The sequence below is a fragment of the Pseudomonas sp. PvP001 genome, from assembly GCF_040546375.1.
Classification (GTDB): Bacteria; Pseudomonadota; Gammaproteobacteria; order Pseudomonadales; family Pseudomonadaceae; genus Aquipseudomonas; species Aquipseudomonas coleopterorum.
Genome location: NZ_JBEPNQ010000001.1, coordinates 1,877,501 through 2,338,873 on the forward strand (window position 1 = coordinate 1,877,501; position 461,373 = coordinate 2,338,873).

The window sequence follows — 461,373 nt, forward strand, 5'->3', positions numbered from 1 at the left end:
GCCCGAAGATTTCCTCTTTATAGATGCGCATCTGCGGGGTGACGTGGTCGAACAGGCAGCCGCCAAGGAAGAAGCCTTCTTCGTTGCCTGCCACACTCAGACCGCGGCCATCCACGACGAGTTTGGCACCGGCCTGCTCGCCGTCGTCGACGTAGCCCGACACCTTGTCACGTGCCTGGGCAGTTACGAGTGGGCCCATGTCGAGGCCGCAGGAGGTACCGGCGCCGATTTTCAAAGCTTTGATCTGCGGGGTCAGCTTGGCCACGAGCGCGTCTGCGACCTGGTCACCGACACAGACGGCGACCGAGATGGCCATGCAGCGCTCACCGCAGGAACCGTAGGCCGCACCCATCAGGGCGCTGACCGCGTTGTCCAGATCGGCGTCGGGCATCAGTACCGCATGGTTCTTCGCGCCACCCAGGGCCTGGACGCGCTTGCCCCGGCGAGTGCCCTCGCTATAGATGTACTCGGCGATGGGTGTGGAGCCGACGAAGCTCAAAGCCTTGACCTCGGGTGCTTCGATCAGGGCATCCACCGCGACCTTGTCGCCGTGGACGACGTTGAGCACGCCGGCTGGCAGGCCTGCTTCCAGCAACAGTTGGGCTATATAGAGTGTGGAGCTGGGGTCGCGCTCGGACGGCTTGAGAATGAAGCAGTTGCCGCAGACGATGGCCAGCGGGTACATCCACAAGGGAACCATGGCCGGAAAGTTGAACGGCGTGATACCGGCGACGATACCCAAGGGCTGGAAGTCGGACCAGGCATCGATGTTCGGACCGACGTTGCGGCTGTACTCACCCTTGAGCACTTCGGGGGCTGCGCAGGCGAATTCGACGTTTTCGATGCCGCGCTTGAGCTCGCCTGCGGCGTCCTCCAGGGTCTTGCCATGCTCTTCACTGATCATCTGGGCAATCTTGGCTTCGTTCTGCTCGAGCAGTTGCTTGAAGCGGAACATCACCTGGGCGCGCTTGGCCGCCGGGGTCTTGCGCCAGGCCGGGAAGGCGGCCTTGGCGGAGTCGATGGCCTGTTGCACGGTTTCACGGCTGGCCAGTTGGAGAGTGCGGATAGGTTGGCCGGTCGATGGGTTGAAGACGTCGGCCGTGCGGTCGCCACTGGAAACCAGATCGCCATTGATCAAGTGTTGGATAGTGCTCATGCAAAGGGCTCCTGAAAAAAGGTCAGTCGATCTGGTTGAGGGCTTCGCCCACGGCATCGAACAGGCGATCGAGGTCTTGTGGCTGGGCGTTGAAGGTAGGGCCGAACTGCAGGGTGTCACCGCCGAAGCGGACGTAGAAGCCGGCTTTCCACAACTTCATGGACGCTTCGTAGGGGCGCACGATGGCGTCGCCATCCCGGGGCGCCAGCTGGATCGCACCGGCGAGGCCATAGTTGCGGATGTCGACGATGTTCTTCGCCCCCTTGACGCCGTGGAGCACGCTTTCGAAATGCGGTGCCAGTTCGGCGGCGCTCTGCACCAGGTTTTCGCGCTGCAGCAGGTCCAGTGCGGCAAGGCCGGCGGCGCAGGCTACAGGGTGGGCCGAGTAGGTATAACCGTGGGGGAATTCCACGGCGTACTCGGGCGTCGCCTGGTTCATGAAGGTCTGGTAGATCTCGGTGCTGGCGATGACGGCGCCCATCGGGATGGCGCCGTTGGTGATCTGCTTGGCGATGCACATCAGGTCCGGCGTCACGCCGAAGGTGTCGGCGCCGAACATGGTGCCGGTGCGACCGAAACCGGTGATGACTTCGTCGAAGATCAGCAGGATGTTGTGCTGGTCGCAGATCTCGCGCAGGCGCTTGAGGTAGCCCTTGGGCGGCGGCAGGACGCCTGCGGAACCGGCCATGGGCTCGACGATCAGGGCGGCGATGTTGGAGGCGTCGTGCAGCTCGATGACCTTGAGCATTTCGTCGGCCAGGGCGATGCCGCCCTCCTCCGGTGACCCTTTGGAGAAGGTATTGCCCGGCAGCAGGGTGTGGGGGATGTGGTCCACGTCCATCAATTGACCGAACATCTTGCGGTTGCCGTTGACCCCGCCCAGGCTGGTGCCGGCCACGTTGACGCCGTGGTAGCCACGGGCGCGGCCGATCATCTTGGTCTTGGTGGCCTGGCCTTTCAGGCGCCAGTAGGCACGGACCATTTTCACGGCTGTGTCGCAGCACTCGGAGCCGGAGTTGGTATAGAAGACGTGATTGAGGGTGCCGGGTGTCAGGTCGGTGATCTTTTCCGCCAGCTGGAACGACAACGGATGGCCGTACTGAAAGGCGGGCGAGTAGTCGAGCACACCAAGTTGGCGCGACACCGCTTCCTGGATTTCCTTGCGCGTGTGGCCTGCACCGCAGGTCCACAGACCGGAAAGGCTGTCGTAGATCTGGCGGCCCTTGTCATCGGTCAGCCAACTGCCCTGGGCCGCGACGATGATCCGAGGATCACGTTGGAAGCTGCGGTTGGCGGTGTACGGCATCCAGTGAGCGTCCAGCTTGAGCTGGCTGGTAACGCCGACGGGGGCGTTCTCGGGCATGTTCATGGGCATAAACCTCTTTGAGCGATTGGAGACGCGATGACAAGCGTGTTGCCCCTACGGTGTCACGGCGATAAAGTCTGGAAAATTCAACTTTTGCGATCTTCAGTCAGGCAATCACTAAACTATGAGCCGCCGTCCCGATCCCCTCGCGCAGGTCAGTGATTTCGATATTCGCCTGCTGCGCATCTTCCGCAGCGTAGTGGAGTGCGGCGGTTTCTCTGCGGCGGAGAACGTGCTCGGCATCGGTCGATCAGCGATCAGTCAGCAGATGAGCGATCTGGAGCAGCGGCTGGGTCTGCGCCTGTGCCAGCGGGGGCGGGCCGGTTTTTCGCTGACCGAGGAAGGTCGCGAGGTGTATCACTCGGCCCTGCAGATGCTGGGTGCGGTGGAGAGCTTTCGCACCGAGGTCAATGGCCTGCATCGTCATCTGCGTGGTGAACTCAACATTGGCCTGACCGACAACCTGGTGACGCTGCCGCACATGCGCATCACCCATGCGTTGGCGCAGTTGAAGGATCGAGGGCCGGACGTACGCATTCAGATCCGCATGATCGCTCCGAGCCAGGTTGAACAAGGGGTGCTCGACGGCAGCCTGCACGTGGGCGTGGTGCCGCAGGCCAGCCCGCTGTCCGGGCTTGAATACCAGCCGTTGTACAGCGAGCGCTCGCTGCTTTATTGCGCGGTGGGCCATCCGTTGTTCTACGCCGACGATGCGCAACTGGACGATGCACGGCTCGATGCTCAGGAGGCGATCGCGCCAACCTTCCGCCTGCCGGCCGAAATTCAGGCTCGTTACCAGGCACTGAACTGCACGGCCAGCGCGTCGGATCGCGAGGGCATGGCGTTCCTGATTCTGACCGGGCGCTACATCGGCTATCTGCCCGACCACTACGCGACGTTCTGGGTGCAGCAGGGACGACTGCGCGCACTCAAGGCGGCCGAGCGGTTCTATGACTTGAGCCTATCCTGGGTCACTCGCAAGGGGCGACGCCCGCATTTGGTGCTCGAAAGCTTTCTGGAAAGCTTGTACGAGACCCGATGACGTTCTTATCTCCTTGATCTGGTTGGGGTTGTGAACATGGCAAGTAAAAACCTGAGCGATTGGACAGCTTTTTGCACGACTGCTTCGCAAAGCGAGGACTGACTCCAGTCCATCGACCGTGCCGAGAGTCCGACGCCATGCCTACCGATACGTCCACGCCCAGCGAACTGATCTATGGTCTGCATGACCGTCCGCCACCCATGACCTCGATGCTGGCGGCGCTTCAGCACGTGCTCGCCGCGTTCGTCGGGATCATCACGCCGCCACTGATCATTGGCTCGGCGCTGGGCCTTGGCACTCATTTGCCGTACCTGATCAGCATGGCGCTGTTGGTGTCTGGCATCGGCACGTTCATCCAGGCACGCCGTCCGTTCGGCATCGGCGCAGGCATGATCTGTCTGCAAGGCACCAGTTTCGCCTTTCTCGGAGCGGTGCTGTCGGCCGGCTTCATCGTCAAGCAACGCGGGGGCAGCCCGGAAGACATTCTGGCGATGATATTCGGGGTGTGCTTTTTCGGCGCGTTGGTGCAGATCGTGCTGAGTCGCTTCATCGGTCAGCTACGGCGTGTCATTACCCCGCTGGTGACCGGCATCGTGATCACGCTGATTGGCGTGAGCCTGATCAAGGTGGGTATCACTGACCTGGGCGGAGGCTTCAACGCGCCGGACTTCGGTGCGCCAGGCAACCTTGCCCTGGGCGCGTTCGTGCTGGTGGTGATCATTCTGCTCAATCGCAGCGCCGCAACCTGGTTGCGGCTGTCGGCGATCATCATCGGGCTGGCGGTGGGCAGCCTGGCCGCCTGGTTCAGTGGCAAGCTGGTGATCCAGCCACTGCCGGACCTGCCGCTGATCAGTGTGCCGGTGCCTTTCAAGTTCGGTTTCGCTTTCGATTGGACGGCGTTTCTGCCGGTGGCGCTGATCTATCTGATCAGTACCCTGGAGACGGTGGGCGACCTGACGGCGAACTGCATGCTGTCGCGACAGCCCATCAGCGGACCGAGCTACATCGACCGGCTCAAGGGTGGTGTGCTGGGCGACGGCGTGAGTGGCCTGGTGGCCGCCACTTTCAGCGCCTTTCCCAACACCACGTTCGCGCAGAACAATGGGGTGATCCAACTGACGGGCGTGGCCAGCCGCTATGTGGGGCTGTATATCGGCGTCGTGCTGATGCTGCTCGGGTTGTTGCCGATGATCGGTGCCGTGCTGCAGCAGATTCCCAAGCCGGTGCTGGGGGGTGCCACCCTGGTGATGTTCGGCAGCGTGGCGGCCGCCGGGGTAAGGATTCTGGCGCAGTCGCCGCTGGATCGGCGCAACATGCTGATCATCGCCACCTCGTTCGGCGTGGGCCTGGGTGTGGCCGCGCAGCCCCAGCTGCTGCACCGCATGCCGCAACTGGTGCAGAACCTGTTCGACTCGGCGATCACCAGTGGCGGTGTCACTGCGCTGGTCATGTGCCTGTTGTTGCCGGAACCCAAGCACAGCGGTGAAGTATCGACGCAGCGACTGGAAAACGAGCCGGTTTGAGGCGACATTTTCGCAACGACGCTTGTCGGATCCGGGCAGGTGCGTTATCAACGCATCTGCCTTACCCACACGATTTGCTCGGAACCGCCCCATGATGCTTGAAGTCCCCGCGCACAGCGCCTCGGCCAGTGGCAAGCCTGCCAGCCGCATCCGCCAGAAAAATGAGGAAGCGATTCTCAAGGCGGCCGAAGACGAATTCGCCCGGCACGGTTTCAAGGGCACGAGCATGAACACCATCGCGCTCAACGTCGGACTGCCCAAGGCCAATCTGCATTATTACTTCACCAACAAACTGGGGCTGTACATCGCGGTGCTGAGCAACATCATCGAGCTGTGGGACAGCACCTTCAACACCTTGAGTGCCGAGGACGATCCAGCGCAGGCCTTGACCCGTTACATTCGCGCCAAGATGGAGTTTTCCCGGCGTCAGCCACTGGCGTCGCGGATCTTCGCCATGGAGATCATCAGCGGTGGCGAGTGCTTGACCGAATACTTCAACCAGGACTATCGCAGCTGGTTCACGGGGCGCGCCGCCGTGTTCCAAGCATGGATCGATGCCGGTAAAATGGACCCAGTCGACCCTGTGCACCTGATCTTCCTGCTGTGGGGCAGTACTCAGCATTACGCCGACTTTGCCACGCAGATCTGCCGGGTGACCGGACAGGCGCGGCTGACGCGAGAGGATTTCGAGCAAGCCGGTGACAACCTGATCCGCATCATCCTCAAGGGATGCGGACTGACCCCTGTAGTGTGATCACTGCAACAGCCAAGAGATAGCGATGCCTTCCACCCTGCTGGGCCCTTGCGAGTTCCGCGAGGAGATTCGCAAGAGTCGATTCATCACCCTCGCCGCGCCCATTGCCAGCGTGCAGGACGCCCAGGCGTTCATCGAACAGAACAGCGATCTGGCGGCGACCCACAACTGCTGGGCGTGGAAACTGGGCGACCAGTACCGCAGCAACGACGACGGCGAGCCGGGCGGTACGGCGGGCCGACCCATTCTGGCGGCCATCGAGGCGCAGGATTGCGACGAGGTGGTGGTGCTGGTGATTCGCTGGTACGGCGGTATTCAGCTGGGCACCGGAGGATTGGCCCGCGCCTATGGCGGGGGGGCGAACAAATGTCTGCAACAGGCCCCCAAGCGCCTGCTGATCGCGCGGGTGGCGGTGTCGTGTTCCTGCACGTTCAGCGAGCTGGCCCTGGTCAAGCTTCGCGTGGCCGAGGCTGAAGGGCTGGTGACTGCGGAAGATTTCACCAGCAATGGCGTCGATCTGCAGCTGGCAGTGGCCAGCGAAGTCATCCCGACCCTGGCGCAGCAGTTGGCCGACCTTTCGCGGGGGCGAATCGTGCTGCAAGACGCTGCTTCATGAACCTGCGGCTTGTTCACGGTGAGTGCTAGTCTGTTTCCTTTTCCAGGAGCGTCGCGATGACAACTGCAAAGAAAGCGCTGGTGATCGGTGCCTCCCGTGGCCTGGGCCTGGGGCTGGTGGAGCGATTGAGCGAGGATGGCTGGGAAGTGACGGCCACGGTTCGTGATCTGGGCAAGGTCCCGGCAGGGCTGACGGCCACCGGGGCCAAGGTGGAAGCACTGGAGATGACTCGGCTGGAATCGATGGATGCATTGGCCCAGCGTCTGCAGCAGCAGCGTTTCGATCTGCTGTTCATCAATGCCGGGGTGTCCGGGCCAACGGGCTACAACACCGATCAGGCCAGCGATGCGGAAATCGGCGAGCTGTTCGTCATCAATGCCGTGGCGCCGATCCGTTTGGCCCAGCGACTGGCGGGCAATGTCACCGACGGCGGTGCGATTGCGTTCATGAGCTCGGTGCTCGGTAGCGTGGCGATGCCCGAAGGGTCGCCCATGGCGTTGTACAAGGCGAGCAAGGCGGCCTTGAATTCGATGACCAATACGTTCGTGACCGAGCTGGCGCGGCCTGGGCTGACGGTACTGGCGATGCACCCGGGGTGGGTGAAGACCGACATGGGCGGTGAAGGGGCCAGTCTGGACGTTGCCACCAGTACCCGGGGATTGGTGGATGTGATCACCGGGCAGCTGGGCAAGGGTGGGTTGCAGTTTCTGGATTACAAGGGCGATAAGATCGACTGGTGAGGTCCGGGGGAAGCGGTGGTGTCAGCGGGGGCCGCTTCGCGGGCACTGCCCGCTCCTACAGAATGCGGGCGTTGCCAGGTAGACCGTGGTCTAGAGGCCCAGGATCGATAGCATGATGAAGGTGGCGAACAGTACGAAGTGAGTCATGCCTTCGATGGCGTTGGTTTCGCCATCGTTGAGGTTGATGGCGCAGATCAGCAGGGTGATGAAGATCATCACGGTCTGGACCGGGGTCATGGCCATCTGGAAGGGCTGGCCGCTGTACAGGGCCAGGCCTTCCATCACCGGTACGGTGAGGATCACCGTCGACAGCGAGGCGCCCAGTGCGATGTTGACCACCGACTGCATGCGGTTGGCCAAGGCTGCGCGCAAGGCAGTGAGAATTTCCGGTGCGGCGGAAATGGCGGCCACCAGAATGGCCGTCACCACGGGGGGTGCGCCGGTGCCTTCCAAACCCAGGTCGATGGTCTTGGACATGACTTCGGCCAGCGCACCGATGATGACGATACCGAACACCAGCGTCCCCACCGACCAGCCCAGGTGAACCGGCTTTTCCGGTTCCGTGGTCACGCCCTTGCGCTTCTTCTTTTCCGGGTAGTTGTAGCTGAAGAAGTAGCTGTGCGGGCCGACCTGCATGCGCAGGAACAACGCGTAGAGCACCAGCATGGCGCCGATGGTGAAGCCCGAATAGACCTTCCAGTTGCCCTCGGGGATGAACTCGGGGACCACCATGGACACGCCCATGGCAGTGAGAATCATGACGCTGTAGCTACGCGCCGAATCGTCGTTGTAGGACTGCTCGCCGTGCTTGAGGCCACCCATCAGTGCGGCGAGGCCGAGGATGCCGTTGATGTCGAGCATCACCGCCGAATAGATGGTGTCGCGCACCAAAGTCGGTGACGGCTCGTTGCTCATCATGATGCCCAGTACCACCACTTCGACCAGTACCGCCGAGAGGGTGAGGATCATGGTGCCGTAGGGGTCGCCGAATTTTTCGGCAAGCAATTCGGCATGTCCCGCCACGCGCACCGAGGCGAAGATGATCGCCACGACCAGGGCGATGCCTGCGCCCAGTGCCACGCCTTGGCCGTGGCTGAGCAGGTAGTGCTCGGCCGGAAAGGCGACGCATGCGGCGATCACCGCCAGAAGTAGAAATTTTTCCTGCTTGAGTAACGCGATCATGGCCTGCCTTCGCTGATTGCTGCGACCTGTGCCGCGGTAAGTAACTGGATGTAACAAGAATCAGCGGATCAGAGTGTGCGATCACGGCAAAGGTTCAGGGCCGGCCCTGTGCCTGGGCCACCAGCCAGTCATGGATGGCGCGTCGGGTGGGGGTATTGAGGGCGCCTTCGCGGTACGCCAGCACGTATTTCTTGCGCGCCTGGATGGGCCACCCGAACGGCACGATCAGCGAGCCTTGTTCCAGTTCGTCGGTGATCAGTGCCCGGCGCGCGATGGCCACGCCCATGCCCATGCGCGCGGCGTCGATGGTCAGGTGGTTGCGATTGAAGGTGTGCCCACGGCGCACGTCGATGCCTTCGGCGCCGATGGCCGAGAGGTAGAACTCCCACTCCGCGTATTCGTAGCTACCACGCCAGGCGGTGATGTCGTGCAGCAACGGGAAGTGAACCAGTTGGCCTGGGCTGTCCAAAGGTGGCCGGCCTTCGAGCAGCAGTGGCGAGCAGACCGGGAACAACTCTTCCTCCAGCAAGGGCGTGGTGACCAGGCCGGGGTAGCTGCCATCGTTGAGGTCGATGGCCAGGTCGAAGTCATCGTCACGCAGGGAGCCGCTGCTGTCTTCGGCGATCACGCGCAACTGCAGCTCGGGAAACGCCCGTTCCAGGCTGGGCAGCCGTGGCATCAGCCACTTGCTCAGAAAGGAGGGAATGCTGCGCAGCTTGAACACCCCGCCGATCGCTCCGGAATGCAACAGCCGCAATTCTTCGTCGATGCGGCTGTGCACTTCGTTGGCAACCACGGCAAGCCGCTGGCCCTGTGCAGTCAGTTGCAGACCGCGCCCCACGCGGTGAAACAGCGGAAAGCCGAGCCGATCTTCCAATTGCTTCATCTGCTGGCTGATGGCACCGGGGGTGACATGCAGTTCATCGGCGCAGCGGGTGAAAGACAAATGCCGCGCGGCGCAGGCGAACACCTGCAGCCAGGCGTGCATTTGGGCATTGAGGATTTTGCTCATCGGTGAGCCCCGCTAAACAATGACTTAGTAAGTATCGTTTGTCTGAAATGTCTGTCAGCTCAAAGATAGGGCACGAGTGTATAGAGAGAGAATGGGGCAGACATGGCTATCAGCGTATTCGACATGTTCAAGATCGGCATCGGACCCTCCAGTTCCCATACGGTGGGTCCGATGCGTGCCGCTGCCCTGTTTGCCAAACACCTGAACGAACACGGCATGGCGCCGCTGGTGGAGCGTATCGAAGTCCGCCTGTACGGCTCGCTGTCGGCGACCGGCGTGGGCCATGGCAGCGACCGCGCCACCCTGATGGGCTTGATGGGCGAATGGCCGGACCGCGTGGACCCGCAAACCGTAGGGCCACGGGTCGACGAGGTGATCCAGCGGCAATGCCTGCAGTTGGGCGAGCACGCGATCCATTTCGACTGGCAACGCGACATGCTGCTGCTCGATGAGAGCCTGCCCTACCACCCCAATGGCATGACCTTGCTGGCGCACCTGCAGAACGGCGAGGTGCACGAGCAGACTTACTACTCGGTCGGCGGCGGTTTCGTGATCGATGCCGAGCAGGCTGCCAGCGGTGTGCTGGACAACGACACCACGGCCCTGCCCTACGATTTCTCGTCGGCGGCGCAGTTGTTGAGTTTGTGCAAACGCACCGGCCTGAGCATCTCGGCGCTGATGATGGAGAACGAAAAGGCCTGGCGCTCCGAAGAGCAGATCCGCGAACAGCTGGCGGTGATCTGGCAGGCGATGCAGGCCTGCGTGGACAAGGGGCTGACCGGGCAAGGGATTCTGCCCGGTGGGCTGAATGTGCGGCGCCGCGCCTATCGGTTGCACCAGAACCTGCAGGAGATCGGCAAGCCCAACGTCATCGGTTCGACCTTGAGTGCCATGGAGTGGGTGAACGTCTTCGCCCTGGCGGTGAACGAGGAGAATGCTGCCGGCGGGCGCATGGTGACCGCTCCTACCAATGGCGCGGCCGGTATCATTCCGGCGGTGCTGCACTACTACATGAAGTTCTGCCCCGAAGCCTCGGCCGACGACGTGGTGCGTTTCTTCCTGGCTGCGGCTGCGGTGGGCATTCTATGCAAGAAGAACGCTTCGATTTCCGGTGCCGAGGTGGGCTGCCAGGGCGAGGTCGGTTCGGCCTGCGCGATGGCCGCCGCAGGCCTGGCCGAAGTGCTGGGAGCCACGCCCGAGCAGGTCGAGAACGCGGCGGAAATCGGCCTTGAGCACAACCTTGGGCTGACTTGCGATCCGGTCGGCGGCCTGGTTCAGGTGCCGTGCATCGAGCGCAATGCGATTGCTGCGGTCAAGGCGATCAACGCGGCGCAGATGGCGCTGCGCGGTGATGGCGAGCACTTCATCTCCCTGGATCACGCCATCCGCACAATGCGTGACACCGGCGCCGACATGCACGACAAGTACAAGGAAACCTCGCGCGGGGGTTTGGCGGTCAATCTGGTGGAATGTTGAGCTGCCTGTTTCGTAAAAGAGAATGTTTTTTGATCGTAACAGCTTGATATGGAATAGTACCCGCCGTTTTTGCGCGCCTGCCCAGCGCGCAGCTTTCACAGCGAAGGTATTTGTCCATGCGCAGTTCCCGCCTCATCTCCATGATCGCCGTCAGTGCGCTGGCCCTGTGCGCCAGGCTGGCCGTCGCCGCGCCCATCGATATCGATGACGGCCAGCACACCGTCCATCTGCCCCAGGCGCCACAACGTGTGGTGGTGCTGGAGTTTTCCTTTCTCGACAGCCTTGCGGCCGTGGGCGTCACGCCAGTGGGGGCCGCCGATGATGGCGATGCCAACCGCGTGTTGCCACGAGTACGCAAGGCCATCGGCCAATGGACGTCGGTGGGCTTGCGCGCGCAGCCCAGCATCGAGCAGATCGCACGGCTCAAGCCCGACCTGATCATCGCCGACCTCAACCGTCACCAGGCGCTGTACAACGACCTGGCGAGTCTGGCACCGACCCTGCTGCTGCCATCGCGTGGGGAAGACTACGAAGGCAGCCTGAAGTCTGCCGGACTGATCGGCCAGGCGCTGGGCAAGAGCGAGGCGATGCAGGCGCGGATCGCGCAGAACCGTCGCAGCCTCGCCGACATCGCCGGGCAGGTGCCGGCCGGCACCAAGGTGCTGTTCGGTGTGGCTCGGGAAGACAGCTTTTCCGTACACGGACCCCATTCCTATGCGGGCAGCGTGCTGGCGGCCATCGGCTTGCAGGTTCCGCCGGTGCGCAGCAATGCGGCACCGACCGAATTCGTCAGCCTGGAGCAATTGCTGGCGCTTGACCCTGCCTGGCTGCTGGTCGGCCACTACCGGCATCCGAGCCTGGTCGACACCTGGAGCCAGCAGCCACTGTGGCAAGTGCTGGGCGCAGTGCGCAATCACCAGGTCGCGGAAGTCGACGGTGACACCTGGGCACGCAACCGTGGGGTGATGGCGTCCGAGCAGATTGCCGAGGATGCATTGGCCATTCTCAAGGGCGGCAAAGCCGCCATGACGCCCTGAATGAGGCGTGGATGGGCGATGGCGCTGGGCGTGGTGACCGTCGCCGGGCTGTTCTGGATCTCTCTTTATGCCTGGTCGCCGTTCACGATCAGTCAGGCTGATGCGTTTCAACGGTTTGTTCAGTCAAGGCCGCGAGGGCGGCAACATGGCCTATATCGTTGCCCAACTGCGGGTGCCGCGAGCACTGTGTGCGGCCTTGGTCGGTGCCTGCCTGGGACTGGCGGGCGCATTGATGCAGGGCATTACCCGCAATCGCCTGGCGTCGCCGTCACTGTTCGGCGTCACGGCCGGTGCTGCACTTGGGCTGGCGTTGTTCTCCACGGGGCTGATGGCCCTGCCGTTTGCCGGTGGTGCGCTGCTGATGACGTGCCTGGGTGGCGCCTTGGCCTGGGTGATCGTCTTCAGCCTGGGCGGCGCCTGGTCGCCGACGGCCGCGCAAGGCCGACTGGTGCTGGCCGGCGTCACGGTGGCGGCACTGTGCGCGGCGCTGACGCGGTTGACCGTGATACTGGTCGAGACGCAGGCACAGAGCGTGCTCAACTGGCTGGCCGGGTCACTGGCCAACGTGGGTGCCGCGCAACTGCAGTTGCTATGGCCGTGCACCTTGGTGGGCGCCGTGTGGGCCATGTTCTGTGCGCCGCGTCTGAACCTGGTGAACCTGGGCGAGGATGCGGCGCGCTCGCTGGGGGTTGGCATCGCCAGCCTGCGCCTGCAGGTGTTCTTCGTCAGCCTGCTGCTGGTGGGTGCAAGCGTTTGTGCGGTAGGCCCGATCGGTTTCGTGGGGCTGATCGCGCCGAACATCGCTCGACAATACCTGGGCAACGACTATCGCTGGCTGATGCCGGCCAGCGCCCTGCTGGGAGCGGCGATCGTGCTGGCGGCCGACCTTGTCAGCCGCGCCGTGGCCTTTCCGGCGGAAACGCCGGCCGGGGTGGTGACCGCCCTGATCGGCGCACCGTTCTTCCTGTACCTTGCCAGGCGCACGCAATGACTCGGCCCTACCCTCGCCTGCTGATCCTGCTTGCGCTGGTGCTGGCGGCCCTGTGGCTGAGCCTGAGCGCCGGCACGTCCTGGCTGGCGCCGGGCACGGTATTCGATCGTCTGATGGGCCCACGATGCGCTGGACTTCGAGGTATGGAACCACCGCCTTCCACGCGCACTGATCGCCGTCCTCACCGGCAGCGCCCTGGGCCTGGCCGGTGCCCTGGTGCAGGGGGTGATCCGCAACCCGCTGGCCTCGCCGGAGATTCTGGGGGTGACCCAGGGCGCCGGGCTGGCCCTGACCATCGCCATCATCGCTTTTCCGCAGTTGCCCTTCACCTGGCTGCCTCTGGTTGCAGGGGTGGGCGGCGCTGGCGGCGCGCTGCTGCTGGCGCTGTACAACAGCGGCGTGAGTTTTTCCGGCGTGCGCTTTGCGTTGTCCGGGGTAGCGATCGCCGTTACTTTGTCCAGCGTCACCGAGTTTCTGATCCTGTCCCATCCCCTGGACATCAACACCGCCTTGCTCGCCCTGACCGGCAGCCTGTGGAGTCGCAATTGGCATCACGTCGAGCTGGCGCTGCCGTTTCTGCTGCTGATGCCGTTGGCACTGGGCCTGGCAAAACCGCTGAACCTGATCGGCCTGGGCGACGAGGCGGCGCACAGCCTGGGCACGGCGCTTGCGCGTACGCGCTGGCTGGCGATGGGCATGGCGGTGCTGTTGAGCAGCCTGGGCGTGGGAATCATCGGACCGGTGGGCTTTCTGGGGCTGGTGGCTCCGCACATGGCACGGCGACTGGTGGGTGGGCATCATCAGCACCTGCTGCCGGCCGCGATGCTGATCGGCGCACTGCTGCTGGTGCTGGCCGACACTCTGGGACGCACGCTGATAGCGCCCAGCGAGATCCCGGCGGGCATCTTGACCGCGGTGATCGGCGCTCCCTACTTTCTCTGGCTGCTGGCACGCTTCAAGGGCTGACATCATGAGCATCATCAAGGCCGAAGGCGTCGACATCGGCTACGGCGCCAAGCCTATCGTTCGCAACCTCTCGTTCACCCCGCCCGCCGGGCAGGTCACTGCGCTGATCGGCCCCAACGGCTGCGGCAAATCGACCTTGCTCAAGGCGCTGGCACGCATCATCACGCCGCAGTCGGGCACGGTGAGCCTGGACGGCCAGGCGTACGCGCAACTGTCGTCGCGGACGCTGGCGCGACAGGTCGCGTTTCTGCCGCAGGTGCTGCCCATCCCCGAAGGGGTCAGCGTGGCCCAATTGGTGGCTTATGGACGCAGCCCGCACAACAGCTTCTGGGGACGCCTGAGCGGCGCGGACCGTGGCGCCGTGGATCAGGCCCTGCAGCGCATGGGCCTGGCAGCGCTTGCCGATACTGCCCTGGCGGACCTCTCCGGTGGCCAGCGGCAACGGGCCTGGCTGGCCATGGTGCTGGCGCAGAATACCCCGGTGGTTCTGCTCGACGAGCCCACGACCTATCTGGACATCAGTCATCAAGTCGAGCTGCTCGATCTGATGCGCGAGCTGGCGGCCGAAGGCAAGACCGTGGTCACCGTGCTGCACGACATCAACCAGGCGTGCCGCTACGCCGATCATCTGGCGGTGATGCATCAAGGTCGCCTGGTGGCTGATGGCACGCCTGCGCAGGTCGTCGATGCCGAGTTGATGCAGCGGGTGTTCGAGGTGCAGGTGCAGGTCATCCGCGAACCGGTGGCAGGCACGCCGATGTGCGTGGTGGAAAAGAGCGCCCGCGCGCCGACCTGAACCGACCCGGCCTGGCCGAGCGTCGGCGGAAGGTGTCGTCCGGCCCTGCGCGGCTGCGGGTGAGTGGCAATACCTGTAGAATCGGCCAGGATTGCACCTGATGAGAGAATGAAGACACCATGTACGACTGGCTCAATGCCTTGCCCAAGGCCGAACTGCACATGCACCTGGAAGGCTCGCTGGAACCCGAGCTGCTGTTCGCCCTGGCCGAGCGCAACAAGATCGCATTGCCCTGGAATGATGTAGAGGCGCTGCGCGGAGCCTATGCGTTCAACAACCTGCAGGAGTTTCTCGACCTGTATTACCGCGGTGCCGATGTGCTGCGCACCGAGCAGGATTTCTACGACCTGACCTGGGCCTACCTGCTGCGTTGCCAGGCCCAGAACGTCGTGCACACCGAACCGTTCTTCGACCCGCAGACCCACACCGACCGTGGCATTGCCTTCGAGACCGTGCTGGGCGGCATCACCGCTGCACTCAATGATGGCCGTACCCGGCTGGGTGTCGACAGCGGTCTGATCCTGAGTTTCCTGCGCCACCTGAGCGAAGACGAGGCACAGAAGACTCTGGACCAGGCACTGCCCTTCCGCGATGCCTTCGTGGCCGTGGGTCTGGACAGCTCCGAGATGGGCCATCCGCCGAGCAAGTTCCAGCGTGTGTTCGACCGTGCCCGCGACGAGGGCTTCCTGACCGTGGCCCACGCGGGCGAGGAAGGTCCGCCCGAGTACATCTGGGAAGCACTGGACCTGCTCAAGATCCAGCGCATCGACCACGGTGTGCGGGCTATCGAGGATGAGCGGCTGATGCAGCGCATCATCGACGAGCAGATCCCGCTGACCGTGTGCCCGCTTTCCAACACCAAGCTGTGCGTGTTCGATCACATGGGCCAGCACAACATTCTCGACATGCTCGAGCGTGGCGTGAAGGTCACGGTGAATTCCGATGACCCGGCCTACTTCGGTGGCTACGTCACCGAGAACTACCATGCGTTGCACACCCATCTGGGCATGACCGAGGATCAGGCCCGGCGCCTGGCGCAGAACAGCCTGGATGCACGCCTGATCAAGCAGTGAGGCTGGCGGCGTCGAAACGCCGCCCGTTGTCATCGGTGAAATGCCCTTTCAGGTGCCCAGGCGGCCGATCTCGATCATGCCCAGCCGCGTCACCTGCAACGAGCGGCTGTCTTCATTGAGCTTGAGCCAACCCGATTGCAGAAACAGGGTCAGCAACCCCGCACCCAGCGCGCCACCGAGGTGCGGGCGCTGGGTGCTCCAGTCGCAGCAGCTGTTCAGCGGCTGGCGCTCGCGGTTGACCAGTGCCTGGGTGTAGATGCCTCGACTGGCCAGGCGGCTGCTGCCGAGCGCGGTGACTTCCAGACGTTGCTCATAGTGTTCGAGCCAGCCGTTCTGGACCATGCGCTGGAACAAATCGGCCGCCAGCACGCCTCCCAGGTGATCGCCGCACAAACGTACTTGATGCAGGGCCTTGGGCGTGCGCGTCCGAGGCACGCTGATCGGCGCGGCTACCCCTGTCTTGGCCTGCACCAGCGATACGCTGGCCAACGCTTCCACCGCCGCTCCCACCTCTGGCTTGGCCAGGCGGAAGAAGCGCTTGCGCCCACGGGCTTCGAACGTCAGCAGACCGCCGGCCGACAGCCGCGCCAGGTGGGCGCCTGCCGAAGAAGTCGAGACACCTGCCAGCGTTGCCAACTCGTCGGCGCCTCGCGTGGTGCCATCGATGAGGGCCCAGAGCATGGCGCTGCGCTTGGGGTCGGCCAGCAATGTGGCGATCCTGCTGATGCAAGGTGTTGTTTGCATGTATTCACTCCCTGTGGAAACGTTCGTCAATCTGGCAATGGTTGCCGGGGTGATTATATGCACCCTGCCGTTGTACGGAATTGGACGAAATCGCCGGGGCTGACCCTCGAATGCGAGGGATATGCAATACCCTGTACTTGTATTCACCGTGGTTACCGGCGGCATTTTCCAGGACATTTGCTCAAGTGCCCGCAACGTATCGCTCGCTTGCCGGAAAACCGATTGAAGACAGGGCCAAATGCAGGTTAGACCTCACAGCCAACAAGGACTTTTCCCGCAACATCCGTCCTTGCAGACCTACATGATTGGCTTGGGTGCAGTGCCGCACCGTCAGTCCGACGGGCAGCCGGCCCCCGCTCGCCCGCCCGAAATGAGGATTACACTGAGGCCTCATCTCGAGCCCGAGGACATCGCAATGAACGTTCTTCTTTCTGAGTTGAAACAGCCACGTGGCAGCCGCTGGCAGGTGCGTATGGACCAGCACGTGGTGTCTTTTCGCAGTGAAACCGAGGCGCGGGCGTTCATCGCCACGCTCGAAGCCCGCCTGCAGGCGCCCCACGGCCTGCCGCAGGTGCGGCAGGCCAGTACCGGCTAGGCGGCTGTCTGCAGATCGCGGCGCTGCTGGCAGCGGCGTGTGAGTACCGCCGCGCAGACGGCAAGCAGGCCGCAGCCGGCGATCACCCAGGCCATGGGCATGGCGGTGCCGTCGTGCAGTACGCCGACCAGAGAAGCAGTGGCGGCGGCAAGGCTGAACTGCAGACAGCCCAGCAGAGCCGAGGCGCTGCCAGCGCGTGAACCCTGGCCGCTCATGGCACACGCGGAGGCATTGGGGATGATCCCGCCCAGGCTCGCCAGACAGACGAACAGCGGAATCAACAGTGGCCATAGTGCCGTTGGCCTCAGCGCGCTGAGGGCGAGAAGCACGGCGCCCGCTGCCATGTAGATCCACACGGTGCGTGACAGCAGCCACGCCGGGCCGCGACGGGACAGCAGGCGGGCGTTGACCTGCGCCATCAGGATGAACCCTGCGGCGTTACTGCCAAACAGCCAGCCGTAGTGCTCGGCCGGCACGCCGTAGAGCTTGATAAACACGAAGGGCGAACCGGCGATGTAGGCGAACATGCCGGCCATGGCGATCCCGCCGGTCAGCGCATGGCCCATGAACACCGGATCCATGAGCAATCCACCGTACAGCTTCGGCGCGCCGCTGAGCGGGCGTCTCGGCCTGTCCGCCGGCATGCTTTCGGGCAGGCCGAGGGCGACGGCCAGGGTGCAGGCGGCGCTGAACAGGGTGAGCACGATGAAGATCCACTGCCAGCCCCAACCGTTCACCAGAACACCCCCGAGCAGAGGGGCCAGGATGGGCGCCAGACCCATGACCAGCATCAGTTGCGAGAAGACCTTGGCCGATCCGACCGCATCGCATTTGTCGCTGACGATGGCACGGGCCAGCACCATGCCAGCGCAACCGCCCAGGGCCTGGACGAATCGGGCGGCGATCAGCCACTCCAGAGTGGGTGCGAAAGCGCACGCCAACGAAGCCAGGGTGAACAGCGAGACGCCCACGAGCAATGGGACCCGGCGACCGAAGCGGTCGGCCACGGGGCCGTAGATCAACTGGCCGATCGAAAGGCCCAGGAAGTAGGCCGCCAGGGTGGTCTGGATGTGTTTTTCGTCGGTGGCGAAGGCCAGCGCCATGGCAGGGAAGCCAGGCAGGTAGAAATCGATCGCCAGAGGGCCGAACGCGCTGAGCGCCCCCAGGATCAGGATGGTTTTGAAGTTCATCGGGTATTCTATATGTCCAGGCAATACAGGCGACCTAGTCTAACCGGGTTGCGCGGGGATCGGGGTGAAGGTTCCGTCTGGGGGATTGCCCATGGGTGACAGCGATTGCGGTGGGTCAGGGGGGCCGCGGTGCGGGCGGACGCGGCTTGCACCGCTGCTACAGGGGACGGTTTCGCCCGTAGTAGCGGTGCGTGCGGAGGGTTACGCGGAGGTTGCGCTGTAGCCTTCTTCGGCGATCAGCTGGATGATTCGCTCGGGCGGCAGTTGGGTGTTGGTTTCGACCTTGCCCGCTGCCAAGTCTATCCGAACCTCGGCAGCCGGGTCTTGGGCGGTGATTGCCTGAGTTACGGCGCGTACGCAATGGCCGCAGGTCATGCCTTGCACGTTGAACTGTTGCATGGGTGGTACCTCGCTGAACGGGATTGCAGTCATTCTCAACCTTGCCATCAGGGCAAGGTCAAGTTTCGGCCGCTGCGGCCGGGCTGGAATTCCTCAGATCACTCGTCCAAGCTGGACGCTGACCCTACTGGCAGGAGAGATTCGATGCGCCCGATGATTCCATGGCTGTTCGGGATGTGCGCCCTGGCGGCACAAAGCTGTTGGGCCGGTGCGGGTACCGGGCAGCCGTACGGCATTCTGATCGTTTCCCGGGAGCGACTGGAAGTCGCCACGTCCTGCGAGATCGGGGTCTACCTGCAGGATCAACTGGTCGGCCGGCTGTTTCAGGAACAGGCCACCTCCTTCAACCTGCCGCCCGGCCCCGTGTCGGTGGGTCTGCGTCAGTTGCCTGGACAGACGCCCGGGTGCGCGCCGGGCATGACCGAATACAAACCGGTAATCGTGACCCTGCAGGCCGGACAGATCCAGAAATTCCGCATTGCAGCAGGAAATGCCGGCCTGTACCTCAAGCCCGAGCCGCTGGAATATTGACCTTGTCCAAGGGGTAGGGTTGATACTGGCGCAAACGCTACCAAGGACATTCCAACCATGAACATTGGCCAGGCCGCCCGTGAAAGCGGCCTCAGCGCAAAAATGATCCGCTATTACGAGTCTATCGGGCTGCTCGCGCCAGCCCTGCGCAGCGACAGCGGATACCGCCTGTATCAGGCCGCAGACCTGCACACGCTCGGCTTCATCAAGCGCTCGCGCGACCTTGGGTTTTCACTGGAAGAAGTGGCCAGGCTGTTGACGCTGTGGCAGGACCGCGAGCGCGCCAGCGCCGATGTGAAGCAATTGGCACGCAAGCACATCGACGAGCTGGACCGCCGCATCGGTGAGCTGAGCCAGCTGCGCGATACGCTTGTCCATCTGGTGGACCATTGCCACGGCGACGACCGCCCGGACTGCCCGATCCTTCAGGAGCTGGCATCCGGGGGCTGTTGCAACTGACACGGGAGAAGGCGCCCGCAGCCTATGGCTGTGTGCCTACTGCAACCAGGGCGGTGGCGGCTCTTCCGTGGTCTTGGCTGGCTGCTCGTCGGCTTCGCGTGCGGCACGTCGACGAATGTCGTCCAGGCGCGCGGCCTCGATTTCCCGCATGACGCCGCCGACATCGGCCTCCACTTCCTCTTCGACGAACTCGCCCGTCAGCACGCTGGCCGGGTGCAGTTTGCCTTCCTCGTACAACGCCCACATTTCCTTGGCGTAGCGGGTCTGGCGAAGCTCGGGAGCGAACCGGCCGAAATAGCTGGCCATGTTCCCGACATCACGTTCCAACATGCTGAAGGCGTGGTTGTTGCCTGCGGCGTCCACGGCCTGAGGCAGATCGATGATCACCGGGCCGTCGGGCGTAAGCAGCACGTTGAACTCGGAAAGGTCACCGTGCACCAGACCCGTGCAGAGCATCAGCACGATCTGGTGGATGAGGAACGCGTGGTATTCGCGCGCCTGATCGGGTTCCAGCTCGACGTCATTGAGACGCGGCGCCGCATCGCCGTACTCGTCGCAGATCATCTCCATGAGCAGCACGCCCTCGAGAAAATCGTACGGCTTGGGCACACGTACACCGGCGCTGGCCAACTTGAACAGCGCCGCGACCTCGGCGTTCTGCCAGGCGTCTTCGGTTTCCTTGCGGCCGAACTTGGAGCCCTTGGCCATTGCCCGCGCCTGTCGGCTGTTGCGCACCTTGCGGCCTTCCTGGTATTCGGCCGCCTGGCGGAAGCTTCGTTTGTTCGCCTCCTTGTAGACCTTGGCGCAGCGCAATTCCTTGCCGCAGCGCACCACATAGACAGCTGCTTCTTTACCGCTCATGAGCGGTCGCAGCACCTCGTCCACCAGACCGTCCTCGATCAGCGGTTCAATGCGTTTTGGAGTCTTCATCAGCTTTTATTCTGGGTCCTTCGTAGCCAAACACGCGAATTCTGACGGCATCCTCTCACAGCGAGCGCGGCTTGCCGACCCGAGCCTGTAAAAGGATGCAAACTACTCGCCAAGCGGTGGCCGATCATAGCGCTTTCCCGGCGCATCGACAGTAGCGCCTGGGCATCAAAGCTCGCCCGGGGTGAAACCGAACAACCCCTTGAAAGCGGCGATGAAGGCCGACGTGGATTCATAGCCGTGGTTCAACGCCGCCGTTGTGACGCTGTCACCCTGCTCCAAGGCCTGCAGCGACGACAGCAGCCGCATGCGCTGGCGCCAGGCGCGAAAGCTCAGGCCGGTTTCGCGCTGGAACAGGCGCATCAGGGTTTTTTCCGAAGTGCCCAGGCGGCTTGCCCACTGGCGCAGCGTGGTGGCCTGATCGGGCGCCGCGATCAGCTGATTGCACAAAGCCAACAACCGATGCTCCCTAGGCAGGGGCAAGGAGAACGCCACTTCAGGCAGCACTGCAAGCTGGTCCAGCAACACCTGCACCAGACGCGCCTGCGCGGTGTCCCCTGCCGGGTACTCATGGGGCAACTCGCAGAAGCCCTTGATCAGTTCACGTGCCAGCGGCGTGACTTCGAGCACCTTGCAGTGCTCGGTGAGCCAGGGCGACTCGTCGCGGCGCACGTACAGACTGCGCATCTCGGCGCGCATCGAGGTGACGACCTTGTGCTCGACACCGGCCGGAATCCAGATGCCCCACTGTGGCGGCGCGAAGAAATTGCCTTCGTCGGTATGGACGCCGAGCACGCCGCTGATGGCATAGGAAAACTGCGCCCAGTCGTGCCGATGGGCTGGAGTCCATGACCCTGCGCCCAGGCTTTCGGCACGGGCGTACAAAGGGCGTGGAAGGCTGACCAGGTCGGGAATGGAGCGGGGTGGCGGAGCGTGTCCGTTTATCGGCATTGGTTGGCTCTCTATCGCGAGACGGCAACAGAGTGCCTGAGTTAGCCTGTCGGTCTCAATGTTCATCGACGCACAGGCGATTCTTTCATGCACATTTTCAAACACCTCAAGCGCGTGGTAACCGACTGGTTCCTCTGCGGCATGGTGCTGGCCGTTCTGCTGGCTTGGCTGTTTCCCCGCTTCGGCGCCACCGGCGGCGCGATGCATGCCGGCCTGGTGACCAATATCGGCGTGTTCGTGGTGTTCTTTCTGCATGGCATGAACCTGTCCAGCGAGCAGATCTGCCACGGCTTGAAGAACTGGCGGCTGCACCTGATGGTGCAGGCCTTCACCTTCGTGGTGTTCCCACTGCTGTGGCTGGCCTGCGACAAGACCCTGGGTGCGTTCATTCCCGGCACCTTGATGGTGGGCTTCCTGTACCTGGCCGCTTTGCCGTCGACCATTTCCTCGTCGGTGGCCCTGACCGGCAGTGCGGGCGGCAACGTGCCGGCGGCGATTCTCAACGCCAGCCTGTCGAGCGTGCTGGGCATCTTCATCACGCCGTTCCTCTGCGCGTTGGTGGTCGGCGGTGGTTCGGGCGGCATCGACCTGGGGGAAACCCTGCTGGACCTGTGCGCCATGCTGCTGTTGCCGCTGGTGCTGGGCCAATTGTTGCGCCCCCTGTTCGGCAAGTTCTTCGGAAAGCACAAGCGCTACACCAACCTGATCGACAAGGCAGTGATCCTGCTACTGGTGTATGCCGCCTTCTGCAACTCGATGATGTCGGGGCTGTGGGAACAGCAAGGCGCGTCGGTCCTGGCCATCGCGGTGGGCGGCAGTGCGCTGCTACTGGCGCTGATCCTGCTGCTGACCACGCGTACGGCCAAATGGCTGGGCTTCAACCACGCCGACAAGGTCGCTGCGGTGTTCTGCGCCAGCAAGAAATCGCTGGCGGCCGGTGCGCCGATGGCTGCGTTGATCTTCGGCAGCAACCCGGGCCTGGGCCTGATCCTGCTGCCGATCATGATCTACCACCCGCTGCAGTTGATCGTCTGTTCGATCATGGCGGAAAACTATGCCAATCAGCTGCGCATGGAAGCGGCCGTCGCACCCGTGGGAGGCCCTGTCATCGCTCGATGATTGCGGTGACGCCCTGCCCGCCGGCGGCGCAGATGGAAATCAGCCCGCGGCCGCCACCGGCCCTGTCCAGCAGTTTGCTCAGGTTGCCGAGGATGCGGCCACCGGTGGCGGCGAACGGATGCCCTGCCGCCAGGGAGCTGCCCCTGACGTTGAGGCGAGTACGATCGATCGCTCCCAACGGCGCCTCCAGGCCCAGGCGTGTGCGGCAGTAGTCCGCGTCCTCCCAGGCCTTGAGCGTGCAGAGCACCTGCGCGGCAAAAGCTTCATGGATTTCGTAGTAGTCGAAATCCTGCAGGCTCAGGCCGTTGCGGGCGAGCAAGCGCGGCACGGCGTAGACCGGCGCCATCAACAGGCCTTCCTGGCCGCCGACGAAGTCGACCGCTGCGGCCTCGCCGTCGCGCCAATACGCCAGCACCGGCAGTCCGCGTTCCCGTGCCCAGGCTTCACTGGCCAGCAGCACCACCGAGGCGCCGTCCGTCAACGGCGTGGAGTTGCCTGCCGTCAGCGTGCCCTGAGGATTCTTCTCGAACACCGGCTTGAGCGCCGCCAGTTTCTCCAGGGTCAGGTCGGGACGCAGATTATGATCGCGAACCAGTCCACCAAATGGCGTGCTGAGATCGTCCTGCCATCCCTCGGCATAGGCCGCCGCCAGGTTGTGATGGCTGCGCAGGGCCAGTTCATCCTGCGCCTGGCGGGGAATGTTCCAGTGTTGCGCCATCAGCTCGCAGTGCTGCCCCATCGACAGCCCGGTTCTCGGCTCGCCGTTGCGCGGCAGTTCGGGTTTCAAATGCCGAGGTCGCAGTTGTAGCAACGCCTTGGCGCGCTCGCCGAAGGATTTGGCGCGGTGGGTCTGCAAGAGAACCTGACGCAGCCCTTCATCGACAGCGATCGGGGCGTCGGAAGCACTGTCGACGCCACCGGCGATGCCGCATTCGATCTGGCCCAGGGCGATCTTGTTGGCCACCAGCAGCGCAGCCTCGAGGCCTGTGCCACAGGCCTGCTGCACATCGTAGGCCGGAGTCTGCGCAGACAGCCGCGAGCCCAGCACGCATTCACGGGTCAGATTGAAGTCCCGGGAGTGCTTGAGCACGGCGCCTGCCGCCACTTCGCCCAGGCGCAGGCCATGCAGTGCATAGCGCTCGATCAGGCCTTCGAGCGCAGCCGTGAGCATCGCCTGATTGCCGATCCGCGCGTAGGGCCCGTTGGCTCGCGCGAAAGGAATGCGGTTGCTGCCGATGATGGCAACCCGGCGCACCGGATTCGTGTCAAGGTTCATGGCGGACATCCTGGGTTGAAGAAACGTGCTGCAAAGGGCCCAGGCGAACGACGCGGGCCTTGCCGTGGTCCACACTTTGAACTCTTTGACCCGGAGCCTGTTCCATGTCCGATCGATATATCGACTTCGTCAACTCTGACCTGGGCCGCCGCCTGGTGAGTGCCGTCGGCCTGCCGGCCCCGGCACGCCTGGAGCGCTGGCAAGGCGGACGGCTGCGACCGGTGGAAGGCGCCCTGCTGCTGGGCGGCGGGGCGCTGGCCGACAAGGTTGCCGACTTCGCCCGGCGCCTCACCGATACGGCCTTCGGTGCCGCCGGCCTGCCGGACTGGACTGCAGGGTTGGGTCCTCGCATCAAAGCGGTGGTGTTCGATGCCAGTGGAATCGTCGACAGCACTCAGCTGGCGCGCTTGCGCGAGTTCTTCCAGCCGCTGATCAAGAGCCTGGACCACAATGCGCATATCGTCATCCTGGGGCGCGAGCCTCGCGATCTGGATGACCCCGAAGCCCACATCGCCCAGCGCGCCGTGGAAGGTTTCAGCCGATCGTTGGCCAAGGAACTGCGCAACGGCGGCACCTTGCAGTTGCTCCACGTGGCTCCCGAAGCGGACGAACAACTGGAAGGCGCCCTGCGCTTCTTTCTCTCGCCAAAAAGCGCGTTCGTGTCGGGCCAGGTGCTGTCGTTACGGGCCAGCACGCGTCAGGTCAGCGACTGGACGCGGCCGCTGGCAGGCCGCAAGGCTTTGGTCACGGGCGCTGCGCGCGGCATCGGTGCTTCGATCGCCGAAACCCTGGCCCGCGACGGTGCCGACGTGATCCTGCTCGACGTACCCCAGGCGCGTGCCGATCTGGAAGCGCTGGCGGCGCGACTGGGAGGCCGTACGATCGATCTGGACATCTGCGCCAGCGACGCGGCCGAGCGGCTGATCGAGGCGCTGCCGGAAGGGATCGATATCGTCGTGCACAACGCGGGCATCACGCGCGACAAGACCTTGGTCAACATGACGCCCGAGTACTGGGACTCGGTGCTTGCCGTCAATCTGCTCGCGCCGCAACGCCTGACCCAGGCGCTGTTCGATCGCGGCACGTTGCGTGACGACGGTCGGGTGATACTGCTCTCTTCGACCTCGGGCATTGCCGGCAACCGCGGGCAAAGCAACTACGCGGCAAGCAAGGCCGGGCTGATCGGCCTGGCCGAGGCATTCGCGCCCAGGCTGGCCACCCGGGGTGCGACCATCAACGCCGTAGCGCCCGGCTTCATCGAAACCGGCATGACCGCACAGATGCCCTTCGCCCTGCGCGAGGCGGGTCGACGCATGAGCTCGCTGGGCCAGGGCGGACAGCCGCAGGACGTCGCCGAGGCCGTCGCCTGGCTGGCGCAGCCAGGCAGTGGCGCCGTGAATGGGCAAGTGCTGCGCGTGTGCGGCCAAAGCATCCTGGGGGCCTGACATGGCGATCCACTGGCAGACCTTGCCACGCAACCCCGACCTACCCCGCGCCTATCTGAAAGCTGCGCTCAATCGCAAGATCACCGGCGAGCACCTGCCCGATCTGGGCCTGCGCTGCAATCTGTCGGCCGACCCAAGGCACCTGGCGGCCTATCGCGAGCTGTGCGGGTTCGGCGAAGGCGGCATGCTCCCCGCCACTTACCCGCATGTCCTGGCGTTCGCCCTGCAGATGCGCCTGCTGACCGACAAGCGTTTTCCTTTTCCAGTGCTGGGGCTGGTGCATTTGCGCAATCGCATCCAGGTGTTGCGCCCACTGGGCGGCGTCGCCGGCGTGCGGGTCAGCGTACACGCGCAGAATCTGCAGGCCCACGAGAAAGGCGTGACGTTCGATCTGGTGACCCAGGTCGATGACCCCCTGGGCCCGCTCTGGCAGGAACACAGCACGATGCTGTGTCGCCAGGCAAAGATCGACGGTTTGCCAAACCCTGTGCAGACGGATGCTCAAGAGCCCCAATCCGCATTGGTCGCGGTGCATCGCTGGTACGCCGCCGCCGACACCGGGCGGCGCTATGCGCGGGTATCGGGGGATTACAACCCGATTCACCTCAGTGCGCTGAGCGCACGCCTGTTCGGCTTTCCCACCGCCATCGCCCACGGCATGTGGAGCCTGGCGCAGAGCGTGGCCGCCCTGCGCGAGCGCTTGCCGCAGAGCAACTACCAACTGGAGGTGGCGTTTCACAAGCCGGTGCGCCTGCCCAGCGAGTTGATTTTCAGCGCCAGCGCGGCGGGCCCGAGTGGACAGCTGGCGTTGCACGGTCGCGACGATCTGTTGCACATGAGCGGAACCTGGGGCCCGGCGACCCTGTAGCTATTGCGTTCGGCAAAGTTCGGCTTGAAGCTATGCGCCTTCAGGAGCTTTGCAATGAACCTAGACGCACTTACCCAACGCCTGCACCAGATTCGCGAAAACAACGATTGGCGGCGCTTTCACAGCCCGAAAAACCTGGCCATGGCGGCCAGCGTCGAGATGTCCGAACTGCTGGAGATCTTCCAGTGGCTGACCGAAGACCAGTCGCGACAACTTTCGGCCGAGCAACTCGAACACGCAGGCCAGGAGGTCGGCGATGTGGTGCTGTACCTGTTGCTGCTGTGCAGCGAACTGGGTCTGGACATGGATCAGGTGGTACGCGCCAAGCTGGCCGACAGCGAGCGGCGGTTCGCGCGATGAACGATCGCCATTTCGATCAACTGGCGACCCGTTTCGCCGAAAAGATCTATGGCGGCGCCAAGGGTGCGATTCGACTCGCCGTGCTTCAGGCCGACCTGCGCGAGGCCTTGCCGCAGCGTCCTCTGCGGGTGCTGGATGTCGGCGGCGGCCTGGGCCACATGGCCTTGTGGCTGGCCGAGCAAGGTCATCAGGTCACCCTGAGCGAACCGGCCGAACCGATGCTCGATGGCGCTCGCGAGCGCTTCGCCGCCGCAGGCCAGAGCGCCATCTTCATCCAGGCGTCCTGGCAGCAGTTGCCCGAACTGGAGCTGCCCGCCTTCGACCTGGTGATCTGCCATGCGGTGCTGGAGTGGCTGGCCGAGCCGCACGCCATTCTGCCGGTGCTGCATTCGCTGACCGCCGCCAATGGCTGGCTGTCGCTGGCGTTCTACAATCGCGATGCGCTGGTTTACCGCAACCTGCTCAAAGGGCACTTCCGCAAGCTGCACAGCAATGAGCTGGCCGGCGAGAAGCAGAGCCTGACGCCCCAGCAGCCGCTGGACCCGCGCGAGCTGGCCGCGCAACTTGAGGGCGCGTGGCGTGTCGAATCCATGAGCGGTGTGCGGGTGTTTCACGACTACATGCCCATCGACTTCCAGAAGCGGGCCGACCTGGAACAACTGGTGGAAATGGAGCTTGCCCATCGGCGGCATCCGGCATTCGCCGGTCTGGGCCGTTACCTGCACTGGATCTGCCGCCCCGCCTGATCGGTATTTCGGAGACTGCCATGCGTCGCCTGTCACTTTGCGCTGTTTGTCTGGCCCTGGCGGCCTGCCAGAGCCCCAATCCCTATGTGGCCAGTTCCAGACCGTTGCCGCCGGCACCGGCGCAGGCCGCGCAGACCTTCGACGCCAGTGCCTACCCCGCGCCTGCGCGTGACTATGCCCAGTACCGCAATTGGGCCTGGGTCAACGGACAGTTGCCGGCCGGGATAAGTTGGGCGGATTCTGCGCAGATCGCCGAGGCTGTGAGCAATGCCCTCGACCAGCGTGGCCTGCGTCCTCAGCGCGGAGGCGGCACTGCCGATCTGCGGGTCGGCACCAGCCTGCGCATGGAGACGCGCCTGCAACAGACTCGTGACGACGTCGGCTACGGTGCCGGCTATGGACGCGGTTACGGGCCGTACGATCGCTATGATCGCTTCGGCGGTTACGGCAGTTATCCGGTGGTGCGCACCTACCAGATTCAGGTCATGGTGGTGCGCATCGACCTGTTCGACGGCAAGAGCGGCCAGCCTGTCTGGAGCGCGAGTGCTGAAACCAGCAGCCAGGGCAGCCTGAGCGATCGTAACGAGGCGTTACGCAACGCGGTACAAAAGGCGCTCACGGCTTATCCTCCTTCCTGATCCACAGGAGATTTCATCATGTTGCGTCGTCTTGCCGTTCTACCCCTGGCGTTGTTGCTGGCCGCGTGCCAAACCCCTCGGGTCAATCACGATTTCGATGCCAGCCGCGACTTTGCGGCCTACCGCAGCTGGACCTGGAAAGAGCCGGCCGTGCAATACCGGCCGGACGATCCGCGGGTGCGCAGCGACCTGACCGAGCAGCGCATTCGCCAAGCCGTCAGCAGTCAGCTCGACCAGCGAGGTCTGCGGCCGGCCGCCGCCGGTGGCCGTGCCGACGTGACCGTGCAGGCGTACCTGATCGTCGATAACCGCCAGCAGCAGGTCACCACCAACTACGGGGGTGGCTGGGGCGGTGGCTACTGGGGGCCGTACTGGGCCACGCCAGCCATGAATGAAACCCGCAGCATCGATTACAAGGTCGCGACCTTGCAGTTGGACATGCTCGATGGACGCGATGGCAAGCTGGTGTGGCGCGGCAGCACCGAGCAACTGGTCAACGACAGTGCCGTGTCGCCGAGTGAACGCAACAGTGTCATCCAGAAAGCGGTGAGCGACATCCTCTCCACCTACCCGCCCCGCTGAGCGGCTCAGCCTGCCAGAGAAAAAAAGTCTGCAGTCACCCCTTCGTCGTGCGCGAGGCGTCTAATCTGAAAGCAGAAGGCCTGTTTCAGAAGTGATCCACTGTCGTACTCAAGCGGGTGCTGCCATGCCAAGTCTCGTTCTTCTCCTCTGGTTTACCCTGTGCGCCGAGCAGGATATTCGGCACAGGCGCATCGCCGATACCTTGACCGTCGGCGCGGGGGTGCTGGCGCTGGCGTGCCTGTTTTCCACCGGGCACACCTGGATCGGATCGAGCATGGTGGAAGCGGCAGCGGCGCTGGTGTTGAGCATGGCGTTGACGTTACCCGGCTACCTCAACGGCCGCCTGAGCTGTGGTGAGGTCAAGCTGCTCTGGGCCCTGGCTCTGGCTTCGGACAGCAGCCATCTGGTCGGAACCCTCATCGGTGGCATCGTGGCCCTGGTGCTGTGGGTGTTCGTCACGCCGCTGATCTGGCAGCGCCTGAGCATTCGCTACCGGCGCAAGGCGGTCTATCTGGACCCCAATGCAGCGACCGTGCTGCCCCTTACCCCCTTCTTGCTCGCCGGTTTCGTGATGACGCTGTTCTGGCTGAGCTGATTGCTTTTTCAAAAGCCCTGATCCGACACGGTCAGTTCGACTTTGGCCGTTTGCCCCGCTTCATCCAGCACACTGACCTGATACCGACCCGGCCGCTCGAACACGGCGTTCAGGCTGCCGTCTTCGGCGACATTCCCTGGAGGCTTGCCATTGATGAACCACCAATACGGCCCCTGCCCGCCGAGCGTGGAGAGCTGCAGCCGCAAGGGACCGCTGCTGGGCGATGGCTGGCGCAGGCGGTCGCCGTTGCGAGCACCGACGATGGACAGCGCTGCCATGGACGGCAAAGGAGGTGCCGGGCACTGCGGGTCTTCCTGGGGCAAACGCATTTGCCGGCGCTCGACTTTGGGTAACCAGGGTTCGAGAGCGGCAGGCCACAATGCGATGGATCGCGCCTGGGCATCCGGGCAGGAGGCGCTGGTTCGCAGTCCCTGCGGCGAAAGCCAGACCTGTTGCAGCAAACCGGTGCCAAGGGGCTGATCCAATGCCTGGAGGGTAGGCGGGACCGTGTTGTCCAGGGTCCAGGCAAAGCGTTGGCGGCGGCAGTTGGGGTCACCTCGATCCAGGGGTTGCCCCTGAGGCCAGCAGATCGCGGCGACGCCGACGCTGGCGGGCATGGGCTGGACCGGCGCGGCAATGGCCCGCTGTGCATCGCGATTGCTCAGCACATCGTGGACCTGCAACATCAATGGCGCGGCCGAGGCCAGACCGAATTGGCCGGGTACCGGGGTGCCATCGGGCCGACCGATCCACACACCGATCAGATAGCGCGGCCCGACACCTATCGACCAGGCATCGCGAAAGCCGTAGCTGGTGCCGGTCTTCCAGGCCAGCGCGGGACGCTGGACCAGGTCGGCGTGCCGGTCCTGATCCGGCCGGGCCTGACCGCTGAGGATACGCCGCACGATCCAGGCGGCACCTGCCGACATCATGGGTCGCTCGCGCAATGCATCCTGTGGCTGCCAGCGCAGGACGGCGCTGTTGCCGCTGCGCGCGAAGGCACTGTAGGCGGCGACCAGATCGTCGAGCCGACTGCCCACGCCGCCCAGGACCATGGCCAGATTGGGCTCGGCGGCCAGCGGCCAGCTCAGGTTCAGGCCACCGTTGCGCAACTGCGCGGCAAAGCGTTTGGGACCCAACGCTTCGAGCAATTGCACGGCGGGCAGGTTGAGCGAGAGGGACAACGCCGAGCTGGCCGCGACCGGACCGCTGAACCCCGCAGAGAAGTTGCCGGGCCGGTAGTCCCCGTACCGTCGCGGGACATCCTGCAACAGCGATTCGGAGTGAATCAATCCGGCATCCAAGGCCATGCCATAGAGAAACGGCTTGAGCGTGGAACCTGGCGAGCGGATGGCGCTGACCATGTCGACATGACCAAAGCGCCGTGCATCGGCAAGGTCCACCGAGCCCAGGTAGGCACGCACGGCCATGGTCTGGGCATCCACCACCAGAATCGCCGCCGACGTGCGCTCCGGCAGACGTGCACGCCAGCCCAGGAGCAGGTCTTCGAGACGCCGCTGCAGGCTGGCGTCGATCAGGGTGTGGATGAGCGGCGGGCTGTCGCTGCGGTTCAGGCGCCGAGCCAGCAACGGGGCCAATGCCGGTTCCTGCCGCGGGGCCAGCAACAAGGGCTCCTGTTGCGCTTCGCGTACTTGAGCGGCGGGCCACACACCTTGGTCGGCCATGCGTTGCAGCACTTTATCGCGAGCGGCCTGCGCCAGTTGCGGATGCCGGTCAGGACGCAGGCGGCTCGGCGCCTGGGGCAGCACCGCCAGCAAGGTGGCTTCGCTGCGGGTGAGCTGCGCGGGCGGCTTGCCCAGATACGCCCAACTGGCTGCCGCCACGCCTTGCAGGGTGCCACCGAACGGTGCGCGATCCAGGTACAGCGTCAGGATCTGCCTCTTGCTCAGGTGCCACTCCAATTGCGCGGTTCGCCATAACTGGTGCAGCTTGCCGGAGAGGGTCCGCGAATGCGGATCGAGCAGCCGTGCCACCTGCATCGATAACGTACTGCCGCCCGAAAGCACCCGCCCACCGCTGAGGTTGAGCCAGGCCGCGCGCACCAGCGCCAGCGGATTGATACCTGGATGCTCGTAGAACCAGCGGTCTTCGTAGGTCAGCAAGGCTTCCAGATAATAGGGCGACACCTGCTCCACGCTGGTCGGATAGCGCCACACGCCCTCGGCATCGGCGAAGCGCCACAGCGGTGTACCGTCCTCGGCCAGCACCACGCGCGCCAGGTCATCCTGTGGCAACGGCAGCGGCCAGAGCCGATCGGCCAGCCACAGGAGCACCATCGGTACACCAAGCGCCAACAGCGCGCGGCGAATGAATCTACGTCGAGGCGACTTCGGAAAAACGAGAATGCTGCGGATCAAGTGCGCCAACCTTGCTGGCGCTGTCGGGAACTTGGTTCGCTGGCGCATGGCCAAAGGGGGCACAATGGCGTGAATGCCACTAACCGAATCAGGACGCAGCTATGCATGTAGAAGGCTTTTTCGAGTGGTTGGGACAGGCCCTGGGCGCCATCATCCGCTGGGTGGTCGACAGCCTGAGCTGGCTGTTCAGCCTGCTCGGCAACGCAGGAGGCAACTTCGTCGACGGCCTGTCGCGGACCTTGGGCATGGACACCAACATCGTCACCATCGCGGCCCTGATCGTGGGCCTGCTGTTTCTGTATTCCGCTGTCCGAGCGTTCATGCGTGCGTCGATTATCATGGGTGTCATCTGGGCCGTGTTGGGCCTTTGGTTGCTGAGCTGGATCATTCAGTAAACCCTCTGGCGAATGGCAAAGGCAGCCAGCGGCTGCCCTTGCACACGGTCACCTGGGCCGAACCGTAAGATCCGCTGGCGTAGCGCCGACCGCATGCCAGCCTGGCCGGTACATCGATTCCACCTGCGGCGGCGGGACCTTGTAGGTACCGGGGGTCACTGCACGAGCCAGGTACAGCAGGTGCGTGCTGCCATAACCATCGAGTTTGAGCGCCGCCACGTAGCGGTCATCGCGAAACTCCTGATGCTGCAGGCTGGCGTTCTGCATCGATTCGCGCCACTGCCTGACGTTGCTGCTGGCGTCGTCCAGGCTGGCGGCACTTTGCGCCAGATTCTGATTCTCGATTTCCAGGCCGGCGGGCAGCAGATCCACCACCAATGCATCCGCTACACGCTGCTTGGCGCCCACGACCAGATGCACCAGCACCAGATCACCGCTCTTGAGGGCGTCGAGCTTGAGCGGCTCGCCGTCCAGGCTCAGGTATTGGCGACGGATCGACAGGTTGTCTGCAGAGGGCGCCGGTGGCTGTGCCGGATAGCCCGACAACGTCAACTGCTGGTACAGCGGCTTTTGCGTCTGGCTGGTGACGGTGAGCGGCTCGGACAGCGCGCCGTCGGCCAGCTTCAGCGCCGGCTGGGCGTCAGTCAGCGCGTGGCTGGTACCGGCACTTTGCAGCTGGGCGGACCAGGGTTGCTGGGGCGAAGCCAGTGCCGTGCGACCGGCCAGATACAGGGCATTGCGCTCCTGGGTGGAGAGCCAGCTGCTGCTGGCGAGCAGGTCAGAGAGAGTGAACAGACGCTCTTCGAGCGTCGCTTTGCTCAGGTCATTCTCCTGCAGCAAGGCGAGTACCAGGGCCTGGTCGCGCAGCGGGCTGCCGTAGTCGCCGAGCCAGTCAGCATCGCTGCGACTGGCCGCCAGACCGGCTTGCAGCGCCTGATCGGCGCGCGGCTGGTCACCCATCTTCTGCAGGGCGATCGCCAACTGCACCAGAGGCAAACCCGAGCGTGCATCGCTGCGCCTGTCGAACAGGCTGCGCAGCGCGCCCAACGGCGCCTGTTGGCTGCGCGCGAGCACCAGACCAGGCATACGCCTGAACCGCGAAGCGGGTGTGTTCCAGGTTGTCGCTGTAGTCGGCCTCGATCAGGTCGCGCTCCTGCAGGTAGCGCAGCAGCCGCTCATTGGCCTTCTTCAACGGCTCCGGGGGTACGGCGTAGCCTTGATCGCGGGCGCGCAGCAGGAAGTCGGTCACATAGGCCGTCAGCCAGTATTCCTCCTCGCCATCCGCGCCCCACAGCCCGAAGCTGCCGTTGTAGCGCTGCATGCCCAGCAGCCGTTCGATGCCGATGTCCATCTTGCGTTTGCGCTCGGCATCCGTATCGCTCTCCACACCCAGCTTCTTCAGGCTGGCGGCATCGGAGTACAGCGACGGGTACAGGCCACTGACGGTCTGCTCCAGGCAGCCATAGGGATACGCCCTGAGCGCCTTGATCTGCTCGCCGATGTTCAGCGGCGGCCGACTCGACAGAGTCAGCAGCGCCTCTCGTCCTGCGGATTCGAAGGGTGACAGGGCACCGGCCGGCAGCGTCCAGGGTTGATCCTTGAGCACGCTGCGCAGATGCCTGACCAGGGCGGGGTAGGCAGGACGCACGCCCAGGGTCCAGTCCCGAGTGATGGGTGGCAAGGTTTCACCAGGCAGGTCGAGGCCTTCGATCAGCACCTTGATGTGCCCCTGGCCCAACCCGCCCGAGGCTTGCACCGGCACGTGCAGCGTCCGACGCTCGCCCTTGGCCAATTGCAACTGCTTGCGGGGGGCGTCCAGCAGGGTCAACGGGCCTTCGGTGTTCAACTGCACGGTCAGGGTCTGTGATCGTTCGGTCAGGTTGGTGATGTCGAGTGCAACGCGCGCCTGGTCGCCGCCAGCAAGGAAGCGCGGCGCGGACAGCTCTGCGACCAGGGGCGCGGCGACAACGGTCTTGGCCTCGGCCATGCCGAAGCGATCTTCGGTCCAGGCTTGCGCCATCACCCGCAGCTCGCCGTTGAAGTCGGGGATATCGAGGGTCAGTTGCCCTTCGCCCTGCTCGTTCAGCGTCACGGGGGCACTTTGCAGGGCCACGATATTGACGCTGGTCTGTGGACGCTTGCCGCCCTTGGCCAGGTTGGCGGCATCGCCACCGAAGGCCAGACTGGCGAGCCGCCCCTGCCCCGCCTCGATCAGCTGGCCGTAGATGTCCAACTGGTCGGCACCGTAGCCCTTGCGACCGAACAAGGCGGCAAAAGGATCCGGCGTGGCGTACTGGGTGATATTGAGGATACCCACGTCCACCGCAGCCAGCAGCACGTGAGCCTGACGCGGGATACTGCCGTCGCTGTTGCGCGCCTGCACCTTGACCGTGAGCGGCTGCTGGGGACGCATGGTCGAGGGCGCGTCGAGGGTCAGCGCCAACTTGCGCGCAGCGCGATCGAGCGGCAGGTGCAGCAGGCCGACCGCACGCTTGGGGGTGACGTTGGCCTTGCGTTCGCCGGGGCGAATCACCAGCGCGCTGATGTAGAGATCATGCCGGGCCCATTTCGGATCGACCTTAGATGTCGAAGGTCCTGCCCTCGGCGGGCACGTCGATTTCCTGCCAGAACAAGGGGCCTTCGGCAGATTCCACCAACAGATAGCCATTGCCGGCAGCCGGTGGCGTCACCGTCACCCTGGCGGTGTCGCCATCACTGTAGTGGGGCTTGTCCAGTGCCAGCTTGACCTGGTCCGGGCGTACCGCGCCGCCTTCGGTGTTGTCCTGCCAGCTGTAGCCGGCCCAGAAACGCAGGCTGCTGACCAGACCGGTTTGTGGGTCTTCGACCTCGACGCGATAGGGCCCCCACTCCACGGGGAAACTGACCTTGGTCGTACCGCCTTCGGCGACCGAGACTGTTTCCTCGCTGAGGTTCAGGTATGTCTCGTTGTAGTTGTAGCTCCAGCCGTCGCTCTCTGAATAATTCCAGTAATAGTCGCGGCGCTCGCGCACCAGCCGTACCTTGAGCCCATCGGCCGCGAGCTTGTGGCCTTGAGCGTCGGCGACCAGCAACTCGAACTCGGCCGGCCCGTCACCGTCGACGTTCTCGCCGTCGAACATGCCGCGCACGCCGGGCAGCCGGTCAGCGGGCCAGACCGGCTGCACCAGCCGGCGCGTGATGGGACGACCACCGGATTCCTGCAGGCTGGCTTGCAGCACCAGTTGCAGGGGCGACTTGGCGTCACTCCAGCGGCTGTCGATGGCGAGGTTCGCCTTGCCCTGTGCATCGAGGGGGGTTTCATCAATCTCCAGATCCTGACTGAGTTCGCCTTCGGTCAAAGAGCCGAACTGGAAACCCGGCAGCGCAGGGACCGCTTCGCGCAGCGGACGCACGTACAACTGGCCGCTCAGCCGATTGCCCGAGGCCGGAGCGCCGTACAGATAGCGGCCGGTTACGTCGACATCCAGCGTATCGACAGGTGCGATAGGCGTGTCCTGGCCCTTGAGGTCCAGGGCCAGGCGCTCGGGGAGGAAGTCTTCCACCTGGAATTCATAGACCTGAGGCTTGCCGTCGCCCAGGTCGAACAGCAGTTGCCAGCGCCCGGTCGGGGCTTCGCCTGCCAGTGGCAGTTGATAGCGATAGAAGCCCGCATCGTCCGGTTGCCAGACGAATTTGCGGCTGAGCTGGTCGTCCGGCCGGCGGACCTCGACGCTCACCGGTTGCGGCTTGACCGGGTGGCCGTCGTTGTCGCGCAGCAAGGCGTTGAGCAGCACGGTTTCGCCAGGGCGGTAGAGGTCGCGCGGACCGAAGACGAAAAACTGCAACGGATGTGCCTTGGGCCCGGCGATGTCGAACTCGGCCAGATCCAGGGCAGCGGTGTTCAGCCGCAGCAGGCTGGTCTGCTCGCCCTGGTGTGCCAGCAGCACCTCGGCTTTCACCGGCAAGGGCAGTTCGGCATGTCCAGCGGCGTCGGTCTTGCCTTCGCCGATCGTGCGGCCCTTGCCGTCAAGCAACTGCAGACTGACGTCGCCCAGGGCCTTGCCGCCTTCCAGGGCTTGGGTGAATACGTCCATGCGGTCGGCGTAGCGATGCACGGACAGGCCGATGTCGCTCAGCGTGAACAGCGTCGCCGGCTGGGCATAGTCGTAGGTGCCCGAGGCACGCATCACCGCCAGGTAGACGCCTGGCTGCTGCAGTGGCTTGATACCGCCGATGGGCAGCAGCAGGGTCTCGCGGGTATTGGCCGCCGGGTCGAGATTGAAGCGACCGCCGAAGACCAGTTCGGCCATGGGCAACAGCTCGCGGGATTCATAGCTTTGCAGGCTGCTGTTGCGGCCCCAGCGACTGAGAAAGGCCGGCAGTTGCTCGGGCCGTATGCGGAAGAATTCGACATCGACCTTGTCGACGTTCAGCGCAATCACCGGCAAGCCTTCGGCCAGTCGGGTGGGCAACAGCGAGCCGCGGCTGGCGAAGCCCACCGTGGGTTGCAGGTCCCGGGTTTCCAGGCTACTGCTGTACGCACTGGCCAAGGTGCCCTGGTTCACCGAGAGCAGGCCGGCATCGACCGTCAGCACCAGTTTGCGCTTGGGCTCCAGATGGCGAAAGCGCAGCTCCATCAGGTTGTCGGACAGTTCCCATGCGCCGTCCAGTGTGCCTCGGGTGCTGTCGACCAGGTGAACCTTGTCGGCGAAGTTCTGCTTGGGATCCAGCGGTGCGGAGAAAGTCACCGAGAGGGTGCTGGCGCCGTCGAGCTGAATTTCCGAGGCATCGGCGACGGTCAGCTCACGGCCTTCGTAGCGCTTCGCCAGGGCAGGCAGATCGACGCTGGCCGCAGGCTTGGGCGCAGCCGTTGCAGCCACCGGCGGCGCGGGCTCGACGGGTTTTTCCGAGGTCGATGAATCGCACCCGCCGAGCAGGGCCAGTGCGCAGGCCAGAAACAGTCCTTTGTTCAATGTAAGGTACCTGGGGCAGTGAAAAGCAAGGCTGAGAATATATATCAATATTGACGTTTTCGTAGGCAGGGTTACCGGTTGAGACAACTGTGCCGTGGTGTTGCGAGTGTGGGCTACAATCCCCGCCCCGAATGCGGAGCTTGCATGTCTACCCTACTGACCGACTGGCGCCATCGCCTCACCCACAAGAACGTCTGGGCCCTGGCCGCGCCGATGATTCTGTCCAACCTGTCGGTCCCGCTGGTGACGCTGGTGGACAGCGCCGTGATCGGCCATCTGCCCCACGCTCACCAGTTGGGCGCAGTGGCCGTGGGCGGCAGCCTGTTTACGTTCATGGTGTCGCTGATGAGTTTCCTGCGCATGGGCACCACCGGTTTCGCCGCGCAGGCGGCCGGGCGCCGCGACGGTGACGCGCTGCGCCAGATCCTCGTGCAGGGCCTGAGCCTGGGGCTGCTGTTTTTCCTGCTGCTGTCGATGTTGGCCCTGCCCTTCAGCCACCTCGCCCTGAGCTTCATGTCGCCGTCCGCGGCACTGGAGCAAGCCACCCATGACTTTTTCCAGACGCGCCTGTTGGGGCTGCCTGCCGCGCTGGCCAGCTACGCCCTGATCGGCTGGTTCCTCGGCACCCAGAATGCCCGCGCGCCGTTGCAACTGCTGCTGACCACCAACGTGGTCAACATCGCCCTGAACCTGTGGTTCGTGCTCGGCCTGGACTGGGGCGTCCTGGGCTCGGCGCGTGCGTCAGTGATTGCCGAATGGGTTGGCGCCCTGCTCGGCCTGGCCCTCACCCGTCCGTCCCTGCGCGCCTATCCGGGGCATCTGGTGTGGACAGCATTGCAGTCGTGGCACAACTGGCAGCCGCTGTTGGGCGTCAACCGCGATATCTTTCTGCGCAGTCTGGCGCTGTCCGGGGTCTTCCTGCTGATCACCATCCAGGGCGCGCGCTTCGGCGACGCCACTGTGGCCGCCAATGCGCTGCTGCTCAACGGTCTGCTCATCACCGCCTATGCGCTGGACGGCCTGGCCCATGCGGTCGAAGCGTTGTGCGGGCACGCCATTGGTGCGCGCGATCGGCAAACGCTGCGCCGTTCGCTGGTGGTGTCCTTTGGCTGGTCGTTGATCGCCAGCAGCGGGTTTGCCGTGCTGTTTCTGCTCGGTGGGCATGTGTTCGTCAATCTGCAGACCGATATTCCCAGTGTCCGTGAGGCGGCCTATCCGTTCCTGCCCTACCTGGCCGTGCTGCCGCTGATTGCGGTGGGGAGCTATCTGCTGGACGGCCTGTTCATTGGTGCAACGCGGGCGCGGGAGATGCGCAATGCGATGCTGGTCAGTGTGGTGGTGATGTTGCCGATCGGCTGGTGGAGCACCGGGTTTGGGAATCATGGCCTGTGGATCAGTTTCCTGCTGTTCATGATGCTGCGGGCGGTGACGCTGGGGTGGATTGCGTGGCGGTTGCAGCGCAGGGATGAGTGGGTGTCTTAGTTATGGGTCGCTTGTCGGGGCCCTTTCGCGGGTAGAACCCGCTTCCACAGAGAACCCGCTCCCACAGAGAGCCTGCGCCCATAGAGAAGCGGCTCCCTCAAGGGTGGGTTGTGACGAAGCGGGCCACTTCGTCCACCACCGGTGCCAGCCAGCGCAGGGGCCAGACGAATGAGGCGACCAGGGTGCGATGGTCCGGTCGGCGATAATAGCGTTCCTGCACCGGGACGCCGGCCAGGCGCAGTCGGTGGGCAAGGTTTTCGCTGTTGCGTACCGGGTCCACGGTCGAGTCATGGGTCGCGGCGATGAGCAACGCCGGAGGCGAGCCGGCCAGAGGCTGGTTGATGGGTTGCGATTGGGGCGGTGAATCGGGGAAGAAGAATACCGGCTTGGCCTCGGGATTCTCGATCGGCAGGAAATCATAGGGGCCGGCCAGGCCGATCCAGCCGCGTAGCGCGCTGGCGGGCACGCGGGCCTTACGCAGCCACTGCGGATCGAGGGCAAGCATGGCCGCGTTGTAGCCGCCGGAGCTGTGGCCCATCACGAACAGACGGCGAACGTCGCCACCGTACCGAGCGATGTTTCGATAGGTCCAGGCAACGGCATCGGCGCCGTCTTCGATGAAGCTGGGATAGCGCACCTGCGGGTAAATGACGGTAGTCGGCGACCACCACCAGAATGCCGCGAACGGCCAGCGCCTGGGCGACGAAACGATAGTCGCCTCGCTCGCCGCTGTTCCAGGTGCCCCCATAGAAAAAAACCACCACCGGTGTGGCCGGCAGTGGTCGAGTGGGACGATAGACGTCCAGCTTCTGACGCGGATCGACGCCGTAGGCCACCCCCTCAGTGAGCTGGTAACCACTGGACGGCGTCACGACATCCAGGGTGCGCAACCCGGAGCAGCCGCCCAGCAGCCCCAGCAGGGCAGCGAGGGCGAGCAACCGGGCAGCCAGGCCCATGCGTTACGAGGACAGGTACGAAGAACGGGTCAGGCCCAGGCGCAGGGCGTCCAGGTACTGGGTGCGTTCGCGCGCAGTGATCTTGGCACTGGCGACCTTGTCGCGGTAATGGGTCATCAGCTCTTCGGGGGACAGGTGCACATAGCGCAGCATGTCTTCGATGGTGTCATGGGTTTCGATACCGGCGCTGTACACGCTGCCATCCTGACGCTGATAGATGTTCACCGAATCGGTGTCACCGAACAGGTTGTGCATGTCGCCGAGGATTTCCTGGTACGCGCCGACCAGGAAGATGCCCAGCAGGTAATCCTCACCCTGGTTGACGGCGTGTACCGGCAGGCTGGTCTCGATGCTTTGCTCATCCACGTACTGCTTGATCTTGCCGTCGGAGTCGCAGGTCAGGTCCTGCAGCACGGCGCGACGCAGCGGTTCTTCGTCGAGACGATGCAGCGGCAGGATCGGCAGCACCTGGCCGATGGCCCAGGTATCGGGCAGGCTCTGGAACACCGAGAAGTTGCAGATGTACTTGTCGGCGAGCTTGTCGTTGAGTTCGTCCAGTACCTGGCGATGGGAACGCTGGCGGGCCTTGAGCGAGTTGTGCAGGCGACGGCACACGGCGAAGTAGCACTGTTCGGCTAAAGCTTTCTGCGCCAAGGTCACCTTGCCATCGGCGTACTGCGCAGCGATGTCACTGATGTAGTGCGTGGCGCGCCAGTAGTTCTCGGTGACCATCTCGATGTCGGTCGGACCGAGCAGATCGACCAGCCACTGCAGGGTTTCGGGCAGGTTCTGCTTGTCGACGATCTCGGGGACTTCGTCGTTGTGACGTTCGACGTCGGTGACCTGCACCACCAGCATGGCGTGGTGCGCGGTCAGCGAGCGGCCGCTTTCCGAAAAGATGTGCGGATGCGGCATGCCCTGGGCATCGCAGAATTCCTTGAGCATGCCCACCACGACACCGGCGTAGTCGTCCATGTCGTAGTTGATCGAGCTGGCGTTGCGCGAATGGGTACCGTCGTAGTCGACCCCCAGACCGCCGCCCACGTCGATGTGATCGACCGGCAGGCCGAGCGCGCGCAGCTCGCCGTAGTAACGGATCGCTTCCTTGAAGCCGTGCTGGTAGTCCGCCAGGTTGGCGATCTGCGAACCCATGTGGAAATGCAGCAGGCGAATGCCTTGATCGACCCCGGCTTCGCGGAAGCGCTCGACCACCGACAGCAGCTGCGCGGCGGACAGGCCGAACTTGGATTTTTCACCGCCGGTATCGGCCCACTTGCTCGAAGCCAGGGACGACAGACGCACGCGCAGGCCGATCTGCGGCTTGACCTTGAGGTCGGCCGCTTCCTCGATGACCAGCGCCACTTCGGACTCTTTCTCGATGACGATGAAGACGTTGTGGCCCAACTTCTGGCCGATCAGGGCAAGACGAATGAACTCGCGGTCCTTGTAGCCGTTGCAGACGATGGTCCCGCCTTTCGGCGCCAGAGCCAGCACGGCCAGCAGCTCGGGCTTGGAACCGGCTTCCAGGCCGATCGAGACGTCCTGGGTGGCGATGATGTTTTCCACCACCGCTTCCTGCTGGTTGACCTTGATCGGGTACAGCGCGGTGTAGCGATTCTGGTATTCGAGGCGGGCGATGTTGGCATCGAAGGCCCCGGTCAGCTGGCGCACGCGGTCTTGCAGGATGTCGGGGAAACGAACCAGCAGCGGCAGCGACAGGCCGCTCTTGCGCAGGTGGTCGACCTGTTCGTAAAGATCGATCGGCGAGCTGTCCGGGCCGTTTGGACGAACCTCGACACGGCCGGCCTCGTTGATGGCGAAATAGCCCGCGCCCCAGTGGCGAATGCCATAAACGCTGCGGCTGTCGGCCACGGTCCATTGGCTGCCATCGTCTTTGCGTGTGCGTCGTACGGACATCGAGGTCCCCTATGAAAAAAGTCGGTTGTCACGGGCCGTCAGGCCCTGCGCAGTGTAGAGGGTAAAGATGACGGTTGCTGCGCCTGCAGAGGTAGACCCCGGCGAGTACCTCAAGTTTACAAGGCGTATGGCTCAGCCACCGGATTTGCGCGCCTTGAAGCCTTGCTTGACCAGCTCGGCAAGCAGCAGCTCGACATGGTCGCCCTGGATCTCGATGACGCCTTCTTTGAGCGCGCCACCCGTGCCGCAGCGGCGCTTGAGGGTGGTCGCCAATTCCTTGAGGGCATCGGCTGGCAGTGGTACGCCGGTGATGGTGGTCACGGTCTTGCCGCCACGCCCTTTGCTTTCTCGACGCACGCGAGCAATGCCGTCGCCTTCGGGCACGGCCGTTTGCTTGCAGGTACAGGCGTCGATGGGCTGACGGCAGTCGGGACAATGCCGACCGCTGTCGGTAGAGAACACCAGGCCGCCCAGGGCGGCGAAGGATGCGGCTTTCTTGGCCACCGGCATGCCTCATGTGAAGTGGATCAGGCCGCGCAGTTTAGCGGGAAACGGGGTGTGTGCTAAGGGCCTGAGGGAAGCAATTGCCGAGGTTGCGCGGATTTCATGGAAGAGTGCGGGGTGTCAGGGGTTGCGCAGTGCTTTTTCGCGGCCGATGACCGCTCCTACGTGAAACAGGCGCGCTCGGGGATCGGTGCGGTACGGCTGCTGTCAGGCGTTGTCGCGGCAAGCCAGAAAGCGCAACAGTGCTGCCACCGAGTCGGGGCAATACGGTTCCGTGGCGCTCTCGTCGAGGGCCTGTTGTACAGGCATGAAGCGCGCTTCGAGGACCTCCTCGGGTTGCAGCTCCAGTGGCCCATCCCAGACAGCCGAGAACACGGCGCACCAGACGCGGTTGCCCGGCTGATCGAAGAAAAACTGCTCGTGAGCGGTCAATTCGACACCACTCACGCCCAGTTCCTCTTCAAGCTCGCGTGCGGCCGACTCGGCATAGGTTTCGTCGCCCTGCACCATGCCACCGGCAGCCACGTCCCAGTAGCCTGGATAGATCGCCTTGCTCAGCGTGCGGCGATGAACGCACAGCTCGCCCTCGCTATTGAACAGAAGGATATAGGTCCCCCGGCCGATCAGCCCACGTTCACGCAGCTCGGCCCTGGGCAGGGTTCCCAGCAGGCGGTCGGACTCATCGACCCAGGCAATCGACTCGGCATCGGACGCTGCGCGATGTTCGACCTCCTGGGTCGAGATCGGCATGTCCTCAGCCCTGCGACAGCAGCTGGCGCAGGTCGATCACTGCGGCGTTGGCCCGCGAGATGTAGTTGGCCATGACCAGCGAGTGGTTGGCCCACATGCCGAAACCGCTGCCGTTGAGAATCATCGGGCTCCAGACCGGTGCCTGAGAGGCTTCCAGTTCGCGGATGATCTGGCGCACGCTCACCGTTGCGTTCTTCTTGGCCAGCACGTCGGCGAAATCGACTTCGATGGCGCGCAGCAGGTGCGACAGCGCCCAGGCCTGACCGCGAGCCTCGTAGAAGACGTTATCGATCTGCATCCACGGGGTTTCGACGATTTCTTCGTCCACCTGTGGTGCCTGGCCGGCAATCACGCTTTCAGTCTTGAGGGTGGTGTTGAGCTTGACGCGACCGACACTGGCCGACAGGCGTTGCGACAGCGAACCCAGGCGGGTACCGACGTCGCCCAGCCAGTTGTTCAGGTTATCGGCGCGGGTGTAGAACAGCGCGTTGGTCTGGCTCGGATCGGACAGGCGATTCTGGTAGCGCGTCAGCAGGTTGATGCCTTCCTGAAACTCCGATTCGCTGGAGGGCAGCACCCAGCTCTTGTTGTCGAAATTGAAACGCGGCTCTGCGCGAGCCAGATCGCCGTCTTCGGCCGACTGCGACTGCGAACGGGCGAAGTCCTTGCGCAACGCGCGGCTCAGGTCACGCACCTGCACCAGCACGCCGTATTCCCAGCTAGGCATGTTGTCCATCCACAGGCCGGGTGGAAAACGGTCGTTGGAAATGTAGCCACCGGGCTTGTTCAGCAGTGTGGAAGCCACGGTCTTGAGGGTTTCCACCGTGGTGTAGCCCACCACCATCTGGCGCCCGTCACGCTGAGCGGCCGCCTGGGCATTCTGCTGCACCGGGAACAGTTCGGGCTCTTCGCTCCAGTACCAACCCAGCAACAGGGTCACGACCAGATAGATGGCCAGTGCGCCCAGTACCGCCTTGCTCAGGAGCAGGCTTTTGAAGGGCCTGCGTGAGCCGCCACTGGTGTCGGCACGCTCGCGCGCATCGCCTGTGCCCGCACGATTCTTCCAGTCCAGCATGGCTTATGTCCTTTCTATCGCGGAATTCATGGGTTCTGACCTCGTCACTAGGCTAACGTGCCTCCTACGGGCAAAGTTTTCCAGGTGAGATAGCGCAACGGCACTATAAAGGATGCACAAGCAGGCTGCAGCCGCGGCAAAGGCATCCGGATGTGTCAGACCGGGGCCAAGTGCCGATCGACGATGAAAGCCATGTGCCATCTTTTTAACGCTCACGTCACGAGCCTGTAACAGATCGGCCATACCTTCACGCACTGACCATTTCGCTGTTGGTAGTGCCCCATGCGCCTGAAGCTGCTCACCAATCTGAACACGTTGTTGCTGGTTGCCGTGTGCATCGCACTGGCAGCGACCCTGTGGTGGTCGCAAAGGGCCCTGGAGCAGCCTTATCTGCTGATGGAGCGCTACCTGCAACTGTCACGTCAGTTCCAGGATGAAGTCGTGCGCAACGTCCAGGATTACCTGAACAGTGGTGACGCGCTGCGCCATGCCGAAGCCACCCAGGCCTTGACCCGGCTGCGTGAAGGCATCACCGGGCTGCCGGCAGAGCTCACCGGCCCCTTGCTGCAGGAAGTGGATGCGCTGGGGACGTTCACCGCCGAGCAACTGCTGGCCGCCGGCAAGCTGGCGGGGGACCCACAGGCGCTGCTGGTGCAGGCCGAACGCGAACTGGGCGGCACGCTGGAGCAGTTGGCCCGGTATTCACAGGGCAACGACGCTTATCAGGCAACGCTGCTGGGCGCCAGCCAGCAACTGGCCAAACTGACCCTGGCACGGGAGAAGATGATCAGCAGCGGGCGCAGCGAGCTGGCCGCCGACGTGGAGCGCGAACTGGCCGGCATCAGGACCCAGGCCACCACCCTGGAAGGCTTGCCGCTGCTGGGCGTTTCCAGCACCAGCGCGTCGAGTGCCGATGATTTCGCTTCATTGATGGGGTTGCAGAATGAAAGCACCACGGCCACTCAGGATGACGGCGTGGACCTCAAGCGCGAGCTGGCCGGTCTGCTGACGCGCTATCCGGCCGAACTGAGCCGTACCCGTGAACTGATCCTGCGTCGGACCGAGCTGGCCGAGGCCGCGCAGCAACGCATCGGCGCGGTCCAGCAGGGCCTGGGGGCGCTGGAACCCGGCGTGCGCAGCCAGCACGCTCGAATCCAGGGTGAAGTGCGACTGCTGCAAGGGGCCATGATCGGTCTTATTCTGCTGATCGCGCTGCTCATCGACCGCATGCAACGCCGTCTGGCGGGCGTGCTGACCCGTCTGGATCCAGCGCTGTCGACCTGGGCCGAGGGAGACTTCGCCCGGCCCATTGCCCTGGGCCGGACCAACCATGAATTGCAGGCCATCGAAGCCTCACTCAATCGCCTGCGTCTGTATCTGGTCGAGTTGGTCGGCACCATTCGCCAGAACGCCGAGCAGGTGGCCGGCAGCAGCCATCAGCTCGCCGAGCTCAGTGGCGGCTTGCACCAAGGGGCGCTGCGCCAGGCCGGGGACACGGCGCAGATCCGCGATGCACTGGGCGAGCTGGAAGCGACCATCGGCCAGGTGGCCGGTGACGCCAGTCAGGCTGCAGCGGCCAGCCGCCTGGCGGGTGATGCGGTGGAGCATGGTCAGCAGGTCATCGGGCAGAGCCTGAGGGGCCTGCATGCGCTGGTGGGTGAGGTGCAGGGCAACGCGCAGATGATCGAACAGCTCGCCGAGGAGTCGGCCACCATCGGCGAGGTGCTGACCGTGATTCGCTCGATCGCCGACCAGACCAACCTGCTCGCCCTCAATGCCGCGATCGAGGCGGCCCGTGCCGGCGAGATGGGTCGCGGTTTCGCGGTGGTGGCCGAAGAGGTGCGTTCGCTGGCGTCGCGCACGACCGGGGCGACCCATCAAATCCAGACCTTGATTGCCGGCCTGCAGACGGTTGCAAGGGACTCCGTGCAGGGTATCCGCGCGCAAGTGGTTCATGCCCAGGCCACGGCGAGTCAAGCCGAGGCGGCGGACGGTGCCCTGACGCAGATCGTCACGGCGATCCAGACCATCTCCGACACCGCCGTGCGCATCGCCGACTCGACTGCACAGCAAAGTGACGCGGTCGGCGAGATTCGCGAGCACGGCGAGCGCATTCATGGCTTGGGTGAAGACAACCTGCAACTCATTGGCCAGGGACGGGCTCAAGGCGAGCATCTGTTGCAACTGGGGGGCGAGTTGCGCACGGCGGTCCAGGCGTTCAGGGTCTAGTGCGGGCGACCCTGTCCGGGCGACCCTATCCAGACGACCCTATCCGGGCGACCCATCCTGTTACATGAAATTGGCCCGTGGCGATTCGGCAGTACCGCACCGCTCCAGTATGATGCGCGCTCAGTTGCTGTCCGAGAAACGTCATGCGCCGCCTGCTCTGCCTCCTGTTGTTGGTTTTCGCACTGCCCGTCGCGGCCTCCGGCCTGCTCGACACACGGCCCAGCGCCACCCTGGGAGGCGCATCGCTGAACAACAGCGCCGACTTCCTGCCGGTCGGCCAGGCGTTCCAGCTCGAACAGGTGCAGTCGTCGGCGCAAGACATCACCCTGCGCTTCGTCATCGCCGAAGGCTACTACCTCTATCGCCACCGCTTTGAATTCAAGGCCGAGCCTGCCGACATCGCGCTGGGAACGGCACAACTGCCGCCTGGCGAGGCGAAACATGACGAGTACTTCGGCGATGTCGAGGTGTACCACGGCATTCTCGACGTGCGCATTCCTCGCCCCAGCGGTGATCAGCGGGCCTTCACCCTGGCGGTGACCTTCCAGGGCTGTGCCGACAAGGGCTTGTGCTATCCGCCGGAGACCCAGCGCCTGTCCGTGGCGGGCATCGGGCAGGCCGCGCCGGTGGCCAGCCAGACGCCTGTCGACGGTGGCTGGCAATGGCATGAACTGGCGTTGTTCTTTCTCGCCGGCATCGGCCTGACCTTTACGCCCTGCGTGTTGCCGATGCTGCCGATCCTGTCCGGCGTGGTCCTGCGTGGGCAGGTCGGCGGGTGGCGCGGCTTTAGCCTGTCGCTGGCCTATGTGCTGCCCATGGCGGTGTGTTTCGCCTTGCTCGGCGCACTGATGGGCAAGTTCGGCGCCGAACTCAATCTGCAGGCACGCTTGCAGTCGATCTGGGTGCTGGTGCCGTTCGCCCTGTTCTTCGTGATCTTCGCCCTGGCCATGTTCGGTTTGTTCGAACTCAAGCTGCCAGCGGCGGTGAGCCAGCGCCTCGATCGCGTGGCCGGCAATGCCAAGGGCGGCTCGCTGTGGGGCGCCGCAGTGCTGGGCGTAGTGTCTAGCCTGCTGGTGTCGCCGTGCGTATCGGCGCCGCTGGCCGGAGCGCTGCTCTATATCAGCGCCAGCGGCGATGCCTTGGGAGGCGGGTTGAAACTCTTCGCCCTGGGCCTGGGCATGGGCGCGCCGCTGCTGTTGGTCGCCACCGGCGGCGCGGCCTGGCTGCCCAAGAGCGGCCCGTGGCTGGTGACCGTCAAGAATGCCATCGGCGTGTTGCTGCTGGGCCTGGCGATCGCCCTGCTCGCCCGGGTATTGCCAGGCAGTGTGACCCTGCTGTTGATCGGTCTGCTGGCCGCCGGTGTCGGTGTGTTCATGGGTGCGCTGGAGTGGGTGGTGAAACCGGCGCGGCAACGCTTGCAACAGGTGCTGGGGCTGGGCTTCGTGTTCTATGCCCTGGCTTGCTGGCACGGTGCCCTGAGCGGCCAATCCGATCCTTTCCAGCCGCTGGCACGTCCTACCGTCAGCGCTTCGAATCCTGCCCTGCCGAGTACAACAGCCGATGCGTGGCAGACGGTCACTACCGACGAAGGCTTCGCGCTGGCCCTGCAACAGGCCAAGGCCGCTGGTCAGCCTCTGGTACTGGACTGGTATGCCGACTGGTGCATCAGCTGCAAGGTCATCGAGCATGAAGTGCTGACCGATCCGCAGGTCATCGCTCAGCTGGCGGGGTATCGCAAGGTGCGCCTGGACATTACCCAAAGCAACGCTGAACAGCGCGCCCTGCTCGACCGTTTCAAGCTGTTCGGGCCACCGGCCCTGCTGTTCTTCGACGCCAACGGCATCGAACAGGTCGCCTCGCGAGTCGTGGGTGAAATCGATGCGGCAGGGTTCGTCGGCAAAATACCGCCATCAGGCGATCAATGATCGTCGGCAGTGACCGAAATCGACAAGCGAGTCACAAATTTTGCGCAAACATCGGGCAACGTGCGGGCTATTGCGCTTAACTGGACAGACGCCCGGGCTTTCCGGCATAGTTCGCCCGCTCCGCGTATTAACCCGACGGTGAGAGACCACTGAAAATGGACATGACCCGACGCCTTTCACCGGCCGATGTCACCACCGACGTGACGCGCCGCTGTCGATGAGCATCCCACTGTTCGACGTGCGTGTTTTTCACCGGCACGTTCAAGAATTTTCGCCGTCACTCGGCCCTTTTCAACGGCACATGAGTGTTCGCAGCCTTCTGTGAAAGGCGCTTGGCATAGAACACCTACTGAACGCCCCTGACCGACCCTTGGGAGTTGATGATTAATGGATATTCGTAAAGTCAAGAAACTGATCGAGCTGCTGGAAGAGTCCGGCATCGACGAGCTGGAAATCAAGGAAGGCGAAGAATCCGTACGGATCAGCCGTCACAGCAAGACCCCGGCCCAGCAGTACTACGCGCCCGCGCCAATGGCAGCCCCTGCCGCCGCGCCCGTGGCCGCCGCACCTGCTGCCGCAGCCGCCGAACCCGCTGCTGCCAAGTTGAACGGCACCGTGGCTCGCTCGCCGATGGTCGGCACCTTCTACCGCAAGGCGTCGCCAGCGTCGCCGGCATTCGTCGAAGTGGGCCAGACCGTGAAGAAGGGCGATACCCTGTGCATCGTCGAAGCAATGAAAATGATGAACCACATCGAAGCTGAAACCAGCGGTGTGATCGAATCGATCCTGGTAGAAGACGGTCAGCCGGTTGAGTACGACCAGCCGCTGTTCACCATCGTTTGACCAGCGGAGAGCCTGCGATGTTGGAAAAAGTTCTGATCGCCAACCGCGGCGAAATCGCCTTGCGGATCCTGCGTGCCTGCAAAGAGCTGGGCATCAAGACCGTTGCCGTCTACTCCAAGGCCGACAAGGAGCTGATGCACCTTGGCCTGGCTGACGAGTCGGTCTGCATCGGTCCGGCACCTGCCAACCTGTCCTATCTGCACATCCCGGCAATCATCGCCGCTGCCGAAGTGACCGGCGCTACCGCCATTCACCCAGGCTATGGCTTTCTCGCCGAGAACGCGGACTTTGCCGAGCAGGTCGAGAAATCCGGTTTTGCCTTCATCGGCCCGACCGCTGACACCATCCGCCTGATGGGCGACAAGGTTTCGGCCAAGCACGCGATGATCGCCGCTGGCGTACCGACGGTACCTGGCTCCGATGGCCCGCTGCCGGAAGACGAGGAAGAAGCCCTGCGCATTGGCCGTGAAGTCGGCTACCCGGTGATCATCAAGGCCGCTGGTGGCGGCGGTGGTCGCGGCATGCGCGTGGTGCACAAGGAAGAAGACCTGATCGCCTCGGCCAAGCTGACCCGCACCGAAGCCGGTGCCGCGTTCGGCAACCCGATGGTGTATCTGGAAAAATTCCTGACTAACCCACGTCACGTGGAAGTTCAGGTGCTGTCCGACGGTCAGGGCCAGGCGATTCACCTGGGCGACCGCGACTGCTCGCTACAGCGCCGTCACCAGAAGGTACTGGAAGAAGCACCGGCACCGGGCATCGACGAGGCCGCTCGCGAGGAAGTTCTGGCTCGCTGCGTCAAGGCGTGCATCGAGATCGGCTACCGCGGTGCTGGCACTTTCGAGTTCCTGTACGAGAACGGTCGTTTCTACTTCATCGAGATGAACACACGCGTTCAGGTGGAGCACCCGGTATCGGAGATGGTCACGGGTATCGACATCGTCAAGGAGATGCTCAGCATCGCCGCAGGCAACAAGTTGTCGTTCACCCAGGATGACGTGGTCATTCGCGGTCACTCGCTCGAGTGCCGGATCAACGCCGAAGACCCGAAGAACTTCATCCCCAGCCCCGGCACCGTCAAGCATTTCCACGCGCCGGGCGGCAACGGCGTACGCGTCGATTCGCACCTGTACAGTGGCTATGCGGTACCGCCGAACTACGACTCGCTGATCGGCAAGCTGATCACCTGGGGCAAGGACCGCGACGAGGCCATGGCCCGTATGCGCAATGCGCTGGACGAGATCATCGTGGACGGCATCAAGACCAACATCGCACTGCACCGCGACCTAGTGCGCGATGAAGGTTTCTGCAAAGGCGGCATCAACATCCACTACCTGGAACACAAGCTGGCCAGCCAGAAGTGATTCGGTAGTCGAAGTGAAGCTGTAGATGTGAAAAGAACCCGGCTTTCGAGCCGGGTTTTTTTTGGTCCTCGTGCGCCTCCTCGCGTAAACTGGCGCGCTTGTCGCAGCGACCCTGCTGCGCCCCCCGTTTAGATCGAAGGTGCCTGCCATGCCTTGGCTGCAAGTCCGTCTGGCCATCAGCCCAGAACAAGCCGAAACCTATGAAGATGCGCTGCTGGAAGTCGGTGCCGTGTCCGTCACGTTCATGGACGCCGAAGACCAGCCGATCTTCGAACCTGAACTCAATACCACGCCGCTGTGGTCGCACACCCACCTGCTGGCGCTGTTCGAAGCCGACACCGACGCCGACGCAGTGTTTGCCCACCTGCAGTTGCTGACCGGCACGACGCTGCCCGAGCATCACGCCGAGGTGATCGAGGACCAGGACTGGGAACGCAGCTGGATGGACAATTTCCAGCCCATGCGCTTCGGCCGTCGCTTGTGGATCGTGCCCAGCTGGCACGAAGCCCCGGAGCCTGGCGCCGTCAATCTGCTGCTGGACCCGGGCCTGGCGTTCGGCACCGGCACCCACCCCACCACGGCCCTGTGCCTGGAGTGGCTGGACGGTCAGCAGTTGCAGGACACCCAGGTGCTGGACTTCGGCTGCGGCTCGGGCATCCTGGCAATCGCCGCACTGCTGCTGGGTGCTCAGCAGGCGGTCGGCACCGACATCGACGTGCAGGCCCTGGAGGCTTCGCGCGACAATGCCCAGCGCAACGGTATTGCCGACGACCGCTTCCCGGTGTATCTGCCTGCCGATTTGCCTGCACAGCAGGCGGACGTGCTGGTGGCCAACATCCTTGCCGGGCCGCTGGTCAGCCTCGCACCCCAGCTCAGCGGGCTGGTCCGGCCTGGCGGCCTGCTGGCGTTGTCCGGCATCCTCGCCGAGCAGGGTGAGGAAGTCGCTGCCGCCTATGCCCAGGACTTCGAGCTGGACCCGATCGCCAACCGTGATGGCTGGGTACGCATCAGCGGCCGTCGCCGCTGAGCCCCGGTCAGAATGTTCCCCTGCCCTCCCAGGACCTGCGCATGAGCGAGAGTTTCGTCACCCAGTGCCCGCATTGCCAGAGCAGCTTCCGCGTCAACCACAATCAGTTGAGCGTGGCGCGGGGCGTGGTTCGTTGTGGCTCCTGCCTGCAGGTCTTCAACGCAGCCCGGCAGTTGCTCGAGCAGAGCGCGACCCTGACCCCTGCCAACCTGCCCAGACCGCCTGAGCTGGCGCCGCGGCCGTGGAGCAACGGCGACCTGGACCTGGACCAGCTCGAACTGGGCGACGCTCCCCGAGTGGACAGCCTGAGCGCGCGCCGGGACGATGCCGAGGGGGATTCGCCAGCCCTGCCGCCGATCATCGAGCGGCAACCTGCACTGGATGACGACGAAGCAGTAGCGCCTGCGAGCCGGACCGAACCGTCGCTTTCACGCCGCGCAGACCTGGACGACGACCCTCACGTCGATGATGAGCCTTCCCTGGACGGCCACGGTCGGCTGTCGGCGCTGGACGAACACGACCGGGAGGAGCCGCCCGTCACTGCCTTCAACTCGCCGCGCAAGGCGCAAGCCAACCGCAACGAGCCGGCCGTGCGCGATGAAGACGACCTGGCCGACCTGCTCGACGAGCCGATGCAACTGGCGTGGGAGAAGCCTCGCCCGCACTGGGGCAAGCGGTTGATGTGGCTGGGCCTGGCGATCGTGGCCGCTTTGGGCCTGGGCGTGCAATACGTGGTCTACCACTTCGGCGAGCTGGCTCGACAGGATCAGTATCGCCCCCTGTTCCAGGAACTGTGCCCCGTAATAGGCTGCAGCGTACCGGCCAAGGTCGATATTGCCCTGATAAAAAGCAGCAACCTGGTGGTGCGCAGCCACCCGGACTTCGCCGGAGCGCTGGTGGTGGATGCAATCATCTACAATCGCGCCGCGTTCTCGCAGCCCTTTCCCCTGCTTGAACTGCGCTTCGCCGACCTCAACGGCCAACTGATCGCCAGCCGTCGCTTCAAGCCCAGCGAATACCTCAACGGCGAGCTGGCCGGCAAGGCCGAGATGCCCCCGCAGACGCCCATCCACATTGCCCTGGACATCCTCGATCCAGGTCCTGCAGCGGTCAATTACAGCCTGAGCTTCCGCTCGCCCGAATAGCCGGATGCTTCGGTGGAGGGGCGCACTCCGCCCGTCCAAACCTGTCCGCGGGGGCAGATAACTGTTCAGATTTTATCCAAATCGATCTTTAACCCGTCATCGAGAGCGGGTATTATGCCAACCCTTTTTCGAACTCTCATGATCCGGCCCCACAACAGGGAAGTCCTATGTCGGCGGTACGCATCGGCCCGTATACCTTGAACAATTCGCTGGTCCTGGCCCCCATGGCCGGGGTTACCGATCAGCCCTTTCGTCAGTTGTGCAAGCGCCTGGGCGCAGGCCTGGTGGTGTCGGAGATGGTCACCAGCGACATGAGCCTGTGGAACAGCCGCAAGTCGCGGCTGCGCATGATCCACGAAGGTGATCCCGAGCCGCGCTCGGTGCAGATCGCCGGCGGAGATGCGCAGATGCTGGCCGAGGCGGCACGGGCCAACGTTGAGGCCGGGGCGCAGATCATCGACATCAACATGGGCTGTCCGGCGAAAAAGGTGTGCAACAAGGCAGCGGGGTCTGCCTTGCTCAAGGATGAAGCGCTGGTGGCGCAGATTCTGGAGGCGGTGGTGGGGGCCGTGGATGTGCCGGTCACCCTGAAGATTCGTACGGGTTGGGACCGTTCCAACCGTAATGGCATCAGCGTTGCAAAGATTGCCGAGCAGTCGGGCATCGCCGCGTTGGCGGTGCACGGTCGCACACGCGCCGACCTGTACACCGGCGAAGCCGAATACGACACCATCGCCGCGATCAAGCAGGCGGTGTCGATCCCGGTTTTTGCCAATGGCGACATCGATTCACCGCACAAAGCCCGGCAGGTATTGCAGGCGACCGGTGCCGACGGCCTGCTGATAGGGCGCGCGGCGCAGGGTCGGCCGTGGATCTTCCGGGAAATCGAGCATTACCTGCGCACCGGTGAACTGCTGCCGGCACCGCAGTTGAGTGAAGTGGAAAGCATTCTGCTGGAACATTTGCAGGCCCTGCACGCCTTCTATGGCGAGGTGATGGGCGTGCGCATTGCCCGCAAGCATGTTGGCTGGTACCTGTGTACGCAGCCGGGCGGGCGGGAATTTCGCAGCCATTTCAATGGGCTGCAAGAGACGCAAGAGCAATGCGCCAACGTTCGCGAGTTCTTCGGCGAACGCCATAGAAGCCTTGGTGAAAGGGACGCGAAAGAGGTGGCCGCATGACGATGATGAGCGAGACTTTAGTGAGTGGAACAACGCCTGTGAGCGACAACGTAAACCTGAAGCAGCATCTGAACACGCCGAGCGAAGAGGGTCAGACCCTGCGCGGCAGTGTCGAGAAGGCGTTGCACAACTACTTTGCGCACCTCGAAGGCGCCTCCGTCACGGACGTGTACAACCTGGTGCTGTCCGAAGTCGAAGCTCCCTTGCTCGAAAGCGTCATGAACCACGTCAAGGGCAACCAGACCAAGGCCAGTGAGATGCTGGGCCTGAATCGCGGCACCCTGCGCAAGAAACTCAAGCAATACGACCTGCTGTAACCGAAGCATTCAAACCAGAAAAGGCGACCCAGCGGTTCGCCTTTTTTGTTGACTTCTACGCTTTGAAGATGGAAATCGTGATGACCGACCAGACCACCCGCCTGCCGATCCGCCGCGCCTTGATCAGCGTTTCCGACAAGACCGGGATCGTTGAATTCGCCCGCGAACTGGAAGCCCTTGGCGTCGAGATCCTGTCCACCGGAGGTACCTTCAAGCTGCTGCGCGACAACGCCGTGGCCGCTGTGGAAGTGGCCGACTACACCGGTTTCGCCGAGATGATGGACGGCCGCGTGAAAACCCTGCATCCGAAGATCCATGGCGGCATTCTCGGCCGCCGCGGTACCGACGACGCCATCATGGCCGAACATGGCATCAAGCCGATCGATCTGGTCGCGGTCAACCTCTACCCCTTCCAGGCCACGATTTCCAAGCCCGGCTGTGACCTGCCCACCGCCATCGAGAACATCGACATCGGCGGACCGACCATGGTCCGTTCGGCCGCGAAGAACCACAAGGACGTGGCCATCGTGGTCAACGCCGGTGACTACGCACAGGTGCTGGAAAGCCTCAAGGCCGGCGGCCTGACCTACGCGCAGCGCTTCGACCTGATGCTCAAGGCCTTCGAGCATACCGCCGCGTACGATGGCATGATCGCCAACTACATGGGCACCATCGACCAGGCCAGCGAGACCCTGAGCACCGAAGGCCGCGGCGAATTCCCGCGCACCTTCAACAGCCAGTTCGTCAAGGCCCAGGAAATGCGCTATGGCGAGAACCCGCACCAGAAAGCGGCGTTCTACGTCGAGGCCCAGCCGGCCGAAGTGGGCATCGCCACCGCGACCCAACTGCAAGGCAAGGAACTGTCCTACAACAACGTGGCCGATACCGACGCCGCGCTGGAATGCGTGAAGAGCTTCGTCAAGCCGGCCTGCGTCATCGTCAAGCATGCCAACCCGTGCGGCGTGGCCGTGTGCCCGGAGGCCGAAGGTGGTATTCGCCAGGCCTATGAACTGGCCTACGCCACCGACACCGAATCGGCCTTCGGCGGCATCATCGCCTTCAACCGTGAACTGGATGCGGCCACGGCCAAGGCCATCGTCGAGCGTCAGTTCGTCGAAGTGATCATTGCCCCGAGCGTCAGCGAAGAAGCCCGCGCCATCGTCGCGGCCAAGGCCAACGTGCGCCTGCTGGCCTGTGGACAGTGGTCGGCCGAGCGTGCCGACGCCTGGGACTACAAGCGGGTGAACGGCGGCCTGCTGGTGCAAAGCCGCGACATCGGCATGATCGGCGCCGATGATCTGAAGGTGGTGACCCGCCGGGCGCCGAGCGAGCAGGAAATCCATGACCTGATCTTTGCCTGGAAAGTGGCCAAGTACGTCAAGTCCAATGCGATCGTGTACGCCAAGAATCGCCAGACCATCGGGGTCGGTGCCGGTCAGATGAGCCGGGTGAACTCGGCGCGCATCGCGGCGATCAAGGCTGAACACGCCGGGTTGCAGGTACAGGGTTCTGTGATGGCCTCGGACGCGTTCTTCCCGTTCCGCGATGGCCTGGACAACGCGGCCAAGGTAGGGATCACCGCGGTGATCCAGCCGGGCGGTTCGATGCGCGATGCCGAGGTGATTGCGGCGGCCGATGAAGCCGGGATCGCGATGGTTTTCACCGGCATGCGCCACTTCCGCCACTAACTTGGCGACGGCCGCAGCCCCTTGTGGGAGCGGGCTCTGCCCGCGAAGAAGTCCGTGGTGACCTTTTCGCGGGCAGAGCCCGCTCCCACAGGAGCTCGCACCTACGTTTCCGACAAGCATTTCGCTTTACCGAGGTTTTGAACCATGAACGTATTGATCATTGGCAGCGGCGGGCGTGAACATGCGCTGGCCTGGAAAGTCGCCCAGGACCCTCGGGTCGAGAAAGTTTTCGTAGCGCCTGGCAACGCCGGTACCGCTATCGAAGCCAAGTGCGAGAACGTCGCCATCGACGTGCTGGCACTGGAGCAACTGGCCGACTTCGCCGAACAGAACGTGTCCCTGACCATCGTCGGACCGGAAGTGCCGCTGGTGGCCGGCGTCGTCGATCTGTTCCGCTCGCGCAACCTGGATTGTTTCGGTCCGACCGCAGGTGCCGCCCAGCTCGAAGGCTCGAAGGCGTTCACCAAGGATTTCCTGGCGCGGCACAAGATTCCCACCGCCGATTACCAGAACTTCACCGAGATCGAGCCGGCCCTGGCCTATCTGCGCGAAAAAGGCGCGCCGATCGTGATCAAGGCCGATGGCCTGGCCGCTGGCAAGGGCGTGATCGTCGCCATGACGCTGCAGGAAGCCGAAGACGCCGTGCGCGACATGCTCGCCGGCAATGCCTTCGGTGATGCCGGCTCGCGCGTGGTCATCGAAGAGTTCCTCGATGGCGAGGAAGCCAGTTTCATCGTCATGGTCGACGGCAAGAACGTGCTGCCCATGGCCACCAGCCAGGACCACAAGCGCGTCGGCGACGGCGACAGCGGCCCGAACACCGGCGGCATGGGTGCCTACTCCCCTGCCCCGGTGGTGACTGCCGAGGTTCACCAGCGGGTCATGGATCAGGTCATCTGGCCCACCGTGCGCGGCATGGCCGAAGAAGGCAACGTCTACACCGGCTTCCTGTATGCCGGTCTGATGATCGACAAGGCCGGCAACCCCAAGGTCATCGAGTTCAACTGCCGCTTCGGCGACCCGGAAACCCAGCCGGTCATGCTGCGCCTGCAATCGAGCCTGATCCTGCTGATCGAAGCGGCCTTCGCCCAGGCGCTGGACAAGATCGAAGCGCAATGGGACCCACGCCCGAGCGTCGGCATCGTGCTGGCGGCCGGTGGCTACCCTGGCGATTACGCCAAGGGCGATGTGATCGGTGGCCTGGATGCTGCGGCGAACGAGCCGGGCAAGGTGTTCCATGCGGGCACCGCGCTCAAGGATGGCCAGGTAGTCACGGCAGGCGGCCGCGTACTGTGCGCCACGGCATTGGGTGACAGCGTTGGTGCCGCGCAACGCCAGGCTTATGCCTTGGCAGCCAAGATCGATTGGTCGGGCTGTTTCTATCGTCGTGACATCGGCTACCGGGCCATTGCTCGCGAAAACGGCGAGTAAACGGTGACCGTCGGGGGCGTGACGCCTCCGACACACGTTTTGCGGCGCACGCGGCTATAATCAGGCATTCATCTACGAAGGGATTTCGCCTTGCGCTGGCTCAGGACTGCCATAGGATTCACCGCGGGCCTGCTGGCCCTGCTCTGTATGCTCGGCGCCCACGCAGAGCAGGCCGGCGGCTGGTCGATGTTGATGGACGAAGATGGCCGGCTGCAGTTGGGCGACGTGCGCTCCGAACGCTTCCAGAACCAGTTCTCCCCCGTGCAACTGCGCCAGGTCAACGCCGCCGGGCCAAATCGGTGCGCTGTGGCTGCACTACCGCCTGCCGCCGAGCGACCAGGAATTGTTGCTGCGTATTTTCTGCCCCGATCTCAAGGCCCTGGATTTCTACGTACTCGATGCCGACGCGCTCATCAGACGCGCTTCTTCGGACACCGACGTCAACACCGAAGCTCCGCTGGCCAGCAGTGATCATCTGCTGACCCTGCCGGTGAGCCAGAAGCCTCTGGACGTCTACCTGCGTATCGCTTCGGAACATCAGATCCGCCCCAGCATCGTGCTGCAATCGTCTTCCGCGGCAGCCGCCGATCAACGTGAGCCGCTGCTGTTCGGCCTGCTGCTGGGCTGTGTCGCCATGCTCATCCTGCACAATCTGATGTGCTTCGCCCATCGACGCTCCAGCAGCAGCCTGTGGCTGGCCTGCTCTCAGGCGTGCCTGTTGGCGTCGGCGCTGATTCTGTTCAACTTCACCGGCCCGTGGGTTTCGCTCTGGCCGGCCGCGCGAACACCGGCCGCCTACAGCGCGCTGCTGCTGGCATCGATGACCGGACTGATGTTCTGCCTGCGATTCTTTTCAGGGCGCGGACATCAGCGCTCCAATACCATCCTCAAGGCCGAGGTCGCCCTGATCGCCCTGTGTGGGCTCCTGCTGCTGTTCGTCGACGGCCTGCCATTCAACTTCTTCGCCTATGGCCTGCTGGCCCTGACCAGCATGACCATGCTGATGATAGGCGCCTGGCATTGGCTGCAGGGCTATCGCCCGGCGCGCACCTTCTGCCTGGGTCTGCTGGTGTGCAACGTCGGCTGCCTGGTGGTCCTGCCGGCACTGCTGGGTCTGACCCGAACCCCCTCGCAGTGGTTGATCTTCACCCTGCTCGGTTTTGCCCTGGTCGGCGGAGTGGTCCTCAACATCGCCCTCACACAGCGCCTGCGCAGTATCAGTGAGGATCGCTACAGCGCCAGCCGGCAACTGGCGGCCAGCACCGCCGAAATCAACGCCAAGGCCGAATTTCTGGCCAAGCTCAGCCACGAGATCCGTACGCCCATGAACGGCGTACTGGGCATGACCGAGCTGTTGCTGGGCACGCCGCTGTCGGTCAAGCAGCGTGACTATGTCCAGACCATCCACAGTGCCGGCAACGAGCTGCTGGGGCTGATCAACGAGATCCTGGATATTTCCAAGATCGAGTCCGGGCAGATCGAGCTCGACGACGTGCAGTTCGACCTGCACGCGCTGATCGAAGACTGCCTGAACATCTTCCGGGCCAAGGCCGAGCAGCAGAACATCGAGCTGATCAGCTTCACCCAGCCGCAGGTGCCGCGGGTCATCAGCGGCGACCCGACGCGCCTGCGCCAGGCGCTGCTGAGTCTGCTGGACAATGCCTTGAAGAAGACCGACCAGGGCGAGATCCTGCTGGTGGTGGCGCTCGACCAGCGCAGTGCCTCACCGCGCCTGCGCATCGCCGTGCAGGACAGCGGCGAGCCGATGCCGAGCGCCGAACGCGAAGCGCTGCTGCACACCGAACTGCGCAGCACCAATCTGCTCGACGGCAACCGCCTGAGTGGGCATCTGGGGCTGGTGATCGCCCGTCAACTGGTGCTTTTGATGAAGGGCGATTTCGGCATCAAGAGCGGCAGCGAGCATGGCAGTACCCTGTGGCTGACCCTGCCCCTGGATCCGCTGCGCCTCGAGCAGCCCTGCTCGGACCTCGACCTGCCGCTCAAGAACGCGCGGGTGCTGGTGGTCGACGACAACGAAACCTGCCGCAAGGTGCTCGTGCAGCAGTGCAGCGCCTGGGGTCTGAACGTCAGCTCGGTGCCGTCGGGCAAGGAAGCCCTGGCCCTGCTGCGGACCAAGGCGCATCTACGTGACTATTTCGACGTGGTGCTGCTGGACCAGAACATGCCCGGCATGACCGGCATGCAGCTGGCTGCGAAGATCAAGGAAGATCCAAGCCTGAACCACGACATTCTGCTGATCATGCTCACCGGCATCAGCAACGCGCCGAGCAAGATCGTCGCGCGCAATGCCGGGATCAAGCGCATCCTGGCCAAGCCGGTGGCCGGCTACACCCTCAAGACCACCCTGGCCGACGAGCTCAGCCATCGCGGCGACATCGAGGCACCACCGCCGCCCGCCGCCCACCTGGCGCCGATCGATCTGCCCAGTGACTTCCGCATTCTGGTGGCCGAGGACAACAACATTTCCACCAAGGTGATCCGCGGCATGCTCGGCAAGCTCAACCTGCACCCCGATACCGCCAGCAATGGCGAGGAAGCCTTGCGGGCGATGAAGGCTCAGCGCTATGACCTGGTGCTGATGGACTGCGAGATGCCGATCCTCGATGGTTTTTCCGCGACTCGGCAGCTGCGTGCCTGGGAGATGGGCAACCAGCGCGTGCGTACGCCGGTGGTGGCGCTGACTGCGCACATCCTCAGTGAGCACAAGGAGCAGGCGCGCCAGGCAGGCATGGACGGGCATATGGCCAAGCCGATCGAAATGTCGCAGCTGCGCGAATTGGTCGAGCATTGGGCGGCCCAGCGCGAGGCCATCGTAGCCCCGTTGAAAACCCTCTGACCCTGCACCTGCCCCTGTAGCAGCGGCGCGAGCCGCGTCAGCTGTATACGCAGTGTGTCAGGCAGTGCGCGGTGTGGCCGGACGCGGCTTGCGCCGCTGCTACAGGGGGGGCGTTCGGCGGCAGTGTGCGCGGTGTGTCAGGGAATGCGCAGTGTGGCAGCGGCTTATGTTCGTTTGCAGATCAGGGTTTGCTGCCGTACCAGCGTGGGGTGTAGACCCAGGTGCCGCCTGCGGCCTTGGCGAAGGTGCAGGTGGTGGAGGAACCCACCAGGACCATGGTGCGCATGTCCACCAGCTCGGGGGTCAACTCGCCCAGGGTGATGACCCGCAGGGTCTGGCCGGGTCGGCCGATGTCTCGCCCCAGAACGATGGGCGTGTTCGGCGCGCGATGCTGGCGGACGATCTCCAGCGCCTTGCCCAACTGCCAGGGGCGCGAGCGTGAAATCGGGTTGTAGAACGCCAGGGCCAGGTCGGCCTGGCAGGCCAGGTCCAGGCGCTTCTCGATGATGGCCCATGGCTTGAGGTTGTCGGACAGCGACAGCACGCAGAAATCATGGCCCAGCGGCGCGCCGGCCTGAGCGGCGGTCGCCAGCGAGGCCGAAACACCCGGCAGCATCTCCAGCTCCACCGCGTGCCAGCGCGGATCGGTGGATTCATGCAGTGCCTCCAGCACGGCGGCCGCCATGGCGAACACGCCAGGGTCACCGGACGACACCACCACCACTGAACGACCCTGGGCCGCCAGCTCGAACGCGTGGCGGGCACGCTGCATCTCTTCGCGGTTGTCGGTGCAGTGCAGCACCTGATCGGCGCGGAACGGACCGGCCATGCGCACGTAGGTCTCGTAACCCAGCACATCGTTGGCACGCGCCAATTCCGCTTTGACCGCCGGGACCATGAGATCGGCAGCGCCGGGACCCAGGCCGATCACCGCCAGACGTCCGCGCGGCAGGCCGATGCTGGCAATGTCCAACGGCTGATCGGCCACGGCGATCGCCAGGTGCTCGCCGATCGCGATGGGTGACGACTTCGGCACTGTTTGAAGGGCCAGCTGTGCCAGCGAGCCTTGCGCCGGGGCAAAGCGCAGCGGCACGGCCAACGCTGCCGCGGCTTCATGCAGTACCGGATCGGCCATGTCGCGCTCGTCTGCCAGCAGGCCGGCCAGCGATGGCAAGGCAATACCGCTGCGCTGCAGCGCGTCACGTACGGCATCGGCCAGTTCGGGCTGTGCTGCATTCACTGCGACCAGCACGTTGCGTGGGTGGATGAGCAGCTCATTGGCCGAGGGCTGACGCGCATCGCTGCCGACATGGATGGTCAGCCGCGCCTGGGCATCCTCGGGCAGGCGCGCATCGGCCAGCCACGGCGCTGCGCCTTCGACACGTACCCGTTCACCGGCCAGCAGATCTGAAACGAAGCGCTTGCCCAGTTCCAGATCGGCCAGGGCGTAGCCACTGGGCGGATTGAGCAGGCAGGTGCCGAAGCGCAGTTCACCACTGGTGGTGATCGCGGCGGCGATGCCCAGCCCTGCAGCGATTTCACGAGCCAGCACGTTGACCCCGGCCAGCCCCCCCAACAGCGGCACCACGGCGCTGCCGTCCTCGGCCACGGCCAGCACTGGAGGCTCGGCGCCCTTCTCCAGCAGGACCGGCGCCAGGCTGCGGATGACGATACCTGCCGCGCACAGGGCGATGATCGGCGTGTCTTGTTGATACAGCTGACGCAAGGTGGCACCGAAGTCCTGGTAGCTGCGGTCGACATCGGTCACGCGCTCGGCCAGACCGTGGATCAGCGCCTGGGGATAGCATTGCTGCAGGCGCCGCGCGGTGGCCAGTGCGCCACTGCCGAGAATCACGATTGCTGGAGCGTTCATCAGCCTTGCCACCTTTCACCCGGAACGATGATCAAGGAAAAATACGGCGACGAGGTCGGATCGACTTCGGCCAGGGGGACGATCTTCTGATTGGCCATGGTCGCGCGCTCGACGTACAGGGCACGCTCGGCCAAGCCCAGTTCGGCCAACACCTGGCGAACCTTGGGAAAGTTGCGGCCCAGCTTCATGATGACCACAGCGTCGGCATCGGCCAGACGACGCTTGAGGTCATCCGCCGGCAGCACGCCCGACAGCACCGAAAGGCTCTGATTGCGGTACACCAGCGGCGCACCCAGCACCGAGGCGCCGCCGAGCATCGAGCAGACGCCGGGAATCACCTGGGCTTCATAGCGCTCGGCGAGCCGATCATGCAGGTACATGTAGGAGCCGTAGAAGAACGGATCGCCTTCGCAGATCACCGCCACGTCACGGCCGGCATCCAGGTGCGCGGCGACGTCCAGGCTGGCGGCGTCGTAGAAATCGCTGATCACCTGTTCATAGGACAGGGGCGCGGGCAGTGCCTCGGTGGTCACCGGGTAGATCAGCGGCAGCAAAGTCTGCTGCGCCTGCAGATGACCCTCGATGATGCCGAAGGCGTTGCCCTTCTTGCCCTTGGCGACGAAATAGGCCACCACGGGTGCCTCGCGCAGCAGACGCAGCGCTTTCACGGTGATCAGTTCGGGATCGCCCGGGCCCACGCCCAGTCCCAGCAGACGGCCACGCGGTTGCATCACTCGACCTCCGTGGCCAGCGCATTGACCGCTGCGGCCGCCATGGCGCTGCCGCCCTTGCGACCTTCGACGATGACGAACGGCACGCCACGGCTGTCGGCCGCCAGCATGGCCTTGGACTCGGCAGCGCCGACGAAGCCGACCGGAAAGCCCAGGATCAGGGCGGGCTTGGGCGCGCCGGCATCGATCATGTCGAGCAGGTGGAACAGTGCGGTCGGCGCGTTGCCGATGACCACCACCGAGCCAGCCAGATGGGGCCGCCACAGTTCCAGCGCTGCCGCCGAACGGGTATTGCCCAGGGCCTGGGCCAGGACGGGCACGCTGTCGTCCTTGAGCGTGCAGATCACTGGGTTGTTGGCGGGCAGGCGGGCGCGGGTAATGCCTTCGGCGACCATGCGCGCGTCGCACAGGATGAGGGCACCGGCGGCCAGGGCATCGCGTCCGGCCTTGCCGGCACCGGGGGAGAAACGCAGGTCCTGGACGACATCGACCATGCCGCAGGCGTGAATGACCCGCACGGCGAGTTTTTCCAGGTCGGCGGGGATCTGGTCCAGCTTCGCTTCGGCACGAATGATGGCGAAGGAGTTGCGATAGATCTCCTGACCATCGCGGATGTAGTCAATCATGGGTGTCGCTCCGTGAGCGGTCGCGCAGCAGGGCAGCGGCCGCATCCAGTGAAAGATGGCGCGCGAGCAGGGTCCCGAATCCGGGTACCCCGGCTGCGCGTAGATACAGGTCGTAGTGGCCGGCGGTACTGGCCAGCAGGGTCGCCGGAGCGACATGGGCGGCGGCGCATGAGCGAGAACAGCCACTCAGATGGACACTCAGCGGCGCTTGACCGGGCAACAGGGCGGCCAGGCGAACGGCGTCAGCCTTGGTATCGGCCAGGCCCTTGGCACAGCCGCTGGCGCCCGTGCAGGCGATCATGGCGGCGAGGGGCTGCTGCGCACCTGTGATGAAGCCCAACGCGGTCAGGGCTCGCAGCACCGGCTCGGGATCGGGTAGATCAGGCAGCAGCAGGCCTTGCCAGGGGGTCATGCGCAGGGTGCCGTTGCCGTGGTCGCGAGCGAGCTGGGCGGCGCCGCGCAGCATGGCTGGGGTCAACCGTCCCAGAGGGGCCAGGGTGCTGATGAAGCTCAGGCCCGGTTGGCGCTGTGGCTGGATGCCCAGTTTGAAGGTGGCTATGGGCTTGTCCAGTGATGCAGGGCAAACAGGCAGACCCAGGGTGCTGAGGAATGCTTGAGTGGTGTCAGTAGTGGCCTCTTCGCGGGCAGAGAGCTCAGCCGCCCGCCCCGCTCCCACAGGTTCCGCGTCGCTGCTGCCGCTGTGTTGGTGGCTGAGCCCTCTGCCTGCGAAAAGGGCGTCCGTGTCGGCGAGCAGATCACGCATGCGCGTGTGCTCTGGTCGCGCCCGTTCGAGGAACTGCTCCAGCACCGCCACCACCAGGGCATGGCCCTGGTCGAAGGGCACTGCGCCCACGGCAGCGTCGCTTCCGGGGCAGCCGGCCAGGCCGAACGCCCACATGCACTGACCGTCTCGCTCGAAGGCTGACAGCCAAAGGTCATGGTGGTGATCGAGCATCGCCAGGCGCTCGCCGCCCTGCAGTTGCACGGCGAACTTGGCCGACAACGCATGAAAGCGCGGCTCGGTTTCCAGGCTGTGGATAATCTTCGCGGCTAGAGGGCGTGTATCCGCCACCTGGTGAGGGTCGATGCCAGCCGTGGGGCTGAGCATGACATTGCGCACATCGTCGCCGGCTGCCTCTCGCGGGCCCAGACCGGCCTGCAGCAGATGCTCGATCAGGGCCTGCCGCTGCTCACCGATGCCACGGATCTGCAGGTTGGCGCGGTTGGTCGCCTCGATCGTGCCGTGAGCGTGGCGCTCGGCCGCTTCGGCGACGGCATCGGCCTGGTCGGCGCGCAACTCGCCACCGGCCAGCTTGATGCGGCAGATGCCCCCGTCCAACGCCTGAACGATACGCAGCAACCCCGGACACGCCGAGGGGCGGACAACGTTCGAGGTCTTGTTCAAAGGGGCACCGGGCACGCGCGAAAAACCACTGGAAAGGGTAAGGCGCGGTATTATGCCTGCTTTGGCCGAAGGCATGAAAAGTCTGCCCGTCGGAATAGTTTTGTATGAGGGATATTCATGTCGGCCTGGCTGACCCTGGTAGGTATCGGTGAAGACGGTTTTGCGGGCCTGGGCAAACAGGCACGGCGCGCGCTGCTGAGCGCCCGGCGCATCGTCGGCAGCCCGCGCCAGCTCGAATTGCTGCCGCGCTGCATCGTCGGCACCCGGGTTGCCTGGCCCAGCCCGTTCAGCCTCGACGCCGTGCTGGCCGAACCCGGCGAGGCGGTCTGCGTACTGGCCAGTGGTGACCCGATGCTCTACGGCGTGGGCGCCAGTCTGGCGCGACAGATTCCAGCCGCGCAGATGCACGTGCTGCCCTCGCCGTCTTCCTATTCGCTGGCCGCCGCGCGCCTGGGCTGGGCGCTGCAGGACGTGGTCACCCTCTCGGTGGTGGCGCGCCCGGTAGCGGCGGTGGCTGCGCACCTGTACAGCGGCCAGCGCCTGCTGGTGCTGAGCAACGATGGCACGAGCCCGCAAGCCGTGGCCCAGCTGCTGCGCGAACGCGGCTTCGGCCTCAGCCGCGTGACCGTGCTGGAACACCTGGGGGGGCCAAATGAACGGCGCATCGACGGTAGCGCCGCCGATGATTTTCCCGACATCGCCGCGCTGAACCTCATCGCCATCGACTGCCAGGCCAGCCCGGACGCCCCGCGTCTGTCCCCGCTGGCCGGCCTGCCCGACACTGCCTTTCGCCACGACGGCCAACCTGACCAAGCGCGACGTTCGCGCGGTGACCCTGGCGCGCCTGGCGCCCCGACCGGGAGAGCTGCTGTGGGACGTGGGCGCCGGCTGTGGCTCGATCGGCATCGAATGGATGCGCGCGCATCCCAGCTGCCGCGCCATCGCGGTCGAGTCCGACGAAGGTCGGCAGGCCTTTATCGAACACAACCGCGATGCCTTGGGTGTACCCGGCCTGCAATTGGTGCGCGGGCGGGCGCCGGGCGCGCTGGCCGGTTTGCCTGCACCCGACGCGATCTTCGTCGGCGGCGGCGTTACCCGCGAGAACGTGCTGGCCGATTGCTGGGCAGCGCTCAAACCCGGCGGTCGCTTGGTGGCCAACGCGGTCACCCTGCAGAGTGAGCTGGCCTTGGTGCAATGGCGCGAGCAGTACGGTGGCGAGCTGACCCGACTGCACATTGCCCAGGCGGCCCCGCTGGGCGAGTTCGACACCTGGCGCCAGGCGTTGCCGATTACTCTGCTCGACACGGTCAAGCCTCTCGATGCGTGAAGAAACGGCCGAGCAGCCGGCGCCGCTGCGCAGCGGCCTGACCACCGGCAGCTGCGCCACGGCGACCAGTCTGGCGGCGGCGCGGCTGTTGCTGGGCGGTAATGCCAGCGATGCGGTGCATATCGTGCTGCCCAAGGGCAAGCAGGTGTCGATGCGCCTGGAGTTCTGTCGGCTGAATGCCGACGGTGCCGAAGCCGGTACGCTCAAGGACGGCGGCGACGATCCGGATGTGACCCACGGCGCCCTGTTGTACACCCAGGTGCGTTTGCTCGATGCGCCCGGCATCCATTTCGTGGCGGGCGAGGGCGTGGGGACCGTCACCCGGCCAGGACTGGTGCTGGGCGTGGGTGAACCGGCGATCAATCCGGTTCCACGGCGGATGATCGGTGAACACCTGACCCGCCTGGCCGAAGAGCACGGCTACGGCGGTGGCTTCGAGGTCACCGTCAACGTCGAGAACGGCGCCAGCCTGGCTCTCAAGACCATGAACCCACGCCTGGGCATCCTCGGCGGGCTGTCGATCCTGGGCACCAGCGGTATCGTGAGGCCATTTTCGTGCGCGGCCTATATCGCCTCCATCCATCAGGGCATCGATGTGGCGACCACCAACGGCTACCGGCACATCGCCGCGTGCACCGGCAATGCCAGCGAGGACACCATGCGCCAGGTCTACGCGCTGCCCGAAATTGCCTTGATCGAGATGGGCGACTTCGTCGGTGCAGTGCTCAAACACGTACGCAAGGTACCCTTGGACAAACTCAGCCTGTGCGGCGGTTTCGGCAAGATCAGCAAGCTGGCGGCCGGACACATGGACCTGCACAGCCGTCATTCGAGCATCGATCTGGCGCAACTGGCGGGTTGGGCGAGCGACGTCGGCGCCGATGCGGATCTGCAGGCGCGTATCCGCGCGGCCAACACCAGCCAGCAAGCCTTGGCCCTGGCCCATGCCGAAGGTGTGAAGCTGGGCGATGAAGTCTGTCGTCACGCCTGGCGGTTCGCCCGCAGCGTGGTGCAGGATCGGGTGCAGGTGGAGGTGTTCGCCATCGACCGTCAGGGCGGGATCGTCGGGCAGGCGGGGGTCGCTCCATGAAGCGCATCCTGCTGCTGGGTGGCGTGACCGAAGCCTTGGCGATCGCTCGGACCTTGAGCCCGGAGCACGTCTACAGCCTGGCCGGCGTGGGTCGCGTGCCCACCGACCTGCGCTGCCAGGTGCGCGTCGGCGGGTATGGCGGGGCCGAAGGGCTGGCGACGTATATCCGCAGCGAAGGTATTACGCTGCTGGTTGACGCGACTCACCCCTATGCCGCCCAGATCAGCGCCAATGCAGCGAAGGCGGCCGGCCTGGCGGGCATCGAATGCTGGGCGTTGCGGCGTCCGGCCTGGCAGCCTCAGGCGGGTGACGATTGGAGGGATGTGGCCGACTGGGCTGAACTGGTGCAGGCACTGGCGCCGTTCCAGCGACCGCTGTTCACCCTGGGTCGCGAACCCCTGGAACACCTGCAGGAGATTCCACCCCATCAGCATTGGACCTTGCGAGCGCTGGACCCCTATCCCGGCACGGCGCGTTGCGAGGTGATCGGCGCCCGCGGCCCCTTTCGCCTGGAAGACGAACGCGCCTTGTTCGCCCAGCGCCGTATCGATGTGCTGATCAGCAAGAACAGCGGCAGCGGTGCGACCGAGCCCAAGCTGCAGGTGGCACGGGAGTTGGGGCTTCCGGTGCTGGTGCTCAAGCGCCCGCTCCTGCCGCAGGTGGATCGCACCTTCACGGATGCAGCAACGCTGCTGACGCACATGAATCAGATCGCGGTGTTTTTGTAGCAGCGGCGCAAGCCGCGTCCGGGTCGCGCGCAGTGGATCAGATTTATTGCATGTGCCGCCGACGCGGCTTGCACCGCTGCTACAATGGCGGCTTTCGTACCGGGGTGTCTGCGATGAAAAGGTTCTGGTCTGCCTGTGTGCTCATGCTGCTCGCTGCCGCCGCGCAGGGCGACGCCCGCCAATACAAGGCCGGTGACCTGCTGATCGTCGAACCCTGGGCGCAGGAACTGCCGCCCAATGCGCCCACCGTCGCGGTGTATTTCGAATTGCGCAACCGCGGGCTGGACGACGACACCCTGACCAGCGTCGACACGCCGATCGCCGGTGACGCGCAACTGCATCAGCACATCAACCAGGACGGCATGATGAAGATGCAGCAGGTTCAAGGCGTGACCATTCCGGCCAGCGGCCACGCGGTGTTCGCGCCCATGGCATTTCACGTGATGCTGCTGGACCTCAAGCTGAGCAGTCCCCTGCAGGCGGGCCAGCATTTCCCGCTGACCCTGCATTTCGCCAAGGCGGGGGATTTCGTGGTCGAGGTGCAGGTGCTCACCCAGGCGCCAGCGCAGGACGATGCCGACGAGCATGCGCATTGAGCCGATGAGCGACCTGAGCGCCAGGCGCTCTTCTTCCCGGCCTTCCGCCCAGGCCCGCGCCAGCTGGATCAGCCTCTTTGCAGTGCTGATGATGTTCATCGGGCCGTTGATTTCCCAGTCGATGCCGATGGACCACACGCGGTTCGCCATGCCCATGGACGGCGCCATGTCTGCCATGCAGCACGAGGCCCATGGCGAGCACCATGGCAGCGCCACGGCTGGCGGCGAGCTGCATGTGCTGATGGAGAAATGCGGTTATTGCAGCCTGTTCTTCCACTGTCCGGCGCTGCCACAGACGCTGGGTATCGCGGGTGCGAATTCGCAGCGCCCGCAGAGTGTCTTCGTTGCCCAACCTCGCCAGGGACATGCGACCCACGCGGTGTTCCCCGGCGCGCGTACGCGTGCGCCGCCCTCAATGGTGTGATCGTCGAATCCCAATGACTGTGAACTGATGCGGTGTCTGCGCAGGCCTTTTCGCGGGTAGACGACTCGTCGTCCGCCCCGCTTCCACAGGTCGGCATTGGCAGTGCATTGGTCAACGTTGAGCACAACGATACCGTTGGAACACCTTTCACCTATGAAAACCTCTTTCTACAACCTTGCCTGGCGCTGGCATTTCTACGCCGGACTGTTCGTCGCCCCGTTCATGATCCTGCTGGCGCTGACCGGGATCATCTACCTGTTCAAGCCGCAACTGGACCCGTGGATGTACCGCGATCTGCTGGTGGTGCCGGTGGCCGAACAGCGCCTGAGCGCCGACGAACTGCTGCTGCGCACGCACAATGCTTATCCGCGTGGCAACATCGGCCAGTACCTGCCGCCCAGCGCCGCCGAACGCAGTGCCCAGTTCGTGGTGCATGCCGATGGCCGCGAGCTGAATGTGTTCGTCAATCCCTACACCGGCGAGCTGCTGGGCGAGCAGGACGCCAAGTGGAACCTGCAGGCCGTGGCGAGGGCCCTGCATGGCGAGCTGATGATTGGCACCGTGGGTGACCGGCTGATCGAGCTGGCTGCCGGCTGGGGCATCGTGCTGGTGATCTCCGGCCTGTACCTGTGGTGGCCGCGCGGCAATGCCGCCAGCGGTGTGCTCTGGCCGCGCTGGCGCAGTCGAGGCCGGGCGCTGTGGCGCGACCTGCATGCGGCAGTCGGTTTCTGGGGCGCAGCGTTGTTGCTGATCATGCTGCTCAGCGGCATGACCTGGACCGGGTTCTGGGGCAAGCAGTATGCCCAGGTGTGGAACCGCTTCCCCGACGCCATGTGGAACGCCATGCCCAAGTCCGACGAGCAGGCCGGCCAGCTCAACCAGGCCCATCGCCAGACCGTGCCCTGGGCCATGGAAAACACGCCCATGCCGCAGTCCGCCGGGGCACATGCCGAGCACATGGGCCATGGCGGGCACATGCACGCCCCGGCAGCGCCGTTGGTCAGCCTGCAGAGCGTGGTCGACACTGCCACGCGGTTGCAGGTGGAACCCGGCTACAGCATCACCCTGCCGACCACGGCGAGCGGCGTGTTCACTGTGGCGGTTTTTGCCGACGATCCACGCAACGACGCGACCGTGCACATCGATCAGTACAGCGGTGAGGTGCTGGCCGACGTGCGCTGGGAGCATTACGGCCTGGTCGCGCGCGCCACTGAAACCGGGGTGATGCTGCACGAGGGCAAGATGTTCGGGCCGGTCAATCAGATCATCGTGCTGCTGGTTTGCCTGATGATATTGCTCAGTTCGGTCAGCGGTCTGGTGATCTGGTGGAAGCGCCGGCCCCAGGGCAAGCTCGGTGTACCGCCGCTGCGCCACGATCTGCCGCGATGGAAGGTGGCGGTCGGGGTGATGATTGCGATTGGCGTGGCGTTTCCGTTGGTGGGTGTGTCGCTGTTGTTGATCTGGGCGGTGGACCGGATGGTGGTCCGCCTGCGGCCGTCGATCGAAGCGATCTGAGTCATCCTGCTGTATCTGCGGTGCGACCGGACGCGGCTTGCACCGCTGCTACAGGGAATCGGAGTACACCTGCAACGCGAGCGCAAGCCGCATCAGCGGTGCACACGACCCCCGTAGCAGCGGCGCAAGCCGCGTCGGCGGTGCACACGGTCTCTGTAGCAGCGGCGCAAGCCGCGTCGGCGGTGCACACGGTCCCCGTAGCAGCGGCGCAAGCCGCGTCGGCGGTGCACACGGTCTCTGTAGCAGCGGCGCAAGCCGCGTCGGCGGGCGGCGCGGTGCGTCGTTGGGCTGGGGATGAAATCCGGCGCACCAATACCATCCACTGAAACGCACCACCCCTCGCATCGAGCACCAACGCGGTGCGACCGATACTCGTCCAGGCCCTCCCTCGCCCCCTATCCCGCACCTGCGCGCACTCCGGCACACCCCTTGCAAAGCTCCGCTGAGAAGTCCCCATCTGCCTCACTAAAAAAACATTCGTACATGGAGATTGCACAATGAAGCGTCGCAGCTTGATCAAGGCGTTCACCCTTTCCGCATCGATCGCTGCCATGGGCTTGTCCTGGACGATTCAGGCCGCCGAGACCATCAAGGTCGGCATCCTGCATTCGCTGTCCGGCACCATGGCGATCTCGGAGACTTCTCTGAAAGACATGGCCCTGATGACCATCGACCAGATCAACGCCAAGGGCGGCGTGAATGGCAAGATGCTCGAGGCTGTGGTGGTGGACCCGGCGTCCAACTGGCCGTTGTTCGCCGAGAAGGCACGGCAGTTGATCACCCAGGACAAGGTTGCGGTGGTGTTCGGCTGCTGGACGTCGGTGTCGCGCAAGTCGGTGCTGCCGGTCTTCGAAGAGCTCAACGGCCTGCTGTTCTACCCCGTGCAGTACGAAGGTGAAGAGATGTCGCCGAACGTCTTCTACACCGGCGCGGCGCCCAATCAGCAGGCGATCCCGGCGGTCGAGTACCTGATGAGTGAAGACGGCGGTGCAGCCAAGCGCTACTTCCTGCTGGGCACCGACTACGTCTACCCACGCACCACCAACAAGATTCTGCGCGCCTTCCTGCACTCCAAGGGCGTGGCCGACAAGGACATCGAAGAGGTCTACACCCCGTTCGGTCACTCGGACTACCAGACCATCGTTGCCAACATCAAGAAATTCTCGGCCGGCGGCAAGACTGCCGTCATCTCCACCGTCAACGGCGACTCCAACGTGCCGTTCTACAAGGAGCTGGCCAACCAGGGCCTGAAGGCCACCGACGTCCCGGTCGTGGCGTTCTCGGTCGGCGAAGAAGAACTGCGCGGCATCGACACCAAGCCGCTGGTGGGCAACCTGGCGGCGTGGAACTACTTCCAGTCGGTGGAGAACAAGGAAAACACCCAGTTCGTCGCCGACTGGAAAGCCTACGCCAAGGCCAAGAACCTGCCGAACGCCGCCACCGTGGTCACCAACGATCCGATGGAAGCGACCTACGTGGGCATCAACATGTGGGCCCAGGCCGCCAACCAGGCCAAATCGACCGACGTGGACAAGGTACGTGAAGCCATGGCCGGGCAGACCTTCGCCGCGCCGTCGGGCTACACCCTGACCATGGACAAGACCAACCACCACCTGCACAAGCCGGTGATGATCGGCGAGATCGAGGACAACGGTCAGTTCAACGTGGTGTGGCAGACCAAGGAGCCGATCCGTGCCCAGCCATGGAGCCCTTACATTCCGGGTAACGACAAGAAGCCGGATCACGCCGTGAAGAGCAACTGATCCAACCAGCCTCCCAGCGCCGTCGTGTAAGCGGGCTGCTGTAGGAGCGGTCATCGGCCGCGAAGGGGCACCGTGGTGTGCAGGACAGACCTTGGTGGCCCTTCGCGGCCGATGACCGCTCCTACAAAGGGCCGCAAGGTTTCTGTGGGGCGGTCTGCGGCCGCCATTGCCGTCTATTCAAAGGACTTGCCATGTCCCTCATCAAATTCCTCGTCACTGTCGTCCTGCTGCTGCCACTGATGGCCCGCGCCAACGACGCCAGTGATTTCACCGGCGCCTCGTCCGCCGAGCAGGTCCGCCTGCTGGAAGCCTGGGCCGCACAGCCCGATCCGGCACGGCTCGAACTGCTCGATGCCTTGCAGGAAGGCCGGGTTGCCGCCGATGCCGAGAAAAAACCGTTCATCGAAACCAATGGCCAGATGGCTCCCGCCGACGGCACCGCCGCGGCCGTGGAACCGGTGCGCAAGCTGCGCCTGAACAACCGCCTGCGCGGCCTGGTGGAAACCGCCCTGGCTAGCCACCAACTGCTGAGCGACGACGCTCAGGTTCGCCTCGCCGCTGCGCAGCAACTGCAACGCTCGGCGCAGCCCAACCAATTGGCCCTGCTCGATCGCCAAACCACCAGTGAGCAGGACGAAACGGTGAAGACCGCCCTGACCCTGGCCCTGGCCAACCTGCAATTGGTCGCTCCCGAGCCCGCCGTGCGACTGGCTGCGGTGCGTCTGCTGGGCGAAACCGGTGAGCCCCTGGCGCGCACCCGTCTGGAAAACCTGCTGGCGCCGGGCGTGGAAACCGACCCGGGCGTGCGCACGGCCGCCGAGACCAGCCTGGCTCAGGTCAAGCGCAAGCTGATGATCGGCGACATCCTCGGCCAGGCCTTCAGCGGCATGTCCCTGGGCTCGATCCTGCTGCTGGCCGCCCTGGGCCTGGCGATCACCTTCGGCCTGCTCGGCGTGATCAACATGGCCCACGGCGAAATGCTGATGCTCGGCGCCTACTCGACCTACGTCGTGCAGATGCTGATCCAGCGCATCGCTCCCGGCGCCATCGAGTACTACCCGCTGATCGCCCTGCCCGTGGCGTTCTTCGTCACCGCAGGCGTCGGCATGATTCTGGAACGCACGGTCATTCGCCATCTGTACGGTCGCCCGCTGGAAACCCTGCTGGCGACCTGGGGCATCAGCCTGATGCTGATCCAGGCCATTCGCCTGATCTTCGGCGCGCAGAACGTGGAAGTGGCCAACCCCGCCTGGCTCTCCGGCGGCTGGCAGGTACTGCCCAACCTGGTGCTGCCGTACAACCGCATCGTCATCATCGCCTTCGCGCTGTTCGTGGTGGTACTGACCTGGCTGCTGCTGAACAAGACCCGCCTGGGCCTGAACGTGCGTGCCGTCACTCAGAACCGCAACATGGCCGCCTGCTGCGGGGTGCCCACCGGGCGTGTCGACATGCTCGCCTTCGGTCTGGGCTCGGGCATCGCCGGCCTGGGTGGCGTGGCCCTGAGCCAGATCGGCAACGTCGGCCCGGACCTGGGCCAGAGCTACATCATCGACTCGTTTCTGGTGGTGGTGCTGGGCGGCGTCGGCCAACTGGCCGGTAGCGTGTCCGCCGCGTTCGGCCTGGGCATCGCCAACAAGATCCTGGAACCGCAGATCGGTGCGGTGCTGGGCAAGATCCTCATCCTCGCGCTGATCATTCTGTTCATCCAGAAACGTCCGCAAGGCCTCTTCGCACTCAAAGGACGGGTGATCGACTGATGAATCAGCCATTGATGCTCACTGCCGCGCAGAAAGCCGGCCCGAAAGTGACCCTCGCCATCGGCGTCGTGGTCCTGGCGATCCTCATCGCCCTGCCGCTGCTGTCGCTGCTGCCGGCCAGCAACGGCTTGCAGGTCTCGGCCTACACCCTGACCCTGGTCGGCAAGATTCTCTGCTACGCCATCGTCGCGCTGGCCCTGGACCTGGTCTGGGGCTACGCCGGTCTGTTGTCCCTGGGCCACGGCCTGTTCTTCGCCCTGGGCGGCTACGCCATGGGCATGTACCTGATGCGCGAGGCGGCCGGGGATGGCCTGCCGGCCTTCATGACGTTTCTGTCGTGGACCGAGCTGCCCTGGTTCTGGGTCGGTACCGAACATTTCCTCTGGGCCCTGTGCCTGGCGGTGCTGGCGCCGGGCGTGCTGGCCCTGGTGTTCGGTTTCTTCGCCTTCCGCTCGCGGATCAAGGGCGTCTATTTTTCGATCATGACCCAGGCCCTGACCTTCGCTGGCATGCTGCTGTTCTTTCGCAACGAAACCGGCTTCGGCGGCAACAACGGCTTCACCAACTTCCGCAGCATCCTGGGCTTCAGCATCACCTCGCAAGGCACTCGCGCCGTGCTGTTCCTGCTCACCGTGGCGTTGCTGGTGCTGAGCCTGTACCTGGGCTGGCGCCTGGCCCGCAGCAAGTTCGGCCGGGTGCTGACCGCGCTGCGCGACGCCGAAAACCGGCTGATGTTCTGCGGTTACGATCCACGCGGATTCAAGCTGTTCGTCTGGGTGCTCAGCGCCGTGCTCTGCGGTCTGGCCGGCGCGCTCTACGTGCCGCAGGTGGGGATCATCAACCCCAGCGAAATGTCACCGACCAACTCCATCGAAGCCGCTGTCTGGGTGGCCCTGGGCGGGCGTGGCACGCTGATCGGGCCGCTGCTGGGCGCCGGCATCGTCAATGGCATGAAGAGCTGGTTCACCGTGGCGTTTCCCGAATACTGGCTGTTCTTCCTCGGCGCACTGTTCATCATCGTCACCTTGTACCTGCCCAAGGGTGTGATCGGCTTGTTGAAGAAGAGAGGTGAACAATGAGAATCACCGCCACCGGCGAGTTCATGCTCGAACCGATCCTCGACCCCAACAGCGACGCCGGCACCAGCCGCGATGCGATCGGCCTGGGCCAGGCCAGCGGTCCGGGGTTGAACACCCGACACGGGACGATTCTGACCCTGGAAGACATCAGCGTCAGCTTCGACGGCTTCAAGGCGCTCAACGACCTCAATCTGTACATCGGCGTCGGGGAGCTGCGCTGCATCATCGGCCCCAACGGTGCCGGCAAGACCACGCTGATGGACGTGATTACCGGCAAGACCCGGCCCACCACGGGCAAGGCCTGGTTCGGCGAAACCCTGGACCTGACCCACATGAGCGAGGTGCAGATCGCTCAGGCCGGCATCGGCCGCAAGTTCCAGAAGCCGACCGTGTTCGAAGCCTTGAGCGTGTTCGAGAACCTGGAGCTGGCGCAGAAGACCGACAAGTCGGTCTGGGCCAGCCTGCGCGCACGGCTGACCGGCGAGCAGCGCGACCGCATCGCCGAGGTGCTGGAGACCATTCGCCTGAGCCCGTCGGTCGATCGCCCGGCCGGCTTGCTGTCCCACGGCCAGAAGCAGTTCCTGGAAATCGGCATGCTGCTGGTGCAGGACCCGCAATTGCTGCTGCTCGATGAACCGGTGGCAGGCATGACCGACGCCGAAACCGAGTTCACCGCCGAGCTGTTCAAGACCCTGGCCGGCAAGCATTCGCTGATGGTGGTGGAGCATGACATGGGCTTCGTCGGCTCGATTGCCGACCATGTCACCGTGCTGCATCAGGGCAGCGTGCTGGCTGAAGGTTCGCTCGAGGCGGTGCAGGCCGATGAGCGGGTGATCGAGGTTTATCTGGGGCGTTGATGCCACAGGCCTCTTCGCGGGCAGAGCCCGCTCCCACACAGGACCTGCGCCGCGCTGAAGATCCTTGTGGGAGCGGGCTCTGCCCGCGAAGAGGCCCACCCAGACACTGCAACAAAAAGGACAAGACCCCATGCTCCAAGTCGACCAGCTTCACCAATACTACGGCGGCAGCCATATCCTGCGCGGCCTGTCGTTCGATGTGAACATAGGCGAAGTGACCTGCCTGCTCGGGCGCAATGGCGTGGGCAAGACCACCCTGCTCAAGTGCCTGATGGGCCTGATCCCGGCCAAGCAAGGCAGCGTGGCCTGGGAAGGCAAGCCGATCACCGGGTTCAAGCCGCATCAACGGGTGCACGCAGGCATCGCCTACGTGCCCCAGGGCCGCGAAATCTTCGGCCGCCTGACGGTCGAGGAAAACCTGCTGATGGGGCTTTCGCGCTTTCCCGGCAGCGAAGCGCGCGAGGTCCCAGCGTTCATCTACGAACTGTTTCCGGTGCTGCTGCAGATGAAGCACCGCCGTGGCGGCGACCTGTCCGGCGGTCAACAGCAACAACTGGCGATTGGTCGTGCTCTGGCAAGCCGACCACGGTTGCTGATTCTCGACGAGCCCACCGAAGGCATCCAGCCCTCGGTGATCAAAGAGATCGGCGCCGTGATCAAGCAGCTCGCCGCGCGTGGCGACATGGCGATATTGCTGGTCGAGCAGTTCTACGACTTCGCCGCCGAGCTGGCCGATCAGTACCTGGTCATGTCGCGCGGCGAGATCGTCCAGCAGGGTCGTGGTGAAAACATGGAAACCGAGGGTGTGCGTGGCCTGGTAACCATTTAATCTTTGCCGCGACCCGAAAAAGAATGAAGGCCATGAATCTACCTGTCACTTCCCTGCCCTACACACCCAGCTGGCACGCCCGGCTGGAGCTGGGCTACGCACGGTTCGGCGACAGCACGCGGCCGACCCTGCGCCGCCACCTGGGCCCCTTGCGGGTGCAGAAGCATCTGTACGCCGAAGGGCCCGAGGTGTGCCAGCACATCATCGTGCATCCGCCGGGGGGTATCGCCGGCGGCGATCGGCTGGACATCAGCGCACAGGTTCACGCCAACGCCTGGGCGCAGTTGACCACGCCCGGCGCGGCAAAGTGGTACCGAGCACTCAGCCCGGCCTATCAAAGCACCGAGCTGCAGGTGGCCGCTGGCGCTACCCTCGAATGGCTGCCCCAGGAAACCATCGTCTACAGTGCCGCCCAGGCTGAACTGGATACCCGTATCCATCTGCAGGGCGATGCCCGGCTGTTCTATTGGGATATCGTCGCCGTGGGTCGTCCGGCGGCCGCCGAGCGCTTCGACCAGGGGCATTTCCAGTCACGCCTGGAGATCCGCCGCGACGGCGAGCTGCTCTGGCACGAGCGCCAGCGCATCGTCGGCGACGACGGCCTGCTCGAATCGGCCGTGGGCCTGGGCGGCAAGCCGGTGTTCGCCACCTTGCTGGTGACCGGCGAGATCGACCCGGCCCTGCTCGAACGCTGCCGGACGCTGACAACTCGCGTACGCGGCGACCTGAGCCAGTTGCCAGGACTGCTGGTGGCGCGCTGCCTGGCCGACGAGGCGCTGCATGCGCGCGACTGGCTGATCCAGCTGTGGACGCTGCTACGCCCGGCCCTGCTGGGCCGCGAAGCGCTGGCACCGCGGATCTGGAGCACCTGACTGAATCCTGCCTGCCTGGTTACCTACCAAAATTCTCAAGGAACCCCCATGGACCTGACACCCCGCGAAAAAGACAAGATGCTCATCTTCACCGCCGGCCTGGTCGCCGAACGCCGTCTGGCCCGCGGCCTGAAGCTGAACTACCCGGAAGCCATGGCGCTGATTTCCGCCGCCCTGCTCGAAGGCGCGCGTGACGGCCAGACCGTCGCCCAACTGATGCATTACGGCACCACCCTGCTCAGCCGCGAACAGGTCATGGAGGGCATCCCCGAAATGATCCCGGAGATCCAGGTGGAAGCCACGTTTCCCGACGGCACCAAGCTGGTCACCGTTCATCAACCCATTGCCTGAGGCACGGCCATGATTCGTGACGCCACCGAGCGCGACTTGCCAGGGATCTGCGCGATCTATAACGATGCGGTGCTCAACACCACCGCGATCTGGAACGAGCAGCCGGTCGACCTGGCCAACCGCCAGGCCTGGTTCGAAGCGCGCAAGGCACAGCAGTACCCGATCCTGGTCGCCGAGGAAAACGGCGAGGTCAGCGGCTACGCGTCGTTCGGCGACTGGCGCCCGTTCGAAGGCTTTCGCTACAGCGTCGAGCACTCGGTCTACGTGCGCAACGACCAGCGCGGCAAAGGCCTGGGCGCGCGCCTGATGCAGGTGCTCATCGAGCGTGCCCGCGAGCGCGGCAAATACGTCATGGTGGCCGCCATCGAAAGCGGCAACCAGGCATCGATTCATTTGCACGAACGCCTGGGCTTCGTCACCACCGGGCAAATGCCGCAGGTGGGCATCAAGTTCGGCCGCTGGCTGGACCTGACCTTCATGCAACTGGCCCTCAACCCCGGCGCCGAGCCGCCCCAGGAGTCGGCTTGAACCGCCGTCCTTCATCACTTCGAGGAGCTATCCCATGATTCCCGGCCAATACCAGATCCAGCCTGGCGACATCGAACTCAATGCCGGCCGGCGCACGCTGAGCCTGACCGTGGCCAACAGTGGCGATCGGCCGATTCAGGTGGGGTCGCACTATCACTTCTTCGAAACCAACGACGCGCTGCACTTCGACCGGGCCGCCAGCCGTGGTATGCGCCTGAACATTCCTGCCGGGACGGCGGTGCGCTTCGAGCCGGGCCAGAGCCGCGAGGTGGAGCTGGTGGACCTCGCCGGGTTGCGCCGCGTGTACGGCTTCGCCGGCCGCATCATGGGTGAGCTCTGAACACGTCCTCCTCTGTAGGAGCGGTCCGTGGCCGCGAAGGAGGCAACGCGCTCTACCCGATACACCGCAGCGGGCCATTCGCGGCCGATGACCGCTCCTACAGGGGCCACAAACACATGAATTGCAGGGCATAGCGATGAAGATTTCCAGAGAAGCCTACGCCGACATGTTCGGCCCCACCGTCGGTGACAAAGTCCGCTTGGCCGACACCGACCTGTGGATCGAAGTGGAAAAGGACTTCACCACCTACGGCGAAGAAGTCAAATTCGGCGGCGGCAAGGTCATCCGCGATGGCATGGGCCAAGGCCAGTTGCTGGCCGCCGAGGTGGTCGACACGCTGATCACCAATGCCCTGATCATCGATCACTGGGGCATCGTCAAGGCCGACGTCGGCCTCAAGGACGGGCGCATCGCGGCGATCGGCAAGGCCGGCAACCCCGACATCCAGCCCGATGTAACCATCGCCATCGGCGCCAGCACCGAAGTGATCGCCGGTGAAGGCATGATCCTGACCGCCGGTGGCATCGACACCCATATTCACTTCATCTGCCCGCAGCAGATCGAAGAAGCGCTGATGAGCGGCGTCACCACCATGATCGGTGGCGGCACCGGACCGGCCACCGGCACCAACGCGACCACTTGCACCTCTGGCCCCTGGCACATGGCGCGCATGCTCCAGGCCGCCGATGCCTTCGCCATGAACATCGGCTTCACCGGCAAGGGCAACGCCAGCCTGCCCGAGCCGCTGATCGAACAGGTCAAGGCCGGCGCCATCGGCCTGAAACTGCACGAAGACTGGGGCACCACGCCTGCGGCCATCGACAATTGCCTGAGCGTGGCCGACCAGTACGACGTGCAGGTCGCCATCCATACCGACACCCTCAACGAGTCGGGCTTCGTCGAGACCACCCTCGCCGCTTTCAAGGGCCGCACCATTCACACCTATCACACCGAGGGCGCCGGCGGCGGCCACGCCCCGGACATCATCAAGGCCTGCGGCTTCGCCAACGTGCTGCCCAGCTCGACCAACCCGACCCGCCCGTTCACCCGCAACACCATCGACGAGCACCTGGACATGCTCATGGTCTGCCATCACCTGGACCCCAGCATCGCCGAGGACGTGGCCTTCGCCGAAAGCCGCATCCGGCGCGAGACCATTGCTGCCGAAGACATCCTCCACGACCTCGGCGCGTTCTCCATGATCAGCTCCGACAGCCAGGCCATGGGCCGCGTCGGCGAAGTGATCACGCGCACCTGGCAGACCGCCGACAAGATGAAGAAGCAACGCGGCCCCCTGCCCGAAGACGCCGAGGGCAACGACAACTTCCGCGCCAAACGCTACATCGCCAAGTACACCATCAACCCGGCCATCACCCATGGCATCAGCCACGAAGTGGGCTCGGTGGAAATCGGCAAATGGGCGGATCTGGTGCTCTGGCGCCCGGCCTTCTTCGGCGTCAAGCCGACCTTGATCCTCAAGGGAGGCGCCATCGCCGCCAGCCTCATGGGCGACGCCAATGCCTCGATTCCCACGCCGCAGCCGGTACATTACCGCCCCATGTTCGCCAGCTTCGACGGCTCGCGCCATGCCACCAGCCTGACCTTCATCAGCCAGGCCGCGCTAGACGCCGGGGTGCCTGCACAGCTGGGCTTGAAGAAGCGGATCGCCGTGGTGAAAGGCTGCCGCTCGGTACAGAAGACCGACTTGATCCACAACGGCTACCTGCCTGACATCGACGTCGACCCGCAGACCTATCAGGTCAAGGCCGATGGCGTGCTGCTGTGGTGCGAACCGGCCGACGTGCTGCCCATGGCCCAGCGCTATTTTCTGTTCTGAGGCCGCCGTGGCTGGCTGTCCAGCTTCCGACTATCTATGTAGGTCTTGAGCACCTCGCGGTTTTCCTAAGGTGTCGCTCCACTCAACGAGGAGCGACACATGACCACGACCACGGCAACTCCAGCCCCCGTTCCAACCCCTCTTACCGTAGCGAACGTGACGGCCATCGCCGACCGCTACTACCAATATTTCCCGGACGTTCGCGAATCAGCGCGCGACTGGGGCATCAAGCTGCTCAAGTTCCATACCCACATGGACCTGGATCCGGACGAGGTCTATTGGCACGACTTCGACAACGCCCAGAACAGTGGGCGGGCCTACACCGGCCAACAGCACATCGGCAAGCCCAAGGAAACGCTCACCGTCACCGAGCTGGTACTGCGACGCTTCAACACCTTCTATCAGGTCAACTTCGACCTGCTCGACCAGATGTCGGGGTTCTACACCGCCAAGGACGCGGGCGTCTATAACGAGACCAATGAGGTGCCGCTGGCGCCGTCGGAAATCATGAAGGAATTCTGGGCGACCGACTTCTCCAGCCACTATCAGCGGCGTCTGGATGCCTTCCTGCGCGACTACGCCGATGACGGGCGGTTGCTGATCAAGATCCTGTTTTTCAGCTTCACCTGGAACGCCTACAACACCGGTGCATTGAGCGGCAAGCAGCTCAGACTGGTCTTCGATGCGTTCGCAGGGCCAGTCTCGGTGCCGCCCACGCTCGATGACCTGCAACGCCTGCATACCCAGCGCAGGCAGGCGGTGGTCAGGAGTTTCACCCTGGGTGACCTGACCTCGTTCGACATCCTGCGCATCACCACCGCCGAGGGGCCGGAAATTCTGTACATGCCGGCGGGCTGGTTCAGAACCTTTCACAACGAGCAGCAGCTGTACGAGTGGGTTGCCGAGATCGCCACCGAGGAACATGGCCGCGAACGTTTGATCGCTCACTTCAATACCGCGGGAGAATCCACGACCCCCCCGCGAAAACTGCTGCTCGCCACCCTCGAACGCATCCGCACGACGCCGTGGCAATCGGGTCAGCGCCTGCTCAACGGCGTCAGCAAGGTGATCGACAAGGACGTGTTCACGTTCCTGTTCGACACGGTACGCGAGCGCCTCAAGCTCGATGCCAAGGAGCTGCTGGCTTCCAACCACGAGTTGCGCAAGGAATTGTTCCTGATCGATCTGGAAGCCTTCATGCGCATCGTTACCCCCCTGGCGCTTGCCGATCCGGCCGTAGCGCTGGTGGCGGTGGCCGCCGGCTCGATTGCCTTCGGCACACACCTGGCCAAGGCCGTACACGGCCAGACCCGGGCGTCCCGTCAGGCTGCGTTCAGAGCGGCCATACTGGATGCGCTGAACATTCTTCTGGATATGCCGCTGTTACGCGGCGTCGGTGACGATGCCTTGGCCGAGCTGGGAGGCTTCGAGGAGCTGGGCGCCGCGCTTGAGCTGGATGAAACGGATCTGGCCCTGATCGACCACACCGCTACCGCCAACACGCAGCTCGATGCAGTCGCTACCGAGGAAGACCTCACCGGCCTGACCGAGGGCACGGGCCTCTATCAAGGGATCTACACGACGCCTGAAGGCAACCACTACCTGCGCATGGACGGCAAGATCTTCCAGGCTCATCACATCGAAGCCCTGGACCGCTGGGTGATCGTCGACCCCATTGCGCCACGGCAGATCACGGGCAGCTGGCCTGTGCAAAAGGACTGGATGGGGCGATGGGAGCTGTTCACCATGACCGTGCCACAAGACCAGACCGCCGCAGCGGATGCGCTCGCGGCACTGGATACCGACCCCGGCTACCGCGACATCATCGCCATGCTCGTCAGCCCCAACGCACATCAGTTGATGACCGGCCCCATCGACAGCGTTCTGCTCACCGCGCGCGCACAGCTGATCGAGCTTCGAAAGACCCTGGGCAGCCAGGCCGAGGCTTTCTTCCGGGGATCAGTGCCCCAGGTCAGCCCGAGGCTGCCAACGGTCACCGCCACCATGACCCCCAAGGAATTCCTGACTCAGGTGTTTGCCATCAACAACGGTCTGGTGATCAACGAAGGAAGCAATGCCGTCGGCAGCTGCCAGCTGTTGATCAAGTACATGTCCACCCTCAAGGCCCAGCAGGTCAAGACGCTGTATGTCCAGGGACTGCTCAGGGATCTGCATCAGGCGTCGCTGGACCAGTTCGAAAAGACCGGCATCTTTTCCCGCGAACTGGAAAAGCAGCTACGCACCCTGCACAACCGCGGCACCCGCCTGGATACGGGGCGGTACACCCTTCGTCAGGTGTTGGTGGAGGCCCGTCGCCAAGGCATCAGCGTCAAGGCGCTGGACTGCGCCGCGAGCCTGTCCACCGACGGGCTGGAGAATCCTTCCGTGCACCTGGGGCAACGCATGCGGGGTGTACTACGCGTACAAGCGTATCGAAGCGCTGCAGAGCTCGAAGCCGGGTGACAAGTGGCTGGCCTTGACCGATCAACTGCTGGCCAACCACCACAATCGCACCCCAGGCCTGGCCAACATCATGGGTACGCCCAGCCTGCGGGTTTCATGGGTGGACTTCGATCAACCGCTGCGTTTTGCCGCAGACACTGGCGAAGTACTCTCACCGGGACGGATCCCTATCCGCGGTGACATCACCCTCAAGGTGCCGTCACCGGGCAAACCTGCCAACAACAGCTAGCCCCGAACGGGCTGACCCACGCAGACGCGTGCCGTGCCCGAGCGAATGCCCGATCAGCGGCCCCAGTCCTGCCGTGGGTCGAAGTCGGCGTGCTGTGCCAGGGCCTGCCAGGCGGCCCTAGTGCTCTCGTCGGCCGCCGGCGGCATGATCACCTTGATCTGCGCGAACAGATCACCGCGCCCGCCCTGCTTGTTCTTCAGGCCCATGCCCTTGACTCGCAGGCGCTGGCCGTTCTGGCTATCCGGGCGAATCGTCAGGTTGATCCGGCCGGTCAAGGTCGGCACGGCGACCTTGGTGCCCAGCGCCACTTCCCAGGGGGCCAGTGGCACCTGGATGATCAGGTCGTGGCCATCCACCTCGAACAGCGGGTGCGCGGCCAGGCGCAAGGTCAGGAACAGATCGCCGCTGGCACCGCCCGCAACCCCGGGCGCGCCCTGGCCCTTGAGGCGAATGCGTTCGCCGTCGGCAACGCCTGCGGGAATCTTCACATTGAGGTTCTTGACCACATCGGTCAGGCGCTGACCGCCGGCGTTGTATTGCGGCACCTTGAAGCTGATCTTCTTCGACTCGTCGGCGAGGGTTTCCTCGAGCGAAATCGACAGCTCCATCTCCACGTCCTGGCCATTGCGCGCCGGGCTGCGCTGCTGCCCACCACGCCCGAACGGATTGCCACCGGCCGCACCGCGACCACCGCCGCTGTTGCCGAAGATGGTGCTGAAGAAATCCGAGAAATCGCCGGCGCTTTCCTCATGGAAACCACCGCCACCACGCCCCTGCCAGCCCGGCGGCCCCTGGAACGGGCGACCGTGCTGGCCGTATTTGCGCAGCTCGTCGTATTCGGCGCGCTTGTCGGCATTGCTCAGCGCTTCGTAGGCCTCGCTGGCTTCCTTGAACTTGTCCTCGGCGTCCTTTTCCTTGCTGACGTCGGGGTGATATTTACGCGCAAGCTTGCGGTAGGCGGTCTTGATCGCCTTCTCGTCCGCCGTCGGCTCGACGCCCAGAATCTTGTAGTAGTCTTTGAAATCCATCTAAGCATCACCATCAATGAGCGAATGCGCGCCGCCCGCGCCTATTGGTCGGACTCGGCAACGCATGGGAAGTTTATCGGCTGCAGGCCACTGGATGTGAACAGTAAGTTGTACAGCCCGGTCGATGGCTAGAAGGTTGGGTCCGCCGGCGCACTTTCAAGACAGCCGCGGCTCTTGATTCTGTACGCAACTGGCATACACTGCGCGGCCGTTTTTTGAACAGACCCGCCTTGCCATGAAAAACGCATCCCCGGCCCGCGCCTGCGGCATCGACTTCGGCACCTCCAACTCCACTGTCGGCTGGCATCGCCCGGGCAGCGAGACGCTGATCGCGCTGGAAGAGGGCAAGATCACCCTGCCTTCGGTGATCTTCTTCAACTTCGAAGAGCGGCGTCCGGTGTACGGCCGCTTGGCCCTGCATGAATACCTGGAAGGCTATGAAGGCCGTCTGATGCGTTCGCTCAAGAGCCTGCTGGGCTCCAAGCTGATCAAGCACGACACCAGCGTGCTGGGCACGGCGATGCCGTTCAAGGACTTGCTCGGGCTGTTCATCGGCGAGCTCAAGCAGCGTGCCGAGGCCAACGCCGGTCGTGCGTTCGACCAGGTCGTGCTGGGCCGCCCGGTGCATTTCGTCGACGACGACGCGGCCGCCGACCAGGAAGCCGAAGACACCCTGGCCGAGGTAGCGAAAAAGGTCGGTTTCAAGGACGTGTCGTTCCAGTTCGAGCCCATCGCGGCCGCCTTCGACTACGAGTCCACCATCGAGCGTGAAGAACTGGTGCTGATCGTCGACATCGGCGGTGGTACGTCCGACTTTTCCCTGGTGCGCCTGGCGCCCGAGCGCCGTGGGCTGGACGACCGTGCCGAGGACATCCTGGCCACCGGTGGCGTGCACATCGGCGGGACCGACTTCGACAAGCAGCTCAGCCTGCAAGGCGTCATGCCGCTGTTCGGCTATGGCAGCCGGATGAAGAGCGGCGCCTTCATGCCGACCAGCCACCACATGAACCTGGCCACCTGGCACACCATCAACTCGGTGTACCTGCAGAAGTCGCAACTGGCCCTTGGCAGCATGCGCTATGACATCCAGGACACCGACGGTATCGACCGCCTGTTCAAGCTGATCGAGCAGAAAGCCGGACACTGGCTGGCGATGGAAGTGGAAGAAACCAAGATCCAGCTGACCGAGGCGACCAGTCGCCATGTGCCGCTGGACCGGATCGAGTCGGGCTTGAGCGTGGAGCTGACCCGGGCGTTGTTCGAGGCGGCCATCGACAACCTGCTCGAACGCGTGCGCGGCAGTGTCGGCGAATTGCTGAACAAGGCGGGTGTGGGCGTGGAACAGGTCGACACGGTATTCTTCACCGGCGGTTCGAGCGGCATCCCGGCCCTGCGCAACAGCGTTGCGGCAATGCTGCCCAATGCGCGGCATGTGGAAGGCAACATCTTCGGCAGCATCGGCAGCGGCCTGGCCATCGAGGCTCGCAAGCGCTACGGCACGGAGTAAGGCAGGTCCGGCCTCTTCGCGGGCAGAGGGCTCGCCGCCCGCCCCGCTCCCACAATGCTCGCCCCCCACATGTATTGTGGGAGCGGGGCGGGCGGCGAGCCATCTGCCCGCGAAGAGGCCAAGAAGCCCTACACCAACTGAGCCTGCTTCAGCTCACTCTTCAGATACGCATAGTAGATCGGCCCCGCCACCACCCCGGGCAGCCCGAACGCTGCCTCGAAGATCAGCATCGCCAGCAGCAGCTCCCACGACTTGGCACTGATCTGTCCACCGACGATCCGCGCGTTGAGGAAGTACTCGACCTTGTGGATGAGTATCAGATAACCCAGCGCCGCCATGGCCACCCAGATCGACAGCGACAGCCCGACGATGGTGATCAAGGTGTTCGAGATCAGGTTGCCGATCACCGGCAACAGCCCGAGCAGGAAGGTCAGCACGATGAGGGTCTTGGTCAGCGGCAGCTTGATGCCGCACATCGGCAGGACCACGGCCAGGAAAATGGCCGTGAAGAAGGTGTTCAGCAGGGAAATCTTGATCTGCGCGAAGACGATGTTGCGAAACGCCCGCACCAGCAGCGCCAGACGGTCGAACAACGCCGCTGCCAGGGGCTTGCGCTGATCGGGATCGGGAATCGCCTGCAGCGCGATGATGGCGCCCAGCACCATGCCGATCAGCAAGGTCACGAACATGTGCGCGGCATCCTTGCCGACCAGTTGCAGATCGCTCAGGTGCTTGCTCAGCCAGCCGCTGATGGCCACGCGAAATTCGGCGGCGCTGGCCGGCAGGTAGGCGTCGATGAAGGGCGGCAACTGGCCGCGCGCACGATCGACCACGCCCATGAACTTGTTCAGCGAAGCACCCGGGTTTTCCGCTTCGTGCAGAACGAAGCTGATGACGCCGGCGAACAGCAGCGCCAGGCTGCTGACCACCAGGGTGCCCAGCAGCGCCACCGCCACCCACCGCGCGCGACGCCCGGCGATCAGTCGCTCCAGTTGCGGGGTCAGCATGTTGACCAGTTCGAACACCAGCAAGCCCGCCAACAGGCTGGGCAGCAGGCGCATCGGCAAGACCAGCAGAAGGCCGCCGAACACCAGAATCCAGCTGGCGATCAGCACTTGACGCGAAGAGAACATGGGCATAAAGCCTCAGAAGCGAGCGATTCGAAAGGACAGGCAGTCTGCCAGCGTTGTGAACGAAGGGCCAGTAGGCGAACGCATGCACGGCCCCGGCTAAATTGCGTCATTTGTTTTCCAGCACGGGCTGCCCGCGGACGGCCTGGCCAGCCAGTCGACGGGCGAAAAATTTCAGAACTATCGTCTCCTCATCACGCTCCAAACCAGCACAGGGCCACTCACGGCCCATCGAAGGAGCGACTCCCCATGTACAAGCAATCCTTGGCTGCACTGTGTGTCATCGCCTCGCTGGCCGGCTGTTCGTCGAACACCACCGTGCAGAACCCGGTGGACTTCGTGACCTATCGCGACGCCCCGCTGGTCAAGCAGGTCGAGAAAGGCATGACCATGCAGCAGGTCCTGGCCATCGGCGGCACACCGTCGACCGTCGTTGCAGGCACCGCCAACTCCGCCTACGGCACTTGCAACAACTACATCCTCAACCGTGAAGGCCATCAACAGCCTTACTACGTCAGCTTCGACAGCTCGGGCCGTGTCGCGACCAAGGGCTTCATGACCTGCGAGCAGCGCAAGCTGAACGAAACCGCGCCGTAATCCTGCTTCAGGCGGCTGACGAAAGGCCCTCCCCAGGCCATTTGTAATAAAACTTTTCGTCGCCGCCGCCACTCACATTCCTGTAGCGACATTCACGCAATGACGCATCTGCACCGATCCCGCCGGGTTCCGAATTCGGAACAACAGAGCGCGACGGCTCAAACCGTATAGCTGGAGACAAACATGCTGAACCTCGAAACTTCCCAACTGACATCCGTACAAGACCTGCGTGCCCGCGCACGTCAGAACGTCGATCAAGGCGCCGTCACCGAAGGCTACAACGCCGACCGCGAAGAGATCATCAAACTGCTCAATGGCTCGCTGGCCACAGAGCTGGTCTGCGTGTTGCGCTACAAGCGCCACTACTTCATGGCCAGTGGCCTGAAGGCAAGCATTGCCGCCGATGAATTCCTCGAGCACGCCGAGCAGGAAGCCGAACACGCCGACAAGCTGGCCGAGCGCATCGTGCAACTGGGCGGCGAGCCGGAATTCAACCCTGACCTGCTGAGCAAGAACTCCCACGCACAATACGTGGCAGGCAACACCCTCAAGGAAATGGTCTACGAAGACCTGGTGGCCGAGCGCATCGCTATCGACAGCTATCGCGAAATCATCCAGTACATCGGCGACAAGGACCCTACCACTCGCCGCATCTTCGAAGACATCCTGGCCCAGGAAGAAGAACACGCCGACGACATGGCCGACATTTACAACGCGCTGTAATCGTCAGTCGCAGGCCCCAAGCCAGAACTCAGGTTCTGGCTTTTTTGTGCCCGGTCATTTTGCCTGCAACCCGTAGGAGCGGCCCGTGGCCGCGAAACAGGCGACCCGATGCTCCTGACACACCGCAGCGCCTGGTTCGCGGCCAATGACCGCTCCTACAACGGTGGGCAAATCATCCCGTAGGAGCGGCCCGTGGCCGCGAAACCCGCGACCCGATGCACCTGACACACCGCAGCGCCTGGTTCGCGGCCACGGACCGCTCCTACAGAAACCGGCTCAGGAGCCAGGTACCGTCTTCGGTGCCTTGCCCGCCTTCATCTGCTGCAGCAGGGGCGTGCACTGGTTCGGCTCACCACCGCTGGGTGCTACCAGTGCCAGCAGGCCAGCCGCTGGCCCGATGGTCGCACCAAGGGCGACCATGCCAGCCCCGCGCAACAGCAACGGTACCGCCTGCACGCCAGCATTGGGCTTGGCGAAAGGACCGCGCACGTACAGCGGCGAGCGCAGCGACAGCAGGCGGAAGCCCTTGGACTCCGGCGAGATCTTCAGGTCCAGTTGTTCCTGCTTGAAATTCACCGTGCCATCGATGTAGATGATCGCGTTCTCGGTATCGAAGACGAACAGATCGGTGCTGGCCAGCCCGTTCTTGATGCCCAGTGACGCGGCCGCGCAGTTGATGTCCACCTCCTTGTCACCGAAGATCTTGCCCACCAGGTAGTTGCCGACGTTCAGCCCGGCAATCTCCATCAGGTCGCGGCTCACCGCGCCATCGTTGACGAGCATTTTCAGATTGCCATTGGCCGTGCCCAGCAGCGCCGCCACCGAATTGCCGGTGCCGGCAATGTCGGCATCGCCGTTGAGCTGACCGAAGCTGGTGCGCATGGGCTCGAACGAAGGGAACAGTTGCTTGAGCTGAAAGCCACGCGCGGTCAATTTGGCCCGACCCTGCAACGGTGTGGTGCGGCCGTTCAGCGAGATCTGTGCATCGAGCTTGCCCCCGGCCACCCCGAAACGCAGCGGCTCCAGGCGCAGGTTGCCGTCATCCAGTACCACATGGGTGTACAGGTCCGTGAACGGCAGATCCTCGCTGTGGACGATCTTGCGGCCGGTGAATTCGACGTCGGCGTCCATGGCGCGCCAGCGGTCGGTCTTGAACTCTTCCACGGGCAGGACCTTGCCGGCCGGTTGCTTGCTCGCCCCGCCGCGGGCCTTCTGCTCGGCATTGGAGTCGGCACCGATCAACGGCTTGAGGTCGGAGAACAGCAACTGGTTGGACACCAGCGCGCCGCTCAGCTTTGGCCGAGGCTGGCTGGCAACGAAGCCCAGGTTGCCATGAATGTCGCTGTTGCCGATCTTGCCGTTGAAATCTTCATAGCGAAACGACGCGCCGCCGGGCTCGTGCAGCTTGACCAACAGGTGCCCATCGGTTTCGTACGCGGGAGAATCCGGCAGGGTCACGCCGGTCAGTGGATAGAGATTGCCCAGGCTGCTGCCACTCAGGCGCAGGCGCAAGTCCAGCGCGCCCAGGTTGCGCGGATCGGTCAGAGTGCCAGCAACCGCGGCACGAGTGTCGGCGATACGCACGTCTACCTGCACGGGAAACGGCCGGGAAGCGTCCTGCAGCGCCAACAGCCCGCCGATCTTGCCCGAGCCCGAGAGCGGCAAGTCCTTGTAGCGACCATCGACCTTGAAGCCGAACGCATAGTCCTGCGCACTGGCACCCTGGTCGGCGACTTTCTTGGCCGCACCGCTGCCGACGATGTCGCTGAACGGAATCGGTTTACCCAATGGATCGATCAACACCTTGACCGAAGTCTTGAGCGTCTGGTCGTCGAACGCCACCACGCCCTTGTCGAAGCCGATGGAGCCGATGTCCATGACCCATTTGGACGGCTCGGCGTCGGGATCTTTTTCGTCGAACTGGAAGGTCCAGTTGGCGCGACCATCGGCCAGACGTTGCAGGGAGACATCGGGACCGGTCAGGTCGATACGCGGTATGACCACGCGCTGTGCCAGCAGCGGCAGCGGGGAAAGACGAAATTCGACCTTCTGCAGGCTGGCCATCTGGGGTTTCGATGACCAGTCAGGGTTACCCAGGGTGATGTCCTGAGCGACGAAACGCGGCCACGGCACCCAGGCACGCCAGCCACCTTCATCCTCTTCACGCTGCCAATGCACGGCGAGGTCACCATTGATGGCAAAAGGACGATGCAGGGCTTCGGAAACCTTTTCGTTGATTGTGGGTTTGATTCGATTCCAATCGAAGGTGGCGATCACCACTACCACTATCAGCAGCAGGACCAACAGGCTGCCCAGGGTCCAGGCGACGATTTTACGTGGGCGCGTCATTGCGGGCTCCTTGAGACTGCGTGCTCCCGCGAGCACAGGGGGTACTACCAACAAGGGTAGGACTGATAAACGCCTTGAGGGTTTAGTTTTTGGATTTTTCGAGCCCGGACGCGGCTTGCGCCGCTGCTACAGGGATCGTGGTATGCCCCTGTAGCAGCGGCGCAAGCCGCGTCGGCGGTGCATGGGATCCGCTCGATAAAACGCGTCCAATCCAGAATAGGCATGCGTCATTCACTATCAACGTTACCGATGGTGACGCCCGACAACGGTGCCCAAGCCCACGAAAATCCCCGCACTGGTGCACTGAAACCCTCAATCTAGAGCCCTCGCGGCAAAACATCATTTTCGTTGATTGTTACCATTGCCTTTATGAACTTTTCTATCGAATTTCAAAGAGTAGCATTGGCTCTGTACCCAATTTCTGCCCTCCCAAGGAGCGCCTACATCATGAAACGCCAATTGCTGCTTTCCCTGACCCTGTCCGTCCTGGCTGCCAACGCTTTCGCCATGCCAGCTGCGGATCAAAGTGTTTCCGCCGAGCTTCGCTCCAGCGCTGCCAGCTACAGCCAGCCTTACCTGGCCGAAGATGGCTCGGACCGTACCCCACAAGGCGCTGTCGCCGAGAACGGTTCGGACCGCACCCCTCAGGCCACTTTCGCTGAAGACGGTTCGGATCGCACTCCACAAGGCACCTTCGCCGAGAACGGTTCCGATCGCACTCCGCAGGCCACCTTCGCCGAAGACGGCTCGGATCGCACCCCACAAGGCACCTTCGCCGAGAACGGCTCCGATCGCACGCCTCAGGCCACCTTCGCTGAAGACGGTTCGGATCGCACTCCACAAGGCACCTTCGCCGAGAATGGCTCGCAGCGCCTGCTCGATCGTCAAGACCAAGCCAACGCATGAGCCTGCTGTTCGAGGTCTCCGACAAAGCCCGGTTTCTCCAGACCGGGCTTTCCGATCCAGCCTGACCCGTCGTTGATGCAACCCATCGCCCCGCCTTCCTGGTTCGACGCCCAGCCTGTCAATTTGCTAGAGTCCTTCGCTGCCCTTGCATAGAAGCACCGTCGATGTTGCCGCGCGCCGAACAGAAACAGCAGACCCGCCTTGCCCTCCTCGAAGCCACACGCCAATTGATGGCGGCCGGCCGAGGCTTCGGCAGTATCAGCCTGCGCGAAGTCGCCAAGGCTGCCGGCATCGTACCGACCGGCTTCTACCGCCATTTCGACGACATGGACCAGCTCGGTCTGGCCCTGGTCAACGAAGTCGACGCCACGTTTCGCGCCACCCTGCGTCTTGTGCGCCACCATGAAATCGTGGTCGGCGGGCTCACCGCAGCCTCGGTGCGCATCTTTCTCGATGGCGTAGCCGCCAACCGCCCGCAGTTCCTGTTCCTCGCCCGCGAGCAATACGGCGGTTCCCTGCCCGTGCGCCAAGCCATCGCCACCCTGCGCGCGGGCATCAGCGCGGACCTGGCGACAGACCTGGGCTCCATGCCCAAATGGCAGCACCTGGACAGTGCCTCGCTGCAGGTCATGGCCGACCTGGTGGTCAAGGCCGTGTTCGCCACATTGCCGGAACTGATCGACCCACCGGCACCCGACCTGCCGGCTCACCTGACGCCCGAAGCGAAGATCAGCCAGCAACTGCGCTTCATCTTCATCGGCGCCAAGTACTGGAAAGGGCTCAGCCAATAGCCCTCGCGCCTTGCACTGGTGCGCGCAGATATCATCTGCACTGAAGTGGTGCGCAAAACCGCCCTCTTTTCTGGCAACAGCCAAGCGCTGGTGGTGATCCAAAGGTTGGCAAGACACTTGCTCTGCATTGGCCACTGCCTTCAGAAGGACGCCACCAATGCTGGTTATTCACCGCCGAATCGCACCTGCGGACCAATGGGCTGCCGAGCTGCACCTGAACTTCGAGGCCCGCAGCAAAAGTCGCTTGCGCTGTTTCAGTGCCGAGGGTGAAGATGTCGGACTGTTTCTCGAACGCGGCCAGCCTCCCTTGCACGACGGCGAATGCCTGCAGGCCGAAGACGGTCGAGTGGTGCGCGTGTGCGCCCGTCCCGAGGAACTGCTGCACGTCACCTGCGCAAGCGCCTTCGAACTGACCCGCGCGGCCTATCACCTGGGCAATCGCCACGTCGCCCTGCAAGTCGGTGACGGCTGGCTGCGCCTGCTCGACGACTACGTGCTCAAGGCCATGCTCGAACAGCTCGGCGCACAGACCCAGACCCTGCTCGCCCCTTTTCAACCCGAGCACGGTGCCTACGGCGGTGGTCACCATCATTCGCGACACGGCGAAGAAGGCTTCAACTACGCGCCCAAACTGCATCAGTTCGGCGTGCGCACGTGAACAACGCCTGGGCCTTGCTGCGCCTGGCCAGCCCACAGTTGCCGATCGGTGGCTACAGCTATTCGCAGGGCCTGGAAATGGCCGTGGAAAACGGCACGGTCAACGATGCACAGAGCGCCCATCACTGGATCGCCGACCAACTGCTGCTCAACTTGGCGCGCTTCGAAGCGCCCCTGCTGCTCGCCCATTGCATGGCCGCAGCGCAGGACGACTGGGGGCAACTGCTGGAACTGAGCGCCGAACACCGCGCGAGCCGGGAGACCCGCGAGCTGCAGCTGGAAAGTCGGCAGATGGGCTATTCGCTCAAGCAACTCCTGCTCGGCCTTGCCGAACTGGATATCCCAGCCCGCCGCTACCTGGCTCAGATCGAAGAACCTCATCTGGCACTGGGCTGGGCGCTGGCTGCGCGCGCTTGGAACATCCCGGCGCAGGACGCGCTGGCCGCCTGGCTGTGGAGCTGGCTGGAGAACCAACTGGCGGTGCTCATGAAGACCCTGCCCCTGGGCCAGCAGGCCGCCCAGCGCCTCACCACCCAATTGCTACCGACTTTGCAGTTGGCCCAGCGCAATGCCACCGAATTGGATCCTCAACACTACGGCAGTGCCGCCTTCGGCCTGTCCCTGGCGAGCATGGCCCACGAACGCCAGTACAGCCGCCTGTTCCGTTCCTAGGAGAATCACCATGAATACCCAACCCCTGCGTGTCGGTATCGGAGGCCCGGTAGGCTCCGGCAAGACCGCGCTGACCCTGGCCCTGTGCCTGGCCCTGCGCGAGCGCTACAACCTGGCGGTAGTCACCAACGACATCTATACCCGTGAAGACGCCGATTTCCTGGTACGCAACCAGGCGCTCGCCCCCGAGCGCATCATCGGCGTGGAAACCGGTGGTTGCCCGCACACCGCCATCCGCGAAGACGCTTCCATCAATCTGGAAGCCGTGGACCAGCTCAATCGGCGTTTTCCGGGCCTGGACCTGATTCTCGTGGAATCGGGTGGCGACAACCTGTCCGCCACCTTCAGCCCGGAGCTTTCGGACCTGACCATCTACGTGATCGATGTGTCCGCCGGCGACAAGCTGCCGCGCAAGGGCGGCCCCGGTATCTGCAAGTCCGACCTGCTGGTGATCAACAAGATCGACCTGGCACCGCTGGTGGGTGCATCCCTGGAGATGATGGACGGCGACACCCGACGCATGCGCGGCGAAAAGCCGTTCGTCTTCAGCAATCAGAAGACCGGCCAGGGCCTGGAGCAGATCATTGCCTTCATCGAGCGCCAGGGCTTGCTCGACGCCGCCTGAGCCTTTGCCACCCTTGCTTTCATTGCAGTGAACACGACGATAAGGAAAACACTCACATGACCTTCAAGACGCTCTTCACCTGTGCAGCCCTGCTGCTGACTCCAGCTGTCGCCTTCGCCCATCCGGATCATGGCGACAACGGCCTGCTGGCCGGTATCGGCCACCCCCTGGGCGGCCTCGATCATTTGCTGGCCATGCTCGCCGTAGGCCTTTGGGCGGCGCAGCAACAGGGTGCAGCGCGCTGGGCGTTGCCGTGCACCTTCGTCGGCACCATGCTCATCGGTGGCCTGCTGGGCTTTGCCGGCCTGGAACTGCCCGCGCTGGAAAGCGGCATTGCCGCGTCGGTGCTGGCGCTGGGTCTGGCCGTAGCGCTGGCGGTGAGGCCACCGCTGATCCTGGCCGTGGTCGCCACCGCGCTGTTCGCCCTGTTTCACGGCGTGGCCCACGGCCTGGAGCTGCCGGACATGTCCAGCCCCGTCGCCTATGCGGCCGGCTTCGTCGCCGCCACCGCTGCACTGCACGCGGCCGGTTATGCCGTCGTGCGCTTCCTGCCCAAGGCCGCGGCGCCGCTGGTACGCGTGGCCGGTGCCCTCTCGGCATTGACCGGCGCATGGTTGCTGGCCGGCTGATTGCGGCACGCCCCCCCTGCCTGGGGGGGCCTTGCTTTAGGAGCCGTGACCGACACCTGCTACCATGTCGCGCAAAACGCCTCCGATGATCCCGCCAATGCCTGACCCATCGCTGCACGCCGCCCTGGCGGCCACTCAAGCGCACTTTCGTGACACCGTCCTGCCATTGTGGCAAGGCGCCGGCTTCAACACCGAACTGGGCCTGCCGTTCGAAGCGGTGAACGCCACTGGCCAGCCGTTGCCGGCGCAGCGCTATCGCGCCATGGCGTGCGCTCGTCAGCTGTATGTGTTTTCCAGTCTGATCGACCAGCCCGGTGCCCGCGAACATGCCGCCACCCTGTTCCGCTCCCTGCAACGGCATTTCCACGATGCCGAGCACGGCGGCTGGTTCTACAGCATCGACGCGCAAGGTGCACCGCTGGATCGGCGCAAGGATCTGTACACCCACGCCTTCATCGTCTTCGCCTGTGCCCACTACTGGGAAAAGGTGCGCGAGCCGCTGGTGGAGTCGGTGCTCAACGCCGCCCTGGAAGTGATCGCCACCCGGTTTTCCACAGGCGACGGCCTCTACGACGCCCTGCTCGGCGAAGACTGGAGCGATCAGGGCGCAGGCCCTTTGCAGAACCCCTTGATGCACCTGGCAGAAGCCTTCCTGGCAACCCTGGCCGTGCGTGACGATAAGCCTACCCAGGCGGCGCTGCTGGCCCTGTGCGAGGCCATGCAGGCGCGTTTCGTGGAACCCGAACACGGCATCATGCTGGAGAAGTCGCGCGGCGCTGTGGATAACTGGTTCGAACCGGGCCATCAGTTCGAGTGGCTGTTTCTTGTGCAGACCTCACCGCTGCTGCAGGGCAGCGCCCTGCACCGCTCCCTGCAGCGCGCCTTCGGTTATGCACAACGCACCGGCGTGCAGGATGGGGTCGTGATGGCGATGCTCAAGCTCGACGGCGAGGTCCTCGACGCCACTCAACGCATCTGGGCGCAGGCGGAGTACCTGCGGGCCCTGACGCTGCAGCCCGATGCCGATGTCGGCGCGCAGTTGCAGGTGTTGCGCGAGCGCTTCCTGCACGGCGCCGGCTGGCACGAGTGCCGCGATGGCGAGGGGATGGTCAGCCGTACCGACATGCCATCGACCACCCCCTACCACCTGCTGACCTGCTATCAGGGGCTGCAGGCGTTCGTCTGATCCCCGGCCGGTCAGGCCTTGCCAGGACGCTCGACTGCAAAGCCGGCCCACGATTGCGTGACCGGCATGACTTCCAGGCTGTTGATGTTGATGTGGGGCGGCTGGGTCAGAATCCAGTAGATGGTTTCGGCGATGTCCTGCGGCTGGATCGGGTTGGCGCCTGCATAGGTGGCATCGTAGCGCGCCTGGTCACCGCCGAAGCGCACCAGCGAGAATTCGCTTTCGCACATGCCCGGCTCAAGGTTGGTAACACGCACGCCGGTACCTTGCAGGTCACAGCGCAGGTTCAACGAGAACTGCCCGACAAAGGCTTTGGTGCCGCCGTACACGTGGCTGCCGGGATAGGGGTAATTGCCGGCCACAGAGCCCAGGTTGACGATCGTTGCACCCTTGCCGTGGGCAATCAGGCGCGGCAGCAGCAGCCGCGTGGCGTAGATCAGCCCTTTGATGTTGGTATCGACCATGGTGTCCCAATCGTCCAGGTCGCACTTGGGCGCAGGGTCTGCGCCCAATGCCAGACCTGCGTTGTTGACCAGCCCACTGATGCTGGCGAACTCCTCGGGCAACCCGGCAATCGCCGCCTCCATGGCCTTGCGGTCACGTACGTCGAGCACCAGCGGGAGCACGCGCGTCTTCGCCGACAGCTCTTCGCTCAACGCGGTCAGACGCTCTTCGCGGCGGCCGGTCAGAATCAACGACCAGCCGGCCTCGGCGAAACGCCGCGCGCAGGCTTCGCCGAATCCGGACGTGGCGCCAGTGATGAATACCGTGGAAGTCATGCGGTTCTCCTGAGGGTGTGGCTGCGGCGCATGGGCGCGTCAGGCTCAAGCCGTGGCCACCGAGAATGGGGGCTTTGCAGAATGCCCGGCCAATGGGCCGTATGCAACTGATCAATAATCGACCACCCGCGCCAAACCCGCAGGGTTAAAGGCTCGCGGACGGTTACCAGCATGTTATCCACAAGCGGTTCCACAGAGACTGGGGGCAATTGTCGTTGCCGGCACTGTCTCACTCCGGTGGCCGAACAGGCGCCGTTAGAACTTTTTGGCTTGACCGGCAAGGGCTATTGCGCATGCCTGCTTCGCCCATGGTTGGCAGGGGAAATACAACCAAAGGCGCAACGCCAGTGAATACGCCCCTTTTCGAGGTATTTCCAAGGCTTGTTCACAGAGTTATCCACAGGACGTTGGACTGCTGTCACTCTGGTTGGCACGGTGGATAAAACAGTTGACAAAGCCACCTGTCGACCCCCATGAAACCCCTGTGCGTTTTTTGATCAGAAGCCTGCAAGCCTCGATTCCCGTGGGCTGCAGCGTGATACCACCAAGTTGTCCACAACCGGTTCCACAGCAATTGGGGACAAGCGTGGATTGTGGCATTCCGATGACCAACAGTGGTTTTATGTCGCAGGCGCGCGCTGCGCCGGATTTGTTTTCCACAATTGCGCGAACCCACGAAAAACGCCCCGGACGGGGCGTTCTGCGGCGCTGTAGCTTGGTATCAGTGCCCGCCCAGGTAGGCGTTGCGCACCTCGTCGTTGCTGAGCAGCTCACGGCCCGTTCCGGTCAGACGGATCTCGCCGTTGACCATCACATAGGCACGGTCCGAAAGCCGGAGCGCGTGGTTGGCGTTCTGCTCGACAAGGAAGATGGTCATCCCGCTCTGCGCCAGCTCGCGCAGGGTCGAAAAGATCTGCTTGACCACGATCGGCGCCAATCCCAGCGACGGCTCGTCGAGCAACAGCAGCTTGGGCCGACTCATCAACGCACGTGCGATGGCAAGCATCTGCTGCTCACCACCGGACATGGTCATGGCGCGCTGGTTGCGCCGCTCCTTCAGCCGGGGAAACAGCTCGAACATGCGCTGCATGTCTTCGCTCGAGTGCTTGTCGCCGATGGGGATGGTACCCATCATCAGGTTCTCTTCCACCGACATGTCGGGAAAGACCCGGCGGCCTTCCGGCGACTGGGCGATGCCGTTGGAGGCGATGTAGTGGGACGACTTCTGGGTGATGTCGGTACCACGGTAGATGATCTGCCCCGCACTGGCGCGCGGCTGGCCGAAGATGGACATCAGCAGCGTCGACTTGCCCGCACCGTTGGAACCGATCAGGCTCACCGTCTCACCCTCATCGATGTGCAGCGAGACCTTCTTCAGCGCCTGGATCGGACCGTAGTGAACGTCGATCTCCTTCAATTCGAGGATGGGCGTACTCATACCAGCTCCTCCTCTTCGGCGCCCAGGTAGGCCGCGATGACCTTGGGGTCGCTGCGGATCTCTTCGGGTTTGCCCTTGGCGATCACGTTGCCGTGGTCCAGCACCACGATGTCGTCGGAAATGCTCATCACCATGCCCATGTCGTGCTCGATCAGCACCACTGTCATATCGTGTTCGTCACGCAGCAGGCGGATCATGCCGCTCAGCGCCTCGGTTTCCTGAGGGTTGAGGCCCGCCGCCGGTTCGTCCAGGCAGATCACCTGGGGCCGGGTGCACATGGCCCGGGCAATCTCCAGGCGTCGTTGCTGGCCGTAGGAAAGCTCGCCGGCCAGGCGGTTGGCGCAGTTCACCAGGTCCACCACTTCCAGCCAGTAGAACGCGGTCTTGATGGCGTCCTCTTCGGCCTTGCGGTAGCCCTTGGTATTCAGGATGCCCGCCAGCATGTTGCGGTTGACCCACATGTGCTGGGCTACCAGCAGGTTTTCCATCACCGACATTTCCTTGAACAGGCGAATGTTCTGGAAGGTACGGGCCAGGCCTGCGCGGTTCACCAGGTGGGTACCGCCGAACATCTTGTACCAGACGCGGCTGGCGAAGCTGCGCGGCGAGACGAAGTCCGCGGCCTGGAACGGCTCGCCCAGCAGCTTGATGACATTGGTCTTCTGGCCGCGGGCATTGAGTTCGATACGTCCGCCAGTGGCTTTGTAGAACCCGGTCAGGCAGTTGAACACCGTGGTCTTGCCGGCACCGTTGGGGCCGATCAGGGCGAAGATCGAATTGCGCCTGACCTGCAGGCTGACATCGCTCAAGGCCTTGATGCCACCGAAATGCATCATCAGCTTCTCGACCGACAGAATGACTTCGTTACTCATGGCGTAGTCCCCTTGGCATCGATCAATGCACCTTTCACCGGCTTGATGCCGGTACGGCTGATACGGATCAAACCCCGTGGCCGCCAGATCATCATCAGCACCATCAATACACCAAACAGCAATACCCGGTACTCGGAGAAACTGCGCAGCAGCTCCGGCGCCACGGTCAGCACGAAGGCGGCAATCACCACGCCAACGGTCGAGCCCATGCCACCGAGCACCACGATGGCCAGGATCAGCGCCGACTCGAAGAAGGTGAACGAGGTGGGGTTGACGAAGCCCTGATAACTGGCGAAGAACACCCCGGCCAGACCTGCGGTGGAGGCACCGATGGTGAACGCCGAGAGCTTGACCAGCACGTGGTTCAGGCCCATCGAGCGGCAGGCGATCTCGTCCTCGCGCAGCGCTTCCCAGGCACGCCCTACCGGCATGCGCGTGAGTCGATGCTTGATGTACAGAACGGCCAGTACCACCAGGAACAGCACCGCATAGATGAACACGAATTTCAGGTCGGGGTTGTATTCGAAACCGAAGTACTCATGGATCGGCACCCCGCCGTCACGGGCGCGACGGCCGAACTCCAGACCGAAGAAGGTGGGCGACGGCACGGGAACGCCGTTCGGCCCGCCGGTGAACGACAACCAGTTGTTGAGCACCAGGCGAATGATCTCGCCGAAGCCCAGGGTCACGATGGCCAGGTAGTCCCCGTGCATGCGCAACACCGGGAACCCCAGGATGCACCCCGCCAGCGCCGCGGCGATCGCGGCCAGCGGCAGCGCCGACCAGAAGCCCAGCCCCAGGTACTGGTAGCCCAGCGCCAGGCCGTAGGCGCCAATGGCGTAGAACGCCACGTAGCCCAGGTCGAGCAGACCGGCCAGACCGACCACGATGTTCAGGCCCAGGCCGAGCAGTACGTAGATCAGCCCGAGAATGACCACCGTGAGGATGTACTTGTTGGCGAAGATCGGGAACACGATGGCAATCACGATCAGCGCCGGAATGATGAAGCGCAGCCGCGACTTGTAGTCCGGCGGCAGCACGTGCACACCGGAGCCCGAACTCTCGAAGCTCTGGGAGATGGCCAGCCCCCGGGGTGTCTGCAGGAACAGGCTGAGCAGGAAGCGCCCGGCCATCACCGCCGCCACCAGCCACGCCACGCGGGCCGGTTGCAGGTTGAAGCTGTAGCCGTCGAGCACGATGCCGACGATGGGGCCGAACACGATCAGCGCCAGCAAGCCGGCAATGACCATGTCGACCAGGCTTTTCTTGATATCGACAGGTTTGGCAGTAGGTGCGGACATACTTATACCTTCGCCACGAGTGGGCGAACCCAGCAGGCCTTGGGGACGGAAGATCAGGATCAGCACCAGCAGGCCGAAACTGAACACATCCTTGTAGTCGGAGTTGATCAAACCGGAGAACTGCGATTCGGCAACCCCCAGGATCAGGCCACCGAGCATCGCACCGGGCAACGAGCCGATGCCGCCCAGTACCGCTGCAGTGAACGCCTTGATGCCGATGATGAAGCCGGCATAGAAGTCGAACGTGCCGTAGTTCATGGTGATCAACACCCCGGCCAGGGCCGCCATGGCGGCGCCGATGATGAACACGTAGGAGATCACCCGGTCGGTGTTGATGCCCAGGATGGAGGCCATCTTGCGGTCCTGCTGGGTCGCGCGGCACATGCGCCCCAGCTTGGTGAACTTGATGATGTAGGTCAGCACGCCCATGCCCACGAAGGCAGCGATGAGGATGAAGATCTTGGTGTAGGTGATCTGTACGAAACCGGTGCCCACTTCGAAGCGCCAGGCGCCTTCGAGCAGCGTCGGTACGCCTTGCTGACGAGCACCCTGGCTGATCTGCGCATAGTTCTGCAGGATCAGCGATATACCGATGGCACTGATCAGCGGCGCCAGCCGGGTCGAGTTGCGCAGCGGCTTGTAGGCCACGCGCTCGATCACGAAACCGTACACGCCGGTCACCACGATGGTGAACACCAGCGTACCGAGAATCAGGAACGGAAAGGATTCGAGGCCGAAGAACGACAGCACGGCCAGGCCGATGGCCGCCAGGTAGGCGCTGATCATGTACACGTCGCCGTGGGCGAAGTTGATCATGCCGATGATGCCGTAGACCATGGTGTAGCCAATGGCGATCAAGCCGTACACCGACCCGAGGGTCAGTCCGTTGATCATTTGTTGCAGGAAGATACCGTCCATCATGCACTCTCACGAACGTCTGGAACCGCGCACCGCGCAGGGTGCGGGCAGCCCTGAAGGCGCCCGCCACCCGTCAGGCGGTATGGAGGGAAACGGGGGCCACCGCAGGGGCGGCCCCGGCTGGCGTACGCCAGCGCAAACGTCCTACTTCTGCTGTTCCAGCTGCTTGTACTTGCCTTCGGCGTTCCACTGGTAGACCACGTAGTCGGACACTTTCAGGTCGCCCTTGGTGTCCCAGGCCTTTTCGCCCATGACGGTCTTGACCGGGTTGGCCTTGAGCCACTTGGCCGCGTCTTCACCCTTGTTCGATTTGGCGCCGTTGAAGCCTGCGGCCAGTGTCTGCAGCGAGGCGTAGGCGTACAGGGTGTAGCCTTCAGGCTCGTAGCCGGACTTGCGGAATTCGTCGACCACGGCCTTGCTGTCGGGCAACGCGCGCGGATCGGCGCCGAAGGTCATGTACACACCGTCGACGTATTGCGCGCCGCCGGCGGTGGTGACCAGTTCGTCGGTGACGATGCCGTCATCGGACATGAACTTAACGTCCTTGAGGCCTTGCTCGCGCATCTGCCGAACCAGAGGACCGGCTTCGGGATGCAGGCCGCCGAAATACACCACGTCGGCGCCGGTGGAGCGGATCTTGGTGACCAGGGCGCTGAAGTCCTTCTCGCCGCGGGTCAGGCCTTCTTCCAGCACCGGTTTGACACCCCGTGCGGTCAACTGCTTGGCCGTCGCATCGGCCAGGCCTTTACCGTAGGTGTCCTTGTCGTTGATGACCGCGACCTTCTTGCCCTTGAGTACGTCGACGATGTAGTTGCCGGCAACCACGCCCTGCTGGTCGTCGCGACCGCACATGCGCAGGATGGTGTCCAGGCCGCGCTCGGTTACCTGCGGGTTGGTCGAACCGGGGGTGATCATGACGATACCGCCATCGGCGTAGATTTCCGACGCTGGAATGGTGGAAGACGAGCAGAAGTGACCGACAACGCCGATCACACCATCCTGTTCCAGCTTGTTGGCCACCGCCACCGCCTGCTTGGGCTCGCAGGCATCATCGCCGGCCACCAGCACGATTTTCTCCCCGTTTACGCCACCGGCCTTGTTGATGGCGTCCGCTGCCGCTTGTGCACCCTTCATGTACTGCTCGCCGAACGATGCGTTGGCACCGGTCATTGGCCCTGCTACACCGATCTTGACGTCGGCTTGAACAATCGACGAAGCGCCCAGCGCAGTTGCCACTGCGAGAGCCAGAAAACCTTTCCTGTAGAACGTCTGCGACATGAGTGGTGCTCCTGAATTTTTTTGGTTGGCACTACAACTTCAGCGCCAAGCTCCGAGCAAGCGCCGTGCCAGCGCATTTACCCAAGTTGCACAGTTTTCATCTTCAGCGAGACACCTAGACGCCCGGACCATTTTCTACAGGTCGTGCAACCGTCTGGCACGGGGCTGGTGATACCGATAATCGAGAGCGGTACAACCCGAGTGAGCCATCATTGCAACCGTGTATTGCGCAAGTGGGCAACCATGCTGTAACAGCGGACGTAACCTAAGTGCACACTGTCGGTGCATAACCGCTACATCGCGCACCACTGGATACTCCCCGAGTGCGCTGTTCCCGCCGCCGCACCCATGTCATTGGCGAGCCCTTGGCAGGGGACCGCGCCGGGCGATGGTGCGGTCGCGTCCACCTGCGTTCGAAAAAGCTGGCAGAATGTGCCCTTACTGTGCGCCACCGCTGTTCCAAATGAGGCACGCGGTTCTGGAGACCCTGATGAGCGAGAGCGTATTCGCCGATCGCATCGTGCAAAACCTGCTCGACACCGATCTGTACAAGTTGAGCATGATGCAGGCTGTGCTCCACAACTATCCCAACGTCGATGTCGAGTGGGAGTTTCGTTGTCGCAACGGGGAAGACCTGCGGCCCTACCTGAATGACATTCGCGAACAGCTCGAACAGCTGTCCGAATTGAGCCTGGGCCCGGATCAGTTGAGCTTTCTGGAAGGCATCAATTTCATGAAGCCGGACTTTCTGCGCTTCCTGGGCCTGTTCCGCTTCAATCTGCGCTACCTGAACATCGGCATCGAGAACGATCAGCTGTTCATCCGCCTGCGCGGGCCGTGGCTGCATGTGATCCTGTTCGAAGTGCCGTTGCTGGCAACGGTCAGCGAGGTGCGCAACCGCATTCGCTATCCCGATGTGCTGCTCAGCCAGCCGCGGGAAAAGCTCTACCGCAAGTTCGAATGGCTGCAGGCCAATGCCAGCAGCGAAGAATTGGCGGAGTTGCAGGTGGCCGACTTCGGCACCCGTCGGCGTTTCTCCTACAAGGTGCAGGAGGAAGTGGTCACGGTGCTCAAGCACGAGTTTCCGGGGCGTTTCGTCGGCACCAGTAACATGCACCTGGCCCGCCAGCTGGACCTCAAGCCGCTGGGGACCATGGCCCATGAGTGGATCATGGCCCATCAGCAGCTGGGTCCGCGGCTGATCGACAGTCAGATCGCCGCACTCGATTGCTGGGTCCGTGAATACCGTGGCCTGTTGGGCATCGCCCTCACCGACTGCATCACCATGGACGCGTTTCTCGGGGATTTCGACCTGTACTTCGCCAAGCTCTTCGATGGCCTGCGTCACGATTCGGGCGACCCGGTGGTGTGGGCGGAAAAAGCCATTGCCCACTACCGCAAGCTGGGCATCGACCCGATGACCAAGACCCTGGTGTTTTCCGATGGGCTGAACCTGCCCAAGTCGCTGGAGATTTTCCGTGCCTTGCGCGGACGCATCAATGTGAGCTTCGGCATCGGCACCAACCTGACCTGCGACATACCGGGCGTGGAGCCGATGAACATCGTGCTGAAGATGACCGACTGCAACGGCCAGCCGGTGGCGAAGATTTCCGACGAAGCCGCCAAGACCCAATGCCGCGATCCCAATTTCGTCGCCTACCTGCGCCACGTGTTCAAGGTGCCTGACGCAACAGGAACCGCCCCCCTGTAGCAGCGGCGCGAGCCGCGTCAAGGACGACGCGGTAGATCACGCTGATTCAGATACCGTCGACGCGGCTCGCGCCGCTGCTACAGGGATTGCGCAGGCGTCAGGCCTGGCCTCAATCGACCAGGGTCACCGCCCCCTTCATCATGGCCAGATGACCTGGGAACGAGCAGAAGAACAGATACTTCTGCTCGGCCAACAGTTTCGACACGTCGAACGACACCGAATCCTTCTCTCCGGCACCGATGACCTTGGTGTACGCGATCACGCGATCGTCGCCTTTCTTCAGGTAGCTGTTGTCGATACCGGCACTCATGCCGTCCATGGCGATGCCGCGTGCATCCTCTTCCTTGCTCAACACCCAGTTATGCCCCATGACCTCCTTGGGCAAGCTGCCGGAGTGGGTCAGGTTGACGGTGAAGGTCTTGCAGCTCTTGCTGATCTCGATGGCCTTGGTGCCGAAGGTCATCTGGTCGGTCGAATCGACGGTGGTCGAACACTCGGCCGCCAGCAACTGACCGCTGGCCAACGCGAGCACCGATACCGCTACAGCTTTTGCGAACATGTGAGTCTCCAGGCAGGGGGAAAGGCTACGGCGGCCATCATTTCATGATTGACCGTACACTGCAGCTATCTGCCAGCACTCAGACATTCGCTGTAAAGATTCGGCTCACGCCATTGGCAGGACGGTCACACGGACCTCGGGATCGTGCCCGCCGCCGCCCAGAATCACCCCGCGCAGCGGCGACACATCGCTGAAATCACGGCCCCAGGCCAGGGTGATGTGTTCCAGGCCCGGCTGGACATTGTTGGTCGGGTCGAAGTCGACCCAACCCAGCACCGGACAGAACACCGACACCCAGGCGTGCGAGGCATCTGCACCGATCATCCGCGGCTGCCCTGGCGGCGGCTGGGTCAGCAGGTAACCGCTGACGTAGCGCGCCGCCAGGCCGCGTGAGCGCAGGCAAGCCAGCATCAGGTGTGCGAAGTCCTGACACACGCCACGGCGGTTTTCCAGGACCTCGACCAGCGGGGTTGCCACCTGGGTGGCCGTGGCATCGAAGGTGAACTCGCCGAAGATCTTCTGCATCAACGCCTGCGCGCCCTCCAGCATCGGCCGGCCGGGCGGAAAGCAGCTCGCGGAAAACGCCACGAAGCTTTTCTTCAGGCGCACATAGGGAGATTCGAAGCGGTAGCGACAGGCTTGCAGCACGTCAGTCAACACAGGCCGACCGCTGTAGCACAGGGCATCGCGGGTGAGCTCCCAGGCCGGCGAGCGTGCGAACTCCAGCGGCGTGCGCGGCAGCACCTCGACATGCAGCCGGGCACCGACCTTGAGCTCGTCATGGGGACGTTCGAAGGCCAAACGCGTCAGCGGATTGCCGAACACGTCGAGTTCGTCGGTGCGTCGGGTCGGCTCGGGACTGATCAGCAGCGCCTGCTCGTGACACCGCTGCCAGGCACAGGGCCTGGGCCACAGGTGCGCCAGCTGCTTGGCCAGCGAAACCGGACTGTCGTAGCAGTAACGCGTGTCGTGGACGATCTGGTAGTGCGCGCTCATCACACCGACACCGTTTGCTGGCTGACATCGTCGACATGGACGAAATGACGCAACGCCAGACGGTCCGACACCTGAATGCTGACGCTGGCGATGTCCTCCAGCAAACCGCGCAGGCCATCGAGCACGGCGCGCACGCTGGCCTCACCGAACAGTGCGTTTTCCAGAGTGCCCAGATCGAAGCGGGTCACGCGCTCGATGAGCGGCTCCAGGGCGCGATCCACCGGCATGTCGAATTCAACGCTCAGGCGGCGTACGGCACGCGCCACCAGCTTGAGCTGGAACAGCACGGCATGGGGGTTCTGGGCGTCGAGCAGGAGCAGATCGAGCACCGGGATCAACTGCGGCACGGCCAGGTAGCGCGAGCGATAGGTGATGCTGCTGTTGCCCAGTTCGAGCAGCCAGTCCAGACCCGCCTGATCGTCTACCGCATCGCTGGCGATGAACGCGGACAGCCCATTGCTGAGGAACTGCAGGCGTTCGATGCGCCGTCCGATCATCAGAAACCGCCAGCCTTCGTCCCGGGTCATGTCATCCAGGGCGAAGCCGGACAGCGCGGCCAGGTTCATCACCAGGCGGTTGAGGAAATCGAGCAGCTCGCCCAGGTCCGCCACGTCGGCGTCCAGGGCCAGGGACTCGCGCTGCAACTCGCCCAGCGCCTGCCAGTTTTCTCGCGACAGCTTGCCGCGCACCTGAAACGCCGCCCACTGCAGTCGCTGCAGGTTGGCGCGCAGGCTGAACGCCCAGTCTTCACCGCGCAGCGCCATCAGCAGGCGCTCGCGCAGCTCGCCCTCTTCGGGCAGCAGGTTGAGCTTCTCGGCCAGATCGACCGCCGCCTGCAATGCCTGGGGATCGTCGCCATCCAGGTAGCGACCGAGAATGATCCGCAGCAGCCGCGCATTGCCGTCGCAGCGTTCGCAGTAACGGCCGAACCAGAACAGGTTTTCCACCACCCGCGACGGCAGATAGGGATCCATGCGTACCAGGTCGTGAGCACCAATGGTCCGCTGCGCGCGCCACTGCTCGCCGACCGGGGCGTGCTCGCCCAGCACCCAGGTGTCCTTGCTGGCACCGCCATGCTGCATCGACACCACGTCGGCGTCGGCGTCCGTCGCCACGCGGGTCAGGCCACCCGGCAACACCCGGTAGCCGTCGTCGGCGGCGACGGCGAACACGCGCATGCCAATCGCCCGCGGTTGCAGGTCGTTACCCTGGCAATGCCAGACCGGCGCCTGGGACAGCTGCGCCATTTCCTGAGCGACGTAGGCATAGGGCCGTGCCTGAATGCGCTCGGTCAACGCCTGGCGCTGCGCCTCGTTCAGATCGCGGCCGAACACCGGGCCGAAATTCTGCGAGGGAAACGCTGGCTTGATCACCAACTCGTCGAGTCGCTCGAGGGCCTGTGCCAGCACTGGCGGCTCGCCGCACCACCAGGTGGCGATCGAAGGCAGGATCAAGCGTTCACCGAACAGGCGTTCACAGATCCTGGGCAGAAAGCCCAGCAATCCGGGCGATTCGAGCACACCGCTGCCCAAGGCATTGGCTACCATCACATTGCCCTGGCGTACCGCATCCAGCAGACCGGGCACGCCCAGGGCCGAGTCGGTGCGCAATTCCAGTGGATCGCAGAAATCGTCGTCCAGCCGCCGCATGATCGCGTGCACCCGCCGCAGTCCGCTCAAGGTCTTCAGGTACACCGTGGCTTCGCGCACGGTCAGGTCACTGCCCTCGACCAGCGGATAGCCCAGCTGTCGCGCCAGGTACAGATGCTCGAAGTAGCTCTCGTTGAAACGCCCCGGTGTCAGCAGCACCACCAGGGGTGCTTCGTGGCCGCTGGGTGCCAGGCGGCTCATGGTGTCCTGCACGGTCCGGAAGAAACCGGCCATGTGCTCGACCTTGAGGTCGCGATACAGCTCGGGAAACGTCCGCGCCAGGCTCATGCGGTTTTCCAGCGCATAGCCGGCGCCGGAAGGCGCCTGGGTGCGGTCGGCCGTGACCCACCAGCGTCCATCGGGCGTGCGCGCCAGGTCGGCGGCATACAGGTGCAGGAATGTACCCTGCGGGGGCTGTATGCCCTGGCACGGCCACAGGTAATTGTTGTGCCCGAAGATCAGCTCGGCGGGCAACAGGCCTTCGGCGATGAGCGTCTGCGGCCCGTAGACGTCGGCCAGCACGGCATTGAGCAGGCGTGCGCGCTGGGCGATGCCGGCGGCCACCTGACGCCATTCGTGGGCAGGAATGATGTGCGGCAGCAGGTCCAGCTCCCACGGCCGATCGGCCCCCTTGGGGTCGGCATAGACGTTGTAGGTGACGCCGTTTTCCTGGATCTGCCGCGTCAACGAGGCCTGGCGCTGCGACAACTGGCCGGGGGCGCTGCGTTGCAACTGCTCGAACATGCGCCGCCAGTGCGGCCGCACGCCGCCATCGGCTTCGAGCATTTCATGATAGGACCCGCCGGACAGCGAGTATCGGTCAAGCAGGTCAGACATGGCGAAGCTCGGAAGCAGCGTTGAGAGAGGCGATTATCGCAGCCTGAACGGTGCACGGATACCGTCCAGGGGTCGCACTTCAGCCTATGGGCGGCGGCGCATGTCCAGGGTCATCGGCCAGTCGTCGTCGACCTTGAGCGGTGGCAGCACCAAGGGGCCAGGGCTGTGGCCAATGCGGAAGAATCGCGCCAGGCGCCTGCTCTCCGCTTCGTTGGCATTCACCGGAAGGCTTTGGTAATTGCGGCCACCGGGATGAGCCGCGTGGTATTGGCAGCCGCCCAGCGAGCGCTGGGTCCAGGTGTCGACGATGTCGAAGGTCAAGGGCACATCGGTCTGGCCAGTGGCGTGCTCGTCATGAGCGGGCTGCCAGGCGCGGTAGCGCACTCCGGCAACGAACTCGCCTGCACGCCCGGTGGCGGTCAGCGGCAAGGGACGACCATTGACGGCCAGTCGGAAACGATCCGACAGCCAGCCATTGACCCGCACCTGCAGACGTTCCAGGGTGCCACTGGCACTGCCGCGCGCGGGGCCGGGCTCCAGCGCGTGCCGCAATTCAAGCTCGATCCCGGCCACCGCGTAGTCACCGATCACAGGAAAGCGAAACGCTCGTTGCGCAGCGAACCATTGGCTGTCCACTGCATAGCCCGCCGCGTCGAGATCGTCGAGCACCTCGGCGAAATCACGCTCGATGAAATACGGCAACATGAAGCGGTCGTGCAGTTGCGTGCCCCAGCGGGTCAGCCTCGCCGGCGCGTAGGGCGTGCGCCAGAAACGTGCGACCAGGCAGCGCAGCAGTAACTGCAGCGCCAGGTTCATCCGCGCATGGGGCGGCATCTCGAATCCCTGCAGCCGCAGTAGTCCCTGATGTTCGTCGGGGCCATCGCCCTGCAATTCGACGATGCAGAACTGTGCACGATCCGGGTCGCCGGCGACATCCACCAGCAGCGGGCGCAACAAGCGGTCGATCAACCCTGGCGGGCATGGCGCACCGGGCTCGGGCAACTGCGACAGGGCGATTTCCAGTTCGTACAATGCATCGCCACGGGTCTCGTCCACTCGCGGGATTGGCCAAGCCATGCCACTGAACAGGTAGGTCAACGCCGGGTGGTCATGCCAGTAACCGATCAGACTGCGCAGCAGATCGGGCCGACGCAGGAACGGCGAATCCTCGGCACGTGCGCCACCGAGCAGCAGCGCATTGCCCGCACCCGTCCCCATTTGCCGACCGTCGATCATGAACCGCAGGGTTCCGAGACGGTTTTGTCGGGCCTGCTCGTACAGTTCTTCGACATCCTTGACCGACTGTGCCCAACTCGTCGACGGCGGCACGTCGACCCTGAACACACCTGCCGTCGAGGTGTTTTCGAACCGACTCGCAGGCAGATCGTTGGACGCTTGCGGTTGCGCGACACCCGCGCCCTCAATGGCCACGAAGGTGGGCTCGCTGCCGATACCCAGGCGCACATCCAGCGCCTGCAGATCGGCATCGACCCGCTGTCCCAACGCCTGCATGTCCGCCCACTGCGGCTCGCTCACAGGCCAGGTGACACGCGGCGTCTGCCAGATGCGCTGCACCGACAATCCGGTGCGAAAACGTCACCTCGCACGGCTCCACTCGCCCGCTGATGGGCGCTGCCGACGAGGGCTCGGGGCTGCACGCCAAAGGGATATGGCCCTCGCCTGCGAACAAGCCGGAGGTGGCGTCCAGACCGATCCAGCCCGCACCAGGCAGGTACACCTCGCACCAGGCATGCAGGTCGGTGAAGTCGACCTCGGTACCGGACGGGCCGTCCAGCGCCTGCTCGTCGGCCACCAGCTGAATCAGGTAGCCGGACACGAAGCGCGCCGCAATCCCCAACCGGCGCATCAGCTGCACCAGCAGCCAGGCAGAATCGCGACACGAACCGGCCCCGGTCACAAGCGTATGCTCGGGCGTCTGCACGCCAGGCTCCATGCGCAGCAGGTAGCGAATGTCCTCACTGAGCTGCTGATTGAGCCTGACCAGAAAATCGATACTGGGAATCGGCGTGCGGTCGATGCCGTCCAGATACGCTTGGAAGCGGGGCGTCAGGGCCAAGGTCTCCAGGTAGGGAGCCAGCTCATGCTGCTCCTCCTGGGTGTAGGCGAAAGGGATGCACTGTGCATGGGGCTCGAGGAAGAAATCGAACGGGTTGAACACCGCAATCTCGGCAACCAGATCCACTTCGATGCGCAGCTCGGTAGCCTTCTCCGGAAACACCAGGCGGGCCAGGTAATTGCCCTGCGGGTCCTGCTGCCAATTGATGAAGTGCTGCGCTGGCGACACCTTCAGGGCATAGGAAAGCACACGCGTACGGCTGTGCGGCGCCGGGCGCAGACGCACCACCTGGGGGCCGACCTCGATGGCGCGGTCATAGCGGTAATGGGTGACGTGGTTCAGTGCGACATGAATCGACACGGCGTGCCTCCTGCGAGCCTGGAACGTGAGCAGCGCAAGACTCATGCCACACGGCCGCTGCGGCCTTCGAGCGAGTCTGCGATGAAGGCTGGCTGCAAAAGAGTGCCGGGGCCTGGGCGCTGTATCAGCGTCGCATACATTGAGCGCTGCGTCTTGCGATAAACATGTATCGCCGTGCTGCGCCCCGGCGCCACTACTTTGAGGGTTCTATTCCTTCAGAGACACCCATATGACTATCGATGACCGCAACCTGGAACATGAACCGTTGCCCACCCCTGAAGCCGCTCGGCAGGAACCGCAGTTCGATACCCGCGACACCTGGCAGGCCTACCAGCGAGAACATTACAAATGGCGAACCGGGCTGAACACGGTCGACGATGCCGATATCCCCGACGACGAGGGCGAGCCACCCGCTCCCGGCGCTGCCGATATCGCCCTGGAAGTGGCGCTGGGCACCCTTGCTTCCGGCCCCGGCGGCCAAGTGGGCCGAGTGACCACGCGGCCCGCCGCGCCGCGTCCGTCTGCACCCCCCTCCTCCGTGCGACCGACTCTCGCCCCTAAGCCGGCGACCACCGTTGCGATCAAATCGCCAACGACCGGAGGATTCAAAAACAGCCAAAAACTGATGATGGCGCTTTCCCGCCTGCGCAACGGCACACGTATCCAAGCCAAAGACGACCTTGCCGGTCAGGCGATTGCCAACCGTGCCCCTCGCCAGCCTCATACCGGAGCGAGCAGGTCGTCGTTTCTGGAAAGCCTGCTGCAGCAGCGGGCCAACAGCAGCGCCAAAGGTCCCGGCCAACTGGAGTCAGTGGCGGAAATCCAGGCACTGAATTTCGAAGTGCCTGAGCGCGTCTACCGCGGCCACATCGGCAACACCGTCGAAAGCGCGGCGCGCGACGGGCTGCAGCGTGCGCCGGGTGGCAACCTGCAGGGCGATGACTATCTTGCGGCGATTGTCATGCACACCGCTCGCCAAGGCGGAAGCAATGGAGAAGTGCTATCACTGAGTGCAGAGCGGGCGGTAGCCAGTAAATTCGCCAAGGGGCGCGGCGCCCCGGTGTTCGAAATCGACACCACCCAGGATCCGACCGGCTTTCGCACCATCAACGACATTCTTCTGGCCGACTCCCAGCGGCTGGTGGAAGCCAGAAAGGTGACACGCGCCACGGTACTCAAGGCGATCGACAACATTGCCGTGCACCGTGAGTCCGAGGTGTTCTACATACACGGGGACATTCCGCCGCGCTTCCTGATGCCGTGAGAAACCCTGACAGCGAGCTCCCCCGGCATCCGGCCCCATCGTCAGCGTGGTAACACCGGCTGGCGGGTAGGCTTCTTCTTGCCCTTGCCCGGCTTGGCCGCCTGCTGACGGTCCTTGGCGGCCTGCTTGCTGCGGGCTTCGGCGGCGGCCTTGGCCTGCTCGCGCTTGTCCCACGGCTTGGAGCCGTCGCTGGCGCGCGGCGGCAGACCGGTGTGCTGGGTCAGGATGCGCGTTTCCTTGGCCACCTTGTGGCTGCCCGCAGGCGTGGAGTTCTTGCGCCGTGCACTCTGGTAGGTGTCGGTGGCCGGCTGGTGCAACGGAATCAGCTGGTTTTTCCCCGGCCCGATCAGGTCGGCACGCCCCATGCGCTCCAGCGCCTCGCGCAGCATCGGCCAGCCCTTGGGATCGTGATAGCGCAGGAACGCCTTGTGCAGACGGCGCTGCTCCTCGCTCTTGACGATGGTCAGGTTGTCGCTCTTGTAGGTGACCTTGCGCAGCGGGTTCTTGCCCGAGTGGTACATGGCCGTCGCCGACGCCATCGGCGAGGGGTAGAACGCCTGCACCTGATCGGCACGGAAACCGTTGCCCTTGAGCCACAGCGCCAGGTTCATCATGTCTTCATCGGTGGTGCCCGGGTGGGCGGCGATGAAGTACGGGATCAGGTACTGCTCCTTGCCCGCCTCTTTCGAGAACTTCTCGAACATGCGCTTGAACCGATCGTAGGAGCCGATGCCCGGCTTCATCATCTGGTTCAGCGGACCTTCCTCGGTATGCTCCGGGGCGATCTTCAGGTAACCGCCGACATGGTGCGTCACCAGCTCCTTCACGTACTCCGGCGACTCGACCGCCAGGTCGTAGCGCAGGCCCGAGGCGATGAGGATCTTCTTCACGCCCGGCAGTGCCCGCGCGCTGCGGTACAGCTGGATCAAGGATGAGTGGTCGGTGTTGAGGTTCGGGCAGATACCCGGGAACACGCACGACGGCTTGCGGCACGCGGATTCGATTTCCGGGCTCTTGCAGGCGATGCGGTACATGTTCGCGGTCGGGCCGCCGAGGTCGGAAATCACCCCGGTAAAGCCAGGCACCTTGTCGCGGATCTCTTCGATCTCGCGGATGATCGACTCTTCGGAACGGTTCTGGATGATCCGCCCTTCGTGCTCGGTGATCGAGCAGAAGGTGCAGCCACCGAAGCAGCCACGCATGATGTTCACCGAGAAGCGAATCATGTCGTAGGCCGGGATCTTCTGATTGCCGTACGCCGGGTGCGGGACCCGGGCATAGGGCATGCCGAACACGTAGTCCATTTCCTCGGTGGTCATGGGAATGGGCGGCGGATTGAACCACACGTCCACTTCGCCATGACGCTGCACCAGTGCGCGGGCATTGCCGGGGTTGGTTTCCAAATGCAGCACGCGGTTGGCGTGGGCATACAGCACGGCATCGCCACGCACTTTCTCGAAGGACGGCAGACGGATGACGGTCTTGTCCCGCGTCATCCGCGGGCTGGCGAGGATCTGCACCACCTTGGCTTCGTTGGGGTCCTCGACATTGCCCTTTTCCTGCTCGATGGCGCAGGCCTGGGTGTCCTGGGTGTTCACGTACGGGTTGATGATCTTGTCGACCTTGCCCGGCCGGTCGATACGGGTCGAGTCGACTTCGTACCAATCCTTGGGCGTATCGCGGCGAATGAAAGCGGTGCCGCGGATATCGGTGATCTCTTCGATCTTCTGGCCATAGGACAGCCGCTGGGCCACTTCGACGATGGCGCGTTCGGCGTTGCCGTACAGCAGAATGTCGGCGCAGGCGTCGATCAGGATCGAATGACGGACCTTGTCCTGCCAGTAGTCGTAGTGCGCAATGCGGCGCAGCGATGCCTCGATGCCACCCAGCACGATCGGCACGTGCTTATAGGCTTCCTTGCACCGCTGGCTGTACACCAGGCTGGCGCGATCAGGGCGCGAGCCGGCCAGGCCGCCGGGCGTGTAGGCGTCGTCGGAGCGCACCTTCTTGTCGGCGGTGTAGCGGTTGATCATCGAGTCCATGTTGCCGGCCGCGACACCGAAGAACAGGTTCGGCTCGCCCAGCTTCATGAAGTCGTCCTTGGACTGCCAGTTCGGCTGGGCAATGATGCCCACGCGAAACCCCTGGGCTTCCAGCAGGCGGCCAATGATGGCCATGCCGAACGACGGATGGTCGACATAGGCATCACCGGTGACGATGATGATGTCGCACGAATCCCAGCCAAGCTGATCCATCTCCTCCCTGCTCATGGGCAGGAAAGGCGCTGGGCCGAAGCATTCGGCCCAGTACTTGGGATAGTCAAAAAGCGGCTTGGCTGCTTGCATGTCGATGACCGTATGAAAAATCGCGGGCGCGGAATATAGCACAAAAAATAACCAATTCCGATGGCTTTAGTCGGAAATAGGCGGCGAAGATATTTATCCGGTAGACCTGATAAACCGCAGTGACCCTTTCGCGGGCAGAGCCCGCTCCCACAAGAAGCGGCGCTGTACGCCGCTCCTGTGGGAGCGGGTTCTACCCGCGAAGGGGCCGTACCTGCAGAATCACTACTCGTCGTCGTCGAAGTTGTAGCTGCCCGGCGCAAGGTTCTCGAAGCGGGTGTACTTGCCGATGAATGCCAGGCGAATGAAACCGATCGGACCGTTACGCTGCTTGCCGATGATGATCTCGGCAATACCCTTGTGCTCGGTTTCCGGGTGATACACCTCGTCACGGTAGACGAACATGATCACATCGGCGTCCTGCTCGATCGCCCCGGATTCACGCAAGTCGGAGTTCACCGGACGCTTGTTCGGCCGCTGCTCGAGCGAGCGGTTGAGCTGCGACAGCGCCACCACCGGGCAATTGAATTCCTTGGCGCAGGGCTTTCAACGAGCGCGAGATCTCGGAAATCTCGTTGGTACGGTTGTCACCGCTGGAGCCGGGGATCTGCATCAACTGCAGGTAGTCGATCATGATCAGGCCGATCTCGCCGTGCTCGCGCACCAGGCGACGTGTCCGCGCACGCATTTCCGACGGGCTGATGCCCGCCGTATCGTCGATGAACAGCTTGCGATCGTTGAGCAGGTTGACCGCCGACGTCAGCCGCGGCCAATCGTCGTCGTCCAGGCGGCCCGAACGCACCTTGGTCTGGTCGATACGCCCCAGCGAAGAGAGCATACGCATGATCAGCGAATCGCCTGGCATCTCCAGCGAGTACACCAGTACGGCCTTCTCGCTGCGCAGCACGGCGTTTTCCACCAGGTTCATGGCGAAGGTGGTCTTGCCCATGGACGGACGGCCGGCGACGATGATCAGGTCGGCCGGTTGCAGGCCACTGGTCTTCTCGTCGAGGTCGGTATAGCCGGTGGACAGGCCGGTAATGGCCGCATCGGTGTTGAACAGCGTGTCGATGCGGTCGATGGCCTTGGTCAAAAGGTCGTTGACGCTCACCGGCCCGCCGGTCTTGGGCCGTGCCTCGGCGATCTGGAAGATCTGCCGCTCGGCCTCGTCGAGAATCTCGGCCGCGTTGCGTCCCTGCGGATTGAAAGCGCTGTCGGCAATCTCGGTGCTGATGCTGATCAACTGGCGCAGGGTGGCACGCTCGCGCACGATCTGCGCGTAGGCCTTGATGTTGGCCACCGACGGCGTGTTCTTGGCCAGCTCGCCCAGGTAGCCCAGGCCACCGACCTGAGTACCCTGCCCTTCCTTGTCGAGCTGTTCGTGCAGGGTCACCACGTCGAACGGAGTGTTCTGATCGGCCAGCTTGGCGATGGCGCGGAAGATCAGGCGGTGGTCATGACGATAGAAGTCGCCGTCCGAAACCTGATCGAGCACGCGCTCCCAGGCGTTGTTGTCCAGCATCAGGCCACCGAGCACGGCCTGTTCGGCCTCGATGGAATGCGGAGGCACCTTGAGGGCAGCGGTTTGCAGGTCGTATTGCTCGGGAGCGGATATCTCGTTCATGGCCACTTGAAATTAGGGTTGCAGAAAAACAGCTTCTTCAAAAAGACAAAGGGCACGGCCTGTAAACAGGTCGTGCCCGATGTTAAACCGCCTGGCACCCGAGGTGCCAGCCGACTTATGCAGCTACTACGACAACGCGTACGGTAGCTTCAACGTCGCTGTGCAGGTGCACGGCTACGTCGTATTCGCCAACGTTACGGATGGTGCCGTTCGGCAGACGCACTTCAGCTTTGGCCACTTCGACGCCGGAGGCGGTCAGGGCATCAGCGATGTCGTGGGTGCCGATCGAACCGAACAGCTTGCCTTCGTCGCCAGCGGTGGCAGTGATGGTCACTTCCAGCTCAGCCAGTTGGGCAGCGCGAGTTTCGGCCGAAGCCTTCTTGTCGGCAGCTGCTTTTTCCAGCTCGGCGCGACGCTCTTCGAACGCAGCCAGGTTGGCAGCGGTCGCAGCGGTAGCCTTGCCGAATGGCAGCAGGAAGTTACGGCCGTAACCGGCCTTAACATTTACCTTATCGCCCAGGTTGCCCAGGTTGGCGACTTTTTCCAGCAGGATCAGTTCCATTTGGTATAAACCTCTTAACTTTTAACCTTCACCGTTCGCGGAATCGCTATCGGTGCCTTTCGGCCCGATTCGGCCGCGAAAATCAATCAGGCTGTCGACAATGGCCAGGACCACGAGCAACGGATAGATCAGCTGCATGAACAGCACGAGCGTGACGTACATCCCTACGAGCCAGAACTTGCCCAGCTTGCCCGCCTTGACCAGCCCATGCATCAGGGCCAGCCCGGCGAACACCAGCGGTACGCTGCACAGCGGCGTCAACATGGCCATCTGAGGTCCGAAGTTCGGACCGATGAGCATGCACGCCAGCAGCAGGACCGCTGGCCAGAGTGGAATGCGAATGGCGCGAAACTCGCTGCCGAAACCACCTGGGTTGTACAACGCCGCCTGCCAGTAACGCCCCAGCATCAGGGCTGCCACGCTGACGACTTGCAACAGGGCCGCTATCAGTCCGTTGAGTACCGGTGCAATGAGGTTGCCGAGGTTTGCCCGCTCTTCCACCGACATCTGCTGGTAGAGACCACCGAGCATCTGCGGCAGGCGTTCGTTCAACGCCTGCGCCAACGCTTCGATGGGTTCGCGAAACACCACACCCAACAACACTCCGTACACCAGCCCCAGCGCTATGCTGGCCAGCAGCACGCGATTCCAGGCCCACCCCGCGCGCAACAGCGCCGCGAGCCCCAGCGCGCCCAGCAACACCATCAAGGTGCGCGGTTCGCCGAAATACCACCAGGCCAGAGCCGGCAGCAGAGCCCAGACGAGGACGCCAAAAGCGTCACTCATGCCGCGCCGCAGGTACACCAGGCACGCTGCAGCAGCACTCAACCAGAACAACAGCGGCAAAGCCGCACATCCGACCACAACCAGTGTGGCCTGCATGCGACCGCGCATGATGAAATCAGCCAGGGCACGCATGCGTATCTATCCTTTTACTACTTGTCGACAACCCGGTCTCAGCGGCCGTGGCTGTCGGTGTAGGCCAGCAGGGCCAGGAAGCGGGCGCGCTTGATAGCGACGGCCAGCTGACGCTGATAACGAGCCTTGGTACCGGTGATACGGCTTGGAACGATCTTGCCGGTTTCGGATACGTAGGCTTTCAGAGTGTTGAGATCTTTGTAGTCGATCTCCTTCACATCTTCAGCGGTGAAGCGGCAAAATTTACGACGACGGAAGAAACGTGCCATGTAATGGGCTCCTCAAAAGGTCCGTGGATTACTCGTCAGCGTTATCGCTGGCGTCGCTGTTGTCGCTGTCATCGCCATCGGCGTTGTCAGAGTGCTCAGGACGGTCACGACGCTCACGGCGCTCGCTGCGGTTTTCTTCTGCCTTGAGCATCTCGGACTGGTCGGTGACGGCTTCGTCGCGACGGATGACAAGGTTACGGATCACGGCATCGTTGTAGCGGAAGTTGTCTTCCAGCTCGGCCAGGGCCTTGCCGGTGCACTCAACGTTCAGCATCACGTAGTGAGCCTTGTGAACGTTGTTGATGGCGTAGGCCAGTTGACGACGGCCCCAATCTTCCAGACGGTGGATCTTGCCGCCGTCTTCTTCGATCAGCTTGGTGTAACGCTCAACCATGCCGCCGACTTGCTCGCTCTGATCCGGGTGGACCAGAAAGATGATTTCGTAATGACGCATGAATGCTCCTTACGGGTTGTAGCCTGCCGCCAGAGCGGTCAGACAAGGAGTGAATGACACTGTGTGTCTTGCTGGGTGGTGCGCCGGTAAATGCGCACAAGTGCGCCAGCCATCACGGCAAGGGGCGCAATTGTAGAGAAGGGGTTGGGGGGAAGCAAGAGGATTGGTGAATATTTGAACAGCGGTGGCAATGTCTCTGCCACCGCATTCGCGGGCGGAGCGCTCGCCGCCCGCCACACCTATCGGTCATATTTGTGGGAGCGGGCTCTGCCCGCGAAGGGGCCAGCTCGGTCGGATCACTTCTTTTTGGCGTTACGCTGCCGAACCGCCTCGAACAGGCACACACCAGTCGCCACCGAGACGTTCAGACTGCTCACGCTGCCGGCCATCGGCAGCTTCACCAGATAGTCGCAGTGCTCGCGGGTCAGGCGGCGCATGCCCTTGCCCTCGGCCCCCATGATCAGGATGGTGGGCCCGGTCAGGTCCTGCTGGTAGATCTCGACTTCCGCCTCGCCAGCGGTGCCCACGACCCACAGGCCACGCTGCTGGAGCTTTTCCAGAGTACGCGCCAGGTTGGTCACCGCCACCAGCGGAATCACTTCCGCCGCGCCGCAGGCCACCTTGCGCACGGCCGGCGTCAGGGTGGCGGACTTGTCCTTGGGCACGATCACGGCCAGCGCTCCGGCCGCATCGGCGGTCCGCAGGCAGGCCCCCAGATTGTGCGGATCGGTCACGCCGTCCAGCACCAGCAACAGGGGCGGCCCCTCGGTGCGGTCGAGCAGCTCGTCGAGCATCGCCTCGCCCCACACCTGGCTGGGGCTGACTTCCGCCACGACGCCCTGATGCACGCCTTCGACCCAGGCATCCAGCTCACGACGCTCGGCCTGACCCACGGAAATGCGATTCTGCGTGGCCAGCTCGACCAAGGTCTGCACCCGCGGCTCGCTGCGGCCATCGGACAACCAGATCTGCTTGACCCGTTTCGGGTGATGACGCAACAACGCTTCCACGGCGTGCACGCCGTAGATCTTTTCCAGCTGACTCATGACTTGGCCTTGGGTTTGCGGCTGCCCGATTTAGACGGACCCTTGCGATGCTTGCTCGGCTTGGAGTCGCCTCCGGCACTGGCGCCAGCGCTGCCGCGGCCGTTGCTGGCCTTGGCCGAGCCGCCCTTGGCTGCGTCGGCCAGCAAAGCCTTCTTCATTTCCCGGCTCTTGCGCACTTCGGCATTCTTGGCCGCGGCGTCCGATGCCCGGTAGACCTCGTCGCTTTCGGCCTTGCGCTTGCTCGGTGCCGAGCTGCGCTTGGCCGAAGCAGCTGGCTTCTCGGCAACGGTTTTTTCGACGGCTGGCGTGGTCGGGTAGCTTTTGGGCTTGCCCGCTGGCGCATCGGCCTTGCGGTTCTTGCGACCGATCGGCTGATTGAGCGTCGCTTCGCCAATGCCGAAATCGATCTTGCGCTCGTCCAGGTCGACCCGCATGACCTGCACTTCGACCGTGTCGCCCAGACGGAAATTGCGCCCGGTGCGCTCGCCGGCCAGGCGATGGTGGATCGGATCGAAATGGTAGTAGTCGCCCGGCAGCGCGGTGACGTGCACCAAGCCTTCGACGAAGATGTCGGTCAGTTCGACGAACAGGCCGAAACCGGTCACTGCCGTGATCACGCCCGGGAAGGTTTCGCCAACGCGGTCCTTCATGAACTCGCACTTGAGCCAGTTGACCACGTCACGGGTGGCTTCGTCGGCCCGACGCTCGCTCATCGAGCACTCTTCGCCCAACTGCTCCAGCGCGGCTTCGTCGTACGGGTAGATACGCGCCTTGGGAATGGTCGGCGCACCGGCGCGCTTGACGTGCGGGGTGTCCTGCTTGGAGTGGATCACGCTGCGGATCGCCCGGTGCGTGAGCAGGTCGGGATAGCGACGGATCGGCGATGTGAAGTGGGTGTACGCCTCGTAATTCAGGCCGAAGTGGCCATGGTTGTCGGCGCTGTACACCGCCTGGCTCAGGGAGCGCAGCATCACGGTCTGGATCACGTGGAAATCCGGGCGACCCTGGATGGTTTCCAGCAGCGCACGGTAATCCTTGGGCGACGGACCGTCCTTGCCCTTGTTCAGCGACAGACCAAGCTCGCCGAGGAAGGCACGCAGTTTTTCCAGACGCTCCGGCGGCGGGCCGTCGTGAACGCGATACAGGGCCGGAATCTCGTGCTTCTTGAGAAACTCGGCGGTGGCCACGTTGGCCGCCAGCATGCATTCCTCGATCAGCTTGTGGGCGTCGTTGCGCACGGTCGGCTTGATCTCGGCGATCTTGCGCTCGGAGCCGAAGACGATACGGGTTTCCTGGGTCTCGAAATCGATGGCGCCACGCACGTGGCGAGCCGACAGCAATACCTTGTACAGCGCATACAGCTGCTTGAGATGGGGCAGCACTTCGCCGAACTCGCCGCGCAAGGCCTTGGCTTCGCTGGTGCGCGAGTGCTCGAGCATGGTGCTGACCTTGTTGTAGGTCAGGCGCGCGTGAGAATGGATCACCGCTTCATAGAAGCTGTAGTCGGTCATCTCGCCGGTCTTGGAGATGGTCATCTCGCAGACCATGGCCAGGCGGTCGACCTTGGGGTTCAGCGAGCACAGGCCGTTGGACAGCTGCTCGGGCAGCATCGGGATCACGCGCTCGGGGAAGTACACCGAGTTGCCACGTACCTGCGCCTCGGCATCCAGTGCCGAGCCCAGTTTCACGTAGCTGGAAACGTCGGCGATGGCGACGTACAGGGTCCAGCCACCATTGAACAGGCGCAGCTTGCTCTTGGCTTCGCAATAGACAGCATCGTCGAAGTCGCGGGCGTCTTCGCCGTCGATGGTGACGAACGGCAGGTGGCGCAGGTCGATGCGCTTTTCCTTGTCCTTGTCTTCCACCTGAGGCTTTAGCTTGGCGGCTTCCTTGAGCACGGCCTCGGGCCATACATGAGGAATGTCGTAGGTGCGCAGGGCTACATCGATTTCCATGCCCGGGGCCATGTAGTTGCCCAGCACTTCGACGATGTCACCCTGGGGCTGGAAGCGCGCGGTGGGCCAGTGGGTGATCTTCACCCCGACGAACTGGCCGATCTTCGCGGCGCCGTGGCGGCCGGGGGTGATCAGCACTTCCTGCTGCACCTTGGGGTTGTCCGGCGTTACGAAACCAATGCCGCCTTCTTCGAAGTAGCGGCCAACGATGGTTTCATGGGCACGCGACACCACTTCGACGATCACGCCTTCGCGGCGGCCGCGACGGTCCAGACCGGAGACGCGGGCCAGGGCACGGTCGCCGTCGAACACCAGACGCATCTGCGCCGGGCTCATGAACAGGTCGTCGCTGCCATCGTCGGGAATCAGGAAGCCGAAACCGTCGCGGTGACCGCTGATGCGGCCGGCGATCAGGTCGAGCTTGTCCACCGGGGCATAGGTGCCGCGGCGGGTGTAGATCAATTGCGCATCGCGTTCCATGGCTCGCAGACGGCGGCGCAAGGCTTCCAGCTGGTCCTCGGTGGTGAGGCCGAACTCGTCCACCAGCTCCTCGCGGCTGGCGGGGGAGCCGCGCTCGTCGAGGTGCTTGAGGATCAGCTCGCGGCTGGGAATGGGGTTTTCGTATTTTTCCGCTTCACGAGCGGCCTCGGGATCGAGGGTCTGCCAATCGGCCATTAGAGAGAATTCACCTTGTCTATATAGGCGTTAGTTTGGCATACGCGTATTGAAACGGGAAATTTCAGGCGCTGCCTGCCAGTTAAAAGCCCTGCCCCGAGGTCGAAAACAGTGTCCGGGACGCCACTGCAGAATTTTAGTCGATTTTTCTCGCTAGAGGGGTTTACAGCACAAAGAGCGCTCCGTATAGTGCGCGCCATCGACAACGCACAGCGTTGCAGATGCTGCCCAGATGGTGAAATTGGTAGACACGCCAGCTTCAGGTGCTGGTGACCTTACGGTCGTGGAAGTTCGAGTCTTCTTCTGGGCACCAATTCAGGACACGAGATTACAACAATCTTGCGTCACTCACAAAAACCCGCGAAAGCGGGTTTTTGCGTTTCAGGCCTCCGCGTCCCCTGCACGATGATTTGAATTAACAAAATCAAAACAGGGGTTTACAGATCAAAAAGGCCGCCGTATAGTGCGCCCCATCAACGGCGTACAACGCTGCTGATGCTGCCCAGATGGTGAAATTGGTAGACACGCCAGCTTCAGGTGCTGGTGACCTTACGGTCGTGGAAGTTCGAGTCTTCTTCTGGGCACCAATTCTTCACAAGAACCCGCGAAAGCGGGTTTTTGCGTTTTCGGGTTCCGAAAATCCGTCCTCTCTCTCCGTATCCGCGGCGCACCCTTCGCGGCCGATGACCGCTCCTACGACGGGCTCGCACGGCGTACGAGCACCTGAGAACCCATATCGTTTACAATTGTTTCAAGATTCCGCTGCCCTGCCGTAAGGAAGTAGTCCATGACGTCTCGAAACTCCCGGTCCCTGCTGCGTGCACTGGCTGCATGCCTGCTGAGCACCGCCCTGGTCGCTCCATTGGCGCAGGCCGCCGACAAGGTCGAGCTGACCCTCTACAACGGTCAGCACAAGGAAATCGGCGAAGCCATCGCCAAGGCCTACGAGGCCAAGACCGGGATTCACGTCAATGTCCGCAAGGGCAGCAGCAATCAACTGGCCAGCCAGGTGATGGAGGAAGGCGAACGCTCTCCGGCGGACCTGATCTACACCGAAGAATCCCCGCCCCTGAACAACCTGGGCGAGAAAGGCTTCCTGGCCAAGACCGACGACAGCACCCTGAACATGCTTCCACCCGAGTACGTCGCCAAGGACGGCTCTTGGATAGGCGTGACCGCTCGCGTACGGGTTGTGGCCTACAACCCAAAGCTGATCGACGAAAAGGACCTGCCTGAAACGGTGCTGGAATTCGCCGAGCCGCAATGGCAGGGCAAGGTCGGCTTCGTACCGACCAGCGGCGCCTTCCAGGAGCAGGCCGTTGCCATCATCAAGCTGCACGGGCGAGAAGCTGCCGAAGAATGGCTAACCGGCCTGCGCGCCTTCGGCAAGACCTACACCAACAACATGGTCGCCCTCAAGGCAGTGGAAAACGGCGAAATCGCCACCGTGCTGGTGAACAACTACTACTGGTTCGCACTGCAGCGCGAGAAAGGCCAACTCGACTCCAAGCTGCACTACTTCAGCAACGGCGACGCCGGCGGCCTCATCACCATTTCCTCGGCTGCGGTCCTCAAGTCCAGCAAGCACCCACGCGAGGCCCAGGCACTGCTCGCCTACATGGCCAGCGAAGAGGGCCAGCGCGTGATCACCCAGACTACCGCTGAATACCCGCTGCACAAAGGCATGGTCTCGGACCGTGGCCTCAAGCCATTCGACGAATTGCAGGCACCTGCCATCACCCCGGCTGACATAGGCAATGCCGAGGACGCCCTGGACATGGAACGGGACGTCGGCCTGAATTGATCACGCCCCCTGTCAGTGCCACGGGGCAGCGCAAGCGCCCCTCGATCTGGGTGCTCGCGCCCGTCCTGCTGTTGGTCGGACTGAGCCTGCTGCCCCTGCTCTACGTCGGCCTCAAAGCGTGGCAGGCCGGCTTGCACGAAGCGATCAGGTTGCTCTGGCGCCCCTACGTCCTGCGTTTGCTGGGCAACACCCTGATGTTGATGGCTGGGGTGACCGCGGCCTGCGTGGTGATCGGTGTGAGCCTGGCCTGGCTGTTGGAGCGCAGCGACCTGGCCGGTCGGAGGCTTTGGGGCGTGATCCTGTGCCTGCCGTTCGCGGTCCCCGCCTTCGTCAGCGGCTTCACCTGGGTTTCATTGAGCTCCGGATTCGAGGGGTTGGGCGGCGCCATCCTGGTCATGACGCTGTCGAAATACCCGTTGGTGTTTCTTCCGGTCGCGGCGACGCTGCGCAATCTGGATACCTCGCTGGAAGAGTCAGCCCGTACGCTGGGGCAGAACCGCACCGGTGTATTCTTCAAGGTGACCCTGCCGCTGCTGTGGCCTGCAGTGCTGGGTGGCGCACTGCTGATCGCGCTGCACATGCTGGTGGAGTTCGGCGCGCTGTCGATCCTGGGATTGCAGACCTTCACCACAGCGATCTACCAACAGTTCGAGCTCGAATTCAGCAATACCAATGCGGCGATGCTGTCAGCGCTGCTGCTGGTTCTGTGCCTGTTGCTGCTGTGGCTGGAGCTGAGGGTGCGGGGTACCGCGCGCCACATCCGTACCGGTCAAGGCGCAGCCCGCCGGGCAACACCGTTGCGGCTGGGGCCCTGGCGTGTAGTGGCGCAGCTGTATTGCCTGCTGCTGGTGGTCGTCGGCAGTGGCGTGCCGCTGGGCATGCTGGGGTATTGGCTGGTGAAAGGCTCGTCGGCCGCCTTTCCGGTGGCGGCCATTGGCGAGGCGTTGCTGACCTCGCTGTCACTGGCGCTGGGTGGCGCGGCGTTGTGCCTGGCATTGGCATTGCCCGTCGGTTTGCTGGTCGTGCGCCATCGCGGCCGCCTGGCGATCTGGGCGGAGCGTTTGCCGTACCTGCTGCACGCACTGCCCGGACTGGTGATCGCCCTGACCCTGGTGTATTTCGCCCTGCACTACGTTCCGGCGATGTACCAGACCACGGGTTTGCTGTTGCTGGCCTACGCACTGCTGTTTCTGCCCCTGGCGCAGGCACCGGTGCGTAACGCTCTGAACAAGGCTGCGCCCCAGCTGGAAGAAGCCGCGCGCACTCTGGGCGCTACGCCCTTTACTGCCTTCTGCCGGGTGACGTTGCCCATCATCTTCCCGGCCATGGCGGCGGCATTCGCGCTGGTGTTCCTGGACGGCATGAAGGAGCTCACCGCCACGCTGGTTCTGGCCCCCACCGGCATGACCACCCTGGCAACCGAAGTGTGGTCACACACCTCGAACATGGAGTTCGCCGCTGCCGCGCCCTATGCGGCCTTGCTGATCCTGATCTCCGGAGTACCGGTGTACCTGCTCACGACTCGGATGTACCTGAGCCACACACGTTAGGCCCTCCTGTAGGAGCGGTCCGTGGCCGCGAAAAGGGCAACGCGGTTCGTCAGGTAGACCGCAATGCGCCTTTCGCGGCCTATGACCGCTCCTACAGGCGGGCATCTAGGCACGGAATTGGCCCAGGCTGGCTTTCAACTGGGCCGCGAGCTTGTCCAGTTCTCGGCTGCTGGCCGTGGTCTGCTGCACGGCGAAAGCCGCTTTCTCTGCCTGCGCATGAATCACCTGCACCCTCCCCTTCACGGCCTGCGCGCCGCGCGCCTGCTGCTCGGCGGCCTGGGTCGCCAGGCCGATCGCCGCGTGTACCTGCTCCACTGAAGCCTGCACCGCCTGCTGCAGCCGCGCGCTATCGCGCAGCACCGCCAGACCTTCGTCCGCCTGACGTCCGGCCTGGCCGATGGCCGCCACTGCCTCGCGCGCGCCGGCCTGCAAAGCGCCGATATGCGCTTGAATGTCGCCGGTCGAACTTTGCGTCTTGCTCGCCAGCGCACGCACCTCGTCGGCCACTACAGCGAATCCACGTCCGGTTTCACCGGCTCGCGCCGCTTCGATGGCGGCATTGAGCGCCAGCAGATTGGTCTGCTCGGCGATCCCGTGGATCACCGTCAACACCACCTCAATCTGCTGACTCTGCTCGGCCAGTCGTTCGATCACCTTGGAACCGCTCTGCACCTGCCCGGCCAACGCCTCGATCAAGCCGCCGACCTGTTGCGAGGCCCGAGTGTTGTCGTCCGTGGCCTGACGGATCTCCACCACTTGTTGCAAGGCCGACTGCATCGCCTGACTCTCGGCCTGGGCCTCATCGGCCATCTGCGACAAGTCCTGCAGGCTCTGCGCCACTTCATCGCGCTGCAATTGGGCGGCATCGTCGGCGCCAGCGTTGCGCTGGGCCATGCTGCCGATCTCGACCCCGGTCTTGTGCGCCACCTCGCCCGCTTCGCGAACGATGGGCTGCAGCTTGTCGACGAAACGGTTGACGGCTGCCGCCATGTCACCGATCTCGTCGCGGCTGTGGATCGCCACCCGCTTGGTCAGGTCGCCTTCACCAGCAGCCAGGTCATCCAAGGCGCCGACCAGCAGGCGCAGGCGATGCACCACACGACGGCCCAGCACGGCGGCCAGCACCACCAGCATGGCCAGCCCTACCAGGGCCAGGCACAGCCCGATGCGCCAGCGCAACTGCGCCGCAGCGTCCTGCACAGTGCTGTGGGTATTGGCCTGCATGGTCGCTGCCGCCGATTCCGCCGACCGCAGACGGGCCTGCAACGCCTTGGCGCTTTCGGCCGAGGCGCCTTGCAGACTTTCGCCCACCAGTTGCCCGGCACTGGCAATCAGCGCGGCAAAACGCTTGTCCAGTTCGGCTACCTGCGCTTCGACGCCCGTGCGCGAAACGGCCATCAGCACGCGGCCAATCTCCACGCCGTTGGGATTGATCGAAGCTTCGACATAGATCACCCCCGGATCATTCCTGGCCGCATCGAGCACCTTGTCCAGGGCGCGCTCACCGGCGCCCTTGGCCATCAGCGCCTGGTTGATCGGGTTGTCGCGATTCAGGTAGCGGGTCAGGTGCTCGCCCTGCGCGTCGTTGTAGATCACGAACAGCACGTTGGGGTTGCGCTGAGCGCGGCGGGCGAACTCGGACAGCGTCGGTACATCGTTGTCCCACATGGCCCGCGGCGCAACCGAGGCCAGCAGCTCGGCCATGTCGGTGGCCGAATCCTGCAGGTCCTTGTCCAGGGTCGCTCGAATCTGTGCCTGTTCCTGGGTCAGGCGCGCCGACAAACCGGCACTCAGGCGCTGACGCGTGTTGGCGGAAAGACTTTCGAGCCCGGAGGACACCTCCGCACTGGCGCTTTGCAGTTCCCCTGTCAGCCGCTGGCTGTCCTGGGCCATGCGCTGATCCAAGTCGGCTTCGAGTGCAGTGACGGTGCTTCGGGTCAGCGCAATGGCGGCCAGCACCTGCACCAAAAGAGCGATACCCAAGGCAATGAAAACCGGACGCAGCAAGCGGCTGCGCAGAAGAGAAAGGACAGCGGACATGTGAATCCCCTTTTTATTGACGCCATCGTAATACTGGCACCTGATTCGGAATCACACAGCAAACGCCGTGCCGGACGGCCGACCTGTCCCTGAAACGACAAAAGGCCCCGAAGGGCCTTTTGCTGTGGTGCACGAACCGCGATCAGCCGAACGGATGACGCAGCACGATAGTCTCGTTGCGATCAGGACCGGTCGAGATGATATCGATCGGTGCGCCGATCAGCGCTTCGACGCGCTTGATGTAGGCACGGGCATTGGCTGGCAGCTCTTCCAGGGTTTTGGCACCCACGGTCGACTCGGTCCAGCCCGGCACTTCTTCGTACACCGGCTGCAGGCCGACGTAGCTGTCGGCGTCGGTGGGGGCAACGTCATTGCCTTCTGCATCTTTGTAGCCGGTGCAGATATTGATGGTTTCCAGACCATCGAGTACGTCCAGCTTGGTCAGGCAGATGCCCGAGATGCTGTTCACATCGATCGCGCGGCGCAGGATGACAGCGTCGAACCAGCCACAGCGACGGGCACGGCCGGTGGTTGCGCCGAATTCATGGCCTTGTTTGGCCAGGTGCGCGCCGACTTCGTCGAACAGCTCGGTCGGAAAAGGCCCCGAACCTACACGGGTGGTGTAGGCCTTGGTGATGCCCAGGATGTAGTCCAGGAACATGGGACCGACGCCCGAGCCAGTCGCCACGCCACCTGCGGTGGTGTTGGAGCTGGTCACGTAGGGGTAGGTGCCGTGGTCGATGTCCAGCAGCGAACCCTGGGCGCCTTCGAACATGATGTCTTTGCCAGCGCGACGCAGTTCGTGCAGCTCGGCCGTCACGTCCAGCATCAGCGGCTTGAGCAGCTCGGCGTATTCCTTGCACTCGGCCAGGGTCTTCTCGAACTCGATGGCCGGCTCTTTGTAGTAACCGACCAGCATGAAGTTGTGGTAATCCACCAGTTCACGCAGCTTGTCTTCGAAGCGCGGCATGTTGAGCAGGTCGCCCACGCGCAGGCCGCGACGTGCAACCTTGTCTTCGTACGCCGGGCCGATGCCGCGGCCGGTGGTGCCGATCTTCAGCTCGCCACGGGCCTTTTCACGGGCCTGATCCAGCGCCACGTGGAAGGACAGGATCAACGGGCAGGACGGGCTGATACGCAGGCGCTCGCGCACCGGTACGCCCTTCTCTTCCAGCTTGGTGATCTCGCGCATCAGAGCGTCGGGTGCAACGACCACGCCGTTGCCGATCAGGCACTGCACGCCTTCGCGCAGCACGCCCGAAGGAATCAGGTGCAGGACGGTTTTCTCGCCGTCGATCACCAGCGTGTGGCCAGCGTTGTGACCGCCTTGATAGCGCACTACCGCGGCAGCATGTTCGGTCAGCAGATCAACGATCTTGCCTTTGCCCTCATCACCCCATTGGGTGCCCAGGACTACGACATTCTTACCCATAACACTTGTCCTCATTCGCGCAAACTTGGTGCCGGCAGCGGCCGGCAGGAATACTCAAGAGGCCAGTGGCAGCACTTGCCATTGCCCGTTCTGCTGAATCAATTGACGGTCGCAATCTGCCTCGCCAGCAGCCTCGATCGTCTGGCCCGGCAGGGCCTGGACCACGCGCTGGCCCTCGCGGCGCAGCTGGCAGACCACCTGCCACAGTGCTGCATCAGTGCTATCGGGCATCCAGACGCCACCGCACGGCAGTTCGATTCGAGCCCGGCCCAGGGTGACCAGGGACTTGAGGTCCGTGGAAAACCCGGTAGCCGGGCGAGCGCGGCCGAAATCCGCGCCGATGTCGTCGTAGCGGCCGCCCTGAGCGATGGACTGGCCCATGCCTGGAACGAACACGGCAAACACCACGCCGGTGTGATAGTGATAACCGCGCAGTTCGCCCAAGTCGAAGTACAGCGGCAATTGCGGAAAACGCAACGACAGGCGTTCGGCAATCGTCAGCAGGTCGTCCAGCGCGGTCAGCACCGCCGCCGGTGCATTGGCCAGGCGTACCTTGGCCTGGGCCAGCACTTCCCGCCCGCCACACAGCCCGACCAGAGCCCGCAGCATCTCGGCCAGATCGGCCTGCAGCCCTTCGGTCAGGGTGATCACCTCGTCGATGGCCTTGCGCTGCAGGGCATCGAACAACTGTTGCTCGACATCCCCCGACAGGCCCGCCGCGCGGGCCAGGCCACGGTAGATACCGACGTGCCCCAGATCCATGTGCACGTCTGGCACATCGGCCATTTCGAGCATGGTCAGCATCAGGCTGATGACTTCCACGTCGCTGCTGGGGCTGGCATCGCCATACAGCTCCGCACCCAACTGGATGGGGCTGCGCGAACTGGACAGGGCGCGAGGCTGCGCATGCAGGACACTGCCGGCATAGCACAGACGGTTCGGCCCTTCACGACGCAAGGTATGTGCATCGATACGCGCCACCTGGGGCGTGATATCGGCACGGAAACCCATCTGCCGACCCGATTGCGGGTCGATCACCTTGAAAGTGCGCAGGTCAAGGTCCTGGCCGGCGCCGGTCAGCAGCGATTCGAGGTATTCGATATGCGGAGTCACGACGAACTCGTAACCCCAGCTCTGGAACAGGTCCAACACCTGGCGCCGCGCGACTTCGATGCGCGCAGCCTCAGGCGGCAGTACTTCTTCGATGCCATCTGGCAGCAGCCAGCGGTCTACCGTTGCCATTACGCCTTTCCCCTATGATCCGGGTGGCCTGCCGTCGGGCTAGCCTTGAGTGAAGCAGAAATCGCCCACCGCAAGCACGTCGCGGGGCAATGTCCTCATGAACCGGGCCTATGAATCGGCCAATCGATCTTGCAGACGCAAAAAAGCCGGGAATTTCCCGGCTGCCGCATCATACACACGTTTTGCCGATCGTTCACCCCGCCGAACGGTTAAACCGCCCGGCGGGGAAAGCCGATCAGGGCTTGTACTTCTCCATGAAGCGGAAGAAATCGCTCTTGGAGTCGAGCACCATCACGTCGCTCTTGTTGGCGAAGCTCTGGCGGTAAGCCTGCAGGCTGCGGAAGAAGGAGTAGAACTCCTGATCCTGACCATAGGCCTGGGCATAGATGGCTGCGGCCTGGGCATCACCGTCACCACGCGCTTCCTCGGACTCGCGATAGGCTTCGGCCAGCAGGACGCGACGCTGACGATCGGCATCGGCACGGATACCTTCCGCCAGTTCGTTACCCTTGGCACGGTGCTCGCGCGCCTCGCGCTCACGCTCGGTGCTCATGCGCTCGAACACGCTGCGGTTGACTTCCTTGGGCAGGTCGATGGCCTTGACGCGCACGTCAATGACTTCGATACCCAACTCCTTGTCAGCCATGCGGTTGAGTGAGGTGGTGATGTCGGACATCAACGCATCCCGCTCACCCGACACCACTTCATGCAGCGTGCGCTTGCCGAACTGGTCACGCAGACCCGATTCGAGACGACGCGACAGACGCTCGTCGGCGATCTGCTTCATGCCGGAAGTAGCGGTGTAGTAGCGCTCGGCATCCTTCACACGCCATTTGGCATAGGCATCGACCATCACCGCTTTCTTCTCCAGGGTCAGGAACCGCTGGGTCGGCGCGTCGAGGGTCATCAGCCGCGCATCGAACTTGCGCACCTGGTTGACGTACGGCAGCTTCACATGCAGTCCAGGCTGGACATCGGCCTGAACCACGCGACCGAATTGCAGCAGGACCGCACGTTCGGTTTGCGCCACGATGTAGAAGCAGTTCCATGCTGCCACCGCCAGAACGACGGCGACGATCAGGGCGATCACAGATTTATTGCCCATCAGCGACTCTCCCTTGAACGCATTTCACGCTGTTGCTGCTGCAGGTCGGCCGCAGCGCGGGCGCCGGCGGCGTCGCTCGCCGATGACGGCGTGCTGGCGGCAGGCGTGCTGCTGTTATTGCGGTCACCACCGACCATCTTGTCCAGCGGCAGGTAGATCAGGTTGTTCTGACCTTCCTTGCTGGCCACCAGCACCTTGCTGGTGTTGCTGTAGACGTCCTGCATGGTTTCCAGGTACAGACGCTGGCGGGTCACGTCGGGGGCCTTGCGGTACTCGGTGACCAGCTTGGTGAAGCGATCGGCCTCACCCTTGGCACGCGAAACCACTTCGTCGCGGTAGCCGTTGGCATCTTCGATGATGCGCTGGGCCTGGCCGCGGGCCTCGGGAATCACGCCGTTGGCATAGCCTTCGGCCTGGTTGCGCGAGCGTTGCTCATCTTCACGGGCACGGATCACGTCGTCGAAGGCTTCCTGCACCTCACGCGGGGCTGCCGCGCTCTGTACGTTGACCTGGGTGACGGTGATACCGGTCTGGTAGGTGTCGAGGAACCGCTGCAGGCGCTCCTTGATTTCGCCAGCCATCTGCTCGCGGCCTTCGGTCAGCACCTGGTCCATGGCGGTGGAACCCACCACATGGCGCAGCGCACTGTCGGTGGCGTGCTGCAGGCTGATTTCAGGCTGGTCGACGCGCAGGACGAAATCCTGCAGGTTGGTGATCTTGTACTGCACGGTCAGCGGCACCTCGACGATGTTCTCGTCTTCGGTGAGCATCTGGCCCTGCTTGGTATACGAACGCTCGCGCGTGACGTTTTCCAGGTACTTGCGGTCGATCGGCGGGAAGTAGATGTTCAGACCCGGACCCACGGTTTCGTAGTACTTGCCGAAGCGCAGCACAACGGCCTGTTCCTGCTCGTCCACCACATACACCGCGCTGTACAGCCAGATAGCGCCGAGCACGGCAAGGCCGATGCCCAACAGGCCGAGACCACCGCCCTTGGACGTGCCTCCCCCGTCGCCACCACCACCTGTGCGTTTCTTTCCACCACCGAACAGACCGTTCAGGCTGTCCTGCAGTTTGCGGAAGGCCTCGTCGAGATCCGGTGGCCCCTTGCGGTCGCCTCCACGGCGTTTTCCACCCCAAGGATCTTGATTGTTCGAGTTGCCACCCGGCTCATTCCAAGCCATAGCGCTCTCCATCTGATAAAGCAAAGACGCACCCACGGCGCGCCGACCAATGCTACAGAATGCCCGACACGACAGCACAGCTGCCACGTCAGGCTTTTATTGCAAAGTGTGTTGCTCGATGAATTCAGCGGGCTCCATGCCTTCGCGACTGACCAGGCGATTGAGTTCCGCACGTGGCAGGCGGATTGCCAGCAGACTGCCACCTTGCTCATCATGCGCTTCGCTTTGCACCGCGCCCAGCGAAAACAGCTGGGCACGCAGACGGCCCAGTTTCTGGCCCAGCTGCAACGTCCCGACGAACAGGTCCTCGCCCAACAGCTCGGCGACAGCCTGCTTGACCAGCTCGAGGCCGCGACCGTCGCGCGCCGATACCCAGACCCGGACCGGTTTGCCGTCCGCATCGCGCTGTATCTGCGGCTCGACGTTTTCGAGCAGATCGAGTTTGTTATACACCTCGAGGATCGGCAAGCCTTGTGCGCCGATCTCGGTGAGCACCGCCATGACCTGCTCGATCTGCGCCATGCGCTCGGGCTCATGGGCGTCGATCACGTGCAGCAGCAGGTCGGAGTTGCTCGACTCTTCGAGGGTGGCGCGGAACGCTTCGACCAGCTTGTGCGGCAGGTGACGAATGAAGCCCACCGTGTCGGCCAGAATCACCGGCCCCAGGTCGTTCAACTCGAGCCGGCGCAAGGTCGGATCGAGTGTGGCGAACAACTGGTCGGCCGCGTACACCTCGGAGCGGGTGATCGCGTTGAACAAGGTCGACTTGCCGGCGTTGGTGTAACCCACCAGGGACACCGAGGGGATATCGGCACGCCGGCGCCCCCGCCGGGCCTGCTCGCGCTGACTGCGGACCTTCTCCAGGCGCTGCTTGATCTGGCGCAGGCGCACACGCAGCAGGCGTCGGTCGGTTTCCAGCTGGGTTTCCCCGGGACCGCGAAGGCCGATGCCGCCACCCTGGCGCTCGAGGTGAGTCCAGCCGCGAACCAGCCGCGTGCTCATGTGCTCGAGCTGGGCCAGTTCGACCTGCAGCTTGCCTTCATGGGTACGGGCGCGTTGCGCGAAGATGTCCAGGATCAGACCGGTACGGTCCAGCACGCGGCACTCGAAGATCTTCTCGAGGTTGCGTTCCTGGCTGGGTGTGAGGGTGTGATTGAAGATCACCAGATCCGCGTGTTCGGTCTTGACCTGATCACGCAGTTCCTCGACCTTGCCGCTGCCGATCAGAAATTTGGCACTGGGCCGATGACGGGCGACATTGACGAATGCGACAGTTTCGGCGCCGGCCGAGATGGCCAGCTCCTGAAACTCCTGCGGGTCTTCGCGCGCCTCAGGGTCCTGACCATCCAGATGAACGAGGATCGCTCGTTCACCACCACCGTGGCGCTCAAAGAACAAGGCAGACTCCTATCAAGCGTTACCTGGGTCGGTGTCGCCCTGCTCGGATTCGGTCGCGCTTGGCAGACGAATCGGACGCACCGGTACAACCGTGGAAATCGCGTGTTTGTAGACCATCTGGCTGACAGTGTTCTTCAGCAGGATGACGAACTGGTCGAACGATTCGATCTGGCCCTGCAACTTGATACCGTTCACCAGATAGATCGAGACGCCGACCTTCTCTTTACGCAAGGTGTTCAAGTAAGGGTCTTGTAGCGAATGCCCTTTTGACATGTGCCGCACTCCTTTAAGGATCAATAGTGGAAAAGCTGTAAAAAGATGAAGGCTTTGACCGTCAGACCCCAAGGATAGACGGCAATTGCGGGACTCAGCTCAATATGGAGGCCGAGCCCAGGTATTTCAAGGTGCGAGGCAGATTGTCGCCCGCCAGGCTGTCGAGCCACTGCAGATCGGCCCAACTGCGCAACCAGGTGAACTGCCGTTTGGCCAATTGGCGAGTCGCGATGATGCCGCGTTCGCGCATCTGCACCTCGGTCAGCTTGCCATCCAGATGATCCCAGACTTGCCGATAGCCCACCGCTCGTATAGACGCGAGCCCAGCATGCAAGTCACTTCGAGCACGCAAGGCAGTGACCTCCTGGACGAAGCCTTGTTCCAGCATTTGTTCGAAACGCATGGCAATTCGCTCATGCAGCACCGAGCGATCGGCGGGCGCGATGGCCAGGTTGGCCACAGTATAGGGCAATTGCCCGCTTGCCAATGCGCCTGGTTCGGTACTTTGCGCAGATTGTCGCGCGCGCAGCTCGGTCATGCTCGAACCACTTACGCGATACACCTCCAGCGCCCGGATCAGGCGTTGCGGATCGTTGGGATGAATGCGCGCGGCGGACACCGGATCGACCGCCGCGAGCTGGTCGTGCAATGCCTGCCAGCCTTCGCGGGCGGCCTGCGCTTCCAGGTCGGCGCGCACCTGGGCGTCGGCGCCGGGCATGTCTGCCAGCCCTTCGAGCAACGCCTTGAAGTACAGCATGGTGCCGCCGACCAGCAACGGGATGTTGCCGCGCGCGGTGATCTGCGCCATGGCTTGCAGGGCGTCGCGCCGGAAATCGGCGGCGCTGTAGCTTTGCGCCGGGTCGAGGATATCGATCAAGGCATGCGGGTGGGCCTTGAGCACCGCGGGCGACGGCTTGGCGGTGCCGATGTCCATGCCTCGGTAGACCAGCGCCGAGTCGACGCTGATCAGCTCGCAGGGCAACACCTTGCTCAGCTCGATGGCCAGGTCGGTCTTGCCGGCGGCGGTAGGTCCCATGAGGAAGATCGCCGGAGGTAGGCCACTCATCGATCAACGCCCGCGCAGGAAGAGTTTGTCCAGATCGTCCAGGCCCATCTGGGTCCAGGTCGGTCGGCCATGATTGCACTGGCCGCTGCGCTCGGTGTTTTCCATGTCACGCAACAGGGCGTTCATCTCCGGCAGGGCCAGGCGCCGGTTGGCGCGAATCGCCCCGTGGCAGGCCATGGTGCCCAGCAGTTCGTTCAGGTGCGCCTGGATACGGTCACTGGTGCCGTACTCCATGAGGTCGGCGAGGACATCGCTGACCAGGCGATTGGCTTCGGCCTGCTTGAGCAGCGCCGGAATCTGGCGGATGGCCACGGTTTCCGGCCCCAGACGCTGCAACTCGAAGCCCAGGCGCTGGAACCAGGCCGCGTGTTCTTCGGCGCAGTCCGCTTCGCGTTGGCTCATGGCCAGCGACTCGGGCACCAGCAGCGGCTGCCCGCTCAGTCCCTCACTGGCCATGGCGATCTTCAGGCGCTCGTACATGATCCGTTCATGGGCCGCATGCATGTCCACCAGCACCAGCCCTTGTGCATTTTCGGCCAGGATGTAGATGCCCTTGAGCTGCGCCAGGGCATAACCCAACGGGGGAATGTCACCCTGGCCCTGCGGCAGGCTGGGGATCGGTGCGGTGCTGCTGCCTGCGGTGGGCAACGGCGCGAAGAATTCCCGGTAGGCGCTTTGTGCCTCGGCCACCGGCAAGGCGGCGGTCGGCCGCGACGTGTACGAGTAACCGCCACCGGAACCGCCGTTCGACTGCGGTGCGGTCATGGGCGGCTGCAGCAGGTTCGCCGACAGGCCCATTTCACCCTGAGGACCGAACTCGCCGGCCTGCGCGCCACTGGGTCGCGGCGCCTGCGACTGCGTTGGCGCGGTTGCCAACTGGTCTTCGGGGCGCACGTCGGCCAGTGCACGGTGCAATGTGCCGTAGAGGAAGTCATGCACCATGCGCCCGTCGCGAAAGCGCACTTCATGCTTGGTCGGGTGCACGTTGACGTCGACCACCGCCGGATCCACTTCCAGAAACAGAACGAAGGTCGGATGACGGCCATTGAACAGCACATCGCGGTAGGCCTGGCGCACCGCATGGGCGACCAGCTTGTCGCGCACCGCTCGACCGTTGACGAAGAAATATTGCAGGTCGGCCTGACTGCGGGAAAACGTCGGCAAACCGACCCAGCCCCACAGACGCAGGCCATTGCGCTCGACCTCGATCGGCATCGCCTGTTCGAGAAACGCCGGGCCACAGACCGCAGCGACCCTTCGGGCGCGGGCTGTTTCGTCATGCGCTTCGTGCAGGCCGAGGATGCTCTTGCCGTTGTGCCGCAGGTGGAAGCCGACGTCGAAGCGCGCCAGCGCCAGGCGTTTGATGACCTCCTGCAGGTGGTCGAACTCGGTCTTCTCGGTCTTGAGAAACTTGCGTCGCGCCGGGGTATTGAAGAACAGGTCGCGGACCTCGACCGAAGTGCCTACCGGGTGCGCGGCAGGCTGCACGCGGGCATCCATGTCGCGACCTTCGGTTTCGACCTGCCAGGCCTGGTCGGCAGCGGCCGTGCGCGAGGTCAGGGTCAGACGGGCCACCGAACTGATCGAGGCCAGCGCTTCACCGCGGAAGCCCAGGCTCATCACCCGTTCCAGATCCTCAAGATCGCGGATCTTGCTGGTCGCATGGCGTGCCAGCGCCAGGGGCAAGTCGTCGGCGGAGATGCCGCTACCGTCGTCGCGCACGCGCAGCAGCTTGACGCCACCCTGTTCGACCTCGATGTCGATGCGGCGAGCGCCCGAGTCCAGGCTGTTTTCCAGCAGTTCCTTGATCACCGAGGCAGGACGCTCAACCACCTCGCCGGCGGCAATCTGGTTGGCGAGCCGCGGGCTGAGCAGCTCGATACGGGCCGATTCAGTCATTACTGGGACGCCAGGGCAGTGCTGGGAATGGTGACTTCCTGGCCAATTTTCAGTTCGTCGGTCTTCAGGTCGTTGGCGCTGCGCAAAGTGGCAATGCCCAGGTCGTAGCGCGCGGCCAGCATGGCCAGCGTTTCGCCGGGACGCACTACGTGGGTGCTGGGGCCCCGCGCGATCTTGCCGGTGTCACGCAGCCAGGCCATGTAGGTCCCTGGCGGCGGGTTCTGCTGGAAGAACTGCTTCACACCGGTACGAATGGAGCGCGCCAGAGCCTGCTGGTGACCCGAGCTCTGCAGCTTGTTGGCTTCGTTGGAGTTGGAGATGAACCCGGTTTCCACCAGGATCGAAGGAATGTCCGGCGATTTCAGCACCATGAACCCGGCCTGCTCGACACGGCGCTTGTGCAGCGGCGTCACCTGGCCGATGTTGCTCAACACCTTCTGGCCCACGTTGAGGCTGGAGGTCAGCGAAGCGGTCATCGACAGGTCCAGCAGTACGCCGGCCAGCATGCGGTCCTTGTCGTCCAGGCTGACGTTGCCGGCACCGCCGATCAAGTCGGAACGGTTTTCGGTATCGGCCAGCCAGCGCGCGGTTTCCGAGGTGGCGCCGCGCTCGGACAGCGCAAACACCGAGGCGCCGAACGCAGCCGAGGACGGCGCGGCGTCGGCGTGAATGGAAACGAACAGGTCGGCGCCCTTCTTGCGGGCAATTTCGGTACGTCCGCGCAGCGGGATGAAGTAGTCGCCAGTGCGCGTCAGCTCGGCACGAAAGCCTTGTTCGGCGTTGATCTGGCGTTGCAGTTCCTTGGCGATCTGCAACACCACATCCTTCTCGTGCTGGCCTCGCGGGCCCGAAGCACCGGGGTCTTCGCCGCCATGACCGGCATCGATGGCGATGACGATATCGCGCTTGCCGCTGGGCACTGGCGTCAGTTTGATAGCTGGGCGCGTTGGCGTGACTGGCACCGCCGGTGTGGTGGCCACGACCGGCTGAGGCGGCGCTGGCTCGGCATCGGCGGCCGAGTCGAACAGGTCGACCACCAGTCGGTTGCCGTATTGCTGGTTGGGCGCCAGGGTGAAGCTTTTGGGGGTGACGGCCTTTTTCAGGTCCACCACCACACGCAAATCGTTGGGCGTGCGCTGGGCCGAACGCACGCTGGTGACGGGCGAGTCGCCTGGAGCAACGCTGAGCGGGGCGGACGCAGTGGCGCCGTTGATGTCGATCACCAGCCGGTCGGGCGATGTGAGCGTGAACACGCTGTGCTGGACCGGGCCGGTGAGGTCGAAGACCAGCCGGGTATTGTCCGGCGCTCGCCACAAGCGCACGCTCTTGACTTGTGTAGCGGCCACGGCATTGACGACAAAACCCGTCAACATCAGACCAACGACCGCGACCAGCGCGCGAATGCGCATACCTAACCCCATCAAATTATTTGGATTTCTGTGCCACAGCGGCACACCAGGACACGCCGCGCGGGCCCTGTGGCGATAACTTCAACAGCCTTCCGGCCGCTTGCGGGCTTATGGTAATGGTCAGGTCAGGCTTTGGCAAAAAGCCCGCACCCTGCTGGGGCCACTCGATCAGGCACAAGGCGTCCTCTTCAAAGTAGTCGCGGATGCCCAGATACTCCAATTCCTCAGGATCAACAAGGCGATACAGGTCGAAGTGAAAGGCTTTTATAGCTCCGATTTCGTAGGGCTCGACCAGGGTGAAGGTTGGGCTCTTGACCGCCCCGACGTGCCCGAGGCCGCGGATCAAGCCCCGGGAAAAGGTGGTCTTGCCGGCGCCCAGATCACCTTCCAGAAAGATCAGTCCATGGCCTTGGGTGACCTCTGCCATGCGCGCACCGAACGCGACCATCGCGTCCTCGCCCTCGATGAAAATCTCTACTTCTGACACGGATAATGCTCCTCGAGCAACTGACGAATGGCAGGGATCAGATCGCTGGCGGCCAGGCCGCGGCCGCCCTCGCCCGACCGTTCTCCGGCACCGGCGTGCAGCCACACGCCCAGACAGGCCGCATCGTAGCCGTCCAGACCCTGGGCACGCAGCGCGCCGATCAGCCCGGCGAGGACATCGCCCAGCCCGCCGGTGGCCATGGCCGGATGACCATGCTCGCAGATCGCCAGGCGACCGTCGGGCGCTGCGATCAGGCTGCCGGCGCCCTTGAGTACACACACTGCCGCGTACTGCCGGGCCAGCCGCCGGGCTGCCGCCGGGCGATCTGCCTGCACCTGCTGGGTAGAAATGCCCAGCAGCCGCGCCGCTTCGCCAGGATGCGGGGTCAGTACCGCATCGGCGGGCAGCGTGACGGCGCCTTGGGCCAACTGGTTCAGCGCATCGGCGTCCCACACCTGCGGCTTGTCCTGGCTGGCCGCCACCGACAGCAGGCTGCGCCCCCAACCGGCCTGGCCCAGGCCGGGCCCGACCACCAGCACGCTAGCGGCCTCGGCCATTGGCAGGAGCTGGTTGGCCGAGGCGATATCGGCCACCATCACTTCCGGCAGGCGCGCCAGCGCCGGCGCTACGTGCTCGCCGCGGGTGGCCAGCGAGACCATGCCCGCCCCGCTGCGCAGCGCGCTTTGGGCGCTGAGCAGTGCCGCGCCGCCGGTGCCGTGGTCGCCGCCGATCACCAGCACACGGCCGTACATGCCCTTGTGCGCATCCAGTGGCCGCGCCGACAGGACCGGCAAGGAGGCCGGGGTGAGCGGCACGGCGGCCGCTGGCTGGCTGTGCACTACGTCGGGTATTTGCGTGTCTGGCGGCATGCTTGAACCTTTGCTGTCGATGTCTGGCAGAATTATACCCACCTCCGCACCGGTTTCCTCGCTCGCATGTCTGCTCCCACCATCGACCTTCCCGCCCTGGCGCTCTCCATCAAGCAATGGGGGCGCGAACTGGGTTTCCAGCAAGTCGGCATCGCCGGCCTGGACCTGGCCGAGCATGAACAACACCTGCAACGTTGGCTGGAGGCTGGCTACCATGGCGAAATGGACTACATGGCCGCCCACGGCAGCAAGCGTTCACACCCCGAGCAATTGGTACCCGGCACCTTGCGCGTCGTTTCGCTGCGCATGGACTACCTGCCTGGCGACACGCACATGGCGCAACGCCTGGCCGAGCCGGAAAAAGCCTACGTCTCGCGCTATGCCCTGGGTCGCGACTACCACAAGCTGATCCGCAAACGGGTGCAGCACCTGGCCGAGCGCATCCAGCAGGACATCGGCCCGTTCGGCTTTCGCGCCTTCGTCGACAGTGCACCGGTGCTGGAGAAAGCCATCGCGCAGGAGGCGGGGCTGGGCTGGATCGGCAAGAACACCCTGGTCCTCAACCGCAAGGCGGGCAGCTACTTCTTCCTCGCCGAACTGTTCGTCGACCTGCCGTTGCCGGTCGATGAGGCGCACGCCAGCGAACACTGCGGACGCTGCACGGCCTGCCTGGAGATCTGCCCCACCGCTGCCTTCGTCGGGCCCTATGTGCTGGACGCCCGCCGTTGCATTTCCTACCTGACCATCGAGCTCAAGGGCCCCATTCCCACGGAGTTGCGGCCGCTGATCGGCAACCGCGTGTTCGGTTGTGACGACTGCCAGATCGTCTGCCCCTGGAACCGCTTCGCCCGCCCCTCGGGCGAAGGCGATTTCCAGCCGCGGCACCAGTTGGACAACGCCGAGCTGGCCCAGCTGTTCCTGTGGGATGAAGAGCGCTTCCTGAGCAGCACCGAAGGCTCGCCCCTGCGCCGCGCCGGTTACGAGCGTTTCCTGCGCAACCTGGCAGTGGGACTGGGCAACGCGCCATCGAGCATTCCGGTACTCGAAGCTCTGAAGACGCGCCGCGAACACCCCAGCGAGCTGGTCCGCGAACACGTCGAATGGGCCCTGGCGGCCCATGCTCAACGGTCGTCGTAGACGAACTTGGGCATTTCCCAGTGGAAACGGATCGCCAACAGGCGCAGCAGGAAGCCACCGAACAAGGTGATCGACAGCGCCTGAATCGGCACCAGTTCCAGGTAGGTGCAGCCCAGAAAGCACCAGGCCGAGGCGAATGAAACGCTGGCATACAGCTCACGGCGGAACACCAGGGGAATGTCATTGCAAAGGATGTCACGCAGGATACCGCCGAACACCCCGGTGATCATGCCGCTGATGGACGCCACCAGATAATCGTGACCCAGTTCCAGCGCGGTCATGGTGCCGATCAGCGTGAACGCCACCAGCCCCAGCGCATCGAGCACCAGAAACAGCGAGCGCAAGCGGCGCATGAGCGGCGCGATGAAGATCGTGACCAACGCCGCAACACTGGTCAGCACCAGATATTCAGGGTGCTTGACCCACGTCAGCGGATAGTGCCCCAGCAACACATCGCGCATCGAACCGCCGCCCAATGCAGTCACACAGGCGATCAGCACGACACCGAACCAGTCCATCCCGCGCCGCCCTGCGGAAAGGGCACCGGTCATGGCTTCAGCGGTGATGGCGATGAGGTAGAGGGTCAGCAGCATGGGAAACGGAGCGTCAGGACAAATGAGGGTTGATCCACGCATCGCCTGCCATGAGTGCAGGCTGCGCGATCGAGCGGCATGATACCGGGCACGACCCGATGCTGTCCGCTTCATGAATGCCGGGAATGAAGGGCCGGCGTGTCATTTCTGATTGGCTGAACTGCATTCGGCGTTCAAGCGTTCGAACATGCCCTGCGCATACAGCAACCGAATCCCGTCAGGCGTGGACTCCAGCAACCGGCGCTCACCCGTCTTGCGTTGTATATCGAGGGTGTAGCCCTCGCCTTCGGGGAAGCGGCGGACTACATCTGCCAATGCATGTTCGGCAGCGGCATGCTCGATATCGAACTGGCACCAGTACGCCCGGTGCAATTGAACGATGACGCGAAAGTGCTGCATGGTTTCTATTCTCCTGACGAGGGGCCCAGCACTCGGCTGGCCCAGTTCTCGATCTGGCCCGTTGCCAGGCGTCGCTCCACCAGTGCGCGCCAGGAAGGGACGAGCGGCAACTGCGCGAATTGGCTCAATTCATCGAAGTCCAGCGAGCGCTCGTACAACAGTGCGATGACTTTGCGCAGTGGCCACCGAGGGATTGGGCGATCCTGAAGCACGATGGGGTCGCCTGCCTGCAGGACACCGCTTTCGAGCACCCGGTAATACCAGCCGGTCATCGCACTGGCTTGCATGCGCAAGGCCATATCGCTCACTTCGAAGCGATCGTTGAGCTTCCAGCAATGCTGCCGGGTCTGGCTGACTTCCAGCAACACGCTGCCACATCGAAAGATGTCGCCCAGGCACACCTGGGTTTCGTCTACACCGACAGTCGACAGGTTCTCGCCGAATGCACCTGGCTGTGACAGGCGTGGATGCTCGCCGATGAGCCGCGTCCATGCGTGGTAGTGCTCGAACGGATAATGGTGAATGGCTTTGTCGGAGCCGCCGTGAATGCGGCGATCCCCCTGCTCATCGCCCATGATTCCCAGTGTTCCCACTTCAACCGGCCCGGGGAGCGGCACCTTGTCGATGCAGGTGAAACTGCCTGGGCGCGTGAAGGGGCGCGACGTGCCGGCGAGCACGTGCCGCAATTCGATGGTGGGCAGCTCCTCACTCATCGCAGCCGTGCCAGCCAGTCGGTCAGGATCACGCTGGCTACCTGTGCGCCTGTGCAGCCTAGTGCCTGCGCCTGGGCACGCAGTTCGCGGGGGTCGATACGCTGCTGATGCAGCTCGTTGGCATGGCCGACCAGCCATGCTTCGAGCATCTGCGGTGCCACCTCGAGATGAAATTGCAAGGCCAGGACGTGATTGCCCAGGCTGAACGCCTGATGGGGACAGGCGTCGGTGGCGGCGAGCGCCACGGCCTGAGCGGGGATGTCGAACTGATCGCCGTGCCAGTGCAACACGGGGGTTCGCTGTGCCAAAGGCGCGAGGACAGAGTTGCGTCCGGCGTTGGTCAACGTGATGGGGCCGAAACCGATTTCCTTGTGTCCCATGGCAGCGACGCCCGCACCCAGGGCGCGGGCGATCAGCTGTGCGCCCAGGCAGATACCCAACAAAGGTTTGCCGCTTTCCAGGCGTTGGCGAATGAGTTCGAGCTCGTCCAGCAGGAATGGGTACAGCGCCTCATCGAAAGCGCCGATGGGCCCGCCCAGAATGATCAACAGGTCTGCCGATTTCACATCGAGAGACGCCAGCGGGTGCAGGGGCGCCTCTATCATTTCGATTTCATACCCCTCGGCTTCCAGCACCGGGGCCAGACTGCCCAGGTCTTCGAAGGCGAGATGCCGCACTACCAACGCACTTTTCATTTCTGTACCAATACAATAATATGAATGTATGAATACATTATTGACGAATGCGTCCACTGCCGTCGAGATCGCGGAGGCCATCGAGCGGCAGATACGCCAAGGTGATTTGCTTCAAAACGCTTCGCTGCCTTCGGTGCGCGACCTGGCCGTGCAGCTCAAGGTCAGCCCAAATACCGTTGCGGCGGCGTACAGAAGGTTGCGTGACAGCGGCATCGTGGTGACCGACGGGCGTCGCGGGACTCGGGTCAGCGCGCCGACTTCTGAAATTGTCGAGTACGGCTTCGTGCTTCCCGAAGGACTGTACGACATGGCCAGCGGCAACCTTGATGCCACGCTGCTGCCAGCGCCCGATCCCGAATGGCTGCTGCGCAACGTCACACAGAGTGGTTTCGACCAGTTCGGCGATGACCCGCAGTTGTCGAGCCTGGCCCGCGAATGGCTCGACAGCCAGCAACTGCCCAGCGAGCACGTAGGTGTGTATTGCGGCGCGCTGGATGCGGTCGAGAGAGCGTTGCGTGCGCGCTGCCGCCCTGGCGCCACGGTGCTGATCGAAGACCCATGCTGGCCACCGTTGCGCGACCTGCTGACCGGACTACAGCTCAAGCCAGGGGAATTGAGCATGGACGAGCATGGCGCGCTGGCCCCGGCGCCGGAGGTGCTGCGTGGTGCGGCGGCCGTGGTACTGACGCCCCGTGCACAGAACCCGACCGGCTGCTCGTTCGATACCCCGCGCTGGCGGCAATGGTCAGCGGTCCTGCAGGACGCACCGCACACCCTGCTGGTGATCGACGATCATTGGGGACCGTTGAGCCAGGCTCCGGCCATCGACCTGCAACCGCTGCCGCAGCATTGGCTCTATGTGCTGTCGACCAGCAAATTCATAGGGCCCGACCTGCGCGTCTCGATTGCGGGCGCCAGCGCGTCCTTGCATGGCGAGATGCAACGCCAGCAGCGAGTCGGCCCGCGCTGGGTCAGCCTGCTGCTGCAGCGACTGACCGCCCATCTGTGGAGCAGGATGTTGGAAGCGGGCCGCTTGACGGAAGTGGGTGCGGCCTATCGAAGCCGTCGACAATCGCTGGTCGAGGCACTCGAACCCAAGGGTGTGAGCCTGTCCCGCTCAGGCGAAGGCCTGCACCTGTGGCTACCGGTCATTGACGAAATATCGACGGTGCAGGCCCTGGCTTCTACTGGTTGGGCGGTCCAGGCAGGCAGTGCGTTTCGATTGCAGAGTGGGCCGGCGGTGCGCGTCAGTGTCGGTAATCTAGCTCAGGCCGATATCGCGCGACTGGCTGCCGATATCGCCAGTGCATTGCAGGCACCGCGGCGTCGGGTGTATTGAGGGAGGTTGGCTTGAGGGCCTCTTCGCGGGCAGAGCCCGCTCCCACATCGGCCTGTTCGCGGGCGGAGGGACCGCCGCCCGCTTCGTTTCCGCTGCAGGGCTTTCCGGGCGTCAGAACTTGATGAAGTGCTTGCGGTAGTGCTGCAGTTCGGCGATCGATTCGCGGATGTCGTCCAGGGCCAGGTGGGTACTGCCCTTCTTGAAGCTGTCCTTGACCTCGGGGGCCCAGCGTGCGGCCAGTTCCTTGAGGGTCGAGACGTCGAGGTTGCGGTAGTGGAAATAGTTTTCCAGCTCACGCATGTGGCGGTAGAGGAAGCGGCGATCCTGGCAGATGCTATTGCCGCAGATCGGCGACTTGCCCTTGGGCACCCACTGCTCCAGAAAGGCGATGGTCTGTGCTTCGGCCTGGGCCATGTTGACGGTGCTTTCGCGCACCCGCTGGGTCAGGCCCGAGCCGCCGTGTTGGCGGGTGTTCCACTCGTCCATGCCGGCCAGGATCTCGTCGCTCTGGTGGATGGCGATGACCGGGCCTTCGGCCAGGGTATTGAGGTCGCTGTCGGTGACGATGGTGGCCATTTCGATGATGACGTCGTGGTCCGGGTCCAGACCGGTCATTTCCAGGTCGATCCAGATCAGGTTCTGTGGGTTCTGCATTGGGGGTCTCCTCGGCGTAGCTGCGCAGTCTAGCGTAGCCGGGCGTGCTAGTATCCCGCCTTCGTTCACGCTTGAACTCATTTACACGGAACACACATGGCCAAACGCCAACTGAACCGCCGCCAGAACTGGCGCATCGAAAAAATCCAGGGCGAGCGCGCCGCACGCGCTGCCAAGCGCGAGTCCCAGGCCCTGGAGACCCTCGAAGGCGGCGATCTGGGCCCAGAGCAGACAGGACTGGTCATCGCCCACTTCGGTGTTCAGGTGGAAGTCGAGGCACTGGAAGGCGAACACGCCGGTCAGGTCTGCCGTTGCTATCTGCGGGCCAACCTGCCCTCGCTGGTCACCGGCGACAAGGTGGTCTGGCGCGCCGGCAACCAAGGCATCGGGGTCATCGTCGCGCAGCTGCCGCGCAGCACCGAACTGTGCCGTCCCGACAGCCGCGGGCAGCTCAAGCCGGTCGCAGCCAACGTCGATCTGATCGTCATCGTGTTCGCGCCCATGCCCGAACCCCATGCCAACCTGATCGACCGCTACCTGGTGGCCGCCGAACACGCCGGCATCCATCCCCTGTTGCTGCTGAACAAGGCCGATCTGATCGACGAGCAGAACGCACCCGCGCTCAACGCGCTGCTGGCGGTCTATCGGCAGTTGGGTTATCCGTTGCTGGAAGTGTCGGCGCACCACGGTGATGGCATGCAGCAGTTGCAGGCACGTCTGGACGGCCACATCAGCGTGTTCGTCGGTCAGTCGGGCGTGGGCAAGTCGTCGCTGGTCAACAGCCTGCTGCCCGAGGTGCAGGCGCGGGTGGGTGCGCTGTCGGAATGGTCCGGCCAGGGCACGCACACCACCACTACCGCGCGCTTGTTCCACTTCCCGGGCGGCGGCGAACTGATCGACTCACCCGGTATCCGCGAATTCGGCCTGGGCCACGTCAGCCGGGCGGATGTCGAGGCCGGCTTCATCGAGTTCGCCGACCTGCTGGGCACCTGCCGTTTCCGCGACTGCAAGCACGACCGCGAACCGGGTTGCGCCCTGCTCGGGGCGCTGGAAGATGGCCGGGTGCAGCAACAGCGCATGAACAGCTACCGCTCGATCATCGCCAGCCTGACCCAGGACACCTACTGACCGGTGCTGTCCTGCGGCCCCAGCGCCTGGACGATGTAGTCCACGAAGGCGCGCAGTTTCGGCGAACGGTAGCGCGCCTGTGGATAAAGCAGGTGCATGGGTCTGCCGGGCAGTGCGTATCGAGCCAGCACCTGGACCAGCTTCCCCTCTTCCAGGTCACGGCGCACCAGCACATCAGGGAGCATGACCAGGCCCATGCCCGCCAGGGCGGCCTGACGCAGTCCCGCGCTGCTGTTGGTGACCAGTCGCCCTTGCACCTCGACGCCAATCGATCCATCCGGCCCCTGCATGGACCAACGTTTCTGCGTCCCGCGCCACTCATCGCCCGGGTTGTACATGAATTGCAGACACTCATGCGCAGCCAACTCCTCGGGATCGCAAGGCGTGCCATGGCGACGCAGGTAGTCCGGGGACGCACAGATACTCAATCGATAGTCGTCCAGCGGACGGGCGATCAAGGTCGAGGGTTCGAGATTGCCCAGCCGTAGTGCGGCGTCGAACTGACCGTCGAGCATGTCGTGTATTTGGTCGCTGAGGCTGAGACTGACGCTGATCTGTGGATAACGCTGGAGAAATCCCGCCAGTGCAGGGGCGAGGCACTCGGCGCCGAAGGTCGGCGGTGCGGTGATGCGTAACAGTCCCTGCGCAGTGCCTTGGGCGCGTTCGGCCCAGCGCTCCGAATCGGCGACCAGCCCCAGTACTTCAAGACAACGCTGATAGTAGGCGTGCCCGGCGTCGGTCACCTGCTGGCGGCGCGTGGTGCGCAGCAACAGGCTCACGCCCAGACGCTGCTCCAGTGCCTGCAAGTGGTTGCTGACCATGGTCGTGGACAGATCGCACGCCTTGGCCGCTGCAGTCATGGTGCCCAGCTCCACCACTTTTACGTACACCTGCATCGCCTGGAACAGGTCCATTATCAACTCCGGGTGAAAGGTGCATCCAGCTTAACGCCATTTATCCACCTGGGGTTGAAAGGAATACTGCGCATTCATTTCACCGCCGAGACTTCCATGATGAGAGCAAGCCACCTGATGCCCACTTATCAACCGCTGCCGCTGACGTTCAGCCATGGTCGCGGCACTCGCCTGTGGGATATTGCCGGTCGCGAGTACCTGGATGCGCTGGCCGGGGTGGCGGTGACCAACGTGGGGCATAGCCATCCGGAGGTGGTGGCCGCCATCGTCGAGCAGGCCGGGCTGTTGCTGCACACCTCCAACCTGTACGCCATCGACTGGCAACAGCGGCTGGGCGCGAAGCTGGCCGAGAAGTCCGGTCTCGCCCTGGCGTTCTTCAACAATTCCGGCGCGGAAGCGAACGAGACCGCGTTGAAGCTGGCCCGTTTGCATGGCCATAGCCGCGGTATCGCCAAGCCCCTGGTGGTGGTCATGGACAACGCCTTTCACGGCCGCACCCTGGCCACGCTAGCGGCCAGTGACGGCGCGCACCTGAGCGCCGGCCTGGGCCAACTGCCTGGAGACTGCATCAGGATTCCCTTCGGCGATCTGGATGCGCTGGCCACTGTCACCCAGGCATTCGGCCAGCGCATCGTGGCGGTGCTGCTCGAGCCGATCCAGGGCGAAAGCGGTGTGCACGTCGCCTCGACATCCTACCTGCGGGCCTTGCGCGAGCATTGCGACAGTCACGGCTGGTTGTTGATGCTCGATGAGATCCAGACCGGCATCGGCCGCACTGGTCAATGGTTTGCCTACCAGCATGCCGACATCCAGCCCGATGTGGTCACTCTGGCCAAGGCCTTGGCCAATGGCGTTCCGATCGGTGCGTGCCTGGCCACCGAGGCCGTGGGACGCCTGTTCCAGCCCGGTGGCCACGGCAGCACCTTTGGCGGCAACCCCTTGGCGTGCCGGGTCGGTTGCACGGTGCTCGACATCATCGAGCGCGAGCAACTGCTGGATAACGCCGCGCGCCAGGGGCATGCGCTGCTCGAACGGCTCCGTAGCGAAGTGGGAAGCATGCCTGGCGTCAAAGCCGTCCGGGGCCTGGGCCTGATGATCGGTGTGGAGCTGGACCGGCCCTGCCGCGAGCTGATGCAGCGGGCCGCAGAAGAGCATGGCCTGCTGATCAACGTGACCCGCGGCACCACCATTCGGCTGCTGCCACCCCTGACCCTGACCCATGCCGAAGTGGAGCGCATCGTAGGCACCGTGCGTGCGCTGGTGCACACGCTATAGGCTTCGTCTGTAAGGATAATTACCGGCAGCAGTAGGGTTTGTCTCTTTTCGATGACATCCCTTGCCGCTTAAACGGCATTGAACAATCTTTCAGCCTTCAGCACCCACGATGAAGGCTTTCCATGTCCCACCTGCCCGTTGCTTGCCTGCGACTTGCTCAATTCATTGCCGGCGGACCTGGGCGATGAGCGTGTTCATTGGCTATCAGCATGTCGATCTACCCCAGGCCTTGCGGATCAGGAAATACTTGCGCAGGGCCGGGATCGAGGTGGGCATGGACGTGATGGACTTCGATTCGTTGACCACGCTGCACGTCACCGAAACGCTCACTGCGCATATCCGCGAATGCACCCACGTGATCCTGATGATCTCGCACTGCAGCGCGCGGCGCTGGTGGATACCGTTCTGCATCGGCGAGGCCACCTCGTGGGATCGGCGCCTGTGCCTGTATCGGCTGGGCGATCAGGCACTGCCCGAATACCTGGCGCATTGGCCGACCCTGACGCGCCCGCAGCAGCTGGACTTCCTCATCGAGGCCTATCACCGCGAGGCGGCCATGCGCCTGCCGACCGGCCAGCGCGAGACGCCGCGGCCGGTGCAAGCGCGAGATATCCACAGGGGCCTGCGCGAACGCATCGGCCGGGGTTTCTGACAGGCTTTTCGTCTCAGGGCGCAGGCTTGCCCGGCTTGCCCGGCTCGACCAGCTTGGCCGAGCCGTCTTCGAACAGGTTCAGGCGCTGCCGCAGTTCGCGCGGCTGCACCGGTGCGCTGGGGTCGCCGATCGAAGCGCCTGGTGGCGCAGCACTGGGGGCCGTACCGGGATTGGGCGCTTCCAATGCCGGCTGATCACCTTCGATGTCGCGCTGGGCCTTTTTGGTCAGCACCACGATGTCGATGCGGCGATTGATGGAGTTCAGCGGATCCTTGCGGTCGAACAGTGACGATGAACCATAGCCGACCACGCGAGCGATCTGATCCTCCGGATAGCTGCCCGCCACCAGGGCCCGGCGCGCGGCATTGGCGCGGTTGGACGACAGCTCCCAGTTGCCGAAGCCGCCCGACGCACTGCCGGCGTAGGGCTTGGCGTCGGTATGGCCGCTGATGCTGATCTTGTTCGGCACCGCCTTGATGGTGTCGGCCATGGCCAGCAGGATGTCCTCGAAATAAGGCTTGAGCCGCGCACTGCCCAGGTCGAACATCGGCCGGTTCTCGGCATCGGTGATCTGGATGCGCAAGCCGTCCTGCGTGATTTCGAAAAGGATCTGGTCCTTGAATTTCTGCAGCTGGGGATTTTCGTCGACCTTGTTCTGCAGCTCCTGCAACAGCAGTTCCAGGCGTTCCTTCTCGACCTGCTCAGCCACTTGCTGGGCCTGTTCGGCTTCCACCTGGTTCGAGGTTTCGGGCTTGGGCGGCGAGACCTCGACGTCCGGATTCAGGGTTTTCTCGGGCGAGAGCTGCGGAGAGCCGCCCAGGTCGATGACATAGGGCGTGCCGCTTTCGGAGAAGCCGATCGGGTCCTTGAAGTAACCGGCAATGGCGATCTTCTGCTCGGGTGTGGCGTTGGACAACAGCCAGAGCACCAGGAAAAACGCCATCATCGCCGTCGCGAAGTCGGCGAAGGCGATCTTCCAGGCGCCACCGTGGTGGCCGCCGCCAAAGCGCTTGACCCGCTTGACGATGATGGGCTGGTTGTTTTCCATGAATCAGCGCCCGCGTACGGCTTGTTCGAGTTCGGCGAAGCTTGGACGGTGCGCCGGGTACAACACCTTGCGACCGAACTCCACGGCCAGCGATGGCGGCATGCCCGAGGCCGAAGCCACCAGCGACGCCTTGATGGCTTCGTAGACGTTCAGCTCTTCCTTGGCATCGTGGCCCAGGCAGGTCGCCAGCGGGCCGAAGAAGCCGTAGGCCGCCAGAATCCCCAGGAACCGTACCGACCAGTGCAGCGCCGACGTGGCCGCCGATCGCCGCCTTGTCGCCGTCACCCAGCGACGCCATGGTCACCACGATGCCCAATACCGCCGCAACGATACCGAAACCGGGCAGCGCATCGGCGATACCGGTCACGGCGTGGGACGGATGCTCGAGCTCTTCCTTCATGCTCAGCAGTTCCATGTCGAACAGGCCTTCGAGTTCGTGCGGCGCCATGTTGCCCGACGACATGATGCGCAGGTAATCGCAGATGAACGCGATCATCTGCTCGTCCTTGAGGATGGTGGGGTACTTGGCGAAGATCGGGCTGGCGGCGACGTCTTCGATGTCGGCCTCGATGGACATCATGCCCTCGCGACGACTCTTGTTGAGAATCTCGAACAGCAGGCTCAGCACTTCCAGATAGTAGGCATGGCTGAAGCGCGACTTGAACATCTTCAACGACTTCTTCAGCACGATCATGGTCGTGCTGCCGGGGTTGGCCTGCAGAAACGCGCCCAAGGCCGCACCGCCGATGATCATCACCTCGAAGGGTTGGACCAGGGCGGCCAGTTGACCATGTGAAAGAACGTATCCGCCCAGCACGCTCGCGAACACGACAATGATGCCAATGATTTTAGCCATGGATAAAAAACACTTCAGAAGTCGGGTTCAGGGACGAAAAAGGTGGTGTGGAATCTGTTGTTCTCCTTATCGGCAGAACTGCGCCAGACTATAGGCAGCGGTTTTCAAAAGCCAGTTTGGTCCGTTCGTGTAGTCGGCCTGCATTCAGGCATGCATCAGGATAAGCATAGTGTCCAACGCCAAGCCCCAAACTCTAGACACCTGGCTCGCACTGCTCGACGGCGTGCGCCTGCCGATTCCCAAGCTGTACCACGACAAGGTTCGCGCCGCGATCAAGGATCGGCGCCGCTCGCTGCGCGACATCGCCGACCTGATGCAGCACAGCCCGGCACTGGTGCTCAGCGTGATGCGCGAAGCCAACCGGCATGCCAGCAACAGCCTGGCGGAGCCGGCGGAAAGCCTCGAAGTGGCGCTGAACCGGCTGGGCCTGTCACGGGCCGAAGAGTTGCTGATGCGCCTGCCCGCCCAGGAGCCGCAGCAGATGCCCCTGACCTTGCGCCAGCTGCAGATGATCAGCCAGCACGCCAGCCAGCAGGCCAATGGTCTGTTCGCCGCAAGGCTGGCGCGGCTGTGGCACGAAATCCACTGGGGCAGCCTGCTGTTTCTTTCGCCGCTGTGGCCGTTGGCGGCGACCTACCCCGAGCTGCTCGATGAATGGCAGCGGCGCGTCACCGGTGAAGGCGAAGCGGCGGTCAAGGTCGAGCAGGAGCTTTTCGGTGTGCCGTTGCTGGTGCTGTGTCAGGCACTGGCGCAGAAATGGCGCCTGCCCGCCTGGGTGCTGCATGGCTATCGGCTGCTGCTGGAGGAGCGTCGGGCGCTGGTGCAGGCGCTGCACATTGCCCGCGACAATCAGCATCGCTTGCGCCAGCAACAGCAGTTGGACGACGAGCCGGCGTTGCGGCGCTGGTTGAACCAGCCTGCCAACACCATTCTGATGGCCAACGGCCTGGCCCTGGCCGCGCAACAGGGCTGGTTCACGCCTCACCTGCAGCGCTGGCAGTACCTGAGCTGCCTGTACCTGCAAGTGCCGCTGGAACAGGTTCAACAGCAGGTCCATCACCATGCGGTGCACAGTGCCCGGGTGCACTGCGCCGCCGACCTGTGGCATCCGGCACGCAACCTGCTGTGGCCACCGCCACAAAGGGGTCCAGCGCCCGACACCGATCCAGCCCCGCCACCGAGCGAAGAGGCGCTGGCGCATTGGCGGCAGCTGTGCACGCAACTGCTGACCACGCCGACGCCGTTCAACAATGCCTTGCACCTGACCACTTGCGCGCGCGATGCCCTGCTGGCGTGCGGCATGCAACGCGTGCTGCTGCTGATGGTCGACCGCAACCACGGCAGCCTGCGCGTGCATCAAAGTGCCGGGCTGCCCAAGGAAGTCGCGGCCCTGAGCCTGGGCATCGAGCACAACGGCTTGCTGCAGCGACTGCTCGCGCAACCGACGCAACTGCGCATGGGCACCGCCAACAGCGCGCAGTTGCAGGCCCTGTTGCCGGCGACCCTGCGCGCGCTGTTCCGCGGTGAGCACCTGCTGCTGCGCTCGCTGGGTGTCGATGGGCGAGTGCATACGCTGCTGGTGGCCGACCAGGGCGGGCGTCCGTTCTCCGAGATCAGCGTGCAGGGCTTCGGCAAGAGTGCGCAGTGCATCGAGCGCGCCCTGGACACCTTTACCAACCGCAGCCGCTGAGGCTTGCGCTACAATCGCCGTTCCGTTTCGTCTGGAGACCCGAATGCCTGACTTTTCCGGCCTGCCCCTGGTGATCGAGCCCGATGAGCTGAACGCCCGGCTCGATGCCGCCAACCTGATCGTGGTCGACTTGACCAGCGCAGCACGCTACGCGTCCGGGCACATTCGCGGGGCGCATTTCGTCGATCCCAAGCGTACCCAGCTGGGCCAGCCGCCGGCGCCGGGGCTGCTGCCTGGATTGTCGTCCCTGGAACAGCTGTTCGGCGAGCTGGGGCATACGCCCCAGGCGACGTACGTGGTCTACGACGACGAAGGCGGCGGCTGGGCCGGGCGCTTCATCTGGCTGCTCGACGTCATCGGCCATTCACGCTATCACTACCTCGACGGCGGCATCCTGGCCTGGGAGGCCGCCGGCCTGCCGCTGAGCCAGGACACCCCGGCCAGCGCGGGCGGCCCGGTACCGCTCACCCTGCACGACGAGCCCATCGCCACCCGCGAGTATCTGCAAAGCCGTCTGGGCGCCGCCGACCTGGCCATCTGGGATGCCCGCGGCCCGCAGGAATACACCGGTGAAAAGGTGCTGGCAGCCAAGGCAGGGCACATTCCCGGTGCAATCAACCTGGAGTGGACCGCGGCCATGGATCCGGCGCGTCAGTTGCGCATTCGCAGCGACGTCGCACCGCTGCTCGATGGCCTGGGTATCACCGCCGACAAGGAAATCATCACGCACTGCCAGACACATCACCGCTCTGGTTTCACCTATCTGGTGGCCAAGGCGCTGGGCTATCCACGCGTCAAGGGCTATGCCGGTTCCTGGGGCGAATGGGGCAACCACCCCGACACCCCTATCGAAGTTTAAGGACACCCAATGAAAGATCGCTTGTTCATCATCAGTCAGTACCTGCTGCCCCATCACCTGCTCTCGCGCCTGGCCGGCTGTGTGGCCGAATGTCGCTCGCGCTGGTTCAAGGATGCGTTCACCCGCTGGTTCGCCAAGCGCTACGACGTCGACATGTCCCTGGCCGAGGTCGAGGACCTGAGCGCCTACGAGAATTTCAACGCGTTCTTCACCCGCGCCTTGAAGCCGGACGCGCGTCCCCTGGACCCGACGCCCGGCGCAGTGCTTTGCCCGGCCGACGGCGCCATCAGCCAGCTGGGCACCATCGAGCACGGCCGCATCTTCCAGGCCAAGGGCCACAGCTTCAGCGTGCTCGAACTGCTGGGCGGCGATCCTGCCAACGCAGCGCCCTTCATGGGGGGCAAGTTCGCCACCATCTACCTGTCGCCACGGGACTACCATCGAGTGCACATGCCGCTGGCCGGCACCCTGCGCGAAATGATCTATGTGCCAGGGCGTATCTTCTCGGTCAACCAGACCACCGCCGAGAACGTCCCCGAGCTGTTCGCGCGCAACGAGCGCGTGGTGTGCATCTTCGACACCGAGCGTGGGCCGATGGCCATGGTGCTGGTGGGTGCGATGATCGTCGCCTCGATCGAAACCGTCTGGGCCGGCCTGGTAACGCCGCCCAAGCGCGAACTCAAGACCTTTCGCTACGACGAAGCGGCACGGGCGCCGATCCATCTGGAAAAAGGTGCCGAAATGGGCCGTTTCAAGCTGGGTTCGACCGTGGTCATGCTGTTCGGCCCGGAACAGGTCGAGTGGGCTCACCACCTGGCCAACCTGTCGCCCGTGAACATGGGGCAAGGCCTGGGGCGCCCGGCCATTGCGCAGGACGTGGCACCAGCGACACCTTCGACTGTCATCTGAGCCGATTGCGGCTGGCACGGCGCAGCCTCGGCGACATCGAGGCTGCGACCGTTATCCAATGCTGTTAGAGTCTTTGCATACGGCCAAATGAATGGCCTGTCTTTTGTCATCGGTCACGCTGTTGCACGATGACCTGAGTCGAACCAGGAAATGACCGATGTCGCCACGCCCCCATCTGTTGTTGCGCGCTCCGACGCCATCGCAGTTGAGCCTGACCTTCTGCGAAGCGACCCCGCGCGACCTCAAACGCTGGATTGCCACGCTGCCCAAGGCCAATCTGGGGGAAACCGCCCGGTTGCTGTACCAGGGCCTGGGCGAGCTCAACCAGCTGCTCACGCCCAGCGACAATCGCCTGCAACTGCTCGAGCTGCTCAGGCCCGAGGTGTATTTCGTCTGCAAGCACCTGGAACGACATTTCCTCAACCAGTCCATTGTGCTCGACGAACGTTCGCGCAAGGTCGCCAACCTGTGCCAGGCCCTGCAGAACCATCTGGCGATCGGCTACAAGCAGATCGTGCTGCGTATCTCCGCAACCGCGGCCAAGGATCGTGTTGCCAAGGAGCGGGCCACCCTTCTGGCGACCGCTGCACAGCGTGCCCTGCACTGCCTGAACGGGCCTGTGCTGCGCGCCAGTCTGCTGTACTGTCCGGTGCCCGATGGAGTCTGGCTGGAATTGCATCAGTTGTATCAGGCAGCCCTGGCGCATCAGTTGCAGAACGTTCCCATCAACGATCCGCTGACTCCCCCAGGCCACAGCTCGACCGTTCAGCAAAGCTATGCCGCCTCGTTGCTGCTGGGCAGCTCTCGCTGCAACCAGATGCGTCAGCAGGCGATCCTGCGTCTGGCCGAAGTGCTGGATGCGTGGAGCCCCCTGGTCCGTGTGCAGCCGGCCAGCCTGGCTTCGAGCCTGTTCGCTATAGCGCCCGATGAAGACAGCGGGCCTCGCTACAAGACTCTGTATGGCGACGATCAACTGCCGCACCTGGTCGGGCTCGACCCGAGCGACCTGGTTCAGGCCATCAAGGCCTACCTGGACCTGCCGGTCGAACAGCGCACCCAGTCGCGCCTGATCCCCAGCAACTTCAGTATCGATCTGCTCCAGCACGTGGCCGCCGCCTGGGGCGATGTGGCGGAACGCACTTTTACTCGAACGCCCGGCCAGGGCAACCTGAGCCTGTGCATCGGCATGAGCGCGTTGCATTACTACATTGGCGGCGAGCGCTCCTTCAGCGAGATCCTCAAGCGCCCTGGCCCTTCGCAGAGCGCACAGTTCGTGCCGGGCGCTGCCACGCAATCGTGGAGCAGGCCGACCGAAGGCGATCGCCACGGCGACTACGAGGAGATCCAGTACGACCTGCCGCGCGGCGACGGCAGCAGCGCTGGCAGTGCCTCCAATCACGATCAGCACTTCCCGACCTATGCCCTGCAGATCGTCAATCACAGCCCCGGTGGCTACTGCCTGGCGTGGCCTAGGGAGGTTCCGCCGCAACTGCAGGCCGGTGAGATGGTCGGCATCCAGGACACCCAGGCCCAGGGCTGGAGCGTGGCCGTGGTGCGCTGGATTCGCCAGGTGCGCAGTGGCGGCACGCAGATGGGCATCGAGCTGGTGGCACCGCACGCCCAGCCGTGCGGCCTGCAACTGGTGCGCGTCAGCGAGCAGAACAGCCAGTTCCTGCGCGGCCTGCTGCTGCCGGAGATTCGCGCCATCGACATTCCCGCCTCCCTGCTCGCCCCGCGCATGCCTTTTCAGGAGGGCAACAAGGTCATCATCAACAACCAGGGTGAAGAACAGCCTGCGGGCCTGGGCACGCGGATGGCCGGCACCGGCAGTTTCAACCAGTTCGAATACCACCTGCTGGAGGTTGCCAAACCGGTGTCGACCGGTGCCGAGGATGTGGCGCCCGAAGAAGACTTCGCTTCGCTGTGGAAAGATCTGTAGACGAACCAGTGCTCAGTCGCGGCGACCGAGCAGGTACAGCACCGCATCCAGCCCCAGCACACTGATGGCCTGACGCGCCGACTGCCGTACCAGCGGCTTGGCGCGGAACGCCACGCCCAGTCCTGCAATGGCCAGCATGGCCAGGTCGTTGGCCCCGTCACCCACTGCGACGGTTTCGCTCAAGTCGATACCGTGCTCACGGGCCAACTGCTGCAGCAGGTCGGCTTTGCGTTGGGCGTCGACGATGGGCTCGACCGCCACTCCGGTGCATTTGCCGTCGACCACCTGCAGTTCGTTGGCGAAGACATGAGTGATGCCCAGACGCTTCTGCAACTGCTTGGCGAAATAGGTGAAGCCGCCGGACAGAATGGCGGTTTTCACCCCCATGCGATTGAGTTCGGCGAACAGGCGCTCGGCGCCTTCGCTCAGGCGCAGTTGCGCACCGATGTCATCGAGCACCGCAACATCGAGGCCGTCGAGCAGGGCCAGGCGGGCCTTGAAGCTGGCGCGAAAATCGATCTCGCCGCGCATGGCCTGTTCGGTGATCGCCGCGACACGCTCGCCGATGCCGGCCGCCTTGGCCAGTTCGTCGATCACCTCGGCTTCGATCAGTGTCGAATCCATGTCGAACACGGCCAGGCGCGGATGCCGACGCTGTGCCGATTCGGGCTGGTAGACGATGTCCAGACCCAGTGCGGCGCTGAGTTCGAGCACCTGGGCACGCAATGGCAGTGGCTGCTCCAACGGGCCCTGCAGGCACAGCTCGAAACAGGCATTGCCACCCGTGGCCGCTGACAGGCGCTCCAGGCTCGAAAGCGACAAGCCATGCTCGGCCAGCAGCGTGATCACCTGCCGCAGCGCCGGGTAGCCGACCTGGCGCCCCATCACGCTGACCACGTGGTCTGCCGGCTCAGCGTTCAGGGCGGTGCTGAAGGTGGTCTCGGCGGTCAGGACGTCGCCCAGTGCATCGACGATGCCCGACTGCTCCTGAGCGGTGATGTTGATCAGGACGATTTCGCGCAAGAGGCACCCCGTTTCATGAAAAAAAACGCATTCTAACCACTTTCAGTGACCATCGGGCACAGGCAGCGCTTTGCCGCTCGGGGGGCGGTCGTTATACTGCGCGCCAACTTCACGGACAAAGAGCCGCGCTCAGTGAACCGGCCTACGCCAGTCAAAACCGACAACTTCTTCCTGCTGATCTTCCGAGCCGTGCGCCACCGTCGAGTGCCGCTGGCTTTGCGCATCGCGTTCACCAACATCGTGCTGGTTGCCATCGCCCTGGTGATCTACGCCTGCGTGATGGGTCTGCAGTTCAAGCAGGCCATGCACGAGCAAGCCGATGCGGTGGGCCAGAGCCTGACCACGCAGACGGCCACGTCCGCCACCGAGCTGCTGGTGTCCAACGACATCCTCAGCCTCAACGTGCTGCTCAACAATCTGGTGAAAAACCCATTGGTGGCGCACGCGGCGATCTTCAGCCCGGACAACCGTATCCTTGCCGAAGCCGGTCAGCGCCCCAAAAGCGGCCTGCTTGGGCAAAGCCAGGGGCTGTACGAGACCAAGATCAACTTCCAGGACGCCCTGGCCGGACAGTTGCGCATCAGCCTGGACATGAATCAGTTCCAGCAGCCGTTGACCATCAGCCTGCAGAGCATGGGCGTGCTGGCCGGGATCCTGCTGGTGCTTGCGTTGGCGCTGAGCCTGCGCCTGGGTCGCTACATCTCGACGCCACTGCTGCAGCTGCGGGTCTGGCTGCGCAACCCTGACGAGTACACGCCGGCGACCCAGCGCACCGACGAGATCGGCGATCTGGCGCGCCAGCTGCACGCGCAGTTGGCTCCAGAGCCCCGTGAGCCCGAAGTCGAACCCGACGACATCGACGAAGACGATGAGCCGCAGCCAGCCTTGCCCATGCGCACCGCCAGCAAGCCCGGCCCGTTCCCGCCGGTGGCCGCAAAGCCTGCGAAACCGGTCATGCGTCAGATCCAGGCCGACGAGGACGAGGAAGACTTCGGCGACGATCCGTTCGCGGACCTGCGCGAAGCTCCGGTGGCGGTGATCAAGCAACCCGTTACTGCCGTGGCCAAGGTGCATACCGACAGCGCGGTGCTGGCCGTGCAACTGGGTGCTCAGGAACAACTGCGGCGCCTACCCAAGGCCCGCCTGGCCGAGCTGCTGGAGCGCTACCACGACTGCCTGCAGCAGGCCGCCTCGCTCTACGAGAGCGAAGTGCACATGCTCCAGGATGGCAGCACCCTGATGCTGTTCCACAGCGAAACCAGCGGCGATGACTACCTGACCAATGCGATCTGCTGTGGCGAACTGTTGCGCGCCCTGGGTCATGCCTTGCAGATCGAGGTCGCCGACAGCGGTATCACCCTGCAACTGCAGTTGGGTCTGGTGCTCAGCGACGAGGTCCATGGCCTGAACTCCATCGACCTCCTGCTGACCGAATCGGCGCAGGATGCACTGGGCGCTCTCGCAGCACAGCCGCAACCTGTTGCTGGTGGTGCGCGAGATCGGCGAAGACCCGCTGATCCGCCAGCGTGCGCGCATCCGCTCGATCGCCAGCCCCGAAGGCGCCTGCTGCGTCGAACGCCTGCTGGAGCCCTACCCGTCGCTGCTGGAACGGCAGTTGGCGCGCATCGGCTGACTGGCAGCTGACTTGACGTCATTGTACAAAGCATTGTACATTTTCAGCTCGACCGAACGAGGCTGCCGGCTGTGCCGCAGCCTCGTTCCGTTTCGCCGCAGATGCGGCTGATCTCGCCAGGGGTATGCTATGCACTGCCTTGGCGTTCTCCCTTGGGATGTTCCCGGGAAGGAATCGATATCCATGAATGTACTTACCTTTAGCCAGGCCCGTGCCGGTTTGAAGCAGACAATGGATGATGTGTGCCGTGATCACGAGCCGGCCGTCATCACCCGCCAGCGTGGTGAACACGTAGTCATCCTGTCGCTGGAAGACTACAACGCCATGGAGGAAACCCTGTACCTGCTTGGTTCAGCGGAGAACGCCAAGCGCCTGCGCGAATCCATTGCTCAGCATAAGGCCGGGGGAGCCTTCACCAAGGAGATCTCCTTGAATGTCGCAGAGCAAGAAGCAGCAGAACAAGACTAAAGCTCGCACCAGTGTCGCCGTTTCATTCACTGCCAATGGTTGGGCTGACTATCAGCACTGGTCCGAGAATGACCCCGGTAAACATGAAGCTGTCGATAACCTCATTTCCCATATCCTGCGTGATCCCTTCAAGGGAATAGGTCGCCCCGAACCACTGAAAGGCGACCTCACCGGATACTGGTCGCGGCGCATCGACAAGGAGCACCGCCTGGTCTACTTCTACGACAATGATGTGCTTACGGTGATTGCCTGTCGCTACCACTACGGCTGAACACCCAACAAAAAGCCCGCATCCAGTGCGGGCTTTTTGTTGGGCGTCGCTCTAGAAGCGGAACACTTCCAAGTCGGTACGGATGGGGGTCGCCAGCGGAATCTGTGGTTTTTCTTCTTCCCGGCGCACCTGCGCCGGCGCTGGCTTACGCTCTTCGACCAGTGCGGGTTGGTTGGCCAGCGGTTTGAGCGCCGCGGTCAACTGCGCAGCCAGACGCTGCAACAGGACCCCTTGCGCCTGCACTTGAGCGGCAGTGTCGCCGTCGTGCTTTTCTTCGAGGTGGACGATGCGGTTGTCGCGTACCTGTCCGCGACGGTCCAGGACGCGCCACTGGGCATCCAGGATGGCAGGCTGTCGGCTGCCTGAATCGAGCCGGGTGATCGACAGCAGCACCTGAGCATCGGGCGTGAAGTTGGCGGGCGTGGGTGCCAGCACCACGCGCTGGCTGTCCAGGCGCCAGGCCATCTGGCGCAACAGCAGTTGGTCGATGTCGGCGGAAAGGCTGCCGGCCCAGCGGCCGTCGGTGGACGCTCTCAGGCTGCCGTCGGCCTGGCGCTGCAGCAGCGTTTCGCGCTGCAGGTAGTCGGCCACCGACACCGGCCCCAGCAGCACGGCCATGCCGCGGCTTTCCTTGGGCAGGCCGGGGTTGCCGCTGTCGAGCTGGTACAAGGCCACGGGTTGATGCGTGCTGCATCCGGCCAGTCCCAGCACGCCGCCGAGCAATAAAATCACGGGAAGACGCAACAGTTTCATCATTTCATCCAGGCGGCTGCCACACGGCAACCGCAGCAATACTTGACCGAGTCGTCTGGACGCTGCCGCTTGGCGGCGCCGCGAAAGGGCCTATCATCCGTGAATCCGCGCCCTGACTCCAGTGCTTGCGTCGAACGGCAGCCATGCCACCGTCCGCACGCGGTTGGCAGTCAGGGGGTTTCCACGACCAGAGCGTCGACGCGCTGGAAACCGCGAGGCAGCTTGTTGCCGCGGCGACCACGCTCGCCACGGTAGTGCTCCAGGTCGTCGGGCTTGAGCGACAGCGTGCGTTTGCCCGCCTGCAGAACCAGGGTCGAGCCTTCGGCAACGACCGCAAGGTCGGTGACGAATTCTTCACGGCTGGCCACTCGATCACCGGGAATGCCGATGATCTTGTTGCCCTTGCCCTTGCCCAACTGCGGCAGGTCGCTGATCTTGAACACCAGCAGGCGTCCTTCGGTGGTCACGGCGGCCAGCCAGTTCTGCTCCCGGTCCGGCACGGCGCGGGGGTTGATCACCTTGGCGCCCTTGGGCAGGCTGAGCAGCGCCTTGCCGGCCTTGTTCTTGGCTTGCAGGTCTTCGCCCTTGACCACGAAACCGTAGCCGGCGTCCGATGCGATGACATACAGCGCGTCGTCGTCGGGCAGCATCACGCATTCGAACGTCGCACCCGGTGGCGGCGTCAGGCGGCCTGTCAGCGGCTCGCCCTGGCCACGGGCCGAGGGCAGCGTATGGGCAGCCACCGAGTAGCTGCGCCCGGTCGAGTCGATGAACACCGCGAACTGATTCGAGCGCCCGGTCGCTGCCGTCTTGTAGCCGTCACCGGCCTTGTAGGACAGCCCGGTGGCATCGATGTCGTGGCCTTTGCCACAGCGCACCCAGCCCTTCTCGGACAGCACTACCGTCACCGGCTCGGTGGGCATCAGCTCGTTTTCCGACAGCGCACGGGCTTCGCTGCGCGCCACGATCGGCGAGCGGCGAGCGTCGCCATAGGTTTCGGCGTCCTTGATCAGCTCGGCACGCACCAGTTTCTTCAGCTTGGCTTCGCTGCCCAGCAGGGCCTGCAGCTTGGCGCGTTCCTTGGCCAGCTCTTCCTGCTCGCCACGGATTTTCATCTCTTCCAAACGCGCGAGCTGGCGCAGGCGCGTGTCGAGAATGTAGTCGGCCTGGATCTCGGTCAGCGCGAAACGCTCGATCAGGCGTGCCTTGGGATGATCCTCGGTGCGGATGATGTGGATCACTTCGTCCAGGTTGAGGAAGGCAATCAGCAAGCCGTCCAACAGGTGCAGGCGGCGCTCGACCTTGTCCAGACGGAATTGCAGGCGGCGGCGCACGGTGTTGACGCGGAACTCCAGCCACTCGACCAGCAACGCGCGCAGGTTCTTCAGCTGCGGGCGGCCGTCGAGGCCGATGATGTTGACGTTGACCCGGTAGGTCGACTCCAGATCCGTGGTGGCGAACAGATGCTGCATCAGTTCGTCGACTTCGACCCGATTGGAGCGCGGAATGATGACGATGCGGCACGGATGCTCGTGGTCGGATTCGTCACGCAGGTCGGCCACCATCGGCAGCTTCTTGGCCTGCATCTGCGCGGCGATCTGCTCCAGCACCTTGGCACCGGACACCTGATGCGGCAGAGCGGTGACGACCACGTCGCCGTCTTCCAGACGATACACCGCGCGCATGCGCACCGAACCGCGACCGGTTTGGTAGATCTTCAGCAGTTCGGCGCGCGGCGTGATGATTTCCGCTTCGGTCGGGTAATCCGGACCCTGGATGTGCTCGCACAACTGCTCGACCGTGGCCTTGGGCTCGTCGAGCAGTCGGACGCAGGCGCTGGCCACTTCGCGCAGGTTATGCGGTGGCACGTCGGTGGCCATGCCCACGGCAATGCCGGTGGTGCCGTTGAGCAGGATGTTGGGCAAGCGCGCCGGGAGCACCGCAGGCTCGTCCAGGGTACCGTCGAAGTTCGGCACCCAGTCGGCGGTGCCCTGGCCCAGTTCGGTGAGCAGCACTTCGGAATAGCGCGACAGGCGCGCTTCGGTGTAGCGCATGGCAGCGAATGACTTGGGATCGTCCGGCGCCCCCCAGTTGCCTTGGCCATCGACCAGGGTGTAGCGATAGCTGAACGGCTGCGCCATCAGCACCATGGCTTCGTAGCAGGCCGAGTCGCCATGGGGGTGGAACTTGCCGAGCACGTCACCCACGGTGCGCGCGGATTTCTTGTGCTTGGCGTCAGCGTCGAGCCCCAACTCGCTCATGGCATAGACGATGCGTCGCTGGACCGGCTTGAGGCCATCGCCGATGTGCGGCAAGGCGCGGTCCATGATCACGTACATGGAGTAGTTGAGGTAGGCCTGTTCGGTGAAGTCAGCCAGGGACCGGCGTTCTACGCCGTCGAGACTGAGATCGAGGGAGTCGCTCATGCAAGCCTCATCGTTTCGTGGTCTGGCGCAGCAACAAGTTGCCGCCGCGCTGAGTGAATTCAAGTTGTTTCAAGGCGCTCATGCCCAGCAGCACCTGGTTGCCTTCGAAGCCCGGCACTACAAGGGCGCGGACATTGCTCAGACGAATGTCGCCCAATTGCAGGCTGGCGATCTCGGTGCGATAGCCTTGGGTCTTGCCATTGGCGGTGGTGAGCAGCACTGGTGCCCCGCGCGTCAATTCAAGCTTGCGCGCCACGGCTTCGGGCATCGCCACATCGGTGGCGCCGGTGTCGAGCATGAACTGCACCGGCTGGCCGTTGATGAAACCGCCACTGACAAAGTGTCCCTGGCCATTGCCGGCCAATTGCACTTCCACATAGCCGTCGCCGTGCTGGGAAACCGGCACGGCATTGGGATTTTCCCGTCGCTGTTCCCAGTCGCCGAAGAACTGCGTGGCCAGGTACAACGCCGCGGCCCAGGCCAGCAGCATCAGCAGTTTGCCCGCCCGCTTGCCGGGTGCCGCCTGGCTCATGGTGCCGCACTCCAGCCACCGGCCGGGGCTGCGAAGCGCCAGACCACCGGACGGCGTTCGTCATCGGCGCGGGCCCATTGGTTGTTGTCGGTGCCGACCCAGGCGCCGTCGGCGTCCACACTCAGCGCTTCGGTCAGGCCGTAGGGCGCATCATAGCGGCGCGCAGGCAACAGGGCTTCGGCGGCGAACGACCAGCAACGTTCCCGCTTCGCCGTATCGGCGTCTCGGCGGCAGATGCGGTAGGCATTGCGTTCCAGGGTGAACAGCTTGCCGTCGAAGTAGGCCAGGTCAGCGAAGTCGCGCGGCATGGTCCTGGTGCGAGGCACCTGCACCGGCAGCGTTTCCGCACCGCCTTCGGCGAGCAGCACGCAACGCCCCTCGCAGCTCCAGCTTACCGGCCGCTTGCGAACAGCCAACAGACCGCGCTGCTGACGTTCGGCGGCCAGCCACAGGCGGTCGCCGGCCGGGTTGACGGTCAGCCCTTCGAACAGGGCGTTGAAGTGCAACAGCAGGTTGCTGGCACGCGCCTGACTGACCAGGGTCGGATCCAGGGGCAACCACTTCGGCTCGCCTGACACGGGAATCTGCAGGACCGCGACGTGGGCTTCGCTGACCAGGTACTGGTTGCCTTGGGCATCACAGCTGATGCCTTCGAAATCCAGATCGCCGCCGCGCACGAAAGACGCGGCCCAACTGCTCATGCGCAGACGGGCGGGCAGCCCGCTGGGTGGGACCGGTGGTGCCTTGAACGTCACGGCCCTGGCCTGCCAGGTGGGCGTCGAGGTATCGAGTCGATAGACCGTCCCGTCTTCACGGTCGGAAACGGCCCACAACGCCTTGCCGCACAGCGCCAGACCGGACAGATTGCCCGTGGGCATGCCATCGACCGCATGCTCGCCGATCAGGGTCAACTCGGGCACAGCGGGCTGCGCCGACGCCTCGGCCAGCGTCGGCACGGCCAGGGCGAACAGGGCTGTCAGCAGCGCTGCGATCAAGCCAGCACCTCGGCCAGATTGCCCTTGGACTCGAGCCACGCCTTGCGGTCACCCGCACGTTTCTTGGCCAGCAGCATGTCCATGATCTCGGTGGTACCAGCGAAGTCGTCCAGGGTCAGTTGCACCAGGCGGCGGGTGTTGGGGTCCATGGTGGTTTCCCGCAACTGCGGTGGGTTCATCTCGCCCAGACCCTTGAAGCGTGTGACCTGCGGTTTGCCGCGTTTCTTTTCGGCGACCAGGCGGTCGAGGATGCCATCGCGCTCGGCCTCGTCCAGGGCGTAGAAAATCTCCTTGCCCAGGTCGATGCGGTACAGCGGCGGCATGGCGACGTAGACATGGCCGGCGTCCACCAGGGGCCGGAAGTGCTGGACGAACAGCGCGCAGAGCAAAGTTGCGATGTGCAGGCCGTCGGAGTCGGCGTCGGCGAGGATGCATACCTTGCCGTAGCGCAACTGGCTGATATCGGCGGCACCGGGATCGACCCCGATGGCCACGGCGATGTTGTGCACTTCCTGACTGGCCAGGACCTCGCTGCCATCCACTTCCCAGGTGTTGAGGATCTTGCCGCGCAACGGCAGGATCGCCTGGAATTCCTTGTCCCGTGCCTGTTTGGCCGAGCCACCTGCCGAGTCACCTTCGACCAGGAACAGCTCGGAGCGGGCCGGGTCCTGGCCAGCGCAGTCGGCCAGCTTGCCGGGCAATGCCGGGCCTTGGGTGATGCGCTTGCGCTCGACTTTCTTGCTTGCCTTGAGGCGGCGGCCGGCGTTGCTGATCGCCAGCTCGGCCAGTTGCATGCCCAATTCAGGATGCGCGTTGAGCCACAGGCTGAAGGCATCCTTGACCACGCCGGACACGAACGCTGCGGCCTCGCGCGACGACAACCGTTCCTTGGTCTGGCCGGAGAACTGCGCATCCTGCATCTTCATCGACAGGACGAAGGCGATACGCTCCCAGATGTCTTCGGGCGCCAGCTTCAGCCCGCGCGGCAGCAGGTTGCGGAACTCGCAGAATTCGCGCATGGCATCGAGCAAGCCTTGGCGCAGGCCGTTGACGTGGGTACCGCCCTGGGCCGTCGGAATCAGGTTGACGTAGCTTTCCTGAACGCTGTCGCCGCCTTCGGGCAACCACAGCAGCGCCCAGTCCACGGCTTCCTTGTTGCCCGCCAGGCTGCCGCAGAACGGCTCGTCCGGCAGGCGGGCGAATTCGGTGACCGCATCGATCAGGTACGAACGCAGGCCATCTTCATAATGCCACTCGACCTTCTCGCCGCTGCCCTTGTCCTCGAAGCTGACCAGCAGGCCGGGACAGAGCACCGCCTTGGCCTTGAGCACATGCTTGAGGCGGCTGACGGAAAACTTGGGCGAATCGAAGTATTTCGGGTCCGGGGCGAAGTACACGCTGGTGCCGGTGTTGCGCTTGCCGACTGTACCGATGACTTCCAGGTCGGTGGCCTTGAAGCCATCGGCGAAGGTCATCTGATACTCGTTGCCGTCGCGCTTGACCCTGACCCGCACCTGATTGGACAGGGCGTTGACCACGGAGATACCGACCCCGTGCAGACCGCCGGAGAACTGATAGTTCTTGTTGGAGAACTTGCCGCCGGCGTGCAGCTTGGTGAGGATCAGCTCGACGCCGCTGACGCCTTCCTCCGGGTGAATGTCCACAGGCATGCCGCGGCCGTCGTCGGACACTTCCAGGGAGTGATCGGCGTGCAGGATGACCTGGATCGACCGTGCGTGGCCCGCCAGGGCTTCGTCGACACTGTTGTCGATGACTTCCTGGGCCAGGTGGTTGGGCCGACTGGTGTCGGTGTACATGCCCGGGCGCTTGCGCACCGGGTCGAGGCCCGAGAGGACTTCGATGGCGTCTGCGTTATAGGAGCTAGCGCTGGGATTGGCCATGGGGTCTCGTCGTCAGTCGTTCGTGAAATGAGTGGTCAAAGCTGGGCAAGGTCGACGCCATCCAGGCGCTCGGCGTCGATGCCGGCGAATGCCAGCAGCGCCGGCAACTTCTGCGCAAAGCCCTGGAAGCCGTGGTCGCCGCCGTTTTCGATGTGCACGCTGCAGGCTTGGTAGAAGGCCGCCGCCTGGCGATAGTCGAGGGTCTCGTCGCCGGTCTGCAGCCACACCTGGAGCCGCTCGCGGTCCGTGGGGGCCGGCACTTCCAGCTCGGCCAGTGCCGTGACATGGTCGTGGGTCAGCTGCCAGCGCTCGCCCGTGTAATGGTTGGTCTGTTCGCCCAGGTAGCCATCGAACAGGCGGTGCGGGTTGACCACGGGATTGATCAGCACTGTCTTGAGGCCAAAGCGCTGGGCCAGGTGTGTCGCATAGTAGCCGCCCAGTGAGCTTCCCACCAGCAAGGGCGCATCGAGCTGCGCCAGTGCCGCTTCGAGTTGGGCGATGGCCTGGCGCGGATGGTGGTGCAAGGCGGGCGCGCGCAGTTGATCAGCCAGGCCGATGCGTTGCATCAGCGCACTCAATTGGCGGGCTTTCTGCGAATCCGGCGAGCTGTTCAGACCATGAATGTAGAGGATCGAACCGGGCATGGGGGCCTCCGGGCATAGAGATGGCGCGCAGTTTACCTTGTCGGGGGTGTGGGCGGGCTATCGGTGTGTTGCTGATCCTGAATCAATAACCCGCCGCGTCCAGATCCGGGGTGAAACTGAAGTCCGCCAGACGCGAGACGCCGGTTTCGATCTGTCCGTCCGGCATCAGGCGCAGCCAGCGGTAGCCCGGCGCACGGTCATCCAGGGCGAAGTCCTCGCTGCACGGCAGAAACTGGATGCAGGTCGAGGGCGATGCCAACAGGCGCACGCCATGAGCCTGCCGGTCGATCTCCTGATGCACGTGCCCCCAGAGCACACCCCGCACTTGCGCAAAGCGGGCAAGCAGCTCGAACAGGGCATGCCGGTTGCGCAGACCGATGGGCTCCATCCAGGAGCTGTCGATGGACACCGGATGATGGTGCAGACACACCAGGTGATGCTTGTACGGTGCCTCGGCAAGCGACCGTTCGAGTAACTGCAACTGCTCGTCGGCCAGATGACCCGCCGCCGAACCTGCGATGGCGGAATCGAGCAGTGTCACTCGCCAGGCACCGATGTCCACCACCGGCTCCAGCCACTGCGTACCCTGCGCGGCCTGCTGCATGACGGCCGGTTCGTCGTGATTCCCGGGCAGCCAGCGCATCGGCGCGGCAATTCCCGCTGTGGCCTGGGCAAACGCCTGGTAGGAAGCCAGCGTGCCGTCCTGAGACAGGTCGCCGGTGGCGACCAGCAAATCGATGTGCGGCTGTTCCGCTTGCACCTGGCTGACGACCTGCGCCAGGCTCTGCCGGGTATTGAGGCCGAACATGGCTCCGTCGGCTTCGGCCACCAGGTGGCTGTCGGACAGCTGCACGAGCAGCACCGGGGCATCGACAGCGCGATCAGATGGGCTGGACAAGGCCGTCTCCAGGCAGGGGTTGATCGAGGAATTATGCGCAGCCTGGATGACGAGGGCAATGCAGGGTCCAGCGCCAGGGGCCGGTCGGCGCTCAGCGCACCGCTTCGTACTCGTGGCCGCAGGCCAGGCAGTGGCTGAGCCATTCGCCGAGAAACAGGTTGAGCTGGGCCTTTTCGTCGGGTTGGTGCATGGCCTCGTTGGGATAGGGATAGACGCTGCGGAAACGACGGGCATGCTCGGCGCTGATGACCTCGGCCATGCGCGCATCGTGGTACACCTGCACTTCCATCTGCGGCACCGGCAGCCAGGGCAGGCTGTGTTCCTGGCGCACGCGCAGGGTTGTGGTGTACGGACAGGCCAGCAACACCTCGAGGGTCAGCACGCCGAGCATCTGGTCGGCCTGGGTCATGGCGATGCGGCGCGACAGCTGCTGGCTGCGCATGTCCGGCAACAGCCGCATGAGTCGCGCATAATTGGCCTCGCAGGCGGCCTGCAAGCCGACCAGGTCGACGCGGTAGCGCTCGCGCAACGGACTCACGACCACAGCCCCCTGACTTCGTCGCGGTTCAGCGCCAGCCATTGAATGGCGATGATCGCTGCCGCGTTGATGATCCGACCATCGCGCACGGCCTGCAAGGCATCGTCGAACGCCCAGACCTTGACGCGGATGTCCTCGCCCTCCTCCTCCAGACCATGCAGGCCGCCCGCGCCTTCGCTGCTGCAGCGGCCCAGGTACAGATGCACGTATTCATCGCTGCCGCCGGGCGACGGGAAGTACTTGGTGACCGGCCACAGTGCTTCGATCTGCAGCCCCGCTTCCTCGTCGGCTTCGCGATGGGCGACTTCCTCGGGCTGCTCGTCCTTGTCGATCAGCCCGGCGACCATTTCGATCAGCCAGGGGTTGTCGACCTTGCCGATCGCGCCGACCCGGAACTGCTCGATCAGGACCACTTCGTCGCGAACGGCATCGTAGGGCAACACGCACACGGCGTCGTGGCGCACGAACAGTTCGCGGCTGATCTGCTTGCTCATGCCACCGTTGAACAGCTCGTGGCGCAGGAACAGTTTGTCCAGTCTGTAGAAGCCCTGGAAGCAACGTTCGGTCTTGTCGATCTCGACCGCCTTGGGGGTGGATCGGGATGAATCTGGCATGGAAAAACCTCGTACTCGTGCATGCAGCATGGGGCCATCCTAACCGCGATGCGCCCGTATTGCAGCCCCCTTCGAAGGTAAGCCGCAAGCCTCGGGATAGGCGGTTGGACGAGCAGGCATTAAGATTGTGCTACGTGCGAACCGACGGTTCGACCGGCAGTCCAAGCACGACAATTCAATCATCCGCCAAGGACCATCATGTCGTTTCTCAAGTTCACCTCCGTGGCCTGCGTCGCCTTGACCCTGGGTGCCTGCGCCAGTGTCTTCCAAACCAATTACCGGGCGCCGCTGGAGACCAAGCGCGAGGCTTTCGAGCACATCAAGCCCGGCTGCGACAATCAGGACTGTCCACTGGTGAACATCGACGTGGTGCATTTTCCCGACGAGCCCGGCCTGGATGCAGCCATCGACAAACGCTTGCGCAAGATGACCGTCAATACGCCCGACGCCCGTGTACCGGCGACCCTTAAGGCCTATGAAGATCAATTCATGCGCGAGGCCCAGCCGCGCTACAGCAGCTACCTGCAAGCCAAGGTACGCGAGCAGCATGACGGTATCGTGGTGGTCGAGCTGTCCAGCTACGTCATGACCGGTGGCGCCCACGGCATGCCAGGGCGCGGCTTCATCAACTGGTCGCGTCGCGAGCATCGCGAACTGACCCTGAAGGACATGCTGGTACCGGGCCAGGAACGCGCGTTCTGGCAGGCTGCCGAAGAAGCCCACCGTGGCTGGCTGGTCGCCAGCAAGCTGGACAAGGATGCCGACTTCATTCGTCAGTGGCCTTTCCAGCAGACGCCGAACATTGCCTTGACCTATGGGGGCGTGGTGCTCAAGTACAACGTGTACAGCATCGCCCCCTACGCCATGGGCCACCCGGAAGTGAAGATCGCCTACCCGCGCCTCAATGGCGTGATCAAGCCCGAGCTGTTCCCGGGTCGCGGTTGAGCACGCGCTCGATCAGGTAGTACAGCAACCCGGCCACCAGCAGCGCGGGCAGGGTTGCTCCGATCTGCGGGTACAGATTGGCCAGCAGATGATACAGGCACACACCGCCCAGCCACGCCAGCAGCGCGCTCCAGCGCACAGCCCGTGGCTCGACCTGGATGGCGCGTTTGCGCAGCACGAAGTGGTCCATCAGGACCACGCCGAACAGCGGCGCGAAGACCGAGCCGATTAGCAGCAGGAAGTTCTGGTACTGCGCCAGCGGTGCCAGGCAGGCGATCAGCGTGCAGATGATACCGATGGCCAGGGCCAGGTGCTCCACCTTCAAGCCTGACAATAGGCTGGTCGATACCGCAGCCGAATGGATGTCGACGAAGGCGTTCTCCGACTCGTCCAGCAGAATCAGCAGCAGCGGTATGCCCAGGCCAGCACCGGCCAGCGCCAGCAGCAGCGCATTGACTTCACCACTGGGCGCGAACGCCAGGGTGTAGGCGACGCCCAGGCTCATCAACCAGAAATTGCCGATGAAGAAGCCCACGGCGGTGCCGCCGAACACGTTGCGGGCGCGCTTGCCGAATCGCGAGTAGTCGGCAATCAGCGGCAGCCACGACAGGGGCATGGCAATCGCGATGTCAAAGCCGGTGGCCAGGTCCATGGAGCCGTCGCCCGCAGTGTTCCACAGAGCTGCCAGGTCGGCCTTGGCGAACAGGTTCCAGGTCAGCCAAAGGCATGCCGCCAGTAGCAGCCATATGCCCCATTTGCGCAGCACCTTGCGCACGAAGGTCAGCGGCCCACTGACCGCCAGCAGCGTGACCAACGCGCCGAACAGCAGCGTCCACAACCACGGATTGCTGCCCAGGCTGCCTTCGCCGAAGGCGCGGGTGGCCAGCAGGCTGGCGGCATCGCGCATGACGATGATCTCGAACGAACCCCAGCCAACCAGTTGCAGCAGGTTCAGTAGCGCCGGCACGCTACCGGCGCCGCGGCCCAGGGTCAGGCGCAGAGCGGCCATGGCCGACAGCCCGGTGTCGCTGCCGATCACACCGACGCCGGCGAGCAGCAGCACGCCCACCAGGGTCCCGAGAAAAATGGCGCCCAGCGCACCGGCAAGGCCCAGGCCCGGCGCCAGCAAGGCGCCGGTCTGCAGCACCATGAGGCCGACGCCCAGGGAAAACCACAGGGAGAACAGATCACGTCCGCCCAGCACGCGCTGGGCGGTGGAGACCGCGATATCGGGGGAGTAGGAGGTTTTCAATGGATGGGCTCGAATGGAAAGGAGTCAGGGGTTGGCGGAGCATTGATGGGGTGTCAGGTCAGACGCGGTGCGGGTTTCGCGGCCGATGACCGCTCCTACGGAGAAATCGCAGGAGCGGTCATCGGCCGCGAAAGCCGCACGACTGAAGGTCCTGATCAGACTTTCTGGTACAGCTGGCTGCCTTCCTGCTTGAAGCGCTTGGCCTGTTCGCGCATTCCTTCCTCCACGCTCAGGTCGACGGCCTCGATCTTCTGGTTGGCCGCATACTCGCGCACTTCCTGAGTAATCTTCATGGAGCAGAACTTCGGCCCGCACATCGAGCAGAAGTGCGCGACCTTGGCCGAGTCCTTGGGCAGGGTTTCGTCGTGGTAGGCGCGCGCGGTGTCCGGGTCCAGCCCGAGGTTGAACTGGTCTTCCCAGCGAAACTCGAAACGCGCCTTGCTCAAGGCGTTGTCGCGGATCTGCGCGCCGGGGTGCCCCTTGGCCAGGTCGGCGGCGTGCGCGGCGATCTTGTAGGTGATGATGCCGGTCTTCACGTCATCCTTGTTCGGCAGGCCCAGGTGCTCCTTGGGCGTCACGTAGCAGAGCATCGCGCAACCGAACCAGCCGATCATCGCCGCACCGATGCCCGAGGTGATGTGGTCGTAACCTGGGGCAATGTCGGTGGTCAGCGGGCCGAGGGTGTAAAACGGCGCTTCGTCGCAGCATTCCAGCTGCTTGTCCATGTTCTCCTTGATCAGCTGCATCGGCACGTGCCCCGGACCTTCGATCATGCACTGGACGTCGTGCTTCCAGGCGATCTTGGTCAGCTCGCCGAGGGTTTCCAGCTCCCCGAACTGAGCTTCGTCGTTGGCGTCGGCGATCGAGCCCGGACGCAGGCCGTCGCCCAGGGAGAAGCTGACGTCGTAGGCCTTCATGATTTCGCAGATCTCGTCGAAGTGCGTGTACAGGAAGTTTTCCTGGTGGTGCGCCAGGCACCACTTGGCCATGATCGATCCGCCGCGGCTGACGATGCCGGTGACCCGCTTGGCCGTCAGCGGCACGTAGCGCAACAGGACCCCGGCATGGATGGTGAAGTAGTCCACGCCCTGCTCGGCCTGCTCGATGAGGGTGTCGCGGAACAGCTCCCAGGTCAGGTCTTCGGCCACGCCGCCGACTTTTTCCAGGGCCTGATAGATGGGCACGGTACCGATCGGTACGGGCGAATTGCGGATGATCCACTCGCGGGTTTCGTGGATGTGCTTGCCGGTGGACAGGTCCATCACCGTGTCCGAGCCCCAGCGGATGCCCCAGGTGAGCTTGGCCACTTCCTCCTCGATGGAGGAGCCCAGGGCGCTGTTGCCGATGTTGCCGTTGATCTTCACCAGGAAGTTGCGGCCGATGATCATCGGTTCGAGTTCGGTGTGGTTGATGTTGGCCGGAATGATCGCGCGGCCACGGGCGATTTCTTCACGCACGAACTCGGCGGTGATCTCCGTGGGAATGCTGGCGCCGAAGCTGTGGCCCTTGTGCTGATCCTTGAGCAGGCCGGCAGCGCGGGCCTCGGCCAGCTTCATGTTCTCGCGGATGGCGACGTATTCCATTTCGGCGGTGATGATGCCCTGACGGGCATAGTGCATCTGGCTGACGTTGGCGCCGGCCTTGGCCCGGCGCGGGTTGCGCACGTGAGCGAAGCGCAGTTTGGTCAATTCGTCGTCGCTCAGGCGTTGTTGGCCGAAGTGAGAACTCAAGCCGGGCAGCCGTTCGGTGTCGCCACGGTCGTCGATCCAGGCCGAACGCACGTCGGCCAGGCCCTTGCGCACGTCGATGACGACATTGGGGTCGGTGTAGGGGCCGGAGGTGTCGTAGACGGTCACCGGCGGGTTGATCTCACCGCTGCTGTTGCCGGTGGAAAAGTCGGTCGGGGTGACGTCCAGGCTGATTTCACGCATGGGCACACGGATGTCTGCCCGCGAGCCCTGGACGTAGATCTTGCGCGAACGGGTGAAGGGCTGCACGGAGCCTGAATCGACTTGGGCCGATTCGCTCAAATGCACGGTGTTTTTTGCTTTTGTATTCATCACAGGCTCTCCAGACGGCATCCAGCAGGGAATGTCGGAGCGAACCTGAAAGGCACGGATGCACCCTGTGAACGGATGCTGTGCTTGTACGCGAGGTGCTGTGCAGAAAATGCGCGAGACCTCGGACGAAGCACAAGAGGACTCGCCGCAAAGACGAGAAATCTTGTTCCCTACGCAGGCGTTAACCTGATCAGGTTCAACGGGATCCGGATTATCCGATCTCAGCCTCATAGCAAGGCACCCCGACAAGAACGTGCACAGCATAGACGCCCTGCATGTGGAACGCCAACCCCGCCTGCAGGTCTTGATAGTGGCCGTTGCATCGGACCGATTGTTGTGCGGCGCGCCGCGCTCTACACTCGCCCTGCCCCAAGCCTCTTTCCACAGCTGATGTCCAGACCCAGCTTACAGACCAAGGATTGCCCCATGCTGCGCAGTAGATTTCCCTCGGCAACGGCCCTCGCCCTGGCCGTGTCCGGTGCCATCCCAGGCCTGGCCCTGGCGCAGCAGGCACCGTTGGCGAGCATGACCGATCTGGTCAGCGTCTATCAGGAAGCGGTACTGAACAACGCCGACCTGGCCGCCTCGCGGGCCGACTATGCCGCGCAAAGCGAAATCGTGCCGCAGGCGCGCGCCGGTTTGCTGCCCAACCTGTCGGCCGGTTACGACATCAACGACACCCGCACGGCGCTGGACCAGCCCTCGGCGGTGTACAACCGCAGCGGCAATTCCTACCGTGCGCAATTGAGCCAGCCGCTGTTCCGTGCCGACCGCTGGTTCCAGCTCAAGGCGGCCAAGGCGGTCGACGAGCAGGCTGCAGTGCAGTTGTCGGCCACCGAGCAGAACCTGATTCTGCAAAGTGCCCAGGCCTATTTCTCGGTACTGCGCGCCCAGGACAACCTGGCCACCGCGCGCGCCGAGGAGAATGCATTCCGGCGCCAGCTCGATCAGTCCCAAGAGCGCTTCAACGTCGGTCTTTCCGACAAGACCGACACCCTGCAGTCCCAGGCCAGCTACGACACCGCCCGGGCCAACCGGATCATCGCCCAGCGTCAGGTGGACGACGCCTTCCAGGCCCTGATCACGCTGACCAACCGCGAATACAATTCGATCCAGGGCATCGTTCACACCCTGCCCGTGCTGGCGCCGATACCCAATGACGCCAGTACCTGGGTCGATACCGCTTCGCGGCAGAACCTCGATCTGCTGGCCAGCAACTATGCCGTGGAAGCCGCCGAGCAGACCTTGCGCCAGCGCAAGGCCGGGCATGCGCCGACGGTGGATGCGGTCGCGCAATACCAGAAGGGCGACAACGACAATCTGGGTTTCAGCAACCCATCGACCCTGCCGGGCGTCAGCTATGGCAGCGATGTGTCGCAGCGCAGCATCGGCGTGCAGTTGAACATTCCGATCTACAGCGGCGGGCTGACCAGCTCGCAGGTACGTGAAGCCTACGCACGGCTCACGCAGAGCGAGCAGCAGCGCGAAAGCCTGCGTCGGCAGGTGGTGGAGAACACGCGCAACCTGCACCGTGCGGTCAACACCGATGTCGAGCAGGTGCAGGCGCGCAAGCAGTCGATCATTTCCAACCAGAGTTCGGTGCTGGCCACCGAAATCGGCTATCAGGTGGGGACGCGCAACATCGTCGACGTGCTCGACGCGCAGCGTCAGCTGTACAGCTCGGTGCGCGACTACAACAACACCCGCTATGACTACATTCTGGACAACCTGCGCCTCAAGCAGGCGGCAGGCATCCTGAGCCCGGGCGACCTGCAGGACCTGACGCGCTTCCTCAAGGCCGACTACAACCCGGACAAGGATTTCCTGCCACCGGACCTGGCCAAGGCCGCCGAAGCGCTGCTCAAGCCGCCAGCGAAACCATGACCTGACGCGCCGCTGCTGAACGGCTTGCGCAACCCTGTAGCAGCGGCGCGAGCCGCGTCGGGGGTGATGCGGGGTGTCAGGTGAATCGCGTCGTCAGTGACGCGGCTCGCGCCGCTGCTACAGGGGGGTGTGTGAGCAGCGTCGGGCGTCGATGCGGGGTGTCAGGTGAATCGCGTCGTCAGTGACGCGGCTTGCGCCGCTGCTACAGGGGGGTGTGTGAGCAGCGTCGGGCGTCGATGCGGGGTGTCAGGTGAAGCGCGTCGTCGGTGACGCGGCTCGCGCCGCTGCTACAGGGGGTGTGTGAGCAGCGTCGGGCGTCGATGCGGGGTGCCAGGTGTGCGGCGGCCGGCGGGCGGCGTCGATGCGGGGAATATGCGGGAGCGGAAAAAAGAAAACCCCGCCGAAGCGGGGTTTTGCAGACTGTTTCCCATGACATCCATTTCCGTCCGCCGTCCTGGCAGAAATCCTACGTGTCCCTGTTATATCTAGGCGCATCCTGCGCAACGTCCTTGGAGAGAAGATTAACCGTGGATCCAATCTTCGGATATAGCTCAAAGACGCCGCGTAACGTAAGCCAAAGCTTACACCGTCAGAACTGCGCCTCATCCAGCAGAAACAGCGACGCACTGCCGGCATCGACAGCGGCCGCCAGCGAGTGAACCCGTGGCAACAAACGCGCGAAATAGAACCGCGCCGTGCCCAGCTTGCTGGCGTAGAACGCCTCGTCCTGCCGGCCCAGCGCGGCGCCGGCCATCCTTGCCCACATGTAGGCATAGGCGGTGTAGCCAAAGGCCTGCAGGTACTCGACGGACGCCGCGCCAATCTCGCGCGGATCGTTCCCGGCCCGGTCCAGAACCCCGGCCGTCAGCGCATCCAGACGGTCCAACGCCTGGATCAACGGCTGGGTGAACTCCTGCAATGCGCCTTCGGCCTGGGTCGCGTAAGCCCGTACCTCCTCGGAGAACAGCTGATAGAACGCGCCGCCGTTGCCCACGACCTTGCGCCCCATCAAGTCCAGCGCCTGGATACCGTTGGTGCCTTCGTAGATCTGGGTGATGCGCACATCGCGGACCAGCTGCTCCTGGCCCCATTCGCGGATATAGCCGTGGCCGCCGAATATCTGCTGGCCATGCACCGTGGTTTCCAGGCCCAGGTCGGTCAGGAACGCCTTGGCCACCGGTGTCAGCAAAGCGACCATGTCCTCGGCGCGCTTGCGCGTGGCCGGATCTTCGCTGTACTTGGCCGTGTCCAGTTGCAACGCAACGTAGGTGGAAAAAGCACGCCCGCCTTCGTTGCAGGCCTTCATGGTCAGCAACATGCGCCGCACGTCCGGGTGGACGATGATCGGGTCGGCCATCTTGTCGGGCTGGGCAGCACCGCTGGGTGAGCGACTTTGCAGCCGGTCGCGGGCATATTCCACGGCGTTCTGGTAGGAGCGCTCGGCCGACGCCAGGCCCTGGATACCGACCCCCAGACGCTCGTAATTCATCATGGTGAACATGGCCGCCAGGCCCTTGTTCGCCTCGCCGACCAGGTAACCGGTGGCGCCGTCGAAGTTCATCACGCAGGTGGCCGAGGCCTGAATGCCCATCTTGTGCTCGATGGAACCGCACGACACGGCATTGCGCGCCCCCAGGTTGCCGTCGGCATCGACCATGAACTTGGGCACCAGCAGCAACGAGATGCCCTTGGGACCGGGCGGTGCATCGGGAAGCTTGGCCAACACCAGGTGAATGATGTTCTCGGTCAGGTCGTGTTCGCCGCCGGTGATGAAGATCTTAGTCCCGCTGACCTTGTAGCTGCCGTCGGCCTGCGGTTCGGCGCGGGTGCGGATCAGGCCGAGGTCGGTGCCTGCATGGGCTTCGGTCAGGCACATGGAGCCGGCCCAGGTGCCTGCATACATCTTGGGCAGGTAGGTCCGCTTCAGCTCGTCGCTGGCGTGAGCGTTGATGGACAGGCAGGCACCGGCCGTCAGCATCGGGTACAGGCCGAACGCCAGGCTGGCCGAGTTGACCATCTCCTCGACCTGCGCCGAAATCACCTTGGGCATGCCCATGCCACCATGAGCGGGCTCGCCGCCGACGCCGACCCAGCCGCCCTCGGCATAGGTCTGGTAGGCCTGGAGGAATCCAGCCGGGGTGGTGACCGCGGTATCGCGCCAGTGACAGCCCTCTTCGTCGGCCGCACGGCTCAACGGTGCGATCGCCTGGGCCGTGACCTTGCCGGCCTCTTCGAGGATCGCCTCCATGGTTTCCACGTCGACGCTGTCGGCCAGGCCCGGCAGTTGGGCCCAGTGACTGGCGACGTCGAATACTTCATTCAGAACAAAGCGCATATCGCGCAAGGGAGCTTTGTAGTCCGCCATGGCTAACTCGCAGGAATTCGAGGGCTGAAGTTCGAAAGCCGGGCGGCGCGCTCGGGTCGACACGCGCCGCAGGCTGGTTGGCCTGTCAGTAGGAAAGGCCGAAGTGCGCTTCGTCCATGGCCATCAGGTTGCCTGCGCCGGACAGCATGGCGGCAACGTGAGTGCGGGTGCGCGGCAGGATGCGCTGGAAGTAGAAGCGCGCAGTCTGCAGCTTGGCCGTGTAGAACGCCGCATCGCCATGACCTTCGGCCAGTTTCTGCGCCGCCACGCGAGCCATGTCGGCCCAGAAGTAGGCCAGGCAGGCGTAACCCGAATACATCACGTAGTCGACCGAGGCGGCGCCGACTTCTTCACGGTCCTTCATGGCGGCCATGCCGACCTTCATGGTCAACTCACCCCACTCCTTGTTCAACTGCGCCAAGGGTGTGACGAACTCGGCAACCGCTTCGTTGCCTTCGTTGGCCTGGCAGAACTTGTGCACGATGCGGGTGAAGCCCTTGAGCGCCTCGCCCTGGGTCATGAGCACCTTGCGGCCCAGCAGGTCGAGCGCCTGGATACCGGTGGTGCCTTCGTACAGCATGGAAATGCGGCTGTCGCGTACGTTCTGCTCCATGCCCCACTCGGCGATGAAGCCGTGTCCACCGTAGATCTGCACGCCGTGGTTGGCGGCTTCGAAGCCCACTTCGGTCATGAACGCCTTGGCGATCGGGGTCATGAACGCCAGCAGGGCATCGGCGCGCTTGCGCTCTTCCTCGTCCTGGCTGAACTTGAGCACGTCCACCAGCTTGGCGGTGAAATAGACCATGGCACGCGTGCCTTCGGCGAAGGCCTTGATGGTCAGCAGCATGCGGCGCACGTCCGGGTGCACGATGATCGGGTCGGCGGCCTTCTCCGGCGCCTTGGGGCCGGTGAGCGAGCGCATCTGCAAGCGGTCGCGGGCATAGCGCAGACCACCCTGGAACGCCACTTCGGCGTGTGCCAGGCCCTGCAGAGCGGTACCCAGGCGCGCGGTGTTCATGAAGGTGAACATGCAGTTGAGGCCCTTGTTGGCAGGGCCGATGAGGTAGCCGGTGGCGCTGTCGAAGTTCATCACGCAGGTGGCGTTGCCGTGAATGCCCATCTTGTGTTCCAGCGAGCCACAGCTCACCGCATTGCGCGCGCCGATCGAACCGTCTGCATTGGACAGGAACTTGGGCACGATGAACAGCGAGATGCCTTTGGTGCCAGCCGGGGCATCGGGCAGGCGTGCCAGGACGATGTGCACGATGTTGTCGGCCATGTCGTGTTCGCCGGCAGAGATGAAGATCTTCGTGCCGCTGATCGCATAGCTGCCGTCGGCCTGGGGTTCGGCCTTGGTGCGCAGCATGCCCAGGTCGGTGCCGCAGTGCGGCTCGGTCAGGCACATGGTGCCGGTCCACTCGCCGGACACCAGCTTGGTCAGGTAGGCCTCCTGCTGCTCGGGGGTACCGTGGGCGGAGATGGTGTTCATGGCGCCATGGGACAGGCCGGGGTACATGCCCCAGGACCAGTTGGCGCTGCCGATCATCTCGCTGACCGCAAGCCCCAGGGATTCGGGTAGGCCCTGGCCGCCGTGCTCGACGTCATGGGCCAGGCTCGGCCAGCCACCTTCGACGAACTGCTTGTAGGCTTCCTTGAAACCGGTCGGCGTCTTCACGCCGTCCTCGCTCCAGGTGCAGCCTTCGATGTCACCCACGCGGTTCAGCGGTGCCAGTACCTGTTCACAGAACTTGGCGCCTTCTTCGAGGATGGCATCGACCATGTCCGGCGTTGCGTCCTGGCAACCGGGCAGGCTTTGATAGTGCGCTTCGTAGCCGAGCAGCTCGTCGCGGACGAAGCGAATATCACGCAAGGGGGCCTTGTAATCAGACATAGCGATAAACCTCTGCTGAACTCCGGTGGGTTCGACCTGCGACAGGTTGTCGCTATCAAACGGGTGTTTGAAACATACGTTTACGCCTGGGCAAAGTCAATACCCGCCCGGCGCCGGACGACGGCACCGCGCCTGCCAGCAGAAGCGCGCATGTGGCCCGCAGAAATGGGCACAGCGGGGTTTCCAGCGGATAGGGTACGGGTTAGAGCGGCGTGCCGAGCAGCACGTTGGCAGGATCGAACCAGACATTGACCGGCTCGCCCTCTCGGACCGATCCGAGCGGTGACAGTGCGCAGAGGGTCTGCCCATTGGCCAGCCCTATGCGCATTTCACAGGGCCCCTGGTCCTGCAGCAGAACCTGCTCCAGGAGCCCTTGCAGGCAGTTGTGACCGGGGACACCGGCGACATCCACCGGCAACACGCAGAGCCAACCGGCCTTGATCAAGGCCACCACCCCGGCGCCCGGGGCCAGCGACAGGGTTTGCGTGCTGTCGTGGGTGATCTGGGCACGCAGGTTCAGCCCTGCGCCAAGATCCAGGGTGATGTGGTCGTTGCGACCTTGCGCCTCGATGGCACTCACGCGGCCATGCAACTGGTTGCGTGCACTGGTGCGCAGCATCAGTCGGCCGAGCAGGTCCAGGTCGTTGGCGTCTTCGGCGGCTTCGAGCACCTGCGCCTGCAACGCTTGAAGTTTCTCGTAGAGGCGCAGCATGCGCTGCCCTTCCTCGGACAGCCGGGCGCCTCCTCCACCCTTGCCGCCCACGACGCGCTCGACCAGGGGCGTGTGGGCCAGATTGTTGAGTTCGTCGATGGCGTCCCAGGCGCCTTTGTAGCTCAGGCCGGCGGCCTTGGCGGCGCGGGTGATCGAACCCTGCTCGGCAATATGGCGCAACAGCTCGATGCGTTGCGGACGACGTGCGATGTGTTGGGCCAGCAAGGGGGACAAGGTCATGGTTCAAGGCTACTCGGCCTTGGCCGTGCGCGCCAGACAGTAGACGTCCACGCGCGCGGCACCCGCCTGGCGCAGCAGCACCGCCAGGGCCTGGGCGGTGGCGCCGGTGGTCATCACGTCGTCGACCAGGGCCACGTGCAGCCCATCCAGCCCTGCGTCAGGCATCACGGAAAAAGCGTGTTGCAGATTGTGCAGCCGCGCCTTGGCACCCAGTTCCTGCTGGGCTCGTGTTTCGAGCGTGCGCTGAACGACGGTCGAATCGCAGTCGATATGCAGCGCCCTGGACAGCCAGCCAGCGAGCATTTCAGCCTGGTTGAAACCGCGCTTGCGCAGGCGTTTACGGCCCATGGGCACCGGAATCAGCAATTGCGGACGCGGCAGATCCTCGTTGAAACGGTGGTCGAGCCAGTGGCTGGTCAACTCTGCCAGCAGGCGTCCGTAGGGCCATTGGCTGTTGTGCTTGAAACGCGTGATCAGGCTGTCGATGGGGAAACCGTAATGCCACGGTGTTTCAACCTTCTCGAAAGCGGGCGGGCGGCGCCGACACGGGGCGCAGGTGAATCCACTCATGGCAAGCGGCAGCGCACACACCGTGCATTGCTCATCCAGCCAAGGCAGATCGCACTCACAGGCCTCGCAGAGGGCATAGGGATTACCCGACGCGCCGTCACACAACAGACAAACCTGATCATTTTTTATCCACTTGTAAACCGAGGTATTTGTAGCAGGTTGACAGTGCATGGCGCTTCCTTAATCATGCCCGCATTCGACTCAATAGCCACGTTGCGCCCATGGACAATCCTGCGTCCTTGCGCCTGACCGAGCATAAACAAGGAACCGCCGATGAGCGCCAGTACAACTGCAACCGTTCGTCACGACTGGACCCTGGCCGAGGTCAAGGCGCTGTTCGTGCAGCCTTTCAACGACCTGCTGTTTCAGGCGCAAAGCGTGCATCGCGCGCATTTCGATCCCAATCGGGTTCAGGTCTCGACCCTGCTGTCGATCAAGACCGGCGCCTGCCCTGAGGACTGCAAATACTGTCCGCAGTCGGGGCACTACAACACCGGGCTGGAAAAAGAAAAGCTGATGGAAGTGCAGAAGGTGCTCGAAGAAGCCGCCCGCGCCAAGGCAATCGGTTCGACGCGATTCTGCATGGGCGCGGCCTGGAAGCACCCCTCGGCCAAGGACATGCCGTATGTGTTGCAGATGGTTGCCGGGGTCAAGGCCATGGGCCTGGAAACCTGCATGACCCTGGGCCGGCTGGACGAAGACCAGACCAGGGCCCTGGCCCAGGCGGGGTTGGACTACTACAACCACAACCTGGACACCTCGCCGGAGTTCTACGGCAGCATCATCACCACCCGCACCTACAGCGAGCGCCTGCAGACCCTGGCCCACGTGCGCGACGCCGGCATGAAGATCTGCTCGGGCGGCATTCTGGGCATGGGCGAGTCGCTGGACGACCGCGCCGGGCTGCTGATCCAGCTGGCCAACCTGCCGGAGCATCCCGAGTCGGTGCCGATCAACATGCTGGTGAAGGTCGCCGGCACTCCGCTCGAGAACGCCGAGGATGTCGATCCGTTCGACTTCATTCGCATGCTGGCCGTGGCGCGCATTCTCATGCCGCAATCCCACGTGCGTCTGTCCGCCGGGCGTGAGGCGATGAACGAGCAGATGCAGGCACTGGCCTTCCTGGCCGGGGCCAACTCGATCTTCTACGGCGACAAGCTGCTGACCACCGCCAACCCGCAGGCGGACAAGGACATGCAGTTGTTCGCCCGCCTCGGGATCGCCCCAGAAGCGCGCGAAGAACATGCTGACGAAGTCCATCAAGCGGCCATCGAACAGGCCCTGGTCGAACAGAAGAGCAGCGACCTGTTCTACGACGCCGCCTCCGCCTGACCCCACGCCGGCCCCGTCGCCGGCGTTCATCCACTGCCATTCGAGGCCTGCATGCCCTTCGACCTCAGCGCGCGCCTGGCCGAGCGCCGCGCCGCCGACCTCTATCGTCAGCGTCCATTGCTGCAAAGCCCGCAAGGGCCGCGCGTGGTGGTCGATGGCCAACCGCTGCTGGCCTTCTGCAGCAACGACTACCTGGGTCTGGCCAACCACCCCGACGTGATCAAGGCCTGGCGCGAGGGCGCCGAGCGCTGGGGCGTGGGGGGCGGCGCGTCCCATCTGGTGGTTGGCCACAGCAGCCCTCACCATGCGCTGGAAGAGGCCCTGGCTGAATTCACCGGGCGCCCGCGGGCGCTGCTGTTCTCCACCGGCTACATGGCCAATCTGGGGGCGGTCACTGCCTTGGTGGGGCAAGGCGATAGCGTGTTGCAAGACCGTCTCAACCACGCCTCGCTGCTGGACGCCGGGCTGCTCAGCGGCGCGCGCTTCAGCCGTTACCTGCACAACGATGCAGCCAGCCTGGAAACACGCCTGGCCAAAGCCGTCGGCAACACGCTGGTGGTGACCGATGGTGTGTTCAGCATGGACGGCGACCTTGCCGAGCTGCCACGACTGGCGGCCGTTGCGCGGGCCAAGGGCGCCTGGCTGATGGTCGACGATGCCCACGGGTTCGGTGCCCTGGGCGCTACCGGCGGCGGTATCGTCGAGCATTTCGGGCTGGGGATGGACGATGTGCAAGTGCTGGTCGGTACCCTGGGCAAGGGCTTCGGCACTGCAGGCGCCTTCGTGGCCGGCAGCGAGGAACTGATCGAAACCCTGGTGCAGTTCGCTCGGCCCTACATCTACACGACCAGCCAGCCACCGGCGCTGGCCTGCGCCACCTTGCGCAGCCTGCAACTGCTGCGCAGCGAACACTGGCGGCGCGAACACCTGGCGAGCCTGATCACCCAATTTCGATACGGCGCTGCCCAGTTGGGCCTGACCTTGATGGACAGTTTCACGCCCATTCAACCGATTCTGGTCGGCGATGCCGGCCGTGCCGTGCGCTTGTCGCAACTGTTGCGCGAGCGCGGATTGCTGGTCACGGCCATACGTCCGCCGACCGTGCCTGCCGGCAGTGCGCGGTTGCGGGTGACGCTTTCGGCCGCGCACAGCAGTGCCCAGGTGCAGCAATTGCTCGATGCGCTGGCTGAATGCTATCCGCTGCTGGGAGCCGAACATGTCTGATCGTCTGATCCTGCTGCCCGGCTGGGGCCTGGGCACCGGTGCGCTGGAGCCATTGGTCGCTGCCCTGCAGGAGCTCGCTGAACCCGTGCTGGTGCAGGTCGAACCCTTGCCCACGCCGGACGCTGCAGGGCTTGCCGGTTGGCTGGATGCCCTCGACGCACGTTTGCCGGACGGTGCATGGCTGGGCGGTTGGTCGCTGGGCGGCATGCTCGCTGCCAAGCTCGCGGCGCGCCGGGGTGAACGCTGCCCTGGCCTGTTGACCCTGGCCAGTAATCCCTGTTTCGTGGCCCGCGCCGACTGGCCGGATGCAATGCCCGCTGAAACGTTCGAAGCCTTTCTGACCGCTTGCAAGGCGGATCCGAAAACCCTGTTGAAGCGCTTCGCGTCGCTCTGTGCGCAAGGCGCTGCTGATCCGCGCGGGCTTTCTCGGCGACTGGCGGTTGCTGAGCCGGCTTCGACACAGACGCTGGCCGAGGGCTTGCGCGTGCTGGCGGAGCTGGATACCCGAGCCGCGTTGCAGGCGTTTACCGGGCCGCAACTGCACCTGTTTGCCGGAAGCGATTCGCTGGTGCCCGTCCGGGCGGCGAGCGTAATGCGCAAGCTGGTGCCGAAGGCCGAGATCGGCGTGGTCGAGCGGGCCAGCCATGGGTTCATACTGGAGGACCCGGATAGGGTCGCCGGTGCAATTGGGGCCTTTGTGCATGAGTGAGAGGAACGGGATTGTGCTTGGCGCAGGCGTTGAGGTGGCAGATGACGCGGCTTGCGCCGCTGCTACAGGGGGTGAGGTGAGGCGGGAGACTGCGCTCAGGTTGCCGGACAAGCGGCTGGTGGCGGCGTCGTTCTCCAGGGCGGCGGCGAGCTATGACAGCGTCGCGCAATTGCAGCGGGACGTGGGTCACTCATTGCTCACTCGACTGCCAGACGGCCTGCAACCGTCGCAATGGCTTGACCTGGGCAGCGGCACCGGCTACTTCAGCCGTGTTCTGGCCCAGCGTTTTCCGAACGGTGTCGGTGTGGCACTGGACATTGCCGAAGGCATGCTCAGCCACGCGCGGGTACAGGGTGGTGCCACCTGGCATGTGGCTGGCGATGCCGAGCAACTGCCGCTGCGCGACGGCAGCTGTGGTCTGATCTATTCCAGCCTGGCGGTGCAATGGTGCAGCGACTTCGCCGCCGTGCTCGCCGAGGCTCGCAGAACCTTGCAACCCGGCGGCGTGCTGGCCTTTGCCAGCCTCTGCGCGGGCACACTGCACGAGCTGCGGCAAAGCTGGCGAGCGGTGGATGGCCGAGTGCACGTCAACCGTTTCCGTGAGTTCGCCGACTACCAGCGCCTGTGTGCGGACAGCGGCCTGGAGGTGCTGGGCCTGGATAACGTGCCCCATGTGCTGCACTACGCCGACGTGCGTGGCCTGACCCATGAGCTCAAGGCCCTGGGCGCGCACAACCTCAACCCCGGACGCCCCGACGGCCTGACCGGCCGCGCGCGCATGCTCGGTCTGCTGCAGGCCTATGAAGCCTTTCGTGCACCCCAGGGGCTGCCAGCCACTTACCAGGTGGTCTACGCTGTGCTGCGCAAACCCGTCGAGCAAGGACAATCCTGATGAGCGCCTATTTCATCGCCGGTACCGACACGGATATCGGCAAGACCACCGTGGCCGCCGGCCTGCTGCACGCTGCCAGCCTCAAGGGCCTGAGCACGCTGGGCGCGAAGCCCGTTGCCTCGGGTTGCGAGGTGACCCCCAAGGGCCTGCGCAACAGCGACGCGTTGGCCTTGATGGCCCAGAGCTCGCTCAAGCTTGAGTACGCGCAGATCAACCCGGTCGCCTTCGAACCTGCGATCGCCCCCCACATCGCCGCCCGCGAGGCTGGCGTGGCCCTGACCGTCGGCTCGCTGTTGGCACCCATGCGTGAGGTGCTGGCCCGGCAGGCCGACTTCACTCTGATCGAAGGCGCTGGTGGCTGGCGCGTGCCGCTGTCCGACCAGGCCAATCTGTCGGACCTGGCCATTGCCTTGAAGCTGCCGGTGATTCTGGTGGTGGGCGTGCGCCTTGGCGCTATCAGCCATGCGCTGCTGAGCGCGGAAGCCATCGCCCGCGACGGCCTGCAACTGGCCGGCTGGGTGGCCAATATCATCGAACCGAAAACCTCACGCCTGGAAGACAACCTCGCCACCCTGGCCGAACGCCTGCCGGCCCCTTGCCTGGGTCGCGTGCCCTACCTGAAGAACGCCAGCGCACAGAGCGTGGCCGAGCATCTGCATATCGAGCTTCTTGGGTAGCAAGGCTCAAACCTGCAACGCGGGTGCGCCGTATTGACTCAACAGTGCGTCGGCCGTCAGTAGCTGCATGCTTTCCAGAGTGGCTTGGGCAAACAGCAGGCGGTCGAATGGATCGCGGTGAATGGGCGGCAGCTTTTCAACGGCCATGCCATGGGCTGCCGTGATCGGCAGTTCGTGGTAGCCATTGAGCAATAGCTGACGGCGCAGACCCACCGTATCGATCACTATGCCGCTGCGGCTGAGGCCGTTTTTGATAGCCACTTCCCATAGGCTTGCCGCGCTGAAGTAAACCTCGTGATCCAGATTGGCGATCAAGGATCGAGCTTTTGAGGAAAGCATTGGGCTGTCCTTGGCGACCCAGATCAGGATATGCGTGTCGAGCAGTAACTTCACACCTTGCCCTCGAAGAGATTGGTGACCTCATTGTCGAGCTCATCAAAGTCTTCCGGAACCACAAGATCAAGCATGAAACCGATACGCTTTGCTTCGCGCGGCTCTGGCGCATCATAGGCCACCAGCTTGGCAATGGGCTTGCCGGCCTTGGCGATGACCACCACTTCACCGGCTGCGGCTTGTTCGAGCAAGCGCGACAGATTGCTCTTGGCGTCGTGAATGTTGTGGATGGCCATTGGTGGCGACTCCCTTGGCAGGACAAACGATCTGTGCAAGGCAAAACCATGCGATGCATGTCAAGTCTAGCCTAGCCCGACGTGTTAGCTAATGCATTCTTGTGTGTCATTTTCAAACGCAGGTGCGAAGTCGAAGGCCGCTTTGCGTATCAACTGCTCTCCCGCGCCACCAGTTCGCAGTCGAGCAGCTCCAGATGCGGCGGCTCGCCCTCGATGATGCCCAGGCTTTGCAGGACACGCGTTGCTGCCAGCACGCCAATCTGCAGCGCAGGCGGCCTGATGGTGGTCAAGCTGGGCAGGAGCATTTCGGCGAAGGGGTAGTCGCCGAAGCCCATCACCGCGCAATCCTGTGGAATGCGCAGCCCGGCGCGCTGGGCCGCCAGCAAGCCGCCGGCGGCAAGGTTGTCGTTGGCGAAGATGATCGCATCCGGAGGGGTTGGGCTCGCCATCAGGGCATGCAACGCCTGTTTGCCGGCTTCGAAAGGCGCCAGGGAGGGATCGGGAGCGAACACCTGGGGTTCCAGGCCCAGCTCGGCCAGCGTCGCGGCATAGCCGTCTCGACGCTCGAGAGCACTCAAGTCGCCCGCTGCGCTGTTCTGGACGAAGGCGATGCGCCGGTAGCCTTCGCCGTAGAGATAGCGCACCGAAGTGACGCCCACCTGAGCATGCGAGAAGCCGATCTGCATCGGCGCGCGTTCGGGTTGATAGTCCCAGGTTTCCACCAACGGTATCTGCGCTTGTGCCAGCATCTTCTCGGTGCCGACGCTGTGGAAGTGGCTGGTCAGCACCAGGGCCGCAGGCGACCAGCCAAGGAAGGCACGCACAGCGTTCTCCTCCTGCTCGGCGCTGAAATAGCTGGACGCCAGCAGGACTTGGTAGCCATGCCTGCTCAAGGTATCGCTGAAGCCTTGAATGGTATGGGCGAAGATCGGCCCGGAAATGTTCGGAATGACCATGCCGACGATCTTGCCCCGCGCCGACGCCAGCCCTCCGGCCACCAGATTGGGAACATAACCCAGCTCGGTCACCGCCTGGGCGATTCGCTGCCGATGCTCGTCCGACACCAGGTCCGGTCGATTGAAATACCGCGACACGGTCATGGCAGAGACCCCCGCGTGGGTGGCCACGCTGGCCAGTGTCACGCGGCCAGCACCACGGCGCTTACGCTGATGCTTGGGATCGGTCATCTGCCTGCCTTTAATAACTAAAAACCATAAACAGTAGAAATTACGGTATTTGACCGTATAAGCGTTCATCGCCACTATTCGCCATGTTAGCGCTAACCAGTTGACCTGTCTGCTACTCGCTCGAGCGAATGCTGCGTCTATCAAAACAATGTCCAGCCCCTGTTCGAGCGACCCGCCATGCCACAGCGTCAATCTTTCGCGATCAAGACTTCCGTGTTGTCCCAGGCCGTCGCTGCGGCCATCGCCCTGGGCGCAATGCCCACCTTTGCCGCTCAGGGCGATGAAGAGTCGGTCAGCCTGCAGGCCGTCACGGTCACGGCCACGAGGCGCGCCGAGTCGCTGCAGAAAGTGCCGGTGGCGGTGTCGGTGGTCGACGGCGAGCAGCTGGAACGGGACAACCGCAACGGCGTTGCGAGCATCGTGCAACAGGTGCCCAGCCTGAATTTCCGCACCGGCGCCTCGAACAAGGACACCTCGCTGTTCATCCGTGGGGTGGGTACCATTTCCACCTCCCCCGGCGTGGAGCCCACCGTGGCCACGGTCATCGATGGCGTGGTGTACGGGCGCCCTGGCCAGGCCACCCTGGACCTGTTGGATCTGGAACGCATCGAAGTGCTGCGCGGCCCCCAAGGCACGCTGTTCGGCAAGAACGCCTCGGCCGGCGTGCTGAACATCGTGACCAAGGCGCCCACCGAAGAGACCCACGGTTACATCGACCAGTCGTACTACAGCGGCAACGAAAGCCGCACCCGCTTCGGCATCGGTGGCAGCCTGATCCCCGACACCCTCAAGGGCTCGCTGACCACGCTGTTCGGCAGCTACGACGGCAACGTCGACAACCGCGCCAATGGCCACGAAGTGAACGGCTACAACCGCAAGGGCGTGCGGGGGAAGCTCGAGTTCACCCCCAATGACGACCTCACGCTTACCTTGGCCGCTGACTACATGCAGAGCCACGACGACGCGCCCAATGGCGTCGTCAGCAAGGCACTGACTCCCGCGTTCGCGGGCGCCCTGGCGCCAGTCTCGGCCAGCGGCCACAGCCGTGATATCGCCAGCGACTACCGCAGCCATGTCGAGGACATCAACAAGGGTCTGTCGGCCCAGTTGGACTGGAACCTGGGCGACTACACCCTGACCTCGATCACCGCCTGGCGCGGCTGGGACAACACCCAATGGCAGGACGGCGACCGCCTGGCGACCATCACCAGCGCCTTCCCCGGCACGGAAGACAAAGGCGACCTGAGCTACGACCAGTACTCACAGGAAGTCCGCTTGGCCTCGCCCAAGGGCGAGTTCGTGGAGTACGTCGGCGGCCTGTTCTACATGCACGGCAAGGACGACGAAACCTACCGCCGCACCTTGGTGACACCGACCGGCAGCCAGCGCGGCGTGGCCGACTACACTACCACCAGCGACAGCTACTCGGCATTCGGTGAGACCACCCTCAACTTCACCTCGCGGCTGCGCGGCATCGCCGGCCTGCGCTGGACCCACGACGACCTGGAATACGATCACCGTCGCGTGTCGACCTCGGCCACCACCGTCAGCGGCATCCAGCCGGGCACCCGCAGTTCAGGCTCGGTGGATGAGGATGGCTGGTCCGGACGACTGGGCGTGCAGTACGACCTCAGTGACGACGTCATGGCTTATGTCACCTATTCACGCGGGTACAAAGGCCCTGCCTACAACGTGTTCTTCAACATGCAGCCGCGCGACACCGACGCGCTCAAACCGGAAACCTCCAACACCTGGGAAGCGGGGATCAAAGCCAGCGCCTGGGACAACCGCCTGACCAGCAATCTGGCGGTCTTTCACAGCGAGTACGACAACTACCAGGCGAACTTCTTCGACACCGTGGCCAACCAAGTGGTGACGCGACTGATCAACGCCGGCAGCGTCAGCACCGAGGGCGTCGAGCTGGACTACGCCCTGCAGGCCACGCAGAACCTCAAGCTGTCCGGCGCACTGGCCTACACCCGTGCGCGCATCGATCAGTTCAGTTGCCCGGCCGGCGCGGCGGCTTCCTGCAACGTCGACGGCAAGACCCTGCCCTACAGCCCCGACTGGAAGAGCTACGTGCGCGCCGACTACAGCATTCCATTGGCCAATGGCCTGGATGTGGAGCTGGGGACCGATTACAGCTGGCAGAGCGAAGTGCAGTACGACATCAGCCAGAACCCGGACACCAAGCAAGGTGCCTATGGCATCTGGAATGCCAGCATCGCCTTGGCCGACTACACCAATGGCTGGCGTGTCGCGCTGCTGGGCAAGAACTTGGCCGACAAGTCCTACTCGCCGATGCTGGCCAGTGGCAGCGGCTATATCTACCGCGCCGTGCCTCGTAATGACGAGCGCTACTTCGGCGTGCAACTGCGCAAGGATTTCTGACATGAGCGCCAGACAGATGAAACTGGGTGCCTTTCTGATGGCCACCGGGCACCACGTGGCTGCCTGGCGCCACCCTCAGGTGCCGGCCGATGCCGGGCTCGATTTCCAGCATTACCGGCACCTGGCGCAGGTGGCCGAGGCGGCCTGCTTCGACACCCTGTTCCTGGCCGACAGCGTGGCAGCAGCCACCGGCGACAGCGCCAGCCGGATGGCCCGCTCCGACCATTTCGAACCGTTGACCCTGCTCTCGGCCCTAAGCGTGGTCACCGAACGCATCGGCCTGATCAGTACGGTCACTACCAGCTACAACGAGCCCTATCACGTGGCGCGCAAGTTCGCCTCGCTGGATCATCTGTCCGGCGGCCGCGCCGGCTGGAACCTGGTGACCTCGGACGCCGCGGCCGAGGCCGGCAACTTCGGCCGCGACGAACACATCGGCCACGCCGAGCGCTACAGCCGGGCGCAGGAGTTTCATCAGGTGGTCATGGGGCTCTGGGACAGCTGGAGCGCCGATGCCTTCGTGCGCGACAAGGCCAGCGGCCAATACTACGACCCGGCCGGGCGCCGCGAGCTGAACCATGTCGGCGAGCACTTCAAGGTCAAGGGCCCCCTCAACGTCGCACGCTCACCGCAAGGGCGACCGGTGGTGGTGCAGGCCGGTTCGTCCGAAGCCGGCCGCGCTCTGGCGGCACGGACCGCCGATGTGATTTTCACCGCGCAGCCTTCGCTGGCCGCCGCGCAAGCGTTCTACGCCGACCTCAAGAACCGCGCGACCACGTTTGGTCGTGGCGCCGATGAGCTGAAGATCATGCCTGGGGTGTTCGTCGTGGTTGGCGAAACCGAAGCACTGGCACAGGCCAAGTTCGAAGCATTCCAGGACCTGGTGCAGCCCGAGGTCGGGGTGGCGTTGCTGGGCCGCATGCTGGGCAACTTCGACTTGTCCGGCTACCCGCTGGACGGACCGCTGCCCGAGCTGCCCCTGACCGACAGCGGCCAGCGCAGCCGTCAGCAACTGCTCAGCGAACTGGCCGAGCGCGAGCACCTCAACCTGGCGCAACTGGGTCGCCGAATCGCCGGGGGGCGTGGGCATTTCAGTCTTATCGGCACTGCGGCGCAGATTGCCGACCAATTGCAGCTATGGTTCCAGAACGGCGCCGCCGATGGTTTCAACGTGCTGGTGCCGCATCTGCCCGGCGGGCTCGAAGACTTCGCACGCCAGGTGGTGCCCGAACTGCAACGCCGCGGCCTGTTCCGCACCCACTACACAGGCACCACGTTGCGCGAGCATCTGGGCCTGCCCGAAATCAATGGGCGCTGATCGGGCGCCCTTCGACATACCTTGAAGCGAGGCTTTCCATGACCTACATCGCTGCCGAACATCGCTACCAGCGCCTGCCCTACCGCCGCGTTGGCCGTAGCGGCCTGGTGTTGCCAGCACTGTCCCTGGGGTTGTGGCACAACTTTGGCGACAGCACCCCGATCGACACCCAGCGCAGCCTGTTGCGCACCGCCTTCGATCTGGGCATCAACCACTTCGACCTGGCCAATAACTACGGCCCGCCCTATGGCAGCGCCGAGATCAATTTCGGCCGTCTGCTGCGCGAGGATTTTAAGCACTACCGTGACGAGCTGATCATCTCCAGCAAGGCCGGTTGGGACATGTGGCCCGGTCCGTACGGCCAGGGCGGCGGCTCGCGCAAGTACATCCTGGCCAGCCTCGACCAGAGCCTGCAACGGCTGGGCCTGGACTATGTGGATATCTTCTACTCGCACCGCTTCGACCCCGACACGCCGCTGGAAGAAACCGCCAGCGCCCTGGCCACGGCGGTGCAACAGGGCAAGGCGCTGTACATCGGCATTTCCTCGTACTCCGGGGTCAAGACCCGTGAGATCGCCGCCCTGCTCAAGGAGTGGAAGGTGCCGCTGCTGATCCACCAGCCCGCCTACAACCTGCTCAACCGCTGGGTGGAGAACGACCTGCTGCAGGTCACCGACGAACTGGGCGCCGGTGTCATTGCCTTCACGCCGCTGGCGCAAGGGCTGCTCACCGACAAGTACCTGCAAGGCGTGCCGGCCGATGCGCGGGTCAACCGTCCCGGCGGCGGCTCTTTGCTGCCTGGGCATTTGAGCGAGGCCAACCTGACCCACGTTCGCGCGCTCAACGAAATCGCCCGTCGCCGCAGCCAGAGCCTGGCGCAATTGGCCCTGGCCTGGACCCTGCGCGACAGCCGCGTGACCAGCGCCCTGATCGGCGCCAGCCGTCCCGAGCAGATCATCGAAAACGTCGGCGCACTGGACAACCTCAGCTTCAGCGCCGAGGAACTGGCCGAGATCGACCGCCATGCGGTGGAAGGCGGCATCAACCTCTGGGAAAAACCCTCGACTGCGCAATAAGGGATCGATCACATGAAGACACTCGCTCGCGTGGGCGCCGTGCTGGCCTTGCTGGGCCTGGCCGGCGCCGCTCTGGCCGATCCGGCGGCGCTGCGCATCGGCTATCAGAAGGGCTCGATTGCCCTGGTCCTGGCCAAGCAGCATGGCCTGCTGGAAAAACGCTTCGGGCAGACCCAGGTCCAGTGGATCGAATTTCCCGCAGGCCCGCAGATGCTCGAGGCCTTGAACATCGGCAGCCTCGATGTAGCGGCCACGGGCGATATCCCGCCGCTGTTCGCGCAGGCAGCGGGCGCGGACCTTGTGTACATCGGTGCCGAGCCGGCCAAACCCCAGGCCGAGACCTTGCTGGTCAAGGACACCAGTACGTTCGTTCAGGTCGCCGACCTCAAAGGCAAGAAGGTCGCCTTTCAGAAAGGCTCCAGTTCGCACAACCTGATCCTGCGGGCGCTGAACAAGGCTGGCCTGAGCTATCGGGACATTCAGCCGGTGTACCTGAGCCCGGCCGATGCTCGGGCGGCCTTCGAACAAGGCAGTGTCGACGCCTGGGCAATCTGGGAACCCTACTCGTCGCTGGCCCTGAGCCAAGGTCATGCGCGGCTGTTGGCCGATGGCAGCGGCCTGGGTCTGGGCGGACCGATCTACACCGCACGGCGTGCCTATGCCCAGGCCAACGGCGAGTTTATCCACAACCTGCTGGACCAACTCAGCAGCGCGGAGGCACTGACCCGCACCGAGCATGCACAGAGCATCGCAACGCTGGCCCAGTCCATGGGGCTGCCGGAGCCGGTAGTCGAGCGTTATGTGGACAACCGCCCACCCTCCCCCGTGCGGCCTGTGGATAACGCTGTGATCCAGACCCAGCAGGCGACTGCCGACCTGTTCTACCAGAACAAGCTGCTGCCCAAGGCGCTGGATGTCGGCCAGGTGGCGCAGTGAGCCTGTGCGAGGATTAAGCCACGGTCTGCAATCTGTTCGTCACAATCCCTCCTTAAGGTACTCGCTGACCTGAAGGGAGATCACCATGAGCCTGTTAGAAGAACACCAAGCCACCGACCTGGAAAAGATCACCGGCCTGAGCCGTCGCCGCTTCATCGGCGCTGGCGCCCTGTGCGGTGCCGCAATGTTCCTGGGCGGCAACCTGCTGACCCGCACGGCCATGGCCAACGCGGTCAGCGCCGGCAACAGCGCATTGCTGGGCTTTACCGGTATTGCCGCGGCCACCAGCGATACCATCAGCCTGCCGCCCGGCTACCAGGCCAGCGTGCTGATCAGCTGGGGGCAGCCACTGCAGGCCGGTGGCCCGGCCTTCGATCCCAGCGGCAACGGCAGCGCCGAGGCCCAGGAGGTGCAGTTCGGTGACAACAACGACGGCATGAGTCTGTTCCCCTTCCCCAACGACGCCAATCGCGCCTTGATGGCGATCAACAACGAATACACCAACTACCGCTATTTGTACGCCCACGGCGGCAGCCCACAGTCAGCCGAAGAAGTGCGCAAGGCCCTGGCCTGCGAAGGCCTGTCGGTGATCGAGATCCAACGCAAGGGCGGCCACTGGCATTTCGTTCAGGGCTCGCAATACAACCGCCGCGTTCACGGCAACACGCCGATCCGCGTCAGCGGCCCGGCGGCCGGTGATGCCCTGCTCAAGACTGCGGCCGACAGCACCGGGCAACTGGTGCATGGCACCTTCCAGAACTGCGCCAACGGCAAGACCCCGTGGGGCACCTACCTGACGTGCGAAGAAAACTTCACCGACTGCTTCGGCAGCACCGACGCCACGCTGGCGTTCACCCCTGCGCAGAAACGCTACGGGGTGGTCGCGGCGAGCAAGGAAATCAACTGGCACCCTCATGACCCGCGCTTCGACATGGCGCGCAACCCCAACGAACTCAACCGCTTCGGCTGGGTCGTGGAAGTGGACCCGTTCGACCCGACCGCCATGCCGGTCAAGCGCACTGCGCTGGGTCGCTTCAAGCACGAGAACGCGGCCCTGGCCGAAACGCGCGATGGTCGCGCGGTGGTGTACATGGGCGATGACGAGCGTGGCGAGTTCATCTACAAGTTCATCAGCCGCGACCGCATCGACCACCACAACCCCAAGGCCAACCGTGACCTGCTCGACCACGGCACGTTGTACGTCGCCCGTTTCGACAACGGCGACGGCAACCCCGATCGTCCCAAGGGGCATGGCCAGTGGGTGGAGCTGACCCATGGCAAGAACGGTCTGGACGCCAGCAAGGGCTTCGCCAGCCAGGCCGAAGTGTTGATTCACGCACGGCTTGCCGCCAGTGCCATGCAGGCCACACGCATGGACCGCCCCGAGTGGATCGTGGTCAGCCCCAAGGATGGCCAGGTCTATTGCACCCTGACCAACAACATCAAACGCGGCGACGACGGCCAGCCGGTCGGCGGCCCCAACCCGCGCGAGAAGAACGTCTACGGGCAGATTCTGCGCTGGCGTGAAAGCGGCGACGAACACGGTGCCATGACGTTCGAGTGGGACCTGTTCCTGGTGGCCGGCAACCCCAGTGTGCATCCCGGCCAGGCCAAGGGCGGTTCGTCCAACATCAACCCGCAGAACATGTTCAACAGCCCCGATGGCCTGGCCTTCGACGATGCCGGCCGGCTCTGGGTGCAGACCGATGGCGACACCAGCAATGCCGGTGACTTCGCCGGTATGGGCAACAACCAGATGCTCTGCGCGGACCCGGCCAGCGGCGAGATTCGCCGCTTCATGGTCGGCCCGGTGGGCTGCGAAGTCACCGGCGTGAGCTTCGCCCCCGATCAACGCACCCTGTTCATCGGCATCCAGCATCCGGGTGAAAACGGTGGCTCGACCTTCCCCGAACACCTGCCCAACGGCAAGCCACGTTCTTCGGTGATCGCCATCAGCCGCGAAGACGGTGGGGTGATCGGCGCGTAACATGCCCACCGCTACTGTCGCGTCTGCGCTACCATGGCGAGCCGGACGCGGCAGCCTGCCGCGCGCAGGAGTTCGCATGGCCCACCCTTTTGAAACACTGACCCCAGACCTGGTGCTCGACGCCGTGGAAAGCATCGGCTTTCTCAGCGATGCACGGGTGCTGGCGCTCAACAGCTACGAGAACCGCGTCTACCAGGTGGGCATCGAAGATGGCCAACCGCTGATTGCCAAGTTCTACCGTCCCGATCGCTGGACCAATGCGGCCATCCTCGAAGAACACGCCTTCACCGCCGAGCTGGCCGACTGTGAAGTGCCCGTGGTTGCGCCGATGGTGCACGAGGGCCAGACGCTGTTCGAGCACGCCGGCTTTCGCTTTACCCTGTTTCCTCGTCGCGGCGGTCGCGCGCCGGAGCCGGGCAACCTCGACCAGCTCTATCGTCTGGGCCAGTTGCTCGGTCGTCTGCACGCCGTGGGTGCCACGCGCCCGTTCGAACACCGCGAAGCGTTGGGCGTGCAGAACTTCGGCCACGATTCGTTGCAGACCCTGCTCGAAGGCAACCATGTTCCGCGCAGCCTGCTGCCCGCCTACGAGTCGGTGGCCCGCGACCTGCTCAAGCGCGTGGAAGAAGTCTACAAGGCCACGCCACACCAGAACATCCGCATGCACGGTGACTGCCACCCCGGCAACATGATGTGCCGCGACGACGTGTTCCACATCGTCGACCTCGACGATTGCCGTATGGGCCCGGCGGTCCAGGACCTGTGGATGATGCTCGCCGGCGATCGCCAGGAATGCCTGGGGCAACTGTCCGAACTCATGGACGGCTACAGCGAGTTCCACGACTTCAATCCCCGTGAACTGGCACTGATCGAACCGCTGCGGGCGTTGCGCCTGATGCACTACAGCGCCTGGCTGGCACGCCGCTGGGAAGACCCGGCCTTTCCGCGCAGCTTTCCGTGGTTCGGCAGCGAGCGGTACTGGGGCGACCAGGTGCTGGCGTTGCGCGAACAACTGGCGGCGCTCAACGAAGAGCCACTGAAACTGTTTTGAGCACACACGCGTGGCGTTGTGTCTCACGGCCCGATGTGTAAAGTTGCCGACCACCGCTTAACAACAAAACCATGCAAGCAGGGAGCTCCATGCAAGTCGCCAATCCCCGCCGGGGATACATCCTGGGCCTGAGCGCCTACATCTGCTGGGGGTTCATCCCCCTCTACTTCAAGACCCTCTCGCACTACCCGGCCGTGGAGATCATTGCCCAGCGGGTACTCTGGTCGGCGCTGCTCGGCTCGTTGCTGCTGCTGGTATGGAAGCATCCCGGCTGGCTGCGCGAACTGCGCGACAACCCCATGCGGCTGGCGATACTGGTCGGCAGCGGTTGCCTGATCGCCGCCAACTGGCTGGTCTATGTCTGGGCAGTGACCCACGACCGAGTGCTCGAGGCCAGCCTGGGCTACTACATCAATCCACTGCTCAACGTCGTGCTCGGGCTGCTGATCCTGCGTGAGCGGCTGCGTCCGCTGCAGTGGGTCGCGGTGGCGCTGGCGGCAATCGGCGTGGCGCAGCAGGTCTGGCAAGTGGGTAGTCTGCCGTGGGTGTCCCTGGCGCTGGCCCTGACCTTCGGTTTCTACGGCCTGATTCGCAAGCGCGCGCCGGTGGCAGCGTTGCCGGGGCTGGTCATCGAAACCTGGTTGCTGGTGCCGCTGGCTGCGGGCTGGCTGCTCTGGCATGGCGATGCCGCCAGCGTCCAGCCAGCGTTCTGGACCACCAGCGAGGCCCTCTGGTTGATGGCCGCGGGCCCGATTACCCTGGTGCCGCTGCTGTGCTTCAACGCAGCCGCGCGCCACCTGCCCTACACCACACTGGGTTTCCTGCAATACATCGCGCCCACGCTGGTGTTGCTGCTGGCCGTTCAGGTGTTTGGCGAACACCTGGCGCCTGCGACGCTGGTGACGTTCATCTTCATCTGGGCGGGGTTGCTTATCTACAGTATGGATATCTGGTGGAATCGGCGTCAGCGTAGCTGATCAAAAAACGCTCACCTGGCTGCGGGTCAGGCCGGTCAAGGCCTGCAGCGAGTTACGCCAAGGTTATCCACAGGCTGGTCCACCTGGATTGTGCACAAGCCCGGCACAACTGTCCGTTTTTTGATCAACACTCTGAAAACGCCGCAGGCTGCGGGCTCCAGGGCTATCGACACAGGTTATCCACAGCCACGCTCAGGATAAACGTGGATAACCTCAAGGCGCCCCATCCAGTCCCAGCTCTTCGCGCGCCAGTCTGACCAACGTGTTCATGTCGATCGGTTTGAGCAGGAAGTCGACCACGCTGAAGTGCATCGCCGCAATCGCATCCTTCACGCTGGCATCGCCGGAAATGATGATGATCGGCAACGCCGCGCGCTCCGATTCGCGCACTTCACGAATGAGATCCAGGCCCGACTCGGGGCCCATGCGCAGGTCGGTGATCAGCAATCCGATGCGAAGGTTGGCACGCAATTGACCCATCGCACCCATGGCGCTTTCGGCCTGCACACAGGGGATGCCGTGCGCCTGAAGAATCTGCGCGAGCACGTCCCGCGTGTCGCGATCGTCATCGACCACCAGCGCCAGTTGGGGCGGTGTATCCTGAACCTGACCCAACTCGCTGAGCGCTTCACGCTCGGCATCACTCAACAATGATTCGTGATCGGACATACGTTTCCCGTCATCCATTACCTATCCATCGGCCTTTGGAGCGCCGTTCAACCTTTTAGACTTACGTCCAATGGGCACGTTCGCTCATGCAGTCGACCATGGCCGGACAATAAAGCCAAATCCACAATAACGACAATTTCCGATTCGACCTATCGGGCGGTAATGGCCAATGAGCAAAACCGACGCCTTCACCCAGGCGGGCAAGACCGCAGTGCTGCAGAACATTCACGGCACCGTGCAGTTCCTGCAACGTTTCCCACCGTTCAACCAGATGGAAAACGCCCATCTGGCGTATCTCGTGGAACAGTGCCAACTGCGCTTCTATGCCAGCGGTGAAAGCATCATCAAACCGGCCGACGGTGCTGTCGAGCACTTCTACATCGTCAAGCAGGGTCAGGTGGTGGGCGAACGGCCGCACAGTGCGCGCCGCGGGACCGAAACCACGTTCGAGATCACCGCGGGCGAGTGCTTCCCGCTCGCCGCGCTGCTGGGCGAGCGAGCCACGCGCACCGAGCATCTGGCGGCCGAAGACACCTTCTGCCTGCAATTGAACAAACAGGCCTTCATCAAGCTGTTCGCGCTGTCTACAGTGTTCCGTGATTTCGCCCTGCGCGGGGTGAGCAGCCTGCTCGACCAGGTCAACCAGCAGGTGCAGCGCCAGGCCGTCGAAACCCTGGGTACGCAGTACTCGCTGAACACCCGGCTGGGCGACCTCGCCATGCGTCACCCCGTAACCTGCGCCGCTTCGCTGCCGCTGCGCGATGCCGTACGCCTGATGCACGAACAGCAAGTGGGCAGCATCGTTATCGTCGACGACCTGAAAGCCCCCCAAGGCATCTTCACCCTGCGCGATCTGCGTCAGGCCGTGGCCGATGCAGCCACCGATTTCGGCGCAGCCATCGAGCGGTACATGATTCCCCGGCCCTTCCACCTCAGCCCGGAAGCCAGTGCCTTCGATGCCGCCGTGGCCATGACCGAACGGCACATTGCCCACGTCTGCCTGGTCAAGGACCAGCGCCTGTGCGGCGTGGTGTCCGAGCGCGATCTGTTTTCCCTGCAGCGGGTGGATCTGGTGCACCTGGCTCGGACCATCCGCCATGCTTCGCGGCTGGAACAACTGGTCGCCCTGCGCGGGGAAATCAGCGCTCTGGTCGAGCGCATGCTGGCCCATGGCGCCTCGTCGACGCAGATTACCCAACTGATCACCTTGCTCAACGATCACACGGTCTGCCGGGTGATCGAACTGGTGCTGCAGGAGCGCGGTGATCCAGGTGTGCCCTTCAGTTGGCTGTGTTTCGGCAGTGAAGGCCGTCGCGAGCAGACACTGCACACCGATCAGGACAACGGCATCGTCTTCGAAGCCCGTGACGCCGCCCACGCCGCCGAGATCCGCGGCAAGCTGCTGCCGCTGGCGCATCAGATCAACCTGGCGCTGGCGCAGTGCGGCTTCAGTCTGTGCACGGGCAACGTCATGGCGAGCAATCCCGAGCTGTGTCTGTCGCGCCTGGAATGGGCGCGGCGCTTCGCCGGGTTCATCCGCGAGGCGAGCCCGGAAAACCTGCTCAATTCGAGCATCTATTTCGACCTGCGTACGGTATGGGGCGATGACTCGGCCTGTGCACAACTGCGCCGCAGCGTGCTGGAACAGGTCGCGGACAACAGCCTGTTCCAGCGCATGCTGGCGCAGAATGCCTTGCGCCAGCGGCCTCCGGTCGGGCGCTTTCGCGACTTCGTACTGACCCGCCAGGGCAGTGACAAGGCGCCCACCCTGGACCTCAAGGTGCAAGGTTTGACGCCCTTCGTCGACGGCGCACGCCTGCTGGCCCTGGCCAACGGCATCGACACCGGGAACACTTTGGAGCGCTTGCGCCAGCTGGTCGCAAAAGAGGTCATCGACGCACAGGACGGTGCCGCCTATGAAGAGGCCTACCATTTCATCCAGCAGACGCGCATGCAGCAGCATCAAGCCCAGGCCCGGCAGCACCTGCCCTATTCCAATCGCGTCGACCCGGCCGAGCTCAACCAACTGGACCGGCGCATCCTGCGTGAATCCCTGCGCCAGGCCCAGCGCCTGCAGGCCAGTCTGAGCCTGAGGTACCAGCTGTGAGCCTGTTCGACTGGCTACGGGCCAAACCCGCCTGCGTGCTGGACGCCACTTTGCAGCAACGTATGGCAGCACTGCCCACGGCCCAACCCTGGCAAACCTGCCGCCTGCGCGAGCAGCGCTGGGTGGTGCTGGACCTGGAAACCAGCGGCTTGAACCTGAACAAGGATCAGGTGCTGTCGATCGGCGCGGTGGTCATCGAAGATGGCGCGGTGGATTTCTCCCGGCAGTTCGAACGCACGTTGCTGCGCGAGCAACCGCGGCTGGGCGCCAGTGTCTTGATCCATGGCCTGGGCCCCGACGCGATTGCCGCCGGGGACGATCCGGCCGAGGCCTTGCTGGACTTCATGGCCTTCATCGGTGACAGCCCGCTGCTGGCCTTTCACGCGCCCTTCGATGAGCACATGCTCACGCGCGCGCTCAAGCAAAGTCTGGGCTACCGCTTGCAGCACCCGTTCCTGGACGTCGCCGCCCTGGCGCCGATGCTGTGCCCGGATGCGGCCCTGCGCGAAGCCGGGCTGGATGACTGGACCGGGCATTTCGGCCTGCAGGTCGGTGAGCGCCATCATGCCAGTGCCGATGCGCTGGTCACGGCGGAGTTGGCCATGCTGCTGTTCAGCCGTGCCCGCCGCCAAGGCCTGGACAGCCCCAGCGCCCTGGCCGAGAAAGTGGCTCAGTGGCGGCGGCGCCAGCAGACTCAGGCGTTCTGACCTGCGCGAAACTGCGTATGCACATGAACGCTGCCGACACGCCTCGATTGCGCTGGCCACTGGCCTTTTTCGCGCTGCCTGTACGTATACTGGTGCGACTACAGGTCGTAACGCCCTGACAACTGATGCTCCATGACCCAGCCAGCCCTGCGCGGACGGCTGGGTTCTTTTTGCAGGCCATGAAATGAAAAGCACCACCATCCGCCGTTGGTCCTTCATCCACACCTGGACCAGCCTGATCTGCACCCTGTTCCTGTTGATGCTGGCTATCACCGGCTTGCCTCTGGTGTTCCATCACGAGATCGAACACCTGCTGGGCGACGAGCCACAGTTCCGCGACATGCCGGCCGACACGCCGCAGCTGGACCTGCAGCAACTGGTTCAGGCCGCTCAGGCCCACCGTCCCGGCGAGGTGGTGCAGTACTTCGGCTGGGACGAAGACGACCCTCATGGCGTGTTCGCCATCACCGCCGCCACAGCCGACACCGAGCCCAATCTGTCCCACACCTTCATGCTCGACAACCGCACCGGCGAAGCCATGGAAATGCCTTCGGCCAACGGCGGCTTCATGATGGTCATGCTGCGCTTGCATGTGGACATGTATGCCGGGCTGCCCGGCAAGCTGTTGCTGGCGTTCATGGGGCTGCTGTTCGTGCTGGCCATCGTTTCCGGGGTGGTGCTGTATTCGCCGTTCATGCGCAAACTCACGTTCGGCACTGTGCGCAATCAGAAGTCCACCCGCACCCGCTGGCTCGACCTGCACAACCTGATCGGCGTGGTCACCCTGACCTGGGCCTTGGTGGTGGGGGTGACCGGCGTGATCAGCGCCTGCGCCGACCTGCTCATCAGCGCCTGGCGGGCGGAAAGCCTCACGGCCCTGATCGAACCCTACCGCGACGCGCCACCGCTCACGCAACGGGCGCCTGCCACCCGCCTGCTGGACATCGCCCACGGCGCCGCGCCGGGCATGACACCCGACTTCATCGCCTTTCCCGGGACGCGCTTTTCCAGCGAACACCACTACGCGGTGTTCATGAAGGGCGGCACCCACCTGACTTCGCACCTGCTGACGCCGGTGCTGATCGACGCCACCACCCTGGACGTCACGGCAGTGGTCGAACGGCCCTGGTACATGGACGCCATGGGCCTGTCGCAGCCGCTGCACTTCGGCGACTACGGCGGTATGCCGATGCAGATCCTCTGGGCGGCGCTGGATGTGCTGACCATCATCGTGCTGAGCAGTGGCGTGTACCTATGGTGGGTCCGCCGCCGCGCCGCCAAGGCTGCTGGCGTGGAGGCCGCGGCGTGACGAAACGGAAGAAGTCGACGTTCTGGCCGGTGTTCGGCATTCCGCTGGCGATCGGGCTGATCGGCGCGGCCGGATTGTTCGCAGCCCTGCTGGGGGATGGCTGGTGGGATGCCCTGGCGTGGGTGGGGTTGGGGATTCCAGCGGTGCTGGGGGGGTGGGGGTTGGTCAGGAGGGGCTGAGTGGGCCATGCACCGGTGGGCTCATCTGCGCTCAGGTAATCCAGGATCAGGATGCAATCGCTGAAGCAGCTTGCGCAGTTATCATAGGGATATTTCGCGAAGGCGACGGCTTCGTGCATTCGACGTATGGCCTGATGATGTGTATTGCGAACATAGGCCTCTTCGCGGGCAGAGCCCGCTCCCACAAAAAACCCGACGCTGTCGAGTCCTACAGAAGAAACCGCTCTGCTTTGAACAACTGAAGATTACGTCCTACTTTGCAGCTAATTCGTCTGATATTCCACTGTTAAAAATCCTACAGTTTTTCGGGACGCAGGGCTGTGCGTAAACGTTGTGTATGACTCAACTCGGTGATATTTATCTGCACCTGGTATCGATGCCATCGGCTTGCTCGGCCTGAACTTCCTGTTTGACTCGACAGCGCTGCTATCTGAGATAAGGACCCATCAATATGAGGCAGTTCCTGACGCAGGCCATAACGCAAAGGCCAGCCCTGTTCGGGGCTACCTTGATCACTGTATTCATCCTGAAGCTTTCGCTGTTTGCACCTGCGCTCTTGCTCGGTGCTGTTATTGACAACCTGTCACTCGACAGCAGCGCTGAAAGCCTGACGATCCCTTATCTGCTTTGTGGTTACGCGCTGGTCATACTGGTGACAGCTGCGGTTGCCCCCATCCAGACGTATGCACTGACTCGACTGGTCCAGCAAACGGTCAAGGATCGATCCATCAGTTGGATAGCAGAAATCTTCAAGAAAGAATTCTGCGTCTTTAATAATTTACGAATAGGCCATTTGATCAAAGCAACGGATCGCGGCATTACCGCTCATGAGCAGATATTGAATTTCTTTATCACCGTTGGGCTGCCCCTGATCATCGAGATCCTCGTCGTCAGCATTCTGTTTGTGCACTTTGGCGGCGCCCAACTCTTCGCAGCGCTGTTGACGGCATCGTGCATCTATTTATATGTGTGCCATAGAATCATTCAGTGGCGTACTCGACATATCAACGAGGTCAACGACAGCGAAGACGAAGTCTCTGAACGTCTGTTCAGCACGCTGCGCGCAGCCCGTTCCATCAAGCTGGAAGGGGCTGCTGAACAAACGCTATCCCCGCTCAATCTGGCATTCGAGCGCTACGCGCGTTGCGCTACCACCGTCGCGAGTTCGGCGGCGGCGCTGGGGTCCGCGAAAATGCTCTTCATCGGGCTTTCCACGTGTGGACTCCTGGTGTGGGGCGTTCGAAACCAGGGGATGACAAACCCGACATTGACTATCGGCGAGCTGGTTGCGCTGTGCTCGATTGCGGGTGGATTTCTCACCAACATATCGGGCATCGCCGAAGCCTATCGTTCGGCCCATCAATTCATGGCTGACAAAGTCAAACTGCAGCAGACCCTCAGCCTTCCGCGATTCGATGGACCGGACCGCTCACTGAAGCCTCCGGCATCGCCCATCTCCTCTCTGGAGCTGGCCGCGTGTGAGGTGTCAGGCCGACATATGACGCTCGACGCTCCCCTGCGATTCAAGTCCGATGAAAGCGTGGCCATCACCGGCCCCAGTGGTGCAGGCAAGTCCACACTGCTCGAGTTGCTGGCGGGTATGGACGGTGCTTATCGACAACATCTTTCTCTCAACGGTATCTGCGTTGAGCGGATCCGCGGCGCCTCACAGCTGCGCGCGTTGCGCTACTGCCCGCAAAGTCCGGTATTCCTGCCGGGCGATCTGAAATCGGGCGTGATGTATGGCCATGCCGCCGGACCTGAAGTGCTGGAGCAAGTGCAGAAGTTGTCATTGGAGGCACTGCTCAGCCAGTTGAATCTCAACGATACCGCGTCCAACCTCTCCGGCGGACAGGCCAAGCGGCTCAGCCTGCTTCGGCTGCTCAACAGGCCTGGACGCTTCAATCTCTTCGACGAGCCAACCGCTTCGCTCGATCAAGAGCTGGCCATGGCAACGTGGGACACCTTGATGGATGCATTCAAAGGAAAAGGGTTGATCTGCGTCACTCACGATATCGAAGCATTGTCGCGTTTCGATCGGGTACTGGTTATCCAGCAGGGCAGGATCGTTGCCGATGGGCCATGGCATCTGTTGAGAAGAGAGGCGGGTCTGCTCAAAGGCATAGCGGAAATGGCAGAACGCTGAGCGTCAGTCCTGTGCATAACTCGGGCTACGCGCCTGCATTCCTGGCCAAAGCACTTAAGGTCTGAGAGCGTTGGATCACAATCAAGTGGGGACGGCTTGACCCCATCTTCAAGCTGATACAGGGTAACTCCTTATCCAAGGAGAACACTTCATGCCCGCCATGACGCTCTATCACAACCCCGCCTCACCCTTTGCTCGCAAGGTCATGGTGCTGCTGCATGAGACCGGTCAGTTGGAGCGGGTCTTTCTGAAGACGGTGGCGTTGAGCCCTGTCAGCCCGGATGCGTCAGTGAACCAGGACAACCCGGCCGGGAAGATTCCGGCGTTGGTGCTCGAAGACGGCACTACGCTGCATGACAGCCGGGTGATCCTGGAGTACTTGGATCATCAGCATGTGGGCAACCCGCTGATCCCTCGGGAAGGGGCGTCGCGCTGGCGGCGGTTGACGGTGGCGTCACTGGCGGATGCGATGCTCGACGCGGCCGTGCTGATTCGCTACGAGAAGGCCCTGCGGCCGCCTGAGCTGCACTGGCCGTTGTGGCTGGATAATCAGGCCGAGAAGATCGAACGGGGACTGGCGTATCTGGAAGCCACGGCGATCGCGGAGTTGAGCGCAGCGTTCGATATCGCGGCAATCGGCGTGGCCTGTGCGCTGGGGTATGTGGATTTTCGCATGCCGGAGTCAGAGTGGCGGCAGCGTTATCCGGGGTTGGCCGGCTGGTTTGCCGAGGTGAGTCAGCGCGAGTCGCTACGCTCGACTATGCCGTCGGCCTGACACGGAGGGAGTGCTTACGCAATCTCGCACCAGTCCTGTACCTCAAGCCCCTCGACCAAGCGAAACGCCTTGTCACTGGTGACCAGTGTCATCCCGAGCGAAAGGCTATGGGCGGCGATAAGGCCGTCCAATGCGCCAAGGCAGTGCCCACGACGCTCGCCCGTTGCCCGGCTCGAACCATAGGCCTGGGCTGCCTGGCTGCCCCAAGGAAGAATATCGATGGTTTTCAGGAACGCGGTCACAATCCCCGCCAACCGCTGCGCAGCCGGCCGCTTGGCCAGGCCATAAAGCAATTCCGCCTCGGTGATGGAGGAGATGCACACCGATGTCATGGGCACAGCGCTCAGGTTCTTGATGACACCCGGATGCCCCTTGAGCAGGTGACTAACGGTATTGGTGTCCAGCATCAGTTGCTTCATTCGGGAATACCGTCGAGTGGATCGCGGTTTCCGCGAGCCATCTGCGTGCGATCGTCGGCGCTCAGGAAATCGTCTGGAACGCCGCCTTGAGCGACAAGTGCCAGAAACTCATCCCATGAGTCGGGCTTTCTGGACAAAATCACATCGCCGGTCTCGGGATCGCGCCGTATGAAGACTTCATCGGTATCGAATCGGAAGGCGGCAGGCAAGCGCACGGCTTGGCTTCGGCCATTAACGAAGACTTTTGCTGTCTGTGACATATCCATCTCCAGTGCGGGTATACATCATAATATATACCCGCATTGGAGCATGGAAAACGGGAGATTGTTGCTTGCCTTGTAGGCACGCCTATCGGGACGACTGCACGTCGGCCTGCCACGGCCAGAATCAGCAGTCCGGCTTGTCGGCGACGAAACGGCGGGCGGGGTTGACCGCGGCCTTGAACTCGCGCAGGCCTTTGGCACCGATCAACAGGGGGTAGTTGAACTTGCTGCGGTCGACCAGGTTGACCTCGATGGTGCGCTTGACGTCGCCCAGGCACAGTTCCAGGTCCACCACGGGACGCTGCGAGACTTCGGCGCCCTCGCCGTCGTCGTCTTCCTCCGTGCGGTTCTTGATCTTGCTGATACGTGAGATCTTGTGCTCGTACACCTTGTTGTCGGCGTCCTTGGTGGCCAGGCGAAAACGTACCCAATCGTCGCCGTCGCGGGTGAAGGTCTGGATGTCCTTGGCCGATAGCGAGGCAGTCAGTGCGCCGGTGTCCATCTTGGCCTTGAAGACCTGACCACCGATTTCCGGCAGTTTGATGTATTCAAAGCGACCATACAGCGTGGGTTCGGCGGCCATGACCGGCAGCGCCAATACGGACAGCAATGCGAGAACGGATTTCACTGAAGCTTTTCCTTGAGCGAGGGCCGGTGAAGGCGATCGGTGCTGCAAACGGTATGGGCTCAGCATACCCAATGAAAAGTGAAACATTTGTTGACGAAACCGCGTGCCGGAATTGGCTCGGCACTCGCTTGTGCTTATGATTGCCGGCCGTGAATACCCCCCGAGTCGTTCTATGCGTCGCCTGCTCACCGGCTGTATGACTGCCCTGCTGCTGTTGCTCAACACCCTGGTGTTCATCGGACCCCTGCTGGTGTTCGCCCTGATCAAGCTGGTGCTGCCCATGCGTTATCGTGATTGGGCATCCGCGGCCGTGGTGTGGATCGCTGAAACCTGGGCCGAGATCGACAAACTCATCTTCGCTTTGTGCGTGCCGACCCAGTGGGACATACGCGGCGCGGCAGACCTGCGCCAGGACACGTCCTATCTGGTCGTGAGCAACCACCAGTCGTGGGTCGACATTCCGGCACTGATTCAAGCGTTGAACCGGCGGGCACCGTTCTTCAAGTTTTTCCTCAAGAAGGAACTGATCTGGGTCCCGCTGCTGGGCCTGGCCTGGTGGGCGCTGGATTACCCCTTCATGAAGCGCTACAGCAAGGCGTTTCTGGCCAGGCATCCGCAACTCAAGGGCAAGGATCTGGAGATCACTCGGGCCGCGTGCGAGCTGTACAAGCGCCAGCCCGTGACGGTGGTGAACTACCTGGAAGGTACGCGCTTCAGCCCGGCCAAGCGCGATGAGCAGGCGTCACCGTTCAACTACCTGCTCAAGCCCAAGGCCGGTGGCGTGGCGTTCGTGCTGGCGGCCATGGGGCCACAACTCGACCGTCTGCTGGACGTGACGGTGGTGTATCCGGGCACGGCCATTCCGGGATTCTGGAACCTGCTGTGTGGTGATGTGCCGCGGGTGATCGTGGAGATCCAGTCGCGCGCCATCGACGCGGAGTTGATCGATGGCGACTACGAAAATGATCCGGACTTCCGCTTGACCGTCCAGAACTGGGTCAACCAGCTCTGGAGCGAAAAGGATCAGCGCATCGACGCCTTGCGCGCCGAACTCGATCGCTGATCCAGCGCAGGGTTAGCTCCCCGTCCCGGTGCCCCAGACGCTGCCCAGGCTCTTGAGCAGCGGACCACCGACGCCTTGTTGCCCCAGGTATTGCAGGATCACTGGCGCGAACTGGCCGACCATGCCGCTGTTCATGCCCAGCGCGCTGAAGGCGTTGTTCATGTCACTGGTGGTTTTGACGTCGCCCAGAGCGTTGTTCAGGGCGCTGATATTCTTTTGGTCGGATTTGCCGAGCAGACCGCTCAGACCGCTCAAGCCACCCAAGGCGTTGTTGCCCGAAAGCTTGTCGATGCCGGGCACGGACTTGCTCAGCTGTGCATAGTCGGCGGTGCTCAGCTGGTTCTTGGCCAGGCCCAGCATGGCGCCGGTGCCGCCGATGGCCTGGGTCGGGGTGATGTTCAGGGTCGAGCCCAAGGTGTTGAGCAGGCCTGCGGCTTCCGGTGCGGCAGCCACGGCAGCGTTGTTGCCTTGCTTGCCGTTCTGCAGGGTGGCAGCGGCGTTGACCGCGTCGTTCAGGTTGAAAGCGAAGGCCGGACTGGTGGCAACGGCCATCAGGGAAGCCAGGGCCATGGCGCGAGTGATGTTCATTGTGCAGCAACCTCGGGGACAGATAGGCGGACCGTCGTCAAACGGCAGTTCGGTCCCATTATGTTCCTTGAGGGTGAAAATTGTGTAATGGCGGGGAGTTGCGGGAGAGTTCCCCCGGTAGGAGCGGTCGGTGGCCGCGAAGGGAGTGGCGCTTTCGTTCAGGGACTGCGCGTTGAGCTTTTCGCGGGCAGAGCCCGCTCCCACAGGGGATCTCGGTGCGTCACGTATAACGCGTTGCGTTTTCGCGGGCAGAGTGTGTGGGAGCAGGCGTGATCAGGCGGCGCTGAACAGTTTGTGCGGGTCGATGACGAATTTCTTCGGTACGCCCGCGTCGAATTCGCCGTAGCCGCGCGGGGCGTCGTCCAGCGAGATGACTTCCACGCCGACGATGTCGGCGATCTTGATGCGGTCCCACATGATGGCCTGCATCAGTTGCCGGTTGTATTTCATCACCGGCGTCTGACCCGTGTGGAAGCTGTGCGACTTGGCCCAGCCCAGCCCGAAGCGGATGCTCAGGCTGCCCATCTTCGCCGCCGCATCCACCGCGCCCGGATCTTCGGTGACGTACAGGCCGGGAATGCCGATCTTGCCGGCCACGCGCACCACACCCATCAACGAGTTGAGCACGGTCGCCGGGGCTTCCGCCTTGGCGCCGCTGTGGCCGTGACCGCGTGCCTCGAAGCCCACCGCATCGACTGCGCAGTCCACTTCCGGCTCGCCCAGCAAGGCGGCGATCTGCTCGTGCAGCGGGGTGTCCTGGGACAGGTCGGCGATCTCGAAGCCCTGAGCCTTGGCGTGCGCCAGGCGTGTGGGGTTGACGTCACCGACGATGACCACGGCTGCGCCCAGCAGACGCGCAGAGGCAGCGGCGGCCAGCCCGACCGGCCCGGCGCCGGCGACGTACACGGTACTGCCGGGGCCAACGCCTGCGGTCACGGCACCGTGGTAACCGGTTGGCAGAATGTCGGACAGGCAAGTCAGGTCACGGATCTTCTCCATGGCTGCATCGCGGTCCGGCAGTTTGAGCAGGTTGAAGTCGGCATAGGGCACCAGAACGAACTCGGCCTGGCCGCCGACCCAATCCCCCATGTCGACGTAGCCGTAGGCGCCGCCCGGACGCGCCGGGTTGACGGTCAGGCAAACACCGGTGTGCTGCTCCTTGCAGGAGCGGCAACGACCGCAGGCGACGTTGAAGGGTACGGACACCAGATCCCCGACCTTGAGGTGCTCGACGTCGCGACCGGCCTCGATCACCTCGCCGGTGATCTCATGGCCCAGCACCAGGCCGACCTGAGCCGTGGTACGGCCGCGGACCATGTGCTGGTCGGAGCCGCAGATGTTGGTCGAGACTACGCGCAGGATCACACCGTGTTCGATGCGCTTGCCTCGCGGGTCCTGCATTTTGGGAAAATCGATGTTCTGCACTTCGACTTTGCCGGAGCCCAGATACACCACTCCACGATTACCAGACATGCTTTCACCTCGCTGTTTGTTGTTGAGCTTGGGTTTTGCGTGCTGCGGTCATGCGTTGATTCGTGTGCTGCCCTGACGCGGCTTGCGCCGCTGCTACAGGAATGCGCGGTCGTCTGTAGCAGCGGCGCAAGCCGCGTCAATGACGGCGCGGTACACCTGACACATCACATCAGGGCCGGACGCGGCTTGCGCCGCTGCTACAGCACCACCGTGCGGTTGGCGTTGAGGAACACGCGGCGCTCGATGTGGTAGCCGATGGCTCGGGCCAGGGTCAGGCATTCGATATCTCGCCCCTTGGCGATGAGGTCTTCGGGGTAGTGACTGTGATCGACCACCTCTACACCTTGGGTGATGATCGGCCCTTCGTCCAGGTCATTGTTGATGTAGTGCGCGGTCGCCCCGACCAGCTTGACGCCTTTGTTGTAAGCCTGGTGGTACGGTTTGGCGCCCTTGAAACCGGGCAGCAACGAGTGGTGAATGTTGATCGCCCAGCCGTCCAGGCGGCGGCACAGCTCCGGTGACAACACCTGCATGTAGCGGGCAAGGATCACCAGCTCGGCGCTGGCCTGTTCGATGACCTGCAGCACCTTGCGCTCCTGCGATGGCTTGTCCTTGGGGTCGAGGGGGAAATGGTAGTAGGGAATGTCGTGCCAGCGCGCCAACGGCTCGAGGTCCGGATGGTTGGAGATCACCGCGACCACGTCCATGGGCAGCTGGCCGATGCGCTGGCGGTAGAGCAGATCGTTGAGGCAGTGGTCGGCCTTGGACACCATGATCACCACCTTGGGACGATACTGCGGTGCGGTCAGCTCGAAGATCATGCCGAAGCTGGCACCGCGTTCGGCCAAGCCGGCGCGAAAGGCGGCCTCGTCGAAACCGTCGGGCTGACGAAACTCCACCCGGATGAAGAAGCGCGATGACAGCCGGTCGTCGAACGAATGGTGCTCGGTGACATAGCAGCCCTGCTCGAACAGGTAGCGCGTGACCGCGTCCACCGTGCCCAAAACGCTTGGGCAATCGGCGGTGAGGATCCAGGTATCAGGGGCACGGCTCATGGGTAGTCCTTTGGTGTCGGGGTCAAGACGACTGTAGGAGCGGTCATCGGCCGCGAACGTCGCACCGTGGTATGTCTGATGCACCGCGGCCGCCTGGTTCGCGGCCGATGACCGCTCCTACAGGGCTGTGAAATTCCAGTGCTGTCAGGCCTGGATGCTCAGCCCATACTCGGCCGAAGCATCCTGCAACCACAGCCACCAGTAGTCGGCGAAGCTGCGGCGGATCAGCAGTTCCCAGGTTTCCTCGCCCGTGCGGCGGATGACCAGTTGGGACTTGGCGAACACTGTCCCCACCGCCTTGCCCACCGGGAAATTGCTCGGGTGCACGTCGTAGCTGGTGGACTTCATCAGCACGTCGCGCACGTTCGGCCCGCTCAGCTCGATCAGCGACTGGCCGCCGCTGACGTTGACCACCGCCACATGCAGCCCGGCCAATGCCTCGCGCAACCGCTGCTCGGCGGCCAATTCCTCGCCACCGGGGACGATCAGCAGCCACTCGTCCGGGCCCAGCCACTGCAGCGATGTTTCGCCGTTGCTGACCATGCTCAAGGCGCCCGGCAGTTCCAGGCCGGTGGCCTTGTGCACGGCGCCGGCGAAGGTCGCATCATGGCCGTCTCCGCGCAGGGTCAGGTGACCCAGCAGCTTTTTCTCGCGCAGGGTCACACCGGCACCCTGGCGGCCCTTGCCGACCAGGCTGGCGAGGTCGGCGTGGTGAAGCGGGTCTTCGGCCTTGGCGCCCGAGGTGGGGCGTTGCTGGTATACGTTGACTGTGGTCATTTTGCTGCACCTGTCAGTGAATGCTGTTGAAGCCTGCAAGAAGGTGGTGAGCTCCCGTAGGAGCGGTCATCGGCCGCGAAGGGCCTGCTGCAGTTGCCTTGGCACACCGCGGCGGGCTTTTCGCGGCCACTGGCCGCTCCCACAGGCGCCCTGTGCTAGATGTTCTGCCGCTCGCCCTTCGGATCGAAGAACACCGAAGAAACGATTTCGGCTTCGATCACGCTGCCATCGGCCTGGGGCGAGAACACCCGCTCACCCATGCGCTTGAGGCCACCCTTGACCACACCCATGGCGAACGAGTAACCCAGCGAGTTGCTGGCGTAGCTCGACGTCACGTGGCCGACCATGCTCATGGGGATCGCCTGCTTGGGGTCGAACACCAGTTGAGCGCCTTCGGGCAACCATTTGTTCGGATCGATCGGCTTGAGGCCCACCAACTGCTTGCGCTCCTGGCGCACGGTGTCTTCGCGGTTCATCCCGCGCCAGCCGATCCACGAGAACGGCTTGGTTCGGCCGACGCACCAGCCCATGTTCAAGTCGTCCGGAGTCATCGAGCCGTCGGTGTCCTGGCCGACGATGATGAAACCCTTCTCGGCGCGCAGCACGTGCATGGTCTCGGTGCCGTAGGGCGTCAGGTTGTACTGCTTGCCTGCCTCGATGATTTTCTCCAGCACACCCATGGCGTAGTCGGCCTGGATGTTGACCTCGTACGACAGCTCGCCGGTGAAGGAGATACGAAACACCCGTGCCGGCACGCCTGCCACCTGCCCTTCCTTCCAGGTCATGAACGGGAAAGCGTCCTTGTCCAGGTCGATATCGGTCACTTCGCCGAGCAGCTTGCGGCTGTTGGGCCCGGACAGGGTCAGGGTCGCCCAGTGGTCGGTGACCGAGGTGAAGTACACCTTCAGGTCCGGCCACTCGGTCTGCTGGTAGAGTTCCAGCCATTGCAGGACCCGCGCCGCACCGCCGGTGGTGGTGGTCATCAGGAAGTGGTTGTCGGCCAGGCAGGCGGTGACGCCGTCGTCGAAGACCATCCCGTCTTCCTTGCACATCAGGCCGTAGCGCGCCTTGCCCACGTCCAGCTTGGTCCAGGCGTTGGTGTAGATGCGGTTGAGGAATTCGCGCGCGTCCGGGCCCTGGATGTCGATCTTGCCCAGGGTCGAGGCGTCCAGCAGGCCGACGCTGTCGCGCACCGCCTTGCATTCGCGGGCGACGGCGGAATGGATGTCCTCACCGCGCTTGGGGAAGTACCAGGGGCGCTTCCATTGGCCGACGTCTTCGAATTCGGCGCCATTCTTCACATGCCAGGCATGCAGGGCGGTGAACCGTACGGGCTCGAACAGTTGGCCGCAGTGGCGCCCAGCCACCGCACCGAAGGTAACCGGCGTGTAGTTGGGGCGGAACATGGTGGTGCCCATTTCCGGAATGGTGACGTTCAGCGAACGGGCGGCAATGGCCAGGCCGTTGACGTTGCCCAGCTTGCCCTGGTCGGTACCGAAGCCCAGCGCGGTGTAGCGCTTGACGTGCTCGACCGACTCGAAGCCCTCACGGGTAGCCAGCTCGATGGCCGCCGCGGTGACGTCGTTCTGCAGGTCGACGAACTGCTTGGGCGCACGTGCCGTGTCCTTGTCGTGGGGGACCTGGAACAGCGCCAGGGTGGGTTCTTCGACGCGGCTCAAGACCTTGGGCAAGGTGCCTTCGACAATGCCGAAACCGGTCTCGGACGCGGCTCTTGCCCCGCCTTCAAAGCCGTCGGCCATGGCATCGGCCAGGGCATACACGCCGTTCACGCCGCCCACGCACACGCGTTTCTGCGGGGCTTCGCCAGGCACGAAGCCGAGGATATCTTCACGCCAGATCGGTTTGCCGCCCAGGTGCGAGGCCAGGTGGACCACCGGGCTGTAGCCGCCCGAGCTGCCGATCAAGTCGCAGTCGAGCCACTCGCCGGGGCTGGCCACCTTGTGTGCCCTGACGTCGATGGCGGCGACGCGCGCTGCCGTGACGTGCTTGCTGCCACGGGCTTCGATCACCGCGCTGGACGTCAGGATACGGATGCCCTTGGCGCGGGCTTCCTCGACCAGCGCACCACGCGGGTTGTGTCGGGCATCGGCCACGGCGACGACCTTGAGGCCGGCGTCGTACCAGTCCAGGGCCACGCGGTAGGCATGGTCGTTGTTGGTCGACAGCACCAGCTTCTTGCCCGGTGCCACGCCGTAGCGGCGCACGTAGGTGGAAATGGCGCCGGCCAGCATGTTGCCCGGCACGTCGTTGTTGCCGTACACCAGCGGCCGCTCGTGGGTGCCGGTGGCCAGCACCACGCGCCCGGCGCGAACCCGGTGCATGCGCTGGCGCACCTGGCCCATCGGTGCACGATCGCCGAGGTGATCGGTAAGGCGCTGATGGATGGTCAGGAAATTGTGGTCGTGATAGCCGTTGACCGTGGCACGAGGCAGCAAGGTCACGTCCGGCAAACCTTGCAGTTCAGCGATGACCGCTTTCACCCATTCACCGGCCGGCTGGCCGTCCAGGCTCTCGCGGGTATCGAGCAGCGAGCCGCCGAACTCTTCCTGCTCGTCGGCCAGGATCACCCGCGCACCGCTGCGCGCCGCGGCCAGGGCGGCAGACAGCCCGGCTGGGCCGGCGCCGACCACCAGCACGTCGCAGGTGCGGCTCATGTAGTCGTAGGAATCCGGATCGACTTCGGTCGGCGAACGGCCCAGGCCGGCGGCCTTGCGGATGTACTTCTCGTAGGTCATCCAGAAGGACTGCGGGTACATGAACGTCTTGTAGTAGAAGCCGGGCGGCATCAGCTTGCCGCCGACCTTGCCCAAGATACCCATCATATCGGTGTTGACGTTCGGCCAGCCGTTGGTGCTGGTGGCGACCAAGCCCTGGTACAACGCCTGTTGAGTGGCCCGCACGTTGGGAATCTGGGTCGCCTCGGTGGCGCCGATCTGCAGCACCGCATTGGGCTCCTCGGCGCCTGCAGCAACGATGCCGCGCGGACGCGAATACTTGAAGCTGCGACCGATCACGTCGACGCCATTGGCCAGCAGGGCCGAGGCCAGGGTGTCACCTTCATAGCCGACGTAGGTCGTGCCGTTGAAGGTGAAGGTCAGCTTCTTGCTGCGGTCCAGACGTCCGCCGTTGGACAGGCGATTGACCTGGCTCATGGCTGATCTCCCGAGGCGATTTGAGGGGTTTCGTCGATAGTCTTCTCGACGAACTGGGGCTGGCTGCCGATGCGATAGGTTTCCAGGATTTCGTAGGTGACCGTGTTGCGGGTCGCATTGAAATACTGGCGGCAACCGGCGGCGTGGATCCACAGCTCGTGCTGCAGGCCACGCGGGTTGTTGCGGAAGAACATGTACTCGCCCCACTGCGCGTCGGTGCAGGCGCCTGGATCGAGCGGGCGGGCGATGTGCGCCTGGCCCGAGCAGTGGAATTCTTCTTCGCTGCGAAGCTCGCCACAGTGTGGACAGAAGATGTTCAGCATGATCGTTTCTCCTGTTAGTGGGCGACGGCGGCAGCGCCGTGTTCGTCGATCAGCGCGCCGTTGTGGAAGCGCTCGATGGAAAACGGCTTGGCCAGCGGGTGCATTTCACCGGTGGCCAGGCTGGCAGCGAACACATGGCCCGAGCCCGGTGTGGCCTTGAAGCCACCCGTGCCCCAGCCGCAGTTGAAGAACATGTTCGGCACCGGGGTCTTGGAGATGATCGGGCAGGCGTCCGGCGTGGTGTCGACGATGCCGCCCCACTGGCGGTTCATGCGCACGCGCGAGAGCACCGGGAACATCTCGACGATGGCTTGCAGGGTGTGCTCGATGATCGGGTACGAACCGCGCTGGCCGTAGCCGACCCAACCGTCGATACCGGCGCCGATGACCAGGTCGCCCTTGTCCGACTGGCTGATGTAGCCATGCACGGCGTTGGACATGATCACGCTGTCGATGATGGGCTTGATCGGCTCCGACACCAGCGCCTGCAAAGGGTGGGACTCGACCGGCAGACGGAAGCCGGCCAGCTTGGCCATGTGCCCGGAGTTGCCGGCGGTGACCACACCGACGCGCTTGGCGCCGATGAAACCCTTGTTGGTTTCAACGCCGATGCACACGCCGTTTTCCTTGCGGAAACCGGTCACTTCGGTCTGCTGGATCAGGTCCACGCCCAGGGCGTCGGCGGCACGTGCATAGCCCCAGGCCACGGCGTCGTGACGGGCCACGCCGCCACGGCGTTGGACCGTGGCGCCGGTGATCGGGTAACGGGTGTTCTTGGTGCAGTCCAGGTAGGGAATCTCTTCGGCCACCTGTTTGTTGTTCAACAGTTCGCCGTCCACCCCGTTCAAACGGTTGGCGCTGACGCGGCGCTCGGAGTCGCGCATGTCCTGCAGGGTGTGGCACAGGTTGTACACGCCGCGCTGGGAAAACATCACGTTGTAGTTGATGTCCTGGGACAGGCCTTCCCAGAGTTTCATGGCGTGCTCGTACAGATGCGCCGACTCGTCCCACAGGTAGTTGGAACGCACGATGGTGGTGTTGCGTGCGGTATTGCCACCGCCCAGCCAGCCCTTCTCGACCACGGCCACGTTGGTGATGCCGTGGACCTTGGCCAAATAGTAGGCGGTTGCCAGGCCATGCCCGCCGCCGCCGACGATGACCACGTCGTAGACCTTCTTGGGGGTCGGCGTGCGCCACATGCGCTGCCAGTTTTCGTGGTGGCTGAGCGAGTGCTTGAAGAGGCCGAAGCCAGAATAACGTTGCATGGTGTTCACTCCACTCTCAGCGGTAGACCGGGAAGTCGCTGCACAGGGCCGTCACGTGGCGGGCCACGTTGGCCTCGACGTCGGCATCGCCCAGGTTGTCGAGGATGTCGCAGATCCAGCCGGCCAGCTCCGTGCACTGGGCCACCTTGAAACCACGACTGGTGACTGCCGGGGTGCCGATGCGCAGGCCCGAGGTCACGAACGGCGATTGCGGATCGTTCGGCACCGCGTTCTTGTTCACGGTGATGTGGGCACGACCCAGGGCAGCATCGGCATCCTTGCCGGTAAGGCCCTGGCGAATCAGGCTGACCAGGAACAGGTGGTTGTCGGTGCCGCCGGAGACCACGTCGTAGCCGCGCTCGACGAACACGCCGGCCATGGCCTGGGCGTTGTCGATGACCTGCTGCTGGTAGGTCTTGAATTCAGGCTCCAGCGCTTCCTTGAAGCACACCGCCTTGGCGGCGATCACGTGCATCAGCGGGCCACCCTGACCGCCGGGGAACACGGCGGCGTTGAATTTCTTTTCCAGGGCTTCGTTGGCACGGGCCAGGATCAGGCCGCCACGTGGGCCACGCAGGGTCTTGTGGGTGGTGGTGGTGACCACGTCGGCGAACGGAATCGGGTTGGGGTACAGGCCGGCGGCAACCAACCCAGCCACGTGGGCCATGTCGACGAACAGGTAGGCGCCGACCTTGTCGGCGATCTCGCGGAACCGGGCGAAATTCAAGGTCTTGGAGTAGGCCGAGAAGCCGGCGATGATCATCTTCGGCTGGTGCTCGACGGCCAGGCGCTCGACTTCGTCGTAGTCGATCAGACCGGTGTCGGTGTCGATACCGTACTGCACCGCGTTGTAGAGCTTGCCGGAAAAGCTGACCTTGGCGCCGTGGGTCAGGTGACCGCCATGGGCCAGGCTCATGCCCAGTACGGTGTCACCTGCCTGCAGCAGCGCCAGGTAGACGGCGGCGTTGGCCTGGGAACCGGAATGAGGCTGGACGTTGGCATAGTCGGCGCCGAACAGCTGCTTGGCGCGATCGATGGCCAGTTGCTCGACCTTGTCCACATGCTCGCAGCCACCGTAGTAGCGCTTGCCCGGATAGCCTTCGGCGTACTTGTTGGTGAGGCCGCTGCCCTGGGCCTCCATCACGCGCTTGCTGGTGTAGTTTTCCGAGGCGATCAGTTCGATGTGGTCTTCCTGACGCTGATCCTCGGCGTTCATGGCCGCCAGCAGGACGTCGTCATAGCCCTTGATCTGATCTTCTTTGCTGAACATCGCAGTCTCCCCAGCGGCGGCGCGGCGCCTGGCTTGTTGGACGAAGGCGACCGTCTGCGGCTGCCCCCTTTGAGAGCGATGGTAGGGCCGGCGCGATCCGACCAAATGCCTGCGCGCGCCTTGCAGAGGTTCGTTTACGACATGGCGCGATCAGGCCAGCGTCAGAGCGCGCGCAACAGCAGGCGAAGCCCCAGCAGGGCAAGGAAATGCAGGGGGTAGATGGCGTAGGCCCAGCGGCGCATGGGGACAACGGCATGGCGCACATCGGTACGCAGCACAAGCAGGCCCAGCCCCGGTGCCAGCAGGCAGGCGACGATGCCGCCGATGGCCGGCCAGTAGAGGTGGCGTGCCGATTCGAACAGATTGCTCCAGGCGTTGGCGGCCAGGCACAGCACGCCCAGTGGCAGTGCCCAGTACAGCGGGCGCTGCCAGGCGAGCACGAAGCCCAGCGGCAGCAGCACGCCGGCCAGGCCGAACATCAAGTGGTGGTCGAAGACAACGGCAGCGACGAGGACCGCGCAGCCGAGCGCAGCCATCGCCGGTTGTTGCCGTTGCTGCCAGGCCTTGGCGACCACCAGGCCCAGGGCCAGGGTCGGCAAGACGTTGAGGGTGTCGGCCGGGTAGACGAACAAACGGTAGGGGATTTCCGAAAGCGCGGCGAAGCTCAGCAACCAGGCCAGATAGCGGCCACCCAGGGGGGCGTCCGGGCGACGCGTCAGATTGGCGGCGATGGCCAGGCAGAACCAGGGGAACGCCAGGCGACCCGGTACATAGAGGAAGTCCAGCGACCAGCCGACATAGCGCAGATGGTCGAGCACCATGCACAGCATGGCCAGCCATTTGAGCAGGTCCAGTGAGCGGTTGCGGGTCATCTGTGGATAGCCTCAAGTTTTTGGGTTGCTCATGCCGGCCTCTTCGCGGGCAGAGCCCGCTCCCACAGGTGTGATGCCTACGTGGCCGCGAAGATTTGAGCAGGTCCAGTGAGCGGTTGCGGGTCATCTGTGGATTGCCTCAAGTTTTTGGGTTGCTCATGCCGGCCTCTTCGCGGGCAGAGCCCGCTCCCACAGGTGAAGAGGCCCGCTGAGACGACACATCTCTCACAGTTGGTTTACAGTGCTTCCCATACCTAATACCAAGGACCGCCCATGAACGACCAAACCCAACAGTTCGCCAGCGACAATTATTCGGGCATCTGCTCCGAGGCCTGGGCGGCCATGGAACAGGCCAATCAGGGCCATCAGCGCGCCTATGGCGACGACCAGTGGACCGCACGCGCCGCCGATGAATTCCGCCGTCTGTTCGAAACCGACTGTGAAGTCTTCTTCGCCTTCAATGGCACCGCTGCCAACTCCCTGGCCCTGTCGTCGTTGTGCCAGAGCTACCACAGTGTCATCTGTTCGGAAACCGCTCACGTCGAGACCGACGAATGCGGTGCTCCCGAGTTCTTTTCCAACGGCTCCAAATTGCTCACCGCGCGCACGGAAATGGGCAAGCTGACCCCGCAGGCCATTCGCGAAGTGGCACTCAAGCGCCAGGACATTCACTACCCCAAGCCGCGTGTGGTCACCCTGACCCAGGCCACCGAAGTGGGCAGCGTGTACCGTCCCGAAGAACTCAGGGCCATCAGCGCCACCTGCAAGGAGTTGGGCCTGAACCTGCACATGGACGGCGCGCGCTTTGCCAACGCCTGCGCCTTTCTCGGCTGCACGCCTGCCGAGCTGACGTGGAAGGCGGGCGTGGATGTACTGTGCTTCGGTGGCACCAAGAACGGCATGGCGGTGGGCGAAGCGATCCTGTTCTTCAACCATGATCTGGCCGAAGATTTCGATTATCGCTGCAAGCAGGCGGGGCAACTGGCTTCGAAGATGCGTTTTCTGTCGGCACCCTGGGTGGGTTTGCTTGAGAACGATGCCTGGCTCAAGCACGCGGGGCACGCCAACCACTGTGCGCAGCTGCTCAAGGCGTTGGTCGAGGGTATACCGGGGGTGGGGTTGATGTTTCCGGTGGAGGCCAACGGCGTGTTCCTGCAGATGCCGGAACCGGCCTTGGAAGCCCTGCGCGCCAAGGGCTGGCGCTTCTACACCTTCATCGGCAGCGGCGGCGCCCGTTTCATGTGCTCATGGGACACCGAGGAAGCCCGCGTGCGCGAGCTGGCAGCGGATATCCATACGGTCATGCGCGCCTGAGCTGCGCTGACACAAAACCGGTAGGAGAAAACCTCAGGCAGAAAAGCGGTGGACGAGCATCTGTGGCAGTAAACCTGGGGGAAGAGCATCTGTGGGAGCGGGCTCTGCCCGCGAAGAAGCCACCGCGGTGCACCTGAAATACCGCAGTGACCTTTTCGCGGGCAGAGCCCGCTCCCACATCCTGCTCAGGTCACCGCAGTTCCACCGTGGGAGCGGTTACCACCGCCCACGCTGACTCAGACCTCCAGGTAATCCAGGATCCCCTCGGCGGCGTTGCGGCCTTCGAAGATGGCGGTGACCACCAGGTCAGAGCCGCGCACCATGTCGCCACCGGCGAAGATCTTCGGGTTGCTGGTCTGGTGCTTGAACTGACCCTGTTCCGGTGCCACCACGCGGCCCTGGCTGTCGGTCTGGATGCTGTGGTCCTGGAACCACGCCGCAGGGCTTGGGCGGAAACCGAAGGCGATGACCACGGCATCGGCCGGGATGATCTCCTCGGAACCCGGTATCGGCTCGGGGCTGCGACGGCCACGGGCATCGGGCTCGCCGAGACGGGTCTCGACCACCTTCACGCCTTCGACCTTGTCTTCACCCACGATGGCGATCGGCTGCCGGTTGTAGAGGAATTTCACCCCTTCTTCCTTGGCGTTCTTCACCTCTTTGCGCGAGCCCGGCATGTTCGCCTCGTCGCGACGATAGGCGCAGGTCACCGCCTTGGCGCCCTGGCGAATCGACGTGCGATTGCAGTCCATCGCCGTGTCGCCACCGCCCAGTACCACGACCTTCTTGCCCTTCATGTCGACGAAATCTTCCGGCGACTTTTCGAAGCCCAGGTTGCGGTTGACGTTGGCGATCAGGAAATCCAGAGCGTCGTGCACGCCAGGCAGGTCTTCACCGGGGAAGCCGCCCTTCATGTAGGTGTAGGTGCCCATGCCCATGAACACGGCATCGTACTCTTCCAGCAACTGCTCGACGCTGATGTCCTTGCCCACCTCGGTGTTCAGGCGAAACTCGATGCCCATGCCGGTGAAGACTTCGCGGCGATTGCTCAACACGCTCTTTTCCAGCTTGAACTCGGGAATGCCGAAGGTCAGCAGACCGCCGATTTCCGGGTTCTTGTCGAACACCACCGGGGTCACGCCACCGCGCACCAGCACATCGGCGCAACCCAGCCCGGCCGGGCCGGCGCCGATGATGGCGACGCGCTTGCCGGTCGGCTTGACCTTGGACATGTCCGGACGCCAGCCCATGGCGAATGCGGTGTCGGTGATGTACTTCTCCACCGAACCGATGGTCACTGCGCCAAAACCGTCGTTGAGGGTGCAGGCACCCTCGCACAGACGATCCTGCGGGCACACCCGGCCGCACACTTCGGGCAGGGTGTTGGTCTGGTGCGACAGCTCGGCGGCCGCGAGGATATTGCCCTCGGCGACCAGCTTCAACCAGTTGGGAATGAAGTTGTGCACCGGGCACTTCCACTCGCAGTACGGGTTGCCACAGCCCAGGCAGCGGTGGGCCTGATCGGCCGACTGCGCGGGTTTGAAGGGCTCGTAGATTTCCACGAACTCTTTCTTGCGTTGACGCAACAGTTTCTTCTTCGGATCTTTGCGCCCGACCTCGATGAACTGGAAGTCATTACTCAGACGTTCAGCCATTGTTAAAACCTCATCAAACTCTTCAGGCGCATATCACTGCGGGTTGGCACGGGTACTGGACAGCAGCGATTTCAGGTTGGCGGCCTTGGGCTTGACCAACCAGAAACGACGCAGGTAGTCGTCCAGGTTTTCCCAAAGGTTGCGGCCCCATTCGCTGTCGGTTTCGGCGACGTATTCGGCCAGCACGCGTTCCAGGTGAGTACGGTAGGCTTCCATGGCTTCGCCACTGATGCGCTGGATTTCCACCAGTTCGTGGTTGACCCGGTCGACGAAGCTGTTGTCCTGATCGAGCACGTAGGCGAAACCGCCGGTCATGCCCGAGCCGAAGTTGTAGCCGGTCTTGCCGAGCACGCAGACGAAACCGCCGGTCATGTATTCGCAGCAGTGATCGCCCGTGCCTTCCACGACCGTATGGGCACCGGAGTTGCGCACCGCGAAACGCTCGCCTGCGGTGCCGGCGGCGAACAGCTTGCCGCCCGTGGCGCCGTACAGGCAGGTGTTGCCGATGATGGCGCTGTCCTGGGTCTTGAACGGGCTGCCCTTGGGCGGCACGATCACCAGCTTGCCGGCGGTCATGCCCTTGCCGACGTAATCGTTGGCATCGCCTTCCAGGTACATGTTCAGGCCACCGGCGTTCCACACGCCGAAGCTCTGACCTGCAGTGCCCTTGAAGCGGAAGGTCAGAGGGTTGGCGTTCATGCCCTGGTTGCCGTGCAACTTGGCGATCTCGCCGGAGATGCGCGCACCGATCGAACGGTCGCAGTTGCAGATGTTCATCTCGAAATCGCCACCGGTCTTGCCCTGAATCGCCGGCAAGGCCATTTCCACCATCTGCTCGGCCAGCAGGCCCTTGTCGAACGGCGGGTTGCGATCCACTTCGCAGAACTGCGGCTTGTCCGCCGGAATCTGGTCGCTGCCCAGCAGTGGGGTCAGGTCCAGGTGCTGCTGCTTGGCGGTTTCACCGGGCAGCATTTCCAGCAGATCGGTGCGCCCGATCAGCTCGCCCAGGCTGCGCACGCCGAGCTTGGCCAGCCATTCGCGGGTTTCTTCTGCCACATAGGTGAAGAAGTTGATCACCATGTCGACCGTGCCGATGTAGTGGTCCTTGCGCAGCTTCTCGTTCTGCGTGGCCACGCCGGTGGCGCAGTTGTTCAGGTGGCAGATACGCAGGTACTTGCAGCCCAGGGCGATCATCGGCGCGGTACCGAAGCCGAAGCTCTCGGCGCCCAGAATGGCCGCCTTGATCACGTCCAGGCCGGTTTTCAGGCCGCCGTCGGTCTGTACCCGCACCTTGCCGCGCAGGTCGTTGCCGCGCAGGGTCTGGTGAGTTTCGGCCAGGCCCAGTTCCCACGGCGCGCCGGCGTACTTGATCGAGCTCAGGGGCGAGGCCCCGGTGCCGCCGTCGTAACCGGAAATTGTGATCAGGTCGGCATAGGCCTTGGCCACACCGGCGGCGATGGTGCCCACGCCCGCCTCGGCCACCAGCTTCACCGACACCAGCGCGGCCGGGTTGACCTGCTTGAGGTCGAAGATCAGCTGCGACAAGTCCTCGATGGAGTAGATGTCGTGGTGCGGCGGTGGCGAAATCAGGGTCACGCCAGGTACGGCATAACGCAGCTTGGCAATCAGGCCGTTGACCTTGCCGCCGGGCAGTTGACCGCCCTCCCCGGGCTTGGCGCCCTGGGCCACCTTGATCTGCAGCACTTCGGCGTTGACCAGGTACTCGGGAGTTACGCCGAACCGGCCAGTGGCGATCTGCTTAATCTTCGAGCTGCGCACGGTGCCGTAGCGCGAAGGGTCTTCGCCGCCTTCACCGGAGTTGGAACGCGCGCCCAGGCGGTTCATCGCCTCGGCCAGCGCTTCGTGAGCCTCGGGCGACAGCGCACCCAGGGAAATCCCGGCCGAATCGAAACGCTTGAGAATCGCTTCCAGCGGTTCGATCTGGTCGATGCTCAGCGGCTGGTCGAGGGTCTTGACCTTGAGCAGGTCGCGGATCATCGACACCGGACGGTTGTCGACGATCGCGGTGTATTCCTTGAACTTGCTGTAGTCGCCCTGCTGCACGGCGGCTTGCAGGGTATTGACCACGTCGGGGTTGTAGGCGTGGTACTCGCCGCCGTAGACGAACTTCAACAGGCCACCTTGCTGGATCGGCTTGCGCGTGCTCCAGGCTTCGGCAGCGAGCGCTTTCTGTTCGGCTTCCAGGTCGACGAAACGCGCACCCTTGATCCGGCTCGGCACGCCGCGGAAGCTCAGCTCGCAGACTTCCTCGGACAGGCCGATGGCCTCGAACAGCTGGGCGCCGCGGTACGAGGCCACGGTGGAGATGCCCATCTTCGACAGAATCTTGAGCAGGCCCTTGGTGATGCCCTTGCGGTAGTTCTTGAACACCTCGTAGAGGTCGCCCAGCACTTCACCGGTCCGGATCAGGTCGCCCAGCACTTCATAGGCCAGGAACGGATAGACCGCCGAAGCACCGAAGCCGATCAGCACCGCGAAGTGGTGCGGATCGCGGGCGGTAGCGGTTTCGACGAGGATGTTGCTGTCGCAGCGCAGACCCTTCTCGGTCAGGCGATGGTGCACGGCACCGGTCGCCAGCGACGCGTGCACCGGCAGCTTGCCCGGCGCGATGTTGCGGTCGCTGAGTACCAGCAGGGTACGTCCGGCGCGAACGGCTTCCTCGGCCTGATCGGCGATGTTGCGCACGGCGGCCTCGAGGCCCATGGCTTCATCGTAGTTCAGCTCGATGACCTGGCGATCGAAGCCTGGCCGATCCAGGTTCATCAGCGAGCGCCACTTGGCGGGCGAAATGACTGGTGAACTGAGGATCACCCGCGAAGCGTGCTCCGGGGACTCCTGGAAAATGTTGCGCTCGGCGCCCAGGCAGATTTCCAGCGACATCACGATCGCTTCGCGCAGCGGGTCGATCGGCGGGTTGGTGACCTGCGCGAACTGCTGGCGGAAATAGTCGTAAGGCGTACGGACCCGATGGGACAGCACGGCCATCGGCGTGTCGTCGCCCATCGAGCCCACGGCTTCCTGGCCCTGCTCGCCCAGCGGACGCAACACCTGGTCGCGCTCCTCGAAGGTCACCTGGTACATCTTCATGTACTGCTTGAGCTGGTCGCTGCTGTAGAAAGCCGAACCGTGGTCGTTGTCTTCCATGGTCGACTGGATACGCAGCGCGCTCTTGCGCAGCCACTGCTTGTAGGGGTGGCGCGACTTCAGGCGGTTGTCGATGTCATCGGTGTGCAGGACCTGGCCGGTTTCGGTATCGACCGCCAGGATCTGGCCCGGGCCCACACGGCCCTTGGCGATCACGTCCTCGGGCTGGTAGTTCCACACGCCGATTTCCGACGCCAGGGTGATGTAGCCATTCTTGGTGGTGACCCAGCGCGCCGGGCGCAGGCCGTTGCGGTCGAGCAGGCACACGGCATGGCGGCCGTCGGTCATGACCACACCGGCCGGACCGTCCCACGGCTCCATGTGCATCGAGTTGTACTCATAGAACGCCCGCAGGTCGGGGTCCATGGTCTCGACGTTCTGCCAGGCCGGCGGAATCAGCATGCGCACGCCACGGAACAGGTCGATGCCACCGGTGACCATCAGTTCGAGCATGTTGTCCATGCTGGAAGAGTCGGAACCCACGCGGTTGACCAGCGGGCCGAGCTCTTCCAGATCCGGGATCAGATCGTTGGCGAACTTGGTGCGACGGGCCAGGGCCCAGTTGCGGTTGCCGGTGATGGTGTTGATCTCGCCGTTGTGGGCGAGAAAGCGGAAGGGCTGGGCCAGCGGCCACTTCGGCAGGGTATTGGTCGAGAACCGCTGGTGGAACACGCAGATGGCGGTTTGCAGACGCTCGTCGGACAGGTCCGGGTAGAAGGCCGTAAGGTCGGCCGGCATCATCAGGCCTTTGTAGATGATGGTCTTGTGCGAAAAGCTGCAGATGTAATGGTCGGTGTCGGCCGCGTTGGCCACGGACGAGCGGCGACGGGCGCTGAACAGCTTGATCGCGAACTGCTGATCGCTCAGGCCTTCACCGCCGACGAACACTTGCTGGATCTTGGGCAGGCGCTCCAGGGCCAGACGGCCGAGCACGCTGGTATCGATCGGCACGTCGCGCCAGCCGATCAGTTGCAGGCCGGCGGCTTCGATCTCGCGATTCATGTTGTCGCGGGCCGCTTGCGCGCGAACCGGGTCTTGGTTGAAGAAGACCATACCCACGGCGTACTGCTTGGGCAACTCGCTGCCGAAATGGTCCTTGGCGATGGCACGCAGGAACAGGTCGGGCTTCTGGATCAGCAAGCCGCACCCATCGCCGGTCTTGCCGTCGGCGTTGATCCCACCGCGGTGGGTCATGCAGGTCAGGGCCTCGATGGCCGTTTGCAACAGGTTATGGCTGGGCTCGCCCGACATATGGGCAATCAGGCCAAAACCGCAGTTATCCTTGAATTCATCCGGACGATACAGACCTGTTTTCATAGACACATTCTCACCAGGCTGCCTCTTTTCGAGGCAATTTCTTTTCGATTCAACTAGTTACCATGCGCGCCGAACGTACGCCGGCTTTGCGGAGGCAAAAGGGAGGTTATTGTACACAGCGCAACGGGTGGTCACAAATTCAGCGACGAAATCAATAACTCAATTGTCGCAAATGTGAACGTTTTCCAGCGAGCTATTGTGATAGCGACTTAGGCTGGATTCTGAATCCCGCAGCTCGACAGCGCAAGCCCGCATGTCTACAAGGCCCGTGCTTGAGCCTTCGACGGCAAACGGTGGGACAGGGACGGCGAAGCCTGCTACACAATGCGTAGCAGGCTCGGGATTCAGATGACGCCGGAGGGTGGGGCGGCGGGGATAGGTGCCGCCCGACAATCAGCGAGCTGTCGCGAGGTCCTGTTGGACGCTGGCGACAGTGCGAGGCCAAGGTTTACCAGCCTGGACCTTGGCTGGCAAGTTCTTGATGGCGGCAACCGCTGCATCACGGCTGGCGAAGCTGCCGTAGGTGATCACGTACAGCGGCTTGCCTTGCAGGGTTTTCTTGAAGTAGCGGAAGTCGCCACCCTGCTCCTTGACGTAGGCCTGTGCAGCGCCTTCGTTGCTGGTTCCCAGAATCTGCACGACGTAGTTGCTCGGCGACTGACCGGCGTACCAGCTGCCACCGGCAGCTGGCTTGGCGGCAGCAGCGGCTGGGGCCGGCTTGGCGGCCACGGTCGGTGCAGGCGCAGGTGCGGGTTTGGCGGCGGTGACAGGCGCAGGCTTGGTGGTCGCCACCGGCGCCGCCTGGCGTGCAGGTGCAGGCGTCGGCGTTGGCGCAACCGCAGCCGGTGCACCTGCAGGCACGCCCGCAGGTGGCGCGGTGGTGGTGACGGTCGGCGGCTGTGGCGAAGTGTTCACGGCAGCGCCGGTTTCGTCGCCATCGCCCATGCCGGTGGATTCGGCCAGTGGGCCGCGCATGACCGGCTGTTGCCCGTTCATCGGCAACGACTGGGTGCTGCCATTGAATTCGACCGACGGATTGCCGTTGTTGGATTGGGCGGCAGTTGGCTGCCCCTGGCCCATCGGCAACTGGGCCTGTTCGGTGGTGCTCGGCGCCTTGCCATCGCGGCTGGGTATCAGCCAGGCGGCGGCCACCGCGACGACGACAACGGCGGAAATCGCCAGTACGTGTTTCTTAGGCATCTTAAACCCCATAGCAGGACGCTTCACCGACGAGCGGCTAGCGATCATGGCCTCGATCAACGTATCGCGAGCAACCTGGTTGATGGCCCCTGGCCAACCATCCGAGTTCTCGTGAATGTCGGCAATCTGGTCATTGGTGAGCAACTGGATACCCTTCCCGGCACCTTCCAGACGCAGCGCCAGGTATTCGCGGGTTTCCTCGAGGCTGTACGGTTGCAGCTCGATCACGTGGAACAATTCCTGCCCGGCGCTGAACTGCTCCAGGCCCGCGATCAAGGAAGGCTCGCCGAACAGGAACACGTGAGGGCGCCCGTCCGCAGTGCCTGCCGCCAACGCCAGCAGGGCTTCGAGTGCGGATTCGTCGAGTTGTTCCGCGTCGTCCACCAGCAGGTAGACTTCCTGCCCGGTGAGCCCCAGCTGGACGATCTGCGCCAGCATGGCCGGCACTTCCAGGGTATTGAGGTTGAGCGACTGGGCGACCTGGGTCAGCACGCTCGCGGCATCGCCGGCACCACGCGCCGAGACCACGATGCTTTGCACCGACTGCTTGTTGGTACTGGCGACCAGGGCCTGGCGCAGGAGCGTCTTGCCACTGCCGTGCGGACCGGTGACTACCAGCAACAACTGGCTGTAGCGCGCCAGATGGTGCAATTGCCCCAGCACCGGCTTGCGCTGGGCCGGGAAGAATTTGAAGCCAGGCACCCTTGCGGCGAAGGGGTCATGATCCAATTGGTAGTGGCCGAGAAAGGCCTCATCGGCATGCAGACTTGTCATCGAACTCTCGTAGAACAAAGGTGAATCGTTGATGGGTTGCTGGAAACACGTCCTGCTGGAATACGCCGGGCTCAACACGTGTGGGAGCGGAGCGGGCGGCAAGCGCCTTCACAATCAGGCTTCCAGCCCGGCGACGATGGCGCGGTAATCCGCTTCCAGGGTCGCCTGAAGCACATCATGCGGGTAGTCGGCGGTGATCACCGCTTCGCCCAGGCTGCGCAGCAGCACCAGGCGCAGACTGCCATCCAGCACTTTCTTGTCGATCGCCATGTGCTCGAGGAAATCGGCCGGCGTCATTTCCGCTGGCGGCACTACCGGCAAACCGGCGCGCTGCAGCAGACGAATGCCGCGATCCCGCTCGGCCTGGGTGATCCAGCCCAGGCGCATGGACATCTCCAGCGCCATCACCGTACCGGCCCCCACGGCTTCACCGTGAAGCCACACACCATACCCCATATGGGTCTCGATGGCGTGGCCGAAAGTATGCCCCAGGTTCAGTGTGGCCCGCACACCCGACTCGCGTTCGTCCGCCCCGACCACGCGGGCCTTGGCTTCGCAGGAGCGAGCGATGGCCACCGTGAGGGCGGCCTGGTCGAGCGCCCTGAGGGCATCGACGTGTTCTTCCAGCCAGCCCAGGAACGGCTCGTCGCAGATGAAACCGTACTTGATCACCTCGGCCAGACCCGCCGACAGCTCGCGCGGCGGCAGCGTGGCCAGGGTCGTGGTGTCGATCAGGACCGCCTGCGGCTGATAGAACGCGCCGACCATGTTCTTGCCCAGCGGATGGTTGATGCCGGTCTTGCCGCCCACCGACGAGTCGACCTGGGACAGCAGCGTGGTCGGCACCTGGATGAAATCGACGCCGCGCTGATAGCAGGCGGCGGCGAACCCGGCCATGTCGCCGATGACGCCGCCGCCCAGGGCAATGACCGTGACGCGTCGATCCAGCCGTGCGGTGAGCATGGCATCGAAAATGGTCTGCAGGGTTTCCCAGTTCTTGAAGGCTTCGCCGTCTGGCAGCACCACGGGCACCACCGAATAGGCACCCAGGGTCTGGGTCAGGCGATCCAGGTAGAGAGGCGCCACCGTGGTGTTGGAGACGACCGCCACTTTTCGCCCGGCAATGTGCGGGGCCAGCAATGAGGCTTGATCGAGCAACCCTTCGCCGATGTAGATCGGATAGCTGCGCTCGCCGAGGTCAACCTTGAGTGTCTGCATCTGTCCCCACTCTTGTTTTTCTGAAAACCGCTTCCATGAAATCACGGTAGCGCCAAACGGCCCTGCAAGCGCCGCGAACACCCTCGGCTGCACGCGCCTCAGCGCGGCGGCAGGCGTTGCAGACGTTCGAGGATATCGAGCACCACCATGCGCGGCGGACGCTCGTCGGTCTGCACCACCAGATCGGCGATCTCGCGGTACAGCGGATCGCGCACCGCCAGCAGGGCCCGCAGCGTGGCCTCTGGATTGGCGGTACGCAATAGCGGCCGATTGCGATCACGCGCCGTGCGGCCCACCTGTTGCTCCACCGAGGCGTGCAGGTACACCACGCGCCCACCGGCGTGCAGTGCCTGGCGATTGGCGTCGCGCATGACGGCGCCACCGCCGGTGGCCAGCACCAGACCGTCGAATTCGCACAGCTCGGCCAGCATGGCCTGCTCGCGATCGCGAAAGCCGACCTCGCCTTCCTGGTCGAAGATCCACGGGATATTCGCCCCGGTACGGGTCTCGATTTCCTTGTCGGAATCCTTGAACGGCAACCGGAGCTCTTTGGCCAGCAGACGGCCAATGGTGCTCTTGCCTGCACCCATTGGCCCAACAAGTATCAAATTTCGCACAGAATCAACGACTCACAGCAATCGCCTGGTTATTCATGATACGCGGTGTCAAGAATACCAGCAGCTCGGATTTGGCTTCCGACACGACATCCCGACGGAAAAGGCGCCCAACATACGGCACGTCGCCCAAAAAGGGCACCTTGTCCACGGTTTTACTTTGCGTGTTGGAGAAAACCCCGCCGATGACGATGGTTTCGCCGTCGTTGACCAATACCTTGGCGTTGACCTCGTTCTTGCTGATGGGCGGCACGCCCAGTACGGCGTTCAGGTAGTCGGGCTCATCCTTGGTGACCTTCACTTCCATGATGATGCGACTGTCCGGGGTGATCTGCGGCGTCACCTCGAGCGACAGCGACGCCTCCTTGAACGATACCGTGGTGGCACCGCTGGAACTGGCTTCCTGGTACGGCACCTCGGTGCCCTTGAGGATCTTCGCGGTTTCCTTGTCGGAGGTCACCACCTTGGGCTGCGAGACGATTTCGCCGTTGCCGGTACTCTCCATGGCACTGAGCTCGAGGTCCAGCAGGACGTTGTTGGTCACGAAGCCCAGGCCGATCCCGGAGGTCGCATCGGCGGCGCCCAGGTCGATGAAGGGCGTGTTGCTGCCCACCTCGGCACCGGTGTTGCCGGCTTCGTCGCCGTTGTTGTCCAGGCCGTAGGCAGTCCAGTTGTGCTTGCCGCGCAGGTTGGTCGAGCCGCCCCAGCGCACGCCCAGCGCCTTGTCGTAGCCGACGTTGGCTTCGACGATGCGGGCTTCGATCATCACCTGCCGTACCGGGATGTCCAGTTGGGTGACGATGCGGCGCAGTTCGTCGAGGCGGTCCTGGGTCTGGTAGGCGATGATGTTGTTGGTGCGTTCGTCGACCGTGATCGAGCCGCGCTCGGTCTCGACGTTTTCACCGCGGGTCACCGACTGGAACAGCTTGGCGATGTCGGCAGCCTTGGCGTAGTTGACCTGCATCAGCTCACGGCGCAGCGGCGCGAGCTCCTGGATCTGCCGTTGCGACTCCAGTTCCTGGCGCTCGCGGGCAGCGATCTCGTCGGCCGGCGCCACCAGCAACACGTTGCCGACCTTGCGCTTGTCCAGGCCCTTGGTCTTGAGCACCAGGTCCAGCGCCTGGTCCCATGGCACGTTCTGCAGGCGCAGGGTGATGCCACCCTGCACCGTGTCGCTGGCCACCAGGTTGAGGTTGGTGAAGTCGGCGATCAATTGCAGCACCGATCGCACGTCGATGTCCTGGAAGTTCAGCGACAGCTTCTCCCCGGTATAGACGTTGCGCTCGACGTTGCGCCGCGCCACGTCCTCGTTGGTCAGCGGTCGCACGCTGATGGTCAGCCGGTTTTCGGTCTGGTACGAGGAGTAGTCGAAGGTGCCACTGGGTTCGATGGACACGGTCGCGCCATTGGCGCTGGCCGAGGAATTGACGAACTGTACCGGGGTGGCGAAATCCTTGACGTCCAGGCGCACACGCAATGCCTCGGGCAGTTGCGTGCGGGCGAAGTTGAGGAGGATCTTGCCGCCCTGCTCTTGAATGTCGGGGCTGATGGTCGGGTCACTGAGATCGATGATCACATTGCCTTCGCCCAGCTCGCCGCGCTGGAAATCGACGTTGCGAATGGCGCGCCCGGCCGGCACCGCCACTCGCGAGGTCGCCGGCGCCGGCGAAGACACCGCCGCAGGTCGCGACGCGGGACGGGGCGTGGTCGGCGTAGACGTCGGGGCCGGCAACGACGTGCCCTGCAGCGCAGCGGCGCCCTCGCCCACCAGCACGAACAGGTCATTGCCCTGCACGCGGGTGCTGTAAGGCGCCAGCTTGGTCAGGTTGACGATGACCCGCGTGCGGTCGGTGGCCTCGACCACGACCACGCTGCGAGCATTGCCCACGCCCAGGTCGCGGCTGCGCGCGCCCAGTTGGCTGGTCACACCGGGCAAGTCGAGGGCGATGCGCGCCGGTTGCTCGGTGGTGTAGCCGCGCGGCGCCGTGACCGGGCCGTCGAACGAGAGCTTGAGCTCGACGCGATCACCGGGCAGGGAAGCAACGTCGAGCGTCTTCAAGTTCGCGGCCATGACAATCGGTGAAAGCATCGCTATCCCTAGCGAAATACCGAAGGCTGAGAGAATCCTGTTCATTTTCGAGTTCCACTAGACATGCTTGACCCAGCCCTTTACGAGCGCTCTTTGAGCGGGATGGTGCGAGGCCGCTCCAACCAACCACCATCCCCATCGGGAACGATTTCAATGACATCGACCTGGGCATCGCTGATGGCGATGATCCGCCCGTCGTTGCGACCCAGGTAATCGCCCGCCTTCAGTCGATGCACGCCACCGGCACCGCGCATCAGGGCGTAGCGTCCGCCGGCATTGCCCAGCGTACCGACCATTTCGAATTCCTCGATGTTGAAACCCTCCAGGAATTGCTTGACCCGCGTCGTGTCCGGCTTGATGAGCCTGGAGCCCTTCTGCCTGTTCACCAGTTCGATCTTGATCGGTGGCTGGAACGGGCTGCGCAACGATGCAGCCTCGTAGCTGAACGCCTGATAGGGCGCAAAGCGCGGTATCGGTTCGATCTTGCCCTTGGGCCGCGCCTTGACCTCGGCCATGAATGCATCCAGGTCGGCGAAATCGCCACTGCCACCACATCCGGCCAGCACCAGCGTGCACATCGCCAGACCCGCCACGAAAACCGCCCTCATTTCGCTTGCCCCTGTGCCGGTACCGCATTCGTCCCAGGCAGGCCTTGGTCATTGTAACGGTAGGTCTTGGCCAGGATGCTCATGCGCAGCTGGCTGTTGCTGGCCTTGGGATCCACCGGCTTCACTTCGAAATCGTGAAGGGTGACGATCCGCGGCAGGCTGGCCACACCGCTGACGAAAGTGGCCAGGTCATGGTAGGTGCCGGTCACGCTGATCTGTATCGGCAGCTCGATATAAAACTGCTGGGTCACTTCAGGCAACAGTTTTATTTCCTCGAACTCCAGCCCCGAGCCCAGACCGGTGCGGGTGATGTCTTCGAGCAGGCCCGGAACCTCGGTGTCGCTGGGCAATTGTCGCAGCATGGCACCGAACGAGGTTTCCATCTCTTTCATCTGTTCGGTATAGGTCTCCAAGTTCGCCGCCTGGAAAGCCTTGGTGGAGAACTGCTCCTTGAGCGTAGCCTCCTGGTCGGCCTGCTGCTGCAACTGCGCTTCAAGGTCGGAAATGTGAAAGTTGTAGCCCAGGCCCAGAATCAGTGCCATGAGCAGCACGCCGGCGATCACCTTGACGGCGGTGGGCCAGGAACCGATGTTGTTGAGGTCAAGCTCGCTGAGCTCGACCTTGCGCAGGCTTTCCATCCAGCTCGACGGGTTCATTTGTCGTCCCCATCGGCAGGCACCGGCGCCGTCTGGCGCACGGTCAGCTGGAAACTGTTGGCGCCGTTGACGTCGGCACTGGTGTTGGCCTTGACCTCGTTGAGGGTCGGGGCTTCCAGCCAGGGCGAGGCGTCGAGGTTGCGCAGCAGGTCGGACACGCGATTGTTGGTTTCGGCAGCGCCGGCAATGGCGATGTTCTTGTCGGTCATCTTCACGTCGGTGAAGTACACACCGTCGGGCAGCGTGCGCGCCATCTGGTCGAAGATGCGCCCGATGATCGGCCGGTTGCCCTGCAGATCCTGGATGGTCTTCATGCGTTCGAGCAACTGCTTGCGCCGCGCCTTGAGCTCGCTGATCGACTTGATGCGCTGGTCGAGCAGGACGATCTCGGACTGCAGGTGGGCATTGCGCGCCGTCTGGATGTCGATGGCATTGCCGATGAATCGGTCTGCCAGAAAGATGATCGCGATGGCGCCTACCACTACACCGGCCATGGCCATCAGAAAGTGTCGCTTGCGCTCTTCACGCAGCTGCTCGCGCCACGGCAGCAGGTTGATCCTTGCCATCTAGTCGAAGCTCCTCAGCGCCAGGCCACAGGCGATCATCAGGGCCGGTGCGTCACTGGCCAGGGCGCCGGCATTGACTCGGCTGCTCAGGGCCATGTCGGCGAACGGGTTGGCCACCAGGGTCGGGGTGCCCAGGCGTTGCTGGATCAGCCGATCCAGACCGGAAATGGAGGCAGTGCCGCCGGCGAGCATGATGTAGTCGACATCGTTGAACTGGCCGGCGGCGAAGAAGAACTGCAGCGAGCGCGACACCTGCTGCACCACGGCGTCCTTGAACGGCTGCAGCACTTCGGCCACGTAGTCGTCGGGCAGCCCGCCCTGCTTCTTGGCCAGGCCGGCTTCCTCGTTGGACAGGCCGTAGCGGCGCTGGATTTCCTCGGTCAGCTGACGCCCGCCGAACAGCTGCTCGCGGGTATAGATGATGCGGCCGTTGTGCAGCACGCTGAGGGTGGTCATGGTCGCGCCGATGTCCACCACGGCCACGGTCAGGGCCTGATTGCCCCCGGCCAGCTGCGCGGTGAGCAGGCCGAAAGCGCGCTCCAGGGCATACGCCTCGACGTCGACCACCTTGGCGCTCAGCCCGGCCAGGGCCAGGGCGGCCTCGCGCACCTCGACGTTCTCCTTGCGACAGGCGGCCAGCAGCACCTCGACCCGCTCCGGGTTGCGCGTCGAATAGCCCTGCACTTCGAAGTCGATGGCAACTTCTTCCAGTGGATAGGGAATGTACTGGTCGGCCTCGACCTTGAGCTGGGTTTCCAGTTCGTCGTCGGACAGCCCGGCGTCCATCTCGATGGTCTTGGTGATCACCGCGGAACCGGCCACGGCCACGGCCACGATGCGCGTGCCGGTACGCGCCTTGACCAGCACGCGGCTCAAGGCATGACCCACGCCCTCGAGCTCGGCGATGTTCTTTTCGACCACGGCATTGGCCGGCAGCGGCTCCACGGCATACGACTCGACCCGGAAACGGTTGCCCGTGCGGCTCAGCTCGAGCAGTTTGACCGATGTGGAGCTGATATCGATGCCCAATAGCGAATGTGCTTTCTTGCTGAAGAGTCCACGCACAACCGATTCCCTATTACTATCCGCGACTTACGGACCCTTTGTCGTACGGGGCATTTAATAGCAGTCTTGACAGAAGCGCAAATGACGCTCCGGGCCGAAAAATGCTTATAATGCCCAGCGTTTTTTCCACGTACCGCGTGCTGCGCTTAACCCATTCTTTTATCTGGAAATCCAAAAGCCTTGATACGCCTGCTGAAGTTTTTCTGGTGGTCTTTCCTCGCCGTGTTCTGCGGGCTGTTGCTCGTGCTCAGTGGGGCATTTCTGTATCTTAGCCCCAGCCTGCCGTCTGTCGACGCCCTGCGCAGCGTAGAGCTGCAGATCCCCCTGCGGGTGTTCAGCAGCGACGGAAAACTGATCGCCGAGTTCGGCGAGATGCGCCGTTCGCCGATCAAGTTCGCCGAGATTCCGCCACATTTCATCCAAGCCCTGTTGTCCGCCGAGGACGACAATTTCGAAAACCATTACGGCGTCGACCCCAGCAGCCTGATGCGCGCCGCCTCGCAGCTGGTGCGCAGCGGTCATATCCAGACCGGCGGCAGTACCATCACCATGCAGGTCGCCAAGAACTATTTCTTGACGTCCGAACGCAGTTTTTCCCGCAAAATCACTGAAATCCTTCTTGCCTTGCAAATCGAGCGCCAACTTACCAAGGACGAGATTCTCGAGTTGTATGTGAACAAGATCTACCTGGGCAACCGGGCCTACGGTATCGAAGCCGCTGCACAGGTGTACTACGGCAAGTCGATTCGCGACGTCAGCCTGGCGCAGATGGCGATGATCGCCGGCCTGCCCAAGGCGCCATCGCGCTTCAACCCGCTGGCCAATCCGGTGCGCAGCAAGGAGCGTCGCGACTGGATCCTGGGGCGCATGTTCCGCCTGGGCAAGATCGACGAAGCCAGCTACAACGCCGCCATCAACGAGCCACTCAACGCCAGCTACCACGTGCCCACGCCGGAAGTCAGCGCGCCGTGGATCGCCGAGATGGCCCGCGCCGAGATGGTCGGGCGCTACGGCAGCGACGCCTACACCCAGGGTTTCAACGTCACCACCACGGTGCCCAGCAACCTGCAGGAAGACGCCAACCACGCCATCAGTGCCGGGCTGATCGCCTATGATCAGCGCCACGGCTATCGTGGACCCGAAGCGCGCCTGCCGGGCAAGACGCCACGCGAGTGGGCGGTCGAACTGACCCGCCAGCGTCCGCTGAACGGCCTGGAGCCGGCCATCGTGACCAAGGTCGACAAGACCGGCATTGTCGTGCTCACCCGTGACGACAAGCAGGAATCGATCGCCTGGGACAGCATGAAATGGGCACGTCCGTTCATGAACACCAACAGCGTCGGACGCATGCCGACCCAGCCTGCGGACGTCGCGCAGATCGGCGACTTGATCCGCGTGCAGCGTCAAGACGATGGCACCTTGAAGTTCAGCCAGGTACCGACCGTGCAGAGCGCGCTGGTCTCGCTGGACCCGCGTACCGGTGCCATCCGCGCCCTGGTCGGCGGCTTCTCGTTCGAGCAGAGCAACTACAACCGCGCCATGCAGGCCAAGCGCCAGCCTGGTTCGAGCTTCAAGCCGTTCATCTACAGTGCCGCACTGGACAAGGGCTACACGCCCGCCAGCCTGGTCAACGATGCGCCCATCGTCTTCGTCGACGAATCGGTGGACAAGGTCTGGCGACCGAAGAACGACACCAACACTTTCCTGGGCCCCATCCGCCTGCGCGAAGCGTTGTACAAGTCGCGCAACCTGGTGTCCATCCGGGTTCTGCAAAGCCTTGGCGTGGACAGCACCATCGACTACATCAGCAAGTTCGGCTTCAACAAGCAGGACCTGCCGCGCAACCTGTCGCTGGCGCTGGGCACCGCGACCCTGACGCCGATGGAAATCGCCACCGGCTGGAGTGTGTTCGCCAACGGTGGCTACAAGGTGTCGCCCTACCTGATCGAGCGGATCGACAGCCGCAACGGTGAAACCCTGTTCCGCGCCAATCCGCCGACCGTACCGGCTGACGAAGTCGCGGCCGCGTCGCCCCAGCCCGCGCCAGGCACGCCTGCGCCGGAACCGGCACCGATCGGCGTCGATGCGACCCTGACTCCAGGCGCGCCACCGGCACCGGTGATCGCCGAGCGCGTCATCGACGGGCGCACCGCGTTCATCCTTACCAGCATGCTCGAGGACGTGATCAAGAAGGGCACCGGGCGCCGCGCCATGGCGCTGGGCCGAACCGATCTGGCCGGCAAGACGGGGACCACCAACGACTCGAAGGACGCCTGGTTCTCGGGCTACAACGCCGACTACATCACTACCGTGTGGTCCGGCTTCGACCAGCCCGAAACCTTGGGCCGGCACGAGTTTGGCGGTACCGTCTCGCTGCCGATCTGGATGACCTACATGGGCGCTGCACTGAAAGACAAGCCCGCCCACGTGCAGCCCGAGCCCGAAGGCATCCTGAGCCTGCGGGTGGACCCGATCAGCGGCCGTGCGGCTGCCCCGGGCACACCCGGCGCCTACTTCGAACTGTTCAAGAGCGAAGACACCCCGCCCTCCAACAGCGAGTTCGGCGGCGGCAGCGCACCTGGCAGCCCGCTCCCGGCCGATGAATCGGCGCCGATCGATCTGTTCTGATCAAACCGGCCCTGTGGTCGCAACGGCCAATCCCCGATCTGGGTTTACACCTGCTTCGGGGTTGGCCTGCCTGGTCCAGGTGTTGTCGACATAGCCTGATGCAAATGCATTCAGGTTACTGGCTTGCATCGAATTGACGCGCACCAGCCGCATCAGTAGCATCGAAGCCAACCACAACCTCCACGCCTCGGGCGGGCCTTGGCCTGAACTGCGCACCAGGGGGTTTCTTTTTGTGCGCAATATAGTGAGCAGGATGCTCCGATGGCCCCACAGATAGCCTACAACAAGCACGCTAAAGCCCCCCTCGATCTACTCGCACATCTTGAGGCCAAAGGCTTGGCCGTCCCTCAACCAGAAAGGGCTCTGCACGCCCTACAACTGATTGGCTACTATCGATTACTCATCTATATGCGGCCACTTCAAAGCAACCGAGACAGGTTGTTTTTCTCAGGCGTCGAGTTCGATGACATTCTGGCGCTTTATGATTTTGACAGACAGCTCAGGCTTATCTGTCTGGACGCGGTTGAACGCATAGAAGTAGCAATGCGAGCTGCAATCATCAATACGCTGGCGGGCCCTCATTTCTACCTGGATTCGGCACACTTCATCAACACGCAGGCGCATGCGTCGTTCATGCGTGCGGCGACCGACCCCACCACATGCAAACATCAAGCTGTCGAGCACTACCTCGATACCTATGACTCGCCTCCCTACCCGCCTATTTGGGTCATCCTGGAAGCAACGACATTCGGGCCATTGTCTTATCTGTACGCAAGCCTGCTTCTACCCTACCAAAAAAGCCATCGCCAAAGCCTTCGGCTTCGACGAAAAGATATTGGTCACCTGGTTCAGAAGTATCAACTTGCTACGAAATGTCTGCGCTCATCACTCCCGCTTCTGGAACAAGAACAATTTGGTCAACGCACCAGGCGTCGCGAAATCGCTAAGGGCGGAGTTTCCAGACCATACCGATCGAGGCCGGGTCGCAGCGCGGGCCGTGCCCTTGGTGGCACTTCTGGCAGTGATCGATCCAGAGTCGGACTGGAAGCAACGATTCAAGAGTGCCCTGCTCAGCGCTCCCGCCGCCATGGCAAAAGCCGGATTGGACATGTCGGTGATAGGATTCCGACCTGGCTGGGATACAAGGAGATTTTGGATCTGACGTAATGCGTGGACCTCCTGTCGCCATGTGCCGATAGACGATCCACAAAAAAGCCCCGACTCTCGCGAGCCGGGGCTTTTTTCATGGGGCGTTCAAGGGATCAGCCGTTGAACACGTCATCCACGCTGTTGAGCGGGTAGTGCTTGGGGTACGGCAGGGTGGCCACACCGGTCTCGATCGCGGCCTTGGCCACGGCGTCGGAGATCAGGGTGATCAGGCGTGGGTCCATTGGCTTGGGAATGATGTACTCGCGGCCGAATTCCAGGGAGATGCCGCCGTAGGCATCGCAGACTTCCTGAGGGACCGGCAGCTTGGCCAGTTCGCGCAGGGCGTTGGCAGCGGCGATCTTCATCTCTTCGTTGATGCGCTTGGCGCGGACGTCCAGGGCACCACGGAAGATGAATGGGAAGCCCAGGACGTTGTTGACCTGGTTCGGGTAGTCGGAACGGCCGGTGGCCATGATCACGTCGTCACGGGTGGCGTGCGCCAATTCCGGGGAGATTTCCGGATCGGGGTTGGAGCAGGCGAACACGATCGGGTTGGCCGCCATCGACTTCAGGCCTTCGGCGCTCAGCAGGTTCGGACCCGACAGACCGACGAACACGTCGGCGCCCTGCAAGGCATCGGCCAGGGTGCGCTTGTCGGTGGTGTGGGCGAAGACCGCCTTGTACTGGTTCAGGTCGTCACGACCGGCGTGGATCACGCCGGTGCGGTCGATCATGAAGATGTTTTCGATGCGAGCGCCCATGCTCACCAGCAACTTCATGCAGGAGATGGCCGCAGCGCCGGCGCCGAGGCAGACGATCTTGGCGTCTTCCAGGGTCTTGCCAGCGATTTCCAGGGCGTTGATCATGCCGGCCGCGGTGACGATGGCGGTGCCGTGCTGGTCATCATGGAACACCGGAATGTCGCACTGTTCGATCAGGGCGCGTTCGATCTCGAAGCACTCGGGCGCCTTGATGTCTTCCAGGTTGATGCCGCCGAAGGTGATCGAGATGCGCTTGACGGTGTCGATGAAGGCCTGCGGGCTTTCCGAGTCCACTTCGATGTCGAAGACGTCGATGCCGGCGAAACGCTTGAACAGAACGCCCTTGCCTTCCATGACCGGTTTGGAAGCCAGTGGGCCGAGGTTGCCCAGGCCCAGGATGGCGGTGCCGTCGGAGATGACCGCTACCAGGTTGCCCTTGCCGGTGTACTTGTAGGCCAGTTCGGGATCGCGACCGATTTCGCGAACGGGCTCGGCCACGCCTGGGCTGTAGGCCAGCGACAGATCACGGGCGGTGGCAGTGGGCTTGGTGAGTTCGACGCTCAGTTTGCCTGGGCGTGGATGGGCATGGTACTCGAGAGCGGCAGTTTTCAAATCTGACATGGGGGCGTTCCGCTTTTACTGTTGGTCTGACGAGACCCGCGAGGATACGCAAGATGCCTACACCCGACAAGACTACCCAGTCACTTGCGTCAAGGCCCCTGGCCTACGACTTTCGGCGGGTATGGCCAGGTCCGCGAAAGGCCTGTTCAAGGCCTGCGGATCAACCAATGCCTCGCCGCCGTCGACAGGCTCAGGGCTGTATCTGCACCATGGCGGGGTCGCTGACCGGCAGCATCCAGCGCAACTGCCCTGCGCCCTGATTGCCGCGCCGGCTGCGATCCAGCACCCAGCCGCGCGCCTCGACCTGGCGACCTTCGAGGGTATCGAGCCAGCCGTCCGGGAACAGCCCGAACACCTTGGGCGCGACGTGCAGCACCACCGAGTCGTCGAGTTCGATCCAGGCCCCGGCGCGGTTGCGCTCGACCTTGCTGACGCGCCCACCGAGCAGGGCAAAACCGGCGCGCTCCACCTGCGCGGCAGCAATGGCCGGCGACTGACGCCAGATGCCCAGCCCGGCCTGTCGCGCCGCACGTTCGGCACTCTGCTGGCACGCGACCTGGTCGACATTGGGCGCCACCGCGACCTGCAGGGCCAACCCCTCGGCCAGCAATTGCGCCTCGAAGTTCAAGCCGCCGCGGCCATAGACGTTGGCCAGGGTGCGCTCATAGCGATCCTTGCTTTCGCGACCCAGCTGCAGGCCGACCAAGCCGTCGCTGTCATCGACCAACGCCTGCAACCGGCGCCGGGCAGCCACTGCGTAGGGCTCGTCACTCTGCCCCTTGCGACCGATCTCCGGCGCATTGATACCAATCAGCCGAACGCTGCGGCCATCCTGCAGGCGCAGGGTGTCGCCGTCGATGACCTGCCGTACCTGAACGGTGCTCAGCCCGCCCAGTGCCGGGCAGTAGACCTCCGCCTGTGCGGCGCCCAGCCAGAAGACGCCCACAAAAAAGGCGCCCACACGGGGCGCCTTCTTCAACAGCGAGAGCAAACCAATCAAGCTTTCTTGGCGCCGAAACCGCCGAAACGCTGCTTGAAACGGTCAACACGACCGCCAACGTCCAGGGTTTTCTGCTTGCCGGTGTAGAACGGGTGGCATTCGGAGCAGACGTCGAGGCTCAATGGCTTGGCCAGAGTCGAACGGGTCTTGATGACGTTACCGCAGCTGCAGGTAGCGTCGATGGCTTCGTATACTGGATGGATATCGGCTTTCATGGTGACTTCCTCAGGCTGCGTGCCGCCACCCGACACCATTGTCGAGTACCGCACGTAATTAGGCCGCGTATATTAACAGAATCCGGCGAACACGCAAGTTGTCGCTTGCGCCGACCGTCGTCTGCTAGGCTGCGCACCTCGAACCCTTCGAGCGCGGTCACCCGCCGTGACTCTGGCTCCGCCCACGATTGCAGTCGCCTCCACTCAAGAGAATTCCCGCGTGCCCGACGTCATCCTGCGCCTCGCCCTGCCCTCGCCGCTGCGACGCCTGTTCGACTACAAGGCGCCTGCCCACACGGCGCAGACCGTGTTCACCCCGGGCATGCGCCTGCGGGTACCGTTCGGGCGGCGGGAGATGATCGGCATACTGGTCGAGGTGGTCAGCCACAGCGAGGTACCGGCCGACAAACTCAAGCCGGCCATTGCCCTGCTCGATCCGGTCAGCCCGCTGCCGCCGGCGCTGTTCAAACTGTGCCTGTGGACCTCGCAGTACTATCAGCACGGCCTGGGCGACACCCTCAGTTGGGCACTGCCGGTGCTGCTGCGCCAGGGGGAACCGGCCGAGGCCCGCCAGGAGCGCTTCTGGCACGCCGCCGCCGATGCGCGCCTGGACGACCCGCGCATCGCCCGCGCACCCAAGCAGCGCGACGCCCTCAAGACCCTGGCCCAGCATCCCCATGGCGTGGCGCATCAGCTGTTGAGCAAGCTGCAGCTGAACAAGGACAGCCTCGACCTGCTGCTGGCCAAGCAACTGGTCAGCGTCGAAGTGCGCCGCCATGGCCCCGGCCCGCGCGCGGAACACTGGCTGGCGCAACCGGAACTGCCGCTCAACGAAGAGCAACGCGCCGCCTTCGAGGCGATCCGCGCCAGCCTGGGCGGCTTCCACGCGTTTCTCCTCGCGGGCGTGACCGGCAGTGGCAAGACCGAGGTGTACCTGCAGCTGATTCACGAATGCCTGGAGGCCGGCAAGCAGGCCCTGGTGCTGATCCCGGAGATCAACCTGGGGCCGCAGACCCTGGCGCGCTTCGAACAGCGCTTCAACGCACGCATCGCGCTGGTGCATTCGGCGGTCAACGACCGCGACCGTCTCGACGCCTGGCTGGCCGCCCGCGACGGCGAGGCCGACATCATCATCGGCACCCGCTCGGCGCTGTTCACGCCCATGAAGAACCCTGGGCTGATCATCATCGACGAAGAACACGACGGTTCCTATAAACAGCAGGAAGGCCTGCGCTACCACGCCCGTGACCTGGCGCTGGTGCGCGCCAGCCAGGAAGACATTCCCATCGTCCTGGGTTCGGCCACGCCATCCCTGGAAAGCCTGCACAATGCCTACACCGGTCGCTACGGCCTGCTGCGCATCGACCATCGCGCCGGCGGCGCCCAGCAGCCCAAGTTCCTGCGCCTGGATGTGAAGAGCCGACCGCTGGACAGCGGCATCAGCGGACCGATGCAGCAGGCCATCGGCCAGACCTTGGCCAACGGCCAGCAGGTGCTGGTGTTTCTCAACCGCCGCGGCTTTGCCCCTACCCTGCTGTGCCACGATTGCGGCTGGCTGTCCGAGTGCCCGCGCTGCGATGCGCGCACGACTGTTCACCAGCGCTCGGGCGAGTTGCGCTGCCATCACTGCGGCCATGTCGAACGCGTACCGCGCCAGTGCCCCAAGTGCGGCACCGTGGACCTGCGGCCGGTGGGCGCCGGCACCGAGCGCGCCGAGGAACGCCTGGCGATCCTGTTTCCCGACTACCCGGTGCTGCGCGTCGACCGCGACAGCACCTCGCGCAAGGACGCGATGAACCAGTTGTTCGCGACCATCCAGAAGGGCCAACCGTGCATCCTGATCGGCACCCAGATGCTGGCCAAGGGGCACCACTTCCCACGGGTCACCCTGGTGTCGATCCTCGATGCCGACGGTGGGCTGTTCTCCGGTGACTTCCGCGCCAGCGAGCGCATGGCGCAATTGATCGTTCAGGTGGCCGGCCGCGCCGGGCGCGCGGAAGAACCGGGCAAGGTGATCATCCAGACGCACCTGGCCGACCATCCGCTGCTGGTGCAATTGACCGAGCAGGGTTACTTCGCCTTCGCCGAGCAGGCCCTGGCCGAACGCCGCGCCGCCGGCCTGCCACCGTTCGCGCACCTGGCACTGCTGCGCGCCGAGGCCCACAAGCCGGGCCAGGCCGAAGCCTTTCTGGACGAAGCCTGCGCCGCCGCCGAAGCCTTGGTGGCGCAACTGGCACTGGGCGGCCTCGAACTGCTGGGGCCGGTGCCTGCCCCCATGGAACGCCGCGCCGGACGCTACCGGGCGCAGTTGCTGGTGCAGGCGACGTTGCGAGCACCCCTGCACCGCTTGCTCAATGCCTGGATGCTGCAACTGGAGCAACTGCCGAGCGGGCGCCAGGTGCGCTGGTCGCTGGATGTGGACCCGGTGGATTTGTATTGAGATAGGCGCACCTGGAGCGCGGATCGGCGGTGTCTGCCGACGCGGCTTGCGCCGCTGCTACAGGGGTGGTGGTTTGCAGGGGGGATTTGCGGGTTGGCAACCCCCGCCAACAACCGGATAATGCCCAGTTTTTCCACCCGCGCAAACAGCACCGCCGTACCCGCGGTCGACCGAGAACCCCATGAAAGACACCATTCGCCAGCTGATTCAACAAGCCCTGACCCACCTCGTCGCCGAAGGTGTGCTGCCAGAAGGTCTGACGCCGGCAATCCAGGTGGAAAACTCGCGAGACAAGAAGAACGGCGATTTCGCCAGCAACATCGCCATGATGCTGGCCAAGCCTGCCGGCATGAAGCCACGCGACCTGGCGGAAAAGCTGATTGCCGCGCTGCCGGCCGATGAGGGGGTGAGCAAGGTCGAGATCGCCGGCCCCGGCTTCCTCAACTTCTTCCAGAACAGTGCCGCCCTCGCCGCGCGCCTGGATGCTGCGCTGGCCGATGCCCACATCGGCGTGCGCAAGGCCGGCCCGGCGCAGCGCGTGGTGGTCGATCTGTCGGCACCCAACCTGGCCAAGGAAATGCACGTGGGCCACCTGCGCTCGACGATCATCGGCGATGGCGTAGCCAATGTGCTGGAGTTCCTCGGCGACACCGTGATCCGCCAGAACCACGTCGGTGACTGGGGCACGCAGTTCGGCATGCTGCTCGCCTACCTGCAGGAAAAACCCGCCACCAGCGACGAGCTGTCCGACCTGGAGAATTTCTATCGCGCAGCCAAGCAGCGTTTCGACGAGTCCGAGGAGTTCGCCGAGCGTGCCCGCGGCCTGGTGGTCAAGCTGCAGGCCGGCGACGCCGAGTGCCTGGCGCTGTGGAAGCGCTTCAACGAAATCTCTCTGTCCCACTGCCAGAGCACCTACGAGCGCTTGAACGTCAAACTGACCCCGGCCGACGTGATGGGCGAAAGCGCCTACAACGACGACCTGGCCAATGTGGTCGCCGACCTGCGCGCCAAGGGCCTGCTGGTGGAAAGCAACGGCGCGCAGTGCGTGTTCCTCGAAGAATTCAAGACCGCCGAAGGCACCCCACTGCCGGTGATCGTGCAGAAGGCCGGTGGCGGCTATCTGTATGCCACCACCGACCTGGCTGCGCTGCGCTATCGCAGCAATGTGCTCAAGGCCGACCGCGCGCTGTACTTCGTCGATCAGCGTCAGGCCCTGCACTTCCAGCAGGTGTTCGAGGTGGCGCGACGCGCCGGTTTCATCAGCAACGGCATGCAGCCCGAGCACATGGGTTTCGGCACCATGAACGGCGCCGATGGCCGCCCGTTCAAGACCCGTGACGGTGGCACCGTGAAGCTGGTCGACCTGCTCGACGAAGCCGAGCAACGCGCCTACACCCTGGTCAAGGAAAAGAATCCCGAGACCGCCGAGGCCGACCTGCGGGTGATTGCCAAGGCCGTGGGCATCGGCGCGGTGAAATATGCCGACCTGTCCAAGCATCGCACCAGCGACTACAGCTTCAACTTCGACCTGATGCTCAACTTCGAAGGCAATACCGCGCCGTACCTGCTCTACGCCTACACCCGCGTGGCCGGGGTGTTCCGCAAGCTGGGCAAGGACTTCGCGGACGTCGAAGGACAGATCGTGCTGGAAGCCGAACACGAGAAGGAATTGGCGGCCAAACTGGCGCAATTCGCCGAAGTGCTGAACACCGTCGGTGAGAAAGGCACGCCCCATGTGCTGTGCACTTACCTGTACGATGTGGCCGGGCTGTTTTCCAGCTTCTACGAGAACTGCCCGATTCTGGCGGCCGAAAACCCCGCTCAGCAACAAAGCCGCCTGCGCCTGGCGGCGCTGACCGGCCGCACCCTCAAGCAAGGATTGGCTCTGTTGGGCCTGGAAACACTGGAGCGTATGTAAGTTGGCTGCCAAGAAAAAACCCGCACCCAAACGTGGCGCCAGCCGCAATTCCGCACCTGCCAAGAAGCCCATCCCGGGCTGGCTGTGGCTGGCGATCGGCCTGAGCGTGGGCGCGTTCGTGGTGTTCCTGATGAAGCTGGAGCCGGGCAACGGCGACGTGAAGCGCGTCAAGGCCGAGCAGGCGAAGGCGGAGAAGATCGCCGAGGCGAACAAGACCCCGCCCAGCCCTCAGGCACCGGTCAAGCCCAAGTACGACTTCTACACCCTGCTGCCGGAATCGGAGGTCATCGTGCCGCCCGAGGCGGTTCCCGAGAAGACACCACCGATTCCGGCCCAGGCACCCGTCACGCCGGCCGAAGCGGCCAAGATCGATACTGCACGCGCCCAGGCGGCGCTCAGTGGTGCGACTCCGCCGCCGGCCCCGCCCGTGATCAAGCCCGCAGCGACCACCCAGTTCTATCTGCAGGCGGGTTCGTTCCGCAAGCAGGCGGACGCCGACCGGGTGCGGGCGCAGATCATCCTGCTGGGGCAGTCGGTTAACGTCGAGTCCGGAACGGTCAAGGAGGACACCTGGTACCGGGTACTGGTGGGTCCGTTCAGCAACCGCGAGCAACTGACCGTGGCGCAGAAGCAACTGGCGGGCAGTGGATTTAGTAACCTGCTGTTGCAGCAAAGGCAGATTCGGCAGTAAGTCTGCACATCGGCGGTGGGCCCTTCGCGGGCAGAGCCCGCTCCCACAGGCTCCGCTCCCACAGATGCTGCGCGCGCCTGTGAGCGCGGGCCCTGTGGGAGCGGGGCGGGCGGCGAGCCCTCTGCCCGCGAAGGGCCCACCGCAAATTTCCTGATACGCCGCGAGCTGTCTCCACGCCCCCCACAACCCGCAAAGGTTGAAATCCCCTCACCCACCCCCATATCCGTTTCCATCAGGGCATTTTCGCCCCGCTGCGTGGAGACTCTCCCCTTGACCACCATCGTTTCAGTCCGCCGTCATGGCAAAGTCGTCATGGGCGGCGACGGCCAGGTTTCCCTCGGCAACACCGTGATGAAAGGCAACGCCAAGAAAGTCCGGCGCCTGTACCACGGTCAGGTCATCGCCGGCTTTGCCGGTGCCACCGCCGACGCCTTCACCCTCTTCGAACGTTTCGAAGGTCAACTCGAGAAACACCAGGGCCATCTGGTCCGTGCCGCCGTGGAGCTGGCCAAGGAGTGGCGTACCGACCGCTCGCTGAGCCGCCTGGAGGCGATGCTGGCCGTGGCCAACAAGGATGCGTCCTTGATCATCACCGGCAACGGTGACGTGGTCGAACCCGAAGATGGGCTGATCGCCATGGGTTCCGGCGGCGCCTTCGCGCAAGCCGCTGCCAGCGCACTGCTGAAGAAGACCGAGCTGGGCGCCCGTGAAATCGTCGAGACCGCCCTGGGCATCGCTGGCGACATCTGCGTGTTCACCAATCACAACATGACCATCGAGGAGCAGGATCTCGCCCAGTGATCAGTCGCCGCGCCCACCTGGGATGATCTTCACAGAAGACCACGCGCACTGAACCTTCGAGTCCGGAACACACCATGTCCATGACCCCCCGCGAAATCGTCCACGAACTCAATCGCCATATCATTGGCCAGGACGATGCCAAACGCGCCGTCGCCATTGCCCTGCGCAACCGCTGGCGGCGCATGCAGCTGCCCGAAGAGCTGCGCGTCGAAGTGACGCCCAAGAACATCCTGATGATCGGCCCGACCGGCGTCGGCAAGACTGAAATCGCCCGCCGCCTGGCCAAGCTCGCCAATGCGCCGTTCATCAAGGTCGAAGCGACCAAGTTCACCGAAGTCGGCTACGTGGGCCGCGATGTCGAATCGATCATCCGCGACCTGGCCGATGCGGCCATCAAACTGCTGCGTGAGCAGGAAATGGTCAAGGTCCGCCATCGTGCCGAAGACGCAGCCGAAGAGCGTATTCTCGACGCGCTGCTGCCTGCTGCCCGTGCAGGCTTCAACGAAGAGCCGGTGAGCAACGATTCGAACACCCGCCAGCTGTTCCGCAAGCGCCTGCGCGAAGGTCAGCTGGATGACAAGGAAATCGAGATCGAAGTGGCCGAGCAGATGGGTGGCGTGGACATCTCCGCCCCTCCCGGCATGGAAGAAATGACCAACCAGCTGCAGAGCCTGTTCGCCAACATGGGCAAGGGCAAGAAGAAAAGCCGCAAGCTCAAGGTCAAGGACGCGCTGAAAATGGTCCGCGACGAAGAAGCCGGTCGTCTGGTCAATGAAGAAGAGCTCAAGGCCAAGGCGCTGGAAGCGGTCGAGCAGCACGGTATTGTCTTCATCGACGAAATCGACAAGGTGGCCAAGCGCGGCAACGTGGGTGGCGCCGACGTGTCCCGTGAAGGCGTGCAGCGCGACTTGCTGCCGTTGATCGAAGGCTGCACGGTCAACACCAAGCTGGGCATGGTCAAGACCGACCACATCCTGTTCATCGCTTCGGGCGCGTTCCACCTGAGCAAGCCGAGCGACCTGGTGCCCGAGTTGCAGGGTCGCCTGCCGATTCGCGTCGAACTCAAGGCATTGAGCCCGCAGGATTTCGAGCGCATCCTGAGCGAGCCCCATGCGTCGCTGACCGAACAGTACCGCGAGCTGCTGAAGACCGAAGGCTTGAACATCGAGTTCGTGCCCGAAGGCATCAAGCGTCTGGCCGAGATCGCCTGGCAGGTCAACGAAAAGACCGAGAACATCGGTGCCCGTCGCCTGCACACGCTGCTGGAGCGGTTGCTGGAGGAAGTCTCGTTCAGCGCCGGTGACATGGCTGCCGCGCACAGCGAAGCGCCGATCCAGATCGATGCCGAGTATGTGAACAGCCATCTGGGCGAGTTGGCGCAGAACGAAGACCTGTCGCGCTACATTCTGTAATACGGCCTGTCATGTCGCGGTGCGGCCTTCGCGGCCGCTGAACGCTTCTACGGGACGCGGCCCGCGGGCAACGTCAATGATCGTTCCCGCAGGCTGGGTTCGTAGGAGCGGTCAGCGGCCGCGAAGCAGGCACTGCTGGGATATCGAGAACGACCATGAGCAAAATCCCGAGCGCCATCAACCTGCACAAGGCCTCCAAGACCCTGAGTCTGACGTATGGCCCCGGCGAGGTGTTCCACCTGCCTGCCGAGTTCCTGCGCGTGCACTCGCCGTCCGCCGAGGTCCAGGGCCACGGCAAGCCGATTCTGCAGGTGGGTAAACTAGGGGTCGGCCTGACCAAGGTGGAGCCGGCTGGCCAGTACGCCCTGAAGCTGACTTTCGACGACGGCCATGACAGCGGCCTGTTCACCTGGGACTACCTGTACCAGTTGGCGTTGCGCCAGGAGCAGCTCTGGGCCGACTACCTGGAACAATTACGCGCCGCCGGCAAATCCCGCGACCCCGCCGAGTCCGTGGTGAGGTTGATGCTCTAGGCCGCCAGGGCCTTGTCCAACGCCTTTTCGATCTCGCTCTGGATCGTACCGCTCATCATCGCCAGCATCATGCCCAGCTTCAGGTCGATTCGAATCGCTTCGTCGTCGATCTGCACGGTTCCCTGCGCGCCGCTGCGCTTGACCGCCACCGTATCGCCCTGCCAGGTGGCCTGCACGTCATAGCGGTCGATCAGCTTCTGCACCACCACTTCAGCCTTCTGCCGAGCCGCATCGCGGCCCAGATTGTGTTTGCGTTCGACGTTGATCTGGGTCATCGGGGACTCCGGGTAATGGGTTCAATGGCGCACAGTTTAACGCGGATGCCCTGGCAATCCATCGCGCCAAGACAAAGCGCCCTTGTGCGGCTTAGAATGGTGCGTAATTTTTCCTGGTGACAGCGATATGAATGATCAGCGCAAAGGCGGCGATGCCGAACCCACCACTCACTTCGGCTACAAGCACGTACCGGAAAGCCAGAAAGCCGAAAAGGTCGCCGAGGTGTTCCACTCGGTAGCGGCCAAGTACGACTTGATGAACGACGTGCTGTCCGGCGGCATGCACCGGTTGTGGAAGCGCTTCACCATCGAGCTGTCCGGCGTGCGCGTGGGTAACCGAGTGCTGGACATCGCTGGCGGTACGGGCGATCTGGCACGCAAGTTCTCCGATCTGGTCGGGCCGACCGGTCAGGTCGTACTGGCCGACATCAATGCCTCCATGCTCAAGGTCGGTCGTGACCGACTGCTCGACCGTGGCGTGGCCGGCAACATCGAGTTCGTCCAGGCCGACGCCGAAAAGCTGCCGTTCCCCGACAATCACTTCGATTGCGTGACCATCGCCTTCGGTCTGCGCAACGTCACGCACAAGGAAGCGGCCATCGCCTCCATGCTGCGTGTGCTCAAGCCGGGCGGTCGCCTGCTGGTGCTGGAGTTCTCCAAGCCCACCAACAAGCTGATGTCCAAGGTCTACGACGCCTATTCGTTCGCGTTCATGCCGCTGGCCGGCAAACTGATCACCAACGATTCGGAAAGCTACCGCTACCTCGCCGAGTCGATCCGCATGCACCCCGATCAGGAAACCCTCAAGGCCATGATGGTGCAGGCCGGTTTCGACCGCGTCACCTACCACAACATGACCAGCGGCATCGTCGCGCTGCACCGCGGGATCAAGCCCTGATGTTGCTCGGCGGCCTGATCGCCAGTGTCGAACACGGCCTCAACCGTGTGCTGCGTCTGGACGCCACGGCGCTGCCGCGCCTGGCGCACCTGCATGGCAAGGTGATTGCCATCCAGGGCCGCCAGCCTTCCTTTACGCTCTACGTCCTGCCCAGTGCCAATGGCCTGATGCTGGCCCAGCAATGGGCCACGCCGGCCGACTGCACCTTGCGGGCGCCGGCCGCCAGCTTGGTGCAGTTGGCGCTGCGCAAGGACAAGACCGCCGTGCTGCACAGCCCCCAGGTCGATCTGGACGGCGACAGCGCTGCCCTGCTCGAGCTGGTGAAGGTGCTGCAGGACCTTGAACTGGACTGGGAATACGAAGTCTCACGCTGGCTTGGCCCGGTGCCGACCTCGTTGCTGGCCGGGCACCTGCGCAGCCGCACGGGCTGGACCCGTGAAGGTCTGGCCACGGCGACCCAGAATTTGGGCGAATACCTGGCCGAGGAAGCGCGTACTCTGGTAGGCGAGCAGGAAGCCCAGGCCCGTTTCAATGAGCTGGATGCTTTGAAAGTCGATGTCGAACGCCTCGAGGCGCGTATTGAGCGCCTCGCCCGATCCCACAACTCCAGCGATAACGCATGAAGCTGCTTGCCGTCCGCCGTCTGTTGCGCATCCAGCGCGTCGTGATCCGCTACCGCCTCGATGACCTGATGTTCGCTCTGCCACTGCCGTGGTGGCTGAAGATCACCCGGTTCGCCATGCCCTGGCGCTGGCTGCCGCGCAGCCGCCAGGAGCTCAACCGGGGCGCGCGCCTGCGCCTGGCGTTGCAGGACCTGGGGCCGATTTTCATCAAGTTCGGGCAGATCCTCTCCACCCGCCGCGACCTGCTGCCCGAAGACATCGCCGATGAGCTGATGCTGCTGCAGGACCGCGTACCGCCGTTCGATCCCAAGCAGGCCATGGCCCTGATCGAACAGCAGCTGGGGGCGAAGATCACCGACGTGTTCAGTCGCTTCGACGTCGAGCCGCTGGCTTCGGCCTCGGTGGCCCAGGTCCACGCGGCGCGGCTCAAGACTGGCGAAGAGGTGGTGGTCAAGGTCATACGTCCAGGGCTCAGATCGGTCATCGGCCAGGATCTGGCCTGGCTGTTCCTGCTGGCCCGCCAGGCCGAGCGACTGTCGGCCGACGCCCGCCTGCTGCACCCGGTGGACGTGGTCGCCGACTACGAGCGGACCATCTACGACGAGCTCGACCTGCTGCGCGAGGCGGCCAACTCCAGCCAGTTGCGGCGCAACTTCGAGGATTCGGGTCTGCTCTACGTGCCCCAGGTGTACTGGGACTGGTGCCGACCCAAGGTGCTGGTGATGGAGCGCATCTACGGCGTGCAGGTCACCGACATGGCCGCCCTGGCCGACCAGCGCACCGACATGAAGCTGCTGGCCGAGCGCGGTGTCGAGATTTTCTTCACCCAGGTCTTTCGCGACAGCTTCTTCCACGCCGACATGCACCCGGGCAACATCTTCGTCAGTACCGTGGCGCCCTGGAGCCCACGCTACATCGCCATCGACTGCGGCATCGTCGGCAGCCTGACCCCCGAAGACCAGGATTACCTGGCGCGCAACCTGTTCGCCTTTTTCAAGCGCGACTACCGCCGCGTCGCCCAACTGCACATCGATTCGGGTTGGGTTCCGGCGGAAACCAAGCTCAACGAATTCGAAGCGGCGATCCGTACCGTGTGCGAGCCGATCTTCGAGAAGCCGCTCAAGGACATTTCCTTCGGCCAGGTGTTGATGCGCCTGTTCCAGACCGCGCGGCGCTTCAACATGGAAGTGCAGCCGCAACTGGTGCTGTTGCAGAAGACCTTGCTCAATATCGAAGGCCTGGGCCGCCAGCTGTACCCGGACCTGGACCTGTGGAGCACCGCCCAGCCGTTCCTCGAACGCTGGATGCGCGAGCGGGTCAGTCCGAAATCTTTGTTTCAGAATGTTCAATCGCAGGTCGAGCAATTGCCGCATCTGGCCAATATGACCCGCGATCTACTCGAACGGATGTCTCAGCCTCATCGCAAGGATCCACCACCGCCCTGGGAGCAACGCCATGATCGGTGGGCCCTGCGGCTGCTCGGCGGTGCCTTGTTGGTGGGCGGGACAGTGACTGCGGTCTCCGGCATTGCCCTGGACAGTGTGCAGGCCTGGCCGGCCTGGTTGATGCTGGCATCGGGCTTGTACCTGGTCGTGCGCCGATAGCCAGTGGCGCCATCGGCTGGCACACTAGCCCTCTCTGTTGTCGGAGTCGCACATGAAAGACTGGCTGGACGAGATCAAATGGGACCGCGACGGCCTGGTGCCGGCGATTGCCCAGGATCACAAGACCGGGCGCATCCTCATGATGGCCTGGATGAACCGCGAAGCACTGGCGCTGACCGCCGCCGAAAACCGGGCCATCTATTGGTCACGCTCGCGTGGCAAACTGTGGCGCAAGGGCGAGGAGTCCGGCCACGTGCAGAAGCTGCATGAACTGCGCCTGGACTGTGACGCCGACGTGGTCGTGCTCAGCGTCGAACAGATCGGCGACATCGCCTGCCACACCGGCCGCCAAAGCTGCTTCTATCGGGTCTTCGAGGACGGCCAATGGACCGTCGTCGATCCGGTTCTGAAGGACCCCGATGCCATCTATCACACAGGCCATGGCCATGAATGACACCCTGGACCGCGTTGCTGCGGTACTCGAAGAACGCAAGGGCGCCAGCGCCGACAGCTCCTATGTCGCCAGCCTGTACGCCAAGGGTTTGAACAAGATTCTGGAAAAGTTGGGCGAAGAATCGGTCGAAACCATCATTGCCGCCAAGGACGCCGCGCACAGCGGCGACTGCAGCGATGTCATCTACGAAACCGCCGATCTGTGGTTCCATAGCCTGGTCATGCTTGCACAACTCGGCCAACACCCACAGGCTGTACTCGATGAACTGGACCGCCGCTTCGGTCTGTCCGGTCACGATGAGAAAGCCGCCCGCCTGCCGTCAGCCTGAAATGTCTTTTTGGAGGAGTTGAATCATGGGTCTGTTTGATTGGAAACACTGGATCGTCATCCTGATCGTCGTGGTATTGGTCTTCGGCACCAAGAAACTCAAGAACCTGGGCACCGATGTGGGCGAGTCGATCAAAGGCTTTCGCAAGGCCATGAACGACGACGACAAACCGGCTGCCGAACAGCCCACCCAGCCGGTGCACCCGCAGGCCAGCTCGCCGCTGACTCCGCCGCACACCCTCGACGGCCAGCATCAGAAAGTCGAAGAACCCATCAGGAAAGACTGATCAATGTTCGGTATCAGCTTCAGTGAACTCATGCTCGTGGGCCTCATCGCCCTGTTGGTGCTGGGCCCTGAACGGCTGCCCGGTGCCGCGCGAACCGCAGGGCTGTGGATCGGGCGTCTGAAGCGCAGCTTCAATGCGATCAAGACCGAAGTCGAACGCGAGATAGGCGCCGACGAGATTCGTCGTCAATTGCACAACGAGCACGTGCTGTCGCTGGAGGAGCAGGCGCGCAAGATCCTGGACCCGCAGCGTCCTGCGCGGCCGAGCGAGCCTCCTGCGCCACTGACCGATCCCATCGCGCCCGGAGCTCAGGCACAGCCGGTGCTGGACCGCGATGCGGTGAGCGCCGCCGTCACCCCGACCAGCGTGGCCACTACCGCGCAACAGGCCGACGTGATCGAGCGCGATACCAGCAGCGCCGCAGCGGTCGCGATACCCGTCACTTCCAATGAACCTACACAGCCACCGCGAGCCCCATGAGCGAAATTCCGGAAAATGACCAGCCGATGCCGCTGGTCTCGCACCTCACCGAACTGCGCACCCGGCTACTGCGCTGCGTTGCCGTGATCTTTCTGGTCTTCGCCGGGCTGTTTTCGTTTGCCCAACAGATCTACACCCTGGTATCGGCGCCGCTGCGCGAATACCTGCCGGCTGGCGCAACGATGATCGCCACCGACGTGGCCTCGCCGTTCCTCACCCCGTTCAAGCTGACCATGATGGTCTCGCTGTTCCTGGCCGTGCCGATCATCCTGCATCAGGTCTGGGGCTTCATCGCGCCGGGCTTGTACAAGCATGAAAAGCGCATCGCCATACCGTTGCTGGTATCGAGCATCTTTCTGTTCTATGCCGGGATGGCCTTCGCTTATTTCCTGGTCTTTCCGCTGGTCTTCAAGTTCTTCGCCAGTGCCACGCCCGTGGGCGTGACCATGGCCACCGACATCGCCAGCTACCTGGACTTCGTCATGACGCTGTTCTTCGCCTTCGGCGTGGCGTTCGAGATTCCCGTAGCAGTGGTGCTGCTGGTGTGGATCGGCGTGGTCGACGTGAAGTACCTGCGCAAGATTCGTCCCTATGTGATCATCGGCTGCTTCGTGGTCGGCATGATCCTGACCCCACCGGACATCTTCTCGCAGACGCTGTTGGCAGTGCCGATGTGGCTGCTGTTCGAGATCGGCATCCTGTTCGGCGCCCTGATCCGCAAGCGGGGTGACGAACCCGCCGAGGAAGACGATCGCAACGACCAGCCGCCCGCGACCCGGGCATGAACCTGCTGCTGCTCGAAACGGCCGATTTCATCGCGCCGGACAAGGTGGTGTTGCGCGACCGCCGCTTCACCCACATGCAGTCCGTGCATCGCGTGGAGCTGGGCGACAGCCTGCGGGTGGGCAAGCTCGACGGCCTGATGGGCCGTGCCGAGGTGGTGCGTCTGGAAGGCCACGAAGCCGAGCTGGACGTGGTGCTCGACCAGGCACCACCGGCCAAGCTGCCGCTGACCCTGATCCTGGCGCTGCCCCGGCCGAAAATGCTTCGTCGGGTATTCCAGACCATTGCCACCATGGGGGTAGCCAAGGTGGTGCTGGTGAACAGTTACCGGGTCGAGAAAAGCTTCTGGCAGACCCCGTTTCTGGAGCCCGCCGCCATTCGCGAACAGCTTGTGCTGGGTCTGGAACAGGCCCGCGACACGCAGCTTCCGGAAGTGGTAATCGAAAAGCGCTTCAAACCCTTCGTCGAAGATCGCCTCCCCGCCCTGCGCGCCGGCACCCTGGGCCTGGTCGGGCACCCCGGCGACTATCCGCCCTGCCCGCGCCAGCTCGCCGAGCCGGTCACGCTGGCCATCGGCCCGGAAGGCGGCTGGATTCCCTACGAGATCGATCTGCTCAAGGAGGCGGGCCTGCAGCCTGTTCAACTCGGCGAACGCATCCTGCGGGTTGAAACCGCCGTGGCGGTGTTGCTCGCCCGGCTGTTCTGAAGCAGCCCTGGCTCGCGGCGACAGCGGCCGCTGCATTTAGTTACATGCCACCATCGAGTTTCTTCCATTCACGCCGATGCCCTTGAACTGCCGACAATCACGCTGTCGGCCTGAAAGGGAGCTTCAATCATGTCGAACACCTTTGCCCGTTACCTGGGCAATCTGAGCGTCAACCTGAAACTGGGGATCGGTTTCGGGTTGGTGCTACTGCTTACGCTGCTGATCGCCGCCACCGGCTGGTTCGGCTTGTCCCGCTTGATCGAACGGGCCGACAAGATCACCAGCATTTCCATACTCGATGACCGCATGCGCGACCTGCGCATCGCAGCTCAATCGTTCGAATTGCAGAAAGGCAGTTCCGGTGCCGACACCGTCAATCGCCTGCTCGATGAGCTCGATGCCAACCTGGTGATCGCACAGCACACCCTCGTGATGTCCGAAGACATTGCGCTGGTCGAACAGGAAATAGCGGCTACGCAAGCCTATCGCCAGGCGTTCGCCGCGTCGCTGCTGTCGATCCAGGGTCGCGAGGCCGCGCGCAGCCAACTGGGCAGCACCGCCGACCGCGCCGTCGCCGAAGTCAATCAGGTGCAGGCAGCCCTGCTCGGCCAAGGCGACCTGTCGGCGTTCAGCACGCTGGTGGAAACCAGTCGGCTGATTCAGCAAGCTCGCTTCCAGGTCCGTGGCTACACCTACAGCGCCAAGGACGAAGCGCGTCAGCCGGCCCTGACGGCCATCGACCAGGCGATAGCCTCGGTCGCCGCTGCACAGGCCAGCGTATCCAGTGAGTTCGCCGGTCGCCTGCAGCAAGCCGGGGAATCCTTGAGCGCCTACCGCGCCGCGGTGGCGCAATTCAGCGAGAATCAGCAGGCCACTCTTCAGAGCATCGACAAAATGACGACGTTGGGGACTTCGCTGCTCGATATGAGCGACCGACTCGGCGACTCGCAGACCGCCAAGCGCGACGCTGACACCGCCCAGGCGAAGGCCTGGCTGGCCATTGCGGCAGCGCTGGCGACCTTGCTCGGCATTGCCGCGGCATGGGCCATTACCGCGCAGATCGTCGGCCCCCTGCGCCAGACCCTGGCCAGTGTCGAACGGGTTGCGTCCGGTGATCTGAGGCAGTCGCCCGCCATTACCCGGCGTGACGAACTGGGCCAGGTGCAGTTGGCCTTGCAGCGCATGACCTTGAACCTGCGTGAACTGGTGGGCGGCATCAGCGAAGGCGTGACGCAATTGGCCAGCGCGGCCGAGGAGTTGTCTGCGGTCACCGAGCAGACCAGTGCCGGGGTCAACGCGCAGAAGGTCGAAACCGATCAGGTCGCCACCGCCATGAATGAGATGGCCGCTACCGTGCAGGAAGTCGCGCGCAATGCCGAAGAGGCGTCCGAGGCCGCTGTGGCTGCCGATCAGCAGGCACGCGAAGGCGATCGGGTGGTCAGTCAGGCGGTGGGCCAGATCGAACGTCTGGCGGCCGAAGTGCTGCATTCAAGCGAAGCCATGAACCAGTTGAAGCAGGAAAGCAGCAAGATCGGCGGTGTGCTCGATGTGATCACCTCCGTGGCCCAGCAGACCAACCTGCTGGCCCTCAATGCGGCTATCGAGGCGGCCCGCGCCGGCGAGGCCGGTCGTGGATTCGCCGTGGTGGCCGATGAAGTACGCAGCCTGGCCCAACGTACCCAGCAATCGACCGAAGAGATCCAGGCGCTGATCGCATCCCTGCAAACCGGGACTCATCAGGTGTCCAGCGCGCTGGACAGCAGCCGCGAAATGACCGATAGCAGCGTGCAACTGGCTCGCCGTGCCGGACAGTCGTTGAGCGACATCACCCGCACGGTGTCAGCGATCCAGGCCATGAATCAGCAGATCGCGGCAGCGGCGGAGCAACAGAGCGTGGTGGCCGACGAGATCAACCGCAGCGTGCTCAATGTGCGCGAGGTTTCCGAGCAGACGTCGGCGGCGAGCGAGGAGACCGCAGCGTCGAGCATCGAGCTGGCGCGGCTGGGGACACACCTGCAGGGGTTGGTGGGGCAGTTCAAGGTTTGAGGTTGGGTGGTGGGCTTGCGGGCCTCTTCGCGGGCAGAGACCCGCTCCCACAGGAATCTACAGCGATCTTGTGGGAGCGGGTCTCTGCCCGCGAAGAGGCCAACACAGCCAGTCAGCCAGGCAACAGACCTACAACTCCAACCGTACTCCTGTGGGAGCGGGGCGGGCGGCGAGCCCTCTGCCCGCGAAGAGGCCCTACAGTCACCCAAACAGCAGAACTACAACACCTGCCGCAGGAACGCCTGTGCCCTGGGATCCCTGGGTGCATCGAAGAACTCGGCCGGGGGCGCGTCTTCCAGCAAACGGCCGTGGTCGAAGAACAGCACCCGGTCCGCCACTTCCCGAGCGAAACCCATCTCATGGGTAACGCACACCATGGTCATGCCCTCCTCGGCCAGGGTCTTCATCACTTCCAGCACTTCACCGACCATCTCCGGGTCGAGCGCCGAAGTCGGCTCGTCGAACAGCATCACCTTGGGGTCCATGCACAACGCGCGGGCAATGGCCACGCGCTGCTGCTGGCCGCCGGACAGCCGTGACGGAAACGCATCGGCCTTCTCGCCGATGCCGACCTTGGCCAGCAACGCACGGGCCTTGGCCTCGCGCTCGGCCTTGCCACGCTTGCGCACCACCTTCTGCGCCAGGCAGAGGTTTTCCAGCACGGTCATGTGCGGAAACAGGTTGAAGTGCTGGAACACCATGCCGACTTCGCGCCGATAGGCGTTGATGTTGGTCTTGGGGTCATCCAGGCGCAGGCCGTCGATGCTGACCGAGCCCTGATCGAACGCCTCCAGGCCATTGAGGCAGCGCAAGAACGTGGACTTGCCCGAACCTGAAGGACCCAGAACCACCAGCACCTCGCCCTTGGCCACCTGGGTGCTGACCTGATCCACCGCACGCACCACCTGGCCGCGGGTATTGAACACCTTCAACAGGTCGCGTACTTCAATCACTTTGCGCAAGCCTCCGCTCGAGCCGGCTGGCGAAATACGACAGCGGCAGGTTGATGACCAGGTACAGGGCTGCCACGCAGAACCAGATCTCGAACGTCGAGAACGACGTGGTGATCGCCTCGCGCCCACTCTTGGTCAGCTCGGTGATGGCGATCACCGAAACCAGCGATGTGTCCTTGACCAGGCTGATGAACTGACCCGCCAGCGGTGGCAACACACGCTTGAACGCCTGCGGCAGAATCACGTAGCGCATCGATTGGCCGGCATCCAGGCCCAGGGAACGGGCGGCCTCGCCCTGCCCCTTCGCGATGGACTGCACGCCCGAGCGCACGATCTCGGCGACGTAGGCGCCAGTGAACAACGCCAGTGCCGCAACACCGGCGAATTCCCGCGAGAGGTTGAGCACGGTACCGATGAAGAAATAAAAGATGAAGATCTGCACCAGCAGCGGCGTGCCTCGCACCAGCTCCACATACACGGTGGACAGATGACGCAGGGTGGGATTGCTCGACAGTCGGCACAGACCGGTGACCAGACCCAGCAGCAGCCCGACCACGCCCGACACCAGCGACAGCCACAGGGTGGTCCACAAGCCCCAGGCGATCGGTCCGGCCGTCCAGTGCCGGGTCACGCCGATCTGGTCGCCTTCGGACACGTCATCGCCCTCCTGCAGCACGACACTGCTGGCGTCCACCTGCAACACCTGCTCGCCGCCGTCTTCATCGCGCAGGGTCACTTGCGCCTGCCCGCCCTGCCGAGTGATCTGTTCGACGCTGCCGTAGCCTTCGGCGCGCTGCGGCTGTTCGGCCTGGTAGACGAAGTATTGCGGCACACGATTCCAGTGCCACTCGTAGGAGATGCGCGAGGTCGCGGCGTACAAGCTGAAAGCCAGGCCGATGAGCACCAGCGCGGTCAGCCCGTGCCAGGGCCATTGGGCTTTGTGGTGTTTGATCACAGGGGGTTCAATCCGCTAGAAGACCGACGCGCGGGGCACGCCCGCGCGTCAGGGAGCGTCTGGCCAGAGGCGCAGTCACTGCATTTCGTTGAGCCAGTTCTTGTTCACGAACCACTTCTTGTGGATACGATCGTAGCTGCCGTCTTCACGGGCCTGGCGCAGGAAGTTGTTGATGAAGTTGAGGCTGTCGTAGTCGCCCTTCTTCAAACCGAACGCCAGCGGTTCGTAGGTGAAGGGCTCGTCGAGGTAGACCAGTTTGCCGTTGCCGACCTTGTCCACCGCCACCACGTTGTAGGGCGAATCGTAGATGAATGCGTCGGCCTTGCCGTTGACCACATCGAGCACCGCTTCGGGCTCGTTGTCGTAGCCATGGTATTGCGCCTTGGCGATCAGCTTGCGCGCCACGAACTCACCGGTGGTGCCCACTTTGGAAGTGATGCGGTAGTCCTCCGAGTTCAGGTCCTTGTAGGTCTTGATCTTGTCGGCCAATTCCTTGCGAATCAGCAGGGTCTGGCCGACGACGATGAACGGATCGCTGAAGTTGATGCGCAGGTTGCGTTCCTGGGTCAGGGTCAGGCCGCTGCCGATCATGTCGAACTTGTCGGTCATCAGGGCTGGAATGATGCCGTCCAGGCTGGTCGATACCAGTTCCAGCTTGACACCCATGGACTTGGCCATGGCCTTGAGCAGGTCGACTTCGAAACCGATGATTTCGCCACGCTTGTTGGTCATCTCGAACGGCATGTAGGTGGGGTCCATGCCCACGCGCAATGTGCCGCGCTTGACCGCTTCATCGATAGCGCCGGCGTGCGCCGAACCCACGGCCGCCATGGCCATGACGCCGAGCAGCAGCATCGACAGATACTTGTTCATCACCAATTCCCCTAGCCAACTTCGGGCACGACCCGGCCTGGGCGCACCATTTCGGGGTGCGATCCTAACTCAAACGGGGGTCTGGACAAAGTTTGGTACTGAAATTAGTGCCGGATGGCACTGTTGGGGGGCATGGCGGGGATGTCGAGGTGCGACCTTCGCGGCCGATGACCGCTCCTACAGGTGTTTGGAGATTCCTGTAGGAGCGGTCAGCGGCCGCGAAAAGGTCAAGTGCGGTCAGGCGTTCTGCAAGCCGGTTGCCGGTACAACGCCGAGCGGTTGCACGGGCTGAGCCGGGCGTTCCGCTTGCTTGGACTGGCGCCACGCATCCAGCCAGGCGGTGTTCTGATCGGCCCAGACATGCTCGTGCAGACGCGAGATCGCCACCGGATCGCTGAGCAGCGACATGCGCGTGCTGTTATCGAGCTTCTGCGGACCCCCTTCCAGAGCCTGATGGACCCACTGCGCACGCATGCTCTCGATCGGCGCGGCCTTGCCGTGCCGTGCCGTGCCCAAACCATAGGCCAGGGCGTTCTGGCGCGGATCGACGACCGCACGTACGAAACCGTCCTTGAGCGCGTTGTCGCGGTTTTCCTGGGTGTAGCGATCGGTGGAAACCAGTTCCTGTGGCGTGTCGTACTCTTCCGGGATCAGGAACAGCTTCTCCTCCCGAGCCTGCACACCCAGGTTGGTCCGGCTGGAAATCACCGATACCGGGATCGACAGCATCAGCGAACCCACGATCGGCGTCAGCCACCACAGGAAGCTGGGGTTCAACCAGATCACCAGGGCAGCCCAGGCCGCACCCAGCAGGGTTTGCGAACCGTGACGCTTGATCGCTTCGCTCCATGGAGTGGAGTCGTCGTCGCGTTGCGGCGAGTTCCAGGTTGCCGCCCAGCCCAGGAACGCGGCCAGCACGAAACGGGTGTGGAACAGCATGCGCACCGGCGCCAGCAGCATGGAGAACAGCATCTCCAGCAGCATCGACAGGGTGACCTTGAAGCGACCGCCGTATTCCTTCGCACCCTTGGCCCAGATAAGGATGATGCTCAGCAGCTTGGGCAGGAACAGCAGCACGATGGTGGTGGAGAACAGCGCCACTGCCTTGTCGGGGTGCCATTGCGGCCACAATGGGTACAGCTGCCGTGGCGCCAGGAAGTAGGTCGGCTCCATCAGCGTGTTCACCGCCAGCAGGGCCGTGGACAACACCAGGAAGAAGAACCACAACGGTGCCGACAGGTACGACATCACGCCGGTCAGGAACACCGCCCGGTGAACCGGGTGCATGCCCTTGACCAGGAACAGACGGAAGTTCATCAGGTTGCCGTGGCACCAGCGGCGATCGCGCTTGAGTTCGTCGAGCAGGTTGGGCGGCAACTCTTCGTAGCTGCCTGGCAGGTCGTAGGCAATCCACACGCCCCAGCCGGCACGGCGCATCAGGGCCGCCTCGACGAAGTCGTGGGAGAGGATCGCACCGGCGAACGCACCCTTGCCCGGCAGCGGCGCCAGGGCGCAGTGCTCGATGAAGGGCTTCATGCGAATGATCGCGTTGTGCCCCCAGTAGTGCGATTCGCCCAACTGCCAGAAGTGCAGACCGGCCGTGAACAGCGGACCGTATACGCGCGTGGCGAACTGCTGCATGCGTGCATACAGGGTGTCCATGCCCGACGCCTTCGGCGCGGTCTGGATGATGCCGGCGTCCGGCGTCGCTTCCATCAAGCGCACCAGGCTGGTCAGGCATTCACCGCTCATCACGCTGTCCGCATCGAGTACGACCATGTAGCGGTACTCGCTGCCCCAGCGACGGCAGAAGTCGTCGAGGTTGCCACTCTTGCGCTTGACCCGACGACGACGGCGACGATAGAAGATGTGGCCGAAACCACCGGCTTCGCGGCACACCTGCAACCACGCCTGTTGCTCGGCAACGGCGATGTCAGCGTCATTGGTGTCGCTGAGCACGAAGAAATCGAAGCGATCCAGATCGCCGGTCGCCTTCACCGATTCGAACGTGGCGCGCAGACCGGCGAAGACGCGTGTCACGTCTTCGTTGCAGATCGGCATCACCAGCGCGGTACGCGCCCCTGCTTCGATCGGCTCATTGCCCGCGCTGGCACCGGAGATACGGTACTTGTCGCGACCGGTGAGCAGTTCGAGAAAGCCCATCAACGCCGTCCAGAACCCCGCCGATACCCAGCAGAAAAGGATACCGAAGAGGATCAGGATGCTGGTCTGCAGGAAGTACGGCAGGACCTGGGTGGCGGTCTGCATGATCGGCTGACGAACCACTTCGTCGAGGTCGACCATGCCCCAGCCCTGGTACGGCATGATGCCTTTCATGTACCAGCCGGCGACGATGGTCTGGCCGAGCATCAGCACCAGCAGAATGTAGCGACGCATCGAACCGACCCAGCGCCAGCGCGCCTTCGGCAGCTCGCGCTTGTCACTGGTCGGCTCGGGCTTGCTGGCCTTGCCGGTCAGCTTGCGCCATGCCCGAACCAGGACGTTGGTGCGCCACGGCTCGGGAACCACCAGCGTGCGGTGGATCGGTGGCGTGGCCTTGAGCTGCAGGCGGCCGCTGGCGTCGACGCCGAACATCTCGGCCTCTTCCAGTTCGGCAGCCGAATCCAGCCGCAGGCGCTGCTCGACCGAGTTCTGTGCGCCGAGCACGGCATCGTGCGCCGGGCGCCCGGACAGGCGCTCGTGCAGTTCGGTGAAGGACGTACAGTCGGCAAGTTCTGCGCGCTGTGCGTCCCCCAAGGGCAATTGAGCCAGGTATTCGCCAAGCGATTCTGGCCGAGCTGGAGAATTAGTCATCGGCGGGCAACTGGTAGCTCCAGGTTTCAGTCAGGACCTGTTCGGTCTTGACCGGTTCGGTAGGTGTGGCAGGAGCGGTTTCGGCAGCGGCTTCCGGCGCGGTCGCTGCAGGGGCCTGGGCCACTTCGGCTGGCTTCTCGGCCTTGCCGTGCGCCTTGTCATGCTTGTGCGCAGCCTTGTCTTCGACCGGCTCGGCGGCCTTGACGGGCTCCACCGGCAGATCCTTGACCAGCGCCGCACGCATTTCCACGGCCTTGTTCGGATCCTTGACCTTGACCCGCAGGGTCAGACGCCAGCCTTTGGTTTCCGGGTTGTAGCGAACGTTGTTCTCGACCAGCTCGGCGTTGTCGTCGACGCTGACCTGACTGCGAACGGTGGTGTCCTCAGGCAGAGCGGCCAGCACCGGACCTTGATAGTCGATCAGGAACGCGATGCTGCCATCGGCCTGACGGATCAGATTGGACTGCTTCACGTCGCCGGTCGAGCGCAGGGTCTGATCGACCCAGGCAATGTCGGGCGAGTGGAACTCGTCTTCGTCCATCGTCCAGTGCAGGCGGTAGTTGTGCTCCAGCGCCACGCCCGGCTCCGGGATCTTCTCCGGGTTCCAGAACGCCACGATGTTGTCGTTGGTTTCGTCCGCGGTAGGAATTTCCACCAGGTCGACGGTGCCCTTGCCCCAGTCACCCTTCGGCTCGATCCAGGCGCTTGGGCGCTTGTCGTAGCGGTCGTCGAGGTCTTCGTAGCGGGAGAACTCGCGGCCACGCTGTAGCAGACCGAAACCCTTGGGGTTCTCGACGGTGAAGCTGCTCACGGCCAGGTGCTTCGGATTGTTCAGCGGGCGCCACAGCCATTCACCATTGCCGGCATGGATGGACAGACCGGTGGAGTCATGCAGCTCGTGGCGATAGTTCTGCACACGGGACGGCTGGTTCGAACCGAACAGGAACATGCTGGTCAGCGGCGCGATACCCAGGCGGCTGACGCGGTCACGCAGGAACACCCGCGACTCGACGTCGACGGTGGTGTCCTTGCCCGGACGCAGAGTCAACTTGTAGGCGCCGGTGGAACGTGGCGAATCGAGCAGGGCAAAGATCACCAGCTGCTTGTCGCCTTCGTTCGGACGTTCTACCCAGAATTCGCGGAATCGCGGGAACTCTTCACCCGACGGCAGTGCCGTATCCAGGGCAAGGCCACGGGCCGAAAGGCCATAGACCTGACCCTTGCCGATGACGCGGAAGTAGCTCGCGCCCAGCATGGTCATGATCTCGTCCTGCTTGTCCGCCTTGTTGATCGGGAACAGCACACGGAAACCGGCGTAGCCCAACTGCTCGGTGGACTTGGGATCGAACTGCAGGTCGCCGAAATCGAAACGCGCAGGGTCGTACTTGATTTCATTGACGGCAGTGGCGGTGACTTCGTTGATCTTCACCGGCGTGTCGAAATGCATGCCCTGGTGATAGAAAGACAGCTTGAACGGGGTCTTGGCATCGGCCCATTCAGCGTTCTCGTTGCGGAAACGGATCTTCTGGTAGTCCGCGAACTTCATGTCGCGAAACTCTTTGGGCAAGTTGCTGCGCGGGGTTTCGAATTTCTGACCGGCAAGCTCCTTGGCGCGTCCGGCAACATCGTCCAGGCTGAAGGCCCAGAGTTGGCTGGCGCTGAACAGGCAGAACAGTGCAGACCCGGCCAGCATCGCTTTGCGCAACCGAGTGCGGGGTGTTCTTGAAGCATTTAAAGGACTAACAATCACGAGCAACCCTCGCCGAAAACATATCGAAAAACCAACGGCCAGCAATCTTGCGCCGGGTTGGCGAGCACTGTTCCGACTCCAAAAGGGCTTAATGATTCCCCAAGCGGAGCCAGACACGCTTCAAACTGGAAATACCGGGTAGCAAAACGTGGCCCCCCTGGCGCGCGATTATCTAGTACGTCGCGTCACAACGCATCAGGGTAGCCCAAGTATTTATGCGACGAAGAGAGGTCGACGACCGCAAACTCGCCATCAATAGGCCACTAAATTTGTAACAAGAAGGTTACAGGCCCATCGTTGGTCAAGCTTACCTGCATATCGGCACCGAATTGCCCCACCTGAACCTGCATGTGCGCTTTTTTTGCCGCCTCGACCAGGTGGTCGAAAAGCGCCTGTGCCAGGGCCGGCGGCGCTGCGCTGGAGAAGCCTGCGCGCAGGCCGCTGCGGGTGTCCGCCGCAAGGGTGAATTGCGACACCAGCAACAGGCCGCCACCGATGTCCTTGAGCGAGAGGTTCATCTTGCCCTGCTCATCGCTGAACACCCGATAGTTGAGCAGTTTGTGCAGCAGCTTGTCGGCGCTGGCGGCGGTGTCGTCCGGTTCGACGGCCACCAGCACCAGCAAACCCTGATCGATCGCCCCTATGGTCTCCCCGGCCACCTCGACACGGGCCTGGCTGACCCGCTGCAGCAGCCCCTTCATGCCTCTTCCAGAGGCAAGTCCAGCAAACGGCGCGCCATCTGTTCGGCGGCACGCACCAGCGCATCGGTGATACCCGGCTCGGAAGCGGCGTGGCCGGCGTCGCGAATCACCTGCAGCTCGCTGTTGGGCCAGGCCTGATGCAGCGCCCAGGCGTTGTCCAGCGGGCAGATCACGTCATAGCGGCCATGCACGATCACCGCCGGCAAGTGGGCGATGCGCGGCATGTCGCGGATCAGCTGATCAGGCTCCAGGAAAGCGTTGTTGACGAAGTAGTGGGTCTCGATGCGCGCGATCGACAGTGCACGTTGCGGCTCGGAGAAGCGGTCGACCACCAACGGGTTGGGTCGCAGGGTCGCGGTACGGCCTTCCCAGGTGGACCATGCCTTGGCAGCGTGCATCTGGGCGATCTGGTCGTTGCCGGTGAGGCGCTTGTGGAAGGCCTGCAACAGGTTGCCGCGCTCCTCCAGCGGGATCGGGGCGACGTAGTCCTGCCAGTAGTCGGGGAACAGGCGGCTGGCGCCGCACTGGTAGAACCATTCGATTTCCTGAGGGCGGCACAGGAAGATTCCGCGCAGAATCAGGCCATGCACGCGCTCGGGGTGCGTCTGCGCATAGGCCAGTGCCAGGGTCGAGCCCCAGGAACCGCCGAACAGGACCCACTTGTCGATGCCAAGGTGTTCACGAATGCGCTCCATGTCCGCCACCAGCCGCCAGGTGGTGTTGTTCTCGATGCTGGCGTGGGGCGTGGAACGACCGCAGCCGCGCTGGTCGAAGGTGACGATGCGATAGACGTTCGGATCGAAGTAGCAACGGCTCTGCGCGTCGCACCCCGAACCCGGACCGCCGTGGATGAAGAGCACCGGCAAGCCCTGCGGCGAACCGCTCTCGTCGACATACAGCACGTGCGGCTCTTCCACGGCCAGATCATGCCTGGCGTAGGGTTTGATCTGCGGGTACAGGGTTTGCATCGTGCGCTCCGTTGGAAGTTGGGTCTCTGCCGTCGGCCATCATAAACCCGAATGGCCACTTGGCGCATTCTCCCTATCCATTGCAGGGTTTCACAAGCGCTCTCCTACCAGATAGGCGCCACCGGGCACCCCTCGATGAAGGGCCGCGCGGATGTCCCGGTACAGGTCGTCGGCCTGCTGCGTGGTCAAGGACTGGGCATGGTCGCGCAGCACCACCTGCAGCACCAGATTGTGTTGGCCGCGAACGATGCCCAGGCGCTTGACGGTCAGAGACGGCAATTCCTCGAACGACCAGCAACCTCTTATGCGCAGCTCTTCGATCCAGCTGGCGCGATAGCCCGCCACCTGCAGGACATGCTCGGTGATGTCCTCGATGCCGAGCCCCGGTTCCACTGCCAGCGACAGGTCACGGCTGATGGCCGGTTGACGGTACAGCGGTTGCCAGGCCTTGAGGTCACCCATCTGCGCCTGTACCTGGGGATGGCCATCGCGCAGCAGGCGAATGTCCGGAACGCCCTTGCGCAGCATGGCCAGGCGGTCCAGCCCCAGGCGCAGGACCAGCCCGCCATGGGCCTGGGGATCGACGTCCAGGCGTTGCAGGAACGCCGGACAGATGCAGCCGCAGGCCAGAACATCCACCGGTGCCTGGCGGGTGACCAGGCTGACAGTGAGGCCATCGCGAGTAAAACCGCAGACGCCGGAGCTGTGCGCCCACATTCGTCCCGGTACGGCGATGTCCAGCACGTCGCCCACCAGCCGCAGCAGCTCCTGGCGATTGCCCAGCTGCGCATCGCCCAATACCCAGATGTCCATCTGGTGCGGCTCGGCACAATGCCAGCGATCGCGGATATCGCGCCGGAAGGTGATGCCTGGCGCGGCGAGCGTGATGGTTTCGCCCGCTGCGCGACGCCCCGCCGCCGCCTGCAGGCCGGTGATGACCGCGCTGCTGGTCTGGGTCCGCAGCAGCAATTCATCATCGACCCAACAGCTGTGAGTGCCGATTTCATCCATCACCTGGGGGTCGTCACCGCACAGCTGGAAGTTTTCCACAGCCGAGATGATCCGCGGCCCCTTGTGCACTTCGGCCAGAGGCCAGCCCTGGCGCACCAGGCCGGCGAGCAGGTCCCTGACCAGCAGACGCACGGCATGGGGCGGCTCGCAGGCATCAGTCAGGTCGGCAATGCGCAGCGCCTTGTGGATGGCTTCATGACTGAGGTAGTGCTTGGTGACGGGCATGCAGGCATTCCTTGTTCCTGGACGGATGCCTGCACGCTAGGCAGGGTATTGCGGGACAACAATCGGAAAAGTCTGAAAGACCTGCTTTTCAGAAATTTCCGACAGAAACGTCCGACAGACGCTTGCGAGATCACACCGTCGGCCGCCTCAAACCGCGACACTGCGACGCTGCACGAACCGGTCCACGTAATCGTCGGCCGGGTTGTGCAGGATTTCCCTGGCGGTCCCGGCCTGGATCAAGCGCCCGTCCTTGAGGATGGCGATCCGGTTGCCCAGGCGAATCGCCTCGTCCAGGTCGTGGGTGATGAACACGATGGTCTTGTGCAGGCGCGTCTGCAATTCCAGCAACTGGTCCTGCATTTCCGCGCGGATCAACGGGTCCAGAGCGCTGAACGCTTCGTCCATGAGGATGATGTCGGTGTCCGCCGCCAGTGCCCGCGCCAGGCCCACGCGCTGGCGCATGCCGCCAGACAGTTGCTGGGGATAGGCACGCTCGTAGCCGTTGAGGCCGACCGCTTCGACCCACTGCTGCGCCCGCTCCTGGCAGAGCGCCTTGCTCTCGCCGCGAACCTTGAGCCCATAGGCGACGTTGTCGAGCACGCTCTTGTGCGGCAACAGGCCGAAGCTCTGGAACACCATGCTGATCTTGCGACGGCGAAATTCGCGCAGCGCTGGCATGCCATAGCGCAGGATATCTTCGCCATCCACCAGAATCTGGCCACTGGAAGGGTCAACCAGTCGGTTGAAATGCCGCACCAATGTCGACTTGCCCGAACCGGACAGGCCCATGATCACGAACACCTCGCCCGCTGCGATCGACAACGACAGGTCATCGACGCCGACCACGCAACCGGTTGCGGCCAGCACCTGCTCCTTGCTTTGCCCTTGCTGGCTCAGCGCCAGCGCCTCTTTCTCACGCTTGCCGAATACCTTATAGACATTGCGCACTTCGATCTTGGGTGGGTTCATCGGCCTACCTCGTGACGGGGACGACCATAGGCCTGAGTGATGCGGTCGATCACGACCGCCAGAATGACGATCGCCAGCCCTGCCTCCAGGCCCTTGCCCACGTTCAGTGTCTGAATGCCGACCAGCACGTCTTCGCCCAGGCCGCGCGCGCCGATCATCGAGGCGATCACCACCATGGACAGCGCCATCATCGTGGTCTGGTTGATACCAGCCATGATGCTGGGCAGTGCCAGCGGCAGTTGCACGCCGAACAGCTGCTGCCAGCGGTTGGCGCCGAAGGCGTTGATCGCTTCCATGACCTCTCGATCAACCTGGCGAATACCCAGGTCGGTCAGGCGAATCAGCGGCGGTGCCGCGTAGATGACGGTGGCGAAGATGGCAGGCACCTTGCCCAGGCCGAACAGCATCAGCACCGGGATCAGGTACACGAAGCTGGGCATGGTCTGCATGATGTCGAGCAGCGGCATCAACACCGCACGCAGCCGGTCGCTACGCGCAGCAAGAATGCCCAGGGGAATGGCGATCACTACGGAAATCACCGTGGCCACGAGCATCAAGGCCAGGGTCTGCATGAGCTTGTCCCACAAGCCCACGGCTCCCACCAAAAACAGCAGGCCAACGATGACCACGGTGGTCAGCCATTTGCGCGAGGCATGCCAGGCGATGCCGCCGACGATGGCCAGCATCAGCCACCAAGGCGTCATGCGCAGCAGGCTTTCCAGGTTGACGATGGCCCACAGCAGCGTGTCGGAGATCTGCCGGAACACATCGCCGTAGCGTGTTACCAGGGCATCGACGCCGTCGTTGACCCAGTCGGCGATGGAGAAGGTGAAACTCTCAGGAAACATGGAGCGCTCTCGGTGCAAGGGGCTTCAATACAAGGGGCACGTTACAGCGCCGCTTCGATCTTGCTGGCTGCCGCTTCACTGACCCATAGTTTCCAGACTTCCGGGTGCTCCTTGAGAAACAAGCGCGCCAGCTTGGGCGACTCGATACGCTCGCGGCTCATGCGCGCCAGGTTCTGGTTGAGCAGGTCGATGGGCAGGTTGACCTTCTCGAACACGGGAAGCAATTCCGGCGCACCTTCGTGGAAGGCTTTCGACAGGCCGACCTTGATGCTGATGGTCTTGTCCACACCGGGCTTTTCCGCCAGCTTGACCACATCGACCTGACCCAGCAGCGGGGTCGGCGACCAGTAGTAGAACAGGATCGGTTCGCCACGCTTGTAGCTCGACAGCACAGCCGCATCCAGGGCTGGCCCGGTGCCGGGGCGGAAATTGGTGTAGCTGTCCTGCAAGCCATAGCTCTTGAGCATTTCGCTGTTTTCCAGCTCGCAGGTCCAGCCCGCCGGGCAGTTGTAGAAACGGCCCTTGCTCGGCTCTTCCTGGTCCCTGAACACCTTGGCGTATTTGCCCAGGTCGGCGATGGCGGCAAGGTCGGGGGCCTTGGCGTCGAGGCCGCGCTTGGCGTCGCCTTCGATCACGTAGCGCGGCACGTACCAGCCTTCCACGGCGCCGGTGATCGGTGCGCCGACCCCGACCACCTTGCCCGCCTGCTCGGCTTTGTTCCAGACTTCGCTGCGGCCGACCCATTCCTCGGCGAACACCTGGATATCGTTGCTGCCCAGGGCGCTCTCCATGGTGATCGAGTTGCCGGGCAGGCTGTCGGTCTTGCAGTCGTAGCCGTGCTCGAGGACGAATTGCAGCAGGTCGGTGAGCAGCATGCCGCTCTCCCAGTTCAGGCCGGCGAATTTCACCGGCTTGCCCGATTCGCACCAGCCAGCGGCTTGGCTGCTGGTGGCACCGGCCAGCAAGCCCAGGGACAGGGTCGTTGCCAGGAGGGTCTTGTTCAGTTTCATCGGGTCCTGCTCCACATAGGCCATGGTCACGGCGATCTATGGGTGTGACCGCACGATGAGCCATTGTTCTGCGCGACGAACGGCAGATTGGCATATTTGTGCCGTGGGGAGGCCTATTTGGTGAAGCGGCCTTCCAGGCGATGGCGTGATCCGGGGTGGATCAGGCGCGCGGCGGTGACGGGTGTCTTGCCCGACCAGGTACGCCGCAGGATCAGCAGGCACGGTTCGCCACGCTCGATCTGCAGCAGCTCGCACTCGCTGGGGTTGGCCAGCATGGCCTCGACCACGTGCTCGCCGGCAGTCAAAGGTGCCACGCGGGTCAGGTAGGCATAGGGGGTCTCTTCGACGAAATCCTGCTGCAGGTATTGCGGGGCGATCTGCGCGTTGACGTAACGATCCTCGATCTGCACCGGGATGTCGTTTTCGTAGTGCACGATGATCGAATGAAACACCCGCTGACCTTCGCGCATGTTCAGGGTCAAGGCGCGTTCGGCACCGGCCGCCTCCTCTTCCAGCAGCACCAGACGGCTGCTGTGACGATGGCCGCGAGCGGCGATTTCGTCGGCGACGTTGTGCACCTCGAACAGCGCCGACTGGCTTTTTGGCTCGGCCACGAACGTTCCCACACCCTGCATGCGCACCAGCAGGCCTTCGGCCGTCAGCTCGCGCAGGGCACGGTTGATGGTCATGCGGCTGAAGCCCAGCTGATTGACCAGCTCGCTTTCCGAAGGCACCCGGTAGTGCGGTGGCCAGGTACCGTTGAGGATCTGCACCGCGATCATCTGTTTGACGCGGGCATACAAGGGCGCCGGACTTTCGCCCATCTGGGCAGCCAGCGCAGGGACAACAGGCGGAGTCGGCACGGGAATTCCTTGATTGATTCGTAGGGCACAGCGAGCGACATTGTAACGCGACTCGCGCTTGGGCAGTAACGCCACTCGTGCGCGGCGCAAGTCGCGACAATCCGTTACTTGCCGATGTCGGCATCCGCCGCGCGCCAGATCAGGCGACTGGTGTCAAAGCCCTGCTGGCGTGCCTTCGCCAGCATCCGCTCGCGTACCGATGTGGAGATCTGCGGGGTGCGTGACAGCAGCCACAGGTACTTGCGGCTCGGACTGCCGACCAGCGCATGCTGGTAGCTGTCGTCCACGTCCAGGACCCAGTAGTCGCCTTTGGCCAGGCTTGGCGCCATCCGGGAGAACCAGTTGTCGAACACCACCCATAGCTTGTCGGTCTTGCCCGGGACCTGTGGCGACGCCGTGCCCTTGGCTTCGCTCCATTCACCACTTTCGGTACGGCAACGGTTGAGCACGCCGATGTTGCCATCGGTTTGCAGGGTGTAATGGGCTTCGGATTGGGCGCAGTTGCGCTGGAAGAACATGGGTAGCCTGGCCACTTCGTACCAGGTGCCCTGGTAGCGTTGCAGGTCTACGCTGTCGACGGTGCGTGGCGCCATGCTGGCGTCGGGGGCGTTGCTGCAGCCGGCGATCATCAGCGACAGGCACAAAGGTAGCAAGGCGAACTTGCGCAACGACATGAGGGGCTCTCCTTGAACGGCAGACACAGGGTGTGTGCTGCTTAGAAGAGCGCAAGCGGCGCGGGTTCCAATTGCGACCCTCATGGCTTGTGGCTTGTGGCTTGTGGCTTGGGGCTTGTGGCTTGGGGCTTGTGGCTTGGGACCTGTGGGAGCGGGCCTGTGGGAGCGGGCTCTGCCCGCGAAGGCTTCACCGCGATCTGCCTGACACACCGCGTCGATATCTTCGCGGGCAGAGCCCGCTCCCACAAGGGGGGGGGGCGGAGCATCTGCCGGAGCGTGTTAGCCGCGCGACCTTTACTTGGTGTGGTAGCCGGTAACGCGCTCGACTTCCTGCTTGGAGCCCAGGAACACTGCGACGCGCTGGTGCAGGCCTTCTGGCTTGATGTCCATGATGCGCTGGCGGCCGTCGGTCGAAGCGCCACCGGCCTGCTCCACCAGGAACGACATCGGGTTGGCTTCGTACATCAGGCGCAGCTTGCCTGGCTTCTCCGGCTCGCGGCTGTCGCGTGGGTACATGAACAGGCCACCGCGGGTCAGGATACGGTGCACATCGGCGACCATCGAAGCGATCCAGCGCATGTTGTAGTTTTTCTTCAGCGGGCCTTCCTCACCGGCCAGCAACTCGTCCACGTACTGGGTCACCGGGGCTTCCCAGTGGCGCTTGTTGGACATGTTGATGGCGAATTCGGCGGTGGTTTCCGGGATCTGAATATTTTCGTGGGTCAGCACGAAGCTGCCCATCTCGCGGTCCAGGGTGAAACCCTTCACGCCGTTGCCCAAGGTCAGGATCAGCATGGTCTGCGGGCCGTAGATGGCGTAACCGGCAGCGACCTGCTGGGTGCCTGGCTGCAGGAAGGCCTGTTCCTTGAGGCTGTCGTTCTGGCTCAGGTGCTCGGTAGGGCAGCGCAGCACCGAGAAGATGGTGCCGACCGAGACGTTGACGTCGATGTTGGAGGAGCCGTCCAGGGGGTCGAACACCAGCAGGTACGCACCCTTGGGGTACTGGCCGGGAATCTGGTAGGCGTTGTCCATTTCTTCGGACGCCATGCCGGCCAGGTGACCGCCCCATTCGTTGGCTTCGAGCAGGATGTCGTTGGATAGCACGTCCAGCTTCTTCTGCACTTCGCCTTGGACGTTTTCGGTGCCCATGCTGCCAAGCACGCCACCCAGGGCGCCCTTGGACACCGCATGGCTGATCTCTTTGCACGCGCGCGCCACCACTTCGATCAGGAAGCGCAGATCGGCCGGCGTGTTGTTGCTACGGGTCTGCTCGATCAAGTAGCGACTCAGGGTAACGCGGGACATGGACGACTCCGGAGTAGAAAAGGGGGTTGGGGAAAGCCCGCACAGTTTACACGGGTGCGGTCAAACCAAGCGAGCGCTAGCCACGCCGCGGCAGGTATCAGATCGCTATCAATGGAGATAGTTCGGTGAGGGGGTGTATCAGGTGCACCGCCGCACGCCCTTCGCGGGCAGAGCCCGCTCCCACAGTCGGCACGTGTGGGAGCAGGGTGTATCAAGTGCGCCGCCGCACGCCCTTCGCGGGCAGAGCCCGCTCCCACAGTTGGCAGGTGTGGGAGCGGGCTCTGCCCGCGAAGGAAGCACCGCGGTTCCAGGCCTTACTCCAGCGCCTGCCAGATATCCTGCGCATACTCGCGAATGGTCCGGTCGGACGAGAACCACCCCATGCGCGCCGTATTGAGCACAGCCATGCGCCACCACTTGTCGGCGTCATGCCAAGTTTCTTCGACCTTGCGCTGCGCATCCCAGTACGCATCGAAATCGGCACACAGCAGGAAGCGGTCATAGCTGGTCAACGAGTCGACCAGACCGGCGTAGCGCGATGGATCGTCGGGCGAGAACACACCGCCACGAATGGCCTGCAGAACGTCGTTCAAACGATGAGAAGCGGCGACATCACCATGGGCGCTGAAGCCCCCGGCATGTTTGCGCTCTTCGACCTGGGCTGCAGTCATGCCGAAGATGAACATGTTCTCCTTGCCCAGGAAGTCGCACATCTCCACGTTGGCACCGTCCAGCGTACCGATGGTCAACGCGCCATTGAGGCCGAACTTCATGTTGCTGGTGCCCGACGCTTCGTAGCCGGCCGTGGAAATCTGCTCGGAGAGGTCGGCCGCCGGAATGATGCTTTCGGCCAGGCTGACGTTGTAGTTGGGCAGGAACACCACCTTGAGCAGGCCGCGCACGGTCGGATCGTTGTTCACCACCCGAGCGATATCGTTGGCCAGCTTGATGATCAGCTTGGCCTGGTGATAACTGGCCGCCGCCTTGCCGGCGAAGATCTTCACCCGCGGCACCCAGGCGGTTTCCGGCTCGGCGCGAATCGCCTGATAGAGCGCCACGGTGTGCATAAGGTTGAGCAACTGACGCTTGTACTCGTGGATACGCTTGACCTGAACGTCGAACATCGCCTCGGGGTTGACCGTCACACCGACGCGCTCATGAATGATGCGAGCCAGCGCTTTCTTGCTGTTCAGTCGCTGCGCCGCGAAGGCCTTGCGGAACTCGGGTTGCTCGGCATACGGCTCGAGGTTCTTGAGCAGCCCTTCCGGATTGTCGAGCAGTTCCGGGCCGAGCTTGTCGACCAGCATTGCGGTCAGCTCGCTGTTGGACTGATACAGCCAGCGGCGGAAGGTGATGCCGTTGGTCTTGTTGTTGATCCGATCGGGATAGAGCTTGTGCAGTTCGGAAAACACCGTGCTACGCATCAGTTGGGTATGCAGGCCGGACACCCCGTTGACGCTGTGCGAACCGAGGAACGCCAGGTTGCCCATGCGCACGCGGCGACCGTTGTCTTCCTCGATCAGCGAGACCGCGCGCAAGACATCGACATCGTGCTGGCCTTTGGCGCGCAGCGAGTCGATGTGATAGGCGTTGATCAGGTAGATGATCTGCATGTGGCGCGGCAGTACACGCTCCATCAGGCCCACCGGCCAGGTTTCCAGCGCCTCGGGCAACAGCGTGTGGTTGGTGTAGGCCAGGGTGTTGACGGTGATTTCCCACGCGGTTTCCCACGCCAGACCATGTTCGTCCACCAACTGGCGCATCAATTCCGCCACGGCGATGGAGGGGTGAGTGTCGTTGAGCTGGATCGCAGCCTTGTCGGCCAGGTTGAGCAGGCTGTCGTTGCCGTTCAGGTGACGACGCAGCAAATCATGGAGGGAAGCTGCAACGAAGAAGTACTCCTGGCGCAGACGCAACTCCTGGCCGGCTTCGGTGCTATCAGCCGGGTACAGCACCCGCGAGATGCTCTCGGCACGGGCCACTTCGGCCACAGCGCCGAGGTGGTCGCCCGCATTGAAGCGCTCCAGGTGCAGGTCTTCCATCGCCCGCGCGCGCCACAGGCGCAGGGTATTGACGCTGGAACCGCGCCAACCGAACCACCGGGGTGTCGTAGGCGATCGCGCGTACGGTCTCGCTGGGCCACCAGACCTGCTTTTGCTGGCCTTCGCTGTCGGTGACGGTTTCCACATGGCCGCCGAAGCTGATCGGGTAGATCACCTCGGGACGCTCGAACTCCCAGGGGTTGCCGAAATTGAGCCAGTTTTCGGTCTGTTCCTGCTGCCAGCCATCGACGATGGCCTGGCGAAACAGACCGTGTTCGTAGCGGATGCCATAGCCGTGGGCGGCGACGCCCAGGGTCGACATGCTTTCCATGAAGCAGGCCGCCAGGCGTCCAAGGCCGCCGTTGCCCAGCGCCGCATCGGGCTCGAGCAGGCGAATGCGCTCCAGATCCACGCCCAGGTCGGTCAACGCTTCACGTGCGATGTCCAGCAGGCCGAGGTTGCTCAGGCTGTCGTAGAGCAGCCGACCAATGAGAAATTCCAGGGAGAGGTAATAGACCCGTTTCTGGCCCTTGCGGTAGATCTGCCGGGTGTGATCCATCCAGTGCTCGACCATGTGGTCGCGCGCCGCGAGGGCAATGGCCTCGAACCAGTCATGGTCGAATGCGTGATCGGGATCCTTGCCCACCGCGTAGGTGAGTTTGGCGAGTACAGCAGCGCGAAAATCGGCCACCTCGGCGTCACGGACAAGCGGTTCCTGAGACATGCAATGCGTCCTCGGGGAAATTGACGATACTGGATGGAATACCTGAGCCTAGACGCTTCGACACACACTCAATGCTCAGGTTCGTAACTTTGCACCATTCGCGGGGTTTCGGGCAGAAGGTTGTTCACTTTTTCACCAATGCCGGTATGATCGCGCGCCCTGATCCATCTTGCCTGATGACCTGACGATGAAAAGCTCTTTGATTGCCGCCGCCGAAGTGGACCGCCTGGACACCTGGCAAAAATATTCTGCACCGATGTGCGGCGCCTGTATCTCGACCTGCTGCACGCTGCCGGTGGAAGTGAAGATCAAGGACCTGATCCGTATCGGTGTGGTGGACGAGTTCGAGAAAGGCGATCCACCCAAGAACGTCGCCAAGCGGTTGCAGAAAGAAGGCATCGTCGAGCGCTTCAACCAGAAGTCGGGCATTTTCACCCTGACGCGCATGAGCAACAACGATTGCCTGTACCTGGACAAGAAAAGCCGCCTGTGCACGATCTACGAAAAGCGCCCGGACACCTGCCGCAACCACCCCAGGATCGGACCTCGCCCCGGCTACTGCGCCTATCAGCCCAAGCCGGTATCACGCCAAGGCTGATCCACCCCGGCTCAATGTGGAAGGCCTTGGGGTGCCAAAGCCGGCCTCTTCGCGGGCAGAGACCCGCTCCCACAATGGCGGCGATCATCCGTGGGCGGCAAGCCCTCCGCCCGCGAAGGCCTCCCTGACACACCCAAGCCCCCTGTGGGAGCGGGTCTCTGCCCGCGAAGGCCGCACCTGGCCCTCCCTGACCCACTCCAGCCTCCTGTGGGAGCGGGGCGGGCGGCGAGCCCTCTGCCCGCGAAGAGGCCAGACCTACTAGCACCCACAGCCATAAAAAAACCCCCGAACGCTTTCGCGCCGGGGGTTTTTTCGATCAACCGGAACTACGAATCAGTTCTTGGCTTTCTTGGCAGCGCGGGTACGCTCGCCTTCGTCCAGGATCTTCTTGCGCAGACGGATCGACTTCGGCGTGACTTCGCACAGCTCGTCGTCCTGGATGAATTCCAGGGCCTGTTCCAGAGTGAAGCGAACCGGCGGAACCAGAGCGATGGTCTCGTCTTTACCCGAGGCACGCATGTTGTCCAGCTTCTTGCCTTTGGTTGGGTTGACGCCCATGTCGGTGTCACGGCTGTTCAGGCCGACGATCTGACCGTTGTAGATCTCCTGACCGTGCTCGACGAACAGCTTGCCGCGCGCCTGCAGGGTTTCCAGGGAGTAGGTCAGCGCTTTGCCGGTTTCGACCGAAACCAGTACGCCGTTCTGACGGCCGGACATGTGGCCCGACTTCATCGGAGCGTAGCGATCGAAGATCGAGGTCAGGATGCCAGCACCGTTGGTCAGGGTCAGGAACTGGTTACGGAAACCGATCAGACCACGAGCAGGGATGTTGTATTCCAGACGAACACGACCCTTGCCATCCGGCACCATGTTGGTCAGGTCGCCTTTACGCAGACCCATTTCTTCCATGACCTTGCCCTGGGATTCTTCAGGGGTGTCGATGGTGACGTTCTCGAACGGTTCCTGCTTCTCGCCGTCAACCTGGCGGATGATCACTTCCGGACGACCGACACCCATTTCGAAGCCTTCGCGACGCATGGTTTCGATCAGTACCGAGAGGTGCAGCTCACCACGGCCGGAGACCTTGAACTTGTCGGCCGAGTCGCCTTCTTCAACGCGCAGAGCCACGTTGTAGAGCAGTTCCTTGTCCAGACGGTCCTTGATGTTACGGCTGGTGACGAACTTGCCTTCCTTACCGCAGAACGGCGAGTCGTTGACCTGGAAGGTCATCGAAACGGTCGGCTCGTCGACGGTCAGTGGCTTCATCGCCTCGACGGTGTCCGGGTGGCACAGGGTGTCGGAGATGAACAGCGAGTCCATACCGCTGATGCAGACGATGTCGCCAGCAGCGGCTTCTTCGACGTCCACACGGTGCAGACCGTGGTGACCCATCAGCTTGAGGATACGGCCGTTGCGCTTCTTGCCGTCGGCACTGATGGCGACAACCGGGGTGTTCGGCTTGACCGAACCACGAGCGATACGGCCAACACCGATGACGCCCAGGAAGCTGTTGTAGTCCAGAGCGGAGATCTGCATCTGGAATGGACCTTCACGGTCCACGGCTGGCGCTGGAACGTTGTCGACGATCGACTGGTACAGCGGGGTCATGTCTTCGGCCATGTCGTTGTGGTCCAGACCGGCGATGCCGTTCAGGGCCGAGGCGTAGACGACTTTGAAGTCCAGCTGTTCTTCGGTGGCACCCAGGTTGTCGAACAGATCGAAGATCTGGTCCAGAACCCAATCAGGACGCGCGCCCGGACGGTCGACCTTGTTGATGCAAACGATCGGACGCAGGCCGGCTTCGAATGCCTTCTTGGTCACGAAACGGGTTTGCGGCATAGGGCCGTCCTGGGCGTCGACCAGCAGCAGCACGGAGTCGACCATCGACATCACGCGCTCTACTTCACCACCGAAGTCGGCGTGGCCCGGGGTGTCCACGATGTTGATGTGGTAGCCGTTCCAGTTGATGGCGGTGTTCTTCGCCAGAATGGTAATGCCGCGCTCTTTTTCCTGGTCGTTGGAGTCCATCACGCGCTCGTCGTTGAGCTCGTTGCGCTCCAGAGTGCCGGACTGACGCAGGAGTTTGTCTACCAGGGTGGTTTTACCATGGTCAACGTGAGCAATGATGGCGATGTTGCGTAGATTTTCGATCACTTGTGTATCTCGATCAGAGGATTCGGTTGCCGCGCATTCTACGTGGCGAATATTAATAAACAGCGAATTCGGTCAAGCGGCGCAGTGACTCCCGCGCTGCCTGCAATCGGGAGGGCGATGGCGGATGGATCCGCCATTCAACCCCGGAACTCTATGTCGGACGATAAACGCGCACATTGGCATGTCCCTCACTCAACAAATGGTGAGCATGCAGTCGGCTCATGACGCCCCTGTCGCAATACAGCAAGTACTGGCGTGTGAAGTCCAGTTCCTTGAAGCGGTTGTTCAGGGCATAAAAAGGCATTGCCTTGACCTCGATGCCGGCCAGTGACAATGGCTGGTCTTCCTGGGCATCGGGGTGGCGGATATCGATGACGACCTGTCCAGGCAGCACCTGGCTGACCTCTTCGACTTCGATATCCCGGCCCAGCTGGTCGATGACTTCATCGATGGACACCAGCTTGGCACGCTCCAACGCTCGCTCGAGCACGGCCATGTCGAAAGACTTCTCTTCATGGACAACGCGCGGCAGTTTTGCGCTGGTGGTCGGGTTGACCGAAATCACGCCGCAATATTCTGGCATGTGTTTGGCAAAATCGGCAGTCCCAATTTCAACTGCTTGATCGATGATGTCCTGTTTATGGCTGGCCAGCAGTGGACGCAACACCAATTTATCGGTGGCGCTGTCGATCGCCGACAGGTTGGGTAGGGTCTGACTGGAGACCTGGGAGATGGCCTCACCGGTGACCAGCGCAGGAATCTTCAACTGGTCGGCCAGACGCGTGGCGGCACGCAGCATCATGCGCTTGAGGATCACGCCCATGTGGCTGTTGTCGACCTTGCCGAGTATCTCGCCCAGCACTTCCTCGAACGGCACGCTGATGAACAACACGCGTTGGGAGCTGCCGTACTTCTTCCACAGGAAGTGAGCGACTTCCATCACGCCCAGTTCATGGGCACGACCGCCCAGATTGAAGAAGCAGAAATGGGTCATCAGGCCGCGGCGCATGATCTGGTAGGCCGCGACGGTGGAGTCGAAACCACCGGACATCAGGACCAGCGTCTGCTCCAGGGCGCCCAGCGGGTAACCGCCCATGCCATCGTGCTGGTCATGGATGACGAACAGGCGCTGGTCACGAATTTCCAGGCGCACCACGACGTCGGGCTTTTTCAGGTCGATGCCGGCAGCGCCGCACTCGCGGCGCAACTGACTGCCGACGGTGCGTTCCACGTCCATCGAGCTGAAGGCATGCTTGCCGGCACGCTTGGCACGCACCGAAAAGATCTTCCCAGGCAGCAGCGGGCCGAAGTGCGCCTTGCACTTGGCCACGATGTCATCCATATCGCCCAGCGGGTATTCGTCCACTTGCAGGAAATGCGCGATACCTGGCGTGCAGCTCAGGCGCTCGGTCATCTCGCGCAACACCTTGGCGTCCGTCAACTTGGTCTGGACTTCAAGGTTGTCCCACACGCCATTGACCACCAGCTGCGGGTCCAGGTCACGGAGCACCATGCGGATGTTCTTGGCGAGCTGGCGGATGAAACGCTTGCGCACCGGCGGGCTCTTGATGGTGATCTCTGGGAAGACTTTTACGATAAGTTTCATGAAAACAGCGCGCGAAATGCCAGCCTGAAAAGAGGGGCGCGGATTATAGCGGAAATTGCTCAAGGTTTGACCAGTTATCGTACGAACGGCCGAACGCACCATTCTGGACCACCCACAAACACCCCGCACCAAACCAGCGCATCCCCATTCACCACAGCCCCCTGTAGCAGCGGCGCAAGCCGCGTCCCGCCCTCAGACCTATTAATGAAAGGGCCAAGGCATGACGCGGCTCGCGCCGCTGCTACAGGGGAATGTGCTCGAACATAGGGATCGTGCACATCGGCGTTGCGCCCATCACGGGGCACTGGCATGCAAATTGCTCCCTTGTGAGGCAGGTTGCCTTGGCCGACTATCGGGCCCGGCATCACTCATATTTGGGGCCCTCACCATAATCGGCCCTATTCCACCCCGGAGGACAACATGTCGAAGTCGGTTCAACTCATCAAAGATCATGACGTCAAGTGGATTGATCTGCGCTTCACTGATACCAAAGGCAAGCAGCAGCACGTGACCATGCCAGCGCGCGATGCACTGGACGACGACTTCTTCGAAGTCGGCAAGATGTTCGACGGCTCCTCCATCGAAGGCTGGAAAGGCATCGAAGCCTCCGACATGATCCTGCTGCCCGACGACAGCACCGCCGTGCTCGACCCGTTCACCGAAGAGCCGACCCTGATTCTGGTCTGCGACATCATCGAACCGTCGACCATGCAAGGCTACGATCGCGACCCGCGCGCCATTGCCCACCGTGCCGAGGAATACCTGAAGTCGACCGGTATCGGCGACACCGTGTTCGTCGGTCCCGAGCCTGAGTTCTTCATCTTCGACGAAGTGAAGTTCAAGTCGGACATCTCCGGCTCCATGTTCAAGATCTTCTCGGAACAGGCTTCCTGGATGACCGACCAGGACGTCGACGGCGGCAACAAGGGCCACCGTCCAGGCGTGAAAGGCGGCTACTTCCCAGTGCCACCAGTCGACCACGACCACGAAATCCGTACTGCCATGTGCAACGCACTGGAAGAGATGGGTCAGGTCGTCGAAGTTCACCACCACGAAGTGGCGACTGCCGGCCAGAACGAAATCGGCGTCAAGTTCAACACCCTGGTCGCCAAGGCCGACGAAGTGCAGACCCTGAAGTATGTCGTGCACAACGTTGCCGACGCCTACGGCCGCACTGCTACCTTCATGCCCAAGCCACTGTACGGTGACAACGGCTCGGGTATGCACGTGCACATGTCGATCTCCAAGGAAGGCAAGAACACCTTCGCTGGCGAAGGCTATGCCGGTCTGTCCGATACCGCCCTGTACTTCATCGGCGGCATCATCAAGCACGGCAAGGCACTGAACGGCTTCACCAACCCGTCGACCAACTCCTACAAGCGTCTGGTCCCAGGCTTCGAAGCACCAGTGATGCTGGCCTACTCGGCTCGCAACCGTTCCGCTTCGATCCGCATTCCTTACGTCAACAGCCCTAAGGGCCGTCGTATCGAAGCCCGCTTCCCGGATCCGGCAGCCAACCCGTATCTGGCTTTCGCAGCGCTGCTGATGGCTGGCCTGGACGGTATCCAGAACAAGATCCACCCTGGCGATGCCGCCGACAAGAACCTGTACGACCTGCCGCCTGAAGAGGCCAAGGAAATCCCGCAGGTTTGCGGCAGCCTGAAGGAAGCCCTGGAAGAGCTGGACAAGGGCCGTGCGTTCCTGACCAAGGGCGGCGTGTTCAGCGACGACTTCATCGATGCCTTCATCGCTCTGAAGAGCGAAGAAGAAATCAAGGTTCGTACCTTCGTACACCCACTGGAATACGACCTGTACTACAGCGTCTGATCCCTGTGATGTGACAGAAAGGCCACCCTCGGGTGGCCTTTTTTCGTTGCGCGGCGGGCACAGCGGCGATGCACCCGACCTGCCATTTGCTCTATGCTGGCCTCCATGCAAGCGCCACTCAGAGAAGTTTCCATGCGCTCACCCCTAGCCTCGCTTTTACTGCTGTGTTCGCTGCCTGCCGCTGCGCAGATCTACAAGTACACCGATGCCCAAGGCAACACCGCCTACAGCAACCAGCCTCCCGAGGGGCGTGCGAGCCAGACGGTCGAATTGCCGCCGCTCAACAGCGTCGAGTCGCCGCGCAAGCCGGCACCGGTGACCCTGCCCAGCACGGCCGTCCAGGTGCCGCAGACTCAGTACAGCCAACTGGAACTGACCGGCCTGCCGAGCGACGAAGCCCTGCGCGCCAACAACGGTACCTTCGACGTCGGCGTAGCGATCGTGCCCCGCCTGCGCTCGGGAGACCGGCTGCGCCTGGTCCTCGACGGCCAGCCCTACGGCCAGCCGACCAACGTGCCGCGCCTGCAACTGGTGAACGTCGATCGCGGTGAACACAGCCTGGCGGTGCAGGTGGTCGACAGCCAGGAAGCGGTCATCCAGGAAAGCGCAACCGTCACCTTCACGGTGCAGCGGGTTCATCTGCCGTGAGGTACCGGGCCCTGCTCTGGCTAGTATTGATCGCTGCATCCGCGCAGGCTGCGGTGTACACCTACGTCGACGCCAACGGCAACCGGGTGTTCACCGACCAGCCCGGCAAAGGCGCCGAACGCGTGCCGATGCCGACACGCTCCGGCACCAGCGCACCGGCGACCGCCACACCGCCACGCACCGGCAAGGTGGTCGTGCCGAGCAAATCGACGGTGATGCGCTATCAGATGCTGCGCATCCTGGGCCCGCTGCCGGACACCGCCGTGCGCGAGGAAGACGGTTCACTGATCGTCACCCTCACCAGCGAGCCGGCCTTGCAGCCCAACCATCGCTACCGCCTGCTGCTGGACGGTGAAATCGCGCAGGCTCCAGGCCGCAGCCCGGTATTCGCCCTGAGCAACGTTGACCGCGGTACCCATACCCTGGCTGCCGAGATCATCGATCAGGACGACCATGTGATCGAACGCACACCTGCCCAGCCGGTTCATCTGCAGCGCATCTCGCTGATCCAGAAGCGCCGCGTCCATCCTTGCCGGACTGCCGATTACGGCGTACGTCCGGAATGCCCGCTCAAAGACAAACCCGAAGACGACTGAGCCGCGACCCGGCGGCTAACACTGACGCACTTGATTGGTGCACTATCAGCGCTGCCGAAAGTCGGAACGTGCCATTTTGGTTCGTCCTGGCGGCATGCCACGGGTTTTCGCGCAGACGCTGAGCACCTGTGGCACTCATTTGTACGATCGGCGCTTCTTTTCGGAGCCTTGGTTTGGTTCTTGCATTTTCCCTGCACCAGCGAGTTTGTTTCGCGCGCGAACCCGGGCATTGCCGCGGGCGCCCTGTGCCAAAAGAGGTCACCTGTCCCCATGACCATCAGCGATGCCCTGCACCGACTGTTACTCGACAACCTCACCACTGCCACCATTCTGCTCAATGCCGACCTGCGCCTTGAGTACATGAACCCCGCAGCCGAGATGTTGCTGGCGATCAGTGGCCAGCGCAGCCATGGTCAGTTCATCAGCGAACTGTTCACCGAATCGACCGAAGCCTTGAATTCCCTGCGCCAGGCCGTCGAGCAGGCTCATCCCTTCACCAAGCGCGAAGCGATGCTGACCGCGCTGGCCGGCCAGACGCTGACGGTCGACTATGCCGTGACGCCGATCCTCAGCAACGGCGCAACGTGGCTACTGCTCGAAGTGCACCCGCGCGATCGCCTGCTGCGCATCACCAAGGAAGAGGCGCAGCTGTCCAAGCAGGAAACCACCAAGATGCTGGTGCGCGGCCTGGCCCACGAGATCAAGAACCCGCTGGGCGGCATCCGCGGTGCTGCCCAACTGCTGGCCCGCGAGCTGCCCGAGGAAAGTCTCAAGGACTACACCAACGTCATCATCGAGGAAGCCGACCGCCTGCGTAACCTGGTCGACCGCATGCTTGGCTCGAACAAGCTGCCCTCGCTGGCCATGACCAACATCCACGAGGTATTGGAGCGCGTGGCCAATCTGGTCGAGGCTGAAAGCCAGGGTTGCATCACCTTGGTGCGCGACTACGACCCGAGCATTCCCGATGTCCTGATCGACCGCGAACAGATGATCCAGGCGGTGCTCAACATCGTGCGCAATGCCATGCAGGCCATCAGCGGCCAGAACGAGCTGCGCCTGGGCCGCATCAGCCTGCGCACCCGCGCCATGCGCCAGTTCACCATCGGCCATGTGCGCCATCGCCTGGTCAGCAAGATCGAGATCACCGACAACGGTCCGGGCATTCCGGCCCAACTGCAGGAAACCATCTTCTACCCCATGGTCAGTGGCCGTCCCGACGGCACCGGCCTGGGGCTGGCCATTACCCAGAACATCATCAGTCAGCACCAGGGCTTGATCGAATGTGAAAGCCACCCCGGCCACACCACCTTTTCGATCTTCCTGCCGCTGGAACAAGGAGCCGCTTCGTCATGAGCCGTAGTGAAACTGTCTGGATCGTCGATGACGACCGTTCCATCCGCTGGGTACTGGAAAAGGCCCTGCAGCAAGAAGGCATGACCACCCAGAGCTTCGACAGCGCCGATGGCGTCATGAGCCGGCTGGCACGCCAGCAGCCCGACGTGATCATCTCCGACATCCGCATGCCCGGCGCCAGTGGTCTGGACCTGCTGGCGCGCATTCGCGAACAGCATCCGCGCCTGCCGGTGATCATCATGACCGCCCATTCGGACCTGGACAGCGCGGTGGCCTCCTACCAGGGCGGCGCTTTCGAGTACCTGCCCAAGCCGTTCGACGTCGACGAGGCGGTCTCGCTGGTCAAGCGCGCCAACCAGCACGCTCAGGAACAGCAGGGCCTGACCGAAGTCCCGGCATTGACCCGCACGCCCGAGATCATCGGTGAAGCGCCGGCCATGCAGGAAGTTTTCCGGGCCATCGGCCGACTCAGCCACTCCAACATCACCGTGCTGATCAACGGCGAGTCGGGCACCGGCAAGGAACTGGTCGCCCACGCCCTGCACCGGCACAGCCCACGGGCCGCATCGCCCTTCATCGCGCTGAACATGGCGGCGATCCCCAAGGATTTGATGGAGTCGGAGCTGTTCGGCCATGAAAAGGGCGCCTTCACCGGCGCAGCCAACCTGCGCCGTGGACGTTTCGAACAGGCCGACGGCGGTACGCTGTTTCTCGACGAAATCGGCGACATGCCGGCCGATACCCAGACGCGCCTGCTGCGCGTGCTGGCCGATGGCGAGTTCTATCGCGTTGGCGGGCACATTCCGGTCAAGGTCGACGTGCGTATCATCGCCGCCACCCACCAGAACCTGGAAACCCTGGTGCACGCCGGCAAGTTCCGCGAAGACTTGTTCCATCGCCTCAACGTGATCCGCATCCACATCCCGCGCCTGTCGGACCGCCGCGAAGACATCCCGACCCTGGCCCGCCATTTCCTCAGCCGTGCCGCCCAGGAACTGGCGGTCGAGCCCAAGCTGCTCAAGAGCGAAACTGAGGAATACCTGAAGAACCTGCCGTGGCCCGGCAACGTGCGTCAGCTGGAGAACACCTGCCGCTGGATCACCGTGATGGCGTCGGGTCGGGAAGTGCACACCAGCGATCTGCCGCCCGAACTGCTGAGCCTGCCGCAGGACGCGGCACCGGTGACCAACTGGGAGCAGGCGCTGCGCCAGTGGGCCGACCAGGCCCTGGCACGCGGCCAGTCGAGCCTGCTCGACAGCGCCGTGCCCAGCTTCGAGCGGATCATGATCGAGACGGCCCTGAAGCACACCGCCGGACGCCGTCGCGACGCCGCCGTGCTCCTGGGTTGGGGCCGCAACACCCTGACCCGCAAGATCAAGGAACTGGGCATGAAGGTCGATGGCGCCGACGAGGACGAAGTCGAGGAAGCCTGACGTCGCGCACACCGCCACGGGCATACCCGATCCCTGTAGCAGCGGCGCAAGCCGCGTCCGGCCTCACTGCGGTGGGTCTGATGCACCGCACATACCGCCGACGCGGCTTGCGCCGCTGCTACAAAGGCGAGTCAGATGCACCGCACACCGCCACGGGCATACCCGATCCCTGTAGCAGCGGCGCAAGCCGCGTCCGGCCTCACCGCGGTGAGTCTGATGCACCGCACATACCGCCGACGCGGCTCGCGCCGCTGCTACAGGGGTACGTCAGATGCCCTCCACACCCCCCATGGCATACCCAATTCCTGTAGCAGCGGCGCAAGCCGCGTCCGGCCTCACCGCGGTGAGTCTGATGCACCGCACATACCGCCGACGCGGCTCGCGCCGCTGCTACAGAGGGCTTGAAGAAACTCTCCGCTTTTGTGCATTCGCCTTGTGCACTGCACCCACACGATGCGCTGTTGAACATCGCTGATCGCTCGGATAAAACTTCGTTCGTTTCAATGAGCTACAAGACTGTTATCCGATCAAAATTATTTTTCCTTATATTTCAATCAGATAGACAGTACGGCGAAACATTTTGGGTGTTCAGAAAGCTTCTGCAACAAAACTGGCACGCGCGCTGCAATGTACTAACCATTACCCAGTTTCGGGAACCTTGGTACAGGCAGGCCGGGGATTCCCTCTTTACACCGCGACTCCAGCCAAGGCTGGAATACCGCACTACTGTTTTGGGGACCTTGGTACAGGCAGGCCGGGACTCCCCTTCTTTATCGCGAGACACCCGGCGGCAACGCCGGGCATCTCAACCCTTTTAGGGGGCCCCGGTACAGGCAGGCTGGGGTCTCCTTTCTTTATTCTTCGGCGGCCTCGGCCCAAGATTATTCAGAGTTCCCATCTCGCCTTGGCTGTATATCTACACGCTTCCCGCCAATGTGACATTCCAAAAAGTATACGGAGCCAGTGTCGGACCGGACTGCACGCCTGCTGCGGGAGCAAACACAGCCATCGCATCGACCAGTTGATCGAACTGACTTGATTGCAGATTCGTCCCTGCGCCTTGCGCTGAAGTCTGTGAAATCAAATCCACTGTCTGCCAGACAGTCCCATCAGCAAACTCGATACGCTCAACGCTATGCCCGGCTGCAGTATTCCATCCTGACAAGATGCTTTGATCAGCGCCCAGACGCAAAAGCATTCCCTGGTCACTGTGCTCAGCCTTTACCTGCTCTGGCTTGATGCCCACCTCGAAAACAATAGTATCAATGCCCCCAACGGCACCGAAGTCTTCATATATCCGGTCATGGCCGTGCCCTCTCCCTATGACATAACGGTCATTGCCCTGCCCTCCGGCCATACGATCATTGCCACGCTCGCCAGAAAGACGGTTATCGCTGCTGTTACCGCGCAAAAGGTTACCGTCGGCGTTACCAGTGGCGTTTATCAGGATGCGACCCGCCAGAATCAGATTTTCGACGTGTTCGGGCAAGGTGAACGACAACGAGGAAACCACTGTGTCGTTACCTTCACCAACGAGTTCGATCAAGCGATCTGCTGCGTTGTCTACAACATAGATATCGTTGCCTCCTGCCCCCACCATGACATCGGCGCCCTGTCCGCCATCCATCACGTTGTTCGCAGAGTTGCCTCGCAGGTGATTATCCAACTGGTTGCCTACTGCATTGATTGCTTGATGGCCGAGTAGCTGCAAGGCTTCCACCTCTGGGGCAAGAGTATGGCTGATCGTGGCTTTGACTCTATCGTAGCCACCACCTGCCCATTCCTGGACTACATCACCCTCATGGTCGACCAGGTAGGTATCGTCGCCAAGACGCCCCTCCATGATATCTGCGCCCCTACCACCATCCAGCGTATTGCCCCCTGCATCGCCGACCAGCAGGTCATTGGCGTCAGTACCATTGATCGTGATCTTTGGAAGGCCCGCGCCCTCGCCAAAAATGAAGTGACTGGACGATAACTGTGCAGCATCGACGCCTTTGAGTGTCAGATACTGACTTCCAGCCGCCATGCTCCCCAACCACACTTTCAGATAATGCTCACCATCAACTACGACAGGGGTAAAACTCAGGCCAGAAAAGTCTCGCACAGCCCGTATTTGAGAGAGATCGATTTTCTCGTTGGGGTTGTTCACTTCGAAATCGATGATCAGATTACCCAGCAAGCCGTAGGAAGCACTTTCGGTCAAATCTTCCACGACGACGAAGCGATCATTCCCAGCTCCACCCGCCACCGCCGCTCCCGTATGAGAAGCGGTGCCGTGCAACGTAACGCTGGGCGCAAGAACGCTATTGAACGCGTAGTCCGTGATCGCTAGGTCGCCCTCGAGGTACAACGTGTCGTCCCCCGCGTCGCCCCCCAGATAATCAAGGCCACTGCCACCGTAAAGCACGTCATTGCCGCCACCACCGCGCACTACATCGTCGCCTTCTCGGCCATTGAGAAGATCGTCCCCGCCGATGAGCGAAGCCGTAGAGTTTTCTCCTACCAAAACGTCGTTGCCTAGACCGCCCAGAATGGTGTCCCCACCATTGCCACCGAAGACTTTTTCGCCGATATCGCCACTGACATGCAGCATCCCCAGCGACGTGTCCGGTAGAACCATTGAGCGATCGCTGGATTCAGTGCTGAAACTGTAGCCTGCGTAACGGCCGATCTCACTGGTGCGCATCGTCTCCGGCAGGCGAACGAAGCTGGCCAGCGTCAGCAAGCGGGCATCGATGTTAGTCAAAAGCACTCGTTGCCCGTTGGCAAAGCTCAGTTGTGCATCAGCACCCTGCTGAGAGATGCGCATTGTTTCGTAGACAGTGGCCGAGAAGCCCGCCAGTACCAATTTGTCCTGTCCAATAACGAAATCAGTAATGGTATCGGTGTCGCCAGCAGCTTTTTCAATGATGAAACTGTCAGCATCTGCCCCGCCTGTGAGCAGGTCACTGCCGCTGCCACCGACCAACGTGTCGGTACCGGCGCCGCCAATCAGAGTGTCGTCACCACGTCCGCCTTGGAGATGGTTGGACGTGCCATTACCGACCAGACGATCGGCATGATCTCCGCCGATGACATCTTCGATCTGCTCAGCATCCAGAATGGTCATCTGTTGACCTGCCAACATCGCCTGTCCGCTTGATAGATCGACGACGCTTGCACTTGATATGGCGGCCACATTGATCGCGTCCCTGCCACCATCTTTATCGTGAAGCACATTGCGCCCGGAACCGGTTGCCAACTTCGCAAACTCATCGGTATAGACGTAGTGGTCGTCGATAGCGCCACTGCCAAATATATTGAGGCTCCAGTCATGCAATGTCCCGCTTTGGCCGGTCGCCGTGTCGATGACCTTGAGCGTCCAGTCCCCTTTCGGGTTTTCACCTCGAAGCAGAGCGGTCGAGAAAACGTAATCCAATGTCGTCGCTTGATTGAAGTCGCTGTCACCGTAATTCGTATCGTCTGAACCCTTGGCTTTACCGGGGCGATCCATGAGAACGGACTCAGTGCCCGAAGGCGAAACCAATATGACGATCAAATCACCTGGCCGCGCATGACTGAGCCGGATCCGGACCTCCACATGCTCCAACTTCATGTTCGCCACATTCACCGTCAGCGAGTGGCGAACTCCGGTTTGATCTCCATCGCTGATCGCCATGTCGAGCACGCCGGACTCCGGAGCCTGGGTCAAACTGTATTGATTTGCAGCGGTTTGTTGGGTATGCCAGGTTTCTGCAAGACGCACAGCCGCTCGAGCATCGACTTGACCGTAGCCGTAATCATGACTGACGTGCATGCCGCCGCCGTTCCAGCGGCCACTACCGTTGTACTGCCACTTTGTTCCGGGGTCATTCACTTGTCGAGCCGACAGCGCCAGAATCTCCTGCACGTCTCGGTACCCCAGACCCGGATTGGCTTCCAGCATCAGCGCCACAATCCCGGATACCACGGGCGCGGCGAAGCTGGTGCCCTGACTCGAATGTGTCTCGCTCCCCCGCACCGCACCGGTAGCCGTATGAACCGACCGTGAAGTCGACGTTATGTTGGAGCCAGGTGCGCTGACCAGAATGGTGGCGCCGGGGCTGGAAAACGGCTGCCCACCTATTTGCAGTGCACCTAGATCAGTGGCTGCATTGATTGCACCGACGACAATGCTGCTGCGGGTATTGGTGATGTTCGAATAGTTGGTGTTGCCGCCCGCCTGCCGATCATTGCCGCCTGCTGTGACGATGACCGTCCCCAAACCCCCACGACCGTGGGCTAGTGCCCGGCGAAAAGCCACTGGCAGTTCACCCAGTTTCGCCTCCGAGAACCTCAGGTCGAATCGAAGGCTGCTACCCCAGCTGTTGTTGACCACATCGTACTGATGCATGTGATCCATATTGCTGAAGTCATCCTTGCTGATCCAGTAACCGGCAAGCGTGGCGTTGTAGGCTAACCCCACACCACCCTCACCGTTCCGAGCCGCTACCATGACCCCTGCGACCTGAGTCGCGTGCTCACTGTATTTTCCTTCGCTTCCTTCTCCGGCCGTCTGGCCGGACGTGGCACTGGCCAGCCATACTGGATCAACGTTGTCCCGGAGATCGGCATGCCGATAATCGAAAAATCTCCTTGGTGGTGCCGAAGGGGCTATGAGTTTCGATCTGCGCGATGCGCACACCTTGCCCCGTATAGTGCTGCCACACCGGCAGGATATTGGTCTCGGACAAGTACCATTGCTCAGCTACCAATGGGTCACTGGGTAAATCGGCCGTCCTCAGGTAGACGGTCGACCGCATCACAGCGCTCTCTTCGCTGCCACTGTTAACCACCGTTGCGGCAACGTTACCTTTCGCATCGGCGGCGCTGTATTTGAAACCCATGATTCCAACGAAACCAGGGTCCGGCACGAACAGAACATCACCACTGTCAGTCAAGGTAGCCGTACCACCCATGACGTCGAAAAGCCCGGTGATGTGCAACTCGTCCTGCTGCCAGTCGATGTCGTTGCCCAGCAGCTGTTCCTTGCCGATGAGGTGTGGAGCCGTGCGGTCAAACGCGACACCGGCCTTGTCGTGACTCAGTACATCCTTGACCAACAGCGGATTTTCCAGTCCTGCACTCGACGAGCCTGGAATCTGTACTTTGCTCAGGTTCCTGAAGTTGGCTATTTCGATGTTCCTGAGCAAATCGGTGCCGTCACGTCCAGCCACCGTATCGGTGATCCAGACCCCTTCAGCCGTTCGGCTTATCCGGTAATCAGCAAAATCACCCGACAGCTCAATCGCATCATCGCCATCGCCCCCATCGATTACGTCATCACCTGCGCCACCGATCAGGACATCGTCGCCAGCGCCACCGTCCAGGCGATCATCATCCTGCCCACCATCGATCAGGTCATCGCCAGCCCCGCCCTGGAGACGATCACGGCCTTGATGCCCTCGCAGAATGTCGTTGCCTGCACCGCCCAGCAGGATATCGTTTCCATCCTCACCGGCCAGCGCATCATTGGCCGCACCGCCAATCAGTACATCATCGCCATCTCCCCCACGCATATACACAGTGCTTGTGCCGCCACTGATGAACGTGTCGTTACCTCGACCTCCTTGGGCGATCTCGATTCCGGCTTTGTCCAACTCCAAGAAAACACCTTTATCACCCACCACTTGAACGATGTCGGTACCTTCACCCCCGTGGATATTGCCTGGCAGATCATCACCGTCAATCAACAGCACGTCATCGCCTGCACCGCCATGGAAGGTGTCGCTTCCCTGTCCGCCGGCGAGCCAGTTGCTTTGTCCGTCGCCTACAAGCACATCATTGCCGGCCCCCCCTGCCGCATTCATCACTCCTTTTAGTGACACATCGATATGCTCGCCGTTGCTTGCCGCCGAGGCGTAGCTGCTTACGGTCGCCACTCGCTCCGAGCTCTGAGTGGTGACAACGGTGCCTTTGCCACTGGCGGTAAACGTGTGGCCATTTGGGTTGGCAATGAAGCTCGCGGCCACCGCCTCCTTGATCGCACCGCGCTGAACGAAAGTGCCGCGTGAAAGCACCTCATTACCGTTGCGGACCTCCCCGCTTTGCACCTGATCATGCAGGTCGATCTGGGTGATGCCCAGTTCATCGAGCGAAGACAGCTCGGTGCGTTCGCCCGCATCAGGGGCACCGTTGCCATTGCTGTCCTCCCAGCTTCTACCGTCGTGGTTGGCGTCTACCCATACCTTGACGGTGTTCCACGCCGCGTCATTGCGATCAAAGACACCGTCCGCATTACTGTCCAGACTTGCCAACGCAGCGAAGCCGTTGGCAAAGCGCTTTTCGCCTGCACTACCACCGGTACCTGCCGCTCCACCAAAGTATTCGGACAGGGTTTCACTGATGTTGTCGATCTTGCCGTTACCGTTGCTATCGACGACAACGATCCCATCCTCCGGGCTCACCCAGCCGGTTTCCTCGAGATTACCTCCGTCATTATCTGCATCGAAAAAGACAGGGGCGTCGCGGTAGTTGGTGAGACGGACGCCATCGCCATTAAGGTCCAGGATCAGAGGATCGGTAGGCAAAGTCTGTCGGGCACGAGCATCGCCTGAGTTGAGCAACGCAGCCATTGCCCCTTGATACGACAAGCCTGTCGCGACGTTGCGCAGGCCAACATCGAAGACTTCCTCAGTGGGATTATGGTTACCAGGCCGATAGCCATCGGAAAGAATCTGCGTAGCCGCTGCCGCGAAGGTGTTGTTGATCCAGTTGCCTTTGTACTGATTGATGTTCAGTGTGGCCGAATCGGACGTGACCCGGTGGCTGCCTCCGCTGGTGACCAGGCCTTGAGCTACGTCGGCTGCTTCCGCTTCGTGGTTGGTGGAGCCTTTTTGTTTTGCGGTACCGGCGTTGTCGATTTTCAGGGAGAAGTCGTGGGTAACGGGACTGGCGTTAGGTTGATCACTTGCTCCCAGCCAAAGACAGGTCTGACCATCCTTCGCTTCGTAGTAGAGGCCATGCCGGGTAAGGTCATCACGGATGATTTGTGCGCCGAAGCCGTGGAGCAGGGTCTTGAGATTGTCGGGGTTGTTGCCGGGGAGTAGATCACCCTGGAAACCGTTTGGGTTGTAGCCGATGGCTTTCAACGACGCGTAGACAAAATCGACACAACTATTTATAAGGACATTGTAATCTCCAAAACCGCCCTTCTCGGCCTGTTCTGAAAACCGCAATAAAGCCTCATATTGTGACTTGGTGAGCTGTACCGCAACCTCATAAAGCGTATCTTGATAAGCGTCATTATCATTTAGCACCAGCCTGCCTGGCCCAAACATTTCTCCATCTCGAGAGGCGAATCCACGGCTGTGTATGGCATGCCCATCCGTCGCGCTGAACCACATATGGCCAGCGGATGATTTCGTTATTTCTCCAGACTGGGGATCACCGGATACACCCTGACTCGAGTAACCGCTTAACGCGCCCGAAACCTTATAAGTCACTTTGTACTGCTTATCCAAGTCCAACCCTCCATTAATCCATTAATATTTTCTATTATACGAGACTAACCCTACGTAAACCTCTTCACTTTGAAATTCCATTAGCTCAACTAGCGTGTTGATTTCAAACCTGTAGTGCCCAGGTGTAAATGTGAAGTGCTTGATTAGTCTTATTCCAGTATTTTTGATAACACCGCAATACCTGGTTACCTGAAAACCTTCCAACCCAACCGAGGTTACGACCTTGTCAAAAACAATCATCCCATCCTTGATAACTTTTAGTTGAATCGGAATACCAGCACCAAGCTCGGCATGACGACGCCCCCATACATCGCGTACGCGCAACTCCTCTTCACTCCCACGCAATGCATAATATAGCTCTACTCGATATCCCCCCTTGTCCCTGATCCTGAGCTCTAACGTAGCCCGCTGGTCTTTTTTTGATACATCAAGCGGCTTGATAATTTCCACTGGACTCGAACAAGAGGTTAGCGTTATCTGTAGTACACAGAAAACATACCAGTGCCTCAGTACACGACCACGCCTGAGCTGCAAGCGAAGATTTTTGCCTATCCCTAAAGTAAACATAGAGCACCTTTAACTATACGCATCACGTATAAGCAGCGACTCCAGATATGGATAGCTTATCTGTGACGGTCACTCAACAAAGGCTTCAAAAAAGCCACAAACTTTCGACCTATGAAAAATGAACAGATCATTTCTACTATAGAGGCTACCAAAAGATAGACAGCCCATATTCTTGCAAGGCGATCTTCGAATTCGCTAGAACTTAGAAAGATCACCAGAATAATGACAAGCAAAGTCTGGTATATAAATCCATTCCTTGCCATTAAATAGACCCTCTTCAGAAAATGAGAGAGCACAAGTACCTTATCGCACCAACGGCAGCAGGTACGGCCATATGCGCGACATCCGACCCACCCTGCAGAAACATGTACAAGACAAATAAAATAGCCAAATCAACCCAGCCAGGATACGCAAATATTTTCATACCAACCCTATTCAAAAATAGCGCGAGCGGTCAACGGCATAAGTGATAGAAACCTCACCACCAGAACCAACGGCCCTTCATTTACCGCTCCCGCAAACTCTCCACCGCATACTGCTGCAACGGACTCAAGAAATAATCAATCACCTTGCGCTTATCCGTCTTGACTTCCACCGTGACCGACATCCCCGGCGACAACTTCACCTGTTCGCCCTGCACTTCGATGGCGTTCTTCAATAAGCGCACTCGGCTGCTGTAGATCAGCCCGCGTTTCTCATCTTCGATGGCGTCGTTGGAAAGGCTGGTGATTTCCCCGTCCACGGTGCCGTACTTGGTAAACGTGAAGGTCTCGACTTTCACCGTAGCCATTTGTCCTGCTCGTACAAACCCTACATCCTTGTTTTCCAGAAAGGCCTCGACTTCCACGGGTTGGTCGCTGGGCACGATCACCATCAGTGGCTGCGCGGCAGTGACGACACCACCTACGGTGTGGATGGCGAGTTGCTGTACTGTCCCGTCCACTGGGGCGGTCAAGCTCATCAGTCTGTCTCGCTGCTCGGCCTTGTTCAGTTCCTGGGTGAGCGAAACGACCTTTTGTTCGGACTGCTGCTGCAGGTCGAGCATGGCGCGACGGGTTTGGGCTAGAACGCTGGCGCGGCGACGCTGAGCTTCTTTTCGGCTGGCGTTGAGTTCGGTCAGGCGAGCCTGTTGCACGGCCATGTCGCGTTCCTGGTCCAGAAGCACTTGCTGCTTTTCGAGAAAGGCATGACGGGGCACGTATTGCTGATCCAGCAACTGGCGATAGTCTTCGGCCAGACCGCGAGTGATCGGCAGCGTTTGCTTCAGTGCCTCGATGACTGACCGTGAAGACTGAATTTCAGCCGCGCGTTGTTCTATCTCTGCATCCACCTGATCCAGCGTGCTGCGTAGCTCAAGGTATTGGCCTTCCAGCCAGTGCTGTGCTGCCTGCACCTGCTCAGGCGCGGCGTGAGCGATGTAGGCCGACAGTGAAGCAGCGGCTTGGCCACGCTTGATGGCCCACAGCAGTGCAGTTGCCCGGGCACTATCGACCTGAGCTGCCAGCAGATCATTGCGTAGCCGCGTGACGTCGGCGCCTGAGGCGCTGGTGTCCAGCTCTACCAGCACCTCCCCCGCTTTAACCGACTGGCCGTCATGCACGCGGATGGCTTTGACCACGGCAACTTCACTGGCTTGCAGAGTCTTGCTCTTGCCGCTGGCGACCACTTTGCCTCGCGCCGTGGCAACCACCTCGATCTCACCCACGCAGGCCCACACTACTCCCAGCACCGCAAATGTCATGATTGCCCATTGGGTGTAACGAGGAGCGGGGTGTACCGGCTGATCCTGCAGTGCAAGCGCAGCCGGTAAGAACTGCACCTCGTGTGACAGCCGTTGAGGGGTGTCGAGGCTGCGACGCTGCTCCCAGGCCTCGGCGAAGGCCAGCCGGTAACGCTGCCAGAGCGCATGGATCCCCTGGGTCATGGCTGCTCCCCCTGCTGCAGACGATGCAACTGGGTGTACAGGCTGTCTGGGTTGGCGAGAAGCTGGCGATGACTGCCTTGCTCGCGGATTTGGCCCTTGTCCATCACCACGATGCGGTCGGCATCGCGAACGGCAGACAGCCGGTGCGCAATGATGATGACCGTGCGCCCTTTGCACATGTGCTGCATGTTCTGCTGAATGACCCGCTCGGACTCATAGTCCAACGCGCTGGTGGCCTCGTCGAAGATCAGAATGCGCGGGTTGCCGATCAGGGCGCGAGCGATGGCTATACGCTGGCGCTGGCCGCCTGAAAGGGACGCTCCGTGTTCGCCGATGATGGTGTCGTAGCCTTCAGGTAGCTCTAGGATGAAGTCATGGGCACCGGCCATTCTTGCGGCGTGCATGACCGCATCCAAAGGCGCACCGGGATCGGTCAATGCGATGTTTTCCCGGATGCTGCGGTTGAACAGCAAGTTGTCCTGCAGCACCACGCCGATCTGCCGCCGTAGCGATGACACGTCAGCCAGTGCCAGGTCCATACCATCGATCAGTACACGGCCTCGTTCAGGTACGAACAAACGCTGCAGCAAACGGGTCAGCGTGCTTTTGCCCGAGCCGGAGCGGCCAACGATACCGATGACCTCGCCCGCCGAAATACTAAAGCTCACGCCCCGTAACACTTCCGAACCGTCTGGGCGGTAGCGGAACTGCACTTGGTCGAATTCGATGCGCCCCTGCAGCGCTGGCAATGCAGCGCGGGTAGCCTGCGACAGTTCTGTGGGCGTATTGAGGATGTCACCCAGCCGCTCCACCGACACCGCCGTTTGCTGAAACTGGGTCCAGAGCTGGGCTAGGCGCATGATGGGCTGGGATACCCGGCCCGCCAGCATGTTGAAGGCAATCAACTGCCCGACCGATAGCTGACCTTCGATCACCAGGCGGGCGCCCAGCCACAGCGTGGCAACGGTGACCAACTTGCCGATCAGCGAGACGCTTTCATTGGCCAGGGTGGACAAGGTCTGAGTCTTGAAACCGGCACTGACATAGGCAGCCAACTGGTTGTCCCAACGTCGAGTGATCTGCGGCTCCACCGCCAGGGACTTGAGCGTGTCGATACCGTTGACGGTTTCGACTAGAAACGCCTGATTCTCTGCGCCACGCGCGAAGCTTTCGTTCAGCCGTTTGCGCAGTAACGGCGTGATGATGAGCGATACGAAGAAGTACAGCGGCAGGGAAATCAACACCACCAGCGTCAACCAACCGCTGTAGAAGAACATCACCGCCAGAAAGACGACTGAGAACAGGATGTCCAACAACAGGGTAATGGTATTGCCGGTGAGAAAACTGCGGATGTTCTCCAGTTCACGCACTCGGGCCACTGAATCACCGACACGACGCGCCTGAAAATAGGCTAAAGGCAAGGTGACCAGATGGCGAAACAGCCGCGAGCCCAATTCCACATCGATACGGCTGGCCGTATGCGCGAAAACATAGCTGCGCAACCCACTGAGCAAGGTTTCGAAAAGCATGATGCCCAAGAGGCCGATGGCGACCACATCCAATGTGGTCAGTCCCTGATGCACCAGAACCTTATCCATCACCACCTGAAAGAACAGGGGTGTCAGCAGGGCAAAAATCTGTAGCACGAATGACACCAACAGCACTTCGCCCAACAACTTGCGATACTTGACAATGGCGGGGATAAACCATGTGAAGTCGAAACGCGAAAGGCCTGACAAAAGGCTGGCTTCGCTGCGCAGCAGGATCAACCGACCACTCCAACGGGCCGACAAAACATCAAGGTCGATGATTTGCGGACGCTCGCAAACAGGATCCTGGATAAGCGCCTTGCTATCCTGCAAGCGCGCGATGATGAAGAAACGACCTTCGTTATCCTGGGCGATGGCAGGCAATGGATTATGCTGCAGCCGCTCTGGCTTGATGGTCACCTGACGGGCTTTCAAGGAGGATTTGCGAGCGGCCAGCAAAAGCTGGTCCTGATTCAAAGGTTGGTTACCCACACAAAACTCATGAGCAAGTTGCTCGACGCAGATCGCTACATTGTGGAACCGGGCCAGCATTGCCAAACACGCCAAGCCAGTGTCCAGCGAGTGCAGATCATTCTCGGCATGCGGCGAAGCACCCGCTTTATTGTCGTTCATTGAGTCAACTCTTGATAAAGAGGTTACGGCCTGTTGTTACAGTTCTGATCTGAAGGCCGGAGGAAGAAAGTCCACAGCGGGGTCATACGTTTTATTGCCATAACTGGACAACGCCACCAAGTCCGCACTGGCCAGTGTGCCGGCAACCTGCCTCAGTCTTAATGTATTCAGTACAAAGTCATAGCGAGCTTCGTTGTAAGCCTTTACAGCGGTATATAACTTTCGCTGAGCTTCGAGAACATCGGCCGTATTCCGCGTACCTAATTCGCGGCCAGCGGTGTTTGCCAACAATGATGCATGGCTGGATTTCAAGCTTTGCTGGCGAGCGCTCACTTGTTCGATATCGGAATGAATAGCGCGATGAAGATCCCGTGTGCGCTGTACGATTTCGCGCCTGAGATCTTCATGTTGGTCTTGGCTTTGAGCGTAACGATAGCCAGCCTCTCGGATCCGTGAAAGGCCGGACCCACCTGCGTAGAGGGGCACAGTCAGTTCCAGAGCGACACTGCGCTGCGAGAAGGACCCTTGATAGACGGGCTGGGAGGGAGATGAGGTATTGGTGTACCCGAAGCTGTCATTATCACCCTGTCGGTAGGACGCCACCACATCAAGCGTCGGTGCCAAAGCGGCCTTGTGTTGTCGGGTTGCTTCAGCTGTCGCCGAGACCTGAAACTCACTGGCCAGCAATGAGAGATTATGCCCCACCGCCTGCTCGACCCAACTGACCGAATTAGCGGGTGATGGCGGCGAGATAGGGAAATAGTGATGCAAGCCTTCCAGTGTTGCGTAGGAACTGGCGGTCAGACGCGACAAACGCTCGAATGCATCATCGACCCTGCGCTGGGCAAGCTGGCGGTTCGCACGGGTGTTATCAAAGGCAGCCTGTGCTTCAAGCACGTCAGTAATAGCTGCGGCGCCTTTAGTCTGGCGCGCTTGAGCCTGCAATAACAGGCGTCGCAGGGCATCCTCTTCGGACTGTGAAGCGGCCAGCAGGTCCGTCGCTTTCAGTGTCTCGAAATAGACCTGCGCCACCTCAAGGATAAGGTCCTGCTCCTTGCTTGCCAGCTCCAATTCGGCGCGAGCCAGGTTGGCATTGACAGCCTTGAGTTGATACCAGCGGTCAAGGCGGATCAAAGGCTGAGTGAGGTTGGCATGAAAGACAGTGTGACTGCGATCGCGTGTGGTCTGTTGATTGGCCTGGATGAGTGTTTGGGTAGTGAAGGATGCGCCTGCTGTCAGCGTCGGCAGTAAACCTGCCCGCGCTTGGGGAAGCGCTTCACGGCTGGCCTGGTATTCGCTGCGAGCAGCGGCCAACTTGGCATCATTGGCAAAGGCCTGATTATAAACCTCAACAAGACTGGCACGCCGTTGAATTTCAGATGCCTGAACGATTGTGATGTTAACGCAACCCAGAACGGCACCGAGCCAAAAACGAAAAATAAGATTCATAAACTTCCATGTCATGCACGAGGGCTTAGTCACTCAAGCCCAGCCAGTGAATGGAGCGCAAATATACTCACTATGGAAACTATTGAAACAACCTATTTATTACTAACTTTGTAATAAGTGGAAAGATTCTTAGGGGCGTTCGGAACGGCAGTACGTGACTGTAAGAAAATTCACCCAACCCACAATACCAAGCCCAAACATTGAGAACTCGCCTTATACTCCAGACATCAAATGTCGGACACTTGAAACTTTACAACCCACCGCCACCGCCCGTTCTGTTGTACCCCCGTTGAATCCGCCCGCAATGCCCTCGCCGCTACCACCGTCAACAACAACCCCTCATCACTACGCTGAACGCGCCAGGTCACCGGCTTGCCGTCCACCAGCAACCGCCCGCTGGCCGGCGCACCCGTGGCGTCGAACAGTATCGCCACCGTTCCTTCCACCACCTCGGCATGCACCTTCGGCTCGTCGTTGAACCACAGCACCAGCTGGTCGCGGTGCACTTCGATGTTGTCCAGGCGAGCAGGCTCGGGATTGGTCAGGCGGCCGATCATCAGGCCGATCAGCAGGCCGAACAGGGCCAGCGAGCCCAAGACCCGTGGCCACAGTTGCGAACGCTCGCTCGGATCAGGAGTAGAATGCTGCCCGTCCTTCAGTTCGGTGCCGCGCATGTTTCACGTGATCCTTTTTCAACCAGAGATTCCACCCAATACGGGCAACATTATCAGGCTGTGTGCCAACAGCGGTTGTGCCTTGCACCTGATAGAGCCGATCGGCTTCGAGCTGGACGACAAGCGCTTGCGTCGGGCCGGCCTGGATTATCACGAATATGCCACGCTGCAGCGCCATGCCGATCTGGCCAGTTGCCTGGAAAGCCTGGGGCAGCCACGGGTGTTCGCGTTCACCACCAAGGGTTCGCGACCGTTTCATGATGCCAGCTTCGAGAAGGGCGATGCGTTCCTGTTCGGTCCGGAAAGCCGTGGGCTGCCGGCCGAGGTGCTGGACGCGCTGGACAGCCAGCACAAGTTGCGCCTGCCGATGCGCGAGGGGTGCCGCAGTTTGAATCTGTCCAATACGGTGGCAGTGGCGGTGTATGAGGCGTGGCGGCAGTTGGGGTTTGAGTAGGGCTTGAGGGCCTCTTCGCGGGCAGAGGGCTCGCGAAAGAGGCAGCACGCACACACAAAAAAGCGCCCCGAAAGGCGCTTTTCGTTCACAGCACGGCCATGCTTACTGGGCCGAAGGGGCTTCGCCCGATTCCTGCATGCGTTGCAGTTCCTGCGCGTAAAGCATGTCGAAGTTCACCGGAGCGAGCATCAGCGCCGGGAACGAACCGCGGGTTACCAGGCTGTCCAGGGTCTCGCGGGCATACGGGAACAGGATGTTGGGGCAGAAAGCACCCAGGGTGTGGCTCATCGAGCCTTCGTCCAGACCCTTGATCAGGAAGATACCGGCCTGTTGCACTTCGGCGATGAATGCGACTTCTTCGCCGTTCTTGACCGTGACCGACAGGGTCAACACGACTTCGTGGAAGTCGCCTTCCAGGCCTTTCTGGCGGGTGTTCAGGTCCAGGGAAACGCTAGGTTCCCACTGCTGGCGGAAGATCGCCGGGCTTTTCGGGGCTTCGAACGACAGGTCACGCACGTAGATGCGCTGCAGCGAGAACTGCGGTTCGTTTTCGGCGGCAGCGCCATTGTTCGCTTGATCGGTCATCGCTGATCCTTGTGATCTTCAGAGGTGTGGGGGTAAAGGGGACCGAATCAGGCCCCCAGCAACGCGTCCAGCTTGCCGGCGCGCTCGAGGGCGAACAGGTCGTCGCAGCCGCCGACGTGCAAGTCGCCGATCCAGATCTGTGGCACCGAGGTGCGGCCGGCCTTGGCGGCCATTTCGCGGCGCAGATCGGACTTGCCGTCGACCTTGATCTCGGTGAACTTCGCTTTCTTGCTTTCCAGCAGGTACTTGGCGCGCGAGCAGTACGGGCAATAGTCACTGGAGTAGACGACGATCGGCTTCATGTCACTTCACCACGGGCAGGTTGTCGGCACGCCAGCTCGATACGCCACCGGCCAGTTTAGCGGCGGTGTGGCCGGCCTTGACCAGCTCGGCGCAGGCGGTACCGGCGTGCTGGCCGATGGCGTCGACCACGATCAGCGTCTTGCCCTTGTACTTTTCCAGCTCGCCGATGCGGCTGGCCAGCTTGTCCTGAGGAATGCTCAAGGCACCGACGATGTGGCCGGCGGCGTATTCCTTCTTGTTGCGGATGTCCACGACCACGCCCTGCTCGCTGTTGACCAGCGCAGTCAGCTCGCGGGGGCTGAGGCTTTTGGCACCCTTGCTCATTTCCAGCATGATCAGCATGACCAGCAGGACCACGAACGCGGTCACGAGCAGATAGTGATTTGTGGCGAATTCAATCAGGTGAGCAACCATCAGCGGGTTCCAGGGCGTTAAAATGTCGGCCAGTATACACAGCCGCCAAGTCCGGCCAAAGCCCGCCGGACGGAACCGCTCGGCCTCATTGCGGGTCTGTGCTTGTTGTTCTTGCGTCCGCGATGAAATAAACCGCCATGATTCGTCACACAGCCCTGCAATGCCCTAAAATGCCGGGCTTCTCCTGAATGCTCTTCTGACATAGCGAGTGGGATCCATGACAACCACGCCCAAACCCCTGGTCCTGATCATCCTCGATGGTTTCGGTCACAGTGAAAACCACGAGTACAACGCGGTCTATTCGGCGCGCAAGCCGGTGCTCGATGCACTCACGGCAAGCCAGCCCAACGGCTTGATCTCGGGCTCGGGCATGGACGTCGGTCTGCCCGACGGGCAGATGGGCAACTCGGAAGTCGGCCACATGAACCTGGGCGCCGGGCGTGTGGTGTATCAGGACTTCACTCGCGTGACCAAGGCCATCCGCGATGGCGAGTTCTTCACCAACCCCACCATCTGCGCGGCCGTGGACAAGGCCGTCGCAGCCGGCAAGGCGGTGCATTTCATGGGGCTGCTGTCTGACGGTGGCGTGCACAGCCATCAGGATCACCTGGTCGCCATGGCCGAGCTGGCCGCCGGGCGCGGCGCGCAGAAGCTCTACCTGCACGCCTTCCTCGACGGCCGCGACACACCGCCCAAGAGCGCGCAGGCCTCGCTGGAGCTGATGGACGCGACCTTCGCCCGTCTCGGCCACGGCCGCACTGCCAGCCTGATCGGGCGTTACTTCGCCATGGATCGCGACAACCGCTGGGATCGCGTCAGCGCGGCGTACAACCTGATCGTCGACGGGTCATCGGAATTCCATGCCGCCACTGCCGTGCAGGGTCTGCAGGCCGCCTACGAGCGTGGCGAGAGCGACGAATTCGTCAAGGCCACCACGGTAGGCGAGCCCGTCCGGGTCGAAGACGGCGACGCCGTGATCTTCATGAACTTCCGCGCCGACCGCGCGCGCGAGCTCAGCCGCGTATTCGTCGAAGACGACTTCAACGATTTCCCGCGCGCGCGCCAGCCCAAGCTGGCTGGCTATGTGGGCCTGACCCAATACTCGGCGAAGATCCCGGCACCGGCGGCATTCGCCGCTACCGGCCTGAACAACGTGCTGGGCGAGTACCTGGCGAAGAACGGCAAGACCCAGCTGCGCATCGCCGAAACCGAAAAGTACGCCCACGTGACGTTCTTCTTTTCCGGCGGCCGCGAAGAAGAGTTCCCCGGCGAAGAACGCATTCTGGTGCCTTCGCCGAAGGTTGCAACCTACGACCTGCAGCCGGAAATGAGCGCGCCGGAAGTGACCGACCGCATCGTCGAAGCCATCGAGCAGCAGCGCTATGACGTCATCGTGGTCAACTACGCGAACGGCGACATGGTTGGCCACAGCGGCATCATGGCCGCCGCGATCCAGGCGGTAGAGTGCCTGGACACCTGCGTGGGCCGTATCACCGCCGCACTCGACAAGGTCGGTGGCGAAGCGTTGATCACCGCCGACCACGGTAACTGCGAGCAGATGGAAGACGTCTGCACCGGTCAGGCACATACCGCGCACACCACCGAGCCGGTGCCCTTCATCTACGTCGGCAAGCGCGACGTCAAGGTTCGCGAAGGCGGCGTGCTGGCCGACGTGGCGCCGACCATGCTCTGGTTGATGGGCCTGCCCAAGCCCGAAGAAATGACCGGCACCTCGATCCTGGTACAAGGCTGACCCATGCTCCGCGCCCTGACGTTCCTGACCCTGACCTGCCTGCTCGGCCCGGCCTTCGCCGACGAGCGCGCGCAAACCCAGCAGCAGATCGATGCCACCCGCAAGGACATCGCCGAGCTGCAGAAAACCCTTGGCACGCTGCAGGCAGAAAGATCCGGGGTGCAGAAAGAGCTGCGCACGACCGAAACCGAGATGGGCAAGCTGGAAAAGCAGGTGGAGGCCCTGCAGAAAGAACTAAAAAAGACTGAGGGCGAGCTGGAGCGTCTCGATGGCGAGAAAGCCAAGCTCCAGGCCGCCCGGGTCGAACAGCAACGCCTCATTGCCATCCAGGCCCGCGCGGCCTATCAGAGCGGGCGTCAGGAATACCTCAAGCTTCTGCTCAACCAGCAGAACCCGGAGAAGTTCGCCCGCACCCTGACCTATTACGACTACCTGAGCCAGGCCCGCCTGGAACAGTTGAAACGCTTCAACCAGACCCTGCAGAAGCTGGCCGGTGTGGAAAAGGACATCAACCTGCAGCAGGCGCAGCTGTTGGTGCAGCAAGGCAACCTGGACAGCCAGCGCGAAGACCTCGACAAGGTGCGCAAGGAGCGCCAGGTCGCCCTGGCCAAGCTCAACGACCAGTACAAGCAGGGCGATCAGAAACTGCAGGCCCGCCAGCAGGATCAGGAAGACCTGGCCAAGGTGCTCAAGACCATCGAGGAAACCCTGGCCCGCCAGGCACGCGAGGCCGAGGAAGCGCGGCAGAAGGCCCTGCTCGCCGCTCAGGAAGCCGAACAGCGTCGCCAGCGTGAAGCGGCTGCAGCCGCAGCCCGAGAGGCGCCGACACCCGCGCCCCAGGCGCCTCGTGCGCCGACGGGCCCGATGGTGTCCAGCAGCGGCGAGAGCTTCGGTGGTGCATTTGCCTCGGCGCGGGGAAAACTTCCATGGCCTGTCGATGGTCGACTGTTGGCACGCTTCGGGGAAACCCGCGGTGACGACGTTCGTACCAAATGGGATGGGGTGATGATCAGTGCCTCGGCCGGCAGCCAGGTGCATGCGGTGCACGGTGGCCGTGTGGTCTTCGCCGACTGGTTGCGCGGCGCCGGGCTTCTGGTCATTCTCGACCACGGCAACGGTTACCTCAGCCTGTACGGTCACAACCAGACCCTGCTCAAATCGGCCGGCGACGTGGTCAAGGCCGGTGATGCCATCGCCACCGTAGGAACCAGCGGCGGGCAGAGCACGCCAGCGCTGTATTTTGCAATACGCCAGCAAGGCAAACCGACCGACCCCTCGCAGTGGTGTCGCGGTTGACTGGCGCAGTCGTTCAAAAGCAGCCCTCAAAGGCGCGAACCCGTATCAGGAGTCTGTTAGACATGCCGCATCTGTCCCGCCTTACCTCGCTGGCCCTGACGATCGCCGTGGCCACCGCCGCCCCTGCGGTGGTCGCCGCCGATCTGTCCCCGCAGCCCGCCCGAGCGGCGAGTGCGGCCCCGGCCGCAGCGCCTTTGCCGCTGGACGAGCTGCGGACCTTCGCCGAGGTGATGGACCGCATCAAGGCGGCCTATGTCGAGCCCGTGGATGACAAGACCCTGCTGGAGAACGCCATCAAGGGCATGCTCAGCAACCTGGATCCGCACTCGGCCTACCTGGGCCCTGAGGACTTCCAGGAGCTGCAGGAAAGCACCAGCGGTGAGTTCGGCGGCCTGGGCATCGAAGTGGGCAGCGACAACGGCATGATCAAGGTGGTCTCGCCCATCGACGACACGCCAGCCTCCAAGGCCGGCATCGAGGCGGGCGACCTGATCGTCAAGATCAACAACCAGCCCACCCAGGGCCTGAGCATGACCGAGGCCGTCGACCTGATGCGTGGCAAGCTCGGCGAGAAGATCACCCTGACCCTGGTGCGCGACGGTGGCACGCCCTTCGACGTGACGCTTGCGCGCGCCACCATCCAGGTCAAGAGCGTCAAGGCGCAATTGCTGGAAAACGGCTACGGCTACCTGCGCATCACCCAGTTCCAGGTGAAAACCGGCGAAGAAGTCGGCAAGGCCCTGGCGAAGCTGCGCAAGGACAACAACGGCAAGCTCAAGGGGCTGATCCTCGACCTGCGCAACAACCCCGGCGGCGTGCTGCAAAGCGCAGTGGAGGTGGCCGACCACTTCCTGACCAAGGGCCTGATCGTGTACACCAAGGGCCGTATCGCCAACTCGGAACTGCGCTTCTCCGCCGACCCGGCAGACGCCAGCGAACGCGTGCCTCTGGTCGTGTTGATCAACGGCGGCAGCGCCTCGGCGGCGGAAATCGTCGCCGGTGCGCTGCAGGACCAGAAGCGCGGCATCCTCATGGGCACCGACAGCTTCGGCAAGGGCTCGGTGCAGACCGTGCTGCCGCTCAACAACGATCGTGCCCTGAAGATCACCACGGCGCTGTACTACACACCCAATGGCCGCTCGATCCAGGCCCAGGGCATCGTGCCGGACGTCGAAGTGCGCCAAGGCAAGGTGACCCGCGACGCCGATACCGAAAGCTTTAAGGAAGCCGACCTGCAGGGTCACCTCGGCAACGGCAACGGTGGCGCCGACCGGCCTTCGGGCAAGACAGCGATCGGCGCCCGCAAGGCGCGGCCGCAGGACGATGACTTCCAGATCAGCCAGGCGCTCAGCCTGCTCAAGGGCCTGAGCGTGACGCGCGGCAACTGACATGCGCCGCATTCTGTTGCTGGCCATGTTGCTGCTGACGGCCGGACCGGCCTTCGCAGGTCCGGCCTACCTGAGCCTGATCATCGACGACCTTGGCCAGTCGCCGGCCCGAGACAGTCGCACCTTGGCCCTGCCCGGTCCGGTGACCCTGGCGATCATGCCCGATACCCCGCATGCGGCCGATTTCGCTCGTCAGGCGCACAAAGCCGGCAAGACCGTGATGGTGCACATGCCCATGGACCCCGCGACCGGCCCGTTCGCCTGGCGTCCCGACATGCCTGCCAGTGAATTGCTCGGCCGCCTGCAGGCTGCCTTGCGGGCCGTGCCCTATGCCGCCGGCCTGAACAACCACGAGGGCAGCCGCATGACGTCGCAGCCCGAGGCCATGGCCCTGCTGATGAACGAATTGCAGCAGCACGGCATGTTCTTCGTCGACAGCCGCACCAGCGCAGCCACCGTGGCCGCCGCCAAGGCCCAGAGCATTGGCCTGGCCAGCCTTTCGCGGGATGTCTTCCTGGACGACACGCGCACCGTCGAGGCCATCGCTGGCCAGCTCGAAAAAGCCATTGCCCTGGCGCACAAGCAAGGCACGGTGGTGATCATCGGCCACCCTTATCCACAGACCCTGGAAGTGCTGGAGCGCGAACTACCGCGCCTGAAGGCCAAGGGGGTGGAGTGGATACCGGTCCGGCAGATGATCGGCGAGCGCGGCAACCGCGCGACGGCCGCTCACGGCAAGGGTGGGATCTACCACTGATCCACGCTTGCCGAGTGTCATAGATACTTGGCGAAGACCCGATCGACCACGCCTTCGCGACGCATGTCATCGAGCGCTCGCTGCAGGCGCTCGACCACCTCCTGCGGCGTCTCCTTGTTCAGCGCCAGAAACAGCTCGGCACTGTTGAAACGCAGCACCGTCTTGAGCCCACTGATCCCTTCCAGACGAGCCAGGTATCGACCCGCCGGATCACCCGTGGCCCACAGATCGATCTGCCCGTCGTGCAGTTTTCGCGCATTGTCCTGGTCGCGCAGCGCGAGGATCGGACGCATGTCCCGCTCGGCCAGGCTTTGCGCGATGGCATCGCCCTTGTAGGCGCCGATCCGATACGGCCGGGCCTGGTCGAGATTCTCCAGGGTGATCGGGCTGTCCGCCCGGGCCAGCATGATCCAGTCATCCGGCCCCAGGGGGCCAACCCACTTGAAGGCCTGTTCGCGCTCGGGCAGACGCGCGGTGACGAACACCCCATAGCCGGGATTGTTCAGGGCCAGCTTGTAGATACGGTCCCAGGGAAAGCGCAGGGTCATGCTGTAGGGAATCCCGGCACGCCGATACATTTCCCGCACCAGCTCGGTCGCGATGCCGCGAATGTTGTCTTCCTGGGCGAAGTTCTTGTCGTTGCTGGCCATGTTGTAGGGCGGAAAGTTCTCGGTCAGCAACACCATCGAATAGCCCGCCGGAACTTCGGCGCGCACGGCACTGCCGCTGAACAGCGCAGCACAGAGGGCGAAGGCGAGAAAGGTGCGGTGGAGCATTACGAGGTCCCTGCAACAATGACAATGGCCAGAGTGCCGGGCGGGCCGACCGCTGTAAAGCGCTGCAACGATTACGCGACAATGTGTCTACAACGCGCTGTGCAGCAGGTTTTCCAGAGCAGCCAGGTCCGGTACTCGGGCCACGGTTTCACCGACCTGCACGGCGGCCATTTCCAGCGGCTTGAGCGGCACGTCCACGTAGCTCAACTGACTGTCGACCCGGCACGAGCGAGGCACGTGCTGGATCAACACGGCGATGAAACGCATCGAGGTTTCGCCCAAGGCGTTGAGCACGACGATGCGTGCGCGCTCGCCGATCACCGCCTCGCCGCCGCTGGCGGCCTCGAAACTGACCAGCGGCAGGCGCAGGTTGCGCCACTCGATCATCCCCAGGTGCCAACGCGGGGCCCCCAGCACCGGCTCGCCGGGCAGGTAGTCGATCAGCTCGGCCACCGCCACGTTGGGCAGCAGCAGATTGCGGTCGGCAAGGGGCAGCAACAGCGCGGTGAGGCTGTCGCGGCGGCCAATTGCCCGGTCAAGCATGGGGTTCACCCCAGCGTTCGATGCATTCGAGCAACTGATTCTCCTGATAGGGCTTGCCCAGGTATTCGTTGACGCCAATGGCCATCGCCCGCTCGCGATGCTTCTGGCCGGTGCGCGAGGTGATCATGATGATGGGCAGATGCCTGAGCGTGGGATGCCGGCGGACCCGCCGCGCCACTTCGAACCCGTCCATGCGCGGCATCTCGATGTCCAGCAGGAGAATGTCGGGGCTGTATTCCTGCAACAGCGCCATGGCATCGACCCCGTCCTTGGCCGTCAGCACCTGCATGCCGTGGCGTTCCAGCAGGCGGCTGGTGACCTTGCGCACGGTCACCGAGTCGTCCACCACCAGTACCTGCAAGCGCCGCACCTGCGCGCCGTGCTGGTAGCCGGCGCGGGCCACGGCCACCCCCTGGCGGGCGCGCAACTGCGCCAGCAGATCGAGAATCAGCACGACACTGCCATCGCCGAGAATGGTCGCCCCACCCAAGCCTGGTACCGCCGCGAACTGGGCGCCCAGGCTCTTCACCACGATTTCGCGGGAGCCGGCCAGGGCATCGACCTGCACCGCCACCTGCTGATCGAAGGCGCGCACCAGCAGCACCGGCAAAGGCTGGCTTTGCGCGGTCAGCGAGGGCACGGCAAGCCCATGCAGCAAGGTACCCAGATAGCGCAGGTCGTAGACCCGCCCGGCGTAGCCGTAGCGCGGCGGGGCAGATTGGTAGGCATCGTGCAACTCGCCGGGCATGACCCGCACGATGCCCTCGATGCTGTTGAGGGGGATCGCGTACTGTTCCTCACCGCATTGCACCATCAAGGCACGATTGACCGACACGGTGAACGGCAGGCGAATCTGGAACCGTGCGCCCTGCCCTGGCCGCGAGTCGATACTCATGGCGCCGCCCAACTGCTTGACCTCTTCATGGACCACATCCATGCCCAGGCCCCGGCCGGAAATCTGCGTGACCTTGGTGGCCGTGGAGAAGCCGGGTTGCAGGATGAACTGCAGCACGTCGTGATCGCTGAGCTCACTGTGCGGATCCAGCAAGCCGCGCTTGATCGCCTTGGCCCGCACCGCAGCCAGGGGCACCCCGGCACCGTCATCACTCATTTCGATGACGATGTCGCCGCCCTGGTGCAGCAAGGCCAGGCGAATGTGCCCCACGGCGGGCTTGCCGGCCGCCACCCGCACCTCGACCGGCTCCAGGCCATGGTCGACGGCGTTGCGCAGCATGTGTTCGAGCGGCGCGATCATGCGCTCCAGCACACTGCGGTCCATCTCGCCCTGGGCCTCGCTGACTTCGAACTCGACCTCCTTGCCCAATTCCTCGGCGACCTGCCGCACCACCCGCTGCAAGCGCGGCACCAGGCGCTCGAACGGCACCATGCGCGTTCGCATCAGGCCTTCCTGCAACTGGCTGTCGACCCGCGCCTGCTGCTGCAGCAAGGTCTGCGCCTCCAGGTTGCGTCCGGCCAGGGTTTCCTTGAGGTCGAGCAGGTCCGATGCCGACTCGAACAAGGCGCGTGACAGCTGCTGCAACTGCGAATGACGATCCATTTCCAGTGGATCGAAATCTTCGTAACCCTGGCCTTCCACCTGCTGGCGGCTGAGGATGCGGCTTTGGGTTTCGGTATCCAGGCGGCGCAACTGGTCGCGCATGCGTTCGATGGTGGTTTCCATTTCCTGCAACGCCGCCTGAGCGTCATTGACCTGCTGTTCGATGCGCCCGCGAAAGATGGACGTCTCGCCGGCCAGGTTGCCCAACTCGTCGAGCAGCTCGGCGCCGACCTTGATCACATCGACCGGACCACGCTCCGCCGCCACCGGTTCGGCAGCGGCAGGCTTGGGCAGGTTGGCAGGCGCTGGCTCACTGCCCGTAGCGAACTCGGCGATCGCGGCAATCAGCTTCCCGGCCGCCGGCAAGGGTTGCCCGGAGCGAACCGCATCGAGCATCTGCGCCAGACGGTCGTGACCTTTGTGCAGCAAGCCGAACAACTGCGTCGAGGCCTGCAGCTGGCCTTGAGAGATGCGTTCGTAGACCGATTCCAGCTCATGGGCCAGATCGCCCAGCGGACCGATCTCCACCATCCGCGCACCGCCCTTGAGCGTGTGCAGGTCGCGCAGCAGGTTCTCCGCTTCGAGGTGGTTGGCAGGTTCGGCCTGCCAGCGCAAAAGCGCGGCGCCAGCGCTTTCGACGATGTCCAGGCCTTCTTCGATGAAGATATTCAACAACTCGCCGTCGTCGGCGTCCTCGGCCTCGCTGTCGGCGTCCGACTCGCTCAGCCAGCGCCGCTGAGTCTGTTCAATCGGTTCTTCGTCGCCAGCGTTGGCAACCCCGCTGGCAAGCCGGGCGAGATCGATCATCGCCCCGCCGTCGCGCTGCACCACGCCCATGGCGTGCGGTTCCAGAGACCCCTGCAGCAATGTGCGCAGGGCGCGCACGTGGATGGGCTGCGCCTTGACCTCCTGGCCTGCGGCCAATTGGTCGAGCATGCCGATCATGGCTTCCTGGGCCTGCTCGGCTTCCTGGAAAAAGCCGGGACTGACGCTCAGGCTGCTTTCTTCGACCGCACCGTAGAGATCGAGCAAGGCCTCGCACAGCTCGTCGAGCGCCTGCACATCGGTCAATTGCGCCTGTTCGCCCAGCAGCGTCAGTTGGTCGAGCAGAATCGGTAACTCCTGACGGCTGTCCGGGTGCTGCTGCCAGCGCTGCAGCAGACGCTCGGCATCCAGGAGGATATCCATGCCCTCGTCCAGCAGCCGCTCGATCAGTTGCGGCGCCCGGACCTGCCGGGCATCACCTTGCGCCTGCACGCCCTGCAGACGCTCGGCGGTGCGTTCCTGCACACGCTGGATCAACTCGACAGCGCCTGGGATGGGCGTCAACGGCTGCGCGGGCAACTGCAGCAGCTTCTGCCGCATCAGATAGTGGGCGTCGCCCAGCAGGCTCAATTCCTGGCCCTGGAACGGCAGCCGGTGGGCACGCAGCTCGCGGGCCATGACGTCGAACGCGGTGGCCAGCTCGGCCAACGGCGTGACCCCGGCCACCAGCGCGCTGCCCTTGAGCGTATGCAGGGCCCGCTGCAACTCATCGGTGACCGCGACATCGTTGCCCTGCTCGTCCAGCGCGAGAAACCGCTCTACACCGTTCAGGTGGCTCAGGGCTTCACTGTGAAAGATCTCCAGCAGTTGCGTATCCAGCGGCTCGGGCTCCAGGCCCCGCTCGGTTGCTGGCGTGGCAAGTGGCTCGGCTTGCGGCGCCGTCACGGCCAACGCCGCCTCAGCCACTTCCAGCACAGGCTCGTGGGCGAGCTGCGGTGCCTCGCTGGTGCGCTGCAGATAGTCCTCGACGGCCGCCAGTCCGGTCACGACCCGTTCCCAGGAAGCCTGCGGGCCGGCCAGCAGGCTGTCTTGAACGGCCTGGTTGCAGGCTTGCAGCACGGCAGCCGCCCGGGGCAGCGCCAGCATGACCAGGGCGCCACGCAACTGCGTTAGCAGCGGGGCCAGTGTCCGCAGGCGTGGCAGATCCCATTGCCCGTCGGTGGAGTCGGTCAGGACGTCCCTGGCCTCCTGCAGCCCGAAGCGGGTTTCGCGCATCACCACCTGGCGAATCTGCATCAGGTCGGTGCTGGACGCCTGCGGCTCGTCGCGGCCGGGCGCATCGCTGGGGCCGGCCATGCCGGCCAGTGTGGACTCGACATAGAGCAGGGCTCCGGCGACGTCCATCAACACCGCATCGTTGGGTTCGCGCGTGCCCTGCACCAGACCCTGAATGACTGCCAACTGATCGATGATCACCTTGCGCGGCTGACCGAAACCCAGCACCGCCAAGGCGTCGGCAATCTGCCGCAACGGTGCCATCAGGGCGTTCAGTTCCTGGGTGTACTCGCGCCCGCCGCGCACGAACAGGTCCAGTTGAGCCTTGACCTTGAGCAACTCCTCGCACAAGGCCGGGAGTACGTATTCGTGCCGTTCAGCCATGATCACTCCGGGTTCGCATCGGGGCTGGGCGCAGGCAGGGTGAAGCCAGACACAGAACGGCGCATCTCGCTGGCCATCTGCGCCAGGTTGCCGATGCTTTCAGCCGTGGCACTGGAGCCTGAGGACGTCTGCTCGGTGATCTGCTGGATCACCGACATGGTGTGCGAGATCTGCCCTGCCGAGCTGGTCTGCTGCTGGGCCGCGCTGGAAATGATCTGAATCAGCTCGGCCAGATCCTGGGATACGCCTTCGATCTCTTCCAGGGCAATGCCGGCATCGTGGGCCAGGCGTGCACCGCGCACCACTTCGAAGGTGGTCTGCTCCATGGAAGTGACCGCCTCATTGGTGTCGGCCTGGATCGCCCGCACCAGCGTCTCGATCTGCCGGGTCGCAGAGGACGAGCGCTCGGCCAGGCGCTGCACTTCATCCGCCACCACGGCAAAACCACGACCGGCCTCGCCCGCCATGGAGGCCTGGATCGCCGCGTTCAGGGCGAGAATGCTGGTCTGGTCGGCAATGTCGTCGATCAGACTGACGATATGGCCGATTTCCTGGGACGACTCACCCAGCCGCTTGATGCGCTTGGCGGTGTCCTGGATCTGCTCGCGGATGTTGTCCATGCCCTGGATGGTGTTGTTCACCACCTCGCTGCCCTTGTTGGCGATGGTCACCGAACGATCGGCGACCTTGGCCGATTCCCAGGCGTTGGTCGACACCCGGTCGATCGACTGGGCCATGTCGCTGATCGCCACCGACGCGTCGCTGATCTGCTGCGCCTGATGCCCCGACGCCCGTGCCAGCTGGTGAGCGGTGGCCTGGGTGTCCTGGACGGCGGTCGCCACTTCTTCGGCGGTCAGGTTGATGGTGGCGACCAGATCGCGCAACTGGTCGATGGAGTGATTGATCGAGTCGGCAATGGCACCGGTGAATTCTTCGGTCACCGAGGCGGTCACGGTCAGGTCGCCATCGGCCAACCCGCCGATCTCGTCGAGCAGGCGCATGATCGCGGCCTGGTTGCGCTCGCTTTTCTCGGCCGTTTGACGCAGTTGACGCTTGGTTTCACGCACCATCACCAGCGCGATCAGAATGATCGAAGCCAGCGCCAACAGGCCGAGGATATAGCCTCCGACCGTGCCGGCAGAACGGCCGTTGGCCAGGTTCTCGAAGCCGCTGGCCAGGCGCGAGGCTTCTTCGAGCAGGGTCTGCGACTGGTTGAAGATGTTGCTGGCCGAAGCCCGCACCTGAAACAGTTCGGGCGAGGTTTCCAGGATCTCGTCGACGCTACCCGAGACGAACTGGAACAGCTCGGCGATCTCGCGCAAACGGGCACGGGCTTCCGGGTCCTGCACCTGGGTCACCCGGATCAGCGCATTGCCGTCGAGCATGCCGCCCAGCACCTGACCGAAGCGGTTGGCGTCGCGACCAAAGCTCTCCGCTGCCTGGGCCGCGCTTTCATCGCCGGACAGCACCGTGTTGACGGCGCCCAGAATGCGCTCGGCCAGCAGTGACTGACGTTGCGCCACGGCCACCTGGCTGGCAGGCGCTGCCCCGCGCAGCAGGGTATCGACGACCTTGTCGTATTCGACCTGCAGCTGCGGCACCGTTTCGGCCAGGGTCGCGGCCACCTGGTGCAGCGACAACACGGTCTGTTCGCTGGCCAGGATGGCATCGGCATTCTGTCGCAACTCGTCCCAGTCACGCTGCACGAGGCGCATCTGTTCACGCATCGCCGCAGGAGCTGCAGGCAGCCCGGTAGCGCTGTCGCCTTCCTTGAGAAAGCCCCAGCGCCGCTCGAAATCGTTGCGCGCATCCGCCAGCAGCTTGAACGCTGCGGTCTTGCCGGCGGCGGCCTCGGTGGCGTTCTTGGCGATGCGCTGAGACAACACGCGCAACTCGCCAGCATGGCCGATGTACTGCTTGTCGTAGGTGGACTGGGTGTTGAGGTAGGTGAAGTTGGCGAACAACAACACGATGAAGATCACCAGGGCCACGAACAGCCCGATGATCTGCGCACCGGCTCGGGAGCCCAGCAGGGAATTGCCTGGCCAGCGCTTGATCATCGCGCGGGCCTGCGCATGAAGAATTCGGTGCGAAAGATGGAGATACGCATAGGCATGCTCAGAGTGCTACATCCAGAAAAGCGCGGGCCTGTACCAGGCGCTCCGGGCTGAACACGCACCAGCGGTGTTCACGCACGAAGTGCCCTTGCAGGAACGGCACGGCCGCAGGGAGTGCCGTGTCAGGCACTGAAGGCTCGTGGCTGGCCGAACCGAAGTGCTGCAGGCCGGCCACCTCGTCCACCAGCAGGCCAACGAAGATGTCCGCGCGGTCCACCACCAATACCCGGTGCTGCTTGCGCTGCGGCGACAGGGCATGGCCGAAGAAGCCGCCCAGGTCGATGACCGGCAACAGCCGTCCGCGCAGGTTCGACACACCCACGACCCAAGGCCTGACGCCCGGTAGGCGGGTACTGCGGGGTTCGGGCAGCACTTCGGCGACCTCGCCCATCGGCGCGACGTACCAGTGCCCGGCCAGGCGAAAGCCAATGCCGCTCCACGTCTGCAGACGCAGTTCCTGAGAAGGCAATTCGGCGGCCAGCAGACGGCAGCGCTGGTCGATATCGAGCAGCAGGTCGAAAGCGGTGCGTGATTCCAGCATCGGTTCGGGTCAACCGGCCAGTACGGTGTTCAACGTCCGGATCAGGGTTTCCTCATCCACCGGCTTGGTCAGGTAGCCCTTGGCGCCCTGACGGGTGCCCCAGACCTTGTCGGTTGGCTGATCCTTGGTGGTGATCATGATCACCGGGATGTGCGCAGTCTCATCCTCCTTGTGCAACTGGCGAGTCGCCTGAAAGCCGTTCAAGCCCGGCATGACGATGTCCATCAGGACCGCGTCGGGCTTTTCCTGCCGGGCCAGAGCCACGCCATCGGCACCGTTCTGGGCCTTGAGCACTTCATGACCGTGCTTTTCCAGCATGCCGGTGAGTTTATAGGTTTCCGTCTGCGAATCATCGACGATCAGGATTCGAGCCATGCTGTTCCCCATGCGGTGAAGACCCTGGCACGCGCCAGGGCCGGACATCGTTCGCTACGCGGCGAAACCCGGCACATGGGCACGGATCGCGGCGAGCAGTTCTTGCTTGCTGAAAGGCTTGGTCAGAAATTGATCCGAGCCCGCGGTGCGGCCGCAGGCCTTGTCGAACAGGCCATCACGCGACGACAGCATCACGACCGGAATCGCACTGAAGTCACTGTTGCTCTTGAGCAGCGTGCAGGTCTGGTAGCCATCCAGGCGCGGCATCATGACATCGATGAAGATGATATCGGGACGCTCGTCGACGATCTTGGCCAGGGCATCGAAACCATCGAGGGCCGTGATCACCTGGCAGCCTGCCTGTTCGAGCAACAGCTCGGCGGTGCGACGAATCGTCTTGGAGTCGTCGATCACCATGATCTTGAAGGCGTCAGGCGTTTTCATGAAGGCTCTGGTGTGCGATTTTTCCGATGGGCCCGTTCGCGGGCAGACGACTCGCGAAAGGGCCATCCGGCCAATAGAGATGCCCGAGCCTTTTTAGCACACTCTCCCACCGCGTTCCATGGCGGCTGCCCCTTGACCTGCGGGCCATGCGGCGCCACCCTGACGCCACTTTCCAAGACCCATTCGCAAGCGGCACGTCCCGCGCACAGGAGCTACCCCATGAGCGTTCGCCTCGGCATTGTCATGGACCCGATCGCCAACATCTCCTACAAGAAGGACAGCTCGCTGGCCATGCTGCTGGCCGCACAGGCGCGCGGCTGGTCGCTGTTCCACATGGAAATCCAGGACCTGTATCAAGGCCAGGGCCAGGCCCGCGCCCGGATGCGTCCGCTCAAGGTCTTCGCCGATCCGCAGCACTGGTTCGAGTTCGAGTCGGAATTCGACGCACCGCTGGCCGATCTCGACGTCATCCTGATGCGCAAGGACCCACCTTTCGATCTCGAATTCGTCTATAGCACCTACCTGCTCGAACAGGCCGAAGCCGCTGGCGTGCTGGTGGTGAACAAGCCGCAGAGCCTGCGCGACTGCAACGAGAAGATGTTCGCCACGCTGTTCCCGCAACTGACCCCGCCCACGCTGGTCAGCCGCCGCGCCGACATCCTGCGCGAATTCGCTGCCGAGCATGGCGACGTCATCCTCAAGCCGCTGGACGGCATGGGCGGCACCTCGATCTTCCGCCATCGGGTGGGCGACCCGAACCTGTCGGTGATCCTCGAAACCCTGACGGCCATGGGCACCCAACAGATCATGGCGCAGCGCTACCTGCCGGCGATCAAGGACGGCGACAAGCGCATCCTGATGATCGACGGCGAGCCGGTGCCGTACTGCCTGGCGCGCATTCCCGCCAGCGGCGAGACCCGCGGCAACCTGGCCGCCGGTGGCCGTGGCGAAGCACGGCCGTTGAGCGACAAGGACCGCTGGATCGCCGAGCAGGTCGGCCCGTCACTGCGCGCCAGGGGCCTGCTGTTCGTCGGCCTGGACGTGATCGGTGAGCACCTGACCGAAATCAACGTCACCAGCCCCACCTGCATTCGCGAAATCGACGCGGCGTTCGGCACCGATATCGGTGGCCAATTGATGGAAGCCATCGATCGCAAGCTCAAGGCACGCTGACCCTACGTCCCTGCTACGGGTTATGATGCACGCCCTTTCAGTTGCCGGGCGCGCATCGTCGCCCGGGTTGCATGCCTGCCGGATTCTTCATGACGCTGCCCGCCGACCTCCCTGCTGAACTGACCCGCATCGGCGCTCGCCCTGCGGATCGGCTGGGTTTTACCCTGTTCCTTGCGGCATTGCTGCACGTCGCCCTGATCGCCGGGGTGGGCTTCGGCATCCAGCCACCGACCCAGATCAGCAAGACGCTGGAAGTGACCCTGGCGCCGCTCAAGAGCCAGACCGCGCCCAAGGATGCGGACTTTCTGGCCCAGGACAACCAGCAGGGCAGCGGCACCCTGGACAAGAAGGCGGTGCCCAAGACCACCGAAGTGGCGCCCTTCCAGGACGACAAGATCAACAAGGTGACGCCACCGCCCGCGCCCAAGCCGGTCACCCAGCCCGAGCCTGCGCCGGTCAAGAAGGCCATCGCCACCACGGCGCCCAAACCCGTGAAGACCGAGGCGCGACCGCCGCCGGTCAAGCCCGAGCCCAAGCCCAAGGCTGCCACCCCCGAATTCGACAGCTCGCAGCTGTCCAGCGAGATCGCCAGCCTGGAAGCCGAGCTGTCCCACGAACAGCAGGCCTATGCCAAGCGCCCGCGCATCCACCGCTTGAGCGCGGCCTCGACCATGCGCGACAAGGGTGCCTGGTACAAGGACGACTGGCGCAAGAAGGTTGAACGCATCGGCAACCTCAATTACCCCGACGAAGCACGGCGCCAGCAGATCTACGGCAGCCTGCGCCTGATGGTCTCGATCAACAGCGACGGGTCGCTCTACGAGGTGCTGGTGCTGGAGTCGTCCGGCCAGCCGCTGCTCGACCAGGCCGCTCAGCGCATCGTACGCCTGGCCGCGCCGTTCGCCCCGTTTACCGGCGATCTGGCCGACGTCGATCGCCTGGAAATCATCCGTACCTGGCGCTTCGCCAAGGGTGACCGCCTGCAAAGCAACTGAAGCGGATGAAACTGTGCCCCCACGCTTGTCAGGCCGACGAGGCAACGCCACACTACAAAGTATGAAAAACCTCGAAACCAGCTACCTCAGGAACCAGTTCCTGATCGCCATGCCACACATGGCGGACCCCAATTTCGCCCATACCTTGACCTACATCGTCGAGCACACACCCAATGGCGCGATGGGCCTGGTGGTGAATCGCCTGCAGGACCTCAACCTGGCGGACATACTCGAGCAACTGCGACCGGAAACCGAACCCGCAGCCTCCTGCCAACAGGTGCCTATCTACAATGGCGGACCGGTGCAGACCGATCGCGGTTTCGTCCTGCACCCCAGCGGCCCGGTGTTCCAGGCCACGGTGGACCTGGGCGAGGTTTCGCTGTCCACCTCCCAGGACATCCTGTTCGCCATCGCCGACGGCGAAGGCCCGGCGCAAAGCCTGATCACCCTGGGTTACGCGGGCTGGGAAGCCGGCCAGTTGGAGGCCGAGCTGGCCGACAACGCCTGGCTGACCTGCCCGTTCGACCCCGACATCCTCTTTAACACCGACAGCGAACAGCGCCTTGGCGCCGCCGCCGCACGCCTGGGCATCAATCTCAGCCTGCTCACCAGCCAGGCGGGTCACGCCTGATGGCCGCCCCCAGACTGCTGCTCGGCGTCGACTACGGCACCAAGCAGATCGGCTTCGCGGTGGGCCAGGTGATCACCGGCCAGGCGCGCGAACTGTGCACCCTGAAGGCCCAGAACGGGGTGCCTGACTGGACTCGTGTCGAAGCGCTGATCAAGGAGTGGCAGCCGGACGCCATCGTCGTCGGCCTGCCGTTGAACATGGACGGCAGCCCCAGCGAAATGAGCGAGCGCGCGGAAAAGTTCGCTCGCCGCCTGAACGGCCGTTTCAACATCCCGGTGCACACCCACGACGAACGCCTGACCACCTTCGAAGCCAAGGGCGAACGCATGGCCCGCGGTGGCCAGCGTGGCAGCTACCGTGACAACCCGGTCGATGCCATCGCCGCCAAGCTGCTGTTGCAAGGCTGGCTGGAGGCTAATGCGCTGGGTGGCGACGCCTGAAGATGACAGCAGCTGCACCCCGCCCCCCTGTAGCAGCGGTGCAAGCCGCGTCCGGCCCCGACGCATTTTTCCAGATACAACGCGCGACCGCCGACGCGGCTCGCGCCGCTGCTACAGGTGCGGTGCAAGCCGCGTCCGGCCTCGACGCATTCTTCCAGATACACCGCACGACCGCCGACGCGGCTTGCGCCGCTGCTACAGGTGCGGTGCAAGCCGCGTCCGGCCTCGACGCATTTTTCCAGATACACCGCACGACCGCCGACGCGGCTTGCGCCGCTGCTACAGGTGCGGTGCAAGCCGCGCCACGTTGCACCACTCTCTTTGGACGCTATCAATCACAGGAGCACACATGAGCCTTCCCAACCCGGCCGAGCTGATCGGCGCGATGGCTGTCGACCTCAAGGCCCATCTGGCCAGGCGCTCCATTGCCGAGCCGCGCTACATCGGCATTCACAGCGGCGGTGTCTGGGTCGCTCAAGCGTTGCTGCAGGCCATGGATAGCGAAGCACCGCTGGGCACCCTGGACGTGTCGTTCTACCGCGACGACTTCAGCCAGAACGGTCTGCACCCGCAAGTGCGCCCCTCGGCCCTGCCCTTCGAGATCGAGGGCCAGCATCTGGTGCTGATCGATGACGTGCTGATGAGCGGCCGCACCGTCCGCGCAGCCCTCAACGAGCTGTTCGACTACGGCCGCCCCGCCAGCGTGACCCTGGTCTGCCTGCTCGACCTGGACGCTGGCGAACTGCCGATTCGTCCCGACATCGTTGGCGCCACCCTGTCACTGGCCGCCCATGAGCGAGTAAAATTGCTCGGCCCGTCCCCGCTCGCCCTCGAGCGCCAGGACCTCGCTTCCGCCTCCAGCCTTTAAGAGCCCCCGCCATGACGCCTATCGACGCCAAGCGCCCGCTGCAGCTCAATGACCAGGGCCAGCTACGCCATTTTCTTTCCCTCGACGGCTTGTCCCGCGAACTGCTGACCGAAGTGCTCGACACGGCCGACTCGTTTCTGGAAGTCGGCGCGCGTGCGGTCAAGAAAGTCCCGCTGCTGCGCGGCAAGACCGTGTGCAACGTGTTCTTCGAGAACTCCACGCGCACCCGCACCACCTTCGAACTGGCCGCCCAGCGCCTGTCGGCCGACGTGATCACCCTGAACGTGTCGACATCTTCGACCAGCAAGGGTGAAACCCTGTTCGACACCCTGCGCAACCTCGAAGCGATGGCCGCCGACATGTTCGTCGTGCGCCACGCCGACTCCGGAGCCGCGCATTTCATCGCCGAGCACGTCAGCCCGGAAGTGGCCATCATCAACGGTGGCGACGGCCGCCACGCCCACCCGACACAGGGCATGCTCGACATGCTCACGATTCGTCGGCACAAGGGCGGCTTCGAGAACCTGTCCGTGGCGATCGTTGGCGACATCCTGCATTCGCGCGTGGCCCGCTCGAACATGATCGCACTCAAGACCCTGGGCTGCCGGGACATCCGCGTGATAGGGCCGAAGACGCTGCTGCCCGTGGGCGTCGAGCAGTATGGCGTCAAGGTGTTCACCGACCTGGAACAGGGCCTCAAGGACGTCGACGTGGTGATCATGCTGCGCCTGCAGCGTGAACGCATGAGCGGCGGCCTGCTGCCCAGCGAAGGCGAGTTCTATCGGCTCTACGGCTTGACCACCGCACGCCTGGCTGGCGCCAAGCCTGATGCCATCGTCATGCACCCCGGACCGATCAACCGCGGCGTCGAGATCGAATCGGCCGTCGCCGACGGCCCCCATTCGGTGATTCTCAACCAGGTCACCTACGGCATCGCGGTCCGCATGGCGGTGCTGTCGATGGCCATGAGCGGGCAGACAGCCCAGCGTCAATTCGAGCAGGAGAACGCCCAGTGAGCCTCAGTATTCTTGGCGCCCGGGTGATCGACCCGGCCAGCGGCCTGGACCAGATCAGCGACCTGCACATCAGCCAGGGCCGGATCGTGGCGATCGGCGACGCACCCGCCGATTTCACCGCCAGCCAGCGCGTGGACGCCACTGGCCTTGTCGCGGCCCCCGGCCTGGTCGACCTCAGCGTGTCGCTGCGCGAGCCCGGCTACAGCCGCAAGGGCACCATCGCCAGCGAAACCCGTGCCGCCGCGGCCGGTGGCGTCACCAGCCTGTGCTGCCCGCCGCTGACCAAACCGATTCTGGATACCTCGGCGGTGGCCGAACTGATCCTGGATCGCGCCCGCGAAGCCGGCCATGCCAAGGTGTTCCCGATCGGCGCCTTGAGCAAGGGTCTGGAAGGGGAGCAGCTGGCCGAGCTGATCGCCCTGCGCGATGCCGGCTGCATCGCCTTTGGCAACGGCCTGAACAGCTTCCGCAACAATCGCACGCTGTGCCGCGCGCTGGAATATGCCGCCACGTTCGACCTGACGGTGATCTTCCATTCCCAGGACCGTGATCTGTCTGCGGGCGGGCTCGCCCACGACGGGCCAACCGCTGCCTTTCTGGGCCTGGCGGGCATTCCGGCCACCGCGGAAACCGTCGCCTTGGCGCGCGACCTGCTGCTGGTCGAGCAGAGCGGCGTGCGTGCGCACTTCAGCCAGTTGACCACCGACCGTGGTGTGGAGCTGATCGAACAGGCGCAGGCGCGCGGCCTGCCGGTCACGGCTGACGTGGCGCTGTACCAGTTGATTCTGACCGACGAAGCGCTGACCGGATTTTCCAGCCTGTACCACGTGCAACCGCCACTGCGTTCCGTAGCGGATCGTGAAGGCCTGCGCGCGGCGGTGAAGAAGGGCGTGGTGCAGGCGATTGCCAGCCACCACCAGCCGCACGATCGCGACGCCAAGCTGGCGCCATTCGGTGCGACCGAGCCAGGCATCAGCAGTGTGGAACTGTTGTTGCCCTTGGCACTGACCTTGGTACAGGACGGCCTGCTCGACCTGCCGACCCTGCTGGCGCGCCTGGGTCAAGGCCCGGCCGACGCCATGCGGCTACCGGCTGGACGCCTGCAAGTGGGCGCGGCGGCGGATCTTGTGCTGTTCGATGAAAACGTCTCGACGGTGGCCGGTGAGCGCTGGCTGTCCAAGGGCGCCAACTGCCCGTTCCTCGGTCACACCTTGCCGGGTGCCGTGCGTTACACCCTGGTAGACGGGCATATCAGCTTCAGTCACTGATACCGCAGCGAACCCTTCGCGGGCAGAGGGCTCAGCCGCCCGCCCCGCTCCCACAGGCGGGCCGGGCGGCGTCCCTTGTGGGAGCGGGGCGGGCGGCTGAGCCCTCTGCCCGCGAAGAGGCCGCAAGCCTAAACCCATCCCCTACCGACGCTGCGCGTTCTTCATCGACACCTGATCATTCAGGGTCCAGAAGTCATACAGCACCCCCACCAGAAACAATCCCCCGGTCAGCAGGTAGATCACACCAGTGATCCACTTGCCCTGGTACATGCGGTGCACACCGAACAAACCGAGGAACGTCAGCAACACCCACGCCACGTTGTAGTTGGTATCGCCGCTGTGAAAGCGCATGTCGGCCTGCCGGTCCATGGCCGGGATCAGGAACAGGTCGATGATCCAGCCGATACCGAACAGGCCCAGGGTAAAGAACCAGATCGTCCCGGTGACCGGCTTGCCGTAATAGAAGCGATGAGCGCCGGTGAAGCCCAAAATCCACAGCAGATAGCCCATGATCTTGCTGTGGGTATCATGGATCCGATAGGTGTTCATTCTCGATGCAAGTCCTCTGATATAAAAATTTTCTAAACAAATTTGTGACTTTTTTGTCCCGTCCCGACGTATGGCATTTCTGTGACCGACACCGGCTGAACCCTTGCAGCACCTGACTTGCGTGCCGCACAAAGGACAATTCTGCGCCGAAATGGTGCCATTTGCGACCTTCGACCCTCGACCATCGGATTAAAAACCCTACAAAAAGCTGTTATAAAGTCGCGCGCCTACCCATATGAGCCCTGCCGAATGCGTCCATTTTTCAAGACATGGCTGACCATCTGCCTATTATTGCCCCTGGCCGCCCACGCCACCAATCGTGAGCAACGACTTCCCGCTGGCTTCAATGGCTACACCGCCAAGCCTGCTTCCGAACAATCGCAACGTGCACCACGCATCGTCGTGACCCGCCCCGCCGGTAACAACCAGGCCCTGGCCAAGGTCACCACCGTCAAGGTCGGCACCTCTGCCTCCAGGCAGAGCAGCGATGTGCTCAGCCGCGCCGTCAACGTGCTCGGCACGCCCTATCGCTGGGGCGGCAGCAGCCCGAGCAAGGGTTTCGACTGCAGCGGTCTGGTCAAGTATGCCTTCAACGATGTGAAGGCCGTCGACTTGCCGCGCACGTCCAACGCCATGGCCGCTGGCCACGGCGTCAAGGTCGAGCGCAAGGACCTGAAGCCGGGTGACCTGGTGTTCTTCAACATCAAGAGCCGCAAGGTCAACCACGTTGCCATCTACCTGGGCAACGACCGCTTCATCCACGCCCCGCGCCGCGGCAAGGCCGTGACCATCGACACCTTGAAGAAGCCGTACTGGAACACCCACTACGCCGTCGCCAAGCGCGTCCTGCCCAAGGAACCTGCGATGCGCATCGTGCAACGCTGATCCCCATCGACTGCGGCGCGCCCTTCGCGGCCGCTGACCGTTCCACCGGGATGCTGAGGCACCCCGTAGGAGCGGTCTGTGGCCGCGAAAGGAACACCGCCGTCCAGCCGGATTGATGCAGATCAGAAGTTGTCCGGCGACTTGGCCTTTTCCCGGGCCGAGTCGCGGCTGATAACACCTTGGGCCAGCAGGTTCTTCAGGCACATGTCCAACGTCTGCATGCCCAGCGACCCGCCCGTCTGAATCGATGAATACATCTGCGCGACCTTGTCTTCGCGGATGAGGTTACGGATCGCCGGCGTGCCGATCATGATCTCGTGCGCCGCCACCCGCCCGCCGCCGATCTTCTTCAGCAGGGTCTGGGAAATCACCGCCTGCAGCGATTCGGACAGCATCGAACGCACCATCGACTTCTCTTCGGCCGGGAACACGTCGACCACCCGGTCGATGGTCTTCGCCGCCGACGTGGTGTGCAGCGTGCCGAACACCAGGTGCCCGGTCTCGGCTGCGGTCAGTGCCAGACGGATGGTTTCCAGATCGCGCATCTCGCCCACCAGGATCACGTCCGGGTCTTCGCGCAGCGCCGAGCGCAAGGCGTGGGAGAAGCCCAGGGTGTCGCGATGCACCTCACGCTGGTTGACCAGGCACTTCTTCGACTCATGGACGAATTCGATCGGATCCTCAACGGTCAGGATATGGTGGTGCTTGTTGCTGTTGAGGTAGTCGATCATGGCGGCCAGGGTGGTCGACTTGCCCGAACCGGTCGGCCCGGTGACCAGCACCAGCCCGCGCGGCACTTCGGTAATCTTGCGAAACACATCTCCCATGCCCAGGTCGTCCATGCTCAGCACCTTGGACGGGATGGTCCGGAACACCGCACCGGCGCCGCGGTTCTGGTTGAACGCGTTGACCCGAAAGCGCGCCACACCCGGCACCTCGAAGGAGAAGTCCGTCTCCAGGAACTCCTCGAAGTCCTTGCGCTGCTTGTCGTTCATGATGTCGTAGATCAGCGCCTGGACCTGTTTGTCGTCCAGCGCCGGCAAGTTGATGCGGCGCACGTCGCCATCCACCCGAATCATCGGCGGCAGGCCTGCGGACAGGTGCAGATCGGATGCGCCTTGTTTCGCACTGAAGGCCAACAGCTCGGTAATGTCCATGAGACTCCCCAAATACAGACAAGCAGGTAGAATGCCGCAGACCTGAAACCCGCCGGCACGAATTCAATGTCCACGATAGCAGACAACATTTCGCAAGTGAGTGCCCGAATTGCAGCCGCTGCCCGGCAGGCACAGCGGGAGCCGAGCCAAGTCGGCCTGCTCGCGGTCAGCAAGACCAAGCCAGCCACGGCCATCCGCGAGGCATTCGCTGCAGGTGTCCGCGATTTCGGCGAAAACTACCTGCAGGAAGCGCTGAGCAAACAGGAAGAACTTGTCGACCTGCCCTTGATCTGGCATTTCATCGGCCCCATTCAGTCGAACAAGACGCGTGCCATCGCCGAACACTTCGCCTGGGTACATTCCGTGGACCGCCTCAAGATCGCTCAACGGCTCAGCGAGCAGCGCCCGAGCACCCTGGCGCCGCTCAATGTCTGCATTCAGGTCAACGTCAGCGGCGAGGCCAGCAAGTCCGGTTGCGCGCCGGACGATGTGCGCGCCTTGGCCACGGCCATTGCGGCGCTGCCGAACCTGCACCTGCGTGGCCTGATGGCGATTCCGGAACCCACCGACGACCCTGTTGCGCAGGACGCCGCCTTTGCCCGCGTTCGCACGCTGCAACACGACCTGCAATTGCCGCTGGATACGTTATCCATGGGCATGAGCCACGACCTGGAGGCTGCCATCGCCCAGGGCGCCACCTGGGTGCGTATCGGCACGGCATTGTTCGGCGCCCGCGACTACGGCCAGCACACTCCACCAGCGGACACGGGCGTGGCCCCTTCACCTTTCACCAAGGATCCTTCATGAGCAAGACTCGTATTGCCTTCATCGGCGCCGGCAACATGGCCGCCAGCCTGATCGGCGGCCTGCGTGCGCAGGGTGTCGAAGCCAGCCACATCCGCGCCAGCGATCGCGGCGCCGAGCAGCGTGACAAGGTCGCGGCCGAACACGGCATCGACGTGTTCGCCGACAACGCCCAGGCGATCGAAGGGGTCGACGTCGTGGTGCTGGCGGTCAAGCCGCAGGGCATGAAAGAGGTCTGCCAGGCACTGGCGCCCAGCCTCGCACCCGGTCAACTGGTGGTCTCGATTGCCGCTGGCATCAACTGCGCCAGCCTGCAACGCTGGCTCGGCGAGCAACAGCCGATCGTGCGCTGCATGCCCAATACACCCTCACTGCTGCGCCAGGGCACCAGCGGCCTGTACGCCACCGCCGACGTCAACGCCGAACAACGCCAACAGGCCGAAGACCTGCTGGGCGCCGTCGGCCTGGCCTTGTGGCTGGACGAAGAACAGCAGTTGGATGCCGTCACCGCCGTGTCCGGCAGCGGCCCGGCGTACTTCTTCCTGCTGATCGAGGCCATGACCGCCGCCGGGGAAAAACTCGGCCTGCCCCACGAGACGGCAGCCCGGCTGACCTTGCAGACCGCGCTGGGCGCCGCACACATGGCGGTTGCCAGCGATGTCGACGCCGCCGAGCTGCGCCGTCGCGTCACTTCACCCGCCGGCACCACTGAGGCGGCCATTCAGTCATTCCAGTCCGAGGGTTTTGAAACCCTGGTGCAGAACGCCCTGAAAGCCGCCGCCCGGCGCTCGGCCGAACTGGCCGAGCAGCTAGGCCAATGAACAACTGGGTCAACAATGGAGCATTCATGTACGGTCTAAATACCGCGGCAATCTATGTCGTGCAAACCCTGGGCAGTCTGTACCTGCTGATCATGCTGCTGCGCTTCGTGCTGCAACTGGTGCGTGCCGACTTCTACAACCCGCTCAGCCAGTTCATCGTGCGCGCCACGCAGCCGCTGCTCAAACCGGTGCGGCGCATCATTCCCAGCCTGTTCGGGCTGGACATGTCGTCGCTGCTGCTGGCCATCGTCATCCAGATGATCATCATGGCGCTGACCCTGCTGCTGGCCTACGGCACCACGGGCAACCCCTTGCAATTGCTGGTGTGGGCGATCATCGGGGTGACGGCGCTGTTCCTGAAGATCTTCTTCTTCGCCATGATCATCAGCGTGATCCTCTCCTGGGTCGCACCGCAGAGCCACAACCCCGGCGCCGAGCTGGTCAACCAGATCTGCGAACCGGCCCTGGCGCCGTTCCGACGCATCGTGCCCAACCTGGGCGGCCTCGACATCTCGCCGATCCTGGCCTTCATGGTGCTCAAACTGCTGGACATGCTGGTCATCAACAACCTGGCCATGACCACCGGCATGCCGCAGATTCTGCGCCTGCTGATCTGACCGCTGCACGCCAGCTGCGCCAGCGCTCCTACGAGCGCTCGCGCACCTGGCAAGCCTGCCTGCACACTCGCCTGCACCCCCGCCAAGCGCTGCTTGCCCCTCTGCCCTGCGCTCTTTAGACTTACGCCTCATTCAAGCGTGAGCAGGGTCGATGTCCACTGTCTTTCCCGATGATTGCGTCGGTCTGGTCGTTCCACAAATTGCCCACTTCAGCGAACCCCTGGCCCTGGCCTGCGGCCGGTCGCTGCCCGCCTACGACCTGATCTACGAGACCTACGGCCAGCTCAATGCCAGCGCCAGCAACGCGGTGCTGATCTGCCACGCGCTGTCGGGCCATCACCATGCAGCCGGTTACCACTCCACCGAAGACCGCAAGCCAGGCTGGTGGGACAGCTGCATCGGGCCCCGGCAAGCCCATCGACACCAACCGTTTCTTCGTGGTCAGCCTGAACAACCTCGGCGGCTGCAACGGTTCCACCGGCCCCAGCAGCATCGATCCCGAGACCGGCAAGCCGTTCGGCGCCGATTTCCCGGTCTTGACCGTGGAAGACTGGGTACACAGCCAGGCCTGTCTGGCGGACGCGCTGGGAATCGCCCAGTGGGCGGCGGTGGTCGGTGGCAGTCTGGGCGGCATGCAGGCGCTGCAGTGGACCATCACCTACCCCGACCGCGTCCGCCACTGCCTGGCGATCGCTTCGGCGCCCAAGCTCAGCGCGCAGAACATCGCCTTCAACGAAGTGGCCCGCCAGGCCATCCTGTCCGACCCCGAATTCCATGGCGGCGATTTCCAGGCCCGTGGCGTGATTCCCAAACGCGGCCTGATGCTCGCGCGCATGGTCGGGCACATCACCTACCTGTCGGACGATTCGATGGGCGAGAAATTCGGCCGTGGCCTGAAGAGCGAGAAGCTCAACTATGACTTCCACAGCGTCGAGTTCCAGGTGGAAAGCTACCTGCGCTATCAGGGCGAGGAGTTTTCCGGTCGGTTCGACGCCAACACCTACCTGCTGATGACCAAGGCGCTGGACTACTTCGACCCGGCCGCTGCGCATGGCGATGACCTGGCTGCCACCTTTGCCAACGTCAAAGCCAAGTTCTGCGTGATGTCCTTCACTACCGACTGGCGCTTCTCGCCGGCCCGCTCGCGGGAACTGGTGGATGCGTTGATGGCCGCCAAGAAAGACGTCTGCTACCTGGAAATCGATGCACCACAGGGCCACGACGCCTTTCTGATCCCCATTCCACGGTATCTGCAGGCGTTCAGCAGCTACATGAACCGCATTGCACTGTGAGGCATCCATGAGAGCTGACCTAGAAATCATCCAGGACTGGATCCCCGCCGGCAGCCGCGTGCTCGACCTGGGCTGCGGCAACGGCGAACTGCTCGCCTGGCTGCGCGACCACAAGCAGGTCACCGGCTACGGCCTGGAAATCGATGCCGACAACATCACCGAGTGCGTGCGCAAGGGCATCAACGTCATCGAGCAGGACCTGGACAAGGGCCTGGGCAACTTCGCCAGCAACAGCTTCGACATCGTGGTCATGACCCAGGCGCTGCAGGCCGTGGAATACCCGGATCGCATTCTCGACGAGATGCTGCGGGTCGGTCGGCAGTGCATCATCACCTTCCCCAACTTCGGTCACTGGCGCTGCCGCTGGTACCTGGCCAGCAAGGGCCACATGCCGGTGTCCGAGTTTCTGCCGTACACCTGGTACAACACGCCGAACATTCACTTCTGCACCTTCGCCGACTTCGAAGCCCTGTGCAGCGAGCGTCGCGCCCAGGTCCTCAATCGCCTGGCGGTGGATCAACAGCACCGGCACGGGTGGGCGAGCAAGATCTGGCCTAACCTTCTGGGTGAAATCGGCATCTACCGGGTCAGCAGTCCTGGTTTGCAGGAGCATCGGGTGGCGGTGTAACACTCGACGACCATGGCGCCTTCTTCGCGGGCAGAGCCCCGCTCCCACAGGATCGTGCGCAAAACTCACCTTGTGGAAGCGGGGCTCTGCCCGCGAAGCAGACGGCTCGATACCTCAGGCCGCCCGCATGAACTGGCTCTTTGAACCCTTCGGAACCCATTCACAACCATGATCAATTTCACTCAACTCGTCCTCGCCAGCCACAACGCCGGCAAGCTCAAGGAACTGCAGGCCATGCTCGGCGGCGCGGTGCAGCTGCGTTCGGTCGGCGAATTCAGCCAGGTCGAGCCTGAGGAAACCGGGCTGTCGTTCGTAGAGAACGCTATCCTCAAGGCCCGCAACGCCGCGCGTCTCTCAGGTTTGCCCGCACTGGCCGACGACTCCGGCCTGGCCGTGGACTTTCTCGGCGGTGCTCCCGGCATCTATTCGGCGCGCTACGCCGATGGCCAGGGCGATGCCGCCAACAACGCCAAGCTGCTCGACGCCTTGCAGGGCGTCCCGGACGAACAGCGCGGCGCGCAGTTCGTCTGTGTGCTGGCGCTGGTCCGGCATGCCGACGATCCGTTGCCGATCCTCTGCGAAGGGCTCTGGCACGGTCGCATTCTGCACGCCGCCAGCGGTGCCCATGGGTTTGGTTACGACCCACTGTTCTGGGTGCCCGAACGCAACTGCTCCAGCGCCGAGCTCGACCCCACGCAAAAGAACCAACTGAGTCATCGCGCCCGCGCCATGGCCTTGCTGCGTCAACGCCTGAGCCTGGCATGAACGATTCACTGATCTACCCAGCGGCGCCGCCTCCCAGCCAGGTGCTGACGCAGCTGCCGCCGCTGGCGCTGTACATCCATATCCCCTGGTGCGTGCGCAAATGCCCGTACTGTGACTTCAACTCACACGCGGCCAGTCCCGTACTGCCGGAAGAGGAATACGTCGACGCGCTGCTGGCGGACCTGGATCAGGACCTGGCAGCGGTCTACGGAAGACCACTGAGCTCGATCTTCTTCGGCGGCGGCACGCCCAGCCTGTTCAGTGCTGCGGCATTGGGCCGACTGCTCGCGGGCGTGGAACAACGCATCCCGTTCACGGCAGATATCGAGATCACCCTGGAGGCCAACCCCGGCACGTTCGAACAGGACAAGTTCGTCGCCTATCGCAAGCTGGGGATCAACCGCCTGTCCATCGGCATCCAGAGCTTCCAGCCGCAAAAGCTCGAAGCCCTCGGGCGTATCCATACCGGGGACGAAGCGCTGCGCGCCGCTGAAATGGCGCGTCGCGCCGGTTTCGACAACTTCAACCTGGACCTGATGCACGGCCTGCCCGACCAGTCCCTGGAAGAAGCCCTGGACGACCTGCGCCAGGCCATCGCTCTGGCGCCCACGCACCTGTCCTGGTACCAGTTGACCCTGGAGCCCAACACAGTGTTCTGGAACCAGCCGCCCGAGCTCCCCGAGGACGATATTCTCTGGGACATCCAGGAAGCCGGCCAGGCCTTGCTGGCCGAGCATGGCTTCAGCCAATACGAGGTGTCGGCCTATGCCCGGCCGGGCAAGGCCGCGCGTCACAACCTCAACTATTGGAGCTTCGGCGATTTCATCGGCATTGGCGCCGGCGCCCACGGCAAGCTGAGCCACCCCGACGGTCGCATCGTGCGGACCTGGAAAACCCGTCTGCCCAAGGATTACCTGAACCCTGCCAAGCAGTTCAAGGCGGGCGAGAAAACCCTGACCGCCGACGAGTTGCCCTTCGAGTTCCTGATGAACGCGCTGCGCCTCACGCCAGGGGTCGACGCCGAGCTGTTCGCGCAGCGGACCGGCCTGCCCCTGCAGACCCTGGCCGCAGCACGCGCCGAGGCCGAACAAAAAGGCCTTTTACAGGTCGAACCGACGCGTCTGGTCGCCACCGCCCGCGGGCAGTTGTTCCTCAACGACCTGCTGCAATACTTCCTGGTATAAGGATTGTCCTGATGGATTTCGTGCTCGATCTGCTCGCCACCGTTTCACGCTGGGGCCGAGGCAACCTTTCGGAGATTTCCCTGGCCTTGGTAGGCTGCGTGCTGGTGCTGTTTGGCGCCGATGTGAAGGCGTGGGCCGAGGGCCGCCTGGGCTCGCTCTCGGGCGCGCTGCGAGTGCCGCTGATTGCCCTGATGTGCGTGATCGGCAGTGGCGCGGCATTGATCTATGCCACGCCCTGGGTGCTGAAGGGGTTGAGCCAGTTCAACAACTACAGCCTGGCGCCGGTGTTGTTGGTGGTTCTGGTATTGCTGGGAATCGTCGCTGATCGCAAATGATGCGTGAGCCATGCGGGCCTCTTCGCGGGCAGAGGGCTCGCAGCCCGCCCCGCTCCCACGAGGTGGGTTTTGTGCAAGACCCTGTGGGAGCGGGCTCTGCCCGCGAAGAGGCCCGCCAGACCACTACATAACCCTCAGTCAACCTTCTCGAACTTCAAATCCCACACCCCATGCCCGAGCCGCTCGCCGCGGCGTTCGAACTTGGTGACCGGGCGCTCGGCCGGACGCGGTACGCAGCCACCGTCGGCCGCCTGGTTGCGGTAACCGGGCGCCACGCTCATGACTTCCAGCATGTACTCGGCATAGGGCTCCCAATCGGTCGCCATGTGCAGCACACCCCCCACCTTGAGCTTGCTGCGGACCAGTTCGGCGAACGCCGGCTGAACGATGCGCCGCTTGTGGTGGCGCGCCTTGTGCCAAGGATCCGGGAAAAACAGCAGCAGGCGATCCAGGCTATTGTCGGCCACACACTGCTTGAGCACTTCGATGGCGTCGCAGTCGTAGACTCGCAGGTTTTTCAGACCCTGGGTCAATACGCCGTTGAGCAGCGCGCCAACGCCGGGACGGTGCACCTCAACGCCGATGAAATCCAGTTCCGGCGAGGCCGCTGCCATTTCAAGCAGCGAATGGCCCATGCCGAAGCCGATTTCCAGGGTGCGCGGGGCACTGCGACCGAACACCTGGTCGAAGTCCGCCAGGTGCGTCGGTCAATGGCAGCACGAACAACGGCTTGCCTTGGTCCAGGCCGCGTTGCTGGCCTTCGGTCATGCGCCCGGCGCGCATCACGAAGCTTTTGATAGCGCGGTGCTGGCGCGGTTCGCCTTCGTCGGCCGTTGGCGTTTCTTGCGAGTCAGTCATCGGGGGCTCTTACTTGATCAGACCATCCAGCGGCGAAGAGGCGCTGGCATAGAGTTTTTTCGGCATGCGACCGGCCAGATAGGCCATGCGCCCGGCAATGATGGCGTGCTTCATGGCCGCGCCCATCATGATCGGATCCTGCGCGTGGGCGATGGCCGAGTTCATCAGCACGGCCTCACAGCCCAGTTCCATGGCGATGGTGGCATCGGACGCAGTACCCACGCCGGCATCCACCAGCACGGGCACCTTGGCTTCTTCCAGAATGATCTGCAGGTTGTATGGATTGCAGATGCCCAGGCCCGTGCCGATCAGCCCAGCCAGCGGCATGACCGCAATGCAGCCGATCTCGGCCAGTTGGCGGGCAATGATCGGATCGTCGCTGGTGTAGACCATCACGTCGAAACCGTCCTTGACCAGCACTTCGGCGGCCTTGAGGGTTTCGATCACATTGGGGAACAGCGTCTTCTGGTCGGCCAGGACTTCCAGCTTGACCAGGTTGTGACCGTCGAGCAGCTCGCGGGCCAGGCGGCAGGTACGCACCGCTTCCACGGCGTCATAGCAGCCCGCGGTGTTGGGCAGAATGGTGTAGCGATCCGGCGGCAGCACGTCGAGCAGGTTCGGCTCGCCAGGGTTCTGGCCGATATTGGTGCGGCGCACGGCAACCGTGACGATCTCGGCACCCGAAGCCTCGATAGCCAGGCGGGTCTGCTCGAGGTCGCGGTACTTGCCGGTGCCGACCAGAAGGCGCGACTCGAAAGTGCGACCGGCCAGGGTGAATGGCTTGTCAATGCGAGCATTGCTCATCGGAATTCCTCTGCTGAGGTAAAGATACGGACGTGGAAGGTGTCGGCGACTCGATCAGCCGCCGCCGATGGCGTGAACCACCTCGATCTGGTCACCTTCGCCCAGTACGGTGTCACCGTGCTGGCTGCGCGGGACGATGTCATGGTTCAGCTCGACGGCGACGCGGCGTCCGACCAGTTCGAGGCGGGCAAGCAGCCCGGCAACGGTTTCGCCGTCGGGGAGTTCGAAAGGGTCGCCGTTCAATTGAATGCGCATGCGGTCGGCAGCCATCATTTTTTGGGGGTCGTTATTCTAGCCCGATCGCCGAGGATTCCCAAGGCCAAGCCGACCGCGCGCGCGATCAACCCAGGCGCCAAGCCATCAGGCCCAGGCACAGCCACCCGGCCAGCAGAGCCAGACCGCCGAACGGGGTGACGATACCCAGCTTGCTGAAGCCGGTCAGAGTCAACAGGTACAGGCTGCCCGAGAACAGCACGATGCCCAGACAGAACAGCGCGCCTGCCCACCCCACCAGACGCCCTGGCACATGGACGCTGAGCAGCGCGACGCCGAACAATGCCAGGGTGTGGATAAGTTGGTAGCTGACGCCAGTCTGGAAAATGGCCAGGTAATCGGCGCTCAGCCGGTTCTTCAACCCGTGTGCGGCAAACGCGCCGAGCGCCACACCGGTGAAGCCGAAGAACGCGGCCAGCATCATGAACGTACGCAGCATCCAGGTTTGTCCTCATAAAGCCGTGTTGCATCGCAGGGTCTGTATAATGGCCCGCTCACCCGGCCAGGCCAAGCCCTTCATGCTGCAATCCCTTTTCCGTCGTCTGTGCAAGGCACTGCTCTGGTTTGTCGCCGCAAGCGTGGCTCTGGTGGTGGTCTTTCGCTTCATCCCGCCACCGGGCACCATGCTCATGGTCGAACGCAAGATCGAATCCTGGGCCGACGGCCAGCCAATCGATCTGCAGCGAGACTGGCAATCCTGGGCGAACATTTCCGACGATCTGAAGGTGGCGGTCATCGCCGGTGAAGATCAACGCTTTGCCGAGCACTGGGGGTTCGATATCGCCGCCATCCGCGCAGCCTTCGCCCATAACGAGGAAGGCGGCTCATTGCGCGGTGCCAGCACCCTGAGCCAGCAAGTGGCGAAGAACGTATTCCTCTGGTCGGGGCGCAGTTGGCTGCGCAAGGGCCTGGAAGCCTGGTTCACCGGATTGATCGAAATCTTCTGGTCCAAGCAGCGCATCCTCGAGGTCTACCTCAACAGCGCCGAATGGGACGACGGTGTGTTCGGCGCGCAAGCAGCGGCGCGGCATCATTTCGGCGTTGACGCGGCTCGCCTGTCCCGGCAGCAAGCCAGCCTGCTCGCCGCCGTACTGCCCAATCCGCGCAACTGGAGCGCCAGTCGGCCCAGCCCCTACGTGAGCCGTCGCGCTGGCTGGATTCGTCAGCAGATGGGCCAATTGGGCGGCCATGACTACCTCCTGCGCCTTGACCAGCCACGCCCCGCACCCTGGGCCGATTAGGCCGCGATCACGCCCTACCAGACAACAAAAAGTCCCGAACCAGTCGGGGCTTTTGCATGCAGCGCGTCAACGGCTCACATCAGGCAGCGATGGAGATCTTCAGCTTATTCATCGCGCTTTTTTCCAGCTGACGAATACGCTCGGCCGACACGTTGTACTTCTCGGCCAACTCGTGCAGGGTCGCCTTTTCCTCAGCAAGCCAGCGCTGGTAGAGAATGTCGCGGCTGCGATCGTCCAGCACCTGCAGAGCTTCGTGCAGGTTGGTGTTGGAGTTGTCGCTCCAGTCGGCGTCTTCGAGCTGACGCGCTGGGTCGTAGCGATGGTCTTCCAGGTAGTTGGCTGGCGATTGGAACGCACTGTCATCGTCGGCTTCGGCAGCCGGATCGAAGGCCATGTCATGGCCGGTCAGACGGCTTTCCATTTCGCGTACTTCACGCGGCTCCACGCCCAGGCTTTCGGCCACTCGGTGGACTTCTTCGTTGTTCAGCCAGGCCAGACGCTTCTTCTGGCTGCGCAGGTTGAAGAACAGCTTGCGCTGCGCCTTGGTGGTCGCCACTTTGACGATACGCCAGTTTCGCAGGATGAACTCGTGGATTTCAGCCTTGATCCAGTGCACGGCGAACGACACCAGGCGCACACCCATTTCCGGGTTGAAACGCTTCACGGCCTTCATCAGACCGACGTTGCCTTCCTGGATAAGGTCGGCCTGAGCCAAGCCGTAGCCCGAATAGCTGCGTGCGATATGCACGACGAAACGCAGGTGAGCGAGCACCATCTGCCGAGCCGCTCCAAGATCCTGCTCATAGTAGAGACTCTCGGCCAGTTCACGCTCCTGCTCGGGCGTCAGCAAGGGAATGCTGTTCACCGTATGCACGTAGGCTTCCAGGTTCGCACCCGGGACCAGCGCATAAGCAGGTTGCAAAGAAGTGGTCATACGAAAAAACCTCCGACTCACATGACTCGTGCCCGTAGGCACTGCGAAAAATAGACCGGGAACCAGTTGACAAGTTCCCTATGAAGCTTTAACGGTCCATGACAATAAAGTTAACTCAACTACACACTCAAAGAGCCTGCATAGGTACTGCAGGCGTATTGCGGACTATCGCGGCGCCAGTTCGCGCAGGTGCCGCCAGACCGCAATCCACGCACCGATATACCCTAACAATACCGCGCCTAGCAAGAGCGACAATCCGTCCGCCACGGGCACACCGCCCAGCGCGAAGTCACTACCGTACAAACCGGACAATCCAGTGACCGCATCGTTGAGCCAATCCAGGCCGAAGGCCAGGATGCCCCAGGCGAAAATGCCTGCGCCGAAGCCGTACAGCGCCCCCATGTACAAAAACGGCCGACGCACATAGCTGTCCGTGCCGCCCACCAATTTGATGACCTCGATTTCGATGCGGCGGTTCTCGATGTGCAGACGAATGGTGTTGCCGATCACCAGCAACAACGCCGAAACCAGCAGCAGCGTCAGACCGAAGACGAATCGATCACCCAGCTTCAGGATGGCTGCAAGTCGCTCTACCCATACCAGGTCCAGTTGCGCCTGCTGCACCTTCGGCAACTCGGCGAGCTGCTGGCGCAGGCTCTCCAACGCAGCCTTGTCGATTTCCAGCGGCGTCACCACCACCACGCCGGGCAGCGGGTTTTCAGGCAGCTCCTTGAGCGCCTCACCCAGCCCGGACTGCTGCTGGAACTCACCGAGCGCCTGCTCGCGGCTGACGAACTCGGCCTGGGCCACGCCCGACAGCCCCTTGATCTGCGTCACCAGCGCCTGACCTTCGCGTTCACCGGCGTCGAGGTCCAGGTACAGCGAAATCTGCGCCGCACGTTGCCAGGAACCGCCCAGACGCTCGACGTTCTTGAGCAGCAGGGACAGCCCCATGGGCAAACTCAAGGCCACGGCCATGACCAGGCAGGTAAAGAAGCTGCCGATCGGCTGCTTGCCCAGACGGCGCAGGCTGTCGGTCCAGCTGGCCCTGTGGCTTTCGATCCAGGCACGTAGCAGGCTGCTGAAATCCGGCCCGTCATCGTCGTCGTTGCGACGTTTCCTCGGCTTCTGCGGTTGTGGCTCGCTACCCTTGGGCGCTACCCGGTCCGCGACCTTGGGACTGCGTGTCGCACTCATTGTCCTGCCTCTCCGTCACCGATCAGACGCCCACGCTGCAATGTCAGCATGCGATGACGCATGCGCGCGATCAGCGCCAGATCGTGGCTGGCAATCAGTACGCTGGTGCCAAGCCGGTTGATGTCTTCGAAGACCCCCATGATCTCGGCCGCCAGACGCGGATCGAGGTTGCCGGTAGGTTCATCGGCGAGCAGCAAGGCTGGCTGATGGACGATGGCGCGGGCAATGCCCACACGCTGTTGCTGACCCGTGGACAAGTCGCCGGGGTACAGCTCGGCCTTGTCCGCCAGCGCCACCCGCTCCAGCGCCGAATCGACCTTCTTGGCGATTTCCGGCTTGCTCAGGCCGAGGATCTGCAACGGCAGGGCGATGTTGTTGAACACCGTACGGTCAAACAGCAACTGGTGATTCTGGAACACCACGCCGATCTGCCGACGCAGAAACGGAATCTGCGCGTTGGTGATCTGCCCCAGGTCCTGGCCGGCCAGCAGCAGCTTGCCGCTGGTGGGTCGCTCCATCGCCAGCAACAGACGCAGCAGGGTGCTTTTGCCCGCGCCGGAATGACCGGTAACGAACAGGAATTCGCCACGCCGGACCCGAAAGCTCAGTTCATGCAGACCGACATGGCCATTGGGGTAGCGCTTGGCAACCTGTTCGAATCGAATCATGAAGGCTCCCGCTCGGCGAACAATGCCTGGACGAAGGGTTCTGCCTCGAAGGTGCGCAGGTCGTCGATGCCTTCGCCCACGCCGATGTAGCGGATGGGCAGGCCGAACTGCTTGGCCAGGGCGAAGATCACCCCACCCTTGGCGGTACCGTCGAGCTTGGTCAGGGCCAGGCCGGTCAGGGCCACCGTCTGGTTGAACTGCTTGGCCTGGTTGATCGCGTTCTGCCCGGTGCCGGCATCGAGCACCAGCAGCACTTCATGCGGCGCCTGCTCGTCGAGCTTGCCCATCACGCGGCGGACCTTTTTCAGCTCTTCCATCAGGTTGTCTTTGGTGTGCAGACGGCCGGCAGTGTCGGCGATCAACACGTCGATGCCGCGCGACTTGGCAGCCTGCACGGCGTCGAAGATGACCGAAGCGGAATCGGCGCCGGTGTGCTGGGCGATGACCGGGATCTTGTTGCGCTCGCCCCACACCTGCAGTTGCTCCACAGCCGCGGCACGGAACGTGTCGCCCGCCGCCAGCATGACTTTCTTGCCTTCAAGCTGCAGCTTCTTGGCCAGCTTGCCGATGGTGGTGGTCTTGCCGGCGCCGTTGACGCCCACCACCAGAATCACGAACGGCTGGTGCTCGGCCTTGATCACCAGCGGTTGCTCGACCGGACGCAACAGTGCCGTCAGCTCACCTTGCAGCGCCTTGTACAAGGCGGCGGCATCGGTGAGTTCCTTGCGCGCGACCTTGCGGGTCAGGCTCTGGATGATCACCGAGGTGGCTTCGACACCGACGTCGGCGGTCAGCAGGCGGGTTTCCAGTTCTTCGAGCAGATCGTCATCGATGATCTTGCTGCCCAGAAACAGGCTGGCCATGCCTTCGCCGAGGCTGGCGCTGGTCTTGGCCAAGCCCTGCTTGAGACGCGCGAAGAAGCCGGTCCTGGCCTGCCCTGCAGGTTGCGAGGCAACGACGGCAGGGGGCGATGCTTCGATAACGGGCGGCACGATGGTTGCCACAGGCGCTGGAGTCGGAGCTGGAGCAGGTGCCGGAGCTGGTGCGCTGGCCGCTACAGGAGCAGGTGGCGGAACAGGAGCGGCAACCGGCTCTGCCGCGGCTGGGGCCGACACTTCCGGCCGTGGGGCGATGGCCGGCGGTGTCTGCGGCGCATCGTCCTCGACCAGCGCCACCGGTTCCTCGGGCACCGGCAGCACCAACCCGTGCGCAACGGGCTGCTCGGTTGGCGTCGGTACGGGCTCAGGTTCGGCTTCGATCTTGGGCGGCAGCACCGGCTCCGGGGCGAGCGCCACGGCGGCCTGCGCAGCCGTCTCGGCTTCGGTTGGGAGCTCCTGGGCGGCAGGGGGCGATGGCGGTTCGGCGACAGGTGTCTGCGGCTTCTTGCGCAGCCATCCGAACAGGCCTTTCTTTTCACCGGCCGGGGCCGGGGTCTTTTTGTCGTCGTTGGAACCAAACATGGAAGACGGCTATCTCAAGGTAGCGACACGCCAGGCGGCTTGTCGGAAAAAATTCGAAGACGCAACACAGACTGCTTTTACGCCGGCTCGTTCACGCGCAACATTTTGTCGAGTTGCCCGGGCAGGTTCATGCCAACCAGGCATGGCCCCCAGCGGACCGGATCAGTATCCTAGCACCTCCTCGCCCGTAGACGCTAAGGCCAAGCGGGTAGCTCTCAAGGTTCTAAATCCCATGAATGTCCTCGCCCGCCGCGCCGCAGGCCTGCTGCTCTGCACGCTCAGCCTGCCTTTGGCAGCTTTTGCCGCCGATACACAGCCCACGCACGAATTCACCCTGGACAACGGCCTCAAGGTCATCGTGCGCGAGGACCACCGCGCCCCGGTGGTGGTGTCCCAGATCTGGTACAAGGTCGGTTCCAGCTACGAAACGCCTGGCCAGACCGGCCTGTCCCACGCGCTCGAACACATGATGTTCAAGGGCACCGACAAACTGGGCCCAGGTGAAGGTTCGCGCATCCTGCGCGACCTCGGCGCCGAGGAAAACGCCTTCACCAGCGATGACTACACCGCCTATTACGAAGTGCTGGCCAAGGACCGCCTGGCCGTGGCGTTCGACCTCGAAGCCGACCGCATGGCCAGCCTGAGCCTGCCCGCCGAAGAATTCGCGCGTGAAATCGAAGTCATCAAGGAAGAACGCCGCCTGCGCACCGACGACAAGCCCAGCGCCAAGGCCTACGAGATGTTCAAGGCCATGGCCTTTCCCGCCAGTGGCTACCACACGCCCACCATCGGCTGGATGGCTGACCTCGATCGCATGAAGGTCGAAGAACTGCGCCACTGGTACCAGGCCTGGTACGTGCCCAACAACGCCACCCTGGTGGTAGTGGGCGATGTCCAGCCGGACGAGGTGAAGGCGCTGGCTCAACGTTTCTTCGGCAACATCGCCAGCCGTGCCACGCCACCGGCGAAGATCCCGCTGGAACTGGCCACCCCTGGCCAGCGCCTGGCCACACTGCATGTGCGCACCCAACTGCCGAGCCTGCTGTACGGCTTCAACGTTCCGGCCCTGGCCACTGCCGACAAGCCCCGCGATGTCCAGGCCTTGCGGCTGATCTCGGCACTGCTCGACGGTGGCTACAGCGCACGCATGGCTACCCGTCTGGAACGCGGTCAGGAGCTGATCTCCAGTGGCGGCGCCCAGTACGACCCCTTCACCCGTGGTGACAGCCTGTTCTTCATTTCCGCGACACCCAACGCGCAGAAGAAAAAGACCCTGGCCGACGTCGAGAAAGGCGTCTGGAAGCTGCTCGACGAGCTCAAGACCACGCCGCCCTCGGCCGAGGAGCTCGAGCGCGTGCGTGCCCAGGTCATCGCCGACCTGGTCTACAGCCGTGATTCCATCAGCAGCCAGGCCACCACCATCGGCATGCTGGAAACCGTGGGGCTGTCGTGGAAGCTGATGGACAGCGAACTCGAAGATCTCAAGAGCGTGACGCCGCAGGACATCCAGAGCGCCGCCCGTACCTATTTCACCCGCGATCGCCTGAGCATCGCTCACGTTCTGCCCGAGGAAGCCGCTCATGAGTGAGCCCATCACCCCCCGTCGCCTCCTGGCTGGTTCGACCCTTCTGCTGGCCGGCTGGCTGGCCACTTTCGGTGCCCAGGCCGCAGACACCGCCAGCGCTGTCCAACCCACGCGTGGACTGCAATCGGTGAAGGAGCTGGGCAATACCGCCCCCAGCCATCGCCGCCTGAACATCCAGAGAACTGGACAACCGCCGAAGGCGCCAAGGTCCTGTTCGTCGAAGCGCACGAATTGCCGATGTTCGATCTGCGCCTCACCTTCGCCGCCGGTAGCAGCCAGGATCAGAACCACCCTGGCATCGCTCTGCTGACCAACGCCATGCTCAACGAAGGCGTGGCCGGCAAGGACGTCAGCGCCATCGCCCAGGGTTTCGAGGGCCTGGGCGCGGACTTTTCCAACGGCGCCTATCGCGACATGGCCGTGGCCTCGTTGCGCAGCCTCAGCGACACCGACAAGCGCACCCCGGCCCTCAAGCTGTTTGCCGATGTCGTCGGCAAGCCGACCTTTCCGGCCGATGCGCTGGCCCGCATCAAGAACCAGCTGCTCGCCGGCTTCGAGTTCCAGAAGCAGAACCCCGCCAAGCTGGCCAGCAACGAGCTGTTCACGCGCCTGTATGGCAGCCATCCGTATGCACACCCCAGTGAAGGCGACGCCAAGAGCCTGTCCGGCCTGAGCATCGAACAGCTGCGTGCATTCCATCAACGTGCCTATGCTGCCGGCAATGCGGTCATCGCCATCGTCGGCGATCTGTCGCGAAACGAAGCCGAGCAGATCGCCGCACAAGTCCTCAGCGCCCTGCCCAAGGGCCCTGCGCTGGCCAAGCCGGCACAGCCAGCCGTACCGGCGGCCGGCGTGACCCATATCGACTTCCCGTCCAAGCAGACGCAGATGTTCATTGCGCAACTGGGCATCGATCGCAAGGATCCGGATTTCGCCGCGCTGTCCATGGGCAACCAGATCCTTGGGGGTGGCGCATTCGGTACACGGCTGATGAGCGAAGTCCGCGAAAAACGCGGCCTGACCTACGGCGTCTACTCGGCGTTCACCCCGATGCAGGTCCGTGGACCGTTCATGATCAACCTGCAGACCCGCGCCGAACTCGGCGATGGCACCCTGAAGCTGGTGCAGGACATCCTGCGCGACTACCTCAAGACGGGCCCTACTCAGGAAGAACTGGACAACGCCAAGCGTGAACAGGCCGGCAGCTTCCCGCTGTCCAATGCCAGCAACGCGAGCATCGTCGCGCAACTGGGCGCCACCGGGTTCTATGACATGCCGCTGACCTGGATGGAAGACTTCCTGCAGCAGTCGCAGGCGCTGACCGTGGAGCAGGTGAAAACCGCGATGAACAAACATCTGGATGCCGATAAACTGGTGATCGTCACGGCTGGCCCCAAGGTTGCGCAGCAACCCTTGCCGGCCCCCACGGACAAACCCTCCGAGCAACCGCTCGGCGTACCGGAGCATTGATGGCCAGCGTCAAACCCAAGCAACCCCATGGTGGCCAAGGTCACCTGCGCATCATCGGTGGCCAGTGGCGCAGCCGCAAGCTGGGCTTCCCGGAAGCACCCGGCCTGCGCCCAACGCCTGATCGGGTGCGCGAAACGCTGTTCAACTGGCTGGCAGCGCACATCGAAGGTGCCAAGGTGCTGGATGCCTTCACCGGCAGTGGTGCCCTGTACCTCGAAGCGCTGTCCCGTGGCGCCAGCATGGCATTGGCGCTGGATGCCAATGCCACCGCCATTTCCAGCCTTCGGCACAATCTGGACCTGCTCGGTTGCGCCACGGGCCAGTTGCTGCAAAGCGATGCGTTGAAGTACCTGGAAACCCAGACTCCGAGCGCATTCGATCTGGTATTCCTCGACCCACCCTTCCACCAGAACCTGCTGCCGGCAACCTGCACGCTGCTGGAAGAAAAAGGCTGGCTGGCAGAGCGCGCCTGGATCTACACCGAGAGCGAGACACCGCCCTCGGCGTTGCAGATGCCGGCTACCTGGCGCTTGCACCGCGAGAAGAAAGCCGGGCAGGTCTACTACTCCCTGTGGCAGCGCGGCTGACACCGGCTTGTCAGGGCATTCATGTTGAACGCAGCGCATCCTCGCTTTCGCCCAGCCCTCGGGCTGGGCAACCCACACCTGCAGACGTTGTGGGGCCCCTTGTGGCGCAAGCAGCCAGCGTTGCCGCGCGAGCGCGAGCGTCTGTGGCTGGCGGACGGTGATTTCGTCGACCTCGACTGGCACGGCCCCCACACACCCCACGCCCCGTTGGTGGTGGTACTGCACGGGCTGACCGGATCATCCAACTCGCCCTACGTCGCCGGCCTGCAAAGGCAATTGGGCGAGTACGGGTGTGCAAGCGTGGCGGTCAACTGGCGCGGCTGCTCCGGCGAGCCCAACCTGCTCGCGCAAAGCTACCATTCGGGCGCCAGCGAAGACCTCCAGCACGTACTCGACCACCTGGGCGCACAGAGGCCCCAGGCGCCGCTGTTCGCCGTGGGCTACTCACTGGGCGGCAACATTCTGCTCAAGCACCTGGGCGAAAGCGGGCCGAACAGCCCGTTGCAGGCCGCCGTGGCGGTCTCTGTGCCGTTTCGCCTGGACCAGTGCGCCGACCGCATGACCCAAGGCTTTTCCCGGGTGTACCAGGCCCATTTCATGCGCGCCATGCTCGCCTACCTGACCGACAAGCGCAGTCGCTTCCAGCAGGAAGGGCATCACGACGGGCTGGCGGCGCTGGAGGCTCTTGGGGCACTGCAGGGAATCAAGACCTTCTGGGACTTCGATGGCCAGGTCACGGCGCCGCTGCACGGTTTCAAGGACGCGCAGGACTACTATCGACGCTCTTCGAGTCGGTACTACCTGGGCGGCATTGCAAAACCCACGTTGATCATTCAGGCGCAGGACGATCCGTTCGTGTTCCCCCACAGCCTGCCGACCGCCGACGAGATGTCGCCGTGCATAGAATTCGAACTGCATGCACGGGGCGGCCATGTCGGTTTCGTCGATGGCAGCTTGCGCCAACCTGGCTATTACCTGGAACGGCGCATACCGCAATGGCTGAGTCAGTGGATCGATTTCATGAGCCCTTCTGCACAGGTCGCTGCGGATCGGTGATCCAGTCGCTCCAGGAGCCTGCATACAGTGTCGCCAACGGGTAACCGGCCAGGGCCATGGCGAACAGGTTATGGCAGGCGGTGACGCCGGAACCGCAATAAGCCACCGCCTGTTCCGCGGTCCGGCCCTGCAATTGGGCGGCGAAGCGCTCACGCAATTGCGCTGCCGGCAGGAAGCGCCCATCAGGGCCCAGGTTTTCGGTGAAGGCCGCACACTGCGCACCGGGGATATGCCCGGCGACAGGATCGATGGGCTCCACCTCGCCCAGGAATCTGGGTAACGCGCGTGCATCCAGCAAGGTCAACTGTGGATCTTCCAGGCGTGCCTGCAGATCGGTCGCATCGACCACCCGCGCGGCATCCGGTGTGCCGACAAAATTGCCGGGCTCGGTGGGCGCAGCATCCAGGCTCAAGGGCAGCCCGGCGGCGTGCCAGGCGGCCAGCCCACCATCGAGCAGAAAGACGCCATCGCGCTTGCCCAGCCAGGCCAGCAGCCACCACGCCCGCGCCGCATAGGCGCCGGGCCCGTCGTCATAGACGACGACTTTGCTGTCTGCATCGATGCCCCAGCGCTGCAACCGTTCCTGCAATTGCGCAGGTTCGGGCAACGGATGACGCCCGGTCACGCCCTTGATCACCGGCGCACTGAGGTCGCGGCCCAGGTCGGCGAAACGGGCACCGGCGATATGGCCTTCGGCATAGCTGCGCTGGCCATAGTCGGCGTCTTCCAGGCTGTAGCGGCAGTCCAGCAGGACCCATTCGGGGGAATCGAGGTGTTCGGCGAGTGCTTGCGGGCTGATCAGTTGCGCGAGGGGCATGAAGGACTCCAGCGGTGAATGAATGATGGACCTGCCCGCCGCCGGAGCAGCTCGGACAGCAGCCATCGCGGCATGAATCACTGTAGCAGTCGGCACGTCCGCGCACGCAGCGCACCCGGCCTGTCCGCCATCCTACCGCGGACGCGCGTGCACCGCGACAGCGTGGCACAGGCGATCACCCTTGCATTGCGCCCGCGATGCAGGCTTGGCCGACCTCTCCGGCTGCGATACCATCGCACTCCCCAACCGATTCCCGCCAGGACGCCGTGATGAACCGAGTGTTGTACCCAGGTACCTTCGACCCGATCACCAAGGGTCACGGTGATCTGGTCGAACGCGCTTCGCGCCTGTTCGATCACGTGATCATCGCGGTCGCCGCGAGCCCCAAGAAGAATCCGCTGTTCGCCCTCGAACAACGCGTGGAGTTGGCGCGCGAAGTGACACGGCACTTGCCGAACGTCGAAGTCGTCGGTTTCTCGACCCTGCTCGCGCACTTCGCCAAGGAACAGAACGCCAACGTGCTGCTGCGTGGCCTGCGCGCGGTGTCCGATTTCGAATACGAGTTCCAGCTGGCCAACATGAACCGGCAATTGGCGCCGGACGTGGAGAGCCTGTTTCTCACGCCTTCGGAACGTTATTCCTTCATTTCGTCGACGCTGGTGCGGGAAATCGCCGCGCTGGGCGGCGACATCACCAAGTTCGTTCACCCGGCCGTGGCCGAGGCCTTGACCCAGCGCTTCAGCAAGAAGTAGGCATCCGGTGCTGCGCCCGCGTGCACTGCGGGCGCTAATGCGGCACAATTGCGGCCATTGGTTTTCACATGCCTGGGCCGTAGTCTCGGGCCGGAGTTTTCATGTCCCTGATCATCACCGACGATTGCATCAATTGCGACGTCTGCGAACCCGAGTGCCCGAACGCTGCCATTTCCCAGGGGGAAGAGATCTACGTGATCGATCCCAACCTGTGTACCCAGTGCGTAGGGCATTACGACGAGCCCCAGTGTCAGCAGGTCTGCCCGGTGGATTGCATTCCACTGGACGAAGCGCATCCTGAATCCCAGGAACAACTGATGGCCAAGTACCGGCAGATCACCGGCAAGCACTGATCGACCACAGCGGCTGCGGCTCGTACCTCAGTCACGGTTGTTGTAGCCGGTTCGCGTGCAGCCCAGGCAGCGAACGAACGCCGCCTTGCCCGGATCGACCACCAACGCCTTGCCCGTTGCGCCAATACCTCCACCCGTGGCGGTGAACGGCAACGCAACGACGAACAATCCGGCACCCACAATAGTCGCGGCGATCAGCAACGGCCGCGCAATCAGCAGATCGCCGATCATGGCGTAGGCCGGCGGATTCTGGATCTGGTAGGTCGGGTCACCGCTGCTTGCGCTCATGCTCGAGTCGGCAGCAATGGCCGGCACGGCGTGCAGGCCGAAACTGACGATCAGCGTCAGCGACAGGGTTCGAAACAGGTTCATGGCACAATCCTTCTGCTCACGTGGGCGACTGCGATTTGCGATGCGGTAACTATATCAGTTGCTCGGGATTGTGCAGGACAGGCGCGAGCCACTTCCTGAAGAGTCGAAGGCTTGGCCGTCCCTCCCCCTCTCGACACCGTCCGTGCAGCACAGTCATTTCTGGCAACGCGGGCAATACACGCTGGCACGCTGGCCCAACTTGACCTCGCGCAGGGTGGTGCCGCAGACCTTGCACAGCTGCCCACCGCGACCATAGACGAACAACTCCTGCTGAAAGTAGCCCGGCTGGCCATCCCCGCCGATGAAATCACGCAACGTGGTACCGCCGCGCTCGATCGCATAGGTCAGGATGCGCTTGATCTCGACCGCCAGACGCAGGTAGCGGGCACGGGATATGCCCCCTGCCGCGCGGCGCGGATCGATACCGGCGGCGAACAGCGCTTCGGTCGCGTAGATATTGCCCACACCCACCACCACGGCGTTGTCCATGATGAACGGCTTGACCGCCATGCTGCGCCCACGCGACAGCTGGAACAGCCTTTCGCCGTCGAACAGCTCGGTCAACGGCTCGGGGCCCAGGCGCAGGAGCAGTTCGTGGTTGAGCGGATCCTGGCTCCAGAGCATGGCGCCGAAACGCCGAGGATCGGTATAGCGCAAGGCCATGCCCGACTCCAGCTCGATATCGACGTGCTCGTGCTTGAGCGCCGGCAAGCCGGCTTCGACCAGGCGCAGATTGCCCGACATCCCCAAATGGCTGATCAAGGTACCCACTTCGGCGTTGATCAGCAGGTACTTGGCCCGCCGCTCGACCGCCACGATCCGCTGCCCGGACAGGCGCGCATCCAGGTCTTCGGGAATCGGCCAGCGCAGGCGTCGATCGCGCACGATGACGCGGCTCACACGCTGCCCTTCCAGGTGCGGGGCGATGCCCCGACGGGTGGTTTCTACTTCGGGTAATTCAGGCATGGGGCTCCTGACGGGAAACGCGGATCGATAGGCAAGCATGCCCCAGGCTCGACGCCTCGGACAGCGCGGATTCTAACCGCTGCGGCCCCAAGCGCCCACCGTGCGCGGCGGGTCATTTGTCGAATCCTCCATTCGAGGCCGGGACCAAAGGGGTATACTCCCGCTCTTTTTTACCCGGAGCGACTTCATGTCCCTGCCCAGCCTTCGCCTCAAAGCCAACGCCGACCGCCGCCTGCGCGCCGGCCACCTGTGGGTCTACAGCAACGAGATCGACGTGGCCGCGACCCCGCTGAACGGTTTCCAGGCGGGCGACCAGGCCATTCTCGAAGCGGCGGGCGGCAAGCCTCTGGGCATCGTCGCATTGAGCCCGAACAACCTGATCTGCGCCCGCCTGCTGTCGCGCGACGTCAAGCTGAGCCTGGACAAGTCGTTGCTGGTGCATCGCCTCAACGTCTGCCTGTCGTTGCGCGAGCGGCTGTTCGACAAGCCGTTCTATCGCCTGGTGTACGGTGATTCCGACCTGCTGCCGGGCCTGGTCGTGGATCGCTTCGGCGACATTCTGGTGGTGCAGCTCGCTTCGGCCACCATGGAACGCTACAAGGCCGATGTCATGGCCGCGCTGATCCAGGTGATCAAGCCCAGCGGCATCCTGTTCAAGAACGATTCCGCCGCCCGCGATGCCGAAGGCCTGGAGCGCTACGTGGAAAGCGCGTTCGGCGTGGTGCCGGAGTGGGTCGCCCTGGAAGAGAACGGCGTGAAGTTCGAAGCCCCCGTGATGGAAGGCCAGAAGACCGGCTGGTTCTACGACCACCGCATGAACCGCGCGCGCCTGGCGCCGTACGTCAAGGGCAAGCGTGTGCTTGACCTGTTCAGCTACATCGGCGGCTGGGGCGTGCAGGCCGGCGCATTCGGCGCCAGCGAAGTGTTCTGCGTCGACGCTTCGGGCTTCGCCCTCGATGGCGTCGAGCGCAATGCCGCGCTCAATGGCTTCGCCGAGAAAGTCACCTGTGTGGAAGGCGATGTGTTCGAAGCCTTGAAAGAGCTGAAGGCCGCCGAAGAACGCTTCGACGTGATCGTCGCCGACCCGCCCGCGTTCATCAAGCGCAAGAAGGACCTGAAGAACGGCGAAGGCGCCTACCGCCGCCTCAACGAGCAAGCCATGCGCCTGCTCAGCAAGGACGGCATCCTGGTCAGCGCTTCGTGCTCCATGCACCTGCCCGAGGACGACCTGCAGAACATCCTGCTGACCAGCGCTCGCCACCTGGACCGCAACATCCAGCTGCTGGAACGCGGCGGCCAAGGTCCGGACCATCCGGTGCATCCAGCGATTCCGGAAACGCGGTACATCAAGAGCATTACGTGCCGGTTGTTGCCCAACAGCTGATGCAGCGGCGCTTTTGACGCGGCTCGCGCCGCTGCTACAGGGGCTGTGTAGCAGCGGCGCGAGCCGCGTCAGGCATCACTGGCGATTACTTGCCCTGCCCCACGTTCCATCCTTCCCCCATGGGTGTAGAATCGCCCTACTCTTCGCCAATCATCCCCCGGCGGGTTTATGAGCTCGGCCGAACGCGTGGCGATCCCGCAGCGTTACCGGCCTCATCCGCAAGCACGGCAACACACCGACCGAGCGTGCCGCGGACCAGGAAAAGCTCACTCCCTCACTGAAACCCGATTAGCCGCCCGGAGTCGTTCCATGCCTGACTATCGCTCGAAAACATCCACCCACGGCCGCAACATGGCCGGTGCCCGCGCGCTGTGGCGTGCCACTGGCATGAAGGATGACGATTTCAAGAAGCCGATCATCGCCATCGCCAACTCGTTCACCCAGTTCGTACCGGGCCATGTGCACCTCAAGGACCTGGGTCAGCTGGTTGCACGCGAGATCGAGCGCGCGGGTGGCGTGGCCAAGGAATTCAACACGATTGCGGTGGACGACGGCATCGCCATGGGCCACGACGGGATGCTGTATTCCCTGCCCAGCCGCGAGATCATCGCCGACTCGGTCGAGTACATGGTCAACGCCCACTGCGCCGACGCCATCGTGTGCATCTCCAACTGCGACAAGATCACCCCGGGCATGCTGATGGCCGCCTTGCGCCTGAACGTGCCGGTGATCTTCGTTTCCGGCGGGCCGATGGAAGCCGGCAAGACCAAACTGGCCAGCCACGGCCTGGACCTGGTCGACGCCATGGTGATCGCCGCCGACGCTACCGCTTCCGATGAAAAGGTCGCCGAGTACGAGCGCAGCGCCTGCCCTACCTGTGGTTCGTGTTCGGGCATGTTCACCGCCAACTCGATGAACTGCCTGACCGAAGCCCTGGGCCTGGCCTTGCCGGGCAACGGTTCCACGCTGGCGACCCACAGCGACCGCGAGCAGTTGTTCCTGCAGGCCGGCCGTACCATCGTCGAGTTGTGCAAACGCTACTACGGCGAGAACGACGAATCGGTCCTGCCGCGCAACATCGCCAACTTCAAGGCGTTCGAAAACGCCATGATGCTGGACATCGCCATGGGCGGTTCGACCAACACCATCCTGCACTTGCTGGCCGCAGCCCAGGAAGCCGAGATCGACTTCGACCTGCGTGACATCGATCGTCTGTCGCGCAGCGTGCCGCAGCTGTGCAAGGTGGCGCCGAACATCCAGAAATACCACATGGAAGACGTGCACCGTGCCGGTGGCATCTTCAGCATCCTCGGTTCGCTGGCCCGTGGCGGCCTGCTGCACACCGATCTGCCGACCGTGCACAGCCGCAGCATGGCCGAAGCCATCGCCAAGTGGGACATCACCCAGACCACCGACGAAGCGGTGCATCACTTCTTCAAGGCGGGCCCGGCGGGCATTCCGACACAAACCGCGTTCAGCCAGTCGACACGCTGGGACACTCTGGACGACGACCGCGAGAACGGCTGCATCCGCAGCTTCGAACATGCCTACTCCCAGGAGGGCGGCCTGGCCGTGCTCTACGGCAACATCGCGCTGGACGGTTGCGTGGTGAAAACCGCCGGTGTGGATGAGTCGATCCATGTGTTCGAAGGCAATGCCAAGATCTTCGAAAGCCAGGACAGCGCGGTGCGCGGCATCCTTGCCGACGAAGTGAAGGCCGGTGACATCGTGATCATTCGCTATGAGGGCCCTAAAGGTGGCCCGGGCATGCAGGAGATGCTGTATCCCACCTCCTACCTCAAATCCAAAGGTCTGGGCAAAGCCTGCGCATTGCTGACCGACGGCCGTTTCTCGGGCGGCACTTCGGGCCTTTCCATCGGCCATGCGTCGCCTGAGGCAGCCGCCGGTGGCGCCATTGGTCTGGTGCAGGACGGCGACAAGGTGCTGATCGACATCCCCAATCGCTCGATCAACCTGCTGGTGGACGATGCCGAGTTGGCAGCCCGTCGCGCCGAGCAGGACAAGAAGGGCTGGAAGCCGGTCGAGGTGCGTCCACGCAAGGTGACCACCGCGCTCCAGGCCTACGCCCTGCTGGCCACCAGTGCCGACAAAGGTGCCGTGCGCAACAAGGCGATGCTCGACGGGCTGTAAGCCCGCGTCGTTTCATGGTCCTGAGTGGGTCTTCACAGCGCCAGCGTGAAGATCCACTCCAAGCCTTGGAAACGCGCCTGACGCTTATTCCAAAAACACCTAAGCATCTTCCATTCCGGTATTAATCGCCTTTCGATTCAAGGTGTTAGCATCCGCGATTGACCAGCGCCCGCAGAGGTGCGGTCCTTCATTTTCCGGAGCTGACATGAACCTGCCCCTGTTGTTGAATCTGCTGATCTTCGCAGCGCTGCTGCTGGGTCTGGCACAAACCCGTCGCACCGATTGGAGCCTGGCCAAGAAGGTCCTGCTGGGCCTCGGCCTGGGCGTGCTGTTCGGTATCGGCCTGCACACCGTCTACGGCGCCGGGCACCCCGTGCTCAAGAGCACCATCGGCTGGCTGGAACTGGTCGGCAACGGCTATGTGCAGTTGCTGCAGATGATCGTCATGCCGCTGATCTTCGCGTCAATCCTCAGCGCCGTGGCGCGCCTGCACAACGCGTCTTCACTGGGCAAGATCAGCTTCCTGACCATCGGCACGCTGCTGTTCACCACCGCCATCGCCGCGCTGATCGGCATCGGCCTGACCAACCTGTTCGGCCTGACCGCCGAAGGCCTGGTGGCCGGGACTCAGGAAGCTGCGCGCCTGGCGACGATCCAGAGCGATTATGCGGGCAAGGTCGCCGACCTCAACGTGCCGCAACTGTTGCTGTCGTTCATTCCGCAGAACCCCTTCGCCGACCTGGCGCGCGCCAAGCCCACCTCGATCATCAGCGTGGTGATCTTCGCTGCGTTTCTGGGGATGGCGGCGTTGCAACTGCTCAAGGACGATACGGACAAGGGCACAAAAGTGCTCGCTGCGATCGACGTGCTGCAAGCCTGGGTGATGCGTCTGGTGCGTCTGGTGATGAAGCTGACGCCCTACGGCGTGTTGGCGCTGATGGCCAAGGTGGTCGCCAGTTCCAACGTGCAGGACATCGTCAAGCTGGGCAGTTTCGTGGTGGTGTCGTACATCGGCCTGGCGCTGATGTTCGCGGTGCACGGGCTGCTGCTGAGCCTGGCCGGGGTCAACCCGCTGCGCTTCTTCCGCAAGGTCTGGCCGGTGCTGACCTTCGCCTTCACCAGCCGCTCCAGCGCGGCGACCATTCCACTGAGCATCGAAGCGCAGACCCGGCGTCTGGGCGTGCCTCAAGCGATTGCCAGCTTCGCGGCATCGTTCGGCGCGACGATCGGCCAGAACGGTTGCGCCGGTCTTTATCCGGCCATGCTGGCGGTGATGGTCGCGCCCACGGTTGGGATCAATCCACTGGATCCGCTGTGGATCGCCACGTTGGTGGGCATCGTCACCCTGAGTTCGGCCGGTGTGGCCGGGGTCGGCGGCGGCGCGACGTTCGCAGCGTTGATCGTGCTGCCGGCCATGGGCTTGCCGGTCACCCTGGTGGCGCTGTTGATTTCAGTCGAACCGTTGATCGACATGGGCCGCACCGCCCTGAACGTGAGCGGCTCGATGGCGGCGGGCACCATCACCAGCCAGGTGATGGGTCAGACCGACAAGGCGCTGCTGGCGGCCGATGAGCACAAGGAACTGGCCTCGGCCTAACCGGTATTGCCTGTTCGCGAGTGCCTTCTCGTAAAGGCAGCGCGAACAGGCAAGCTGATCATCTGCGTTCCCACACCTCGAACGCGTAGGCCGGTTTGTCATCGACCGCTTCGTTCGCCACGCTCGACACCTTTTGCCATTGGGTCTCGTCGAACTCGGGAAACCAGGCGTCTCCTTCCGGCTGCAAGGCGACTCGCGTCAAGTACAGGCAGTCCGCCTGAGCAAGGCCCAGCTCGTACAGCTGAGCACCACCGATGAGCATTACCTCGTCCGCGCCCTGCTCGTGAGCCCAGGCTTCGGCCCGCTCGATGGCCGCGTCCAGCGAAGCGAACACTTCCGCACCCGGCAAGTCGAGATCCGGCTGGCGGCTGACCACCAGGTTCAGACGGCCGGGCAGTGGTCGGCCCAGCGAATCCCAGGTCTTGCGACCCATGATGATCGGCTTGCCCAGGGTGGTGGCCTTGAAATACTTGAAATCGCCCGGCAGGTGCCAGGGCATGCTGTTGTCGATGCCGATCACGCGGTTCTCGGCGAGTGCCGCGATCAGGCTTAAAGGGAGAGATGTCTTCATGGCCGGCAGAATAGCAGAGCCTCCTTGGGTTATGCTCATGGCGAATCCGCCGCTTGGAAAAACGCGTGAGCGCACCCACTCCCTTGCACACACTCTGGCTCAGTGAAGCCATCCGCCTGCGCGAAGAACAAGCAGGCCCTCTGGAAGACCTGGAAGCCAACCGCCGAGCGCGGCAACAGGGGGGCGACCTCGCCGCACGCATCGAACATCGCGCCCTGATACTGGCCGACCGCGATGGCCAGCGCCAGGCCCTGCGCCACTGGCTGCAGGGCGCACGGCTGGCGATGCTGCTGCTGGCTGTGCTGGCCGTGTTCAGTGGGGCCGGATTGGCGTTCGCGGCGCTGGGCGATGGCCAGCAGCCGGTCAATGTGTTCTGGGCGCTGGGCAGCCTGCTGGGGCTCAATCTCATTCTGTTGCTCAGCTGGTTGCTGGGGCTGGTCGCCGCCGGTGGCCACGGCGCGGTACTGGGGCGGCTGTGGTTGTGGCTCAGCGAGAAACTGGCGCGTGATGCGCAGGCCGTGCACCTGGCGCCGGCGCTGATACTGCTGCTGCAACGTCGTCGGCTCAACCGCTGGGCACTGGGCACGCTGGTGCATGGCTTGTGGCTGCTGGCCCTGCTCAGTGCGCTGGCCGTGCTGCTGTTGCTGCTGGCCACCCGTCGCTACGGCTTCGTCTGGGAGACCACCATTCTTGGCGCGGACACCTTCATCAGCCTGACCCAGACCCTGGGCGCCCTGCCCGCGCTGCTGGGTTTCAGCGTACCGGACATCGACATGATCCGCGCCAGTGGCGATCAAGCGACCAACGTCGAAGGGGCACGCCAGGCCTGGGCCGGCTGGCTGGTTGGCGTGCTGCTGGTCTACGGAATCGGCCCGCGCCTGCTGCTGGCCGCCTTCTGCCAGTGGCGCTGGCGCCAAGGCCGGGCACGCCTGACGCTGGATACCACCCTGCCGGGCTACAGCCAGTTGCGTGAACGGCTGATGCCCAGCAGTGAGCGCCTTGGTGTGCGCGATGAAGCGCCCGACGCCCTTCCCCAGGTTACGACGGCGCCAGCCAGCGAGCCGAGTGATGGCGCGGTGCTGGTAGGTCTGGAGCTCGATGGCCAGCACCCATGGCCGCCCGCCCTGGCCACCGGCATTCAGGACGCTGGTGTGCTCGACAGCCGCGAGTCGCGCCAGCGGCTGCTGGAACAGATGACCCGCTTCCCGCCCGCGCGGCTGGTGATCGCTTGCGATCCGCGGCGCTCGCCCGATCGCGGCAGCCTCGGCCTGATCGCCGAGCTAGCCCGCTGCGCCACGGTCACTCGGGTGTGGCTGTTGCCCGCACCGCCCGGCCAGGTGCTCGACCCGCAACGACTTGGCGATTGGCGGACCGGCCTGGATGCACTGAGCGTGGCCATTGATGAATCGACACCGCTGCACTGGCTGGAGACCGGCGATGAGTAAGCCCCTGACCCTGGCCGTGGTCGGTCACACCAATGTCGGCAAGACCTCCCTGCTGCGCACGCTGACCCGCGACGTAGGCTTCGGCGAAGTGTCGCACCGGCCCAGCACCACGCGTCATGTGGAAGGCGCACGCCTTTCAGTCGATGGCGATGCCCTGCTGGAACTCTACGACACCCCTGGCCTGGAAGATGCCATCGCCTTGCTGGATTTCCTCGAACGCCTGGACCGCCCCGGCGAGCGGCTCGACGGTCCGGCGCGGGTCGAGCGGTTCCTGCAGGGCAGCGAGGCACGCCAACGGTTCGAGCAAGAGGCCAAGGTGCTGCGCCAGCTATTGGCCAGCGATGCCGGCCTGTATGTGATCGACGCGCGCGAGCCGGTGCTGGCCAAGTACCGCGACGAACTGGAAGTGCTGGCCAGCTGCGGGAAACCGTTGCTGCCGGTGCTCAACTTCGTCAGCAGCAGCCAGCAACGCGAGGGAGATTGGCGCGAGGCACTGGCCCGCCTCGGTCTGCACGCTCTGGTGCGCTTCGACAGCGTGGCGCCGCCCGAGGATGGCGAGCGGCGGCTGTATGAAAGTCTGGCATTGCTGCTGGAACATTCACGCCCAGCGTTGCAGCGACTGATCGAGGATCAACAGGCGCAACGACTGGCGCGTCAGGGCAGCGCGCGGCGGTTGATAGCCGAACTGTTGATCGACTGCGCGGCCTGTCGCCGCAGTGTGACCAGCGAAGCGGCTGCAGGCGCCATCGAAGAACTTCGCCAGGCGGTACGCAAGCGTGAGCAGCGCTGCGTGGAAGCCTTGCTCAAGCTGTATGCCTTTCGCAGCCAGGATGCGTCGGCCGGCGACTTGCCACTGTCAGATGGGCGCTGGGGCGACGATCTGTTCAATCCCGATACGCTCAAGCAGTTGGGCGTCAAGGTCGGCGGCGGCATTGCGGCGGGCGCTGCGGCGGGCGCTGGCGTCGATCTGCTGGTGGGCGGCTTGACCTTGGGCATGGCAGCCATCGCCGGCGCCATTGCCGGCGGCGCCCTGCAGACCGCCCGTGGCTATGGCGCGCGCCTGTTGGGCAAATTCAAGGGCGAGCGCGAACTGACCGTGGACGACAACGTGCTGCGGCTGCTGGCCTTGCGTCAGCAGCAACTGGTGAAGGCGCTCGATGTCCGTGGCCATGCTGCCATGGGCACTATCGAGGTAGCGGCGCCACAGGAGCAGACCTGGCGCGAAGGCAAGCTGCCCGAAGCCCTGAACAAGGCCCGAGCCTACCCGCAATGGTCCTCGCTCAACGGCCACAAGCACCTGACCCAGCGCGAGCGTGAAGAACAGATCGGAGCCCTGGCCCAGCAGCTCTGACAACCCCGTAGGAGCGGTTCGTGACCGCGAAAGCAACAGCGCGGTGTTCAGATGCATCGCGGTGAGCCTTTTGCGGCCGATGACCGCTCCTACGGATTCGATGCCGCAGGAGCAGCATGGTAGGCGGTTACTTGCGCAGCAACCGCAGCCCGTTGAACACCACCAGCAGGCTCACACCCATGTCGGCAAACACCGCCATCCACAGGGTCGCCATGCCGGCCACGGTCATCAGGAGGAACACCGCCTTGATCGCCAGGGCCAGCACGATGTTCTGCAACAGCACCGAACGGGTCTGCCTCGACAGCCGAATGAACGCCGGTATCTTGCGCAGATCATCGTCCATCAAGGCGACATCGGCCGTTTCAATCGCGGTATCGGTACCTGCGGCCGCCATGGCGAAACCGATTTCCGCCCGTGCCAGCGCTGGCGCGTCATTGATCCCGTCGCCAACCATGCCGACTCGGTGACCCTGAGCGTACAACTGCTCCACAGCTTTGAGCTTATCGGCAGGCAACAGGTCGCCAATCGCCTGATCGATGCCCACTTGAGCTGCGATCGCCTTGGCGGTATGCGGGTTGTCTCCGGTCAGCATCACGGTCTTTATGCCCAACGCATGCAACTGGGCAATGGCCTCGCGGCTGGTCTGCTTCACCGTATCGGCCACCGCGAACAGCGCCACCGGCCCCTGCGGGCCCAGCAACACCACGACCGATTTACCTTCACGCTCCAGCTGATCGAGTTGCGCTTCCAGCGCCGGGGAGCACTGACCCAGCTCTTCCACCAGGCGATGGTTGCCCAGGTGATAGGTCTGCTCCTCCACCTGGCCCTTGATGCCTCGCCCAAGCAAGGCCTCGAAGTTGTCCAAGGTCAGGGCCGCCCCATTGGCGTCAGCAGCAATGGCTCGCGACACAGGATGGTCCGAGCGTCCCGCCAAAGCCTGGGCAATTGCCTGTGCCCGGCCTTCGAAGGCGGAATCGAGCAGCGCGTAGTCGGTCTGCACTGGCTTGCCATGGGTCAGCGTTCCGGTCTTGTCCAGCGCCAGATAATCCAGCTTGTGACCACCTTCCAGGTACACGCCGCCCTTGACCAAGATGCCTTTGCGCGCAGCAGCGGCCAAGGCACTAACGATCGTGACGGGCGTGGAAATCACCAGCGCACACGGACAGGCGACTACCAGCAGCACCAATGCGCGGTAGATCCAGTCGAACCACGCGCCCAACCCCACCAGCGGCGGCACCACCGCGATCAGCAGGGCCAAGGCAAACACCACGGGCGTGTAGACCCGCGAAAAGTTATCCACAAAGCGCTGGGTAGGCGCGCGCGCCCCTTGGGCCTGCTCGACCGCGTGGATGATGCGCGCCAGTGTCGATTGGCCGGCGGCGGCCGTAACCCGGTATTCCAAGGAGCCGGCCTGATTGATGGTCCCGGCGAACACCTTGTCGCCCACACCCTTCTCGACCGGCAGGCTTTCACCGGTGATGGGCGCCTGATCGATGCTGGATTGACCGGAAACCACTTCACCATCCAGGCTGATGCGTTCCCCTGGACGCACGCGCACGATGGCCTCTAGGGCGACGGTCTTGACGTCCAGTTCCAGCCATTGGCCATCAGCCTGGCGCACGGTGGCCGTGTCCGGCGTGAGGCGCATCAGACCGCCAATCGCATTGCGGGCCCGATCCAGGGATTTGGCCTCGATCAATTCGGCTACGGTGAACAGGAACATCACCATCGCCGCTTCCGGCCATTGACCGATCAGCACCGCGCCGGTCACCGCAATGCTCATCAACGCATTGATGTTGAGGTTGCCGTTCTTGAGTGCGATCCAGCCTTTGCTGTAGGTGCCCAGACCACAACTGGCGATCGATACCAGAGCCAGCAATGCCCCGACCCAGGTCGGCGCCGCCTGGGTGAAGTGGACCACTTCGGCCGCCACTGCCGTCACGCCTGATAGCGCCAGCGGCCACCACGGTTTGCGCGGCGCCGGCAGGTCGTTGGTAGCAGGTTCGTCTCCGGTGATGGGTTCGGCGTGCATGCCCAGTGATTTGATGGCGCTCTCGATCGCCTGGGTATCGGGCAGCGAATGGCGCACGCCGAGCACCCGATTGATCAGGTTGAAATCCAGCTGCTGCACGCCTATCAGCTTGGCCAGCTTGTTCTGGATCAGCGTCTGCTCGGTGGGGCAGTCCATCGCCTCGATGCGGAACTGACTCAGCCGGGCATCCTGGCTGTCGCCGGGTGCCAACTGGACGGTCGACGGAATGGCCGCCTTGCCAGAACAGCAATGGCCCGACGGCGCAGGGCTGGTCTCGTGCTCGTGCTCGTGCTCGTGCTCGTGCTCGTGCTCGTGCTCGTGCTTATGATCGTGGACATGGCCGGAAGTGGGGTGGCTCATTGGTCGCAATTCCCTGAAGTGCAGGTTGCCAAGTGAACACCCTGTAGCCACTATAGGGTCAAGCATCTTCCAAGGGTTATGAGCATGAAAATCGGCGAACTGGCGAAAATCACCGACTGCCAGGTCGAAACCATCCGCTATTACGAACGTGAAAGCCTGTTGCCGCCCCCTGCCCGCAGCGACGGCAACTATCGCCTCTACACCCAGGCTCACGTCGAACGGCTGACGTTCATCCGTAACTGTCGCATCCTGGACATGACCCTCGACGAGATCCGCAACCTGTTGACCCTGCGCGACAGCCCCCAGGATCAGTGCCAGAGCGTCAACGACCTGATCGATGAACACATCCATCACGTCAAGGCGCGGATAGACGGCCTGGTAGCCTTGCAGGAGCAGCTCGTTGCCCTGCGCCAAAAAATGCCATGGCGGTACCGCCGAAGAGCACTGCGCGATTCTCCAGCGCTTGGAAATCAGCGGCGCCGTCACCGTTCCCGATGCTGAGCACTCACATGTAGGCCGCAGTCACGGGCATTGAAAAACACGTCGCGGTTCAGCAGATACACCTTGGCATTCGAATCGCTCAAGAAATATGAATAATATATGGCTCATGCCGTTTGACACGAACCATATCAGGCTCATACTCAGCCTATGTTAACCACACTTCTGCAACAGATCCGCAACCGCCGCCAACAACTGGGTCTTCAGATTCAGGACATGCCCCTGCGCACTGGCCTCACCCGCCAGCAATACGGAAAGATCGAAAAGGACGGCAACCCGCGCCTCAACACCCTGGACCTGATTGCCGAAGGTCTGGATGCAAGCATGGTCCTGGTGCCCAAGGACCAACTCAAACTGATCGAAAAGATCCTCGCAGGCGCGCCGGTGTATTTCGAGGATGATCGACCTGTGGATAACTATCCGGAAAATCCTTGGGATGATCTGCCATGAGTGTCGAAACCGTAGCGGCCTTGAAGCTGACGCTTCATTCGCAACTGGTCGGTTACGTTACCGGCCATTCGAATGGCAAGAATGTACTCACCTTGGCGCCGGATTACATCGCTGATCCACACCGACGCACGCTGACTTTGTCTCACCTCAATCCGGACGTATTCAGACGTCAACTGGCAGACAAGCACCCTTACGTCACCCATCACCGGCTTCACCCCGTGTTGAGCAATCTACTTCCGGAAGGCGCGCTGCGTAGCCTGGTTGCACAAGCCATGAAAGTGCACCCAGACAGCGAATTTCCGTTGTTGAGCTGGCTCGGTCTGGACTTGCCGGGTGCATTGATCGCAACCCCGGTATCCGCCGACCATATCCCAGCCTATGCACTGGGCAACCACGGCAAGATCAATCCAGTATCCATCGACACACCCGACCATCGCTCGCACTTCTCGCTCGCCGGCGTACAGATGAAATTCTCCATGCACAACAGGGATGGCCGTTACATAACCGCCGATCCTGCGGCGCCGGGAGACTGGATCATCAAGACGCCCTCCACCGTTCACCCATTCGTGCCGCTCAACGAATACACCTGCATGCAGCTGGCACAGTTGGCAGGCGTCGACATTCCTGAAATACGCCTGATCGGCATGGACACGATCGACAGCTTGCCCGCAATCAACCTGCCCGACGAGCAGTGGGCCTACGGCATTCGTCGTTATGATCGGCTTGCCGGAGGTCAGCGCGTTCATTCAGAAGACTTCGCCCAGGTGCTTTACGCTTACGCCCACGATAAATACCGCAGCGGCCGTTATGAACAGATCGCCAGATTGCTCTACACCCAGACCCGTCATGGGCAACGCGATGTCATGCAAATGGCTGTGCGTTTGCTGGTCAATGTGCTGCTGGCCAACGGCGACGCGCATCTGAAGAACTGGAGCCTGATCTATCCGGACACTTTCAGCGCAGAACTGTCCCCGGCTTACGACATCGTCGCGACCAAGGTATTTATTCCCGGCGAGAGCCAGTTTGCGTTGAACATGGCTGATACGAAAGCCTGGTATGACGTCTCGCTCGAACACTTCAAACGATGGGCCGAGACCTCTGGAATACCTTGGCGCCCCGTGCTCGTTCATCTACGAGAAACACTGGACGCAGCACGAACGCTGTGGCCTGAGGCCCTAGCCGCCAGCGTCATGAAGCCAAACCAGCAAGCCATCCTGCGCCAGCACTGGCAACAGCTGCATGCGGACTTTCGGATCTCTTAACTGAATCAGCGAGCAAAGTTTTGAAACAATGCTGGTTTCGCTATTGCAAAGCCTGCCTATAGGTTCGTTGCACACTTCCAACAAAAAGAACCTGTCATGAATCGCACCGCAACCCCCTTTCAAATATCAGCTCTGCGCACTGAACCTGGTTTTCTCGCCGTCGTGGGCGAGCGGCTGTGGCAAGCCTGGTGGAAAGAAGACGGCCACACCTTGGAAGATGTACTGACGCTTCTGGAAAACAGCCTGCGTTCAGAACCCATTCCCACAACTCTGGTCGCTCATGCAGGCGAGCGGTTCATAGGAACGGTATCGCTGATCTTTTCGGATATGGATGAACGAGTTCAGTACTCGCCCTGGTTGGCGGCGCTGTGGGTGGAGGCCGAGAGCCGCAATGAGGGCGTCGGGGCGACATTACTCACAGCCGGAATGCAGAAAGCGAAAGCTGAGGGTGTCGAGCGGGTCTATCTATGTGCCGTCGAGGAAAAGTCGGCGTACTACCGGCGGCTTGGCTGGGAGCAGATCGAGACTGACGTTGGGGGGGTGAATATCTTCATGAAAATGTCGAAGGAGTAGGGTCGGAACGTCTGTAGGGCTGGCAAATACCAAACTTCGATGTTGTTACCCGACCAGAGAGCTCGCCGCCCCGTCTTGGAGACCGTCAAGACCCTTGCGAAGACACGCAACTCTATCCATTCATTACCTAATCCGACGAAAACCTGCGTTTGTGAAAGCAATGGCGCAAGGCATCCTAAAGCATATGTTTCGGAAATGCCTTACGTAATAATGGGAATCATTACGTTTTATCGGATTGCTTTACGCTATACGCTTTGACCTTCATTTCAAGGATGTGAGGGTGCCCATGACGTCGGCTCGAATCGGAACGCAACAAGCCGTTCTATCCCGCTGGATAAAGGCGTTAGATACGGAGGCTTTTAAACGTCGAAGTATAGGTCTGAGTGATTTAGTCAATGCGGCACCGATAAGGAATGGACGGTAACAAGCAAAGTTTGGTCGAGAGCACGCAGACCATACTAAAACCTCTCGAACTACACTTCCTTCTTCTAGAACCAATCGATGATCATTTGAAAGCGCGTGACGATAACTAGGCGCTTAAAAGGATTGGATCAGACTCAAACAATCGATTCAACCTAGCGGGAATTCGTGCTGGATCTTCAACGCTGGCATGGATGCCCCTCGCTCAAAGTTTTTGGATCGTGGCTGCAACCTATGTTGCAGCGGCCATAGCCATTCGGCTCATGCGCAAAAGGACCGGCGCGCCACGGAGTATCTCCTAGTTTCCAATTAAAAGGACTTTGTATGCCCTACACGATAAAACCTGTCTGGCTTTTGACGATACTGACTCTGTGCGCGGACTCGCGCGCCAGTGAAATGGAAAAACAGGCCTTGCTGAGTCTTGACGCCAGTGTGGTCTCAGCCACCAGAACACAGGCGAGCATCGCTTCGATTCCAGGCTCGATCCAAGTGATCGATGAGCACCAGATCAGACAACAGGCAGGCACCGGCCGCCGCCTTTCGGATGTGCTTGGTCAGCTTGTACCCAGCCTTTCGCCTTCCAGCGGTGGCATGAGCAATTTTGGCCAAACGCTTCGGGGAAGGAACATGTTGGTCTTGATTGACGGGGTTTCCCAGAATGCTACGAGAGACAATTTCCGACAGCTGAACAGTATTGCTCCCAACAGCATAGAGCGTATCGAAATCATATCTGGAGCGACCAGTATCTACGGCGCAGGTGCGTCAGGTGGCATCATCAATATCATCACCAAACGCAACCCTGATACCGATTTATTGCTGCACAGTAAAATCGGACTGACATCCCCAGATACCCTACATCGTGGAGGGCTCGCCTATGAATTCTTCCAGAGCGCAACTGGTCGGCACGGTCCGCTGGACTGGTATGGCTCGGGCAATCTCATTCAGCGCAACGATCAATACGATGCAAGCCACGCGCGTATACCTCAAGACACGTCGCAGGGTAGCAGCATGGACACTCAAACCTATGACCTGCAGACCCGATGGGGACTTGCTTTGGGGGAAGACCGTAATCTTACTCTGTCTCTGCAGGACTATAAGGACCGTCAGGACACTGACTACACCAAAGACCCTCGAAACAAGACCCGTCCAGTAGCTGTGAAGGGGCTGTATCTGAAGGAACAGCCTTACACGCATAATCAAGCGATCAATCTGAACTACAGAGAGGGGGACTTTTACGGCCAGACAGTGCAACTCGAAACCTATTGGCGTAAGGCCGATGCGCGTTTTTTCCCCGACCGCAAACGCGGACACGCCGGCGTTGCCAGCACCACCAGCACGCAGAATGTATACGGCCTTCGCGCGGCCGTGGAAACCGAGCTTCCCGGCATTGGCGCCAGTAGCGGAGATCTTGTGTGGGGTGCGGACTATAGCAACGAACACGCACGTCAACGTGGCGACCACTACCTGGTGGATGGGCTGACCTATCGAAAAACTGGAATTCGTTACGAATTGGGGCCTGACTTGACTACTCAGACACGCGCGCTATTTGCCCAGTCCGCATGGTATTGGGGCGACTGGACGCTTCGAGGGGGCGTTAGACACGAGCGGATCAATAGCGAGATAGCGGACAGCATTGCCTATGGCGAGATCGTTCAAACCGGCCAGCGCGCTGTACTCCCCGGGGACACGCTTGATTACAACGCCACACTCTACAATCTGGGTATGGTGTATCAGCTCACTGATCAGCAGAACGTTTTTACGAATTTCAGTCAGGGATTCTCTTTGCCTGACATTCAGCGTTTCATGCGGGACGTCACGAGCAGCTTCGATATCCAAAGTCTCAACGCCCAAGCCATAAAGGTCGATAGCTACGAGCTGGGCTGGCGAGGTGATTGGAGCAACTGGCAAGGCCGCGTAAGCGCTTATCAGAACACATCGGATGTTACGCAATTCTATGATGCCCAAGCACGCGTACTGCGGCTGATCAACCAACGTGAACGTGTGCGAGGCTTTGAAGTGAGTGTTGACCACTCACTTAACGAACAATGGAGAGCGGGGGGCACCTACGCCTGGACAAAAGGCGAGACATACCAGCGAGGTAAGTGGCTGGACCTTCCCGCTACCCGGATTGCCCCGCCCAAAACCACCGCGTATGTCAGCTATCAATCAAGCACCTACGACCTGCGCGCCCAAGCCATGCGACTCAGCAGCTATGGCGCCGCTGCGCGAGACCACAACGGTCGCAAAACCAAGGGCTATCTGACGATGGATCTGATAGGCGGCGTTGCACTCCCGGTCGGCCGTCTGGAAGCAGGTGTTTACAACGCGACTAACACGAAGTACCAGACGCTGCTTACCCAAGCCAATGCCACCGCACCTTATGCAAATGCGCAAGGGCGAACGCTGAGCCTGGCCTATTCGGCCGATTGGTAGGGTTGGTACCTGACTTGTCGCGAACGCCGAAATTGCTGCGGTACGTCACGCCTCCCGCAGCCAAGTCTTGCCCGCCCCCAGACCGATTCCAGGGGGGGTTCTCGCCTTCAGTGGAGACCGATCACACCGCCATCGGTGCAGTCAGTGGCGCGTGGTGTTCGTAGCCTTCCAGGGAGAAGTCGCTCGGTTCGATCTGCTCCAGCCACTCCGGTTGGTACACGCCAGTCTTGGCGAACTCGGGCACGCGATCGGAAATCACCAGCTTGGGGGCCGGCAGAGGCTCGCGTTTCATTTGCTCGTTGAGCATGTCCAGATGGTTCTCGTACACATGGGCGTCGCCGATGAAGTAGGTGAACCAGCGCGGCGTGTAGCCCGTCAGGCGTCCGACCAGCGACAGCAGCGCGGCGCCTTCGGTGAGGTTGAACGGCGTACCCAGGCCCAGATCGTTGGAGCGGATGTACAGTGTCAACGAGATTTCGCGGGTTTCCGGGTTGGGATGGAACTGGTACAGCAGATGGCACGGCGGCAGCGCCATTTCATCGAGCTGGGCGCAGTTCCAGCCGTGGAACAGGATCCTGCGGCTGCCTGGGTCCTTGATGATGGTGTCGAGGCACTGGCGAATCTGGTCGATGGCCTTGTACAGCACTACGAAGCTCTCGCCGCTTTCCTCGGCCTGGGCAATCTGCTGATAGCCTTGGCTGATGGCCAGTTCGATCGCCGCGGGGTTGCTCAGGGCGATGCGTTTGTAGGCTGGCCACTGGCGCCACTGCACGCCATAGATCTCGCCCAGGTCGTCTTCACCCTGGCGGAATGGATTGGCCAGCCACTGGGCGTTCTCGTTGGCGTTCTGGTCCCAGACCTTGCAGCCCAAGGCGCGGAATTCGGCGGCATTGTTGACGCCGCGCAGGAACCCGACCATTTCGCCGATGGCCGACTTGAAGGCCAGGCGCCGGGTGGTGATCGCCGGAAAGCCTTCCTGCAGGTCGAACCGCAGCATGGCACCCGGGAAACTGATGGTGCGCACGCCGGTGCGGTTGCTTTGCAAGGTGCCGTTCTTGATGACGTGGGCGACCAGTTCCAGATATTGCTTCATGACGTACCTGCATCGTTCAGGGCGCAACCTTGGCCGCGCCCAGGCAAAAAAGAATCAGACAGCCGGGCGCGGAGCCGCCGGCGCGCGGTGGTAGGCCAACCAGATCAGCCCCAGACCGCCCAGGATCATCGGCAGACACAGCACCTGCCCCATCGTCAGCCAGCCCCACGCCAGGTAGCCCAACTGCGCATCGGGCACGCGGACGAACTCGACGATGAAGCGGAAAATGCCGTAGAACAGGGCGAACATGCCCGATACGGCCATGGTAGGCCGCGGCTTGCGCGAGAACAGCCAGAGGATGACGAACAGCGCGACGCCTTCCAGCGCAAACTGGTAGAGCTGCGAAGGGTGACGGGGCAACTGCGCCGGATCGCTGAAAGGCGGGAAGATCATGGCCCAGGGCACGTCGGTGGGTTTGCCCCACAGCTCGGCGTTGATGAAGTTGCCGATGCGCCCGGCGCCCAGACCGATCGGCACCAGCGGAGCGATGAAGTCCATTAGCTGGAAGAACGACTTGTCGTTCTTCTTGCCGAACCACCAAGTGGCCAGCATCACGCCCAGCAGCCCGCCATGGAACGACATGCCGCCCTTCCACACCTCGAATATCAAGGTCGGGTTGGCGATGTATTGCTCCAGGTCGTAGAACAGCACGTAGCCGAGGCGGCCGCCGAGGATCACCCCCATTGCGCACCAGAACACCAGGTCCGAGAGTTTTTCCTTGGTCCAGGTCGGGTCGAACCCGTTGAGCCGGCGCGAGGCCAGCAACCAGGCGCCACCAATGCCCACCAGGTACATCAAGCCGTACCAGTGGATTTTCAGCGGTCCGATGGCCAGTGCCACCGGGTCGATCTGCGGGTAAGGCAGCATTGCAATTCCTCAGCTAAGCAAAAAACTCATGCCGACGCCCAAGGGCGGCGCGGCGAACAGGCGTTTGAGCACCTTGAACGATGATCTGTGCGCCCGGCGCGCCGCGTATCTGTCGAAACCCGGCGGTGAAGGCGATGCACGCCAAGGCGGGCTCATGAACGAATTCGAAACTATACGCCTGGCCAGGGCACCCGTGCAGGCACCGAGCGGCTGGTACATCGCAATTTCACGATTGCACCCGCAAACAAGTGCGGCATGGTACCGGAACCCATGCCTTGCGCTCCACCTCGCAGCGATGGATAGGACAACGATGGACCGGTAGAGTGAAGCCAAACTACAAGGATCTTTCCGTATGTGTCTGATCGTTTTCACCTGGCAGCCCGGCCATGCCCAACCGCTGGTACTGGCAGGCAACCGTGACGAATTCCATGCCCGACCCACGGCGCCGTTGTCCCGGTGGCGGGAATCTTGCGGGGTGTACGCCGGTCGGGACCTGGAAGCGGGCGGTAGCTGGCTGGGGATCGGGCCAAATGGACGCATCGCAGCACTGACCAATATCCGTCGTCCCGGTCAGCCACCCGCGCGGCGCTCCCGTGGTGATCTGGTGGCGGGTTTTCTGACCGGTGAACTGTCGATCGAGGCTTATCTGCAGGCCGTCACGGATCGCCTGGACCAATACGCCGGATTCAATCTGCTGCTCGGTGATGGTCAGCGCCTGTGCTATCTGCACTCCGCTGCGGGTACGCCGCAGTATCTGGAGGCGGGCACCTACGGGCTGTCCAATGCCAGCCTCGACACGCCATGGCCCAAGCTGGTGAAAGCCCGTCACGGGCTGGAGCTCGCCGGTAGCCAGCCTGACGCATTACTGGCAATGCTGGCCGATGCCGACCAGGCACCGGAACATGCGCTACCCGATACGGGCGTAGGCCTGGCCACAGAGCGGCTGCTGTCGAGTGTGTTCATTACCGGTGCCAGCTACGGAACGCGCGCCAGTACGGTACTTGTCGTCGACGCCCAAGGCCGTCGGGAAATGATCGAACGCAGCTTCGGCCCGCTGGGCAGTGTGCTGGGTGAAGTTCATCTGCAGGGGGTCTAGCGAGCGCTAAACCGAGCGTCCGATGCGCTTGCCTTGGCGTTTACCGATGTCGCGAGCCTGGCCATCGCGCTGCTTGCCGGTGCGCGCATCGCTGATCAGGCCGGGAATCAACGCGCCTTCAGGCAGATTCTTCCAGAAGCGAGTGGGCAAGTGACCTTGCATGACCTTCGGGTTCAAGCGCGCCGGGTTGAAGATGTGGCTGTAATAGGTCAGCCACAGCTCGCCCTGCGGGTCGTGGGCTTGCTGCGCCAGTTGCTGCCATTCCAATGGGCATCGCCGTTCGTGGATCAACTGGGTGCCGTCGTAATAGACACCGTCCTGAGGCGTCGCTATCAGCCAGCGGCTGCGCCCCATGCGCCCGATGAAATGCTCGCTGGCCAAGGCCAGGATGTCATGAGCCGGTTCGTGCCAAGCCACGTATTCAGGACCGGGCGGACCCTCGGTCGCGACCGGCATCTCGACGAAGCGCAGAAAGGCATGCAGATGATGGCTCTCGCGCCGAACCTGCTTGATACGCCGGTGCAGCTCACTGCCCAGGCGATCACCGGCCAGCATGGCCGTGCGGTCGCCATGGCTGACGCGCCAGAGCACTTCGTACAACAGGCTCCAGCGTTGCTCGCCACGGTACTGCGCCGCGCTTTCCAGCAACTCGATGAGAGCCACGGGAATGCGCGCCTGGAAAGGACCGATTTCCGCTGGGTAGTGCTCATCCGTGGCGAACAGGTCCGCTACGGTGTTCCAGCCCACATGACTCGGATCGATCTGATGGCTGAGCAGCCAGCGGGCCTGTTGCCGCCAGGTGGCGAACAGGTCGTCGCAGTCCAGGCATATCATCCCCAGAGCCCCAACTGCTGGGGCTGCGGACGATCACGCAGCTGGTCGCGCAACAGCAAAGTAGAGATTTCTGCCTGCTGTGGGTGGTAGTCGCTGGTGATGAAGAACGGCTTGGCCTTGGCCAGTACGCAACGCAGGCGGGTCAGGTCTTCATAGCGGATTCGCCGCTGCCGACGCAGCTCCACCAGGCGCTTGGTGGTACGCAGGCCGATGCCGGGAATGCGCGCGATCAGCGCAGGTTCCGCACGGTTCAGATCCAATGGGAAGACGCTTCTATTTTCCAGCGCCCAGGCCAGCTTGGGATCGATGTCCAGCGCCAGGTCGCCCGGGCCGGAGAGCAACTCGTCGGCCTTGTAGCCATAGCTGCGCAGCAGGAAGTCGGCCTGGTAGAGGCGGTGCTCGCGCATCAGCGGCGGTGCTGCCAGCGGCACGCTCTTGGGGCTGTTGGGGATGGGGCTGAACGCCGAATAGTAGACCCGCTTCAGGCCATAATTGCCGTACAGGGATTCGGCGCTGTGCAGGATGGTGCTGTCGTCGGTCTGGTCGGCACCGACGATCATTTGCGTGCTTTGCCCAGCCGGCGTGAAGCGTGGCGCGCGCGGTTCGTTGAGCACGGTCTGCTGGCCCGTGTAGATGGTGCTCATGGCTTTCTTGATCGATTTCACATCCTTTTCCGGCGCCAGGGTCTGCAGGCTGGCATCGGTGGGCAGCTCGATGTTCACGCTCAGACGATCGGCGTAGCGACCCGCCTCTTCGATGAGTGCCGGGTCGGCTTCGGGAATGGTCTTGAGGTGGATGTAGCCGCGAAACTGATGCTCCTCGCGCAGCAGGCGCGCCACGCGGATCAGCTGCTCCATGGTGTAATCGGCCGAGCGGATGATGCCGGAGCTCAGGAACAAGCCGCTGATGCAGTTGCGCCGATAGAAGTCCACGGTCAGGCGCACCACTTCTTCGGGCGTGAAGCGCGCCCGTGGCACGTCGCTGGAACGGCGGTTGACGCAGTACTGGCAGTCGAACAGGCAGAAATTGGTCAACAGTATCTTGAGCAACGATACACAGCGACCATCCGGCGTGTAGCTGTGGCAGATGCCCATGCCGTTGGTCGAACCCAGCCCGCCCTTGCCTTCGGAGCTGCGCTTGGGCGCACAGCTGCTGGCGCACGAGGCATCGTACTTGGCGGCGTCGGCGAGGATGCTGAGCTTATCGATCAATTGCATGAAATTTCCCGATACTGTTTTTATGTACAGTACAGAAATACAGGCACTTCATCAACGCCGCCGGTCGGCCAGAAGCCAGGCCACACGCGGCCTGGACCGGGACGAGCGCTATACGGACCAGGTCAGTCGATAGTTTCGAACTGATCCTTGATGTAGCGGATTTCGGTGCGCCCATGGGGTGCCGGCAGGCCGTCTTCGCCCAGGTTGACGAACACCAGCTTGTCCACGGTGAGGATGCTCTTGCGCGTGATCTTGTTGCGCACTTCGCAGGTCAGCGTGATGGAGGTCCGGCCGAATTCAGTGGCGGTGATGCCCAGCTCGATGATGTCGCCCTGGCGCGAGGCGCTGACGAAATTGATCTCGGAGATGTACTTGGTCACCACCCGCTGGTTGCCCAATTGCACGATCGCGTAGATAGCCGCTTCTTCGTCGATCCAGCGCAGCAGGCTGCCGCCGAACAGGGTGCCGTTGGGGTTGAGGTCTTCAGGTTTTACCCATTTGCGCGTATGAAAATTCATGCTGGCTCCTCTGCTCTTCACCTAAGTGTGTCGAATCATGGCAGACCACAGCGCCCGCCTCCATTGAGCTTTGCCTATGAATACCATTATCCATCCGGCGGTAATCGTCAGAAATACTTTGGAAGCTGGCCACACCTCTATATAATCGCCAGCGATTCACTCAACGGCCTTCTTCATTTCCCGGCCGTTCCCGCCACCCGTCCGAGGGGCGCTGCAGCAGGTTCGACCTGTCAGGCTCGGATGGGGCGTTGTCCCTACAGGTCTTGCCTGGGGACGCCAAACGCATACAACGGCGCCCATTCGAACCTACGAATGGAGGCTCTTAATGAGCGCTGTACTTACGCCTGCTGGTTTTTCCGATTTCAAAGTCGCCGACATCTCCCTGGCTGCCTGGGGCCGTCGCGAAACCATCATTGCCGAGTCGGAAATGCCCGCGCTGATGGGCCTGCGCCGCAAATACGCCGGCCAGCTGCCGCTTCAGGGCGCGAAGATCCTGGGCTGCATCCACATGACCATCCAGACCGCCGTGCTGATCGAAACCCTGGTCGCCCTGGGTGCCGAAGTTCGCTGGTCCTCGTGCAACATCTTCTCCACCCAGGATCAGGCCGCCGCCGCCATCGCCGCCGCCGGTATCCCGGTGTTCGCCTGGAAAGGTGAAACCGAAGAAGAATACGAGTGGTGCATCGAGCAGACCATCCTCAAGGATGGCCAGCCATGGGATGCCAACATGATTCTTGACGACGGCGGCGACCTGACCGAGATCCTGCACAAGAAATACCCGGCCATGCTGGACAAGATCCACGGCGTGACCGAAGAAACCACCACTGGCGTGCACCGCCTGCTGGACATGCTGGCCAAGGGCGAGCTGAAGATCCCGGCCATCAACGTCAACGACTCGGTGACCAAGAGCAAGAACGACAACAAGTACGGCTGCCGTCACAGCCTCAACGACGCCATCAAGCGCGGCACCGACCACCTGTTGTCGGGCAAGCAGGCACTGGTGATCGGCTACGGTGACGTGGGCAAGGGTTCGGCTCAGTCGCTGCGTCAGGAAGGCATGATCGTCAAGATCTCCGAAGTCGACCCGATCTGCGCGATGCAGGCCTGCATGGACGGCTTCGAGCTGGTCTCGCCGTTCATCGACGGCATCAACGACGGCACCGAAGCAAGCATCGACAAGGCGCTGCTGGGCAAGATCGACCTGATCGTCACCACCACCGGTAACGTCAACGTCTGCGATGCCAACATGCTCAAGGCGCTGAAGAAGCGTGCCGTAGTCTGCAACATCGGCCACTTCGACAACGAAATCGACACCGCTTTCATGCGCAAGAACTGGGCATGGGAAGAAGTGAAGCCACAGGTCCACAAGATCCACCGCACCGGTGCCGGTAGCTTCGATGCGCAGAACGACGACTACCTGATCCTGCTGGCCGAAGGCCGTCTGGTGAACCTGGGCAACGCCACCGGCCACCCAAGCCGCATCATGGACGGTTCGTTCGCCAACCAGGTGCTGGCGCAGATCTTCCTGTTCGAGCAGAAGTACGCCGACCTGGACGCTGACGGCAAGGCCGCCCGCCTGACCGTCGAAGTGCTGCCGAAGAAACTGGACGAAGAAGTGGCCCTGGAAATGGTCCGCGGCTTCGGCGGCGTGGTCACTCAACTGACCCAGCAGCAGGCCGACTACATCGGCGTGACCGTCGAAGGTCCGTTCAAGCCAGAAGCCTACCGCTACTAAGCGTTCAGGTTCTTGATACGGCGGGCCAGTCAACGCTGGCCCGCTCGATGGGTTTACCGAGAAACTGCCATGTCTCACGATCGTCCCTTAAGCTTCGAGTTCTTTCCGACCAAGACCGATGCCGGGCATGAAAAGCTGATGGGCGTCGCCCGCCAGTTGGCTGCCTACAAACCCGATTTCTTTTCCTGCACCTACGGCGCCGGCGGTTCGACCCGCGACCGTACCCTGAACACCGTTCTGCAGCTGGAAAACGAAGTCAACGTTCCCGCCGCTCCGCACCTTTCGTGCGTGGGCGACAGTAAACAAGACCTGCGCGGCCTGCTCGACCAGTATCGGTCGGCCGGGATCAAGCGCATCGTCGCGCTGCGCGGCGACCTGCCGTCGGGCATGGGCATGTCCAGCGGCGAACTGCGCCATGCCAATGACCTGGTCGAGTTCATCCGCGCCGAAACCGGCGACCACTTCCACATCGAAGTGGCGGCCTACCCCGAGATGCACCCGCAGGCACGCAACTTCGAAGACGACCTGGTCAATTTCGCGCGCAAGGCCAACGCTGGCGCGAGCAGTGCGATCACCCAGTACTTCTTCAACGCCGACAGCTACTTCTACTTCGTCGAGCGCGTGCAGAAGCTGGGCGTGAACATTCCGATCGTGCCGGGCATCATGCCGATCACCAACTACAGCAAGCTGGCGCGCTTCTCCGATGCCTGCGGCGCGGAAATCCCGCGCTGGGTGCGCAAGCAGCTGGAAGCCTACGGCGATGACGTGAAAAGCATCCAGGCGTTCGGCGAGGAAGTGATCACGCAGATGTGCGAGCGGTTGTTGCAGGGCGGCGCCCCCGGCCTGCATTTCTATACCCTGAACCAGGCAGAACCCAGCCTGGCGGTATGGAACAATCTGAAACTGGGCCGCTGAGTCTTCTCGCACTGCCTCCAGGCCCTGGCATTCTGCCGGGGCCTTTTTGTATCGATCAGTCGCAGCAGAATCCAGGTCAGCGGTGCTTCAAGCCCGGCATAGACCTTTTCAAGCGCGGCAAGGCGTCGTAATCTCCGGCCCATGGTTGCCATCCTCCGTTCGTTGCCCTCTGCGCTTCTCCTTTGCTGGTGCCTGCAGGCCCATGGCGAAACGCTGCGCATCGTCACCGATTCGTGGGCGCCCTACGCGTTCGAGGAGAACGGTAGCGCGCAAGGGATCGACTACGACATCACGGCGCTGATCTTCGAACGCCTGGGCATCCAGGTGCAGTGGCAATTCCTGCCATGGAAACGCTGCCTGGCCATGCTCGACCAGGGCCAGGCGGATGGGATCCTCGACATCTTCCAGACCAACGAACGCGATGCCAGCCTGTTCTATGCCAAGGAACCGCTGTCGGAAGTGGAATGGGTGTTCTACCAGGCCAATGACCGACCGCACCCGGTGCGCAGCATGGCCGACCTCGACGGGCTGACCGTGGGCATCACCGCTGGCTACGACTACGGCGACGCATTCGAACAGGCGCCCGGTGTCGTTCGCGAGAGCGGGCCCAGCCAGGAAGCCAACTTCGGCAAGCTGGCCAAGGCACGCATCGACCTGTTGATCACCGACCGCCGCGTCGGCGAGTACACCGTCAAGCGGCTGGGCCTGCAACAGCGGGTCAGTCCGCTGCCCCTGGAGATCGGCAACAATCCGCAGTTTCTGGCGGTGCGCCGAGGCGCCGGAATGGATCTGCTGGTGCAGCGTTTCGCTGCCGAACTGCGCCGGTTCAAGCAGGAACCTGCTTATGAGCAGCTACTGGCACGCTATGCCGTCGAGCCAATGAGTGGTAAAACGATACCTTCCGCTGCGCCGCAGACACTGCAGCCATCGCCCGCAGGCACCGCTGGGCAGCGTGAAAGCAGCGCAATGTGATTGCTCTGTTATACTCGGCCCTTGTGCCAGGCTTACGTCCGGCCGCTCGGCCTTGCCAAGGCCTCTCGAAGCACCTGCCAGCTGGGCCTGAGCCCGCGCACCGCTTCGTGTAGCGCACTTTGCAACCCCAGCAGGACCGGACGCGACAGTGTCACCGCACACCCGTCGCGCCAGGCAAGATTATCCCTCGGGCATAAGCCCCTACTAGAACAGGATTACTCATGTCCTTTGCTTCCCTCGGTCTCTCCGAGGCTCTAGTCCGCGCCATCGAGGCAGCGGGCTACACCCAGCCCACCCCGGTGCAACAGCGGGCCATTCCCGCCGTGTTGCAAGGCCGCGACCTGATGGTCGCCGCTCAGACAGGTACAGGTAAGACCGGCGGCTTCGCCCTTCCGATTCTGGAGCGGCTGTTCCCAGGTGGTCACCCGGACAAATCCCAACGTCACGGCCCGCGCCAACCGCGTGTACTGGTCCTGACCCCCACTCGCGAACTGGCTGCCCAGGTTCACGACAGCTTCAAGCTCTACGCCCGCGACCTCAAGTTCGTCAGCGCCTGCATCTTCGGCGGCGTCGGCATGAACCCGCAGGTACAGGCCATGTCCCGCGGCGTCGACGTGCTGGTGGCCTGCCCGGGCCGTCTGCTCGACCTGTGTGGCCAAGGCAGCGTCGATCTGTCCCACGTTGAAATCCTCGTGCTCGACGAAGCCGACCGCATGCTCGACATGGGCTTCGTGCATGACGTCAAGAAGGTCCTTGCGCGCTTGCCGTCCAAGCGTCAGAACCTGCTGTTCTCGGCGACGTTCTCCAAGGACATCACCGACCTGGCCGGCAAGCTGCTGCACAACCCCGAGCGCATCGAAGTCACGCCGCCCAACACCACGGTCGAGCGTATCGAGCAGCGCGTCTATCGCCTGGCCTCCAGCCACAAGCGTTCGCTGCTGGCGCACCTGATCACTCAGGGCGCGTGGGAGCAGGTGCTGGTGTTCACCCGTACCAAGCACGGCGCCAACCGCCTGGCCGAGTACCTGGAGAAGCACGGTCTGAGCGCCGTGGCGATCCACGGCAACAAGAGTCAGAACGCGCGCACCAAGGCCCTGGCCGACTTCAAGGCCGGCTCCGTACGCATCATGGTCGCCACCGACATTGCCGCGCGTGGCCTGGACATCGACCAGCTGCCACACGTGGTCAATTTCGAGCTGCCCAACGTCGACGAAGACTACGTGCACCGTATCGGCCGTACCGGTCGTGCCGGTCGTAGTGGCGAGGCGATCTCGCTGGTTGCGCCAGACGAAGAGAAGCTGCTCAAGAGCATCGAGCGCATGACCAAGCAGAAGATCCCGGACGGTGATCTGATGGGGTTCGATGCCAGCACCGTGGAAGCGGAAAAACCCGAGGTGCGCGAGCGTCCTCAGGCCAACAATGCCCGCGGTGCTCGCGCACCTCGCGGCGATGGCACCAGCAACGCCAGCAGCGGTCGCAAGGACAAAGGGAAGGACAAAGGCAAGGAAAAGCCCGCCGGGGCGCGTTCTGAACGCCAACCCCGTGACCAGAAGCCACGTCAGCCACAGGCTGCACGCGCGGCCGTAGAACCGGCGGTTTCCGCCAACCGTGCGCCGGACGAATTCCTCGATGACGAAGTGGACAACTTCGGCAACCGTGCGGATTACGTCAGCCCCTATCAGGGCAAGAACCAAGGGCGCGGTCGTCGTCCTGCCGGTTCTGCACCGGCCGGTGGTACTGCTCCAGCAGCAGCGCCTCGCCAGGGTCGCCCTGCCGGTGGCGCACCGCGCAACGGTGGCGGCGCACGTTCGGCCGGCACTGGCGACAACGCCGGCGCCAAGCGCGGTCCGCGCAGCAACGGGGGTGGCGCTCGTGACGGCCAGCCACGTCGCGACAGCAACCCGCGCAACCGCCGTCCGGCGCGCGACGAGCAGCCCCGCCAGGAACCGGCGGTGAGCAACTCGCGCAACCCGAGCCAACCGGTGATCGTGCACAAGGAATCGAAGATCGATCGTTTCCCGACTGCCGAGCAACTGGAGCAATTGCCGAGCCGCCCGCGGGGTGAAAAACCTGCCCTGCTGACGCGCAATCGCGAAGGCTGAGCATGAGGTAGGCAGGCTCGCCGCCCTGTGGGAGCGGGCTCTGCCCGCGAAGGTTTAACCACGGCTCCCATGCCGGATACAAAAAAACGCCGCAGCCCTCACAGGCTGCGGCGTTTTTTCATGTCAGCGAATCACTTACTTCGCTTTCACACCTTCGAAGGTGAAGTACAGCTCGACGGTGTCCGACTGTGGACCCAGGTCCATGGACTTGGGTGCGAAGTCCTTGCGGTTGATCGAAGTGGTGCCTTCGAAGCCGGCACGGTAGCCGCCCCATGGATCCTTGCCTTCACCCAGGAAGGTGGCCTTGATCACGACGGGCTTGGTCACGCCATGCAAGGTCAAGTCACCGGTCACGTCAGCAGTGGTCTTGCCATCGGCGCTCTTGCCGGTCGGCTTGACGCTGGTGGACTTGAAGGTGGCTTCCGGGAAGTTGGCCACGTCCAGGAAGTCCTTGCTGCTGATGTGCTTGTCACGCTCGGCGTGGTTGGTGAACACGCTGGCAGTCTTGAGGGTCACGTCGATCTTGGCGTCTTCGGGCTTGGCGGCATCGAAGCTGAACTTGCCGTCGAAGTCCTTGAAGGTACCGGTGATGAAGCTGTAGCCCAGGTGGCTGATCTTGAAGTCGACGAAAGCGTGCTGGCCTTCCTTGTCGATGGTGTAGTCAGCGGCCATGGCCTGGCCTGCAGTGAACAGGGCAGTGCCAATGGCGAGTGCAGCGAGGGTCTTTTTCAACATGGGGAGTATTCCTCTTGGAGTTTGATAGGTACGGCAGTCAAGCTTTGCGACCCAGCATACGGATGAGGGTTGCATCACGATCGATGAAGTGGTGTTTCAATGCAGCCAAGCCGTGCAGTACGGCGAATATCACCAGTACCCAAGCCAGGTAGAAATGCACGGTACCGGCGGTTTCCGCCTGATTGGGCAGGCCGCTGACCAGCGCCGGTATTTCGAACAGCCCGAAAACCGGAATGCCCACCCCGTCTGCGGTCGAAATCAAGTAGCCGGCGCTCATCACCAGGAACAGGTCCGCATAGAGGAACAGGTGCCCCAGATGAGCCGCCGTGCGGGTCAGCTTGCCTTGGTTGGGTGTGGGCGGCGGGGGTGGGCTGATGAAGCGCCAGACCACGCGCACGAGCATGAAGAAGAACAGCACCAGGCCGATGCTTTTGTGCAGGTCAGGTCCGGCCTTGCGCCATGGGTCGTAGTAACCCAGGCCCACCATCCACAACCCAAGAGCGAAAAGCCCGAATACGGTCAGCGCGACGCCCCAGTGCAGGACGATGCTGACCCAGCCATAGCGTGAAGTGGAATTACGTAGTTGCATGTGCCTGGACCTTGTAAGAACTGCGCTCAAGATGACTGACTTATCTATCGGATTAAAGCGGAAAATCTCGCTTTGAAATATCGATAAAGTTGATTAAGACAGTATTAAGCGCACTGCTCTGAGGCCAGGAACGCGGTTTTATACGCGTAAAGGCGCCGCCGACCCGTGAAAAGGCCGACGGCTGCGGTGCGAAACCTACGGCTGCACTGTAGGTTTCGTTACTTCTACCTTGTTTTTGGATTCAACCGGTTTTTTCGCTTCGGCCGGCTTCTTGACCACAGGCTTCTTGGTTTCGGCCTTCTTGGGCTCCGGTTTTTTCGTTTCCACTTTCTTCACCGGCGCAGCCTTCTTCGCAGGCTCTGCCTTGACCGGTGCGGGCGCGGGCACGACGGCGGGCACCGGAACAGGTGCAGACGTGGGCGCTGGAACGGGAGCAGGTGCAGGCGCCGGTACTGGCGCAGGTGCAGGCTCGACGGGCTTGGCCGCTGGCGTCTCGCCGCCGCCGAACCACTTGGAGAAGAACCCAGGCTTGCTCTCGGCAGCCTTGACCGGCGCTGCTGCAGGCGGCGCGACCTTGACCGGTTCGAAGGACTTGCCTGCCGCCAGATCAACCACTTGGCCGGCAGCACGCTGACCGCTGCGCAGCGCGCCTTCCAACGTGCCGGGGTACAGCGAGTCGGTGTGTTCGCCCGCGAAGGCGATGCGCTGCTGCGGCTTCTCCCAGACCTTCCAGAACTTGCTGATCTGCCCCGGTCCGTAGGCCAGGTACGCGCCGCCATACGAAGGATCGGTGCTGTAGCGACGGATCTCGTAGCCGGTGTAGGCACCGCGCGCCTGTGGATAGAACGCGTGCAGGCGAATCAATACCTGGTCGACCATCTGCTTGTCGCCAAAGGCCTGCAGCAGGCGGGCGTTGTCACCGGACAGGTTGATCACCACATTGGCGCCACCCTTCAAGGCTGGCTCGATCCACAACATGCCCAGCCCGGTGTTGCTGTAGATCTCGCCGGACATCCGCGCCTTGCTGTCCCAGACCGGCGTCTTGAACTTGAGCAGCAACTGGTCGCGCCACCCGTAGTTGGTGCCCTTGATCGCCGCCAGCTGGCGGTTGTCCAGTGCAGGGGTGAAGGCGATCTTGCCCAGTGCACGCAGAGGGACGGCCAGGACCACGTAGCTGGCCTGGTAGCCCACGGCGCCCACTTTGACGGTCACGCCGTCCTTGTCCTGGCTGATGGCCGACACCGGTGAATCGGTCTTGATGGTCTTGATCTGTTTGACGAACGCCTGGGCCAGCACCGGGCTGCCACCGATCAGGCGCGAGGCGCGCAGATCACGGTCGTCGATGTCCTGATAGACCCGGTTCTGCTGGGCGAAATACAGCAGTGACAGACGCGACGGCTCGTCGTAGCGCGTACGAATCTTCTGGTTGATCAGTTGCCGTGCCGTAGGGGGCAGTTGCAGGCGATCCAGCCAGTTGGACACGTTGATCTGGTCCAGGGCGAACAGGGTGCTGGTCGCGCCGGGGTTTTCCGGATCCTTGACCGAGCGGGCGAGGTCATCCAGGGTTTTCTCGTAGCGCTTGAGGGCTTCCGCAGTCGCTGGCTGCTTGGTGGCCAGGTCGGCAGCGGTGAAGTATTCGCCGTCGATCAGGTAGCCAGGGTTACGGACGAATTCCGGCGCCGGCTGGGTGGCCAGCTTGAAGGTGTTCACGTAACCATTGAGCACCGGCTGGACCTTGCTGCCGCCGATCCATTCGCTGGTGGCCAGACCCGAGCGGCCGCCGAGGCTGGGTCGTGCTTCCAGCAAGGTGACTTGCCAGCCTTTGGCCTGCAGCTCGTAGGCGGCCGTCAGCCCCGCCAGACCGCCGCCGACGACGATCGCCGTCTGTGCCTTGTCATTGCCCAACGCCTGCGCGCTGAACAGCCCTACTACTATCAGCGCCCAGGCGCGCAACCAACCAGCAGACATGCAGAGAACTCCGGCAGAGCAAGCGAAATGGCCGGATCGAGCCCCGGCAGTGGCAAATTGCCGCGCAGCATACGCCAGCGGCATAGTGCCCGCCAGTGTCGCCATCGAGCATGTTTGGGTTGTTAGCCGAGGCCTCATTGCATAGGCTTGCGCGACTGTTTGCCAAGCGTGTTGCCGCGGGAGAGAAAGATGGGACTCAACGATCAGTGGATGAAACGAGACCTCGAGGTCTTGTGGCACCCCTGCACCCAGATGAAAGACCACGAGCGGCTGCCGCTGATCCCGATCAAACGCGGCGAAGGCGTGTGGCTGGAGGACTTCGAGGGCAAGCGCTACCTGGACGCGGTCAGCTCCTGGTGGGTCAATGTCTTCGGGCATGCCAATCCGCGCATCAATCAGCGCATCAAGGATCAGGTCGATCAGCTGGAGCACGTGATCCTGGCCGGTTTCAGCCATCAGCCGGTGATCGAGCTGTCGGAGCGTCTGGTCAAGATGACGCCCGAAGGGCTGACTCGCTGCTTCTACGCCGACAACGGCTCTTCGTGCATCGAAGTCGCGTTGAAGATGAGCTTTCACTACTGGGTCAACCGCGGCCAACCGAACAAGAAGCGCTTCGTGACCCTGACCAACAGCTACCACGGCGAGACCATCGCCGCGATGTCGGTCGGTGACGTGCCGTTGTTCACCGAGACCTACAAGGCCCTGCTGCTCGATACCCTGAAAGTCCCCAGCCCTGACTGCTACCTGCGGCCCGAAGGGGTGAGCTGGGAAGAACACTCGCGCACCCTCTTCCAGGCCATGGAACAGACTCTGGCCGAACACCATGAAAGCGTGGCCGCGGTGATCATCGAGCCGTTGATTCAGGGCGCGGGGGGCATGCGCATGTATCACCCGGTGTACCTCAAGCTGTTGCGCGAAGCGTGCGACCGCTACGGCGTACACCTGATCCACGACGAGATCGCCGTGGGCTTCGGTCGCACCGGAACGATGTTCGCCTGCGAGCAGGCCGGCATTCGCCCGGATTTCCTGTGCCTGTCCAAGGCGCTGACCGGCGGCTATCTGCCGCTGGCGGCCTGCGTGACCACCGACGACGTCTACAGCGCGTTCTACGACGACTACCCGACCCTGCGTGCCTTCCTGCATTCGCACAGCTACACCGGCAACCCGTTGGCCTGTGCTGCGGCTCTGGCCACGCTGGACATCTTCGAGCAGGACAACGTCATCGAGAACAACCGCGCCCTGGCCCAGCGCATGGCCACTGCCACCGCGCACCTGGCCGACCATGCCCACGTGGCCGAGGTGCGTCAGACCGGCATGGTCCTGGCCATCGAAATGGTCCAGGACAAGGCCAGCAAGACCGCCTACCCCTGGCAGGAGCGACGCGGACTCAAGGTGTTCAACCACGCCCTGGAGCGCGGCGCGTTGCTGCGCCCGCTGGGCAGCGTGGTGTATTTCCTGCCGCCCTATGTGATCACGCCGGAGCAGATCGACTTCCTGGCCGAGGTGGCCAGCGAGGGGATCGATATCGCCACGCGCAGCAGCGTGAGCGTGCAGGTGGCTGAAGATTTCCATCCCGGGTTTCGTGATCCGGGTTGAGGTTGTTCAGTGCCTGTACCGGCCTCTTCGCGGGCAGAGGGCTCGCCGCCCGCCCCGCTCCCACAGGAAGTTTCGGTCGCTCATGCGGTCCTTGTGGGAGCGGGCTCTGCCCGCGAAGAGGCCAGAATAAACACCACAAAATCACCAGAGACACCCCCATGCGACTGTCCCGCTTTTTCATCGACGCCCCCCTGAGCCTGGGCGAACACGAACTCCCCGAAGCCCAGGCCCACTACATCGGCCGCGTGCTGCGCATGGCCACCGGCGACAAGGTCCAGCTGTTCGACGGCAGCGGCCAGGAATTCCTGGGCACCTTGCTGGAAGTGGGCAAGAAACGCGTCAGCGTCACCCTCGACGAACAGTTCACCGGCCAACCTGACTCGTCGCTGGCCATCCATCTGGGCCAGGGTCTGTCCCGTGGCGAGCGAATGGATTGGGCGATCCAGAAGGCCACCGAACTGGGCGTGAGCGAGATCACCCCGCTGGTGAGCGAACGCTGCGAGGTCCGCCTCAAGGACGAACGCGCCGACAAGCGTCTGGCCCACTGGCGACAGGTGGCCATCAGCGCCTGCGAGCAATGTGGTCGTTCCAGCGTGCCGGTCATTCATTCGCCGCAGGTGCTGGCCGACTGGATCGCCGCCAGTGACGCCGAGCTCAAACTGGTGCTGCACCCTGTCGCAGAGCCGCTGCTCAGCCACGCCAAGCCTGCCAGCCTGGCGTTCCTGATCGGGCCCGAAGGTGGCCTCAGCGATGCCGAAGTCGAGCAGGCCAAGGCCGGCGGCTTTCACGCTGCCCGCCTCGGCCCCCGCGTGCTGCGCACCGAAACCGCGCCGGTAGTCGCCCTGGCGGTGGCCCAGCAGCTGTGGGGGGATTTCTAGGCTTCAGAGGACGTAGAAAAAGATCGCGATGAAGTGCAACACACTGCCCGCGATCACGAACAGGTGCCAAATGCCGTGGGCATGGCGCAGACGCTTGTCCAGCGCGAAGAAAATGATGCCCACGGTGTACAGCACACCGCCTGCAGCCAGCAGGGCGAACCGCGGCCGACCCGAGCAGGCGCAGCAGCGGCTGCACCGCGACCAGCACGATCCAGCCCATCACCGCGTAGATGACGATGGACAGCACGCGGGCCTCGGAGCGAGGCTTGATCTCCTGCAACATGCCCAGCACCGCCAGCCCCCAGACCACTCCGAACAGGCTCCAGCCCCAGGGCCCGCGCAGGGTCACCAGACAGAACGGCGTATAGCTGCCGGCGATCAGCAGGTAGATCGACAGGTGATCGAGCTTCTGCATGATCGCTTTGCGGCGCCCGCGCACGCTGTGGTAGATCGTGGACACGCTGTAGAGCACGATCAGCGTGGTGCCATAAATGCACACGCTGACGATCTTCCAGGGGTCTCCTTCGAAGGCCGCCAAAAGCAGCAGCCAGACGGCACCGACCGCTGCCAGCACGGCGCCCACCAGATGGGTCCAGGCGTTCATTCGTTCGCCATGGTACATACACAACTCCTTGCTCCCCGTAGCAGCGGCGCAAGCCGCGTCAGGCCTACCGCGGCGCCCGCCAACGCGGCTTGCGCCGCTGCTACAGGGGTTGCGGCGACTCAGAATACGGTTACAGCCACTGCGATTTCCTGTAGCAGCGGCGCGAGCCGCGTCAGGCCTCGATGCGTTACGTCAGGCCTATCGCGGTGCCCGCCGACGCGGCTTGCGCCGCTGCTACAGGGGTTGCGGCGACTCAGAATACGGTTACAGCCACTGCGATTTCCTGTAGCAGCGGCGCGAGCCGCGTCAGGCCTCGATGCGTTACGTCAGGCCTATCGCGGTGCCCGCCGACGCGGCTTGCGCCGCTGCTACAGGGGTTGCGGCGACTCAGAATACGGTTACAGCCACTGCGATTTCCTGTAGCAGCGGCGCGAGCCGCGTCGGCGGGCACCGCGGTGGAATTGGCGCAACGCGGTAACGTTTGATGCGGTTCGCGCCGCTGCTACAGGGTCAGCGTACGACGATGCCTTGCTTGGCCATGAAGGCCTTGGCTTCGGGTACGGTGTACTCGCCGAAATGGAAGATACTGGCGGCCAGCACCGCGCTCGCGCCGCCCTGGATCACGCCATCGGCCAGGTGCTGCAGGTTGCCCACCCCACCGGAGGCGATCACCGGAATGCCCAGCGCATCGCTGATGGCGCGGGTCACGCCCAGGTCGAAGCCATTCTTCATGCCGTCCTGATCCATGCTGGTCAGCAGAATCTCACCCGCACCCAGGCCTTCCATCTTCTGCGCCCATTGCACGGCGTCCAGCCCGGTAGGCTTGCGACCACCGTGGGTGAAGATTTCCCAACGCGGCTCTTCGCCCGGCCCGGAAACCTTCTTCGCGTCGATGGCCACCACGATGCACTGCGAGCCAAAGCGCGAGGCCGCTTCGCCGACGAACTCGGGGTTGAACACCGCCGCCGTGTTGATCGAGACCTTGTCGGCACCGGCATTGAGCAGGTTGCGGATGTCCGCCACCGTGCGCACGCCGCCGCCTACGGTCAGAGGGATGAACACCTGGCTGGCCATGCGCTCCACGGTGTGCAGTGTGGTGTCACGGCCGTCGACACTGGCAGTGATGTCGAGAAAGGTGATCTCGTCGGCGCCCTGCTCGTCGTAGCGCCGGGCGATCTCGACCGGGTCACCGGCGTCGCGGATGTTCTCGAACTTGACGCCCTTGACCACGCGGCCGTTGTCCACGTCCAGGCAAGGGATGATGCGTTTGGCCAGGGCCATGGGGGTTCTCCGATCGGATTGGGAGCGAGGTGTCTGTGAACGCGGCTTGCGCCGCTGCTACAGGAAGCCGGGGCGCGGGCCGCGTTTAGCCATTACGCGTTGTACGAATCGCAAAAAGCCTGGGCCTCGGCGACGTCCAGGGTGCCTTCGTAGATGGCCCGGCCGGTGATGGCGCCGATGATGCCCGGAGCCTTGGCGTCCAGCAGGGCACGGATGTCGCCCAAGTTGTGGATACCGCCGGAAGCGATCACCGGGATCCGGGTCGCGGCCGCCAGGGCAGCGGTGAACGGCACGTTGCAGCCCTGCATCATGCCGTCCTTGGCGATGTCGGTGTAGACGATCGCCGACACGCCATCGGCCTCGAAGCGCTTGGCCAGGTCGATGACCTGCACCGTGCTCACTTCCGCCCAGCCGTCGGTGGCGACGAAGCCGTCCTTGGCGTCCAGGCCGACGATGACCTTGCCGGGGAACGCACGGCAGGCCTCGGCGACGAACTCGGGCTGCTTGACCGCCTTGGTACCGATGATCACGTAGCTGACGCCAGCCTTGACGTAGTGTTCGATGGTTTCCAGCGAGCGGATGCCGCCGCCGATCTGGATCGGCAGGTGCGGGTAGCGCTTGGCGATCGCGGTAACCACTTCGCCGTTCACTGGCTGGCCTTCGAAGGCACCGTTGAGGTCGACCAAGTGCAGGCGACGGCAGCCGCCTTCGACCCACTTGGCCGCCATGCTCACCGGATCGTCCGAGAACACCGTGGAATCTTCCATGCGGCCCTGGCGCAGGCGCACGCAGGCACCGTCTTTAAGATCGATAGCGGGGATAATCAGCATCTGCAAAAACCTTCGGGGTCGGTGAACGGCGATGCTCGGAAGTCAGTTCTTCTCGAGCGCCCACAGGTCGCTCTCGATGCTTTCGAACCTCTCGCTGAGGTGCGCCTGCACATCGAAAATCGCCCTGTTGTAATAGTGTGGAGCCATTTCGCGGGTGAACAGCTCGAGCACCTCGAGGGCCTCGAACGAACCCAGGTCCAGATCGAAGCGGTCGCGCATGAACCGCTTGATCTTGTCGGCCGCTTCGCTTTCCTGCTCCGGCGTCAGGGTGAGAATGGGCGGCTTGCTGGCCTTGGCCATTACCAGCGTCCATCCCAGGCTGCGAAGTTCTGCAGCAGCTGCAGGCCATGGGTATGGCTTTTCTCGGGGTGGAACTGCACGGCGAAACGTGAACCTTCGGCCAGTGCCGCAGCGAAGTCGCGACCGTAATGGCCGCGCCCTACCACCTGGCCCGGCTTGCCGGCCTCGATGTAGTAGCTGTGCACGAAGTAGAAGCGCGCAAGGTCTGGGATGTCGTGCCACAGTGGGTGGTCCACCGCCTGCTGCACTTCGTTCCAGCCCATGTGCGGGACTTTCAGGTGTTCGCCGTCTTCGTGCAGGTCCTTGCCGAAGAAGCGCACCTTGCCGGGAAACACGCCGATGCAGTCGACGCCGGCGTTTTCCTCGCTGTGCTCCATCAGCGCCTGCATGCCGACGCAGATCCCCAGAAACGGCCGGTCCCGACTGACTTCGCGCACCAGCGCATCGAAGCCAAGGCGGCGGATCTCGGCCATGCAATCGCGGATCGCGCCGACACCGGGGAAAACCACGCGGTCGGCTTCGCGAATGACGTTGGCGTCACTGGTGATCAGCACCTTGCCGGCACCCACGTGCTCCAGGGCCTTGGCCACCGAGTGCAGGTTGCCCATGCCGTAGTCGATTACCGCGACGGTCTGCATCAGAGCACGCCCTTGGTCGACGGCATCTGCCCGGCCATGCGTTCGTCGACGGCGACGGCCATGCGCAGGGCGCGGCCGAAGGCCTTGAACACGGTTTCGATCTGGTGATGGGTGTTGTGCCCACGCAGGTTGTCGATGTGCAGGGAGACGTTGGCGTGGTTGACGAAGCCTTGGAAGAATTCCTGGAACAGGTCGACGTCGAAGCCGCCAACGGTGGCGCGGGTATAGGGCACGTGCATCTGCAGGCCGGGGCGGCCGGAGAAGTCGATGACCACGCGCGACAGCGCTTCGTCCAGCGGGACGTAGGCATGGCCGTAGCGAAAGATGCCCTTTTTGTCGCCGATGGCCTTGGCGAACGCCTGGCCCAGGGTGATGCCGACGTCCTCCACGGTGTGGTGGTCGTCGATGTGCAGGTCGCCCTTGCACTCGATGTCCAGGTCGATCAGCCCGTGCCGGGCGATCTGGTCAAGCATGTGCTCAAGAAAAGGAACGCCGATATCGAATCGGGCCTTTCCGGTGCCATCCAGGTTGATCGAGGCTTTGATCTGGGTTTCCAGAGTGTTGCGCTCGACGAACGCGATACGTTCGGCCATCACCAGCTCCGCAAAATCGTTGGGCGAAAAAGGTGATCATTATAGGCACGCGGGCGGGAAACAGGAACAGAAGAGGTTCAGAGGGGGATTGGCGGTGCGGCCTTCGCAGGCAGAGGGCTCAGCCGCCCGCCCCGCTCCCACGTACACCGTGTGGGAGCGGGCTCTGCCCGCGAAGGCCGCACCACCGATTCAAACGTCTACATCAATGAAACAGCACCGCCGTCTTCTGCAGGGTCACCCACACGCCCCACGCCAACGGAATGCCCACGGCCAGCCAGGCCGCGACAGCCAGAGGCTTGGACGCAGGATTGGCCTTCCACTCCAGCACGGTGGTGCCATCGGTGCCCTTGTCATGGCCCAGCGCCTGCTCGGCCTTGAGCTCGGCATCGGTCATGAAGTACTTGTCGGCCACCGGACGCACCAGCGCGTTGCAGATGAAGCCCAGCACCAGCAGGCCGGAGAGGATGTACAACGTGGTGTCGTACACCGCCGCACGGGCTACGCCGTGAGCCAGCTGGTAGTCACGCAGGTTGGTCACCAGCACCGGGCCCAACACGCCGGCCACGGCCCAGGCGGTCAACAGGCGACCGTGAATGGCGCCGACCATCTGCGTACCGAACAGGTCGGCCAGGTAGGCCGGCACGGTGGCGAAACCGCCGCCGTACATCGACAGCACGATGCAGAAAGCCGCCACGAACAGTGCGATGTTGCCCGAATGACCCAGGGTCGGTACCGAGGCATACAGCGCCACGCCCAGGGCGAAGAACACGAAGTAGGTCACCTTGCGGCCGATGTAGTCGGAGAACGAAGCCCAGAAGAACCGGCCACCGATGTTGAACAGGCTGAGCAGACCGGTGAAGCCCGCTGCAATGGCAGCGATCTGCGCCAGTTGCGCCGAGTCCAGCTGGTTGAACGCCAGGTCCACGCCCAGCAGCTTGCCGCCGAACACTTCCTGCAGCAGTGGCGAAGCCATGCCCAGAATGCCGATACCGGCGGAAACGTTGAGGCACAGCACCAGCCAGACCAGTGCGAACTGAGGGGTCTTCCAGGCCACGTTAACGTGCACGTGGCGGTTGGTGATCATGCCCTTGGCCTTCTTCGCCGAAGGAACATAGCCTTCAGGCTTCCAACCGGTCGGTGGGACGCGGTACGACAGCGCGCCGCCGATCATGAAGACGAAGTAGATCGCCGCCATCACCAGGAAGCTCTGCCACACGCCGACGCTGGTAGGGGATGCGAAATGGCCCATCAAGGCAGCCGCCAGAGGGGCGCCGACCATGGCACCGCCGCCGAAGCCCATGATCGCCATGCCGGTGGCCATGCCGCGCTTGTCCGGGAACCACTTGATCAGGGTCGATACGGGGGAAATGTAGCCCAGCCCCAGGCCAATACCGCCGATCACGCCCGAGCCCAGCCACATCAGCCAGATCTGGTGGGTGTAGATACCCAACGCGGAAATGACCAGACCACCGCACCAGCACAGAGCCGACACGACACCGGCCTTGCGCGGCCCGGCGTGTTCCAGCCAGCCACCCCAGATGGCTGCCGAGCAGCCCAGAAAAATGAAGAACAGGGTGTAGATCCAGCTCAGCATCGACACCGACCAGTCACAGGACGATGAGAACACCTGGCTGAAAAAGCTCAGGTCGGGCGCGCACGCCACTGGTGCGGTGATGCCGATTGCCTTGGACAGCGGCAACCAGAACACCGAGAAACCGTACGCCATGCCGATGCACAAGTGAATGGCCAACGCGGCTGGTGGAACCAGCCAGCGGTTGAAGCCAGGCTTGGCGATGATCCGCTCCTTGGACAGAAATCCTGGCTGGGCACCCACGCCGCCGCCCGAAAGACTACTGCTCATTTCGTAACCCCCGTTGATTTTTGTAGTTCAGCTGTCTGCACACAAATGCGCCCACATCCTTCATGCACGTTGGCGATCGATTGTTTTATCGGCAGCATTTGGCAAATCGCGACATAAAGTCGCAGCGGACAGTCGAAGGCGAGAAGATTACCACCAGATGTAACCAATGGAAGCAAACTGCTATCCCTTTATTTCACTGATCTGCCGGATGGTTGGCAAAACCTTCCGAACGGTCCCGAGGATTTCCTCCGGATCGCCGAAACCTGCGCGCCAAAGCGCTCGCGACGCCCTCGCAAGGCAGCGGCGAACGCCCGATGCAACGGCACCGACAGACCGCCCACATCACCAGACGCACAACGTTATACTCTCCCGCTAACTTCCAAATTTCGGACTAAAGGACTCGCCCATGAAAGCGTTCGGCAAAATCCTCGGCCTGTGCATTCTCGGTCTGTTGTTGATTCTGGTGGCCCTGGGTTTCGCCCTCACCCACCTCTTCGACCCCAACGACTACAAGGACGAGATTCGCCAACTGGCACGGGACAGGGCTCACGTCGAGCTGACCCTCAACGGGGACATCGGCTGGAGCCTGTTCCCATGGCTGGGTCTGGAACTGCACGACGCCAGCGTGGCCACGCTCGCCAACCCCAAGACGCCTTTCGCCGACCTGCAGATGCTCGGCCTTTCGGTGCGCGTGCTGCCACTGCTGCGCAAGGAAGTGCAGATGAGCGACGTACGGGTCGAGGGCTTGAACCTGTCCCTGGAGCGTGACGCCAACGGCCACGGCAACTGGGAAGACATCGGCAAGCCCCTGCCCACCACCACAGCAGACCCCAACGACCCGAACGCCCCGGCAGTCACCGAACCCGGCAAGCCCCAGGCACCGTCGCGCCCGGTCAAGCTGGACATCGACAGCCTCACCGTGAACAACGCCCGCGTGCAGTACCACGACGCGCGCACCGGCCGCATGTACACCGCCGAGAGCATCCAGCTCAGCACCGGCGCCGTGCACGAAGGCGCCGACATCCCGCTGAAACTGACCGCGTTCCTGGGCACCAACCAGCCCGTGGTGCGGGCCCGTACCGAACTGGCCGGCGAGCTTCGCTTCGACCGCGTGCTCAAGCGCTACCAGCTCGAGGACATGCGCCTGAGCGGTGAGGCCTCGGGCGATCCGCTGCAAGGCAAGACGGTCACCTTCAGCGCCCAGGGGCAGTTGCTGTTGGACCAGTCCGCCAACATCGCCGAATGGACCGGCCTCAAGCTGGCCGCCAACCAGATGCGTGCGCTGGGCGAACTGCGCGTGCGCAATCTGGACAGCGAGCCTCAGCTCACCGGTGGCCTGTCGATTGCCGAGCTGGATCTGCGTGCCTTCTTCGACAGCATCGGCCAACCGCTGCCAGCGATGGCCCCGGGCAGCCTCGGCAAGTTCGAACTGGTCAGCCGGCTGCAGGGCACCCGCGACAGCCTGGGCCTGGAAGACCTGACGCTGAAGCTGGACGAGAGCACCTTCACCGGCCGCATCGCCGTGGAAGATTTCGCCCACCAGGCACTGCGCCTGCAGCTCAAGGGCGACACTTTCAACGCCGACCGCTACCTGCCGGCCAAGACCGAAAAGGCCGCCAACGCCAGCGCGGCGCGCCAGGCCGAGGTGCAGAACAGCGAAGCGGCCGCCGTGGCATCCGGTGAATCGCCGCTGCCCGACGCGCCAACCCGCGGCGCCTGGAGCGACGATCGCCTGCTGCCTGTCGAACGCCTGCGAGCCCTGGACGTACAAGCCGACCTCGCCATCGGCCAACTGACCCTCAAGGGCTTGCCGGTGCGCAACGCCACCCTCAAGGCCCAGGGCCAGGGCGGCATGCTGACCTTGCAAACCCTGGCCGGTGGCCTCTACAACGGCACCTTCAACACCCAGGGCACCCTCGACGTGCGTCCGGAAACGCCGCTGCTGGCGTTGCAGACGCGCATCGACAAGGTGCCTGTGGAAAACTTCATCAAGTCGCAGAACGCCAACCCACCGGTGAGGGGCCTGTTGAACCTCAACAGCAACCTGAGCGGCTCGGGCAACAGCCAGAAGGCGCTGGTCGAATCGCTCAACGGCACCGCCAGCTTCGTCCTCAACGACGGCGTACTGGTCAACGCCAACCTGGAGCAGCAGATCTGCCGTGGCATCTCGGTGCTCAACCGCAAGACCCTCAACGGCGAACCGCGTGGCAAGGACACACCGTTCAAGGAGCTCAAGGGCAGCCTGGTGTTTCGCAACGGCGTGGCCAGCAACCAGGACCTGCTGGTGCGCATTCCCGGCCTGACCGTCAAAGGCGACGGCGACGTCGATCTGCGCGTACTGGGGATGGACTACCGCGTGGGCGTGGTGGTGGAAGGCGAACAGGGCACCAGCGCCGATCCGGCCTGTCAGGTGGGCGAACGTTTCGTCGGCGTGGAACTGCCGCTGCGCTGCCGTGGCCCGCTGGAGATGGGCGCCAAGGCTTGCCGCATCGACCGTGACGGCCTGGGCCAGGTGGCTGCCAAGCTGGCCGGCGACCGTATTCGCGACAAGATAGACGAGAAGCTCGAAGAAAAACTGGGCGACAAGGTCGACCCCAAACTCAAAGACGCGTTGCGAGGTCTGTTCAACCGATGAGTCCCGAGCAGTTTTCCAGCGCCGTGCTGGAATGGTACGACCGCAACGGCCGGCATGATTTGCCGTGGCAGCAGGACATCAACCCGTATCGGGTGTGGGTCTCGGAAATCATGCTGCAGCAGACCCAGGTCAGCACGGTGCTGAACTACTTCGACCGCTTCATGGCGGCGCTGCCCACCGTGCAGGCGCTGGCCGAGGCGCCGGAAGACGAAGTGCTGCACCTGTGGACCGGGCTGGGCTACTACACCCGCGCCCGCAACCTGCAGAAAACCGCCAGGATCGTGATGGCCGAGCACGGCGGCGAGTTTCCCCACGACGTGGAGAAACTGGTCGAACTGCCTGGCATCGGCCTGTCCACGGCCGGGGCGATCGCCAGCATCAGCATGGGCCTGCGCGCGCCGATCCTCGACGGTAACGTCAAGCGCGTGCTCGCCCGCTACACCGCGCAGGAAGGCTATCCGGGCGAACCCAAGGTGGCCAAGGCGCTGTGGGCCACCGCCGAGCGCCTGACCCCACAGACCCGAGTGAACCACTACACCCAGGCGATGATGGACCTGGGCGCCACCCTGTGCACCCGCAGCAAGCCCAGCTGCCTGCTCTGCCCACTGGAAAAAAGCTGTGAAGCGCACATGCTCGGCCTGGAAATCCGCTACCCGGTGCCCAAGCCGCGCAAGGCCGTTCCGCAACGCGCAACGCTGATGCCTCTGCTCGCCAACCGCGAAGGCGCCATCCTGCTTTACCGCAGGCCCTCCAGCGGCCTGTGGGGCGGCCTGTGGAGCCTTCCCCAGCTCGACGACCTGAACGACCTCGACCACCTCGCCGGCCAGCACGCGCTGCACCTGCTTGGCCGGCGCCAGCTACCCGCCCTGACTCACACCTTCAGCCATTTCCAGCTGGCCATCGACCCGTGGCTGGTGCAGGTCGAGCAGACCGCCCACCACGTGGCCGAGGCCGACTGGCTCTGGTATAACCTCGCCACACCGCCGCGCCTGGGCCTGGCAGCCCCGGTGAAGAAGCTGCTGCAACACGCAGCCGACGCCTTGAACGCAGGAGATCTGTAATGACCCGCACCGTAATGTGCCGCAAGTACAAAGAAGAACTGCCCGGCCTCGAGCGCCCGCCCTACCCCGGCGCCAAGGGCGAAGACATCTACAACCACGTCTCCCAGCAAGCCTGGGGCGACTGGCAGAAACACCAGACGCTGCTGATCAACGAGCGCCGCCTGAACATGATGAACGCCGAAGACCGCAAATTCCTGCAGGGCGAGATGGACAAGTACCTGTCCGGCGAGGAATACGCCAAGGCCGACGGCTACGTGCCACCCGCCGAATAACCCAGCAAAATCGTAAGCGACGGTATTAATTAAAATTTTTTTCGACATCACGCTTGACGACCCGTCGAAAAACCAGTTTAATGCGCCCCGTTGCCCAGATAGCTCAGTCGGTAGAGCAGGGGATTGAAAATCCCCGTGTCGGCGGTTCGATTCCGTCTCTGGGCACCACCTTCCGTTTTCAGGTGGTGCATGCAGTACCTGAAAACACACAGAGAGCCCGCCTAGTGCGGGCTTTTTGTTGTCTGGCGTTTCACACCTCGTGAAAGCCCGTGGGCAGGCGAATGGATCGAGTTCGGTCCTCGGATCCACTCACAGCCCCAGCGCGCCCTCCCTGGCCAAGTTGGGTGGCTTACCAGCGAAACGCCACGGTCCCCAGCACCGTTCGCTCCTCACCCCAATAACAGCGACCCGCGTTGTTGCAGCCCGATACGTATTCCTTGTCAAACAGGTTCTTCGCGTTGACGTCCACCGACCAATGCTCGTTGATGTCATACCCCACCAACGCATCCACCAGCGTCACATCGCCGGTTTTCAGCTTGCCGTACAGCGTCGGGGCTGTGTAGGCAAAGGTGTTGTCGAAGTAGCGCACGCCGCCGCCCAGGCGTAGACCGCTCAGCGCGCCATCCAGGAAGCGATACGTCGCCCAGGTCGACGCCTGGTTGCGTGGAATACCCGTCAATTGATGATCTTCAAATAATGAGCCTGGCGCGTCTTTGGTCACCCGCGCGTCCGTGTAGGTGTACGACGCAACCAGACTCAGATTAGGCGTCACGTCACTGTTGACCTCAAGCTCCAGGCCCTGAGACTTGCTCTCGCCCACTTGCCGGCTGAAGCCGCTGCTACCTGCGACCACATCGCGTGATTTGGTCAGGTCGAAAACAGCCGCACTGAAGGTCGTGTTCCACCCTTTGGGCTCGAACTTCACACCCACTTCATACTGCTTGCTGAGAATCGGATCGAGCAGATCGCCGTTGGGCTGGGACGATTGTTGTACGGGGGTGAATGCCGTGGAATAGCTGACGTAGGGCGAGATGCCGTTTTCGAACTGGTACATCAAACCCGTCTGCCAGCTGAACCGGTGATCCCAGCCATCCAGGTCCGTGGCCGCTATTGCTGCGCTGCCTGGACGCGCCGCGCTGGCACGGTTGCGGTATTCGCTCTGCACCCAGTCCTGGCGCCCGCCCAACAGGAAAATCCAGTTGTCATACTTGCTTTGCAATTGGCCATACGCGCCGTACATGTGCTGATCGAGCTGGGAGTTCTGCACGTATTGCGAGGCGTTCGGTTGCACCGCCGAGAACACCGGGTTGAACACGTTGTAAGTACCGCCCAGGCCTGCGTTCCAATCCTGGTTGAACGAGGTGCGGTCGTAACTTGCGCCAAGCAGCACTGTGTTGTCCAACGCCCCCGAAGTGAAGTGGCCTTCGAACTGATTATCCACTGAGTAGGTGATCGATTTGTTGTCACGATCATAAGCCGTGCTGCTCAACGTACTGCCAAAGCCGGCCCGGTTCAGATTGTTTGGCCAGGTTTCATGACGGTTCAAGCGCGATTCCATGTAGCGCGAGTTCTGACGGAACTGCCAGACGTCGTTGATCTGATGGCTGAACTCATAACCCAAGGTCCAGGTTTCGCGCTCGAAATCGTCCCAGTTCGGATTGCCGTTGAACTGGTCCTTGCCGATCTTGCCATTGACGTTATTGAGCAGCGTCCCTGCTGCCGGATAGCCCAACAGCAACTTGGTGCGGTCGCGCTGGTAAGTCGACAGCAAGGTCAGGGCGGTGTCTTCGCTGAAGTTGAACGTCATCGACGGCGCGATGTAGAGGCGGTCATCCGGCACCGAGTCAACCTGCGTATCGGCATTGCGGCCCAGCATCACCAGCCGGCCCAGAATGCGGTTGTCGTCCGTCAACGGGCCCGAAACATCGACTCCGAGCTGGCGGCGGTTGTTGCTGCCATAGGTGAACTTGGCCTCGCCCTGCGCGGTTTCGGTCGGCTTTTTACTGACCAGATTGACCAATCCGCCCGGCGCATTTTCGCCGTAGAGAATCGAGCTTGGGCCTCGAAAGACTTCGGTACGCTCCAGCCCATAGGGCTCGGTGGTGGTGTCGTACCGGTTACCTTGAAGACGCAAACCATCTTTCAGCAAACCATAGCCATAGTCCGTGGCGTTGTAACCGCGGATGGAAAACAGATCACCGGCCAAACCATCGCCGACGGCGAAAGGCGGCGCGAAGATGCCTGGCACGTAGCCAAGAATGTCGGTAAGCGTCTGAGAACCTTGGTCCTGGATGCGTTGGCGCGTGACCACCGAGACAGAACGTGGAGTCTCGGACAAAGGCGTACTGGTTTTGGTGCCAGCGGTGCTGTTCTGTACTTGATAACCCGTACTCTGCTGGCTTTCCGGTGCTTGTTCGGTAATGACCAGGTTCTGCAACTGTAGAACCGAATCGTTGGTTGCAGGCCTGGCAGGCGCCTGGTCGGCAGCGGCGATGCCCTGCCAACTGAGTGTGGCAACGAGTAAAGCCACAGAATTCGCGCTGGAATTAATCTTGTTATTGCGAGCCATTTACCATCCTCTCTCCTGAAGATCCTGCGAAGACCAGCCGTTTTTTTGTGTCGACATATCTCAAAAAGCGGGAGAATCTAGCATGGAGTGATTCGCATTTCTATTTAAGTCGTTTTGGGTTGAGGATTCTCGTGGCCTCGTTGAGCTAGTTCGGGAATGGTTTGGGTGATTCACACATGCTGTTACCTATCGCAGGACTGGTTACCGTACGCTCGCGTCTTTATGGGCTATGTTTATTCGCTTCACGTCCCACCTCTCGAAAGTCACCGAGAGTCCCCTCGATCAACGGATTGATCGGCAGCAAGAACAAGGAGTCACCATGCGCTTTGATGGCACGTTCGAAGAACTCAAGATAAAGCTCGAAAGCATTCTGCCCGCTGGCGAATGGCGGGTAATCAACGAAAACCAGCATCAGTTCAAGACTCGCAGCAAAGGCATTCTCAACTGGTACCCGTCTACTGGCACCCTGCACTTTCAAGGCAAATCCCACGCGGCGTCGAAGCTTCAGGAAATGGTCGAGCCTTTGCTCAATAGCCATTACGGAGCGCAGCACACGCAACCTGACGATGCAGCGCAAATGCTGGCAGAGCTTTCCCAGGAACCTGCATCGGACACATCCTATTTCATCGACGATACCTATTCCGATTCCGAGCTCATCATCGGGCTGGTCGGGACGATCGGAACCGACCTTCCGGAGGTGTCGAAGCTGATCGGCGACCGGCTCAAGATTTTCGGCTACGAAACCTGCACCATCAAAGTTTCTACGGATGTCATCGCCAGCATCGGCTCCCCTGCCGACACCACCCATCAGTACGACCGCATCAGCAGCTTCATGGAAGAAGGGAACCGGCTGCGCGGGAAGAGCAAGGACAACGCCATACTGGCATTGGGCGCGGCGGTGCAAATCAACAAGCTGCGAAGCGAGTCGGCCCCCATGCGTCGCCGGGCGTTCATCATCAACTCATTGAAAAGCCCTGCGGAAGTCGAGCGTCTGCGCAAGATCTATTCGGATGGCTTTTTTCTGGTCGGCGTCCACGCCGATCTGACACGACGCCATGAGTATCTGGTGAAGGACCTGTCCATGACGGAGGAGCAGGCATCGCGCCTGATCGAGCGTGATGCGGACGAGCGCGACGAACATGGTCAGCACACCCGCAACACCTACCATCTCTCCGACTTCTTCATTGACTACAATGGCAACTCCGACTCGTTGAAGAAACAGACGTGGCGTATTCTCGACCTGCTTTTCGGTCGCCCCTACATCACCCCGACGTTCGACGAGTACGCGATGTTCATGGCGTTTTCCGCCTCGTTGAGGTCTGCCGACCTGTCGCGTCAGGTAGGGGCAGTCCTGACCAAGCACCGCTGCATCATCGCCACCGGGGCCAATGATGTTCCCAAGGCCCACGGAGGCCTTTACTGGCCCGAAAAGGATCCAGACACCCACGGCATCGTGGATGCGCCTGACGGGCGTGATTACATGCGCGGTCAAGACTCCAATGCCATCCAGAAAAGGCTGATCATCGACGATATCCTTGCGGTGGTTCCCCAGGAGTATCACCAGGAACTCGCGCCATTGATCAGAAGGAGCAAGATCAAGGACATCACCGAATATGGCCGGGTGGTGCATGCCGAAATGGAGGCCTTGCTGTCGAGCGCCCGTTCGGGTGTGAACTGCTCGGGCAGCGACTTGTACTGCACGACTTTCCCCTGTCACAACTGCGCCAAGCACATTGTGGCTGCAGGTATCAAACGGGTGATCTACGTAGAACCCTACCCCAAGAGCAAGGCTCTGGAATTTCACTCCGACGCCATCTCGCTCGGGAACAACCCGGACAATGTCGTATTCGAACCTTTCATCGGGGTTGGCCCGCGGAGCTTTTTCAACCTATTCTCGACGAACCTCGGCAGCGGCTACCCGGTGGCACGCAAGAACGATGACGGCGAAATCGTCGAGTGGAAAGAAGAGAGTGCAAAGCTCAGGACCCAGATGCTTCCGTGCTCTTACATGGATCGTGAAGCAGCAGCAGCGAATCTGCTGTCTACCTACATAGAGGGAACCTAAATGACGACCAAGAAGCAGGAATTTCTAAACCACGTATCCATGTGTCGACAAGCTGTCGCTCGCTGGCCAAGTTGGAAGCAGGATATCTTCAAGCCTCCGGCAGGCCCGAAGAACAGCGACATGGCGCAAAAAGAACACAGTTTGCGAGGACCGTCAGGGCAGTGACCTGTCCATCCTGGAACGACAAAGGCCGCTGTCATCACTGACAGCGGCCTTTGCGTTCAAGCAGTCGAATCGATCAGCGGCCCATCACTACCCGCGCATTACCGGCCTTGCGACGGCTGGAGACGATCAGGCCGGCGACGACGACCGCGATGGCCAGGCCGCCCGTGGCGAGGATTTCCACGCGGTGGTCTTCGCGCAGCGCCATGGTGGTCAGTACTGCAACGATGAAGAGGATGACCAGGTAGGTGAGGCCGGGGAACAGCCACATCTTGAAGTCGATCTTCTCACCGGCGATCTCGCGCTTGCGGCGCATGCGCAGTTGCGACACAGCGATCACCAGGTACACCAGCAACGCGATGGCGCCGGAGGTGGCGAGCAGGAAATCGAACACGGCGGCTGGTGCGACGTAGTTGGCGATCACGGCCACGAAGGCGGCGGCGGTGGACATCAGCACGGCTACCGACGGGGTGCCCGACTTCGAGGTTTTCTGTGCGGCAGCCGGCGCGTCGCCACGCTTGCTCAGGGAGAACAGCATGCGCGAAGCGGTGTACAACGCCGAGTTCAGGCAGCTGGTTACGGCGACCAGTACCACGATGTCGACGATCAGCTTGGCGTTGGGAATACCGATCAACTCGAGCACGGTCTGGTAGGAACCCAGCTCGGCCAGGCGCGGGTCGTTCCATGGCACCAGGGCCACCACCAGGAAGATCGATACGAGGTAGAACAGGAAGATCCGCCAGATCACCGAATTGGTGGCCTTGGAGATCTGCTGACCGGGGTTCTTCGATTCGGCGGCGGCGATGGTGACGATTTCGGTGCCCATGAACGAGAACATGGTGGTCAACATGGCAGCGACGACGGCGCCCAGCCCGTTGGGCATGAAGCCCATGGTGTCGGTGAGGTGGCTGACACCGCTGACCTGGCTGTTGGGCATGAAGCCGAACACCGCGCCCAGGCCCACGACGATGAAGGCGATGATCGCCAGCACCTTGATCAGCGCGAACCAGAACTCGAATTCACCGTAGTTCTTCACGCTGAACAGGTTGGTTACCGTCAGCACCAGGGTGATCACCAACGCGAACACCCAGTGCGCAACGTCGGGAATCCAAGCGTGCAGAATCGAGGCGGCGGCGTTGGCTTCCAGCGGGATTACCAGCACCCAGAACCACCAGTACAGCCAGCCGATGGAGAAACCGGCCCAATGGCCGATGGCTCGGTCGGCGTACGTGGAAAACGAACCGGTGTCAGGCGAGGCAACGGCCATTTCACCCAGCATGCGCATGACCAGTACCACCAGGCTACCGGCAGCGGCATAGGCCAGCAGCACGGCAGGGCCGGCAGCAGCGATGGCGTGGCCGGAACCTACGAACAGGCCGGCACCGATCACACCGGCGATCGACAGCATAGTTACATGACGCGGCTTGAGTCCCTGAGCGAGACCTGTGGAATTCTGCGTACTCATAAAACTACCTTTGCGAAAAATAGCGTTCTGTCCGGCGGTGATGGCGACCCTTGTGCAAAGTCCGCTACACCCCGTTCCATATCTTTTACGCAATAATTGCGCCAAATTGTACCAAGGTATATCCTGCCGCCCTGAATCGGACCTCTCGACCGATCGTGGCAAGGGATTGAATCCGTTGAGGTTTGCCCTTGTGGCTCCTGCGCATTACCGAACTACTCAGCCTGGGTCGTTATGCCGCACCAAAAAACGACGTCGGTAACACCCTCGCACAAAAACAGTGCAACCTAAAGGCGCAACTTTTGCGCGGACAATGCACGACTCAGGTGCTACTTCGTGCCACCTGCCTCTCATCGCGCCATTGAACATCCCCTGCATTCGCGCTTTCCTCGTCCCGGCAAAACTGGCAACATCGCGCCTTTTTACCGCGCCCTGCCCGTCCGAAGTCCTGCCACAGTGCCCTTGCACCGTGCATCAGGCACTCGAGAACCCAGCTGCACGTTCAGTCCCGCCATCCGCGCTATGCTAGCTGTGCGCCTGGCTGTTCATGTCGACGATGGCAGGCCGCACACGCCTATATGAGGACCGCACATGGCTCAGGCCACGCCCGCTCTGGAAATCCGTAACCTGCACAAGCGCTACGGTGCACTGGACGTGCTCAAAGGCATATCGCTGGCCGCCAACGACGGCGCAGTGATCTCCATCCTCGGTTCATCCGGTTCCGGCAAGTCGACTCTGCTGCGCTGCATCAACCTGCTGGAAAACCCCCATCAGGGCGAAATCCTGGTGGCCGGTGAAGCGCTCAAGCTCAAGGCCGCACGCAACGGCGAGCTGATTGCCACCGACAATCGCCAGATCAACCGGCTGCGCAGCCAGATCGGTTTTGTGTTTCAAAATTTCAACCTGTGGCCGCACATGAGCGTGCTCGACAACATCATCGAAGCGCCGCGCCGCGTGCTCGGCCAGAGCCGCGCCGAAGCGGTCGAGGTAGCCGAGGCGCTGCTGGAAAAGGTCGGTATCGCCGACAAGCGCCACGCCTATCCGAACGAGCTTTCCGGCGGTCAGCAACAACGTGCGGCGATTGCCCGCACCCTGGCCATGCAGCCCAAGGTTATCCTGTTCGACGAGCCGACCTCGGCGCTGGATCCGGAAATGGTCCAGGAGGTGCTCTCGGTTATTCGCAACCTGGCCGAAGAAGGCCGTACCATGCTGCTGGTGACACACGAGATGGGCTTCGCCCGGCAAGTCTCCAGCGAGGTGGTGTTTCTGCATCAAGGTCTGGTGGAAGAGCAGGGTACGCCCGAGCAAGTATTCGACAACCCCTTGTCGGCGCGCTGCAGGCAGTTCATGTCCAGCAACCGCTAACGGAGCAATAACAATATGAACATCAAGAAACTCTTTCTGGCGGTTGCCGCCACACTGCTGGTCAACGGCGCGGCCATGGCGGCCGAAAAACTGCGCATGGGCGTGGAAGCGGCCTACCCACCGTTCAACAGCAAGGACACCAGCGGCCAGGTCGTGGGCTTCGACGTCGACATCGGCAAGGCCCTGTGCGCGAAGATGGAAGTGGAATGTGAAGTGGTCACCTCCGACTGGGACGGCATCATCCCCGCGCTGCAGTCGCAGAAGTTCGACTTCCTGGTGTCGTCCATGTCGATCACGCCCGAGCGCTCGGCAGTGGTGGACTTCACCAACCCCTACTACAGCAACAAGCTGCAGTTCATCGCCAAGAAGGGTGTGGACTTCCCCATCGACCGCGAAAGCCTGGAGAACAAATCCATCGGTGCCCAGCGCGCGACCTTGTCCGGCACCTGGCTGGAAGACAAGTACGGTATCGAGGCTCAGCTCTATGACACCTCCGAAAACGCCTTCCTGGACCTGAGCAGCGGCCGCCTCGATGCCATCCTGGCCGACAAGTACGCCAGCTACGACTGGCTGAAAAGCAAGGCCGGCCAAGACTTCGAGTTCAAGGGCGATGCAGTCGAGGAAAGCGACAAGATCGGCATTGCCGTCCGCAAGGGCGACGCCCTGCGCGAGAAGCTGAACGCGGCACTGCAGGAAATCATCGCTGACGGCACCTACAAGAAGATCAACGACAAGTACTTCCCTTTCAGCATTCTCTGACAGCCCGGCAGGCGTCGACCTACAAGGCCGACGCCTGCCCCTGAACAAGCCTGCCCATGAACATCGATCTCTATGGCTTCGGCCCTGCGCTTGCCGCAGGCGCGCTGATGACCGTCAAACTGGCCCTCAGCGCCCTGTGCCTGGGGCTCTTGCTGGGCCTCGCCGGAGCTCTGGCGAAAACCTCGCGCAACCGCCCCTTGCAGTGGCTCGGCGGGTTCTACTCGACACTGGTACGCGGCATCCCCGAACTGCTGTGGGTGCTGCTGATCTACTTCGGCACCGTCAACGGCCTGCGCAGCTTCGGCCTGGCGCTGGGCGTCGGCAGTCTGGAGCTCAGCCCTTTCGCCGCTGGCGTGATTGCGCTGGGCCTGTGCTTCGGCGCCTACGCCACCGAGGTTTTCCGCGGCGCAATCCTGGCCATTCCCAAAGGCCATCGCGAAGCCGGCCTGGCCTTGGGCCTGAGTACGTCGCGGATCTTCATCCGCCTGGTGCTGCCGCAGATGTGGCGCATTGCCCTGCCCGGGCTGGGTAATCTGTTTCTGATTCTGATGAAGGACACCGCGCTGGTGTCCGTCATCAGCCTGGAAGAAATCATGCGCAACGCGCAGAACGCCGTCACCGTCAGCAAACAGCCGTTCACCTTCTATATGGTCGCCGCCCTGATGTACCTAAGCCTCACCGTGGTCGCCATGGTTGCCCTGCACTTCATGGAGAAACGCGCCGCGCGCGGCTTCGCGAGGGCTTCGCAATGAACTGGGAAGTGATCATCAAGTGGCTGCCGCGCCTCATGCAAGGCGCCACCCTGACCCTGGAACTGGTCGCCATCGCGGTGCTGGCCGGGCTCATCCTGGCCATCCCGCTGGGCATCGCCCGCACCTCGAAGAAGTGGTACATCAGCGGGCTGCCCTACGCCTACATCTTCTTCTTTCGCGGCACCCCGCTGCTGGTGCAGCTGTTCCTGGTGTACTACGGGCTGGCGCAGTTCGACGCTGTGCGCGAGAGCAGCCTGTGGCCCTACCTGCGCAGCCCGTTCTGGTGCGCCGCCGGGACCATGACCCTGCACACCGCCGCCTACATCGCAGAAATCCTGCGCGGCGCCCTGCAAGCCATTCCCAAGGGCGAGATCGAAGCCGCCCGCGCCCTCGGCATGTCTCGCAGCAAGGCCCTGGTGCACATCATGCTGCCACGAGCCGCCCGCATCGGCCTGCCGGCCTACAGCAACGAAGTGATCCTGATGCTCAAGGCCAGCTCGCTGGCGAGCACCGTCACCCTGCTGGAACTCACCGGCATGGCCCGCACGATCATTGCCCGCACCTACCTGCCGGTGGAAATCTTCTTCGCCGCCGGCATGTTCTACCTGGCCATGTCGTTCGTGCTGGTGCAGGCCTTCAAGCTGCTCGAGCGCTGGCTGCGCGTGGACGCGTGCCAGGGCCGCTGACCCTGCAAGGCGACCAGCTGCGTGAGCGCTTTCACGCACTGGACGCCTTTTTGGCCGCGCACGTCGATCTCTGGCGGCCCAAGCCCTTCACCCAACTGACCTTGCCTTGGGAAGCACAGTATCCCGAGCTCGCCACTTGGCTGCGCGCCCGTACCCTGGCCGACGCCGAGGCTGTGCATAACTCGCTGCTCGACCTGGACGCCCCCGCGCCTTTTCCTGCGTTGGCCCAGCAAGCACATGCGCTCAGCGCAGTAGGCCCGCTGCCGACCACTGACGTGCCCGCTGCCCGCCCCCGACTCAACGTCGACGTGCCCGGCCGCAAATGGCAACAGATCGAAGCCTTCGCCGCTGCCCTGCCCTTCGCCGATTCCACCAGCCACTGGCTGGACTGGTGCGCCGGCAAAGGCCACCTCGGCCGCCGCCTGCTGCGCGATGGCCAGCACCTCACCTGCCTGGAATACGACCCCGCACTGGTCGCCAGCGGCGCCCAACTCAGCACCCACCACGCCTTGCCCGCCCACCACCGGCTGCAAGACGTCATGGCCGACGACCTGCGCCTGCAAGCCTGCATCACCCCCGTCGCCCTGCACGCCTGCGGCGACCTGCACGTCCAGCTCATGCACCGCGCCACCCAGGCGGGCTGCCAGCACCTGGCTTTCGCACCCTGCTGCTACAACCGCACCCACGGCGCCTACCGCCAACTGTGCAGCGAACCCTCCGCCCTCTCCCTGACCCTCGAAGACCTCGGCCTGCCCCTGGAAGCCACCGTCACCGCCGGCGCTCGCGTGCGCCGCCAGCGCGACCAGTCCATGGCCCGCCGCCAGGCCTTCGACCTGCTGCAGCGCGAACAAAGCGGCACCGACCACTACCTGCCCTGCCCCTCCCTGCCCGCCGCCTGGCTGGACAAACCCTTCGCCGACTACTGCCGCGACCTGGCCGTACTGCAGAGCGTACCCATAGGGAATGGTGTGGACTTCGATGACCTCGAAGCGCGCGGCTGGCAACGACTGGCCCAAGTCCGCAACCTCGAACTGCTGCGCGGCCTGTTCCGCAAGCCGCTGGAGCTGTGGCTGGTGCTCGACCGCGCCCTGTACCTGCAAGAGCGCCAGCACACCGCACAGGTCGGCACCTTCTGCCCGGAAACCCTGACACCCCGCAATCTGATGATCATCGCCGAACGCACCTGAAGTCTGCGCAACCTGTGGATAACTCTGTGGGTAGAAGTGTGACGCGACGCATCGGTGCTGCGCCAGAACGCTGGAATGCAGACTGGTCATTTTTCGGTCATGTCCGATTCGCCAGCGAAAACAGTAGCTTGCGAACGATGTCATCAAAACGACCTAATCGGCGAACGGTCGACCGGGTTGGCATGCCGAATGTGCATAAGCACTGACGGGTTAAGAGCTAAAGACGAAGAAATTATGCCGCAGGGGGGTTTACTCGGGCGATCGAATGGCTATAATCAGCGCCCTCACTTGCCGGTATAGCTCAGATGGTAGAGCAACTGACTTGTAATCAGTAGGTCCCGGGTTCGATTCCTGGTGCCGGCACCATAGTTTGACGAGAAAGGCTCACCGCAAGGTGGGCCTTTTTTGTTTGTGGTTTTGGTCGGGGGTCCGACCCACGCACAACCCCTGTAGGAGCGGCCAGTGGCCGCGAAGGCGTCGGTTTAGTCACCGCTGCCGTAAACCCTTACCCAACATCTTCCTGCGCCCCGCCAAGCGAACGCCGCACATCCACAACTGCGACTACAGTTCCATGAGATCAAGGAAGCCAAACCCACCATGGACACCTTCCTCTTCCAAACCATCAAACTGATCATCATCTCGGCGACCGGTCTGTCCAAAAACGCCCTGCACATCCATGTAGGGATGGCAATCTACCTAGCCTTGGTCGTTATCATACGCCGCTGCCCGTTCTACACCGGCTGGACGGCTGTATTGGTGATGGCTTGCGCCGGAGGGTGGCTCGATGCACGGGATGACATTGCGACATTCGAATACTGGCGATGGGAGGCAAGCATGCATGATGTGTTGAACACATTGTTTTGGCCAACGGTGTTAACGCTGGTCTAGATGGTGAAGGTCCGCTGCATGAATATTCATATGTAAATACCAGTTGGTATCGGCCATTATTGGGTGCCATCTATACACATTGTTGCGGCAATCTGTTTGTTGAGCCAGCGATCTAAGGCACCCGTTACAACCGGCTCTGTCGGCAAAGATACTTAGCCGTTCCTAACGCTGCAGCCCTTATAGAAGGGGGTTTAGCCGTAAACCCCCTATTGATAATCGGCATGACAAACACGTCAATCACCAGTAACAGCGATGCAGGTGACGGTGCCGCAGACCACGGATTGGACTGCACCTAGCTGATACTCTGGCACGCCTCGATCATCGCTTTACTAACTCAACCTGACGCAGAATCTCGCGGAGCCGGTCTAGTCAGTCAATGCAGCCTCCACCCGCCTACTTCCATGGAAGTGCTCAGGAGGCAAGATCATGAGATGCCCAATCTACCGGTCGTAAAGAGCCGCCAGTCCCGCGTTAGTGGACAACCCTGACAGGTCGCAGGGCCTTACCCCCTGAAAACACTAACCATTCTTGGCTGGATGACTTGATGCGAGGAACGGGAAAAGTAGATGAGGTAACCGACATAGCATTAGACTGCTATTAGCTAGCGATGCAGCTGCTAGCTCGTCGATTAGAAAATCATGGGTATTCAATGATTAAGCGAAGCCTCAGATTGATAGCAAGGACCGACGGCAATCTACCCGCAGCGGCCGGTTGTGACGGTCGAGTCCCAAGCCGAAGCGCCCCCTTTGGCCCCTCACTCGTATCGACTTACGCCACTTCTGATCCGCTCCTTCGGTAGCCTACAACCAGGGGCTTGATGACTTTGAGGGTATAATCAGGAATAATCCGGCCGCAAGTAAAGTAGTTTCGAGACACGCCGGCGCGCCATGAGCTCTTTAAAAAACAATTTTTACAGATACTGAGCTTGTAGCTTAGTTATGCCTAAAGCATTACTCATTAGCCGGCTAGAGTCATTTGTAGGGCCGAGAATTTTATATGGTAGCAATCGGTAAATGTCAGTATGTCTTGATGGGATAATATGGGATGGTGAAGACGTAGCGGTTCACAGACTTCCTCTAAATATAACGCTGCCAGCCAAGAAAATATAATTATTGCCCTGTATCCAGGCGCGATCTATATGTATTAAAGCAGCCCTTACAGTTAGGCTTATTCATTTTTTTAAGTGGAATTTAAAGATGATTGATTACGTCCGTGAAGATTGGAAGCGACGACTGCTGGAAGCGAGTAGCGAGGTTACCAACAACGTAGCTAGCGTTAAGGCTTTCAAGGGGCTTCATAGAGAGCAGGCTGAGCGAGCTTTGTATTTTATACAGATGGCAAAAACTATCAGCAGCTTGGGACTCTCAAATCCGCATGAGAGATCTGCACTAACAATTGAACCGAGCCACCCTATTCAAACTGAACACTTGGATAGGGCGTTTAAAAACCTTAATCTCAATCAGCTTATTTCTAAAAACCACAAAGATTATAAGCTTTCACTGTTGTCACTGGAGATGTTGAAGCGATACGCTCCGGCTTCTGATGCAAAGAAGATGATTGAGAACGGCTATAAATCTGCACTGTATCTGCTTGATCCGTTATATGGTTTTGTTTATCTTCCAAAAAATGGCAAAATTCATAACCATTGTTTTGCGATTGATATCTGGTCGTCGCATCTAAACTCGATGCCAGGAGACTTAGCCCAAGGGCTGTGGAAGAATCGATCTGACAACATGTTATCAGGCGGTGCCTTTGCAGCAAGATTCTTGTTTAAAACTCTAATCCCACAAGAGGATGATCCAATCAAACAGGCCTCTCATCCCGTACTAGAGGTTAACTCAGAGTCGGAGCTTAGAGATTTAATGCAATCACTAAAAAGTTGCGCTGGGAGCACACCAGGTGTCGAGCTCTGGTTCCGGGGGCAAGGGCGGGATTATCAGACGCCAGATCGCTCCATTATATCAAAATTGGGAATCACTCCATACTCAAATATCAGGGAGTCCGATTTCACCCCATCCTTATATCGTAAGTATGATAGCTTCCTGGATTGCAGGGAAAATTATGAAAATGTCGTGCTGGAGCTGGCTGAATGGGTTAGCTTTGCAAATAAAATTCTTTCCGACGAAGGAAAATATAATTTAAAAGTTCAGCCTTCTGGAGTTGCTGCAGTTACCGCCAGTGGGCTTGAGTCCTATCAAAGAGGGTTGATCTTACAGCAATATGGAGCTCCGTCAGCATACCTAGACATAACTCATGATTATAATGTTGCAGCATGGTTTGCGACTAACAAGTGCTACATAAGTAATGGAAAAATGTCGTACAATGACTACTGTTGGCATGGCAAACCCCCTGAAGAATGGCCTACGATTTACGTTTTTCCGCTGGTTAAGGGTCTGCATACATATTTAGATCTTGGTTCAATTCTTACGGGTAGCGGCGCCAAAAGGCCAGAAAGACAAAAATGTGGCTTATTGGGTGGCGCTGGAAATCTAGCCAGAAATTATTGTGCTCGATACTTAGGCATGAAAATTAGGCTCGGTCCTAATTTTAAAGTTTCTAGCTCTTATCATGCAGAAGAATTTTTTCCCCCGGAGGCTGAGGATGAGGTTCTAAGATATCTGAAGGAAACCTGTTTGAGAGGTCGAGAACGTCAATTTCCGTTGTCAGAGCTTGGGTAGCAAATGGTTCACGTGCTTCTGCCTTATCCATAGGGATGAGGTGTAACACTTTAACTTCGATTAAATAACTTTATGAATAGGCTGATTGTGTCCGAGCGCTACATCGAGTTTCTTGTTGATGCCACGGGGAAGGCACCTCGTAACCTCAAAGAGTCTATCCGGCGCGTACGCGACGCCTCAGCTGGGTTCAGACAAAGCTGGTTGATTGGCGACAAGCAAGAAGCATATGAAACCAGCCAAGAAGCATTTGAACATCTCGACTATATACAAAATGAGTTATTAAGGCAGCGAGATGTATTAAAGATGAACGCTTCGTGGCAAAGCTCGCCTTTCAAGTCCGCACTCGCTTTATCAGTCGGAAACCTTATCAATGATGCCTCACTTTCTGATAGAGCTTGGTTCGTTGGGTTGAAGCAGGGGTGGGTGCGATGCCCGCGAATGCTTCAGCAGTCGGGCTCTCACTCGAAACTGCATTAAATAAGTTAAAGCATCGGGACACAATAGCACTGAACTTTTTTTTACCTCCTTCCGGCGACCACATCCTTTATATATATACACATGGTGGCATGGGGAAGTCGGACTCAATTTCAGAAATTAATATATTAGCGTTTTGTTCAGCGTGTAAGACAGCCGCCCAGCATATATGAGCTCTCGCTTGGGTTGTTTCAATCCGCCCGCATGTGAACTTCATCCTATAGTGAGAGACAATATGAAGCATCCTGAAGGTGGCCATTCATCCGTATGACTCATGGCCTTCTTATTTCATCCACCCCCTTATGAAGCTCAGGTAATACCTATAATGCGACAAATCCACTTTTCGTGAGCGCTGCCAGGTGCTTTAAAAGGTCAAAGGAGATTCGCCAGCTTTCATAGTTACTATAAAATAATATATTTAACTTGTATGAAGGCTTTGCGCTCTGCCATACCACATAATCTAAATGCTTGTGCTTTTTCTGTAAAAATATATAACCGTTGTTCTGCGCATGATTGTCTTATTGGCGCGGTTTTTGTTATTTATTGACCGAGCTCTCAAGCTTACTTCGCACAGCTTACAATTCTATGCTATTGCTATATGAGCTAGAAATGTGCTAAATACTGCATCGAGTGATTAATTGTTGATGGAGCCCATATGAAGACTGTATATGTTCTTGGCGCTGGGTTTTCGGTTGAGGCAGGTGCGCCGACCCAAGCGGCTATTCTGGAAAAAGCTTTTAAACTATTTAGCCAGAGACCAAATGACTTTGATCTTGAAAAGTTTTCCATATTTGAAAATTTTCTCAAGGTACAGTTGAATATTGCAGGCGATCAGCTTTCAGGTGTTGATCTTGAAGATATATTTACTCCACTAGATAGATGCCTTACCGAGAACTCGCAGTTTAGAGGCATTAGTCTTGATAAAATAATGAAAGTCCGCGAGGCGGCATTTTACGTTGTTGGTCGCACCATTCAAATTTTATTGAATGAAACAACTAATTCTAAAGACTATATAGATCATTTTGCGGAGTACCTTGCTAAATTATCGTCGGTGCGAGCTAGAGCTAAATACAAGCGAGAAGATCCTGTTAGCGTCATAAGTACGAACTGGGATATCTTACTAGACAACGCTATTTACAAATCTCTACAACGGAACGAGCAGTATGATGGCGTTGTAGATTACTGTTGCTACATAAGTTCTAGAGATGAAGGTGATACCACTGTGACCCCTGGGTTAGAAAAGCTCGGGCAAGGGGGATTTAACGTGAAGCTTCTGAAACTTCATGGATCTTTGAATTGGCTTCAATGTCCAAGGTGCGCAAGACTTTATGCTAAGTTTTTTGAGAAAGTGGCTATGCATCACTTCGATTTCTCCAATTCGTGCCGTCATTGCGACAATAATTTCCCAGAAGAAAATGGTAGGCATTTGCTTTCTCAGAATTTGATAATGCCAACTTATTTGAAGGATTTTTCAAATCCGCAATATAGAATCATATGGCAAAACGCTGGCATTGAAATTTCTGAAGCGGATCGTATTGTTTTTGTAGGGTATTCATTGCCGCAAGCTGACTTTGAAATGCGTCAATTACTTTCAAGAATGACACGAAAGAATGCAAAAATCCATGTGATAGACTATCTTGCTGAAGAGAAGCATGACTCGTTGAAAAAGCATTGGACTAGCTTTTTTGGAGATCGTGACATAGGCTTTAGCTTTGAAGGTGCGAAGTCATTTGTTTGTAGCTTATAGTTTTGGTAGCTTGTGGACAAGCTTGAAGCGACTTGTGTCTTACTCAAAATATAGTTGCTAAACCGCACTTAGTGTGAACGGCACCTCCCTAAGAGCAATGTTGATGCTAGCTGTCTTTCACCTTTGCTACTCGGCCGTCGACCACCGTGGGGACGACAGCAACACCGCAATTCGGGTCGCTATAAATTTTTCCTCGTTGTGAGGAGTCAAACAAACGCATGGAGGTAGTTTTAGAAGTAGAAATCTTTTTGTTCACATACAATATTTTTGAATTTCAACGGTGTGTGTGTCGATATGTCTCCTGGTGACGACATCGTAGCTCGACAAGAAAGGCTCACTGCAAGATAGAGTTTTTTTATGCTTTATAGTGGGCGCACGGACCCACGCGCAACACCTGTAGGAGCGGCCAGTGGCCGCGAAGGCGTCAGTTCAGTCACGTACCCCTCTCGCCTACTAACTCACTCAGCTCGTAGCCTTCGATACCGCAAATCTCAATGTTCATATCGACACTTTCATCGGCATTCGGCTACGACATCAATCGCTGCCAGCTTTCAGTGACTGGAGAATTAATCACTGATCGTCAGAATCGCCATGTGTGGTTGCGTATCGACGGAAAAATTTTGAAAGTACCGTTACCCCATTAAGTATACATCTCCCATATATACAGATCACCTCCCTTGGGGAGAAGCATGCTGGATATAACATAGTCCATGGGGTAATCCCGATAAGAACTTCTACCTCACCGACGAGAAAGCTGAACAACTTCAGGTTATCGCTAACTATCGGCTCCCATTTGAGCAAGCTCGTGCATCCTGTTAGATATGGTCCACGTAATGTGTTGTGAGTCGCTAGGTGAGCTATGAGCAGTCTGACTACCTCCGGTTAGGCTGTCCGCTCCTTTCTGATAGAAATCATCAGTAAGCCTTTACCGCAATTCTCTTCATGCTAATCGGCAAGACATACACATCGAAGCCGCCGGCAACGGAGGTGTAGATGATGTTGCCGCAGACCATGGATTGGGCTGCACTTGGGTAACTGCCAGGCAGACCGCTGTCATTACACAGCTGCCTCCACCCAACTTAGGATCTCAAGGCGCAGGTGTCGTCAGCCAACGTAGCCTCCGCCCGGCCACCGGTAGGTGAGCTGAGGGCCAGATCATGGGATACCTATACTTTCGGTCGTAATGAGCCGCCAACCATGCGTTGACGGACATCCCCACAAAACGCAGAGCTCTTGATCCCTAGTAACATTCAGGGCTGTTGGCGGCATTACGTGGAAACGTATTTAGGAAAGAGCGAAACATTCTAGTAATGGCATTAATTAAAAATCGAGTTATAAGCCTACTTATAAGTTACTCTAGAAAACTCCAGATCCCGTCGGGGCGCATAGTGATCGGCATAGCCAACCATTGCAACTAAAAATACAGCGCGGCCATTTTTAATACCATATGATTCAAAATTACCTGCAAGCCTTAGAGGTACCTGCCCATCTGACTCACAAGATGCACAAACTAAACAATTTATGCCTGCAACATGTACCTCATTCATACCAAAAGTGCGGAGCCTACTCGTCAGAAATTTGCCAAAACTCTATAGCCTGGAGAGTTTATCTGAGAATTTTATTGAATAAAATAGGGAGATAAGATTAGAAAAGCAAGGATTCAAATCACGACCCATGATTTTTTACAGCTAACCTTTAATCAACTCAGGTCTTCCGCGTTTAGAATCAATTGATTCTAAGCACTTATATGATTGCCCCCAATTTCATGCAAATCAAATTTATAAATGAGATCCTAGGACACAATCTATGTCGATCCCCAAGCCCTAGCACCCCAAAGCGGTATTTTATGCTGGTAATTCGTCGTGAGTGATGGCATATTGACCCCTTCAATCTTCAAGCTTGGTAAATCAAGTATGATTTTGGAGATGTTAAGCGAGAAAATTATTGCTAGATTTTGCTGTTTACGGTAGCGCGAGCAGTCAGAATCTCACGATGATAAAGGTTTGGCATGTACAAATAATGCTGTACGGATTTGTTGCATTGCTCGTTACAAATTTTCAGTGGATCATACATTATCTAGGGATAGAACTATGCACCTTGTAACCAAATCTTACTTTGATACGTTTTGCAGAGATTTTGGCGCGCCTTACGAAGAATCTAAAAATTTCGAAGCATTTGTCAGCTACTGTGCTTTATCTAAATACTCTGGAGACAAAGTCGAAGCTAGTGATCTTGTCTATGAAGGTGCCGATCCCGGAATAGATGGAGCGCTATTGTTTCTTGATGATCGCGTGGTACTTTCATCAGAAGAGCTAGATGAAATATTCGAAACGAGTAGGCGTGAATACAAAGTTACTATCATTTTAATTCAAGCAAAAAGATCGGTGAGTTGGTCGAAGCAGGAAATAGACTCTTTCGTGGCAGCAATTGTTGACTACCTATCAGAAGAGCCAGCGCAGCCTCATAGTCCGTATTTGGCCACATTCAAAGAAATGTTCAATAAGGTATTTGAAAATATCGGTAGAGTGCGTGGTGGGCTACCAGATCTTCACGCGTATTTTTTTTCGGCTGCTCCAGATACAGATGCGGTTGAGATTAATGCAGCATTTCAAGTTGGCGAAATCGCACTCAAGAAAATGGGGTACTCTCACGAAACCCTTCTTATCAAAGCGCATCGTGAGTTAATCCATCAGTTATGGTTATCAGCTGACGGACCAATGGAGGCAAGGTTGCCCACCGTAGGCTATGCCCCATTCCCTTCCGCGCCTGATATTAATAACGCATATGTAGCCACTGTAACCGCCCGGAATTTTATAGATTCGATTCTCAAGGACCCGAACGGAAATCCTCGAAAGAAGCTTTTCGAAGAAAACGTAAGGGATTTTTTGGGAGTAGATGTTGAAGTCAACTCAGAAATTGCCGACACACTTAATAGCGCCGATAAGAAACAACGATTTGGCCTTATGAATAATGGCATTACAATTGTCGCATCCAGCGTTAGACCTGCTGGACAGGAAATCTTCATTCGCGATTTCCAAATTGTAAATGGATGCCAGACGTCAAATATACTTATATCTTTAGATGCGCAAGTTGATAGCACAGTAAGCTTAATGATAAAGCTTATTGAGGCCGACAAACCATCAGTAATAGATGACATTGTGCGCGCAACAAATCGGCAATCTAAGGTAGAAGATGCGCAGTTTATATCCACACTAGATGCTTTGCGAGTTCTCGAACAATACTTTAATGCAAGAGGCGCGTCAGAAACAAATAGAATTTATTTCGAGCGGCGTAAGGGGCAGTATAGAGTAGAGAATGTCGCACCAGCGCGTATTTTTGACGCCAGGGAAGTTGCGCGCTGTTATGCCGCGGTTGTCATGATGCGACCTGATTTATCAAGCCGATATGCGAATAGATTGACAGGAGACCTTTTGAATGATGTATTCACTCAAGGTCAACACGAGGAAGATTACTACACCGCTTGCTATATCTATTATCTCCTCAGACTACTGACAGGGAACAAGAGATTCGACGGTAGGTACTCCAAACTTCGCTGGCATATAATGACAGCCGCATCAAAGTTTTGTGGAGCAATGTTTAAAAGTTTCAACTGCAAAACTAAGAATGAGGCTTTGTACAACTTGTTTGCTGCTAACGAGGGCATCTGGTTCGATAGGCTCGAGCTATTGATAAAAACCTCAATGCCTGATCCAGACATCTCACGCGACCTGCTCAAGTCGCCCCCTCTCACGGGAACAATGCTAGGAAATGTAGACTCTATAATCAGTTGATATACCATCAGCGATCCAATGCTGCGTAGACCTGCAGCATTGGAGATAGCTGAAAACCTAGTGCTAAAAATTAAAATCTTTGCATCCTGATTGATTTTCTATATAAGCATCATATACCCAAAAATATAATATAACCTTGTCAAACACAAATCTTGAGCAGCTAATATTCAGAATTTATCGAGCATCTCACAACCTCCCCAACCACTCCTCATACCGCCCCGGCCACTCCCTTGTCGGCGCATCGCCCCTCCCCAACCCAAACCCATGCCCCCCTGTCGCATACCGATGCATCTCCACAGCCACCCCACGCTGCTCACACGCCGCAGCCATGATCAACGTATTCTTCGGATCCACCACCGAGTCATCCTCCGCCTGCACCAAGAACTCAGGTGGTGTACTTCCAGTCACCCGATTCTGCACAGACCACTCAGCCTCTTCTTGCATCGACGCGTCTGGCCCCACCAGCACCTTGTGAGTCGAGGTATGTGTATAAGGCCGCTCCAACGTAATGGGTGGATAGATCAACGCCGCTCCTTCAACCACGGAGGATATCGAGTCGATGCTGTCCTGAGCAGAATAGGTCTGAGAATCGCCAAGCGTCGCGGTCATGCCCATCAGATGGCCACCGGCTGAAAAGCCTAGTAGCGAGACGTGGCTTTCCCGGCTGCGGACAATGCGCAGCGCGCGCTGTGCATCTTGCAGTGCGACGATGTTGCCGGCGTTCCAGCCTTCACTCGGCAAGCGGTAGGCCAGCACGTACGCGGTGTACCCGCGCTGCGTCAGCCAATCCGCCAAGGGCCATCCCTCGATCCCCAGTTCGATTCGTTTGTACCCGCCACCGGCAGCGACGATCACTGCTTTTCCGTTGGGTTTGACGGGTCTGAAGATCTGTAGGTATGGACGGGTGACGTTGCTTAGCGAGCCATGCGATGTGAGCAGGTGGTTGCCCGAGGGTCCGCCGCCCCCTGGCGGGACGTCGCTCCACAGCTGGACTGTTTCACTGTTGGCCGTTGGATCTTTGGCCTGAATGGCCGCTACTTTCAACATCAACACTGCCGTGCCGGCGCCTAGAATGAAATTGCGGCGATTCATGAAAGCTCACTCGGTCTATGAACAAGGGTTTTGCTTTTCCAGCCTGGGGCTTGTCTGGTGCGTTAGAAACACTACCTCAAATTTGAACAACCTACCTGCTCCGGAAAGTTATTCCTGCAGCGATGTATCGGCGCTCGGTCCCTGGCCCGCACCGTAGGCGATGAACCCAATGTTCAGTTGATCATCAAACTCAAGCCAGGTGCGGCTGACAAGCGCACCGACGGCAGCTGTGCCTACTGATTTCCAACGGACCTGAACACATGAATCCAACCTTTAAAAAACTGTTCCTGAGCCCTTCGTCCTGGTTGTTGGGCAGCGCGATTCTGGTCGCAGGTTCTGCCAGCGCAGCCACTGCAGCGGGGCCTGTCCGGCAAGTGGTCACCGATCCGGCGTTCAGCCAGTTGGTCGACGCCAAGGCCCGGGTCGAGCTGCTCACCGATCAGGCGAAGTGGGCCGAGGGGCCGCTGTGTCTGCAGGATGGTCGTCTGATATGGAGCGATATCAAGGCGAACAAGGTCAGCGGCTGGCAAGCGAAGGATGGCGTGTCGACCTGGCTGGAACCGGCCGACTTCCAGAACGGGCATACGCTGGACGCGCAGGGCCGTGTGGTCGCGGCGTCTCACGGCAAGCGCGGTATCGTGCGGCAGGAGGCCAACGGTGAGTGGCGGACTCTGGTCGACACGTACCAGGGCAAGCGGTTGAACAGTCCGAACGATGTGGTAGCCGATAACAGCGGCACGCTCTGGTTTACCGACCCCACCTTCGGGGTGCTGAGCAAAAGCGAAGGCTATGGCGGCACACCCGAGCAGGGTGGGGAGTTCGTCTATCGCTATGTGCCCGAGACCGGTGAGATCACCCGTCTTGATACGCCAGAAGTGCATTCACCCAACGGGCTGGCCTTCTCGCCGGATCAACAGCTGTTGTATGTGGCTGACTCGCAAATGGCCCATGACTTCAGCAACAAGACGCTGGCGCACCGCATCATGGTCTATCAGGTCCGCGACGGTCGTTTGATCAACGGCAAGGTCTTTGCCGAGATCGAGTCCGGCATTCCCGACGGTATCAAGGTGGATGCGCTTGGCAATGTCTGGAGCAGCAGCAAGGAAGGCATCCAGGTCTTTTCCGCAGCCGGCAAGTCGCTGGGCAAACTGTTGGTAAGCGCGAGCGATACCAGCAACCTGACGTTCTGCTCGGATGGACAAGGCAGTTGGGCCTATATCACCGCTGCCAACAAGGTGCTCCGCGTGCAAGTGGCGAAGGGGGTTACCGGGCGCTAGGCCAATGGCGAGGAGCGGGTGGTGACAACTCTAAGGCTATAGGTCATCCAGCGAAACATTGACTCGCTGAGGATTCGCCAACCGTTCCCGCATCGTTTCAAGCAAGGCTTCATCGTCCTCGGTGATCAAAACGGACTTGAAGGGCAACTGGCCGCGCTCCGCCATGTACTGCAGGGTTTGGCGTATGAGTTCACACGTCTGCCCCCCTCACTTGCAAAACGGATCATCCCAAAACGGGCGCTCGATCTCCTTATAGATATCCGCCCGGCTCAAGCCCAGGTCCTTGAGCCCGGCGTCACTCATCTGCTCCAGTTGATGCCGTTGCCGGGCCAGTTCATACCAGCGCGTGATGCGCTTCCATGGATTGGCAAAAGATCTTGCTGATTCACTTTGGGTGCAGCAGCTATGCGAAGCACAGGCACTCACTGTTTGACCTTTCATCTGCTCATCCTCCGGGTTGATGGCTTGATTCTCTGTTCAGGCTTAACATCAATCCAACGAATGTTTTGAATGCAGTGCATCTCAGAGATTGATCAATGTCCCACTACCAGAGCATCGATTCGGAAGTCCTGCGTACCTTCGTGGCCATCGCCGATGAGGGCGGTTTCACCAAGGCCGGTGAGCGGGTGAACCGCACCCAGTCGGCGGTGAGCATGCAGATGAAGCGGCTCGAGGAAGACGTGCTGTGTCGGCAACTGTTCGAGCGCGATGGCCGGCAGGTGAAGCTGACGGCCGAAGGGCAGATTCTGTTGGGTTATGCGCGCCGCATTCTCAAATTGCACAGCGAAGTGTTCACCACCCTGCGCGAGCCGCACATGGTCGGCACCGTGCGCATCGGCACTCCTGATGACTACGCCATGCGCTTTCTGCCGGGGATCTTGTCCGGCTTCGCTCAGGCGTTTCCGCTGGTGCAGGTGGAAGTGCATTGCGAGAGCTCCCGGCAGTTGATGCAACGCAAGGACCTGGATCTAACGATCGTTACCCGTGAGCCCGGGCGCGAAGTCGGCCAGTTGCTGCGCCAGGAGCGCTTCGTATGGGCCGAAGCCGAGGGCTTTTTTCTCCACGAACAAACGCCCGTGCCACTGGCGATGTTCAATACCGATTGTTTTTGCCGGATATGGGCGTGCAATGCCCTGGACGCCGGGCAGAAACCCTACCGGATCGCCTACTCCAGCCCCAGCCTCGCGGCGATAATGGCCGCGGTCGGCGTTGGCCTGGCGGTCACCGCACAGCTGCAGAGCCTGATCACGCCGGGGCTGCGGATCATCGGCGAAGCCGAGGGCATGCCCTTGTTGCCATTGGCGAGCATCATGCTGCTGCGCAACCCCGACACCCGGTCGCCGATGATCGATGCGTTGGCCGAGCATATCGTCGAGGGGTTCAGGCTTTGAGCGGTGGGCCCATCGTTTACCTGCTGGAACTCCCCTACCGCCGCGTCAACTCGGTCAACGTATCCGCAATCCCCTTGGTCCGCCTCGCCGTCCCCTCGGTTGCCTGGCTCGACGCCTCCAAGGTGTCCAGCATCTCCCTCAACGCACTCACTCCTGTGGACTGATCTTCGATCTGCTGAGCCACTCGCTGGATCTCGCTCGACAGCAGATCGACATCCACGCCGATGTCCGCAGCATTCTTGCGGGTGATTTCCGCCAGTTTGCGGACCTCGTCGGCCACCACGGCGAAGCCCCTTCCCAGATCGCCTGCGCGGGCTGCTTCGATGGCGGCGTTGAGCGCGAGCAGGTTGGTCTGGCCGGCGATCTGCTGAATCACCTGGACGATGGATTGAATCTGCAGGCTCGAACTGGCCAGGGCACGCGCGCCGATCACCGCTTGGTCGGCCTGCCGGGCGAGATCTTCGACGGTGCTGCCGGCCTGGGTGGAAACGGTATTCTGCCGGTCGATGGTGGCCGCCAGGTCGTCCATGGAGAGGTGCAGCTCGCCGGAATAATGGTTGATCTGGGTGGCCATCTGCTGTTGGTGTTCGCCAGCGTCGGCGAGCACCTGGCCCAGAGCGGCGAGCCCTTTGAAAACGGGGAGGATGCCGGTGTCCAGGCCCCGGGTGTCGAGGGCGCTGGTGAAATCGTTGCGTTTGAAGGCTTCGATCTGTTTCACCACCACGTGGTTGAGGCCGACCATTTTCTTGAGCTGGCGGCGCAGGAAGAAGGCTTTGAACTCGCCATAGTGGGCGATGAAGTTATCCACATACTCGTCGGTGAAGGATGCGCCCTTGGCGACGCGGAAGAAGAAAATCGCGGTCAGGGTCTGGTTGAGATTCAAGCCGAGGATTTCACCGAAGGTCGAGAAGCCCACCACCGGCACGTCGCCAAACAGGCCGCGCATGCTGCCCAGGTCATTGGCGTTGTTGAGCCTGCGCAGGATGCAGTCGTTGAGGATGGCAGCCACCGGCTGGCCGCCCTTGCCTTGCAGGAACTGTCGGTAGTCTTTTTCCGTGGCCTGACGCAGCGGCGTGCGCTTGACCATGACCAGCTCTTCGCCCGGCGCAACGTCGCAGAACAACTGGATGATCTGTTGGGCATGGTCGATACGGGCAATGGAACGCACGAACAATTCGCTGCCGACGCGGATGGCGAAGGAGTACTCGGCCAGGTTCTTTTCCAGGGAATGGCTGTCGCACTTGAACGCGTTGCACAGGGCCTGGACCATGCTCATGATGTTGCCGCTGCTGTCGATCACCTGATCGATGGTGCGGTCTTCGACGGAGGCGGTGAGCACGCTGAACGTCAGCCCGGCCGGCTCGAAGTTCTGGCTCTTGAACACACCGAAACGGATGTCCGGTGCGGTCTTGAGAAAGACGATCTGGGCGTGGTTCTGGTAGCTGCGCTGGCCGTCGTGGATCAGGGTTTTCTGGAAGTCCGACTTGCCGCCCGCAGAGCCGCCGACGAACAGGCAGGGGAAGCGGCCCGACTCGTAAAGCGCTTCCATGAAGAACGATTCGGAAGCCGACAGCCCGTCGAAAACCACGTAAGCCAGGGTATCGCGGTGGTCGATGGGCGTACTGACCTGGACGCGCTTGATGTTGGCGACCAGCTTCGCGATGCGCTCGCGCATCTCCATGCGTTTGCCACCGTTGCGGATGTCTTCGCACTCCAGCGGCACCATGACCACTTCCGCCGAGGCAATCACATTGCGCTCGAAGCACTGCAGCACGATGCGGTCCCAGTGCTCGCCCGCCGCGCAGTACAGACCATCCGCGCTGTTGCACAGCTCGCCTGAAGTGGTGCACAGGCTGATGGTGCCATTGGGGAAGCGCTGCCGAACGCTGGCCGCGACCTTGTCGATGTCCAGGTGAGGCGAGACGAAGCCTGTCACCAGCACAGGATCCGCCCGCAAACCGGCCAGACCGCGGTCCAGCTCACTAGCCGTGCAGCTCAGGCTCACGGCACCCTGGCTGAGTGCGCGGGCGGGGTTGAAGCGTTTGAAGAGGTTCATCACATGGCTCGCTAGAAAGGTTGCACAGCGCACGCGGGGCGTAGCTTGCATTGCTTTCACTATCGGCCATGGGGAGGTGGACTTGATGCAGGTGGTCGGGTCTGCAATGAAAGGTGCTGATTGGAAACTTTCGTAACCATTGAGCTTTACGACTCGGACGGTAGCCTCAGATACCCTATACGGGTTCCTCGATCTTGAAAAAATACCTCTAGAGTTATAAAGTCCTCGTGCGCAAGGAGTGCTGAGTGCAGAGCAGACAGCTAATACGCGAGCTGGAGCAGGCCGGTTGGATTCTAGATCGCATCGCCGGAAGTCATCACATGTTCAAGCATCCAAGGCGTACGCAAACAGTTCCTGTTCCACACCCAAAGAAGGATCTGCCGGTTGGTACGGTTAGAGCAATTCGAAAACTTGCCGGCTTGATCTAGGCAACGGCCTACTCATGAGGAGAGATATCCATGCGCTACCCAATCTGCATCGAGTGGGGCGATGAAACTACAGCCGTCGGAATTCAGGTGCCCGACATTCCTGGCGCCATCACCGCTGGCGACACGTTCGAAGAGGCCTACAGTGCTGCGATCGAGATCGCTCATATCATGCTGGAGGAACTTGCGGCTCGTGGAGAGCGTATTCCTCTCCCAAGCGCGACGGCAGTCCTTCGTAACGACGCCGAATACACGGACATGGGCTGGGGAATGCTCGATATCGATATAACGCCTTACTTGGGCAAGACCGAAAAGGTCAACGTCACACTGCCTGGATTCGTGATTTCGCAGATCGACCGATTTGTTCGTGAGCACAATGTCAAAAGTCGATCTTCTTTCTTGACCGATGCGGCACTTGAAAAACTAGGGCGTTGAGCAAAAAACCGGGACCGCGGGAACCTGTATCCCTGTAAAGCAGCGACCCGAAACAAGGCCGAATACTTGTACGATGTCCTATCACAAGGTATTACTACGTCTCCTCATAAAAACAAAACTACGGAGATCGCTACATGGACTCATTCTCGTCCGCCGGGCCCGAACGGCTCGACCGAGCAAAGGGCAATACCCGCCGCAGCTTTCTGAAACAGTCCTTCGCAGTTTCCGCCACGCTCGCCACCGTGGGCAGCGCTGCGCTGCCCCGACTGTCCAGTGCCGCCGAGCCCTTGAGTCAGCGTTACCCTGACCCACTGGTGCACGTGCTCGACGACAGTTTCCTTGAGTTGCGCGTGTTCAACGCCAGCGTCGAAAGACTGGCCACCGGCCTGCGGTGGGCCGAAGGGCCGGTATGGATCGGCGCTGGTCGCTATCTGTTGGTCAGCGACATCCCCAACAATCGCATCATGCGCTGGGACGAAATCACGGACACCTTCTCCGTGTACCGCGAACACTCCAATTTCTCCAACGGCATGTGCCAGGATCGCCAGGGGCGACTGATCGTCTGCGAAGGCTCTACCACCACCAGTGAAGGCCGCCGCATCACGCGCACTGAACACAACGGCACCGTCACCGTGCTGGCTGACAGTTTCGAAGGCAAGCCCTTCAATTCCCCGAATGACGTCGTCTGCAAAACCGACGGATCCATCTGGTTCACCGATCCGCCCTTCCAGACCATCAACAACTACGAAGGCCACAAGATCACCCCCACTCAACCTCATGCGGTGTACCGCATCGACGGCGAGAGCAGGAAAGTCACGCGGGTGATCGACGACATCAACGGGCCGAATGGCCTGTGTTTTTCACCCGATGAAAAACTGCTGTACGTCGTCGAAGGCCGGGCCAAGCCCAATCGACTGATCTGGGCGATCGATGTGAAGGACGACGGTACCTTGGGCGAGCGCCGCAAACATATCGAAGGTTTGGACTACGCTGCCATCGACGGCATCAAGTGCGACGAGGCGGGTAATTTGTGGTGCGGCTGGGGTGGCAATGGTGATCCCAAGGCCGACCTGGAAAAACTCGACGGCGTGCGGGTGTTCAATCCACAGGGCAAGGCCATCGGGCACATTTCCCTGCCCGAACGCTGCCCGAATGTGTGCTTCGGCGGGCGCGAGGGAAACCGGCTGTTCATGGCCGGCAGTCACTCGATCTATTCGTTGTTCGTGAATGCGCGTGGGGCGACGTTCGCGGTGTAATGACCCAGTCTGCCGCGCATCGGGGGATGCACGGCAGTCGATAAGTCCGCGGCGTCGAACAATGGCCTGCATCCGTCACGGGATGTGATTCGTGATCACCTGCAGACCCCTGCGATTACCTCGGCATTTTCAGGTACGAGTCAGCGCAAGCCTGATGCCTAACGCGATGAACACACCTCCGACGACACGATCCATCAATTTCTGCAGCGATCTGTTGCGTGACATGCCGCTTGAGGCACTTCCAGCCAGGATCGCAAAGGTTGCGTCGGTCAAAAAGGCTACCAGCGCATAGGTCAATCCCAACACCAGGAAAGACGCGGTGTGGTGCTCGCCTCCAGGCGCTACGAACTGTGGAAAGAATGAAATGAAGAACAGCAGAACCTTTGGATTCATCAAGGTCGTTATGAACCCCTTTGACAGAAGGCCATAGAGATCCGCGTCTTTTTTGATGTCAGCGCTTTCAGCGGCTTCTGCGCGTGCGCGACCAAAGGTCTCGAGCACCAACTTTCCACCCAGGTAGATCAGGTAAATCGCGCCAACATATTTAACCAGGGTAAACATGACAGGCGAGGCCGCAATCAGGGCCGTGAGACCCACAACACTCGCCAACGCGTGAGTGCAACTGCCCAAGGCCACGCCAGCCGCTGAGATGACGCCCGCACGCCGACCATTTGCAACACTTTGCCCCACCACGTAAGCCATGTCGGGGCCTGGTGTTATGGAAAGCAGAAAAACGGCAACTATAAAAAGCCAAAAGTTGGTGATATCAAACATAGTCATCCCTTATCTAGAATCCTGTTGCCCTGCAGCCAAGCGTATTCGGCTCATGAAATGGGCCGAATAGCCCCACTAATCGGCTCACGACCGGCAACCGAAGTGGTGTCCGTGCGCTTGGATCATGCCCGGAACACTTGGTAGCTGCCAAATCGGAAGCAGATTAGCCACCCTTCACGCCGCATCTGGATGATCCAGCGTTTCCCACCCCAGGCACGCCAGCGCCAAGGTCCGCGGCACCGCCTCTCGGCCACTGCTGTATCGGCTGATGCTGCGAGCGCTCACGCCTAAAGCCTCGGCAGCCTGATCCAATCACTACGAGGCTCAGTATCGCCAATCTGGCGATATTCGGACAACCACGTCTCCATCTTCCCCTACCCCAAACTCCGCGCCGAATTGCTCAACACCTGCACGCACTGCATCAAGGCCGGTGCCAGTTGGCTTTCGGCGTCGGCGCGGGTCCAGCGGCTGGTGGGGGCTACCACGTGGACGGCGGCTACGGGCCGGCCGTTGCCGCCGATGACGGGGGCGGCGATGGTCATGTCGCCCAGGAACAGTTCCTGGGTGTTCACGGCGTAGCCGCAGTCACGCACCGTTTGCAGCGAAGCCATGATGTCGTCCACCTCGGTGTGGGTGTGCGGGGTGTGGGCGACGCGGGTGCTGCTTTGCACCAGGGCCAGCGCTTCGGCTTCGGGCAGGGCGCTGAGGTAGGCGCGGCCGGAGCCGGTGCAGTACATCGGCACGCGGCTGCCGATGGGCATGTGCACGGGTACGAAACGGGCGCTGACGAAGCGCGCGATGTAGGTCATTTCCACGCCGGTGGGTTCGGTCAGGCAGGCGGTCTCGCCGGTGAGTCGGGTGAGTTCGGCCAGGAACGGGTTGCCGACTTCGATCAGGGAATGAGCATCGAGGTAGCTGAAGCCCAGTTCCAGCACATGGGGTGTCAGCTGGTAATGCCGGGTGCGCGAGTGTTTCCGAAGGTAACCCAGGCTTTCCAGGGTAAAGACCATTCGCTGGGCCGAGCTTTTGGTCATGTGCGAGGCTTCGGCAATCTCTGCCAGGCTCATGCTGCGGCGCTTGGCGCTGAATGTACGCAGCACGGCCAGGCCTTTTTCCAGGGATTGATTGAACAGGCTGTTGCGATCTTCGGACATGAGAGCCTCAAGGCAATATTCGGCGAATGGACCCGGACAACAGCGAAGAGACAGCAATTTACGCGCCTGAAAATCGGATACCGATACGAACGTGATGTTTATCGATTTCCAGTCACTGAAAATCGATCATTTCGGTATGAAATGGCATAGAGCTTGCGACTTCGGTCATGTCCGCCTGGCGGTCCCACCTTCCGATTCCTTCTGGAGTGACCCGATGAACAGCCTCTCCCCTCTGTTTCGCCGTTTCGCGTTCGGTATCTGCCTGACCCTTGGCGCATCCCTCGTGCACGCCACCGAGGCACCGCTGTACAAGGTTGGTGCAACCGCCACGGGTTCGCCCTTCACCTTCCTGGACATCAAGAGCAACAGCATTCAGGGGATGATGGTGGACATCGCCAAGGCGGTCGGTGAAGCCGGTGGCTTCGGCACGCAGATGGAGCAGACCAACTTCGCGGCGCTAATCCCGTCCCTGACCTCGGGCAAGCTGGACTTCATTTCCGCGGGGATGCTCAAGACCGACGAGCGGGCCAAGGTGGTGGACTTCAGCGCGCCGGTCTATTCCTACGGCGAAGGCCTGATCGTCAGTGCCGACGACAACACCGCCTACCCCGACCTGGCTGCGTTGAAGGGCGAAGTGATCGGCGCCCAGGCGGGCACCGCGTTCTACGACCTGGTCAACAAGATGGGCATCTTCAAGGAAGTGCGCACCTACGATTCGATCGCCGAGATGGTCCGCGACCTATCCCTGGGCCGCATCAAGGCGGCCGTGGCCGATCAGCCGATCGTGGCCTATCAGATTCGTCAGAACACCTTCAAAGGGGTGAAGCTGGCTGCCGATTACAAGGCGGCCAAGGTGGGCGATGTGTGCTTCGTGGTGCGCAAGGGTGACAGCGCAACCCTGGAGCGCCTGAACAAGGCCATCGACACCATCAAGGCCAACGGTACGCTGCAGGGCATCGTGCAGAAGTGGGGCGTGTAGGCTGAGGAGCGACCATGAAGCTTGCTGACTTCTTGCAGAACGCGCAGGACTTCCTGCCGATTCTGCTTCAGGGCGCGTGGGTGACCATCCAGATCACGGTGCTGTCGTTCCTGCTCAGCAGCGCGATCGGGCTGGTGCTGGCGCTGCTCAAGCTGTCGCCGGTCCGCGCGCTGTCGTGGGCGGCGAGCACGGTGATCAACGTGATCCGTGGGCTGCCGATCATCGTGCAGCTGTTCTACATCTATTTCGTGCTGCCGGACATGGGCATTCACCTGACGGCCTTCCAGGCCGGGGTGATCGGCATGGGCATCGCCTACTCGGCCTATCAGGCGGAGAACTTTCGCACCGGCATCATTGCCGTGGACCAGGGCCAGCGCGAGGCGTCGGAAGCCCTGGGCATGCGTTCGTTCATGATGATGCGCCGGGTGATCCTGCCGCAGGCGTTCCGCATTGCGCTGCCGCCCTATGGCAACACGCTGGTGATGATGCTCAAGGACTCGTCGCTGGTGTCGACCATCACCGTGGCCGAAATGACCCGCCAGGGCCAGCTTATCGCCTCGTCGACGTTCCAGAACATGACCGTCTACACCCTGGTGGCCTTGCTGTACCTGCTGATGAGCCTGCCGCTGGTGTACGGGTTGCGGCGCATGGAGCAGCGTCTGAGCCGGAGGAAAAAGGCATGATCCAGATCAGTGGACTGCAGAAGAACTATGGCGACCACCGCGTGCTGCACGGGGTGGATCTGCAGGTGCAGAAAGGCGAAGTGGTGTGCCTGATCGGCCCGTCGGGGTCGGGCAAGTCGACCTTGCTGCGCTGCATCAATGCGCTGGAAACCTATGAAGGCGGCTCGATCCTGGCCTTCGGCGAAACCGTGAAGCGTGGCAGCAAGACGGTGCATACCTTGCGCAGCCGCATGGGCATGGTGTTTCAGCGTTTCAATCTGTTCCCCCATCGCACCGTGCTGGAAAACGTGATGGAGGGGCCGCTCTACGTGAAAAACGAGCCGGCCGCGCAGGTGCGCCGCGAGGCACTGGCGTTGCTCGACAAGGTCGGACTGGCGGAGAAGGCCGATGCGTATCCGGAGCAGTTGTCCGGTGGCCAGCAGCAGCGCGTGGCGATTGCCCGCGCGCTGGCGATGAAGCCCGAGGCGATGCTGTTCGATGAACCGACTTCGGCGCTGGATCCTGAGCTGGTAGGCGATGTGCTGCAGGTGATGCGCACCTTGGCCGACGAGGGCATGACCATGATCGTTGTCACCCACGAGATGGGCTTTGCCCGGGAAGTCGCCGACCGCGTGTGCTTTCTGCACGGTGGTTACCTGGTGGAAACCGGACCGGCCGAAGAGGTGCTGGGCAATCCGCAACATCCGCGTACCCAGGATTTCCTGCGCCGGGTGTTGCATCCGACCACCAGCACGCGGAGCCAGCCATGATCGACGTGCCTTCACTGTGGGCCGCGACCGCGCCCCCCGCGCGGGTGACACCGCCACTGCGCGAATCGGGCACGTACGATGTGGTGATCGTCGGTGCCGGGTACACCGGCTTGTCCACTGCCCTGCACCTGGCCGAGCGTGGTGTCAGCGTGTGCGTGCTGGAAGCACGGGAGCCGGGCTGGGGGGCATCGGGACGTAACGGCGGGCAGGTCAATCCGACCTTGAAGCATGACCCGGACGAACTGGTGCGGCTGTATGGCGCGGCCGTGGCGGAGCCGTTGATCGACACCGTGTCGCGCTCGGCCGACCTGGTGTTCGACCTGATCGATCGCCATGGCATTGAGTGCGCTGCCGTGCGCAAGGGCTGGATGCAGGTCTCTTATTCGCACAAGGGCGTTGCCGGCCTGCACGCGCGGGCCGCGCAGTGGGAACGTCGCGGTGTGCCGGTGCAGTGCCTGGATGCCGCCGACGTGGCGACGCGCATGGGCAGCCAGGCATTTGCCGGGGGCTGGCTGGATGGCCGTGCCGGCGCCATTCAGCCGTTGGCCTATGCCCGTGGGCTGGTAAGGGCAGCCCAGGCGGCCGGCGCCAGCATTCATGGACAGAGCCCGGTGATCGGGCTGCAGCCGGTCGCGTCGGGCTGGCAGGTGCAGACCGCCAGCGGCCACACGGTCAAGGCAGCCCAGGTGGTGCTCGCCACCAACGGTTACAGCGATGGCCTGTGGCCGGGCATGGCGCAAAGCGTCCTGGCGGCGAACAGCTTCATCGTCGCCACCCGCCCGCTGCAGGGCGCTGCGGCTCAGAGCATTCTGCCCGGACAGGAAACGGTTTCCACGGCGCAGCGGCTGTTGCTGTACTTCCGCAAGGACAGCCATGGGCGCCTGCTGATGGGCGGCCGCGGCACCTTCGCCGACCCCGGTGCGCCCCAGGATTTCGCTCATCTGGAGCGCTCGCTGGCCTTGCTGTTTCCGCAGTTGGGCAGGCTGGATTTCGAGTACCGCTGGGCCGGACGCATCGCCATCACCCGGGACTTCATGCCGCATGTGCATCAACCCATGCCGGGCCTGACGTTGGCGCTGGGCTGCAACGGTCGCGGCATTGCCCTGTGTACCAGCCTGGGGCAGCAACTGGCGACCAGCCTGTGCGACAGCCGGGCCGACTTCGCCTACCCGGTGAGTCCTCTGCAAAAACTGCCGATGCACGGGCTGCAACGTTTCTACATCGGCGCCGGCGTGGCCTGGTACAGCCTGCTGGATCGCCTGAACGTGAGCTGATGGCCTGCGGCAGAGCGTCGCGCCTGGCGTTGGCGGTGAACCAATCGCCGTGCGCCGGTTTCAAAGGGGTTCATTCAGAACAATGGTTGCGTCCCATGCCCAAGAAACTTTCCCTCGCTCTGCTGATGATTTCTGCCCTGGGCCTGGCGGCCTGTGACAAGACGTCCGAAGACCACGTGCAGAAAGCCAACGAGCACACCGAAGCCGCCGCCCAGAAGCAAGCCGAGGGCAAGCCTGAGCAAGCCGCCGAGGAAAAAGCCGAAGCCGCCGAAGAACACGACAAGGCCCGCGAAAAGCGCGTGACCGAAGACCGCCATCAGGCGCTGTCCTCGGACGTACCGGACGAGATCAAGGCGCCCGAGAAAAAGTAATTCGCAGCGCGAACAACCCAGGCCCCGCCAGCGATGGACGGGGCTTTTTTTATTTCTGGGCAGCGCGACGTACATCTTGAAACCATTGGCCTGAAGCCGCCAGCCACTGGTTACAGCACTCACCGCTATAGTTCCGCCCGTTGCCCGTGCTGCTGCACCATGGGACCGAGACAGGGAGTGTTCAATGGCAGGCAAGCCGAAGCCAGATCCGTCAATCGTCAGCGGCTTCAGAGTCGCCTGTGTTGAAGCAGGCAGGAAGGTCTACTTTGATCCAATAGCTCAGCGATACTATTCTTGGGATTCGTTGCATGGCGAGTTCGAGGTGTTCGACCGGCGTGGGTTTCATCTGGGCTCGGTGTGTCCAGAAACAGGACGGTTGCTGAAGCCCGCAGTTCGTGGCCGACGAATCAGAACCAATTGAGAGGTAGACATGACCTTCGTAGAACTTTGCATCGAGGGGAACGCGCGCGAAGACGAGATCGACAGGTTCATCGAAGCCTGGCATGAAGGTCGGGCGGGCACCCAAGTAGAACTGCACGACTATCTGGGTATGACGTGGAGCGAATATCAGCGCTGGGCTATCAGCCCAGCAATTCTGCCCCATGTGGTCAGCGCCCATAAATTTGGCACCTCCCTTGAATACCAGCTTGCTCAGCAGGCCAATGAAAACGTCATGCCACATGCATGAACGTCCGCGTTAGGGGCACAGGGCATCAGATCTCAACTCCCCTGCAACGGCTTGGCGTCCTTGAAGAAGTAATCCTGCCAGGAGGCCGGTTTGTTCTTGATCGCGCCGACGCGGTGCATGAACTCGGCCAGGGGGTAGGTGTTCTTCGGTGTGATCGAGAATTCGAACTGCGGGTTGTCGATGATTTTCAGCAGTGCGGCCCGGTCGATCTTCGCGCCGGTCACGCGGATGTAGGTATCGGCAGCGGCGCCTTTGTCTTTTTGGGCGAAGTCGGCCGCCTCGGCCAGGGCCTCGACGAACGCGTGGTAGGTCTTGGGGTTTTCCTCGCGGAATTTCTCGGTGGCGAACAGCACGGTGGGTGAGTTTGGGCCCAGCAGGTCGTAGGTGTTGAGCACCACATGCACATTGGGGTTGGCCAGGGCCTGATCCTGGAACGGCGGGTTGGAGAAGTGCCCACTGAGTTCGGTACCGCCGGCAATCAATGCCGCTGTGGCATCGGGATGAGGAACGGCGATGGTGTACTTGTCCAGACGGTTGTATTCCTTGTCGCCCCACTGCTTGGCCGCCGCGTATTGCAGGAAGCGAGATTGCACCGATACACCGACGGCGGGCACGGCAATGCGATCCTTCTCGGTGAAGTCGGCGATGGTCTTGACCTTGGGGTTGTTGCTGAGCAGGTAGTAAGGGAAGTTGCCCAGCGAGGCGACGGCCTTCACGTTCTGTCGTCCATGGGTGCGATCCCAGATGGTCAACAGCGGACCCACGCCTGCCCCGGCAATGTCGATCGCGCCGGACAACAACGCGTCGTTCACCGCAGAGCCGCCGGACAGCTGGGTCCAATCGACCTTGATGTCGATGCCCGCTTCCTTGCCGTGCTTCTCGATCAGATGCTGATCGCGCACCACATTGAGCAGCAGATAAACGATACCGAACTGCTCGGCGATACGGATTTCGCCCTCGGCATGGGCCTGCGCGGGTGCAACCACGGCACCGGCCAACAGGCTAAAGCCGAGCCCGACGGCAGTAGCCAGACGGCTGAAAGTGGATCGAGACATAGGCGCTCCAGGCAAGGCATCAGGGATGTATGGGAGCGACTATATGTGCATAAGAAATTTAATTTAAATACGATTAAAGAATAACCATATTCAACCGTTCGTAACGCCGCCTGCCATCGCCTTGACATCATCTGTCCACTTCCTTTACAAAGCCGACACACAAGGAATCGCTATCAGGCCACGGATGAAGGCTAATTATTTTCGCTTCTGGCTGGGTCAAGTGCTGCTCGGCCTGGTCATAGGCTGCATTGCACTGCTCGATCCTTTCGGGCTGTCCAGTGCCAGCGATGCTGCGTCTTCGCAATGGATCAATCGCATCACCGCCAGCAGCTACCCGGACACCGGTCAACAGCAGGTGGTCGTGGTGCTGATCGACGACGCCTACCTCATGCACAACGCCACCTTCTGGCCCCTGCCCTATGCGCAGCAAAGCCAGTTGTTCAAACGCCTGCTCGCCTACAAGCCACGGGCGGTGTTCGTGGACTTGATGTACAGCCACGACCATGCACCCAATGACGCCGACAACGGCAGCCAGCTGCTGGTGAATGTCTTCGAGCGCTATCGGGAACAAGGCATCGCGCTGCTGCTGGCCAATACCGGCGACCGGCGCGGCGTCGACGGCCAGGCCAATGCCCTGGACTCGCTGGATCGGATGACCCGTCGCGCCCTGGTCAAGTGGAGCGATGTTGGCGACAGGTACCCGCTGGCCGTCGAGACTTCGCAAGGACTGCTCGAAACCCCAGCACTCGGCCTGTACCGCGAGTTCTGCCGCGACCGCGACTGTGCCGGGCTGCCGGTGGATGCCGCCGAGGCCGCGCAACGCCCACCCATGGCGCTGCGCTGGGGAACGACGCTGTCGCCCCTGCAAGCGCGGTCTACCTCGGTGGCGGACTGTTCGATTGACGACACCGCCTGGTACATCCAGCTGTGGCAGGCGATCTTCTGGAAGTTCGGCGACAGCGCCCCAGCCAGCTGCGCCTACACCCTCACGCTCAAGGCCAGTGCCCTGGAAGCCAATTCGCCGGAGGATCGCGCGCTGTTGCGGCAGATGCTCGGCGACAAGCTGGTGCTGGTGGGTGCCGAGATCACGTCGGCCGGTGACCTAGCCCAAACGCCGGTGCACGGCCTGCTGCCGGGGGTGTACCTGCACGCCATGGCGCTGGACAACCTGGTGACCTACCACGACACCTATCAACGCGATCCGCAGCCTTATGCCTGGCTGTCGATCAGTTGGCTGGACCTGGTGCAACTGGGTTTTGTCATCGTCATCGTCGGCTTGCGCGCCTGGTACCGACGGCGCCGCCATCGCCGGGCCCGAAGCTGGCGCGCACCGCTGTTCTGGTGGGCCGTCGTCCAGGTGGCGCTGGCCGCGATGTGCTGGGGGCTGTGGAAGAACAACATCAGTCCGGCCAACGTGCTGGCCATCGCCGTGCTGTCCCTTTCCATCATTGCAGAGCCGATCAGCCAGTTTGTCAGGCGGCAATGGCGGTCGCTTCTGCGCGGCTTCGCTCGACGCAGGCGCGTCCGTATTTCACTTCCCCAAGGAACTCAAGGATGACCAGAACCACTTTTCTGCTATTGGCTGCGCTGTGCAGCCCCGGCGTGTTTGCCGCCACCGTGGAGGCTTTCGAGGCGGATCCGCTGACGCTGCTCGATGCGCACGGCAAATCCCAGGGTACGCTGGCCCTCAAGGACGCGCCCAAGCCGCCGCTACCGGTGCTGGAAAGCAATCCGAACCTGGAGCTGGTGCAGGTCGAGCTCGGCGGACGCAAGGTCTGGCTGGACACAATGGACCTGCGCTTGAGCGAAGGTAAGGTCGTCACTACACCGTGCGAGCGCCTGTCCAACAGCCAGAAAGCCGACACCCGCAATGCCTCGACCATCGGCTTCGGTTCAGGCTGCAACAAGCCATGATCCGGCCAATGACGCACCCGCGCGGTCATGGCATCGGCCTGGTATTCGGCGCTATCGGCTGCCTTCTGCTTGCCGGCTGCGGCACGCTCAAGGGTGCCGATGCGGCCTTCATGAATCTGGTCGGGCCTTCGACCCAGTCCCAGGTCCAGGGTCGCTACCTGGATACCGCCGACGTGCGCCAGTACTACAAGCTCGACCCGCAGCGGGTCACGGCGCAGCGCTTGAGCTACGACGGTATGGCCATCCCGGCCGGCGAGATCCGTCAGCACAACGTGGTGCTGATTCCGCCCTTGCAGGCGTATCTGCAAGGCATCGTCACCCGCCTGGGCAAGGGTTGGCCCGGCGAGCTGCCGGCCTTGCAGGTCAAGGTGATCGACAGCTACGGCTTCGGTCCTTCGGCCGATCCGTTCGGCAATCTGTTCGTGCCGCTGGGCATGCTCGACAACGTCCAGAGCGAAGACGAAATCGCCGCGATGCTGGGCCATGAAATGAGCCATGTACTGCTGCACCACCACGACCGACGCGCGGCCTTCCAACAGCAGAACGCGATGCTGACCAACGTGGCGACCTCGATCGTGCTCGCGGCCAAGGTCGCCGATACCCGGGTCGATCATCGCTCGGACACGTTGAAGTTCGTCAGCAAGGACCCCCAGCGCACCCAGAAGACCGTCAGCAATACGGTGCTGTACACCGCCTTGATGAACAGTTTTTCGGAGAACATCTGGAGCACCGCCTGGGGCCGCACCCAGGAAGATCAGGCCGATCTGCTGGGCGCGGACCTGATGATCAAGGCTGGCTACGCGCCGCGGGCGGCCAGTCACAGCCTGCAACGCCTGAGCGATTTCCAAGGCAAGCAGCAATCCTTGCTCGGCAGCTTTGCCACGGCGCGCAAGAACGCCCTGCAGGAATCGGTGCAAAATCTGCAGGTCGATCGCCTGGTCAAGGAGGTTGGGGTCACCCTCAATCAGGGCCTGACCACCGGCATTAGCGCCGCAGGTCAGTACTTTCAGCGCTCGCACATGTCGCCGCTGGATCGCGATACCGAACTGCGCCAGTACCTGCAACGGCAGTACGACGGCCAACGCCGCGCGCGGGTGAATGCGGATGGCTGGCAGCAGCTGCGCGCCTCCACTGCCGTCGCGCCGTCGTTGCAAGCGTACAAGGATGCCTACGCCGCCACCGTTGCCCTGGAACAGCGACAGGTGCGGGAAGCTCGCCTGTTCAGCGAACGTGCGTTGGCCTCGCCGGTGCGCGACCAGCCGGGCATTCGCCGTGCGCAGTTCAGTGTGGAGATGGCCGAGGGCAAGCGCCGGGAGGCGTTGCAGGCATTGCAGGCGATCAAGGACTGGTCACTGGCCAGCCCGGAATTGTATGACCTGATGATTGCCCATCATCTGCTCAACAAGGATCCGCATGCGGCCCTGGCGATGATCGCTCAGGCCGAACGCACGCTGGGTTCCGAAGAACTGTTCATCACCGAAAAGCTGGCGGCGAACCAACAGCTCAAGGACGATGCGCAGGTCAAGGAACTGGCGCGCAAGTGCACCCAGTACCCGACGCGCAAGGACGGCTGCAAGAAGCTGCTGCCGGCCTGACGCATGCCGCGGTCACTTGGCGAACTTGTACTCGCCGCCCTGCTCGATCGCTTTCTGGTAAGCCGGACGCGCCTGCAGGCGTTCGACCCAGGCCGACAGGTGCGGATAGGCATCCAGCTTGCCCTGGGCCTTGGCCAGTTCGCCGACGAAGCTCATCTGCACGTCGGCGCCGGTCAGCTCTTCGCCCACCAGGTAAGGGGTCAGGCTGAGGGCGGTATTCAGATAGCCCAGGTAGTTCTCCAGCTCCGATTCGATACGTGGATGCAGCGGCGCGCCAGCGTCGCCCAGACGGCCCACGTACAGATTGAGCATCAGCGGCAGCATCGCCGAGCCTTCGGCGAAGTGCAGCCACTGCACGTATTCGTCGTAGGTGGCGCTGGCCGGATCAGGCTGGAGGGCGCCATGGCCGTGACGACGGATCAGGTAATCGACGATGGCGCCGGACTCGATGATGGTATGCGGACCGTCCTGGATCATCGGCGATTTGCCCAATGGATGGACGGCCTTGAGCTCGGCGGGCGCGAGATTGGTTTTCGCATCGCGCTCGTAGCGCTTGATCTCGTAGGGCACGCCCAGCTCTTCCAGCAGCCAGATGATGCGTTGCGAGCGGGAGTTGTTCAGGTGGTGAACGGTGATCATGGGTTGAACCTGTTTTGTTGAAGAGGTAAGCAGGTGACCCTGCGCATCGGCCAGAGTGCCAATCAAGTAGGTGCCAATCGAGTAAGTGCCAATCGAGTGAGTGCCGACCCGGTTCGACGGCGCGGCGGCGGGATTCTCTGAACTTAATGTCGCTCGTCGCTGACACAGCTGAACGTGGCTTGCACCTGGCGCACCATTGCAGGGCGCAGGTCATCTGGATTAGGTTTGCTCGAAACCGGGTTTGCTCGAACCGACCCCTCACCCCCCGCAGGACGCTCCATGTCAGGAAGCACCTGACACAGGAAATACCCCACACAGGATGTGCCCATGACAGACATGACCGACAGTACCCCCGACACCGCCCCCCGCACTCGCCGCGCGCCCAAAGGCGAGAAGCGCCGCGAGGAATTGCTCGATGCGGCGTTGCAGCTGTTTTCCCTGGAAGGCTACAGCGGTGCGTCGATCGCCCGGATCGCCGACCGGGTGGGGATCTCGGTGGCCGGCGTGCTGCACCACTTTCCCAACAAGGTTGCATTGCTGATGGGCGTGCTGGCGCGCCGGGACGAGGTCAATCAGAAGATCAGCGACGCCTTGCAGAGCGAGCTGACGCTGAGCAGTTTTCTGGGGGGTCTGCAGCAGATCAACCGTTCCAACGCGACTGCGCCGGGTGTGATCCGCGCCTTCAGCATGCTCAATGCCGAAAGCCTGGTGGACAGTCATCCGGGCTGGGAGTGGTTCCAGTCACGCTATGCGGCCATTCACGGACGCATGCGCACACGCCTCGATCATCTGGTGGCCATTGGCGAAGTGCGTGGGGATGTGGACCTGGATGCGCTGATTCACCAGTTGCTGGCGATGATGGATGGCTTGCAGTTGCAGTGGCTGCGGTTTCCGGAGACTGTCGATCTGGTGGAACGGTTCGACAGTTATATAGCTCAGGTAGAACGTGATATCCGAGCGCGCCCGGCCTGACCCTGTAGCAGCGGCGCGAGCCGCGTCCCGGTGTGTTGCGGTGTGACAGGCAGGTTGCATCCAGCGCTGACGCGGCTTGCGCCGCTGCTACAGGGGTGTTGCGATCCTCTGTGGCAGCGGTGCAAGTCGCGTCGGTTTCACTTAGTAAGCGGCGTTTTCGTACTCGCTGTTTCCGCTCGATTCGTTCTCGCTCTCGGTTTGCTCGAACACACCGCCGGTGTTGTCGTGCGACTGGGATACCTTGGTCGACTTCAACGCCGAACGTGGCAGTGGGTTGCTGGTGGTGGTCGACAGTTCCTGACGGAACGGATTGACCAAGCGGCCCTTCAGACGAATGTCATCGGACGCTGCACCCAGGCTGATATCGAAGCTGTCGGCATCGACGACCCACTGCTTGCTCTTCTCGTCGAAGTACGCCAGCGAGCGATCGTTGAGCTCGATGGTGACACGGCGGGTTTCGCCCGGCCGCAGGAAGACCTTCTTGTAGCCCTTGAGCTCCTTGACGGCGCGCTCCACCTTCGGATGCTGCTGGCCGACGTACAGCTCGGCCACTTCGGCACCGGCGCGTTGGCCGCTGTTGGTCAGGTCGAAGGAAACCTTGATCGGCGTGTTGCCTACCGCCACACCCGGGGTCACCGAGATGTTGTTGTAGGTGAACTGGGTGTACGACAGGCCATGGCCGAAGGCGAACAGCGGCTTGGTGCCGGTCTTGTCGTAACCACGGTAACCGAGCATGGTCAGGTCGTTCTTGTAGCTCAGGTCCTTGAGCGTGCGGGTGTTGTCGAAGTTCGGGAAATCCGCGTACAGCGGGTTGTCTTCGATATTCCGCTCGATGCTGATCGGCAGTTTGCCCGATGGGTTGACCTTGCCGAACAGAATCTCGGCCAGGGCCTGGCCGCCGTTCTGGCCTGGGTAGAAGGCATGCAGCGCGGCCGGGACCTGGTCGATCCAGTCGCTCATCTTCAGTGCGGTACCGCCGTGCATCGCCACCAGCGTGCGCGGGTTGACCTTGGCGATGTTCTGGATCAGCTCGTTCTGATACTCGGGCAGGTCGAAGCTGTGGTCGAACCCTTCGCCTTCGTATTCGCTGCTGTTGCCGACGGCAACCACCACGGCATCGTACTGGGACAGGTCTTGCGGCGCGGCCAACGAGGCCCAGGCCATCTGCACGCCCACCAGGCCGCCCATGGTCGAGAGGTAGCCATCGCGGCGCGAGTACTCAAGCTTCACGTCGTAGGTCTTGCCGGCTTCCAGGGTGATCTTGCCGGACTCGGGAATGGTTGGCGGAATGCTCTTGTTGGTGATGTTTTCACCGTCGCCGTTGTCGATGATCTTCTTGCCGTCGACCCACACGCGCACCGCACCGTCGGCACGGACCTTGAACACTTGCTCGCCGCTGATGGTCGGGGTGACCTGGCCAGTCCAGCGGATCGAGGTGTTGGCCGTGTCGCCGTTGCTGGGAAGATCGTCGGTGGACCAGTCCATGTCGACGTGGCTGTCGATACGGGTGGCCGAGGGATCGCCGGACCAGTTGGCGTTGGTGAAGAACTCGGTCTTCATGCCCTTGACCGTATTGCCCTTGCTGTCGGTGGTGGTCCATTGGGACGCTGCCGGATCCAGGGACAGGCTGTCGAGGAACTCGACCTTGGCGTTCGGCGCCATCTGCTGCAGGCCGCTGAGCTCGCTGATGTAGTGCGTGGCGTCGACGTGGGCGCTGCCGAAACCGGTAGGCGGCGCGTACTTGGCCAGGTTGCCGACCACGGCGATGCGCTTGACCTTCGCCTTGTCCAGCGGCAATACGTCGTTCTGGTTCTTGAGCAGCACGATGCCTTCGCGGGCGATGTTCAGTGCGACCTTGTTGCTGGCGGCGCTGTTCATGTCGTGGGTGGTCTGCGGGTCGATCTTGTCGAACTTGTACAGGTAGATGTTCTTGAGGATGCGGCGGACCTTGTCGTCGATGGTCGCCATGTCCAGCTCGCCGCTGTCCAGGTACGGCTTGAGCACCGTGCTGTTCATCTGGCCGCCCATCATGTCAAGGTCGGTACCGGCCTGGGCCGCAGGCAGGCCGTGCACCACGGCGTTGTAGTCGCTCTGCACCAGCCCCTTGTAGCGCCATTCCTTCTTCAGGATATCGGCGATCAGGTGCTTGCTCTCACAGGCGTACTCGCCGTTCACCTTCTGGAACGAGCACATCATCATGGCCACGGTGCTGTTCTTCACCGAGGACTCGAACGCCGGCAGCGTCAGCTCGCGCAGCACGCGCTCGGGCATCGCCTGGTCGAGGATGAAACGGTTGGTCTCCTGGTCGTTGCCTGCGTAGTGCTTGGCTTCGGCCCACACGCCACGTTGCTGGATACCGTTGACCACCGCCGGAGCCAGGCTCGCGCCCAGGAACGGGTCTTCACCGGAGAGGTATTCGAAGGCACGACCACTCCACGGCATGCGATAGAGGTTCATGCCCGGGCCGGTGACGAACTGGTAGCCTCCGGTGGCGGTGTCGTAGCCCAGGGCGCGACCGAAGTCGATGGCGCGCTGCGGGTTGAAGGTCGCCGCCAGGTTCGGTCCCGAAGGGTAGACCACGCCTGGATCGTTGCCTTCGCTGGTGTAGCGAATGCCTGCACCGCCGTCGGCACCGTGGATCTGCGGCACGCCGTACTGGGTCAGTGGCTTGACGTCCCAACCGCCGATACCGCCGATGTAGGCCAGTTTTTCTTCCTGGGTCATCTTGGCCAGGGTTCGTTCGGCGGCCTTGTCGGCGCGCAGCTCATTGGCGGCGAGTTGTTTCGGACTGATGGTCGTCGATGCGTTGGCATGGCCGACGGCCAGGCTCAGCAGGGCCAGGGCCGAATGAGCACCCAAGGTTTTCCGATTTAGCATGTGAAGACGATCTCCAAGTATCAGGTACCCCCGCGCTCATTTGTCGCAGTCGATGTGCTGCACGCCTTTATTTCAGGCAATAGTGGGCCTATACCGCAACTTCGCAGGAAGCACGGAAGATCACCGCTAGTGGCACTTCGACTTACGATAGTTCTGAGGCGATATTTCCCTGGATAACTAAGGTGAATGGCAAGTTGCCAGTAATTATCACGAGACGTGCCCGCGCCTTTAAATTAAGACAATTGTTTACAAACGAAGTCAAACGAAAAGGTGAACTTCGGCGGTTTTAGTATTTTCTCGGTATTTTTTTGTTACACATGGGGAACCATCGCTAAACCTTCCGGTCTGTAGGTTTAGCATTTTTGTCGATCTACCCTCAAAAACGCTCGTACAGCGGCCATTTTGAGCGAAACTCGGCAAACGATCGCGGGCTTCATTCCGCTGAGGCGGACGGGCTCGATACAAACCTTGGAGATGCTTGAAATGAAATTGCCACTACTGGGCACTATTGCCGCGTTCACTCTTGTTGCTGCCGGCACCACTTTCGCAGCCGAATCCAGCACTGAACAAAACGCTCAAGGCGTCAGCGACTCCACGGTCATGACACAGGAAAAGAACGTCAAAGTGGAGCAGAAAAAACAGAAGCAGCAAAAGCAGTCCGATGAAAACCAGCGTGGCCGCCCCACCGAGCAGAGCAAGCCTGCGGCAAACTAACGCAGCGCGCTTAGTTACTGTAGTCATTACACCTCAGGGGCCTCGAAAGTGGCCCCTGATCATTTGAAGTACACCACCGTGTCTTTATCCGTCGCCCCCATCGATAGCCATTACTTGCCGACACAGGGTGTCGAGCAGGTGTGCGCCTGGCTGCTGGACAATGGCCACCTCAAGGCCAGCGACCTGGAGCGGGCACGGTGGTTGGCGCAGGAATCGGAAGGCAGCACGCTAGTGGAATTGCTGACCCGCCTGGGGCTGGTGTCCGAACTGGACCTGGCCAAGGCGTGGGCCGCGACCTTGCAGGCGCCTTTGCTGCTGGCCGACGCCGTGCAGCTTTGCGAAGAGCCCTTGCCCACCGTCAACGAGCGGTTTCTGCGTCATTACCGCCTGGTGCCGCTGGGCATCCATGACGACGGCATTCATGTACTGGCCGCCAACCCGGGCGACGACTATGCATTGCAGGCACTGCGCTACGCCTGTGAAAAACCGGTGTATGTGTCGGTGGGGGCCGCCAGTGAGGTCGACGCCCTGATCGAGAAGCTCTATGGCCAGGGGCGGTCGGCCATGGGTTCGTTGATAGAAACCCTCGACGAGCACAGCGGCGCCGAAGACGATATCGAGCACCTGCGCGACCTGGCGTCGGAAGCGCCGGTGATCCGCCTGGTCAACCTGATCCTGCAACGCGCAGTGGAGCAGCGGGCCTCGGACATTCACATCGAGCCTTTCGAGAGCCAGCTCAAGGTGCGCTATCGCATCGACGGCGTGCTGCACGAGGCCGAGGCCCCGCCATCGACGTCGTCAGCGGCGATCATTTCCCGCCTCAAGATCATGGCGCGCCTGGATATCGCCGAACGCCGCCTGCCTCAGGACGGCCGCATCATGCTGCGCATCCAGGGCAAGGAGCTGGACCTGAGGGTCAGCACCGTGCCCACCAGCTTCGGCGAATCGGTGGTGATGCGCCTGCTCGATCGCCAGACCGTGAGCTTCGACTTTCCCAGCCTGGGCATGGATGGCGAGCGGCTGAGCACGTTCCTGGACGTGCTTGAGAATCCCCACGGCATTCTGCTGGTGACCGGCCCCACCGGTTCGGGCAAGACCACCACCTTGTACACCGCACTGTCGCGGCTCAACACCGCCGAGCGCAAGATCATCACCGTCGAAGACCCGGTGGAGTACCAGCTCGAAGGCATCAACCAGATTCAGGTCAAACCCAGCATCGGTCTGGATTTCGCAGGGGCCCTGCGCTCCATCGTGCGCCAGGACCCGGACGTCATCATGATCGGTGAGATGCGCGACCTGGAAACCTGCCGCATCGCCATCCAGTCCTCGCTCACCGGCCACCTGGTGCTGTCGACGCTGCACACCAACAGCGCCGCGGCCAGCATCACCCGCCTGCTGGACATGGGCGTGGAAAGCTACCTGATCGCGTCCACCGTCAAGGGCATTCTGGCCCAGCGCCTGGTGCGCCGGCTCGACCCTCTGACCCGTGTGCCTTTCGAGGCTCCGCCCGAACTGATCGCCGAGCATGGGCTGGAGCGCTTCACGACGCAGCGCCCGATCATGCTCTACCGACCCGCCAGCGAGCTGCCCGGCGGCGGTTACCACGGCCGCAGCGCCATCACCGAGCTGCTGGTCATGAACGAAGAGCTGCGCTCGTTGCTCATGCGCCAGGCCGATGCCGCCACCCTCGAACAGGCCGCGCGCCGCGGTGGCCTGCGTACCTTGTATGAAGAAGGTTTGCGCCAGGCGGTGGCCGGTATCACCTCACTCGAAGAGGTGCTGCGCGTCACGCGCGGCGACTGATCATGGCCTATTTCAAGTACCGGGCAGTGGACGCCGACGGCACCAGCCGTCAAGGCAGTCTCGAAGCCAGCGATCGCGATGCCGCCGCACGGGTACTGCAACAGCGTGGGCTGTTGCTGCTGAGTCTGGACAGCGATGTCCAGGCCAGCCTTGGCGGTACGCGCCAGCGCGGTGCCATGAATGCCGCCGCGCTGGTCGGTTTTACCCAGCAACTGGCAACGCTGCTCGGGGCGGGGCAACCGCTGGAGCGTTCGTTGGGCATCCTGTTGAAACAGGCTGGCGAACCTCGGCGCCGGGCCCTGCTGGAGCGCGTGCGCGAGCAGGTCAAGGCCGGCAAGCCGTTGAGCCAGGCGCTGGAAGAGGAACACGGGCAGTTCTCCAGCCTTTACCTGAGCATGGTGCGCGCCGGGGAAGCAGGCGGCTCGCTGGAGCACACCCTGCACCAGTTGGCCGACTACCTGGAGCGCAGCCAGAAAGTGCGTGGCGAAGTGATCAACGCGCTGATCTATCCGATTTTCCTGGTGGTCGGCGTGCTCGGCTCGCTGGCCTTGCTGCTGGCCTATGTGGTGCCGCAGTTCGTGCCCATCTTCCGCGACCTGGGCGTGCCCATTCCTCTGATCACCCAGGCGATCCTTGGTTTGGGTGAATTTCTGAGCGGCTATGGGCTGCTCCTGCTCGCCGCCCTGGTGGCGCTGGTCTGGGGTGTTGCCTTGGCGCGACGCAATCCGCAGCGGCGCCAGCGACACGACCGTCGCGTGCTGTCGGTCAAGGTGCTGGGCCCGTTGCTGCAACGTATCGAAGTCGCGCGGCTGGCACGAACCCTGGGCACCTTGCTGAACAACGGCGTGGCCTTGCTCCAGGCCATGACCATCGTACGCCAGGTGTGCGGCAACCATGCCCTGCGCGAGCAGGTGGAACAGGCCACGCAGTGGGTCAAGGGCGGCGGCACTTTGGCGCAGGCCTTCGGTGAGCAGCCGCTGCTGCCGGAGCTGGCCTTGCAGATGATCGAGGTGGGCGAACAGTCCGGCAACCTCGACACCATGCTGCTCAAGGTGGCCGACGTATTCGACGTCGAGGCCAAGCGTGGCATCGACCGCTTGCTGGCCGCCCTGGTGCCCAGCCTGACCGTGGTGATGGCGGTGATGGTGGCGGTGATCATGCTCGCCATCATGCTGCCGCTGATGAGTCTTACCAGTAACATTTGAGGAAACTGCGATGTCCCGATTCAACTCTGCCCGCGGCACCCGCCAGGGCGGTTTCACCCTGTTGGAAATGCTCGCGGTGATCGTCCTGCTGGGCATCGTCGCCACCATCGTGGTGCGCCAGGTCGGCGGCAATGTCGACAAGGGCAAGTACGGCGCCGGCAAGGCCCAGCTCGCCAGCCTGGGAATGAAAATCGAGAGCTATGGCCTGGACGTCGGCTCGCCGCCGGCGAATCTGCAGCAGTTGGTGAGCAAGCCGGCCAACGCCGTCGGCTGGGCCGGCCCCTATGCCAAGCCGTCGGACCTCAAGGATCCGTTCGGCCACCCCTTCGCCTACCGCTACCCCGGCGAGCATGGCAGCTTCGACCTGATTTTCCTCGGCCAGGACGGCCAGCCCGGCGGTGACGGCTACAAGGCCGACATCGGCAACTGGCAGTAAGCATGAACCGCCCGCGCAGCCACCGTGGCTTCACCCTGTTCGAACTGCTGGTGGTGATCGTGCTGATCGGCATCGCCATCGGCCTGGTCGGCTTCGGCGTCGGCCGTGGCCTGCACGCGGCCAGCGAGCGGCGCGCGCTGAGTGAACTGGTGCAGTCGCTGCGGGCCGCCAGGGTGCAGGCCATCGTCACCGGCCAGCCGGCGCGGACCCGTTTCGACCTGAACGCCGGGCGCTTCCAGGGGCCGCGCGAGCCGGTCCGGCAATTGCCCGGTGACATGCACGTGCAGTTGCAGACGGCCGACGGGCTCGGGCCGGCCTTCGAGTTCTACCCCGATGGCGGCGCCAGCGGTGGGCATCTGCTGCTGGCACGCGATGACAAACGCTGGCGCGTGGACATCAATTGGCTGACCGGCAACGTTCAGTTGCGCAGCCTCAATTGATCGGCCAGCGCGGTTTCACCCTGCTGGAAATGCTCGCGGCGCTGCTGATACTGGCGCTGTGCAGCACGGTGCTGGTGATGGCTTTCGGCAACAGCGCCCGCGCCCTGCAGCAGGCCCAGCGCAGCGATGAGCTGAGCCTGGCGGCGCGCTCGATTCTGGACGAAGCCAGCGCGGGCCAATTGCAGGCAGGCAGCACCGAAGGGCGCTGGAGTGGCCTGCATTGGCGGCTGGCGATCAGCACCCTGCCCGCCGGTGAGGCGCCGGTAGACGTCTGGCGCCTGGATCTACGGGTCGGTCAGGGTGCCCGCCAGGCTGAATACAGCACGCTGCAGGTGCGCAGCCGCGCCAGTGGCGCCAATCGATGAAAGCGCGCAGCCATGGTTTCACCCTGCTCGAAGTGCTGGTGGTATTGAGCCTGCTGGGCGTGCTGCTGAGCCTGATCGCAGGCGCCATCCTGGGCGCCAACCGCGCCATGGCCAAGGCCGAGCGCTACAGCATGGCCCTGGACGAAGTACGCGCCAGCCAGAACTTTCTGCGCGCGGCGCTGGGGCAGGCCCTGCCGCTGGCAGCGGGTGCCGGGCAGAGCGCGCTGGAAGGGCAGCCTGCCGAGGCGATTTTCGAGGGCGACGGACAGCACGTGCGTTTCTATGCACCGCTGTCGCCCAGCCTGGGAGGCGGCGTGTATCGCCACAGTCTGGAGCTGGTGGGCCAGCGCTTGCAGCTCACGCTGGCACGGTTGCAAGGGCAGGCCTTGCAACCTCACGGCGAGCCACAGGTGTTGCTGCATCGGGTGCAGGCGCTGCAGTTGAGCTATCGCGGCCTGACGCCGCAAGGCCAGCCCACCGGCTGGCTGGATCACTGGCCATGGCCCAGCCGCTTGCCGCGCGGGGTACGCATCGACGTCCGGCTGGCGGGGCCGGTGCCCTGGCCGCTGCAAAGCGTGAACCTGCGTCTGGACCTGTCCGGCGAGGCCGGTGCGCTGTGACGGCGCGAAGTGGGATGCGTCGTCAGCGCGGCGTGGCATTGCTGCTGGTGCTGTGGGTGCTGGCATTGCTCAGCGCCCTGCTGGCCGGCCTGGTGGGCTGGGTGCACCTGCAGAACCGCCAGGCGCTGTGGCAACGCCAGCATACCCAGGCGTTGCTGGCCGCCGAAGCGGGTGTGGGCATGGCGGTGGTGGCGCAACTGCAGCGCGATCCGCAACGGCACTGGCTGGCCGATGGGCAAGCCCACGCCTTGAGCTTCAACGGTGCGCAACTGGCGGTCAGCCTGCGCAGCGAGCAAGGCAAGCTGGACCTCAACGCCGGTTCCGCCGAACAGATTGCGCGGCTGTTGCAGGCCGCCGGCGCCAGCGCCGAGCAGGCGCGCCAGCTGGCCCGAGCGCTGGAACAGCGCCGGGGCGATGGTCATGCACCGTTGCGCATGCTCGAAGAGCTGCGCGCGATACCGGGCATGGACCAGTCGCTGTACCAGCGCGCTGCGCCTTACCTGACCCTGTGGAGCGGCCTGCCGAGCCCCGAACCACGCCTGGCGGCGCCATGGCTGCGCCGCGCACTGGACCTGCCACAGGGCGGGCCGCTGGGCCAAGACGCCGGGCCGATCGTCACGATCCGCAGCCAGGCGACGCTGCCGGGTGGTTACACCACGACGCTGCGCGTCACCCTGTTACTCAACCCATCGAAGGAGGGGGCACGACCTTACCGGGTCCTGCGCTGGCAAGAATGAAGCAACGACTCACACAACGCCTGGCGCCGCTGCAGGCACGCTTGCACAGCCAGTGGCGCGCATCACCCGCCCCTGGGCTGTGGCGGGCATGGCTGCACGAATTGCGCCAGTCGCTGCCCGTCCGCTGGCGCGATCGGCTGCTGCCGCAGGTGAACGAGCGCTCGATTCGCTGGCCCTTGTCAGAGCCTCTCGACAGCGCTCCGGGCGAGCGCCTGGTGCTGCTGCTGCCCGCCGACACGGTGATGGCCCAGACCCTGCAATTGCCCTTGGCAGCCATTCGCGACCTGCACAGCGTGGTGGGTTTCGAACTGGACAAGTACACGCCCTTCCCCCGCGAGCGCATGCACTACGTGGCGCGTCTGCAAAGCCGGGGCAAGACCCAGGCGCAGGTGTTGCTGGTGGCCATCGTGCAGGAGCGTCTGACGCAGATGCTGGATCAGTGTCGCGACCGTGGCCTGACGTTCGTGGCCGTGGACGGCCTGGACCGCGCCGGCCAGCCTCTAGGCGTCGACCTGTTGCCGGCGGATCGCCGCCCCCCTCGCTCCGGACATTACCGCCTGACCCGCTACCTGGCGCTGGGGTGCGTGGCCTTGACCCTGGCCTGCATGCTGCTGTGGCTGGACGCCCGCAGCGACCGCCTGGCCAGCATGCAGGACAGCGTGGCCGCCCAACGCGAGCAGGTGCAGCACGTGCAGGCGTTGCGTCAGGAGTTGGCCAACACCCAGGGCGCTGCGCGCTATCTGGCGCAGCAGAAAGCCGCAAAGCCGACCCTGACCAGCGTGCTGGTGGACCTGACCGGTTGCCTGGGTGCCGACACCTGGATCGAGCAGTTGGAAATCGCCGAGGACGGCACGCTTTCCATCAGCGGGCAGAGCGCCAAGGCCAGCACCTTGATCACCCGGGTCAAGGCCTGCCAGACCCTGGTCGATGCGCGATTCCAGGGCATCATCCAACCCGACGAAAAAACCGCCAAAGAGCGTTTTTCGCTGCGCGCCCAGTTGCGCAAGGAGCCTGCCGATGCGCCGTGAATTCACGCCACGCGAACGCCGCGGCGCCGCCTGGATAGCACTTGCCGCGCTGCTGTGGCTGGCTTGGTACCTGTTGGTGCAGAGCTGGTTCCTGGACCGCTTGGCCGCGATCGAAGAACAGGCCGATACCTTGCGCCAGCAGCAACAACGCTACGCCGGCGTGCTGGCCCAGCGCGACGACCTGCAACAGCGCCTACAGGCCGCGCGGCGCGACCCGTCCAGCCGCAGCAGCCTGCTGCCGGGCACCGACCCCAGCGCCGTGGCCGCCGATCTGATGCAACGCAGCCTCGACCTGGTCAAGGCCCATACCGACCAAGGCCCGGGCTGCCAGGTGACCCAGCGCATGCCCATCACCCCGGAGCAGGACACGGCTGAGCCGTACCGCCAGGTCAAAGTCAGCCTCACCCTGGAGTGCGCGCTGGAACCCCTGACCCGGCTGTTGCGGGATCTGGAGTACGGCCAGCCCTTCCTGTTCGTCGACAACCTGAGCGTTCGCCGCACCAGCACGGCGCCCTCGGTCGGCGGCGCGGGGCGTCTGCGCGTGCACCTGCTGCTGCGCGGCTATCTGCAACCGGCGCCGGTAACCCTGGCCAAGGAGCCTGCCACATGAAGCTGGGTAGCGTAGGCCTCACCCTGCTGGTGACTGCGGCGGTGCTGATCGGCGTGGCCAGCAGCCTGTTGCTCGGCGCCGGCCGGACCGTCGACTGGCTGCCCGCCAGCCATCCCCATGAACAACCGCCCGCCGCCAAGCCCGTCAGCCTGGCGGCGCTGCCTGAAAACGCCTTGGCCCTGACCTGGCAGCAATCGATGTTCAGCCCCGACCGCAAGCCCGATGCGGCCACCGGCAAGAGCCAGGCCACCTCCCTGGCCGGCATCCGCCTGAGCGGCGTGATCATCGACGGCCAGGCGCAGTGGGCGCTGCTGCGCCTGGCCAACCAGCGCACGCTCAAGCTGGCCGTGGGCAGCACGCTGGACAACGGCTGGACGCTGACCGGCGTCACGCCACAAACCGCCACCTTCCTGCATCAGGGCCAGAGCCAACAGCTGAGCCTTCCCGTGCTACGCCTTCCGCCGCCATCGAAGGCCCCCGCCATCACCCTTCCAAACGTAACCACACCATGAACGATCGCTACCCTGAACTCTCCCGTCTGCGCAGCCCCTTGCTGTGCCTGGCCACCGCCGTCGCCCTTGCGGGCTGCGCCTCCACCCCCGAGCCTTTCAAAAACGACCCGGCGCTGATGCAGGAAGCATTGAATGGCACCGGTTCGCAACGCACGGCGATGGTCGATCCGCCTGCAGCCACCGCAAGCCCGACGACGCCAGCGGCCACTACTGCCGCGCGCCGTCAGATCACGCGGGGCAATCAGACGTTCGTCCGCGGCCCTGCGCCGGCGGCCAATACGCCCAAGGGGGCCGCGCAAACCAGTGGCGACATCGTGTTCAACTTCACCGACCAGCCCATCGAGGCGGTGATCAACAGCGTGATGGGCGACCTGCTGCACGAGAACTACAGCATCGCCCAGGGTGTGAAGGGCAACGTCAGCTTTTCCACCTCACAACCGGTGAACAAGCAGCAGGCGTTGTCGATTCTGGAAACCCTGCTGTCCTGGACCGACAACGCCATGATTCGCCAGGGCGACCGCTACGTCATCCTGCCATCGAACCAGGCCGTGGCCGGCAAGCTGGTGCCGCAGATGCCCGTGTCCAAGCCGTCCAGCGGGCTGTCGGCACGTCTGTTCCCGCTGCGCTATATCTCGGCCACCGAGATGCAGAAACTGCTCAAGCCGTTCGCCCGCGACAACGCCTTCCTGCTGGTGGACCCGGCGCGCAACGTGCTGAGCCTGGCGGGTACGCCGGATGAGCTGGCCAATTACCAGGACACCATCAACACCTTCGATGTGGATTGGCTCAAGGGCATGTCCATCGGCGTCTATGGCCTGCAACGTGCCACCGTGGGCGAGCTGATGCCCGAACTGCAGAAGATGTTCGGCCCCGACAGCGGTATGCCGCTGGCAGGCATGGTGCGTTTCCTGCCCATCGAGCGGACCAATTCGGTGGTGGCGATTTCATCGCAGCCGCAGTACCTGAGCGAAGTCGGTGACTGGATTCACACCATCGACGAAGGCGGCGGCAACGAGCCACAGATGTACGTATACGACGTGCGCAACATGAAGGCCACGGACCTGGCCAAGTACCTGCGGCAGATCTACGGCAACGGCCAGATCAAGGACGACAGCGCCGCCAAGGTGGCGCCGGGGCTGCGCACGCGCTCGCTGTCCTCACTCAACGGCAACGGCGGCATGGGCGGCACTGCGTCCACCGGTATGGGCGGCATGGGTCAGGGCCAGGGCATGGGCAACGGCAACCTGCAGAGCCAGGTGCAGGACGGCGAGGAGGACAGCGGCGAAGAAGGCATGGACGAAACCACCGACGAGGGTGGTCTGGAAGGCGGCACCGCCGGGGCCGAATCGGGCACGGCCAAGAGCCTGGATGAAAGCACTCGCATCACGGCACAAAAAAGCAGCAACCAGTTGTTGATCCGCACCCGTCCGGCGCAGTGGGCCGAGATCGAAGCGGCGATCAAGCGCCTGGACAACGCGCCGATGCAGGTGCAGATCGAGACGCGCATCCTGGAAGTCAGCCTCAGCGGCGAGCTGGACCTGGGCGTGCAGTGGTACCTGGGCCGGCTGGCGGGCAACTCCGGCAGCACCACCGTGGCCAACACCGCAGGCAGCCAGGGCGCGCTGGGCGGCGGTGGTGCCGGGCTGGGCGCCGCCGATTCGCTGTTCTACTCGTTCGTCAGCAGCAACCTGCAGTTTGCCCTGCATGCCCTGGAAACCAGCGGCCGTACCCAGGTGCTGTCGGCGCCTTCGCTGGTGGTGATGAACAATCAGCAGGCGCAGATCCAGGTCGGCGACAACATCCCGATCAGCCAGACCACGGTCAATACCAACACCTCGGACACTACCCTGAGCAGTGTGGAATACATCCAGACCGGGGTAATTCTCGACGTGGTGCCGCGGATCAATCCCGGTGGCCTGGTGTACATGGACATCCAGCAGCAGGTCAGCGATGCCGACAACAATGGCAGTGCGGACAGCAATGGCAACCCGCGGATTTCCACGCGCTCGGTGTCCACCCAGGTCGCCGTGCAGAGCGGGCAGACGGTGCTGCTCGGCGGGCTGATCAAGCAGGACAACAGCGATACCGTCTCGGCCGTGCCTTACCTGGGCCGGGTGCCTGGTTTACGCTGGCTGTTCGGCAACACCAGCAAGAGCAAGAACCGCACGGAGCTGATCGTGCTGATCACGCCCAGGGTCGTCACCAGCAACAGTCAGGCACGCCAGGTGACCGACGATTACCGCCAGCAATTGCAGCTGATCAAACCGCTGTAGCAACAGAACCAGCCGGGTGGTGGCCCGGCTGGCGGGCGTGCTGCCACCGCGCTGCAGAATGTGCTGCGCGGCCCTGCTTTTTTGCAATAAAACGCTTCCCTGATGCCAATTTGTGACCGTTTGCAGTACAGCGTTACCGGTAAATTGGATACCCAAGGTCCTGCAGAGCGACCGCATGACAACCGTCTCGCGCCTCCAACCTGCCAACTTTCGGGAGTCCTGTACATGACATCGATGACGCTGCGCGCATTCAAACTGACCGGCCTGGCTTTGCTGGTCGGCGCCTTCGGGCAGGCCTGGGCCGAGGACATCACCTTCGTATCGCAGGGCGGCGCCTACCAGGAAGCCCAGAGCAAGGCGATCCTGGAGCCGGCGGCCAAGAAGCTGGGCCTGACCCTCAAGCAGGACAGTTCGCCCAAGGCCTACCCGATCATCAAGACTCAGGTGGAAAGCGGCAAAGTCAGCTGGGACGTGGTCGACCTGCCCACCGGCGATTGCCTGCGCGGCGAAGCCGAAGGCCTGTTCGAAAAACTCGACCCAGCGTTGATCCCCAATGCCGCGCAGCTTCCGGCGGAGCTCAAGGACGACTACACCGTGGGCTACATCAGCTATTCGACCGTGCTGGCCTACCGCACCGATGCCTTCAAGGGCGAAAACGTCCCCAAGACCTGGGCGGATTTCTGGGACACCAAAAAGTTTCCCGGACAACGCTCGCTGCGCAACCTGCCGCGCCCTACCCTCGAAATTGCCCTGATGGCTGACGGCGTGGCGCCCGACAAACTGTATCCGCTGGACGTGGAGCGCGCCTTCAAGAAACTCGAGGAAATCAAACCGCACATCGCCACCTGGTGGACCTCGGGCGGGCAATCGGCGCAGCTGATCAGCGACGGTGAAGTGGACATGATCCAGGCCTGGAATGGCCGCATCACGGCCGTGCAGGCCGACGGTGCGCCGGTGGCGTTCGACTACAACCAGGGCGTGCTGGAAACCAACTCGCTGTGCGTGCTCAAGGGCACACCGCACAAGGCGGCGGCGATGAAGTTCGTCAACGGGGCCATCGATGCCAAGTTGCAGGCAGCCCTGCCGATGATCATCGACTACGGCCCGCTGAACCCGGAAGCCTTCAAGACCGGCACCATTCCCGCCGAGCGCGCGGCCAAGCTGCCGTCGTCGCCGGAGAACATCTCCCGTCAGGCACTGCTGTCGGCCAAGTGGTGGGCGTCTCAGGAAGGGGTGAAGGCTGAAGAGCGCTGGCTCTCCTTTGTGCAGAAGAAGTAGCGGTGCCAGGGCGGGCCTCTTGGCGGGCAGAAGGCTCGCCGCCCGCCCCGCTCCCACAGACAGCGTGCGCGCTTTTTGTGGGAGCGGGTCTCTGCCCGCGAAGGGGCCAACGCAGTTGCTGCTGTCGCCCGCCCTCAATACGAAACAAACCACTTGCGCGCGGGCCGTTTAAGCCCGCTTCGTTCTTTGGCTTGTCGGTACATTGAACCCTGAGGGTCGCCCTGACCGACCGACAACAAGCTGCTTGCGCTGGTCCACCGGCGCTCGGCCGTGAGGAATCGTTCCATGTCCAACGCCTATCTCGCCAAATCCCTGCCCGACGCCCACCGTGAGCCACCGGCAAGCAATGCCGATGCCCTGGCACGCGAAGAGCGTCGGGAAAACACCTGGATGTTGCTGCTGCTCGCCCCGGCGTTGTTCATGGTGGTGGTGCTGCTGATCCTGCCGATGTGCTGGCTGGCGTTCCAGTCGGTGCAGACCGAAGAAGGCTTCTCGCTGGCCAACTACGCGCGCATCTTCGAAGAACGCATCTACTGGGACACCTTCTACCTGACGTTCAAGATCAGTTTGATCGTGACCCTGTTGTCCATCGTCATGGGCTTTCCCATCGCCTACGCCGCCTCGCGCCTGCATGGCTTCTGGGCCAACCTGATTCTGATCTGCGTGATCCTGCCGTTCTGGACCAGCGTGCTGGTGCGCTCCTACGCCTGGCTGGTGTTGCTGCAACGGCGCGGCGTGGTCAATCAGACACTGCTGGACCTGGGCATCATCGACCAGCCGTTGAACATGATGCACAACACCACCGGCACGGTGATCGGCACCCTGCACGTGATGCTGCCGTTCATGGTGCTGCCGCTGTATTCGGTGATGAAGAAAATCCCGCAGGACCTGATGCAGGCCTCCGAGAGCCTGGGGGCAAAACCCTTCTACACCTTCCGCCGGGTGTTCCTGCCGATGGCCGCGCCCGGTGTGATGGCCGGTTCCATCCTGGTCTTCGTGATCTGCCTGGGCTTCTTCATCACGCCTGAACTGCTGGGCGGCGGTCGCACCATCCTGGTGTCGATGCTGGTGCAGCGCAATGTCGAGCTCTATCACGCCTGGGGCGCCGCGAGTGCGGTGGGCCTGGTGCTGTTGTTCGTGGTGTTCCTGATCTTCTGGGGCATCAACCGCTTCATCCCCATCGAACGCATCCTGGGAGCACGCTGATGAATACGCTTGCCTACCTGCGCCAGCTCCGCCTGTCGCACGTGCTGTTCACCGTGCTGGTCGCGGCGATTCTGCTGTACCTGATCGTGCCGGTGCTGATCGTGGTGCCGATGTCGTTCTCCGAGGCGCGCTTTCTGCAGTTCCCGCCCAAGGAGTGGTCGCTGCGCTGGTATGAAGCCTTCTTCCAGAGCGCCGAGTGGATGTCGGCGGCGCGGGTCAGCCTGATCACGGCGGTGGTGACCACGGCGGTCAGCCTGCCGATCGGCATGGCCGCGGCCTACGCCATCAACAACTCGAGCCTGAAGGTGATTCGCACCCTGCAGATCGTGTTGCTGCTGCCCATGATGGTGCCGATCATCCTGATCGCGGCGGGGGTGTTTTTCGTCTACGCGCGGGTGGGGCTGATCAGTTCGCTGACTGGTCTGGTGCTGGCGCACATCATGCTGGCCCTGCCCTACGTGATCATCGCCCTGCTGGCCGGGCTGCGCAATTTCGACATGTCCCAGGAAATGGTCGCGCGCAGCCTGGGCATGAACCGTTTTCGCGCGTTCATGGCGGTGACCCTGCCACAGATCAAGCCCAGCGTGGTTTCGGCAACCCTGTTCGCGTTCATCACTTCGCTGGATGAAACGGTGGTGGCGCTGTTCATCTCCGGGGGCGACAACCAGACCCTGACCAAGCGCATGTTCACCGCGCTGCGCGACGAGATCGACCCGACGATCGCGGCAATCAGCTCGATCCTGATCCTGGCGTCGCTGATTCTGGTGGTGGTGGCTGGGCGGAATAAGCAGGGGTGACTGTTAGGGCCTCTTCGCGGGCAGAGCCCGCTCCCACAGTCATAGCCTTCGCATTTGAGATCCCCTGTAGGAGCGCCTTTTCGCGGGCAGAGGGCTCGCCGCCCGCCCCGCTCCCACATGGATCGCTCATGCAATGGAGATCTTCTGTGGGAGCGGGCTCTGCCCGCGAAGAGGCCAGCACTGACACACCCCAGCACAGCCTGCCGCCACCCCACCGCAATTCAGCATCCACGCCCCGCCGCGTGCCCCATCTCGGCATCGGCCACTGCGCGGACATTTCTACACTAGGTCCATCGTTCGGACTGCAAAGGCACCCTGATCATGTTGAAGCACTCACTGCGTGACCCTTCCCTGCTCGTCGAGCAGGCCTACGCCAACGGCCAGTGGATCAATGCCGATGACGGCGCCACCCTGGCGGTGACCAACCCCGCCGATGGCAGCACCATCGCCCACGTCCCGGCCCTGCAGGGCGCCGAAACCCAACGCGCGATCGCGGCGGCCGAAGCCTGTTTCGCCACCTGGCGCGAAGTGCCGGCGGCCGAACGCGCCAAGCTCCTGGAAAAGTGGTACCAGCTGATCATGGACAACCAGGAAGACCTGGCGCTGATCATGACCGCCGAACAGGGCAAGCCCCTGACCGAGTCGCGCGGCGAAATCGCCTACGGCGCCAGTTTCGTCAAATGGTTCGCCGAGGAAGCCCGGCGCATCTACGGCGACACCATTCCTTCACCCACCGCCGACCGCCGCATCCTGGTGCTCAAGCAACCGATCGGCGTGGTCGCGGCGATCACCCCGTGGAATTTCCCCAATGCCATGATCACCCGCAAGTGCGCGCCGGCCCTGGCCGCCGGCTGCCCGGTGCTGGTCAAGCCCTCGGAGATGACCCCGCTATCGGCCCTGGCCCTGGCGGTACTGGCCGAGCGCGCGGGGATTCCGGCGGGGGTGTTCAACGTGCTCACCGGCCTGCCGGCAGGCGTGGGCGGCGAAATGACCAGCAACCCGGCCGTGCGCAAGCTGTCGTTCACCGGCTCCACCCGCGTGGGCCAACTGTTGATGAGCCAGTGCGCCTCGACCATCAAGCGCCTGAGCCTGGAACTGGGCGGCAACGCGCCGTTCATCGTGTTCGACGACGCCGACCTGGACCTGGCCATCGCCGGAGTCATGCAGAGCAAGTTCCGCAATGCCGGGCAGACCTGCGTGTGCGCCAACCGCATTTTGGTGCAGGACGGCATCTATGCCCGTTTCGCCGAACGCCTGAAGGCAGCCGTGGCCGAGCTGAAAGTCGGCGATGGTCTGGCCGAAGGGGTGACCATCGGCCCATTGATCAATGCCGCGGCGGTGGACAAGGTGGCGCGCCACATCGGCGACGCGGTGGAAAAAGGCGCCACCGTGGCCATTGGCGGGTTGCCGCAAAACGATGGCCTGTACGTGCAGCCCACGGTGTTGCTGGACGCCAACGCCGACATGCTGCTGGCCGGTGAGGAAACCTTCGGCCCGGTGGCGCCGCTGTTCCGCTTCCATACCGAAGAAGAAGCCCTGGCACTGGCCAACGCCACCCCCTACGGCTTGGGCGCCTACTACTTCACCCAAGACATGCGCCGCGCCTGGCGCGTGGGCGAGCGCCTGGAGTTCGGCATGGTGGGCTTGAACACCGGGATCATTTCCATGGAGGTGGCGCCATTCGGCGGCATGAAGCAATCGGGCACCGGCCGCGAGGGTTCCAAGTACGGCCTGGATGAATTCCTCGAAGTGAAGGCCTGGCATATCGGCGGGTTGGGGTGATGGTGGGCCTCTTCGCGGGCAGAGACCCGCTCCCACAAAAGCGCGCACGCTGTCTGTGGGAGCGGGTCTCTGCCCGCGAAGAGGCCGGCACTGACACCCTCCCGAAACGACATTCTTGATCTCTTGGAGCACCACAGATGAATTTCACTGAAGGTTTCGAATCGGTCAGCGTCAACCAGGTCAGCAAGCACTACGGCAGCCTCAAGGCGCTGGACAACGTCAACCTCAAGGTCGAAGCCGGCGAGTTCATGTCGTTGCTCGGCCCGTCGGGCTCGGGCAAGACCACCCTGCTGAGCATCCTGGGCGGCTTCATCCGGGTCAGCTCCGGCAACATCCTGTTCGGCGAACGCAACGTCACCCTGATGCCGCCGCACAAGCGCGAGATCGGCGTGGTGTTTCAGAACTACGCGCTGTTTCCGCACATGACCGTAGGCGAGAACGTGGCCTTCCCGTTGCGCGCCCGCGGCGAAAGCGCGAGCAAGAGCCGCGATCGGGTCAAGCAGGCGCTGGCCACGGTCGAACTGGGCGGCTACGAAGAGCGTTCGATCGCAGCGCTTTCCGGCGGCCAGCGCCAGCGCGTGGCCCTGGCCCGGGCCATCGTCTTCGAGCCCAAACTGATTTTGATGGACGAGCCGCTGTCGGCCCTGGACAAGCAGCTGCGCGAAACCATGCAGATCGAACTGCGCGCCCTGCACAAGCGCCTGGGCGCGACCATGATCTACGTGACCCACGATCAGCGTGAAGCGCTGACCATGAGCGACCGCATCGCCATCATGCGCGGCGGGCAACTGGTCCAGGTCGACACCCCTCGCCGCCTGCACGATCACCCTTCGGACGACTTCGTCGCCAGCTTCATCGGTGAAAGCACCCTGGTGCCGTTGCAACGCGGCGCGGACAACGGCTTGACCCTGGGTGCCACGCCGCTGCGCACCACCCGGCCGGTCCCGGCTTCGGGCGATGTGTTCCTGGCGCTGCAGTCGGAAAAACTGCTGCTGGACAGCGCCAGCGCCGGGCCTGAGTGGAACCGCTTGAGGCGGGCGGGTCGCCGACATCGTCTTTCAGGGCGAAAGCCTGAAGGTTTTCGTCGACCTGGACGGCGGCCCAACGGTCAGCCTGCGCCAGCCCAGCCACCACGAAGGCAACCTGAGCCTGCCACCGATCGGCTCGCCGATGCTGATGCGCCTGCACCCCGAAGACACCATCGTAGTGCCCCGCGCCGGGGTTTGAGGAGGTCAGTGCTGGCCCCTTCGGGCAGAGGGCCCGCCGCCCGCCCCGCTCCCACAGCTGTGCAGGTCCTTGTGGGAGCGGGCTCTGCCCGCGAAGAGGCCCTCACTGACACCCCTACACCCCACCACCCAAACAACCCAAACAACCCAAACAACCGAATCTACCGCCCCACCCGCAAAAAACAGGCAAACACCCCACCACAGCCCGCAACTTCGGTGCTTGTGATTTGCGCCACTCCTTATCCTGATCACATCACCCGCCACGCTCGGCGCTCACGGAGATCGAGATGAATTCTGCACTGACCGAAAATCAACGCCTGCTTGCCCTGCGCGAACAACACGTTCCCCGTGGCATCGCCACCGCCCACCCGGTAGTCGCCGCGCGCGCCCAGGGCGCCGAGCTGTGGGACGTGGACAACAAGCGCTTTCTGGATTTCGTCGGCGGCATCGGCGTGCTCAACGTCGGCCACAATCACCCGGCCGTGGTCGAGGCGGTGCGGCAGCAGGTGGGCAAGGTGTCCCATGTCAGCTTCCAGGTAGCAGCCTACGAGACCTACATCGATGTGGCGGCGCGGCTCAATGCCCTGATCGGCGGGGATGAGCACTACAAAACGGTGCTGTTCACTTCCGGCGCCGAAGCGGTGGAAAACGCTATCAAGATCGCCCGCAGCCATACCAACCGGCCGGCGGTGATCTCGTTCCGCGGAGGCTTTCACGGCCGCACCCTGCTGGGCGTCACCCTGACCGGCATGAGCCAGCCCTACAAACAGAACTTCGGCCCGTTCCCGGCGGAGATCTATCACGCCAGTTACCCCAATGCCTATCGCGGCATCAGCAGCGAGGACGCCCTGGCGCAGTTGCACGAACTGTTCGCCAGCGACGTGGCACCGGACCGAGTGGCGGCGATCCTGATCGAGCCGGTGCAGGGCGACGGCGGTTTTCTGGCCGCGCCGGTCGAATTCCTCCAGGCGCTGCGCGCACTGTGCACGCAACACGGCATCGTCCTGATTGCCGATGAGATCCAGGCCGGTTTCGGTCGTACGGGGAAAATGTTCGGCTTCCAGCATGCTGGTATCCAGCCGGATCTGGTCACCGTGGCCAAGTCCCTGGCCGGTGGCATGCCGCTGTCGGGCGTGGTCGGTCGGGCCGAGATGATGGATGCACCGACCCCAGGCGGTTTGGGCGGGACCTATGGGGGTAACGCCGTGGCCTGCGCGGCGGCACTGGCGGTGCTGGACCTGTTCGAACGTGAGGACCTGGTGGCCCAGGGCGAGCAACGCGCGGTGCAGTTGCGCGACGGCTTGCTGGTCCTTGCAGAAACGTTACCCGCGCATCGGTGAAGTGCGTGGCCTGGGCTTCATGCTGGCGATCGAGATGGTCAAGGACGATGCCGCGCACAGCCCGGATGTCGACCTCACCCAACGGGTCATCGACGAGGCGCGCCATGCAGGGCTGCTGGTGATCAAGTGTGGTTTGTACCGCAACGTGGTGCGCTTCCTGGCGCCGCTGGTGACCACCCAGGAGCAGGTGGCAGAGGCCTTGCAGATGCTCGACAAGGCATTGGCAAAAGCCGGGGCCTGACTGTGGGAGCGAGGCGGGCGGCGCGCTCTTCGCGGCCACGGACCGCTCCTACAGGGATCAGGACCAAACGTAGGAGCGGTCATCGGCCGCGAAGAATGCACCGCGGTTCACCTGGCACACTGCGGCGACCTCTTCGCGGCCATGGCCCGCTCCTACGCCGGAGAAGCTGTAGAAGTCTGCAGGGAAGCCACTCATACCGTCGCCCGGGAGCCAATCATGAAAGTCACACAGTACAAGGCGCTGGGGTTTTCCTATGCCACCCTGGTCGACCGTGAACGGGGCATTCTCGAAGGCCTGCGACCCCTGTCGGTGCAGAGCCGAACGCCCAGCAGCGACGAGCAACTGCTGGGCGCCTATCGCGAGATCGCCCAGGAGCTTGGCCAGGCGGGCGGCAACGCCAGTGCCAGCGCTTTCCACGGCCAGCTGTACCAACGCATGGCGCACCGATTGCATGTGATTCCCGGCTGGGATGAAAGTGTTGCCTTCGGTAGCTCGTCAGCTCATTGGCCGATCTTCGAAGACGCCCCCGGCGCCCTGCAATACCTGAGCAAGTTCTACCGGTTGATACTGATCGCCCCACCCCAGGGCATCGATGTCGGCGCCCTGACCCAACGCTTGCCGGTGGCATTCGATGCGGTCATCGAGCCTTGCAACGACGCCTGGCACAGCAGCCTCGCCAGCGAGCTGCAGCGCCTGGACCTGGAGCGTTCGCAGTTGCTGCCGGTGCGCAGTACCGAAACGGATGACCCATGGAACCTGCGTGTGGATTTTCCGGTGTGTACCCTGCACCGCGATCATCGCCAGCCATGGAATCTTTCGCCCCAGGCTCTGGACGGCAAGCGCTGTGAGTACGCCAGCCTTGCGGACCTCGCCCATGCCCATCAAACGGCATTGCACGCCTGAGGCCCACGTTCATGTTCTGACTTGACGAGGTCCACCCCATGGATGCTGCAACGAAACTGGATCGCATCGACATCAATATCCTGGTGCAACTGCAGAAGGACGGGCGCATGACCAACGTCAGCCTCGCCGAAGCGGTGGGCCTGTCACCCAGCCCCTGCCTGCAACGGGTCAAGCGCCTGGAATCGGCGGGCTACATCAGTGGCTACGAAGCGCACGTCAACCTGGCCAAGTTCGCCAGCTCCGTGACGGTGTTCACCGAAGTGACCCTGTCGGACCACAAGCGCGCCGATTTCGTGAAGTTCGAATCCAGCATCCGCAACATCGACGAGGTGCTCGAATGCCATTTGATCAGCGGTGGGTATGACTACCTGGTGCGGTTCCTGTGCAGCAGCATCCAGCACTACCAGGAATTGATGGAGTCGATCCTCGACAAGAACATCGGCATCGACAAGTATTTCAGCTACATCGTCATCAAGAGCCCGGTGCTCAAGAGCGCCGTGCCGTTGCGCAGTCTGGTGCGGGCGGTTTGACAGCCGCACCGCATCCAGCCAGCTCACCAACCCCCCTGTAGCAGCGGCGCAAGCCGCGTCCGCTGGTCACACGGTCTCAACTCAATATGCAAAACACCTTGCGCACCGTCTGCGTGCTGGCCCAGGCATTGGTCGCGCCTGCCGGCACCACTACGACCTCCCCTGCGCTCACCGTGCATGCCTCGCCCTGCTCGGGCGTGAGGGTCATGGCGCCTTCCAGGATGAACATCAGCTCGCTGTAGCCCGGCTGCACCTGCTTGCGCGCATAGGCCTCGCACTGCCACAGACCGATGCGCAGATTGGCCGCGCTGAACAGCGTTTCGCTCCAGGCCTTGGGGGTAGGCGTGAGCAGTACCGTGGCGGCCGGTGGATCGCTGGGCGGCAGTGATAGGGTGAAGTCGATCTTCAGCGGCGTGTTCGGCATGTCGTTGCTCGGCGGCAAACCGGGAAAGGCCATGAACAGGCGGCGCAACTGCCCCCGATGCTGCCAGCGCACAGCCACGCCACGGGGCACCACGAAACAATCGCCGGCCTTCAACCGCAGGTCGAAACCCTCGCCTTGCAGGGTCAGCTCGCCAGCCTCCACGACCCCCAACTCGACCCAGGGAAAGTCTTCGATCAAGAGGTTGGCGCCGACACTGGTCGAGGCACCCACGGCATAACCCGTGCGCGGATCATGAAAATGCACGGTACGCCCGGCCGCCAGTGGGTCGTCCTGCAAGGCAAAGGCTGCCAAGGGCAATTGGCGGTCCGCAGGAGGTTGTGAGTAATGCAGGATCGGGGGCATAAGGCTCGTCTTGGCAATGAGGTTCGCGGCTCAGCGGCCGATGGCATCCAGCAGTTGTTGCCAACCGGCGGCCAGGCGTACACCGGGCGCGCGGAAGGCATGCAGAGGAATGGGTTTGAAGGTATCGCCCGCCAGCAGCCCCAGTTGCACCGGCTCGCCGGCAGTCATGGCCGCCAGTTGCTTGCCCATGTAGGTGGACATCGCCACACCGCCGCCGTTGTAGCCGATGGCATAGAAGCTGCGCGGGTCCAGCTGACCGGCGTGGGGCAGGTAATCGAGGGTCATGGCCACCAGGCCCGACCAGCGAAACGTCACGGGCTGGTCACGCAGAATCGGGAACACCACGCCCATGCTGCGTTGCAGGGTGGCGAAGGCACTGTCCGAGTCGTTCTTGCCGAACGCACCGCGGCCACCAAAGATCAGCCGGTCGCCGACCACGCGGAACCAGCGCAGCATGCGCTTGGTGTCGCCACAGACCTGACCGCCGGGCATGAGTCTGGCCAGTACATCGGCGGGCAGTGGCGCGGTGGCGATGATGGCGCTGCGAAACGGGATCAGTCGTCGATGCAGGGTGTCGGTCGCGGCGCTCTGGTCGGAATAGCCATTGGTGGCATACACCACCTGTTTGGCACTGACCCGACCCTGAGGCGTTTGCACGATCACCCGGTCAGCCTCTTGGCGAACCTGCAACGCCGGGCTGTTGATGAACATCTTCACGCCCCGTTCGTGCAGGCTGTTGGCCATGCCACGGGCGTAGTTGAGCGGGTGGATGCCGCCCGCCTTCGGCGTCAGCAGCCCACCGTGGAAAATGCTCGATCCGGTCATTTCCCGCACCTGGGCGGCATCGATCATCCGTGACGACTCGCCGCCGGTTTCGCGCTTGATCCACTCGGCGGTGTTGCGCAGGCCGGTCAGGGCGAGCTCGTTGTGGGCCGCGGCGATGTGCCCACCCATGTGCAGCTGGGCGTCTTCGATGCCCAGGCTATCGACCATTTCCATCAGGCTGTCCACAGCGGCATAGCCGGTCCGGTACATGTGCAACGCCGTGTCACGGTCGAAGCGTTGCATCAGGGTCGCAAAGCCGACCCGAAACTTGGGCGACACCACGCCGCCGTTCCGGCCACTGGCCCCCCAGGCCAGGGTATTGGCTTCCAGAATCAACGGCTCGCGACCGCTCAGGGCAATGTGATGCGCTGCCGAGAGCCCGGTGTAACCGGCGCCGACGATCACCACGTCGCACTGCCGGTCGCCCTGCAGCGCTTGCAGTGCCGGCCCCGGTCGGGCGGTGGCCGCCCACAAACTCTTCACAGTCATAGCCGGTTTCCACGAGAGGCGGCGCTCCAGATGAGCGCCGCGGTTGTCAGCCTAGTTCCTGCTCGACCGCGTCGGCCAGTTGCGCCAGCGAGGTGAAGTGGTAATGCGGCTTGGTGTGCTCGGATTCCAGGGTGCCGCCGCTGCCTTTCTGCGCGTGGCGACGCTCGATCCAGCAGGTCTGGTAGCCCAGACGCATGGCCACGCCGATGTCGTGATACTGGCTCTGGGCGACGTGAAGAATCTCTTCGAAGACGATGCCCTGCGTGGCCAGTACGCCACGGGTGTAGGCGAAGAACTGCGGATCGGGCTTCTCGAAGCGCACGTCGTCGACCGTCACCCGCACATCGAAGGGCTCGTCGAGGGTCTTGGCCATGTGGTTCAGGGCCCAGATCTGCGAATTGGTGGTGGCCACCAGCTTGAAGTGCTTGTGCAGACGCTTGAGCGCTTCGACCGAATCCGGGAAGGCGGGGAAGTTTTCCACGGCCAGGGCCAGGCCGCGGGCATATTCGTCGTTGTCCGGCAGGCCGAGTTTGCCGGCGATCAGGTGGTAGCAGCGCTCCAGGTCGTCCGGCCACCAGCCCGAGTCGGGCATGGCGCGAGCTTCGCGGTAGGCCTTGAGAATGTCGTCGTCGCTGCACGCCTTGCCCGCTTCACCGGCCACTTCGCGCACGTGGTTGAGAATGCCGGCTTCGAAATCGATCAGGGTGCCGACAACATCGAACGTCAGGGCTTTGAACTGCTTGAATGACATAGGGCGCTCCGCAGGATGAACCAAGGGAAGGTGCTGGGTGTGGTTCAATTATCAGCCGGGTGAATCGCCATATGTTCTGTTTTGTCCTTACCTGAGGGCATAACCTACCGTTTTTCCCGCGATCGCGGCATACCTGGGTTCAAGACGCCTCGGCGATCTTTCCGGCCAGGTCCAGCTGAGGGTAAAGCAGGTCGATTCGCGCGATGTCCGCCTGCATCTCTTCGATGATCCACTGGCGCACGCTGTCGACGATCGGCCGGCTCGGACGGTTGGCCGGGGTGACCAGGCAGCAGCGCCGGGCACTGACGGTCACCGCATCGCCCACCGGCAGCAATTGCCCGTTGGCCAGGCAGTGTGACACCACGTTGAGCCAACCCAGTGCCATGCCCTGACCCAGCAGGGCCGCCTGTACGACCACGGCATAATCGGAAAACACCAGGGCACTGTCGATGCGCCCGCCGTGGTCGAAAGGCGCGGCCCAGGCGCGGTCCTGGTTGTCCATGTGGATCAGCGCCGGGGCTGCGCTCTTGCCCTTGCCGCCCGGCACTGCGGAGCGGTACTGGGGGCTGCACACCGGCAGGGTGATTTCCGGCAGAACCAGGCTGTCTGCGGCTTTGACGCTGCCGACGTCGAGGTAGCGCATGCCCAGGTCGACATCCATCAACGGCCCGCCGATACGCCCGGACATTAGCTGGTAGCGCATGTCCACCGAAGGAAAACGCTCGCTGAAACGGCTCATGCGCGGCATCAGCCAGTGAGTGGTGAACGCGGTGGAAACAGACAGGGTAATGGTTTCCATACCCGTGGCGCGGGCGGAGATTTCGCTGATGGCCGATTCGATGGTGTCGAAGCCTTCCTGGACCCGGCGATAGAGAATGGTCCCGCTTTCGGTAAGCCGCGCGCCGCCACGAACACGCTCGAACAGCTGCACCCCGAGGTGATCTTTCCAGCCGCGAAAGCATGCGGCTGACCGCAGGCTGGCTGACGCACAGCTCGTCGGCCGCCCGGGTAAAACTGCCGCAACGCGCCGCCGCCTCGAAAACGAACAAGGAGCCGGAACTGGGCAGTTTTCTACGAAGATTGGACATGACCTGAGTTTATGCCTGGGAAAACTATTAGTAAATTGCCGTGACACTGAAACCCTTCCTATCCTGACACGTCGGCGACGCGTGCGGTCTGTCAGACAAACCGCACAACCCCAACCAAGTGCGCGGTCCCCTGTAGCAGCGGCGCAAGCCGCGTCGGCGACACACGCGGTGCGCCTGACACACCGCACAACCCCGGACGCGTGCGCGGTCCCTGTAGCAGCGGCGCAAGCCGCGTCGGCGACACACACGGTATGCCTGACACACCGCACAACCCCGGACGCGGCTCGCGCCGCTGCTACGGGTACGCAGGGGCATCGGTTTTTTTCATCACGGGTGGAGAGCGATTTTGGACAACGCGTTGAAGTTCTATATAGACGGTCGCTGGGTCGAGCCCTCCGGCGCGCGGCGCCTGGCGGTGATCAACCCGGCCACCGAGCAGGCCTTTGCCGAAATCGCCTTGGGTGAGCAGGCAGACGTGGATGCAGCCGTTGCGGCGGCGCGGCGGGCCTTTGCCGAGTTTGCCTTTACCACTCCAGCCGAGCGCAAGGTGCTGCTCGAACGGATTCTCGAGTCCTTCATGGCCCGCTACGACGACATCGCCGCGGCGATCATGCAGGAAGTCGGCGCGCCGCAGGCCCTGGCCCATGACTGGCAGGCCGGCATCGGCAAGCGGCACCTGGAGCAGATGCTGCGTACCCTGGACAGCTTCGAGTTTCGCAAGAGCCGCGGCACCACGCTGATCAACCAGGAACCCGTTGGCGTGGTGGCGTTGATCACCCCCTGGAACTGGCCGATCAACCAGATCGCCTGCAAAGTGGCACCCGCCTTGGCAGCCGGCTGCACCCTGGTCCTCAATACCCAGCGAAATCGCGCCGATCAACGCACTCATTTTCGCTGAAGTGATGCACGACGCCGGAGTGCCTGCGGGTGTGTTCAACCTGATCAATGGCGACGGCCCCACCGTGGGTGCCGCCATGGCGTGTCACCCGGACGTGGACATGGTCTCGTTCACCGGCTCGACCCGGGCCGGCGTGGAAGTAGCGCGCCTGGCCGCGCCGACGGTCAAGCGCGTGCATCAGGAACTGGGCGGCAAGTCAGCGAACATTCTGCTCGACGATGTGGACCTGCAGGCGGCCGTGACGGCGGGGGTCAACGGCTGTTTCGGCAACAGCGGTCAGTCCTGCAACGCACCGACACGCATGCTGGTGCCCGCTGCGCTGCACGATCAGGCCGTGGCCATCGCTCGCCAGGCGGCATCGACCCATCGGGTCGGCGCGCCCGACGATCCTTCGACAACCCTGGGCCCGGTCATCAGTGAGCGGCAATACCGGGCGATCCAGCGGATGATCGCCATCGGCATCGACGAAGGCGCGCAGTTGGTGTGTGGCGGCCTGGGCCGGCCAGCCGGTCTGGGCACTGGCTACTACGTACAGCCGACGATCTTCGCCGGGGTGGATGCGCAGATGACCATTGCCCGCGAAGAGATCTTCGGCCCGGTGCTGGTCATCCAGCCGTATGCCGATGAACAGGACGCGGTGCGCATGGCCAACGACAGCGTGTTCGGGCTGGCGGCGTACGTACAGTCAGCGAGCCTGGAGCGCGCTCGCCAGGTGGCCTTGCAGATGCGCGCCGGGAGTGTCTACATCAACTACCCAAGCTGGGATCCCGCAGCCCCGTTCGGGGGTTACAAGCAGTCCGGCAATGGCCGCGAATATGCCGAGTGGGGGCTGGAAGCGTTTCTTGAGGTGAAGGGAATCGTCGGCTGGGGGATCTGAAACACCGCGGCGTCCTTTTCGCGGCCACGGACCGCTCCTACGGTTCATTGCAAGCCAACTGTAGGAGCGGTCATCGGCCGCGAACCAGGCACCGCAAGCCATCTGAAGAAATGCGGTGTCACCCCGCCTTGATCAGATCCGCGATGCGCTCGGCGATCATGATGGTCGGCACGTTGGTGTTGGCGCACGGAATCGCCGGCATCAGCGACGCATCGCACACCCGCAATCCCGTCACGCCGATCACCCGCCCATCGTTCAAGGTCACGGCTTGGGGATCGTCCGCCCGGCCCATGCGGCAGGTACCCGACGGATGCCAGGTGCCACCCACGTTGGCTCGCACGAATTCGCTCAATGCTCGATCGTCGGCCAACAGCCTGTCCAGGGTTACCCCTTGGGTCACCAGGCCACGCACCACCCATCCGCGCAAGGGGCCGGCAATGTCCAGCAGCAGGCTCAACACCCCGCGCTGCAAGGCATTGAAGCGCCCCGGCATGGCCACCTTGGCCACCCTGGGCGAGTAGCTTGATGGAAACACCACGGAGCGCCAAGGATCCAGGCCCGGTGCCGACAACGTCTCGGCGCCCATGCGCAGGGCTTGCTTCAAACGCTGCAGGTCGCGTGCCTCGGACAGCATCGAAAAACGGACATCCGGTTCCTGCAACGGATCCAGCGACGTCACCTGCACCCGCCCGCGCGAGTAGGATTTATTCACCCAGAAGAACATCGTGCCCAGGCGATAACCCACCGAATGCCAGCCGGAACGCGAGAGGATCGCCCCGTGCATGTCACCCGGAACAGTGCCCGGCAGCCCGGATGAAAAACGCACGATCGCCTGTTCGTGATGCTCGTCGACGTGCGGCGTGCGTCCTTGTGTCGTCAGCAGCGCCGACACGGCGATCGACGGATGCTCCATGAGGTTGCGGCCCACGCCTGGCCGGTCGGCCACCAGCGGCA

Annotated in this window: 385 protein-coding genes, 4 tRNA genes, 27 pseudogenes and 2 riboswitches (2 of these 418 only partly in view); of the genes and pseudogenes, 226 read left to right on the plus strand and 190 right to left on the minus strand. The window is 62.8% G+C overall.

All coding sequences use genetic code 11. From position 1 onward, the window contains the following. Window positions 1–1,156, minus strand: partial view of a CoA-acylating methylmalonate-semialdehyde dehydrogenase gene (locus ABMD26_RS08615; protein WP_049861932.1) — the 5' portion only. 338 nt of this gene lie to the left of the window's left edge; only the first 1,156 of its 1,494 coding nucleotides appear in the window; it begins with the start codon at window positions 1,154–1,156; the stop codon falls past the left edge of the window. Window positions 1,157–1,178: 22 nt separating this feature from the next. Next, the gene (gene aptA / locus ABMD26_RS08620; RefSeq protein WP_354309067.1) at window positions 1,179–2,525 is read right to left on the minus strand and encodes an omega-aminotransferase AptA; all 1,347 of its coding nucleotides are present in this window, start codon (window positions 2,523–2,525) and stop codon (window positions 1,179–1,181) included. A 121-nt stretch (window positions 2,526–2,646) separates the two neighbouring features. On the opposite strand from aptA, the gene ABMD26_RS08625 reads away from it, so the two are divergent. The 5 genes from ABMD26_RS08625 to ABMD26_RS08645 all read left to right on the plus strand — a co-directional run bounded on the left by ABMD26_RS08625 (window position 2,647) and on the right by ABMD26_RS08645 (window position 7,197). Continuing rightward, window positions 2,647–3,564 (plus strand): LysR family transcriptional regulator, encoded by a 918-nt coding sequence (locus tag ABMD26_RS08625; protein ID WP_090356068.1) that lies wholly within the window; start codon window positions 2,647–2,649, stop codon window positions 3,562–3,564. A 137-nt stretch (window positions 3,565–3,701) separates the two neighbouring features. Beyond that, window positions 3,702–5,087: a uracil-xanthine permease family protein gene (locus ABMD26_RS08630; RefSeq protein ID WP_354309070.1), complete on the plus strand. Its 1,386-nt coding sequence runs from the start codon at window positions 3,702–3,704 to the stop codon at window positions 5,085–5,087. A 91-nt stretch (window positions 5,088–5,178) separates the two neighbouring features. Continuing rightward, complete coding sequence (locus ABMD26_RS08635) at window positions 5,179–5,841, plus strand: TetR/AcrR family transcriptional regulator (RefSeq protein WP_049861936.1); 663 nt, start codon at window positions 5,179–5,181, stop codon at window positions 5,839–5,841. A gap of 25 nt (window positions 5,842–5,866) precedes the next feature. Then, window positions 5,867–6,457 carry an IMPACT family protein gene (locus ABMD26_RS08640; RefSeq protein WP_354309072.1) on the plus strand — a complete coding sequence of 197 codons (591 nt, stop codon included), beginning with the start codon at window positions 5,867–5,869 and terminating at the stop codon, window positions 6,455–6,457. Window positions 6,458–6,513: 56 nt separating this feature from the next. Further along, on the plus strand, window positions 6,514–7,197 hold the full coding sequence (locus ABMD26_RS08645) for an SDR family oxidoreductase (protein ID WP_354309074.1): 684 nt from the start codon (window positions 6,514–6,516) through the stop codon (window positions 7,195–7,197). A gap of 90 nt (window positions 7,198–7,287) precedes the next feature. Here ABMD26_RS08645 and ABMD26_RS08650 read toward each other — a convergent pair whose 3' ends face one another. Then, entirely contained in the window at window positions 7,288–8,379 is a 1,092-nt protein-coding gene (locus tag ABMD26_RS08650; RefSeq protein ID WP_049861939.1) for a calcium:cation antiporter, read from the minus strand. Between the two features lie 94 nt (window positions 8,380–8,473). Continuing rightward, window positions 8,474–9,391: a LysR substrate-binding domain-containing protein gene (locus ABMD26_RS08655; protein WP_324184175.1), complete on the minus strand. Its 918-nt coding sequence runs from the start codon at window positions 9,389–9,391 to the stop codon at window positions 8,474–8,476. Between the two features lie 102 nt (window positions 9,392–9,493). Here ABMD26_RS08655 and ABMD26_RS08660 point away from each other — a divergent pair, with 102 nt between their 5' ends. The 6 genes and pseudogenes from ABMD26_RS08660 to ABMD26_RS08685 all read left to right on the plus strand — a co-directional run bounded on the left by ABMD26_RS08660 (window position 9,494) and on the right by ABMD26_RS08685 (window position 15,730). Next, window positions 9,494–10,867: an L-serine ammonia-lyase gene (locus ABMD26_RS08660; RefSeq protein ID WP_056844313.1), complete on the plus strand. Its 1,374-nt coding sequence runs from the start codon at window positions 9,494–9,496 to the stop codon at window positions 10,865–10,867. A 116-nt stretch (window positions 10,868–10,983) separates the two neighbouring features. Then, window positions 10,984–11,904: a Fe(3+) dicitrate ABC transporter substrate-binding protein gene (locus tag ABMD26_RS08665; protein WP_134723020.1), complete on the plus strand. Its 921-nt coding sequence runs from the start codon at window positions 10,984–10,986 to the stop codon at window positions 11,902–11,904. After that, a pseudogene (fecC, locus tag ABMD26_RS08670) lies at window positions 11,905–12,895 on the plus strand (iron-dicitrate ABC transporter permease FecC). Then, window positions 12,892–13,861 (plus strand): annotated as a pseudogene (locus ABMD26_RS08675) (iron chelate uptake ABC transporter family permease subunit). The pseudogenes fecC and ABMD26_RS08675 overlap by 4 nt, the downstream one beginning before the upstream one ends. A gap of 4 nt (window positions 13,862–13,865) precedes the next feature. Beyond that, the gene (fecE, locus tag ABMD26_RS08680; RefSeq protein ID WP_354309078.1) at window positions 13,866–14,657 is read left to right on the plus strand and encodes a Fe(3+) dicitrate ABC transporter ATP-binding protein FecE; all 792 of its coding nucleotides are present in this window, start codon (window positions 13,866–13,868) and stop codon (window positions 14,655–14,657) included. Window positions 14,658–14,776: 119 nt separating this feature from the next. Further along, window positions 14,777–15,730: an adenosine deaminase gene (locus ABMD26_RS08685; RefSeq protein ID WP_049861945.1), complete on the plus strand. Its 954-nt coding sequence runs from the start codon at window positions 14,777–14,779 to the stop codon at window positions 15,728–15,730. Window positions 15,731–15,778: 48 nt separating this feature from the next. Here ABMD26_RS08685 and ABMD26_RS08690 read toward each other — a convergent pair whose 3' ends face one another. Continuing rightward, window positions 15,779–16,474 (minus strand): ArsR/SmtB family transcription factor, encoded by a 696-nt coding sequence (locus ABMD26_RS08690; RefSeq protein ID WP_354309080.1) that lies wholly within the window; start codon window positions 16,472–16,474, stop codon window positions 15,779–15,781. Between the two features lie 415 nt (window positions 16,475–16,889). On the opposite strand from ABMD26_RS08690, the gene ABMD26_RS08695 reads away from it, so the two are divergent. Continuing rightward, window positions 16,890–17,069 (plus strand): hypothetical protein, encoded by a 180-nt coding sequence (locus ABMD26_RS08695; RefSeq protein WP_134723014.1) that lies wholly within the window; start codon window positions 16,890–16,892, stop codon window positions 17,067–17,069. Here the strand turns inward: ABMD26_RS08695 and ABMD26_RS08700 are convergent. Together ABMD26_RS08700 and ABMD26_RS08705 are read right to left on the minus strand one after the other, a co-directional pair. Beyond that, a complete protein-coding gene (locus tag ABMD26_RS08700; RefSeq protein ID WP_354309083.1) occupies window positions 17,066–18,259 on the minus strand; it encodes a multidrug effflux MFS transporter in 1,194 nt (397 codons plus the stop codon). The genes ABMD26_RS08695 and ABMD26_RS08700 overlap by 4 nt on opposite strands. A 201-nt stretch (window positions 18,260–18,460) precedes the next feature. Beyond that, window positions 18,461–18,658 (minus strand): heavy-metal-associated domain-containing protein, encoded by a 198-nt coding sequence (locus ABMD26_RS08705; RefSeq protein WP_354309085.1) that lies wholly within the window; start codon window positions 18,656–18,658, stop codon window positions 18,461–18,463. A 144-nt stretch (window positions 18,659–18,802) separates the two neighbouring features. Between ABMD26_RS08705 and ABMD26_RS08710 the strand changes: the two genes are divergently transcribed. After that, window positions 18,803–19,189: a hypothetical protein gene (locus tag ABMD26_RS08710; protein WP_502948308.1), complete on the plus strand. Its 387-nt coding sequence runs from the start codon at window positions 18,803–18,805 to the stop codon at window positions 19,187–19,189. A gap of 57 nt (window positions 19,190–19,246) precedes the next feature. Beyond that, window positions 19,247–19,648, plus strand: a complete 402-nt coding sequence (gene cueR / locus ABMD26_RS08715) for a Cu(I)-responsive transcriptional regulator (protein WP_090356032.1) — start codon at window positions 19,247–19,249, stop codon at window positions 19,646–19,648. Window positions 19,649–19,684: 36 nt separating this feature from the next. Here the strand turns inward: cueR and ABMD26_RS08720 are convergent, their stop codons facing one another. Continuing rightward, a complete protein-coding gene (locus ABMD26_RS08720; RefSeq protein ID WP_056844321.1) occupies window positions 19,685–20,578 on the minus strand; it encodes a PA4780 family RIO1-like protein kinase in 894 nt (297 codons plus the stop codon). Window positions 20,579–20,743: 165 nt separating this feature from the next. Continuing rightward, window positions 20,744–21,526 carry an AraC family transcriptional regulator gene (locus tag ABMD26_RS08725; RefSeq protein ID WP_354309089.1) on the minus strand — a complete coding sequence of 261 codons (783 nt, stop codon included), beginning with the start codon at window positions 21,524–21,526 and terminating at the stop codon, window positions 20,744–20,746. Window positions 21,527–21,613: 87 nt separating this feature from the next. Here ABMD26_RS08725 and ABMD26_RS08730 point away from each other — a divergent pair, with 87 nt between their 5' ends. Continuing rightward, on the plus strand, window positions 21,614–22,645 hold the full coding sequence (locus ABMD26_RS08730) for a bile acid:sodium symporter family protein (protein ID WP_354309091.1): 1,032 nt from the start codon (window positions 21,614–21,616) through the stop codon (window positions 22,643–22,645). On the opposite strand, the gene ABMD26_RS08735 is transcribed toward ABMD26_RS08730, so the two are convergent. Further along, window positions 22,632–23,921 (minus strand): acetyl-CoA C-acetyltransferase, encoded by a 1,290-nt coding sequence (locus ABMD26_RS08735; RefSeq protein ID WP_354309093.1) that lies wholly within the window; start codon window positions 23,919–23,921, stop codon window positions 22,632–22,634. The genes ABMD26_RS08730 and ABMD26_RS08735 overlap by 14 nt on opposite strands. 104 nt (window positions 23,922–24,025) lie before the next feature. On the opposite strand from ABMD26_RS08735, the gene ABMD26_RS08740 reads away from it, so the two are divergent. The 7 genes from ABMD26_RS08740 (at window position 24,026) to ABMD26_RS08770 (ending at window position 29,155) form a co-directional block, all read left to right on the plus strand. Continuing rightward, entirely contained in the window at window positions 24,026–25,366 is a 1,341-nt protein-coding gene (locus ABMD26_RS08740; protein WP_192069153.1) for a 3-oxoacyl-ACP reductase, read from the plus strand. A 1-nt stretch (window position 25,367) separates the two neighbouring features. Beyond that, the gene (locus ABMD26_RS08745; RefSeq protein WP_192069154.1) at window positions 25,368–26,234 is read left to right on the plus strand and encodes a MaoC family dehydratase; all 867 of its coding nucleotides are present in this window, start codon (window positions 25,368–25,370) and stop codon (window positions 26,232–26,234) included. Between the two features lie 54 nt (window positions 26,235–26,288). Beyond that, entirely contained in the window at window positions 26,289–26,594 is a 306-nt protein-coding gene (locus tag ABMD26_RS08750) for a MazG-like family protein (RefSeq protein WP_122480292.1), read from the plus strand. After that, a complete protein-coding gene (locus tag ABMD26_RS08755) occupies window positions 26,591–27,340 on the plus strand; it encodes a methyltransferase (protein WP_354309096.1) in 750 nt (249 codons plus the stop codon). The genes ABMD26_RS08750 and ABMD26_RS08755 overlap by 4 nt, the downstream gene beginning before the upstream one ends. Window positions 27,341–27,360: 20 nt before the next feature. Further along, window positions 27,361–27,978: a DUF4136 domain-containing protein gene (locus tag ABMD26_RS08760; protein ID WP_354309098.1), complete on the plus strand. Its 618-nt coding sequence runs from the start codon at window positions 27,361–27,363 to the stop codon at window positions 27,976–27,978. A gap of 18 nt (window positions 27,979–27,996) precedes the next feature. Beyond that, window positions 27,997–28,560, plus strand: coding sequence for a DUF4136 domain-containing protein (locus ABMD26_RS08765; RefSeq protein ID WP_122744060.1), 564 nt, complete (start codon window positions 27,997–27,999; stop codon window positions 28,558–28,560). 124 nt (window positions 28,561–28,684) lie between these two features. Further along, a complete protein-coding gene (locus tag ABMD26_RS08770) occupies window positions 28,685–29,155 on the plus strand; it encodes a prepilin peptidase (RefSeq protein WP_056844329.1) in 471 nt (156 codons plus the stop codon). An 8-nt stretch (window positions 29,156–29,163) separates the two neighbouring features. Here the strand turns inward: ABMD26_RS08770 and pbpC are convergent, their stop codons facing one another. Continuing rightward, entirely contained in the window at window positions 29,164–31,485 is a 2,322-nt protein-coding gene (pbpC, locus tag ABMD26_RS08775; RefSeq protein WP_354311813.1) for a peptidoglycan glycosyltransferase PbpC, read from the minus strand. A 149-nt stretch (window positions 31,486–31,634) separates the two neighbouring features. On the opposite strand from pbpC, the gene ABMD26_RS08780 reads away from it, so the two are divergent. Beyond that, the gene (locus tag ABMD26_RS08780; RefSeq protein WP_043190966.1) at window positions 31,635–31,928 is read left to right on the plus strand and encodes a hypothetical protein; all 294 of its coding nucleotides are present in this window, start codon (window positions 31,635–31,637) and stop codon (window positions 31,926–31,928) included. Window positions 31,929–31,976: 48 nt separating this feature from the next. On the opposite strand, the pseudogene ABMD26_RS08785 reads toward ABMD26_RS08780, so the two are convergent. After that, a pseudogene (locus ABMD26_RS08785) lies at window positions 31,977–36,880 on the minus strand (alpha-2-macroglobulin family protein). Between the two features lie 144 nt (window positions 36,881–37,024). Here ABMD26_RS08785 and ABMD26_RS08790 point away from each other — a divergent pair. Next, window positions 37,025–38,362: an MATE family efflux transporter gene (locus tag ABMD26_RS08790; RefSeq protein WP_354309101.1), complete on the plus strand. Its 1,338-nt coding sequence runs from the start codon at window positions 37,025–37,027 to the stop codon at window positions 38,360–38,362. Window positions 38,363–38,459: 97 nt separating this feature from the next. Here ABMD26_RS08790 and ABMD26_RS08795 read toward each other — a convergent pair. From ABMD26_RS08795 to ABMD26_RS08815, 5 genes and pseudogenes are all read right to left on the minus strand, one after another. Beyond that, window positions 38,460–39,318 (minus strand): annotated as a pseudogene (locus ABMD26_RS08795) (alpha/beta hydrolase). Between the two features lie 3 nt (window positions 39,319–39,321). Further along, window positions 39,322–41,235, minus strand: a complete 1,914-nt coding sequence (gene speA / locus ABMD26_RS08800) for an arginine decarboxylase (RefSeq protein ID WP_134722999.1) — start codon at window positions 41,233–41,235, stop codon at window positions 39,322–39,324. Between the two features lie 132 nt (window positions 41,236–41,367). Continuing rightward, the gene (locus ABMD26_RS08805; protein WP_090361957.1) at window positions 41,368–41,739 is read right to left on the minus strand and encodes a translation initiation factor Sui1; all 372 of its coding nucleotides are present in this window, start codon (window positions 41,737–41,739) and stop codon (window positions 41,368–41,370) included. Between the two features lie 207 nt (window positions 41,740–41,946). Then, window positions 41,947–42,489 (minus strand): NUDIX hydrolase, encoded by a 543-nt coding sequence (locus tag ABMD26_RS08810; protein WP_090355997.1) that lies wholly within the window; start codon window positions 42,487–42,489, stop codon window positions 41,947–41,949. A gap of 4 nt (window positions 42,490–42,493) precedes the next feature. Then, the gene (locus tag ABMD26_RS08815) at window positions 42,494–43,564 is read right to left on the minus strand and encodes a DUF2333 family protein (protein ID WP_090355994.1); all 1,071 of its coding nucleotides are present in this window, start codon (window positions 43,562–43,564) and stop codon (window positions 42,494–42,496) included. Window positions 43,565–44,791: 1,227 nt separating this feature from the next. On the opposite strand from ABMD26_RS08815, the gene ABMD26_RS22175 reads away from it, so the two are divergent. From ABMD26_RS22175 to ABMD26_RS08870, 11 genes and pseudogenes are all read left to right on the plus strand, one after another. After that, window positions 44,792–45,793: a methyl-accepting chemotaxis protein gene (locus tag ABMD26_RS22175; protein WP_502948337.1), complete on the plus strand. Its 1,002-nt coding sequence runs from the start codon at window positions 44,792–44,794 to the stop codon at window positions 45,791–45,793. A gap of 143 nt (window positions 45,794–45,936) precedes the next feature. Then, a complete protein-coding gene (locus ABMD26_RS08825) occupies window positions 45,937–47,718 on the plus strand; it encodes a protein-disulfide reductase DsbD (protein WP_354309107.1) in 1,782 nt (593 codons plus the stop codon). A gap of 387 nt (window positions 47,719–48,105) precedes the next feature. Next, window positions 48,106–48,561, plus strand: a complete 456-nt coding sequence (gene accB / locus ABMD26_RS08830) for an acetyl-CoA carboxylase biotin carboxyl carrier protein (RefSeq protein WP_049861972.1) — start codon at window positions 48,106–48,108, stop codon at window positions 48,559–48,561. Between the two features lie 17 nt (window positions 48,562–48,578). Continuing rightward, on the plus strand, window positions 48,579–49,925 hold the full coding sequence (accC, locus tag ABMD26_RS08835; protein ID WP_122744053.1) for an acetyl-CoA carboxylase biotin carboxylase subunit: 1,347 nt from the start codon (window positions 48,579–48,581) through the stop codon (window positions 49,923–49,925). A gap of 148 nt (window positions 49,926–50,073) precedes the next feature. Beyond that, entirely contained in the window at window positions 50,074–50,952 is an 879-nt protein-coding gene (prmA, locus tag ABMD26_RS08840) for a 50S ribosomal protein L11 methyltransferase (protein ID WP_049861974.1), read from the plus strand. Window positions 50,953–50,993: 41 nt separating this feature from the next. After that, a complete protein-coding gene (locus ABMD26_RS08845) occupies window positions 50,994–52,097 on the plus strand; it encodes a DUF3426 domain-containing protein (RefSeq protein WP_134722995.1) in 1,104 nt (367 codons plus the stop codon). A 167-nt stretch (window positions 52,098–52,264) separates the two neighbouring features. Further along, entirely contained in the window at window positions 52,265–53,278 is a 1,014-nt protein-coding gene (gene dusB / locus ABMD26_RS08850) for a tRNA dihydrouridine synthase DusB (protein ID WP_056844340.1), read from the plus strand. Next, window positions 53,275–53,595: a DNA-binding transcriptional regulator Fis gene (gene fis, locus ABMD26_RS08855; RefSeq protein WP_049861977.1), complete on the plus strand. Its 321-nt coding sequence runs from the start codon at window positions 53,275–53,277 to the stop codon at window positions 53,593–53,595. Before dusB ends, fis begins: the two co-directional genes overlap by 4 nt. 80 nt (window positions 53,596–53,675) lie before the next feature. Next, window positions 53,676–55,283, plus strand: coding sequence for a bifunctional phosphoribosylaminoimidazolecarboxamide formyltransferase/IMP cyclohydrolase (gene purH, locus ABMD26_RS08860; protein WP_134722994.1), 1,608 nt, complete (start codon window positions 53,676–53,678; stop codon window positions 55,281–55,283). Between the two features lie 144 nt (window positions 55,284–55,427). Further along, a complete protein-coding gene (gene purD / locus ABMD26_RS08865) occupies window positions 55,428–56,714 on the plus strand; it encodes a phosphoribosylamine--glycine ligase (protein ID WP_122744050.1) in 1,287 nt (428 codons plus the stop codon). A gap of 90 nt (window positions 56,715–56,804) precedes the next feature. After that, window positions 56,805–59,571 (plus strand): annotated as a pseudogene (locus ABMD26_RS08870) (hybrid sensor histidine kinase/response regulator). A 181-nt stretch (window positions 59,572–59,752) separates the two neighbouring features. Here the strand turns inward: ABMD26_RS08870 and cobJ are convergent. From cobJ to cobG, 4 genes are read right to left on the minus strand one after another with little or no spacing between them, the layout of a single operon-like run. After that, window positions 59,753–61,444 (minus strand): precorrin-3B C(17)-methyltransferase, encoded by a 1,692-nt coding sequence (gene cobJ, locus ABMD26_RS08875; protein ID WP_134722992.1) that lies wholly within the window; start codon window positions 61,442–61,444, stop codon window positions 59,753–59,755. Next, complete coding sequence (locus tag ABMD26_RS08880) at window positions 61,444–62,175, minus strand: precorrin-2 C(20)-methyltransferase (RefSeq protein ID WP_134722991.1); 732 nt, start codon at window positions 62,173–62,175, stop codon at window positions 61,444–61,446. The genes cobJ and ABMD26_RS08880 overlap by 1 nt, the downstream gene beginning before the upstream one ends. After that, a complete protein-coding gene (locus ABMD26_RS08885) occupies window positions 62,175–62,801 on the minus strand; it encodes a precorrin-8X methylmutase (protein ID WP_354309113.1) in 627 nt (208 codons plus the stop codon). The genes ABMD26_RS08880 and ABMD26_RS08885 overlap by 1 nt, the downstream gene beginning before the upstream one ends. Next, window positions 62,794–64,281: a precorrin-3B synthase gene (cobG, locus tag ABMD26_RS08890; protein ID WP_354309115.1), complete on the minus strand. Its 1,488-nt coding sequence runs from the start codon at window positions 64,279–64,281 to the stop codon at window positions 62,794–62,796. The genes ABMD26_RS08885 and cobG overlap by 8 nt, the downstream gene beginning before the upstream one ends. Window positions 64,282–64,323: 42 nt before the next feature. On the opposite strand from cobG, the pseudogene cbiE reads away from it, so the two are divergent. The 18 genes and pseudogenes from cbiE to ABMD26_RS08980 all read left to right on the plus strand — a co-directional run bounded on the left by cbiE (window position 64,324) and on the right by ABMD26_RS08980 (window position 82,791). Continuing rightward, window positions 64,324–65,533, plus strand: a pseudogene (cbiE, locus tag ABMD26_RS08895) (precorrin-6y C5,15-methyltransferase (decarboxylating) subunit CbiE). Next, window positions 65,526–66,623, plus strand: a complete 1,098-nt coding sequence (locus tag ABMD26_RS08900; protein ID WP_320522970.1) for a cobalt-precorrin-5B (C(1))-methyltransferase — start codon at window positions 65,526–65,528, stop codon at window positions 66,621–66,623. Before cbiE ends, ABMD26_RS08900 begins: the two are co-directional and overlap by 8 nt. Next, window positions 66,620–67,351 (plus strand): cobalt-precorrin-6A reductase, encoded by a 732-nt coding sequence (locus ABMD26_RS08905; RefSeq protein ID WP_320522969.1) that lies wholly within the window; start codon window positions 66,620–66,622, stop codon window positions 67,349–67,351. The genes ABMD26_RS08900 and ABMD26_RS08905 overlap by 4 nt, the downstream gene beginning before the upstream one ends. Before the next feature lie 113 nt (window positions 67,352–67,464). After that, entirely contained in the window at window positions 67,465–67,947 is a 483-nt protein-coding gene (locus tag ABMD26_RS08910) for a copper chaperone PCu(A)C (RefSeq protein ID WP_122744096.1), read from the plus strand. Continuing rightward, window positions 67,937–68,371: a DUF2946 domain-containing protein gene (locus ABMD26_RS08915; protein ID WP_354309118.1), complete on the plus strand. Its 435-nt coding sequence runs from the start codon at window positions 67,937–67,939 to the stop codon at window positions 68,369–68,371. Before ABMD26_RS08910 ends, ABMD26_RS08915 begins: the two co-directional genes overlap by 11 nt. 153 nt (window positions 68,372–68,524) lie before the next feature. Next, window positions 68,525–69,886 (plus strand): PepSY-associated TM helix domain-containing protein, encoded by a 1,362-nt coding sequence (locus ABMD26_RS08920; protein WP_354309120.1) that lies wholly within the window; start codon window positions 68,525–68,527, stop codon window positions 69,884–69,886. 497 nt (window positions 69,887–70,383) lie between these two features. After that, window positions 70,384–71,649, plus strand: a complete 1,266-nt coding sequence (gene urtA, locus ABMD26_RS08925; protein ID WP_049861991.1) for an urea ABC transporter substrate-binding protein — start codon at window positions 70,384–70,386, stop codon at window positions 71,647–71,649. A 191-nt stretch (window positions 71,650–71,840) separates the two neighbouring features. After that, complete coding sequence (gene urtB, locus ABMD26_RS08930) at window positions 71,841–73,406, plus strand: urea ABC transporter permease subunit UrtB (protein ID WP_354309123.1); 1,566 nt, start codon at window positions 71,841–71,843, stop codon at window positions 73,404–73,406. Then, window positions 73,406–74,485 (plus strand): urea ABC transporter permease subunit UrtC, encoded by a 1,080-nt coding sequence (gene urtC / locus ABMD26_RS08935; protein ID WP_043191047.1) that lies wholly within the window; start codon window positions 73,406–73,408, stop codon window positions 74,483–74,485. The genes urtB and urtC overlap by 1 nt, the downstream gene beginning before the upstream one ends. Further along, window positions 74,482–75,342, plus strand: coding sequence for an urea ABC transporter ATP-binding protein UrtD (urtD, locus tag ABMD26_RS08940; RefSeq protein ID WP_354309125.1), 861 nt, complete (start codon window positions 74,482–74,484; stop codon window positions 75,340–75,342). The genes urtC and urtD overlap by 4 nt, the downstream gene beginning before the upstream one ends. 130 nt (window positions 75,343–75,472) lie before the next feature. Beyond that, on the plus strand, window positions 75,473–76,171 hold the full coding sequence (urtE, locus tag ABMD26_RS08945; protein ID WP_192069176.1) for an urea ABC transporter ATP-binding subunit UrtE: 699 nt from the start codon (window positions 75,473–75,475) through the stop codon (window positions 76,169–76,171). Between the two features lie 32 nt (window positions 76,172–76,203). After that, window positions 76,204–77,043: an urease accessory protein UreD gene (locus ABMD26_RS08950; protein WP_354309128.1), complete on the plus strand. Its 840-nt coding sequence runs from the start codon at window positions 76,204–76,206 to the stop codon at window positions 77,041–77,043. Window positions 77,044–77,091: 48 nt separating this feature from the next. Beyond that, the gene (locus ABMD26_RS08955) at window positions 77,092–77,394 is read left to right on the plus strand and encodes an urease subunit gamma (protein ID WP_049861996.1); all 303 of its coding nucleotides are present in this window, start codon (window positions 77,092–77,094) and stop codon (window positions 77,392–77,394) included. A gap of 9 nt (window positions 77,395–77,403) precedes the next feature. Beyond that, window positions 77,404–77,922 carry a GNAT family N-acetyltransferase gene (locus ABMD26_RS08960; RefSeq protein ID WP_122744033.1) on the plus strand — a complete coding sequence of 173 codons (519 nt, stop codon included), beginning with the start codon at window positions 77,404–77,406 and terminating at the stop codon, window positions 77,920–77,922. Window positions 77,923–77,956: 34 nt separating this feature from the next. Further along, window positions 77,957–78,262 (plus strand): urease subunit beta, encoded by a 306-nt coding sequence (locus tag ABMD26_RS08965; RefSeq protein ID WP_049861998.1) that lies wholly within the window; start codon window positions 77,957–77,959, stop codon window positions 78,260–78,262. Window positions 78,263–78,398: 136 nt separating this feature from the next. Continuing rightward, window positions 78,399–80,099: an urease subunit alpha gene (gene ureC, locus ABMD26_RS08970; protein WP_134722981.1), complete on the plus strand. Its 1,701-nt coding sequence runs from the start codon at window positions 78,399–78,401 to the stop codon at window positions 80,097–80,099. Between the two features lie 99 nt (window positions 80,100–80,198). Beyond that, window positions 80,199–82,562: a dermonecrotic toxin domain-containing protein gene (locus tag ABMD26_RS08975; RefSeq protein ID WP_354309132.1), complete on the plus strand. Its 2,364-nt coding sequence runs from the start codon at window positions 80,199–80,201 to the stop codon at window positions 82,560–82,562. Between the two features lie 13 nt (window positions 82,563–82,575). After that, window positions 82,576–82,791, plus strand: a complete 216-nt coding sequence (locus ABMD26_RS08980; protein WP_354309134.1) for a hypothetical protein — start codon at window positions 82,576–82,578, stop codon at window positions 82,789–82,791. A gap of 53 nt (window positions 82,792–82,844) precedes the next feature. On the opposite strand, the gene ABMD26_RS08985 is transcribed toward ABMD26_RS08980, so the two are convergent. After that, window positions 82,845–83,819 carry a DnaJ C-terminal domain-containing protein gene (locus ABMD26_RS08985; protein ID WP_134722979.1) on the minus strand — a complete coding sequence of 325 codons (975 nt, stop codon included), beginning with the start codon at window positions 83,817–83,819 and terminating at the stop codon, window positions 82,845–82,847. Between the two features lie 235 nt (window positions 83,820–84,054). On the opposite strand from ABMD26_RS08985, the gene ABMD26_RS08990 reads away from it, so the two are divergent. After that, window positions 84,055–85,326, plus strand: a complete 1,272-nt coding sequence (locus tag ABMD26_RS08990) for an Hsp70 family protein (RefSeq protein WP_122744029.1) — start codon at window positions 84,055–84,057, stop codon at window positions 85,324–85,326. Between the two features lie 128 nt (window positions 85,327–85,454). On the opposite strand, the gene ABMD26_RS08995 is transcribed toward ABMD26_RS08990, so the two are convergent. Then, window positions 85,455–86,465 carry an AI-2E family transporter gene (locus ABMD26_RS08995; protein ID WP_122744028.1) on the minus strand — a complete coding sequence of 337 codons (1,011 nt, stop codon included), beginning with the start codon at window positions 86,463–86,465 and terminating at the stop codon, window positions 85,455–85,457. A 240-nt stretch (window positions 86,466–86,705) separates the two neighbouring features. Between ABMD26_RS08995 and osmE the strand changes: the two genes are divergently transcribed. After that, complete coding sequence (gene osmE, locus ABMD26_RS09000) at window positions 86,706–87,053, plus strand: osmotically-inducible lipoprotein OsmE (RefSeq protein ID WP_049862004.1); 348 nt, start codon at window positions 86,706–86,708, stop codon at window positions 87,051–87,053. 183 nt (window positions 87,054–87,236) lie between these two features. Next, window positions 87,237–87,776, plus strand: coding sequence for a ferritin-like domain-containing protein (locus ABMD26_RS09005; RefSeq protein ID WP_043191077.1), 540 nt, complete (start codon window positions 87,237–87,239; stop codon window positions 87,774–87,776). Window positions 87,777–88,052: 276 nt separating this feature from the next. On the opposite strand, the gene ABMD26_RS09010 is transcribed toward ABMD26_RS09005, so the two are convergent. After that, window positions 88,053–90,125: an AsmA family protein gene (locus ABMD26_RS09010; protein WP_354309138.1), complete on the minus strand. Its 2,073-nt coding sequence runs from the start codon at window positions 90,123–90,125 to the stop codon at window positions 88,053–88,055. 447 nt (window positions 90,126–90,572) lie between these two features. On the opposite strand from ABMD26_RS09010, the gene ABMD26_RS09015 reads away from it, so the two are divergent. The 7 genes from ABMD26_RS09015 (at window position 90,573) to ABMD26_RS09045 (ending at window position 95,591) form a co-directional block, all read left to right on the plus strand. Next, the gene (locus ABMD26_RS09015; protein WP_043191081.1) at window positions 90,573–91,031 is read left to right on the plus strand and encodes a hypothetical protein; all 459 of its coding nucleotides are present in this window, start codon (window positions 90,573–90,575) and stop codon (window positions 91,029–91,031) included. Window positions 91,032–91,195: 164 nt separating this feature from the next. Further along, entirely contained in the window at window positions 91,196–91,822 is a 627-nt protein-coding gene (locus ABMD26_RS09020) for a TetR family transcriptional regulator (RefSeq protein WP_090355931.1), read from the plus strand. Between the two features lie 157 nt (window positions 91,823–91,979). Further along, window positions 91,980–92,480 (plus strand): urease accessory protein UreE, encoded by a 501-nt coding sequence (gene ureE / locus ABMD26_RS09025; RefSeq protein ID WP_049862008.1) that lies wholly within the window; start codon window positions 91,980–91,982, stop codon window positions 92,478–92,480. Beyond that, complete coding sequence (locus ABMD26_RS09030; protein WP_056844359.1) at window positions 92,477–93,151, plus strand: urease accessory protein UreF; 675 nt, start codon at window positions 92,477–92,479, stop codon at window positions 93,149–93,151. Before ureE ends, ABMD26_RS09030 begins: the two co-directional genes overlap by 4 nt. Before the next feature lie 10 nt (window positions 93,152–93,161). Continuing rightward, window positions 93,162–93,776 carry an urease accessory protein UreG gene (gene ureG, locus ABMD26_RS09035; protein WP_049862010.1) on the plus strand — a complete coding sequence of 205 codons (615 nt, stop codon included), beginning with the start codon at window positions 93,162–93,164 and terminating at the stop codon, window positions 93,774–93,776. Between the two features lie 56 nt (window positions 93,777–93,832). Next, a complete protein-coding gene (locus ABMD26_RS09040; protein WP_354309142.1) occupies window positions 93,833–94,405 on the plus strand; it encodes a HupE/UreJ family protein in 573 nt (190 codons plus the stop codon). Window positions 94,406–94,502: 97 nt separating this feature from the next. After that, a complete protein-coding gene (locus ABMD26_RS09045; protein ID WP_354309144.1) occupies window positions 94,503–95,591 on the plus strand; it encodes an AGE family epimerase/isomerase in 1,089 nt (362 codons plus the stop codon). An 11-nt stretch (window positions 95,592–95,602) separates the two neighbouring features. Here the strand turns inward: ABMD26_RS09045 and ABMD26_RS09050 are convergent, their stop codons facing one another. From ABMD26_RS09050 to ABMD26_RS09075, 6 genes and pseudogenes are all read right to left on the minus strand, one after another. Continuing rightward, entirely contained in the window at window positions 95,603–96,370 is a 768-nt protein-coding gene (locus ABMD26_RS09050; protein WP_049862013.1) for an SDR family oxidoreductase, read from the minus strand. A 721-nt stretch (window positions 96,371–97,091) separates the two neighbouring features. Then, a complete protein-coding gene (locus ABMD26_RS09055; protein WP_049862014.1) occupies window positions 97,092–97,808 on the minus strand; it encodes an ABC transporter ATP-binding protein in 717 nt (238 codons plus the stop codon). Next, window positions 97,805–98,680: an ABC transporter ATP-binding protein gene (locus ABMD26_RS09060; protein ID WP_056844361.1), complete on the minus strand. Its 876-nt coding sequence runs from the start codon at window positions 98,678–98,680 to the stop codon at window positions 97,805–97,807. Before ABMD26_RS09060 ends, ABMD26_RS09055 begins: the two co-directional genes overlap by 4 nt. Further along, on the minus strand, window positions 98,677–99,981 hold the full coding sequence (gene livM / locus ABMD26_RS09065; protein ID WP_049862016.1) for a high-affinity branched-chain amino acid ABC transporter permease LivM: 1,305 nt from the start codon (window positions 99,979–99,981) through the stop codon (window positions 98,677–98,679). Before livM ends, ABMD26_RS09060 begins: the two co-directional genes overlap by 4 nt. A gap of 2 nt (window positions 99,982–99,983) precedes the next feature. Then, window positions 99,984–100,899 (minus strand): annotated as a pseudogene (locus ABMD26_RS09070) (ABC transporter permease subunit). A gap of 144 nt (window positions 100,900–101,043) precedes the next feature. Continuing rightward, window positions 101,044–102,177, minus strand: coding sequence for a branched-chain amino acid ABC transporter substrate-binding protein (locus ABMD26_RS09075; RefSeq protein ID WP_090355919.1), 1,134 nt, complete (start codon window positions 102,175–102,177; stop codon window positions 101,044–101,046). A 490-nt stretch (window positions 102,178–102,667) separates the two neighbouring features. Between ABMD26_RS09075 and pncB the strand changes: the two genes are divergently transcribed. Beyond that, on the plus strand, window positions 102,668–103,888 hold the full coding sequence (gene pncB / locus ABMD26_RS09080; protein WP_134722971.1) for a nicotinate phosphoribosyltransferase: 1,221 nt from the start codon (window positions 102,668–102,670) through the stop codon (window positions 103,886–103,888). 109 nt (window positions 103,889–103,997) lie between these two features. Here the strand turns inward: pncB and azu are convergent, their stop codons facing one another. From azu to ABMD26_RS09100, 4 genes and pseudogenes are all read right to left on the minus strand, one after another. After that, complete coding sequence (azu, locus tag ABMD26_RS09085) at window positions 103,998–104,447, minus strand: azurin (RefSeq protein WP_354309148.1); 450 nt, start codon at window positions 104,445–104,447, stop codon at window positions 103,998–104,000. 105 nt (window positions 104,448–104,552) lie between these two features. Then, window positions 104,553–105,443 (minus strand): transglutaminase family protein, encoded by an 891-nt coding sequence (locus ABMD26_RS09090; RefSeq protein ID WP_354309150.1) that lies wholly within the window; start codon window positions 105,441–105,443, stop codon window positions 104,553–104,555. Further along, a complete protein-coding gene (locus ABMD26_RS09095; RefSeq protein ID WP_354309152.1) occupies window positions 105,443–107,929 on the minus strand; it encodes a circularly permuted type 2 ATP-grasp protein in 2,487 nt (828 codons plus the stop codon). The genes ABMD26_RS09090 and ABMD26_RS09095 overlap by 1 nt, the downstream gene beginning before the upstream one ends. Window positions 107,930–108,013: 84 nt before the next feature. Then, window positions 108,014–110,366, minus strand: a pseudogene (locus tag ABMD26_RS09100) (transglutaminase family protein). Window positions 110,367–110,595: 229 nt separating this feature from the next. Here ABMD26_RS09100 and ABMD26_RS09105 point away from each other — a divergent pair. Then, the gene (locus tag ABMD26_RS09105) at window positions 110,596–111,630 is read left to right on the plus strand and encodes a hypothetical protein (protein WP_354309154.1); all 1,035 of its coding nucleotides are present in this window, start codon (window positions 110,596–110,598) and stop codon (window positions 111,628–111,630) included. 41 nt (window positions 111,631–111,671) lie between these two features. Here ABMD26_RS09105 and ABMD26_RS09110 read toward each other — a convergent pair whose 3' ends face one another. The 8 genes and pseudogenes from ABMD26_RS09110 to rnr all read right to left on the minus strand — a co-directional run bounded on the left by ABMD26_RS09110 (window position 111,672) and on the right by rnr (window position 121,475). Next, the gene (locus tag ABMD26_RS09110; RefSeq protein WP_049862024.1) at window positions 111,672–113,975 is read right to left on the minus strand and encodes a YgiQ family radical SAM protein; all 2,304 of its coding nucleotides are present in this window, start codon (window positions 113,973–113,975) and stop codon (window positions 111,672–111,674) included. Window positions 113,976–114,197: 222 nt separating this feature from the next. Beyond that, window positions 114,198–115,596 (minus strand): annotated as a pseudogene (gene dnaB / locus ABMD26_RS09115) (replicative DNA helicase). A 115-nt stretch (window positions 115,597–115,711) separates the two neighbouring features. Continuing rightward, on the minus strand, window positions 115,712–116,158 hold the full coding sequence (gene rplI, locus ABMD26_RS09120; RefSeq protein WP_043191123.1) for a 50S ribosomal protein L9: 447 nt from the start codon (window positions 116,156–116,158) through the stop codon (window positions 115,712–115,714). Window positions 116,159–116,179: 21 nt separating this feature from the next. Beyond that, window positions 116,180–117,076 (minus strand): YybS family protein, encoded by an 897-nt coding sequence (locus tag ABMD26_RS09125; RefSeq protein WP_049862026.1) that lies wholly within the window; start codon window positions 117,074–117,076, stop codon window positions 116,180–116,182. 38 nt (window positions 117,077–117,114) lie between these two features. Continuing rightward, window positions 117,115–117,345 (minus strand): 30S ribosomal protein S18, encoded by a 231-nt coding sequence (rpsR, locus tag ABMD26_RS09130; RefSeq protein ID WP_008368574.1) that lies wholly within the window; start codon window positions 117,343–117,345, stop codon window positions 117,115–117,117. A 28-nt stretch (window positions 117,346–117,373) separates the two neighbouring features. Beyond that, window positions 117,374–117,799, minus strand: coding sequence for a 30S ribosomal protein S6 (gene rpsF, locus ABMD26_RS09135; RefSeq protein WP_056844368.1), 426 nt, complete (start codon window positions 117,797–117,799; stop codon window positions 117,374–117,376). Between the two features lie 296 nt (window positions 117,800–118,095). Next, window positions 118,096–118,845 carry a 23S rRNA (guanosine(2251)-2'-O)-methyltransferase RlmB gene (rlmB, locus tag ABMD26_RS09140; protein ID WP_090355897.1) on the minus strand — a complete coding sequence of 250 codons (750 nt, stop codon included), beginning with the start codon at window positions 118,843–118,845 and terminating at the stop codon, window positions 118,096–118,098. Then, complete coding sequence (rnr, locus tag ABMD26_RS09145; RefSeq protein ID WP_134722965.1) at window positions 118,842–121,475, minus strand: ribonuclease R; 2,634 nt, start codon at window positions 121,473–121,475, stop codon at window positions 118,842–118,844. The genes rlmB and rnr overlap by 4 nt, the downstream gene beginning before the upstream one ends. Window positions 121,476–121,701: 226 nt before the next feature. On the opposite strand from rnr, the gene ABMD26_RS09150 reads away from it, so the two are divergent. The 4 genes from ABMD26_RS09150 (at window position 121,702) to ABMD26_RS09165 (ending at window position 124,829) form a co-directional block, all read left to right on the plus strand. Beyond that, a tRNA-Leu gene (locus tag ABMD26_RS09150) sits at window positions 121,702–121,788 on the plus strand. A gap of 187 nt (window positions 121,789–121,975) precedes the next feature. After that, window positions 121,976–122,062: transfer RNA gene (locus ABMD26_RS09155), tRNA-Leu, on the plus strand. 200 nt (window positions 122,063–122,262) lie between these two features. Beyond that, entirely contained in the window at window positions 122,263–123,279 is a 1,017-nt protein-coding gene (locus ABMD26_RS09160; RefSeq protein WP_134722964.1) for an extracellular solute-binding protein, read from the plus strand. Next, window positions 123,276–124,829 carry an ABC transporter permease gene (locus ABMD26_RS09165; protein WP_122744013.1) on the plus strand — a complete coding sequence of 518 codons (1,554 nt, stop codon included), beginning with the start codon at window positions 123,276–123,278 and terminating at the stop codon, window positions 124,827–124,829. The genes ABMD26_RS09160 and ABMD26_RS09165 overlap by 4 nt, the downstream gene beginning before the upstream one ends. A gap of 105 nt (window positions 124,830–124,934) precedes the next feature. Here the strand turns inward: ABMD26_RS09165 and ABMD26_RS09170 are convergent, their stop codons facing one another. The 12 genes and pseudogenes from ABMD26_RS09170 to ABMD26_RS09225 all read right to left on the minus strand — a co-directional run. Next, entirely contained in the window at window positions 124,935–126,869 is a 1,935-nt protein-coding gene (locus ABMD26_RS09170; protein ID WP_354309159.1) for a methyl-accepting chemotaxis protein, read from the minus strand. Between the two features lie 142 nt (window positions 126,870–127,011). Continuing rightward, window positions 127,012–128,301 (minus strand): adenylosuccinate synthase, encoded by a 1,290-nt coding sequence (locus ABMD26_RS09175; protein ID WP_192069194.1) that lies wholly within the window; start codon window positions 128,299–128,301, stop codon window positions 127,012–127,014. A gap of 54 nt (window positions 128,302–128,355) precedes the next feature. Continuing rightward, window positions 128,356–129,543, minus strand: coding sequence for an ATP phosphoribosyltransferase regulatory subunit (locus ABMD26_RS09180; RefSeq protein ID WP_320522949.1), 1,188 nt, complete (start codon window positions 129,541–129,543; stop codon window positions 128,356–128,358). A 235-nt stretch (window positions 129,544–129,778) separates the two neighbouring features. Next, complete coding sequence (hflC, locus tag ABMD26_RS09185; protein ID WP_049862034.1) at window positions 129,779–130,648, minus strand: protease modulator HflC; 870 nt, start codon at window positions 130,646–130,648, stop codon at window positions 129,779–129,781. After that, window positions 130,648–131,832: an FtsH protease activity modulator HflK gene (hflK, locus tag ABMD26_RS09190; protein ID WP_049862035.1), complete on the minus strand. Its 1,185-nt coding sequence runs from the start codon at window positions 131,830–131,832 to the stop codon at window positions 130,648–130,650. The genes hflC and hflK overlap by 1 nt, the downstream gene beginning before the upstream one ends. Window positions 131,833–131,928: 96 nt before the next feature. Further along, entirely contained in the window at window positions 131,929–133,230 is a 1,302-nt protein-coding gene (gene hflX / locus ABMD26_RS09195) for a ribosome rescue GTPase HflX (RefSeq protein ID WP_049862036.1), read from the minus strand. Between the two features lie 12 nt (window positions 133,231–133,242). Then, window positions 133,243–133,503 (minus strand): RNA chaperone Hfq, encoded by a 261-nt coding sequence (gene hfq, locus ABMD26_RS09200; RefSeq protein WP_043191144.1) that lies wholly within the window; start codon window positions 133,501–133,503, stop codon window positions 133,243–133,245. Between the two features lie 94 nt (window positions 133,504–133,597). Beyond that, entirely contained in the window at window positions 133,598–134,569 is a 972-nt protein-coding gene (miaA, locus tag ABMD26_RS09205; RefSeq protein ID WP_134722962.1) for a tRNA (adenosine(37)-N6)-dimethylallyltransferase MiaA, read from the minus strand. Window positions 134,570–134,572: 3 nt separating this feature from the next. Further along, window positions 134,573–136,468, minus strand: coding sequence for a DNA mismatch repair endonuclease MutL (gene mutL / locus ABMD26_RS09210; protein WP_134722961.1), 1,896 nt, complete (start codon window positions 136,466–136,468; stop codon window positions 134,573–134,575). After that, window positions 136,468–137,877 (minus strand): N-acetylmuramoyl-L-alanine amidase, encoded by a 1,410-nt coding sequence (locus ABMD26_RS09215; protein ID WP_049862039.1) that lies wholly within the window; start codon window positions 137,875–137,877, stop codon window positions 136,468–136,470. The genes mutL and ABMD26_RS09215 overlap by 1 nt, the downstream gene beginning before the upstream one ends. A gap of 16 nt (window positions 137,878–137,893) precedes the next feature. Then, a complete protein-coding gene (gene tsaE, locus ABMD26_RS09220; protein WP_090355873.1) occupies window positions 137,894–138,364 on the minus strand; it encodes a tRNA (adenosine(37)-N6)-threonylcarbamoyltransferase complex ATPase subunit type 1 TsaE in 471 nt (156 codons plus the stop codon). Continuing rightward, window positions 138,352–139,167 (minus strand): annotated as a pseudogene (locus ABMD26_RS09225) (NAD(P)H-hydrate dehydratase); the annotation flags it as partial. The gene tsaE and the pseudogene ABMD26_RS09225, both read right to left, overlap by 13 nt. Before the next feature lie 132 nt (window positions 139,168–139,299). Here ABMD26_RS09225 and queG point away from each other — a divergent pair. Beyond that, entirely contained in the window at window positions 139,300–140,370 is a 1,071-nt protein-coding gene (gene queG / locus ABMD26_RS09230) for a tRNA epoxyqueuosine(34) reductase QueG (protein ID WP_192000721.1), read from the plus strand. On the opposite strand, the gene ABMD26_RS09235 is transcribed toward queG, so the two are convergent. The 4 genes from ABMD26_RS09235 to ABMD26_RS09250 all read right to left on the minus strand — a co-directional run bounded on the left by ABMD26_RS09235 (window position 140,355) and on the right by ABMD26_RS09250 (window position 142,770). Continuing rightward, complete coding sequence (locus tag ABMD26_RS09235; RefSeq protein ID WP_043191159.1) at window positions 140,355–140,963, minus strand: trimeric intracellular cation channel family protein; 609 nt, start codon at window positions 140,961–140,963, stop codon at window positions 140,355–140,357. The genes queG and ABMD26_RS09235 overlap by 16 nt on opposite strands. Before the next feature lie 141 nt (window positions 140,964–141,104). Continuing rightward, complete coding sequence (locus ABMD26_RS09240; RefSeq protein WP_192068083.1) at window positions 141,105–141,362, minus strand: hypothetical protein; 258 nt, start codon at window positions 141,360–141,362, stop codon at window positions 141,105–141,107. Window positions 141,363–141,367: 5 nt separating this feature from the next. Beyond that, window positions 141,368–142,075, minus strand: coding sequence for an MOSC domain-containing protein (locus ABMD26_RS09245; RefSeq protein ID WP_354309168.1), 708 nt, complete (start codon window positions 142,073–142,075; stop codon window positions 141,368–141,370). Continuing rightward, window positions 142,072–142,770: a glutamine amidotransferase gene (locus ABMD26_RS09250; protein ID WP_354309170.1), complete on the minus strand. Its 699-nt coding sequence runs from the start codon at window positions 142,768–142,770 to the stop codon at window positions 142,072–142,074. The genes ABMD26_RS09245 and ABMD26_RS09250 overlap by 4 nt, the downstream gene beginning before the upstream one ends. 28 nt (window positions 142,771–142,798) lie before the next feature. Between ABMD26_RS09250 and ABMD26_RS09255 the strand changes: the two genes are divergently transcribed. Then, window positions 142,799–144,109, plus strand: a complete 1,311-nt coding sequence (locus ABMD26_RS09255; RefSeq protein ID WP_320522946.1) for an aminotransferase class I/II-fold pyridoxal phosphate-dependent enzyme — start codon at window positions 142,799–142,801, stop codon at window positions 144,107–144,109. 111 nt (window positions 144,110–144,220) lie between these two features. Here ABMD26_RS09255 and orn read toward each other — a convergent pair whose 3' ends face one another. After that, the gene (orn, locus tag ABMD26_RS09260) at window positions 144,221–144,763 is read right to left on the minus strand and encodes an oligoribonuclease (protein ID WP_320522945.1); all 543 of its coding nucleotides are present in this window, start codon (window positions 144,761–144,763) and stop codon (window positions 144,221–144,223) included. Window positions 144,764–144,859: 96 nt separating this feature from the next. Here orn and rsgA point away from each other — a divergent pair, with 96 nt between their 5' ends. After that, the gene (gene rsgA / locus ABMD26_RS09265) at window positions 144,860–145,891 is read left to right on the plus strand and encodes a small ribosomal subunit biogenesis GTPase RsgA (RefSeq protein WP_122744007.1); all 1,032 of its coding nucleotides are present in this window, start codon (window positions 144,860–144,862) and stop codon (window positions 145,889–145,891) included. Here the strand turns inward: rsgA and ABMD26_RS09270 are convergent. Beyond that, window positions 145,885–146,805, minus strand: coding sequence for a LysR family transcriptional regulator (locus ABMD26_RS09270; protein WP_354309173.1), 921 nt, complete (start codon window positions 146,803–146,805; stop codon window positions 145,885–145,887). The two genes, rsgA and ABMD26_RS09270, sit on opposite strands and share 7 nt — an antisense overlap. A gap of 99 nt (window positions 146,806–146,904) precedes the next feature. On the opposite strand from ABMD26_RS09270, the gene ABMD26_RS09275 reads away from it, so the two are divergent. Both ABMD26_RS09275 and ABMD26_RS09280 read left to right on the plus strand, forming a co-directional pair. Further along, complete coding sequence (locus ABMD26_RS09275) at window positions 146,905–148,080, plus strand: aspartate aminotransferase family protein (RefSeq protein ID WP_354311814.1); 1,176 nt, start codon at window positions 146,905–146,907, stop codon at window positions 148,078–148,080. A gap of 184 nt (window positions 148,081–148,264) precedes the next feature. Next, window positions 148,265–148,732 (plus strand): toll/interleukin-1 receptor domain-containing protein, encoded by a 468-nt coding sequence (locus tag ABMD26_RS09280; protein WP_354309175.1) that lies wholly within the window; start codon window positions 148,265–148,267, stop codon window positions 148,730–148,732. A gap of 13 nt (window positions 148,733–148,745) precedes the next feature. On the opposite strand, the gene motB is transcribed toward ABMD26_RS09280, so the two are convergent. Together motB and motA are read right to left on the minus strand one after the other, a co-directional pair. Then, window positions 148,746–149,780, minus strand: a complete 1,035-nt coding sequence (gene motB / locus ABMD26_RS09285; protein WP_354309177.1) for a flagellar motor protein MotB — start codon at window positions 149,778–149,780, stop codon at window positions 148,746–148,748. 3 nt (window positions 149,781–149,783) lie between these two features. Further along, window positions 149,784–150,636 (minus strand): annotated as a pseudogene (gene motA, locus ABMD26_RS09290) (flagellar motor stator protein MotA). 169 nt (window positions 150,637–150,805) lie between these two features. Between motA and ABMD26_RS09295 the strand changes: the two are divergent. The 4 genes from ABMD26_RS09295 (at window position 150,806) to ABMD26_RS09310 (ending at window position 156,033) form a co-directional block, all read left to right on the plus strand. Next, window positions 150,806–152,326, plus strand: a complete 1,521-nt coding sequence (locus ABMD26_RS09295; protein WP_320522942.1) for an HDOD domain-containing protein — start codon at window positions 150,806–150,808, stop codon at window positions 152,324–152,326. 43 nt (window positions 152,327–152,369) lie between these two features. Continuing rightward, window positions 152,370–153,185: a rhodanese-like domain-containing protein gene (locus ABMD26_RS09300; protein WP_192068103.1), complete on the plus strand. Its 816-nt coding sequence runs from the start codon at window positions 152,370–152,372 to the stop codon at window positions 153,183–153,185. 9 nt (window positions 153,186–153,194) lie between these two features. Then, window positions 153,195–154,094 (plus strand): archaetidylserine decarboxylase, encoded by a 900-nt coding sequence (gene asd, locus ABMD26_RS09305; RefSeq protein ID WP_122744001.1) that lies wholly within the window; start codon window positions 153,195–153,197, stop codon window positions 154,092–154,094. Between the two features lie 157 nt (window positions 154,095–154,251). Further along, window positions 154,252–156,033: a cyclic-di-GMP receptor FimW-related protein gene (locus tag ABMD26_RS09310; protein WP_354309181.1), complete on the plus strand. Its 1,782-nt coding sequence runs from the start codon at window positions 154,252–154,254 to the stop codon at window positions 156,031–156,033. Window positions 156,034–156,045: 12 nt separating this feature from the next. Here the strand turns inward: ABMD26_RS09310 and serB are convergent. Then, a pseudogene (serB, locus tag ABMD26_RS09315) lies at window positions 156,046–156,933 on the minus strand (phosphoserine phosphatase SerB); the annotation flags it as partial. Window positions 156,934–157,188: 255 nt separating this feature from the next. Between serB and ABMD26_RS09320 the strand changes: the two are divergent. From ABMD26_RS09320 to ABMD26_RS09330, 3 genes are all read left to right on the plus strand, one after another. Next, window positions 157,189–158,700 carry a histidine kinase gene (locus ABMD26_RS09320; RefSeq protein WP_502948309.1) on the plus strand — a complete coding sequence of 504 codons (1,512 nt, stop codon included), beginning with the start codon at window positions 157,189–157,191 and terminating at the stop codon, window positions 158,698–158,700. A gap of 172 nt (window positions 158,701–158,872) precedes the next feature. Further along, window positions 158,873–159,157: a type II toxin-antitoxin system Phd/YefM family antitoxin gene (locus ABMD26_RS09325; protein WP_090355819.1), complete on the plus strand. Its 285-nt coding sequence runs from the start codon at window positions 158,873–158,875 to the stop codon at window positions 159,155–159,157. Beyond that, window positions 159,123–159,428 (plus strand): Txe/YoeB family addiction module toxin, encoded by a 306-nt coding sequence (locus ABMD26_RS09330; RefSeq protein ID WP_090355816.1) that lies wholly within the window; start codon window positions 159,123–159,125, stop codon window positions 159,426–159,428. Before ABMD26_RS09325 ends, ABMD26_RS09330 begins: the two co-directional genes overlap by 35 nt. 51 nt (window positions 159,429–159,479) lie before the next feature. On the opposite strand, the gene ABMD26_RS09335 is transcribed toward ABMD26_RS09330, so the two are convergent. The 9 genes from ABMD26_RS09335 to ABMD26_RS09375 form a co-directional block, all read right to left on the minus strand. Continuing rightward, window positions 159,480–160,181, minus strand: coding sequence for a PqiC family protein (locus ABMD26_RS09335; protein WP_192000726.1), 702 nt, complete (start codon window positions 160,179–160,181; stop codon window positions 159,480–159,482). Between the two features lie 170 nt (window positions 160,182–160,351). Next, window positions 160,352–162,607 carry a DNA topoisomerase IV subunit A gene (gene parC, locus ABMD26_RS09340; protein ID WP_354309184.1) on the minus strand — a complete coding sequence of 752 codons (2,256 nt, stop codon included), beginning with the start codon at window positions 162,605–162,607 and terminating at the stop codon, window positions 160,352–160,354. A 7-nt stretch (window positions 162,608–162,614) separates the two neighbouring features. Then, the gene (locus tag ABMD26_RS09345; RefSeq protein ID WP_043191202.1) at window positions 162,615–163,139 is read right to left on the minus strand and encodes a retropepsin-like aspartic protease family protein; all 525 of its coding nucleotides are present in this window, start codon (window positions 163,137–163,139) and stop codon (window positions 162,615–162,617) included. Continuing rightward, entirely contained in the window at window positions 163,136–164,131 is a 996-nt protein-coding gene (locus tag ABMD26_RS09350) for an esterase-like activity of phytase family protein (protein ID WP_502948338.1), read from the minus strand. The genes ABMD26_RS09345 and ABMD26_RS09350 overlap by 4 nt, the downstream gene beginning before the upstream one ends. Further along, complete coding sequence (gene parE, locus ABMD26_RS09355) at window positions 164,131–166,035, minus strand: DNA topoisomerase IV subunit B (protein WP_043191207.1); 1,905 nt, start codon at window positions 166,033–166,035, stop codon at window positions 164,131–164,133. The genes ABMD26_RS09350 and parE overlap by 1 nt, the downstream gene beginning before the upstream one ends. A 35-nt stretch (window positions 166,036–166,070) precedes the next feature. After that, window positions 166,071–166,679 (minus strand): YqiA/YcfP family alpha/beta fold hydrolase, encoded by a 609-nt coding sequence (locus ABMD26_RS09360; protein WP_354309187.1) that lies wholly within the window; start codon window positions 166,677–166,679, stop codon window positions 166,071–166,073. A gap of 82 nt (window positions 166,680–166,761) precedes the next feature. After that, entirely contained in the window at window positions 166,762–167,577 is an 816-nt protein-coding gene (gene cpdA / locus ABMD26_RS09365; protein ID WP_354309189.1) for a 3',5'-cyclic-AMP phosphodiesterase, read from the minus strand. Window positions 167,578–167,668: 91 nt separating this feature from the next. Next, window positions 167,669–168,157, minus strand: a complete 489-nt coding sequence (locus ABMD26_RS09370) for a DUF1249 domain-containing protein (protein ID WP_197979194.1) — start codon at window positions 168,155–168,157, stop codon at window positions 167,669–167,671. After that, window positions 168,112–168,729 carry an NUDIX domain-containing protein gene (locus ABMD26_RS09375; RefSeq protein ID WP_134722942.1) on the minus strand — a complete coding sequence of 206 codons (618 nt, stop codon included), beginning with the start codon at window positions 168,727–168,729 and terminating at the stop codon, window positions 168,112–168,114. The genes ABMD26_RS09370 and ABMD26_RS09375 overlap by 46 nt, the downstream gene beginning before the upstream one ends. 198 nt (window positions 168,730–168,927) lie before the next feature. Here ABMD26_RS09375 and ABMD26_RS09380 point away from each other — a divergent pair, with 198 nt between their 5' ends. Beyond that, the gene (locus ABMD26_RS09380) at window positions 168,928–169,674 is read left to right on the plus strand and encodes an RsiV family protein (RefSeq protein WP_354309192.1); all 747 of its coding nucleotides are present in this window, start codon (window positions 168,928–168,930) and stop codon (window positions 169,672–169,674) included. Here the strand turns inward: ABMD26_RS09380 and cytX are convergent. Both cytX and thiC read right to left on the minus strand, forming a co-directional pair. Continuing rightward, the gene (cytX, locus tag ABMD26_RS09385) at window positions 169,643–170,926 is read right to left on the minus strand and encodes a putative hydroxymethylpyrimidine transporter CytX (RefSeq protein WP_354309194.1); all 1,284 of its coding nucleotides are present in this window, start codon (window positions 170,924–170,926) and stop codon (window positions 169,643–169,645) included. The genes ABMD26_RS09380 and cytX overlap by 32 nt on opposite strands. Before the next feature lie 155 nt (window positions 170,927–171,081). Beyond that, window positions 171,082–172,986, minus strand: a complete 1,905-nt coding sequence (thiC, locus tag ABMD26_RS09390; RefSeq protein WP_354309196.1) for a phosphomethylpyrimidine synthase ThiC — start codon at window positions 172,984–172,986, stop codon at window positions 171,082–171,084. A 150-nt stretch (window positions 172,987–173,136) separates the two neighbouring features. Next, window positions 173,137–173,241, minus strand: a riboswitch (TPP riboswitch). 171 nt (window positions 173,242–173,412) lie between these two features. On the opposite strand from thiC, the gene ABMD26_RS09395 reads away from it, so the two are divergent. Continuing rightward, entirely contained in the window at window positions 173,413–174,870 is a 1,458-nt protein-coding gene (locus ABMD26_RS09395; RefSeq protein ID WP_090355793.1) for a TolC family outer membrane protein, read from the plus strand. Between the two features lie 589 nt (window positions 174,871–175,459). On the opposite strand, the gene ABMD26_RS09400 is transcribed toward ABMD26_RS09395, so the two are convergent. The 4 genes from ABMD26_RS09400 to ABMD26_RS09415 form a co-directional block, all read right to left on the minus strand. Further along, window positions 175,460–177,235, minus strand: a complete 1,776-nt coding sequence (locus ABMD26_RS09400) for an acyl-CoA dehydrogenase C-terminal domain-containing protein (RefSeq protein WP_354309199.1) — start codon at window positions 177,233–177,235, stop codon at window positions 175,460–175,462. Between the two features lie 85 nt (window positions 177,236–177,320). Then, window positions 177,321–179,126: a phenylacyl-CoA dehydrogenase gene (locus tag ABMD26_RS09405; RefSeq protein ID WP_056844397.1), complete on the minus strand. Its 1,806-nt coding sequence runs from the start codon at window positions 179,124–179,126 to the stop codon at window positions 177,321–177,323. 202 nt (window positions 179,127–179,328) lie between these two features. Further along, a complete protein-coding gene (locus tag ABMD26_RS09410) occupies window positions 179,329–180,078 on the minus strand; it encodes a TOBE domain-containing protein (protein WP_122743989.1) in 750 nt (249 codons plus the stop codon). Window positions 180,079–180,087: 9 nt separating this feature from the next. Next, window positions 180,088–180,819: a ComFC family protein gene (locus ABMD26_RS09415; RefSeq protein ID WP_354309201.1), complete on the minus strand. Its 732-nt coding sequence runs from the start codon at window positions 180,817–180,819 to the stop codon at window positions 180,088–180,090. Window positions 180,820–180,921: 102 nt separating this feature from the next. On the opposite strand from ABMD26_RS09415, the gene bioB reads away from it, so the two are divergent. The 5 genes from bioB to bioD all read left to right on the plus strand — a co-directional run bounded on the left by bioB (window position 180,922) and on the right by bioD (window position 185,482). Continuing rightward, a complete protein-coding gene (bioB, locus tag ABMD26_RS09420) occupies window positions 180,922–181,980 on the plus strand; it encodes a biotin synthase BioB (protein WP_090355782.1) in 1,059 nt (352 codons plus the stop codon). 51 nt (window positions 181,981–182,031) lie between these two features. Next, window positions 182,032–183,204 carry an 8-amino-7-oxononanoate synthase gene (bioF, locus tag ABMD26_RS09425; RefSeq protein ID WP_134722936.1) on the plus strand — a complete coding sequence of 391 codons (1,173 nt, stop codon included), beginning with the start codon at window positions 182,032–182,034 and terminating at the stop codon, window positions 183,202–183,204. Further along, the gene (locus ABMD26_RS09430) at window positions 183,197–183,913 is read left to right on the plus strand and encodes an alpha/beta fold hydrolase (protein WP_354309204.1); all 717 of its coding nucleotides are present in this window, start codon (window positions 183,197–183,199) and stop codon (window positions 183,911–183,913) included. Before bioF ends, ABMD26_RS09430 begins: the two co-directional genes overlap by 8 nt. A gap of 76 nt (window positions 183,914–183,989) precedes the next feature. Next, a complete protein-coding gene (gene bioC / locus ABMD26_RS09435; protein ID WP_354309206.1) occupies window positions 183,990–184,805 on the plus strand; it encodes a malonyl-ACP O-methyltransferase BioC in 816 nt (271 codons plus the stop codon). Further along, entirely contained in the window at window positions 184,802–185,482 is a 681-nt protein-coding gene (gene bioD / locus ABMD26_RS09440) for a dethiobiotin synthase (protein WP_090355768.1), read from the plus strand. Before bioC ends, bioD begins: the two co-directional genes overlap by 4 nt. Before the next feature lie 6 nt (window positions 185,483–185,488). Here bioD and ABMD26_RS09445 read toward each other — a convergent pair whose 3' ends face one another. The 3 genes from ABMD26_RS09445 to ABMD26_RS09455 all read right to left on the minus strand — a co-directional run bounded on the left by ABMD26_RS09445 (window position 185,489) and on the right by ABMD26_RS09455 (window position 187,298). Then, window positions 185,489–185,875, minus strand: a complete 387-nt coding sequence (locus tag ABMD26_RS09445; protein WP_049862083.1) for a type II toxin-antitoxin system VapC family toxin — start codon at window positions 185,873–185,875, stop codon at window positions 185,489–185,491. Next, complete coding sequence (locus ABMD26_RS09450) at window positions 185,872–186,111, minus strand: type II toxin-antitoxin system Phd/YefM family antitoxin (protein ID WP_049862084.1); 240 nt, start codon at window positions 186,109–186,111, stop codon at window positions 185,872–185,874. Before ABMD26_RS09450 ends, ABMD26_RS09445 begins: the two co-directional genes overlap by 4 nt. 149 nt (window positions 186,112–186,260) lie before the next feature. Further along, on the minus strand, window positions 186,261–187,298 hold the full coding sequence (locus ABMD26_RS09455; protein WP_134722933.1) for a LacI family DNA-binding transcriptional regulator: 1,038 nt from the start codon (window positions 187,296–187,298) through the stop codon (window positions 186,261–186,263). 255 nt (window positions 187,299–187,553) lie between these two features. On the opposite strand from ABMD26_RS09455, the gene ABMD26_RS09460 reads away from it, so the two are divergent. The 7 genes from ABMD26_RS09460 (at window position 187,554) to rarD (ending at window position 197,034) form a co-directional block, all read left to right on the plus strand. Continuing rightward, window positions 187,554–189,689, plus strand: coding sequence for a TonB-dependent receptor (locus ABMD26_RS09460; protein ID WP_354311816.1), 2,136 nt, complete (start codon window positions 187,554–187,556; stop codon window positions 189,687–189,689). A 1-nt stretch (window position 189,690) separates the two neighbouring features. Beyond that, window positions 189,691–191,007 carry an LLM class flavin-dependent oxidoreductase gene (locus tag ABMD26_RS09465; protein ID WP_134722931.1) on the plus strand — a complete coding sequence of 439 codons (1,317 nt, stop codon included), beginning with the start codon at window positions 189,691–189,693 and terminating at the stop codon, window positions 191,005–191,007. A gap of 38 nt (window positions 191,008–191,045) precedes the next feature. After that, window positions 191,046–192,083, plus strand: coding sequence for an L-glyceraldehyde 3-phosphate reductase (gene mgrA / locus ABMD26_RS09470; protein WP_354309210.1), 1,038 nt, complete (start codon window positions 191,046–191,048; stop codon window positions 192,081–192,083). 12 nt (window positions 192,084–192,095) lie between these two features. Continuing rightward, window positions 192,096–193,019, plus strand: a complete 924-nt coding sequence (locus tag ABMD26_RS09475; protein ID WP_134722930.1) for an aliphatic sulfonate ABC transporter substrate-binding protein — start codon at window positions 192,096–192,098, stop codon at window positions 193,017–193,019. A gap of 85 nt (window positions 193,020–193,104) precedes the next feature. Then, window positions 193,105–195,006 carry a PhoX family protein gene (locus ABMD26_RS09480; RefSeq protein WP_090355745.1) on the plus strand — a complete coding sequence of 634 codons (1,902 nt, stop codon included), beginning with the start codon at window positions 193,105–193,107 and terminating at the stop codon, window positions 195,004–195,006. Window positions 195,007–195,082: 76 nt separating this feature from the next. Further along, the gene (locus ABMD26_RS09485) at window positions 195,083–196,057 is read left to right on the plus strand and encodes a serine/threonine protein kinase (RefSeq protein WP_049862091.1); all 975 of its coding nucleotides are present in this window, start codon (window positions 195,083–195,085) and stop codon (window positions 196,055–196,057) included. A gap of 89 nt (window positions 196,058–196,146) precedes the next feature. Next, window positions 196,147–197,034, plus strand: a complete 888-nt coding sequence (rarD, locus tag ABMD26_RS09490; protein WP_354309212.1) for an EamA family transporter RarD — start codon at window positions 196,147–196,149, stop codon at window positions 197,032–197,034. A gap of 213 nt (window positions 197,035–197,247) precedes the next feature. Here rarD and ABMD26_RS09495 read toward each other — a convergent pair whose 3' ends face one another. After that, window positions 197,248–197,703 carry a response regulator gene (locus ABMD26_RS09495; protein ID WP_056844600.1) on the minus strand — a complete coding sequence of 152 codons (456 nt, stop codon included), beginning with the start codon at window positions 197,701–197,703 and terminating at the stop codon, window positions 197,248–197,250. 169 nt (window positions 197,704–197,872) lie between these two features. On the opposite strand from ABMD26_RS09495, the gene ABMD26_RS09500 reads away from it, so the two are divergent. From ABMD26_RS09500 to ABMD26_RS09525, 6 genes are all read left to right on the plus strand, one after another. Beyond that, window positions 197,873–199,810, plus strand: coding sequence for a putative nucleotidyltransferase substrate binding domain-containing protein (locus tag ABMD26_RS09500; RefSeq protein WP_320522925.1), 1,938 nt, complete (start codon window positions 197,873–197,875; stop codon window positions 199,808–199,810). Then, complete coding sequence (locus ABMD26_RS09505) at window positions 199,807–200,517, plus strand: 3'-5' exonuclease (protein ID WP_354309215.1); 711 nt, start codon at window positions 199,807–199,809, stop codon at window positions 200,515–200,517. The genes ABMD26_RS09500 and ABMD26_RS09505 overlap by 4 nt, the downstream gene beginning before the upstream one ends. 184 nt (window positions 200,518–200,701) lie before the next feature. Then, window positions 200,702–201,826 (plus strand): PepSY-associated TM helix domain-containing protein, encoded by a 1,125-nt coding sequence (locus ABMD26_RS09510; protein WP_134722926.1) that lies wholly within the window; start codon window positions 200,702–200,704, stop codon window positions 201,824–201,826. After that, window positions 201,823–202,005, plus strand: a complete 183-nt coding sequence (locus ABMD26_RS09515) for a hypothetical protein (RefSeq protein WP_056844412.1) — start codon at window positions 201,823–201,825, stop codon at window positions 202,003–202,005. Before ABMD26_RS09510 ends, ABMD26_RS09515 begins: the two co-directional genes overlap by 4 nt. 451 nt (window positions 202,006–202,456) lie before the next feature. After that, on the plus strand, window positions 202,457–204,151 hold the full coding sequence (locus tag ABMD26_RS09520; protein WP_354309218.1) for an ATP-binding cassette domain-containing protein: 1,695 nt from the start codon (window positions 202,457–202,459) through the stop codon (window positions 204,149–204,151). A 151-nt stretch (window positions 204,152–204,302) separates the two neighbouring features. Beyond that, on the plus strand, window positions 204,303–204,926 hold the full coding sequence (locus tag ABMD26_RS09525) for a glutathione S-transferase (protein ID WP_354309220.1): 624 nt from the start codon (window positions 204,303–204,305) through the stop codon (window positions 204,924–204,926). Between the two features lie 14 nt (window positions 204,927–204,940). Here the strand turns inward: ABMD26_RS09525 and ABMD26_RS09530 are convergent, their stop codons facing one another. The 3 genes from ABMD26_RS09530 to rloA2 all read right to left on the minus strand — a co-directional run bounded on the left by ABMD26_RS09530 (window position 204,941) and on the right by rloA2 (window position 206,236). After that, on the minus strand, window positions 204,941–205,345 hold the full coding sequence (locus tag ABMD26_RS09530) for a type II toxin-antitoxin system VapC family toxin (protein WP_354309222.1): 405 nt from the start codon (window positions 205,343–205,345) through the stop codon (window positions 204,941–204,943). Next, window positions 205,342–205,605, minus strand: a complete 264-nt coding sequence (locus ABMD26_RS09535) for an antitoxin (RefSeq protein WP_049861782.1) — start codon at window positions 205,603–205,605, stop codon at window positions 205,342–205,344. Before ABMD26_RS09535 ends, ABMD26_RS09530 begins: the two co-directional genes overlap by 4 nt. 127 nt (window positions 205,606–205,732) lie before the next feature. Further along, the gene (gene rloA2 / locus ABMD26_RS09540; protein WP_134722922.1) at window positions 205,733–206,236 is read right to left on the minus strand and encodes a retropepsin-like aspartic peptidase RloA2; all 504 of its coding nucleotides are present in this window, start codon (window positions 206,234–206,236) and stop codon (window positions 205,733–205,735) included. A gap of 172 nt (window positions 206,237–206,408) precedes the next feature. Between rloA2 and yihG the strand changes: the two genes are divergently transcribed. After that, window positions 206,409–207,299 carry a 1-acylglycerol-3-phosphate O-acyltransferase, YihG family gene (gene yihG, locus ABMD26_RS09545; protein ID WP_134722921.1) on the plus strand — a complete coding sequence of 297 codons (891 nt, stop codon included), beginning with the start codon at window positions 206,409–206,411 and terminating at the stop codon, window positions 207,297–207,299. Between the two features lie 12 nt (window positions 207,300–207,311). Here yihG and ABMD26_RS09550 read toward each other — a convergent pair whose 3' ends face one another. The 9 genes from ABMD26_RS09550 to ABMD26_RS09590 form a co-directional block, all read right to left on the minus strand. Next, window positions 207,312–207,887 carry a DUF2780 domain-containing protein gene (locus tag ABMD26_RS09550; protein WP_056844420.1) on the minus strand — a complete coding sequence of 192 codons (576 nt, stop codon included), beginning with the start codon at window positions 207,885–207,887 and terminating at the stop codon, window positions 207,312–207,314. Between the two features lie 273 nt (window positions 207,888–208,160). Next, window positions 208,161–209,360 carry a formaldehyde dehydrogenase, glutathione-independent gene (fdhA, locus tag ABMD26_RS09555; protein WP_043191307.1) on the minus strand — a complete coding sequence of 400 codons (1,200 nt, stop codon included), beginning with the start codon at window positions 209,358–209,360 and terminating at the stop codon, window positions 208,161–208,163. A gap of 197 nt (window positions 209,361–209,557) precedes the next feature. Further along, window positions 209,558–210,415 carry a formyltetrahydrofolate deformylase gene (gene purU, locus ABMD26_RS09560; RefSeq protein WP_354309226.1) on the minus strand — a complete coding sequence of 286 codons (858 nt, stop codon included), beginning with the start codon at window positions 210,413–210,415 and terminating at the stop codon, window positions 209,558–209,560. A 144-nt stretch (window positions 210,416–210,559) separates the two neighbouring features. After that, window positions 210,560–211,192: a sarcosine oxidase subunit gamma gene (locus ABMD26_RS09565; protein ID WP_354309228.1), complete on the minus strand. Its 633-nt coding sequence runs from the start codon at window positions 211,190–211,192 to the stop codon at window positions 210,560–210,562. Window positions 211,193–211,347: 155 nt separating this feature from the next. Next, window positions 211,348–214,365 carry a sarcosine oxidase subunit alpha gene (locus tag ABMD26_RS09570; protein WP_354309230.1) on the minus strand — a complete coding sequence of 1,006 codons (3,018 nt, stop codon included), beginning with the start codon at window positions 214,363–214,365 and terminating at the stop codon, window positions 211,348–211,350. Beyond that, entirely contained in the window at window positions 214,362–214,688 is a 327-nt protein-coding gene (locus tag ABMD26_RS09575) for a sarcosine oxidase subunit delta (RefSeq protein WP_043191317.1), read from the minus strand. Before ABMD26_RS09575 ends, ABMD26_RS09570 begins: the two co-directional genes overlap by 4 nt. Window positions 214,689–214,702: 14 nt before the next feature. Next, window positions 214,703–215,953, minus strand: coding sequence for a sarcosine oxidase subunit beta family protein (locus tag ABMD26_RS09580; protein ID WP_354309233.1), 1,251 nt, complete (start codon window positions 215,951–215,953; stop codon window positions 214,703–214,705). 16 nt (window positions 215,954–215,969) lie between these two features. Next, complete coding sequence (gene glyA / locus ABMD26_RS09585; protein ID WP_049861775.1) at window positions 215,970–217,223, minus strand: serine hydroxymethyltransferase; 1,254 nt, start codon at window positions 217,221–217,223, stop codon at window positions 215,970–215,972. 161 nt (window positions 217,224–217,384) lie between these two features. Beyond that, a complete protein-coding gene (locus ABMD26_RS09590) occupies window positions 217,385–218,095 on the minus strand; it encodes a TraX family protein (protein ID WP_354309236.1) in 711 nt (236 codons plus the stop codon). Window positions 218,096–218,368: 273 nt separating this feature from the next. Here ABMD26_RS09590 and ABMD26_RS09595 point away from each other — a divergent pair, with 273 nt between their 5' ends. Beyond that, entirely contained in the window at window positions 218,369–219,409 is a 1,041-nt protein-coding gene (locus ABMD26_RS09595) for a threonine aldolase family protein (RefSeq protein ID WP_354309238.1), read from the plus strand. Window positions 219,410–219,645: 236 nt separating this feature from the next. On the opposite strand, the gene ABMD26_RS09600 is transcribed toward ABMD26_RS09595, so the two are convergent. The 10 genes from ABMD26_RS09600 to ABMD26_RS09645 all read right to left on the minus strand — a co-directional run bounded on the left by ABMD26_RS09600 (window position 219,646) and on the right by ABMD26_RS09645 (window position 234,336). Beyond that, window positions 219,646–221,064, minus strand: coding sequence for a glutamate synthase small subunit GltD family protein (locus ABMD26_RS09600; RefSeq protein WP_049861773.1), 1,419 nt, complete (start codon window positions 221,062–221,064; stop codon window positions 219,646–219,648). Between the two features lie 33 nt (window positions 221,065–221,097). Further along, on the minus strand, window positions 221,098–225,546 hold the full coding sequence (gene gltB, locus ABMD26_RS09605) for a glutamate synthase large subunit (RefSeq protein ID WP_049861772.1): 4,449 nt from the start codon (window positions 225,544–225,546) through the stop codon (window positions 221,098–221,100). 393 nt (window positions 225,547–225,939) lie between these two features. Further along, window positions 225,940–227,520 (minus strand): SPOR domain-containing protein, encoded by a 1,581-nt coding sequence (locus tag ABMD26_RS09610; protein WP_090361931.1) that lies wholly within the window; start codon window positions 227,518–227,520, stop codon window positions 225,940–225,942. Between the two features lie 114 nt (window positions 227,521–227,634). Next, complete coding sequence (gene aroB, locus ABMD26_RS09615; protein ID WP_354309241.1) at window positions 227,635–228,738, minus strand: 3-dehydroquinate synthase; 1,104 nt, start codon at window positions 228,736–228,738, stop codon at window positions 227,635–227,637. Window positions 228,739–228,836: 98 nt separating this feature from the next. Next, on the minus strand, window positions 228,837–229,355 hold the full coding sequence (gene aroK, locus ABMD26_RS09620) for a shikimate kinase AroK (RefSeq protein WP_056844424.1): 519 nt from the start codon (window positions 229,353–229,355) through the stop codon (window positions 228,837–228,839). A gap of 4 nt (window positions 229,356–229,359) precedes the next feature. After that, window positions 229,360–231,486, minus strand: a complete 2,127-nt coding sequence (locus ABMD26_RS09625) for a type IV pilus secretin PilQ (RefSeq protein ID WP_134722918.1) — start codon at window positions 231,484–231,486, stop codon at window positions 229,360–229,362. 35 nt (window positions 231,487–231,521) lie between these two features. Beyond that, window positions 231,522–232,049 carry a type 4a pilus biogenesis lipoprotein PilP gene (pilP, locus tag ABMD26_RS09630; protein ID WP_354309244.1) on the minus strand — a complete coding sequence of 176 codons (528 nt, stop codon included), beginning with the start codon at window positions 232,047–232,049 and terminating at the stop codon, window positions 231,522–231,524. Beyond that, window positions 232,046–232,705: a type 4a pilus biogenesis protein PilO gene (gene pilO / locus ABMD26_RS09635; protein ID WP_090355687.1), complete on the minus strand. Its 660-nt coding sequence runs from the start codon at window positions 232,703–232,705 to the stop codon at window positions 232,046–232,048. The genes pilP and pilO overlap by 4 nt, the downstream gene beginning before the upstream one ends. Further along, the gene (locus ABMD26_RS09640; protein WP_049861766.1) at window positions 232,702–233,271 is read right to left on the minus strand and encodes a PilN domain-containing protein; all 570 of its coding nucleotides are present in this window, start codon (window positions 233,269–233,271) and stop codon (window positions 232,702–232,704) included. Before ABMD26_RS09640 ends, pilO begins: the two co-directional genes overlap by 4 nt. Beyond that, window positions 233,272–234,336: a pilus assembly protein PilM gene (locus ABMD26_RS09645; RefSeq protein WP_354309247.1), complete on the minus strand. Its 1,065-nt coding sequence runs from the start codon at window positions 234,334–234,336 to the stop codon at window positions 233,272–233,274. It lies immediately after the preceding gene. 180 nt (window positions 234,337–234,516) lie between these two features. On the opposite strand from ABMD26_RS09645, the gene ABMD26_RS09650 reads away from it, so the two are divergent. The 3 genes and pseudogenes from ABMD26_RS09650 (at window position 234,517) to ABMD26_RS09660 (ending at window position 238,126) form a co-directional block, all read left to right on the plus strand. After that, window positions 234,517–236,964, plus strand: a complete 2,448-nt coding sequence (locus tag ABMD26_RS09650) for a penicillin-binding protein 1A (RefSeq protein WP_354309249.1) — start codon at window positions 234,517–234,519, stop codon at window positions 236,962–236,964. Window positions 236,965–237,372: 408 nt separating this feature from the next. Then, a pseudogene (locus ABMD26_RS09655) lies at window positions 237,373–237,693 on the plus strand (Abi family protein); the annotation flags it as partial. Continuing rightward, window positions 237,662–238,126, plus strand: a complete 465-nt coding sequence (locus tag ABMD26_RS09660) for an Abi family protein (protein WP_354311817.1) — start codon at window positions 237,662–237,664, stop codon at window positions 238,124–238,126. The pseudogene ABMD26_RS09655 and the gene ABMD26_RS09660, both read left to right, overlap by 32 nt. A gap of 100 nt (window positions 238,127–238,226) precedes the next feature. Here the strand turns inward: ABMD26_RS09660 and ABMD26_RS09665 are convergent, their stop codons facing one another. The 3 genes from ABMD26_RS09665 to rpmE form a co-directional block, all read right to left on the minus strand. Beyond that, window positions 238,227–239,495 carry a malic enzyme-like NAD(P)-binding protein gene (locus ABMD26_RS09665; protein ID WP_354309251.1) on the minus strand — a complete coding sequence of 423 codons (1,269 nt, stop codon included), beginning with the start codon at window positions 239,493–239,495 and terminating at the stop codon, window positions 238,227–238,229. A gap of 190 nt (window positions 239,496–239,685) precedes the next feature. After that, window positions 239,686–240,456 carry a thermonuclease family protein gene (locus tag ABMD26_RS09670; protein WP_502948310.1) on the minus strand — a complete coding sequence of 257 codons (771 nt, stop codon included), beginning with the start codon at window positions 240,454–240,456 and terminating at the stop codon, window positions 239,686–239,688. A gap of 35 nt (window positions 240,457–240,491) precedes the next feature. Next, window positions 240,492–240,710, minus strand: coding sequence for a 50S ribosomal protein L31 (rpmE, locus tag ABMD26_RS09675; RefSeq protein ID WP_043193699.1), 219 nt, complete (start codon window positions 240,708–240,710; stop codon window positions 240,492–240,494). Between the two features lie 220 nt (window positions 240,711–240,930). Between rpmE and ABMD26_RS09680 the strand changes: the two genes are divergently transcribed. From ABMD26_RS09680 to ABMD26_RS09705, 6 genes are all read left to right on the plus strand, one after another. Continuing rightward, window positions 240,931–243,150, plus strand: a complete 2,220-nt coding sequence (locus ABMD26_RS09680) for a primosomal protein N' (RefSeq protein WP_049861762.1) — start codon at window positions 240,931–240,933, stop codon at window positions 243,148–243,150. 181 nt (window positions 243,151–243,331) lie between these two features. Beyond that, window positions 243,332–245,068 (plus strand): arginine--tRNA ligase, encoded by a 1,737-nt coding sequence (argS, locus tag ABMD26_RS09685; RefSeq protein ID WP_354309254.1) that lies wholly within the window; start codon window positions 243,332–243,334, stop codon window positions 245,066–245,068. Window position 245,069: 1 nt separating this feature from the next. Next, entirely contained in the window at window positions 245,070–245,759 is a 690-nt protein-coding gene (locus tag ABMD26_RS09690) for an SPOR domain-containing protein (protein WP_056844431.1), read from the plus strand. A gap of 270 nt (window positions 245,760–246,029) precedes the next feature. Next, entirely contained in the window at window positions 246,030–246,560 is a 531-nt protein-coding gene (hslV, locus tag ABMD26_RS09695) for an ATP-dependent protease subunit HslV (RefSeq protein ID WP_049861759.1), read from the plus strand. A 74-nt stretch (window positions 246,561–246,634) separates the two neighbouring features. Continuing rightward, window positions 246,635–247,972 (plus strand): ATP-dependent protease ATPase subunit HslU, encoded by a 1,338-nt coding sequence (gene hslU, locus ABMD26_RS09700; protein WP_043191381.1) that lies wholly within the window; start codon window positions 246,635–246,637, stop codon window positions 247,970–247,972. 155 nt (window positions 247,973–248,127) lie between these two features. Continuing rightward, window positions 248,128–248,505, plus strand: coding sequence for a gamma-butyrobetaine hydroxylase family protein (locus ABMD26_RS09705; protein ID WP_320522912.1), 378 nt, complete (start codon window positions 248,128–248,130; stop codon window positions 248,503–248,505). On the opposite strand, the gene ABMD26_RS09710 is transcribed toward ABMD26_RS09705, so the two are convergent. After that, complete coding sequence (locus ABMD26_RS09710; RefSeq protein WP_043191383.1) at window positions 248,502–248,780, minus strand: polyhydroxyalkanoic acid system family protein; 279 nt, start codon at window positions 248,778–248,780, stop codon at window positions 248,502–248,504. The genes ABMD26_RS09705 and ABMD26_RS09710 overlap by 4 nt on opposite strands. A gap of 127 nt (window positions 248,781–248,907) precedes the next feature. Here ABMD26_RS09710 and ubiE point away from each other — a divergent pair, with 127 nt between their 5' ends. The 11 genes and pseudogenes from ubiE (at window position 248,908) to ABMD26_RS22185 (ending at window position 256,988) form a co-directional block, all read left to right on the plus strand. Beyond that, the gene (gene ubiE, locus ABMD26_RS09715) at window positions 248,908–249,678 is read left to right on the plus strand and encodes a bifunctional demethylmenaquinone methyltransferase/2-methoxy-6-polyprenyl-1,4-benzoquinol methylase UbiE (RefSeq protein ID WP_043191385.1); all 771 of its coding nucleotides are present in this window, start codon (window positions 248,908–248,910) and stop codon (window positions 249,676–249,678) included. Further along, complete coding sequence (locus ABMD26_RS09720) at window positions 249,678–250,301, plus strand: ubiquinone biosynthesis accessory factor UbiJ (RefSeq protein ID WP_090355674.1); 624 nt, start codon at window positions 249,678–249,680, stop codon at window positions 250,299–250,301. Before ubiE ends, ABMD26_RS09720 begins: the two co-directional genes overlap by 1 nt. Then, on the plus strand, window positions 250,298–251,905 hold the full coding sequence (gene ubiB, locus ABMD26_RS09725; RefSeq protein ID WP_354309258.1) for a ubiquinone biosynthesis regulatory protein kinase UbiB: 1,608 nt from the start codon (window positions 250,298–250,300) through the stop codon (window positions 251,903–251,905). The genes ABMD26_RS09720 and ubiB overlap by 4 nt, the downstream gene beginning before the upstream one ends. Window positions 251,906–251,957: 52 nt before the next feature. Further along, window positions 251,958–252,359: a phosphoribosyl-AMP cyclohydrolase gene (gene hisI, locus ABMD26_RS09730; protein WP_056844435.1), complete on the plus strand. Its 402-nt coding sequence runs from the start codon at window positions 251,958–251,960 to the stop codon at window positions 252,357–252,359. After that, window positions 252,352–252,687 (plus strand): phosphoribosyl-ATP diphosphatase, encoded by a 336-nt coding sequence (locus tag ABMD26_RS09735; RefSeq protein WP_049861754.1) that lies wholly within the window; start codon window positions 252,352–252,354, stop codon window positions 252,685–252,687. Before hisI ends, ABMD26_RS09735 begins: the two co-directional genes overlap by 8 nt. A gap of 25 nt (window positions 252,688–252,712) precedes the next feature. Then, window positions 252,713–252,973, plus strand: a complete 261-nt coding sequence (locus ABMD26_RS09740) for a twin-arginine translocase TatA/TatE family subunit (protein ID WP_049861753.1) — start codon at window positions 252,713–252,715, stop codon at window positions 252,971–252,973. A 3-nt stretch (window positions 252,974–252,976) separates the two neighbouring features. Further along, entirely contained in the window at window positions 252,977–253,453 is a 477-nt protein-coding gene (gene tatB, locus ABMD26_RS09745) for a Sec-independent protein translocase protein TatB (protein WP_354309261.1), read from the plus strand. Beyond that, a complete protein-coding gene (gene tatC, locus ABMD26_RS09750) occupies window positions 253,450–254,238 on the plus strand; it encodes a twin-arginine translocase subunit TatC (protein WP_049861751.1) in 789 nt (262 codons plus the stop codon). The genes tatB and tatC overlap by 4 nt, the downstream gene beginning before the upstream one ends. Beyond that, window positions 254,235–254,942 carry a 16S rRNA (uracil(1498)-N(3))-methyltransferase gene (locus ABMD26_RS09755; RefSeq protein ID WP_354309264.1) on the plus strand — a complete coding sequence of 236 codons (708 nt, stop codon included), beginning with the start codon at window positions 254,235–254,237 and terminating at the stop codon, window positions 254,940–254,942. Before tatC ends, ABMD26_RS09755 begins: the two co-directional genes overlap by 4 nt. A gap of 129 nt (window positions 254,943–255,071) precedes the next feature. Further along, window positions 255,072–256,133 (plus strand): annotated as a pseudogene (locus tag ABMD26_RS22180) (methyl-accepting chemotaxis protein); the annotation flags it as partial. Between the two features lie 141 nt (window positions 256,134–256,274). Beyond that, window positions 256,275–256,988: a methyl-accepting chemotaxis protein gene (locus ABMD26_RS22185; RefSeq protein ID WP_375143236.1), complete on the plus strand. Its 714-nt coding sequence runs from the start codon at window positions 256,275–256,277 to the stop codon at window positions 256,986–256,988. Between the two features lie 218 nt (window positions 256,989–257,206). Here the strand turns inward: ABMD26_RS22185 and ABMD26_RS09765 are convergent, their stop codons facing one another. The 15 genes and pseudogenes from ABMD26_RS09765 to ABMD26_RS09835 form a co-directional block, all read right to left on the minus strand. Beyond that, window positions 257,207–257,941 carry an amino acid ABC transporter ATP-binding protein gene (locus tag ABMD26_RS09765; RefSeq protein ID WP_122743956.1) on the minus strand — a complete coding sequence of 245 codons (735 nt, stop codon included), beginning with the start codon at window positions 257,939–257,941 and terminating at the stop codon, window positions 257,207–257,209. Beyond that, the gene (locus tag ABMD26_RS09770; protein ID WP_122743955.1) at window positions 257,934–258,896 is read right to left on the minus strand and encodes an amino acid ABC transporter permease; all 963 of its coding nucleotides are present in this window, start codon (window positions 258,894–258,896) and stop codon (window positions 257,934–257,936) included. Before ABMD26_RS09770 ends, ABMD26_RS09765 begins: the two co-directional genes overlap by 8 nt. Before the next feature lie 75 nt (window positions 258,897–258,971). Then, on the minus strand, window positions 258,972–259,769 hold the full coding sequence (locus tag ABMD26_RS09775) for a transporter substrate-binding domain-containing protein (RefSeq protein WP_354309268.1): 798 nt from the start codon (window positions 259,767–259,769) through the stop codon (window positions 258,972–258,974). Between the two features lie 237 nt (window positions 259,770–260,006). Continuing rightward, entirely contained in the window at window positions 260,007–262,583 is a 2,577-nt protein-coding gene (mdoH, locus tag ABMD26_RS09780; RefSeq protein ID WP_354309270.1) for a glucans biosynthesis glucosyltransferase MdoH, read from the minus strand. Beyond that, window positions 262,576–264,333, minus strand: coding sequence for a glucan biosynthesis protein G (locus ABMD26_RS09785; protein WP_122744089.1), 1,758 nt, complete (start codon window positions 264,331–264,333; stop codon window positions 262,576–262,578). The genes mdoH and ABMD26_RS09785 overlap by 8 nt, the downstream gene beginning before the upstream one ends. Window positions 264,334–264,596: 263 nt before the next feature. Next, window positions 264,597–265,034 carry a D-aminoacyl-tRNA deacylase gene (gene dtd, locus ABMD26_RS09790; protein ID WP_354309273.1) on the minus strand — a complete coding sequence of 146 codons (438 nt, stop codon included), beginning with the start codon at window positions 265,032–265,034 and terminating at the stop codon, window positions 264,597–264,599. After that, the gene (gene pip, locus ABMD26_RS09795; RefSeq protein WP_049861735.1) at window positions 265,031–266,002 is read right to left on the minus strand and encodes a prolyl aminopeptidase; all 972 of its coding nucleotides are present in this window, start codon (window positions 266,000–266,002) and stop codon (window positions 265,031–265,033) included. The genes dtd and pip overlap by 4 nt, the downstream gene beginning before the upstream one ends. A gap of 90 nt (window positions 266,003–266,092) precedes the next feature. Further along, window positions 266,093–267,238 carry a PheS-related mystery ligase SrmL gene (gene srmL / locus ABMD26_RS09800; protein WP_354309276.1) on the minus strand — a complete coding sequence of 382 codons (1,146 nt, stop codon included), beginning with the start codon at window positions 267,236–267,238 and terminating at the stop codon, window positions 266,093–266,095. A gap of 147 nt (window positions 267,239–267,385) precedes the next feature. After that, window positions 267,386–268,207, minus strand: coding sequence for a quaternary amine ABC transporter ATP-binding protein (locus ABMD26_RS09805; RefSeq protein WP_049861733.1), 822 nt, complete (start codon window positions 268,205–268,207; stop codon window positions 267,386–267,388). Further along, window positions 268,204–269,055: an ABC transporter permease gene (locus tag ABMD26_RS09810; protein ID WP_049861732.1), complete on the minus strand. Its 852-nt coding sequence runs from the start codon at window positions 269,053–269,055 to the stop codon at window positions 268,204–268,206. Before ABMD26_RS09810 ends, ABMD26_RS09805 begins: the two co-directional genes overlap by 4 nt. 41 nt (window positions 269,056–269,096) lie before the next feature. Then, window positions 269,097–270,065 carry an ABC transporter substrate-binding protein gene (locus tag ABMD26_RS09815; protein WP_354309279.1) on the minus strand — a complete coding sequence of 323 codons (969 nt, stop codon included), beginning with the start codon at window positions 270,063–270,065 and terminating at the stop codon, window positions 269,097–269,099. Window positions 270,066–270,178: 113 nt separating this feature from the next. After that, window positions 270,179–270,889: a histidine utilization transcriptional repressor HutC gene (gene hutC, locus ABMD26_RS09820; RefSeq protein WP_177327972.1), complete on the minus strand. Its 711-nt coding sequence runs from the start codon at window positions 270,887–270,889 to the stop codon at window positions 270,179–270,181. 143 nt (window positions 270,890–271,032) lie between these two features. Beyond that, window positions 271,033–271,557, minus strand: a complete 525-nt coding sequence (locus ABMD26_RS09825) for a lipocalin family protein (protein ID WP_414704830.1) — start codon at window positions 271,555–271,557, stop codon at window positions 271,033–271,035. Window positions 271,558–271,896: 339 nt separating this feature from the next. Then, on the minus strand, window positions 271,897–272,907 hold the full coding sequence (locus ABMD26_RS09830) for a class 1 fructose-bisphosphatase (RefSeq protein WP_049861729.1): 1,011 nt from the start codon (window positions 272,905–272,907) through the stop codon (window positions 271,897–271,899). A 314-nt stretch (window positions 272,908–273,221) separates the two neighbouring features. Continuing rightward, window positions 273,222–275,673: pseudogene (locus ABMD26_RS09835) on the minus strand (glycogen/starch/alpha-glucan phosphorylase). Between the two features lie 187 nt (window positions 275,674–275,860). Between ABMD26_RS09835 and ABMD26_RS09840 the strand changes: the two are divergent. Then, entirely contained in the window at window positions 275,861–276,271 is a 411-nt protein-coding gene (locus ABMD26_RS09840) for a YkgJ family cysteine cluster protein (protein WP_090355641.1), read from the plus strand. Window positions 276,272–276,604: 333 nt separating this feature from the next. On the opposite strand, the gene typA is transcribed toward ABMD26_RS09840, so the two are convergent. Together typA and thiI are read right to left on the minus strand one after the other, a co-directional pair. Then, complete coding sequence (gene typA, locus ABMD26_RS09845; RefSeq protein ID WP_049861725.1) at window positions 276,605–278,425, minus strand: translational GTPase TypA; 1,821 nt, start codon at window positions 278,423–278,425, stop codon at window positions 276,605–276,607. A gap of 151 nt (window positions 278,426–278,576) precedes the next feature. After that, a complete protein-coding gene (gene thiI / locus ABMD26_RS09850; protein ID WP_134722889.1) occupies window positions 278,577–280,031 on the minus strand; it encodes a tRNA uracil 4-sulfurtransferase ThiI in 1,455 nt (484 codons plus the stop codon). Window positions 280,032–280,451: 420 nt separating this feature from the next. Between thiI and glnA the strand changes: the two genes are divergently transcribed. The 5 genes from glnA to ntrC all read left to right on the plus strand — a co-directional run bounded on the left by glnA (window position 280,452) and on the right by ntrC (window position 285,891). Beyond that, on the plus strand, window positions 280,452–281,858 hold the full coding sequence (gene glnA, locus ABMD26_RS09855) for a glutamate--ammonia ligase (protein ID WP_049861723.1): 1,407 nt from the start codon (window positions 280,452–280,454) through the stop codon (window positions 281,856–281,858). A gap of 132 nt (window positions 281,859–281,990) precedes the next feature. Next, on the plus strand, window positions 281,991–282,506 hold the full coding sequence (locus ABMD26_RS09860; RefSeq protein WP_122743945.1) for a DUF4124 domain-containing protein: 516 nt from the start codon (window positions 281,991–281,993) through the stop codon (window positions 282,504–282,506). 26 nt (window positions 282,507–282,532) lie between these two features. Further along, window positions 282,533–283,102: a DUF4124 domain-containing protein gene (locus ABMD26_RS09865; RefSeq protein WP_354309284.1), complete on the plus strand. Its 570-nt coding sequence runs from the start codon at window positions 282,533–282,535 to the stop codon at window positions 283,100–283,102. Window positions 283,103–283,372: 270 nt separating this feature from the next. Beyond that, the gene (glnL, locus tag ABMD26_RS09870) at window positions 283,373–284,458 is read left to right on the plus strand and encodes a nitrogen regulation protein NR(II) (RefSeq protein ID WP_043191452.1); all 1,086 of its coding nucleotides are present in this window, start codon (window positions 283,373–283,375) and stop codon (window positions 284,456–284,458) included. Then, on the plus strand, window positions 284,455–285,891 hold the full coding sequence (ntrC, locus tag ABMD26_RS09875; protein WP_049861720.1) for a nitrogen regulation protein NR(I): 1,437 nt from the start codon (window positions 284,455–284,457) through the stop codon (window positions 285,889–285,891). Before glnL ends, ntrC begins: the two co-directional genes overlap by 4 nt. A 916-nt stretch (window positions 285,892–286,807) precedes the next feature. Here ntrC and ABMD26_RS09880 read toward each other — a convergent pair. The 7 genes from ABMD26_RS09880 to ABMD26_RS09910 all read right to left on the minus strand — a co-directional run bounded on the left by ABMD26_RS09880 (window position 286,808) and on the right by ABMD26_RS09910 (window position 300,151). Then, window positions 286,808–290,557 (minus strand): S8 family serine peptidase, encoded by a 3,750-nt coding sequence (locus tag ABMD26_RS09880; protein WP_354309287.1) that lies wholly within the window; start codon window positions 290,555–290,557, stop codon window positions 286,808–286,810. Then, complete coding sequence (locus ABMD26_RS09885) at window positions 290,463–293,375, minus strand: SPM autocatalytic domain-containing protein (protein ID WP_354309289.1); 2,913 nt, start codon at window positions 293,373–293,375, stop codon at window positions 290,463–290,465. Before ABMD26_RS09885 ends, ABMD26_RS09880 begins: the two co-directional genes overlap by 95 nt. Before the next feature lie 21 nt (window positions 293,376–293,396). After that, window positions 293,397–293,825: a DUF5625 family protein gene (locus ABMD26_RS09890; protein ID WP_354309291.1), complete on the minus strand. Its 429-nt coding sequence runs from the start codon at window positions 293,823–293,825 to the stop codon at window positions 293,397–293,399. A 622-nt stretch (window positions 293,826–294,447) separates the two neighbouring features. Next, entirely contained in the window at window positions 294,448–295,866 is a 1,419-nt protein-coding gene (locus tag ABMD26_RS09895) for an HlyD family type I secretion periplasmic adaptor subunit (protein WP_354309293.1), read from the minus strand. Then, entirely contained in the window at window positions 295,863–298,028 is a 2,166-nt protein-coding gene (locus ABMD26_RS09900) for a type I secretion system permease/ATPase (RefSeq protein WP_354309295.1), read from the minus strand. Before ABMD26_RS09900 ends, ABMD26_RS09895 begins: the two co-directional genes overlap by 4 nt. A 36-nt stretch (window positions 298,029–298,064) precedes the next feature. After that, entirely contained in the window at window positions 298,065–299,477 is a 1,413-nt protein-coding gene (locus tag ABMD26_RS09905; RefSeq protein ID WP_354309297.1) for a TolC family outer membrane protein, read from the minus strand. Window positions 299,478–299,704: 227 nt separating this feature from the next. Next, window positions 299,705–300,151, minus strand: coding sequence for a hypothetical protein (locus tag ABMD26_RS09910; protein ID WP_354309299.1), 447 nt, complete (start codon window positions 300,149–300,151; stop codon window positions 299,705–299,707). Between ABMD26_RS09910 and trmL the strand changes: the two genes are divergently transcribed. Then, entirely contained in the window at window positions 300,150–300,605 is a 456-nt protein-coding gene (trmL, locus tag ABMD26_RS09915; RefSeq protein WP_049861718.1) for a tRNA (uridine(34)/cytosine(34)/5-carboxymethylaminomethyluridine(34)-2'-O)-methyltransferase TrmL, read from the plus strand. The two genes, ABMD26_RS09910 and trmL, sit on opposite strands and share 2 nt — an antisense overlap. Before the next feature lie 102 nt (window positions 300,606–300,707). Here trmL and secB read toward each other — a convergent pair whose 3' ends face one another. Genes secB through ABMD26_RS09930 form a run of 3 tightly spaced genes read right to left on the minus strand, consistent with a single transcriptional unit; the run spans window position 300,708 to window position 301,907 of the window. After that, the gene (secB, locus tag ABMD26_RS09920) at window positions 300,708–301,190 is read right to left on the minus strand and encodes a protein-export chaperone SecB (RefSeq protein ID WP_049861717.1); all 483 of its coding nucleotides are present in this window, start codon (window positions 301,188–301,190) and stop codon (window positions 300,708–300,710) included. Between the two features lie 47 nt (window positions 301,191–301,237). Further along, the gene (gene grxC / locus ABMD26_RS09925) at window positions 301,238–301,492 is read right to left on the minus strand and encodes a glutaredoxin 3 (protein ID WP_049861716.1); all 255 of its coding nucleotides are present in this window, start codon (window positions 301,490–301,492) and stop codon (window positions 301,238–301,240) included. A 1-nt stretch (window position 301,493) separates the two neighbouring features. After that, window positions 301,494–301,907 carry a rhodanese-like domain-containing protein gene (locus ABMD26_RS09930; RefSeq protein WP_090355623.1) on the minus strand — a complete coding sequence of 138 codons (414 nt, stop codon included), beginning with the start codon at window positions 301,905–301,907 and terminating at the stop codon, window positions 301,494–301,496. A 217-nt stretch (window positions 301,908–302,124) separates the two neighbouring features. On the opposite strand from ABMD26_RS09930, the gene gpmI reads away from it, so the two are divergent. The 4 genes from gpmI (at window position 302,125) to ABMD26_RS09950 (ending at window position 307,101) form a co-directional block, all read left to right on the plus strand. Further along, entirely contained in the window at window positions 302,125–303,660 is a 1,536-nt protein-coding gene (gpmI, locus tag ABMD26_RS09935) for a 2,3-bisphosphoglycerate-independent phosphoglycerate mutase (protein ID WP_354309303.1), read from the plus strand. A gap of 3 nt (window positions 303,661–303,663) precedes the next feature. Then, entirely contained in the window at window positions 303,664–304,956 is a 1,293-nt protein-coding gene (locus tag ABMD26_RS09940; RefSeq protein WP_056844456.1) for a murein hydrolase activator EnvC family protein, read from the plus strand. 62 nt (window positions 304,957–305,018) lie between these two features. Then, window positions 305,019–306,344, plus strand: a complete 1,326-nt coding sequence (locus ABMD26_RS09945) for a S41 family peptidase (RefSeq protein ID WP_049861712.1) — start codon at window positions 305,019–305,021, stop codon at window positions 306,342–306,344. Between the two features lies 1 nt (window position 306,345). Next, entirely contained in the window at window positions 306,346–307,101 is a 756-nt protein-coding gene (locus tag ABMD26_RS09950; protein ID WP_134722880.1) for a divergent polysaccharide deacetylase family protein, read from the plus strand. Between the two features lie 17 nt (window positions 307,102–307,118). On the opposite strand, the gene ABMD26_RS09955 is transcribed toward ABMD26_RS09950, so the two are convergent. The 7 genes and pseudogenes from ABMD26_RS09955 to ABMD26_RS09985 all read right to left on the minus strand — a co-directional run bounded on the left by ABMD26_RS09955 (window position 307,119) and on the right by ABMD26_RS09985 (window position 315,879). Continuing rightward, a complete protein-coding gene (locus ABMD26_RS09955; protein ID WP_134722878.1) occupies window positions 307,119–307,877 on the minus strand; it encodes a substrate-binding periplasmic protein in 759 nt (252 codons plus the stop codon). Between the two features lie 87 nt (window positions 307,878–307,964). Further along, complete coding sequence (locus tag ABMD26_RS09960; RefSeq protein ID WP_090361921.1) at window positions 307,965–308,420, minus strand: chemotaxis protein CheW; 456 nt, start codon at window positions 308,418–308,420, stop codon at window positions 307,965–307,967. Then, window positions 308,413–312,381: pseudogene (locus ABMD26_RS09965) on the minus strand (hybrid sensor histidine kinase/response regulator); the annotation flags it as partial. The pseudogene ABMD26_RS09965 and the gene ABMD26_RS09960, both read right to left, overlap by 8 nt. Before the next feature lie 23 nt (window positions 312,382–312,404). Continuing rightward, window positions 312,405–314,462, minus strand: coding sequence for a methyl-accepting chemotaxis protein (locus ABMD26_RS09970; protein WP_049861708.1), 2,058 nt, complete (start codon window positions 314,460–314,462; stop codon window positions 312,405–312,407). Window positions 314,463–314,520: 58 nt separating this feature from the next. Continuing rightward, window positions 314,521–315,060 carry a chemotaxis protein CheW gene (locus ABMD26_RS09975; RefSeq protein ID WP_192068216.1) on the minus strand — a complete coding sequence of 180 codons (540 nt, stop codon included), beginning with the start codon at window positions 315,058–315,060 and terminating at the stop codon, window positions 314,521–314,523. Window positions 315,061–315,069: 9 nt separating this feature from the next. Then, complete coding sequence (gene pilH / locus ABMD26_RS09980) at window positions 315,070–315,435, minus strand: twitching motility response regulator PilH (RefSeq protein ID WP_122744087.1); 366 nt, start codon at window positions 315,433–315,435, stop codon at window positions 315,070–315,072. Between the two features lie 54 nt (window positions 315,436–315,489). Then, entirely contained in the window at window positions 315,490–315,879 is a 390-nt protein-coding gene (locus ABMD26_RS09985) for a response regulator transcription factor (protein ID WP_049861706.1), read from the minus strand. A gap of 219 nt (window positions 315,880–316,098) precedes the next feature. On the opposite strand from ABMD26_RS09985, the gene gshB reads away from it, so the two are divergent. The 7 genes from gshB to ABMD26_RS10020 all read left to right on the plus strand — a co-directional run bounded on the left by gshB (window position 316,099) and on the right by ABMD26_RS10020 (window position 322,270). After that, window positions 316,099–317,052 (plus strand): glutathione synthase, encoded by a 954-nt coding sequence (gshB, locus tag ABMD26_RS09990; RefSeq protein WP_049861705.1) that lies wholly within the window; start codon window positions 316,099–316,101, stop codon window positions 317,050–317,052. An 89-nt stretch (window positions 317,053–317,141) separates the two neighbouring features. After that, window positions 317,142–318,047, plus strand: coding sequence for an energy transducer TonB (locus ABMD26_RS09995; RefSeq protein ID WP_049861704.1), 906 nt, complete (start codon window positions 317,142–317,144; stop codon window positions 318,045–318,047). 61 nt (window positions 318,048–318,108) lie between these two features. Continuing rightward, window positions 318,109–318,678 (plus strand): YqgE/AlgH family protein, encoded by a 570-nt coding sequence (locus ABMD26_RS10000; RefSeq protein ID WP_049861703.1) that lies wholly within the window; start codon window positions 318,109–318,111, stop codon window positions 318,676–318,678. After that, window positions 318,678–319,118: a Holliday junction resolvase RuvX gene (gene ruvX / locus ABMD26_RS10005; RefSeq protein WP_090355605.1), complete on the plus strand. Its 441-nt coding sequence runs from the start codon at window positions 318,678–318,680 to the stop codon at window positions 319,116–319,118. Before ABMD26_RS10000 ends, ruvX begins: the two co-directional genes overlap by 1 nt. Window positions 319,119–319,467: 349 nt before the next feature. Next, on the plus strand, window positions 319,468–319,986 hold the full coding sequence (gene pyrR / locus ABMD26_RS10010) for a bifunctional pyr operon transcriptional regulator/uracil phosphoribosyltransferase PyrR (protein ID WP_049861700.1): 519 nt from the start codon (window positions 319,468–319,470) through the stop codon (window positions 319,984–319,986). A gap of 11 nt (window positions 319,987–319,997) precedes the next feature. After that, window positions 319,998–321,002: an aspartate carbamoyltransferase catalytic subunit gene (locus tag ABMD26_RS10015; protein ID WP_049861699.1), complete on the plus strand. Its 1,005-nt coding sequence runs from the start codon at window positions 319,998–320,000 to the stop codon at window positions 321,000–321,002. Then, window positions 320,999–322,270 (plus strand): dihydroorotase, encoded by a 1,272-nt coding sequence (locus ABMD26_RS10020; protein WP_354309309.1) that lies wholly within the window; start codon window positions 320,999–321,001, stop codon window positions 322,268–322,270. The genes ABMD26_RS10015 and ABMD26_RS10020 overlap by 4 nt, the downstream gene beginning before the upstream one ends. A gap of 141 nt (window positions 322,271–322,411) precedes the next feature. Here the strand turns inward: ABMD26_RS10020 and ABMD26_RS10025 are convergent, their stop codons facing one another. Next, window positions 322,412–322,819: an NINE protein gene (locus ABMD26_RS10025; RefSeq protein WP_049861697.1), complete on the minus strand. Its 408-nt coding sequence runs from the start codon at window positions 322,817–322,819 to the stop codon at window positions 322,412–322,414. A 249-nt stretch (window positions 322,820–323,068) separates the two neighbouring features. Between ABMD26_RS10025 and ABMD26_RS10030 the strand changes: the two genes are divergently transcribed. Continuing rightward, window positions 323,069–323,704, plus strand: coding sequence for a C40 family peptidase (locus ABMD26_RS10030; protein WP_192068219.1), 636 nt, complete (start codon window positions 323,069–323,071; stop codon window positions 323,702–323,704). A gap of 122 nt (window positions 323,705–323,826) precedes the next feature. On the opposite strand, the gene ABMD26_RS10035 is transcribed toward ABMD26_RS10030, so the two are convergent. Next, complete coding sequence (locus tag ABMD26_RS10035) at window positions 323,827–324,861, minus strand: type IV pilus twitching motility protein PilT (protein WP_043191513.1); 1,035 nt, start codon at window positions 324,859–324,861, stop codon at window positions 323,827–323,829. Window positions 324,862–324,927: 66 nt separating this feature from the next. On the opposite strand from ABMD26_RS10035, the gene ABMD26_RS10040 reads away from it, so the two are divergent. From ABMD26_RS10040 to ABMD26_RS10075, 8 genes and pseudogenes are all read left to right on the plus strand, one after another. Further along, entirely contained in the window at window positions 324,928–325,668 is a 741-nt protein-coding gene (locus ABMD26_RS10040) for a YggS family pyridoxal phosphate-dependent enzyme (RefSeq protein WP_354309312.1), read from the plus strand. After that, window positions 325,665–326,486: a pyrroline-5-carboxylate reductase gene (proC, locus tag ABMD26_RS10045; RefSeq protein WP_354309314.1), complete on the plus strand. Its 822-nt coding sequence runs from the start codon at window positions 325,665–325,667 to the stop codon at window positions 326,484–326,486. Before ABMD26_RS10040 ends, proC begins: the two co-directional genes overlap by 4 nt. A 26-nt stretch (window positions 326,487–326,512) precedes the next feature. Continuing rightward, a complete protein-coding gene (locus ABMD26_RS10050; RefSeq protein ID WP_049861693.1) occupies window positions 326,513–327,103 on the plus strand; it encodes a YggT family protein in 591 nt (196 codons plus the stop codon). Window positions 327,104–327,254: 151 nt separating this feature from the next. Next, window positions 327,255–328,395 (plus strand): annotated as a pseudogene (gene metX, locus ABMD26_RS10055) (homoserine O-succinyltransferase MetX). 7 nt (window positions 328,396–328,402) lie between these two features. Then, on the plus strand, window positions 328,403–329,023 hold the full coding sequence (gene metW, locus ABMD26_RS10060; RefSeq protein ID WP_043191520.1) for a methionine biosynthesis protein MetW: 621 nt from the start codon (window positions 328,403–328,405) through the stop codon (window positions 329,021–329,023). A gap of 168 nt (window positions 329,024–329,191) precedes the next feature. Next, window positions 329,192–329,788, plus strand: coding sequence for an RdgB/HAM1 family non-canonical purine NTP pyrophosphatase (gene rdgB / locus ABMD26_RS10065; RefSeq protein ID WP_043191521.1), 597 nt, complete (start codon window positions 329,192–329,194; stop codon window positions 329,786–329,788). After that, window positions 329,785–330,972 carry a radical SAM family heme chaperone HemW gene (gene hemW, locus ABMD26_RS10070; RefSeq protein WP_354309317.1) on the plus strand — a complete coding sequence of 396 codons (1,188 nt, stop codon included), beginning with the start codon at window positions 329,785–329,787 and terminating at the stop codon, window positions 330,970–330,972. Before rdgB ends, hemW begins: the two co-directional genes overlap by 4 nt. 11 nt (window positions 330,973–330,983) lie before the next feature. After that, entirely contained in the window at window positions 330,984–331,307 is a 324-nt protein-coding gene (locus ABMD26_RS10075) for a DUF3392 domain-containing protein (RefSeq protein ID WP_043191527.1), read from the plus strand. A 134-nt stretch (window positions 331,308–331,441) separates the two neighbouring features. Here the strand turns inward: ABMD26_RS10075 and trmB are convergent. The 4 genes and pseudogenes from trmB to ABMD26_RS10095 form a co-directional block, all read right to left on the minus strand. Continuing rightward, window positions 331,442–332,165, minus strand: a pseudogene (trmB, locus tag ABMD26_RS10080) (tRNA (guanosine(46)-N7)-methyltransferase TrmB). A gap of 9 nt (window positions 332,166–332,174) precedes the next feature. Further along, the gene (locus tag ABMD26_RS10085; RefSeq protein WP_043191531.1) at window positions 332,175–332,969 is read right to left on the minus strand and encodes a thiazole synthase; all 795 of its coding nucleotides are present in this window, start codon (window positions 332,967–332,969) and stop codon (window positions 332,175–332,177) included. A 54-nt stretch (window positions 332,970–333,023) separates the two neighbouring features. After that, window positions 333,024–333,224, minus strand: coding sequence for a sulfur carrier protein ThiS (gene thiS / locus ABMD26_RS10090; protein ID WP_354311819.1), 201 nt, complete (start codon window positions 333,222–333,224; stop codon window positions 333,024–333,026). 85 nt (window positions 333,225–333,309) lie between these two features. After that, on the minus strand, window positions 333,310–333,681 hold the full coding sequence (locus ABMD26_RS10095) for a DUF423 domain-containing protein (protein ID WP_049861688.1): 372 nt from the start codon (window positions 333,679–333,681) through the stop codon (window positions 333,310–333,312). Window positions 333,682–333,727: 46 nt separating this feature from the next. On the opposite strand from ABMD26_RS10095, the gene mtgA reads away from it, so the two are divergent. Next, entirely contained in the window at window positions 333,728–334,483 is a 756-nt protein-coding gene (mtgA, locus tag ABMD26_RS10100) for a monofunctional biosynthetic peptidoglycan transglycosylase (RefSeq protein ID WP_354309321.1), read from the plus strand. A gap of 79 nt (window positions 334,484–334,562) precedes the next feature. Here the strand turns inward: mtgA and rpoH are convergent, their stop codons facing one another. From rpoH to ftsY, 4 genes are all read right to left on the minus strand, one after another. Then, entirely contained in the window at window positions 334,563–335,417 is an 855-nt protein-coding gene (rpoH, locus tag ABMD26_RS10105) for an RNA polymerase sigma factor RpoH (RefSeq protein ID WP_354309323.1), read from the minus strand. A 165-nt stretch (window positions 335,418–335,582) separates the two neighbouring features. Then, window positions 335,583–336,614, minus strand: coding sequence for a permease-like cell division protein FtsX (gene ftsX, locus ABMD26_RS10110; protein ID WP_134722863.1), 1,032 nt, complete (start codon window positions 336,612–336,614; stop codon window positions 335,583–335,585). Continuing rightward, window positions 336,611–337,282: a cell division ATP-binding protein FtsE gene (gene ftsE / locus ABMD26_RS10115; protein WP_043191541.1), complete on the minus strand. Its 672-nt coding sequence runs from the start codon at window positions 337,280–337,282 to the stop codon at window positions 336,611–336,613. The genes ftsX and ftsE overlap by 4 nt, the downstream gene beginning before the upstream one ends. Continuing rightward, entirely contained in the window at window positions 337,279–338,742 is a 1,464-nt protein-coding gene (gene ftsY, locus ABMD26_RS10120) for a signal recognition particle-docking protein FtsY (RefSeq protein ID WP_354309326.1), read from the minus strand. The genes ftsE and ftsY overlap by 4 nt, the downstream gene beginning before the upstream one ends. A gap of 232 nt (window positions 338,743–338,974) precedes the next feature. On the opposite strand from ftsY, the gene ABMD26_RS10125 reads away from it, so the two are divergent. The 4 genes and pseudogenes from ABMD26_RS10125 (at window position 338,975) to ABMD26_RS10140 (ending at window position 343,440) form a co-directional block, all read left to right on the plus strand. Then, a complete protein-coding gene (locus tag ABMD26_RS10125; RefSeq protein WP_192000773.1) occupies window positions 338,975–340,330 on the plus strand; it encodes a M16 family metallopeptidase in 1,356 nt (451 codons plus the stop codon). Further along, window positions 340,323–341,797: pseudogene (locus tag ABMD26_RS10130) on the plus strand (M16 family metallopeptidase). Before ABMD26_RS10125 ends, ABMD26_RS10130 begins: the two are co-directional and overlap by 8 nt. Continuing rightward, window positions 341,797–342,384 carry a 16S rRNA (guanine(966)-N(2))-methyltransferase RsmD gene (gene rsmD / locus ABMD26_RS10135; protein WP_049861682.1) on the plus strand — a complete coding sequence of 196 codons (588 nt, stop codon included), beginning with the start codon at window positions 341,797–341,799 and terminating at the stop codon, window positions 342,382–342,384. The pseudogene ABMD26_RS10130 and the gene rsmD overlap by 1 nt, the downstream one beginning before the upstream one ends. 21 nt (window positions 342,385–342,405) lie before the next feature. Continuing rightward, window positions 342,406–343,440 carry a hydrolase gene (locus ABMD26_RS10140; protein ID WP_354309329.1) on the plus strand — a complete coding sequence of 345 codons (1,035 nt, stop codon included), beginning with the start codon at window positions 342,406–342,408 and terminating at the stop codon, window positions 343,438–343,440. On the opposite strand, the gene ABMD26_RS10145 is transcribed toward ABMD26_RS10140, so the two are convergent. Then, a complete protein-coding gene (locus tag ABMD26_RS10145; RefSeq protein WP_354309331.1) occupies window positions 343,403–344,257 on the minus strand; it encodes a sulfurtransferase in 855 nt (284 codons plus the stop codon). The two genes, ABMD26_RS10140 and ABMD26_RS10145, sit on opposite strands and share 38 nt — an antisense overlap. 269 nt (window positions 344,258–344,526) lie before the next feature. Here ABMD26_RS10145 and coaD point away from each other — a divergent pair, with 269 nt between their 5' ends. Then, complete coding sequence (coaD, locus tag ABMD26_RS10150) at window positions 344,527–345,009, plus strand: pantetheine-phosphate adenylyltransferase (RefSeq protein ID WP_049861679.1); 483 nt, start codon at window positions 344,527–344,529, stop codon at window positions 345,007–345,009. 101 nt (window positions 345,010–345,110) lie between these two features. Continuing rightward, window positions 345,111–345,362: a YfhL family 4Fe-4S dicluster ferredoxin gene (locus tag ABMD26_RS10155; protein WP_049861678.1), complete on the plus strand. Its 252-nt coding sequence runs from the start codon at window positions 345,111–345,113 to the stop codon at window positions 345,360–345,362. Window positions 345,363–345,389: 27 nt separating this feature from the next. Here ABMD26_RS10155 and ABMD26_RS10160 read toward each other — a convergent pair whose 3' ends face one another. Further along, a complete protein-coding gene (locus ABMD26_RS10160; RefSeq protein ID WP_122743915.1) occupies window positions 345,390–345,734 on the minus strand; it encodes a multidrug transporter in 345 nt (114 codons plus the stop codon). A 153-nt stretch (window positions 345,735–345,887) separates the two neighbouring features. Next, window positions 345,888–346,700, minus strand: coding sequence for a bifunctional DNA-formamidopyrimidine glycosylase/DNA-(apurinic or apyrimidinic site) lyase (gene mutM, locus ABMD26_RS10165; RefSeq protein ID WP_049861676.1), 813 nt, complete (start codon window positions 346,698–346,700; stop codon window positions 345,888–345,890). A gap of 187 nt (window positions 346,701–346,887) precedes the next feature. Here mutM and ABMD26_RS10170 point away from each other — a divergent pair, with 187 nt between their 5' ends. The 3 genes from ABMD26_RS10170 to ABMD26_RS10180 all read left to right on the plus strand — a co-directional run bounded on the left by ABMD26_RS10170 (window position 346,888) and on the right by ABMD26_RS10180 (window position 351,832). Continuing rightward, on the plus strand, window positions 346,888–348,084 hold the full coding sequence (locus tag ABMD26_RS10170) for a class I SAM-dependent rRNA methyltransferase (RefSeq protein WP_049861675.1): 1,197 nt from the start codon (window positions 346,888–346,890) through the stop codon (window positions 348,082–348,084). A 309-nt stretch (window positions 348,085–348,393) separates the two neighbouring features. Further along, a complete protein-coding gene (gene ilvD / locus ABMD26_RS10175) occupies window positions 348,394–350,235 on the plus strand; it encodes a dihydroxy-acid dehydratase (RefSeq protein ID WP_354309335.1) in 1,842 nt (613 codons plus the stop codon). A 205-nt stretch (window positions 350,236–350,440) separates the two neighbouring features. Next, window positions 350,441–351,832 (plus strand): L-cystine transporter, encoded by a 1,392-nt coding sequence (locus tag ABMD26_RS10180; RefSeq protein WP_134722853.1) that lies wholly within the window; start codon window positions 350,441–350,443, stop codon window positions 351,830–351,832. A gap of 58 nt (window positions 351,833–351,890) precedes the next feature. Here ABMD26_RS10180 and ABMD26_RS10185 read toward each other — a convergent pair whose 3' ends face one another. Then, complete coding sequence (locus ABMD26_RS10185; protein WP_320522883.1) at window positions 351,891–352,403, minus strand: dihydrofolate reductase; 513 nt, start codon at window positions 352,401–352,403, stop codon at window positions 351,891–351,893. A gap of 65 nt (window positions 352,404–352,468) precedes the next feature. Between ABMD26_RS10185 and ABMD26_RS10190 the strand changes: the two genes are divergently transcribed. Beyond that, window positions 352,469–353,848, plus strand: a complete 1,380-nt coding sequence (locus tag ABMD26_RS10190) for a DUF2868 domain-containing protein (RefSeq protein WP_354309338.1) — start codon at window positions 352,469–352,471, stop codon at window positions 353,846–353,848. Further along, a complete protein-coding gene (locus ABMD26_RS10195) occupies window positions 353,841–355,199 on the plus strand; it encodes a DUF3482 domain-containing protein (protein WP_354309340.1) in 1,359 nt (452 codons plus the stop codon). The genes ABMD26_RS10190 and ABMD26_RS10195 overlap by 8 nt, the downstream gene beginning before the upstream one ends. A 127-nt stretch (window positions 355,200–355,326) precedes the next feature. Here the strand turns inward: ABMD26_RS10195 and ABMD26_RS10200 are convergent, their stop codons facing one another. After that, a complete protein-coding gene (locus ABMD26_RS10200; protein ID WP_354309342.1) occupies window positions 355,327–357,591 on the minus strand; it encodes a heavy metal translocating P-type ATPase in 2,265 nt (754 codons plus the stop codon). Between the two features lie 84 nt (window positions 357,592–357,675). Between ABMD26_RS10200 and cadR the strand changes: the two are divergent. From cadR to ABMD26_RS10225, 5 genes and pseudogenes are all read left to right on the plus strand, one after another. Further along, window positions 357,676–358,126 (plus strand): annotated as a pseudogene (cadR, locus tag ABMD26_RS10205) (Cd(II)/Pb(II)-responsive transcriptional regulator). Between the two features lie 113 nt (window positions 358,127–358,239). Next, window positions 358,240–358,539, plus strand: a complete 300-nt coding sequence (locus ABMD26_RS10210) for a helix-turn-helix domain-containing protein (protein ID WP_090355550.1) — start codon at window positions 358,240–358,242, stop codon at window positions 358,537–358,539. Further along, window positions 358,536–359,801, plus strand: coding sequence for a type II toxin-antitoxin system HipA family toxin (locus ABMD26_RS10215; protein WP_354309344.1), 1,266 nt, complete (start codon window positions 358,536–358,538; stop codon window positions 359,799–359,801). Before ABMD26_RS10210 ends, ABMD26_RS10215 begins: the two co-directional genes overlap by 4 nt. Before the next feature lie 96 nt (window positions 359,802–359,897). Beyond that, window positions 359,898–360,374 (plus strand): GNAT family N-acetyltransferase, encoded by a 477-nt coding sequence (locus ABMD26_RS10220; RefSeq protein ID WP_354309346.1) that lies wholly within the window; start codon window positions 359,898–359,900, stop codon window positions 360,372–360,374. A 744-nt stretch (window positions 360,375–361,118) separates the two neighbouring features. Beyond that, window positions 361,119–363,227: a TonB-dependent receptor gene (locus tag ABMD26_RS10225; RefSeq protein ID WP_354309348.1), complete on the plus strand. Its 2,109-nt coding sequence runs from the start codon at window positions 361,119–361,121 to the stop codon at window positions 363,225–363,227. A gap of 121 nt (window positions 363,228–363,348) precedes the next feature. On the opposite strand, the gene ABMD26_RS10230 is transcribed toward ABMD26_RS10225, so the two are convergent. Then, a complete protein-coding gene (locus tag ABMD26_RS10230; RefSeq protein ID WP_354309350.1) occupies window positions 363,349–364,320 on the minus strand; it encodes a thymidylate synthase in 972 nt (323 codons plus the stop codon). A gap of 54 nt (window positions 364,321–364,374) precedes the next feature. Continuing rightward, a complete protein-coding gene (gene lgt / locus ABMD26_RS10235) occupies window positions 364,375–365,187 on the minus strand; it encodes a prolipoprotein diacylglyceryl transferase (RefSeq protein ID WP_354309352.1) in 813 nt (270 codons plus the stop codon). A gap of 352 nt (window positions 365,188–365,539) precedes the next feature. On the opposite strand from lgt, the gene ABMD26_RS10240 reads away from it, so the two are divergent. After that, the gene (locus ABMD26_RS10240; protein WP_354309354.1) at window positions 365,540–366,283 is read left to right on the plus strand and encodes an NRDE family protein; all 744 of its coding nucleotides are present in this window, start codon (window positions 365,540–365,542) and stop codon (window positions 366,281–366,283) included. A gap of 6 nt (window positions 366,284–366,289) precedes the next feature. On the opposite strand, the gene ABMD26_RS10245 is transcribed toward ABMD26_RS10240, so the two are convergent. The 3 genes from ABMD26_RS10245 to ABMD26_RS10255 all read right to left on the minus strand — a co-directional run bounded on the left by ABMD26_RS10245 (window position 366,290) and on the right by ABMD26_RS10255 (window position 368,852). Next, entirely contained in the window at window positions 366,290–367,117 is an 828-nt protein-coding gene (locus tag ABMD26_RS10245) for a TIGR03915 family putative DNA repair protein (RefSeq protein ID WP_354309356.1), read from the minus strand. After that, entirely contained in the window at window positions 367,114–368,334 is a 1,221-nt protein-coding gene (locus tag ABMD26_RS10250) for a putative DNA modification/repair radical SAM protein (RefSeq protein ID WP_354309358.1), read from the minus strand. Before ABMD26_RS10250 ends, ABMD26_RS10245 begins: the two co-directional genes overlap by 4 nt. Window positions 368,335–368,456: 122 nt before the next feature. Then, entirely contained in the window at window positions 368,457–368,852 is a 396-nt protein-coding gene (locus ABMD26_RS10255; RefSeq protein ID WP_043191602.1) for an acyl-CoA thioesterase, read from the minus strand. Window positions 368,853–369,049: 197 nt separating this feature from the next. Then, a riboswitch (S-adenosyl-L-homocysteine riboswitch) is annotated at window positions 369,050–369,157 on the plus strand. A gap of 20 nt (window positions 369,158–369,177) precedes the next feature. Between ABMD26_RS10255 and ahcY the strand changes: the two genes are divergently transcribed. The 4 genes from ahcY to rhlE2 all read left to right on the plus strand — a co-directional run bounded on the left by ahcY (window position 369,178) and on the right by rhlE2 (window position 374,576). Further along, window positions 369,178–370,587, plus strand: coding sequence for an adenosylhomocysteinase (gene ahcY / locus ABMD26_RS10260; protein ID WP_049861659.1), 1,410 nt, complete (start codon window positions 369,178–369,180; stop codon window positions 370,585–370,587). A gap of 69 nt (window positions 370,588–370,656) precedes the next feature. Next, window positions 370,657–371,502 (plus strand): methylenetetrahydrofolate reductase [NAD(P)H], encoded by an 846-nt coding sequence (gene metF, locus ABMD26_RS10265; RefSeq protein ID WP_049861658.1) that lies wholly within the window; start codon window positions 370,657–370,659, stop codon window positions 371,500–371,502. A gap of 141 nt (window positions 371,503–371,643) precedes the next feature. Beyond that, a complete protein-coding gene (locus tag ABMD26_RS10270) occupies window positions 371,644–372,474 on the plus strand; it encodes a substrate-binding periplasmic protein (protein WP_354309361.1) in 831 nt (276 codons plus the stop codon). 221 nt (window positions 372,475–372,695) lie between these two features. After that, window positions 372,696–374,576, plus strand: a complete 1,881-nt coding sequence (gene rhlE2, locus ABMD26_RS10275) for an RNA helicase RhlE2 (protein WP_049861656.1) — start codon at window positions 372,696–372,698, stop codon at window positions 374,574–374,576. A gap of 135 nt (window positions 374,577–374,711) precedes the next feature. On the opposite strand, the gene ABMD26_RS10280 is transcribed toward rhlE2, so the two are convergent. The 3 genes from ABMD26_RS10280 to ABMD26_RS10290 form a co-directional block, all read right to left on the minus strand. After that, window positions 374,712–375,311 carry a YceI family protein gene (locus tag ABMD26_RS10280; protein WP_049861655.1) on the minus strand — a complete coding sequence of 200 codons (600 nt, stop codon included), beginning with the start codon at window positions 375,309–375,311 and terminating at the stop codon, window positions 374,712–374,714. Between the two features lie 37 nt (window positions 375,312–375,348). Further along, complete coding sequence (locus ABMD26_RS10285; RefSeq protein ID WP_049861654.1) at window positions 375,349–375,900, minus strand: cytochrome b; 552 nt, start codon at window positions 375,898–375,900, stop codon at window positions 375,349–375,351. 195 nt (window positions 375,901–376,095) lie between these two features. Continuing rightward, window positions 376,096–377,868 (minus strand): flavin monoamine oxidase family protein, encoded by a 1,773-nt coding sequence (locus ABMD26_RS10290; RefSeq protein ID WP_354309365.1) that lies wholly within the window; start codon window positions 377,866–377,868, stop codon window positions 376,096–376,098. Between the two features lie 189 nt (window positions 377,869–378,057). Between ABMD26_RS10290 and ABMD26_RS10295 the strand changes: the two genes are divergently transcribed. Continuing rightward, a complete protein-coding gene (locus ABMD26_RS10295; protein WP_192000788.1) occupies window positions 378,058–379,464 on the plus strand; it encodes an adenosylmethionine--8-amino-7-oxononanoate transaminase in 1,407 nt (468 codons plus the stop codon). A gap of 158 nt (window positions 379,465–379,622) precedes the next feature. Then, on the plus strand, window positions 379,623–380,342 hold the full coding sequence (locus ABMD26_RS10300; protein ID WP_354309367.1) for a 16S rRNA (uracil(1498)-N(3))-methyltransferase: 720 nt from the start codon (window positions 379,623–379,625) through the stop codon (window positions 380,340–380,342). Between the two features lie 3 nt (window positions 380,343–380,345). Here ABMD26_RS10300 and trhA read toward each other — a convergent pair. From trhA to ABMD26_RS10335, 7 genes and pseudogenes are all read right to left on the minus strand, one after another. Beyond that, window positions 380,346–380,964, minus strand: a pseudogene (gene trhA / locus ABMD26_RS10305) (PAQR family membrane homeostasis protein TrhA). A 492-nt stretch (window positions 380,965–381,456) separates the two neighbouring features. Then, window positions 381,457–382,227, minus strand: a complete 771-nt coding sequence (gene hisF / locus ABMD26_RS10310) for an imidazole glycerol phosphate synthase subunit HisF (RefSeq protein WP_043191638.1) — start codon at window positions 382,225–382,227, stop codon at window positions 381,457–381,459. Window positions 382,228–382,319: 92 nt separating this feature from the next. Beyond that, complete coding sequence (gene hisA / locus ABMD26_RS10315; RefSeq protein WP_049861649.1) at window positions 382,320–383,057, minus strand: 1-(5-phosphoribosyl)-5-[(5-phosphoribosylamino)methylideneamino]imidazole-4-carboxamide isomerase; 738 nt, start codon at window positions 383,055–383,057, stop codon at window positions 382,320–382,322. Between the two features lie 42 nt (window positions 383,058–383,099). After that, window positions 383,100–383,357 (minus strand): DUF2164 domain-containing protein, encoded by a 258-nt coding sequence (locus tag ABMD26_RS10320; protein WP_049861648.1) that lies wholly within the window; start codon window positions 383,355–383,357, stop codon window positions 383,100–383,102. After that, window positions 383,357–383,995 (minus strand): imidazole glycerol phosphate synthase subunit HisH, encoded by a 639-nt coding sequence (gene hisH / locus ABMD26_RS10325; protein WP_049861647.1) that lies wholly within the window; start codon window positions 383,993–383,995, stop codon window positions 383,357–383,359. The genes ABMD26_RS10320 and hisH overlap by 1 nt, the downstream gene beginning before the upstream one ends. Next, a complete protein-coding gene (gene hisB / locus ABMD26_RS10330; RefSeq protein WP_043191647.1) occupies window positions 383,995–384,588 on the minus strand; it encodes an imidazoleglycerol-phosphate dehydratase HisB in 594 nt (197 codons plus the stop codon). The genes hisH and hisB overlap by 1 nt, the downstream gene beginning before the upstream one ends. Before the next feature lie 202 nt (window positions 384,589–384,790). After that, window positions 384,791–386,449 (minus strand): OFA family MFS transporter, encoded by a 1,659-nt coding sequence (locus ABMD26_RS10335; protein WP_049861646.1) that lies wholly within the window; start codon window positions 386,447–386,449, stop codon window positions 384,791–384,793. Window positions 386,450–386,855: 406 nt separating this feature from the next. Here ABMD26_RS10335 and ABMD26_RS10340 point away from each other — a divergent pair, with 406 nt between their 5' ends. The 4 genes from ABMD26_RS10340 to ABMD26_RS10355 all read left to right on the plus strand — a co-directional run bounded on the left by ABMD26_RS10340 (window position 386,856) and on the right by ABMD26_RS10355 (window position 390,585). Next, complete coding sequence (locus ABMD26_RS10340; RefSeq protein ID WP_354309371.1) at window positions 386,856–389,084, plus strand: AsmA family protein; 2,229 nt, start codon at window positions 386,856–386,858, stop codon at window positions 389,082–389,084. Further along, window positions 389,081–390,145 (plus strand): A/G-specific adenine glycosylase, encoded by a 1,065-nt coding sequence (gene mutY, locus ABMD26_RS10345; RefSeq protein WP_354309373.1) that lies wholly within the window; start codon window positions 389,081–389,083, stop codon window positions 390,143–390,145. Before ABMD26_RS10340 ends, mutY begins: the two co-directional genes overlap by 4 nt. After that, entirely contained in the window at window positions 390,145–390,417 is a 273-nt protein-coding gene (locus ABMD26_RS10350; RefSeq protein WP_090355347.1) for an oxidative damage protection protein, read from the plus strand. The genes mutY and ABMD26_RS10350 overlap by 1 nt, the downstream gene beginning before the upstream one ends. A 92-nt stretch (window positions 390,418–390,509) precedes the next feature. Next, window positions 390,510–390,585, plus strand: a tRNA-Phe gene (locus tag ABMD26_RS10355). Between the two features lie 181 nt (window positions 390,586–390,766). Here ABMD26_RS10355 and ABMD26_RS10360 read toward each other — a convergent pair. Next, window positions 390,767–392,986: a TonB-dependent siderophore receptor gene (locus ABMD26_RS10360; protein ID WP_502948311.1), complete on the minus strand. Its 2,220-nt coding sequence runs from the start codon at window positions 392,984–392,986 to the stop codon at window positions 390,767–390,769. A 319-nt stretch (window positions 392,987–393,305) separates the two neighbouring features. Between ABMD26_RS10360 and ABMD26_RS10365 the strand changes: the two genes are divergently transcribed. Further along, complete coding sequence (locus ABMD26_RS10365; RefSeq protein ID WP_134722815.1) at window positions 393,306–395,051, plus strand: anti-phage dCTP deaminase; 1,746 nt, start codon at window positions 393,306–393,308, stop codon at window positions 395,049–395,051. A gap of 238 nt (window positions 395,052–395,289) precedes the next feature. Here the strand turns inward: ABMD26_RS10365 and gabP are convergent, their stop codons facing one another. Next, window positions 395,290–396,678: a GABA permease gene (gabP, locus tag ABMD26_RS10370; protein WP_354309376.1), complete on the minus strand. Its 1,389-nt coding sequence runs from the start codon at window positions 396,676–396,678 to the stop codon at window positions 395,290–395,292. Between the two features lie 588 nt (window positions 396,679–397,266). On the opposite strand from gabP, the gene ABMD26_RS10375 reads away from it, so the two are divergent. The 10 genes from ABMD26_RS10375 to ABMD26_RS10420 all read left to right on the plus strand — a co-directional run bounded on the left by ABMD26_RS10375 (window position 397,267) and on the right by ABMD26_RS10420 (window position 411,002). Further along, the gene (locus ABMD26_RS10375) at window positions 397,267–398,040 is read left to right on the plus strand and encodes an ABC transporter ATP-binding protein (protein WP_354309378.1); all 774 of its coding nucleotides are present in this window, start codon (window positions 397,267–397,269) and stop codon (window positions 398,038–398,040) included. Between the two features lie 15 nt (window positions 398,041–398,055). After that, on the plus strand, window positions 398,056–398,799 hold the full coding sequence (locus ABMD26_RS10380) for an ABC transporter substrate-binding protein (protein ID WP_049861639.1): 744 nt from the start codon (window positions 398,056–398,058) through the stop codon (window positions 398,797–398,799). Window positions 398,800–398,855: 56 nt separating this feature from the next. Further along, window positions 398,856–399,551, plus strand: a complete 696-nt coding sequence (locus tag ABMD26_RS10385; RefSeq protein ID WP_049861638.1) for an ABC transporter permease — start codon at window positions 398,856–398,858, stop codon at window positions 399,549–399,551. Next, window positions 399,548–400,237 carry an ABC transporter permease gene (locus tag ABMD26_RS10390; RefSeq protein WP_049861637.1) on the plus strand — a complete coding sequence of 230 codons (690 nt, stop codon included), beginning with the start codon at window positions 399,548–399,550 and terminating at the stop codon, window positions 400,235–400,237. The genes ABMD26_RS10385 and ABMD26_RS10390 overlap by 4 nt, the downstream gene beginning before the upstream one ends. Continuing rightward, window positions 400,222–401,424 (plus strand): methyltransferase, encoded by a 1,203-nt coding sequence (locus tag ABMD26_RS10395; protein WP_354309381.1) that lies wholly within the window; start codon window positions 400,222–400,224, stop codon window positions 401,422–401,424. Before ABMD26_RS10390 ends, ABMD26_RS10395 begins: the two co-directional genes overlap by 16 nt. Window positions 401,425–401,714: 290 nt before the next feature. Beyond that, window positions 401,715–401,790: transfer RNA gene (locus tag ABMD26_RS10400), tRNA-Thr, on the plus strand. A 231-nt stretch (window positions 401,791–402,021) separates the two neighbouring features. Further along, window positions 402,022–402,312: a hypothetical protein gene (locus tag ABMD26_RS10405; protein WP_354309383.1), complete on the plus strand. Its 291-nt coding sequence runs from the start codon at window positions 402,022–402,024 to the stop codon at window positions 402,310–402,312. A gap of 1,196 nt (window positions 402,313–403,508) precedes the next feature. After that, window positions 403,509–404,990 (plus strand): hypothetical protein, encoded by a 1,482-nt coding sequence (locus ABMD26_RS10410; RefSeq protein ID WP_354309385.1) that lies wholly within the window; start codon window positions 403,509–403,511, stop codon window positions 404,988–404,990. A 1,129-nt stretch (window positions 404,991–406,119) separates the two neighbouring features. Continuing rightward, window positions 406,120–407,211 carry a hypothetical protein gene (locus tag ABMD26_RS10415; RefSeq protein WP_354309387.1) on the plus strand — a complete coding sequence of 364 codons (1,092 nt, stop codon included), beginning with the start codon at window positions 406,120–406,122 and terminating at the stop codon, window positions 407,209–407,211. A 2,090-nt stretch (window positions 407,212–409,301) separates the two neighbouring features. After that, complete coding sequence (locus tag ABMD26_RS10420; protein WP_354309389.1) at window positions 409,302–411,002, plus strand: AIPR family protein; 1,701 nt, start codon at window positions 409,302–409,304, stop codon at window positions 411,000–411,002. 186 nt (window positions 411,003–411,188) lie between these two features. On the opposite strand, the gene ABMD26_RS10425 is transcribed toward ABMD26_RS10420, so the two are convergent. Next, window positions 411,189–412,094 carry an alpha/beta hydrolase gene (locus ABMD26_RS10425; protein ID WP_354309391.1) on the minus strand — a complete coding sequence of 302 codons (906 nt, stop codon included), beginning with the start codon at window positions 412,092–412,094 and terminating at the stop codon, window positions 411,189–411,191. A gap of 260 nt (window positions 412,095–412,354) precedes the next feature. Here ABMD26_RS10425 and ABMD26_RS10430 point away from each other — a divergent pair, with 260 nt between their 5' ends. Continuing rightward, a complete protein-coding gene (locus ABMD26_RS10430) occupies window positions 412,355–413,371 on the plus strand; it encodes an SMP-30/gluconolactonase/LRE family protein (protein ID WP_354309393.1) in 1,017 nt (338 codons plus the stop codon). A 36-nt stretch (window positions 413,372–413,407) separates the two neighbouring features. Here the strand turns inward: ABMD26_RS10430 and ABMD26_RS10435 are convergent. After that, a pseudogene (locus ABMD26_RS10435) lies at window positions 413,408–413,563 on the minus strand (type II toxin-antitoxin system RelB/DinJ family antitoxin); the annotation flags it as partial. Window positions 413,564–413,578: 15 nt separating this feature from the next. Further along, window positions 413,579–413,812: a DUF1127 domain-containing protein gene (locus ABMD26_RS10440; protein ID WP_049861624.1), complete on the minus strand. Its 234-nt coding sequence runs from the start codon at window positions 413,810–413,812 to the stop codon at window positions 413,579–413,581. A 95-nt stretch (window positions 413,813–413,907) separates the two neighbouring features. On the opposite strand from ABMD26_RS10440, the gene ABMD26_RS10445 reads away from it, so the two are divergent. Next, the gene (locus ABMD26_RS10445; RefSeq protein WP_049861623.1) at window positions 413,908–414,762 is read left to right on the plus strand and encodes a LysR family transcriptional regulator; all 855 of its coding nucleotides are present in this window, start codon (window positions 413,908–413,910) and stop codon (window positions 414,760–414,762) included. 34 nt (window positions 414,763–414,796) lie between these two features. Here ABMD26_RS10445 and ABMD26_RS22190 read toward each other — a convergent pair. Next, window positions 414,797–415,216: pseudogene (locus ABMD26_RS22190) on the minus strand (methyl-accepting chemotaxis protein); the annotation flags it as partial. A 447-nt stretch (window positions 415,217–415,663) separates the two neighbouring features. Continuing rightward, window positions 415,664–416,869 (minus strand): annotated as a pseudogene (locus ABMD26_RS22195) (FIST signal transduction protein); the annotation flags it as partial. A 194-nt stretch (window positions 416,870–417,063) separates the two neighbouring features. Between ABMD26_RS22195 and ABMD26_RS10455 the strand changes: the two are divergent. From ABMD26_RS10455 to ABMD26_RS10465, 3 genes are all read left to right on the plus strand, one after another. Continuing rightward, the gene (locus tag ABMD26_RS10455; protein ID WP_282348370.1) at window positions 417,064–417,246 is read left to right on the plus strand and encodes a type II toxin-antitoxin system HicA family toxin; all 183 of its coding nucleotides are present in this window, start codon (window positions 417,064–417,066) and stop codon (window positions 417,244–417,246) included. A gap of 30 nt (window positions 417,247–417,276) precedes the next feature. Continuing rightward, window positions 417,277–417,678: a type II toxin-antitoxin system HicB family antitoxin gene (locus ABMD26_RS10460; protein WP_354309398.1), complete on the plus strand. Its 402-nt coding sequence runs from the start codon at window positions 417,277–417,279 to the stop codon at window positions 417,676–417,678. A gap of 134 nt (window positions 417,679–417,812) precedes the next feature. After that, on the plus strand, window positions 417,813–418,934 hold the full coding sequence (locus tag ABMD26_RS10465) for an SMP-30/gluconolactonase/LRE family protein (RefSeq protein ID WP_354309400.1): 1,122 nt from the start codon (window positions 417,813–417,815) through the stop codon (window positions 418,932–418,934). 129 nt (window positions 418,935–419,063) lie between these two features. Here ABMD26_RS10465 and ABMD26_RS10470 read toward each other — a convergent pair whose 3' ends face one another. After that, window positions 419,064–419,708 (minus strand): LysE family translocator, encoded by a 645-nt coding sequence (locus tag ABMD26_RS10470; RefSeq protein WP_282348367.1) that lies wholly within the window; start codon window positions 419,706–419,708, stop codon window positions 419,064–419,066. A gap of 374 nt (window positions 419,709–420,082) precedes the next feature. Further along, window positions 420,083–420,862 carry an IclR family transcriptional regulator gene (locus ABMD26_RS10475; RefSeq protein WP_056844525.1) on the minus strand — a complete coding sequence of 260 codons (780 nt, stop codon included), beginning with the start codon at window positions 420,860–420,862 and terminating at the stop codon, window positions 420,083–420,085. A 214-nt stretch (window positions 420,863–421,076) separates the two neighbouring features. Between ABMD26_RS10475 and ABMD26_RS10480 the strand changes: the two genes are divergently transcribed. From ABMD26_RS10480 to ABMD26_RS10510, 7 genes are all read left to right on the plus strand, one after another. Next, on the plus strand, window positions 421,077–421,841 hold the full coding sequence (locus tag ABMD26_RS10480; RefSeq protein WP_354309403.1) for an ABC transporter substrate-binding protein: 765 nt from the start codon (window positions 421,077–421,079) through the stop codon (window positions 421,839–421,841). A gap of 14 nt (window positions 421,842–421,855) precedes the next feature. Further along, on the plus strand, window positions 421,856–422,524 hold the full coding sequence (gene ehuD, locus ABMD26_RS10485; protein WP_134722782.1) for an ectoine/hydroxyectoine ABC transporter permease subunit EhuD: 669 nt from the start codon (window positions 421,856–421,858) through the stop codon (window positions 422,522–422,524). Then, window positions 422,521–423,273 (plus strand): amino acid ABC transporter ATP-binding protein, encoded by a 753-nt coding sequence (locus ABMD26_RS10490; protein WP_354309406.1) that lies wholly within the window; start codon window positions 422,521–422,523, stop codon window positions 423,271–423,273. Before ehuD ends, ABMD26_RS10490 begins: the two co-directional genes overlap by 4 nt. A gap of 5 nt (window positions 423,274–423,278) precedes the next feature. Next, entirely contained in the window at window positions 423,279–424,547 is a 1,269-nt protein-coding gene (locus ABMD26_RS10495) for an NAD(P)/FAD-dependent oxidoreductase (RefSeq protein WP_354311821.1), read from the plus strand. A gap of 95 nt (window positions 424,548–424,642) precedes the next feature. Continuing rightward, window positions 424,643–424,918, plus strand: coding sequence for a hypothetical protein (locus tag ABMD26_RS10500; protein WP_134722775.1), 276 nt, complete (start codon window positions 424,643–424,645; stop codon window positions 424,916–424,918). Window positions 424,919–425,102: 184 nt separating this feature from the next. Beyond that, entirely contained in the window at window positions 425,103–425,339 is a 237-nt protein-coding gene (locus ABMD26_RS10505; RefSeq protein ID WP_314568212.1) for a colicin E3/pyocin S6 family cytotoxin, read from the plus strand. 9 nt (window positions 425,340–425,348) lie between these two features. After that, a complete protein-coding gene (locus ABMD26_RS10510; protein ID WP_134722770.1) occupies window positions 425,349–425,606 on the plus strand; it encodes a hypothetical protein in 258 nt (85 codons plus the stop codon). A gap of 32 nt (window positions 425,607–425,638) precedes the next feature. Here the strand turns inward: ABMD26_RS10510 and ABMD26_RS10515 are convergent, their stop codons facing one another. Beyond that, window positions 425,639–426,661: an ABC transporter substrate-binding protein gene (locus ABMD26_RS10515; RefSeq protein WP_049861612.1), complete on the minus strand. Its 1,023-nt coding sequence runs from the start codon at window positions 426,659–426,661 to the stop codon at window positions 425,639–425,641. A 184-nt stretch (window positions 426,662–426,845) separates the two neighbouring features. Between ABMD26_RS10515 and ABMD26_RS10520 the strand changes: the two genes are divergently transcribed. From ABMD26_RS10520 to ABMD26_RS10530, 3 genes are read left to right on the plus strand one after another with little or no spacing between them, the layout of a single operon-like run. Beyond that, a complete protein-coding gene (locus tag ABMD26_RS10520; RefSeq protein ID WP_354309407.1) occupies window positions 426,846–428,219 on the plus strand; it encodes a CHASE2 domain-containing protein in 1,374 nt (457 codons plus the stop codon). Next, the gene (locus ABMD26_RS10525) at window positions 428,216–428,575 is read left to right on the plus strand and encodes a hypothetical protein (protein ID WP_134722764.1); all 360 of its coding nucleotides are present in this window, start codon (window positions 428,216–428,218) and stop codon (window positions 428,573–428,575) included. The genes ABMD26_RS10520 and ABMD26_RS10525 overlap by 4 nt, the downstream gene beginning before the upstream one ends. 8 nt (window positions 428,576–428,583) lie before the next feature. After that, window positions 428,584–430,170: a M48 family metallopeptidase gene (locus ABMD26_RS10530; protein ID WP_354309409.1), complete on the plus strand. Its 1,587-nt coding sequence runs from the start codon at window positions 428,584–428,586 to the stop codon at window positions 430,168–430,170. Window positions 430,171–430,182: 12 nt separating this feature from the next. Here the strand turns inward: ABMD26_RS10530 and ABMD26_RS10535 are convergent, their stop codons facing one another. Then, window positions 430,183–430,809, minus strand: a complete 627-nt coding sequence (locus tag ABMD26_RS10535) for a glutathione S-transferase family protein (RefSeq protein WP_090355244.1) — start codon at window positions 430,807–430,809, stop codon at window positions 430,183–430,185. A gap of 327 nt (window positions 430,810–431,136) precedes the next feature. Between ABMD26_RS10535 and ABMD26_RS10540 the strand changes: the two genes are divergently transcribed. Continuing rightward, window positions 431,137–431,781 (plus strand): TetR/AcrR family transcriptional regulator, encoded by a 645-nt coding sequence (locus tag ABMD26_RS10540; RefSeq protein ID WP_134722760.1) that lies wholly within the window; start codon window positions 431,137–431,139, stop codon window positions 431,779–431,781. Between the two features lie 141 nt (window positions 431,782–431,922). Here ABMD26_RS10540 and ABMD26_RS10545 read toward each other — a convergent pair whose 3' ends face one another. After that, window positions 431,923–434,658: a beta-glucosidase gene (locus ABMD26_RS10545; RefSeq protein ID WP_122743864.1), complete on the minus strand. Its 2,736-nt coding sequence runs from the start codon at window positions 434,656–434,658 to the stop codon at window positions 431,923–431,925. Between the two features lie 483 nt (window positions 434,659–435,141). On the opposite strand from ABMD26_RS10545, the gene ABMD26_RS10550 reads away from it, so the two are divergent. From ABMD26_RS10550 to ABMD26_RS10650, 20 genes and pseudogenes are all read left to right on the plus strand, one after another. Next, complete coding sequence (locus tag ABMD26_RS10550) at window positions 435,142–435,372, plus strand: hypothetical protein (protein ID WP_320522816.1); 231 nt, start codon at window positions 435,142–435,144, stop codon at window positions 435,370–435,372. Between the two features lie 78 nt (window positions 435,373–435,450). Continuing rightward, complete coding sequence (gspE, locus tag ABMD26_RS10555; protein WP_354309413.1) at window positions 435,451–437,175, plus strand: type II secretion system ATPase GspE; 1,725 nt, start codon at window positions 435,451–435,453, stop codon at window positions 437,173–437,175. Between the two features lie 2 nt (window positions 437,176–437,177). Next, on the plus strand, window positions 437,178–438,380 hold the full coding sequence (gene gspF / locus ABMD26_RS10560) for a type II secretion system inner membrane protein GspF (protein ID WP_354309415.1): 1,203 nt from the start codon (window positions 437,178–437,180) through the stop codon (window positions 438,378–438,380). Window positions 438,381–438,390: 10 nt separating this feature from the next. Beyond that, window positions 438,391–438,816 (plus strand): type II secretion system major pseudopilin GspG, encoded by a 426-nt coding sequence (gene gspG, locus ABMD26_RS10565; protein WP_090355230.1) that lies wholly within the window; start codon window positions 438,391–438,393, stop codon window positions 438,814–438,816. Between the two features lie 2 nt (window positions 438,817–438,818). Continuing rightward, complete coding sequence (locus tag ABMD26_RS10570) at window positions 438,819–439,256, plus strand: GspH/FimT family pseudopilin (protein ID WP_192068347.1); 438 nt, start codon at window positions 438,819–438,821, stop codon at window positions 439,254–439,256. Beyond that, window positions 439,253–439,621 (plus strand): prepilin-type N-terminal cleavage/methylation domain-containing protein, encoded by a 369-nt coding sequence (locus ABMD26_RS10575; RefSeq protein WP_286917363.1) that lies wholly within the window; start codon window positions 439,253–439,255, stop codon window positions 439,619–439,621. Before ABMD26_RS10570 ends, ABMD26_RS10575 begins: the two co-directional genes overlap by 4 nt. Next, window positions 439,618–440,241 (plus strand): type II secretion system protein GspJ, encoded by a 624-nt coding sequence (locus ABMD26_RS10580; RefSeq protein WP_049861601.1) that lies wholly within the window; start codon window positions 439,618–439,620, stop codon window positions 440,239–440,241. Before ABMD26_RS10575 ends, ABMD26_RS10580 begins: the two co-directional genes overlap by 4 nt. 14 nt (window positions 440,242–440,255) lie before the next feature. Next, window positions 440,256–440,978 (plus strand): type II secretion system minor pseudopilin GspK, encoded by a 723-nt coding sequence (locus ABMD26_RS10585; protein WP_354309418.1) that lies wholly within the window; start codon window positions 440,256–440,258, stop codon window positions 440,976–440,978. Beyond that, the gene (locus tag ABMD26_RS10590) at window positions 440,975–442,006 is read left to right on the plus strand and encodes a type II secretion system protein GspL (protein WP_354309420.1); all 1,032 of its coding nucleotides are present in this window, start codon (window positions 440,975–440,977) and stop codon (window positions 442,004–442,006) included. Before ABMD26_RS10585 ends, ABMD26_RS10590 begins: the two co-directional genes overlap by 4 nt. Next, entirely contained in the window at window positions 441,996–442,616 is a 621-nt protein-coding gene (gene gspM / locus ABMD26_RS10595; RefSeq protein ID WP_354309422.1) for a type II secretion system protein GspM, read from the plus strand. Before ABMD26_RS10590 ends, gspM begins: the two co-directional genes overlap by 11 nt. Continuing rightward, window positions 442,613–443,128: a hypothetical protein gene (locus tag ABMD26_RS10600; protein ID WP_354309424.1), complete on the plus strand. Its 516-nt coding sequence runs from the start codon at window positions 442,613–442,615 to the stop codon at window positions 443,126–443,128. The genes gspM and ABMD26_RS10600 overlap by 4 nt, the downstream gene beginning before the upstream one ends. Then, on the plus strand, window positions 443,125–445,401 hold the full coding sequence (gene gspD / locus ABMD26_RS10605) for a type II secretion system secretin GspD (RefSeq protein ID WP_354309426.1): 2,277 nt from the start codon (window positions 443,125–443,127) through the stop codon (window positions 445,399–445,401). Before ABMD26_RS10600 ends, gspD begins: the two co-directional genes overlap by 4 nt. Before the next feature lie 225 nt (window positions 445,402–445,626). Next, window positions 445,627–446,679, plus strand: a complete 1,053-nt coding sequence (locus ABMD26_RS10610) for an ABC transporter substrate-binding protein (protein ID WP_354309428.1) — start codon at window positions 445,627–445,629, stop codon at window positions 446,677–446,679. A gap of 285 nt (window positions 446,680–446,964) precedes the next feature. After that, complete coding sequence (locus tag ABMD26_RS10615) at window positions 446,965–447,885, plus strand: ABC transporter permease (protein ID WP_354309430.1); 921 nt, start codon at window positions 446,965–446,967, stop codon at window positions 447,883–447,885. Then, entirely contained in the window at window positions 447,885–448,682 is a 798-nt protein-coding gene (locus ABMD26_RS10620; protein WP_049861594.1) for an ABC transporter permease, read from the plus strand. Before ABMD26_RS10615 ends, ABMD26_RS10620 begins: the two co-directional genes overlap by 1 nt. A gap of 321 nt (window positions 448,683–449,003) precedes the next feature. Continuing rightward, a complete protein-coding gene (locus ABMD26_RS10625; protein ID WP_354309433.1) occupies window positions 449,004–450,464 on the plus strand; it encodes an NAD-dependent succinate-semialdehyde dehydrogenase in 1,461 nt (486 codons plus the stop codon). Window positions 450,465–450,601: 137 nt separating this feature from the next. Continuing rightward, entirely contained in the window at window positions 450,602–451,981 is a 1,380-nt protein-coding gene (locus ABMD26_RS22200) for an ABC transporter ATP-binding protein (protein ID WP_502948312.1), read from the plus strand. After that, window positions 451,978–453,271, plus strand: a pseudogene (gene gabT / locus ABMD26_RS10640) (4-aminobutyrate--2-oxoglutarate transaminase). The gene ABMD26_RS22200 and the pseudogene gabT overlap by 4 nt, the downstream one beginning before the upstream one ends. A 216-nt stretch (window positions 453,272–453,487) precedes the next feature. Next, window positions 453,488–454,174: an HAD family hydrolase gene (locus ABMD26_RS10645; protein ID WP_192000826.1), complete on the plus strand. Its 687-nt coding sequence runs from the start codon at window positions 453,488–453,490 to the stop codon at window positions 454,172–454,174. Window positions 454,175–454,212: 38 nt separating this feature from the next. Next, on the plus strand, window positions 454,213–454,704 hold the full coding sequence (locus ABMD26_RS10650) for an Lrp/AsnC family transcriptional regulator (protein ID WP_043191751.1): 492 nt from the start codon (window positions 454,213–454,215) through the stop codon (window positions 454,702–454,704). Window positions 454,705–454,780: 76 nt separating this feature from the next. Here the strand turns inward: ABMD26_RS10650 and ABMD26_RS10655 are convergent, their stop codons facing one another. The 5 genes and pseudogenes from ABMD26_RS10655 to ABMD26_RS10675 form a co-directional block, all read right to left on the minus strand. Further along, window positions 454,781–455,491, minus strand: coding sequence for a cupin domain-containing protein (locus ABMD26_RS10655; RefSeq protein WP_354309436.1), 711 nt, complete (start codon window positions 455,489–455,491; stop codon window positions 454,781–454,783). Window positions 455,492–455,521: 30 nt separating this feature from the next. Beyond that, the gene (locus tag ABMD26_RS10660; RefSeq protein ID WP_354309438.1) at window positions 455,522–456,805 is read right to left on the minus strand and encodes an NAD(P)/FAD-dependent oxidoreductase; all 1,284 of its coding nucleotides are present in this window, start codon (window positions 456,803–456,805) and stop codon (window positions 455,522–455,524) included. 46 nt (window positions 456,806–456,851) lie between these two features. After that, complete coding sequence (locus ABMD26_RS10665; RefSeq protein ID WP_049861587.1) at window positions 456,852–457,556, minus strand: HAD-IA family hydrolase; 705 nt, start codon at window positions 457,554–457,556, stop codon at window positions 456,852–456,854. Window positions 457,557–457,695: 139 nt separating this feature from the next. Continuing rightward, the gene (locus ABMD26_RS10670; RefSeq protein ID WP_354309440.1) at window positions 457,696–458,487 is read right to left on the minus strand and encodes a LysR substrate-binding domain-containing protein; all 792 of its coding nucleotides are present in this window, start codon (window positions 458,485–458,487) and stop codon (window positions 457,696–457,698) included. 61 nt (window positions 458,488–458,548) lie between these two features. Beyond that, a pseudogene (locus ABMD26_RS10675) lies at window positions 458,549–458,644 on the minus strand (LysR family transcriptional regulator); the annotation flags it as partial. 346 nt (window positions 458,645–458,990) lie between these two features. Between ABMD26_RS10675 and ABMD26_RS10680 the strand changes: the two are divergent. Then, window positions 458,991–460,419: pseudogene (locus ABMD26_RS10680) on the plus strand (aldehyde dehydrogenase family protein). Window positions 460,420–460,537: 118 nt separating this feature from the next. Here the strand turns inward: ABMD26_RS10680 and ABMD26_RS10685 are convergent. After that, a protein-coding gene (locus tag ABMD26_RS10685) for a GMC family oxidoreductase (RefSeq protein ID WP_354309442.1) crosses the window boundary here: on the minus strand, window positions 460,538–461,373 show its end. Its footprint extends 838 nt past the window's final position; 836 of the gene's 1,674 nt are visible here — the last part of the coding sequence; its start codon lies beyond the right edge, outside the window; it ends in the stop codon at window positions 460,538–460,540.

Bases quoted from the DNA above. Each gene is read 5' to 3' on its own strand.
- ABMD26_RS08905 (WP_320522969.1), top strand. From the start codon at position 66,620: ATGAAGCGCATCCTGCTGCTGGGTGGCGTGACCGAAGCCTTGGCGATC.
- ABMD26_RS09535 (WP_049861782.1), bottom strand. From the start codon at position 205,605: ATGTCACAGACAGCAAAAGTCTTCGTTAATGGCCGAAGCCAAGCCGTG.
- ehuD (WP_134722782.1), top strand. From the start codon at position 421,856: ATGAAGCTTGCTGACTTCTTGCAGAACGCGCAGGACTTCCTGCCGATT.
- gspM (WP_354309422.1), top strand. From the start codon at position 441,996: ATGCGCCGTGAATTCACGCCACGCGAACGCCGCGGCGCCGCCTGGATA.
- pilO (WP_090355687.1), bottom strand. From the start codon at position 232,705: ATGAACCCGTCGAGCTGGATGGAAAGCCTGCGCAAGGTCGAGCTCAGC.
- ABMD26_RS09345 (WP_043191202.1), bottom strand. From the start codon at position 163,139: ATGAGCCAGGCGGCACCCGGCAAGCGGGCGGGCAAACTGCTGATGCTG.
- rlmB (WP_090355897.1), bottom strand. From the start codon at position 118,845: ATGAGTCAGCTGGAAAAGATCTACGGCGTGCACGCCGTGGAAGCGTTG.
- ABMD26_RS08705 (WP_354309085.1), bottom strand. From the start codon at position 18,658: ATGCAACAGTTCAACGTGCAAGGCATGACCTGCGGCCATTGCGTACGC.
- ABMD26_RS09500 (WP_320522925.1), top strand. From the start codon at position 197,873: ATGAGCAAAACCGACGCCTTCACCCAGGCGGGCAAGACCGCAGTGCTG.
- hemW (WP_354309317.1), top strand. From the start codon at position 329,785: ATGAACGATTCACTGATCTACCCAGCGGCGCCGCCTCCCAGCCAGGTG.
- ABMD26_RS10185 (WP_320522883.1), bottom strand. From the start codon at position 352,403: ATGAAGACATCTCTCCCTTTAAGCCTGATCGCGGCACTCGCCGAGAAC.
- ABMD26_RS10520 (WP_354309407.1), top strand. From the start codon at position 426,846: ATGAAGGCTAATTATTTTCGCTTCTGGCTGGGTCAAGTGCTGCTCGGC.
- ABMD26_RS10040 (WP_354309312.1), top strand. From the start codon at position 324,928: ATGTCCACGATAGCAGACAACATTTCGCAAGTGAGTGCCCGAATTGCA.
- hslU (WP_043191381.1), top strand. From the start codon at position 246,635: ATGTCCATGACCCCCCGCGAAATCGTCCACGAACTCAATCGCCATATC.
- yihG (WP_134722921.1), top strand. From the start codon at position 206,409: ATGCGTCGCCTGCTCACCGGCTGTATGACTGCCCTGCTGCTGTTGCTC.
- ABMD26_RS10570 (WP_192068347.1), top strand. From the start codon at position 438,819: ATGAACCGCCCGCGCAGCCACCGTGGCTTCACCCTGTTCGAACTGCTG.
- ABMD26_RS10125 (WP_192000773.1), top strand. From the start codon at position 338,975: ATGAATGTCCTCGCCCGCCGCGCCGCAGGCCTGCTGCTCTGCACGCTC.
- urtB (WP_354309123.1), top strand. From the start codon at position 71,841: ATGTCCCTCATCAAATTCCTCGTCACTGTCGTCCTGCTGCTGCCACTG.
- ABMD26_RS08730 (WP_354309091.1), top strand. From the start codon at position 21,614: ATGCACATTTTCAAACACCTCAAGCGCGTGGTAACCGACTGGTTCCTC.
- ABMD26_RS09395 (WP_090355793.1), top strand. From the start codon at position 173,413: ATGCTGCGCAGTAGATTTCCCTCGGCAACGGCCCTCGCCCTGGCCGTG.
- ABMD26_RS08635 (WP_049861936.1), top strand. From the start codon at position 5,179: ATGATGCTTGAAGTCCCCGCGCACAGCGCCTCGGCCAGTGGCAAGCCT.
- ABMD26_RS10140 (WP_354309329.1), top strand. From the start codon at position 342,406: ATGTTGAACGCAGCGCATCCTCGCTTTCGCCCAGCCCTCGGGCTGGGC.
- trmL (WP_049861718.1), top strand. From the start codon at position 300,150: ATGTTTCACGTGATCCTTTTTCAACCAGAGATTCCACCCAATACGGGC.
- ABMD26_RS09075 (WP_090355919.1), bottom strand. From the start codon at position 102,177: ATGTCGCAGACGTTCTACAGGAAAGGTTTTCTGGCTCTCGCAGTGGCA.
- ABMD26_RS10085 (WP_043191531.1), bottom strand. From the start codon at position 332,969: ATGAGCAATGCTCGCATTGACAAGCCATTCACCCTGGCCGGTCGCACT.
- ABMD26_RS10225 (WP_354309348.1), top strand. From the start codon at position 361,119: ATGCCCTACACGATAAAACCTGTCTGGCTTTTGACGATACTGACTCTG.
- purD (WP_122744050.1), top strand. From the start codon at position 55,428: ATGAACGTATTGATCATTGGCAGCGGCGGGCGTGAACATGCGCTGGCC.
- urtA (WP_049861991.1), top strand. From the start codon at position 70,384: ATGAAGCGTCGCAGCTTGATCAAGGCGTTCACCCTTTCCGCATCGATC.
- ABMD26_RS09480 (WP_090355745.1), top strand. From the start codon at position 193,105: ATGAGCCTGTTAGAAGAACACCAAGCCACCGACCTGGAAAAGATCACC.
- ABMD26_RS10615 (WP_354309430.1), top strand. From the start codon at position 446,965: ATGTCCAACGCCTATCTCGCCAAATCCCTGCCCGACGCCCACCGTGAG.
- ABMD26_RS09550 (WP_056844420.1), bottom strand. From the start codon at position 207,887: ATGAACATCACTCGCGCCATGGCCCTGGCTTCCCTGATGGCCGTTGCC.
- ABMD26_RS10610 (WP_354309428.1), top strand. From the start codon at position 445,627: ATGACATCGATGACGCTGCGCGCATTCAAACTGACCGGCCTGGCTTTG.
- ABMD26_RS08725 (WP_354309089.1), bottom strand. From the start codon at position 21,526: ATGCCGATAAACGGACACGCTCCGCCACCCCGCTCCATTCCCGACCTG.
- ABMD26_RS09755 (WP_354309264.1), top strand. From the start codon at position 254,235: ATGAACCTGCTGCTGCTCGAAACGGCCGATTTCATCGCGCCGGACAAG.
- ABMD26_RS09370 (WP_197979194.1), bottom strand. From the start codon at position 168,157: ATGGCTGGCGCTGAACCGCGACGAAGTCAGGGGGCTGTGGTCGTGAGT.
- ABMD26_RS10625 (WP_354309433.1), top strand. From the start codon at position 449,004: ATGTTGAAGCACTCACTGCGTGACCCTTCCCTGCTCGTCGAGCAGGCC.
- ABMD26_RS08960 (WP_122744033.1), top strand. From the start codon at position 77,404: ATGATTCGTGACGCCACCGAGCGCGACTTGCCAGGGATCTGCGCGATC.
- ABMD26_RS09020 (WP_090355931.1), top strand. From the start codon at position 91,196: ATGTTGCCGCGCGCCGAACAGAAACAGCAGACCCGCCTTGCCCTCCTC.
- ABMD26_RS08745 (WP_192069154.1), top strand. From the start codon at position 25,368: ATGGCGATCCACTGGCAGACCTTGCCACGCAACCCCGACCTACCCCGC.
- ABMD26_RS10445 (WP_049861623.1), top strand. From the start codon at position 413,908: ATGTCCCACTACCAGAGCATCGATTCGGAAGTCCTGCGTACCTTCGTG.
- tatC (WP_049861751.1), top strand. From the start codon at position 253,450: ATGAGCGAAATTCCGGAAAATGACCAGCCGATGCCGCTGGTCTCGCAC.
- ABMD26_RS09740 (WP_049861753.1), top strand. From the start codon at position 252,713: ATGGGTCTGTTTGATTGGAAACACTGGATCGTCATCCTGATCGTCGTG.
- hisB (WP_043191647.1), bottom strand. From the start codon at position 384,588: ATGGCCGAACGTATCGCGTTCGTCGAGCGCAACACTCTGGAAACCCAG.
- ABMD26_RS10665 (WP_049861587.1), bottom strand. From the start codon at position 457,556: ATGTCATTCAAGCAGTTCAAAGCCCTGACGTTCGATGTTGTCGGCACC.
- ABMD26_RS10460 (WP_354309398.1), top strand. From the start codon at position 417,277: ATGCGCTACCCAATCTGCATCGAGTGGGGCGATGAAACTACAGCCGTC.
- ABMD26_RS10505 (WP_314568212.1), top strand. From the start codon at position 425,103: ATGGCAGGCAAGCCGAAGCCAGATCCGTCAATCGTCAGCGGCTTCAGA.
- hflC (WP_049862034.1), bottom strand. From the start codon at position 130,648: ATGGGCAATAAATCTGTGATCGCCCTGATCGTCGCCGTCGTTCTGGCG.
- ABMD26_RS09930 (WP_090355623.1), bottom strand. From the start codon at position 301,907: ATGGTTGCTCACCTGATTGAATTCGCCACAAATCACTATCTGCTCGTG.
- pncB (WP_134722971.1), top strand. From the start codon at position 102,668: ATGAGCGAGAGCGTATTCGCCGATCGCATCGTGCAAAACCTGCTCGAC.
- hisI (WP_056844435.1), top strand. From the start codon at position 251,958: ATGAAAGACTGGCTGGACGAGATCAAATGGGACCGCGACGGCCTGGTG.
- rhlE2 (WP_049861656.1), top strand. From the start codon at position 372,696: ATGTCCTTTGCTTCCCTCGGTCTCTCCGAGGCTCTAGTCCGCGCCATC.
- ABMD26_RS09245 (WP_354309168.1), bottom strand. From the start codon at position 142,075: ATGAGTGAGGAGCTGCCCACCATCGAATTGCGGCACGTGCTCGCCGGC.
- rpmE (WP_043193699.1), bottom strand. From the start codon at position 240,710: ATGAAAGCCGATATCCATCCAGTATACGAAGCCATCGACGCTACCTGC.
- ABMD26_RS09330 (WP_090355816.1), top strand. From the start codon at position 159,123: ATGTCGCAGAGCAAGAAGCAGCAGAACAAGACTAAAGCTCGCACCAGT.
- ABMD26_RS10320 (WP_049861648.1), bottom strand. From the start codon at position 383,357: ATGGCCAAGGCCAGCAAGCCGCCCATTCTCACCCTGACGCCGGAGCAG.
- gspF (WP_354309415.1), top strand. From the start codon at position 437,178: ATGGCCTATTTCAAGTACCGGGCAGTGGACGCCGACGGCACCAGCCGT.
- ABMD26_RS08640 (WP_354309072.1), top strand. From the start codon at position 5,867: ATGCCTTCCACCCTGCTGGGCCCTTGCGAGTTCCGCGAGGAGATTCGC.
- ABMD26_RS09960 (WP_090361921.1), bottom strand. From the start codon at position 308,420: ATGCTTGACCGGGCAATTGGCCGCCGCGACAGCCTCACCGCGCTGTTG.
- bioF (WP_134722936.1), top strand. From the start codon at position 182,032: ATGCCCTTCGACCTCAGCGCGCGCCTGGCCGAGCGCCGCGCCGCCGAC.
- ABMD26_RS10385 (WP_049861638.1), top strand. From the start codon at position 398,856: ATGAACATCGATCTCTATGGCTTCGGCCCTGCGCTTGCCGCAGGCGCG.
- ABMD26_RS09970 (WP_049861708.1), bottom strand. From the start codon at position 314,462: ATGATCAAGCGCTGGCCAGGCAATTCCCTGCTGGGCTCCCGAGCCGGT.
- ABMD26_RS09660 (WP_354311817.1), top strand. From the start codon at position 237,662: ATGACTCGCCTCCCTACCCGCCTATTTGGGTCATCCTGGAAGCAACGA.
- ABMD26_RS08660 (WP_056844313.1), top strand. From the start codon at position 9,494: ATGGCTATCAGCGTATTCGACATGTTCAAGATCGGCATCGGACCCTCC.
- ABMD26_RS10215 (WP_354309344.1), top strand. From the start codon at position 358,536: ATGAGTGTCGAAACCGTAGCGGCCTTGAAGCTGACGCTTCATTCGCAA.
- ABMD26_RS09375 (WP_134722942.1), bottom strand. From the start codon at position 168,729: ATGCCAGATTCATCCCGATCCACCCCCAAGGCGGTCGAGATCGACAAG.
- ABMD26_RS10365 (WP_134722815.1), top strand. From the start codon at position 393,306: ATGCGCTTTGATGGCACGTTCGAAGAACTCAAGATAAAGCTCGAAAGC.
- ABMD26_RS10180 (WP_134722853.1), top strand. From the start codon at position 350,441: ATGAACCTGCCCCTGTTGTTGAATCTGCTGATCTTCGCAGCGCTGCTG.
- ftsY (WP_354309326.1), bottom strand. From the start codon at position 338,742: ATGTTTGGTTCCAACGACGACAAAAAGACCCCGGCCCCGGCCGGTGAA.
- ABMD26_RS10030 (WP_192068219.1), top strand. From the start codon at position 323,069: ATGCGTCCATTTTTCAAGACATGGCTGACCATCTGCCTATTATTGCCC.
- ABMD26_RS08740 (WP_192069153.1), top strand. From the start codon at position 24,026: ATGTCCGATCGATATATCGACTTCGTCAACTCTGACCTGGGCCGCCGC.
- glnL (WP_043191452.1), top strand. From the start codon at position 283,373: ATGACCATCAGCGATGCCCTGCACCGACTGTTACTCGACAACCTCACC.
- ABMD26_RS10245 (WP_354309356.1), bottom strand. From the start codon at position 367,117: ATGATATGCCTGGACTGCGACGACCTGTTCGCCACCTGGCGGCAACAG.
- ABMD26_RS10015 (WP_049861699.1), top strand. From the start codon at position 319,998: ATGACGCCTATCGACGCCAAGCGCCCGCTGCAGCTCAATGACCAGGGC.
- ABMD26_RS10220 (WP_354309346.1), top strand. From the start codon at position 359,898: ATGAATCGCACCGCAACCCCCTTTCAAATATCAGCTCTGCGCACTGAA.
- ABMD26_RS09380 (WP_354309192.1), top strand. From the start codon at position 168,928: ATGTCGTTTCTCAAGTTCACCTCCGTGGCCTGCGTCGCCTTGACCCTG.
- ABMD26_RS08720 (WP_056844321.1), bottom strand. From the start codon at position 20,578: ATGAAGACTCCAAAACGCATTGAACCGCTGATCGAGGACGGTCTGGTG.
- ABMD26_RS08650 (WP_049861939.1), bottom strand. From the start codon at position 8,379: ATGATCGCGTTACTCAAGCAGGAAAAATTTCTACTTCTGGCGGTGATC.
- ABMD26_RS09050 (WP_049862013.1), bottom strand. From the start codon at position 96,370: ATGACTTCCACGGTATTCATCACTGGCGCCACGTCCGGATTCGGCGAA.
- ABMD26_RS09910 (WP_354309299.1), bottom strand. From the start codon at position 300,151: ATGCGCGGCACCGAACTGAAGGACGGGCAGCATTCTACTCCTGATCCG.
- ABMD26_RS08955 (WP_049861996.1), top strand. From the start codon at position 77,092: ATGGACCTGACACCCCGCGAAAAAGACAAGATGCTCATCTTCACCGCC.
- ABMD26_RS09590 (WP_354309236.1), bottom strand. From the start codon at position 218,095: ATGACCCGCAACCGCTCACTGGACCTGCTCAAATGGCTGGCCATGCTG.
- ABMD26_RS08995 (WP_122744028.1), bottom strand. From the start codon at position 86,465: ATGCCCATGTTCTCTTCGCGTCAAGTGCTGATCGCCAGCTGGATTCTG.
- pyrR (WP_049861700.1), top strand. From the start codon at position 319,468: ATGAGCCTTCCCAACCCGGCCGAGCTGATCGGCGCGATGGCTGTCGAC.
- ABMD26_RS08760 (WP_354309098.1), top strand. From the start codon at position 27,361: ATGCGTCGCCTGTCACTTTGCGCTGTTTGTCTGGCCCTGGCGGCCTGC.
- ABMD26_RS09045 (WP_354309144.1), top strand. From the start codon at position 94,503: ATGCCTGACCCATCGCTGCACGCCGCCCTGGCGGCCACTCAAGCGCAC.
- ABMD26_RS10360 (WP_502948311.1), bottom strand. From the start codon at position 392,986: ATGGCTCGCAATAACAAGATTAATTCCAGCGCGAATTCTGTGGCTTTA.
- orn (WP_320522945.1), bottom strand. From the start codon at position 144,763: ATGCAGAACCCACAGAACCTGATCTGGATCGACCTGGAAATGACCGGT.
- ABMD26_RS09510 (WP_134722926.1), top strand. From the start codon at position 200,702: ATGAAAAGCACCACCATCCGCCGTTGGTCCTTCATCCACACCTGGACC.
- ABMD26_RS09810 (WP_049861732.1), bottom strand. From the start codon at position 269,055: ATGTTTCCTGAGAGTTTCACCTTCTCCATCGCCGACTGGGTCAACGAC.
- metF (WP_049861658.1), top strand. From the start codon at position 370,657: ATGTCTCACGATCGTCCCTTAAGCTTCGAGTTCTTTCCGACCAAGACC.
- ABMD26_RS08755 (WP_354309096.1), top strand. From the start codon at position 26,591: ATGAACGATCGCCATTTCGATCAACTGGCGACCCGTTTCGCCGAAAAG.
- ABMD26_RS10210 (WP_090355550.1), top strand. From the start codon at position 358,240: ATGTTAACCACACTTCTGCAACAGATCCGCAACCGCCGCCAACAACTG.
- ABMD26_RS09775 (WP_354309268.1), bottom strand. From the start codon at position 259,769: ATGAACAAGTATCTGTCGATGCTGCTGCTCGGCGTCATGGCCATGGCG.
- ABMD26_RS08750 (WP_122480292.1), top strand. From the start codon at position 26,289: ATGAACCTAGACGCACTTACCCAACGCCTGCACCAGATTCGCGAAAAC.
- accC (WP_122744053.1), top strand. From the start codon at position 48,579: ATGTTGGAAAAAGTTCTGATCGCCAACCGCGGCGAAATCGCCTTGCGG.
- asd (WP_122744001.1), top strand. From the start codon at position 153,195: ATGAAAGATCGCTTGTTCATCATCAGTCAGTACCTGCTGCCCCATCAC.
- ABMD26_RS10425 (WP_354309391.1), bottom strand. From the start codon at position 412,094: ATGAATCGCCGCAATTTCATTCTAGGCGCCGGCACGGCAGTGTTGATG.
- ABMD26_RS10035 (WP_043191513.1), bottom strand. From the start codon at position 324,861: ATGGACATTACCGAGCTGTTGGCCTTCAGTGCGAAACAAGGCGCATCC.
- ABMD26_RS10480 (WP_354309403.1), top strand. From the start codon at position 421,077: ATGAACAGCCTCTCCCCTCTGTTTCGCCGTTTCGCGTTCGGTATCTGC.
- ABMD26_RS10300 (WP_354309367.1), top strand. From the start codon at position 379,623: ATGCGACTGTCCCGCTTTTTCATCGACGCCCCCCTGAGCCTGGGCGAA.
- ABMD26_RS10240 (WP_354309354.1), top strand. From the start codon at position 365,540: ATGTGTCTGATCGTTTTCACCTGGCAGCCCGGCCATGCCCAACCGCTG.
- ABMD26_RS08825 (WP_354309107.1), top strand. From the start codon at position 45,937: ATGCGCCGCCTGCTCTGCCTCCTGTTGTTGGTTTTCGCACTGCCCGTC.
- ABMD26_RS10540 (WP_134722760.1), top strand. From the start codon at position 431,137: ATGACAGACATGACCGACAGTACCCCCGACACCGCCCCCCGCACTCGC.
- ABMD26_RS10660 (WP_354309438.1), bottom strand. From the start codon at position 456,805: ATGACTGTGAAGAGTTTGTGGGCGGCCACCGCCCGACCGGGGCCGGCA.
- ABMD26_RS09495 (WP_056844600.1), bottom strand. From the start codon at position 197,703: ATGTCCGATCACGAATCATTGTTGAGTGATGCCGAGCGTGAAGCGCTC.
- ABMD26_RS09840 (WP_090355641.1), top strand. From the start codon at position 275,861: ATGAAAAGCTCTTTGATTGCCGCCGCCGAAGTGGACCGCCTGGACACC.
- mutL (WP_134722961.1), bottom strand. From the start codon at position 136,468: ATGACTGAATCGGCCCGTATCGAGCTGCTCAGCCCGCGGCTCGCCAAC.
- rdgB (WP_043191521.1), top strand. From the start codon at position 329,192: ATGATCAATTTCACTCAACTCGTCCTCGCCAGCCACAACGCCGGCAAG.
- ABMD26_RS08695 (WP_134723014.1), top strand. From the start codon at position 16,890: ATGAACGTTCTTCTTTCTGAGTTGAAACAGCCACGTGGCAGCCGCTGG.
- rpsR (WP_008368574.1), bottom strand. From the start codon at position 117,345: ATGGCACGTTTCTTCCGTCGTCGTAAATTTTGCCGCTTCACCGCTGAA.
- ABMD26_RS10350 (WP_090355347.1), top strand. From the start codon at position 390,145: ATGACCCGCACCGTAATGTGCCGCAAGTACAAAGAAGAACTGCCCGGC.
- accB (WP_049861972.1), top strand. From the start codon at position 48,106: ATGGATATTCGTAAAGTCAAGAAACTGATCGAGCTGCTGGAAGAGTCC.
- ABMD26_RS10375 (WP_354309378.1), top strand. From the start codon at position 397,267: ATGGCTCAGGCCACGCCCGCTCTGGAAATCCGTAACCTGCACAAGCGC.
- ABMD26_RS10255 (WP_043191602.1), bottom strand. From the start codon at position 368,852: ATGAATTTTCATACGCGCAAATGGGTAAAACCTGAAGACCTCAACCCC.
- ABMD26_RS09055 (WP_049862014.1), bottom strand. From the start codon at position 97,808: ATGAGTACGCCCATCCTCGAATTGAAGGAGATCGACGTTCACTACGGT.
- ABMD26_RS10155 (WP_049861678.1), top strand. From the start codon at position 345,111: ATGTCCCTGATCATCACCGACGATTGCATCAATTGCGACGTCTGCGAA.
- ABMD26_RS08915 (WP_354309118.1), top strand. From the start codon at position 67,937: ATGCGCATTGAGCCGATGAGCGACCTGAGCGCCAGGCGCTCTTCTTCC.
- grxC (WP_049861716.1), bottom strand. From the start codon at position 301,492: ATGAAGCCGATCGTCGTCTACTCCAGTGACTATTGCCCGTACTGCTCG.
- miaA (WP_134722962.1), bottom strand. From the start codon at position 134,569: ATGAGTGGCCTACCTCCGGCGATCTTCCTCATGGGACCTACCGCCGCC.
- ABMD26_RS08985 (WP_134722979.1), bottom strand. From the start codon at position 83,819: ATGGATTTCAAAGACTACTACAAGATTCTGGGCGTCGAGCCGACGGCG.
- ABMD26_RS09175 (WP_192069194.1), bottom strand. From the start codon at position 128,301: ATGGGTAAGAATGTCGTAGTCCTGGGCACCCAATGGGGTGATGAGGGC.
- ABMD26_RS08645 (WP_354309074.1), top strand. From the start codon at position 6,514: ATGACAACTGCAAAGAAAGCGCTGGTGATCGGTGCCTCCCGTGGCCTG.
- ABMD26_RS09945 (WP_049861712.1), top strand. From the start codon at position 305,019: ATGCCGCATCTGTCCCGCCTTACCTCGCTGGCCCTGACGATCGCCGTG.
- ABMD26_RS09215 (WP_049862039.1), bottom strand. From the start codon at position 137,877: ATGCGCATTCGCGCGCTGGTCGCGGTCGTTGGTCTGATGTTGACGGGT.
- ruvX (WP_090355605.1), top strand. From the start codon at position 318,678: ATGGCCGCCCCCAGACTGCTGCTCGGCGTCGACTACGGCACCAAGCAG.
- ABMD26_RS08910 (WP_122744096.1), top strand. From the start codon at position 67,465: ATGAAAAGGTTCTGGTCTGCCTGTGTGCTCATGCTGCTCGCTGCCGCC.
- ABMD26_RS10050 (WP_049861693.1), top strand. From the start codon at position 326,513: ATGTACGGTCTAAATACCGCGGCAATCTATGTCGTGCAAACCCTGGGC.
- ABMD26_RS10510 (WP_134722770.1), top strand. From the start codon at position 425,349: ATGACCTTCGTAGAACTTTGCATCGAGGGGAACGCGCGCGAAGACGAG.
- ABMD26_RS09805 (WP_049861733.1), bottom strand. From the start codon at position 268,207: ATGAACCCACCCAAGATCGAAGTGCGCAATGTCTATAAGGTATTCGGC.
- ABMD26_RS10200 (WP_354309342.1), bottom strand. From the start codon at position 357,591: ATGAGCCACCCCACTTCCGGCCATGTCCACGATCATAAGCACGAGCAC.
- ABMD26_RS09665 (WP_354309251.1), bottom strand. From the start codon at position 239,495: ATGTCAGATTTGAAAACTGCCGCTCTCGAGTACCATGCCCATCCACGC.
- ABMD26_RS10270 (WP_354309361.1), top strand. From the start codon at position 371,644: ATGGTTGCCATCCTCCGTTCGTTGCCCTCTGCGCTTCTCCTTTGCTGG.
- gabP (WP_354309376.1), bottom strand. From the start codon at position 396,678: ATGAGTACGCAGAATTCCACAGGTCTCGCTCAGGGACTCAAGCCGCGT.
- ABMD26_RS09415 (WP_354309201.1), bottom strand. From the start codon at position 180,819: ATGCACTGTCAACCTGCTACAAATACCTCGGTTTACAAGTGGATAAAA.
- ABMD26_RS09410 (WP_122743989.1), bottom strand. From the start codon at position 180,078: ATGACCTTGTCCCCCTTGCTGGCCCAACACATCGCACGTCGTCCGCAA.
- ntrC (WP_049861720.1), top strand. From the start codon at position 284,455: ATGAGCCGTAGTGAAACTGTCTGGATCGTCGATGACGACCGTTCCATC.
- queG (WP_192000721.1), top strand. From the start codon at position 139,300: ATGTCTGCTCCCACCATCGACCTTCCCGCCCTGGCGCTCTCCATCAAG.
- thiC (WP_354309196.1), bottom strand. From the start codon at position 172,986: ATGAATACAAAAGCAAAAAACACCGTGCATTTGAGCGAATCGGCCCAA.
- ABMD26_RS09520 (WP_354309218.1), top strand. From the start codon at position 202,457: ATGAGGCAGTTCCTGACGCAGGCCATAACGCAAAGGCCAGCCCTGTTC.
- ABMD26_RS09940 (WP_056844456.1), top strand. From the start codon at position 303,664: ATGCTCCGCGCCCTGACGTTCCTGACCCTGACCTGCCTGCTCGGCCCG.
- ABMD26_RS10000 (WP_049861703.1), top strand. From the start codon at position 318,109: ATGAAAAACCTCGAAACCAGCTACCTCAGGAACCAGTTCCTGATCGCC.
- ABMD26_RS09170 (WP_354309159.1), bottom strand. From the start codon at position 126,869: ATGTCCGCTGTCCTTTCTCTTCTGCGCAGCCGCTTGCTGCGTCCGGTT.
- pilP (WP_354309244.1), bottom strand. From the start codon at position 232,049: ATGAGGGCGGTTTTCGTGGCGGGTCTGGCGATGTGCACGCTGGTGCTG.
- ureE (WP_049862008.1), top strand. From the start codon at position 91,980: ATGCTGGTTATTCACCGCCGAATCGCACCTGCGGACCAATGGGCTGCC.
- ABMD26_RS10160 (WP_122743915.1), bottom strand. From the start codon at position 345,734: ATGAACCTGTTTCGAACCCTGTCGCTGACGCTGATCGTCAGTTTCGGC.
- ABMD26_RS08965 (WP_049861998.1), top strand. From the start codon at position 77,957: ATGATTCCCGGCCAATACCAGATCCAGCCTGGCGACATCGAACTCAAT.
- hisA (WP_049861649.1), bottom strand. From the start codon at position 383,057: ATGCTGATTATCCCCGCTATCGATCTTAAAGACGGTGCCTGCGTGCGC.
- ABMD26_RS09460 (WP_354311816.1), top strand. From the start codon at position 187,554: ATGCCCACCTTTGCCGCTCAGGGCGATGAAGAGTCGGTCAGCCTGCAG.
- ABMD26_RS10620 (WP_049861594.1), top strand. From the start codon at position 447,885: ATGAATACGCTTGCCTACCTGCGCCAGCTCCGCCTGTCGCACGTGCTG.
- ABMD26_RS09570 (WP_354309230.1), bottom strand. From the start codon at position 214,365: ATGAGCCAGGTCAATCGCCTGTCCAACGGCGGACGTCTGGACCGCAGC.
- ABMD26_RS09300 (WP_192068103.1), top strand. From the start codon at position 152,370: ATGCCTGACTTTTCCGGCCTGCCCCTGGTGATCGAGCCCGATGAGCTG.
- ABMD26_RS22175 (WP_502948337.1), top strand. From the start codon at position 44,792: ATGCAACGCCGTCTGGCGGGCGTGCTGACCCGTCTGGATCCAGCGCTG.
- ABMD26_RS09310 (WP_354309181.1), top strand. From the start codon at position 154,252: ATGTCGCCACGCCCCCATCTGTTGTTGCGCGCTCCGACGCCATCGCAG.
- ABMD26_RS09430 (WP_354309204.1), top strand. From the start codon at position 183,197: ATGTCTGATCGTCTGATCCTGCTGCCCGGCTGGGGCCTGGGCACCGGT.
- ABMD26_RS09565 (WP_354309228.1), bottom strand. From the start codon at position 211,192: ATGACCACAGTCAACGTATACCAGCAACGCCCCACCTCGGGCGCCAAG.
- ABMD26_RS10500 (WP_134722775.1), top strand. From the start codon at position 424,643: ATGCCCAAGAAACTTTCCCTCGCTCTGCTGATGATTTCTGCCCTGGGC.
- aptA (WP_354309067.1), bottom strand. From the start codon at position 2,525: ATGAACATGCCCGAGAACGCCCCCGTCGGCGTTACCAGCCAGCTCAAG.
- fis (WP_049861977.1), top strand. From the start codon at position 53,275: ATGACGATGATGAGCGAGACTTTAGTGAGTGGAACAACGCCTGTGAGC.
- ABMD26_RS09530 (WP_354309222.1), bottom strand. From the start codon at position 205,345: ATGAAGCAACTGATGCTGGACACCAATACCGTTAGTCACCTGCTCAAG.
- ABMD26_RS09975 (WP_192068216.1), bottom strand. From the start codon at position 315,060: ATGCTGGAATCACGCACCGCTTTCGACCTGCTGCTCGATATCGACCAG.
- ABMD26_RS09465 (WP_134722931.1), top strand. From the start codon at position 189,691: ATGAGCGCCAGACAGATGAAACTGGGTGCCTTTCTGATGGCCACCGGG.
- gpmI (WP_354309303.1), top strand. From the start codon at position 302,125: ATGACAACCACGCCCAAACCCCTGGTCCTGATCATCCTCGATGGTTTC.
- ABMD26_RS10465 (WP_354309400.1), top strand. From the start codon at position 417,813: ATGGACTCATTCTCGTCCGCCGGGCCCGAACGGCTCGACCGAGCAAAG.
- ABMD26_RS10170 (WP_049861675.1), top strand. From the start codon at position 346,888: ATGTCCCTGCCCAGCCTTCGCCTCAAAGCCAACGCCGACCGCCGCCTG.
- ABMD26_RS10585 (WP_354309418.1), top strand. From the start codon at position 440,256: ATGCGTCGTCAGCGCGGCGTGGCATTGCTGCTGGTGCTGTGGGTGCTG.
- ABMD26_RS09090 (WP_354309150.1), bottom strand. From the start codon at position 105,443: ATGAGCGCGCACTACCAGATCGTCCACGACACGCGTTACTGCTACGAC.
- ABMD26_RS09475 (WP_134722930.1), top strand. From the start codon at position 192,096: ATGAAGACACTCGCTCGCGTGGGCGCCGTGCTGGCCTTGCTGGGCCTG.
- gshB (WP_049861705.1), top strand. From the start codon at position 316,099: ATGAGCGTTCGCCTCGGCATTGTCATGGACCCGATCGCCAACATCTCC.
- hutC (WP_177327972.1), bottom strand. From the start codon at position 270,889: ATGGGCGAAAGTCCGGCGCCCTTGTATGCCCGCGTCAAACAGATGATC.
- ftsE (WP_043191541.1), bottom strand. From the start codon at position 337,282: ATGATTCGATTCGAACAGGTTGCCAAGCGCTACCCCAATGGCCATGTC.
- ABMD26_RS09610 (WP_090361931.1), bottom strand. From the start codon at position 227,520: ATGACAAGTCTGCATGCCGATGAGGCCTTTCTCGGCCACTACCAATTG.
- ABMD26_RS09280 (WP_354309175.1), top strand. From the start codon at position 148,265: ATGAGCGTGTTCATTGGCTATCAGCATGTCGATCTACCCCAGGCCTTG.
- cobJ (WP_134722992.1), bottom strand. From the start codon at position 61,444: ATGAACGCTCCAGCAATCGTGATTCTCGGCAGTGGCGCACTGGCCACC.
- parC (WP_354309184.1), bottom strand. From the start codon at position 162,607: ATGAGCGACTCCCTCGATCTCAGTCTCGACGGCGTAGAACGCCGGTCC.
- ABMD26_RS09455 (WP_134722933.1), bottom strand. From the start codon at position 187,298: ATGACCGATCCCAAGCATCAGCGTAAGCGCCGTGGTGCTGGCCGCGTG.
- ABMD26_RS10530 (WP_354309409.1), top strand. From the start codon at position 428,584: ATGACGCACCCGCGCGGTCATGGCATCGGCCTGGTATTCGGCGCTATC.
- ABMD26_RS10515 (WP_049861612.1), bottom strand. From the start codon at position 426,661: ATGTCTCGATCCACTTTCAGCCGTCTGGCTACTGCCGTCGGGCTCGGC.
- ABMD26_RS08770 (WP_056844329.1), top strand. From the start codon at position 28,685: ATGCCAAGTCTCGTTCTTCTCCTCTGGTTTACCCTGTGCGCCGAGCAG.
- ABMD26_RS08845 (WP_134722995.1), top strand. From the start codon at position 50,994: ATGAGCGAGAGTTTCGTCACCCAGTGCCCGCATTGCCAGAGCAGCTTC.
- aroB (WP_354309241.1), bottom strand. From the start codon at position 228,738: ATGCAGACACTCAAGGTTGACCTCGGCGAGCGCAGCTATCCGATCTAC.
- ABMD26_RS09640 (WP_049861766.1), bottom strand. From the start codon at position 233,271: ATGGCAAGGATCAACCTGCTGCCGTGGCGCGAGCAGCTGCGTGAAGAG.
- ABMD26_RS09905 (WP_354309297.1), bottom strand. From the start codon at position 299,477: ATGAATCTTATTTTTCGTTTTTGGCTCGGTGCCGTTCTGGGTTGCGTT.
- ABMD26_RS09600 (WP_049861773.1), bottom strand. From the start codon at position 221,064: ATGGCTGAACGTCTGAGTAATGACTTCCAGTTCATCGAGGTCGGGCGC.
- argS (WP_354309254.1), top strand. From the start codon at position 243,332: ATGAAAGACACCATTCGCCAGCTGATTCAACAAGCCCTGACCCACCTC.
- ABMD26_RS09735 (WP_049861754.1), top strand. From the start codon at position 252,352: ATGAATGACACCCTGGACCGCGTTGCTGCGGTACTCGAAGAACGCAAG.
- ABMD26_RS08900 (WP_320522970.1), top strand. From the start codon at position 65,526: ATGCGTGAAGAAACGGCCGAGCAGCCGGCGCCGCTGCGCAGCGGCCTG.
- ABMD26_RS09110 (WP_049862024.1), bottom strand. From the start codon at position 113,975: ATGCAAGCAGCCAAGCCGCTTTTTGACTATCCCAAGTACTGGGCCGAA.
- cueR (WP_090356032.1), top strand. From the start codon at position 19,247: ATGAACATTGGCCAGGCCGCCCGTGAAAGCGGCCTCAGCGCAAAAATG.
- ABMD26_RS10295 (WP_192000788.1), top strand. From the start codon at position 378,058: ATGGGACTCAACGATCAGTGGATGAAACGAGACCTCGAGGTCTTGTGG.
- ABMD26_RS10440 (WP_049861624.1), bottom strand. From the start codon at position 413,812: ATGAAAGGTCAAACAGTGAGTGCCTGTGCTTCGCATAGCTGCTGCACC.
- proC (WP_354309314.1), top strand. From the start codon at position 325,665: ATGAGCAAGACTCGTATTGCCTTCATCGGCGCCGGCAACATGGCCGCC.
- ABMD26_RS09450 (WP_049862084.1), bottom strand. From the start codon at position 186,111: ATGGCCATCCACAACATTCACGACGCCAAGAGCAATCTGTCGCGCTTG.
- urtE (WP_192069176.1), top strand. From the start codon at position 75,473: ATGCTCCAAGTCGACCAGCTTCACCAATACTACGGCGGCAGCCATATC.
- tatB (WP_354309261.1), top strand. From the start codon at position 252,977: ATGTTCGGTATCAGCTTCAGTGAACTCATGCTCGTGGGCCTCATCGCC.
- ABMD26_RS10475 (WP_056844525.1), bottom strand. From the start codon at position 420,862: ATGTCCGAAGATCGCAACAGCCTGTTCAATCAATCCCTGGAAAAAGGC.
- parE (WP_043191207.1), bottom strand. From the start codon at position 166,035: ATGGCCAATCCCAGCGCTAGCTCCTATAACGCAGACGCCATCGAAGTC.
- cobG (WP_354309115.1), bottom strand. From the start codon at position 64,281: ATGCCTTCGGCCAAAGCAGGCATAATACCGCGCCTTACCCTTTCCAGT.
- hisH (WP_049861647.1), bottom strand. From the start codon at position 383,995: ATGCAGACCGTCGCGGTAATCGACTACGGCATGGGCAACCTGCACTCG.
- glyA (WP_049861775.1), bottom strand. From the start codon at position 217,223: ATGTTCAGCAAAGAAGATCAGATCAAGGGCTATGACGACGTCCTGCTG.
- ABMD26_RS08710 (WP_502948308.1), top strand. From the start codon at position 18,803: ATGCGCCCGATGATTCCATGGCTGTTCGGGATGTGCGCCCTGGCGGCA.
- ABMD26_RS09815 (WP_354309279.1), bottom strand. From the start codon at position 270,065: ATGAAACTGAACAAGACCCTCCTGGCAACGACCCTGTCCCTGGGCTTG.
- ABMD26_RS10655 (WP_354309436.1), bottom strand. From the start codon at position 455,491: ATGCCCCCGATCCTGCATTACTCACAACCTCCTGCGGACCGCCAATTG.
- rpoH (WP_354309323.1), bottom strand. From the start codon at position 335,417: ATGACCACTTCTTTGCAACCTGCTTATGCGCTGGTCCCGGGTGCGAAC.
- ABMD26_RS09485 (WP_049862091.1), top strand. From the start codon at position 195,083: ATGGCCCACCCTTTTGAAACACTGACCCCAGACCTGGTGCTCGACGCC.
- ftsX (WP_134722863.1), bottom strand. From the start codon at position 336,614: ATGAGTGCGACACGCAGTCCCAAGGTCGCGGACCGGGTAGCGCCCAAG.
- ABMD26_RS09720 (WP_090355674.1), top strand. From the start codon at position 249,678: ATGTTGCTCGGCGGCCTGATCGCCAGTGTCGAACACGGCCTCAACCGT.
- rnr (WP_134722965.1), bottom strand. From the start codon at position 121,475: ATGGCCGATTGGCAGACCCTCGATCCCGAGGCCGCTCGTGAAGCGGAA.
- rsmD (WP_049861682.1), top strand. From the start codon at position 341,797: ATGGCCAGCGTCAAACCCAAGCAACCCCATGGTGGCCAAGGTCACCTG.
- ABMD26_RS08685 (WP_049861945.1), top strand. From the start codon at position 14,777: ATGTACGACTGGCTCAATGCCTTGCCCAAGGCCGAACTGCACATGCAC.
- ABMD26_RS08975 (WP_354309132.1), top strand. From the start codon at position 80,199: ATGACCACGACCACGGCAACTCCAGCCCCCGTTCCAACCCCTCTTACC.
- ABMD26_RS09575 (WP_043191317.1), bottom strand. From the start codon at position 214,688: ATGCTGAACATCTTCTGTCCACACTGTGGCGAGCTTCGCAGCGAAGAA.
- ABMD26_RS09270 (WP_354309173.1), bottom strand. From the start codon at position 146,805: ATGGACCTGTTCCAGGCGATGCAGGTGTACGTAAAAGTGGTGGAGCTG.
- ABMD26_RS10340 (WP_354309371.1), top strand. From the start codon at position 386,856: ATGAAAGCGTTCGGCAAAATCCTCGGCCTGTGCATTCTCGGTCTGTTG.
- ABMD26_RS10550 (WP_320522816.1), top strand. From the start codon at position 435,142: ATGAAATTGCCACTACTGGGCACTATTGCCGCGTTCACTCTTGTTGCT.
- ABMD26_RS10095 (WP_049861688.1), bottom strand. From the start codon at position 333,681: ATGCTGCGTACGTTCATGATGCTGGCCGCGTTCTTCGGCTTCACCGGT.
- ABMD26_RS10590 (WP_354309420.1), top strand. From the start codon at position 440,975: ATGAAGCAACGACTCACACAACGCCTGGCGCCGCTGCAGGCACGCTTG.
- ABMD26_RS10390 (WP_049861637.1), top strand. From the start codon at position 399,548: ATGAACTGGGAAGTGATCATCAAGTGGCTGCCGCGCCTCATGCAAGGC.
- gspD (WP_354309426.1), top strand. From the start codon at position 443,125: ATGAACGATCGCTACCCTGAACTCTCCCGTCTGCGCAGCCCCTTGCTG.
- ABMD26_RS08780 (WP_043190966.1), top strand. From the start codon at position 31,635: ATGCATGTAGAAGGCTTTTTCGAGTGGTTGGGACAGGCCCTGGGCGCC.
- ABMD26_RS09255 (WP_320522946.1), top strand. From the start codon at position 142,799: ATGAATACATTATTGACGAATGCGTCCACTGCCGTCGAGATCGCGGAG.
- ABMD26_RS09825 (WP_414704830.1), bottom strand. From the start codon at position 271,557: ATGATCGCCGGCTGCAGCAACGCCCCCGACGCCAGCATGGCGCCACGC.
- lgt (WP_354309352.1), bottom strand. From the start codon at position 365,187: ATGCTGCCTTACCCGCAGATCGACCCGGTGGCACTGGCCATCGGACCG.
- ABMD26_RS10650 (WP_043191751.1), top strand. From the start codon at position 454,213: ATGGATGCTGCAACGAAACTGGATCGCATCGACATCAATATCCTGGTG.
- ABMD26_RS08765 (WP_122744060.1), top strand. From the start codon at position 27,997: ATGTTGCGTCGTCTTGCCGTTCTACCCCTGGCGTTGTTGCTGGCCGCG.
- urtC (WP_043191047.1), top strand. From the start codon at position 73,406: ATGAATCAGCCATTGATGCTCACTGCCGCGCAGAAAGCCGGCCCGAAA.
- ABMD26_RS09250 (WP_354309170.1), bottom strand. From the start codon at position 142,770: ATGAAAAGTGCGTTGGTAGTGCGGCATCTCGCCTTCGAAGACCTGGGC.
- ABMD26_RS10470 (WP_282348367.1), bottom strand. From the start codon at position 419,708: ATGTTTGATATCACCAACTTTTGGCTTTTTATAGTTGCCGTTTTTCTG.
- ABMD26_RS10075 (WP_043191527.1), top strand. From the start codon at position 330,984: ATGGATTTCGTGCTCGATCTGCTCGCCACCGTTTCACGCTGGGGCCGA.
- ubiE (WP_043191385.1), top strand. From the start codon at position 248,908: ATGAATGATCAGCGCAAAGGCGGCGATGCCGAACCCACCACTCACTTC.
- ABMD26_RS10545 (WP_122743864.1), bottom strand. From the start codon at position 434,658: ATGCTAAATCGGAAAACCTTGGGTGCTCATTCGGCCCTGGCCCTGCTG.
- ABMD26_RS08990 (WP_122744029.1), top strand. From the start codon at position 84,055: ATGAAAAACGCATCCCCGGCCCGCGCCTGCGGCATCGACTTCGGCACC.
- ABMD26_RS10645 (WP_192000826.1), top strand. From the start codon at position 453,488: ATGAAAGTCACACAGTACAAGGCGCTGGGGTTTTCCTATGCCACCCTG.
- ubiB (WP_354309258.1), top strand. From the start codon at position 250,298: ATGAAGCTGCTTGCCGTCCGCCGTCTGTTGCGCATCCAGCGCGTCGTG.
- ABMD26_RS10430 (WP_354309393.1), top strand. From the start codon at position 412,355: ATGAATCCAACCTTTAAAAAACTGTTCCTGAGCCCTTCGTCCTGGTTG.
- purU (WP_354309226.1), bottom strand. From the start codon at position 210,415: ATGAGCCGTGCCCCTGATACCTGGATCCTCACCGCCGATTGCCCAAGC.
- mgrA (WP_354309210.1), top strand. From the start codon at position 191,046: ATGACCTACATCGCTGCCGAACATCGCTACCAGCGCCTGCCCTACCGC.
- ABMD26_RS10230 (WP_354309350.1), bottom strand. From the start codon at position 364,320: ATGAAGCAATATCTGGAACTGGTCGCCCACGTCATCAAGAACGGCACC.
- mutY (WP_354309373.1), top strand. From the start codon at position 389,081: ATGAGTCCCGAGCAGTTTTCCAGCGCCGTGCTGGAATGGTACGACCGC.
- gspG (WP_090355230.1), top strand. From the start codon at position 438,391: ATGTCCCGATTCAACTCTGCCCGCGGCACCCGCCAGGGCGGTTTCACC.
- azu (WP_354309148.1), bottom strand. From the start codon at position 104,447: ATGTTCGCAAAAGCTGTAGCGGTATCGGTGCTCGCGTTGGCCAGCGGT.
- urtD (WP_354309125.1), top strand. From the start codon at position 74,482: ATGAGAATCACCGCCACCGGCGAGTTCATGCTCGAACCGATCCTCGAC.
- ABMD26_RS09180 (WP_320522949.1), bottom strand. From the start codon at position 129,543: ATGGCAACGGTAGACCGCTGGCTGCTGCCAGATGGCATCGAAGAAGTA.
- ureG (WP_049862010.1), top strand. From the start codon at position 93,162: ATGAATACCCAACCCCTGCGTGTCGGTATCGGAGGCCCGGTAGGCTCC.
- dtd (WP_354309273.1), bottom strand. From the start codon at position 265,034: ATGAAGGGGCTGCTGCAGCGGGTCAGCCAGGCCCGTGTCGAGGTGGCC.
- ABMD26_RS10600 (WP_354309424.1), top strand. From the start codon at position 442,613: ATGAAGCTGGGTAGCGTAGGCCTCACCCTGCTGGTGACTGCGGCGGTG.
- ABMD26_RS22200 (WP_502948312.1), top strand. From the start codon at position 450,602: ATGAATTTCACTGAAGGTTTCGAATCGGTCAGCGTCAACCAGGTCAGC.
- speA (WP_134722999.1), bottom strand. From the start codon at position 41,235: ATGTCCGTACGACGCACACGCAAAGACGATGGCAGCCAATGGACCGTG.
- mtgA (WP_354309321.1), top strand. From the start codon at position 333,728: ATGGCCCGCTCACCCGGCCAGGCCAAGCCCTTCATGCTGCAATCCCTT.
- ABMD26_RS09160 (WP_134722964.1), top strand. From the start codon at position 122,263: ATGACGTCTCGAAACTCCCGGTCCCTGCTGCGTGCACTGGCTGCATGC.
- osmE (WP_049862004.1), top strand. From the start codon at position 86,706: ATGTACAAGCAATCCTTGGCTGCACTGTGTGTCATCGCCTCGCTGGCC.
- ABMD26_RS10410 (WP_354309385.1), top strand. From the start codon at position 403,509: ATGATTGATTACGTCCGTGAAGATTGGAAGCGACGACTGCTGGAAGCG.
- ABMD26_RS09095 (WP_354309152.1), bottom strand. From the start codon at position 107,929: ATGTCTGACCTGCTTGACCGATACTCGCTGTCCGGCGGGTCCTATCAT.
- ABMD26_RS10580 (WP_049861601.1), top strand. From the start codon at position 439,618: ATGAAAGCGCGCAGCCATGGTTTCACCCTGCTCGAAGTGCTGGTGGTA.
- ABMD26_RS09860 (WP_122743945.1), top strand. From the start codon at position 281,991: ATGCGCTCACCCCTAGCCTCGCTTTTACTGCTGTGTTCGCTGCCTGCC.
- ABMD26_RS09105 (WP_354309154.1), top strand. From the start codon at position 110,596: ATGACTATCGATGACCGCAACCTGGAACATGAACCGTTGCCCACCCCT.
- livM (WP_049862016.1), bottom strand. From the start codon at position 99,981: ATGTCCGCACCTACTGCCAAACCTGTCGATATCAAGAAAAGCCTGGTC.
- ABMD26_RS09060 (WP_056844361.1), bottom strand. From the start codon at position 98,680: ATGAGTAACGAAGTCATTCTGTCGGTCGAGAAGCTGATGATGCATTTC.
- hflK (WP_049862035.1), bottom strand. From the start codon at position 131,832: ATGGCTTGGAATGAGCCGGGTGGCAACTCGAACAATCAAGATCCTTGG.
- ABMD26_RS08630 (WP_354309070.1), top strand. From the start codon at position 3,702: ATGCCTACCGATACGTCCACGCCCAGCGAACTGATCTATGGTCTGCAT.
- rpsF (WP_056844368.1), bottom strand. From the start codon at position 117,799: ATGCGTCATTACGAAATCATCTTTCTGGTCCACCCGGATCAGAGCGAG.
- thiS (WP_354311819.1), bottom strand. From the start codon at position 333,224: ATGCGCATTCAATTGAACGGCGACCCTTTCGAACTCCCCGACGGCGAA.
- mdoH (WP_354309270.1), bottom strand. From the start codon at position 262,583: ATGACTAATTCTCCAGCTCGGCCAGAATCGCTTGGCGAATACCTGGCT.
- ABMD26_RS10025 (WP_049861697.1), bottom strand. From the start codon at position 322,819: ATGAACACCTATCGGATCCATGATACCCACAGCAAGATCATGGGCTAT.
- ABMD26_RS09955 (WP_134722878.1), bottom strand. From the start codon at position 307,877: ATGCTCCACCGCACCTTTCTCGCCTTCGCCCTCTGTGCTGCGCTGTTC.
- ABMD26_RS09240 (WP_192068083.1), bottom strand. From the start codon at position 141,362: ATGCAGCACTTTCGCGTCATCGTTCAATTGCACCGGGCGTACTGGTGC.
- ABMD26_RS10380 (WP_049861639.1), top strand. From the start codon at position 398,056: ATGAACATCAAGAAACTCTTTCTGGCGGTTGCCGCCACACTGCTGGTC.
- ABMD26_RS10335 (WP_049861646.1), bottom strand. From the start codon at position 386,449: ATGAGCAGTAGTCTTTCGGGCGGCGGCGTGGGTGCCCAGCCAGGATTT.
- ABMD26_RS08655 (WP_324184175.1), bottom strand. From the start codon at position 9,391: ATGAGCAAAATCCTCAATGCCCAAATGCACGCCTGGCTGCAGGTGTTC.
- ABMD26_RS09040 (WP_354309142.1), top strand. From the start codon at position 93,833: ATGACCTTCAAGACGCTCTTCACCTGTGCAGCCCTGCTGCTGACTCCA.
- mutM (WP_049861676.1), bottom strand. From the start codon at position 346,700: ATGCCTGAATTACCCGAAGTAGAAACCACCCGTCGGGGCATCGCCCCG.
- rarD (WP_354309212.1), top strand. From the start codon at position 196,147: ATGCAAGTCGCCAATCCCCGCCGGGGATACATCCTGGGCCTGAGCGCC.
- ilvD (WP_354309335.1), top strand. From the start codon at position 348,394: ATGCCTGACTATCGCTCGAAAACATCCACCCACGGCCGCAACATGGCC.
- ABMD26_RS10290 (WP_354309365.1), bottom strand. From the start codon at position 377,868: ATGTCTGCTGGTTGGTTGCGCGCCTGGGCGCTGATAGTAGTAGGGCTG.
- motB (WP_354309177.1), bottom strand. From the start codon at position 149,780: ATGGAAAACAACCAGCCCATCATCGTCAAGCGGGTCAAGCGCTTTGGC.
- ABMD26_RS09900 (WP_354309295.1), bottom strand. From the start codon at position 298,028: ATGAACGACAATAAAGCGGGTGCTTCGCCGCATGCCGAGAATGATCTG.
- thiI (WP_134722889.1), bottom strand. From the start codon at position 280,031: ATGAAACTTATCGTAAAAGTCTTCCCAGAGATCACCATCAAGAGCCCG.
- glnA (WP_049861723.1), top strand. From the start codon at position 280,452: ATGTCGAAGTCGGTTCAACTCATCAAAGATCATGACGTCAAGTGGATT.
- fdhA (WP_043191307.1), bottom strand. From the start codon at position 209,360: ATGTCTGGTAATCGTGGAGTGGTGTATCTGGGCTCCGGCAAAGTCGAA.
- prmA (WP_049861974.1), top strand. From the start codon at position 50,074: ATGCCTTGGCTGCAAGTCCGTCTGGCCATCAGCCCAGAACAAGCCGAA.
- ABMD26_RS09525 (WP_354309220.1), top strand. From the start codon at position 204,303: ATGCCCGCCATGACGCTCTATCACAACCCCGCCTCACCCTTTGCTCGC.
- ABMD26_RS09125 (WP_049862026.1), bottom strand. From the start codon at position 117,076: ATGCGTGCCCTGGCTGATTTCATCATGCGCGGTCGCATGCAGGCCACA.
- ABMD26_RS09010 (WP_354309138.1), bottom strand. From the start codon at position 90,125: ATGACGCGCCCACGTAAAATCGTCGCCTGGACCCTGGGCAGCCTGTTG.
- ABMD26_RS09705 (WP_320522912.1), top strand. From the start codon at position 248,128: ATGAGCAAAATCCCGAGCGCCATCAACCTGCACAAGGCCTCCAAGACC.
- ABMD26_RS10250 (WP_354309358.1), bottom strand. From the start codon at position 368,334: ATGCAATTGATCGATAAGCTCAGCATCCTCGCCGACGCCGCCAAGTAC.
- purH (WP_134722994.1), top strand. From the start codon at position 53,676: ATGACCGACCAGACCACCCGCCTGCCGATCCGCCGCGCCTTGATCAGC.
- ABMD26_RS08690 (WP_354309080.1), bottom strand. From the start codon at position 16,474: ATGCAAACAACACCTTGCATCAGCAGGATCGCCACATTGCTGGCCGAC.
- ABMD26_RS08885 (WP_354309113.1), bottom strand. From the start codon at position 62,801: ATGATTGACTACATCCGCGATGGTCAGGAGATCTATCGCAACTCCTTC.
- ABMD26_RS09325 (WP_090355819.1), top strand. From the start codon at position 158,873: ATGAATGTACTTACCTTTAGCCAGGCCCGTGCCGGTTTGAAGCAGACA.
- pip (WP_049861735.1), bottom strand. From the start codon at position 266,002: ATGCAAACCCTGTACCCGCAGATCAAACCCTACGCCAGGCATGATCTG.
- ABMD26_RS09895 (WP_354309293.1), bottom strand. From the start codon at position 295,866: ATGACCCAGGGGATCCATGCGCTCTGGCAGCGTTACCGGCTGGCCTTC.
- ABMD26_RS10525 (WP_134722764.1), top strand. From the start codon at position 428,216: ATGACCAGAACCACTTTTCTGCTATTGGCTGCGCTGTGCAGCCCCGGC.
- ABMD26_RS10285 (WP_049861654.1), bottom strand. From the start codon at position 375,900: ATGCAACTACGTAATTCCACTTCACGCTATGGCTGGGTCAGCATCGTC.
- ABMD26_RS09995 (WP_049861704.1), top strand. From the start codon at position 317,142: ATGACGCTGCCCGCCGACCTCCCTGCTGAACTGACCCGCATCGGCGCT.
- ABMD26_RS10415 (WP_354309387.1), top strand. From the start codon at position 406,120: ATGAAGACTGTATATGTTCTTGGCGCTGGGTTTTCGGTTGAGGCAGGT.
- gltB (WP_049861772.1), bottom strand. From the start codon at position 225,546: ATGAAAACAGGTCTGTATCGTCCGGATGAATTCAAGGATAACTGCGGT.
- ahcY (WP_049861659.1), top strand. From the start codon at position 369,178: ATGAGCGCTGTACTTACGCCTGCTGGTTTTTCCGATTTCAAAGTCGCC.
- dusB (WP_056844340.1), top strand. From the start codon at position 52,265: ATGTCGGCGGTACGCATCGGCCCGTATACCTTGAACAATTCGCTGGTC.
- fecE (WP_354309078.1), top strand. From the start codon at position 13,866: ATGAGCATCATCAAGGCCGAAGGCGTCGACATCGGCTACGGCGCCAAG.
- ABMD26_RS09400 (WP_354309199.1), bottom strand. From the start codon at position 177,235: ATGGCGGACTACAAAGCTCCCTTGCGCGATATGCGCTTTGTTCTGAAT.
- ABMD26_RS08810 (WP_090355997.1), bottom strand. From the start codon at position 42,489: ATGCCGATCTCGACCCAGGAGGTCGAACATCGCGCAGCGTCCGATGCC.
- rplI (WP_043191123.1), bottom strand. From the start codon at position 116,158: ATGGAACTGATCCTGCTGGAAAAAGTCGCCAACCTGGGCAACCTGGGC.
- bioB (WP_090355782.1), top strand. From the start codon at position 180,922: ATGAGCGCCAGTACAACTGCAACCGTTCGTCACGACTGGACCCTGGCC.
- ABMD26_RS08950 (WP_354309128.1), top strand. From the start codon at position 76,204: ATGAATCTACCTGTCACTTCCCTGCCCTACACACCCAGCTGGCACGCC.
- ureC (WP_134722981.1), top strand. From the start codon at position 78,399: ATGAAGATTTCCAGAGAAGCCTACGCCGACATGTTCGGCCCCACCGTC.
- ABMD26_RS09235 (WP_043191159.1), bottom strand. From the start codon at position 140,963: ATGCTGCTGACCCTCTACCTCATCGCCATCACCGCTGAAGCCATGACC.
- ABMD26_RS08665 (WP_134723020.1), top strand. From the start codon at position 10,984: ATGCGCAGTTCCCGCCTCATCTCCATGATCGCCGTCAGTGCGCTGGCC.
- ABMD26_RS10145 (WP_354309331.1), bottom strand. From the start codon at position 344,257: ATGCCCCTCGCGCAACTGATCAGCCCGCAAGCACTCGCCGAACACCTC.
- ABMD26_RS08735 (WP_354309093.1), bottom strand. From the start codon at position 23,921: ATGAACCTTGACACGAATCCGGTGCGCCGGGTTGCCATCATCGGCAGC.
- rsgA (WP_122744007.1), top strand. From the start codon at position 144,860: ATGGCCAAACGCCAACTGAACCGCCGCCAGAACTGGCGCATCGAAAAA.
- ABMD26_RS09360 (WP_354309187.1), bottom strand. From the start codon at position 166,679: ATGCCCGGTTCGATCCTCTACATTCATGGTCTGAACAGCTCGCCGGAT.
- ABMD26_RS10280 (WP_049861655.1), bottom strand. From the start codon at position 375,311: ATGTTGAAAAAGACCCTCGCTGCACTCGCCATTGGCACTGCCCTGTTC.
- ABMD26_RS09335 (WP_192000726.1), bottom strand. From the start codon at position 160,181: ATGAAACTGTTGCGTCTTCCCGTGATTTTATTGCTCGGCGGCGTGCTG.
- ABMD26_RS10195 (WP_354309340.1), top strand. From the start codon at position 353,841: ATGAGTAAGCCCCTGACCCTGGCCGTGGTCGGTCACACCAATGTCGGC.
- ABMD26_RS09015 (WP_043191081.1), top strand. From the start codon at position 90,573: ATGAAACGCCAATTGCTGCTTTCCCTGACCCTGTCCGTCCTGGCTGCC.
- ABMD26_RS09830 (WP_049861729.1), bottom strand. From the start codon at position 272,907: ATGTCCCGCGTTACCCTGAGTCGCTACTTGATCGAGCAGACCCGTAGC.
- ABMD26_RS09595 (WP_354309238.1), top strand. From the start codon at position 218,369: ATGAACGACCAAACCCAACAGTTCGCCAGCGACAATTATTCGGGCATC.
- ABMD26_RS10490 (WP_354309406.1), top strand. From the start codon at position 422,521: ATGATCCAGATCAGTGGACTGCAGAAGAACTATGGCGACCACCGCGTG.
- ABMD26_RS09985 (WP_049861706.1), bottom strand. From the start codon at position 315,879: ATGAAAACGCCTGACGCCTTCAAGATCATGGTGATCGACGACTCCAAG.
- ABMD26_RS08700 (WP_354309083.1), bottom strand. From the start codon at position 18,259: ATGAACTTCAAAACCATCCTGATCCTGGGGGCGCTCAGCGCGTTCGGC.
- ABMD26_RS22185 (WP_375143236.1), top strand. From the start codon at position 256,275: ATGAATGAGATGGCCGCTACCGTGCAGGAAGTCGCGCGCAATGCCGAA.
- ABMD26_RS09625 (WP_134722918.1), bottom strand. From the start codon at position 231,486: ATGAACAGGATTCTCTCAGCCTTCGGTATTTCGCTAGGGATAGCGATG.
- ABMD26_RS09275 (WP_354311814.1), top strand. From the start codon at position 146,905: ATGAGAGCAAGCCACCTGATGCCCACTTATCAACCGCTGCCGCTGACG.
- ABMD26_RS08625 (WP_090356068.1), top strand. From the start codon at position 2,647: ATGAGCCGCCGTCCCGATCCCCTCGCGCAGGTCAGTGATTTCGATATT.
- ABMD26_RS08880 (WP_134722991.1), bottom strand. From the start codon at position 62,175: ATGCAACCGCGTGGCCGTCTGCTGGGACTGGGCGTGGGCCCGGGCGAT.
- metW (WP_043191520.1), top strand. From the start codon at position 328,403: ATGAGAGCTGACCTAGAAATCATCCAGGACTGGATCCCCGCCGGCAGC.
- ABMD26_RS10535 (WP_090355244.1), bottom strand. From the start codon at position 430,809: ATGATCACCGTTCACCACCTGAACAACTCCCGCTCGCAACGCATCATC.
- pilH (WP_122744087.1), bottom strand. From the start codon at position 315,435: ATGGCTCGAATCCTGATCGTCGATGATTCGCAGACGGAAACCTATAAA.
- ABMD26_RS09580 (WP_354309233.1), bottom strand. From the start codon at position 215,953: ATGCAACGTTATTCTGGCTTCGGCCTCTTCAAGCACTCGCTCAGCCAC.
- ABMD26_RS09005 (WP_043191077.1), top strand. From the start codon at position 87,237: ATGCTGAACCTCGAAACTTCCCAACTGACATCCGTACAAGACCTGCGT.
- coaD (WP_049861679.1), top strand. From the start codon at position 344,527: ATGAACCGAGTGTTGTACCCAGGTACCTTCGACCCGATCACCAAGGGT.
- ABMD26_RS10420 (WP_354309389.1), top strand. From the start codon at position 409,302: ATGCACCTTGTAACCAAATCTTACTTTGATACGTTTTGCAGAGATTTT.
- ABMD26_RS09405 (WP_056844397.1), bottom strand. From the start codon at position 179,126: ATGTCTGATTACAAGGCCCCCTTGCGTGATATTCGCTTCGTCCGCGAC.
- ABMD26_RS10405 (WP_354309383.1), top strand. From the start codon at position 402,022: ATGGACACCTTCCTCTTCCAAACCATCAAACTGATCATCATCTCGGCG.
- hisF (WP_043191638.1), bottom strand. From the start codon at position 382,227: ATGGCCCTGGCCAAACGCATCATCCCTTGCCTGGACGTGGACAACGGC.
- hfq (WP_043191144.1), bottom strand. From the start codon at position 133,503: ATGTCAAAAGGGCATTCGCTACAAGACCCTTACTTGAACACCTTGCGT.
- ABMD26_RS09950 (WP_134722880.1), top strand. From the start codon at position 306,346: ATGCGCCGCATTCTGTTGCTGGCCATGTTGCTGCTGACGGCCGGACCG.
- ABMD26_RS08815 (WP_090355994.1), bottom strand. From the start codon at position 43,564: ATGCTGGACTGGAAGAATCGTGCGGGCACAGGCGATGCGCGCGAGCGT.
- ABMD26_RS08920 (WP_354309120.1), top strand. From the start codon at position 68,525: ATGAAAACCTCTTTCTACAACCTTGCCTGGCGCTGGCATTTCTACGCC.
- srmL (WP_354309276.1), bottom strand. From the start codon at position 267,238: ATGCCCGTCACCAAGCACTACCTCAGTCATGAAGCCATCCACAAGGCG.
- secB (WP_049861717.1), bottom strand. From the start codon at position 301,190: ATGACCGATCAAGCGAACAATGGCGCTGCCGCCGAAAACGAACCGCAG.
- ABMD26_RS08790 (WP_354309101.1), top strand. From the start codon at position 37,025: ATGTCTACCCTACTGACCGACTGGCGCCATCGCCTCACCCACAAGAAC.
- ABMD26_RS09710 (WP_043191383.1), bottom strand. From the start codon at position 248,780: ATGACCCAGATCAACGTCGAACGCAAACACAATCTGGGCCGCGATGCG.